This is a genomic window from Streptomyces sp. NBC_01233 (assembly GCF_035989305.1).
Taxonomy (GTDB): domain Bacteria; phylum Actinomycetota; class Actinomycetes; order Streptomycetales; family Streptomycetaceae; genus Streptomyces.
In genome coordinates this window covers 226,054-675,928 of record NZ_CP108514.1, presented here as the reverse complement: position 1 = coordinate 675,928, position 449,875 = coordinate 226,054, and the positions used below count along the sequence as shown (strand labels likewise).

The window sequence follows — 449,875 nt, the reverse complement described above, 5'->3', positions numbered from 1 at the left end:
GCGGTGCGCGACCAGCCCCGGCACCGCCAGCGCGAGGGCCATCAGACCCAGGCAGTAGGCGCCGGCGACCGTGGGCCGGCCCGGCACGCGGGTGCCGGTGAAGGCGCCGATGAGCGCGCCGGTGCCCAGGGAGGCCTCCAGCAGTGCCACGGTGGCGCCACCGCCCTGGAGGACCGAGCGGGTGTAGAGGGGGATGACGACGAAGACGGCGGTGGTGAAGAGGTTCGCCGCGGTGAAGCAGACCAGGATCCGCCGTACGTAGGGCAGTTCGCCCAGGATCCGGCGGAGCGCGCGCCGCTGGGGCACGTCTGCTGCGGCCGTGCCGGCCGTGCCGGCCGCGCCGGTCTCGGCGGTTTCGATGGTTCCGATGGGGCGGAAGCGGGCGCTCGCGACGAGCAGGGCCGCCCCGGCGTAGGCGGCCGCACAGCCGACGGCCAGCCCGGCCACGCCGGCTTGGTCGACGGTCAGGGCGCCGAGGAGCGCTCCGCCGAGGCCGGCCAGGGACTGGGTGGACAGTTCGAAGCCGGTGGCCGTCTCGATGTCGGCGTCGTCGACGAGTTCGGGCACCGAGGTGGTCAGGCAGGGATCGAAGAAGGCCTGGCAAGTGGCCAGGGCGAGAGCGGCGGCGTACACGGCGGGGAGCGGCAGCCCGCCGCCGTACGCCCACAGCGCGAGGGCGCCGGAGGCGGCCCCGGCCAGGGCGGCGGCGGTCCGCAGAACCGAACGGTGGGCGAAGCGGCCGACCGCCGCCGCCACGACGGGCGCCAGCGCCACGGCGGGCAGGGTGCAGGCCGCCATGAACAGCCCGGAGGCCAGACCGCGGGCGTCGTGCACGGCGTAGGCGACGATCCACCAGGACACGCCGACCTGGAACATGCGGACGGCGGCCTGGCTGAGGACCTGGCCGAGCCACACGGCGCCGAAGGCGCGGTTGCGCAGGATCAGCGGCGCGCGTCGGCCGCCGGTCGCAACCCCGCTCGTGACCTCCTCGGTCACGGGTGCGGCGGTCATGCGGTCGGCCTCTCGTCGAGGACCCGGACGAGCTTGCCCGAGCGCGGGTTGACGGCGAGGTCGCGGTGGCGTGCCCACTCCACCGAGAGCGGGTGCACGAACCCGGCGCGCACGCTCTCCGGATACAGCGGGCGTACGGTCTCCAGCTCCGCGACGACGGCCCCGGCCAGCTGCTCCCGGCCGTGGTCGGGGTCGCCGGGGGCCGTCGCCAGCCGCAGGACGAGCCCGTCGCGGCCGTCCCAGCGGCGGACGACGAGCTGCATGCCGACCACCTGCCCTGCGGTGTCCGCCGCGGTCACGGCGTCCTGGGCGTCCTGGGTGTAGAGGGAGACGGGTCCCACCCGTACGCCTTCTTCGGCGCGGCCGAGGATCCGGAAGTGCCCGGGCCCGGTGCCGGTCCACTCGGCCCGGTCACCGGCGGGGTAGCGGATGATCGGCATGAGCCGGCGGAAGAGGCTGGTGACGACGACGCGGCCGGGCCGCCCCGGTTCGGTGACGGGCTCATCGGTGGAGTCGTCGAGGATCTCGACGACCGAGTACGGGGTGAAGGCGCGGTGCACCCGGGCGTCGGTGCCGGGGACGGGGCGGCCGAGGAGGCCGGCGTCGACGCTGGCGTATCCGACGGAACGGGCCTCGGCACGGGGGAACGCGGTGGCCAGCAGGCGCCGCTGGTCGTCGAAGAGCGCCTCGCCGCCGAAGAGCAGCAGCTCGACGGAGTCGAGCCGGGCACCCGTGGAGACGACCTGTTCGGCGAGCCGGCACAGGGTGGTGGGCGTGCCGGCCAGCACCTGCGCGGCGAGATCGCGCAGCGTGGGGATCGTCGTCTCCAGCGCCGCGCCGCCGCCGATCGGCAGTCGGACGTTGTCCACGGGCGCGTGGGCGAGCGAGTCGAGGACGAACAGGAAGCTGGCGTACAGCTCCCCGGCGTAGAAGAGGTCCGCGACGCGGTGCCCCGGGCGCAGACCCGCGTCCACCAGGCCCTGGCCGAAGGAGGTGACGAAGGTGCGCCACTCGTCGCGGGTGTAGACGGAGAACTTGGGGGACCCGGTGGTGCCGCCGGTCTTGTAGACCGTGGCCTCGCTGAGCGGGCCGGTCAGCACACGGCTGTCGTGAAGGGTGTTGGCCGCCCAGAACTCCTGCTGGTCGACCACCGGCAGGTCGGTGAGGCGGTCGGCGTGCGGCGGCAGGGACGCGTAAAGGTCCCGGTAGAAGGGTGAGTTGTGACGGGCGAAACGTATGAGGTCCGAGAGTTGCTGGGCGGACATGGGCCTTTGCCTTGGTGACGGAAACGGGACGGGAGCCCCGGCGGCGCACGGCGAGAGCAAGAACTCGCCCGCGGCTTCGACCGGTGTGAACGGGGGACCCCCCCGGCGCCCCCGGCTCCTCGACGCACGCCAAGAGCTGACGTGCTGTCACAATGATGAAACATCAGTGTGCTTGTCACCAAATTGGCCGAGGTTTTCCGGCCAGCGTGGCTGCATCCGTCAATATCTTCTCCTCCCGGCCCGTCAGGAGGGCCTGCGGCGAATCGCCGCGGATCAGGTCAGCAGCGCGGCGGCCTCCCCGCGTGCCTCGTCGAGCCACGCCGCGCGTTGCTCTTCGTCCGAGTCGGTGACGGTGCGGAAGACGATCCGGCGCACCTCGGCAACCCCCACGTACGGCAGGACGCATGCCGACCAGATGCTGTGCAGCGGATCGCCGAACTCGGTCTTCTCGCGATCGGCGGGAGTGTCGGAGGTGTTCAGTACGAGCGCCTTGCCGGCCTTCAGGAGTCCCGCGGGCTCGCCCTCCGCGGTGCCCAGTTTGTAGGCGACGCCGGGCGCGAGTACGCGCTGCACCCAGCCGGCGAGGACGGCGGGCGGCATGCCCCACCAGTTCGGGTGGACGAACACCATGGCGTCGAGCGTCGCCACCTCGGCCCGGTGGAGCTCCACCTGCGCATCGTGGGCCCGTGACGCCGACTGGACCGTCCCCGTCTCCTCGGCGGAGAGCACCGGCGCGAACCCTTCGGCGCACAGGTCGTGCGCCACCACCTGACAGCCCCGCCCGCGCAGCTCCTCCACCACCGCGTCGAACAGTGCGTGATTGAAGCTTCCTGACCGCGGATGTGCGAGATAGACACCTATGCGCATGGCTCTTCCCCCAGTCGACACGAGCCGCCAGTTCGGCTGGTCGTCATTATCCGTGAGTCACTGCTCACCGGAGCGGGCGCACCTGACGGGTCAGCGGCGCAAGGCGGAGTCCAACTGGTGGCGCAGCAAGGCCAGTCGGCTGCGACCGGGCTCGCAGGCCGGCATCGGCCGCATGAGCGCGCGCACTTGCGGCGGCGCGTGCTCGATCGCCTCACGCGGTCGGGTGTCGTCGGGAGCCCTCGCCTCGGACAGCGGCAGCACCTGTCGATATCGGTAGGTCCGCTATGGGGACTTGCGGAGTTCCTGATCTCCTCGATGCGCTGTCGGGCGCCTCCGATGGTCCCGACCACGAGTGAGAGCTTTCAGGTTGAGCAGTGGATCCCCAGTGGCAAGGAGAGAGTCGGCGGAGCCCGCCGACGGTGGCGGCCGCGATCACGGAACCTCCGAACCCGGCCCGTCACCCGCCCTTGACCACTGAGCCGAGCGAGTGACCACCACCGGCGGCCTCGTCAACGAATCCGTACACCACGTCCGTGGACGCAGCCGCGCCCGGGACCGCTCAGGGCCAGAGACGGTCGTGCGTTCCCGGCCGGCTCGGAGGTGTGGGGACGGGAAACGTGCGGGGTTGCTCCTTCTGCCCGGCCGTAGCCTGGCAGGTCAGGTCCTTGGCGGGGAGCCTGCCCGTGGTCAGGTAGACCGTGACGGCCTTGTCCGCGCAGGGACTGCTGTCCGGCGCGTAGAGGACGCCGTGTCCCTCGCCGCCGGCGACGGTGAGCATCCCCTTCTTCAGTCCGGTGATCCGTTCGGCGGCCTTCTGGACGTGGAAGAACGTGCGGTTGTCTGCACGGATGCCGTCGCCGGTGAGGGTCTGTCCCTCGAAAAGGACGGGCTTGCGGTTCGCCCGCGCGATCAGGTCCCAGTAGGTCTTGCGGACCTTGGCCGGAGTGTCGCCCAGTCCGTAGGTCGTGTGCCGACGGGCCGTCCATGCGGTCCAGCGCGTGAAAGCCTGCTCGGCCGCCTTCGCCATGTCCTGGAACATTCCCCTGTAGATCCGGGTTGGGTTGGTTGCGCTGTCCAGCACGATTCGGTCGGCCCGCTGGGGGAACAGCTGCATGTAGACAGCGCCGAGGTAGGTGCCGTAGGAGATCCCCAGGTAGGAGATCGTCTCCTCGCCCAGCGCGGCGCGGATGACGTCCATGTCACGGGCGCTGTTGCGGGTGGTGAGGTGCGGCAGCTTGTCACCGGCCCTGGCCCGGCACTTCTCGGCGACGGTACGGGCCCGGTCCACGTCCTTCGTGAAGGTCTCCGCCTTGTACGGCTGGTCGGCCTGCTCCTCGGCGGTCAGCCCGCAGCTGACGGGAGAGCTCTGCCCGGCGCCCCTTGGGTCGAAGCCGACGAGGTCGTACCGCCGCTTCACTTCCGCGGGGAACTTCATGAGCGGGTCGGCAGGCAGCTGCAGTCCCGGTGCGCCGGGGCCGCCCGGGTTGAGCAGCAGAACGCCGTGACGTGCCTTCGCGCTGCCCGCCTTCAGCCGGGATATCGCGAGGCCGATCGTCTTGCCGCCGGGGTCGCTGTAGTCCAGTGGCACCTTGAGCGTCGCGCACTGGAAGGTGTCGGGGCCCTTCGCGTCGCAGCGTTTCCACTGGAGCTTCTGCTGCGTGTACTGCCGCAGGGGGTCCTTGGCGGTGGAGGCATCGGATGCCGTGGACGCGGCCAACGCCGTTGCGGGCGTCAGCGCCGAAAGGGTGGCCGCCGCGAGGCTGGCGGCGAGTAGGGGAGCCTTGCGGGTGTTTCTGCTTCGCACGATGGTGCTCGTCCTTGTCGAGGAGAGTGGGCGGCCGGTTCACCGGTGAGGGAGAGGCAAGGCCGTTCAGTTTCCGTTCAGGTGCTCGCGGACGCACCGCGTGTACTGGTGGAAGCTGTCGGGCTGGTAGCACTCCTGCGTCTTGTTCGCGTACCAGACCATGAAGACGGCGACCAGCCCGGACACGGCGATTGCGACGAACGACGTCACCACGGCGGTGACGGCCTTGCCCCGGCCCGCACCGGTCCGCTTGGCCGCCATCAGCGCGGCGATGCCCAGGATCAGGCCGATCACGGCGAGCGGGCCGCCGATGAAGACGACCGAGGTGCACAGGCCGATGATGCCCAGTGTCATGGCGGCCGTGGCCAGGCTGTTCTTCGGTGCTGTCAGGCCCGGTGCCACTCCGTTCGTTGCCGTCCGAGTCCGTACGGCCTGGTCCTGGGCGGACACCGTGTGGTTCGGCGGCGTCTCGATTCCCTGAGCGTTCATCAGCCCGTCCTTCCGTCCCGTCAACTGGTGAGACCCCGATTCTGGTTTCGGGAGCCCACGGACACATCGCGGGAAGGCGGGAGAGTTCTCTCCCCCGATCGGGGGAGGCCGCCGGTGGGCCGTCCGGTCATACTTGCCTGGCCATGTTCAGAGGAATCCGGCCGCTGCTGCGCGGCTCCACGTATTCGGGTGCGCTATTCGCCTATTGCGGCGCCTTGGCGAGCCTTCCATTGCTGCCTTTCGCAGCACTACCGGCGGTGGCGTGGCCATCCGCTTCCGTGGGGGTGCAGTTCGCTCTGACCGTGCTGGTCTGGTCCGTACTGATCGGTGTGATCGGGCTGGCTCGTACCATGCGGCGGGTGCTGATCGCTTGCGCCCGGCGGATGCTGGGGGTGCCGTTGCCGGATCCCGTGGGCGAGCGTCGGCGTGCGGGCCCGCCCGGTGAGGGGGCGGCTGCTTCCACGGCATCGGGCGCCGACCGTTGGCGGACCCCGCTCTGGCTGCTGTCGCATGTGGTGCTGGGGTGGGCGGGGGCGCAGCTGAGCGTCCTGCTGTTCGTCGCGGGCTTGCTCCTTCCCGGCGGTTGGGCCGGCGCCGAGGCCGGGGTGAGTGTGAACGGCTGGTCGCTGCGCGCGGAGAGCGGCTGGCAGAGCTGGGCAGCGGCGCTCGGCTGCCTGCTGCTGGCGGCGGCTCTTTGTCTGGCGGTGACGTACGCCCTGCGGTGGCTGGCGCCCAGGCTGCTGGGTCCGTCGCCGGCCGAGCGGCTCGCGCTGGCGGTCGAGCGGGAGCGGGTACTGGCCGAACGCAACCGGCTGGCCCACGAGTTGCACGACTCGATCGGGCACACGCTGACGGCCGCCACGATCCAGGCTGCGGTGGCGGGCGAGATGCTCTGTGCCGACCCGGTGGCGGCGCGGGCCGCCCTGCGCAGCATCGAGGAGTCGACCCGGGCCGCCCTTGAGGACCTGGACTATGTGCTGGGCATGCTGCGCGAGGAGAAAGCGGGGACGGCGCCGGCCCGCAATCTGGCCGACCTGCCCGGGCTGCTCGACCGGCTGCGGCACGCGGGCGCGGTGGTGGAGCCGGAGCTGTCGGGCGACTATGCGCAGGTGCAGGGGACGCTCTCCCGGGCGGCGTACCGGATCCTGCAGGAAGGGCTGACGAACGCGCTGCAGCACGGAGCGGGCGGTCCGATCCGGGTCAAGGTGGCGGCCACGCCGGACTCATTGGAGCTCGAGGTGGTCAACCGGACCGGAGCCGGGAGCGCAATGAGCCCGGGGGCCTTCCCGACGTCCGGGCACGGCCTGCCCGGCCTCTTTGAGCGCGTGCGGCTCCTGCACGGCGAAATCGAGGCCGGTCCGGACGGACCGGAGCACTGGCGGCTCGCGGTCCGGCTGCCGGTACGCTTGCCCGCATGATCGGCTCACAAGCGAGCGCAGCGGTCGCGACCGGCCCCCACGCGAGCGCAGCCGTCATAACTGACACCGCCGGCGCCTCCGGCCGCACCACCCTCCTGATCGCGGACGACGACGAGGTGACCCGCAGCGGTCTGCGCACGCTGCTCGGAATGCAGCCCGGGATCGCCGTCGTCGGGGAGGCCGTCGACGGCATCGAAGCAGTGGAGCAGGCACGGCAGTTGCGGCCGGACGTGGTCCTGATGGACGTACGGATGCCGCGCCGCAACGGTATAGAGGCCACCCGGCAGCTCCTCGCCGGGTCGGCCGACCCGCCGAGAGTCGTGGTGATCACCACCTTCGAGAACGACGACTACGTCACCGCCGCACTCAGCGCCGGGGCCAGCGGCTTCGTGCTCAAGCGGCTCCCCGTCCCCAGGATCGCGGAGGCGGTGCGGGTGGTCGCGGCGGGCGAGGCGATCCTCTTCCCGGCGGCCCTGCGCCAGATGGTCACCGCCCGCCCACTGGGATCCGCCGAAGCGCTGCCGCAGGCGTCGCTGACGGGCCGGGAGGAGGAGGTGCTGCGCCTGATGGCCACCGGCCGGTCCAACCCGGACATCGCGGAGTCGTGCAGGGTGAGCCTGGAGACGGTGAAGACGCACGTCGGGAACGTGCTGACCAAACTCGGCGCGCAGAACCGGACCCACGCGGTGGTGATCGCGTACGAAACCGGCCTGGTCGTGCCCGGGGTCACGGGCTGACGCGACATCAGGTGGTCTGACCCGGCCTGCCTGTTCCGCTGGACCAGCCTCCCGGGCGGTCCACGCCCGGGACACCTCACCGTCGGGGCAGGCCCGGCTATGGGAACTTGGGGAGTCACCAGCCCTCGCGGCGGGAGAGGTCGGCCGCGTAGGAGTTGCGGGACGCGTCCTGAGCCGCCTCCTCGACGGAGACGCGTTCTACGTGAAGATCACTCCCTGAGCAACGACGGAGACCGGCCATGCCGCTCATCGCAGGCAGCCCCCGGCAGCAGCCGACGGCACGATCGCGGTATCCCTGGAATCCGAGATCGGACTGCTCGTCGTCAACCAGCTCACCTACGGACCGGCAGGCGAAATGAACCTGCCCCGCCCCGGAGCCTACGAAGGCCACGCCTCTTGGACCGGACGCGACGCGGCCGCCGCCTACTACAACGCGTCCCTCCAGCGGGCCGCCGGGGAACAGTGGACCCCGGACCGGATCGGCGCATCATGGCAGCAGTGCCCCGCTGCCGAGCAGTACACCCTCGATCTCTGGTTCGCCAGGGAATCCGGCCCCGAGGACGAGGACGACGACCAGCCTTCGGGACCGCTCCGCGGAATGACCAATGGGTGGGCCCGTGCTCCCCTTCCACCATAGGGAGCACGGGCCCGCTCCGCTCATTCCGGCCGTCGGCCCGGCGCCGTGGGACCTCTGGCGGACGAGCCTCGCGGGGCTACCCCCATCGCCTCTCGGGACCGGCGGTCCTACAGCCCGCAGGGCCGCCCGCCCCGGCGGGCGCGCGTACCTGCGCCGGGGGAAACGGCTTTCACCGTGCAGAATCCGCGGAATCTCCCCGGTGGCTGCGATCGGGCGGACCGCCGGGCGTTCCCGCTTCGGCTTCCCGCTTCCCGCAGTCCGCCGGAAGCCGCGGAAGTCGCGGAAGCCCCGGAAGCGGCGGAAGCCCCGGCGGGCCCGCAGGCCCGCCGGGGCGAGGTACCGCTCAGGAGCCGGCTCAGCCGTTGACGTTGACGGCCTTCCAGGCGGCCGCCACCTGCTGGTATTCCACGCTGGTCGATCCGTACAGGTCGGCCGTCGCCTGCAGGGTCGCGGTGCGTGCTCCCGCGTAGTTGGTGGTCGACGTCATGTAGGTCGAGAGCGCCTTGTACCAGATCTTGTAGGCCTTGGTCCGGCCGATCCCGGTCACCGTCGAACCGTCGTAGGTGGGCGAGTTGTACGAGACCCCGTTGACCGTCTTCGCGCCGCTGCCCTCGGAGAGCAGGTAGAAGAAGTGGTTGGCCACGCCCGAGGAGTTGTGCACGTCGAGCCGGCCCACGGTCTTGGACCAGTAGTCGGCCGAGGCGCCGTCCTTGCTGGGCTTGTCCATGTAGCGCAGCGGCGTACCGTTGCCGCGGATGTCGATCTTCTCGCCGATGAGGTAGTCGCCGACGTCGGCCGGGTTGTTCGCGAAGAACTCCACCGACGTGCCGAAGATGTCGCTGGTGGCCTCGTTGAGGCCGCCCGACTCGCGGCTGTAGTTCAGCTTGGCCGTGGCGGCGGTCAGGCCGTGGCTCATCTCGTGGCCGGCGACGTCCAGGGAGGTGAGCGGCTTCTGGTTGGCGGCGCCGTCGCCGTAGGTCATGCAGAAGCAGGCGTCGGACCAGAAGGCGTTGACGTAGGCGTTGCCGTAGTGGACGCGGGAGTAGGCGGCCTTGCCGTCCCCGGCGATGCCGTTGCGGCCGAATTCGGACTTGTAGAAGTCCCAGGTCACCGCAGCGCCGTAGTGGGCATCGGCCGCGGCCGTCTGGCGGTTCGACGGCAGTCCGTCGCCCCACTTGTCGTCGGCGTCGGTGAACAGGCTTCCGGTGCCGGTGGTGCCGCCGTTCAGGTCGTAGGTCTTGTGGCCGCCGCGGACGCCGTCGGTCAGGCTGTAGGACGCCCCGCTCTGCGTGGTGTCCAGCGTGACGGAGCCGGAGTACTGGCTCGTGCCGGTGCCGGTGTCGATGGCCTCGTAGGAGTACAGCTCGGCGCCGGTGGCGGCGTCCGTGATCACGTGGCGCTCGCTGGGGGTTCCGTCGTGCTGGGTGCCGGTGACGACGGCCTCGTAGGCGAAGACCGGCTTGCCGCTCGCGGCCCACACGACCTGGCGGGCACCGGCGGGCGCGGCCTTGAGGGAGGAGCGGGCGGTGGCCGGGGCTATTCGGGCCTCGACGCCCTTGGTGGTCTTGCGGCTGCCGTCCTTCTTCTGGTGGACCACCAGATCTCCGCCGAGGACCGGCAGTCCGGCGTAGGTGCGCTCGTAGCGGGTGTGCACCGTGCCGTCGGCGTCCTTGATCACATCGCGGGCCACGAGGCGCTCGTCGTCGGCGAGGCCGATGGCCCGCGCGGTGTCGGCCGCCGTGTTCTGGGCCGCGGTGATCGCCTGGACGCGCGCGTCGGCGGTGAGGGCGAGCGCGGTGGCTCCCGCCTCGCGCTCCGCCGAGGCGTTGGCGGAGCCGCTCTGGACGGAGATCGCGACCATCGCCGCCGAGGCGACGACGGCGGCGGCGCGCAGCGCTCGGGTACGGCTGCGGGGGGTGCGGGATGAGGACGTGGGGAGGGTCACTCGTGCTCCTTCAATTGCCGTGGGGGGCCAGGCGGTTGAGATTGCCAGGAAGGAGCGGCGGATTGACAGGTATGCAACAAGGATTTGACCAGCTGTTGTCCGGAGGGAGGGGAGCGATGTTCGCTGAGCGACCAAAAGTGGAACATTCCGCTTCCCCGGACGCGGTGTGCCCCGAGTCCGGGGAAGGGTCCGGCCGTTACTGGATGCCGGGGATCTGCCGGGCCTTGAACGCGGCGCGCACGGCGTCCGCGGCGCTCGCGCCGTACATCCGCTGGGCGGTCGAAACCGTCGTCAGGGCCGCGTCCTTGAAGGACGTGTCCGGCGCGAAGCCGAACTGGGCGTTGACGATGATGCGGTCGGCGGTCCGGGCGCCCAGGGCGTTGAGGATGTCGAAGAGGGCGCGGGACCAGATCTCCCCGTCCGCGTGGACCTCGCCCTCCAGGTCGGCGTACACCTTGTTCCCGTCGATGCGGCGCAGGCAGTGCGGGGCGTCGCTGTAGGAGGCCGCGTCCCAGTCGGCGACGCAGGCCAGGTCGGCCCGCCGCGGCCAGCCGTACGCGGCGTCCGCGTGGGCGCCGACCTCGACGGCGAGGTAGTCACCGAAGGCCTCGCCTATCGCGCCGGCCTCGGGAGAGGTGCCGAAGCCTGCCCGTTCCCTGGGCGCGGGCGGAGGGACGGCCGGGACGCCGGTGACGGTCGCGGCCGCCGCGGTGGAGCCGACTCAGGGCAAGTCGGAGACGTTCGTGCCGGGCGGCAGCAACAGCCCTGCGGGCGCCGATGACAGGTCGAAGCGCGGTGGGTGGGTGAACGCCGCGGCGTGGGAGAGGTCGACGGTGCCACCGTCGAATCGTGCGGGCGGGACCGTGCTGTGCAGGGTCGCGAGATGGCGCGCGCCGACGTTCACGGCGGTGCCGGTGAAGTCCGAGCCGGTGAAATCGACGAGGCTGCCGGAGAACTCGGCGTCTTCGAGCCGACGACCAGGGCCATCACACCGCCGATGCCGGCGACGACGGCCAGAGCGATCTTGATGCCGTCGTAGACGTCGGCGGGCTTGAGCGGTCCGGCCACGTGCAGGCGGGGCGTGCCCAGAACGAACCAGAGCGCTCCCGCGACGACGCAGGCCGTGGAGGCGGCCAGCAGCAGCGCGACGCCGACGTGCAGGCTCAGCGGCCAGCGCATCACGTTGTGCGCAGCCGGACTTGAACGCTCGCCCCTTGCCGCCACACCGCCCAGCCTAGAACCGGCACCGAGGCCGAGGAGCCGCTTCGAGGCAGTCGCCCGGTACCTCGGGCCGATCGTGGCTTCGCCTGGGTGGCTGCCCGCGGAAAAATAGTAGCCATGTACATAGTAGCCATGTACTGTATGTTGCTGTGAGTTCAGCAACTGAGAGCGCCACGGCGGGATTTCTGGTCTGGCGTCTGTCGATGAAGTGGCGGGTGGCCGTCGACCGGGCGGTCGCGCCGCTGGGACTGACCCATGCCCAGTACGCGTTGATGGCGTCGCTGTACGGCATGGGGCGCTCCGGGCTGCGGCCCAGCCAGCGCCGGCTCGCCGACCACACGGGGCTCGAACCGCTGTACGTGTCCAAGCTCGCCCGTGCCCTGGAGGCCGCCGGACTCGTCGCCCGCACCCGGGACCCCGACGACCCGCGTGCCGTGCAGTTGTCGCTCACCGAGCAGGGGCGCGACGTCGCACGCCGCGCGGTCAAGGTGGTCCAGGGCCTGCTGGACCAGTTGCTGGAGCCGCTCGGGGGCCAGGACAGCCTGCGCACGCGGCAGTTCACCCGCGAGCTGGCGACCCTGCTCGACGCACCTCTTGATCCGTACACCGAGAACGACGAGGAGCAACCATGACCATCACGGCACCCACGGCACCCACGGCACCCACCGCGGTCAACGCCCGTGTCATAGCCCTGGCGCACCACGCCGGGCGTGCCCTCCTGGAGGACGTGCTGGTCCGCCACGGCGCCACGTTCCACCAGAGCGTGACGCTCCGGGCCGTCGTGGCCGCGGGCGGGTCCATCGGCCGCGACGCGCTCGTCGGCGACGTCAGCGGTTCGCTGAAGACCGACGGGTCGGTCGTGCGCGCAGTGATCGAGGAGCTGACGGCCGGGAAGCTGCTCGAAGAGGATCCGGCGCAGTCGTCCCGGGTGCGGCTGACCGACACCGGACGGGGGCTGTACGAGAGCACCGCCGCCGAGAGCGCCGAGATCGCCGCCCGGCTGTACGTCGGCATCCCGGCCGAGGACCTCGCGGTCTCGGGCCGCGTGTTGGCCCTGGTCACGGAACGCGCGAACGCCGAGTTGGCCGGAGCCTGAGCCCGAAGCCCGCGTCAGGAGCCACGGACGCGAAGAGAGGTGGCGCGGGGTCGGACGGTCTCGTCAGGAACGCATCAGGCCCGCGCTGCCCCGCACCCCGCCTCGCGGCGTACCTGGTTCACCTCGGCGGGTCCTCGCCCGTAAGGCCGTCGACGGATTCACGGATGAGGTCGGCGTGACCTGCGTGGCGGGCGTACTCCTCGACAAGGTCCAGGAGGATGCGGCGGAGGTTCGGGCGTTCGCCGCCAGGGGTGGTGTAGGCACCGAGCTGTTCCAGCCCGCCCGCGCTGAGTGCCTTGTCGACGATGGCACGGGAGCGGGCAACTGATTCCCGCCAGAGAGCGAGCAGTTGCCCGGGGGAGTCCTCGGCAGCGGAGCGGTAGTCCCAGTCGGGAGTGCTGTCCCAGTCGACGGTGTCCCAGGGAGCGCCGACGTCAGAGCCGAGCCACAGACGGGCGAAGTGGCTGTCCTCTACGTGCGCCAGGTGTTTGAGCAGGCCGCCCAGAGTGATGCTGGATGCGCCGACCGTGGCGCGTAGGCCAAGATCGTCCAGGCCGGAGCACTTCCAGGCCAGCGTAGCCCGCTGGCGTTCCAGGGCGCCGAGGACGGCTGCCGCCTCGGTGCCGGCGAGTGGAGGTTCCGGCCATGCTTCGGTCGTCGTCTCTGTCATGGCCGCAGACCCTAGCGAACGGGACCGGCATTCGGCCCAGACGGTGAACTGCAAGATGCCGATTACAGGACCGACCTGCAGGTCGGCGCCCACACCGTGTGCCTCGACCCGAAGGCCGCTGTGGAAGGGCCGCCCGGTCGACGTGCGAAGGGCTCCCGGGCGGACCTCCCTCCCCAGGCTGCCCTGTCGTCGGCCGAGGAGCCGTGAACACGGCCGTAGCCTGCGCCGAACGGGACGCCTCACCCATCACAACGACCGAGTCCGAGGATCCACCGGTGTGCGCGTCCGCATCACCCGGCCCAGGTGACACGACTGGTGATCACCACTGATCACGGTTTGAGTGGAGAACGCGGGCGAGCCACAGTCCGCACCAGCACCAGCACCAGCACCAGCACCAGCACCAGCACCAGCACACCAGCACACCAGCACACCAGCACACCAGCACCAGCATCCGCACCCGCAGACCACCCGACCCGACCCCGGTGACCGCATGGAGAACCCCGCAGGGCCCGATTCACCCGTGCGTCCGCCGCACGGGAGCCCGGCACCGTCCGGTGACCCGATGCTATCGGCGCGGTTCGCCGTTCCGGCCGTGCCGCAGCTCCTCGTGCACCGGCCCGAGCTGCTGAAGCGCATGGCGGCCGGGGCGCGGGGGCCGCTCACCCTCGTCAACGGTCCGGCCGGTTCGGGCAAGACGGTGCTCGCCGCCCACTGGGCGGCCGGCGGGCTCGCGCCGCGTCCACCCGTGTGGCTGACCGTCGAGCCGGGCGACGCTCCTGGCGCACTCTGGGCGTACGTCCTGGAGGCCTTCCACCGGGGCGGGGTGGCACTGCCGGCGGGCGTGGGCAGTCCCACGCGCGCCGAAGGAGTGACCCGGTCGTTCCTCGCACGTCTGGCGGAGGGGCTGGCCGACTCGGCGCAGCCCGCCGTCCTCGTGCTCGACCAGTTCGACACGGCCCAGCCGTCCGCGGCGGTGGCGGAGGGCCTGGACTTCGTGCTCCGGCACGCGGCCGGGGGCCTGCGCATCGTGCTCACCGGCCGCACGGACTCGCTCCTTCCGCTGCACCGCTACCGGGCGGCCGGCGAGATCACCGAGATCCGCCAGGCAGACCTCCGGTTCACCCGCGAGGATGCCGAGGCGCTGCTGGGCGAGCACGGGCTGTCGGTCTCCCCGGAGGGGATCCGGCTGCTGGTGGAGCGGACCGAGGGGTGGGCGGCAGGGGTACGCCTGTGCGCCCTGGCCATGCAGCACAGCGCCGACCCGGAGAAGTTCCTGCGCCAGTTCGCCGCCGACCGCACGATCATCGCCGACTACCTCCTCAAGGAGGTGCTCGACGCGCAGCCGCCGCTCACGCAGGACCTGCTGCTGCGGGTCTGTGTCACGGACCGCGTCCATCCGGACCTCGCGGACGCGCTGACCGGCCGGGACGACGCCGCCCAGACACTCGCCGGGCTGGCCCGCGACAACGCGTTCCTGGAACGGATCGACGCATCAGCCTGGTACCGGCTGCATCCGCTGTTCGCCGAAGTCCTGCGCGCGCACCTTCGGCAGCGCCGTCCCGGCCTCGAACCCCGGCTGCACGGACGGGCGGCGCGCTGGCTGGCCCGCACCGCCCGGCTCACGGAGGCAGTCGTCCAAGGCGCGGCCGCCGGTGACTGGCAGTTCGCGGCGGCGCAAGTGGTCGACAACCTGGCCATCGGTCGGCTCTTCACCGGTCTGGAGGCGGATCAGCTGGGCCGGGCGTTCGCCGGCATGCCGGTCGATCGGACGGGTGTGGCTCCCGCACTGGTCGGCGCGGCCTGTCGGCTGGCCGAACAGGACCTCCCGGGATGCGAGGCCGGGCTGTGGCGGGCGGACGCGTACCCGGGCCCGGACTCCGGTCCGGCGGCGAGGCTGGCCCGCGCCTTCGTCGGCGTACTCGCAGGGCGGCTGGCGGACGACCTGACGGCCACCGAACGGGCGGCAGCCGACGTCGAGCGTGTGCTCCCGGAGCTGCCGCCGCACCTGCTCGCCGAGCGCCCCGAGATCCGCGCCCTGGTGCTGGCGGGTCTCGGCGCGGCCGAGCTCGGCGCCGGACACCCCGACCGCGCGGTGTCCGTCCTCACCTCCGCCGTCGAGGTGTGCGGGAAGCCCGGTACGGAGTACCCGCTCTGCGACGCGCTCGGCTCACTGGCCCTGGCCGAGCTGATGCGCGGCCGCCTGCGGCAGGCGGCCGCGCACGCCCGCGCCTCGCTCGCCGTGGCCGAGCAGTACGCACTGCCGACCGGGCGCCGGACCGGTGCCGGCCACCTCGCCCTCGCGGGCGTGGCCGTGGAGCAGGACGACCTGGCGGCCGCCCGCCGCCACCTCGACCTGGCGAGCTCGGAGGCGGGGCCCCGCCCGGAGCCCGTGGCCGCGGTCCTGGCCGCCGTGACCGGCGCCGGGATCGCGGCGGCCGAGGGCGACGCGGAGGCCGCGCTCACCACCCTCCGTATGCTGCGGACGGCAGGGGCGCCGGTACGGCTGCACTCCTGGGCGGTGGCCGGGCTGGCCGTGGCCGAGTCGACCGCACAGCTGGCACGTGGTGACGCCGTCGCGGCCCTCCAGGTCCTGGACGCCGTGGAGGGCGCAGAGGGCGAGGACGGCGACCGGCCGGAGCAGGTGCTGGCCGGGGCCCGCGCCCTGCTGGCCTCCGGCCGCGGGGACCGCGCGGCGGAGGTGCTCGCGGGCATGCCGGCGGACGAGGGCGTGCCGGCGCCGGTACGGGCACGGGCGCGCCTGCTCCAGGCGGAGATCGCTGCGGCGGACGGCGACCCCGACGAGGCCCGACGGCGGCTGGGGGAGGCGCTGGGGCTCGCCCGGCCGGAGGGCCTGCGCCGGATGTTCACGGAGAGCGGTCCCTGGGTGCGCCGGATCCTGCGCGGGGACCCGCAGCTGGCCCGGCTGCACGGCTGGCTGCACTCCCGCACCCCGGTACGTGCGTCGGCGTCGGCGTCGACGGCCGGCAAGCAGCAGCCGCCCGTGGTGGAGCCGCTGAGCGGGCGGGAGACCGAGGTGCTGCGCAAGGCCGCCGAGCTGCTGTCGACCGAGGAGATCGCGGCCGAGCTGTTCCTGTCGGCCAACACGGTGAAGACCCACCTGAAGAGCATCTACCGCAAGCTCTCGGTCACCCGGCGCAGCGAGGCCGTCCACCGGGCGCAGGACCTCGGGATGCTGTGACGCAGGGCTCGGCGGCCGCAGGTGTACCCGGCCTTCTCGCCCGTACCGGGCGATGCCGAGCCACCGGGCGAGGACCGACGATGGGGAGTGAAGGCCAGGAGCGGGCCGGGCACCCGTCCCAGTCCCACCCCGACGCCTTCGTTCCGAGAGGAGTGAGTGCTCTCATGCGCTACGAATTCCGCGTCTCGGGCGTCGTGCCGGACACGCTCGCCGCGAACTTTCCCGAGCTCGCCCGGATCCCCGTCAGGGAGCAGACCCTCCTGCACGGCAGCGTGGCCGACGAGGCCCACCTGTACGGGCTGCTCACGCGTTTCCAGTCCCTGGGCCTGCGGGTCCTCGAAATGCGCCAGCTGCCGGCCTGACTCTGCACGCGCTCCCGGGGGAGCGAAGACCACCCGCTTCGGGTGATCACAAGAACCCGTCCGCCGGACGACACTGCGATATGGGCGCCGATGCCTGTGACCCGGCCGAGCCGGAGCAGGACGGTCCGGCGCCCTACCGCCATCTGTGAGGTGAATTCCATGGGTCAGCCGACACCGACCGGGGGGAACACCGGCCCTGCGCCGGGCAACGCTCCGCTGCTCCCCGGCAGCCAGCGCGATGGTGCGGGGAGCACGGGCACGCTGTTCGCCGCGGTCCTCCTCCTCGTGACCGGTTGCCTTGCGGTCTTCCAGGGCATCGCGGCCATCGCCAATGACGACGTCTACGCGCGCATCGGCAACTACGTCTTCGAATTCGACCTGACGGCATGGGGCTGGATCCATCTCGTCCTCGGCATCATCGTCGTGCTCACCGGAGTGGGCCTGATCGCCGGCTCGAACGTGGCCCGGGGCGCGGGCATCGCCCTCGCCAGCCTCAGCGTGATCGTCAACTTCCTGTGGCTGCCGTACCAGCCCTGGTGGTCCATCATCATCATCGCGATCGACGTGTTCATCATCTGGGCCCTGTGCACGAGTTGGACGCACTCGACCGCGCCGGAGTGACAGGCGGGCACGCGCCACCTCGGAGGACGGCCCCGCCGCTTCGGCGGCGGGGCCGTCGCGCGCCTCAGCGACCTTGCTCCGGAGGGGTCGCGGGGCGCGCCGGTTCGTCGTGGAGCAGCCGGCCGAGCAGCGCGCCGCCGAACACGACGACGACGACGCCGACGAGCCAGAACTGGATGACGAGGACGGTGCCGAAGGGCCCGTACGCGACGGCGCTGGACGCGATCAGCGGTGAGAAGACCAGGCGGGAGAAGACCCGGAGCCCGAACAGCCCGAGCATGGTGGCCACCGCTCCGGGCAGCAGGGCGGTCCAGGGGATCCGGCCGGCGAGCAGCAGCCGCTGGGACCACCAGAAGAACAGGGTGCCGATCGCCACCGTGACGAAGCCGTGGGCAGGGGAGTCGCGCCACGGCGGGGAGATCGCCGACAGGTGGAGGACGCCGATCAGTACGGCGAGCCACAGGACGTGCCGCCACCTGGCCCACCAGTGGGCCGGAGGCAGGCCCCAGAGCTTCTCGTAGCCACCGGGGCGCGGCTGCGGCGGTCCACGAGGATGAACTCCTCCTCCACCCCCATGGTCAGCCGACCGGTGGTGGTGCACGGTGCTCCGGACGAGCGCATGGCCTGCGTACCCGCGGTCACGGCGATTTCGGCTGGAACGGAAAGTAGTCCGTGTGCCGGGCGGAGGGGATCACCGAATAGCTGGCCTCCGGCAGCTCGTTCCAGACGCCGGGCAGGTCACCCAGGGGTTCCGAGACCACGATCCGCGTCTCGTCGGAGACCTCGCGGAGGTAGTCCAGTTCCGGATAGAGATGTCGTACGGTGTCGGCCCTGCTGCTGTAGTACAGCGACCGGGACTGGCCCTGGCTGGAGTACCTGAACGCCCAGACGCGCTCCCCGTCGCTCACCGCGACCGTCATCTGCAGCGGATTGGGCACCCCGTGCTGCCTTCCGAGGTCCTCGACCAGCCCCGCCATGCGGGCCACGGCGCCCGGGACGTCCTGGTCGAGGCCGAACGTGACCGCCAGGTAGAACATCACCTCGGAGTCCGTGGAGCCCTCGATGGACGGGAACAGCGCCGGGTCGACCGCCATGCAGAGGTCCCGTTGCAGCCGGTGGAAGTCCGTGACCGCGCCGTTGTGCATCCACAGCCAGCGACCGTGACGGAACGGGTGGCAGTTGGTCTGCTGGATCGCCGAGCCCGTCGAGGCGCGGACGTGCGCGAAGAACAGGCTGGAGCGCACATGAGCGGCGAGCTCACGCAGATTGCGGTTGTTCCAGGCGGGGCCGATGTCACGGAAGACCGCCGGCGTGCCGTCGCCGTTTCCGCTGTACCAGCCGATGCCGAAACCGTCGCCATTGGTCGATTCGACGCCCAGCCGCGAGCGGAGGCTCTGGTTGATCAGCGAGTGCTCCGGCCGGTAGAGCACCGCATCGAGCAGCATCGGCGAACCCAGGTACGCGAGCCAGCGACACATGCCACATCTCCTTCTCGGCCTCCTCCGAGCCTAATGCCGCAGGTGTCGCTGTTCGCGCTGGCGAACCGAGCGTTCCGCACGCATCCGGCTACGGATGGTGGCGTAAGGGTGATGCCCGGGCGTCGGCGGCGGCGTCGGCATGCGGGCGGCAGCTCCAGTGCCCAGGATGGGTGGGATCCGCCCCCGTGCCCTTAGGAGCCCCTGATGCTGGAGCGCAAGCTGCGCAAGGACCGTACCCAGGTGACCTTCGTCCTCCCCGCGGACAGCCCGGCCGGGACGGTGAGTGTGGTGGGCGACTTCAACGATTGGCAGCCCGGGGTCCACACCCTGCGGCCGCGCAAGGACGGCAAGCGTGCGGTCACCGTCGAGCTGCCCAACGAGAGCACGCACTGCTTCCGCTACCTGGCTGCCGGTGACTACTGGTTCAACGACGAGAGCGCGGGAGACCAGGAAGGCCCCAACAGCCGTCTGCACACCTGACCGGATCGGTCAGGAATCGAGAAGCGGCGGCGGGGGAGCGGCGCCTAGCGTGACGGGTATGACTTCCATTGAATCCGTCACCCTCGAGGTGGCCGACCTCACGGCCGCCGACCACTTCTACACCGCCTTCGGTCTGGGCACGCAGGTGCGCCTGCGTGCCTCGGACGCGCCGACGACCGGTTTCCGCGGGTTCGCACTGTCGCTCACCGTGGCCCAGCCGGCCGACGTCAACGCCTTCGTCGGCGCCGCCCTCGACGCCGGCGCGACGACGCTCAAGCCCGCCTCGAAGTCGTTCTGGGGCTACGGCGGCGTCGTACGGGCCCCGGACGGGACGATCCTGAAGGTCGCGACCTCGGAGAAGAAGGACAGCGGGCCGGCCACCCGGGACATCGAGAAGATCGTCCTCCTGCTGGGAGCCGCCGACGTGGCCGAGAGCAGGCAGTTCTACGTCGGCCAGGGCCTTGTGGTGGCGAAGAGCTTCGGCCGCAAGTACGTCGAGTTCGCCGCCGGTCAGGGCCCCGTCCAGCTGGCGCTGTACGGGCGCCGCGCCCTCGCCAAGGACGTCGGCGTCCCCGCCGACGGCACCGGATCGCACCGTCTCGTCCTCGGTGGCGGTGCCGGGGCCTTCACGGACCCGGACGGGTATGCCTGGGAGGCCGTCGCAACCCCGGCGGCCACCGCCTGAGCCGTCACCGACGCGGGTGGCGGGTGCGCCCACCGGCCACGGGACCCGTTCCGCGGCCGGGCTCGCGCCACATCGTCCAGAGGGTCGGCCCGTCGTCCGGCAGCCGGATCTCGTGCGTGACGCGGAAGCCGAACCGTTCGTGGAAGGGGACGTCCGAGGCCTTGCCGGACTCCAGGTAGGCGGGCTCCCCGAGCCGGTCGCAGTGGGCCGGTTGCTCCCGAACCAGGGCCGAACCGATGCCCGCTCCCTGGAGCGCGGGGTCCGTTCCCAAGGTCGACAGATACCAGTGCGGCGCGTCCGGGTGGACCTCGTGCAGGGCGTTCTGGACGTCCGCCGCCCTCGGCATCCGGCGTGTGCCGAACACGCGTGCGTAGTACGGCATGGCGGCCAGTTCCTTTACCGCGGAGGTCTTCCAGCGGCCGGGCCCCGACCACAGCGCGGAGGCCAGGAGCCGACCCCCACCGGTCGCGGCCACCCGGACACCGCCGGCCCGTGGCCGCTGCTGCCGCTGGGCCGGCTTGAAGTAGACGGCGATCCTGCGCTCCCGCCCGGCGGGGCCGGGGACCATCCACGTCATGACCGGGTCGTCGGCGAAGGCGCCGGCCAGGAGCGTGGCGACGGCGCGCGCTTCGGCCGGCCGCGCGCACCGGATCCCGTATCCGGAGGAAGGCGGCGCTGTACGTGCGTTCATGAGGTCACGGTAGGCAGCGGTACCGGGCGGCCCCTGCCGTGCGTCGACGGACACGCCGGACGGATCACCCGCCGTCGTGCGGGTATTCGTTGGCCCGCGTACGGCCGGACTGCTTGGATGCGGGCATGAACAGTGCCCTTCCGCCCGGTTATGAGATCTCCACCGCTCCCGAGCGCCTCGATCACGCGCTGATACACCAGTGGCTGTCGCAGGACGCGTACTGGGCCCTCGGCCGGCCCCGGGAGAAGCAGGACCTGGCCATTGCCGCGTCCCTGAACTTCGGCCTCTACGACAGCGCGTCCGGTGTGCAGGCCGGCTACGCCCGGGTGGTCACCGACCAGAGCACCTTCGCCTGGCTCTGCGACGTCTACATCGATCCCACCGTACGCGGCAAGGGCCTGGGCACCGCCCTGGTGAGTGCCGTCAAGGAGCACCTCGCCCCGTACGGGCTGCGCCGTGTCCTGCTGGCCACCGCAGACGCCCACGCGGTCTACGCCGAGGTGGGATTCGAACCGATGGGAGAGCCGGAGAAGTGGATGGTGCTCGGCGAGCAGTGACGACCTCCGGGGCGGCCGTCGTCGGACCGTCCAGGCGGGGCGCCGGCATCGCGCGCAGGTGCAGGTCGAAGAAGTCGCCGACGTACGCCCGAGTGATCTGCCGGGACCGGGCGGCCGAGAGACGCACCGCTACCCGCAGGGGTCCTTGCGCTCCCGGTCCACCAGGTGGAGGGTGTCGCGCCCCACGCTGAAGGCGCCGGTGGGCCGGGGGAGTTCGAGTCGGGAGGCGCCCGCCGGAGCGGTCGCGGCGAGGGCCGGACCGGCCGCCACCGCCGTCAGTACGCGGATGATCTTCTTCATGCCTGCACCCTAGGTTGTCTTTAGGTAAGGCCTACCTAAGTTCATGGCGCGTGTCGTGCAGTTGAGCCGTTCCCGGAGCGGCCCGGCCCGGCCCGGGCCGTGGGGTCGGCGCTTCGGCGCCGTGGGCCGCCCGGGCGTCCTCGCGGGAGGGCCGGCCGTGGGCGTCAGCTGTCCAGCGAGGCGAAGAAGGTGCGGACGTCGAGGACGAACGCCTCCGGCTGCTCCAGCGACAGGAAGTTGCCGCCCCGCTCCAACTCGGTCCAGTGGGTGACGTTGTGGTCGCGCTCGGCGAAGCGGCGGATGGCGATGTCGGTCGGCAGGGCGACGGCCACACCGGTCGGGACGGTGCCGCGCGGCTTCGGGGCCCAGGCGCTCGGGTCGTGGCCCGACTCGTAGTACAGGTTCGCCGAGGGGCCCGCCGTGCCGCTGAACCAGTAGACGCTGACATTAGTCAGAAGGCGGTCCCGCCCGACGGCGTCCTCGGGGAGCTCGGCGGCCGGGTCGGTCCACTCCTTGAACTTCTCGGTGATCCAGGCGAGTTGACCGACCGGCGAGTCGTGCAGCCCGTAGGCGAGGGTCTGGGGGCGGGTGGACTGGATGGCGTTGAAGCCCATCTTGTCCTGCTGGAAGTTCTCCAGCCGGGCCAGCCGCTCCTGCTCGGAGGCGGTCAGCCCGTCGAATTCGGCCGGGTCGCCGGAGGGGAAGGTGACCAGGCCGTTGACGTGCACGCCGAGGACCCGGTCGGGTACCTGCCGGCCCATCTCGGCGGCGATCCAGGCACCACCGCCCGTCCCCTGGACGCCGTAGGAGTCGTACCCGAGCCGGCTCATGAGCTCGACGAACGCGCCGGCGACGCGCCCGGTGTTCCACCCCGCCTCGCCCAGCGGACCGGAGAAGCCCGTGCCGGGGGTCGAGGTCACGATGACGTGGAAGTCCTCCGTCAGCGGCCGGATGACATCGGCGAACTGCACGAAGGAACAGGGCCAGTCGTGCAGCAGGAGCAGCGGGACGGCATCCGGACGCTGCGAACGGACCTGCAGGAAGTGGATGTTCTGGCCGTCGATCTCGGTGGTGAACTGGGGGAACTCGTTGAGCTCCGCCTCCGCCTTGCGCCAGTCGAAACCGTCGGCCCAGTACGCGGCCAGGGCCTTGAGGTAGTCCGTGGGCACGCCCCGGCTCCAGCCGGCGCCGGGGATCTCGCTGCCCCAGCGGGTACGTGCCAGCCGGTCGCGCAGGTCGTCGAGCTCGACCTGCGGGACCTCGATGCGGAAGGGGTGGATCCGGGCGTCGGTGTTGCTGCTGTTCTCCATGGGTAAGACAATATTCTCGATATAGGCACGACGCCTTCCTAATGACGCAACAGGCTGGTCCTCATGCTCGATACCTCCGCACGCTTGCTGCGTCTGCTCTCCCTGCTGCAGGCCCCGAGGGCCTGGCCTGGATCCGAACTGGCCGAGCGCCTCGGGGTGAGCGGCCGCACCGTCCGCAACGACATCGAACGGCTGCGCGACCTCGGCTATCCCGTGGACGCCACGCGCGGAACCACCGGCGGATACCGGCTGGGCGCCGGCGCCGCCATGCCCCCGCTGCTGCTCGACGACGAGGAGGCCGTCGCCGTGACGATCGCGCTGCGCACCGCCATGCAGGGAGCCGTCCCCGGAACGGAGGAGACCTCGCTGCGGGCGCTGACCAAGCTGGAGCAGGTACTGCCTTCCCGGCTGCGCCGCCGAGTACGGACCCTCATGGCGTACACCGTGGCCGTGCCGGCGGACCGTCCGGTTCCGGCCGTGTCCGCAGACGTACTGACCACCCTCGTATCCGCCTGCCGCGACCAGGAGCGGCTCCGCTTCGACTACCTGGACCACGCGGGCTCGCCCACCCGCCGCATCGTGGAGCCGTACCGGGCGGTGAACTGGGGGCGTCGCTGGTACCTGGTGGCATGGGACGTGGAGCGGGAGGACTGGCGGACCTTCCGGATCGACCGGATCCAGCCCCGCACTCCGACCGGACCGCGCTTCACCCCGCGCGAACCGCCCGGCGGCGACGTGGCCGCGTACGTCGCGCTACGGGTGTCGGGCGCAGCCTGGCGCCACCACGCACGCGTGACCGTGCACGCCCCGGCGGCAGCGGTGGCCGAGCGGATCAATCCCGCGGTCGGCACGGTCGAGGCGCTCGACGCCGATACCTGCGTTCTGGTCACCGGCGCCGACACGGTGCAGACCCTCGCCGCCTACCTGGGCATGCTCGACTTCGACTTCGACGTCACGGAACCCCCGGAACTGGTCACCCACCTCCGCGGCCTCGCGGACCGCTACGCGCGCTCGACAGGGGAGCGACCGCTCCGCTGACGGTGGCGATGACGGTCGGGGCTCAGCGCTCGGGGCTCGGCGTGACAAATGTAATGGGTTGTCAAGGTGCATCTCCTTCTGGAGGTTGATGCCTTGTTCGTCCTGGTGGAGGAGGCCGCACGGCGGGGAGGGGGCCAAGAATCGAGGTGTCCCAGATCGCCGGGCCCCACCGGGCCACCGACGAGGAGTCGCCGTGCCCCACACCTCTCCTGCAGACCGACCCGTACCGCGCCTGCGCCGCGTTGCCTCCGTCACCGTCACCGTCACCGTCACCGTCACCGCCGTCGCCGCAGCCCTGCTCGCGGGCCTCGCTCCGGCGGCCACCGCCGCCGGCGAGGAGTCGCCGGCCGCTCGTGCCACGGCGTCGGGCCGGCACCCCGACCGCGCTCAGCTGCAGGCGAGGCTGAACGCCATCCAGGAGGCGGGCGTGTACGGCGTCTACTCCGCGGTCCGCGACGGACGCGATCGCTTCGACGGAGCCGCCGGCCTCGCCGACCTTTCCGTCGGCATACCGACCCGCCCCGACCTCCGGCACCGCGTCGGCAGCGTCACCAAGACCTTCACCGCCGTCGCCGTGCTCCAGCAGTCCGCGAAGGGCCGGGTGGGCCTGGACCGGCCGGTCGCGGACTACGTGCCCGAACTCCTGCCCGGCGAGCGCGGCCGCAAGGTGACCGTACGCATGCTCCTCAACCACACCAGCGGCATCGACGACTACATCGCGGACGCCTTCCCCTCCCTCAAGAAGGGCACCACGGAGAGCCTGGACGACCACCGGTTCCGCACGGTACGGCCCGCCGAGCTGATCGGGTACGGGGTGGCCCGGCCGCAGCTGTTCGAACCCGGTACCGACTGGACCTACTCCAACACCAACTACCTGCTGTTGGGCGAGGTGCTCCGCAAGGTGACCGGCCAGGACCCGGAACGACTGATCACCCAGGACGTGATCCGGCGGGCCGGCTTGCGGGACACCTACTTCCCCGGCACCGACCCGCACATCCGCGGCGCCCATGCGCGCATGTACGAGAGCTTCTTCGGGCTAATCGACCCGCCGCGCGACTACAGCGTCTACAACATGACCTGGGCCGGCACCGCGGGCGCCCTCGTCTCCACACCGCAGGACCTCAACGCCTTCTACCGCACCCTGCTGACCGGCAACCTGCTGCCGCGCCACCAGCTGGACGAGATGCGCACCGCTGTCGACGTCAGGGACGAAAAGGGTTCCTTGATCATGCGCTACGGCCTCGGCATCTACACCATGGACACGCCCTGCGGCCCGGCCTGGGGGCACGACGGGGGCGTCTGGGGCGCCGGTACGTGGGCACTGTCCAGCCCGGACGGCACCCGGCAGTTCGCCATCGGCTACAACCTGATGAAGTACCAGCGCCTCAACGAGGACGGCACCGCCTTCGTCCCGCACCCGGCCGACGCCGCCCTGAGGGACTATCGGGACCGGTCCCTTTGCGGTGCCACCGCACCGCGCGCAACGGACCCGGCCGCGAAGAACCGTCCCGCCGAGGCCTTGCCCATGGGCGTCCCGGCGGCTGACGGCCCGGCCTCCGCCCTCCGTGCACTGCCCCCGGCCGTCGCGACGCTTCCCGGACTGCTGGCGGGCCCCCTTCGCTGAGCCGGCATCGGCGTCGGCATCGGCGCCCGCTCGTACGACCGCGGGCGCCGGGGCTCTGCAGCCGGACGGCGTTCCCTATTGCTGCGTGGCGCAGTGATCCCGTATAGTTCTCTGCGTAGCGCAGAAAGTGCGCCACGCAGAGAATCTGTTCGTGGGGGAACCATGCTCAACGTTGTCGTCACCGGAGCCACCGGGGCCCAGGGCGGGGCAACCGCTCGCGCCCTGCTCGCCGCCGGCCACCAGGTGCTTGCCGTCACCCGTGATCCCGATGCGCCCGCGGCTGACGCCCTGCGCAGCCTCGGAGCCGATGTCCGCCGCGCCGACTTCGACGACCGTACGTCCCTTGACGCGGCCCTCGAAGGAGCGGATTCGCTCTTCGCGGTCACGACTCCCTTCGGCGCCGACATCGCCACCGAGACCCGGCAGGGCAAGACCCTCGTCGACGCCGCGGCAGCCGCCGGCCTCGGCCACGTCGTGCTCACCTCTGCCGCGCACGCCGACCGCGGCACCGGTGTCCCGCACTACGAGAGCAAGCATCTGGTCGAGCGGCACCTTCGTGAGGCCGGATTGCCTTGGACGGTGATCGCCCCGGCCGCGTTCATGGACAACTATGCGAGCGGCTGGATCCTGGAAGGGCTGCTCCGGGACACGTTCGCGTGGCCCATGCCGGCCGACCGGCCGCTCACGCTCATACCCGCCACCGACATCGGCGCGTTCGCCGCACTGGTCCTTCAGCGACGCGACGAGTTCGCCGGCCGCCGCATCGACATAGCTTCCGACGAGCGCACCCCTGCCGAGATGGCGAAGATCCTCGCCGATGCCATCGGCCGCCCGATCGGCCACCAGGAGGTACCCCTGGCCTACGTACGGACCCGGTCCGAAGACCTGGCCGCCATGTTCGAGTACTTCACCACCTCTGGCCTCGACGTAGACGTGGCCGGGCTGCGCCGTGACCATCCCGAAGTCGGCTGGCACAGCTTCACCGACTGGGCCGTGGACCAGGACTGGTCCACCCTCCTGGCCGGCGCCGACGCTACGTGAGGACGGCAGGGCGCCGGGGCGCGAACGTGCCTACGCTGGAAGAGGGGCCGTCCCGGAGGCCGTGCAGATGAGGTGAGGCCATCTCCTCGGTCCGTGCGTCCGTGCACGACTACCTAGGATGATCGATGACCATGAAGCGCGTAGCGGAATTGCGCTCGATCAACGGCATCCCGGCCATCGTCGCCGTCGCCGCCATGACTGCCGCGTGCCTGATGCCCGGGTACACTGCGACCGCGACCGCCCCGGACGACCGTTCCTGTGAGACCTCACTGCCGGACAGTTTCTGGCGTGCACCCGTGGACCAGTTGCCCGTGCACCCGAGCTCCGCCCGGTACGTCGCCTCGATCGGTTCCACGGAGCCCCTGCACCCGGACTTCGGATCGGGGCTCGTCGAGGGCGAGCCGTTCGGCATACCCATCACCGTCTCGGACGCGATCGTGCCGGAATCGACGGTGACCTTGGACTACGCAGAGGAGAGCGATACGTCCGGGTACCGGATCCCGCGGAACGCCAAGATCGAGAACGGTCCGGCGAGCAGCGGGGACCGCCACGTAGTCGTCTGGGACCGTGCCCTGTGCAAGTCCTACGAGCTCTGGAACGCGCAGCAGCAAGGCGACAATGCCTGGCATGCCGGTGGGGGCGCGATCTTCGATCTGCGCACCAACAAGCTGCGGCCCGACGGGTGGACGTCGGCCGATGCCGCCGGACTCGCCATCCTTCCCGGCCTGGTGCGCTACGACGAGGCGGCCAATGGGCGGATCGACCACGCGATCCGCGTCACCGTGCCGCGCTCCGACCAGAGCTACGTGTGGCCCGCACGACACCAGGCGGGCTCCGCCGCGGACGAGTCGCTGCCTCCCATGGGGCTGCGGCTGCGGCTCAAGAACTCGGTGGACACCTCGCAGTTGGCCCCGCAGGCCAAGGCCGTGGCCGAGGCGCTCAAGAAGTACGGCGCCATCGTCGCGGACAACGGTTCGGCCTGGTACATCACCGGTGAAGAGAACTCCGGCTGGGACAACTCCCAACTCGACGGACTCAAGGGATTCAAGGGATCGGACTTCGAGGCGGTCGACGCATCCGGACTCCAGCAGTCGCCGGACTCGGGAGCGGTCGCGCCACAGTGATCCATCCATCGGGGCACTGCTCCCCGCACCTGCGGGGACAGGCCCTGCAGGTGCGGGTGAAGCGCGACGAGCAGCAGGTGACGAGGGCGGCCGGTGGTCAGCGTTCGGCGAGTTCGGAGGGGGCTTCCTGGACCACCCAGCCGTTCCCGTCGGGGTCGTTGAAGGTGAGGAAGGAGTTCCAGGTCCCACCCTTGCCGTTTTCCCAGCCGGTCGCGCCGACGTGGCGGACGGGGGATACCTCGACTCCTCGGTCCGTCAGGTCCTTGTGTGCTGCTTCGATGTCGACGACGCACAGTTGAAGGCCGTGCAGTGTGCCGGGTGCCATGACTTTGGTGCCGGGAGCTGCCGGCATTCCCTGAAGCATGGCGATGGAGCAGCGCGAGCCGGGCGGTGTCATCTGGATGATGCGCACTCCTGGGGCGACTTCGTCGTCGAGGTCGATCTTGAAGCCGATCTTTTCGGCGTAGAAGGCCTTCGCGCGATCCATATCGCTGACGGGGACGGGGACGACTTCAAGTGTCCAGTTCATGGGGGCGCCTCCTGGGGTGTCCGGTCGTGAGTTCCGAGCTGGGTCCACGGTCGCCCACACGGGTGTGGTCGGGCGCGTCGAAACGCCCGTAGCCCCCGAGTTGATCGGGCCTGCGGGGCCTGCGGGGCCTGCTGGCATGATCATCTTGTGATAGGTGATTCTGATGGGCTCGGTGCGAAGAAGTTCGTCCTGTTCGACGTCGATGGCACGCTGATCGACGCCGTGGACAATCAGCGCAGGGTGTGGGGGGTGTGGGGGGTGTGGGCGCAGCGGTACGGGTTGGATCCCGATGAGGTCTACCGGGTGGCGTTGCGGACGAGGCCGATGGAGACCTTTGCGCAGGTGGCTGCCGGACGTGATCCACAGGAGTGCCTCGCCCTGCTGCACGAGCTGGAGGACGAGGACGTCCGCTCGGGGGTGTACGGGGCGTTCGAGGGTGCGGCGGAGCTGCTGGAGGCGCTGCCGACCGGCGGATGGGCGCTGGTGACGTCCAACTACGAACACCGGGTGCTCGGGCGCTTCGCCCGGACCGGGCTGCCGGCCCCGGAGGTCATCGTCGATGCCGCCTCCGTGGCGGAGGGCAAGCCCTCACCGGTCCCGTATCTGCTGGCTGCCCAGCGGTTGGGTGCCGCGCCGCAGGACTGCCTCGTCGTCGAAGACGCCCCCACCGGCGTGCTGTCCGGGCTGCGCGCCGGCATGACGGTGTGGGGGGTCAACGCTCCCGCCGCGGTGGACGGCGTGCACCGGCACTTCGCCAGTCTGAGCGAAGCTGCCGCAGACATCCTCGCCTTCACCTGCGGTACGCATCCTCATGCTGCGGCGGAATGATCGTCGATCTGGGTCCCCGCCGGGCGTGCCTCGACACGGCTGACCGCTCTCCACGTGCTTCCATGGCGACGTGCAGAGCATCACCCAGCGACTTTTGACCAAGGGGTTCGGTCAGCCCACCGGGCTGCTCGGCCGTCTCGGCGGCCGACTCATGGCGCACGGCAACGCCGCCACCGAGCGGCATGTCGTCGCCCTCGCCGCGCCCACCGAACAGGAGGTCGTCCTGGTCGTCGGGCCCGGCCCCGGAATCGGGCTCGACGCCGCGGCCCGCCGCTGCGCCCACGTGATCGGCGTCGACCCGTCCGACGTCATGCTCGCCATGGCCCGCCGCCGCTGCGCGCCCGCAATCGCCCGGGGCCGCCTCCGCCTCAGCGCCGGCACCGCCGCCCGCACCGGCGAGCCCGACAACTCCGTCGACGTCGTGCTCTCCGTCAACAACCTCCAACTCTGGCCCGACGTACCCGCCGGCCTCACCGAACTCCATCGCATCCTGCGCCCCGGCGGCCGCATGCTCCTCGCTGCCCACGAGAAGTGGCTCCCCACCGCGCTCCCGGCCCTCGCGCACACGGTCCTGGCGGCCGGCTTCACCTCCGTACGCACCTGGACCTGGCAACCCCCCACCCGCATGACGTCCACGACAGCCCTGCTGAGCGCGGCCCGCGCCCACGATCCGGCTGCACATCCGTCCGGCGAAGAGCCCCCGGAAGCCCCCGAGATCGACAGGGGCCCGTCCGGCCGAGGTTGATGCGGCATATCTCTTGCTCTTGCGAGTGATGTGCAATAAGCTTGGCGGGTCCTTACCGTCTGCCTGTGACGTGGAGCCTTGTCATGCCCCGCCTGATGCCGGACACCAGGCCGCAGCGCAGCCTTGCGGCCTCGAACTTCGTCTAAACCGTGGGCAGCGGCCTGTTTCTGACCGCTGGGGTGCTGTACTTCACGGAAGCGATTCACCTTCCGGCAGGCCAGGTTGGGCTCCGACTCGGCATCGCCGGTCTCGTCGCTCTGGCCCTGGGCGTCGCGGTCGGCCATCTCGCGGACAGATACGGAGCACGCGGCGTCTACACCGCCACCCTTGTCGTCCAGGCACTGGCCACGGCCGGCTTCGTGCTGGCGGACGGCTTCTGGCCGTTCGTTCTCGCGGTCACCGCGGCTGCCGGAGCCAAGGCGGCCGGAACAGCCGCACGCAGTCCGCTCATCAGGCACTACGGAGGCGACCGGCCGCAGGAGTTCCGCGCCTATCTCCGTGCGGTGACCAATGTCGGCATCTCCCTCGGTGCCGTGGGAGCGGGCTTGGTCGTTCAGGTGGGTACGCTCACCGCCTATCAGCTCATGGTCATCGGCAACGCGATCGCCTTCGCGGTCTCCGCGGCGCTCCTCATCTCCCTGCCGCCGGTCACGCCCCTCGCCACCACCGGCGGCCCTCGCTGGATCGCTCTCACGGACCGGCCCTACCTGCTGCTCACCGCACTCGACGGGATCATGGCCATCCAGTTCAAGGTTCTCACCGTGGCCATCCCGCTCTGGCTGATCGGAGCCACTACCGCCCCGCACTGGCTCATCTCGGGCACCATGCTCACCTGCATCCTCATCGTCGTCGCGTTCCAGGTACGAGCCAGCCGCAACGTCGTTTCCCCCGAGACCGGCGGGAACGCCTACCGCCGAGCAGGCGTGGCATTCGCTGTGCATCACCTGGGGCCGCCCCGGGTGGTACGTCGTGGGAGCCCTGTTCGCGCTGACGGGTCTGGCAGCACCGCCCGCTGTCCGCTGGGTACAACGCACCCAGCGTGCCGAGCAGGCACACACTGCCTCGATGAAAAGGGCACAAGCCGCCTGAACGGGCCGAGCCCGCTGTGCGGGATTGGCGTTGCCGAAAACCGGCGTTGCCCGGACGACTCCCGGTGGCCGGCTCTCGGCCGACGACAGCTCACCCGGCGCGGAAGTAGAAGAGGAGGAACACCAGCGGCACCGCGATGGCCACCGCACCGAGCAAGACCCCGATGAGCGCCCGGACCGGACCCGGTACCCCCTCGCGCCGCGAACGCCACACGTCGGGAAGGCCCCAGACGACCGCGCAGATCCCAAGAGGGAGGATGAGGTAGAGGGGGAAGAAGCGGATCAAGGGCGGGAGCGCCTCCGGCAGGAACGGGCAGCCGATCGCCGCGACCCCGGCGATGCCCAGGAGCAGCGATCCCGTGCCTGTGGACTGCGATTCTGCCTGGCCTGCCTGGTCTGCCGGTTCAACGGCCTGCTTCGTGGAACTCATGGAAGCAGGCTAAGCGGGAGGCGGCCAGCACCGCCCGGGGACGGCTACTCAGACTCCCGTGAGTATCCGGGCCCGGATGTCAGAGCCATCAGAATGGCGGCATGAGGACTGAAGAAGACACCCCACTCGCTGACCGCGTTCTGCTCATCGAGAGCCGTGCCGACGAGTCCGCTCTCGCCGTCCTCGGGCAAGGGCTTCCCCGGCTCTCCACGAACGAGGAGGCGCTCTTCCTTTCCTACAACTACGCCGACGTGCCGGTTGGCAGAAGCTTCGGCTGCTGCTTCCGAGCCTCCGACGCCAGCGATGTCGTTTCGGTGACCGCGACGGTCGTCGCGGTCACCCAGCAGTTCGGAATCGGGTGGGACGTGATTCCTCACGGCTGGAAGACGCTGGCCGTGTTGAGGTTCGAGCCCGCGCCGCCCGCACTGATCCGCGATCTTCCGGAGGCCGCTGGGTGGTTCGACCAGCGGGTCTCCGTCCACGTCTCGGACCGGGACGCCTGGGCAGCACGAGCCGTGACGGAGCTGGGCCACGGGAACTGACGGCAGCGTGGCCTACGCGGCAGAGGTCTTGCCTCCGGCGCGCGTCACGGCCGGCCTCGCTCGACGCGGTGGACGAGTGTGGCGATGTGCGTGGCGAGCTCGGACCACAACTGCTGCGGAAGGTTGTGGCCCATGCCCTCCAGGATCACCAGCTCGGCACCCGGGACGGCGGCAGCCGTGGCCCGCGCGCCACTGACATCGCACACGACGTCGGAGTCGCCGTGCATCACCAGCGTGGGGACCCGCAACGCCCGCAGCCGCTCGGTGCGGTCGCCCGTCGCGACGACGGCGAGGCCTTGGCGCTGCATGCCCAGGGCGTCGTACCCACGGTCGAAGACGCGTCCGGCCCGCTCGGCCGCAGCGGCCGCATCGAACGCGAACCTCGGTGACGCGGCGAGGCGCAGGGCGCGCACCTGCCAGTCGACGAAGGCCTCCCGGTCCCCGGGCGGCCCTCCCAGCTCGGCGAAGACCGAGAAATCGGCTTCGCCCACACCGGGTTCACCCGTCGTGGACATCATCGACGTGAGCGAGCGCACCCGCTCCGGATGCTCGATCGCGGCCATCTGGGCGATCAGCCCGCCCATCGAGGAGCCGACGAGGTGGGCGTCGGCGAGGCCGAGCGCGTCGAGCAGGCCGACGGTGTCGGCGGCCATGTCGAAGAGCGTGTAGGACGCCGTGGACAGGTCACCGGCCAGGGCCGCCGCGAAATCCGGCACGGGTGCGTCCGAGAAGTGCGTCGACCGTCCGGTGTCACGCGTGTCGAACCGGATCACCTGCAGGCCGCGGTCCACCAGGGCCTGGCAGAACCCCTCGGGCCAACTGATCATCTGTGCGCCGGCTCCCGTGATCAGCAGGGCCGGTGGTGCACCGGGCGCACCGAAACGTTCGTAGGCGATCTCGATTCCGGACGGCCGACGTTCCGCGCTTTCAGTTCTGGCATGGCAGAAACGCTGGTCGCCGCAGGATCCCTGAAGTGAAAGGGGGAAGGACCGCTGTCCGGCGGCCAACCGAACACCGCCGTCCCTCCCCCCGGTCAGCTGCCCGAGCGGGAGCCGATCGCGTTGCGCCAGACCGTCACGTCCAGGGTCAAGTACTTGCTGGGCGATCCCTCCGGCGAGAAGCCCTGCACCGTCACGAGCCCCATGTGTCCGGTGCCCGTGGTGACGCAGATCTGGCGTCCCTTCGAGATCTTGTTCAGGTAGATGTTCTTGGCGAACCGCGTTTCGGCGCGGCAGGTGGCGAGGGACCCCTCCTGGCCGGGGTCCAGCAGGACCATGTTCCCGTCCGAGGTCTCCGCGTCGAGGTATGCGCCGGTGTCGTAGGAGAGTTCGTACCCGCCGTCCTCGCCCTGCTGGGGCCGGACGTCGTCGTCACCGAGGGTCAGGTGGTAGCCGGCCGTGAGGTTGATGCCCTTGTGCTCCGTGGGCGTCGGATCGGCCTTGGCGCCCGGCTTGGCGTCGCCCGACGCGCCTCCGCCGCTCTTGTCCTTGCCCTGAGACGATCCGCTGCCCTGCGTCTGCTGCTGGTTCTCCTTGAGCGCGGAGTACGCCACGACGCCACCGACCGCGACCACCACTGCGGCCACGACGGCGATCGCGCCCCGCCGGCTCTGGCTCCTCGGGGGCTGGGCCGCCGGGTGCCCGGGCCATCCCGGGTACGGCTGCTGCGGACCCTGTGGCTGCGGGACCCGCGGCGGCTGCGCCGGGAACTGGGTCGGGGCGTAGTGGTGGGCCTGCGCGTGCGCAGGCGAGGGTGTGGCCGCAGGTGGGGGCGTCGGATACGGCTGCTGGGGCTGCGGCGGCCCGTACCCCGGGGGCGGGGTGGCCGGGGCCACCGGGGCGGTGGGCGAGTACGCCGCCACGGTCGGGGCCGACGACGGCGGCGGCGGCGGGGTCTGAACCGGGGCGGGCGCGGCCGCGCGTACGGTGATGTCGGCGGCGACCGGGGCGGGCAGCCAGTCCTCGGGGCGGCGCAGTACGGTCTCCGCGTTCGCCGCCTGGCAGAGCGCGATGACCTCGGCGACGGACGGACGGGCCTCGGGGTCCTTGGCCAGGCAGCGCGTGACCAGTTCGGTCAGCCGCTCCGGGATCCCGCTGAGGTCAGGCTCCTCGTGGACGATCCTGTAGAGCACGCCGTGCGAGGTGCCCTCGCCGAACGCCGGGGCTCCGGTGCACGCGTACGCGGCGACCTGGCCGAGGGCGAAGATGTCGGTGGCCGGGGTCACCCTGCGTCCTGCGGCCTGTTCCGGAGCCATGAACGAAGGCGTGCCGATGGTCACCCCGCTGCCGGTGAGCGAGGTCGCGTCGGCGGCGTAGGCGATGCCGAAGTCGATGACGCGGGGCCCGTCGGCGGCGAGCAGCACGTTGGACGGCTTGAGGTCGCGGTGCACGATGCCCGCGCCGTGGATGACGTGCAGGGCCTCGGCCATGCCGGCGATCAGCAGCAGCACGGCGTCGACGGGCAGTGCCCCGTGTTCGACCACCGCGTCGGCGAGCGAGGGGCCCGGCACGTACGCGGTGGCCAGCCAGGGCTGCGCGGCGTTGGTGTCCGCGTCGATGACGGGAGCGGTGAACAGGCCCTGCACCCGCTGCGCGGACTGCACTTCCTGGGTGAACCGACGGCGGAACTCGGCGTCCTCGCCGAACTCGGGGCGGATCACCTTGATGGCGACCGGCCGCCCGCCGGGGGTGTACGACAGGTACACCTTGCCCATGCCGCCCGCTCCGAGCTTGGCGGCCAGCCGGTATCCGGCGATGGTGGTCGGGTCGTCTCCCGCCAGTGGCTGGAAGACCTGGGGGGATCCGTCCCGGCCCGGCTGCTGACCACTCATCAACTCATGTCTCCCACGCAGATCTCTCCTGACGACCGGCACCCTACCCAACGAAGCGGCCGGGTCTCGCAGCGGCGGTCGGGCCCCCCGCGGAACCGCTTCGGGGTTCGAGTGGCGGGACCACCTGGGTGACAGCTGCGGGCAGGGCGGCCTCGGCCACGCCGTGGCGAGCACCCCCGTGGTTCGCCACGGCGTGTGCGAGGCCGTCCTACTGGGTCAGTCGGTGGGGGGCGGTGAGGCGGGCAGGGAAGTGCCGGGCCGGGGAGTGCCGGTGGGGTGGAAGCGGGCGATGCGTTGTGGGGGGACGATGGTGGGGAGGAGGAAATTCCACAGATCGGTGACGCGCGCGTGCAGGTCTTCGCGGCGGGTGCGGACGTACGAGGTGACCTGGATGCCGGTGAAGGATGCGACGAGGAGGGCGGAGAGGGCCCGGACGTCGAGCGCGGCGTGTATGTCGCCGCTTTGCTGAGCCGGTGTCAGGCACCCGCGGCAGGTGGCGATCCAGGTGTCGTAGGGGGTGGGGTCGGGGTGGGTGAAGGAGCCGAACTCGACGACCAGGCGGATGGCGGCGCGGATGCGGACGTTGGTGCGCAACCCGTGCGCCATCTGGTGGGTGAGGTCGATGACGGTCTGCAGGCCCGGGTTCTCGATGGTGGGGACGTGCTCGGCGACCTGGAACTGCTCGTTCATCAGGGTGCGGGCGAGGGCTTCCTTGGACGGGAAGTGGAAGTACAGGGCGCCTTTGGTGACTCCGGCGTGCTTGACGACGTCACTGAGGCTGGTGCCTTCGAAGCCGCCGAGGTCGAAGGCCGTGGCCGCGCCGTCGAGAATGGCTTGGCGGGTGATCTCGGCCCGTTCCTGTCTGGCCCTCGCCACGTGCTCGTCCCCCAGGTCGCTGTTTTTGAACGGTTTTCGCTGCGGTGTGTCGTCAATGTAAGCGGGCCGCCCGAAAGAAAACCAGTCGACAGGTACTTGTTTCGCGAGGCGGGGGAGCGGTTCGGGGAGTTGTGAGGTTTTTGCGTTGTCGCTTCTTGCCGGACGAGAGGGATGTGGGTGCAACGGTCGTCCACTGCAGGTGTGTTGACGCCACAGGCATCGCCCTCCGTGCCACCGCCCTCACCGCCAGAGGGCCGGCTGTCTAGCATGCGGACCATGAGTGATCTTGGCGAAGGGCTGCGCGGGTTCCGACTCGATGTGGGACAGGGAGAGCTGGACGACCTCGGCGAGCGGCTGGGGCGGGTGCGGTGGCCGGACGAGCTGCCCGGGGCGGGGTGGGCGTACGGGATTCCGCTCGAGCGGGTGCGGGAGCTCGTCGCGTACTGGCGCGACGGGTACGACTGGCGGGCGGCGCAGGCGCGGCTGAACGAGTGGCCGCAGTTCACCACGGTCATCGACGGGGCACGGGTGCATTGCGCGCACCTGCGCTCGCCCGAGCCGGACGCGACGCCGTTGCTGATGACCCACGGCTGGCCGGGGTCGTTCGTCGAGTTCCAGCGGGTGGCCGGTCCGTTGACCGATCCGCGGGCGCACGGCGGGGACCCGGCCGACGCCTTCCACCTCGTGCTGCCGAGCATCCCCGGGTTCGGCCTCTCGGGGCCGACGACCGAGGCGGGCTGGGAGTTCAAGCGGGTGGCGCGGGCCTTCGGCGTGCTGATGGAACGGCTGGGGTACGGGTCCTACGGGGTGCAGGGCGGCGACTGGGGAGCCGCGATCTCGCGGGAGCTCGGGCGCATCCATCCGGACCGTGTGATCGGGGTGCACCTGAACCTGCTGCCCGGGGGCGGCGCCACCGCCGAGCCTCGGCCCGAAGAGCTGGCCGCGCTTCCTGCCGCCGAGCGGGAGCGGACCATGGCTTCCTGGGAGCGGTACCAGACCTGGGCGCGTGAGCGGCAGGGGTACGCCGACATCCAGGCGACCCGGCCGCAGACCCTCGCGTACGCGCTGAACGATTCACCGGTCGGGCTGCTCGCCTGGATCGCCGAGAAGTTCGACGAGTGGAGCGATCCCGGCTGCCCGGTCGACCGGGACCAGCTGCTCACCAACGTGATGCTGTACTGGCTGACCGGTACGGCCGGCAGCGCTGCCCGGATCTACTACGAGCGGGCCCACGCCGACTATGCCGGGCAGCCGCCCGAGGTGTCGCACACCCCGACCGCACTCGCCGACTTCCCCCGGGACAACTTCATCCCGCTGCGGCACGTCGCCGCGCGCACCGACACCATCGTGCGCTGGACCTCGTACGACCGGGGCGGCCACTTCCCCGCGATGGAGGTACCCGAGCTGCTGGTGGGAGATGTACGCGCCTTCTTCCAGCAACTCCGACAACTCCGACAACTCCGGCAGGACGGCTGACCGGAGAGCCGGACCGGCGTCCGGCATGTGGAATAGCGGTGGGCCGCGCCCGGGCCGACTGTGATGATCACCCGGTGATCGACGAGCAGAGGACACGGCCCGTACTGGCGGGCGACGAACGCGCCACCCTGACCAGCGTCCTGCAGTGGCAGCGGGACACCCTGATGATGAAGTGCGCCGGCCTGAGCGAGGAGCAACTGAGGGCGAAGGCGGTGGCCCCGTCGGGGCTGAGCCTGCTGGGGCTGGTGCGTCACCTCGCGGAGGTCGAGCGCGGCTGGTTCCGCAACGTCCTCGGTGGTGAGGACGTACGCGGCTACTTCCCGAAGAACGAGGCCGGGGAACGGACGGAGTTCCACGTCGAGGACGCGGACGTGGCCCGGTCGTTCAGGATCTGGGAAGAGACCTGCGAGCGGTCGCGGGCGATCGTGGACGCCGCCGAGTCCCTGGATGTGACGGGGCACTTCGGCGACCAGGCCTACTCGCTGCACTACATCCTGACCCACATGATCGAGGAGTACGCCCGCCACAACGGGCATGCGGACCTGCTGCGCGAGGCGATCGACGGGACGACGGGGGAGTAGCCGCCCCGATCCCTGCCCGGCCGCCGTCCCGGCGTCCCGACGCGCCGAAATGCCGGCATGCCCCCACAACCCCACGCCGCTGCGGCCGGGTGGCCGCGTCCGCCCGGCTAGGGCCGGACGGTGGCGATGCGGTCCACCGCGTCCAGGGCCGCCGGCCAGGGGAAGTGGGGCGGGGCGTCGGGGCCGGCCGGACCGGGGACGAAGCCGTTCTCCCCGTAGAGGAGTTCGACTCCGGCGCTGCGCAGGGTGGCCAGGGAGGTGTCGAACTGGGGGTGGGCGGCGAGTGCGGTGTTGGTGCAGGGCATGGCGACCGTGGGGGTGTTCTTGCCCATGGCTTCGGCGGCGACGCCGACGACGAAGCGGTCGGTGAGGCCCAGGGCCCAGGCGTTGATGGTGTTGAACGTGGCCGGGGCGAAGAGGAGGGCGTCGGCGGAGGGCCATACGTCGGCCTCGCCCGGGAACTTGTACTGCCAGCGCACCGGGTGGCCGGTGAGCGCGGCGAGTCCGTCCAGGCTTTCCGAGACCCAGTGTGCGGCGGTGGGGGTCAGTCCCAGGCATACGTCCCAGCCGCGGGTCTGGGCGTCTTCGATGACGTGGGCGACGTCGAAGACGGGCGGGGCGGCTGAACAGAGCAGGTAGAGGGTCTTCGTGGTCATGGGGCAATATGATCATATGCTTGACCTCAAGTATGGTTGAGGGAGCGCGATCAGGCCCATGGGCATCGAACAGGCGGCCGGAGCCGCTTCCATCCTGGCGATCGAAGAGGTCGTCGCCATGGTCGAGCGCACGCAGCGGGCCAAGGATGCCGAGGGCTTCCCGGCCCTGTTCCGTCCGGATGCGCTGTGGACGACGGCGCACGGGAAGGTCCTCATCGGTTTCGAGGAGATCGGACGCTGGCTGCTGACCGCCTGCCAGAACACCCAGGTGGTGGCGGACCCGGCCTGAGTCCTTCCGCCGGTGCCGCGCCTCAGGAGCGCGTGCGCTCGTCGCGCCGGCGGACGAGCTCCTCGACCGCGCTCGGGAGGGTCGTCTCGAAGTCGATCGGCTTCGCCCACGTCGGGGTCACGGCGATCCGGACCATGCCGTCGTAGAGCGAGCGGACCTCGGCCTCCCACACGACCCGCTGCTCGGGCGTCATCGTGTACGTGCCGTTCGCCTGGAAGAACTCGTCCGGGATGCCCTCGACGACGTCCAGCTCGGCCCGTCCGCGGATGAGCAGGATCTTCGGCGGGTGCACCTACGTGTCGATCGTCAGGGCGACCGCAGGGTTGTGGCGCAGGGCCGGCAGCTTCGGGGCGTTCTTCGGTGTGCACATCACGATTTCCGGGCCGTTCCACGCGAAGGCGATCGGAACGGCCCGGGGTGTGCCGTCCTTGGCGACGTAGGCCAGGCGGGTCAGATCGCGGGCCAGGAGTTCCCGGCTGATCGGATGGTTCAGAATCTCGCTGATCTCGTTCGGCTGCACGGTCGAATCCAGCTTCCAGTGATCGTCGGCCAGAACCGCCCAGACCGGGATGTTCCATGAGTTTTCACTGGGTATGGGGCGGGAGCGGCAAAGACATCCCCCGGATGTGCCGCTCTGCCACGTGACCGGCCGGTGCGTGCCGAAACGCCGCTGGTGGGGGACAGTGGTGCTGTGGTCGACGTAGACGCGGTGGCAGCCGAGCTGTACGGGCTCAGGCCGGAGGAGTTCACGGCCGCCCGGGACGCACACGTGGCCGAGGCGCGCACGGCGGGGGAGCGGGCCGAGGCGAAGCGCATCGCTGCCCTGCGCAAGCCCACGCTCGCCGTCTGGGCCGCGAATCTGCTCGCCCGCTCCGACGCCGACCAGGCCCGGCGCCTGCTGGAGCTGGGCCAGGAGCTGCGCGAGGCACACCGGACCCTGGCGGGGGAGGACCTGCGCAAGCTGTCGCACCAGCAGCACGTGGTGATCGCGGCGATGGCCCACGAAGCACGGCGCCTGGCCGGCGACGCGGGGCAGGCGGTCTCCGAGGCGGTCCAGCGCGAGGTCGAGCAGATCCTCCGCACCGTCCTCGCCGACCCCGACGCCGCCGAAACCTGGGCACGGGGCGTGCTGGCGAAGGCCCCGCCCCAGGTCGTGGGCTTCGACGAGCTGGCACCCGTACGCGTACCCGGAGCGGTAGCGCCACAGCCACAGCCGTCGTCACCGGGGCGACGGAAAGCCGAGAAGGCCGATGCGCGGGTCGCGGAGGCGCAAGAGCGGGCGCGCGTCGAGGCCGAGCGGACGGACCGGGAGGCGGAGCGGGCCGAGGAGGCGCTCGCCCGGGCGGAGGCTGATCGGGAGCAGGCCCGCGCCGGGCTCGGCGGGCTCGACGAGCAGATCGCGAACCTCCAGGAGCAGCTGGAGCGGGCCCAGCAGGAGCGCGACCGCCTTGGCGATGCCGCGGAGGCCGCCGACCACCGCCACCAGCAGGCCGCCCAGGAAGCGAAGGCTGCGCGAGCAGCAGCCCGGAAGGCCCAACGCGCCCTCGAAGCGCATGAGGGCACGACGTCGAGGGCGCGGCGCCGCTGAGATCATCCTTGGGTTGTTCACCGGCTCCGATGGGAATTCAGAGCATGATGAGCAGGCGCGTCTTCGGCTTGAGCTTCCGGTTCACCGAACGACTCTGCACGTACACCTCCAACTGGGGATTGTGCCCCGACTTCACGGAGACGGTCCCCTGAATGCCCGTGCCGAATAGCAGGCTGCGTGCCGCATTCCCGGTATATGCGCGGTCGGTGTCCTTCTCGACCACGATGACTTCCTTGTCGGGCTGAACCTGAACCCGGGTGCCCAGCTGGTAGTAGCACGACCCGCGTTCGTACGCCACGCCGGGATGAGAATCGACAAAGGCCCGAATTCCGACCTCCGTATCGACCTTCAGGAGCCGGTACTTGTCGGCCGGGACCGGTTCGAGGTTCGCCCGCACATCGTCGACCGATATGTCCTGGCCGACCGCGAAGAGGTTCTTGGTACCGCGCACGCCCTTCTCGCGGCCCCGCAGGAAGCTGGTGGCGGCAGCGCGCACGGTGCCTATCGCCTCCTCGACACCCTCCTGGGAGTCCGCGTCCCAGATGGCGATGTTTCCGGCCGGGAAGCCGTAGTTCTGGGCGGTCCGCTTGGCCAGCGAGTTCGGAACGAGGATCGCGGAAGTCCAGTGGCCCGGGAGCGCACCCATCTTCGCCGCGATCTTGTCGAGCCAGGGGCCGAGGATGGCCATGTCCCCGTCGTGCCGCCTGTCGCCGCCGGAGGCGTTCTCCTCGCCGTCCGTCACCACGATCTGGAGGAAACTGTGCTCCCCGTATTCCTCCCAGATGTGACCCAGGTCGTCCAGGGACTTCAGAGAGGCTTCGATGAGGGCCGTAGCGCCATTGTTCACCTTGTACAGGCCCTGCATGGACGGCAGGTGCTTCACGTCCATGTCCCAGACCAGGTTCTCCACCCTGTGGTCGAAGGAGTAGAGGCTGATCCGGGTCTCATGGCCGAGGCTGTCCGACTCGGCTTTCAGGCCTGCTACGAACTCGTCCACGACACGGATGAGTTGACTCTGGTGCTGATGCATGGAACCTGAACAGTCCACTACCAGCGCGACGTGATTCACCTTGTGCTGGATCTTATTGGCAGACATGCTTCCGCTCCCCCTCCGAGGCTCCCCGAGTGATGTCTCCACACTATGGGGAGGCACTGACAATGGAGCGTGACGGACAATCACCCACCTGCCCCCGAGGCCGCGCCGGAAAGGACTTGGAGGGTGTCTCACGTGGCAAGTTTCGCGAGCTTCTTGTAGCAGGTCAGGGCGGCGGCCAGGCCGAGGAAGGCGAGGAAGTGCGAGCCCTTTCGTTCGTATCGGACGGTGAGGTGGCGGTAGCCGAAGAGTCAGGCGATCGACCGTTCGATCTTCCAGCGGTGCCGACCGAGGCGTTCGCCGGACTCGATGCCGGGCCGCGCGATGCGCGCGACGAGCCCGCGCTCGCGCAGCCAGGCCAGGTGTTCGGCGGAGAAGTACGCCTTGTCCGCGCGGAGTTTGACGGGTCGGCGCCGCCGTGGTCCCCGGCGGGACCGGACGGCGGGTATGCCGCGGATGAGCGGCTTGAGGGCGAGGCTGTCGTGCATGTTCGCGCCGGATACGGCGACGGCGAGCGGGATGCCCTGGGCATCGGACAGCACGTGCAGCTTGCTGCCCTTCTTGCCGCGATCGACCTGGTTCGGCCCGGTCGGCGATCCCCCCTTTCGGCGCGAACGGAGGCCGCGTCGACGATCGCCGAGGTCCAGTCCACCTCGCCCCGGGCCCCGAGTTCGTCCAGCACCGCCCGGTGCAGCCGACGCCACAGGCCGGCCTCGGTCCATACCGTGAAGCGGCGATGCGCGGTGGCGGGCGACGTGCCGAACGTCGGCGGCAGATGCAGCCAGGAACAGCCGCTGGTCAGCGCGTACACCACTGCCGTGACACGGCCCGCCCGTCACACGGAGCGGTCCCACCACCTTGCGGACGAGCAGCGCACGACGGCAGCAACGGGGCGGCCGGCTCCCAGAGTTCATCAGGAACCAGACGCTTCGATAGATCAGCACCCACGACCGGCATCATGCCGCACGAACATCAAGTCACGTGAGACGACCTCTAAGCCTTGATCGGTGCGGCCGACCTGGCGGCCTGCTCGATCTTCGCGCAGTAGGCCGCACGGGCTTCCTCGTCGATCTGCTTCTCGTGTTCGGCGCGCAACCCGGTCCGGCCGTCGAGGCCCTCGCGCAGGATATCGGCGTGCCCGGCATGGCGGATGGACTCGCCGAGGACATGGACCATGACGGCGAACAGGTTCGTGTCGGTATAAGGCTCCGGCCACCACGGCACGTGGCCGGGGGCGTCGAGGGGAAGCTCGTTGATCGTCGCGTCCGAGTGTTCCCACGTGCGCCGGTAGAACCCGATGATCTGATCGCGGGTCTCGTCCTCGGCCGCCCACAGATCGCTGCCGTCGGAGTCCTGCCACCGGGGCAGCGGTTCCGGGGAAGGGCGGTCGAAGACCTCGCCGAAGTACCTGGCCTCGACGGTGGCCACGTGTTTGACCAGGCCGAGGAGGTTGGTTCCGGTCGCTGTCAAAGGCCGGCGGGCGTCGTATTCGGACAAGCCGTCGAGTTTCCAGAGCAGCGCCTCGCGGTCCCGCCGCAGTCTCCCGTACAGGTTGTCTTTCGCGAATTCATCGATCATGCGGCATGAGTCTGCCATGGGCTGCTTGTGGCCTCAAGATCCCGTACGTGGTCCGCAACGGCTGTCCGAGCCGAGGCCTGGCCATGGCCGCCGCCCTGACCTGCTACAAGAAGCTCGCGAAACTTGCCACGTGAGACAACCGCTTAGGGTCGTGGGCATGATCATGATGAATCGGTTCAGTGACGCGTTCCTCCTGGAGGCAGAACGTCATGCGGCCTGGGGCGCCGCCCAACTCCAGGCGCTCACCGCGTACATGCCGCAGGGGCCCTGGACGGCGGACCTCGAGGCCTGTCGCTACCGGCAGGGCGGTCTTGAGCTGCGGGTCGCCGTGCTGGGCACGTACGACGTGCAGGACCGGTCCTGGATGTGGGGCTGGGCCAACCCAGGACTGCGCGGCGGCGACGTGGTGGCTTTGACCGGCGCGATCGAGCGCTACGGAAGGAAGCACGGGATCGCCGAGTTCACCGAGGAGACCCTCGACCTGTCCGGTTTCGAGGATCCCCGGCGGGCGGCGGAGACGCTGGCCTTCGCGGGCATGGGTGTGGCCGAGGCGCCCGGGTACCTGGGCCTCCCGGCGGGACCGGACAGCCTGGTCTACTTCCTGCCGGACGACCCGCAGGTTCCGAGGGCCGGCCTCGACGCGGTCGCGCTGCCGCGGGAACTCCTGACCGGGGCGGGCCTGATCGGCCGTTCGGCCCGACGGGTGGTCACCGGCTACCTGGAATACCACGGCCTGCCCCTGAGAGAGGACGGCGACCGGATTCTCGCCGATCTTCCCGGTGGCCGTGTGGCGGAGATCGAGTTCGATCACGCGGACCGCATCGCCGCCGTACGCCTGACCGCCGTCTGAGAACGGCCTGAAGGCGGGATCGGGGACCTTCGCGGGGCGAGGCTGATCGGGTGAGGGGCAAACGGCCCCTCCACACCAACCGTTGACCTGACCAGGTCTGCCCGCGACGCTCAGGAATCGTTCTCTCCGTCGTCAGAAAGGCACCCGCCATGATCTACAAGGCACTGGGCGGTGACGGCGCCGCGGCCACCGTCGTGACCGCTGCCGGTGACGCGCGGCCGGGCCCGGCAGTCGAGCTCCACGACCCCCTGGAACTCCTCGTCCCCGACACCGAGGACGACTACCGGCTGACGGTCGACCCCGACACCGGACACCTCGGGTTCACCTCCACCACCGAGGCACCGTACGCGATCCTCAAAGCGGACCCCTACCTCGGCGCCCGGCGCAAGCAGACGATTCCCGACCCCGCGTTCGTCGTGGCCCACCACGGAGGCCCCGCGATCCTCGAACGCACCGCGAGCGTCCTCGGCTGCGACCACCGGCAGTTGCGCCACTCCTGGGACTCCCTGCGCAGCCAGGGCAACATGACCTCCGTCTCCGTCCTCGACGTCCTGGCGCGGACCCTCGACGACCCCGACGGACCGCGCCCCGGCGAGGAGGGGCTCATGCTCGCCATCGGCCCCGGTGTCACCGTCGAGGCGGCACGCCTGCGGCGAACCTAGCCGGTGGCCCCGTGGGACGTCCGGGGGCGGAGGCGGGCGGCGAGAACGGCGACGTCGTCTTCGGCCTGCTGGGCGTCGAGTCCGCTGCAGACCGCGTCCACCACGTCCGAGACTCCCGCTCCGGCGGTCATGCGGAGCGCGGCGAGCCGGGCCAGGGAGGTGTCGATGTCCTCGCCGCGGCGCTCGACCAGGCCGTCCGTGTAGAGAACGATCGTCTGATCGGCCGTGATGGGCAGGGCAACGGCCTCGTATCCGCCGATGCCCGTGCCCAGCGGAGGGCCGACGGGGACCTTCAGCAGCCCGCCCGGGCCGTCACCCGTGAAGACGGCCGGCGGCAGATGCCCGGCGCTCGCGTACACGGCCGTACCGCGGGCAGGATCGACGCGGACGAGGAGGCAGGTCGCGGGGCGGCGGCTGTCGTCCGCGGCGGACAGCGCGTCCAGCTGGCGCAGGACGCGGTGCGGGGCGAGATCGGTGGAGGCCACGTCGCGCAGCAGCGAGCGGTAGGCGTTCATGTCGACGGCGGCTTCCAGGCCGTGGCCCATGACGTCTCCTACCACCAGCAGGGTCCGGCCGAAGTGCAGCCGCACGGTCTCGAACCAGTCGCCGCCGACGAGGGCGCTCGCTCCGACCGGCAGGTAGCGGCTGGCGACCTCCAGGTTCGGGTGCGGCCGGCCCGGTTCGGCCACCAGGGCGCGCTGGAGATCGAGTGCGATCTTCTCGGTCGCCGCCTGGCGCCGGGCGTGGCCGACGTGCATGCACGCGAGCCGTGCCGCGAAGTGCAGCGTCGCCGTCTCGTGGTCGCTGAAGCCGCCGTGTGCCCGGGCCGCGAGGAGCCGTCCGTAGAGCTCGCCCCGGCCGATCAGCGGCACGGAGATGAGCTGCACGGGCCCTTCCGTGCCCCGGCCGGTGTACGCGTGTACGGGATGCCCCTCGTCCAGTGCCCGGACCGCGGGGCTGATCTCGGTGGCGGGGCCGTCCAGGAGATCCGTGGCGCCGGCCGCGGCCACGCGTTCGTTCCTGGCGCCGTGGCCGATCAGCTCCACAGCCGCGGCGTCGCACGGGGTCCGGAACACGAACCCCGCGAGCTCCCGCCAGGTCTCCCGCTCGACGAAGGACGTGCCGACCTGTTCGAGTGCCTCTTCCATCGCGCGCAGGCGTGCCTCCAAGCCATCCGATTCCGGCACGATGCCTCCATAACCCCTGATCCGCCCCAGGGAGCCCGACGAGGAGGGCATTCCATCAGCCCCGTCCGTTCCGGTGACGAACGCGGGGCGTGGCCTTGACCCGATCGAGGCCACACCGACCTGTCTGGGGGTGCCGGCTCGCACCTCGGGCGGAAGGACTCTGGTCGGCGTGGCCGGAGCGGCGGCGGAAAGGACCGTGAGGACGGCGTGCATCCGCGGCCCGATCACACCGCGTCAGGCGCCGTCCTCCTCGCGACGACAGGAGCGGCCTGCGCCTGCGCACAGCTGCTCCGGACGCCGGGCCCGGCCGTCGGGGCGCACCGGTCGACGGCGCAGTCGGTCTTGGCCGCCCGTGCACGCTGCCGCCGCACGTGGCGTGCCCGCAAGACGGCGTACAGCGCGGCGGTGGCGACGGCGGCGGCGCACCAGGCGCCGAGGATCACGGCGATCGTGGTGAGGACGGCCACGAGTACTCCTCGGGTGGGAGAGGGGAGGGGGCAGCGACAGCCGCTGGCGGAGGCACGGGAGAACTCGCCCCGTCGCACCGTGTGTTCCTGTCGTCGCTGTGTGTATGCGCGCCGAGGGATGACGATACATCTGCGAGAGCCACCATGAACCGCCTTCGGGCAACGATCGTGCGCGGCGCCGCCGTTCTTGCCGACGAGGCCGAGCCCCGGGGAGCATCAGCCGGCGGCGGAGTGTCGAGTCGAGCCGGGCCGTGTGGTGCTCACCGTGAAGGACAAGTACCCCACGGGCGTGGACTTCACGCTGGCGAGCCCCACGGCCGGAGTGAGGGCGGGGCGGCGCGGGCCGTCACAGCGCCTCGTCGGCAGCTCTGTCCATGAAGGTTTGCAGCGCCGCCAGTTGCTGGTGCACCGCCTGCGCGAAGGCGGCGCCGGTCTTCTTCAGGTCGACGCCTTCGGGGCCGCCGACGTACTCGGCGGTCGCCAACTCTCCTACGCGAGTGGAGCGGGCGCTGATCTCTTCCAGGTCGCGCCTGCCCTCCGGTGTCGTCACGAGGCGCACCGTCGTGAGGGCACGCGCGAGGTCCGTGTTGGCCGGTGCGTATTTGTCCTCGAACTGACGCCGCCTCTCCTCCGGTGTCTTGGCGGGGTCGAGGCTCACGCTCAGCAGCTGGGTGGCCTGCTGCACGAACTTGTTCGTGCTCCCCGCGAGCTCCACGTAGGCGGCCCGCCGGATGTCAGCCCGTCGTGCCCCGGTCTCCTCGCGGTGCGTGTCCTTGGCCTCGAAGTAGGCGAGCGTGCTGCCCGTGAGGCCGGCCAGGGCGCCGATGAGTGCTCCCGCGAGCGCGGCGAAGGTGGTTCCCCGCTGCCTCGGCCGCTCGGCGCTCACGTTGCCGGCCTTGTCCTTCTTCTGCGTCATGCAGTACCCGTACCGCGGCCGGGCGAGCCCGGCACCTGCAACCACCTGGAGGCATGCATCGCGTCCCGCACCCCCGAGGCCTGTCAGCAGCACTGCCGGGTGAAGAGGGCCTCCTCGAAGCGGCCCGCCGCCAGTCGGCGGGGCGGATCAGCCGGTACAGGGTGCCTGCGTCGCCCCACATCAGGTCCGCCGCGCAGTCGGTGTCGAACTGCGCGAGCAGCACCCACTTGGCGGCCTCGTCGTCCAGCCGGGGGTCCTGCCGGGGGGCACCGGAGCCGAGCAGGGCGCGGGCGGGTGGCGGTGCCGGTGGGGAGGTACATGACCCGGGCGCCCGGTCGGCTCTCGGGGTCCTCGGGATGGACGAGAGGGTCGTCGCCGTCGAGGCGGCCGTCGAAGAGGAAGAAGAGGAGGGTTCCGGAGGCGGGCAGGCCGAGGCCGGCCTCGCCGGCCGCCGCGAGGACCGGGCAGTCGAGGGACGCGATGTGCGAGAGCGGACCGTTGCCCTCCCATACCGGCCACGGCGTGTCGACGGGCAGCTCCGGCAGCCCGCCGAGGCGCCCCGCCGCCGCTCCGTCACCGGCGTGCGCCAGGCGCAGGCCCGGGGCGAGCATGCCGACACCGACACCGACACCGACACCGACACCGACACCGACACCGACACCGACACCGACACCGACAGTGGCCGTGGCGGCCCGGCGCTGCGCCTGTACCGGGCGCGGTCCCACCGGACCCGTGTGCCCCCGCGTACGTCGGCGCAGCGCCCGCCCGGTTCAGCAGGTGCGTCCGGCGTACCGGGCGTTGCTCACCTTGCTGCGCGATCCGAGCCACGTCTTGCCGGGGGCCACGCACTTCTCGTAATTGGGTCCGAACACCTCGACCTCGATGATGACCCGGGAGCCGTCGTTCGTGCAGTGGTTGTAGTACGAATCGGAGCCCGTGGCGAAGTACCCGCACGGATCGGCGGTGGCCGGCGTGGCGGCGACCAGCCCGCCTGCGAGCATCAGGCCGGCGGACAACAGGGCGGTGGCGAGGCGGCGAATATGCACAGGAACTCCTCGGAATCCGGATACTGGAAACATTGCGATCACCCTAAGCACCACCCGCCTGGCCGAATCGATTCTCTGGTGTGCCGACACACCGGCCGAGTCACATCGGGAAGCGGTGGGATTCCGCCTGCGTCCACTCGGCGGTAGGCGCGCCGGCGAATCGGCGCCAAGGGGGCGTCGGCATGGAACGATCTCCGCATGACAGAAAGCTCGAGCCCGTACATCGCCACACCGCGGGTCACGGTGGGGGCGGTGCAGCCCGGCGATCCGCCTTTCAGGATCGTTGAGATCGACGGGGAGATGGTCCGTATGGCGGAGTCCATGACCGATGTGGTCCTGGCGGCCGCGGCCGAGGGGATCACCATCCACGACCTCGACGATCCGGACGCGGTCCGTTGGGTGGGCGGCGGGAAATTCCACTGGCGCCTGCACTAGGTGTTCCGCCCCCGCCGGGTGCCGGTTCAGGTGGCGCGTCCATAACGGACCTCTGTGCTCCAGATCCGCTCCAGACGCACGAAGGTGCCGGGGCGTGGAGCGTGCCAGATCCTGTCCTGGCCTGCGTAGATGCCGACGTGGGCCATGGTCGCGCCGCGGGGGAAGAAGACCAGGTCGCCGGTCGCGCGGTCGGACTTGGGGATGTGGCGGGTGTGCTCGTACTGCTGGTCGGCTGTGCGTGGAAGACGTTTGCCGGCCTTCTTGAAGGCGTAGAGGGTCAACCCTGAGCAGTCGAAGCGTTTGGGCCCGGTGGCGCCGTAGGCGTACGGCGAGCCCTGTTTGGAGGCCGCCACCTCGACGGCTCTGACGCCGTACGGTGCGGCCGCGTTGGCCGGGTCCGCGTGACCGGTCAAGGCGCCGGCCGTGAGGAGCAGTATGAAGAAGACGGCACTTGCTCTGGGGCAACAGCCCGTGAGGAGAAGGCCCTTGGGGGCCTTTCGGGAGTCGGTCCTGGAGCAGGACATCGTGACACCTCCGCAATCGGTTGGCAGTCGACAGTTCAGATCAGTGGTCTGGTCCCGTTCTCGGTGGCATGTGTCGTGGCTCGGCTCTGACGGCGGACCAGTTTTCTCCGACGTCCTGCGCCCAACGGCATCGGACACGGAGCTATTTGTCTCGAATTTTCATTCGATTCGAGATAATAGTTATGCATGACTTGCTCGAATTCACGTCTGACAGCCGGGAGCATTCATGCGGAGGCCGGCGGTGATCCCGATCAAATCCGTTTGATATCCGGGGCTTTCGGAACTCCGTTGCTGCCGCCGATGTGCTGAACCGTGCCGCCGCGAGGTATCGGGTCCGCGCGGAGCGGGCACCCAGCACGGGTGACCTCGACCGACCTGATCCCGGCGCCGCCCCGCCCCGCCGCCCGCCGGGCCCTGCTCGCCGGTTCGGCCGGCAACCTCGTCGAGTGGTACGAGTTCGGCGTCTACGGCTGCTTCGCCACCGTCATCGCGGCCAACTTCTTCACCCCGCACGCGGGCGCAGGAGCGGGGGCCGCGGGCGGTGCCGAGGCGCTGATCGCCACGTACGCCTCGTTCGCACTCGCCTTCTTCTTCCGCCCCGTCGGCGCCCTGCTCTTCGGGCGTCTCGGCGACCGTCTCGGCCGCCGCCCCACCCTCGTCCTCGTCATCGGCCTCATGACGCTCGCCACCACCCTGATCGGGCTCCTCCCCACGCGGGACACCGTCGGCGCGGCGGCCCCCTGGCTCCTCACGCTCCTGCGCGTACTCCAAGGCCTCTCCGCGGGCGGGGAGTTCGGTGGCGCCGTGTCCCTGATGACGGAGTACGCGCCGCCGGGCCGGCGAGGTCTCTACGGCGCGTGGCAGTCCTTCACCGTCGCCCTCGGCCTGCTGGCCGGCGCCGCTACGGCTGCCGGCCTGGCGGTGGTCCTGCCCGCCCAAGCCCTGTACGCGTGGGGGTGGCGGATCCCGTTCCTGCTGGCCCTGCCCCTCGGAATGGTCGCGCTGTGGCTGCGCACGGCGCTGGAGGAGCCGCCGGGGGCGCCCCCGGCCAAGGCCGGTTCCGGGGCCCGCGGCGGCGAAGTGCCGCCCGGCGGCCGGTTGCAGGCCCGTGCCGTCGTACTCGGCATCGGGCGGATCACGGGCTGGTCGGCGGCCGGCTACACGTTCCTCGTGGTCTTGCCGTCCCACCTCCAGTCCACGCTGGGAGCCTCCTTCCGGGACGCCCTGCTGGCCACCACGCTCGTCAACCTCGGGTTCGCCGCCTCGATCCTGCCCGCAGGGCTGCTCAGCGACCGGTTCGGGCGGCGCCCGGTCATGCTCGGCGGCGCGCTCGGGATCGTCGTACTCGCCCACCCCCTCCTGCGCCTCCTCCAGTCCCCCGGAACATCCGTGCAGGCGCGGGCAGTTGCCGTGCTGGCCGCGGGCGCGCTCGTCGGCCTGCTGGCCGGACCGGGGCCGGCCATGCTGGCCGAGATGTTCCCGCGGCGCGTGCGCTGCACCGGGCTCGGACTGGCCTACTCCCTGGCCAACGCGGTGTTCTCCGGCTGCGCCGGCCTCGTCATCACCGCATGGACCGCCAGGACGGGAGACACCGCCATCCCCGCCCACTACGCCGCGGGCGCCTGCGCCATCAGCCCACTCGCGCTGCTGACCCTGCGCGGGAACGACCACCGGGAGCCCCTGCGATGAGGGTGGTCGGCCTGATGTCGGGGACCTCGTACGACGCCATCGACGCCGCGGCCTGCGACCTTGAAGTCCGGGGCGGGGACGGCGCGCTGCACCTCACCCCGCTGGAACTCGGGCTGCCGGCCGCGGCGAAGGAGGCGTACGCGTTCGCGGTGCTGGGATACCTCACCCTGCACGGCCTCCCCGGCAACGTGCCCGGGTGCACCGGAGCCGCCGGCTCCCGCGTCCTCGGGTCGATCACCCCGGGCAGCCGCCCGCTCCGGCTGCCCACGGCGCCGACTCCTGCCCCCCGCTCCCTGTCCGTACGGGCCCCGGCGCGGCGCTGACACCGCGAGGCCCGTACGCCCGCTCTTCCGGCTCGCCCGTCCGGCCCGCCAGGTCGAACCAGTCGGCGGGGGCGCCGAACCACTCGGGCAGGCGGCCGCGCAGATCCTGCCGGTCGTCGCCGACCCGCACCACATGGCCGTCCGGCCGCAGCGGCACCGCGGACACGTCCCGTTCCTCGCCGGCGCCGACGACATCGGCCACGTGGTCGACCCGGTCCGCCCAGCCCTCCACCGAGAGCCGGCCGGTCTGGTCGAGCACCAGTCCGCGGCCGTCGCGCATCAACTCGTGGAGCCGGCCCCGCTTCAGGCTCACGTCCGCATCCGTCGGCCGAGCGGTGCGTGGCCCTCGCCGCAGTCGTAGCGGACATCGACCGCGAAGTCCATCAGCTTCGACAACAGCGTGAGCAGCACGCTCGCACCCGCATCGGTCCCCGGCAGCGTGATCTGCGCGCGGGTGTTGTCCAGCACGGCGGCGCCCACCGGGTGCCGTTCGGCGTGATGGCTGTCCAACAGCCCTTCCGGGGCCCAGCCGTTGACCTCGGTCGCCAGCTTCCGGCAGACCACGTCCACCTGGGCCAGCCGCACCTTTCTCTTTCCCCCTCAGCTGTCCAGGCATGGTGTTAACGTGCGGGCATGCGCGCTCCCATCGGGCCCTTCGACAACGCGGTGCCCGCTCCCGACTGCCTCGCGGATCTCGTCCAGCCCGTCGCCGATGCGGTCGGAGGCTGGACCGGGGACGTCCCGGCCGAGCAGATCCTTTACGTGGACACCGACCCGGCCATCGCCGACACTGGCGCCTTCGTCGCGCACTACGGGCAGGAGCTGCTCGGTCAGTCGGCGAACTGCGTGGTGGTCGCCGCCAAGCGCGGCGGCGCGACCACCCTCGCGGCCTGCCTCGTGCCCTCCGCCGGCCGGGTCGACGTGAACGGCGCCGTCCGGCGTCACCTGGGCGCGCGGAAGGTGTCCTTCGCGGCGATGGAGACGGCCGTGGAGCTGACGGGCATGGAGTACGGCGGCATCACCCCGCTGGGTCTGCCGGACGGCTGGCCGCTCCTGGTGGACCCGGTGGTCGCCGACATGCCGTACGTGCTCGTCGGCAGCGGACGCCGACGCGGCAAGCTCATCGCGCCCGGGAAACTGTTCGCGGAACTCCCCGGCGCCGAGCTCATCGAGGGCCTCGCACCCTGACGTTCCTCGCTCTGAGGGATCGCACGGAGCGGCACGTGAACGCGCGCACGGCCCGGCACCCTTGGGGGCCGGGCCGTGCGCGGTTCAGCCGTGGCTCCGGTCCGGGCGCAGCTCGATGTGGTCCGCGGCCAGGTCGACCGCCAAGCGGTGCTCCATGCCCAGGGCCTCCAGGAACTTCGGGGGGAGCTGGACGCGCCCGGAGCGGTCCAGGACGACGTACTCGCGTTCGCTGATCGATTCCTCGCCGTGCTCGTCGGTGACCAGGCGGCGCAGGACCTCGCTGCTGGTGCGGCCGTCGCGGATCGCCACGGTGCGGCGGACCTCGCCCGCCACCATGGGGTCGTGCGTCACGATGACCACCGTGACGCCGAGCTCCTTGTTCACCGTACGGAACGTCTCGAAGACCGCAGCGGCCGTCTCGGAGTCCAGTTCGCCCGTGGGTTCGTCGGCCAGCAGGACCCTGGGGTCGTTGGCCATCGCCACGGCTATCGCGACGCGCTGCTGCTGGCCGCCGGACAGTTCCGCCGGGCGCCGGTGCGCCAGTTCGCCGATCCCGAGGGCGTCCAGGATCTCCGCGACCCGGGCGGACCGGCGCGCCCCCGCGGCCCCTTGACGCGCGCCGCCGCGGCCGCCGCCACCCCTCAACTGCATCGGCAGGGCCACGTTCTGCGCGGCCGTCAGGAACGGCAGCAGGTTGCGGGCCGTCTGCTGGAAGACGAAGCCGACCGCTTCGCGCCGGTAGCGCAGCCGGTCCCGCGCCGACAGGTCCAGCAGGTCGTAACCGGCGACCGCCGCGCTGCCCGCCGTCGGGACGTCCAGGCCCGCCAGGATGTTCAGGAGGGTGGACTTGCCGCTGCCCGAGGCGCCCACGAGGGCCACCAGGTCGCCCTGGGCGACCGTCAGCTCCAGTCCCTGGAGGGCCTGTACCTCGATGCCGTCCGTGCTGAAGATCCGGACCAGACGGTCGCAGGCGATCGCGGTGTCCGCCGCCGGGGTGCGCGGCTCCGCGGCGGCCGTCGCCCGGCGGCGCAGCTCCTCGTACGTCGGCTGGTCGGTGTTCAACGCTGGTCTCCCGCTCTCAACTCGGTGGTGATCTGCCGTCGCCCGGATGTCGCCGCCTCGACGAGCACGGCCGCGGCGACCAGGGCGGCCAGGCCCAGGGCCTGGGTCAGTACGGGGCCCGCCGTGAGCCGTACACCGGTCGGCACACCCGCTCCGACCAGCGTGGACAGGTCCATTGCCGGGCCCAGCAACCCCACCGCGGCGGCCGCCACCAGGGCCCCGCCCAGGGTCGCGGCCAGGGTCTGCGGCAGGCTCTCGGCGAGGATCAGCGCCACGCCCTGGCGGCGGCGCAGCCCCATGGTGCGCAGCCAGGCGAGCAGGGCCGCCCGTTCGGGGACGGTCCGCATCAGCGTCAGCAGTACGGCCAGCAGTGCGAAGCCGGCCGCTCCGGCCACGGAGGCCCAGAAGAGGCGCTGGGCCGACCGCTGCAGCGGATCGGCGCCCAGCTCGGCGACGGCCTCCGCGCTGGTGCGCACGGGATACACCTCGTCGGCGGGTTGCGTCCCGGCGGCCGGACCCTGGCCCGCGGCGGGTGCCGGAGCCGGAGCCTGGGCCTGGTTCGTCGAGGGCGCCGGCGGGAGCGCGGCCCGGACCAGCGCGCGCAGCCGGTCACCGTCGACGGAACCCAGGCCCAGCCACTGGTTCGGGCGGTCGGCGCCGATGAGCGCCGTCGCCGGGCCCGCCGGGAGGATGACGGTCGCGGCGTCCCGGGCGGGCCGGGCCGGCGTGCAGTCGATCACGCCCGCGACCCGTACCTTCAGCTCACGGCCGTTGCCGGGCTGCAAGGTGTACGTGCCCGGGCCCGCCAGCCGTGCCAGCCCGGCGCTGAACAGCGCGGGCACGGGCGCGTCGGCGGACTGCGAGCCGCCCGCGGCCAGCAGGGCGGGGTCGAAGGAGCCGCAGCCGAGGACGCGGGACAGCTCCGCGTACGCGGCCGGCTCCGCGATGATCACGGAGATCTGGGTGGAGCGCTGGGTCGTGCCGAGGACCGAGGAGTCGTGGTCGATCCACAGCGGCACGGAGGTGCGTACGCCCGGCAGCTCGCCGGCGGCCTTCGCGAGTCCGTCCGGCAGCGAGGCCTTCCCGAACGCGGAGATCGCCGCGTCTGCGCCGACCGCCAGCCGGGCCACCCCCAGCCGGTTCGCGTCCACCGAGTCCAGGACGGCGGCCCCGAACCCCCCGGTGGTGATGGCGAGGAGCAGTGCCACCATCGGCAGGACTGAGGGACCGGTCCGGCCACGCGCGTTGGTCCCGCCCGCCCCCGAGCCACGCGCGGCCCGGGCCAGTCCGAGGAAGCCGACCAGCCCGGAGCGCCGGCCGGCCGCCCGTGCGAGCCAGCCGGTCACGACCGGCTGGAGCCGGGCCAGCAGCAGCCCACCGCACAGCGCCAGCAGCAGCGGAGCCGCGATCAGCAGCGGGTCGGGGTCGCTGCCGGCCGGGGCGACCCCGCGGCGGCGGACCTCCACTACGGCGGCGGCCGTGGCGATGACGACGAGCAGTTCGGCCACGGGCCGGCGCCACCGCCCGGCCGGGCGCGGCGGGGTCAGCAGTACGGCCGCCCGTACGGGGAAGGCCAGCAGCGCGAGCAGTGCGACCACCGCGGCCGAGAGCAGCGCGGGGGCGAGCCGGGGCGTGGGCAGCAGCAGTACGGCGAGCGCGGTGGCGGCCGCGGCCGCCGGCAGCACCGTGACGGCGCCCTCCCCGAGGAGCCGGCCGACGATGCCGGCGCGTGAGCCGCCCCGGGCCAGCAGCAGCCGTAGCTCGGCGTCGCGGCGGTCCGCGGCGAGCGCGCCGGCCAGGCACAGGACGACGAAGGCGACCCCGCCGACCCCGGCGGGTCCGATCAGGGCGAGCGGCGCCGCGGCCTGCCGGCGGTCGTGGGCCTGCTTGAACAGTTCGGGCAGCCACGAGGTGGTCCGTATCCGCTCGCGGCGGGTCTCGATGGCGATGGCGGCGGCGGTGGGACCGGCCACGTACGAGGCGATTTCCTCCTTCGTGGCGTCCAGCCGGTCGGCCCGCAGCCGGCCGACCTCCACCGGGAGGCGCCAGAAGTCCTCGGCGTTGTGGCCCCAGAGGTCCATCCGGTTGAGGTCGCCGGCCCCGATCAGGGCGTCGGCCTCCCACAGGTAGCTCTCCCCGACGAACTTCTTGCAGGCGCGCGGGAGGCAGTCCTGGTTCACCCAGAAGTCCTCGGTCTCGTCCGTGACCGAGTAGAGGCCCACGACCTCCACGGACGGCGTGCCGTCGATCAGGGGCGTGCTCTTGAGGACGGACCCGACGCGGGCGTTGATGGTGTCGGCGGCCTGCTGCGACAGGGCGACCTGGAGCGGCGGATCGTACGCGGCGGCTCCGGCGGGCCGGGGGGTGTCGCTCGGCCAGCGCCCCTCCACCAGCTTCACGTGCTCCTGCGCCTGCTTGAAGTACAGCAGGGACATCTCGGGCGGGAGGCGGTGCGGGCGGGACAGTTCCGGATTCAGCAGCGGTTGCCGCTTGGTGGTCCGCGTGCCGTGGACCACCGCGTCCGGGTCGACGCGGAAGGTGTTTCCGGTATGGGACAGCAGGCTCTTCAGGGTGCCGTCCAGGGCTTCGGCGCTCTGCCCGGACATGGGGGCCGGCGCGGTCACCTGCAGACTGGTGTCGCTCTGCCCGCTGCCTTCCAGGAAGGACCTCAGGGCCTGGTCGGCGCCCCGGTCCTGGGCCCGCGGCAGCGCGGCGGCCAGCAGGACGGCGACGAACGCCAGCGCGGCGGCGAGCAGGGTACCCAGCGGAGCCGCCCGCAACCGGGTCCTGACCCAGGGCGCGGGCCGTGGCCCGGACCGCGGGGCAGCGGCGGACGGCGGGGTGGCTTCCGACGGCGGCGCGGCGGACGGCGGCGGGGTGGTCACATCTCCTCCACGGGACGCAGCCGGGCGGCGATGTCGCGGCCCCGGGGGCCGCTGAGCACGGCCGACAGCAGGGGAACGGCGGCGATGGCGGCGGCCGTCAGCAGGGTCTGCCAGAACGGCAGGTCCACCCGTACGGGCGGGAACGGCCGCCCGGCGGCGGGTGTCAGCACGACCAGGGGCGCCATCAGGTGGACCAGGGCGCCACCCAGCCCGGTCCCGACCGCGGTTCCGATGACGATCAGTACTCCGCCCTCGGCGGCGGACGCCAGGGCCAGCGACCGGCGCGGGGTGCCGAGCGCGAGCAGGACCGAGAACTCCCGGCCGCGCACGCGCCGTTCGGCGGCGGTGGACGTTGCGAATCCGATGGCCGCCAGGACCGCGCACGCGGCGGCGAGGGCGGCCAGCGCGCTCTGCGGGCCGGCGCTCAGCGGATCCTCCAACAGGTGCGCGGTGATTTCCTCGCGCAGCTGGACGCGCTCGGTCCGGGATCCTTCGCGCAGTTTGTCCGCCGCGCGGGCCGGGACCGGATCGGCGGCCGAGGCGGCGGGCAGCCACCACTCGGTGGGCGGGGCCGGCTGCTGTCCGGCGGACTCCACCAGGAACCGGCCGAGCGTGCGCAGGTCGACGGCGAGCCCCGACCGTCCGACCACCGGAAGGGAGTCCAGGGCAGCGGTGACCCGCATCGGGATCGTCGCGCCGTCGAGCGTGACGGGGACGGTCGCACCCACGGAGGCGCCTACGGACCGCAGGTAGTCGGTGGTGGCGACCGCCGGGACCGCGGCGGGGGCAGGGGCGGTGGGCGCGGGGAACAGCACGGCGCTGACACCCTTTTCGGTGCCGGACCCGCCCCAGTACCGCACTTGCAGGTGGTCCGTGGAACCGGCCGGAACCGGGGAGAGCGCGGGGGCCCGCATGCTGCGGGGTCCCTGCGGGGGCGAGGACTGCCAGCCGCCCGTGGCCGCGGGGCCGGGTGCGGCGACCGCCGTCGCACCGCCGTCCGCGGTGTCGGAGACGCCGATCCGGCGCAGGGTCAGTTCGCTGCCGTTGCCCGCGGGGCCTTCGTCCCCGGCATACGAGAGGCGTATCCCCGCCAGGGTCAGCGGGGCTGCTGCCGAACCGATCGGGGCACCGGTCAGGGTGTCCAGGGGGAAGGTGAGAGTGGCGTCGCCGCTGGTGGGCAGCGTGACCGAGGGCGTCCCGTGGGTCGCTCCGAACCGGTCGCGCAGCAGTAGGCTCACGGCCGCCCAACTCGTACCTTCGGACCGTGCCGTCACGCCGAGCTCGATCCGCCGGGGGGAGCCGGGCAGGTCGACACCGGGAGCCTGCCCGGGGGCGGCTCCTGCGGCGCCGGCGGCCGCGGACCCGGTCGGGGCATCCGGGCCCTCCGCGGCGAGCGGGGCGAACAGTTCCCGCATCCCGTGGCCGCCGCGCAGGTCCGCGCGCAGCGGTACGCCTTCGCCCACCTTGGTGGCGTCCAACGCGATGAGGTCGGCGGTGCCCCCGCCGGGGAGCGGCTGTGCCCGGCGGACCACCGGAATCAGGCGGTCCGCACCCGGCAGTGCCCCGTAGCGTCCGCCCTGCCCCATCGGGGCCATGCTGCTCCCGGAGATCCGCAGGCCGCCCGCGGTCGCGAAGTCGGCCTGGTCGCGCTGGGACTCGGACCAGGCGATGTGCTGGCCGAGGGCGAGGATCCCGCTGGAGACGGCGAGGACGAGCAGGAGCACTGGTCCGGTGGCCCGGCCGGGTCGACGGGCGAGCTGCCAGCCGAACAGGGCGGGGCCCAGACTCCGGCCGCGTGCCGCCAGTCGTCCGCCGGCCCGCGCCGCGAACGGCAGCAGGCGCAGGACCAGCAGCGTTCCCCCGCAGAGGGCCAGGGTCGGGGCGGCGACCAGGACCGGGTCGACGCCGAGCCCGCCGCCGGTGGAGGAGGCGGGCACGCGGGCGTCCGTACCCCCGTACTGCGACAGCTGCTGGTAGCCGAGGACGGCGAGGACCAGCACGGCCAGGTCCAGCCCGGAGCGCGCTGCGCCCGTCACCAGGGCCTGCCTGCTGCCGGCGCGGCGCAGCACGGCGGCCGAGGCGCCGCGCAGGACGGACGGCAGGGTGGTCAGCAGGACACAGGCCAGGGCGCAGCCGGCCGCGACCGGCCAGACCAGCCAGGTGTCCGGGATGTCCAGGTGAACCCGCCCGAGCGGTCCGAACCGGCTGAACAGGCGCAGCAGGGGCGGTGTGAGCAGCGGTGCCAGGACGGCCGCGGGCAGGGCGAGCAGCAGCGACTCGGCCGCGCCGAGCGCGCCGAGGCGCCGGCGGGAGGCGCCGCGCGCGGTGAGCAGGACGCGCTCCGGTTCCTGGCGGACCGTCAGGATGTGGGAGACGAGGAGCAGCGCGGCCGTCGAGAGGACGGCGAGCTGGAGCGCGCCCACCAGGAGGGTGGACCGGGCGACGAGCAGGCCGGAGTCCAACTCGGAGAGGAGTTTCGGCAGTTCGGTGGCGGCCCGGAGCGAGGTGGCGCGCTCCAGGGCGGCCCCCGCGGGGTTCGTGGCGGTCCGGACGGCCCCGGCCTCGGAGGTGCGGATCGTGCTCAGGTCCGGGGTCAGCAGCGTGAGGCGGTAGTTCTGCAGGAGGCCGCCGGTCGTGAACGCGCTGTCGTCCACCAGGAGAGGGCCGTAGGTGGCGAGGGTGCTGGACTGGATCTCCCGGCCGCCGAGCGGGTCGAGCCGCCAGTACCCGGCGTCCGGATCGGTGGCCCGGTACACGCCGGTGACCAGCACGGTGAGCGCAGCCCCGTCGAACCGGTCGTCCAGCCGGACCGGCGCGGGCAGCGCGGCCTCGGCCAGGCCGAGCCGGGCCAGCGCCGCGCGCGGCACGGCCACCTGCATCGGCGCCGCCGGGGTGCCGGCAGCCCCTGCGGCGACGGGCCCGGGCCACTCGCCGGCGAGCAGTTGTACGTGCTCCCGGGCAAGGGCGGCGAGCAGGGTCAGGTCGGCGTCGCGACCCGAGGCGGCAGTGCCGGGAAGCCCGTACGAACGGCTGCGGGCCACGCTCTCGGTGGTGACCGGAAGCCGCCCGAAGACCTCGCTCGCGTAGGCCCGGACGGACTCGTCGTCCTTGGCGCGGGCGGAGGCCGGATGGCCGCTGGTGACCACGACGGTGGTCCGGGCCTGTTCCGAGCCGGTCAGGGCTTGCCGCAGTCCCTCCTCCTCCACGCCACGGGTGAATGCCGTCAGCGCGGTCAGAGCGGTCGCGGTGATCAGTACGGTGAGCAGTACGGCGACGGCGAGCGGCCATCGCCCGCGCAGTCGGCGCACGACGAAGCCGAGCACGTGTTGAATTCCCTCCCCCGTCCGGACCTTCGGTACCGGATAGCGGACGATGCTGTCAGATTCGAACCAGAGAGGGAAGGGGCTTGCGTGAAAGGTGCGACGGATGCGCAAATGCGATCAGGAAGCTGCAACGGCGGCGGGTGCGGACCGCGGGGCGGGGCGCTCCACGCGGACGACGCGAGCGATGCGGACAACTCGACGGGGGAGTACATGCGATGAGCAACAACCATCAGGCACCGGTGGCGGCGGCGGTGGCGACGGCGCGGGAGGGCGCGGGCACGCCGATCGTGGTGGTGGACGACCTGCACCACAGCTTCGGCAGCGGACCGCAGGCCGTCCACGCCCTGCGCGGCGTGTCCTTCGAGGTCCGCCGCGGTGAACTCACCGCCCTCAGGGGCCGGTCGGGCTCGGGCAAGACCACCCTGCTGAACCTCGTCGGCGGCCTCGACACGCCGACCAGCGGCCGGATCACCCTCGACGGCACCGACCTGGCCGCCCTCGACGAGGCGGACCTGCTCGCACTGCGCCGGGACCGCATCGGGTTCGTCTTCCAGTCCTTCGGCCTGATCCCCGTCCTCACCGCCGCCGAGAACGTCGGCGTGCCGATGCGACTGCGCCGCGTACCCGCCAAGGAGCGCGAGGAACGTGCCAGGACCCTGCTCGCCCTGGTCGGCCTCGCGGACCACGCCGAGCAGCGCCCCGGCGAGCTCTCCGGCGGTCAGCAGCAGCGCGTCGCGGTGGCCCGCGCCCTGGCCAACGACCCCGACCTGATCATCGCGGACGAACCCACGGGTCAGCTCGACTCCGAGACGGGCCGGTCGATCATGGAGCTGTTGCGTGCGGTCGTGCGCAGCGAGTCGGTCACCATCCTCGTCGCCACCCACGACCCCAACCTGATCGAACTCGCCGACCGGGTCGTGGAGCTGCGCGACGGCCGCATCGTCGGGCCCGGTGCGGACGAGGAGCTCAGCCGGTGAGGGTGACGCAGGGCAGGCCCACGCTGGCGCCCCCGCGGAAACCCTCCGCGCAGAGCCGGGTGCCCGCGGGGAAGCGCCGTTGCGGGTAGGCGTGGTCCCGGTAGGTCCTGAACTTGGCGACGTCCTCGACCTTGGTGTCGGCGCTCCAGCCGTTGGTGGTCCACACGCGGGCACTGATGCGGTTCGGCTGGTTGGTGTTGGTGACCGACACCTCCACCCGGCCCAGGTAGGTGCCCGTGTCGTAGGTCTCGATGCAGACCGAGTGGTTGCACCACTTGCCGTCCGCCACCGCGGACGGTCCCGTGGCGATGACGCAGCCGAGAGCGGCAGCCGCTGTTCCGATTCCCGCGGCGATCTTCCTGGTGACGGAGTGCATGGCAGACGACCTCACGCATTCTTCCCGGCCCGCGACGCGGCACGGACCCTGCCGGCAGATGTCCCTCAGGGCCGGACGGGCCCCGAGGGACCAACGCCGAACAAGATCACGAGTCACGTCGCCCGGTCGAGTGGATGTCGACGGTCCGGCCGTCGGGGTCCGTGAGGAGATGGCGGCCGGGCCCGAGCGGTGGGGTCGCGGCGGCGCCGGTGAGGGTGAGGCCCAGGCGAAGGGCACCGGTCTCGCGGCCGGGGCGGGCGGGGTAGAGCTCGAAAACCGCACCGTCCGCCAGCGTGGCCGCGTAGTGGCGGGGGCCCCGCCCGTGCTGCTCGCTCGCGAAGTGCAGACCCAGGTCTTCGTAGAAGCGCCGGCACTCTTCGAGCCGGGGCGAGTACAGGACCAGCAGGGTCGCGCGGATGCCGATCGGGTCGCTCATGGGGCTCCTGGGGGCCGAGGGGAGGCGGGCTCGGGCAGCATCCGCAAGAGCCGCGCGGATGGGGCACGTTGCGGTTCGGACGGCTGCGGTGGGCCGACGTCCGAGCCTCGCCAGCATAGTTACCGGTCCGAGCTGCGGCGCGGGAAATTCCGCCCCAGCGGCTCCCGCCCGGCCGGCGCGGAGACCGCGGCCGGTTCAACTGCCGTTCACGCCGTGCTCGCCGGGCCTCTCTACCCTCCCCCTGTCCTTCACCCGACCGAGGGGAACCCGGTGTCCTTCGCCCTTTCCGTCCGTGCGGCCGCGCTGCCTGCCGCCGTCCTGGCCACCCTGGCCCTGCCGGCCGCCCCGGCTCACGCGGCGGCGATATCCGTCACCGCCACCGTGGAGACCGCCCCGGTCTCGCACAGCGGCGACGCCGCCGACGACCCCGCCCTCTGGGTCCACCCGACCGACCCCCGCCAAGTCGGTGGTCGTCGGAACGGACAAGAAGGGCGCGCTGGAGGTCTACGACATGACCGGCGCCCGCATCCAGCGGATCACCGGCGACTACGGCAACAACGTCGACCTGCGCGGCGACATCGTGGTCTCGGCCGACGACGAGGCCGCCGGCGGCAACGGTGCCATGCACGTCTACCGCATCGACCCCGCGACCCGGCAGCTCAAGCGGCTGGCGGACGTGCCCACCGAGGTCACCGCGCACGGCATCTGCCTCTACACCTCGCCGGCCTCGGGCAAGCTGTACGCCTTCCCCAACTCCACCTCCGGCAGCGTCGAGCAGTGGGAGCTCGCCGTCAACGGTGATGCGGTGACCGCGACTTCCGTCCGCCTGTGGGACGCGGGCTCCGCGGTCGAGGGATGCTACGCCGACGAGACCACCGGCAAGCTCTACCTCGGCGAAGAGGACGTCGGCGTCTGGGTGTACGGGGCCGAGCCCACCGCCGGCACCAGCCGCACCAAGCTCGACTCCGCCGGCTCGGGCGGCCACATCACCGCCGACACCGAGGGCATCACCGCCGCCGGAAACCGGATCTACGTCTCCTCCCAGGGCAGCAACGACTTCACCGTGTACGACCGCACCACCCGCGCCTACCTCGGCCGCTTCTCCGTCTCCAACGGCACGGCGGCCGACGACTGCGAGGACACCGACGGCATCGACGCCACCTCGGCCAACCTCGGCCCCGCCTTCCCCCAGGGCGTGTTCATCTGCCAGGACGGCTCCAACGGTGCCCCCGGCACCAGCGGCAACCAGAACTTCAAGTTCGTCCCGCTCCAGCACATCACCGCCCAGTTCGGCTGATCGTCCTGGGCGCCGGCGGTCCCGCCGGCGCCCGGGACGGCAGCGCCCGCGCACGGCGTCAGCGGCGGAGCACCTTGCGGGACACCACGTTGCCGAGCAGCTGCGCCGACTGTACGAGTGCCGCAGGTAGCCGTAGGCCATCGCCAGGTTGCCGACGCCTCCTGCGCCGACCGTGCCCGCCACCGCCGAGAAGTCGATCAGCGCGACGAGCATGAAGGTCAGGCCGAGCACGAGGGGTCCGAGCGCCTCGGGAACGAGGACCGTGAGCAGGATCCGCAGCGGGCTCGCGCCCATCGAGCGCGCCGCCTCGATCACGCCGGGTTCGACGGAGAGCAGGTTGGACTCCACGATGCGGGCGACCCCGAACGTCGCGACGACCGTCATCGGGAAGATCGCGGCGTTCGTGCCGATCATCGTGCCGACCACCCCGCGCGTGACCGGGGCGAGCGCGACGATCGCGATGATGAGCGCCGCAGCCGGACACGAGGAGCGCGAGGAGATGGATGGATCGTAGATCGAACTCGCCATATGACCTTCGAATGTGAGGTTCTATTCATGAATCTGAAATGAATGAAAGGTGATTGGTTGAGGTGGGTGGGAGTCTCCGGAGCGTGCGCGCCTGCCAGGGCCGGATGGAGCACCGCCGGCCGGCGCGCGGCCGTGTCGCCGCCGGCACCGGCGCGGCTCCTGCCATCGTGGGGCCGCCGCGCTCCGTCGTCCCCTGGAGGTACCTCCGTGTCCTCACGCCCGTACGGCCACGCCCGCCGGATCCGCCCCTCGCTGCGCCTGGCCGCCGCCACGGCCGTGTGCGGCGCCCTGCTCGGCGCCTCCGTGCAGCCCGCGCAGGCCGGAGCGGACCGCGCCCCGGCGCCCGCGGCCTCCCTCCAGCAGCAGCTGCGGGAGCTCGTGGAGCGCGCCGACGGGCCCCCCGGGGTCATTGCCGTCCTGCGCGACGGCGACCGTACGCAGGTCTACCGGGCGGGCGTGGCCGACGTGGAGAGCGGGCGGCCGCCGAGGGCGACCGACCACATGCGGATCGCCAGTGTCGCCAAGGCCTTCAGCGGAGCGGTGGCCCTCGGGCTCGTCGACCGCGGCCGGCTGCACCTGAACGACACGATCGGCGAGGTGCTGCCCGCTCAGCCGGTCGCATGGCACCAGGTGACGCTGCGTCAACTGCTCAACCACACCAGCGGGTTGCCCGACTACTCGGCGTCCCCCGGGTTCGTCGACATCATCTCCGAGGACCCCCGCCACCGCTTCGACTCCCGGCGCCTGCTGGATTTCGTCGCCGACGAGGACCTCGAATTCCGGCCGGGCAGCCGCTACCAGTACTCCAACTCCGACAACATCGCCATCGCCCTGATGGCCGAGGCCGCCACCGGACGCCGGTACGAGACACTGCTGCGCGAGCTCGTCTACGAGCCGCTGGGCCTGGACGCCACGAGCCTGCCCCAGGGCTACCGACTGCCCGTGCCCTTCCTCCACGGCTACCAGATCGACCCGCAGACCGGGCCCGTCGACGTCAGCGAGGCCGTGAGCGCCTCGGGGGCCTGGGCGGCCGGGGGCATCGTCTCGACGCCGAAGGACCTGACGGCGTTCATCCGGGGCTACGCGGGCGGCACGCTCGTCTCGGACCGCACCCGCAGGCAGCAGTTCACGTTCATCCCAGGCGCCCTGTCCCAGCCCCCCGGCCCCGGCCGCACCGAGGCGGGCCTGGCCATCTACCGCTACACGACGCGCTGCGGAGCGGTCTACGGCCACACCGGAAACACGGCCGGCTACACGCAGCTGGTGGCGGCCACGGCGGACGGCCGCCGCTCCCTGACCTTCTCGATCAGCACGCAGACGTCCCTCGACAACAACCCCGACCTCCTCGCACAGGTCCGGGACGTCCAGGAGGACTTCGTCTGCGCCCTGCTGCGCAGGTGACCCGGGCGGCCGTGGAGGCGCGGCGGGGCGCCTGCCGGGTTCAGGGCTCGGTGGGAAGCCAGCAGCCGTGCAGGCCGAGCGGGACCCGGACGGGGATGCGGGCGCGGGCGACCGGCCCGAGGCCGCCCCAGAGGGCGTGCCCGACGCGTTCCTCGGCCTCCACCGCGGGAGTGCGTACGAAGCGGTTGCGGTAGCGGGCGCGGCCCCCGGAAAGCCAGACCCCGTGCAGCATGCCGTCGCCGTCGATGGGGTACAGGTACGAGCCGATCGGCGTGAAACGGGGATTGGGGCCGTTGCGCAAGTACAGGCCGTCCAAGGAGGCCGGCAGCTCGCCCGGCACCTCCAGATCGGCGACGTCCACCTCTTCCGTGACCGGCGCGAACGATCCCAGCAGGTGGGGGACGCGGGTGGGGTCGAAGCGGGGTGGCGTGTGGGTGTTCACGGGACCTCCCGGCGTGCGCCCGGCGGGGTCCGCGATGGACGGAGCGATTCCGCTGCGGGCGCGCGGTTGCGGCACTCTCCAGTGAAACGCGGTACGCACGAGCCTGCCAGAAGACGCAGCGGCCCGGGTACCGACCACGACCCGGGAGATCAGTCGGACGTGAAGACCTCTACGTGTGCGTCGTCGAGGACGAAACCGTTGTCGAGGCGTACGCGGACGGTCACGTGGAGCTGCTGCTCCTGGTAGGCGATCCACTCGGGTTCCAGCGAGCCGACCTGCTCTTCGAGCTGCTTCCTGGTCCCCGAGGGCATCTGGTGGCCGAAGCCGTCGAGGAGCGACTTGAGCCGTTCGTACTCGCGGACGCCGGGACCCTGTTCCTGCGGCTGGGGCTCGTTCACCCGCTCGACGGTGCCCCCGGTGCCCGATGCCAGGGACAGCGAGCCGGCGACGGCACCCGTGGCAGCCGCCGGGGAGTCCTCGGCCGAAACGACCGACCCGGCCAGCCTCAGGTCTGCTGCCAATTTCACCCGCTGGCCTGCTTCGAGCATCATCGATCCTTCGTCTCCCCGGTCAGTGCGTCGGGCTGCGACCGAGCGCGCGCACGGTGGCCGCCCGGGTCGGTGCCATTATCCGGGTGCGGTTGCCGCCGGAGTCACGGGAGGGCAGGCGAGCAGCCCCTTCCTGTGCCGTGCAGGGGATTGAGAGGTCCCGCGAGGGGCAGGCGCCCCGCGTACGAGGAGGTGCGCCATGGCTGCCGAGGACACGCCCGTACCGGAGCCCCCTGCCGAAACCGGGCTCCGGAGCCCTTGCGTGGTGCGGGTGAGCGGCGAAATGGATGCCGACCACGTGGAGGATCTGCGTGCGGCACTCGCTGCGGCCCTTTCACGGGCTCCGAAGGGCGCCGAGATCGTCGTCGCGCGCGGGGGTGAATTCCTTCACGAGGGTGGTGCAGAAGGCGTCGAGGTCGTCGGGCCTGCGGCTGGTGATGAGCGTTGACGGGGCCGCGCGGCACACCTGTACCTCCTCGTCGACCCAGGTGCCTCCCGCGTTGCGGATGTCGGTCGCCAGGCTTGGCCACGACGTCAGCGTCCTGCCGCGTACGACGTCGGCCTCGATCAGGGTCCAGGGCGCGTGACAGATCGCCGCGACCGGTTTGCCCGTCTCGAAGAAGCTGCGGACGAAGCCGACGGCCCGGTCGTTCATGCGGAGGGCGTCCGGATTGGCGACACCGCCCGGTAGCACGAGTGCGTCGAAGGCGTCCGAGGTGTCTCCGGCCAGTAGGTGGTCGACGGGGTAGGTGTTCGCCTTGTCGAGGTGGTTGAACGCCTGCACCCGTCCGGGCCCGGTCGATACCAGCTGGGGGATCCAGCCGGCCGTCTCGACGGCCTTCCAGGGCGTGGTGAGCTCGACCTCCTCCACCCCCTCCGGAGCGGTCAGAAACGCGATGCGCATGGCGCTCACTCCCTTCGATCCGCTGGGCTCTTGCGCGCCTTCCCCGCCTGGTGGCCCTGAACCGTCGGGGAAGGGCCGAGAATCCGGCCTCCCGCGACGCCCCGGACGGATCGTCCGGCGGCGGGGCGCTCCGGCAGGTCGTGCCGACGGTGCCATGTGGCGGATCCGAGGTGCGGGAATCCGCGTGGCCTCGCAGCATGGCGGTGAACCTCCCCGCAAGAAGGAGACGTGTGATGCCCCGAGGTCCCGGGATGAACCAGCAGCATCCGAAACATGCCCACGGCCACTGATCGACGTCGCCCGCAGGGCGCTCACGCCCGGACGGACGAGGAAGGCGGTAAGCGATGACCAGCGACGCCGGCGCATCACGGCAGTCATCGGCGGAAGTGGTGGTCACGGCCACTCATTGCTCGGAAGAAGCCGTCAGAGTCCTCCTGGACGTTCTCGATCGGGCCTTTCCGGATGCGTCGGCGGAAGGCGTGGCGCTCGAACCGGGGCCGCACGGCAAGACCACCGTCTGGTGCACGACCGTGGTCGCGGCGGACCAGCCCGGGACGACGGGGCCCATGGGCCTGGACGGAACCGTCGACGTCGGCCTGCAGGGCGGCCCCCGCGCGGTCGACCGGGTCGTCGCCGCCCTCTCGCACGCCTTCGTCGTCGAGGACCGCGGGACCGTGGCGGGAGATCAGGAGAAGGAGGTCGACCTGCTGATCCGCGCCGGGTGACCCCCGTGCCGCCTGCCGGAGGGAAAGGTTCCCTGTTGGGGTCTTTGTCGTTTTCGGACAGTCCGACGGGAATTCAGGTCATCGTCTCCGAAGGGCCTCCGTGACCGGGGCGGCGTTGCGCAGGCTGGAGCGTATCCGCGTCCCGGCCGGGGCGGGGACACCGGTGCGCACAGGGGGAACGTGATGGGAGTACGTGGGGGGATGCACGGATCGGCCGCCGTGGCGGCGGCCGCTGCGCTGGCGTTCGTGACGTCGGGGCCCGCCGTGGGCGCCGAGCAGTGGCGGCCGAGGCCGGGGACCCTGTACATCTCCGACATCCGCCTCGGGGACGGGGTCGGGTGGTCCGCTCCGCCGGTCCAGCGGGGCTGGGGCTCGCGGTACAACTGCCTGGCGGACTGGACGTGGCGGCCGCCCGAGGTGAACGTCTGGCACCGGCAGTTCTCCACCGCGGAGACCGCATCGGCCGAGCAGAAGGTGGTGGTCTTCGCGACCGAGGCCGAGGCCGCCGCGTTCGCGGATGCGGCCCGGCAGAATTACGCCGACTGCCCACGCCGCCGCAACGAGCGGCCCGACATGACCGCGACGGGTTACGACCACGGTGTGGTGAACGTGGAGGAGGGCGCCACCCTCCAGGGCATGCACACCGTCGACACCGATGCCCAGGAACGCCCCGACTTCAATTACCTGTGGGGCGTGGGCCGCGACGGGGACACCGTCACACTCGCCGAATGGTCCAGCTACTGGGGTGCCCCGCCGGTGGAGGCATGGAAGAACATCCTGCGCACCGCGGTGAACAAGCTGTACTGACCGGGGGATCACCGCCGCTGCGTGCCCGGTGCGCGGGTGCCAGACTGGATGCATGCCCTCACGGCCCCGGCCCCCGGCACTGCGCATCGCAGCACGTCGACCCCGCCGGCTCGCCGTTTCCCTCGTGGCCGTGGCCGTGGCCGTGGCTGCGGCTGCGGTCGCGGTAGGCCTTTCGCCGGCAGCCTCAGCCTCAGCCTCTGCCGGCCCGGGCGTGGCCCCCGGTGGAACGGGGGCGCCCACCGGTGACACCGTCCCCGGGGACTTCGCGGGCACGGTGCCCCTGGAGGGCGGCCGCCGCGTCTACGTGGAGTGCCGGGGAAGCGGCTCGCCGACGGTGGTGCTGGTGTCCGGTACGGGAGGCGCCGCGGACGAGTGGACCCACGCGGTCGACCCAGCCGAACCGGCAGCCGCCCCGGCGCCGAGCGCGTCGGCGGTGCTCCCGACGGTCGCCTCCTTCACGAGGGTGTGCGCCTACGACCGTCCCGGTACCATGAGGTTCGACGACAGGCCGAGTCGTTCGACGCCGGTGCCGCAGCCCACGACGGCGGCGGAAGGCGCAGCCGATCTGCGGGCCGTGCTCTCCGCGGCCGACGAACACGGCCCCTATGTGCTGGTCGGGGCCTCATGGGGCGCGATGATCACCACCCTGTCCGCGTGCACGGGCGTCCCCCGGGTCGCCGGCCTGGTCACCGTCGACGGCGCCTCGACCCACCTGCGGGACACGCTGACACCGGCTCAGTGGTCGGACTGGATGCGCAGGATCGACGAGATGAAGGGGCCGAAGGGGCTGGAGGTACCCGACTACACGGCCAGCGTCGCCGAGATCCGGACCGCGCCCCCGCTGTCCTTCCCCCTACCGGCCGTCGTGCTCACCTCCGACAAGCCGTGGGACCTGCAGGTGGGAGACAGCGGTTCGACCTGGCCGGCCTGGCTGGCCGCCCAGAACCGCCTCGCCGTCGAACTGCGCGCCCGGCACGTCACCGACACCGACAGCGGACACGCGATCGCCGTGGAGCGGCCTCAAGTGGTGTCGCAGGCTGTCCGTGAAGTGGTCGGCCAAGTCCGGAACGGGAGCCGGAACCAGTCGCGTTGACCCGGCCGCAGAACCGCACGCTGCCGGACCGTACGCCGCCGAAGGAGCACGGGATGCGTACCTTCGGCCGACGTGGACCACGGCCGAACGGCCGATGCGGCGCCGGCGCCGGGTGCGGCAGGCCGGGCGGGTCGCCCCGACGACCCGACCGCCCCGTGAAGGAGGCGCCATGCTGCACGCCCTCTACCTCCTCGGCACAGCCGCCTTCGCCGCCTCCGGCGTGCTCGCCGCGCACCGCGCCCGCATGGACCCCTTCGGCGGGCTGGTCCTCGCCTACGCGGCAGCCCTCTCCGGCGGCACCCTGCGCGACCTCATCCTCGACCGGCACCCGCTGTACTGGACGCACGACCGGGTGCTGCTCGTCCTCATCGCCTCCGTGGCCCGTCCTGACCATGATCTAACTGCGCCGCCGGGAGCTCCCGCACCGTGCCCTCGTGGTCGTCTAAGCCATCGGGCTCGCCGTCGTCACCGTCATCGGAGCCCGCGCCGCCTTGGACGCCCAGGTCAGCCCCGTCGCCGTCCTCATCCTCGCCGTCCTCACCGGAGTCACCGGCGAGGTCGTCCGCGACGTGCTCTGCGGGGAGTTCCCGCCGCTGCTGCTGCGCGAGGAGGTGTACGCGACAGCCGCCCTCGCCGGCGCCGCCGCCTACCTCGGCCTGCCCGGGGCCGGAGCCCCGGGCACGGCCACCACCGACGTCTCCGCCGCCCTCGTGTTCACCCTGCGCCTGGCCGCGGTCTTCCGCGACCTTCACTTGCCCCGCCTGCAGCGCATCCCCGGGTGATCCCTACGCTCACCGCATGACGACGACCATCACCGCGCTCGACGCGGCCGGACTCCGCGCGCACCGCGACGAACTCGCCTCCCTCCTCCTCGCGGTGGTCGGGGGCGGCTCCTCGCTCGGCTTCCTCGCCGGCCTCGACCACGACGGCGCCGCCGCCTGGTGGGACTCCCTGCTGCCCGTCGTCGAGGAGGGATCCCTCGCCCTGTGGGTCTCCCGCACGGGCGACGACGGCCGCATCGACGGCACGGTCAGCTGGTACCGGGAGTCCAAGCCCAACGGCCGTCACCGCGCCGAGCTGCGCAAGCTCATGGTCCATCCGGCTGCCCGCGGCCGGGGCACCGCCCGCTCCCTGCTCGACGAGGCCGAGACCGCCGCCGCCCGCGCCGGGGTGGTGCTGCTCTTCCTGGACACCGAGACCGGCAGTGGAGCCGAGCGCGTCTACCGCGCCGCGGGCTGGACGGAGGTCGGCACCATCCCCGACTACGCCACCGACCCGGCCGGTCGCCTGCACCCCACCACCCTCTACTACAAGCGGCCGTGTAGCACTCACGGGTGACCTCGTCCGCCGCGCGGCGTTAGACCCGTAGCCGCCGGCCACCGAGCGAGGGAGACCGTATGTCCGCTGCATCCGCCGCCGCACCACTGACCCGCCGCGCGGTCCTGCGTACGGCCTTCACCGCGGCCGTGCTCGCCGGTACGGCCGCGGCCCTGGCGCCCGTCCTGCGCGCCCGGCGTCCCCGGCAGACCCTCACCCCGGCGCCGTTCGCCGAGGAGGAGACGTACCGCGGCCGGCACATCGCCGTCGACGTCGCCGGGGTCCGCATCGACGGCCGCCCGCTGCACGTCATGCGCCGGGCCGACGGCAGCTACCTCAGCGGGATCAACCACTTCGAGTCCTACGCGACGCCGATGGAACTGGCCCGTGCCGCCGTCGACGAACTCGGCACGGCCCAGCTGGCGTTCGCGGCCGCCCCGCACCACGGCTGACACACCCACGGGAACGGGAGGAGCCCCGCATTGCACACCCGGCAGAACCAGAAGAACCTGACCAGTGCCCAGAAGAAGCGGTTCACGACTGCGGTGCTGGAGCTCAAGCGCAACGGAGCCTACGACGCGCTGGTGCGCACGCACGACAAGTACTTCGTGCCCGACCGCGACCGCAAGCTGCGCGTGGGGCACATGTCACCCTCCTTCTTCCCGTGGCACCGGCTGTACCTGCTCGAATTCGAGCGGAAGCTGCAGGAACTCGACCCGGCCGTGTCCATCCCGTACTGGGACTGGACCACCGACACCAGCCCGGTCTCCTCCCTCTGGGCCGACGACTTCCTCGGCGGCACCGGCCGGGCGAGCGACCGCAAGGTGATGACCGGGCCGTTCGCCTACGACAAGGGCAACTGGACGGTGACCGTGGGCATCACGGAGTCCGCGTTCCTCACCCGCAACCTCGGCCGGCCGCAGAACCCGATCAAGCTGCCCACCGCGGCCGAACTGCAGTGGGCGATCGACGACCCGGTCTACGACACCTCGCCGTGGGACTCCACCGCCGGCGCGGGCGGCTTCCGCAACAAGCTGGAGGGCTGGGCCGCCCCCAAGAGCGAGCGCTGGCGCAACCACAACAAGGTCCACCAGTGGATCGGCGGGCACATGACGGGCGGCACGGCGCCCAACGACCCCGCCTTCTGGCTGCACCACGCCTTCGTGGACCTGATCTGGGACCGCTGGCAGCAGAAGCACCCCGCTGCCGGATACCTGCCCGCCACCCCCCTCGCCCGCGGCGACCTCCAGCAGGGCCGGGTGATCTCCCTCGACGAGCCCATGCCGCCGTGGAACATCACTCCGCGCGAGATCCTCGGCCATCAGAACCTCTACCGCTACGAGTGATACGGCGGGGCGGCCTGCGAGGATGCCTTCGGTACCCATCCCGTGGTCCGCCACGGGTGGAACACCACCAAGGAGTCCCGATCCATGACGGTCCGCCCCTACGACGCCGTGCTCTGCGACATCGACGGCGTCCTCCGGCACTGGCCCGCTGCCGGCCCCACCGACCTCGACCACGTCCACGGGCTTCCCGCGGGCACCATCGCGGCGGCCGCCTTCGCGCCGTCCCGCCTGCACCCCGCGATCACCGGGGAGGTCACCGACGAGCAGTGGCGCGCGGCGGTGGCCACGGACCTCGCCGACGCATGCGGATCGATGGACCGCGCCCGAAGCATCGTCACGGCCTGGTCCGAACTCGTGCCACGCGTCGATCACGAGGTCGTATCCCTGCTCACCAGGGTCCGCGAAGTCGTGGCCGTCGCCCTGGTTTCCAACGCGACCACCCGATTGGAGTCGGATCTCGCCCGACAAGGCCTGAAAGACCTCGCCGACGCCGTGGTGAACACCTCCCGCATCGGTGTCGCGAAGCCCGATCCGCGCGTCTACCGCATGGCCGCCGAACGGGTCGGAGTCCCCGTCCACCGCTGCCTGTTCATCGACGACACCGCCGACAACGTCGTCGCGGCCCGCGCAGTGGGGATGGCCGCCGTCCACGACCGCCGGATCGGAGACCTCGAGGACGCCCTGTCCGCTCTCCTCCCCACGTGAAGGGGCCCCCGCCGGTCCGGCGGGGGCCCCTTCGTCGATCAGGCGATCAGGCGATCAGTGGCCGTAGCCCTCGCCCTCGGTGTGGTGCTCGTCGCCGTGGCCCGACGCGTTGACGCAGGTGTTGCCGAACGCGGGGTTCAGCAGACCGATCACGTTCACCGTGTTGCCGCAGACGTTGACCGGGACGTGCACCGGAACCTGGAGCAGGTTGCCCGACAGGACACCGGGGGAGCCGACCGCCGCACCGTGCGCTCCGGCATCGGCGACGGCCAGACCGGCACCGGCGACCACGGCGCTACCGGTGACAGCGGTGATGGCGAATGCCTTCGCGATACGCGACATCAAGATCTCCTCGTGAGATATGGGGCGCCGCAGAATCTGCGGCATTTGACATGGCATACAACGCAGGGACGGCCGAGGGGTCACGGCCGCTGGGCCTACCCGGTGACGGGAAAGCGCACCGAGGCGAAGTACGGCCGCACCTGGCTGACGTCGCCGGGCCGCAGCACCCCGACCACCCGGCCCGAGCAGCCCGGGTCCCGGTAGAGGGTCGCCGGGCCCCGGGTCCCGTTCGTGACCGCCCGGGCGCCGCCGCCCTCCGCCTCGACGCAGCCCTTCGGCGCGGTGAGCCCGTGGACCTGGTCGTCCTGGCCGACGTACTGGAAGTCCGGCCCGGTGGCGGCCAGGGCCGGGCCGCCGAGGAGCGTGGCGCCCGCGAGCAGCAGGACGGGCACCGTGGTGTGGTGGATACGCACGAATCGCATGCCCGTCCAACCTGGGCGGGCCCGGGCACGGTCACGCCTTGTCACCCGTTGGACGGCTGTGCGACCGTGCGCCCAGCACCAGGGTTCAGGAGGACTGGATGAGCGCAGTGGGCGACGCCGGAGCCGCAGTCGGCGGCCGGCCGAGGGTCAGGACCGCGGCCGGCGTGGTCGAGGGCCGCACCGCGGCCGACGGCACCGCCGTCTTCCGGGGCATCCCGTACGCCGCCCCGCCCGTCGGCGCCCTCCGCTTCGCGGCGCCCCGGCCCCCGGCCGCCTGGGACGGCGTGCGGGACGCCACCGCCTTCGGCCCCACCGCGCCCAAGGTTCCCTACCCGGACACGTACGCGGCCCTGCTGCCCGACCCCGAGATCCCCGGGGACGACTGCCTGAGCGTGAACGTGTGGACGCCCGATCCGGCGCCCGGAGCCCGGCTGCCCGTCATGGTGTGGATCCACGGCGGGGCGCACACCCGCGGCTCCTCGGCCGTCCCCGTGTACGACGGCTCGGCCTTCGCCCGCGACGGGATCGTGCTCGTCTCCTGCAACTTCCGCCTCGGCGTCCTCGGCTACGGCCTCTTCCCCGACGCCCCCGCCAACCGCGGCCTGCTCGACCAGATCGCCGCCCTGGAGTGGGTCCGCGACAACATCGGGGCCTTCGGCGGGGACCCCGCCCGCGTCACCGTCTTCGGCGAATCCGCCGGAGCCATCAGCATCGGCGCCCTCCTGGCCGCCCCGCGCGCGGCCGGACTCTTCGCCCGTGCCGTCCTGCAGAGCGGAGCCCCCGAGGTCCTGCCGCGCGACAAGGTGCGCACCGTGGTCCGGCGGATGGCCTCGCTGCTCAAGGTGGACGCCACCGCCGGGGCCTTCGCGGCCACCGCCCTGCCCACCCTGCTCGCCGCCCAGGCGGCCGTGCTGCGCCGCTCGGGCCCGCTCCTCGGCGGACCCGCCTTCGGCCTGGTCGCCGATCCCGCCACGGTCCCGGGGGACCCGCTCGACGCCCTGGCCGACTCCGGCGTCTCCGGCGACGTGCCCCTGCTCCTCGGATGGACCAGTGACGAGTACCGGCTCTGGCTCGCCCCCACCGGCGGGATGCGGCTCCTCGACCGGCTGGGCCCGCTGGCCGTGGCGCTGGCCCGCGCCCGCGCCGGCAAGGACCGGTCCGACGTACGGGCGCTGCGCGCCGCCCTGCCCGGGGCGGGCCCGGCCGAGCTCGCCGGCCAGCTGCTCACCGACCGGCTGCTGCGCGACCCGCTGCGCAGGCTCGCAGGGGCGCGGCGGGCGGCGCCGAGCTACCTGTACGAGTTCGGCTGGCCCTCCGGCGTCCCGGGCCTGGGCGCCTGCCACGCCCTGGAGATCGGCTTCGTGTTCGACATGCTCGCGGCGCCGGAGGCCTCCTGGCTGGCCGGGCCGGGCGCCCCGCAGGCGCTGGCCGACGAGATGCACGCGGCCTGGGTGCGGTTCGCGGTGACGGGCGACCCGGGCTGGGCGGCCTGGGACGGCAACGGCCCGCCGAAGGCGTTCGGCGGGCCGGAGCGGGAACCGGAGGGGACGCGGGCGTCGACGCTTACTCGACGGGTCCTTCCATGACCTTGCTGATGAACTGGACCGGTCCCTCACCCATGTTGGGGACGTAGGTCTTGGCGTTGTGCTGGCCGCCCTTGATGACCCTCAACTCGGCGTGGACGGGCCCCTTGTTGCCGTAGGCGGCGATGAACTTCTGCACGTCCGGAAGGGTCTTCTTGTTGTTCTCGCTGTCGCCGACCTGGAAGGCGAGGTAGACGTCCGGACCCTTGCTGTCGATGAGCTGCTTCGCCAGCACCTCCGGGTTGTTCTCGGCCTTCTCCTTGTCGTGGCCCTTCCAGAGGGAGGAGTCCGGGACGATGTCCGGGCCGGAGGCGATCACGGCCTTGAACTTGTCCGGGTGCTTCAGCACGGCCTTCAGACCCGCGAACCCGCCGGTGGAGGAGCCCATGAAGGCCCAGCCGTCACGGGACTTGACGGTGCGGAAGTTCGCCTTCACCAGGTCCGGGACGTCCTCGGTCAGCCAGGTGCCCATCTTGGGCTGGCCGGGTATGTCGGAGCCGTCCCAGTAGACGCCCTTGTCGTCCGGCGCCGGGTTGAGCACCGGCATGGCCAGGATGAAGGGCTTGCTCTTCCCCTCGGCGTACCACTTGCTGATGCTGGTCTGCAGACCGAGGTCGGTGCCCATCCAGTAGTTGCTCGGGAAACCGGCACCGCCCGGGAGGGCGATCATGACCGGGAAGCCGCTCTTGGCGAACTTCGGGTCGTTGTACTCCTTGGGTGCCCAGACCCAGACCTTGCCCTTGAAGCCGGACTTCTTGCCGTCCAGCGTGGTGACGGCCACGTGGGTGCCGTCGGGCAGGGTCATCGAGTTCTTGAACTCGGCGGCGGGGCCGGTCGGCATCAGCATCTTGGAGTTCGCCGGCTGCTGCGGTGCGTCGTTCTTCTTGCCGCCACCGCCCGCGGGCTGCTGCCCGAAGGACACGGCGGAGCCCTTGTCGGTGAAGGGGGGTATCTCGAAGTGGTTCATCACGAGCGCCGATATGCCCGCGAGCGCGAGGACGGTGGCCCCCGCGATCGCCCAGCGCCGGCCCCGGGACTTCCGGCACGGGGGCTCGGGCTGCTCGTGGTGGTCCTGCGACTCGTACCCGTACTGCGGCTGCTGCCCGTACGGAGGCTGCGGCCGGCCGTGGGGCGGCTGCGGCGCGCCCCCGGCCTCGTACGGCTGCTGTCCGTACGGCTGGCCGTACTGGTCGCCGTGGGGCGGCTGCGGGGTCTGCCCTTGCGGCCGGTACGGCTGGTACTGCTGCCCGTCGGGTGCGTACGACATGTGCGGTGGCTCTCCGGCTGGTGCTGCCCCAGAGGGGCGGGGTGGTCTGGAAGCTGGATCCTTCCGTTCGAAGGATGAACGAAAGCATGTCAGGGTTCCGCATTTTTCCTACTCTTGGGGTCCCCTGGGGGAGGCCATTGCCTGGCGCCCGCACGGCACATGGACTTCTCCTCCCCACCGCCGTACATCCCTGGCTCATGCAGGGGCCGCTGGGTATGGTGCCCCCGCCCAGCCCCCGGACCCCCACCTCGCCCGGAGTCTCTCCATGACCTTCCAGCGCCGGATCCTGCTGCTCGCCACGGCGGTGCTCCTGCTCACCGCCGTGGGCGTGCTCGCCGTCCTGCGGGCGTCGTCCCGGGTCGAGGAGAAGGACCACGCGCAGGCGGGCGGCCCGCGCGTCTCCGAAGGCGCGGTCTCGCTGGACCCGGGCCGGGGCGGGCGCCGGATCGTGTTCCGGAACATGGCCTGGGGCCCGCACCGCGACGAGCTCGCCACCGTCCCGGCCGGCGTGCCGGAGGGGGCCCGCACCGCGTCCGGGGTGAGCTGCCTGCGCTTCCACGCGGCCGGCGGCACGGGGATCTGCCTCCAGGCCGACCGGAGCGGGGTCCAGGACGGCTACAAGGCCGTGGTGCTCGACGCCCGCCTGAAGGAGGTGTCCGCGCATCCGCTGAACGGCGTCCCCACCCGCGCCAGGGTCTCGCCCGGCGGACACCTCGCCGCCTGGACCGTCTTCGTCGGCGGGGACTCGTACGCGGGTACGAATTTCTCGACGCGCACCTCGGTGCTCGACCTGCGCACCGGCAGGCTCGACGCCTCGCTGGAGGACTTCGAGATCCTCAAGGACGGCAAGCCGTACCGCGCCGCCGACGTGAATCTCTGGGGTGTCACCTTCGCCGCCGACGAGCGGACCTTCTACGGGACGCTGGCGACCGGCGGCCGGACCCACCTGGTCCGCGGGGACCTGGCCGGGCGCACGGTGACCACCCTGCGCGAGAACGTCGAGTGCCCGTCGCTGTCGCCCGACGGGACCCGGCTGGTGTTCAAGAAGCGGGTGCCGGACCTGCCGGCCGAGGCGCCGTGGCGGCTGTACGCACTGGACCTGGCCTCTGGTGCGCAGACTCCGCTCGGTGAGGTGCGGAGCGTGGACGACCAGGTGGTGTGGACGGACGACCGGACCGTCGTCTACGCCCTGCCGGGGGACTTCGGAGCTGACCTGTACTCCGTACCGGCCGACGGGAGCGGCGCCCCCACCCGGCTCATGGACTCGGCCCTCGCCCCGGCCTTCCTCGGATGAGGAGGGCCGCGGCGAGGCCCGGGAACGCCCGCCCCGACGTCCGGCCGATGGCAGGCCGGAGCCGGGGAGGACCGTTTTTCCGTTTGTCTGTTCCGACTAGGCCGGGATCAGCGTCTTGCGGCGCCGCTTGCGCTGCGCGCCGGCCGACAGCCTCAGCTCGATGATCGACCGCACGGCCGGCCACTCCTCGTCGAGGATCGAGTAGAAGGCAGTGCTGCGGACGGCGCCGTCCAGCCCCCGCGAATGGGCCCGGCGGACCCCCTCGCAAGTGAAGCCGAGACGTTCCATCGCGGCTCGCGACCGGCCGTTGCGCGCATCGGCGCGCAGCGAGATGCGCCTGACACCCCAGGTCTCGAAGGCATGGCGGAGCATGAGCAGCTTCGCCTCGGTGTTGATGCCGGTTCCCTGGGCGGCGGGGGACAGCCAGGTATTGCCGATCTCGGCGGCATCGGGGATCGCCGTTGCCGGATCGCCGAACGGGACGCCCGGCACGGCGGGCCACACGAGCGGCCCCTGCCAGTAGTCGAGTTCCAGGAACCGGGTCGAACCGACGACGCGACCGTCAGTGGCTCTGACGATGGCGAACGGGAGCGATCGACCCGATGCCTGATCGGCGAGGGCGCGGTCGATGTACTCGTGGGACGCCTGCACCCCATGGGGTACGGGGGTGAAGGCGTAAGTCGTACGATCCTCGGCCCCGGCCACGGCCAGAGCCTCGGTGTGGTGGGGGGCGAGGGGCTCGAGCCGCACGGTGCGGCCCGCGAGGTGTACGGGTACGGGCACGGAGCCTTCGGTCCTTCTGGGCGGTGGGGTGGTTGCACAGTCTGCGTCCATGACGTCGCCCCCCGTGCAAAACACGAGTGAAAGGCAACCGGCTGTCAGGTGAACGCGAGTGGCTCAATGTAGCCCCTTAATGTCCTCTCATGAACCCCCAATTTGGCAATGGTGTGACGCTGATTTTCGATGACTTGGGTCCCCGCGGCGGAGCGCCCGTAATCCTGATCCACGGACATCCCTTCAACCGCACGATGTGGGCCCCCCAGACGGCCGCCCTGACGGCCGCCGGATACCGTGTGATCGCCCCTGACCTGCGGGGATACGGAGAGAGCCCGGTGCTGCCGGGCAAGGCCCTGCTCGCCGATCTCGCGGACGATCTCGCCTCCCTCCTCGCCTCGCTGGGCGTCGAACAGGTGGTCGTCGGTGGTGTGTCCATGGGCGGTCAGATCGCGATGGAGCTCCGACTGCGCCACCCGGGTCTGGTACGGGCCCTCGTGCTCTGCGACACCTCCCCGGTTCCGGAGACGGACGACGGCAAGAAGCTCCGCCGGGAGACGGCCGAACGGCTGATCGCCGAGGGCCTGCGGCCGTACGCCGAGGAGGTCATTGACAAGATGCTGGCGCCCTACAACGTGACCGGCATGCCGGAGGCCGCCGCACGGGTGAGCGCCATGATGTGCGCGACCGACCCGCAGGGCGCGGCGGCCGCCCTGCGCGGCCGGGCCGAGCGCCCCGACTACCGGCCCGTGCTCGCCGAGACCACACAGCCCTGCCTGGTGCTGGTCGGCGCGGACGACGTCTACACCCCGGTCGCCGAGGCCGAGGCTCTGCACGCGCTGCTGCCGAACGCGGTGCTCACCGTCATCGAGGGAGCCGGGCACCTGCCCGGGGTGGAGCAGCCGGAGGCCTTCAACCGGGCGCTGCTGGAGTTCCTCGCCGGGCTCTGAGCCGTCCGCCGCAGTACGGCCGCACGCGGCCGGGCCCGGCCGGGGGATCCCCCGGCCGGGCCTGAGATCATTGCGGGCATGGACGACGTACTGCGGCGACTGGCCGCCGTGGGGCCCTTCTTCACCGTCCCGTACGGGACGGAGCCGCCGGGGCCCGGCTTCCGGCCGCTGACGGCGCTGTACGGGGAGCGGCTCGGGCCGTATGTGACCGAGGTGGGCCGGCGGATCGGCAGCGGCCCGGGCCGGGTGGCCGCCTCGACCGCGCAGCTCGGCATCGCCTCCCGGCTGTGGTCGCTCGGGCTGGGGTGCGCGGCGCTGGCCGGGCGGGTCCCGGACCTGGCCGCCGACCGGGTGTGGTGGCGGCTGCCGGCCGCGGGGTCGCTGGAACTGTGGCTGCCCGAGCCCGCGGACCTGCCGGCCGAGACGCTCGGGGAGACGGTCCTGGGGAACCTGGCCGTGCTCGACGAGGGCCTGCGAGAGCGCTTCGGGGTCTCGCAGAAGGTCCTGCGGGGGAACGCGGCGTCCGGGCTCGTCGGGGCGCTGCGGGTGCTGATCGACCGGGTTCCGGGCGGCGCGGCCGTGGCACTGGCGCGGGCCCTGCTGGCCGAGGGCGGGGCCCTGGCGGGGACCGGCACCTTCATCCACGAGGAGGGGCTCGGGGTGGCCTTCGTACGGCGCAGCTGCTGCCTCTACTACCAGGTGCCGGGCGGCGGGCTGTGCGGGGACTGCGTGCTGCGGACCCGGTAGACGCGGCCGTTCGGATGAGCGCAGGGTGTGGCACGCTGCGGCGCCCCCGGGGCTCCTCCTACGGTCCGCTGCATGACCGCTCCCTCTCCCTCATCGCACCAGCCGTCCGAGCTGTCCCGCCGCGCCGCGCTCACCGGACTCGCCGCCGGTGCCGGCTCCCTCGCCCTGGGCGGTGGTGCCCCGGCGGCCGCCGCCGGGCCCCGGCCGTCCGGCTCGGCCGAACCGTCCGCCGCGGACCCGGACCCCGCGCCGGGGGCGATGAAGCTCTTCGCCGACCCGGGCTTCAACTTCGCCGGCCTGCTCGCCCTCGGCGGGGCCGGCATGCACGCCTCCGAGGTCGGCGAGGTGCTCACCGCGGTCAACGCGATCAACGCCGCCGGGCTGTCGGAGCAGACCTTCAGTGACACCTTCCGCTCCTGGGGCGACAAGCTCGCCGCACCGCCGGCCACCGGCCGGGGCGGCCACGAGACCCCCTCGCAGACCCGGCGCATGCGCTCCCTGCGCGCCGCCCAGTACTACGCCCAGGCGCTGTTCTACGTCCTCGGCACCGACCACCCCGGGGACGAGAAGGCGGTGTACCAGGCCGGACGCGCGGCATGGGACACCTTCGCCCGGCTCTGCAGCCCGGCCGCCGTCCGGGCGAAGGTCGCGTACGGCAGCACGCACCTGCCGGTCTGGTTCTTCCGCCCGGACGGCCCGGAGACCCCCCGCCCGACCGTCATCCTCACCAACGGCAGCGACGGGCAGAACCTCGACATGTGGACCTACGGCGTGTCCGCGGCCCTCGACCGCGGCTGGAACGCCCTCGTCTACGACGGCCCCGGCCAGGGGCAGCTGCTCTTCGTGGAGGAGATGCCCTTCACCACCCGGTGGGAGAAGGTCGTCGGCCCGATCGTCGACTGGCTGGACGCGCGCAAGGACGTGGACAGCGCACGGATCGCGCTCACCGGCCTCAGCATGGGCGGCAACCTCGTCGCCCGCGCCGCCGCCTTCGAGCACCGGCTCGCGGCGGTGGCCTGCCAGCCGGGCTGTGTGAGCCCCTGGCTCGGCTTCGACGAGGAGCTGCGCGACATCGTCACGGCCGACAAGGAGGAGACCAACCGGATCTGGAACGAGGAGGTGGTTCCGGAACTGACCCCGCAGCTGGCCTTCACGGTCAAGAAGCGCTTCGAGATCTTCGACCGCCAGGCCCTGCTCCAGGCGCGCGCCGGCAAGGTCCTCACCGACCTCTGGACCCCGGCACAGGTGGCCATCGGACTCGACGTCACCAAGGTCGTGCCGCGGATCAAGGCGCCGGTGCTCGTCCTGGACTACGACTTCGAGACGTTCTACCCGGGCCAGCCGCAGCAGATGTACGACCTGGTCCGCTCGCGCAAGGAGTACGTGAAGATGGCGGAGGCCACCGGGGCGCAGTTGCACTGCTCCCCGATGGCCCCCCAGCAGCACTGCGAGGTCGTGTTCGACTGGCTCGCGGATGTGCTCAGGTCCTAGGACCGCCTTCTCAGAAGGTCAGGTTCCAGGAGTCGATCTTGCCGGTGTCGCCGCCGGCGTTGTCGTTCACACGGAGCTTCCAGGTGCCGTTGGCGACCTCGGAGGAGGCGTTGACGGTGAAGACCTGGTTGATGTTGTCCGTGCTGCCGCCGGCCCGGTTGTGGACCGTGTAGACGGTGCCGTCGGGAGCGATCAGGTCGACCTTCAGGTCGCCGATGTAGGTGTGCACGATGTTCACACCGACCTTGAGGGTGGCCGGGGCGTTGCCGGTCACCCCGCTGACGGTGATCGGGCTCTCCACGGTGGTGTTGTCGCCGATGGCGAAGTCACCGGCGTTCTCGAAGTACTTGCCGGGCGGCGGGGTGGAGCCGACCGCCTTGAGGGCGTCGACCTGGCCCTCGCCGAAGAAGCCGTTCTTCGCGGTGGTGCCCTTGCACCGGCTGTCCGACGGGCAGGCGACGTCGTTGGCCTGGGTGGCCAGCTTGTCGCGCAGCTGCGCCGGGGTGATGCCCGGGTTGGTGCTGGCCAGCAGCGCGGCCACGCCCGCGACGTGCGGCGAGGCCATCGACGTGCCGCTCATGGTGCCGTACTTGCCGCCCGGCTGGGTGCTGTAGATGCCGGTGGCGTCGCCGCCGGGGGCCGTCACGTCGACGACGTTCAGGCCGTAGTTGGAGTACGAGGCCTTGGCGGTGGTGCCCATCGCCGAGACCGTGACCACGCCCGGGAGTTCGGTCGGGATGTCCAGGCAGGCGTTGGTGATGGTGCGGGTGACCGGGGTCGAGTCGTTCGGGGACTCGGTGTCGGTCGTCTTGTTGGCCAGGTCGATGTTGGAGTTGCCGGCCGCCGCGACCTGCAGCGAGCCCTTGCCCTCGGCGTACTCCTGGGCGCGCTTGACGCCCTCGATGATCGCGGCCTGGTCGGCGTTGTCCGGGCAGTTGAACTGCCACGGGTCCGTGTAGTAGCTGTTGTTGGTGACCTTGAAGCCGTGGTCACCGGCCCACATGAAGCCGCAGACGGTGTTCTCGGCGAAGAAGAGCGAGGAGCCGGGCTCGGCGATGCGCACCGAGGAGATCTTCACGCCCGGCGCCACACCGATGACGCCCTTGCCGTTCTTGGCGGCGGCGACCGTACCGGCCACGTGCGTGCCGTGGGTGCCGACGTCCCGCCAGGCGCCGGTACGGGCGTCCGGCTTTCCGTAGGCGCAGGACGCGGAGTCCGCCGCGTTGAAGTTCGGGGCCAGGTCCTGGTGCTGGTCGTCCACACCGGTGTCCAGGATGCCGACCTTGACGGAGGCGGAGCCGGTGGTGACGGCCCAGGCCTGGTCGGCCTTGATCTGCGTCATGTCGGCGCGGACCGGCTCGCCCGAAGGCGTCGTGGACTGCGCCGGGTTGGCGGGCAGCGCCGGGTTGTAGGCGTCCGCCGGCACGTCCGAGGTGCGGGTGGCGCCGACCTGCTGGACCCCGCTCACACCGCGCATGGTGGTGGCGAAGGTACCGGACGCGGAGTGGGCGACGATCACGCCGATCGCGTCGTAGTGCTGGAAGACCGTACCGCCGTTGGAGGTGACGGCGCTCCGTACCGCCGTGGTGTCACCGGGAGCGGTGATCACGAGGTAGGCACGGGTGCCGGCAACCCAGGTCGCACTCTGGGAAGTCGGGGCCGCGGCCCGGGGCGCCGCCGCAGCGGAGGCGGAGGCGGGGGAGCCGGAAGGAGAGACCGGGGCGGTGCCGGCGAGCGCGGCGGGAGCCCCGAAGGCGAGTGCCGCGCCGAGCGTGGCGGCCAGCACGAGGGTACGTCGAGGTCGGCTGGATATGTGGGGTATCAATGCGTCCTCCGAAGACCCGGTGGTCATGCCGGGTCGTACGAAACAAGTGGTGGACGCAAGATGTCATGCACACGGCCTGCTGCGGAAGTACCTTTTGCAGCATGGGGGTTCGTTTATCGGTGGCCGAATTCCGACTATAGGTGCAACTGTGCGGAATGCGGCGGGCCGGCCGGGCTGGGTACCGTGGGGGCGAGCCCTGCCCGGCCGGCCGGCCCGTGCGGGCGGACCGGCTAGACCGGTACGCCGTCCTTGGGGGCGTGCGAGGGGACCGGCACGGCGGCCGGCGCCGGTGCCGGCTCGGCCGGCTCCGTCCCGTGCGCGTCGTCGACCAGGGTGGTCTCGTCGAACGGCAACCGCCCTGCGAGGACTTCGGCGGCCCGTGCGTGGTCGAACTCCTTCGTCCACGTGCCGATGAGCACCGTCGCGACGGCGTTGCCCGCGAAGTTGGTCAGGGCCCGCGCCTCGCTCATGAACCGGTCGATGCCCACGATCAGGCCGACCCCGTCCACCAGTTCCGGCCGGTGCGACTGCAGTCCGCCGGCGAGGGTGGCCAGGCCGGCGCCGGTCACCCCGGCCGCGCCCTTCGAGGCGATGATCATGAACAGCAGCAGTGAGATCTGCTCGCCCAGAGCGAGCGGCTTGCCCATCGCCTCGGCGACGAACAGCGAGGACATCGTCAGGTAGATCGCGGTCCCGTCCAGGTTGAAGGAGTACCCGGTGGGCACCGTGATCCCGGTGACCGGCCGGGACACCCCCAGGTGCTCCATCTTCGCGATCAGCCGCGGCAGGGCCGACTCCGACGAGGAGGTCGAAAGGATCAGCAGGAACTCCCGGCCCAGATAGCGCAGCAGGGCGAAGACGCTGACCCCCGTGCACACCCGCAGCAGCGTGCCCAGGACCACGAACACGAACAGCAGGCAGGTCGTGTAGAAGCCGATCATGATGACGGCGAGGGACTTCAGTGCGTCGATGCCGGTGGCCCCGACCACCGCCGCGATGGCCCCGAAGGCGCCCACCGGAGCCGCCCACATGATCATCGCGAGGACCCGGAACACCAGCTTCTGCACGTGCCCGATACCCCGCAGCAGCGGTTCCCCCGCCGTGCCCATGGCCTGCAGTGCGAACCCGCACAGCAGTGCCACCAGCAGCGTCTGGAGCACCTCGCCCCCGGTGAAGGCGGACACCAGCGTGGTCGGGATGATCCCGAGCAGGAACTCCGGCGTGCTCTCGGCGCCGCCCGCCTTGGCCTGCGCCTCGCCGGCGCTGCGCGCCGCCTCGGTGAGGTGGAGACCGCTGCCGGGCTCGAGGAGGTTGCCGACCAGCAGGCCGATGGCCAGTGCGACCGTGGACATGACCATGAAGTAGCCGAGGGCGAGCCCGCCCACGGCGCCCACCTTGGCGGCCTTCCGGACGGATCCGATGCCCAGCACGATCGTGCAGAAGATGATGGGCGAGATCATCATCTTGATGAGGTTGACGAAGCCGGTGCCCAGTGGTTTGAGCTCCACGGCCACGCCGGGCGCGGCGAAGCCGACGGCGATGCCGAGCAGCACCGCGCCGATCACCGCGATGTAGAGATAGTGCGTTCTGTCGCGTCTGGCGGCCACGATGCCTCCTGGTGGTGAATACGTTCGGGGAGACCATCGCCCAAGGCTGTGACCCCGGTCACCCTTGCGTTCATTGAGTTCACGGCCCGGTGCACACTGAGCGGCATGTTCCGCTTTCCCCGACTGCCGCGCAGCCTCGCCGGACAGCTCTTCGCCATGCAGGTGCTGCTGGTCGCGCTGGTCGTCGCGGGCTGCGCCGTCTACGCGTACGTCACCGCCCGAGGCCAGGCCGAGGACGCCGCCCGGAGGCAGGCCGGTGCCGTGGCCCATGCGGTCGCCGACTCACCCTCCGTACGCGAGGCCGTTCGGGGAGCGGCCCGCGGCAGCGACCCGTCGGTCGAGCTCCAGCCCTACGCGCAGAAGGTCCGCGCGGGCTCGGGGGTGGACTTCGTGACGATCATGGACCTTGACGGGCGGCGCTGGACCCACCCCGACCCGCGCCGGATCGGCGAGCCCTTCATGGGCAACACCGCCCCCGCGCTGCGCGGCGAGACCTTCAGCGAGACCTACACCGGCACCCTCGGCCCCTCCATCCGCGTGGTCACCCCGCTGGAGGACGACGGCCGGATCGTCGGCCTCGTCAGCGCCGGGATCACCGTCCGAGCGATCAGCGACCGGCTCGGGGCGCAGCTCTCCGCCCTCGCCTGGGTCGCCGCCGCCGCCCTCGCCCTCGGCGGGGTCGGCACGTACGTCGTCAACGCCCGGCTGCGCCGCCACACTCATGGCATGAACGCGGCCGAGCTCAGCCGGATGTACGACTACCACCAGGCGGCCCTGCACGGGGTCCGCGAGGGGCTGCTCATGCTCGACGGGCAGCGCAGGATCACCCTGATCAACGACGCCGGGCGGGTGCTGCTGGGGCTGCCGGGCGGGGAGATCACCGGCACCGGCGTCGCCGATCTCGGTCTGCCGGCCCCCCTCACCGGAGCCCTGCTCGCCGACCGGCCCCGGATGGACGAGGTGCACCTGACCGCCGACCGGGTGCTGGTCGTGAACAGTTCGCCGGTCGCGGGCGGCGGCCGCCGGGGCACCGTGGTCACCTTGCGTGACCACACCGAGCTGCAGGCGCTGACGGGCGAGCTGGATCACGAGCGGGGTTTCACGCAGGCCCTGCGCTCCCAGGCCCACGAGGCGGCCAACCGGCTGCACACCGTGGTCTCCCTGATCGAACTCGGCCGTGCGGACGAGGCGGTGGACTTCGCCACCGCCGAGCTGGAACTGGCCCAGGCCCTCACCGACGAGGTGGTCACCGCGGTCGGGGAGCCGGTGCTGGTGGCGCTGCTGCTGGGCAAGGCCGCCCAGGCGCACGAGCGGGGCGTGGAGCTGGTCGTCACCGCGGACAGCCGAAGCCTCGACGACGGCGGCGGGCTGCCGCCGGCCCGTGACCTGGTCACGGTGCTGGGCAACCTCATCGACAACGCGGTCGACGCCGTGACCGCCGTACCGGGCGCCCGGATCGCGGTGACGCTGCGGCCGGAACGGGACGAGCTGCTGCTGCGGGTCGCCGACAACGGGCCCGGGCTGCCCGAGGGGGTGGACGTGTTCCGCCGGGGCTGGTCCGGCAAGGGGGAGGGGCGCGGCCTCGGTCTCGCCCTGGTCCAGCAGGTGGCCCAGCGCTGCGGCGGCACGGTGACCGCCGCGCAGGGGCCGGGCGGCGGAGCGGAGTTCACGGTCCGCCTGCCGGTCGCGTCCCCGCAGGGCGAGGCGGCCCCGGACCCGGTCGCATCGCCGCCGCCGGCCTCCGCGCGGGGCGGGGTGGCCCCGGATCCGGCCGTCGGGGATCCGCGGTGAGCGGGGGCGACGTACGCGTCCTGGTGGTCGAGGACGATCCGGTCGCCGCCGACGCCCACGCGCTCTACGTGGGCCGGGTGCCCGGCTTCAGCGCCGTCGGCGCCGTCCACTCCCTCGCCGAGGCCACCCGGGTCCTGGAGCGGACCCGCGTCGACCTGCTGCTGCTCGACCTCGGCCTGCCCGACGGGCACGGCCTGCGCTACGCACGCGGGCTGCGCGCCGCCGGACATCCCGTCGACGTGATCGTGGTGACCTCCGCGCGGGACCTGGCCGTGGTGCGCGAGAGCGTCTCGCTCGGCGTGGTCCAGTACGTACTGAAGCCCTTCGCCTTCCCGACGCTGCGCGAACGTCTCCTGCGCTACGCCGAGTTCCGCGCGACCGCCGGCGAGGCGGCCGGCCAGGACGACGTGGACCGGGCGATGGCCGCCCTGCGCGCACCCCGCCCGGCCGAGCTGCCCAAGGGCCTGAGCGCGCCGACGCTGGACCGGGTCGCCGCCCTGCTGCGGGCGGCGCCCGAGGGGCTGACCGCAGCAGGGGCGGCGGAGGCGGCCGGGATCTCCCGGATCACCGCACGCCGCTACCTGGAGCACCTGGTGGACACCGGCCGCGCGGACCGCACTCCCCGGTACGGCCAGGTCGGCCGCCCCGAACTGCACTACCGCTGGCTGGCGGCGGCCGGTTCGGTGTCGAACGTGTAGAACTTCCGGTGGTCCAGCATGTCGGCCGGGGTCACGTCGTTCCACGGCCGCATCGTGTCGTTCAGGTCCACGACGTTCGCCGTGCCGGCGGCCGGCAGGTAGGTGGACTGCGGATGCCGCGCCTGCCAATCGGCCCACAGCTTGTCGATGAAGGCGTGGTGCATCCAGAACACCGGGTCGTTCGGGGAGACGCCGGTGGACATCTGCCCGCCGACCCACACGTGCACCCGGTTGTGCAGGTTGGCGCCGCGCCAACCCTCCAGGTGGTTGCGGAAGCCGTTGGAGGAGCTGTTCCAGGGGGCCATGTCGTAGACCGGCATGGCGAGCACGGAGTCCACCTCGGCCTTGGTCGGCAGCTGGGCGACGCCCGTGCCGAGTGCGCGCCGCAGGTAGGCGCGCCCGTCCACCCGTGCGTCTATGTTCCACTTGCCCGTCGCGTAGGCGAAGGGACCGTCGAGGACCTGTCCGTCGCGGGCCCGCCCGGTGCCGCCGAGGAAGTCGGGGGCCCAGAGCGAGGAGCGGGAGGTGCGGTCCACGGTCCAGTCCCAGTAGGGAAGCGAGACGTTCGCGTCCACTTTCTGCAGCGCCGCCTCGAATTCCAGCAGGAACCGGCGGTGCCAGGGCAGGAAGGACGGCGAGCGGTGGCCGACCCGGTCGCCCGAGTCGGTGTCGCTCATGATGAAGCCGTTGTGGGTGGTGACGAAGCGGTCGTAGCTGCCGGTGCGCTTGAGCTCCAGCAGGGCCGAGGTGAAGGCGCGCTTCTCGTCGGCGGTCAGCGTGGCCTGGTTCTTGCGGACGGTCATGCCGCACCGCCGAAGGGGGCGAGGGCGGCACCCTGGAGGTCGCGCACCGCGGCGCGGGCGAGCAGGGTGGGGTCGGAGAACGTCTCGTAGTGGTTGATCACGCTGATCCAGGTTCCGTCGGCGTTGCGCATCACGTGCAGTTCGCGGCCGTCTATTCGCACGGTCGGCTGACCGGGGGAGTGGTGGCCGCCGTGGTGGCCGCCCTCGCCCGGGGTGATCTGAATGCGGCGGCCCTTGTAGACCTCGTCGACCGTGCCCGGGGGTGTGGACGCGGTGGGGGACGCGGTGGGGGTCGCGGCGGCGCTCGTGGCGACGCTCGCGGCGGCAGCGGTGAGGCCAAGGACGGTGAGTGCACCGGCAGTTGTACCCAAGGCCTGACGGCGGGTGATCTTGTTCATGGCCCGAGAGGTATCAGGGCAAAGGAAACGGCAGGCCTGGATCCGGACATCAGCGGATAAGTTGCCTATAGAACAAGTTGGATGATCTTCCCGTCCGGACTGATTCCTGGAGTTAAAACGGAGAAATTTGCGGAATCGAGCCTGCTGGGCAGTAATTTCTTCGGACTCTAGGGGTCCGCATGTGGAGGATCACGCCACAGAGTCGGCTGGAAGCAGAGCGTCATCTGGCGCTCGCGTCGCTTCGCCCTCATCCCGGATCGACCGGCTTTGTCGCCTACAGTCCCGATATGGCTCTTCATGAGACGAAGGACACGCGCTCCCGTGACGCCGATGCGGACGTGTTCGCGTCCGCGCTGAGCGGCGAGGTCCTCCCCAAGTACCGGATGCCCGAGGACCACTCGCCCACCGAGGTCGTCTACGAACTCCTCCGCAACGAACTCCTCCTGGACGGCAACGCCGCCCAGAACCTGGCCACCTTCTGCACCACCTGGTCGGACGAGGGCGTCCACCGGCTGATGAACGACTGCCTCGACAAGAACATGATCGACAAGGACGAGTACCCGCAGACCGCCGAGATCGAGTCCCGCTGCGTCAACATCCTGGCCGACCTGTGGAACGCCCCCGCCGGCACCGCCGCGACCGGATGCTCCACCACCGGTTCCAGCGAGGCCGCCATGCTCGGCGGCCTCGCCCTCAAGTGGCGCTGGCGCGAGCGCCGCCGCGCCGCCGGCCTCCCCACGGACCGCCCCAACCTGGTGTGCGGCCCCGTCCAGGTCTGCTGGGAGAAGTTCGCCCGCTACTTCGACGTCGAGCTGCGCCAGGTCCCGCTGGAGCCCGGCGCCAACGGACTGCTGCCCCATCAGCTCGCCGCCTACGTCGACGAGAACACCATCGGCGTCGTCGCCATCCTCGGCGTCACCTACACCTGCGTCTACGAGCCCGTCGCCGAGATCGCCGCCGAACTCGACCGGATCCAGGCCGAGTACGGCTGGGACGTCCCCATCCACGTGGACGGCGCCAGCGGCGGCTTCGTCGCACCGTTCCTCCACCCCGACGTGGTGTGGGACTTCCGGCTGCCGCGCGTCGCCTCCGTGAACACCTCCGGCCACAAGTACGGGCTCACGCCCCTCGGAGTCGGCTGGATCGTCTGGCGCACCGCCGACCTGCTGCCCGTGGACCTCGTCTTCGACGTCGACTACCTGGGCGGCGACATGCCGACCTTCGCCCTCAACTTCTCCCGCCCCGGCGGCGAGATCATCGCCCAGTACTACCTCTTCCTGCGCCTGGGCCGCGGCGGCTACCGGCGCGTCCAGCTGGCCTGCGCCGAGACCGCGCAGTACCTGGCCCGGGAGATCGCTCAGATGGGCCCCTTCACCCTCCTCTACGACGGCGAGGGCGGCCTTCCCGCCGTCTCCTACAGGCTCGCCGATCCGGAAGCGGCCGGCTTCACCCTCTACGACCTCTCCGACCGGCTGCGGATGAGGGGCTGGCAGGTGCCCTCGTACCCGCTGCCCGCCGACCGCGAGGACACGGTCATCCAGCGGGTCCTCGTGCGGCACGGCGTGACCCGCGACCAGATCGCCCTGCTCGTCGCCGACCTGCGCCGGGCCGTGGAGCACCTGAAGGCCTCGCCCCCGCCCGTAGCGGCGACGGAGCCCCGGTCCGGCTTCCACCACTAGCCGCCGCATGGAGGAACGGCCGTCCGACGTGTGGGCGGAGGGGGACGCCTACGAGCGGTACATGGGCCGGTGGAGCCGCAAGGTCGCCGAGGTGTTCGTGGCACGGCTCGGCGGCCGGAGCGGTCTGCGGTGGCTGGACGTCGGCTGCGGCACCGGAGCGCTGACCGCGGCGGTGGCGGCCCGGTGCCGGCCACGCGCCGTGGTCGGGCTGGACCGGTCCCCCGGGTTCCTGCGCGCGGCCCGGGCCGCCGTGCCCGCGCCGGCCTGCTTCGCGGTGGCCGACGCGTCGGCGCTGCCGTTCCGCGACGCGGCGCCCGCCGCGTCATCGCCGAGTCGATGGTCTTCGGCTACGGCTACCGCGACTTCGGCGACCACGTGATCACCGAGGAAACCGACCTGTTCGGTTCGACCGGCGACCCCGCCGTGGAGCGCCACCTCGAAGGCATGCGGGTCAAGGAGGCGCTGATGCTCGGCGCCGAGGACATCGAGGGGATCGCGCTGCGGTTCGGGCTCTTCTACGGCGCAGGGGCCGCCGAGAGCCTCGTCGAGATGCTGCGGGGGCGCAGGCTCCCGGCGGTCGCCGACCACGGACGGGTCCTGCCGTGGGTCGACCTCGCGGACGCCGGGCGCGCCGTGGCGCTCGCCGTCGAGGGCGGCCGCCCGGGACAGGCGTACAACATCGTGGACGACACCCCGACGGGCTTCGGCGCCCACGTCCGGACGGCCGCCGAGGCCTTCGGAACCCCGAAGCCGACGAGCGTCCCCGCCTGGCTGATGCGCCCCGCCTCGTACGCGTACCGGATGGTCAGGACGAACATGCGGGTGTCCAACGCCAAGGCGAAGGCCGAGCTGGGGTGGACTCCGAGCCGTCAGGGCTGCACCGAAGGACTGCGCGTGCTCGCCGCGAGGTGACCGCTCTTGATCGATCAGCACGCCGATGTCACGGTGGCGATCATGACCGATGATTTCGAGGAGCACCGGCGCGTGCTGTTCGCCGCCGCGTACCGCATGCTGGGCAGCGTCGCCGACGCCGAGGACATCGTCCAGGACGCCTGGCTCGCCTGGAACCGCACCGACCGGACGGCCGTCGAGCACCCCAGGGCCTACCTGGTGCGCACCGTCACCAACCTGAGCCTGAACCGGCTGAAGTCGGCGCAGGCCGTCCGGGAGGCGTACGTCGGGCCCTGGCTCCCCGAACCCCTCCTCACCTCGCCCGACATCGCCGAGGAGGCCGAACTGACCGACACCGTCTCCATGGCGGTCCTGGTCGTACTGGAGACCCTGACCCCGACCGAGCGCGCGGTGTTCATGCTCCGCGAGGTGTTCGGGTACCCCTACGCGGAGATCGCGGAGGTCGTCGGGAAGTCCGAGGCGAACGTCCGCCAGTGCGCGCACCGGGCCCGTGAACACGTCCAGGCCCGGCGACCCCGCTTCACCGCCGGCGCGGCCCAACAGCGGGAGATCGCCGAGAAGTTCCGCGCGGCCTGCTCGGGCGGAAACCTGGGCGAGGTGCTCGAACTGCTCGCCCCCGACGTCGTCACCTGGTCGGACGGAGGCGGTGTCGTCACCGCCGCCCGCCGCCCGCTGTACGGCGCCGACCACGTCGCCCGCTGGTGGCTCGGCGTCCTGGCCAAGCCGCGGACCGGCGAGGGGGGGATGCGCGTCGCCGAGATCAACGGCGAGCCCGGCCTCCTGCTCGTGCTCGACGGCGTGAACGTCGGCGCGATGACCTTCGAGGCCGTCGACGGCCGGATCACCGCGCTGCGCATCACCGTCAACCCACAGAAGCTGCGCGGCATCCAGGCCCACCCCTGAACGGGTGCGGCGCCCCGCGGGGCGCCGCACCCGGCGGCCCCCGGGGTTACCGGGCGCCGAAGTTCTGCGTCCACCAAGGGCCGCTGGCTCCCTGGTGGATGCCCACGCCGAGGTCCTTGAAGGAGCAGTTGAGGATGTTCGCACGGTGGCCCGGGCTCTTCATCCAGGAGTCCATGACCGATTGCGCGGTCTGCTGGCCCTTGGCGATGTTCTCGCCGTAGGTCGACCAGCGGTATCCGGCCGAGGTGGTCCGCTGCCCCGGGTCCGCGCCGTCGGGATTGGTGTGCGAGAAGAAGTCCCGCGCCGCCATGTCGTCGGAGTGTCCCTGAGCGGCAGCACGCAGCTGCGCGTCCTCCTTGAGGGGACCGCAGCCGACGGCCGCCCGCTCGGTGTTGACCAGGGCCAGCACCTGGCCGGCGATCCCCGGCGGGGCGGGCGCCGGCTTGGGCGCCGAGGGGCGCGGGCTGGGCGAGGTGCTGCGGCTCTGCGTCGGACTCGGGCTCGCGGACGGGCTCGGCGAGGCGGAGGCCGACGCAGAGGGCGAGGGGGACGCCGAGGGAGACGGGGAGGCCGACTCCGAGGGGAGCGCGGACTCGGTGGCCGACAGCGCGGCCAGCGGGGCGGCGGGCGTGGCGCCGCCGTCCGTCGGCTCACCGGAACCGGGGAGTCCGCCGAGGTACACCAGGCCGCCGCCCGCGACACAGGCGGCCAGCACCGCGCCGCCGACCACCCGGCGGCGGCTGCTGCGCCGCCGCTTGCGCAGCTCGCCCCGGCCACCGCCCGCACTGTCGACCGCAGTGAGCTGGGTCGCCGTGTCGGCGAAGCCCTCCTCGGCTCCGTCGGCGAAGGCCGCGGCAACGGGGGCGAAGCCTGCCGCCCCGGCCGTCCGCACCCCTGCCAGCAGGGCCGCCGAGACCGGTACGAGGGCCAGACCGGCCAGCAGTCCCTCCGCCGGAACGAGTCCGCTCCACAGACCGGAACACCGTACGCATTCACGTGCGTGCCGGGCTATTCGCTTGCGCCACAGAGCCGAGGGCCGTCCGTCCCAGCCCGCCATCACGGCCCGCAGTACCTCGCACGGCGGATTGGCCTCCAGCGCACGCTCCACCACCCGGGCCGACTCCAGCTGCGCCTTCATCCGCTGGACCCGGACCGCCGTGTGCTGCGGGGACAGCTCCAGCGCGGAAGCCACCTCCGCCCGCGTCAGCTCCCCGGCGCACTCCAGCCACCACAGCGACAGCAGCGCCCGGTCCTCGGGCTCCAGCCAGCGCGTGGCCCGGGCCGTCTCGCGTCGCTGGCCCGCCAGGTTGAGGCGTGCGACGGTCAGGTCGACGAAGTCGGCCCCCGGGTCGGCGACGTCGTAGGCCGCCTCCAGCGTGCTCTCGCCGAAGCCGCTCTGCCGGGCCTGCCAGTGCGCCCGCACCCGGTTCATCGCGATCGCCACGAGCCAGGACCGGAAGCTCTCGTCCGCGCGCAGGCCGCCCAGCCCGTCGAGCGCCCGCAGCATCGTGTCCTGCACCACGTCGTCCACGTCGCAGGAGCCGCCCAGAGCCCGACCGACGATGTTGTAGACGAGCGGGAGATGGGCGCTGACGAGCTCGTCCTGCGCGCGGGGGTCGCCCGCGCGAGCCGCTGCCACCAGCGCTGCCGTGTGCTGAGTACTCATGTGATGTTCCCTGTCCGTACCGGCGGTCGATGATGCCCGATACCTGGGAGACCGTCGACGGGGGCCTCGATAACACTTATCCCGAAAGTTTTTCGGGAAGTCGTTCTGCCGGCCTCCGGAGCGGGCCGTGCGGGCGAAGGGACGCGGAACCACATGGAAGCACGGCCGGGGGCGGAGGCCGGAGCCGGGGTCCGGGGCCGGAACCGGGCGCGACGGAGCGCCGCCCTCGGCCCGTTCGGTCAAGGGCGGCGCTCGGTTCACGTACGGATCTGCTAGTCGGGGGCCACCTTGCAGGCGCTCACCGCGGTCCCGTTGGTCACACTGCTCGCGGTCAGGCCGGTCACACACTTCTCTTGGTTGCCGGACTGGGCGTCGTAGCACGCCGTCCGGATGGCGGCCGAGGCTTCACCGCCCTGCAACTCGCGTTCGACCTGGTTGATGCAGGCCGAGACGTCCGCGTGGGCGGCGGGGGCCACAAGGGCCGCGCCACCGAGGGCGAGGGTCAGACCGGTGAGGACACCTGCGATACGGGTCGACGTGCGCATGGAATGCACCTGCTCTCCGGGATCGTCGCGCGGCCCGGGACCTGGTGTGTCGGATCCGCGCGGGAAACGGCGCCGAGCGCACGCGGCCGGTGTACGGCCGCGGTGCCCGGGCCCCGCACCGGACCGGCTCGGCAAAGCCTCCCCTTCCACCTTCGACGCTAGAGCAGCCCCCCGCCGCACGCACCCGCTGACGACCTCTTCCGGAGCGGCCGCAACGGGGTTCCGTGAACGATCGCCCCGGGCGTCACAGCAGCGGAGCCAGGGCCTCCGTGGCCGCGCGCAGGGCGGGTGCGTACGCCTCGATCTCCTCGCGGGAGACCAGGAACGTGACGGTGCTGATGCTGACCCCGCCGACCGGCCGGCCCGACGGGCCCAGGATCGCGGCGCCGATGCAGCGGATGGTGGGCTCGTTCTCCTCGTCGTCCAGCGCGTAGCCCCGGGCGCGGACCTGCGCCAGCTGGGCGTGCAGCGCCCGCGCGGTGGTGAGCGTCTGCGGTGTCCGGCGCGGCAGGCCGGTGGCGGCGATCAGGTCCCGCACCTCATCGGCGGGCAGGTGGGCCAGGATGCTCTTGCCGATCGCGGTCGTGTGCAGCGGCATGCGCATGCCGATGCGCGAGGCCGTCCGGAAGGGCTGGTCGCTCTCCAGCTTGCGGATGTAGGTGATCGTCTCCCCGCTGTGCAGGGCGAGATGGACCGTCTGGCCGGTGTTCTCCTGCAGTTCGCCCAGGATGCGCCCGATGCTCGGCGGCTCCCCGCCGCCGACGAGGGCGGACAGTCCGCGCAGCCGCGGCCCCACCCCGTACCGGCTCTCGGCCTCCTGGCGTACGAAGCCCTGCTCGACCAGGGAGGCAAGGATGCGGAAGGTGCTCGACTTGGGGACCGCGGCCGCCGCCGCCAGATCGGTCAGCCGGTGCGGTCCGCCGGGCGCCGCGACCGCCTCCAGGACGCGCAGGGACTTCTCCAGTGCGGAACCGGCCGCGGAGGTCCGCCCGGCGCGCACTCCGTCCGGGACTTCGTCCACATCCGTTGACACGGGAACTCCCGACGTGGGTAGGGTCTAGACCAAATGGTTCCGTCATACGGTACGTCGTTCCGCTATGTGGAACAAACGGGAGGTCTTCCTTGCCCAGCCACCCGTACGAGGTGCTGGCGGCTCAGCGGTTGCTGCCGGTGCTGCGCGACGCCGACGCCGACGAGGCCGTCCGCCGCACCACCGCCCTGCTCGCCGCCGGCTGCCGCGCCGTCGAACTGACCACCTCCACCCCCGGATGGGCCGAAGCCCTCACCCGTGCAGCCCCCCTCGACGACGCGCACGGCCGCCCCGCCCTCATCGGCGTCGGCACCGTCACCACCGCCGCGCAGGCCGGGACCGCCCTGGACGCGGGCGCCGCCTTCCTGATCTCCCCCTATCCGGCTCCCGAGGTCCGCGAGGTCGCCCGGCGCCGCCGAGCCGTCTTCATCGAGGGCGGGTTCACCCCGGGCGAGATCGCCGCCGCCGTCCGCGCCGCGGGCGCGGCCAAGGTCTTCCCGGCCCACGTGGGCGGCCCCGGATTCATCCGCTCCCTCAGGGCGGTCCTGCCCGGGGCGGTGATCATCCCGACCGGCGGCATCCGGCCCGCCGAAGTCCCCGACTGGCTGGCCGCGGGCGCGACGGCCGTCGGCATCGGCAACGGCCTGCCGGCCGACCCGGTCGAACTGGCCGCCGTATTCGCCGGGCTGGCCCGTCCGCGCCCCGCGCACGGCGACGGCGACACGGATGCGGAGGTGCCCGCGGGTGCCGGCGCCGGCTCGGACGCGGTCGGGGAGCACTGACCGTGTCCCGGCGATCCGCCCCGGCCTACGACGTCCTCGTACTCGGCGAGGTCCTCGTCGAGATCCACGCGGGCACCGCCCTGCGCGAGGCCGCCGAGGGCACCCCGGCCCGCATCTCCTACTCCGGGGACGCACTCAACGCGGCGGCCGCCGCGGCCGCGGCAGGGGCCCGGACCGCCCTGCTCGCCGTGGTCGGCGACGACGAGCTCGGCATCCCGCTGCTGCGCCGGGCCGCCGGGCTCGGCGTGGACGTCTCCCACGTGCGCCGCGCCCCGCGCCCCAACGGCGCCTACCTGCTCGGCGCCGACACCGACGGCGACCGCGAGTTCGTCTACTGGCGTACCCGCAGCGCCGGTTCCACCCTCGCGCCCGCGCACGTCGACTCCTGGCGCGAGCTGCTGACCCGCTGCGGGGCGCTCGTCACCAGCGGCATCACCGGCGCCCTGTCGCCGAGCTGCCGGAGCGCCGTACTGGCCGCCGCGCACCTCGTGCACGGGGCGGGCGGGCACCTCTCGTACGACCCCAACTTCCGCTCCCGGCTGACCTCCCGGGCCGAGGCCCGGGAGCTGCTCGCCCGGATCGCCCCGCTGACCGGGCTGCTCAAGACCTCCTGCCCGGCCGACGCCCGGGCCCTCGTCGACACCGACGACGCGCGCACCGCCGCGGCCCGCTTCCGCGCGCTCGGCGCCCGTACGGTCGCGGTCACCGCCGGCGCGGACCGGCTGCTGCTGCACGACGGCACGCGGGCGGCGTACCACCCCGTGCCCGTGCACCCCGCGCCGGTGGACGCGACCGGCGCCGGCGACTGCTTCACCGGCACCACCACCGCCCGGCTCGCCCTCGGCGACACCCTCGCGGACGCCGTGGCGTACGGCACGGCAGCGGCCTCCCTCTCGGTCTCCGGCCGCGGCGGCACCGGGCACGTCCCCTCCTTCGAGGAGACGGCGGCCCTGGCCGCCGCCCACCGGGCCGAGACTCAGGGGGAGTCGGGCTCGGCGACCCACCCGGCCGCCAGGACCAGCCGGGAGGTGCGGTGAACGGTCAGGAACCCGAACGGCCGGTCGAAGTACACCTCGGCCCGGCGCGCCCGGTACCGGGGCCGGGTCGGTGCGCAGCCGGCCGCGGCCCCGAAGGCGGTGACGGCCGCGGCCTCGAAGCCCTCGGCGTGGAACCGGGCCAGTGCGGACTGCCGGGCCGAAGCGATGGCCAGCGGTTGGGAGCTGATGCCGGGGAAGTGACCGCGGTCGCTGTCGGTGGCGGCTTCCAGTCCGAACAGCCGGGCGTGGTCCAGGAGGTCGTGCTCGGACCGCACCTCGAAGGCCACCGTCTCGATGTCCAGCCGGGGTTCGGGGGAGTAGGCGGCCACGGCGGCGACGGCCAGGCCCGGACCGGGGCTCCCGTCCGGGAGGAGGCTCGCTCCCGTGGCGGGGAGGGCCTTGGTGACGGCGGCGATCGCGGTGGTGAGCGTGTCGCCGACCGGCGCTTCGGGCTCGCCCAGCACGAGGTGGACGTCGACTCCCGCCGTGCCGACGACCTCCAACAGGGTGACCGCACCGGACGGGCCGTGCGCCACCCGGACCCGGTCGAGCAGGGAGGTGCTCCGGACCAGCGTGCGCACGGGCCGGCCGGCCCACGGGCCGGCGAACGGCTCTCCGTACGCCTCGTCGAACGGCTGGATCCACCTCAGCCGCAGCGCGAGCGCGGAGGCGAGGACCAGCAGGCTGTGCTCGTCGAGGAGCACCGGCATGCGCTCGATCAGCCCGCCCGTCCGGTCCGACGCCCAAGCGTCCAGGGTCTTGGCGTCGGCGTCCGGGTTCCCCGTCAGCATGCCCCGGGCGCCGGCCGGGAGCTTCGCCGACCAGTCCTCCTCCAACGGGAGTCCGGCCTTGGCCCACAGCCCGGTCGCCGTCCGCAGCCCCCGTACGCCGGCAAGGGCGGCCAGCAGCTCCCGTGCGGCTCCGGCCGCGGCTTCGGCGGGTATGCCCAGGGCGTGAGCCAGTTCGGCGCGGGCCGCACCGCCCGAGCCGTCCGCGAGCAGGGCGAGCAGCGGCCAGACCCCGGCCGCGGTGAACACGCTGCTCGTGTCCCCGGCCGGGGCCTGCGCGGCGGCCCAGCGCGTCGTCAGGTGGTTGACCGCCCGTACCGTCGAGTTCCTCATGCGGGGGAGCGTACGTGGAGGGACACCGCCGGGCCGGATGGATTTCCGCGGCCCGGCGGCGCCGGTCAGCGGCGTCGGCGGTGAGGCCGGCGGGGCGCCAGGGCCGAACGCCCCGCCGGTGACGCCGGTCCGGGTGCCGGTCAGCGCCCGCGCAGCCCGCGGTCGATGGCCGTCATCAGCTCGCCGTCGGAGGTGTCCGCGTCGAGCGACCAGAACATCGCGCCGCCCAGGCCGTGTTCGCGGACGTAGGCGGTCTTGGCGCGGAGCACCTGCGGGTCGTCGTAGGTCCACAGGGTGGTGCCGTCGAACAGCCAGGCATGGCCCCCGCGCCGGTCCCGGTGGACCTGGTAGGTGCCGGAGTCGGCCAGCTTCTTCAGCGCCTTGTAGTCCTCGTACCCGGCGGACCAGGTGGCCGGCGCCGGGCCCGTGGCGGGCTGCCCCATGCCGTCCCCGCCGCCGCTGACGCCGGTCCAGCCCTGTCCGTAGAAGGGCATGCCCATCACCAGCTTGTGCGCGGGCGCTCCGCGCAGGCGCCAGGCGTCCACCGTGCCGTCGACGCTGAAGTCGCCCCGGGCGTAGAGCGCGGACTGCTGCGCGGTCGTCGACTCGCCGGAGACGTGGAAGTCGTAGCCCTGGAGGGTCACGAAGTCGAGGTCCCGCATGATCCGGCGGACGTCGAAGCCCGCGTCGATCTTGGCGGGGGCGGTCGGGACGAAGGCGGTCAGCTCGTACTTCGTCTTCTTCCGTGTGCTCTTCGCGTACGCGTCGAGCCGGGTGCGGAACTCCTTGACGAGCTCGGTGAAGTTGCGCTTGTCCTCCGGCCGGAACTTCGTGTCGGTGTCGCCCGCGGAACCGGGCCACTCCCAGTCGAGGTCGATCCCGTCGAACACGCCTGCGGCCGCTCCCGCGCCGCCGCGGCTGCCGTCCTGCGGGAGGTTGCCCTTGATGTAGAGGTCGATGCAGGACTCGACGAAGGCCTTGCGGGAGGCCGGGGTGAGGGCGGCGTCCGAGAAATGGGTGGACCAGCTCCAACCGCCCAGCGAGATCAGCACCTTGAGGCCGGGGTGCTTGGCCTTGAGCTCGCGCAGCTGGTTGAAGTTGCCGGCGAGCGGCTGCTCCGGTGTGTCGGCGACCCCGTCGACGGAGTTCTCGGCGTCCAGCGGACGGACGTAGTCGGCCCATGCGTCGGCCTCGCCGGGTACGTTCCCGGTGAAGCACGTGCCCTGCGGGCTGACATTGCCGAATGCGTAGTTGATGTGGGTGAGCTTGTCGGCGGAGCCGTTCGCATCGAGGTCCCGGACCTGGAAGTCCCGCCCGTAGACGCCCCATTGGGTGAAGTAGCCGACCTTCTTGTACGAGCGGCCGGGTCCGCTCGCCCCGCCGCCGTCCGCACCGGCGGCGGGCGCGAAGGCGGTGAGCAGGGAGAGGGAACAGGCGGCGACGGCCAGCCTGCCGAGCATGCTGCGGCGCATGGGCTTCCTTTGCGGAGGCGGGGGGTGGGCGTGAGCGCGTGCGCGGTGCATGCCGGAAACTATTGGTCTGGACCAGGACGGTCAAGGGGGTGGCTGGAACTCGCTCGCCGGGGGCCCGGGGAGGCACGCTCTACGGGCGGGAGTCCTGGAGCGAGTCCTGCGGGAGGCTCCACTGGCCCACGTCGTCGGCGAGGCCGCCGTTGAGGGCGAACTGGACCGCGGCCAGGCCGGCGTCCTCGGGGAGCCGGAAGGTGATGAAGCCCACCGCCGTGCCGCCGGGGTCGAGCGTGACGGTGTCGGGGAAGCTCGCGCCCGCTGTCGTGGGGGCGTTGAGCCCGGTGAACCGCTGCCCGTTGCCGTCGAGGAGGTGGGCGGCCGGTGCGGGGGAGTCCCGGTAGACGGCGGTGCCGGTGTTCTCCAGCCGGAACCGGACGGCGACGAGCCGGTCGGATCCGTCGGGCGGGGGTGTGGGCCCGAGCTCCGGATCGGGGTCCGGACTGGGCACCGGCACCGGCTCCGGCTCGGGGTCGGGGTCGGGGTCGGGCCCGGGGTCGGCCGGGCTCGCCGGGTCCACCACTTGTGTGAGGGTGACGTCGAGCCGCTGGCCAGGCTCGTTCCCCGCGAGCGAGATCGTCTCGCCGGAGCCGCCGGGCGCCGTGCCGAGCAGGGCGGGGGCGAGGAGGGCGAGCGCCACCAGGGAGCCGCGGAGGCGGCCGCAACGCCGCGTCGCACGGCCCGGACGGCCCGGCCCCCGGCTTCGGGGCACGGACGAACCCCCCGTCGCACGGGTCACCCTGCTCACGATCCTCCGCACCCTCGGCTCCCGCCACCCGCGGCCCGCGTGGGAACGCCGAACTGATCGACTGGCTGAAGAGCTCCGGCGCCCACACCCGCGAGCGACTCGCACCCGGTTGAGCAAGAAATAGAGTGGATCTCCGGCTCGGGCCGTGCCAAGGTGGGTCCCACCGAAGGGGTGTAGCTCAGCTGGTCAGAGCGTCGGTCTCCAAAACCGAAGGCCGCAGGTTCAAATCCTGCCGCCCCTGCCACGCCGAACCGCAGGTTCGTGGAGAACGCCCGGACGAGAGCTCGACTCTCATCCGGGCGTTGCCGTTCGACGGCGTCTGCGACCGTCCTTCTTCCCGAAGCCCACCACGCTCGGCGTGCCGGACTCCCCGCGGCCAGGCAGGCTGGATGCATGGCCGAGCAGACGAAGGTCACCGGACCGATGGCGCCGACGGTGCGGGGAGGCGAGCCGGATGGCCGAGCGTGACGAATCGCGGCACTGGGGCCTACCGCCACAACCGCCGGACGACCTGATCCCTCCCGGGGACGGCCGCCCCGTGGACGCCGCTCAGCGCACGGCGATCCTCGACTGGACGGTGGGCCAGTACGTCGTGACCGGCTGGCGGGTGGAGTCGCGAACCCCGACGCAGGCGGTCCTCGTGCGCGGACACCCCGTGAACCATGTGCTCCACGCCGTCCTGACCGTCTTCACCTGCCTGCTCTGGGGCATCGTGTGGATCGCGCTGGCCGTCGGAAACCGGGTCGAACGGGTGGTGCTCACCGTGGACCGCGACGGGCAGGTGCAGGCCGTGCAGGGGCCCGGGTGATCCGTGGGCGCCGAACCCGTCTACCTTCTCCTGGATGGAGAGCGCGCGGGGGACCGAGGACGAGTGGGCCGGGCTGAAGTACGGGACGGCCGTCGCGGAGCGGGTCCGTGAGGCCCTGGCCTGGAACCGCGCCGCACCCGATTGGATCCTGGTGCGGCTGCTGGACACGACCCCGGGCCACCTGCTCTGGCGGCGCGACCTGCCCGAAGCGGTGCTGGACGCCGCCGTGGACCACCCGGAGTGGTCGGTTCGCGCCCGGCTCGCGGAAACCCGGGTCCAGCGGGGAATGTCGGCCGAGCGCTGGTCCCGGCTGCTGCTGGCCGAAGCGGCGGGGCGGCGGCGGTACGCCCTCCTCACGGTCGCCGTCGCGGCCGGGGCCCGGCTCACGGACGAGGCGTACGAAGTGCTCGCCGGGGACCCGTCCGGCGCGGTCCGGGAAGCCCTCCTCGAACTGCCTGCCGTGCCCGCCGCGGCAGCGGTGGCCCTGACCGCCGACCCGGTGCCCGCCGTCCGGGCGGCAGCCTGCCACGCCGCCTGGCCGGACCTCGATGCCGCGGCCCGGGCACGGCTGGCCGCGGACCCGGTCGAACGGGTGCGGGTGGCGGCCGTGGCGGCCCGGCACGACGAGGAGCCGATCACCGAGACGGACTTCGAGGCCGTGAGCACCGCCCATGACGTCGCCGCCCTCCGGCTGGACCGGGACCTCGCCGCACGGCTTTGCGCCGACGCGGTCCCGGAGGTGCGCAGGCGCCTGGCCGGGAACCCCTACCTGGACCCGGACCTGGTCGCGCTCCTCGCCGCCGACCCGCAGGCCGACGTACGCCGTGCCGTGTCCCTGCGACCCGAGCTGACGGAGGAGCAGCGGGCAGCCGTGGAGGTGGACATCGACCCGAGGCGGCTGCGGAACGCGATCCCTTGGGTGGTGGCGCTGCACGAGGACGAGGAGGCCATGCGCCGCCTCGCGGCCTCCGGCCACGTGCTGCTGCGCAGCAGTGTCGCGATGGCCCGGCGGCTGCCGCCGGACGTGGTGGAACGGCTGGCCCGGGACGAGGACCGGGTCGTACGGCTCTTCCTCGCCGAGCGGTGCGACGACGCGCCGGCGGACATGCTGCTTGAGGTGTGGCAGTGGTGGAACGGCAGTCTCTCCACCCCCGACCGGCCCTACGGGCACCCGAACTTCCCGCGGCGCGACCTGCTGCGCTACGCCGAGGACCCGCATCCGCGGCTGCGGCAACTGGCGCTCGACGACCCGGACTCGACACCCGCGCTGGTGGAACGCTTCAGCCGGGACGAGGACGCGGAGGTCAGGCTGCGCGCCGCGACCGACCCCCGGCTGTCGGCGGACTCCGCGGTACGGCTGCTCGACGACCCGGACAGCGGCGTACGCGCGACGGCCGCCCGGCATCCGCGGCTGCCCGTGCCGGTCCTGATCCGGCTGCTCGGCGAGGAGGCGACGGCGGGGGCGGCGGCGCTGAACCCGGCGCTGCCGGTGGCGGTCATGGATCGGATGACCGCCACCGGTTCATGAGGCGGGTGTGGTGGTGACCGGGTGCGGTGGTGGCCGGGTCAGCCGTTCGTGCCCGGCTCCTGGTAGCCGTACGGGCGCGTGATGATCTCCATCCCGTGCCCCGCGGGGTCCGTGAAGTAGACCCCGCGGCCCCCGTCGTTGTGGTTGATCTCGCCGGGGTGCTTGCCGTGCGGGTCCGCGAAGTACGGGACGCCCGCCGACCGGATCTTCTCGAAGGCCACGTCGAACTCCTCCTCGGAGAGGAGGAACGCGTAGTGCTGTGGGGTGATGGACTCGGCCGGGACGGTCGCGAAGTCCAGGGTGACGCCGTTGCTGGTCTCGACGGGGATGAAGGGTCCCCACTCGCTCCCGACCTGGAGATCGAGGACGTGCGCCAGGAATTCGGCGGACTCCCGGTTGTCACGGGAGTGGATGATCGTGTGGTTCAGTTGTACGGACATGAGTGAATGCCTCCGAAAGGCACATCACGGGCGCCTCCATGCCTCACCCAGCTGGTGACCGACACGCGATGCCGTGATCACGATCCTAGGCACCCCGTCCGGACGAAGTCCACCCCTGACCTCCACCCCTGACCTCCACCCCTGAACTCGGCCTCGCTCCCGGCCCGCCACCCTCCGCGCCCACCTGATCCACGTGCCCGCCAGGATCGCCCGCTCAGCCCGCCGTATCACCCTGCACCTACCGCACAACTGGCCCTGGCAGCACGCCTGGACGCACCTGTTCGACACGGTCCACGGCCCACCCGGCCCGGCCTGACGCCCCCTGCCCACCCCGCCCGCCAGGGCCCAACCGGAACCAAGTCGTGGAAAAGCTGGGCAGACCAGCGGCTACAACCTGCCCATGCCCAACCACCGCCCCAAAACCGGCACAGACGCCCGCCAGAAGATCACCCTCAGACCACATCGGTGGATCGAGGCTAAGACGTGTCCTGTGTGGTGAGGCGGACGAGCCGTTTGTAGCAGCAGAGGGCTGCAGCGAGGCCGAGGAAGGCCAGGTAGTTGCGGGGATGGCGTTCGTAGCGGTGGTTGAGTCGGCGGTAGCCGGTCAGCCAGGACATCGTCCTCGCGATCTCCCACCGGCGCGGTCCGAGCCGTTGCGATGACTCGATGCCCTTGCGGGCGATGCGGACATCGATCCGGTTGCCGCGTCACCATTTCCGCAGGTGGGTGATGTTGTAGGCCTTAGCCGGCGTGCGCGCAGGAGCCGGCGTTGGGGCGTTGGGGCTTGAAGTGGCGGCCGCGGTGGGGGTCGTTTCTCGTTTGGTGACCCGTGATCACGGGCTTCAGGGCGAGGCTGTCGTGGGTGTCGGCCGCGGTGACGCCGACGAGGAGGGCAGCCCGTTCTCGTCCGACAGGACGTGCATTTTCCAACCGGGTGTGCCCCGGTCCACGGGGCTCGGACCTGTGAGTTCACCCCTCCTTTTGGCAGGTCTGTCGCGACGCAGGTGCAGACCAGCGCCCGGGGGACCGATCAGGCTTCCCCGGCCCGGTCGGCAATGCCACAGGGGTCTCTGCCAGGCCTCCGCCGCGGCGACCGCCTGCACCTCGACCCCCGCCCCCTGGCTCCCCGTACGCCTTCGGCCGCTCACTGTTCCCGCGCCCGTGACCCCGGGGGCCCGTCCTCTCCTCGGAGGATGGGCCCGCCGAGGCCGCCTTCCGAACCCGCCCCTATTGCGGCTTCGGGCCCTTCATCAGCTTGCTGAGCTCTTCCAGGGGGCCTTCCGTCATGCCTCGGACGTAGTCCCAGCCGTTGTGGTCGCCACCCTGGATCTCGTGGATCGTGACCTTGACCGGACCCTTGCCGAACTGCTGCTGGAACTTCTCCATCCGGTCGCGGCCGCCCTCCTTGGTGCCGTACTGGAAGAGGACGTTCACCTCGGGGCCCTTGGCGTTGATCAGCTTCGGGGCGAGCTTTTCGGGGTTGTTCGCGTCCATTTCCGCCTGGTGGCCCTTCCAGAGCGGGGAGTCCGGGACGATCTCGCCGCCGTTGGCGATGACGGCCCGGAAGCGGTCCGGCCTCTGCAGGAGTTGCTTGAGGCCGACGAAGGCGCCGGACGAGTTGCCCATGAAGGCCCAGCCGTCACGGGACTTGTAGGTACGGAAGTTGGCCCGGGCGAGGTCGGGTACGTCCTCGCCGATCCAGGTGCCCATCTTGGCCTGGCCGGGGATGTCGGAACCGTCGTAGTAGTACTTGCTGTCCGGGTTGAGGATCGGCATGACCAGGATGAACGGGAGGCTCTTGCCGGCTGCGGCGCCCTCGGCGACGGCCTTCTGGAGGCCCAGCTTCGGCATGGTCGCCCAGTAGTTGTCGGCGTTCCCGTTGCCTCCGGGCAGCGCGATCATGACAGGGAAGGCGCTCTTCGCGTACTCGGGGCGGTCGTACTCCTTCGGCGTCCACACCCAGACGCTGCCCTCGAAGCCGGACTTGGCGCCCTTCACCCGGGCCTTGGATATGCGGGTGCCGTCGTCGAGCTTGACCGTCTGCTTGAAGTCGACGAACGGACCGGTGGGGAGCGACACGTCCGGGTCCGCGCTCGGCGCGGAGACCTGCTTCCCGCCGCCGGTCTCCTTGTCTTGGTCCGTTCCGGCAGAGGGTTTACCGTAGCTGACGGACTCCCCGTTCCCGTCGAACCAGTCCGTCGTCCAGTGGATCAACCCCGCGCCGGTGCCGGCGAGCAGGGCCACGGCCACGGCGGAGCCGATCCGCACCTTCTTGCGGGATCGCCCGGGCTGCTGGGGCTGCGGGTACTCGTGCACGAACTTGCTCCGAACAGGGCGGCTGCCCTCGGACGGGCAGAACGGGCGGGTCTTCTCTTTGGATGCGTTTCTCGACCCCCAAGGTTGCAAAAATATGCAATAAATGTCGTTTAGGTTTCAAATGAGCGCGTCCGCACCGCTGCCCACGGCTGCCGCGGCTGTGACGCATGCAAGGTGCAGCCCCCCGAGTTACCCCTTGGCGTGTGTCCTGAACATGAAAGGAAGTTGCATGTAGGAGCGATTTCCAGAAGTGATGCTGTGCGAGAGATGAAGGTTTCGTGGCCCTTCGGAGCCGCCCTGCGGGGGGAGGCTCCAAACCGCCTCATGCTGCGTTAGCTGAAGACTGTCGTGGTGAGCGATGAGGAAAAGGCGTCGTAGGAGGCGTCAGGTGGGGACCGGAAAGACGAACGCAAGTGAATCGCTGCTGACGTGTCGTAAGGAAACCAGACGACATCGAAACCGGGGTGTGTCAAGAACTCCGGGATGAGCCTGGCGGGTGCCCGTCTATTGGCCAGGTGGTGTCCGGCATGTAGGCGACGTGAGTCCGGTCTGCGGCTCTCGCATGGAACAGGAGAAGGCAGGTCCGATACGCCCTGACGCAAGGTCGGGGGAGAGGGAGTGCCCCAAGCGGAGGACACCGTAAGGGGTCGAGTACCGACGCGGAGCCTGCTGGCAGACCGGTCCGTAGTAGTGATGAAGCCCCTGTAGCGGGGGTGGAGCGAAGGGGCCGGGTCGTTTGTGACTGAGTTGATCACATCAACCGGGCGACAGCCCGGGAGGAGTGCGATGGGCCAGTTGAAGTCTCAGATCAAGCCGTTTGATATTTCGAAGTGGGAAGTCAAGGAGGCGTGGGAGGAAGTCAAGTCACATAGGGGCGCACCTGGCGTGGACGGACAGAGCATCGACGACTTCGAGAAGGACTTGAAGAGCAACCTCTATAAGGTCTGGAACCGGATGTCATCGGGCTCGTACTTTCCGCCGCCGGTGCGTGCGGTGGAAATCCCCAAGCCGAATGGAGGCGGCACGAGAATGCTTGGCATTCCCGCTGTCGCCGACCGAGTGGCTCAGACCGTTGTGGCCCGGCATCTGGTGCGAAGGGTGGACCCTGTTTTCCACCCGGACAGCTACGGATACCGGCCAGGACGGTCCGCCTTGGACGCGGTGGAAAGGTGCCGGGAACGAAGTTGGAAGCGGGACTGGGTGGTGGAGTTCGACATCGCCAAGTTCTTCGACAGCGTGCCCTGGGACCTGCTGGTCAAGGCGGTGGAAGCGCACACCGACGCCGTCTGGGTGAACTTGTACGTGCGGCGGTGGCTCGCCGCCCCGCTCGCCATGCCCGATGGCTCCCTGCTGGAACGGGAACGCGGAACCCCACAAGGGGCCCCCGTCACGCTCCCAACGCAATGGGCAACTTCTGCTTCGAGGTGACGCTCGGCTACCGGCGCTTGGAACTCACTCCTCGAGCGGAGGGTAAGGGGTGTCACAATGGGTAGTAGGTTTGTGACATGGTGCGTGGTGATCGTGTCGATAGCGTCGAGTACGCCCGGCGGGTCAACGCCGCCGCGGATCTGGTCGGGGCGGGTGTGCCCGTGGCCGCAGCCGCCCGCACGTTGGCAAGTAGGTACGGGGTGTCGGTGCGTCAGGCACGCCGGTATCTGGAGCAGGCCATGGCCGCTGGACATCTCGAAGTCCCCGAGTCAAGCGTGGTGTTCACTGTCAAGCTGCCGGAATCGCTGGCAGGACAGATCCGCGCCCGTGCCCACGAGAGTGACCGGGCGATCTCCGCGGTGGTGGCCCAGGCCCTGGCCGAGTTCCTTGAGCGGGGTGCCCCGGAGGGGCGGCCAGGCAGGTGAGCGGCCGGCCGGTGGAGGTGGAGGCGGTCTTCGACCGTCATGCGGCGGCGGACTTGTCCGCGGCCTACGCGGCGTTGGTTCCGCAGCGGCGAGCCCGGATACGGGATCGCCTGGAGCAGGCAGGAGTGAGCGATGACCAGCGTGGCGATCTACGCCCGGGTGTCCTCGGCCCGGCAGAAGAAGGACCAGACGATCGGCTCGCAGACCGCGGCCCTGCGCGCGCACGCCGCCACCGCGCATCTTGAGCTGCCCGAGGAGTGGGTGTTCGAGGACGAGGGGCACTCCGGGGCGACCTTGGTGCGGCCCGCGCTGGAGCGGCTGCGCGACCTGGTCGCCCAGGTCGGCGTGGATGTGGTGCTGTGCTACGCGCCCGACCGCCTCGCCCGCAAGTTCGCTTACCAGGCCCTGCTGATCGAGGAGTTCGCCCGGGCCGGCACCCGGGTGGAGTTCGTGCGCGGCCCACGCGGCGACACTCCCGAGGACCAGCTGATGGTCCAGTTCCAGGGCATGTTCGCCGAGTACGAGAAGGCCCAGCTGATGGAACGCTACCGGCGCGGGAAGACCTACCGGGCGCGCTCGGGGGCAGTGAACGTGCTGGGCGGAGCCCCGTTCGGTTACCGCTACCTGCGCAAGACCCCCGAGTGCGGGGCCACCTACGAGATCGTCGAGTCCGAGGCGGCGCTGGTGGTCGAGCTGTTCCGCCGCTACACCGACGACGGGGCCTCCATCGCGGACCTGACCCGCTGGCTCACCGGCAGCGGCACTCCCACCCGCACCGGCAAGACCCGCTGGGACCGAAGCGTCATCTGGGGCATGCTCCGCAACCCCGCCTACGCAGGGCAGGCAGCCTTCGGCAAGACCCAGATCCTCCACGAGTCCCCGGGCCTCAACCGCCGGGCCCGCCTGGAGGGCCGCAGCACTCCGCGCGCCGTCAAGACCACCGACCGCCCCCGCGAGGAGTGGATCACCATCCCCGTTCCCGCGCTCGTCACCCCGGCCACCTTCGAACGCGCCGCCCAGCGGCTCGCCGACAACAAGCGCTTCGCTTCGCGCAACAGCAAGGTCCCCTCCCTGCTTCAGGGGTTGTCGGCCTGCGTGAGCTGCGGATACGGCTACTACCGCACCTCGACCACTACTTCCTCCGGCAAGAAGATCTACTACTACCGGTGCCTGGGCTCCGACGACTACCGCTACGCGGGCGGCCGGGTCTGCACCAACAAGCCCGTCCGCGCCGACTACCTCGACACCGTCGTCTGGGACCACATCATCGGCATGACCGCCGACCCGCACCTGATCCGTTCCGAGATCGACAAGCGGCTGGACCGCGCCCGCACCTCCGACCCCGCCACCCGTCAGCGCAGCCGTCTCGAACTGGCCCTGGCCAAGGCCACCGCAGCGATCACACGCATGATCGAAGCGTTCCAGGAACAGCTGGTCACCATCGACGAACTGCGGGCCCGGATGCCCGGCCTGCGGGCCCGGGAGAGCAACCTGCGCGGCCAACTCGACGCGCTGGACGCCCAGCTCGCCGACCGCGACGCCTACCTCAAGCTCGCTGACGACCTCGAAGGCTTCCTCGCCCAGCTCCGAGAGAACGCTGGGACAGCCGAGGTCCCCGAGCGCCAGCGCGTCCTGCGGCTCCTCGTCAAAGACGTCCTCGTCGGACCCGAGAAAATCACCATCCGGCACCGCATACCCGTGCGTGAGCGCACCGCCGACGACCAGCATCAAGATCAAGACGCTACGGAGGGTGACTCATGCCCGAGTTACCCATTGCGTTGGGGGCGTGGTGTCTCCCGTCCTGGCGAACCTGTTCCTGCACTACGCGTTCGACACCTGGATGGCCCGGGAGTTCCCGTCCGTCTGGTTCGAACGCTACGCGGATGACGCGGTGTTGCACTGCGTCACCGAGCGCCAGGCCCGCCACGTGTTGGCCGCGCTCAGGGACAGGTTGGTCGAAGTCGGGTTGCGGCTGCACCCGGACAAGACCCGGATCGTCTACTGCAAGGACTCGCACCGGCGCGGCTCCTACGAGCACACGTCGTTCACGTTCCTCGGGTACACGTTCCGTCCCAGAAAGAGCCGGAATCGGCACGGCAAGCAGTTCCTGTCGTTCGAGCCGGCCATCAGCAGGGAAGCCCTGACTCGGATCGGCCACGAGGTGCGTTCATGGCAACTGCACCTCCGCACCGGCACCTCCTTCGGAGACCTCGCCCGCACGATCAACCGTGTGGTCGGGGGGTGGATCAACTACTACGGACGTTTCCGGCCGTGGGAGCTGTTCCCCTTCGTGATGCGCATCAACGCCTACCTGGTGCGCTGGATCCGCAAGAAGTACAAACGGCTCGCAAGCCGTCGGAAGGCCCACGCGAAGCTCGTGGAGATCGCGCAGCGGTACCCACGGATGTTCGTGCACTGGCGCCTCACCACTGCTGCCTGCGAGATCTGATGATCAGAACGACAAGAGCCGTGTAACGGGAGACTGTTAAGCACGGTTCTGTGAGGGCCGAGGGGTGAGATCCCCCTCGGCTACTCGATCAGGCCCACCGCCTGCGACGTATCCGCCACATTGGCGGTGAAGAGTTCTTCGGCGCCGCACGAGAGGGCGTGGAACGTCACTGCCGTCTCAAGCCTGGGGCTGGGAGACTGCCTTGACGACCGCCGAGCCGCCGCGCCCGTACTGGAGCGGAAGCTGGACGGCCTGCCCGTTGAAGCCCCGAGCTCTGCCAACGGCCGCTCTTTTGCAGAAGGATGCAACACTCGCGCGACGGGATGGCCACAGCAGCATCGACCAGACCGCGTGCACCACCCGCGAGTCGTGGCTGTGCGGCCTCACCCCGCACATGCATACCGACCACCTACCCCGAGAGGAATCACCGCCCATGTGGCCCTCGATAGTCGCCGTTCTTGGCACTCTCGCCGGCGCCCTGACCGCCGGACTGCTCCAGCACCGCGCCGCACGCACCGCCCGTGCCGAGCAGCGCGCCGACGCTCACCGCAAAGACCAGCTCGGCGCCGTCACCGACTTCGCGGCCGCCCTGGACGCCCACCGCTCGGCGATGTTCCACCGGGAACGCCTGACTCTGGCCGACGCCGGTACGGAGCACCAGCTGGAGGCCCAGACGAAGTCACACGACACCCGTGCCGCGATCACTGCGCCCCACGTCCGTCTCCAGGTCTTGGTACCCGAGCTGGTCGGCCCGGCGCAGAGGGCCGCCGATGCCACGTACGCCCTGCGCAACGCCACCGGTCGCACCGAACTTGACGCACTGCGGCGTGCGGCCAAGGAAGCGTCGACGGCGTTCGTCGCAGCGGCCGCCGCCCTGCTGAACCCCAACCACCGCTGACCACCACCACGAAGGATCCGTACTGAGCCAGTTCTTCGGGACCGGTTCTCCAATGGTTCGCGGATTGAGCCGGGCAGGTCGCCGAGTTCGTAGAGGACATGGGCGGTGTGGAAGTGGTGGGCGGCCCGGTCGTGGCCGCCGACCGCGTCATTGCGGCCATCGGCCTCGGTCAGGGCCTGCTCGCTTTCCCGGGCCGGCCGAAGGCCTGACGCCGGTGCTCACCTGTGGAAGCGCATGCTGAGGCCGGCCCGCGATCCGTATGGCTCGGGCACATCTCGCCAGGCGACCCCGGTGCGGAACCTCCACGCGATCCGGTTGGGGGCCATCCGGTCGTCCAACCGCAGCCGCCCCGGCGCAGGCCGGGGGAAGCAACGGCTGCACAAGTTCCCACTGGGGATTGGACAGTTGATGGCGGCGCATCAAGGTTCCGTGATCCACAACTCGAGATCATTTTGACGGCCGGACTTGCTGATCGTTTCAGCATCAGATCCTGCGGGAGGGCCTCGCAGGAGGGGCTGCGGGCGTTGTGGGCCCGTCACGTGGTAGACGTGGGGAATGATTGGTCGCCTCCCGCTCGACGAGCAGCTTGCCGCCCTGAAGTCTGCGTTGGCCCGTAACGAGGTGCTGGTGGAGGTGCTGAACCGCACGGCAGGGCTCGGGCTGCCCCACTGGTACGTGACGGCGGGTTGCCTGTTCCAGACCGTCTGGAACGTCGTCACGGATAGGCATCCCACCCATGGGATCAAGGACTACGACGTCTTCTACTTTGACGACGGTGACCTGTCGTGGGAGGCGGAGGACGAGGTGATCAAGGCCGCCGGCGAAGTGTTCACAGGGCTGCCGGCGGAGGTCGAGGTCCGCAACGAGGCTCGCGTCCACCTCTGGTACGAGCAGAAGTTCGGCGTCGCGTGCGCTCCCCATGCCTCCACGGAGGCGGCCATCGACAACTTCGCGGCGACCACCTGCTGCCTCGGCGTGCGCCTGGAGCCGGGCGGCCGGTGGCGAGTCTATGCGCCGCACGGGCTCTCCGACGTGTTCAACCTCGTCGTACGCCCCAACCCGGTGCTTGCCCCGCGCGAGGTGTATGAGGCCAAGGCGGCCCGCTGGCAACAGCTATGGCCTGAGCTGACCGTTCTCGACTGGCCGTCGGAGTCTGTCGTCCTGGCGCCTTCTTCATCCTGAGGCGCGGAGCCGACGCAGACAGATGCTGCTCCACGCGAGTCGGAGCAGGCCTACATGGAGGGCGGCCCGGCGTTCGTAGCGGATTCGCAGGCGCTTGAAGTGGTGAAGCCAGGCGAAAGTGCGCTCGACGCCCCAGCGCACCTTGCCGAGTCCGGAACCGTGGGCGACACCGTGTCGAGCGACCATCGGCTAGGTCCTCGTCATCCACGCACGCGGACGTACGGGCTGCGGCCTGCCCTGCCGGGCGCGCACCGTCTGACCTCCGGCACGAAGCGTGGGTACGGCTTTAACCGCTGTGCAGCCTGCCTCGATGACCAGCGCTTTCACGCTGCCGGCCGGTTGGGGCATGTGGGTGCCGGCCGCCTGCCGATGCCGTGTAAGGCGGGGTGGCCGGCCGTACTAGGAGGTGGCGGGGTGGGCATCGAGCTCCGACTTCAGGTTGCGCAGGGTGGCCCGGATGTTCTTGCGCTGGAACTCGGCGAAGGTGTGCTCGCTCGTCGCGATCCTGTCGAACGTGTTGGCCACCGGGTCGGGCCAGCTGCGCCGATCGTCGGTCCATGTCTCCGTCACCTTGGTGCCCTCGGGCACGGCGGCGAAACGGTACTCCCAGGTGGCGATCGGGCCGCGCAGCCACGGGCGGCGCAGGCCGATGGCGTGGACCTTGAACCGGAAGACCTCGTCCGGGTCGGCGGCCGTCACCGTGCAGCGGGTCGTCCAGCGGAACGGACCGCGCTTGTTGTGACCGTCGAAGACCATCCCGACCCGAGTCGCCGTGCCAGGTCTTTCGGTCGGGGTCGCGCCCAGGTTCTCCGGGCTCCAGCGGCCCATGAGAGCGGGATCGGAAACGTGCTGGTAGACCGTCGACGGGTCGGCCGCGACGATGACGGTGTCGCAAACGCTGAACGTGCGGGGCATGTGGCTCCCTCCTCGGAGCACGACGGTAGCGGTCGCCGCCACGCCCGGAACCCGGGCCCCTGCCGCGGAGTCCCTCGCAGGTGCCGCATTGGCTGCCGTCAGGCCGTTGCAGGATCCGGCGCCGCAGGTGTCGTAGATGGGGTCGCTCCCCAGCGGTCCGCGGTCGCGGCCGTGGTGAAGCAGGCGATCAGCAAGGGCAGTAGGAGATCGGCCCAGGCCCGGTCGGCCGTGACGGGGACGCGACCGGCGCGGATGTGCTGGCCGAGCTCGTGAGGGTGCAGGCCTTCGCGTTGATTTCCGCGGCCTGGTGGTCCAGCGGCCAGGTTCCGGTGGTGCGGGTCCAGCGCCCCGGCGAGCGCGTACACGTCGGCGGCCGGGGTGACGGAGGCGGGCTTGTCCCCGGTGTTGACGGCGGCCGCGAGCCCGGGGGAGAGCAGCTGGGTCATGCCGCTGGACGCTGCTGTCGCACTTGTCCACTCTCGTCGTCGTGGGAGCTCAGACCGATGGAGGCGTCTCTGTTCCCGCTGCCGGTGACGTCGATTCCGGAACGGAGCCTCGGCGCAGCCCGCAGTTGCTCGCAGCGGAGGGCAGCCCGGAAGTGCGGACCCGTTGCCGCCTGAAGGCAGGGAAACCCAACAGCCCGAAGCCGAGAACCGCCGCTATGAGATGGCCGATTGTGGTGAAGTCCGGCAGCGGCCCGGTCCAGTCGGCACCGCCGAGAGGCCATGCGAGAACGAAGACAGCCCAAGGGAGGCGGCCTCGGCGCGGCAGGGCGAGTGTGCCGATCGCCAGCACGGTCTGGGCGCCGTAACTGACCCCGTAGTCCAAGGCCTGTCGCACGGCCGCTGGATACCAGCTGTGCTGTATCGCGATGGTGATGACGACAGCGGTGAGCAGGGTGGCCGCGACATGGCCGCCCAAGAACACGGCTACGGCGCGCGGCTTTCCCCACCGGCGTTCCGCCCAGGCCAGGAAGCAGCAGACACCGAGGCCCAAGGTGATCAAGGTACCCACGAAGCCGGCTGAGGTGACATCCGTGAGCGTGCCGTCGAAGAACAGCACGCTGCCGAGCAGCGCGGACAACGGATGATCTCGCAGGTTGTCCAGGTTGGTGCTGAGGTAGCCCAACACGGTGGCCGCCCGATCTGCGGACAGCCCGTGGCCGACCCAGGCGTGGCTGCCCAGGAGCAGGCAGACATAGGCGAGGGTCAGGGGCGCACGGCGCGGGTACCCCCGCACGGCGCGGAGCGATCTGCCCAGAGGACCCCACAGTGACTGCACGTTCATACCGTGGCATTCTCCAGGTCGAGCCGAAGGTGGGGACCGGCGGGTGACGGCAGCCATCCCTACCGGGGCCGCGTCACCAGCCCCTGCGCAGTCGGCGGGTCGGAGCTGATCGCCTCTTCGAGCGGGACTTCAGCCAGATCGGGCCCCGACCGGACATCTCCCGGCAAGTCGGCGAGCACCTCGCCGCGGCCGGCCCCGGCAACCCCTTCGAGGGGGTGCGGTTCGCCTCGAGGTGTGCGAGCCGCGGCGTCCTGGGCGTGGCGCTCGTCCGCCCGGGCCTGGTGGTGCTGCGGGGCTCCGGCTGCGCCAAGGCCGGAGAGCAGGTGCTCAGTCAAACGCTCGGCCTTCAGCGCCGTCCGGGACGCCGCCCCTTTTTCCGACTCGCTCAGGCCTGACGGGCATCCTGGCCGCCGCCGAGGGGCTGCCCCGCGGCGTGGCACTCGACAGCTACGCCGACTTGGAGTTCACCGTTCGGATGGACACGGCCCGGTGTCCTCCTCACCGACTACCACATCGTCGCGGGCGGCTTCCCGGTCGGCCGCAAAGCGGCGACCAGCGGCGACAAGAACAAGGGCCGGCGGCCACTTCTACCGCAACTCCATGTGGAGGCGGTGGTTTCGATCCATCCGCAGGCAGCTGCTGCCGGGCGACCGTGAGGTTCTCCCACGGATGTCGCCTTAGTACTGCAACCGCATGTGGCGTGACGGTTGGCGTCGATGCTCGTTGTTGTGACTGTGTGATCAAACGCTGACGGTCGAGCAGATCGAGTCGTGGTCCGAGGGTGTAGCGGACTTGCATGCCCGGTTCGGGCATCGTTTTGGCAGGTCGGAGCCACGTGATCGGGCTCTGGACTACCTCAGGGGCCTGCTTGCTCCGCTGGAGAAGAAGAACGGGTGGACGCTGGCCGAGCAGGTCGGCCAGCTCCGCCCGGACGGTGTGCAACGCCTGCTCAATCACTCCGAATGGGACGAGAACGCGGTCCGGGACGATGTCCGGGACTTCGTCGTGGAGACCATCGGCGCCAGAAACGGCGTGCTCATCGGGGACGACACCGGGTTCCTGAAGAAGGGCACCAGGTCAGCAGGGGTCCAGCGGCAGTATTCCGGCACCGCCGGCCGCACCGAGAACTGCCAGATCGGCACCTTCCTCGCCTACGCATCCGCCAAAGGGCGGGCGCTGATCGACCGGGAACTCTACGTCCCGAAGTCCTGGACGGACGACCGCGACCGCTGCCGGGCAGCCGGGATCGACGACACCGTGCCGTTCGCCACGAAGATCGAGCACCTCAAGTGGATGCTGCAACGCGCCATCGACGCGGCTGTTCCCTTCGCCTGGGTCACCGCGGACGAGGCATACGGGCAGGTGTCGGCGTACGGGCTGTAGTGCAGAGGTGTGTACGGGCTGATGTGCAGAGCTTGATCCTGTGTCAGCTGGCCGCAGTGATGCCGCCTTCGATGGCTGTGAGGCGGTTCTTCAGGCGGTAGCTGGCGCCGTTGATGGCGAGGATCTCGCAGTGGTGGAGTAGGCGGTCGATGATGGCAGTGGCCAGGACGTCGTCGCCGAAGACCTGACCCCACTCACTGAAACTCTTGTTCGAGGTCAGCAGGGTGGAGCCCTTCTCGTAGCGCTTGGAGAGCATCTGGAAGACGAGGTTTGCCTCGTCACGCTCCAGCGGGAGGTAGCCGACCTCGTCCACCACGAGAACGTGAGGCCGCAGGTAGGTGCGGAGTTTGCTGGCCAGGCGGCCGATGGAGTCGGCGGCCTTGAGCTGGCGGACCATGTCGTCGAGGGTGGTGAAGTAGATCGAGTAGCCGGCCCGGCAGGCGGCGACAGCCAGCGCGACGGCGATATGTGTCTTGCCGACCCCGGGCGGGCCCAGCAGCGCGACGTTGGACTTGGCCTCGACGAACGCGAGGGTGGCCAGGTCCTTGACCTTCCTGGGGTCGAGTTCGGGCTGGTAGGAGAAGTCGTACTCCTCAATCGTCTTGTGGTGTGGCAGGCGGGAGACCCGTAGCGCGTGGCGGAAGCGGCGTTCTTCACGGACGGCAAGTTCTTCTTCCAAGACCAGGTCGAGGAAGTCGAGGTAGGCCATCGACGCGGCGTCGGCCCGGCCGACGTGCTCGGCCAGGGCCTCGGTGAGGTGGGGCAGGCCGAGTTTGGTGGCGGTGGTGCGGATCCGGGCGGTGACCAGCTCGCTCAACGCATGTCCTTGGGGTCGATGGGGGCGGGGTTGAACGGGCGGGTGCCGGCGATCTGGTCGTAGAGGGCCAGCGGACGGGTGCCGACGTGGACTTGCGCGGCTCTGGCCCGGGTCAGCAGCGAGATCAGACCGCCCGGTTCCTCGGCGCCGGAGCGGGCCGGCCTGCTCACGGGTGGCGGAAGGTCGGTGGTGGTGGCGCGGGTGTGTCCGTCGGGCAGGGCCTTCCAGTGGGCCTCATCCACGATCCTCGCGCTGCGTCCGACCGCGCGGGAGTGCACGGCCAGCAGCGTGATGCCCTGCGCGTCGGGCACGGTGGAATGCAGGGCCACGGTGCCTGCGGAGGCTCTGACCTCGACGAGCTGGCGGTGGCGGACCTTGGTGGCGGGCACCGAGTAGAGGTTGGCGTCGAAGGCGACCAGGCAGTCCTTGGCCACGTGTCGCAGGTGCCGATCGGCCACGATGTAGGGCTTGGCGGGCAGCGCCCGCAGCGCGGCGTGATCCCGCTTGGCCCGCACGCCGATCACCTCGCCGTGGGTGCGGTGCGTACGCGCCCGGCGCTGGGGCACCCAGGCCATGAACGCCCCGTCCATGTCATCCAGGCTGGAGAAGGACCGCCCCGCGAGCACATGATCGCGGACGATGAGGACCTGGCGCTCGACGCGGCCCTTCCCCGTCGGCCGGTAGGCGGCCAAGACGTCGATGTCGAAGTCGTAGTGCCCGGCGAACGCCACGGCCTCCGGATGCAACGGGACCGCCTCGCCCGGGGCGACGTGACGGCGCACGACAGTCTTGGTCCGGTCGTAGACGATCACCCCGGGCGCCCCGCCGAAGTGCGCGAACGCCCGCCGGTGGCACTCGAAGAACGATGCCAGATTCTGGCTGGTGGTGAAGCAGCAGAACGGATCTCGGGAGTAGGACAAGGTCATGTGGAAGGAGTAGACCTTCGGGATGCCGACATGGGCCAGGATGTTGCCCTCGTCGCCCCAGTCGACCTGGGCCTGGGCGCCGGGCACCACCTCGAAGCGGCGGTGCAACTTCGCCAGCTCGCGCGGGGTATATCCCAACTCCTCGGCGATGCGGGGTCGGGCCTGCTGCACGTACATCTTGACGCGCTGGTAGTGGTGCGGGAAGGCATACTGCTCGACCAGACGCTCATGGATGACCGCGGCCTTCAGCAGCACCTCAGCCCGTAGCCACGCATCAATCACATGCGCCCACGGCTTGATCACCTGGTTGCCGAGATCCGAGCGCGGCGCCGGAGCCGGCGGAACCGGAGGACCGTCGCTCTCCAGATACTTCTTGACCGTACGCCAGTTCAGACCGGTCTCCCGAGCGATCTCCGAGATGCTCGCGCCCGCCTCATGCAGAGCCCGGAAACGCCGCAGCTCCAGCCACCGCCCCGGTTCCAGCAACATCCGACAGGCCCTCCTCGACGCTTCACAAGATCAGCGTCAGGCTCCTCTCATCGAGCCGGGCCCCACCCCGACACGCCGAGTCACCTCTGTAGATCAACCCGTACGCACCTCTGCATCAGAGCCCGTACGCCGACAGCAGGTCAAACACTTCCGTGCCTGGCTGGAAGAACGCCGGGCCGCGTATGTGCTGGCGACGAAGGTCAACGACACCGTGATCACCGCCGACGGCCGCGACGCGCGCGTCGACGAGCTGATCGCGGCCCTGCCGAAGCAGGCATGGAAGCGGATCTCCGCCGGAGCCGGCGCCCACGGCCAGCGGATCTACCACTGGGCCCGCGTCGCGATCCGGCCCGCCTGGGAGGGCGGATTCGGGCACTGGGTGCTCGCCCGCCGCAATCTGTCCGACCCCACCGACATCGCCTACTACGTCTGCTACGGCCCCGTCACTTCCCGGCTGAAAGACCTGGTCAGGACCGCCGGAGCCAGGTGGGCGGTGGAGGAGTGCTTCCAGACCGCGAAGGGTGAATGCGGGCTCGACCACTACCAGGTGCGGCTCTACCGGGCCTGGTACCGGCACATCACCCTCGCCATGGCCGTCCTGGCCTACCTCACGGCCATCCGTGCCGCAGAAGCCGCAAAAGGGGCAGCGGAGACGACGAGCAAGACCTCATACCCCTCAGCGTCCCGGAGATCCGCCGGATGATCGGGCACGTCGTCCTCACGCCCCGCTGCCACACCAACGAGCACCGTCTCCACTGGTCACACTTCCGACGCCGCAGCCAAGCCCGAGCCCGCCGCTGCCACTACCAACGACGGGGCCACGACCCCCACATGCGGTTGCAGTATTAGAGGTCGGCAACCGGTCCAGCGCCGGTGTCACTCCAGGTAGGTGAACTCGTCTGCCGGGCTTGCGGGCGACGAGTAGCCGTTCGAGAGGACGGTGACGTCGATGGTCGCGGGCTTGCCGAAGGCGATGGTTGGCTTGGGCGCCGTGACGAGCAGCTGCTCGGGGGCGTAGTCGACGAGCTCGGCGAGCGTGTCGCCGAAGTAGACCTGGGAGTCCGAGGCGAAGTGGACGCCGTTGACCTGGACTTGGTCGTTGGCCCGGCCGGTGTCCGGGCTGATGCCGGTGACCACCACGGCGGCGGGGCCGCCGTAGGCGAACTGGCCGCGCGGGACGGCCGGGGAGGTGCCCAGATTGTTGGTGACGCGGACATCGACCACGCCGACGCCCTCGGGTGCCCAGGTGATGATCACGTCGTCGCGGATGACGTACTCCTTGGAGATCGGCACCGTTCCGAAGTCGACCAAGACACCCTGGCCCAACCCGCTGCCGACGATCTCGACCGGGGCTCCGGCCGTGCCGACGGGGGTCACGAGGGTCACCACCGGACCCGACTGCACGTCAGGCGCGCCGAGGAGGCCCAGATAGGTGGAGTTGGCGTGCTGGAAGGCCACCTGGCCCATGAAGTCCTGGAGCGACTTCTTCACCACGTTCGGGTCGACGGGGTCGTAGCTGTCGTTCAGTGCGTCGTCCTTGCCCGGCTGGACGTAGACGTGGGGACTGGGGAGGGCGACGAGCGCCGAGATGACGGCTTTGACGTAGTCGGTCGCCGCCGGGCCCGGATTGAGGTACCACTGCTTGGTCGCCTCGAGGTTGTTCCAGGCCTGCGGCACCATGTCGTTGATGTTGAAGTGGCGCTCGTTCGCCTGCCAGTCCAGGGAGTCGACGTAGGCGGCGAAGTCCGCTCCGCCGGCGGTGGGGGCGGCGAAGGTGTGCAGCTCGAAGTTCGGTTTCCTGTTGGGCCAGGTGAGCGTCTGGAGGTAAGGGGCGACCATGGTCGCGATGCAGCCGCCCAGGCTGTGGCCGGTCACGTAGACCGTCGGGTTCGGCTGCGCCCGGCCCAGGGCGGTGGCGAGCGCTTGCGCCAGGGTGACGCCCGCCGTGCTCATGGTGACGACCTCGGTGAATGCCTTCATCGCCCCCTTGGAGACCGAGACCGGGGACGGCATCCCGACGAGGTTGAACGGGACCACCGTGCCGACGTCGAGGTCCTCCATCAGATCGGTCACGCTGCCGGCGGTGCCGCGGATCACCACGGCGAACGAGTTGGAGCCGTCGGTGTTCCTGGCGAGGTAGGCCATGTTGGCGTTGCCCGGACTCACCCCGAGCCAGGAGAGGACCCAGGTGCCCTGCGTCGCGAGCGAGGGGTCGGTCAGGTGCTGGTTGATGCCGAGGGCGATCCGGGCGCTCTGTTCCGCAAGGGTCTCGCCCGAGGGGCGCGGGGTGGCCGCGGTCGCCGCGATCGCGGAGAGCGTCATGGTCACCTGCGGAACGGTCCACTGGTTCGTGTCGGTCGCCATGCTCGCTCCTCGGGGATCGCCCGATCCGGCCGGAGCAGGTTCGCGTCCAACCTACTATTCGCCAGGGGATCCCGACGGGAGGCGGGTCCCAGGTTCACGCGATTGGGCCAGCAGCCCCTGGGTTTGTTGTGCACCCGAGGGGCCGCAAGAGCCTTCTGCGTCGCAGGTGGTGTTGGGTAAGGCGGCTGCTCAGGGGTGTGGTGTCGCTCGGATCGACTGAGGTTCGATGCCGCTGGGGAGAACGCTCTGTGGGACGGGCTCCCGGTCGGCACCCAGGTGGAGGTGGACCGCCTCCTTGCCGTGGAGCGGAGCGTGCAGGCCATTGCGTTGATGCGTGAGCGCGCCGGCCTGCCTCGGCCCGGTCTGCGTGAGTGCGTTCACCCGCTGGATCGGCGCTTCACGGTGCTGCGGGAGCGGTCAGGTCCACGGCGTGGTCCTCGCCGTTGCGGGCCGGACCGAAACGCGCGACCTGGCCTCCCCCGACACGGCCCTTGCCTGCAACCACGGCCACCTGTGCATCGTCGATGGCCGCGGCTACAACTACGACTACTACCGCTGCGGCTACTACGACTTCAACGGCGTCGGCGACGGCACCTTCAACAACAACCAGACTTCCGGCACCCGGGCCCGCTTCTACAACCAGAACGGCAGTGAGCGCTTGTCCAACGTGGCCAAGGACACCGGCACCGCCTCCTGGACCCCTGTCTTCCACATCCGCCCCTGCTGACACCCACCCCACCGGCGCCCCCGCCCCGCCCCGGGCCGGGGGCGCCGTCATCGCGTCCGAAAGTCCTGGAACACCTCGGGCCGCGCTGCCGGGATCGACGGAACGCCCCGGCGCTTACCGGGGACACTCGCCACGAGCGCACCAACCGTGCCCCGCCCCCACCGACTCCTCGGCGAACGCACCCCGGCGGCGGCATCCGCTCGATCCGGAGGGCGAAGCGCACGGCGGCGCAGCGGTCGCGAGTGGGGACGATCCGGCCTCTCAGACGTCGGCCGTGCAGGCAGAGCGATGACGGTGACGGCGGCCGCGGAAGCCCGGTCTAGAGTGAGGGTGAGGTGGACGACGGAGACCTGGCCGACCGGTCATGGAGGTGATCTCGGTGGCGTCCAGGGCATCGGCGGCGGTACCGGCGAGAAGATCCAGGTGGGGTCGGAGTGCCCGCGTCATCCTGCTCGACGGCGACGACCTCGTCCTCATCCAGCGGCCGAAGCCGGGCCAGGTCCGTACGGGGCACCGGCCCTGCCGAATCGGCCGGCAGGTCCGCCCCTCGGGCTAGGGCCTGTTCTGAGTTGAGATCACGGGAGGGCTGGCAGGCTGCGTAACCAGAGGATGGATCCGCGCAGGTGGAGCCCGGCGGCATAGCTCTCAGGTGTCTTGTCGTAGCGGGTGGCCAGCCCCCGCCATTCCTTGAACTTGTTGATGGCGCGCTCGACGGTGTTGCGATCTTTGTAGAGCGTGCCGTCGTGGCTGACCGGGCGGCCGCCGGAGCGTCCCTTCTTCTTGCGATTGGCAGCCTGGTCGGCCTTTTCCGGGATCACCGCCTTGATGTTGCGTCTGCGCAGGTGGGCGCGGTTGGCTCGGGAGGAGTACGCCTTGTCGCCGGCCACTGCGTCCGGCCGGGTCCTGGGGCGGCCGATCCGGCCGCGCACCTTGATCTTCTTGAGGACAGGGATGAAGTGCGGGCTGTCCGCGGCCTGCCCGGGGGTAAGGATGATGGACAGCGGGCGGCAGCGCCGCTCGACGGCAAGGTGGATCTTGCTGGTGAGCCCGCCCCGGGAGCGGCCCAGTTCGGCGGCCCGCAGTCGGGCCCTGCGGCGCCGGCGCACGGCTCGGCGCTGTTCCCGCTCGGGGTCCTCCCTGTCCGCGGATCCCTCGCCTACGGGGTCGTTTTGTCCCTTTGTTGCAGCCCCTTTTCCTCCGCCACGGCCTTCTCCAGATCCTCAAGGAGCTCCGGGGCGACCGCCATGCCCGCCGCGTGGTGATGCGCCCGAGCAACGGTCGAGTCCACGCTCACCAGGCTGAGATCGACATCGTCGCGAGCCTCCGCCTCGGCGATCATCGCGTCCATGAGGGTCTGGAAGACCTCGTCACGCGCCCACATCCGGAACCGGTCGTAGATCGTCGACCAGGAGCCGTAGCTCTCCGGCACATCCCGCCAGGGACTGCCGGTCCGGAACCTCCACATCACCGCGCTGAAGTAGCGGCGCAGGTCAGGGATCGGTCCGAACGCCCCCAGCGGCAGGTGCGGCTCGATCAACTCCCACTCGGCATCGGTCAGATCATCACGAGTCATGCGACCGGTCTACCCCGGCCAGCACCCTCCTGAAGCGAGAATGACCGATCCCGTGATCTCAACTCAGAACAGGCCCTAGGGCCGGCCGTCGAGCCAGCTCAGCTTGTGTCCGTATAGCACCCGCTGGCAATAGTCCGTTCCCGCGGGGTCGGCAGGGTCCCGGTTCGCCGTGCAGTCGGGATCCGTCCCCGGCCGGTGCTCGGAGAGGGACCACAACCGCCCCGTGCCGCGCTCGACATAGAGGTCCTCGGCGCCCCGGGCGGTCTTGACGGCCTGGCCGTCCTGGACCAGTTGGCCGTTGCTCCAGTTGTAGCGCCACAGGTTGCCCGGCTCGTCCGTGCCCTTGGACTCGTTCACGTACAGCGTGCCGTCGTACGCCGCCGCGCCCTGGGCGCCGCCGTTGGACATCGGCAGGTAGTTCGCCCAGCCTTCCGCAGCCACGTCGGCGGAGCGCCCCTCCAGGGCCGCGACCGGGTACGAGGCGATGCGGCCGGTGGAGGAGTAGCCGCTCTCCGGACGGCAGTACTCACCCATGATCATCCGGTCCGGGGTGGTGCTGCGGTCCAGTGAGATGTAGGAGGCCTTCGGGGCGCCCGTGGAGACACAGGCGTAGGAACCCTTGGGGTTGCTCTGCGTCGCCTTGAACTTCCAGGCGGCCACCTGCGGCATCACGTAGCGGTAGCCGAAGCTGTACCAGACGTTGTCGTGCCGGCCGACCTTCGTCTTGTCCTCGACGTTGGAGGTGGTCTTCACCCCGTCGGTGTCGGTGCCCATCTGGTCGTGCGTGCCGGGGTCGCCGTCCGGGTCCAGGTCCATGATGTAGCGCATGTCGAAGACGCGCAGGCCGTTGCGGGTGTCGGCGACGTAGAGGTAGTTGCCGTACCAGACGATCCCCCCGGCATGGACGCCCTTCTGGATCGGGTACTCGGCAGCGTGCAGCCCGTCGAAGGAGACGTGGTCGGCGGAGTTCACATAGGTCCAGCCCAGCAGGACGTGCCGATACTTGACCTCTGGACTGCCGGTGGCCGGGTTGGTGCGGCTCTGCACGAAGGTGATCCGGACGCCCTTCTGATTGCAGGCGTCGTTGGCTTCCAGTTCGGCAGCGGTGCAGTCGCCGGCCGTCGGTAGCGGGTCGGTCTCCCGGCCCGGGTCCCAGCCGTCGTAGGAGGCGAACAGCTGGATGTTCCCCGCGTCGCCCCACAACTCGTTGTCCTTGGCGTCGGAGACGCCGGTGAATCCCTGGGGGACCCACTCCTGCGAGACGGAGTCGTCGTTCTGCAGGCAGTACTTGATGTCGGGGTCCGGGGCGGTGCCGAACGAGTCGCGGGAACACCACGGCTGGACGGTGCGGTTCGCCCCGGCCAGCAGGTTCTGCACGCCCGACTTGGGCAGTACCGAGTCCAGGCGGGTGACCCGCTTGGTGGTCTCGGCGTTCATCTCGCCGGGCGACAGCGTGAAGTCACCGGGCGAGGCCGCGCCACCGGGAGCGGTCCAAGCGCGGACGCTGTACGGCGAGGGGGTGCCCTCGGTCGCGCGGGGCTCCTGGATCCAGGACTCCGGCACATCCGGCGGAAGGTCTTCCGCTTGGGCCGGTGCCGCAAGGCCGGTGAACGCGAGCGCGGCCGCGGCAGCTGCCGTGAGCCAAGCGCGACGTATTCGGCTTGTGGGCATGTGGGGTTTCCTCCGTTACTCATGTGACAGGTGAGCCAAACGGAGGCTTCCAGAACGCTTATGCGAAAGGCAAGCTTGATCGTTCCATCAACACCCCTGATGCAGAGTGCGGTTGCGGTCATTTGCGCACATCCCATCCGCTTGGACGGGCGGGCCGTGATCTGACGCCCTCTGACCCTCCTGCGCGAGCTTCGTGCACGATTCCGGATGGCGGTGCTGCCGCACCGCAGCGACCGGTTGGACGCGTTGGACGCTCTGTTCGAGAGGGTGCGGCGGAGCGTCCACCCGCTCGAACCCTCCGGCACCGGCGGGGAGGCCGAACCCGCCGTCGAGCTCGGTGCGACGGGCCCGACCGAGCTCGACCGGAGGACCCTCGCGCTCCTCCTGGCCGGCCTGACCGGCCGGGCGGCCGCGGCGAACGGGGTCTGTCACCGCGGACGCTGCACCGACGACTGCGCCACCTCCTGGGCATGGCCGGAGTCCGAGCCCGGATGCAGCTCGGCGGTTGCGCTGTCCGACACGGCTGGGTGGAGCCGCACCGACGGACCTGCGCTGGTCACGAGATCGCCCGGATCACGATCGCGAGGGCGGACCAGCACGGTGACGGTGGCCGCGAGGAAGAGGAACTGCACGGCCGTCCGGGGGCCGAGCCGGTCCCACCACGGCACGTCGCCACCGGCGGCGGCGTACACGTTGGCGGGGAACATCACGACCAGCATGGTGCTGAGTACGGCGGCCGAGCCCCGGGCGGTCCGCGACCACAGCAGCGCGAGTGCGCAAGCGAGTTCGGCGATGCCGGTCAGGGTGACCAGCAGTTCCGGGGCCGGCAGGGCCGGCGGGACCATGGCGACGATCTCCTCGCGCATTCCGACGAAATGCGCGCCTCCGGTGAGCGCGAACATGGCTGCGAGACCGCCCCTCAGGGCGGCGGTCGGCCGACGGAACCGTACGGCCCCGAAGGCCCCGGCGAGCAGCAACAGGCTTGTGACGGTGACGAGTGTGACGAGCGGTTCCATGTCAGCTCCTCCTTTCTGTGACGATCCCGATGGCGGGCCGGATGGGAATGCGGGGCGGCGTGCGGGCGGGTACTCCCGCCGGGGGCACGCCCTGACGGCCACGGCAGCCGAGCCCCCGTACCTCGGCGGCTGCCGGGCCCCGGTCATGCGCGGTCGCCGGTCACGGCCTCGGCCGACCGGCGGACGGTGTCCGGGTCGATCCACTGGATCTGCACGACGACCCCGTCCGGGTCGGTGACCCGGATGCTGCGGCCGAAGTTCTCCTCGACGAGCTCGTACGGGCAGTTGTTCTGTTCGAGCCGCTGCGCGACCTCATCGAGCGGCTCGTCCGTTGCGAAGCCCAGTTCTGTGGTGCCGGGCGGCCGCCCCTGCGAGACGGCGGAGGCGTGGACGCCGACGGCCCCCGCGGCTGCGGTCAGCCGGACCCAAACGGCCGCGCCGGCCTCCGGCCGGACCGTGAGCCCCAGCCCGGCGTAGAAGTCCCGGGACGCCTCGACGTCGGCCACGTACCTGATGGGAAGAACGGTCAACATGGTGTGCCTTTCTGGTTCGGTCACCCTCAGCGTCCTGTCCGGTGCGGCCGTGCCGGCTGTACAGTCGCCCGAATGGGCGCAATCAGACGTGCGGAGGCGATGTCGTGACGCGATCCGTCACCCTCGACACACTGGACCGCCGTCTGATCCATGCCCTCCAGATCGACGGGCGCGCCTCGTTCAACCGGATCGCCACCGTGCTCGGAATCCCGGAGCGAACCGTCGCACGCCGCTACCACCGGCTACGGTCGGCTCTCGTGGTCCGGGTGGTCGGGCTCATCGACAGCCGGCGGATCGGGATGCTCGACTGGTTCGTCCGCATCGACTGCGCGCCTGGCGCCGCCGACGCGCTCACCGCCGCCCTCGCGCAGCGGGACGACACCTCGTGGATCGCCCCGCTCGCCGGCGGAACGGGGCTGACCTGCATCGTCCGTACCCCCGTCTCGAGTACGGACGGTGGGCGCCCGCTCTTCGACCATCTGCTCCGAACCCCCGGGATACGGGACGTGGAGGCAGGCTGCGTGCTGCGCCCGGTCGCCGGCCTCGGCGGCTGGGCAGGCCGGACGAGCGCGCTGGACGCGTCCGAGCAGGCGGCCCTGCTCAGCCCCGCGACGGAGCCCCCGGGCGGCCCGCAAGCGCCCGCCGAAGCGTCCGACTGGGGCGCGGCGGAGGCGCGGCTGGCGGGCGAACTGGCCCGGGACGGCCGGGTGGACGTGAGACGGCTGGCCTCTGTCACCGGTTGGTCGGCCTCGACCGTGCGTCGCCGCGTCGCCGGACTGCGCGCCGCCGGCGTGCTGCACTTCGAGGTGGACGTGGACCCGTCCTGCTTCGGCTTTCCCGTGGAGGCGCTGCTGTGGCTGGAGGTGGCGCCGGCCGCGCTGGCCGAGGTGACGCAGGCACTGTCTCGGCACGACGCGGTCGCCTTCGCCGCTGTCACCACGGGCCGTGCGGCGGTCTTCGCCATGGTCCAGTGCCGTGACACCGGAGCCCTCTACGACTACCTGGCAGGCGAGTTGGCCGCGCTCCCGGGCATCGGCCGGATGGAGACCGCCCTGGTCCAGCGCCGCGCCAAACGGGCGGGACCGCTCCTCGTCCCGGCGAGGGCGGAACGGCCGAAACGACGCAAGTCCGGGACGGAAACAACGGGCTGAACCGGCAGACCGGCAGACCGGCCGCCCGGCGGAGACCCGCGGACTCGGCGCGTGACGCGTTCAGACCACGGGTCAGCGCCGAGCGGATGCCTTCTGAGGCACCGCGGCCACCAGGCGCCGCACGTCGTTGATCCTCCTGCCGTCCCCCGCAGCAGGAAGTGCGGGGGTGCTGCAGTGCGGTGGTGGCCCTGCGAGCCTCGGCCGCAACAGCCGTCCCGACACCGGCTCGGGGCAGGGTCGCGGGAGCGCTGGACGGACCGCTGCTTCGGGCGCAGCCTGGTGGGTCTGCGGGCAGGCGGTCGGGGAGTTCTTCCGGGGCGGGCCGGACGCCTCCCGGTCACTTGGTGAAGGAGTCCGCCTCGCCCGGCTCCGTCTCCAGCACCTGGCGGTCGAGCGTCAGCATGGCGGCGAAGAACAGGCCGCCCAGGAGCAGGAGGCCCACCACGATCACGACGGAGACGAACGCCTCCTTCGGGGAGATCAGCACGAACAACGCGACCAGCGTCCACACCAGGGCGCAGATCGCGATCGGCAGCTCGAAGCGTCCGAGGTCGAAGGCGCCCTTCTTGTGGCTCGGGCGTCCGCGTACCGCCAGGTAGAGCACGATCGTCGAGCCGTAGGTGACCGCGGGGAGGATGGTCGAGGCCGTGATCAGCTTCAGCAGTGCGGCGCCCGGCAGCGCGACCATCAGGACGATGCCCAGGGCGAAGACCAGTACGGTCGCCGGGATCGGCGTCCTCGTGCGGGCATTCACGCGCCGCATCAGACGGTGCGCGGGGAAGCGCGCGTCGCGCGACATCGCAAAGACGAGGCGCGAGCACGCGACCATCGCCACGATCCCGGCGCCGAAGAACGCGATGGTGATCGCGACCAGCAGTGTCCTTTCCATCGCCGGACCGAGCTGATCACGCATGATCGCCGCGACGGGCGGGCCGGTGTCGCTGATGCGGGGGATGTCGTCGATCGCGATCGTGAGCGTGATCAGGAACAGCATGCCCAGGACGCCGGCCGCCACGACCGATCCCACGATCGCGCGTGGCGAGGAGACTGAACCCCGTCTGGGCCATGCCGTACGGGGCCGATGTCGCGTACCGCCGGCGTCAAGAGCCCCACCGGGCGTTCTGCTGACGGATGCTCAAAGAGCCTGGTCGGAGGGGGTTTCCCAGGCGTTTCCCGTTTCCCGTTGCGATGGGCGACCCGCGCTTCCTCGACACGGAGGGGTGGCGGGGCACAGTCTCGGAGTGCCCGGCGGACGGCCGGTCCGTGCTCCGTACGACGAGCACGCCGCGAATACCACGACGAGCAGGACGACCCGCGGGACACCGCGTGGCGGGGACGGGGGACCGGACATGGCGATGCGGAGAACGGCGGTGGCGGCGGTGGCGGTGCTCACCCTCCTGGCCACGTGGGGAGGTGCCCGCGGCGTCACGGCGGCCGCGGCACCGAAGGCGGCGGGGGCGTGTGGCGTGCTCGCCCCCGGAGCCTCCGCGGTGGCGGAGAAGGCCGTAGGAGCCGCGTGCGAACAGATCGGGGTCTGGTACACCTGGGGCGGCGGCCACGGGCAACAACCGGGGCCGACGTACGGTCAGGTCGACCCGAGCGATCCGGACAGTGCACACGACCCGGAGCGGCTGGGCTTCGACTGCTCGGGGCTGGTCCGGTACGCCTACGCCCGCGCGGTCGGCGGCGACCCGCTGTCCGGCAACGCGTACCACCAGTTCCACTCGCCGCATGTGAACCAGCGGTTCACGGCTGCCCAGGGGACCGGGTCGCTGCTCCCGGGGGACCTGCTGGCGTGGGGGTCGGGGGGCTCAGTCCACCACATCGCGATCTACCTGGGCGCGGGGAAGATGGTCGAGGCCCGGGAATCGGGCACCCGGATCACCGTCAGCGACGTACGGCTGGGCGGGGACTACGCGGGAGCGGTCCGCATTGCGCCGGCGGCGGCCCCCGGCACGTTCAGCACGTGGGGCACGGATGTGTGGACCCACAAGGAGCCGTCCACCACCAGCCCGCGGGTACACCGGTTCCCCGGCCCGACCACGGTGCGCGTCGAGTGCCAGAAGCACGCCGAACCGGTGACGGCGGAGGGCTACACCAACGACGCCTGGTCCTACCTGCCCGAATACGGGGCGTGGATCACCAACATCTACATCAAGGGCGCCGCCTGGCTGGACGGCGTACGCACCTGCCCCTGAGCACCATCCGCACCACTGATCACGCACACCCATCACCCATCACCCGGCTCCCGAGGGAGTCCTTCCTAGGAGGAAGCATGTACGCAGGCAGGAAGATCGTCCTGGGGCTCGCAGCCGTCGCACTGGCGGGCGGCATGGCCACCGTGACCGGGCCCGCCCAGGCGACGCCCGCCACCGGGAAGAGCGCGGCCGCCGAATGTGGTGTCCGCGCCGACGGCAAACTGTGGTGCGGCAATCGGGTCGGCGCCAAGGGCTACGAGCACCGCCGGTACAACTCCGCGGTGCGGGGGCCGCTGAACACGAGCCCCAGCTGGTTCCAGTGCTGGGGCCGCGGTGACCAGCACGCCGGCGGCAACAACGTCTGGTACTGGACCCAGTTGGACAACGGCCAGTGGGGCAACGTCGCGGCCGTGGACGTCCACACCTCGGTCGACCCGGCACCGGGCCTGCGCGAGTGCTGACGCTCTGAGGCCGCCACCTCCCCGCCAGGAGGTGGCGGCCTTGAGAGGTCAGCCCTCGCGCAGAGCCAACTCGCCCCCATCGGCCGCGCCACCGGCTTCGGGAACGACGGTGGGGGCGACTTGGCGCGGCGAGGCCGATGAGGGCCGGGGTTCGTCGTTCGTCGCTGGCGCCCAGCCCGACCACACCGGCGAATGACCCTCCGCCGCACCCGCGCTGGACCGCGTGATGCGATCCTCGCGTCCCGGCGTGGCCGGAGGGCGTCGCGGCGATGGGTCACCTCGACCAGGCCGGCGTGGACGTCGGGCGGATCTGACCGACGCGCACGCGGCAGGGCTGGGTGTCGACCAGACCGGTGCCGCCGTCACTGCGGCCGCACCGCAGCCCGCGCCCGCAGCGGGCGCCGCAGGGCCCGGGCCCGCCGCTCCGCTCGCCCCCGCACGCATCGCGGAGTTCCCCGAGCCGATCCGGGGCCACCGCCCCCACCCCGCCCGCGCCCGCCCCCCGTGCACGTCATCCCGGTTCCCGGACCGCAGCCGGACCACCGCGGCACCCGCTGCCGCCTCGGTGCCGGAGGTGGTGGTGGGCCTGAGTGAGGACGCGGAGCGGTCCTACGGGCCGTTGACCGAGGGCGTGAACATCCCGAAGGGCCTCGATCTCGATCCCGGTGGCCGGAACAAGGCGCCGCATCCGCTGCAGCCGGCACACCAACTCCGGTGGCCGGGAAGACAGCGGCTCCTCCAACCCCCTGAGCAGCCGGCCGCCCCGAGCTCTTCCGGCACCTCCTCCAGGCGCGGCAACAAGGCCGAGCGGACCATGCAGCCCGTCGGGGGCATGGGGCAGACGGCGCGACAGGCCGGGGACGTCAGTACAGCGGGCCGGAGGGAAACCCGTGATCCGGCGGGAACGGATCGGGCAGTACCGGAGCCGGCTGAGCGGCGGCTGCCTGCGCGCGCCCGACGGCCAGGCGTGCGGGCCACTCAGCCGCCCACATGATCGCGGCGGCCCCCGCCAGCGGCCAGAAGCCGTCGGCGTGAAGAGGGGGGTCCACGAACGCGAAGGCCGCGCAGATCAGCCACAACACCAGGCAGTGGTAGGCGACGAGGACGATCGAGGCGATTCCCGGTACGGGCAGGGACAGCGTGATGCGCGGCAGCATGAAGAGGGACGCCACGGCACACAGGGCGACCGCCTGCCGCCACCCCGGCGCAGAGTCGAGGCGGACGCCGTCCAGCACGAGCGAGGCGAGCGCGAGTCCGGCGGCATTGAGCAGTACGGCGGCCAGCGAGCGCGCCGCCGCGCCGCTGGTGCGGCGGCGGAACAGGGCGAAGAAGGTCCCGACCGTGGTGGCAACGACCGCCACCAGCAGCCCCGAGACGAAGACCGGCCACAGTCCGGTCAGGCGCGCCGACAGACCAGCGGCGCCGCAGATCCGTACGCCGGCCCAGAGGGCGAGCGGATAGACGGTGAGCAGGACCAGCAGGTTGACCAGGGTCTGCAGCACGCCGAGGAACATCAGACGACGCACCGGGGCGAAGAACTCCCGGTCCGAGCCCCAGAAGTCGGGCTCCTCCGCGAGGAGCTCCCGGGCCCGCCGCAGGGACGGCCGCATCAGGAGAGCCGTCAGGTTCGACGCCGCCCCTACGCATGCGCTCACGAAGGCGGCCATCAGCGCCACCACGAGTACCTGCCGGCCCGCCGAACCGGTCAGCCGGAAGTCGACGACCAAGAGCGCGGCCACCGCCATGCCGGCAGTCACCGAAGCCAGTCGCAGCGCGACCCTGGCGCCCCTTCCCGTACGTCCGTGCCCGCGCCCGGTATTGACCGTCATCAGCCCGCCCCCTCCTGAGTCGCGGCTCCGATAGAAGGCATGCCCTGCTTGAACCCTCAGCAGCCATGTGGGGCCACGCCGGTCCGGCGAAGCCGAACGGATCCAGCCGGGGGGTGAAGCCACCTGCCGGGCGGCCGCGGACCGTGCCGGTACGGCCCCAGCCCCGGGTGATGCGGCCGGAGATCGTGACGTAGGGAGGGGAGATGCCGGTGGGGGCGTCGATGACGCCCTGGACCGGGCGGATCGTGAGGGGTGCACGCGGGAGCCGCTCAAGACCCTCAAGGGTGGGCTCACCGTTCAGCTCCCGCCCCGCGTGCGCGGAGCGTCGGTTCGACGCCTGCGCCCAGGGGTGCAGGCGACCAGCGGATGCGCCAGATCGTCGCCGGGGGATTGCAGTGTTTCCGATCTCCCCCGGGTGATGCTTCCGGGCTTGGACTACCAGCCGTGTTCGCCGGGCCCGACGACGTCGTGTCCGATCTGCCGGGCGAGGTGCTGGGCTCGTTCTCCCGCAAAGGGGTGGACGTGTGCGTACACGGTGTAGCCGGCTGCCGGTTCGTGGTTGGCGTCGCTGTTGAAGCACGCCTGCACACCTGTTCGTGCGTGCTCGGGTCCGAGGTCGAGTTCGGGTACCGCGGGCCAGCTGAGTGCCATCCAGGCGATCTGCCCCCACGAGGCGGCAGGCAGGACGCCGGCCGCCCTCTCCGGCAGGTCGCTCCCCACAGGTTCCGCGACCGAGAGCGTGAGGGGCAGCATGCCGGTCAGCGCAGTGGCATCGCCGGGAAGGTCGATACCGCGGAAGTGCCAGCCGCCTCCCGAGTACCAGCCCTGCGGGAACATCTCACGGGCCTTCAGGACGTCTTCTACCCGGCACAGTTCGGCATCCAGGTCGACGGTTGCCCCCGGGTAAGCCCTTGCATCGCCCATAGTGCACCTGATCATTCGAGGGGGCGGGTGTTCTCAGCCGGCCGCAGGCACGTCACCTCACGCCGCGCGTCTCGTCAGAAGCGGAACACGCCGAGGTCTCGCACCGTGTCGGCCAGAGCGCGGATGAGGTCGTTTTCGGCTTCGGTCCGCCAGACCAGGGCGAAGTTCATGGTGGCCATGTCGGGGACGGGAAGCCATCGGATGTTCGACATGCCCCAGTACCTGGTGACATGGGCCGGGAAGGTGTGGATGATCTCGCCCATGCCGACGTGAGTGATCAGCTCATCGGCGGTGTCCGAAGCCGCGGACGTGATGCGCTCGATCGTACGGCCTCGTGGGGTGTGGAAGGGCAGGTAGCTGTCCTCCCAGTAGTCCGGCAGGTCGAGGGCGGTGCCGTGCGGGAAGTCGGCGAGCAGCTCCAGCGGCACGGAGTCCCGTCCCGCGAGCCGGTGGTCGGCGGCCACGGCAAGGATCCGGGAGTCGGAGCACAGGGTCGGCCCGACGGTGAAGTCCGGCTCTTCCACCGGCAGCCAGGCGACCAGGACATCCATCGCACCGCTGCGGAGCTGGCCGAACACATCGGTGAAGGTTGCCAGACGGATCTGGAGTCCCCAGTGCGGGTACCGCGCGCGGAACGCCTTCCAGTAGGGGTGCAGATCGGCGACGTTGAAGGGCAGCAGGCTGACGCGGAGCTGTGCGGTGATGCCACGGGCGGCCAGCTGGGCCCGCTCCAGGGATTCGTGCAGGCCCGCGTAGACCGGTTGCAGATCGTCGCGGAACTGGCGGCCGACCTCCGTCAGGCGCACCGTGCGGCTGGTGCGGGCGAACAGCTCGGCGCCGATGCGCCGCTCCTGCTTCTTGATGGCCTGGCTGACGCGCGCTTGGGAGACGTGGAGCCGCTGAGCGGTCCGGCCGAAATGCAGCTCCTCGGCCAGCACCAGGAAGATCTCGATGTCCCGCAGCTCCACCGGCCCCCCGGCCCTTCGTCGATAACCCAGCGGTTATCGAACCACGCACAAGTGTTCCTTGATCATACGTGCGAAACGCAAGATCGTTTGAGGCATGCAGTCACGTGTGCAAGACCCCCCACCCCTACGGTCGGACGGGACGAGGTGCCCCGCCGATCCCGGAACGTCCTTGAACCGCTCATGAGCGACGCCATCGACCTGACCGTGATGCACGCGATGCATGATGCCCTGCGCCGGGAACTGGCCCATCTGGACCGGGTCACCACCGCAGCGGACCGTGACCCGCGGCAGGTGCTGGCCAACGCCGCCGGCTGGACGCTGTTCAAGAAGGCCCTCCATGCCCATCACGCGGCCGAGGACGACGCTCTGTGGCCGTCGCTGCGGCAGAATCTGGCCGGCCGGCCGAAGGACCTGGCGCTGCTGGAGGTGATGGAGGCCGAACATGCCGCCATCACCAAGGTGATCCTGGCCATCGACGGCACGCTGAGCGACCCCGGTGCAGGCTCGCCGCGGTTGGGCCAGCTTGCCGATGCGCTGACCCGCGGCCTGGCCGGCCACCTCAAGCACGAGGAGGAAGCGGCGCTCCCGCTGGTCCAGGGGGTGCTGACAGCCGAGCAGTGGGGCCATTTCAGCCGGGTCCAGGCCCAGCACATCGACCAGGACGCACCGCTGCTGCTGCCGTGGCTGCTGGACGGCGCCGACGAACCGACGGCGGAGAGGCTCCTCGCCCGACTGCCCGCACCCGCGTACGCAGCCTGCACCGCCCGGTGGATCCCGGCGTACGCCGTTCTCGACCGCTGGAGTCCGGGCACTTCGGCCTGACGCAGCCTCATCGGCCGCCCCGGCGGGCCATCGACCGAGGCGAAGACGCCCCGGCGGGCTATCGGTCGAGGCGAACACGCCCTCGCGGCATCCCGAAGTACGACCGACTCGACCACGAAAGCCATCACTTTGTCCGAATCTGCTCATGTCATTCCGCTCCAGCGCGTCTCGGTCGCCGAGGCCGCCGCGTGGCATCAGGTCGTCGCGGCCTCGATGGCCCACGACCTGCCCGGAGTACCGACCCCCGACCCCGGACAGATCCACGCCCAGCTCACCCAGCCCGCTCTGGGCAGCCGTCGGCTGACCTGGCTGGCCATCGGGGCGGACGGCAGCCCCGTCGGAGTCGCCGGCCTGCGGGTGTTCACCTCCCCGGGCCAGGAGCACCTGTCCGAACTGGAACTGCACGTCGACCCCGCACACCGCCGCCTGGGAACCGGCTCCCTCCTGCTGTCGGCGGTCGTGGCGGCCTGTCTCACCGAGAAACGGCGCAGCCTCATCGCGGCAGCCGCGGCCGACAGCCCGGGTGAAGCCTTCAGCGAACGGTGGGGCTTTCGCCGGGCACTCACCCTGGATCACCTCATACTGCGCCTCGAGGAGCTGCCCGAGGCCGCCCTGCTGCAGATCGCCGACACCGCGCCCCCCGGCTACCGGCTGGCCCGCTGGACCGGCACGGTTCCCGACGAGCTCGCCGACGCCTTCGCCTCGGCCAAGAACGCCATGAACGACATGCCCGTCGGCGACCTGGACTACGGCAGCGTGGCGTGGGACGCGGACCGTGTCCGCGCCATGGCCAAGGTGATCGCCGACCGCGGCGACACACTGCTGACCATCGCGGCCGTCCACCACGACGGCACCATGGCCGGCTACACCGAGATCCTGCTTCCCCAGGGCTCCGGGCCGCGCGCCCAGCAGTACGACACGGCGGTCGTGCGCGCGCACCGCGGCCACGAGCTCGGGTTGTGGGTCAAGGCCGCCATGGTGCGGCGTCTGCGCGCCGAACATGCCGGTGTCGTCGAGATCGAGACGGACAACGCCGACGACAACGCCCACATGCTGGCCGTCAACCACCGACTGGGATTCCGCTCCTACCGGCGCACCCGCGAGTTCCAGCTCGACGTGCCCGCGAGCTGACCCCACCCACGGACCTCTCTCGCCTCCCCTCCCCGTCCTTTCCCGCCCCGTCCCCGAACGCCACCGAGGAGCACTCCGTATGCGCATCATCACTCCGTCGGACGGCAACGTCACCGTCTCCCCGAACGCCACCATGACCGGCCTGGCGGCCCCCAGCCGCGGCAGCACCGAACTCAGCACCTGGACGGTCAGCATGGACGCCGGAGCAACCGGTCCCGAGCACTCCGTCACTCGTGAACAGGTCTGGACGGTCACCGCGGGCGCCCTGGAAGTGACCTGCGACGGCGACACCCACAAGGTCCTGGCCGGCCAGACCTTCATCCTGCCCTCCGGGCTCCTGCGCCGGGTCCACGCCCCGGAGCGGGCCGAGGCCCACGTCGCGATGCACTGCGACGCCCTCGCCTCCGTACCCGGCACCGAGGGCACCCGCGAACTGCCCTGGGCCCGCTGATCCCGCTGACCGCCACCGCCCGACACGAACCCGCTCCAAGGGGCCTGAGGCAAGACCCGGAAGACCCGGATCCTGCCGCACCATCACCGGCCGAGGCCGGCATCCACAGAAATGAGAAACACGACATGCGCGTGCTGTTGATGGCGTACGGATCGCGCGGCGACATCGCGCCGCTGGCGGGACTGGCGGCGCAGTTGCGGAAACTCGGCGCGGAGGTACGCGTGTGCGCACCGCCGGACGAGGAGTTCGCGGAACTGCTGGCCGGTGTCGGCGCGGAACTCGTGCCCTTCGGGCGGGACGTGCGCGCGCTGCGGACGGGAGCGCCGCCGTCGGACGCGGCCGCGTTCGCGGCCGAGCTGGTCGCCGCGCACTTCGACACGGTCGGCAGGGCGGCCGAGGGCTGTGACGTGCTGGTGGCGAGCGGCCTGATGCCGGCCGGCGCCCGCTCGGTGGCAGAGAAGCTCGGCATCCGCTACGTGTACGCGGGCTTCCACCCGTTCGAGATGCCCTCCGCGCACTACCGGCCGTCGCCGCGGCCCGGCCCGCCGGCTCCGCCCGACATGACCGACAACCAGGCCCTGTGGGACCTGGACGCCCAGAAGGTCAACGCCCTCTACCTCAAGCCCCTCAACGCCCACCGCGCGGCGATCGGCCTGGCACCGGTGGACAACGTCCGTGACCACGTCTTCACCGAACGGCCGTGGCTGGCGGTGGACCCCGTCCTGGGCCCGTGGCAGCAACTCACGAACCTCGACCTCGTGCAGACCGGCGCGTGGATCCTGCCCGACGAACGCCCCCTGCCCGCCGACCTGGAGGCGTTCCTGGACGCCGGCACCCCACCGGTGTACGTCGGGTTCGGCAGCATGCCCATGAGCGGAGCCACCGACATCGCCCGGACCACCGTCGAGGCGGCCCGCGCGCAGGGCCGCCGTGTGCTCGTCTCCCGCGGCTGGGCGGACCTGGGCCTGGCGGAGGACTCGGACGACTGCTTCGCCGTCGGCGACGTCAACCACCAGTCCCTGTTCCGCCGGGTCGCGGCCGTCGTACACCACGGCGGCGCAGGCACCACGACCACCGCCGCCCGAGCCGGTGCACCCCAGGTGGTGGTACCCCAGTTCGTGGACCAGCCGCACTGGGCGGCCCGCGTGGCCGACCTGGGCATCGGCGCGGCACACGACGGCCCGACCCCGACCTTCGAGTCGCTGTCAGCCGCACTCAGGACGGCCCTGACCCCTGAGACGGAAGCACGGGCGAAGGCCGTGGCCGACACGATCCGCACTGACGGGACGGCGGTGGCCGCGAAGCTGCTCCTCGACACGGGGCACGCCGCGACGGTGAGCCGCGAACAGATCTCCATGATCGCCCATGCCGCCCACCCGATAAAGTCTCCGCTCGACGACGACTCGGTCAGCCGGCTGCTCGAACGCGGCCTCCCGCGGGGCGACGAGCGGGTACTCGACCTCGGATGCGGCACAGCGGAATGGCTTCTGCGCGCTCTGGAGGCGCGCCCGCACCTGCACGCCGAGGGCGTCGACGTCTCCGAAGTCGCCCTGACGCAGGCCCGCCGGGCAGCGGGCGAACTCGGAGTCGACGAGCGCCTGGTCCTCCACCAACAGGAGGCCGCGGATTTCGTTTCTGCACAGCCGTTCGACCTGGTGATCAGCGTCGGCGCCACGCATGCCTTCGGCGGTCTTCTCCCCACCCTCGCGGCGGCCCGCAAGCACCTGGCTCCCGGAGGCCGCGTTCTGATCGGTGAGTGCTTCTGGGACCGCGCCCCTTCACCAGCGGCCGTCGAGATGTTCGGTGACCTCGCCGACCTGGCGACCACGGTGGACCACGTCGTCGCCGACGGATGGACCCCTGTCCACGGCCATGTCAGCACCCGCAGTGAGCTGGACGCCTACGAGTGGGCCTGCTGGGGCTCGCTGGCCTCGTGGGCCCTGGACCACCCGGACGATCCGGCCGCCGCACAGGTACTGGAGACGGCCACCGCCCAGCGTTCGGAGTGGCTGCACGGGTACCGGGACAGCTTCGGCTTCCTCTGCCTGGTCCTGCGTCGAACCCAGTCGTGCGGATGATCCTCCACTGGACCGTGTGAATCCTCGGACATCAAGCGAATGTCCACCCCATGCCCGTCAGGCGCAGCGGTTTCCCGCACTTGACCGAGTGACGCGCTCCACGCACGACGTCGTCCCCCGCAGCGGGGGACGGTGTGCCACGGACGTGAGCCCGTTCCTCGGCCTTGAGTCGGCTCGCCGCGCGGCGGCCCGCCATGGCCGACGCCGAACCGCGGCGGCCGGAAAGTGAGTACACAGATGCAACCGACGTTCGTCCTGGTTCACGGAGCCTTCGCGAACTCCTTCTCCTTCGCGCCCCTTCAGGCCGAGCTCGGCCTCCTCGGGCACCGTTCGGTCGCCGTCGACCTGCCCGGCCACGGATTCCAGGCGACCTTCACCCGCGCCTACCAGACGCCCCAGGACCCCGAAGGGCTCGCCACCGCGCCCGGCGCGATCAAGGGCGTCACGCTCGCCGACAACGCCGCGCACCTGATCGGGATCCTGGAACGGGCCAAGCGGAACGGCCCCGTGATCCTCGTCTCCCACAGCCGCGGCGGCATCACCGCCACGGCCGCGGCCAACGCGCGCCCGGACCTGATCGACCGCATCGTCTACGTCTCGGCCTGGTGCCCCGTCCGTCTCGACGTCGGTGACTACTACGCCGAGCCGGAGATGGCCGGGGTCGACCCCGCTGCCTTCGCTTCGGCGCTGGCCGGGAACCCCGCCGAACTCGGCCTGCTCCGCGTCAACTTCCGCACCGGGAACCCGGACTCGCTCGCGGCGTTCAAGGCGGCCTTCTTCGCCGACGGCACCGACGAGCAGTTCCTCACCTTCCTGAACACCTTCCAGCCCGACGAGAACCTGGACGCCGGCGGCTCTGCCGACCGGGCGCAGGCCGCGACCTGGGGCCGCATCCCGAAGACCTACATCCGCCTGGCCGACGACGCGAGCCTGCCCCTCGCCATACAGGACCGACTGATCCGGGAGGGCAACGAGCTGACGCCGGACAACCCGTACGACGTCCGCACGCTGGAGGGCAGCCACCTGAAGTGGCTGGTCGACCCGGAGCCGGCGGCCCGCGCCCTGGGCGAACTCGCCACGCTCCCGGCCCCGCCCGTCCAGGCGTGACCGGAATCGGGTGAGGGGGCGGTGGCGGTGAGGGCAGCCACTCGTGTGCCGCCCCGGCCGCCGTTCGCTCACGCCGGCGATCCCACCGGCCTCGTACGCCGGGAACAGGGCCGGTCCGGGGCGGCGGGGTCCGCCGCCCCGGGGGGCGCCGGCAAGGTTCTGTCTCTTGGATCAGCGCCGGATCCAGATGACGATGCCGACGAGGGGGAGTGAGAGGAGGTCTTCCCCGGGTGCTGGTCGATCAGGCCGCGTGTGATCCGTACTGCGGATGTACGCGTCGGGCAGCCCGGCGCGGCGGATACTCTCCGGCCCGTCTTCTGCGCCGACGCGCGCCCGCCTTCCGCTCCGCCCACAACGGCAGCGCCAACCACGCGCTGTTCACCGGCCCCGAAGGATGCGTTGACGCCGGCGGTGAAACGTCCCGCGCGGTACCGGCTGCGCGCAACGGCCACGAGGTCGTCTCAGTTGGCGACGCGGCGTAGCAGATGAGGGTGCTGGCGATGCCGACGCAGGCTGGCAAGTGCTCTGCATTTCGCTCGTAGCGACGGTGGAGCCGTCGGCAGCCGTTCAGCCAGTCCACCGTGCGCTCGTGCGGTGCAGCTCGGCCCATACCCGGGCCTTGGACCAGTGCGAGAATCGCCTGGGTACCGTCTGCCGTGAGACCCCGAAGCCCGGCGGCCTCCGCCCCGCGGTCACACGTCCTCAGGCGGAACGGGTGTGGCCTGGTGGTAGTACATCTGCCACTCCGCCGTCGCGCCCTGCTTACGCCAGAGCGAACTCCGCCGTGCCCGATCTGCGCCGATCCTGGTCTCGTAGGTGATGTGCGCCAGCCCGGGCGCCACCATGACGCCGATCATTTCCGAGGGTTCATAGCGCGGGCCGTCTTCCGCGGCACCATCCATCTCGGGCAGCTCGGCAAGCATTTCCTCGTACGTCCACCGCCGGCCCGAGGCGCCGACTTCCACGAAGTGCGGGTCAAGGAGTTGCCGGGCCAGCGACTGTGACATGCGCACGCTGGGGTCCATCAGGCGCAACTCACCCGCGATCGCTTCGCTTACCTCGTCAGTCTCTCTGCTCATGCATGAATCTTCGTCCAGGTGACCAAGACAACCGCAACGGCCTCTACCACGCCGTCCAGGCCGATCGCCCTGACCCGGTGGAACAAGCAGGTCCGACACCTCTGCGACCTGCCCGCACCGAGCCTTCTGGCGCACCCTTCAGGGCGTGAATCGGAAGTCGTTTGGTCCGTTCGTCGGACGCGTCTACCCTCTGGCCATGATCCAGACGAGCCCTGACGAGTTGCGTGGCTATCAGGTGGGACCGGTGCGCGCTGAGCTTCGCGAGCTCACGGTAAGTGACGACCTTGAAGGCATGCTCGAAGGGACGCCGCACCTGCACCGTCGTTTTCGTCTGATGGGCATCGAGAAGGCGAGGGCAGCGACGCCGCACTTGTATGTGCACGATCTCGACAAGCTCCGAGCCGATGCGGAGAGGCGGGTCGAGGAGTGGCTGCCGCGAGAAGTGGTTCATGCTCGACTGACGTCATGGTGGAATCCCGAGGACATGGCAGAGCCTGGGCACACGGTGCTCTCGGTGATGTGGTTCCAAACGGCCGCACAGGACCCCTTTGCCTGCCTGGCCACGATCGTGCGGCCCCTGGACTGGACTTCGCTTGCCAGGTTTGTTCCATTCGAGGACTAGGTGGGAGGCTTCCTCACCTCATTGGTGGGGGCTCACGCGGCCCGGGTCAGGGAAGGCCGGTGCTCAGAGGGAGGACCGCTCCGAGGCGTATGGAGTGGATGACCGCGTCGTGGAGGGCGCGGCTCGCGTCCTCGCTGGCGCACGGGACGGGGCTTCCGGCGAGGGGGAGCCAGTCGGACGCCCCGCTGTACTGCACCGTGACGTGCGCCAGACCGTCGACCTCGGTCCACGTGGTGTGAATATCGAGCTCGCCGGTGAGGACGTGGCCCTTCTCGCCGGTCTCTACTCCGTCCCGACCTGCGAAGATGCCGCGAGTGGTCCATGATGCCCAGGTCATCCGGCCTCCTTACTGTACTCGTCGCCCTGCCAGTGTGAACGCGCCGGCCCTTCCGCGCCCCTCAGGGCTGGAGAACCGTCCGGCTGCAGGGGTCTGGCTCGGCCGAGCTCACCCGTCCGCGGACTCCCGAATCATCTTCACTGTGTTCCTGGGCGTCGGCGAGTTCAGCGACCAATACCGGATCAAGCTCGCGTTCATCAAGGGCCTGTACAGGAGGTTCCGCGCGGAGGGCGTCTCGATCCCCGCCCCGACCCGACCTGGGCGCTTCAGCCGGCGATCGCTGCCGACTGAAGCGCCCAGTCGCACTCGGGAGGCCATCCTGGGCGACGAAGGACGTGGTCACTCCGAACCGGCCGGGGCCGGCTCCGCCACCGACAGAGGCTCGGCGATGTCCTCCAGTGAGCGGCGCTCGGCCTTGACCGCCAGGAGAACCGCCACGAGTCCGGCGGCGCACATCGGCGCGGCGCCGATCCGGAAGGCGAGTGCCGTGTCGCCGACCACACCCGGCACCACGCACCAGCAGGCCGTCATGCTCGTCGCCGTGAGGGAACCCCGGTCGAACAGCCACGCCGTGCCGAACAGGAGCACGCCCGAGAGCAGGTAGGTGGAGGAGATCATGGTCCGGCGTCCGAGCGTGTCGAACAGCTTGCCGAGCAGCAGGGGGCCGAGGAAGTTGCCCGCGGCGATGACGGCGAAGTAGTAGCCGGTGTTGCCCGTCGGCACGTCGAAGAACGTCGTGAGGATGGTGTCGAAGCCGAAGGTGACGGCGTTGTAGAGGAACGCCTGGCCGATGAAGAGCGACAGGCCGAGGAACGCGCGGCGCGGGTAGCGGCCGAAGACCGTCCTGGCGATCAGGCCGAAGCCGATGCTCTCGCGCTGGTGGATGGTGATCTCACCGGCCGGCGGAGGGAGGCGTTCGCCCTTCTCCTGCTCGATCCGGTGCTCCACCGACGACACCAGTTCCTCCGCGTCCTGCGCCTTGCCGTGATGAACTGCCAGCGCGGGCTCTCCGGAACGTGCCGGCGTACCAGCAGGATGACCAGGCCGAGGACGACACCGAGGGCGAAACTGAGCCGCCAGCCGAGGTTCTTGGGGAAGATGTCGGTGTCCAGCATCACGACGGACAGCAGGGCGCCACCGATCGCGCCCAGCCAGTAGCTGCCGTTGATGATGAGGTCGACCCGGCCCCGGTAGAGGGACGGGATCAGCTCGTCGATCGCCGAGTTGATGGCCGCGTACTCGCCGCCGATGCCGAAGCCGGTGAGGAAGCGGAAGAGGAAGAGGAAGAACCACCAGGACTCGAACGAAAGTGCGGTCATCGCGGTCGCGCCGAGGTAGACGGCCAAGGTGACCATGAAGAGCCTTTTGCGGCCGTAGCGGTCCGTCAGCCATCCGAAGAACAGCGCCCCGCAGCAGGCACCTGCCACGTAGAGGGCGGCGGCGACGCCGGTGACCTGGGCGGCGGTGATGTCGAGGCCGCTGCCTTCCTCTGCGAGCCGGCCGGCGACGTTGCCGACGATGGTGACCTCGAGTCCGTCGAGGATCCAGACGGTGCCGAGGCCGATCACGATCATCCGGTGCCACCGGGACCACGGCAGGCGGTCGAGGCGGGCCGGCACGGCCGTGGTGACGGTGCCCGTGGCGGCCGGCACGGGCACCGGCGACGCGTCGGATGCCATGGTTCCCTCTTCCTCCTTCTCGACGCCCCCGCCCTGCCGGGTTCCCGCGGACCGGTCGGACATGCGGCCGCGGTCACGGACGGCTGCCCGCGTGATCCGGCGCGTCGCGGCTCGTTGCCGGCGCCGCTCCCGCGATCTGCCCGACGGCGGAGAGGTCCCGGCTTGCGCACAGCTTCGGACACACCCGCCGCGGCTCACCTGGCACCGCCCGTACCTCCGGCGGTGGCCGCAGGCCGGTCGGCGGGGGCGTTTCCCCAGCTGTGACGGCTGGTCATCAGCCCCTCGCCGGGACCCCGTTGTCAGTGGCGGCGGTTATGTTCGGGATGTTGCAAGGGCCGTTTCCCGACAGGAGGACGATGACCGAGAGCAGTGTTCAGCCCACGCTGAGGGTGGTGCTGACGGACGTGAACGAGCGCGTGGTGGAGGCGTGGCGGGCGGCGTTCGCGGACACCCCCGCCATCGAGATCCGCAGGGGCTCGATCCTTGAAGAGGACGTCGACGCCTGGGTCACCCCGACGAACTCCCGGGGCCGGATGGACGGCGGGGTCGACGCCGCCATCAAGCGTCACCTCGGATCCGGCATCCAGCTACGTGTACAGCGCGCGATCCGCGACCGGTTCGCCGGAGCCCTCCCGGTGGGCAGCGCGGTCTGTGTCCCGTCGGGGGCAACCACCCCCCGGTACCTGATATCGACGCCGACGATGGTGCAGTCCTCGCAGAACGTGAGTGCCACACTGAACGTGGCACTGGCATGCGCCGCCGCGTTCCAGGCCGTTCACCGGCAGAACCGGCAGGTGCCGGGCAGCATCCGCTCCGTGGCGCTGGTCGGGATGGGTGCGCAGACCGGCCGGGTCCCGGCAAGGGTGTGCGCCAACCTCATGTGGACCGGCTACACGCTCTTCCACGACCACTGGTTCGAGGACGACGACGAGTTGCGCGCCACGATCATCACGCAGCTGAACGGAATCGAGAACGCCCCCGCCGAGGAGCGCGTACGCATAGTGCCGCCGAAGGCCGCCGATCCCGTCTCCGCCGGCCACCCGGCCGACCACGTCCACTCCCCGACCACGACGATCGAGAGCACTTCCCCCATGACCGACGCGATCAACGGCGCGGCGCCGGCCCAGCCCGACGCGAACGACCCCCTGGCTCTCACCGAACTCTTCAACGGCGGCGGTGAGCCCTGGCTTCCACTCCTGAAGCCGGTCATCGAGGGGCTGCCGGACGCCTCCCGGTTCATCGGGAAGGGCCGCAGCCCTGAGGTCGTCCCGGTTCGTGAACTGACCTTCCAGGCGCTCAAGCCCAACCCGCCACACAAGTGGAAGGTCGTCGCCTTCGGCCAGAACCCCTACCCGAGGCCGGAGAGCGCGACCGGCATAGCCATGTTCGACAACACCTTCAGCGACTGGAAGGACAGCCAGTTCGGCAGGGTCGTCAGCATCCGCTGCATCATCAAGGCAGCGGCGATGTGGAAGTACGGCATCGCCAAGAAGACGCCCATCGCCGACGTTCGCGCGTTGTTGAAGGAGCGGGACACCGTCCAGCCGCCGGAGTGGTTCCAGGCGATGCTCACGCAGGGTGTGCTGCTGCTCAACGCCTCTCTCACCGCCAGCGGCGACGGAGCGATGGGTGCCGACCAGCACACGGCGTTCTGGCGACCCGTCGCCGAACGGATCGTCGAGGAGATCCTCAAGGCCAAGCAGGACGCCGACGAAGAGGACCGCGGGATCGTGTTCGCCTGGTGGGGGGCGCACGCCCGCAGCCTGAAGCGGGTCGTCCTGCGACTCCAGGAGAAGTACCCGGACGTCGAGGTCCGGCACATCGACCACGCGAACCCGGCGGCGCAGGGCGACATCTTCTGCGAGGGCGACCACTTCGCCATGGTGAACGAGGCTCTCGCGTCACTGGGTGCCGACGCGATCGACTGGCTGCCGAGCAAGGGGTGGAACGAGGGCGCGGCCGGTGCGGACGGGGGCGTCGCGGCACGCATGGGCGCCTTCATCGAGTCGACCATGAACCTGCACCAGCTGTACCTGGAGCGGCTCACCAGCGTCAAGGACGAGGGCCTGGTCCTCCCCGCGATCACCGGCGTGTTCGACACCCCGCTGATGGATTTCCAGGACGCCGTCGCACCGGTCGCCGCGACGCTGTCCGGGATCACCGGACACATCGACCGGTCACGCGACTTCGGCAAGCGGCGGGCGGACGACATGTCCACCAGCCTGTCCGCCGACGCGATCGCCGCGCTCTACCTCTACACCTGCGAGTCCGCCTTCTACCGCGAGATCAACGCCGTCCTCCGCTCCCCGGACCGCACCAGGGTCACGCCCTACCTGCCGTACCTGAGGCTGCTGTTCTCGGCGGTCTCAGGGCTGCCCGCACACACGAAGCCGCTGTGGCGCGGTGTGTCGCTGGACCTGCGGGCGCAATACCCGGTGGGCCGGACGGTCACCTGGTGGGGCGTCTCCTCGTGCACCTCCGAGCTGCACGTGGCCCGCTCCTTCCTGGGCAGCCGCGGCAAGCGGACGCTCTTCGAGGTGACGCCCGCCCAAGCGGTCGGGATCAGGAGCTTCTCCGCCTTCACGGGGGAGGAGGAGTACATCCTCACGCCGGGCACGCAGCTCAAGGTGACGGACGTGAAGAGCGAGCGCAGCGGGCTGTACACGGTCAAGCTGACCGAAGTCGACGCCGCCCCCGTGGTGTCCTGACCCACCGCCTCGGGGCCGGTCGCGACACGGCCGACTGCTCAGGGACAAGTGAGTAGCTGCGCCCATACCGCGGCCACGGCGCCAGCCCTACCGTGGAGGCCATGAGCACCGACCAGCTGACCGTCAGCGACCAACTCGACCATGCGCCAGGCGGACACCGGACCGGCATGGCATCCCTCGTCCTGGGTGCCGGCGCGTTCCTGGTGCTCGGCACCCTGCCGGCCCTGCCGTACCTCGTCCTCCTCGCCCTGCCCCTCGGCATCGCCGCCGTCACGTCAGGCGTCCACGCGCTGCGCCGCGGTGTGGCCGCACCGTCCGGGCGGATCGCGTCCGTCACGGGGATCACCCTCGGCTCGCTGGGAGTCCTGGGCTGGGCGGCCCTGATGGTCCTGTGGTATCTGGTGGACCAGGCTGTGAGCCGCTGACCGAAGGGGGTGCGCCGCACCGGCCGCCAAGCGGCCCGGTGCGGCGCAGATCAGCCTTATGGGCCGCCGCAAAAAGGTGACCGGTGACCGGTGCCCGGTCGCCGGGGGCAGGCGACCGCAGGCCCGCCCGTGACGCGGTCTGCGGTCTGCGGCCTCAGGTCAGCTCGCGCTCCGCTGGGCGGCGCTCGCTTCCCACTCGCGGCCGATGGAGCGGATCAGCGCCGGGTACACCCCGAGGTACCGGAAGGGCTTGATGGCCGCCATGTAGAGCGAGCCGAGCAGTCCGTTCGGCTTCACCAGGACGGCCATCTGGCCGTGATAGCCGCCGGCCCCGTCCGGTACCCAGCCGATGTGCATCACCGCCTGCACGGTCTTGTTGGCCATCTCCGCGGCCCATTCGTCCTCCCGCTGGTAGAGCGAGGTGAACGGGGACGAGCCGAGGTCGGGGCCCCGGGGACCGTCGCGAAGGTCCGCCGGCAACCGGTCACGCAGGCAGGGCCGCCGGACACCGGTGTCGGAATCCGGCTTGTCCCAGCCGAGCAGCGCTCCGAGCTTCCAGCGGACGGCGAAGAGCACTCGGGAGACGAAACCGCCTCCGTTCACCCCGCCCTTGATGTCCTCGGCGAACTGGCGCACCAACAGCGCGAGGTCGTCGGGTCCGCCGGGGGTGGGCAGCGCCCATACGTCCTCGACCGTGAAGTCGTCGGCGATCTCGTGGATCCGCCACGGGCGGTCGGTGTGGTCGGTTCGGGGAAGTCGCATGGCCGGACCCCTGTCTATACGGTGGCGTATAGATCGAGTGTAGGCATATCTGTACGCCCCCGTATACTCGGCAGGGCGTGAGGAGGCACACAAGATGGGCGCGACCCGCACACCCCGCGGAAAGTGGATCGAGGAAGGCCTGCGGGCACTCGTCGCCGGCGGCCCCGAAGCCGTGCGGATCGAGGCGCTGGCCCAGGCGCTCGGCGTCAGCAAGGGCGGTTTCTACGGTTACTTCCGCAACCGGGACGCGCTGCTCACCGAGATGCTCGACACCTGGGAGTACGAGGTCGCCGAAAGCGTCATCGAGCAGGTGGAAAGCGGCGGGGGAGAGGCCAGGGCCAGACTGCAGCGGCTGTTCGACATCGTCGCCGCCAGCACCGACGGGCCGGTGCGGGGCACCACCGCCGACATCGCGATCCGCGACTGGGCCCGCCGCGACGCGGCCGTCGCCGAGCGCCTGCGCCGCGTCGACAACCGCCGTATGGACTACCTGCGTTCCCTGTTCTCCTCCTTCTGCCCCGATGAGGACGAGGTCGAGGTCCGCTGCCTGCTCGCCGTCTCGGTGCGCATCGGCAACCACTTCAACGCCGCCGACAACGGCAAGCGCAGCCGCGCGGAAGTGATGGAGCTGATCGGTCGACGGCTGCTTGAGTAGCCGCCGGGCTCAGGCCTGCGCCGCGTCGTTGCCGAGGCCGCGGTCCCCGGTCGCCGGCAAGTCGCCGCGCCCGCCAAGGTCGCGGGACACCGGCGGTGATGGGCGTGCGGGGCGGGGAAGAAGCAGTAACTGGCTGGATGAGCAGAGACGCGGAGGTCACAGTCCCGGCTCGTGGGGCGGAGGACCCGGCGAGCTCCTCGATCACCCGGCCCATTCTGGACGGCGGCTGTGTCCGCCGCACCCGAAAATGCCGGCCAGGCCGCGCGCCGCAATCCACGCAGGCGGGCCGACTGCACGCAGTCCACACCTGTCCTGGAGAAGTCCGGCTCCAGGGTCGCCCGCCTGACGAGCGATCAACAGGCGGAAGCAGTCCTAGGGCCTGTTCTGAGTTGAGATCACGGGAGGGCTGGCAGGCTGCGTAACCAGAGGATGGATCCGCGCAGGTGGAGCCCGGCGGCATAGCTCTCAGGTGTCTTGTCGTAGCGGGTGGCCAGCCCCCGCCATTCCTTGAACTTGTTGATGGCGCGCTCGACGGTGTTGCGATCTTTGTAGAGCGTGCCGTCGTGGCTGACCGGGCGGCCGCCGGAGCGTCCCTTCTTCTTGCGATTGGCAGCCTGGTCGGCCTTTTCCGGGATCACCGCCTTGATGTTGCGTCTGCGCAGGTGGGCGCGGTTGGCTCGGGAGGAGTACGCCTTGTCGCCGGCCACTGCGTCCGGCCGGGTCCTGGGGCGGCCGATCCGGCCGCGCACCTTGATCTTCTTGAGGACAGGGATGAAGTGCGGGCTGTCCGCGGCCTGCCCGGGGGTAAGGATGATGGACAGCGGGCGGCAGCGCCGCTCGACGGCAAGGTGGATCTTGCTGGTGAGCCCGCCCCGGGAGCGGCCCAGTTCGGCGGCCCGCAGTCGGGCCCTGCGGCGCCGGCGCACGGCTCGGCGCTGTTCCCGCTCGGGGTCCTCCCTGTCCGCGGATCCCTCGCCTACGGGGTCGTTTTGTCCCTTTGTTGCAGCCCCTTTTCCTCCGCCACGGCCTTCTCCAGATCCTCAAGGAGCTCCGGGGCGACCGCCATGCCCGCCGCGTGGTGATGCGCCCGAGCAACGGTCGAGTCCACGCTCACCAGGCTGAGATCGACATCGTCGCGAGCCTCCGCCTCGGCGATCATCGCGTCCATGAGGGTCTGGAAGACCTCGTCACGCGCCCACATCCGGAACCGGTCGTAGATCGTCGACCAGGAGCCGTAGCTCTCCGGCACATCCCGCCAGGGACTGCCGGTCCGGAACCTCCACATCACCGCGCTGAAGTAGCGGCGCAGGTCAGGGATCGGTCCGAACGCCCCCAGCGGCAGGTGCGGCTCGATCAACTCCCACTCGGCATCGGTCAGATCATCACGAGTCATGCGACCGGTCTACCCCGGCCAGCACCCTCCTGAAGCGAGAATGACCGATCCCGTGATCTCAACTCAGAACAGGCCCTAGTGCTGCTCCGCGGAAGTTCGTGGAGGGGTGTTGATCAGGCCGCCTTGAGTGGGGTGCCCTCGTAGGTCCAGCGGTAAGGCTTGGCCGTGTCGTTGTGCTTGATCACGTAGGTCTCCAGCTTGTTGATCAGGTCGTCGCGGCTGGCGAAGTCGCCGTTCCGCAGGACCCGGCGGGTCAGGGCGGAGAAGAACAGCTCGGCCTGGTTGAGCCAGGAGGCGTGCGGTGGGGTCCAGTGAACGTGCCAGCGCGGATGCGCGGCCAGCCATGCCTTGGTGTGCTTGGCGGTGTGGGAGGAGCCGTTGTCGAGCACTACGTGGATCTCCTTGTCGGGGGCAATGGCCCGGTCCAGCTGGTCCAGGAACGCGGTGAAGGTCGCCGCGTCATTGCGGGCGATCACCTCGGTGAGCACTTCGCCACTGGTCACCTCCAAGGCGGCGACCAGGGAAGCGGTGCCGTGGCGCCGGTACTCGAACTCCTGGCGGGCGAACTCGCCAGGAGCGGCGGGGCGCCCGGGATACCGGCGCGAGCGGGCGGCGATCGCGGTCTTCTCGTCGATCGAGAGCACCACCACGCCCTCGGGCGGGTCGAGGTAGAGGGCGCACACGTCCGCCGCGCGTTCCCAGAAGTCGGGGGTGTCGCGGCGGGTGAGCCAGCCGCGGACCTTGTGCGGCTTCAGGTCCAGGTCCGCCAGGATCCGCCCGACCTGCGACGCGGAGACCGGCGCGAAGCAGGTGCCCGCAATCTGTGCGGCGATGGTCCGGTGCGACCAGGTCGCCTCCGGGTGCGGCGGAGCACTGGTCGCCGTGGCCACGATCGCCACCCGCACGTGGGGCCCGTAGATCTTCGGCCGTCCGGACCGCCCGGCGTCCCGCAGCCCGTCCAGCCCGCTGGCGGCGAACCGGCCCCGCCACTTGCGTACCGTGTTCACGCTGACCTCCAGCTCCCGCGCTATCGCGCCGTTGGCTCGCCCGTCCGCCGCCGCGAGCACGATCTTGGCCCGCAGCGCTGCCCGCACCTGCGACTTCGGCGAGCAGACCGTTCGTGCCAGCCGCTCACGAACCTCCGGCCCGAGCACCACCGCAACCGCCGTCCCCACCCGTCCTTCACACTGCACGGCAGACGATCATGGCGGACCGGTGCCACACCCGGCAGGATGGGCCCGTGCCGAAGAACCCCCCGGAATCGATGCAGCACCACCTGCGCCAGCGCCTGAACACCCACGCCCAGGCCCGCTGGCCGCAGCTGGCCCGGGTCCACGTCCGCTTCCGCGCCGGATTCGCCTGCGTAGCAGCCGAGCTGAAGGACGGGGAGGAACTACCCCTGTGCCGCCTGCGCTTCACCGGCGTCCTGCACACCTGGGGCTTCGCCCTCTACCTCGCCAGCCGCGGCGGATACCAGGACAACTACCTGCCCACAGGGTTGCCCATCGGCAGTCCCGAAGACTGCCTCGACTGCGCCGGCGGCCTTTACCTCGACACCCCCGCCTGACCGACCCCAACACCCCTCCACGAACTTCCGCGGAGCAGCACTAGTAGTGTTTGTCCACCTTGATGAAGGTCCCTGACCGCTCCGCCCCATCGTGTAGGGGCCGGAGTCGTAGCTCCTGGTGCCGGGGTCGTCGGGACCGATCGTTCCCTCGCCGCCGGTGGCGCCGGTGGCCGTGGCGTTGACGGAGTGCGGTGCTGCCGGAGCGACGGATGCGCTGGAGGACACGTGGCTCGCCCGGGTGTCGAGGAGGACGCCGAGTCGTTGCCGTGGACGTCCGGGGATGCGGCCCGTGTTCCCGGGCCCGGTTGAGTCTCCCGTGGGGGGGAGACATCAAGCTGGGGGCATGGACAGCGACGTGCTCTATTCCATCGGAGAACTATCCCGCCGGACCGGCCTGACGGTGAAGACCGTCCGGTTCTATTCCGACAAGGGCATCGCCCCGCCGACCGACCGGAGCCCGGCCGGCTACCGGCTCTACGGCCCCGACGCACTCGCACGCCTGGACCTGGCCCGCACGCTGCGCGATCTCGGGCTCGATCTGGCGACCGTGCGCAAGGTGCTGGACCGGGAGGCATCCATGGCGGAAGTCACGCAAGCGCACGCCGACGCCCTGGACGTGCAGATCGAGACGCTCCGCCTGCGCCGGGCAGTACTCCGCGCGGTCGCCGGACGCGGCCCCACCACCATGGAGATGGACCTCATGCACCGACTCGCCACGCTCTCCCAGGCCGAACGACGCCGACTGGTGTCCGGCTTCATCGACGACGCCTTCAAAGGCCTTCACACCAACCCCGAGTTCGTGACCCTGATGCGATCCGCGGGACCCGAGCTCCCCGACGATCCCGCGCCCGAACAGGTCGAGGCCTGGGTGGAACTCGCCGGACTCTGCCAGGACGCCGACTTCCATGTCACGCTGCGCCGGACCGCGGAGGAGCAGGCGGAAGAGCCGTCCCGGCAGGACATCGGCACGCTGCACGACGCCCTCGACCAAGCGATCCGGGAACGCATCGACGAAGCCGTGTCCGCCGGCCTCCTGCCGGTCTCCGCCCAAGGAGCGTCCCTCGCCGACTCACTGGGCAGCCTCTACGCCCGCGCATTCGAGGATGCCGACGCGAGCGATCTGCGCCGCTGGCTCCTCGCCCGCCTGCAGACGACCGCCGACCCGGACGCCGCACGCTACTGGCAGCTCCTGGCAACGATCAACGGATGGCCCGCCTCACCCACGCTCGCTCCCGTCCACTCCTGGTTCACCACCGCCTTCGCCACGAGCGATGACGTCCGTCACAAGGGTCTGACGCGATGAGGGCGCGCGTCCTGAAGTTCGGTCTGTACGCGGACGGGCAGGGGCTGGCATGGGTCGGGAAGCTGGTTGAGGACGCCGTCGGCTCCCGGAGCGCGCGGATCATCAGTGAGACCGCCGCACACACTTTTCCCGGGAGCGGGCTGTCGACCGCTGACGTCTACGACTTCCTGGCGGAACAGTGGGCCGTGGAACATCCAGGTCAGAGCAGCGGCGCACGGCAACCGATCGAGCTGCGCGTCCACTTGGTGTGTTCCCTGCGGACGTGGCGGGCGATCCGCAAGACGGTGATCAAGGCTATGTGTCCAGAGGGAACGGGCCCCCACACCTGCCGTGTCCCATGGATGGCTCGCTGAAACGGGTCACGAGCGGATCGTGAGGCGGGGGAGGAGGTCCAGGTGCTGGCGGGGGGCGGTCTCCGGGGTGGCGGCCGACAGACGGTCCAGGAGGAGGGCGGCCGCTCGCACGCCCACCTCGTGCTTGGCGGGTGCCACGGCCGAGAGGGGGACGTCGGCCATGCCGGCCACCTCGTCGTCGTACGTGATCACCGCCAGGTCCTCCGGTACCCGCACTCCGCGCGCCTGGAGCCGCGGGATCAGCATGATCGCGTCGGTGTCGCTGTGGACGAGGGCGGCGGTCACCCCGCCCGCCGTCACCGCCTCGCAGAGGTAGTCCAGCGTCCGGGCGAACATGTCCGCGTCCGAGAGCGGGCCCGGGCCGGCCGGCGGCCACGGCGGGGCCGGTTCCAGTCCGAGTGCGGACACGGCGGCCTCGTATCCGGCCCGCATCCGTGCCGTGGTCGGGGTCGTCCGGCTGGCGAGGGCGATCCGCCGGTGCCCCAGCTCCACCAGGTGCTGCACCGCGCGGGCCGCACCGTGCGCGTGGTCGGAGGCCACCCGGTCCAGTGAGGCCGCCGGATGCCCCGGCGGTGCCCAGCGTTCCACCAGTACCGTCGGAACCGGGAGTTCGGCAGTCCAGGCGCCCTCGCCGGGTCCCGGCGAACCGGCCTCCCAGTTCGGTGTCAGCAGCAGCCCGTGCGCCCCCGTGGACAGCAGCCGGTCCGCCTGCGTCCGGTCCTCGCCCGGCAGGTACCGGGTCAGTCCGACGGTCAGCCGCGCACCCCTTGCCTCGACCGCTTCGCGGGCCCCGCGGACGACATCGGCGTAGTAGTACTCGGTGGTCGGGACCACCATCCCGACCACCAGGCCCTCGGCAGCACCTCCGCCCGCGACGGCAGCGGCCGAAGGAGCCGGAGCCCGGCCCGGGTCCACTCGGCTGATCCCCCCGTGCATCCGCCGGATCTCGCCCCGCGCCGCCATCACCTCGACGTCCCGGCGCAGGGTGACGGGCGAGATGCCGAGCTCCCGGGCCAGGTCCGCCACGCGCACGGTGCCGCGTGCCCGGACGAGCTCGAGCACCTGTGCCTGACGCTGGTTCACGTGTCTTCTCAAGGTGTCCCCCTGCGGTCCGCCGGAGTGGCTGATGTCAGCGACATCATAGGGAATCGAATCGATCGATTCGATCGCATCCGATCAATTGGTCATTGACGGCTCGGACGGTGCGTTCATATATTCGGCGGCGTTCCGTACTTCTCGGCATCTCGGCCTCTCTCGGGAGTCAGCGCATGCTCACGTACGACCAGGACGGATTCCGGCGCGCGGGCCGCCCCCACCGCATCGTCTCGGGCGCCCTGCACTACTTCCGGGTCCATCCGGAGCTCTGGGAGGACCGGCTCACGCGCCTGCGCGCCCTGGGGGCGAACACCGTGGACACTTACGTCCCCTGGAACTTCCACGAGACCGCCCCCGGCAAGGCCGACTTCACCGGCTGGCGCGACCTCGGCCGGTTCCTGCGCCTCGCCCAGGACCTCGGCCTCGACGCCGTCGTCCGCCCCGGCCACCAGCAGCTGTTCGAGTGGGAGATCCGGCCGCTGCCGCTCACCGGCCCGACCGGCCTCGACCGGCTCGACTGGTCCGGGAACCGTGCCGCGGCCCGGCCGGCCGGACGTCCCGGCTTCCACCGCTTCACCCACGCGCTCGCCGACGGGCACGGGCCGGCCGACGCCTTCCTCGACCTGTCCGGCTGGGGGACCGGCCTGGTCTGGCTGAACGGCTTCCTCCTCGGTCACTACGACACCCCGCGCGGCCCGCAGCGCACCCTCTACGCTCCCGGACCCCTGTGGTGCGACGGCGAGAACGAGATCGTCGTTCTGGAACTGGAGCGCCCCGGCACCGAGCTGCCGCTGCGCGACCGGCCCGACCTCGGCCGCACGACGGTCGTCACGCTCCGGTAGCCCTGTCCCCCACCGGTCCCGAGGCAACCTGCGCCGCCCGATGCCCCTCCTCCCTGACGTAACGGTCGGGCGAGACACGGGGAGTCGGGGACATGAACAGCCGGATCTGCTGGATCAGCCGGATCAATCGGACCCGCGGGATCGGTCGCACCGCGCCCGCGGTCGCCTTCGTCGTATGCGCCGCGGCCCTGGCGGTCGGGTCAGCCGCCGCGCCGTCCTGGGCGAGCGGATGGGCCTCCGCGGAGCAGGACGGCCGTGCGGGGGAACTCGTACCGGTACTGGCCAAGGACGATCCGCAGCATCAGGCCCGCGTTCCCGAGGGGCGGCAGCTGCGCGTCGTCAAGGTGAGCAGCCCGGTCCTGACGGAGGAGGCGGAGGACAACCAGATCGGCTACAACGGCCGGTCCTACCTGGGCTGGGCGCGGATCAAGGCCGACGCGCGGCCCGGAGAGTATCCGCTCTCCGTCACCTTCGACTACGTGAACCCGCGCGACTCCGGGGACACCGCGGGGAGCCGCCCGTACGTCGCCGGAGGCGGCACGATCACCGTCGTGGCCGGGGAGGGGGACGGGGACGAGGAAGGCGGCAGCGCCGGCCGGCCCGAGGCCTGGGCCCTGGCCGGGGCCGCGGTGGCCGGGCTCGCGACACACGGTGCTCACGTCGCACGGCGCCGACGCCGTACCGCCGCCGAACCGGGCGGCCTAGACTGACCACTTGGTTGATCATGTACCCGACGAGTCTGAGGAACGAAACGCATGCGCTATCTCCCCCTGGGCAGTTCAGGTCTGCAGGTCTCCGCCGTCGGCCTCGGCTGTAACAACTTCGGTGGCCGGCTCGACGCCCAGGCCACCCGCGCCGTCGTCGACGCCGCCCTGGACGCGGGCATCACCCTCCTCGACACCGCCGACATCTACGGCAACGCGGGCGGCTCCGAGGTCCACCTCGGGCAGGCCCTCAAGGGCCGCCGCGACCAGGTCGTCCTCGCCACCAAGTTCGGCTACGACGGCGTGGACATGAAGTACGGGCCCGCCGCCGGATCCCGCGGCGGCCGTGCGTACATCCGGCGGGCCGTCGAGGAATCACTGCGCCGCCTCGACACCGACCACATCGACCTCTTCCAGTTGCACAGCCCCGACCCGGCCACCCCGATCGCCGAGACCCTGGCCGCGCTCACCGAGCTCGTCGCCGAGGGCAAGGTCCGCTACATCGGCCACTCCAACCTCTCCGGCTGGCAGCTCGCCGAGGCCGCCCACGTCGCCCGGGAGACCGGCTCGGTCCCCTTCGTGTCGGCGCAGAACGAGTGGTCGTTGCTGGAGCGGTCCGTCGAGCGCGAGCTGGTTCCGGCGGCCCTGCACTACGGCGTCGGCGTGCTCCCGTACTTCCCGCTCGCCAACGGCCTGCTGACCGGCAAGATCCGCCGCGGCGCACCCGTCCCGGCCGGCTCCCGCCTCGAAGGCCGCGACGCGTACCTCACCGACGAGCGCCTCGACGTGGTCGAAGCCCTGGCCGCGCTCGCCGAGAAGCACGACCGCACCGTCCTCGAACTCGCCATCGGCTGGCTCTCCGCCCAGCCCGGCTGCGCCTCCGTCATCGCGGGCGCCACCTCCGCCGAGCAGGTGCGCGCCAACGCGGCCGTCGCCGACCGACCGCTCGACGCCGAGCTGCTCGCCGAGATCGACGCGATCCCGGGGGCGCAGAAGCCGGAGTGACGGCCCGCGCAGGTCAGGCGGGCGCCCCCGTCAGGACGTCCACCTTGCCCGTGTCCAGCGAGTAGTAGGCGCCGACGACGGCCAGGGCGCCCTCCTTCACGAGGGGCGCCGGGTCGCCGTTGGCGCGCAGATCGTCGGCGGTGACCCTGATCTGGTTGTGGATCACGGTGTCGACGGGGTCGGCACCGGGGCTCTCGACGGTCAGCCTGTACGCCGGCTCCACCGCCTTCACGATCGCCTGGAGGTTCCCGGGCAGGGGTGCGCCGTCCTTGAGCGACTTGTAGGCGGCCTCGATGGCGCCGCAGCGCTGGTGCCCGAGCACCATGACCAGCGGAGTGCCGCCCGTCATGGGCCCGTATTCGACCGAACCGGTGACCACCGGGCCGATCGCCTGCCCGCCCGTGCGCAGCACGTACAGATCGCCGAGCCCGTTGTCGAAGACCAGTTCGGGCGCCACCCGGAGTCGATGCAGGACAGGACCACCCCGAACGGGTCCTGCGCCACGGCGACGAGCCGGCGCCGCTCGGGATCCCGGTCGGGGTGGTCGAGGTCCCCGCTCACCCAGCGCGCGTTGCCCGCCATCAGGCGCGCGTACGCGGCCCCGGGCGTGGCCGGGCGCGGCTCCGCGGCCGCGGCCGTCGCCCTCGGGGTGCTCGCCGACGAGCATCCCGCGAGCAGTGCGGCGGCGCCGGCCGCGAGGCCGCCGGTCAGCACGGTCCGCGGGCCGGACGTCCTGCTGTGTGCACGGGTGGCACCCCTCGGTCGTGATGACCGCGATTGTCCAGCGCGCCGGGGGCGAACGGACCGCAGCCACACGCGCGCGCCGCCGCATTGCCACAGACGGCTCACGGCGGCTCACGGCGGCTCACGGCGGCGGTCCGCCGCGCGGACTCAGGACACGATGTCCTTGCGCGAGAACCCGCGGAAGGCGAGGGCGAACAGCACCAGCGCGTACGACACCGACACCACCGCTCCCTTGACCATCCCGCCCCACTCCAGCTGCGGCTGCAAGGCGTCCGCCCATGCGAACTGCCAGTGCGCCGGCAGGAACTCGCGCCACGATCCGAGCGCCGTCACCGCGTCCAGCACATTGCCGACGATCGCCAGACCGACCGCACCGCCCACCGCACCCAGCGGCGCGTCCGTGCGCGTCGACAGCCAGAACGCCAGGCCCGCCGTCACCAGCTGCGACACGAAGACGAAGGCCACCGCCAGCGCGAGCCGCGGCACGGTGTCCCCGGCCGCCAGCGCCCCGCCCGCCGGGAGCTTCAGCGGCCCCCATCCGTACGCGGCCGTGCCCGCCGCCAGCGCGACCACCGGCAGCAGCACCATCGCGGCCAGGCTGAACCCCAGCGCCACCACCAGCTTGCTCCACAGCAGCCGCATCCGCGGCACCGGCGAGGCCAACAGATAGCGCAGCGAGGACCAGCTCGCCTCCGAGGCCACCGTGTCCCCGCAGAACAGCGCCACCGGCACCACCAGCAGGAACCCGGCCGAGACGAACAGACAGGTCGCGGCGAAGTTCGCGCCCGAGGCCGTGGCCGTGTCGATCAGGGTGACCCGACCGTTCCCGCCGTCCCGGCTGCCGGGACCGCCGCCCACCGCGAACGCGATCATCAGGATGAACGGCAGCGCCGCCAGCACCCCGCCCATGACCAGCGTCCGCCGCCGGCGCCACTGCCGCAGCGCCTCCACGCGCAGTGGCAGCGTACGGCTCGCCCGGTAGCCCGCGGCCACCTCCTGTACGGCGCTCACGCCGAACCTCCGATCAGGGTGAGGAACGCGTCCTCCAGTCGCCGGTGCGGCCCCACTCCGGTCACCGGCACCTCCAGCCGCACGAGTTCGGCGATCAGCCCCGCGGCCGTCGCGCCTTCGAGCTGTACGAGCAGCCCGTCGTCGGCGGTTACCACGGAACCCACTCCCTCCAGCGCCGCCACCTTCTCGACGCCCACCGAGTCCACCGGCTCGGCCAGGGTCACCAGCAGCGTGTCCCCGCCACCGGTGATCTCGGCCACCTCGCCCGCCGCGACCCGCTGTCCGCGGTCCATGACCACCAGGTGCGTACAGGACTGCTCCACCTCCGACAGCAGGTGGCTGGAGACGATGACCGTCCGCCCGCCGGCGGCGTAGCGGATCATCACGTCCCGCATCTCCCGGATCTGCGGCGGGTCCAGACCGTTCGTCGGCTCGTCGAGAATCAGCAGGTCCGGCATCCCGAGCATCGCCTGCGCGATCGCGAGGCGCTGGCGCATGCCCTGCGAGTACGTGCGCACCGCGCGCTCCAGCGCGTCGCCCAGCCCCGCGATCTCCAGTGCCTCCGCCATGTGCGAGTCCTCGGCCGGACGGCCGGTGGCCTGCCAGTACAGCTCCAGATTGGCGCGGCCCGTCAGGTGCGGCAGGAACCCCGCACCCTCCACGAACGCCCCGACCCGCGACAGCACCGGAGCGCCGGGCCGCACCGCGTGCCCGAACACCCGGATCTCCCCGGCGTCCGGCGAGATCAGCCCCATCAGCATCCGCAGGGTGGTGGTCTTGCCCGCCCCGTTGGGCCCGAGGAGCCCGAGCACCTGCCCCTTCTCCACCCGGAACGACAGGTCCCGCACCGCGTACCGGTCCTGCGCCTTCGCGTACCGCTTCGTCAGTCCGGTGATCTCCAGGGGTACGTCGGCCAGTGCGGGCTCCGGCTGCGCCGAGCCCGGCCGCGTCCCCGCGGCCCCCCGGCCGGTGCGCCGGATCCCGAGCAGCCCCGCGGCCAGCGCCGCCGCGCCCAGCGGCAGCCACCAGGTCCAGGCGGGCAGCCCGGCCGAGGCGGTCCGTACTCCGGTCGCGACGGGCACGGTCAGCGGGCCCTCCACGGAGACCGTGTAGGCGGCCGGCGCGGCCGGGGTTGCGTAGCCGAGGTCGGTGGCGGCGACCACCAGCCGCAGCCGGTGTCCGGCCGCGGCGGAGTGATCGATCGCGGGAAGCCTCAGCTGCACGCTCACACCCTGCTGCGCGTTGTCCACGCGCACCGGGGCGACGAGCTGACCGGGCAGCACCTGCTGCTGCCCGTCGGGCCCCACGTCGTACATCTTGCCGAACAGCACGGCCGCCCCGTCGGCAGCTGTCGACCTCACGTTCAGGGTTACGGTCGGGGTCCCGGTGACCTGTACGTCCTCGGTCAGCGGCGCCGACTCGAACCGGGCGTTCTGCCCGGGGAAATCCAGGGAGAGGCCGGCCCCGAAGGCGGCGAGCTGCCCGCCGATGCCGGGCAGCGAGGACAGGGCCGGAGGCGCGCCGCCCGCCGGATTGGCGAAGGTCTGCTCCCGTCCCGTCAGGGCGAACTGCCGCGGGCCGGAGACCAGCCCGGGGTAGCGGTCGCCGCTCGCGCCGCGCAGCGTCACCTCGCCGTCGGTGGAATCGATGCCGCCGGAGCGGGAGACCCGGAACGCCGGGCCGGTGTCCGCGCGCTCGTCCCCCTTCAGGTGGCGGTCGAACCAGGCCGCCACCCGGTCCTCGACGCGGTCCGCCTCGCGCATGCCGCCGTCGTGCCCGCCGGCCGCCCAGTCCACGGAGACGGGGGCCCCGTTCGCCGCGATGGCCCGGGCCATCGCGTCCGCCTGGTCCAGCGGGAAGAGGGAGTCGTCCTGGCCCTGCACGATCAGGGTCGCCACCTTGATCCGGTCGCCGACGGCCGAGGGGCTGCGCTGTTCCAGCAGGGCGCGCGCCTCGGGGTCGGGCTTCCCGGCCACGGCCACGCGTTCGTACATCGCGCAGAGCTCGGGCTGGAACCGGCCGCAGCCGGGAGCGGCCGACGGGTCCGGCCGACCGGGCCGGCCCTGCTGCATCCCGCCGGACGAGCCGGTGGTGAAGAAGATGCCGGACCACAGCTTCTTGAAGACGTCGTTCGGGAAGAGGGAGTCCGCGAGGTTCCAGTAGGTGATCTGCGGAGCGATCGCGTCCACCCGCCGGTCGTAGCCGGCGGCCAGCAGCGAGACCGCCCCGCCGTACGAGGCCCCGGACACGCCGACGCGCGGATCACCGTCCGCGTCGAGCCGCACCTCCGGCCGGGCCGCGAGCCAGTCGATCAGCCGGGAGACGTCCTTGACCTCGTTCTCGGGGTCGTTCAGCCCGATCCGGCCGCCGGAGTGGCCGAAGCCGCGCGCCGACCAGGTCATGACGGCGTAGCCGTCGCGCGCCAGCCGCTCGGCCTGTTCGCGGACATCGTCCTTGCTGCCGCCGAAACCGTGCCCGAGGAGCACAGCGGGACGTTTCTGCGCGCCGTTCCCGGCACCGCCCGCCGTGAAGTAGGAGGTGTCGACGGCGGCACCGGGCATGTCCAGGACCTGGTCCTGACGGTGCACGGCCGGGGCGTCGCCGGCCGCCGACGCGGCCGTCCACGTACCGGCCCCCGCCACGACGGCGAGCACAGCGGCGCCCGCGAGGAGGCGGTCCCGGCGGCGCCGGGGCATTCGGAGCTTCATACGGGCACCCTAAGCGCCGGGCAGCCGGCCTCCGAGCACCCACAGGGGGAACCCCCGACCTCCTCAGGGATTAGGCGGCCTCCCGCGTGTACCGCACCTGCGGTACACGCGCCCGACCCGCACCGTATGCCGACCTGCGCGGCGCGCCGTCCGGCGGGAGGATGGCCGCCCTCGTGCCCGAGAACGCCCGGGTCCGGCGCCTCGCTGTGGCGGATCCGAGCGCGCAGGCGACCGAGGCGGAGGAGTTCTGGTCCGATACCCTGCGCCGCGGCCACGAGGGGGTCGTGGTCAAGGCCCTGGACTCCGCCTACGCGGCCGGCCGCCGCGGCAGACACTGGCTCAAGGTGAAACCGGTGCACACCCTGGACCTCGTGGTCCTCGCCGCCGAATGGGGCCACGGGCGGCGCACCGGACTGCTCTCGAACCTGCACCTGGGGGCGAGGTCCGCCGACGGCACGTACGCCATGCTCGGCAAGACCTTCAAGGGGCTCACCGACGAGATGCTGCGCTGGCAGACCGGGGCCCTGCGCGCACTCGCGACCTCGGACGACGGCTTCACCGTGCGGGTGCGGCCCGAACTGGTGGTGGAGATCGCCTACGACGGCCTGCAGCGCTCCCCGCGCTACCCGGCCGGGGTGGCCCTGCGCTTCGCACGGGTACTGAGGCACCGCCCGGACAAGGACGCGGAGCAGGCCGACACGGTGGAAAGGGTGCTCGGGGAGGGGCGCGAGCCCTGACCGCCGGCCGGGGGCGCAGCAGCCGGGGAGATTTGCCTCAGAGGCAAACGAGATTGCCAGGAAGGCAAGACTCTGGCTCAATCGGGGCATGAAACCCGGTCCTGCCCCCGGCCCCGAAGACGCGGCCGACGAGCTGCCCGCCGTGGCGCCGCAACTGCGCGAACTGCGCCGCCGCGCCGGACTCACCCTGGAGGCCGCCGCCGCCCGGGCCCGGCTCTCGCCCGCCCACCTGTCCCGTCTGGAGACCGGTCGGCGCCAGCCCTCGCTGCCGCTCCTGCTCGGACTCGCCCGCACCTACGGTACGACGGTCTCCGAGCTGCTCGGCGAGACCCCCGCCGTCGCCGATCCCATCGTACGGGCCGGCGGGCCCGGCGCCCGCGAGGCCGACGGGTGGACGTACTGGCAGGCGGGCGGATCCGGCCGCGGCATGCAGGCGCTGCGCGTGCACGTTCCTCACGGTCGCAGCCAGGGCGAGCTGGTCCGCGTACACCCCGGCGAGGAATGGCTGTACGTCCTGGACGGGCGGTTGCGGCTGCACCTGGGCGAGGCCGAGTACCTGCTGGAGCCGGGGGACAGCGCGCACTTCGACTCGCTCACCCCGCACCGGATCGGCGCGGCCTCCTCCGGGGGCGCCGACCTGCTGTTCGTCCACACCCTGCTGCAGAGCAGCCTCGCCGGGCTGTGCCTCGGCGGGACCTCCACCACGCACCACCGATAGCCGAGGAGCCCCACCCATGTCCGAAGGAGAGAACCCCGTCACCGTACGGGCGCGCATCGAGGCCAAGTTCCCGCGCGGCCTGGTGATCCGGCTGATCGCCTACTTGTTCGTCGGCCACCTCTTCGCCTTCTTCGTCTACCTCCTCTTCGTCCTGGGGGCCCAGAACCAGTAACCCGCCGGGAAGAGGGACCACGAGGGCGCGGCGCGAGAGAGCGCCGCGAGACTCTAGGAAGTTGCAGGTCCTGTGGCTACCCTCCGCGCATGATTTCCACGGTTGTCTGGGGTACCGGCAACGTCGGCCGTCTGGCCATCCGCGCCGTCGAGGCCCATCCCGCGCTGAAACTCTCCGCCGTCATCGTCCACAATCCAGCCAAGGCCGGCCGCGACGCGGGCGAACTCGGCGGCCTCGACCACCTGTTGGGGGTCGAGGCCACCGACGACATCGAGGCCGTCCTGGCCACCCGCCCCCGGGCCGTGGTGTACGCCGCGTCCGGGGACATCCGCCCCGACGAGGCCCTCGCCGACATCACCCGGGCGATCCGGTCCGGCGCGGTCGTCGTCAGCCCCGCCCTCTATCCGCTCTACGATCACCGCAGTGCCCCGCCGGAGTTCCGCGATCCGGTGCTCGCCGCCATCGCGGAGGGCGGCGGCTCGCTCTTCGCCTCCGGGGTCGACCCCGGCTGGGGCAACGACGTGTTCCCGTTCCTGCTCAGCGGACTCGGCACCACCATCGACGTCATCCGCTGCCAGGAGATCTTCGACTACTCCACCTACGACCAGCCGGACTCCGTCCGCCACCTCGTGGGCATGGGCCACCCCATGGACTACGAGCCGATGATGCTCATGCCCTCGATCCCGACCATGGTGTGGGGCGGGCAGATACGGATGATGGCCCGGGCCCTCGGCGTCGAACTCGACGAGATCCGCGAGACGTCGGAGCGCCGCGCCCTCGACACCACCGTGACCACCCGGACCATGGGCGACTTCGAGGCCGGCACCCAGGGCGCGATCCGCTTCGAGGTACAGGGCATCGTCGAGGGCGAGCCCCGCATCGTCATCGAGCACGTCACCCGCATCCACGCCTCGTGCGCACCGGACTGGCCCGCGCCGCCCGACGGCGGCGACGGCGCCCACCGGGTCGTCATCGAGGGCCGGCCGCGCATCGAGGTCACCATCGAGGCCACCGACGAGGGCGAGAACCGCTCGGCCGGCGGCAACGCCACCGCCGTCGGCCGCCTCGTCGGCGCCATCGACTGGCTCACCGAGGCGGAACCCGGACTCTACGACGCCCTCGACATCCCGCTGCGCCCCGCCACCGGCAGACTCGGAAGGAAGACGTCATGAGGATCGACATCCCCGAAGGCCAGCACCCGATCGAGTACGTGTGGGGCGACATGGTCCCCGGCATAGGCATGGCCGCCGCGAACTTCTCCCTGTCGGTGTACGCCCACACCACCCTGGGCCTGCGCGAGTTCGAGGCGGCCCGGCTGCGCGTCGCGCAGATCAACGGATGCGTCTTCTGCCTGGACTGGCGCACCGAGCGGGAGGGGGAGAAGGTCGAGGAGGAGTTCTCCGAGGCCGTCATCGAGTGGCGCAGCACGGACCGCTTCGACGAGCGCACCCGGCTGGCCGCGGAGTACGCCGAGCGGTACACCCTGGACCACCACGGCCTGGACGACGAGTTCTGGGACCGGATGACCGCGCACTACAGCCAGTTGGAGATCGTGGAGCTGACGATGAGCATCGGGTCCTGGCTGGCCTTCGGCCGGCTCAACCACGTGCTCGGCCTCGACAGCGTGTGCGTGCTGCCCGGCCACTGAGCGGGGCGGGACGAGGAATGACGAGGGGCCGTTCGGTGAATCCGAACGGCCCCGGCCGCTGGGGGGAGGACGCGGCCCTACGGGAGGTCGGTTGCGATGATCTTCTCGATGTTGCGCTCGGCGAGCGCCGTGATGGTGACGAACGGGTTGACGCTGGCGTTGCCGGGGATCAGCGCTCCGTCGATCACGTACAGGCCGGTGTAGCCGTGCAGGCGCCCGTAGTTGTCGGTGGCCTTGTTCAGGACGGCGCCACCGAGCGGGTGGTAGGTGAGGGTGTCGTTCCAGATCTTGTTGCCGCCGAACAGGTCGGTCCGGTAGATCGTCCCCTCCTTCGAGTTGATCTTGTCGAAGATCGTCTTGGCCATGCTGATCGACGGCTGCTTCCAGGCGGTCTGCCAGCTGAGGCCGGCGGCGCCCGTCGCGGCGTTCCAGGTGAATTCGGCGCGGTTCGGGTTCTTCGTGATCGACAGGTAGAAGGAGGCGTACGTCTCGATCCCGGTGGGGAGCGGTGCGACCTCGGCGAAGGCGCCGCCGGCGTCCCAGTTGTCGATGCCGGAGCAGGGGATGGTCGACTGGAGCTTGCCGGTCGGGTCCCACAGGTGGTTGGCGCGGCCGCACATGACGTTGCCGTTCTCGCCCCAGCCCTTGCCGACCTCGTTGTTGAGGTTCGGCAGCGCCCCGGTGGCCTTCAGCTTGACCAGGAGCTTGCTGGTGCCGACGCTGCCGGCCGCGAAGAACACCCGGTCCGCGGTCACGGTCTTGGTGGCCACGGTGTCGCCGGTGGTGTTGATCTGGTCGATGGTGACCGTGTAGCCGCCGGCCGCGGCGGGGGACACCGAAGTGACCTTGTGCAGTGCCGAGATGGTGACCTTGCCCGTAGCCCTGGCCTGGGCGAGGTACGTCTGCACAAGCGACTTCTTGCCGTGGTTGTTGCCGTAGAGGATCTCGCCGGCCAGGGCGGACTTGGTGGCGGTGCCGGCGGCCTCCTGCTCCATGTAGTCCCAGTCGTACACGTCGGGTACGAAGGTCCAGGCGAAGCCGGAGCGCTGGGCGTGCTTGCGGCCGACACGGGAGAACTGGTAGCAGTCGGCGGTGTCGAACCACGCCGGGTCGACCATGCCCACCCCGAGACCCGCGTTGGCCCGCGGGTAGTAGGTCGCGTACATCTCGTCGGCGTCCACCGACGGGAGGACGGCGGCGAAGTTGGCGCGCTTGGGCGTGACCGCCATGCCGCCGTTGACCAGCGAACCGCCTCCCACGCCGCGGCCCTGGTAGACCGTGATGCCGGCGAAGTCCTCGGCGTCCAGGATTCCCGTGTACTTGGGGACGTCCTTGTCGATGGGGAAGCCGAGGAAGTTGCTGAGCGGCGCCTTGGTCCGGGTGCGGAGCCAGAACGACCGGTAGTCCGGGCTGGTCACCTTCGGGAAGATCTTGCCGTCCGAGCCGGGGGTGTCCCAGGACATGCCCATCTCGATCATCTGCACGTCCACGCCGGCCTGCGCGAGCCGCAGCGCCGCGACCGAGCCGCCGTAACCGGTGCCGATGACCAGCGCCGGTACGCGGGCGCCGTCGGCAAGGGGGCCGACGGCGGAAGCCGCCCGGGCCGGGGTGCTGTGGCCCGCCAGGGCCACAGCACCGAGAATAGAACTCGTTCTCCCTATAAATCCACGACGGGAAATTCCTCTGGGGTCATTTCCAGGCAGGGTTTTGCCACCCATGTGACGTTCCTCGCTCTCGGTGGAATGGGAACGAGTTCTACTGCCGGGTGCATGTGAAGTCACTACATACGTCTAGGTAACTTTCGGTCATCGTGCGGCCGGGGAGCGGTTTCCGGGCGCCGTATGCAGCCCAGGACGAGCACGGACGCGACCGCGGCGAGGGCGCACCAGGTGGAGGCGAATTCCAGCCGCCACAGCGCTGAGCAGGCCAGCGCCCCGGCTGCCAGCACCGCACCGAGGGCCCGCAGTCGTCGGTCCCCGGCGAGCAGCAGGGAGCCGAGCGCGGCGAACAGATAGCCCGTCAGCACGAGCGGCATCCACGGAACATTCACGCCGTAGCCGATGGTGCGGCCCCGGACCTCGGCGGTCACCGGCCGGGTCGCGAGGCAGTACGCGAGCACCGCGGCGGTGGCGAGACCCACGGCCACCCGCACCCACAGGCGGCGCCGGACCCCGGGCCCGGCCGCGAGCAGCACCCCCACCGGCACCCAGACCGGCAGCAGCGGCAGGGCGATCACGGCCCACGCCGTCGTGGCCGCGGAGCAGCCGCCGCCCGAACTCCAGACGGCGGCCTCCACCAGCTCGTGCGCGCCCAGCAGCAGGGGCAGTGCGGCGACCGGCAGATCGCGGGCCCGCCGGACGCGCGCCACGCACACGACTCCGACGGCGGCGATGGCCGTGCCCGCCGCCAGATCGGCCGTAGCGCTCCAGCACTCGGGGATCAGCCGGACCCGACCCGGAACTCAGCCAAGTTCTCGCTTCTCCTCCCGCGGGGGTTCGAGCGGCGGGGCCGTCACCGCGCAGTACGTATGGCACTGCGGGTGGCACGCCTCGGGTGCGGGGGAGCGTACGGTCGCCCAGGCCACGGCGGCGCCGGCCGCGAACGCCCCGGTGCACCAGAGCATGGCCCGCCCGAAAGCGGCGTCGAACTGGGTCGCCGAGCGGTACGACTCCGGCCCCATTCCGGACAGCAGCGGCAGCGCCGCCACCGCGAGCAGCCCGGCAACGCGCGCCGCCGCGTTGTTGATGCCGCTGGCCAGGCCCGCCCGGCCGGGGTCCACCGAGGCCAGCACGGTCGACGTCAGCGGGGCCACCAGGGCCACCAGGCCCATGCCCATGACGACCATCGCGGGCAGCACGTCCTGTACGTACGAAGCGGCGGGCCCCACCCGCAGCATCAGCAGCGTCCCGGCCGCGCACAGCAGCGGCCCCACCGTGAGCGGGATGCGCGGCCCGATCCGCTCCCCGAGCTCACCCGAGCGGGCCGACAGGAGGAGCATCAGGAGGGTCGTCGGCAGCATCGCGGCCCCGGCGGCCAGCGCCGAGTAGCCGGACACCACCTGGAGCTGGAGCACGACGAGGAAGAAGAACCCGCCGATGGCCCCGTACACGCACAGGGTGACGAGGTTGACGGCGGTGAACAGCCGGGACGCGAAGATGTCCGGCGGCACCATCGGGTCGGGCCGCCGCCGCTCCACGTAGACGAAGGCGACGCCCAGCAGGACCCCGAGCACCGCCGCGACGATCACCGCCGCCGTTCCCGACCGGGCTTCGATCAGCGCGTAGGTGACCAGACCCAGGGAGGCCGCACCGAGCACCGCCCCGGCCACGTCGAACCGCCCGTGCGCCTGCGGGTCCCGTGATTCCGGTACGTGCCGCAGCGCGACCGGCACGCACACCGCCGCCAGCGGCACGTTCAGCAGGAACACCCACCGCCAGCCCGGCCCGTCCACCAGCCAGCCGCCGAGGAACGGTCCCACGGCCGCGCCCACCCCGCCGAAGCCCGACCACAGGCCGATCGCCCGCCCCCGGTCGTCGGCGCGGATCGACGCCTGGATCAGGGCCAGGGAACCGGGCGCCAGCAGCGCCCCGCCGATGCCCTGCAGGGCCCGGGCGGCGATCAGCACCCCGGCGTTCGGCGCGATCCCGCACAGCAGCGAGCCCACCGCGAACCACACCACGCCGAGTACGAAGATCCGGCGCCGCCCGAAGCGGTCACTCAGTGAGCCGCCGACCAGGATCAGCCCGGCCAGGGTCAGCAGATAGGCGTTCACCGTCCACTGGAGCACCGCCAGATCGGCGTCGAGATCCTCCCCGATGCGGGGCAGCGCCACGTTCACCACGGTCCCGTCCAGCATGGCCATGGTCGACCCGAGCACCGTGGTCAGCAGGATCCACCGGCCGCGCGCGGATGCGATCGGGACTCCGGCTCCGGACGGCTCGGCGGGCGCAGTCATGTCTTCAGGCTGGCCCGCGCCGCCGGGAAGGGCCAGCGGGAGGGCGTTGGCCGAGGCCCGGGACGGCTCGATCGCGGCTCGATAGGCCCTCTTGTAATGAGCATGACCTCTCCTTCACCATGACCCGCGCACGTCACGCGCACCCTTCCCGCACATCCCGCACACGGCGTACGAGGAGACAACACGTGGCCCAACGCAACAACCGGTCCGCACGAGACTTAAGGCCCACAAGGTCGACAAGGCCCGCACGGTCCTTACGCGCGGCGCTCGCCGCCCTCACCTCGGTCCTGCTGCTCCCGCTCGGCGCGGGCGTCGCCGCGGCCGCGCCGGACCCCGGTCCCGCCGCACCGAGCGCGGCCGAGCGCAAGATCGAACCCAGGCTCCGCGCCCAGCTCGACGGCTCGGCCAAGGCCGCCTTCTGGGTGTATCTCGACAGCGCCGCCGACCTCACCGCCGCGGGGAAGCAGCAGACCCGCGCCGCCAAGGCAGAAACGGTTCTGCGGACCAAGAGGGACCACGCCGCGCGCAGCCAGGCCGGGATCGTCAAGGCTCTGGAAGGCGCCCAGGCCGAGTACACCTCGTACTGGATCGTGAACGCCGTCCGCGTCGTCGGCGGCGAGAAGCTCGCCGGGGCCCTCGCGGCGCGTCCCGAGGTCGCCCGGATCGATGCCGACGACAAGGTCGAGCTCCCCAAGCCCGCCGAGGGCAAACGGGAGGAGGCCGCCGCCGACGCCGTCGAGTGGAACATCGACCGGATCAAGGCCCCGCAGGTCTGGGACCAGCTCGGTGTCCGCGGCGAGGGCATCGTCGTCGCCAACATCGACAGCGGCGTGGACTACACGCACCCGGCCGTGAACAACCAGTACCGCGGGAAGAAGGCGGACGGCTCGTACGACCACGCCTACAACTGGTTCGACCCGGCGGGCGTCTGCTCCACCGCGGCCCCCTGCGACAACAACGACCACGGCACCCACACGATGGGCACGATGATCGGCGACGACGGCGGCGCCAACAAGATCGGCGTGGCCCCCGGCGCCAAGTGGATCGCCGCCAAGGGATGCGAGTCCAACTCCTGCTCCGAGGCCTCCTTGCTCGCCTCGGGCCAGTGGATCGTCGCCCCGACCGACCCGGGCGGTCAGAACCCCCGCCCCGATCTCGCCCCGCACATCGTCAACAACTCCTGGGGCGGCACGGGCGGCGACACCTGGTACCAGGAGATCGTCAACACCTGGCGGGCCGCCGGCATCTTCCCGGCCTTCTCCAACGGCAACGCCGGCCCGGGCTGCTCCACCAGCGGCTCCCCGGGTGACTACGCGAGCTCCTACAGCTCCGGCGCCTTCGACATCAACAACGCGATCGCGTCCTTCTCCTCGCGCGGCGCGGGCCCCGGCGGCATCATCAAGCCGAACATCGCCGCCCCGGGCGTGAACGTGCGCTCCTCCGTACCCGGCGGCGCGTACGAGGCCTTCTCCGGCACCTCCATGGCCTCGCCGCACACCGCCGCCGCCGTGGCCCTCCTGTGGTCCGCCGCGCCCACCCTCGAAGGCGACGTCGGGCAGACCGAGTCGCTCCTGGACGGCACCGCCCAGGACACCGACAGCAGCCAGTGCGGCGGCACGCCCGCCGACAACAACGTCTTCGGAGAGGGCAAGCTCGACGTCCTCGCCGCCGTGAACGCCGCCCCGCGCGGGGCGATCGGCGCGCTCGGCGGCGTCGTCCGCTCCGGCGGCCAGCCGCTCGCGGGCGTGAAGATCACGGCCGACGGCCCGATCGACCGCACGGCGACCACGGGCGCCGACGGCAGCTACGCCTTCCCCTCCCTCTCGGTGGGCGACTACACGCTGACCGCCGCCAAGTTCGGCTACGGGCAGCAGACCGCGACCGCCACGGTGACCGAGAACGCCACCGCCACCGGCGACTTCACCCTCACCCAGGCACCCTCCGGCAAGCTCACCGGCACCGTCTCCTCGGCCGTCGGACCCGCCGCCGGCGCCTCCGTCGCCATCGCGGACACCCCGGTGACCGCGACCGCCGACGCGCAGGGCCGCTTCGAGGTCACCCTGCCGCACGGCACGTACGACGTGAACGCCACGCACGCCTCCCGGTGTGTCACCGGCGGCACCGCGAAGGTCACCGTCGCCGGCGACGCCACCGTCGCGGTCAACCTCCCCGAGCGCACCGACGGGTACGGCTACGCCTGCGCCACCGCCGGCGACCGCCCGTACACCGAGGGGAGCCGGCAGCTCGCGCTGACCGGCGACAACACCACCGAGCGCGTCGACCTGCCCTTCCCGCTGCCGCTGTACGGGAAGACCTACGGCCAGGCCTGGATCGGGACGAACGGCACGGTCAGCTTCGGCGGCAACAACACCGGTGACATCAACGGGGACATCCCGAGCACGGCCACGCCCAACGCGGCCCTGTACCCGTTCTGGGACGACCTGGTCGTCGGCGCCGCGGGCAGCGGCTCGGGCGTCTTCACCGGCGTCACCGGCACCGCCCCGCACCGCAGTTACGTGATCGAGTGGCGCCAGGTGTCCCACTGGTCCGCGCAGGCCGACAAGTTCTCCTTCTCGGCGACGATCGGCGAGGACGGCACCGTCGCGTACTCCTACAAGGGGACCGGCGGCACCGGCATCAAGGGCGGCTCCACGGCCACGGTCGGCGTGGAGAACGCGGCCGGCACCGACGCCTTCAAGTACTCCTTCAACACCGCGGTCATCACGGACGGCCTGTCCATCGCCTTCCGGACCACCAAGAGCGGTGTGGTGGCGGGCCGGGTGCTCGACGCCAACGACGGCAACGGCGTCGCGGGCGCCACGGTCACCGTAGGCACCGGCGACACGGCGGTGTCCGCGACCACCGCGGCGGACGGCGGATACGTCGTCCAGAGTCCGTCGGGCTCGCGGGCCGTCTCCCTGACGGCCGCGCAGTACGAGTCCGCCACGGCGACGGTCGACGTGAAGGCCGCCGACGTCACGACGGTGACGCAGTCCCTGCGCACCGGCAAGGTGACGGCGTCCAAGCCGTCCGTGGAGATCGTCCTCCCGGCGAACCAGAAGCGGACGCGCACCCTGGACCTGACCAACCCGGGCCTCGGCACGGCGTTCACGGTCTCCGAGGACGCGGCCTGGCTGACGGCCACACCGGCCGGCGGTGACCTCCCGACGGGTGGGAAGATCCCGGTCAGCCTTTCGGCGGACACGACCGGACTGACCCCCGGGGCCGTGCTGACCGCCGACCTGAAGATCACTTCGGCGAGCGGCCGCACCCCGGTGCTCACCGTCCCGGTCAAGGTCGTCGTCCCGCGTTACCAGGTCGGCGTGGACGCGGGCTCCGGCTACGGCAGCACGGACGGCCTGGGTGACGCCTGGTCCCCGGACCGCAGGTACACGGCCGGCTCGTACGGCTACCAGGGCAACGGCTCGGTCCAGTCCACCGGCCGCACGATCGCGGGCACGGACGAGCAGCGGCTGTTACGCAACGCGCGCGAGGGCATGTACGAGTACCGCTTCGACAACGTGCCGAACGGGACCTACACGGTGGAGCTGGGCTTCGCCGAGCTCTCCTCCGCCAAGCCCGACAAGCGCGTCTTCGACGTCCTGGCCGAGGGCACCCAGGTCCTGCCCTCCCTGGACATCGCCCTGGAAGCCGGCACCTACAAGGCTCTGACCCGTGAGTACACGGTCACGGTCACGGACGGAGTCCTCAACATCCGCTTCGTCACGCACAACGGATTCGGCAAGCCCCTGCTGAACTCCCTGCGCGTGACCGACCGCCCCGACAAGAGCTGACGCTCCGAGGGGGCGGGGCGCTCACGGGCGTCCCGCCCCCTCCTCGTCCGCCAGGGCGTGCACCACGAGCGGACGTTCAGGCGGCGGCCGGAGCCGAACCGTTGGTGTCGAGCAGGGTGAGGCCGAGACGGGTCAGCGTGTGAAGGGCGGCCAGAGCGGCGGATAGCCCGGAACCTCCAGCACGGGGGGCTTCCAGACGGTCATCGGGCACAGGCTTTCCAGCAGCGCCGTCACTCCGCCCCGCACCATGAGGCGCCCTCGGCGTGACACCTCCCCGTCCAGGTGATGGTGGATCCGCTCCCAGTACGGGGCGACCGCCACCTGCTGGCAGTCGCGCAGCGCGGCGGCGAGCCGTTGCACGGACCGCCGGTCAGCCGGCATCATGCCGGACAGCCACTGCGCCCGCTGCCTGCGTGTGCCCTGAACACACGCCGGACTCCTCGCGCAGACGGTCTTCCGGGGCAGTGACCAGCCGCTCCAGCCCCTCGCTTATACAGTCGGCAGCGCCCACCAGGGGGAAGAGGTCCACCAGCCCTCCGGCCGGCGAGCCGAGGAACCTCGCGGTGTGCGGTCCGTCGCCCGTCACGAGGGGGCCCGTGCGTGCACGCCAGCCGCCGAACAACGCCTTGCCGTCACGCCGCTGGAGGTTCCACAAGCCCAGGGAAGTCTCCGCGAGCGGCCCCGGCACTGTGACGTTCACCCGCCCCAGGTCCTGCGCCGTGAAGTGCAATCGCAGCACACCGACCTCCCCACCTGCGCGGGCTGAATCCTTCCCGCTGCCCTCGTTTCGGGGCAGACCGAATCGAGTCGATTTCCCTGTCGGACCGAGTGGATCCTGTTCGTCAGAGCGCCACTGCACGCTGAGCGTCCGCGGCCGCACATCGCGGCGTCGCCCGCCCCGGATGCCCCGCCCCATTCGGGTGGCGGGGGACACGAATGCGCCACGACGTGCCGGGAGGCAGGGCCGGGCTCGTTACCGTGGGGGACCATGACGCTCCTGAGCGACCAGGCAGACGACATCCGGGCTCTCGTCGAGTCCGCCGATCCCGGGGCGGCCTGGGCCGTCGGCGGCGCCGAAGGCGCCCACGCGGGCTCGCACTCCGCGGGCGCGGACACCGGGGACGCCCGGGGCGCGGTCTTCGACGTGGGCGGCCTCGCCGCCGTCCTCGCGCTCTGGCCGGTCGTCGGGAGCCTCGTGGACGAGGGCGCGCTCCACTTGCACACCCCGCTCGCCGTCTACGGGGACGAGGCCGCCGTCGGCGCCCCCGCCGGGACCACCGCCCACCACCTGCTCACCCGCCCCGGGGGGACCGCAGCCCTCACCCGCCTCGCCGAACACGTCTGCGGCAGCCCCCTCGCCGACCTCGTGGTCACCCGGGTCTGGCACCCCCTCGGCATGGCCGGGACCCGGTTCGCCGACGGCACCCTCCGAGCCCCCCTCGCCGATCTCGTCCGCTTCCTGCGCCACCTCCTCGCCCCGGTGGACACCGGCGGGCCCCCGGGCACCGCCCACGGCATCACCCGCGCCTGGACCGCCGAGTCCCTGCGCATCCGCACCGGCGAACTCACCCCGGCGCGCGGCCTCCTCTGGCACCCCGCCCCGTACGGCGTCTGGGCCCACCACGCCCCGCAGGACGACGGCCCGGCGCTGTGGGTCTCCCCCCGCCACGACCGCTGGGCGGTCCTCCTCCCGGCCGGCGCCCGCGGCCCGCTGCGCACGGCCTTCCGCGAGGCAGTCTTCGCCCCAACTGCCCCGAGGTGAGGGCCCGTTGTGTGCGATGCTGGGTGCCGCCCCGCCTGGAGGTCCCGGCCACATGAAGAAGACCCGCCAGCGCGACCGCGACGTGCCCGGGCCGCCGCCCACCCCGTGGGACGAGATCGCGCCGGGCCTCTGGATGGGCGGGCACTACCGGACCGACCCGGCCGGGGAGCTGCGTCCCGTCGTGGTGGCGGACGAGTTCGACCTCGTGATCAGCCTCTTCGTGCGGAGCGGGCACGGCCCCGGTCCGCGTGCCGAGCACGTCGTGGCGCAGATGCCGGACGCCGGACTCACCGCTGCCCAGCTGCGCACGGTGCAGCGCCTCGCACGCACCGCCGGGCTCGCCCTCGACAGCGGCCTCACCGCACTGGTCCGCTGCCACTCGGGCTACAACCGGTCCGGTCTCGTCGTCGCCCAGTGCCTCGTCGACCGGGGTCTGGCACCCGCCGAGGCCATTGCGCTCGTGCGCCGCCGGCGCTCCCCGTGGGCCCTGCACAACGAGACCTTCACCTCCTACCTCACCGCAGGACTCGACGCCGCGGCGCTGCTCGTCGGGCTGGACCACCCCCTGGCGTAGTCGGGGCGCGGAGTGCGCAGGCGGGACGTACGGTGATGCCGATGTCACCGACCGTTGTCGGTCCGGCTGCGGAGGTACACGGATGCGTACGGTCCAAGGGGTCGCCCTGGACGGGTTGAGGGCCCGGGTTCGAGCCCTCGCGGAGCGGACCGGGCTGCCGGTGCGGTCCGATCCGTTCGCCGCGCGGGCGGCCGGAGCGGGCGCCGCCCGCCGCCGCACCGAGCGCGTCGGCCGTCCGCCCCGGGGCGGAACGCCGCTCGCGGACCGGGGCCCGGCAGGGAAGGGGCTCGGCGCGGAAACCGCCGACCGTCGGGCATACGTAAAAGAATCGTTTCGGCATCCGGCCGGGGCCCCCTCAGGGCTCGCCACCCCCGCCACCCCCGCCATCCCCGGTGTCCTCCGCGGCCTTCTGGGCGCCCTCGCCCCCGCGCGCCCGCTCCGCAGCCCGGGCGCGGTGCGCGCGTCCGCCGCCGCGCTGCGCGCCCTGCGCGCCCGGCACGGGGACGCGCCCGCCCTCGTACGCACCCGCTCCGGCCGGACGGTCCTCGTCCTCCTCGACCCGCAGGACCTGCGGCGGTTCTACGAGGAACCCGTCAGCGTCCTCGCGGCCGACCCGCCCGAGAAGTGCCGGGGCCTGGGCGCGGCGGAGCCCGCCGGCACCGGCTGCTCCCGCGCCGAACTGCGTACGGAACGGCGGCAGATCAGCGCCGATGTGCTGGCCGCCGACCTGCCCGTGCACCCCTCCTGCGGACCCTTCCTGGCGGCCGTCGCAGAAGAGGCCAGGCACCTGACCGCCACCGGCACCCTCGACCTCGCCCGCGTCCGGCACGCCGTGAACCGGGCCGCCCGGCGGATCGTGCTCGGCGACGCGGCCGCCGCGGACGAGGAGCTCGCCGGCTGGCTCACCCAGCTGCGCGCCGAGGGCAAGGGCCTGCGCGGCGGCCGGGTGCGCTCCGCCCGCACCACCCGCTCGGTGCGGGACAAGGCCCGCGCCCGCATCCAGGAGTACGCCCGGCACGCCGACGGCGGCACCCTCGTCGGGCGGGCCGCCCGCCACGCCGACCCCACCGGCACCCTGGACACCGCGGGCGAGGCCGAGCACTGGCTGCTGGCCATGGGCGCCGTCCCCGACACACTGCTGCGCACCCTCCTGCTGCTCGGCGCGCACCCCGCGGAGCAGGACGCGGCCGCGGCGGAGGCGGTCGCCGAAGCCGCGGACGGCCCGGGCCGGGGCGAACTGCCCAGGCTGCGGGCCTGCGTACGGGAGTCCCTGCGCCTGTACCCGGTGGTGCCCGACCTGATCCGCATCACCCGCGCCGAGACCGAATGGAGGGGCGTGCGCTACCCGGCCGGCACCTCGGTGCTGCTGCCGGCCGCGTTCCACCAGCGCGATCCCGAACGGGTACCGGCCGCGCACGTGTTCGTGCCGGGCCGGTGGAAGAACCCGCGTGCGGACCAGGACATCCGGATGGCGCCCTTCAGTCATGGCGGCGGCCGCTGCCCGGGGGACCAGCTCGGCCTGATGATCACGGCCGCGCTCTGCGCCGAAGTGCTGCGGGGCCATCGGATCGGGGCCGCCCGGCCGGTCCTGGACCCGGTGGGACCGCTGCCCGCGACGCTCGACCCGCACGGCATCCGGCTCACCCTCGCCCGCCGCTGACGGCGCACGCATCCGTCGCGGCCCCGCCGCCCCGCTGCCCGGCCCTGCTCGGCGCGCGCCCTGCTCGCCGCCCGCTCCCCGAACCTGCCGAACTTGCCGACCCCGACGAGGATCCCATGCCCGACGCCGCGACCTCCGCGTCCACCGACCCGGACGTCGACCTGCTCGACGCCCCGTGCCGCGCACTTGCCGAGGCCGCCGACGCGGTCGGCGAGGCCGCCCGCTATGCCTCCGGCCTGGCCCTCGGCGCCCGGCTGCCGGCAGCCGCCCTCGCCCGCGGCGGCAGCGTCAGGCGCGGCTGGCGGACCCTGCTCCGTACGCTGACCGACCCGGCGGGCCTCGGCTGGGCCCCGCGCGGCCGCGGCGTGGCCCGGGCCGGCCGGCTCGCCGGAATCCTGACGAGCCGGGAGAGCCTCGCGATCAGCATCGCCGTCTGCGGACTCAGGGCCCGGATCCGTGCCGCCGGCGCGGGCCGTCCCGAGCTCCTGGACGACCCCGGCGCGGCGGCGGTCCTGCGGGCCGTCGAGGCGGGCCTGCTGGCCGAGGCCGTCCGCCTGTTCCGCACGATCATGCGCGACCGGGGGGCCGAGCACGCCTTCTCCCTGCTGGCCCCGTCCTTCGCGGACATCCTCGCCTGGAAGGCCCTGACCGACGCCAACCCCTTCAACGACCATGCCGGCTGGCAGGTCGCCACCGGCCGGGCGGAGACCGCCGAACCGCTGCTCGGGCTGGGCGCCGCCTTCTGGGCCCTCTGCGACCGCGGCCAGGGCCTGCCCGAACGGCCCCCGACGGGGATCGCGCCCGCCCGCGGCCCCGCCCGGCGCCGGGTCACGGGCCGGCCGCTCCGGCCGGCGCCGCGACCGCCGGACGGCGGCCTGCGCGGCCACGCCACGGCGCTGCGCACGCACGCGGCCCGGCTGAGCCGGGCGGCCGCCGCCGCGCCGGACTGGCACGGCCCGGAGGCCGAAGCCCTGCGCGCCGAGGTCGCGAACCTCGCGGCCCGTTGCGAGACGGCGGCGGACGGCCTCGCCCTCGCCGCCGCCCAGCTGCAGGGACGGCTAAAGGACCAGTGACAGCAGCAGGACGCAGCCCAGGCCGACCACCGAGATGATCGTCTCCATCACCGACCAGGTCTTCAGGGTCTGGCCGACGGTCATCCCGAAGTACTCCTTGACCATCCAGAAGCCGGCGTCGTTGACGTGGCTGAAGAACAGTGAGCCCGACCCGATGGCGAGGACGAGCAGCGCGGTCTCGGTCGTGGACGTGCCGGCCGCGAGCGGGGCCACGAGACCGGCCGCCGAGATGGTGGCCACGGTCGCCGAGCCCGTCGCCAGGCGGATGGCCACGGCGATCAGCCAGGCGAGCAGCAGCGTCGGTATGGCCCAGCCCTTCGACAGGTCCAGGATCATCTGGCCCACGCCCACGTCGATCAAGGTCTGCTTGAAGCCGCCGCCGGCGCCCACGATCAGCAGGATGCCCGCGATCGGGCCCAGGGACTTCTCGACCGTGACCGACAGCTGCCCCTTGGTGAAGCCGGCCGCCCGGCCGAGGGTGAACATGCCCACCAGCACCGCCGAGAGAAGTGCGATCAGCGGCGAGCCCGCGACGTCGGTCACGCGCTGCACAGGGTTGGCGGGGTCGTTGACCACGATGTCGACCAGGGCCTTGACCAGCATCAGGGCCACCGGCAGCAGCACGGTGAAGACCGTTGCCCCGAACCGTGGGCGGTGCTCCACGTCGGCCGAAGGGCGCTGCGCGACCACGTGCTCCGGCGCCGGGATGTCCACCCACTGCGCCGCGTACCGGGAGAAGGGCGGTCCGGCGATGATCACGGTCGGGATCGCGACGACCACACCGAGCGCGAGCGTGACCCCCAGGTTCGCGTGCAACACGTCGATGGCGACGAGGGGTCCGGGGTGCGGCGGTATCAGCCCGTGCATCACGGACAGGCCGGCCAGCGCCGGGATGCCGATCCGCATCAGGGAGTAGTTCCCCCGTTTGGCGACCAGCAGCACCACCGGGATCAGCAGCACGATGCCGACTTCGAAGAAGAGCGGCAGCCCGATCACCGAGGCGATCAGCACCATCGCCCAGGGCATGGCCCGGCCCTTGGCCCGGGCGAGGATCGTGTCCACGATCTCGTCCGCGCCGCCCGAGTCGGCCAGCAGCCTGCCGAGGATCGCGCCGAGGGCGATCAGCACGCCGACGCCTGCGACGGTGGCACCGAGTCCGGCGGTGAAGCTGGCGATCGTCTTGGCCAACGGCGCGCCCGCGAAGACGCCGAGGGCCAGCGAACCGACCGTGAGTGCGAGGAAGGCGTGCAGCTTGAGGCGGGTGATGAGCAGGACGATGACGGCGATGCCCGCGAGGACGGCGATCCCCAGCTGGGTGTTCCCGGCCGAGGTGATCGGACCGGTGGCGGCCGCTGCCAGTGTCTCCACACTGAGACTGGTCACGGTGACGTTCTTCCTTCTTCTTTTTCAGTTCTCGGGGCTGCGGTGTTCGGCGGCGCCGTCTTCGGCCGCGCCGAGCCGGCGCAGGGCGGCCAGGGCGCGTTCGGTGATCTCCTCGGGGGATCCGGACACGTCGACGGCGACGCCGAGTTCGTCGTCCTGGAGCGGTTCCAGGGTGGCGAACTGAGAGTCCAGCAGGGTGGTGGGCATGAAGTGGCCCTTGCGGTCGGCCATCCGCTTCTCGATCAGCGGGCGCTCACCGGTGAGGTGGACGAAGACGGCCCCCGGGGCCGCGGCACGCAGCCGGTCGCGGTAGACGCGCTTGAGCGAGGAGGCGGCGACCACGCCGCCGCGCAGCCCGGCGCAGTTGCGGATCCACTGGCCGATGGCGTCCAGCCACGGCCACCGGTCCGCGTCGTCGAGGGGGGTGCCGGCCGACATCTTGGCGACGTTGGCCGCCGGGTGGAACGCGTCGCCCTCCGCGTACGGAATGCCGAGCGACGTCGCGAGCAGCCGGCCCACGGTCGTCTTGCCCGTGCCGGCCACGCCCATCACCACAATGACGCGCTGGGTGCTCACGCCTACCTCGCTGTCCTCGTCGACATCGGTTCGTGCGGCACCACTGAAGCGTATTAAGTACTACTTATTCAAGGGCGAGGTGGCAAAACATCGCATCTTTTGCCGACGGGGGCGTCGCCGTACGCTTGCGCCATGACCACCGAAGGCAGTCCTGGGCAGGGGCTCCACTCCCACGTGCTGGACACCCTCGGACTTGCGATCACGGCGGGGGAGCACCCGCCCGGCAGCGTCCTGCGCACGGACGAGATCGCCGAACGCTTCGACGCCTCCCGCACGGTGGTGCGGGAGGTCGTCCGCGTCCTGGAGTCGATGAACCTGGTCGAGTCCCGCCGCCGGGTCGGCGTCACGGTCCGCCCCGCCGACGAATGGAACGTCTACGACCCGCGGGTGATCCGCTGGCGGCTGGCGGGCACCGACCGGCCCCGGCAACTGCGGTCCCTCACCGTGCTGCGCTCCGCGATCGAGCCGGTCGCGGCCGGGCTCGCCGCGACCCTGGCCACGCCGGAACAGTGCGCCGAACTCACCGAGGCGGCCCTCGGGATGGTCCGCACCTCGCGCGGCCACCAGCTCGAGGGCTACCTGCGCCACGACATCGCGTTCCACCGCGTCGTGCTGAACGCCTCCGGCAACGAGATGTTCGCCCGGCTCGGGGACGTCGTCGCGGAGGTCCTGACCGGCCGCACCGAACACGCGGTGATGTTCCACGATCCCGACCCGGCGGCCGTCACCCTGCACGTCCAAGTGGCCGAGGCGGTACGGGAGGGAGATGCGGCCCGGGCGGAGGTGCTGACGCGGCAGATCGCGGTGGGCGCGCTGGAGGAGTTGGACGTACTGGCCCCGTAGGGGGCCCGGCGGTGCGGCCGTGTGGCCGCCCCGCCGGAGACGCCCGCCGGAGACGTCCGCCGGGTATCCTCACTCGGCGCTGAGCCGGCCGCCGATCCATTCGAGGGCCGGCGGGATCTCGCGGTTCCAGGTGTTGAAGCTGTGTCCTCCGCGGTCGAGCGTGATCGACGAGACGCGGGCCGGATCCTTCACCGCCTTGATGAACTGCTGGGTCGGCTTGTAGTTCGCCTCGCCCTGCAGCGAGGTGGTCACGAGGAACGAGGACGCGCCCTGCGGCCGGTTGGCGAGATGCCACAGCAGGTCGGATCGTTTCTCCTCGTCCTTGTCGCCGTGGAAGAGGTCGCCGGAGTACTGGTCGATCTCCGGCTTGTAGTCCGCCGAGAGGCCCACGCCGGCCGCGTAGGTCTCCGGATGCTGCACCGTCATCTTCAGGGCGCAGTAGCCGCCGGTCGAATCGCCGATGATGCCCCAGCTCCGCGCCGAGGTGCCGGCGCGGTACGTGCTCGATATGGCCCGGGGGACGTCCGTACCGAAGAAGGTCTCGCTCTGCGGGCCGCCGCCGCGGACATCGACGCACTGGGTGTTCTCGGCCGAGACGGTGGGCCGCATCATCACCAGGATCATCGGCTGCGCCTTCTCCTCCTTGGCCAGGGTCCAGGCCGTCTTCGGGTAGCGCAGCCCCTTCAGCAGGTTCTCCGCCGTGCCCGGGTAGCCCGTCAGGACCACCGCCGCGGGGAACCTCCGCTGTTCGTTGCCCTTCTGGAAGTACTCCGGCGGCAGGTACACGTAGGCCTGGGCGGCGCTCCTGGAACGCTCGCCGTGCAGGGTCACCTTCTCGATCACGCCGCTCACCAGGGGATTGCCACCGCCGGGCACGTTGGGAGCCTGCCGCCCCAGCACCTCCACGGCCACCCCGCCGCGCACGGCCTCCTGGCGCGCGCGTCCGGCCAGGTCCGCCCAGGAACCGTAGATCAGCAGGCTGCGGTTCGCCGCGAGCGCGACCGATGCGAACAGGAACACCTGCACGAGGACGATCAGCCCCATGCGCCCCAGCACCCGTGTCCGGCTCCCCCGTGCCAGCCGCGGCCAGAGCCACACGGTGACCGCGAAGGCCAGTGCCGTGCACAGCACGGCGCACAGGAGGAGTGCACTACTTGTCAGACCCATGGATCAGCGGAACCCTCTGAGACGTCTCGGTCTGGACGCACCGGTCCAGAGCACCGCCAACCGGTGCGCATCAGGCTAGAGAGGTACCGGGGCGAAAGCGTTCCACCGAGCGGCGGGGGCCTGCAAGATCCCGTCGCCGAAGGCGCGTCGGCCCACCACGCGCCCGCGGTCACCCGCAGCCGGAGCCGCCGCAACCCCCTCCGCATCCTCCATCGCCACCGCATCCACCGCCGCAGCCGCCCGCGGTGGAGTCCGGCCCCCGCGATTCCTTGCGTTCCCGCTCCCGTTCGCGCCTCCTCTCCTCGGCCAGGCGTGCCGCCTCCCGGACGGCCTCGCGGAACGAGCGGCGGGCCGGCTTCCAGCCGCGCAGCCCGTGCCGACGGCGCGGGAGCAGAGAGGCGGCGGTGACGTACGGGACGAGGCGGGCGCCGCCCTCGTAGACGGCGTCGGCCAGGACGACCTCGGCCCCCTCGTGCACGGCTCCGTACACGACGGCCTCGAAGGGTTCCGCATGGGCGTCGATGTCGTGGTGGTCCGTGCGCAGGGTCCGTTCGGAGCCGGAGAGGAGGATCCGCCGTCCGGTGAGGAAGGATGTCCCGGGCCTGTGGCCGTTGGGCGATCAGCGGCGGCCCGGCCGGGGTGTCGGCGTCCGGGTGGATCCAGTGGTGTCCGGACGCGGAGATCCGTACGCCGACCAGGAGCGCGGGCTGCGGCCGGGTGGTCAGGCGGCGCGTGCGGCCCGGCGGCGGGCCAGGCCCCGGCCGAGCACGGTGGTACCGGGGACCAGGAGCACCAAGGCGAGCATCTGCAGGCCCCACGGGTCGTACGGGTGCGCGCCGTCCGAGGCCCGCACGTCCAGGAGGACGCCGCCGGTGAGGGCCGCGGCGGCCGCGAGGCAGCACGCGGAGCCGAGGCCGATCGCCGTCCGTCCGCGGCGCCGGTGTGCGGCCGGAAGCGGGTCGGGCAGCGGGAAACGGGCGGATCCGGCGGAGGCCAGGGAGAGTTCGCGCTGGCGGCGGCGGGCGAGGAGGCGGACCAGCGCCCCGGTGAACGCCCACGCGGCGAGGGCGAGGACCAGGCCGCGGCCGATCCCGCCCGCCGCGTCGGTACTGGCGGGAAGCGCGACGGCGGCGTCCGCCGCGATGACGGGTGTGGCCAGCAGGGTGGCCACGGGTAAGTGCCGGAACCAGACCGGCAGCGCGATCAGGAGGACGCCCAGGGTGTAGCCGCGCCAGCCTTCGCCGCGTTCGGGTTCCGCGTCGCCGAGGGCTGCCAGGACGATCGAGAGGAGGACCAGGCCGCCGGGGAGCCAGCCTCCGGCGACGGGTGCGAACGCGGCCGGGACGCGGGCGCGGAGCCAGCGCTGGGCGTCCCCGACGCCCCACGCCGTGCCCCCGCCCTCCGGTATCCCGGCGGTCGGCAGATGCTTGACGTAGCCGGTCACGGCGCCAGTACGGGAGCGCCGTGCCGCGGCCCAGAAGAGGCGGCCGCGGCACGGAATCGCTACGGCCGCTTCCGGGCCGAGGGCGGGGTCGGGATCGATGTCGGGGTGGGGACCGGGTCAGACACCCCATGTCGTTTGGTGTCAAGCGGCATGGGGGTGGGTGTGGTGGGACCAAGCGGTCGCTTCGTCGTAGCGGGTGCGGGTTTTGAGGCAGCCGTGGAGGATGCCGACGAGCCGGTTCCCGAGCTGGCGGAGGGCGGGGTTGTAGCCGGCCTCACGGGCGCGTTGCTTGTCGTAGTAGCCGCGGGCGCCGGGTGAGGACCGCAGGGCGGAGAACGCCTGGGTCTGAAGCGCGTCGGCGAGCCGGTTGTTGCGGACGTAGCGGGCCTGGACGGTGTGGCTCTTGCCGGAGGCCCTGGTGATGGGGCTCGTGCCGGCGTAGTTCTTGCGGGCCTTCGCGGACGTGTATCGGGTGGGGTCGTCTCCGAACTCGGCGAGCACCCGGGCGCCGACGATCTCACCGATGCCGGGCATCGAGAGGTAGATCTCAGCGTCCGGGTGCGCCAGAAAATGTGCCCTCACCTGCTCTTCCATCACGGCGATCTGCTCGTTCAACGCGATGATCAGACGGGCGTGAGCGGTGGCGGCGGCCGCGTAGGCGGCGGTGACCGGCTCGGGCAGGCCGAGCTGCCGCTCACGCAGCGCGCTCTGGACGGTGGCCGCTTTCGCGTCCCGGTTGTGGCGGCGGTGGCGGGTCAGGACGGCGGTGATCTGGGTGCGGGTCAGCTTCGCCGCCATGGCCGGGGTGGGTGCCTTGATCAGCAGTTCCAGCGCGTCGGTGCTGGTCAGGGTCAGGTCCGAGTAGGCGTTCAGGGCGGCGGGGAAGTACTCGCGCAGTGTGGTGCGCAGCCGCTGGAAGGTGCGGGTGCGTTCCCAGATGAGGGTCTGGTGGGCGCGGGCGACGACCTTGACGGCCTGGGCCGCCTCGCTGTCGCCGGCCACCGGCCGCAGCTGGGCCCGGTCGATGCGGACCATGTCGGCGAGCGCGTGCGCGTCGCCCTTGTCGCTCTTGGCTCCGGAGGAGCCATACCGTTCCTTGAAGCGGTTGACCTGCCGGGGGTTGACCGCGAACACCTGGTAGCCGGAGGCGATCAGGGCCTGCACCCAAGAGCCGCGGTCGGTCTCGATTGCGACCACGACGCCGGCCGGGTCCAGGTCCTCACCGCCGTGGCGGGCGACGAGTTCGTGCAGTTTCGCGATGCCCGCCACTCCTTCGGGCAGGTTCGCGGCGGCCAGTTTCCGGCCGGTCTCGTCCTGGACCTCGACATCATGGTGGTCCTCGGCCCAGTCATCACCGATCAGCAGCAACAGACCCTCCCCGGTCACGTACTTCACCCAGCGGTGCAGCCTGCGGAAGGCACGGCACGCGGCCTAATGGATCCAGTGCTCACGCCCCGTGGGGCGGGCACGCCACCCCATCAGCGGTCTGGCCTCCCGGCCGACCAGCAAGGGCACGGTCTGACCTCAGAGCTCGAAGGCTCCGGCGTCGAAAGTGCTCACCAGCTGGCGGCTACGGAACCGAGCATTCCCCGGTTCCGTAGCTCCCATTAGGCGTCGAGCACGGCGAGTTCCAACTCGGCGAGGCGCTCCGGCTCCGCGACGACGTCGATCTCGGTGATCAGGCCCTCCTCGATGGTGAAGTTGAGCACCAGGAACAGTCGTCCCAACGGTGCCATCGCCAGGCCGACCACGCCGTTGACCAGGGCGGGCTGCGTGGACTGCGCCCGCTGCACGGCGGCCATCGCGCCCTTGGCGACGGTGACGGCGCCGCTGAAGAGCAGGGGCGCGGGGGTGGGCCCGACGGCCTGGTCGGCGCGGAGCACCACATCGGGGTGGAGCAGCGAGACCAGTGCGTCGAAGCTCCCGCCGCGGGTGGCGGCCAGGAAGGCGTCCACGACGCTGCGCTGGCGGCTCAGATCGGCTTCGGGCACCAGCGGGGCGCCCTTGACCCGGCGGCGGGCGCGGCTCGCGAGCTGGCGGGTCGCGGCCGGGGTCTTCTCGAGCAGCGGGGCGATCTCGTCGAAGGGCACGGCGAACAGGTCGTGCAGTACGAACGCCAGCCGCTCGGCCGGCGCGAGCGTGTCGAGCACCACCAGCAGGGCCAGCCCGACGGAGTCGGCCAGTACGGCCTCCTCCTCGGGGTCGACCGTGTCCTCACGGCTGACGGCGGGGTCGGCGGGATAGGCCTCGATGGAGTCCTCGCGCCGGGAGTCGCGCGAGCGCAGCATGTTCAGGCACACGCGCGACACGACCGTGGTCAGCCAGCCGCCCAGGTTCTCGACGTCGCTGATGTCGGAGCGGTTGAGGCGTATCCACGCCTCCTGCACGGCGTCTTCGGCCTCGGCGAGCGAGCCGAGCATCCGGTAGGACACCGCTCTCAGATGAGATCGGTGCTCTTCGAACCGCTCGGTCAAGCCGGAACTGTCGTCCACGGGTCACCTTCCTTCCTCGCAGCGGATCCTCAAAATAGATCACGAAGAAATCGCCGGTGCGAGGGGGGAGTTGGGCCCGGGGCCGGGCACCGCCCCGACGGGACCGGCCGGGGCGGGCGGCGGCGACGGCCGCCACTGCTGGATAATGGCGCCGAACAGCAGAAGCACCAAAGACGCCGGGGACACGTGGTGGCACGTGGTGGCCCGGCAGGAGAGGGAGCCCCCGATGGAAGCGCAGCACTTCGAGCGGATCACCGCGTTCATCGAGGCACGGCTCACCCCGCTGTTCGACGCCGAGACGGGCAGCGAGTACGGCTTCGGCATGGACGACACCTCCCGTGCACTGCGCGCGCTGCGCAACTCCGTCCTGGAGGCGTCCGCCATCAAGGGACTCATCGAGCAGCGGGCAACGGCCGAGCCGGCCATGCGCCGCGTCATCGACCAGTCGGTCGAGCACAACTGGGACGTGCTGCGCGGCATCGCCCGCCAGTGGGAGGACCACGCCGACTTCCGCCACGAGTTCAAGCACCACGCGTGGGAGCTCGACCACCACCACGCCGCCGCGGAGGCCTGAGCCCCCGCGCCCTCACCCCGGCGGCGTGCGGACTCCGCGTGCGGCGATGGCCGAGCGCAGGCGCGCCGCCGAGGCCGCCGCCTCCTGCGGCGACGGCGAGAGCACACCGTGCTCGGTCATCAGGGCGTGGAACTGCTGCTGCTCGTACGGCACTCCGGGCGGCAGCGCCGCGACATGCCAGTGGAGGTGGGTGTTCCCCTGCTGGCTGCCCAAGGAGTAGAGGTAGGTCCGCTCGGACTCGTAGACCTCCTCGACCGCGAGGGCGACCTCCCGCACGACGAGCATGATCCGTGTGTACGCCGCCGCGTCCAGATCACGGACGGCGTGCTCGACGTGTGCCTTCGGTGCCACCAGGACCTTCCCGGGGAGCGTGGGCCACCGGTCGAGGAAGGCCACGTGGTGCTCGTCCTCGAAGACCGTCTCGTGCGCGTACTCCGGGTCCCCGGCAAGGAACGCGCAGACGAAACACGGCCCGCTGCGCGTCCGCTCGACGTACCACCCGAGATCCATGGCCCCGCGTTCCACCGGCCCCGGCGCGGCTCCTGCGGACACGGCCTAGCCCGCCGTCTTGCGCGGGGTGGTCTGCTGGACCGCCCAGCCGTTGCCGTCGGGGTCCGAGAAGTAGACGAAGGAGCCCCACGGCAGGTCCTGGATCTCCGTCACCTCGACGCCCCGGCCGCGCAGGTCCTCGTACGCCTCCTCGATGTCGGTGACGACGACCTGCATGTTGTCCAGCGATCCCGGGGTCATCCGGGTCAACCCCTTGCCGATCGCGATCGAGCAGGCCGAGCCCGGCGGGGTCAGCTGCACGAAGCGGATGTCCTCGCTGACCGTGACGTCGTGGTCGGCGTTGAAGCCGAGCTTCTCGTAGAAGGCCTTGGACCGGTCGACATCGGTGACGGGGACGGCGACCAGTTCGAGTTTGATGTCCATCACAGCATCATGCTCCCGGCACCGGTGCCGCGCCGCCCGAGGCCAGGTCGGCAGGCGTGTCCGCCGCCGCGAACTGGGTGCGGTACAGCTCCTCGTAACGGCCGCCCGCCGCCAGCAGCTCGGTGTGCGTGCCCCGTTCCACGATCCGGCCGTCCTCGACCACCAGGATCAGGTCCGCCGCCTGTACGGTCGACAGCCGGTGTGCGATCACCACCGCGGTCCGGCCCGCCAGGGCCTCGCCCAGCGCCTCCTGCACCGCCGCCTCCGAGGTGGAGTCCAGGTGCGCGGTGGCCTCGTCGAGGATCACCACCCGCTGCCGGGCCAGCAGCAGCCGCGCGATGGTCAGCCGCTGCCGTTCCCCGCCCGACAGCCGGTAGCCGCGCTCCCCGACCACCGTGTCCAGTCCGTCCGGCAGCGAGGCGACGAGCCCGTCGAGGCGCGAGCGCCGCAGGGCCTCCCAGATCTCCTCCTCGGCGGCGTCCGGCCGGGCCAGCAGCAGGTTGGCCCGTACCGACTCGTGGAAGAGGTGCCCGTCCTGGGTGACCATGCCGAGCGTCTCGCGGATCGAGTCGGCCGTGAGGTCCCGTACGTCGATCCCGCCGAGGCGCACGGCGCCCGCGTCGGCGTCGTACAGCCGCGGCAGCAGCTGCGCGATGGTCGACTTGCCGGCGCCGGACGAGCCGACCAGGGCGATCATCTGGCCGGGTTCGGCGCGGAAGGACACCTCGTGCAGCACCTGAGTACCGCCCCGGGCGTCGAGGGCGGCGACCTCCTCCAGGGAGGCGAGCGAGACCTTGTCGGCGGAGGGATAGCCGAAGGAGACCCGGTCGAACTCCACGGCCACCGGCCCCTCCGGCACCCTTCGAGCGTCCGGCTTCTGCGCGATGAGCGGCTTCAGGTCGAGGATCTCGAAGACCCGCTCGAAGCTCACCATCGCGCTCATCACCTCGACACGGGCCCCGGCGAGCGCGGTCAGCGGGGCGTACAGCCGGGTCAGGAGCAGGGCGAGGGCGACGACGGAACCGGCGTCCAGGGAACCGCGCAGGGCGTAGAACCCGCCGAGCCCGTAGACGAGCGCGAGGGCCAGGGCCGAGACGAGGGTGAGGGCCGTGATGAAGGCCGACTGGGCCATCGCCGTGCGGATCCCGATGTCCCGCACCCGCGCCGCCCGGGCCGCGAACTCCGCGGACTCGTCGGCGGGCCGGCCGAACAGTTTGACCAGCGTCGCGCCGGGGGCCGAGAACCGCTCGGTCATCTGGGTGCCCATCGCGGCGTTCAGTGCGGAGGCCTCCCGCTGCATCGCCGCCATCCGCGCCCCCATCCGGCGGGCCGGCAGCACGAACACCGGGAGCAGCACCAGCGCCAGCAGGGTGATCTGCCAGGAGATGCTGAGCATCACGGTGAGGGTCAGCAGCAGGGTCACGGTGTTGGCGACCACCCCCGACAGGGTGTTGCTGAAGGCGCGTTGGGCGCCGATCACGTCGTTGTTCAGCCGGCTGACCAGGGCCCCGGTCCGGGTGCGGGTGAAGAAGGCGACCGGCATTCGCTGCACGTGGTCGAAGACCGCCGTCCGCAGGTCCAGGATCAGCCCCTCGCCGAGGGTGGCGGAGAGCCGGCGGGTCAGCAACCCCAGCCCGGCCTCCGCGACCGCGATCAGCGCGATGAGCAGGGCGAGCCGGGTGACGGCAGCACCGTCGCGGCCGTCGACGATGGCGGTGACCACCCGGCTGGCGAGCACCGGGGTGGCCACCGCCAGCAGCGCGGTCACCACGCTCAGCAGGAGGAAGAGGGTGAGCCCGCGGCGGTGCGGGCGGGCGAAGGCGGCGACGCGGCGCAGGCCGGCCCGGGAGAGCGGGCGGCGGTCCTGCTGGGCGTTGATCGCGCTGTGCAGCGAGGTCCAGGCGGTGACTTCCATGTCCATGACTCGAACGCTAGGACCTCAACTTGACCTGAGGTCAAGGTTTCGGTGCCGGACCGCCCGCAGGTGTCGCCGACTCCCGTTCGTACGAAGGATTTTCGCCTTCCCCGCCCGCTGTCGGTGCCCGGTGGCATCATCGGTTCATGACGCAGGGATCCGAGTCATCCGAGTCCGTACGCTTCGGCAAGCGAACCGCCGACACCGTCCTGCAGCGCTTCGAGCAGTGGGTCCGAGACACTCCCGGAGCCCACGCCCTCATCGCAGGCTCAGAGAGCTTCACCTACGGGCAACTGGACGAGCGGGCCGACCGGCTGGCGCACCGTCTGCTTGCCTCCGGCCTGCCGCCCGGCGGCCTCGTCGCCATCGGCACCGCCCGGCAGGCCGAACTGGTCGTCGCCCTCCTCGCCACCCTCAAGGCCGGCGGGACGTACGTCGTCGTCGACGCCGAGAACCCGCGCACCGGGCAGGCCCAGCTCACCGCGGCCGAGCCCTTCGTGCTGCTCACCACACTCGCCCACCGGGCCGCCCTCGACAACGGCAGCGGGGTGAAGGTGATCCGGCTGGGCGCGGAGGCCGCCGCGATCGCCGGACAGCGGGGGGAACAGCCCGCGGAAAGCTCCGCCGACCAGCCCGCCGACCAGCCTTCCGGACAGCCCGCGGTGCAGGCGGCCGCTTCGCCGCCGTTCCCGGCGCCCGGCCGTACCGCGGCCCTCCTGTTCACCGGGGCGGCCGAACCGCGCGCCGTCCCCGTCAGCCACGGTCTGCTGCTCGCCGCCCACGAGAGCTGGGCCGAGGTGGGCCGGTTCACCCCGGCGGACCGGCACCTGATCGCGGCCGGGACGGACGTCACCGCCTTCGCCGCGGGCTGGACCCGGGCCCTGTGCTCGGGCGGCGCCCTCGTCCTTCCCCGGCGGTCCCCCTGGAAGCCCGAGGACATCCGCGCGTCGGTCGGGACCGAGCACGTCACCGTCCTGCACACCGACCCGGCCACCGCCCTCGAACTCCTCAGGGGGGAAGAGGAGCCGGGCACCGCCTTCCGGTCGCTGCGGCTGCTCGCCGTCTCGGGCGACCGGCTCTACCTCGACGACCAGGCGGCCCTGCAGGTCCTGCTGCGGCCCGGCGCACGGGTGCTCAACGTCTACGGGCTCGCGGAGAGCGCGGGCACCGGCACCTGGTTCGAACTGCCGCAGCTGCCCCGCCCGCTCGACGACCCGGAAGAACTCTCCCTGCTCGGCATCCCCTTCCCCGGCTGCCGCGTCGAGGTGCGCGACGGCCAGATCCGCCTCGCCCCGCCCGGCGGCGGTGACGCGATACCCACCGGTGACCTGGGCCTGCTCCGCGAGGACGGGCTGCTGGAGTTCGGCGGCCGGCTGGGGGACCGCATCACCCTGCCCGGCGGGCGCTCCGTCGACCCCCACCCGATCGAGTCCGCGATCCGCAGCCACGAGGGCATCGGCTCGGTGATCGTGAACGGGGTCGACGGCGCGCGCGGCCCGCGCCGCCTCGTCGCCTACGTCGCCCCGCCCGCCGGAGGTTCCTCGTCACCCGTGGCCGCCCTGCTGCCGGACATCGAGGAACTGCGCGACCACCTGGCGGGGAAGGTGCTCAGGGAGGAGATCCCGCGCACGGTGATCCGGCTGCGCGCACTGCCCCGCAACCGGGCCGGCCAGGAGGACCGGGCCGCCCTGCCGCTGCCCATCCTGCCCGCCGCCGCGGCGAAGGGGGGCGGCGGGAGCACGTCCGGGAAGTACGGGGCCGCCACGGCCGGAGAGGGGCTCCCGGCCTCTTGTGCGGGCGGCTGCGGGGGAGTCGGCCTGGGCTTCGTCGCCCTGATCCTCACGAACCTCCTCTGGCCCGGATCGACCGACCTCACCGGGGTGCCGCAGCCCTGGGCGTTCCTCTTCTCCGTCCTCTACCTGTTCGAGTGCGCCGCCTTCGGTGTCGGGGTGGTCTTCCTCTTCGGGGGCCGCGCCCGGATGCGGAGCCGGGGCCGCGGCCGTCGCATCACCGCGGCCGCCCATCTGGCGGTGTCCTACCTCCTGCTGGCCTGGTGGCCGCAGGACAACCTCTACCGGCTGGCCGCCAAACAGGACTGGCCGCGGCAGGCCGCGCTCGTCTACGCCTTCAACATTCCCCTGATGATCGCGGGAGCCGTCGTCGCCGCCTACCTCGTCGCGAAACCGGCCGACCCGTTCGACTTCGACGAAGACTACGACGACTGACCGATCAGGGCCCGGCGGGCGGGCCGGGCCCACCGGGCCGGAGGGCGGGCGGGGCTACCCGGCGGACCGGGTGAACGCGGTGAACTCCGCCCCGACCGCCCGGGCCCCGGCCCGCACCAGGGACTCGGCCGCGTCCAGCGTCTCCCTGCGGTGCGCGGCCACCAGCACGCCCAGCCACGGCGCGGGTTCGAACGCCCCCGTCGGGATCGCCGGGACGAAGACCGCCCCCAGCTCCGCACAGCCCCGCGCCAGGGCCGCGCACAACTCGTCCAGCTGCGCCTCGGGCAGCCGCGCGCCGAGTTCCACCCGGTCGGCGATCCGTACGAGGTGCCCCGCGCCCCGCAGCGCGTCGAGCCGGGCCGCCACCATGAAGGCGACGGACGGTCCCGTCAGCCGCAGGTTCGTCTCCGTCGGAGCGAGCCGGCCGGCGCCGTCGGCGACGAAGTCCACGTCGAACCAGCCCCGGTAGCCGGACTCCGCCAGCTCCCGGCCCACCGTCGCCCCGAAGGCGGCGAGCGGCTTCTCCGCCCACGCGGGCACCACTCCGGGACCCACCGTGGCGCCCTGGTAACAGCCGTCCTTCACGTCCATCACCGCCCCGCCGACCTCGTGCACCCGGCCCGCCTCGTCCACGAACCCGTCGTAGGTGAGATCCCGCGGGCCGTCCGTCTCCGCCGGACCGGCCACGTACTCCTCCACCAGGAGCGGCCCGCGCGGCAGCCGCCGCAGCACGGCGCGGGCCCCGCCCGCGGCCCGGACCCGATCGGGGGTGACCATCGTGGTGCCCGAACCTCCGACGCCGTGCTCCGATTTCAGAACACTGCTCTCGCCGGCCCTGGTCCGGGCCGCCAGCAGCCGGACCGCCGCCCACCGGCCGGCGGCCCGCCACTGCGCGGGAAGCACGATCGCGGGATGCCCGCCGTCCGCCAGGATCCGTCCGAACAGCGCGTGCGCCGCGGACTTCGACTCGTAGCGCAGCTCCCCGGCCCGCCACGGCCGGCCCGCGAGCCGCTTGAACGGCCGGGTGCGCCCCCACGGTACGAGGGGCAGCCCGGCCCCGGTCAGCAGCGCGGCCAGCGCCGGCCGGGCCCGTACGGCATCGCACAGCCCGGGATCCCCTTCCGCCAGGCCGTCGTACACCTCGACCCCCGACCAGCCCAGCTGGCGGCAGACCAGCTCGGTCCAGCCCTTCGGGACGGGCCGGGGCAGGACCAGGGCCGCCGGGTCCGGGCTGTAGAAGGCGGCCAGGCAGGCGTAGTGGTGTGCGGCCGACTGCTCGCGGTCGAGGGAGGCGTCGGCGAACTGTGCGTTGAACTCCGCCACGTTGCCCACGTGCACGGCCCGCCCGCCCCCGGTCCACGCCCGCGCCCAGTCGGCGAGCGGGACGGGAGCCGCCTCGAACCGCACCAGGGCCGGGCCCGTCCGGTCCGGCGGCGCGGCCGAGGCCGCCGCCCCCGTCGCCCGCGTCGTCGCCACCGCCCCCGTCGCCACCGCCCCCATCGCCCGGTAGAACCCGGCGGCGTGCGGATCGGCGTCGATCACCAGCCTGCGCACCCCCAGCTCCACGGCCCGGCGCAGCACGTCCCGGTACAGCAGCCGCCCCACCCCCTGCCCGATGGCCGACGGCTCGACGAAGAGCAGCCCCATCGCCGCCAGCGGGGGAGCCCCCTCCAGGGAGGCCAGCCCGAGCACCGTTCCCCGACCGTTCTCGGCCACGACGATCCGGCGGGCCGTCACCTCATCCGGCCGGATCCGCAGTTCCGGCGCGCACGCGGCGAGGAAGCCGGCGTCATACCCCCAGTGGGCCTTGGACCGCATGACCAGCCGGGTCAGGGCCCCCGCCTCGGCCGCCCGCGCGGCCCTGACCTTTACCATCTGCTGACCTCCCCATGGTCCGTCGAAGAGCCGTGCGATAGATTCGGCCTCCCCACGGCACATACTTTCCCACCCACGCGGAGACAGGCTTCTCAATGAGCGACATCATCAACGGACTTGGCCGCACCAGCGCCTACGGCGCCCTCGGCCTGGTCCTGCTGATCCTCGGCATCGTCCTCGTGGACGTGCTGACGCCCGGGAAGCTTCCGAAGCAGATCTGGGAGGAGCGCAACCGCAACGCGGCGCTCTTCCTCAGCTCCGCGCTCCTCGGCATCGGCGGCATCGTCTTCACCTCGATCTGGACGACGTACCAGGACTTCGGCAAGGGCCTGGCGTCGACCGCGGCCTTCGGCCTGCTCGGCCTGGTCCTGATGGCGGTCGCCTTCCTGGTGCTCGACCTGGTGACCCCGGGCAAACTCGGCGCCATCGTCGTCGACCCGGAACCCCACCCGGCCGTCTGGGTCTCGGCCGCCTGCAACCTCGCCGTGGCCGCGATAGTCGCCGCCTCGATCGCCTGACGCGGAGCACCCGTACGTGACGAGAGCGCCGCTCCCTCCGGGGAGCGGCGCTCTCGTCTTCGGATGCGGGGGCTACGCGAGACCCAGTGCGAACATCGCGAACCCCGCCGCCAGCAGCCCCACCACGGTCCGGCGCAGCGCCCGGCTGCCGCGCACACCCTTCGGCGGATGCTCGAACCGGCGCGCGTACCGGGCGATGCCCACCAGCAGCGCCGCGAACACCGGAATCCACGCCATCCGCGCCGCGATCCAGCCCAGGCTGTCCGGGGCCGTCGTCAGCCCGGCCAGCCCACCCACGAACGAGCCGGGTACGGCCGCCGCCAGCATGGCCGTCTGGTGCCAGCACAGGATCGTCATCGCGCACAGGTTGACCACGACCACCGGAGCCCACAGGGCCGGCCGGGCCAGCAGCCTCGCCAGCCGGTCGCGCAGCAGGATCGCCGCGCCCGACTGGGCCGAGGCCAGGGCCAGTACCAGCAGCGACGGCGGATGCGAGTTGGTCCGCGCCGCACCCGGTACGCCGACCATCGACGCGGGATAGTGGAACACCGCCAGCAGGGCCGCGAACAGCAGCGTCCCGCCGGCCAGCAGCAGCCAGGCCCCGCGCCGCCCGATCCGCCGCTCGCCCCAGGAGACGCCCAGCTGGTACGCGAACAGCCAGCCCGGCAGGATGTTCACCAGGGACAGCCAGGACGGTACCGAGCCGGCGAGCGGCCCGTACCGCAGGAAGTCCACCAAGGCCACCGAAGCGAGCAGGGGGACCGCGGCCCAGCCGCCGAGGCGGCCCGCCGCCCGCACGCAGTACGGGGTCAGGGCGGTGACCACCACGTACACCCCGACGAACCAGAGCGGCTGGACCACCAGCTTCGCCCCGGTGCGCAGCGAGGCCTCGGGCACCCCGGCCGCGTACAGCACCGGCGCGGCCAGCGCCCACACCGCGGTGACCCCGAGCACCGGCCGCCCCAGCCGGACGATCCTGCCCTTCAGCCAGGCACCCGCCGAACCGGGGCGGCGCCGGTAGGAGAGCGCCGAGGCGTACCCGCCGACCAGGAAGAAGATGCCGAGCATCTGCAGCACCCAACTGGCCGGAGCCAGCCCGCCGAAGGCCGACAGCGGGCTGGCGTTGTGCAGGCCGCCGTCGGAGTCGAGGGTGAAGCCGCCGAGCAGCCAGTGGCCGGTCGGCACGGCCAGCAGGGCCAGGGCGCGCAGCCCGTCGACCGCCCGGTCGCGGTGGGCGGGGGTCTGCCGGTCGATCCGCCCGGCGGCCTTCCTCAGCGGGGCCAGGGCAGCGGATGCGCTCATCGGGCCTCTCCGTTCGCGATCGCGGCGAAGGCCGCCAGGGACTGGGTGCCGGGCGTGAAGTAGCCGGCGTGGCCCTGGACATCGGCGGCGGGCACCCGGCGGGCGCCGAAGGCCGCGGAGGTGGGGTCGGCGCCGTGGCCGATCCCGGCGAACTCGACGTTCGGGACGTCCGCGATCCAGTCGGAGGGACCCCGGGCCGCCCAGACGCGGGCACCGGTGCGCAGACCGGCCGCGGTGTCGGCGCGCATCCCGGGGGAGCCGAAGGCCACGATGTCGGAGGCGTCCGTGTGCCGGGCCGCCAGCCCGCACACCACCGAGCCGTAGCTGTGGCAGAACAGCACCGGATCGGGCGCGCCGACCGCGTCGAGCCCTGCGGTGAACCGGGCCAGGCGGGCCGCGCCGGCCGTGGCCAGCCGGCCGTCGGCCGCGTCCAGACCGACGCCGACGGGAGTGGTGTAACCGATCCACGCGACGACGGCGGTGAACCCGCCGGTCGCCTGGCGCAGCGCCCGCGCCATCCCGGCCGGGCCGGTGTTCGGCTTGCGCCGGGCGTCGTAGGCGGTGGCGTCGTTGTCCGACCCCGGCACGACCACCGAGACGTGCTCCGTGTGCTCCAGGTCCCCGAACACCTCGGCGACCTGGCCACGGCCGCGCGGGTCGAAGGCCAGGATCCGCCGGTCCGGCGCGGCGAGGGAGGCGTACCGCGCCTCACCCGTGGCGGCGATCGCGATCCGGTTGGCCTCGTACCGCAGGGGGAGCGGCGCCCCCTCCAGGTTGCCGACCACCAGCGGGTGGTCGCGCAGGAGTTCCCGGCGCTCCGCCTCGTCGAGCCCGGCGAAGAACCGGGCCACCTCGCGCGGCGTCGCGGTCGCCGGATCCGGCAGCGCCCGGCCGGACGCCGTATCGGCTAGCCAGCCGGCGGTGCCGGGCGGCGGCCCGGTGACCGCGGCCTGGCTCTCACCCGAGGCCCATCCGGCGGTCCCCCCGACGACGGCCACCGCCAGCGCGGCCGTGACCAGCGTCCTTCCGAAGCGGCGCATGCCCCTTCTCCTCTCCTCGTGACGAGGAGGAAGGTAGGAAGGAGGTACCGGCGCGTACGTCGGACCGTGGTGCCAAGTCGGATGTCATACCCCGGTAGGGGGTGGAGGAGCCGGGGCGCGCTTCCCCGCCGGAAACCGCCCTGCCGTCCGGTCAGGCGGAGGTGCCCTGCCGCCCGGGCAGGCCGCGCCGCCCGGCCGTCCCGTCAGGCGGAGTCGCCCGGCCGGACCAGCCCCGCCTCGTAGGCGAAGATCACGGCCTGCGCCCGGTCCCGCAGGTCGAGTTTGGCCAGCACCCGTCCGATGTGGGTCTTCACCGTCTGCTCGGCCAGCACCAGATGCCCGGCGATCTCCTGGTTAGACAGGCCGCGTGCGATGAGTTCCAGTACCTCGGTCTCCCGCGGGGTGAGGCCGTTCAGCCGCAGTGCCGGGTCCTTGCGCGGAGCCGGCCGCTGCTGGACGAAGTCCGCGATGAGCCGCCGGGTCACCGAGGGCGCCAGCAGCGCCTCGCCCGAGGCGACGACGCGTACCGCCGCGATCAGATCGGCCGGCGGGGCGTCCTTCAGCAGGAAACCGGAGGCGCCGGCGCGCAGCGCCTCGTACACGTAGTCGTCGATGTCGAAGGTGGTCAGCATCAGCACCTTCGGCCGGTGCACCACCCCGGGCGGGGGATCGAGGATCTCCCGGGCCGCCGTGAGCCCGTCCATCTCCGGCATCCGCACGTCCATCAGCACCACGTCGGGGTGCGTGGAGCGGGAGACCTGCACCCCCTGCCGACCGTCGGGAGCCTCGCCCACCACGTCGATGTCGGCCTGCGCCGACAGCAGCGCGGCGAACCCCGCCCGCACCATGGCCTGGTCGTCGACGATGATCACGCGGATGGTCAATTCCCCTCCTCGTTCAGATGGGTCGGGTCGCCCGGGGCGTTCAGGGGCAGGCGGGCGGCGACCCGGAAGCCGCCGTCGGGCAGCGGACCGGTGTCCAGCGTCCCGCCGGTCAACCGTACGCGCTCCCGCATCCCCACCAGGCCGTGCCCCGTGCCCGAACTCTCCAGCGCCACCACGGTGTCCCGGGCCGGACCGTTGACCACGAGCACCAGCACGTCGTCCTCGTCGACCGTCACCGAGACCCGGGTGCGCGCGCCCGGCGCGTGCCGCACCACATTGGCCAGGGCCTCCTGCACGATCCGGTACGCCGACAGGTCCACCGCCGGCGGAGCGGCCCCGGCCGCCCCCGCCGCCAGAGACAACTCCACCGGCTGCCCGGCCCGTACGGTCGCCTCCACCAGCTGCTGGAGCCGGTCGATCCCCGGCTGCGGGGCCCGCTCGCCCTCCGCGCCGCCGTTCGCCCCGTCACCGCGCAGTACGGTCAGCAGCCGCCGCATCTCGCCCAGCGACTCCCGGGCACTGGCCGCGATCGCCGCGAACTCCTCCTGTACGGGCTCGGGCATGCCCGGCAGCCGGTACGGCGCCGAATCCGCCTGGACGGTGATCACCGACATGTGGTGGGCCACCACGTCGTGCAACTCGCGTGCGATCCGGGCCCGTTCCTCCAGCAGGGTCCGCCGGGCGCGCTCCGCCTCGCTGATGCTCTCCTGCTCGGCGATCCGCTGCTGTGCGTCGCCCAGACCGCGCAGCGCGCCCGTCAGCACCAGCACGACCCCGCTCAGCACGAAGAGCAGGGCGGCGGAGTTCATCACGCCCGCAGGCTGGAAGAAGCCCAGCACCGCACCGAGCCCGCCGGTCACCAGCCACACCCCGACCAGGTTCCGGATGGATTCGCGCAGCCCCAGACAGGCCATCAGCAGCAGGTAGCCGACGATGGTCATCGGCGGCCACGGCCAGGCGTGCCCGGCCACCTCGTCGGCGCCGATCAGCAGGACCGCTCCGACGAGGTCCGCCCCCAGGACGAGGCCCCAGGCGGGCAGCGGCCGGACCACCGCGAGCAGGAGCGGCACGGTCTGCGCCACCCCGAGCGCGCCCGCCCAGCCGCCGTCCACCCCGTAGTCGTTGGTCAGCACGGCGATGGTCACCGGCAGCAGCGTCACCACGAAGATGCCGACGACGACGTACGGAAGTATCCGCTGCCAGCGCTTGGGCGCCTGCCCCAGCAGGGGCTGCGTCGCCCGGGCGGGCGTGCGCAGCACCACGGCGAGCTGTCCCAGCGCGCCGGGCACGCGGGCACCGGGTGATCCGGCTGCAGGGGTGCGGGTGCGGTCGCGGTTCCGTCCGAACAGCCGGGTGCGGGGTTCGTCGCTCATGATCGGACCAGCCTATGCGCCGACGGGCCCCGAACCGGGGTACGGGTAGGCTGCTCGCCGGGCGATCACGAGGGAAGACAGGCATGGGTGGGGCAGCCGCGCTGGAGAAGCTGGTGCCGGTACTGCTGGCCTTCGGCGGCGGGGTGGTGCTCGCGCGCCGCAAGATCGTCCCGGCGGAGGCCTCCAAGGTCTTCTCCGACTACGCCTTCCTCTTCGCCGTCCCCTGCTACCTCTTCGGCAACATCTACGCCAGCGACCTCGCGGCCCTCTTCAACTGGCGGGCGATCGGCGGCTACGCCGGGTCGGCGGCCCTCGCGGTCGTGGCGGTCGCCGTGGCGGCGGTCGTCCACGGCATCCGGGAGCCCCGCGTCGTTGCGCTGCGCGTGATGGCCGGGGTCCAGGTCAACACGGCCTACTTCGCCGTCCCCGTCTTCATCACCGTGTTCGGGACGGCGGCGCCGATCTTCCCGATCCTGCTGTTCCAGGTCTGCGTGCTGTCCCTGGTCGTCATCGCCCTGATGGAACTGGGCCGAGCGGGGCCCGCCTCGGGCGGTCCGGCCCGGCGCCTCGCCCGCGCCGTCGGTGCCTCGCTCACCACCCCGGTGGTCCTCGCCTGCAACGCGGGGATCCTGCTCAACCTGCTCTCGGTGAAGGTGCCGGGCGTGGTCCTGGACGGCGCCGCCTTCGTCGGCGACAGCGCCTCGCCCGTCGCCCTGTTCGCCCTCGGTCTCCACCTCGGCGGCCTCGGCCTGGACCTGCGGGGCACCACGCGCGAGGAGTTGGCCCTCATAGGCTTCAAGTGCCTGGCGTTCCCGCTGCTGACCTGGGCGGTGTGCGGGATGCTCTTCGGCGTCCGGGGCGAGTGGCTGGCGTACCTCGTCCTGATCGCGGCGATGCCCACCCCGCAGAACCTGTTCATCTTCGCCCAGCGCTACGACGTGGGCGTCGACCTCTCCGCTTCGCTGGTGATCAAGAGTTCGCTCGTGTCGCTCCTCCTGCTGCCCCTGTGGCTGCAGACTATTGCGGTATGAACGCATCCTCGATACCGCGCAGCGCCGTCACCCTCGGACTGCTCGCCGCCTGGACCGTGCACGACCTCGAAGAAGTGGCCACCGTGGCACGCTGGACCCGTACCCGGGTCCCGGTGCTGCGCGAGCGCCACCCCCGCGTCCCCGACCGGGTCTGGCGCAGCATGGAAGCCGTGGACGGCCGCGAGTTCGCCACCGCGGTCGGCGTGATGGCCGTCGTCGTCGCGGCCGCCTCCGCCGACGGCCACCGCACCGGCGGGCGCTCGGCCTTCTACCAGGCCTCCCTGAACGGCTTCGGCCTGCACGGCCTCGTCCACCTCGCGCAGGCCGCCGCGACCCGCGGCTACACGCCCGGCGTGGTCACCTCGCCGCTGCTCGTGGTCCCCTTCACCCTGTGGGCGCGCGGCCGGCTGCGCCGCGACGGGGTCCTGCGGCCCACCCGGGCGCGCGACGTGGTCCAGGGCCTGGCGCTCGCCGGGGCGGCCACCGTGGCCTCGCACGCCGTGGCCCGGAGGATCCTCCGGGCCACGACCGCGCGCTAGGGCGTCTCACGGGGCGGGCCGATGCGCCGGGCGGGACGACCCGCCCGGCACCCGCTCGCCCCGCGGGGCATCCGGTCGTACCCCCGGGCGGGACCGGCTCGTTGACCCGGCATGGAACTGCCGACCATCGCGGCGCCGGGCGTCGGGGAACGGGCCGACGCCGTGGCCGATGCCGCCTGCCACCTCTACGACACCATCGCGCCCTGGGGCATAGGGGCGCCCGGAGGGTGGAGCCGGACCGCGGCCGAGGACGCCGCCGAGGCGATCGAGACCACCGCCCATGCCCTCGCGTCCATCGACCCGGGCGCCGAGGTCGTCCTCGCGCCCGTCCATGCCGCCCTCGCCGACCTGCGCCGCCGGCTCGGCCTCGCCTCCGCCGACGTGGCCGCCGACGACGGGCTCCCGGCAACGCCGCGTACGGTCGGGAACCCGCGCAGGACCCGCTGGGTACGGGTACTCACCGCACCTTCGCCCCGGCAACCGCCTTCTCGTACAACTTCCTGATGTCCGTGCCGAAGTAGGAGCTGTACGAGGTGTCGGCGGTGTCCCCGCCCGTCTTCCAGCCGCCGATGACCCCCACCACGTCACCGGTCCCCGTCTGCCCGTTGTAGCGGAGCAGGAACGGGCCCCCGCTGGTCCCGCCGGGGTAGCCGGTGCAGGCGATGCGCAGGAACGATCCCGGGATCCGCGCGTCCTTGCTGGTGAACCTCGTCGTTCGGTTCACGCACAGGCGCGGACGGGCGGCGGAGGCCGGGTACCCGATCAGCGACACCTTCGCGTGCGCGTAACCGGCGCCGGTGACCAGCCGGTTCCCGCCGACCACGTCCTGCACCGGGAAGCCGCGCGCGTCGGGCCCCACCTGGGCGAAGGCCACGTCGAGGGCGGCGGCGCGGTCGGGACCCTGGGAGCGGTAGCGCGGGTCGATCCAGATCCTGGAGCGCCCGGCCGCGTCCCGCAGGACCGGGAACATGCCGTACGGCTGCGGCTTCGCGCGCGTGTACCGCGGTACGAAGGCCACCTGCTGGGTGTCCGAGCCGAGCAGGCAGTGCCCTGCGCTGAGCACGAGGTTGCGGCCGGGGGAGGCGACCACGCTGGCGGTGCAGAAGTAGGATCCGCCGCCCTTGACGAGGAACATCCGGCCGACGACCGGGATGCCGTCGAAGTTCTGCCCGATGCCGGGGTCGGTGACCGGCACCCGGGGCACGACCGGCCGTGCGGGGGCGGGGAGCAGAGACGGCTTCGGCGTCGGCTTGGGGGTCGGCTTAGGAGTCGGAGTCGGAGTCGGTGTCGGTGTCGGTGTCGGTGTCGGAACGGGCAGCGGCAGCAGAGTCGGAGTCGCTGCGGGAGTCGGTGTCGGAGTCGGCGTCGGAGTGGGAGCCTCCGGGACGGGGACGGGGACGGGGGCGAGCGGGGACGGGGTCGCGGACGGCTCCGCCGGTTCCGGGACCGGGATCGGCATCGGGATCGCGGTCGGCGGCGGGGCCGGCGCTCCGCCAGGCGTCGGTTCCAGCGGCTCCAGTGGTGCGAGGGGCTCCAACGGCGGCTCGGGCGCCGCTGGTTCGGGAGGCGCCGGTGTCACGGGGGGCAGGGGGGCGGCGGCAGCCATCCGTTCAGGTGTCCAGAAGGTCTCGGCCTCGTGGGCGGACCAGCGGCCCGCGCTCACGGAGGCAGTGCTCCCGGCCTCGGCCACCGGCAGGGGGCCTCCGGGCACCAGCAGGGCGGCCGCCAGCGCGGCCATCGTCACCATACGTCGCATTCCGGACACTCCCTAAACGGCCTGGGGGAAACGGAAGAGCCGGTCCGGGTCGTAGGCACGCCGGACCTCCTGCAGGCGGGCGAGGTTCGGGCCGTAGTAGGCCTCGCGCCAGCCGGTGAGTTTCGGGTCGGTGTAGTTCTGGTAGGCGCGGCCGCTCGCCCAGGGCCGCAGGTCCTGCCAGAGCCCGTCGAGCCAGGCCTCGTGCCGGGCCACTTCGGCGGCCGGCGTGGAATCGGGCCAGTGGACGAGGTACTGGGCGAGGAAGGAACTGTCGCGGTGCGCGAAGGCGGTGTCGGCGACCGGGACCCGGTTCAGCGCGCCGCTGCAGACTCCGTCGAACTGCACCACCGCGAGCCCGCCCCGGGGGACGCCGGCCTCGGACCCGTACCGCCGCACCGCGTCCAGGACCGTGCCGATCGCCGCGTCGGGCAGCCCGGCGGCCGCCCAGAAGTCGGAGCGGGCGGCGTAGGAGTGCCGGTCGAGCCGCCCCTGCGGGCCCCGGCCGGGCAGGGTGCCCGGCAGCCGGCACTGGGCCGCGGTCAGCTCCAGGCAGCCCGACATGGCCCGCAGGGTGTCCGCGTGACTGCGTACGACGGTCCAGTCGTCCCGCGGCGGTCCGCCGACCAGGTCCGACAGCCGGGTCAGCTGCCGCTCCAGCTCCCCGCGCCCGTCGAGGCTCACCACGCGGACCGCCGGCGGCGCCGCGGCCCCGTCACCCGTACCGGAACCGGAACCGGAACCGGATTCGACGGTGAACTCCACCTGGCTCCAGAACGGGTCCGGCAGCGCTGCCAACCAGCGCTGCCAGCCGCGCAGCACGTCCGCGGAGTCGCCGCCGGGCCAGTGGAGTTCGGCGAAGGCGCAGTCCCGGGGGGCGGCGTGCGGGCGGAAGCGGAACTCGGTGACCACGCCGAAGTTGCCGCCCCCGCCGCCGCGCAGGGCCCAGAAGAGATGCGGATCCCGGTCGGCGGCGATCTCGCGCACGCGCCCGTCGGGCGTCACCACCCGGGCTCCCGTGAGCCGGTCCGCGGTGGTCCCGTACGCCCGCGAGGCAAGCCCCAGACCGCCGCCGAGGGTGAGCCCGGCGATGCCGACGGACGGGCACAGCCCGGTCGGGACGGCCAGCCCCCGCCCGGCGAGGGCGGCGTGCACGTCCCCGAGCCGGGCCCCCGCCCCGATCCGTACACCGTCCCCCTCCACCGTCACTCCCGCCATGGCTCCGGTGTCGACGACCAGGGCGCCGGCGCGGGTGGACCAGCCGGCGTAGCCGTGCCCGCCGCCGCGCGGGACGACGGCCGCGCCGGAGCGGCGGGCGAAGTCCAGGCAGACGGCCACGTCCGCGGCGTGCGCGGGGTAGGCCACCGCGGCGGGCGCGACGGCGTCGTAGCGGGGCTGGAACAGCCGGCGGGCTTCGGCGTAGTCCCGCTCGCCGGGGAGCACCACCCGCCCGTCGATCCCGCGGGCCAGCGCATCGTAGTCCGGGCCCCGGGCGGCCGCGCCGACGGTGGCGAGGACCGCCGCGGCGGCGCTGCCCAGGACTTGGCGGCGATGGAGGCTCATACCTCCTTCCTGCCACCGCCCGCCCCGATCGCCGCGAAGGCGGGCCCACACACCCCGGCCGGCCCCCCGAACGGCTCAGGGCCGAAACGGTTCGGCTTGTCGTATGGACGGACCGGTCCGGACGGTACCGGCCCCCTAGGCTGCACCCATGCCCCTCGTCGACCTCAGCGCGCACACCGAAGACTTCAACGCCGATCCGTACCCCTTCTACGCCGCGCTGCGCACCGCCGGCCCCGTCCGCGAAGTGGTGCTGGGCGGCGAGCGGACGTGGCTGGTCGTCGGCCACGAGGAGGCCCGGCAGGCGCTGAGCCACCCGGCCCTGTCGAAGAACTGGTTCGGCACCGGGCTGTTGGGGGACGCGCCCGTCCCGGCGGTCGCCACCAGCATGCTGGACGCGGACCCGCCCCACCACACCCGGCTGCGCGGCCTGGTGGCCCGGGAGTTCACCGCCCGCCGGATCGGATCCCTGCGCCCCCGCGTCCAGCAGATCACCGACGAACTGCTCGACGCGATGGCGGCCCGGCCCGACCGGCGGGCCGACCTGATCGGGTCCTTCGCCGTACCGCTGCCGATGACCGTGATCTGCGAACTCCTCGGCGTGCCCGGCCTGGACCGCGCGCGGTTCCGCTACTGGTCGAGCGAGATCGTCGCCCCGCTGGACGGCGCCGGCGCGGACGGCCGCGTACTGGAGGAGATGACCGCGTACCTCTCCGAACTGGTCGGGGCCAAGGCGGAGGATCCCGGCGAGGACCTGCTCGGCGCCCTGATCCGCACCCGCGACGAGGACGGCGACCGGCTCTCACCGGACGAGCTGATCGGGATGGCCTTCCTGCTGCTGGTGGCGGGCCACGAGACCACCGTGAACCTGGTGGGCAACGGTGTGCGGGCCCTGCTCGCGCACCCCGACCAGCTCGCCGCCCTGCGCGCCGACCCGGACGCTCTGATCGACGGCGCCGTGGAGGAGATGCTGCGCTACGACGGCCCGGTCCAGCACGCCACGTACCGCTTCGCCCGCACCGGCCTGGAACCGGCGGCACCTTCGTCCCCGCCGGTTCCTCCGTCCTGGTCGCCCTCGCCGCGGCGGACCGGGATCCGGCGCGCTTCGCGCGGCCCGGGCCCGACGTGTTCGACATCCGGCGCCCCGGCCCCGGGCACCTCGCCTTCGGGCACGGCATCCACTTCTGCCTCGGTGCCCCGCTCGCCCGGCTGGAGGGCCGCATCGCGATCCGGGCCCTGCTGGAGCGCTTCCCGGACCTGGCCGAGGACCCGGACGCGGGGTCGCGGGACTGGCTTCCGGGCGGGCTGATGCGGGGCGTGACCCGGCTGCCGCTGCGCTGGTGAGCGAGGGCCGTCCGCAAGCCGGGCGGGCTGCGCCCGGGTCACCCCTTGCGCGCCATCAGGAAGCCCTGGGGCGACTTCTCGCAGGCGTCCGGTTCGCGGACCAGACGGGCCACCTCGGCCAGTCCGGCCCCGGCCAGCAGGCCCGCGATCAGGTCGGGCGGCGTCCAGTACACGTCGAGCTCGAACGGATGCCCGTAGGCGTGCTCCAGCCGGATCCTCTCGTCGCCCGCCTTGAAGGCGATCAGGGCGTAGCCGCCCGGCGCCAGCACCCGGGCGAACTCCGCGAACACCGAGGGCAGTTCCGCGGGCGGGGTGTGCACGGTGGAGTACCAGGCCAGGACGCCGCCGAGCACCCCGTCGGCGATGTCCAGCGCGGCCATCGACCCCACCTCGAACCGCAGCCCCGGGTACGTCCGACGGGCCACCGCCACCATCGCCGGGGACAGGTCGATGCCGAAGGCCCGTACGCCGAGCCCGTCCAGATGCGCCGTCACCCGGCCCGGTCCGCAGCCCAGGTCGGCGACCGCCCGCCCGCCGCGGCCCCCGTCGCCGCGCACGCGGTCGCCGCGCACGTACTCGGCAAAGGCGGCCAGCACGGCCCGGTCCAGTGGCTTCCTGGCCAGTTCCGTGCCGACGAGCCGGGCGTAGTCGACGGCGACGGCGTCGTACGACGCCCTCACCGAGGTCAGGTCCGAGGTCTCCGTCATACCCGTGGACAGTAGCCGCCCGGATCGGTCCGGGGGACCCCCGGCTCGGGTGCTCCGGCTCACCCTCCGGCCAGCGGATTGGGCAGTTCCGCCCACTGATCGCCGGGGATGCCGGGGCTCAGCCGCATCAGGGTGAGCGCCTTGGTGGGCAGCGGCCCGGTCAGCAGGGCCTCGGTGTCGGCGGTCGCCGGCAGCGAGGAGACCTCGGCGAGGGCCTCGGCGAAGGCCCCGGCCGAGCCCGCTGTGGCGCCGAGCGCCCCCGTCAGCATGGACCCGAACAGCTTGCGCCGCAGTACGGTCACGTCGTCGGTGATCAGCCTGCCGGACAGCGGTGGCACCGGCAGGCCGTGCCGGACGAGCCGGGCCGGGCTGATCCGCATGTCGGCGAGGTCGCGGTAGACCAGCCGGATCGGGGCGCCAGTGGCCGAGAGGACGACGAGGAGGTTCTGGCCGTGGGCCTCCAGGGCCACCCCCAGCTCCAGCACCCGCAGGCAGACCGAGAGCGCGAGACGGGCGAAGTCCGCCCGCCAGGCCGCCGAGCGCGCCGGCGGGAAGGAGGCCAGGGCCGCCACCGGGAGCACCCGCTCACCGGCGCCGGCGTCCGCGTGGACCTCCGGCGGCTCGCGCAGCACGGCCGCCAGGTCCGGAGTGTGAGCGGTCGCCGCGCCCAGGGTGCGGGTGATGTGCAGCCTGCCGTCGAGCCGCTCGCACAGGCCCTGGGCGAAGGCGGACACGGCCGCCGCAGTCTCGATGGAGTAGACGGAGATGTCCCGTACGGAGGAGGTCAGCCGGGCGCTCAGCGCCGTCTTCACGTGAGGGCCGCCGTCGGCGGGCGCCAGCGTGCGCAGGGCCATCAGCGGGTGCGCCGCGAAGCCCGGCCGCACGCGCTCGTGCCGCAGTACGCGCGCCGCCTGCCACGGATGCACCGGGACCAGGATCCGCCCCGCGTCCTGCAGCGACTCCGGCCAGTCCCCGGTGACCAGGCACTTTTCAGCCGGTACGGCGACGAGGCCGAGCTCCACCACCGGGCGGTGCTCGGGCGCGTACGCCAGCTGCTCGGCCACCGAGAAGCCCGGCCGGGAACGGCAGTTCGGATGGTACGGATGGCCGTCCACCACCCGCTGCTCCCACTCCCAGGTGGCCCCCGGGGCGGAATCCTTCCCGGCGGGCGGCTGGCCGGCCCGGGAGAGTGCGAGGGAGGCCGTACTGCCGTCGACTTCGGCGGCGAACTCCTTCCCGTGCGCCGGCCCCAGTGCCGTGACCAGCGGCGCGGCCTGCCCGTAGGCCCGGCCGTCGAGCAGCAGTTCGCTCACGTACGGCTCGGTCGCGTACGGATCGGGCAGCGGACCCTCCAGCCGGGCGCCGCCGGCCAGCAGGAGCGTCAGGCCGTCCGGCCCCCGCTCCCGGCCCACGACCCAGGGCAGCGGTTCGAAGGCCAGCGCCCGCCACAGCCGGGTCAGCACGGCCGCCCGGGCGCCGCTCAGGGCGGCGGCGTACCCGGGCCCGAGCGAGGGCCGTACACCGGCCAGTTCGGCGGCGACGGCCTCTTCGGCCGGGGAGGAGGGAAAGTACATGCTGGGCTCCGACATCGGAATATCGCTGCACGGGATGATCAAGTAATCATTGCGGATGCCGACGATCACGACCGGTGGTTACGCCTTGCGGACCCCGGCGCACCGGATGGACCGAATGGAATCAGTGGACCTCAACGCCGCCGCCGACGCGTACGCCGCCACCCCGCTCCTGAACTGCCTGCTGCGGGAGACGGCCGATCCCGTCGAACCCACCGGGCCCGGCCGCCCCGCCGAAGAGTACGGCGCGGGCGGGGCGGTGGGCGTGGGAATCCACCGGCTGCGCGGCAGCGGGCGGCTCCTCCGGGTGTGCGGCGGACGCCGGCCGGTGCGCCCGGAACTGCGTACGGCCGCCGGCTGGCATCCGCTCGGCCACGCCGAACTGGTCAAGCTCGTCTCCGACGAACTGGGCCGGTACACCGGCGTCCCCAACGACGAGCTCCCGGTGGAGATCACCGACAGCCGGGACGCGATCGCCGCGCTGCTGGCCGCCCGGGCCGGGGCCGAGGTCCCGCAGGACCCGTACGTCCTTTCCGAGCAGTCCCTGGTGATGGGCCACCCCCACCACCCCGCCCCCAAGGCCAGAGGCGGGGCCCCGGCCGGAAGCTGGCTGCCGTACGCGCCGGAGGCCCACGCCCGCTTCCCGCTGGTCTTCCTCGGGCTGCGCGAGGACCAGACCGCCGAGGAGGGCGGCCCGGCCGTCTCCGGCGCGATCGACTCCCTGGCAGACGCCCTCGACGGGCCGCGGGCCCCGGCCGGCTACCGGCTCCTGCCCGCCCACCCCTGGCAGCTCGACCTGGTGGGCGACCGGCCCGCGGTGCGGGAGGCCCTCGCCGACGGGCGGCTGCTGCGGCTCGGAGAGGGCCGCCGGCCCGTCTGGCCCACCGCCTCGATCCGGACCCTGTACGTACCGGAACCGGCGGCCGACCTCTTCGTGAAGTTCAGCCTCGACGTCCGCATCACCAACGACGTGCGCCGGCTGTGGCGGCACGACCTGCTGAAACTGCGCCGCACCGACGCGGCCGTCGAGGCCGGTTTCGCCGCGCTGCGCCGCACCGGCTCGGACGCGGCCTGGCTGGCCGACCGCGGCTACCGCACCGCCTCCTTCGCCTTCGAGGAGCTCGCCGTCCTCGTCCGTGACGGCCTGCACGGCCACACCCTGCCCGGGGCCACCCCGCTGCTGGCCGCCGCGCTCGCCGAGGGGTACGCCGGGAGCCCGCCGAACGGCGCCACCGACCCCGTCCGCTGGTGGCGGGCGTACCTGCGCCAGGTCGTGCCGCCCGTGCTGGAGCTGTTCGCCCGGCACGGCGTCGTGCTGGAGGCCCACCTGCAGAACACCCTGGTCGCTGTCGACCCGGAGGGCGTGCCCGTGCAGGCCCTCTTCCGGGACGCGGAAGGCGTGAAGCTGCTGCCGGACCTGCCGCGCGCGGACGCCTGGCAGCGCCTGGTCTACTGCCTGGTCGTCAACCACCTGGCGGAGATCGCGGGGACACTGGCCGGACGGTATCCGGACATCTCGCCGCTGTTGTGGCCCGCCGTACGGGAGGAGCTCCTGCGCTACGACGCCACGCGCGGGCTGCCCGAGATCGCGGAGCTGCTCGCCGCCCCGACCTTGCCGGCCAAGACCAACCTGCTGCTGCGCTGGACGCGGGCGGACGGCGCGGACGCCCGCTACCTGCCCCTGCCCAACCCGCTGCGGAACTAAGGGGTGATGTACGGATCCGGCCAAGGTGGGCCGCGTTCCCGGATCCCCTCTCACGAAAGGTATAGACCAATGCTACGTTGGTTGGGCAGACCGCGCAGTCCTTGACCACCCGTCAGAGGAGAAGTCATGCCCTCCCCTTCGCGGGGCGGCGGCCCGGCCGTCATGCCCAAGTACCAGCGGATCGCCGCAGCACTGCGCCGCGATCTCGAGCGCGCCGCACGCACCCCCGGAGGCAGACTGCCCTCCGAGCGCAGCCTGGCCGCCCGTTACGAGGTCAACCGGCAGACCATCCGGGCCGCCCTCCAGCACCTGCGCGAGGACGGCCTGGTCGTCACCGGCCGCCGCGGCACCCGACCCGCCGTCACCGTCCTGGCGGTCCCCGCCGCGGCCGGGCCCGGGAGTGAGCCCGCGGTCGAGCCGGCGGCCGTGCGACCCGCTTCCGCCGTGCCCGCCTCCACCCGGAGCCGGCTCACCCTCGTCACCGTCCCGCCCTCGCTCGCCGGGTTGCTCGGCATGGCCGGCGGGGAACACACCCTGGTCCATCACCACCGCGAACGCGGCCCGGCCGGGGAGACCCTCCGTGACGCCGTCACGTACTTCAGCCCGGGCACCGTCGCGCGGGACCCCGAGCTGGCGGGCTACCGCAACCGGGTGGCGACGCTCCGTGACGACGACCTCATCCGGCTGCGGCGCTGGCTCGACCGCGCCGCGGCGGGCGGCCGGGTCGCCGAGACCATCACCATGACCCGCACCACCCACCCGCCGGCCGCTTCCCCGGCCTGCGGCCTCACGGTGCGCCGCACCCTGCACGACGCCTCGGGCCGGCTGCTGGCCGTCACCGACCTGGCCTTCCCCACGTGGGACCGCCTGACCTTCCACCGCGACCGCCGGGACCCCGCGACCACCGGCTTCCGAGTCACGTAGGTCACACCCCGGGCCGCCGGGCCCCGGTCCGCCCGCCGGACGCGCGGTGTGGGCTCCGACACGCCGCGGACGGCGGCCCGCCGGGCCCGGCGGGCGTTGCGGTCGCCGGGAGTCCGCCCCAACTCCGTCCCGGCGGCCGCGCGTCGCCGCCCGGCTCGTGCTGCGGCCCCGCGCACCGCGGCTCCCCGCCGGGCAAGTGACCTGAATCACGCTGGTGTTTGCGCTGGTGAATGCGGGGCATCGTGGACTGCTGGAGCGGAACCATGCCCTCCGGCCTTGGTGCCGGAGGCGAGGCGCACACGGGCAGATCCCGTCCCGCTCTACGGCTCCGCCGGTCCGCCGGCGCGCGCCGTACCCCGTACGACCCGTGAGGTTTATGTGTCCACGCTCCAAGCCGAGCACGTCTACAAGGTGTTCGGAAGACGACCCGACGACGCGGTCCGCGCACTCGAAAGCGGCACCGACCGCAACGAGTTGCGTGCCGACGGCACCACGGCCGCAGTGATCGACGCCTCGTTCAGCGTCGAACCCGGCCAGATCTTCGTCGTCATGGGTCTGTCGGGGTCCGGCAAGTCCACGCTGCTGCGCATGCTGAACGGACTGCTGGAGCCCACCGCGGGACGCATCCTCTTCGGGGGCCAGGACCTCACCGCCCTCAGCGCGGGCGAGCTGCGCCGCGTACGGTCCACGAAGATCTCCATGGTCTTCCAGCACTTCGCACTCTTCCCGCACCGAAACGTCCTGGAGAACGCCGGCTACGGCCTGGAGGTGCAGGGCGTCCCCCGCGCCGAGCGCGACCGGCGCGCCGCCGAGGCCCTGGCCCTGTGCGGGCTGGAGGGCTGGGAGAAGTCCTGGCCCGACGAGCTCTCCGGCGGCATGCAGCAGCGGGTCGGCCTCGCCCGGGCCCTGGCCACCGACGCGGACCTCCTGCTGATGGACGAGTCCTTCAGCGCCCTGGACCCGCTGATCCGCCGTGACATGCAGGACCAGCTGCTGGAGCTCCAGCAGCGCTTCAAGAAGACCATCGTCTTCATCACCCACGACCTCAACGAGGCCATGCGCATCGGCGACGGCATCGCCGTCATGCGCGACGGCCGCATCGTCCAGCAGGGCACCGCAGAGGACATCCTCATCCGCCCCGCCGACGACTACGTCGCCTCCTTCATCCAGGACGTCGACCGTTCGAGGGTGCTCACGGCCGACGCCGTCATGGACGAGCCCGACGCGGACGCGGACGCCTGCGGCTGCCCGACCGTCCATGGCGACACCCCGCTCGCCGACCTCTGCGCGGTCAGTGCCCGGGTCCCGCACGCGGTCGCCGTCACCGACGCGGAAGGCGCCGTCGTCGGCTCCGTGCCGCAGGACCGGCTCATCGCCTTCCTCGGCGACGAACAACGGCCCCCGATGGCCTGCGCGGAGGTGGCCGCCTGATGCCCCGCCTGCACCTCGGCGCCTGGGTCGACAGCGGTGTCGACTTCCTCCAGAGCCACCTGTCCTGGCTGTTCGACGCCATCAGCGCGCTCGTGACCGGACTCTACGACGGCATCGACGCCGTTCTCTCCGCCCCCGCCCCGCTGCTCTTCGCGGGCATCCTCGCGGTCGGATCCTGGTGGCTGCGCGGGCTCCTCGCGGGCCTGCTGGCCTTCGCCGGCCTCGCGCTCATCGACTCCGTCGACCTGTGGTCCGACGCGATGTCCACGCTCTCCCTCGTCCTGGTCGCGACCCTCGTCACGCTGGTCTTCGCGATCCCGCTCGGCATCTGGGCCTCCAGATCCGACCGGGTCAGCGCCCTTCTGCGGCCCGTCCTGGACTTCATGCAGACCATGCCGGCCATGGTCTACCTCATCCCCGGGATCATCTTCTTCGGGGTGGGCGTGGTGCCCGGCATCATCGCCACCATCATCTTCTCGCTGCCGCCGGGCGTACGGATGACCGAGCTCGGCATCCGCCAGGTCGACGCGGAACTCGTCGAGGCCGCGGAGGCCTTCGGCACCACCCCGCGCGACACCCTCGTCCGCGTGCAGCTGCCCCTGGCCCTGCCGACGATCATGGCGGGCATCAACCAGGTCATCATGCTCGGCCTGTCCATGGTCGTCATCGCCGGCATGGTCGGCGGCGGCGGACTCGGCGGCGCCGTGTACCGCGCCATCGGCAACGTCGACATCGGCCTCGGCTTCGAGGCGGGCATCTCCATCGTCATCCTGGCCATGTACCTCGACCGGATGACCGGGGCGCTCGGCCGCCAGGTCTCGCCGCTCGGCCGGCGCGCCCTGGCCAAGGCGAGGGCCGCGGCCACCGGCGCGGCCAAGGTGTGGAACCACCGCCCCCGGCCCGCCCACGCCCTCAGCGGCGCCGTCGTGCTCGCCCTCGTCGCGGGCGGCCTCAGCACCTTCGGCGGCTCCACCGCCGAGGACGGACCGGCAGGCGCCGCGAACATCGGCAAGGGCCGCACGGTCTCCGTCGGATACATCCCGTGGGACGAGGGCATCGCCTCCACCTTCCTGTGGAAGGAGCTGCTGGAGCGGCGGGGCTTCAAGGTCGACGCCCGCCAGCTGGAGGCCGGAGCCCTCTACACAGGCCTGGCCGGCGGCCAGCTCGACTTCCAGACCGACTCCTGGCTGCCCGTCACGCACGCGCAGTACTGGGAGAAGTACGGGAACAAGCTGGAGGACCTCGGCTCCTGGTACGGCCCCACCTCCCTGGAGCTGTCCGTGCCCTCGTACATGAAGGACGTCCGCTCGCTCGCCGACCTCAAGGGCAAGGCCGGTCAGTTCAAGGGCCGCATCATCGGCATCGAGCCGAGCGCCGGAGCCATGTCCATCCTGAAGGACAAGGTCCTGAAGGAGTACGGCCTCGAAGGCGAGTACCAGGTCGTCGACGGCTCCACCCCCGGCATGCTCGCCGAGCTCAAGCGGGCCTACGAGAAGAAGGAGCCCGTGGCGGTCGTGCTGTGGTCCCCGCACTGGGCGTACTCCACGTACGAGCTGACCAAGCTGGAGGACCCGAAGGGCGCCTGGGGCAAGGGCGACGGGATCCACACCCTGGCCCGCAAGGGCTTCGCCGCAGACGAGCCCGAAGTGGCCCGCTGGCTGAGCTCGTTCAAGCTCACCGAGGAGCAGCTGACCAGCCTGGAGGCGAAGATCCAGGACACTGGGAAGGGCAAGGAGCAGGAAGCGGTCCGCGCCTGGCTGGCGGACCACCCCGAGGTCGACGAGCTCGCCTGACACCGACGAGCTCGCCTGACACCGAAGGCGCCGGCGCGCGCAGGACCGTACGAGGCCCTGCACGCGCCGGCGCCTTCGTGCGTCCGCGCGGTGGCTCAGCCGACCAGGACGCGGTCCGGGGCCTCCTTCGGACCGGCGGCGGCGCGGGAGCGGCGCGGGCGCACCGGCCACCAGATGGACCGGCCGAGCAGGGCGGCCAGTGCGGGCACCAGCACGATCGACAGGACGAAGGCGGAGAGCAGGATCCCGAGGGCCGTCGCGAAGCCGATCTGCTGGGTGGACGGAGCGGGGGTGACGGCCAGGCTGCCGAAGGACGCGGCCAGCACCAGGCCCGCCGTGGCGATGGCGGGCGCTGTGTGCCGCACGGCGCGGCCCACCGCCGCCCGTGCCGGACCCGGCCGCTCCATCTCCTCCCGGATCCGGTCGCTCATCAGGATGTTGTAGTCGGTGCCCAGCGCGACCACGAACAGGAACAGCACCAGCGGGAGGGTGAAGTCCACGCCGGGCCGGTCCAGCGCGCGCTGGAACACCAGGGTCGAGGCGCCGAGGGTCGCGGCGAAGCCGAGTCCGACCGCGGCCAGCAGGATCACCGGCGCCAGCAGGCTGCGCAGCAGGGCGAGCAGGATCAGCGCGATGAGCACGGCCGCCACCGGGAAGACCACCTTCAGGTCCTTGTCCACCGCGGTCGAGATGTCGGCGAAGAGCGCCGGCGTACCACCCACGTGCGCCTCGGTACCGGCCGGCGCGTGGGCCCGCACCGCGGCCCTGACCGGGCCGGTGACCAGGTCGCGCGCCTCCTTGCGCTGCGGGTCGGCCGTCAGGAACAGGTCGATGCGGGCCGCCCGCCGGTCCTGGCTCAGCACGGTCTCCGCGACCTGGCCCACGCCGTCGACCCCGGCGAGCGCCTTGGACAGCCCGCCCAGGCGCTCGACGGTGAGTGCGCCGCCGTCGGAAGCCGTGACGAACACGCTGGTCGGGTCCGACACCCCGGCCGGCAGGGCACGTGAGATCTCGGCGGCGGTGACGACCGCGGCCGTGCGCTCCGCGCCCGCGCCGCCCTGCCCGTAGTCCATGCGCATCCCCATGACACCGGCGGCCAGCGTGCCGAGCAGCGCCACCGAGGCCAGGACCAGCGCCAGCGGCCGACGTGCCACCCGGTCGCCCAGCCGGGCGGCGGAGCCCGCGCGGGGAGCGTGCTCCAGGGCCCGGGAGGGCCAGAACATCCTGCGCCCGGTGACCGCCAGCAGGGCCGGCATCAGGGTCAGGCTGCCCAGCAGCATCACCAGTACCGACAGGGCGATGGCCGGCCCGAGCACCCGGAACTGGCCGAAGGAGGCGACCCCGAGCGTGGCGAACGCGGCGACGATGGTCAGCGCCGCGGAGGTGATGGCCGTACCCACCCGCCCGGCGACCTCGGAGGCCGCTTCACGCCCGGACTGTTCGGGGTGTTCGCGCAGCTGCTCGCGGAAGCGGAAGAGGAGGAAGAGGAAGTAGTCGATGCCGATGCCCACCAGCACCACGCTGATCAGCCCCGGCGTGGAATCGGCCAGTCCGGTGCCGGTCAGCAGCGCCGCGCCGACCACGACGCCGGCCGCGGCGCCGCCGATGACCGAGACCGCGAGCAGCGGCAGCAGCGCCGCCAGGACACTGCGGAAGACCAGTACGTGCAGCAGGACGATGACCCCGAGCATGACCGCCCCGACCACCGTCGTCCTGGTCTTCTCGGCGTCCGCCGTGTCCACCCGGTCGGCGATCCCGCCGGTGAATCCGGTCCGCAGTCCCTCCTGCGCGAACCGGTCCCGTGCGGAATCCCGGAAGGCGCGGTAGGTGTCCTGCACCCCGGGATCGGCGGGGTTTCCGGTCAGTTCGACGGAGAGCAGGCGGAAGGAGCGGTCGGGCGATGTCATGGCCGGGCTGACCCGGGGGATCTGCGAGTGGTCCTGGGCGAGGGGCATCGTGTCCTCGGTCCTGGGCATGGCGACCCGCTTCCGGGCCAACTGCGCGGCCTGCGCGTCGATGCGCTCCTCGTCGGCGGCGCCGAGCGGCGCGCCGTCCGAGCGGGCCACCAGCAGGGTCAGGAGGTTGGCGTCCGGCTTCACACCGAACCGGTCCTCGGCGATCTTCAGGGCGGCCGCCGAGTCGTAGTGCGCGGGCAGGAACCCGCCGTTGCCGGGCTGGGTGGCGCGGAAGACGAACGCCTGGCCCGCGATGGTGGCTGCGATCCCCAGCACCGCCCACAGGGCGATGACCTTCCATGGACTTCGCGTCGAGAATCGGGTCAGGGCGCGGATCACTGGTCTCCTCCGGTCTGTACGGTGCCGGCCGGGGTTCCCGGCCTGACTCCAGACCATCAGCGGGGAGCGGGGAAAACGTCGGGGCAGGGGAGGATCCGGACCGCGGGACCAGGGTCCGGACGGGGACGCCGACCAGGACCGGAGTCCTGGTACGGGCCCACACCGGGGACTGGTGGCAGTGGACGAGACCGGTGCCAGAATGGATCACCGGAGAGCGCGGCCGCGCGAGCCCGGCACCTGCCGGGAGGCGTGGTCGACGGGGAGGACCGGCAGCATGGGTGTGGGTGTGGGTGTGGGTGTGACGGTGGGAGCGGAAGGGAACGGCGGCGCGCGTGCCGGTGCGGACCGCGCCACGGACCGCGACGCCGGCCGGTCAGGCGACCCGGTTGCGGAGCCGGGTGCGGACCGCGGCGCCGACCGCTCACCGTGGACGCGCAACGACGCACTCGTGGCGGTCGCGGCCGGCACCATCGACCTCGTCGGCTACTCCCTAGGCATGCAGACCGAGGGCCGGGTCCTGAGCGTGACCGCGGCCGTCTCCCTGGTCTTCTCGGCGATGCCCCTGATCGCCCGGCGCGCGCGGCCGGTGACGGTGCTCGCAGCCGTACTGGCCCTGGGCGTGCTCGTGAACCTGACCACCCCGCCGACCCCGCACTTCACCCTCACCCTGATGGTGGCCCTCTACACGGTGGCCCGGTTCAGCCGTCCCGCCGTGGCCGCGGCAGCGGCGGTCACGGCGGTGCCGCTGATCCCCGCCGGCCAGGGCGGCTGGCCCCTGCCCTTCGGCTGGTCGGGCCTGGTCGCGAACCTGATCGGCACCCTCGGCGCCGTCGGCGCGGCCGCCGTGGTCAACCACCGGCAGCGGGAGGCCGAGGTCCACCGGACCCTGCTCGCCGACCGGGCGGTGGCCGAGGAGCGCCGCCGGATCGCCCGCGAACTGCACGACATCGTGGCCCACCACATCACCACCATGCAGCTGATGGCCGGCGGAGCCCGCGCCAACCTGGCGCACGATCCGGAGGTCGTCCGGGAGGCCCTCGTGACCCTGGAGGACTCCGGGCGGATGGCGCTGCGCGAGATGCGCCAACTCCTCGACGTACTACGGGCCGGGGAGGAGCCGGAGCGCACCCCGCCGGCCCCGCAGCCGGGAGCCGGTGACCTCGACCGGATCATCACCGAGTCCCGGCTGGCCGGTACGGAGACCGAGTTCAGCGTCGACGGCCCGGTCCGCCCGCTGCCGCCGACCGTGGGCCTCACCGTCTTCCGGATCGTCCAGGAGGCCCTGACCAACACCCGCAAGCACGCGGGGCAGGCGAGGGCCCACGTACGGCTCACCTACCGCCGGGACGAGGTGGTCGTGGAGGTGCGCGACGACGGGGCGGGAGCGCAGGCGCCGGCCTCCCGGCCCGGGGCGCGCTCCGGGTACGGTCTGATCGGTATGCACGAGCGTGTCGCCCTGCAGGGCGGAACCCTGGAGGCCGCCGCACTCGACGGCGGGGGCTTCCGGGTGGCGGCCCGCCTCCCGGTCCCGGTCCCGGGCCCCGGGGAGGGCGAGAGAGAGGAACGGCACCGATGATCCGCGTGCTCGTAGCCGACGACCAGCCGCTGGTGCGGCGCGGCCTGGCCCTGATCCTCGGCCCCGACCCGGAGTTCGAGGTCGTGGGCGAGGCCGAGGACGGGGCCCGGGCCGTCGCCCTCGCCCACGAGCTGCGGCCCGACGTGGTCGTCATGGACATCCGGATGCCGGTCCTCGACGGGGTCCAGGCCACCGAGGAGCTCGCGCGGACGCTCCCCTCGACGCGCGTCCTCGCCCTCAGCACCTTCGACATGGACGAGTACGTGGTCGCCGCCCTGCGCGCCGGCGCGTACGGCTTCCTGCCCAAGGACATCTCTCCGGAGGAGCTGATCGCCGCGGTCCGCATCGTCCACACCGGCGAGGCCGCCGTCGCGCCGCGGCTGCTGACCCGGCTCATCTCCGCCTACGTGCGGACCCCCGTGCGGCCGAGGTCGTGGGCCGGCGAGACCCCGGCCGAACTCACCCCGCGCGAGCTGGAGATCTGGCGGCTGCTGGCCGGCGGCCGGGGCAATGCCGAGATCGCCCTGGACCTGGACATCAGTGTCTCCACGGTCAAGAACCACATCACCGGCATCTTCGCCAAGCTGGGCGTCCGTGACCGTGCGCAGGCGGTGATCGCGGCCTACGAATCGGGCCTGGTGGAGGCCGGTTGTGCGAGCGGTTGATCACCAAGTGCCCGCAAGAGCACCGGAATTTTCCTGGTGACCACACCTCTGACCAGCCAAAACACTGGATGATTCGCCCGTGCGGAGAGGGGCACGTCCATGGCACAGTGCGATCAGCCAGACCGCACGCACGACCAGGGAGCCTCCATGCGCGATCCGTACGCCACGCCGCTCGCGGCCGCCCCCGACCGCGTGCCGGAGGCGGAGCCCGGACCGCTGCCCTGCTGTCCGGTGTGCGACGGCCCACCGGAACGCATCTCCTGGCGCCAGCGACCCGGCCGGCCGGTGATGCTGGTCTTCGACCCGTGTGGCCACCGCTGGTCGACGCCGGCCCCACCGGTCCTGGCGGTCACCCCGCCGCCGGCCCCGGACCGCCTCACCTAGCGGTGGCGGCCCACGCGCCGCCGACACCCCGTTTCGCCCCGCTCCCGGCCGGGAGCGGCGGCGCTCACCGCCGGTCAGTCCCGGTACACGAGGACGAACTCCCCGTAGGGGTGCGTGCCGTGGCGGTCCGCCGTCTCGTCGAGGGCCCTGCGCAGCGTGCGCAGATGGCCTGCGGTGAGCTGGAGCGGCGGCTCGTCCGGCTGGTACACGGTGCCGCGGGGGTAGTCCTCGCCCGCCGTGGTCATCTCGATGTGGCAGCCGAGGACATGGCGGACCGGCCGGGTGGCGCAGAAGTCCAGCAGCCGGTCGACGGTGGCCGAGTAGGCCGTCCGGTCCTCGATGTAGAGCCGCCCCCGATAGAGGGAGTCGCCGGTCAGCAAGAGGCCGGTGTGGCGGTCGTGGAAGACCAGGGCGGCCTGCTGGTGGCCGGGGCCGGGGATTAGGTCGAGGATCCGGCCGCCCAGGTCCAGTGCGCCGGTGCGGTGCGGCCAGTCGGCGAGGCCGAAGGCGGCCGTGACCTCGTCGAGTCCGGGTCCCACGACCGTGGTGAGGGGCCGGTCCGCGAACTGCGGGTCCGCCGCGACGTGGTCGCCGTGTCCGTGGGTGTGGGCGACCAGAAGCGAGTACGCGGGCCTCGGGTGGCGTTCCAGCCAGTCCGTGACGAGCCGGTCGACCGTTTCCCGCAGGGGGAAGTGCGTCGGGTCGGCGGACGCGCCCGTGTCGAGGAGCAGCGCCCGGTCATTGCCGAAGAGGAGGAAGAGGAACGGGGCTTCGTAGTGCACGGACTTGTTCTGGCGCAGGATCACCGTGTGTTCGGAGTAGGCATGGACCTGGATCTCCGGGGCCGGGTCGTGCTTCGGGGAGGGCCAGCCCGCGTGCCAGACGACGTCGAGACTGCCTGAGACCGGGGCGCCCCCGAGAAAGTCGATCACGCGTCCAACCTACCCCCGTCGTCGGGCGCCGGGGAGCGAGCCGTCGGCCAGGCCCGCACAGGTCCCGCGCCCGGCTCGCGCGCGCTGCCCCATCGCGGTTTCGTGGTGGCAGAGGCGTGTGTACCGATGCGGCGGCATGGACCGCCGGACCGAGCCCTCGCCGTGACGGAGGAGGGCGGAACATGTACGCACCAGGTCCCACAGCCCGCCGCCGACGCCGTGCGGCAGTCCTCACCGCGGCGCTGGCCTGCTCGGCGCTGCTCACCGGGCCCGGACCGGCCGCCGCACACAGCGCGCCCCCGGCGCTCACAGCTACCACACCGTCACCCTCGGCGACCGTTCCGAAGCTGGACTGGAGTCCGTGCAAGCCCGGCAGCCCGTGGGACTGCGCCACGGTGAAGGTGCCGCTCGACCACGCCGCCCCCGCGGGCCGCACCGTCGACCTGGCGGTCGTCCGCCGGCAGGCCACCGATCCCGGCCGGCGGATCGGCACCCTGTTCGTGAACCCCGGCGGTCCCGGCGGCCCCGGGACCGTGCAGGTGCCGCAGAACTACGACGCCTTCCCCAGGGAACTGCGGGAACGGTTCGACATCGTCAGCTGGGACCCGCGTGGGATCGGCAACAGCACCGCCGTGAACTGCTTCGACACCACGGAGGAAGCCAGTACCTGGGCGGCCCGCCCACCCGGCGGCTTCCCGGTGGGCGCGCAGGAGCGGAAGGCGTGGATCGACGCGTACGAGGACCTCGGCCGGCGCTGCGAGAAGCGCGACCCGGACCTGCTGCGCCACGTGTCGACCGCCGACACCGCCCGGGACCTCGACCTGCTCCGCCGGTCGGTGGGCGAAGGACAGCTGAACTACCTGGGCGTCTCCTACGGCACGATCCTCGGCGCCACCTACGCCAACCTCTTCCCAGGCAGCGTCCGCGCCATGGTCCTCGACAGCAACATAGCCCCCCGGGCCTGGACTGACGGCGCCCGGCAGGGCGATCCCCGCACCACGACCCTCCTGCGCATGGGCTCGGACCGCACCGCCGCGGCCACCCTGGACCGGTTCCTCACCCTGTGCGGATCGGCGCCCGCGGCCCGCTGCGCTTTCTCGGCGGGCAGCCCCGAGGCCACCCGTGACAAGTTCGACAGGCTGATGCAGCGGCTGCGGGAGCGTCCGATCGGCCCGTGGACGTACGCCAAGACGGTCGCCGACACGGTCAACGGCCTCTACATCGTCGACCCAGGCTGGACGGCTCTCGCGGGCAGGCTCCAGGAGCTGTCGCAGGGCCGCGCGCCCAAGCCCCCGGTGTACCCGCCGCCGCCCCCGGTGGACCGGCCGAACCCGTACCTGGGGGACGAGCAGGCGGCGGCCGTCTGGTGCGCCGACAGCCCGAACCCGCGCGACCCCTCCGCGTACCAGGCCCTGGAGGAGGACAGCGCCCGGCGGGCCGGCGACGCGGGACGCTTCTGGACGTGGGCGGCGGAGCCCTGTGCCACCTGGCCGGCCAGGGCCGCCGCCGGGTACGACGGCCCGTGGAACACGCCCACCGCCCGTCCCGTCCTGGTGATCGGGACCCGGTACGACCCCTCCACGCCCTACGCGGGTGCCCAGGCCATGGCCGGTGAGCTGGCCGACGCCCGCCTGCTCACCAACGACGGCTATGGGCACACCGCGCTGTTCAACAACGGCAGCAGCTGCATCAGCGCGTACGAGAGCCGCTACTTCGTCGACGGGACGCTTCCGCCACCCGGCACGGTCTGCCGCCCGGACCGGGTTCCCTTCTCCTGACGGGCCGGCGGGGGCCGTGCCTTGCTTGACGTTGCCCTGATGTTCACACCTCTGATGTTCGAAGGTGCGTGATCTTGGCCGACTTCGAGCATCATCTTTCATCAAGGGGCGGTGGAGCGCTATCTTGTCGGGAGCATGCCAGAGCTGTGTCCGTGACGCGGACCGCACGAGGAGCTGCCCCATGAGACTGCCGAGCATCCGCAGGAGCCAGCGCCGACACGACCGGAACGACGGGCAACGCCGGTTAGGGGCCCGGGCGCGCCCGGCCCGCCCACGGAGCCGCCGCACCCTCGGCGCCGCCCTGCTCGCCGCCGCCCTCGCCGTCGCGGGCCTGTCCGCCGCAGGCCCCTCGCCCCACCCGCCACCGCGGCCCCTGCCGGCGCCACGGCCGCCGCGGGCAACGTCACCGGCTTCACCCAGTCCGGGAACACCTTCACCGTCACGGCCTCCGGCGGAGCCAAGGCCCGCGTGGTCGTCGCCCGCGCCGACATCTTCCGCCTCTGGCTCTCGCCCGACGGCGCCTTCACCAACGACCCGGCCGGCTCCGACCTCGCCACCACCACCGACTTCGGCTCCGTGGCCACGTCCCACTCCGACGCCGGCGCGTACTACCGGATCACCACCGGAGCCCTCTCCATCCGGGTCAACAAGGCACCCCTGAGGTTCTCCGTCTACCGCGCCGACGACACCACCCCCGTCTGGCAGGAGACCCAGCCCACCAGCTGGACGGGCAGCCAGACCACCCAATACCTGGCCCGTGGCGCGGACGAGCAGTTCTACGGCACCGGCCTGCGACTGGGCGAATGGGCACTGCGCGGCAAGACCGTCCCGATCGCCGTCGACAACAAGTGGCGCGAGAACGACAACGCCAGCCCGGCCCCGTTCTACATGTCCACCAACGGCTACGGCGTCATGCGCAACACCTGGGCCCCGGGCTCCTACGGGTTCAACGCCCCCACCACCCTCACCCACGACGAGAAGCGCTTCGACGCCTGGTACTTCACCGGCGACTCGCTCAAATCGGTGCTCGACGCGTACACCGACGTCAGCGGAAAGCCGTTCATGGCGCCGATGTGGGGCTTCGAACTCGGCAACGCCGACTGCTTCAACGCCTCCAACCCCGACTACCAGGGCGACCACGACCGGCCGCGCCACCAGACCACTCCCGACGTCGTCGGCTACGCGACGGACGCCCGCGCCGCCGACATGCCCTCGGGCTGGTTCCTGCCCAACGACGGCTACGGCTGCGGCTACACCGCGCCCCTCAAGTCGACGGTGGACGCCCTGAAGTCCAGGGGCTTCCAGACCGGCCTGTGGACCTCCACCGGCCTCGGCTCCATCGCCGACGAGGTGGGCACGGCCGGCAGCCGCGGGGTGAAGACCGACGTGGCGTGGATCGGCAGCGGCTACAAGTACGCCTTCGACGGTGTGCAGCAGGCCGTGGACGGGATCGAGAAGAACTCCGACGCCCGCCGCTACGTCTGGACCGTCGACGGCTGGGCGGGCACCCAGCGCAACGCCGTCGTCTGGACCGGCGACACCCACGGCACCTGGGACGACATGCGCTGGCACGTCCCCGCGATCACCGGAGCGGGCCTGTCCGGCCTCAACTACGCCGCCGGCGACGTCGACGGCATCTTCGGGGGCAGCCCCAAGACGTACACCCGCGACCTGCAGTGGAAGGCCTTCACCCCGGCCTTCATGACCATGTCCGGCTGGGGCGCGACCAACCCGTCCGCCGGCTACCAGGACAAGCAGCCCTGGCGCTTCGCCGAGCCCTACCTCTCCATCAACCGCAAGTACCTGCAGCTCAAGATGCGGCTGATGCCGTACCTCTACACGATGAGCCGCGTCGCCCACGAGAGCGGCGTGCCCAGCACCCGCGCCATGGTCCTGGAGTACCCCGACGACCCGGTGGCCCGCGGCAACGCCACCAGTGGCCAGTTCATGGCCGGCGACTCCCTCCTCGTCGCGCCCGTCGTCTCCGACACCTCGGTCCGGGACGGCATCCACCTCCCCGCCGGGACCTGGACGGACTACTGGACGGGGAAGACGTACGCGGGCCCGGGCCGCCTCAACGGCTACCAGGCGCCGCTCGACACCCTCCCGCTCTTCGTCAAGGGCGGCGCCGTCGTGCCGATGTGGCCGCAGATGAACCACACCGGGGAGAAGCCCGTCTCCACCCTCACCTACGACATCCACCCGCGCGGCAACTCCTCCTTCAGCCTCTACGAGGACGACGGCCGCACCCGCGCCTACCAGTCCGGCGCCTACGCCCGACAGCAGGTCGACGTCGGCGCCCCGACGGCCGGCTCCGGCACGGTCACCGTCAATGTCGGCGCCCCCACCGGCAGTTACGCCGGCAAGCCGACCTCCCGGGGCTACGAGTTCACCCTCCACGTGGCCTCCGCGCCCACGGCCCTCACGGTGGACGGGGCCGCCGTGGCGCGCCTGACCTCCAAGGCCGCCTACGACTCCGCCGCGACCGGCTGGTTCTTCGACCCGGCGGACCGCTCCGGCGTGCTCTGGATCAAGACGGGTTCCAAGGCGGGCGCCTTCAGCGTCTCGGCCACCGGCACCAGCCTCCCCGCCGCCGAGACCCTGCCCTCCTCCGCCCCCATCGACAAGTCGGCATGGTCCCTGGCCTACGCCGACAGCCAGGAGACCAGCGCCGAGAACGGCGCCGCCGCGGGCGCCTTCGACGGGAACCCGGCCACGCTGTGGCACACCGCCTGGTCCGGCCCGAAGCCCGCCGCGCTGCCGCACGAGCTCCAGATCGACCTCGGCGCCCGCTACGCGGTGGACGGCCTCGGGTACCTGCCCCGCCAGGACGGCGGCGTCAACGGCCGGATCGGCGGCTACGCGGTCTACGTCTCCGACACCACCGCCGACTGGGGGCCACCGGTCGCGAGCGGCGCCTTCCCCGACACGGCGGACGCCAAGACCGCCGTCCTCTCCCCGAAGACCGGCCGCTACCTCCGCCTCAAGGCCCTCACCGAGGCCGGCGGGCGCGGCCCCTGGACCAGCGCCGCCGAGGTCAGCCTCACCGGCCGACCGGCCCCGCTCCCCGCGGACGCCACCCTCGTCAACGCGGCCTCCGCAAGCTGCCTGGACCTGCCGCACAGCGCCACCACGCCGGGCACCGAACCCACCCTCTACACCTGCCACGGCGGCCCCAACCAGCGCTGGACCCTGCAGAGCGACGGCCGCCTCACCGGCCTCACGGGGGTCTGCCTCGACGGCGCGAACGCCGCCCGCGTCACCGTCCGGACCTGCGACGGCAGCGCCGGCCAGATCTGGCAGGCGGGGCCCCGGAGCACCCTGCGCACCGCCGGCCTATGCCTCGCCCCGACCGGCTCGGGCACCGCCAACGGCACCACTCTCACCGGCACCGCCTGCGACGACACGCCGGCCCAGCGCTGGACCTTCACCCCCTGATTCCCTCAGCTGCCGAGCACGGACCGGCACTCCCGTCGGGCCGGCTCGCTCAGCAGCCCCCGGAACCGGCCGAACAGCGAAAGGAGTTCGGCTCCCCACGCCTCGCGGAAGGCGGGATCGATACGCGCCAGGTCGAGCTCGTTGGCCGCCGACAGCTCGGCGAGGTCCCGCCGCAACTCCACGGCGGGGGAGTGGACACGGCCGGTGAACCGGTCCCGGAAGGCGGCCTCCTCGCGGGCGAGCGTCGGATACGACGCCGTCCGGTCGCAGGCGGCGTAGAGGTACACGATCCCCTCCGCCTCCTCGCCGATCACCTCGGCCAGCTCGGCCCGCCGGGCGAGCGGCAGCAGGGCGGTGGGGAATCCGTCCGTACCGTAGAAGGCGTGGCACAGGCCCGCCCGTTGCAGTGCGGGCCGAGCGCCCCAGGACGCGAGCAGCGCCCGTACGCGCTCCAGGTGCGCGAGCAGGGTCCCGCCGGGGTGCGCGAATCCTGCGCACCGAGCTCCCGCAACCACACGACGGCGGGGTCCGACATCGGTACTCCCCTCGGGGTCGTGGCGGTGGGTCGGCACCCGTCCACGCCTTTCGCCGGGGGTCCGGACCCCGTGGCGAAGGCGGGGACGGGTTGCCGCCCGGGCCCTGCATTGATCTTGATCCAGCCCAAACCCCAAGTCAATCCTCCGATTTGCTCCCCACATCCAAGCGATACCTTGGGTCTCATGACCCTCGACGATCTTCGTGTGCTCGTGGCCGTCTGCCGTGCCGGCAGCCTCAGCGCCGTCGCCCGCGACCTCGGCTGCACCCAGTCGGCCGTCAGTCAGCACGTCCGCCGCCTGGAGAAGCAGACCGGCGCGAGCCTCCTGGAGCGCCACGCCCGCGGTGTCGTCCCCACCGAGGCGGGCCGCATCCTCCAGGCGGCCGCGGCGGACGGCATCGCCGGTCTCGACGGGGCCCTGCGCCGGGTGGACGACCTCGTACGGGGCGGCGGCGGCTCAGTGCGCGTCACCACCGGCGCGACGACCGTGCGGCACTTCATGTCCGACGCCGTCGTCGCCTTCCGCCGCCTCCACCCCGGGGTGAGCCTGGAGTTCCAGACCGAGAACTCCAGCCGCAGCTGCTTCGACGCACTCGCCGCCGACGACCTCGACCTCGCCTGGATCACCATCGGCAGACCGGTCCGCGGCATCGAACAGCGCCCGGTCATGGAACTGCCCTGGGTGCTCGCGGTCGGCGCCGACGACCCCCTCGCCGCCCGCCCGTGCATCGATCCCGCCGACCTCGCCGGCATCCGCCACATCCGGCTTCCGGAGAACTCCGCCTCCCGCGCCCACCTCGACGGCGCCTTCGCCGAGTCGGGCATCCACGTACGCTCCGACACCAGCGTGGCCGACTGGGACACCGCCCTGCTGCTCGCCGAACTAGGCCTGGGGCACGCCGTCGTGCCCGCGCTGCCCGGCTGGCAGGTCCCCGGCTCCGACGGCCCGCTGCGCCTCGTGCCCATCCCCGCCCTGCCGCCCCTCGCCGTCGGCTGGGCGGTCCGACGCTGGGCCGCCCTCGCCCCGCCGGCCCTCGTCTTCGCCGACGAGGTCGCCCGCAGCTGCCGGGCGCGCGCCGCCGGGCAGCAGTGACGCCGCGACCAGCCCCACGGCGGCCAGCGCCGCCAGGGCCGGCAGCGAGGGGCCGCGTACCCCGGCGCTCGCGGCCACCGCGATCCCGAGGGCCGGGCCGACGTTCATGGCCGTCTGCTTGAGCCCGCCGACGACCCCGGCGTACCCGGCCGGGGCCTCGCCGACCACGGCCCCGGTGGCGGTGACCATGACGGTGGTGAACCCGGCGCCGAGCACCGCGAAGGCCACCTCCGACGCGGAGCCCAGCCCAGCGATCCCGGCGACGACCAGCCCCGTACCGGTGAGCGCGGTACGCCGCGGCCCGAACCGGCGCAGCGCCGCCCCCGCCACGGGCGCCCCCGCGACCATCAGCGCGGTCAGCGGCAGGACCCGCAGTCCGGTGTCGAGCGGGTCCAGTCCCTGGACGTCCTGGAGCCGGAAGGTGGCTGTGAACAGGGCCCCGAACATCCCCGCGGACACCAGCAGCAGCAGCGCCATCGAGGCCGTGACCGCCCTGGTCCGGGCCACGGCGGGCGGTACGAGCGGCCGTACGGAGCGCCGCTCGCGCCGTGCGAACAGGGCCGCGAGCACGGCGGCCGCCCCGAACCCGAGCGCGGTCGGCGCACCGGTCCACCCGTACGCCGGTACGCCGACCAGCGCGTGCACGAACACCGCGAGGGCCGTCGCCAGCAGGGCCGCGCCGCCCATCTCCAGCCGTCCGGCCTCCGTACGCGGCGGCGCGGGCGCCCGTACGGCGAGCGTCAGCGCGGCGATCACCACGGCCACGGGCACATTGATCACGAACACGGCCCGCCAGTCCCACTGGGCGACCAGCAGGCCCCCCAGCAGCGGGCCGGCCGCCGCGGCCACCCCGATCGCGCTGGTCCGCACGGCGACCGGAGTGGCGAGCCGGTCGGGCGGATAAGCGAGCCTCAGGAGCGCGAGCGTCGCGGGCTGGAGCAGCGCACCGAACACGCCCTGCACGGCGCGCAGTCCGATCACCCAGCCCACGCCGGGCGCGAGGACGATGCCGGCCGAGGCCGCGGCGAATCCGAGCACGCCGACGAAGAGCAGCCGGGCGTGCCCGTACCGGTCGCCGAGCCGCCCGGCGACCACCAGGAACGCGGCCACCGAGAGCAGGTAGGCGGTACTGGTCCACTGGACCTGCGTCACGCTCGCCCCGAGGTCGCGCCCCAGGCTCGGCTGCGCCACCGTCAGCACGGTGCCGTCGAGGGCGACGATCATGGCCCCGGCCACGCTGACGAGGAGTGAGATCCGCTGCCTCACGCGGGTGCACCCCCGAGGTGTGCGTCGACGGCTGCGCCGACCATGCGCTCGACACCGGCGGACCGGTCCTCACCGAGGACCAGCGGCAGACTGCCCCAGCGCCACAACTGCGCCACGCCGTGCAGGTTGGCCCACAGCGCGGCGGCGGTGACGGAGGGTTCGGCCGCCCCGCAACGCGAGACGAGCGCGAGGAGGAGGCGGAACAGCGGCAGGGTCGACTCCCGCAGCCGGGGTTCGTCGGAAGGGCCCCGGTCCGTGCTGTCCAGCAGGTCGTGCCGGAACATCAGCTCGAACATTCCGGGCTGCTCCAGCGCGTAGCCGACGTAGGCGCACCCGATCGCCCGGACCTGCTCCCGGGCCGAGGGCTTCTCGGCGTCGGCGTCGGCGTCGGATCCGGAGCCGGCTTCCGCGGTCACGGCCGCGATCCGCTCGCCGAGATCCGCGAACCCGCGCCGGGCGATCGCCGACAGCAGGGAGTGGTGGGTGGGGAAGTACCGGCGGGGCGCGCCGTGCGAGACGCCTGCCCTGCGTGCGATCTCCCGCAGCCCCAGTGCGCCGGTTCCCTCGCTCGTGACGAGCTCCGCACCGACGTCGATCAGCCGTTCCCGAAGGGGTCTCTCCTGGTCCATGGACCCTTGTCTACCAGCGCGAGTAGACAGTGTCTACTAAGTTTGGCCCGTGATTGGGGGCGGCTGACGAGGACGCACGGCGCGCCGCGGAGGATGATGGAGTGGCCGGGGGTGAAGCCCGAGCGTGAACCCGCCGACCGGCGGAGGAGGTGCACGTGCCATGACGGAGCACGACGGCGGTCCGGCGGCGCGGAAGCTGGAGGAGGGCAGGCTGCTCAAGGAGCTGGAGGCCATCCACCGCACGCGCCACGAGACCCTGCTGCACGGGTCGGACGACGCGCTCGTCACCCACACGAAGCGGATGAACGAGCTGGAACACGAGTACGTACGCCGCCACCCGCAGCGGGCCCAGACCGCGGGCCGCACCCGCTCGGGCGCCCGTGCCCGAGCGGGCGAGTAGTCGCCGAGCGCCCGGCTCGTACCCGGCGGCCGGCCCCGTACGGGCCGGACCGCCGGAGTCCGGTCACCGCGCGGCGTAGGGGAGCAGGGCCATCTCGCGGGCGTTCTCGACCGCGGTGGCGAGCCGGCGCTGCTGCTGCGCGCTCTACGAGATGCCAGCCCAGGGCGGCGGCCGCCCTGCGCACGGGTGGCACCGTCTCCCAGGCGGCGTCCGGCAGCGAGGCCAGCCACGGACCCGTGTTCTCCACGCAGAGCGCGCCCCCCCGCGGCCTCCCAGGCCGGCAGGGTGTCACCATGCGGTCGGGGTCGTTGCGACGGTTCTTGCGGGTGACGTACGTGTAGCCGCTTCTTGCGGTGGAGCGGAGTTTGACGATCGGGCGTACTTCGGTGCGTGCCATGAGGCTAACATATGGCAATGGTTTCCATTTTCAATAAAATGATTCCTGCCGGGGGTCACCAAGTCGTCCTGGTGACGGCCGGGCAACGGGACCGGCCCGCACCCCGGCCGTCTTCGGTGGCGGCATGGCCTTCGGACCGGTGGTCGGCGGACTCCTCGTCCAGGACTACGGCTGGCACTCCGCCTTCCTCCTGAACCTCCCCGTCGCCGCCGTCATGGTCGCGGCCGGCCTGCGCTACCTGCCCGAATCGCGTTCCCCGCGCAGCAGCGGCGCCTGGGACTGGTGGGGCGTCGGCCAGTCGGTCGTCGGCATGCTCGCGCTGGCCGGGGGCATCAAGCAGCTCGGCAAGAGCGGCGTCGCCGACCCGCTGCCCTGGGCCCTGCTCCTCGTCGCCGCCGTCGCACTGACCGTCTTCGTACGCCGCCAGCTGCACCTGGACAACCCGCTGCTGCAGGTCCGGCTGTTCGCCAAGCCCGCCTTCAGCGTCGCGGCCACCGCGATCTTCCTGCCCATGGTGGGCATGGGCGCGATCCTGTTCCTGGTCACCCAGTGGTTCCAGTGCGGCGAGGGCTACACCCCGCTGCAGGCCGGAGTGCGCCTCCTGCCCGCCCCGCTCGCGCTGATCGCCGCCTCGATGGTGGCCCCCTCGCTGATGCAGCGCTTCGCGATCCGCCACGTGCTGGGCGCCGGACTGGTCGTCCTGGCCCTCGGCATGGCCCTGCCCTGGACCCTCCAGCAGTTCACCGGCCTGGGCTACCCGGCCTTCGCGGCCGCCCTGACCGTGATGGGCGCCGGCGCCGGCATCGCGACCACCGTGGCCTCGGTGACCCTGGTCTCCGCCGCACCCGCGGCCGAGGTCTCCAGCGCCGCCGCCATCGAGGAGACCTGCTACGAGCTCGGCTCGGCCATGGGCGTCGCCGTCCTCGGCTCCACCGCGGCGGTGCTCTACCGGGACAACCTGCCCGCCCTCGACCTGGACGGCCCCACCGCCGCCGCCGTACGGGACTCGGTCGGCGAGGCCGCGCACACCGCCGAACGGCTGGGCGGCGCCGTCGGCCAGGCCCTGCTCGACACCGCCTCGCAGGCCTACACTCTGGCGATCACCCCGGCGTTCCTGCTGGCCGGCGGCCTCGCGGTCGTCGCGGCGGCCACGACCTGGGCGCTCATTCCGCGCGACCTGCGGCCCACCGAGAACCACTGAGCCGGGCGGGCCGGAACGCGGGCGCGGCGGGCGCCGGGCCCAGGGTGGTGGTGCCCGGCGCCGCCCGGTGGCCCAGGCCCGTGCGGTAGGCGTCCATCGCCGCCTCCACCCGGCCCGTACGCCGCATCAGGTCGCCCAGCAGCCGGCACAGATCGGCGAGGTCCCCCGTCGCCCCGCTGCGCTCGAGCAGCGCCAGTGCCTGCACGTAGTGCTCCTCGGCCGACTCGGTGTCGCCGCGCTCCTCGGCCATCAGGCCGAGGAGCCGGTGCGCGCCGCCCGCGTGCACGGCGCCGTGGCGGTCCCCCAGGTCCAGCAGCGCGGAGAGCAGCCCGGCCGCTTCCTCGTACCGGCCGAGCTGCCGCAGTACGTCGGCCAGTTCGACCTCCACCTGGGCCGTGTAGAGGTCCGCGCGCCGGGCCGACAACATGTCCCGGGCCGTGCGCAACTCCCGTTCCGCCGAGGCGAGCTCGCCGTTCTGGGCCTGTACGTAGCCGCGCATCCAGTGGCAGTGCGCCAGATCCGTCCGCAGCCGCAACTGCCCGTAGATCGCCTGGGCCTTGGCGAGGGAGGCGTCGGCGTCGGCCACCCGCCCCTCGGCGAGGAAGGTCCGGGCCACCTGCCGGTGCATCCCGGCCACCAGCGCCGGATCGTTGACCTGCGGAGCCAGTGCGAGCGCGAGCTCGGCGGCGTGGGCCGCGCGGGCATGGGCGCCCATGTCGATGTACGGCCCGATCACCGCCGCGTGGAGCAGCACCAGGGCGTCCGGATCGGACAGCCCGCTCGCGCCCAGCTCGTCGATGGTGGACTCGAGGAGGTAGCAGGCGTAGCGCAGCTCGCCGGCGAGCAGGTGCGCCACGGCGCGGCCGCGGATGGGCCGGGCGCGGCGGGGCAGCGGCTGGTCGGCCAGCAGGCGTTCGGCGGCCTCGAAGTGGGTGATCGCGTCGGGCAGTTCACCGGCCTCCAGGGAACATTCGCCGAGCCCGAGCCGGGCCTCCGCCTGCTCGGGGACGAGCCCGAGGTCCTCGGCTTCGGCGAGCAGGTGCCGGTAGCGTACGGCGGCCTCGGCGGCCGCGCCCGTGGCGAGCGTCTGCTGGGCGTCGGTGAGGGCGAACCGCAGCTCGGTGGCCAGGTGGGCGGGACGGCCGGTGGTCAGCTCCTCGTACGAGGTGCCCAGGCGCGCGGCGAGGAACCGCAGCGCGGTCTCGGAGGGGCGGACCTTGCCCGACTCCAGGGTGGAGATATAGGCCGAGGTGTACGCGGGATCCGCCAACTGCCGCTGGGTCAGACCGAGTTCACCACGCATGCGCTGAACCCTGCGGCCGATCAGGGCCGGTTCGTCCATGAAGTCCCCCTTGTTGCTCGAACTCCCCAGTATTCAGGGGGAGCAGGCATTGCGCACCTCTCGCGCGCCACCTAGTTTAAGCATCCGCTTCACCAGATTTATCAAACTGCTTAACTTCCGTTTCCGGGGGAGGACTTCATGGTTCGAGTCAGACGTCCGGCCGTCCGCACGGCGCTGCGCGCGGCCGTCGCGACGGTCTGCGCGGCCGCCGCGCTGGTGGCCGCCGGGCCCGCGGACGCGGCCGACCCGCCGGCCGCCGAGAGCCGGGTGGAGGTGGAGATACCGGGACCCGAGCAAGGCGGTGACGCCGGATCCGGCCACGCCCGGGTGCCGGCCGCGGGCAGCCCCGCGAAGAGCGCGGGCCGGCTCTCCCCGGCGCAGCGGGAGGCGGACGGGGCGGTCACCAAGCTGATCGACAACGGCTCCACCGCCGACCGGCTCGACGTCGTGGTCATCGGCGACGGCTACACCGCCGCCGAGCTGGCGCGCTTCCACGCCGACGCCGAGCAGAAGTGGGCCGAGGTGACGGCCGTCGAGCCGTACACCACCTACCGGAACCTCTTCAACGTCTGGACGGTCGACGCGGTCTCCCACGACTCCGGCGTCTCCGGCGACCCCGACCCCGCCACCGTCCGCGACACCGCCCTCGGCTCGTACTTCTGGTGCGAGGGCATCGAGCGGCTGCTCTGCATCGACCAGCCCAAGGTCGACGCGTACGTGGCGAAGGCGCCCGCGGCCGACCTGGTCGTCGTCCTGGCCAACAGCGCCAAGTACGGCGGGGCCGGCTACAACGAGCCCAGCGCCACCCTCGGTTACGAGGGGATCTCCACGGCCTCGGCGGGCCATCCGAAGTCCGGCCAGGTCGCCATCCACGAGACCGGCCACTCGCTGGGCAAGCTCGCCGACGAGTACTTCTACCCGGGCGTCCCCGACTACGAGAAGTACACCGGCCCCGAGCCCGCCGAATCCAACAGCAGCGCCCTGACCGCCGAGCGGATGGCCGCGCAGCGGGCCAAGTGGTACCGCTGGCTCGGCGAGGAGTCACCCGACGGCGGCACGGTCGGCGCCTACGAGGGCGGCAACTACTTCGTGACCGGGCTCAACCGGCCCACCGACAACTCGCTCATGCGGGTCCTGGGCAAGCCCTTCAACCTGCCCGGCGTCGAGTCCATGATCGCCGGGTTCTACCAGCACGCGCGGGTCGTCACCCCGCTCACTCCGACCGACCGCACCCTGCGGATGCGGCACACGGCGAAGGCGGCCGTACCGAGGCTGAACGGCGCGGACGGCCGGCAGCTGGTGGTCCGCTGGTACCTCGACGGCCGGGAGCTGAAGCGCTTCGAGGGCCGCACCGAGGTGCCGGTGGCGGAGCTGTGGCTGTTCGACCTCCGGACGCACCGGCTGTCGGTCACGGCCGAGGACCGTACGGCCTCGGTACGCGACCCGAAGATCGTCCGTACGCTGCGGTCCACGGCCACCTGGACGGTCAGGCTCTGAGAGGAGCCCCACCCGTCACTCTCCTCACACCCGGCGCCAGCAGGCCAGCGCCCAGGAGAACAGCCCGAACAGCACGAGCCCGGCGGAGACCAACACGAGGAGCCACGGTCCCGCCGGGGTCTGGGCGAAGGCCCTGAGGGTGTCGTCGACGCCCTTCGCCTGCGAGGGGTCGTAGCGCACGGCCGCGTAGACGAGGAAGGCCCCGGCCGCCGCGAAGAGCGCGCCGCGGGCCACGCCGCCGCAGACGCCGAGGAACTCGACCGCCTTGCGGACGCCCTCGGGCACCCGGTCCATCTCCAGCTGCTTGCAGAACGAGCGCCGGGCCGCCTGCACGGCGATCACGATGCCACCGACGGCGATGGCCGCCCCGGCGACCCCCACCCACCACGGGCCGCCCGGCAGGTCCATCGCCGTCGCCGTCACGTCGCGCGACTGCTCGTCGCTGGAGCGCCCGCCGCCGGATCCGGCCGCGAAGGACAGCACCGAGAACGCGACGACCCCGTAGAACACCGTCCGGGCCGCCGACGCCAGCCGCTTGGAGGCCTTGTCGCCGTCGGGACCGGCGGCGCCGAACACCGCCTCCGACAGCCGCCACAGCATCATGCACACGAAGCCGACACCGACCGCCCACACGAGGAAACCGCCGAGGGGCTTGTGTACGAGCTCCTGGAGCGCGCCCGAACGGTCCGCCTCCTGGCCCCCCTCGCCGAAGGCCACACGGACCGCGAGCACGCCGACGAGCACGTACAGCACACCGCGTGCGACCAGCCCGCACCGGGCGACCACCTCCCGGCCGGTGCCGCCCCGGGACCCGGTCCGGGCGCCCTCTCCCGCCGCTCGGCCGACCATGAGGATCAGCCCCCTTCCGCTCGGTCCGGCGCGGCTCGCGGACGCGTACGCGCCGCACGGCGTGCCGGACATCTCTCCGCGCGGCTACCCCCGCGCCACGCCTCCATGCGGGGCGGCCGAGCCGCCGCGCGACGGGAACGCGCCGGCCGGGGGCCGCGCGACGGAACGCGGCGGCCACCGGCCGGGGTACGGGGGAGAGACGCGGGGCGCGGGCTCCAGGGCTACATGGGGTCCATACCGCGGTCGTCCATCCGGCCCTCCTGCTCGCTCTGCTCCTGGAGGCGGCGGGCCTTCTCCTTCAGCCGCCGGCGCTCTTCCGGGTCGGTCGAACGCTCGGCCGCGTCGTTCAGCTCCTTGGCCTTGGTGCGCATCTGCTGGGACCGGCCGCGGGATTCGCCTGAAACGCTCATGATCGCTCCTTGGATCAGTGGGGGAGAGCGGGCGGATTCAGCGAACCAGCACTGCCGTGCGCCCGCATCTCGAAGCGTCACCGAGCGTGATCCACAACCCACGACCCACAACCCACGACCCACAACCCACGACCCACAACCCACGACCCACAACCCACGACCCACAACCCACGACCCATGGCCGCACGCGACCGGCTGCGCGCGAACGGCCCTCTACGGATGCCGGAGCGCGGACATTCGGAGAGCCTGTGGTCGTGAGCCGAACCGACCCCGCACAGCACGCCGCCCCCGCCACCCGCACCCCGATCACGCTGCGCGTCAACGGCACGGACCACGCCCTGCGGCCCGACCACCGCGTCAGCCTCCTCGACGTCCTGCGCGAGGAACTGGACCTCACCGGGGCGAAGAAGGGCTGCGATCACGGACAGTGCGGCGCCTGCACCGTGCTCCTCGACGGGCGGCGGGCCTACAGCTGCCTGCTGCTCGCCGTCGCGCAGGACGGTGCGGAGGTCACCACGGTGGAGGGCCTCGCCGCCACCGTGCCGGGCGGCGGCCCGCACCCGCTCCAGCGGGCCTTCCTCGAACGGGACGCCTTCCAGTGCGGCTTCTGCACACCCGGCCAGCTCTGCTCCGCCGCCGGAGCCCTCGCGGAGGCCGCGGCCGGCCACCCCTCCGCCGCGACCCCGGCCGGCGCCCTGGCCGCGCCCGGCCCCGTGACCCTGACCGCGGAGGAGATCCGGGAACGGCTCAGCGGCAACCTCTGCCGGTGCGGCGCCTACCCGGCCATCGTCCAGGCCGTGACGGACGCGGCAGGCGCGGCGGACACGGCAGGCGGGGCCGACGCTGCGGGAGTGGTCGCATGAGGCCCTTCGGCTACGTCCGGGCCACCAGCCTCCAAGAGGCCACCGAGGCCCACACGGCCCACCTCGGCTCCCGCTACCTCGGCGGCGGCACCAACCTCGTCGACCTGATGAAACTCGGTGTCGAGACCCCCGGCACCCTCATCGACATCTCCCGCCTCCCGTTGCACGCCATCGAGGAACTGCCCGGGGGCGCCCTGCGCATCGGAGCCACGGCCCGCAACAGCGACGTGGCCGCCCACCCCCTCGTACGCGCCCGGTACCCGGCCCTCGCCCAGGCGCTGCTCGCCGGGGCGTCGGCGCAGCTGCGCAACATCGCCACCACCGGAGGCAACCTGCTCCAGCGCACCCGGTGCACCTACTTCCAGGACGTCTCCAAGGCGTGCAACAAGCGCGAGCCGGGCACCGGCTGCGCCGCCCGGGACGGCATCCACCGCGACCACGCCGTACTCGGACACTCCGCCCACTGCATCGCCACCCACCCCTCGGACCTGGCCGTGGCCCTCGCCGCGCTCGACGCCGGCATCGAGCTGTACGGGGCCGGGGGCGCCACCCGGACCGTCGCGGCCGCCGATTTCCACCGCCTGCCCGGAGACCGCCCCGAGCAGGACACCGTCCTGTGCGACGGGGAGATCGTCACCGCGGTGCTCGTGCCCCCCGCCGCCCCCGGCGCCGTCTCGCTGTACCGCAAGGCGCGCGACCGGGCCTCGTACGCCTTCGCGCTGGCCTCCGTCGCCGCGGTCCTCGACCTCGACGACGAGACGGGCCGCATCCGGCGGGTCGCCCTCGCCTTCGGCGGGCTCGCCCACCGGCCCTGGCGGGCCACCACGGCCGAACGGGCGCTGACCGGGGCCGAGCCGACCGCCGACGCCTTCCGGCAGGCGGCCGAGGCGGAGCTGGCCGAGGCCAGGCCCCTGCGCGACAACGCCCACAAGGTCGTGCTCGCCCGCAACCTCGCCTGCGACGCCCTCGGCACACTCCACTCACTCGCCCGCCCCAGCCCGTAGCCGCACCCCCCAGCCGCACCCCGCAGAGGAGCCGGCCATGCCCGCGCACACCGCACTCGGTACGCCCACCGTCCGCGCCGAGGGCCCGGACAAGCTCACGGGCGCCGCGCGCTACGCCGCCGACCACACCCCGCCCGGCTGCGCCCACGCCTGGCCCGTGCCCGCCACCGTCGCGCGCGGCCGGGTCACCGCCGTGGACATCGCCGCCGCGCTCGAACTGCCCGGCGTCCTCGCCGTCCTCACCCCGTACGACGCACCCCGCCTGGGCCCGGCGGACGACCCCACCCTGCGGCTGCTCCAGGACACCGCCGTCCCGCACCGCGGCTGGTACGTGGCCCTGGCCGTCGCCGACACCCCGGAGGGCGCGCGCGCCGCCGCCGAGGCGGTACGGATCAGCTACGCGCCCGAACCGCACGACGTCGGCTTCCGCGAGGACCACCCCGGCGTGTACGTACCCGAGGAGGCCAACGGCGGCTATCCCGCCGAGCGCGAACAGGGCGACCCCGACGCGGCGCTCGCCGCCGCGCCCGTACGGATCGAGTGCGCCTACGGCGTGCCGGCCCTGCACAACCACCCCATGGAGCCGCACGCCGCCACCGCCGCCTGGGACGCCGGGCGCGGGCGGCTGACCGTGTACGACTCCAGCCAGGGGGCCGACCTGGTCCGCAGGACGCTGTCCACGCTGTTCGGCCTGCCCGAGGAGCACGTCCACGTGGTCTGCGAGCACATCGGGGGCGGCTTCGGATGCAAGGGCACCCCGCGCCCCCACGTGGTCCTGGCGGTCATGGCCGCCCTGCACACCGGACGTCCCGTCAAACTCGCCCTGCCGCGCCGCCAGTTGGCCGCCACCGTCGGCTACCGGTCGCCGACCCTGCACCGGATCGCGCTCGGTGCCCGCCGCGACGGCACCCTCACCGCCCTCACGCACACCGTCACCACCCAGACCTCCCGCGTACGGGAGTTCGTCGAGCAGGCCGCCGTACCCGCCCGGGTCATGTACGCCGTTCCGGACATCCGCACCACCCACCGCGTCGTCGCCCTCGACGTGCCCACCCCCTCCTGGATGCGCGCCCCCGGGGAGACCCCCGGCATGTACGCCCTGGAATCGGCCATGGACGAACTGGCCGACGAGCTCGGCATGGACCCCGTCGAGCTGCGGATCCGCAACGAGCCCACGCGCGAACCCGACAGCGGCCGGCCCTTCAGCAGCAGGAACCTCGTCGCATGCCTGCGGGAGGGCACGGACCGGTTCGGGTGGGCCGCCGCGCGCACCCCGCGCCGCGAGGGGCCGCTGCTCGTCGGCGCCGGCATGGCCGCCGCCACCTACCCCGTCTGGATCGCTCCCTCCACCGCCCGGGCCAGTGCCCGGCCCGACGGCACCTACCTCGTCGAGATCGACGCCACCGACCTCGGGACCGGCGCCCGCACCGTCCTCGCGCAGGTGGCCGCCGACGCCCTCGACGTGCCGCTCGCATCCGTGACGGCGGCCATCGGCCACACCGGCCTGCCCGCGGCCTCGCTCGCCGGGGGCTCCTCCGGAACCGCCTCCTGGGGCTGGGCGGTCCACGACGCCTGCACCGCCCTGGCCGCGGAGCTGGCCCGGCACCGGGGGCCGCTGCCTCCCGAGGGGCTCTCCGCGTTCGCCGACACCACGGCGTCGGTCCGGCAGGAATCCCCGTACGCCCGCCACGCCTTCGGCGCGCACTTCGCCGAGGTCCAGGTCGACACCGTCACGGGCGAGGTGCGGGTACGCCGCCTGCTCGGCGTGTACGCGGCCGGGCGCATCCTCAACCCGACGACGGCCCGGTCGCAGTTCATCGGCGGCATGGTCATGGGCCTCGGCATGGCCCTGACCGAGCACAGCGGCGTCGACCCGGCCCACGGCGACTTCGCCGAGAGCGACCTGGCCGCCTACCACGTGCCCGCGAACGCCGACGTGCGCGCCGTCGAGGCGCACTGGATCGACGAGGACGACGCCCACCTCACCCCGGTGGGAGGCAAGGGCATCGGCGAGATCGGCATCGTCGGAGTCGCCGCCGCGATCGGCAACGCCGTCCGCCACGCCACGGGGCGCCGGCTGCGCGAGCTCCCCCTCACCCCGGACCGGGTACTGGCCGCACTCGGCTGACCTGCCGCACCGGACCAGGCGGGCCCGGGCGGGGCCAGTGGGGGCCGGGGGCGTCAGCTCAGGTCCGTGTCCGCGCCGAGCAGGGTGGTGAGGGTGAACAGGGCCCCGTCCGGGTCGCGGAGCGTCACCCACCGCTCCACCGCGTTCGAGGTGATGTCCGAGACCGTGCGTCCACCCAGCGCGACGGCGGCCTCGATAGCCGGCCGGAGCCTGGGCACGCGGAAGTGGACGTGCCAGCGGGGCCTGGTGTGCGGGGAGTAGGAGGCGAGCTCGACGGGGCCGCTGTTCAGGCGGGCCACGGGCTCACCGTTCTGCCGCAGCACGACCTGGTCCTCCTCGTAGGAGACCTCGCAGCACCCGGGGCGTTCGGTGGCCCATTCGAGGACCGCGCCGTAGAAGATCGCCGCGTCGAGGGCGTTGCGGGTACGCAGTTCCAGCCAGGCCGGCAGCGGGCCCTTGCCCGCCCGCCAGTCCGCCGCCACAGCGCCCTCCCAGATCCCGAAGACCGCGCCGTCGGGGTCGGCGACGAGCGCGGCGCGGCCGCCGGAATCGAAGGAGACCGGGCCGACCGCGATGGTGCCCGTCCGCTCCCGGATGCGGTCCACCGCCACGTCGGCGTCGTCGACGGCGAAGTACGGGGTCCAGGCCACCGCGACCCCCAGATCCGCGGCCAGCGCTCCGATGCCCGCCACCGGGACCCGGCCCAGGTACGCCACCGAAAAGGCCTCGCCGAGGCGGGCCGGCCGGAATCTCCAGCCCGCGACCGCACCGTAGAAACGCTGGGCCGTCTCGAGGTCGCGGGTCATCAGGCTCACCCAGCACGGTGCCCCGAAGACCTCCCTCGTCGAAATCTCCACCGCTCGCTCCGTCCCTGAGGGGCCCCTCGGTACATTCTGGCCCTTTTTGTGGCGTTCCTCGCGGCCGACGGCAATGCAGGCACACGGAAGGTGTCCGAGAATCACGCTCCGTGTCGGTCCCCGCCGGCGGCGTCCGGCGATAACCTCGGTGCCGGACGCCACCCCGCAGCCCCGGAAGGCAGGTCTCCCATGGTCGGTTCCCCGGTCCCCGTGATCGATCTCGGGCCGTGGCGGTCCGGCGGAGCGCAGGACCGCGCCCGTACGGCAGCGCGCGTCGACGATGCCCTGCGCGCGGCCGGCTTCCTGCTCGTGACCGGCCACGGCGTGGACCCCGCGCTGCCCGCGCGGATCAGGGAGGCGGCGCGCGCGCTCTTCCGGCTGCCGGCAGCCGCGAAGGAGCCGTACGCCGTCACGGTCGGCGGCCGGGGCTGGCTCGGCCCCGGCGCGGAGGCCAACAGCTACGCCGAGGGCACAGCCTCGCCCCCCGACCTCAAGGAGTCCTGGTCTCTGGCGGCGGACGATCCCACCGGCGACCCCGCCGTGGACGCCGAGTGGTTCCGGCCCAACGCCTGGCCCGCCGAGGTGCCGGAGCTGCGGCCGCTGGTGACGGAGTACCTGGGCCTGATGCGGGCCCTCTCCGACGAACTGCTGGGACTCCTGGCCGCCGCCCTCGGCCTCGCCGAGGACCACTTCACGCGCCACACCTCCCACCCCACCTGGGGGTTCAACGTGAACTGGTACCCCGGCACGGAGACCGTCGGCCCGCCGCTGCCCGGCCAGTTCCGCATCGGTGCGCACACCGACTTCGGTACGGTCACGGTCCTCGACCGGCAGCTCGGCGCGGGCGGTCTGCAGATCCACACCGATGCCGACGGCTGGCAGGACGCGCCCTACGACCCGGCCGCCCTCACCGTCAACATCGGCGACCTGATGGCCCGCTGGACGGGCGACCGCTGGCGCGCGGGACGCCACCGGGTACTGCCCCCGCCCGCCGACACCCCGGCCGAGGAACTGATCTCGCTCGTGTACTTCTACGAATGCGACGCCCACACCCGGGTGGAGTCCCTCCCGGCCCCCGTCGGCCGGGTGGTGCACGACCCCGTCGACTCCCACGCGTACCTGCGCGGCAAGCTCGACGCGATCAGCGTGACGGAGGGGGGATGAGACCTGAGGCGGAGGCAGGACCCTCCTCGGGCGGGACTCCCCGTACGCGGTTGACCAGGTGGTCGAAGGTGTCGCGGTTCCAGATCGTGCGGAGCGCCTCGGCCACGGAGTCGCGGAAGCCGTCGAAGCCGTCGCTGCCACCGAGGTCCAGGTGCAGCGCGACGGCCGTGCCGCCCGCCTTCTCGATGGCGGCCGCGGTGTCCGCGGCGCCCTGCTGGTTGCGGCCGTAGGTGAGGATCACTCCGATAAAGATGCTGTTCGTATCGCAGTCGGAGCTGAACCCGCACTCGGGCTGGTGCCTCTCCCCGCAGGCGTGAGCGCGGACGCTGGTGGACCCGGTGGAGCTGTCCGCCTGGGTGACGTGGCCGAACACGGTGCAGCACTTGCCGAAGTGGTCAGCGGGATTCTTCGCCAGCAGCTTGATGGCGACGCCGCGGCCGGGGCGGTGGGAACGGCTGCTGGAGGCGATCGAGCCGGATGCCTTTCGCCGCCGGCGCAGCCGGACGCCTTCATCGGGCCGGGCGGCGACCAGCCGCTCCGCCGCACCGTGGGGGCGGGCCGGCGGGCGCGCCCGACCCGCACAGGCCGACCGTTCGTACGACCGGGCGAGGGCTCTTCCGGTGATTGGCGGGCGCCTCGCGAGCCGAACACGTGGCGGGCGGGTACGCCATCTACGCTGCGACGACGCCGAGCACGTTGAGGAGACCAGCCATGTACGCAGCAGTCCGGAGGTACGAAGGCGTGACCGACCCGGCCGAAGCCGGACGCCTCGTCGACGAGGGGTTCGTGCCGATCATGCGCCAGGTCGCCGGATTCGTGGCCTACTACTGGGTCGATGCCGGCAACGGGGTGATGGTTTCGACCAGCGTGTTCCAGGACCGTGCGGGCGCCGACGAATCGATCGAGAGGGCGGCGGACTTCGTGCGCGAGAACCTCGCTTCGCTCCTCCCCAACCCGCCGCAGGTCACAGCAGGCGAGGTCGTCGCCTCCGCGTAGCGGCGTCGGGCGCGAGCACCCGCTTCGGAGCGCGATCGGCCGGTCCGCCGGAGCTTCGTCGGCAAGCTGCTCCGACGCGCCGCACTCGGGCGGCGGCGCCGCCAGATCCGGCCTCGGGCGTCGTTCCTTGTGGTGGTTCGTGTGGCCCGGGCTGTGCAGGGATAGTGCTGTGGTGCTGTTGACATGGATCGCTGAGGTGGCGGACGAGCCCCTGGTGCTTGAGCCGGCTTTATCGACGGGCGATGATGCGGCTGGCCTCGGCCGGCGGCAACCGAGTTCCAGGATCGCCCAGTTGGCGCAGGCCGACGAGGACACGGTGCGGGACGTGATCCACCGGTTCAACCAGATCGGCCCGGCCTGCCTGGACCTTCGGTGGGCGGGGAGGCCGTCCCCGCCTGCTCAGCCCTGACGACGAGGACTTCGTCGTCCAGACGGCCACCACCCGCCCGACCAAGCTCGGCCAGCCCTTCACCCGCTGGTCCATCCGCAAACTGCTCGCCTACCTGGTCTACGTGTCGCCGTACTCCTCCGAGTGCTCCACGAAGTACAGAGTTACGTGCACCGGTCTTGTGGGACTGCGGAGGGTTCGGTTGAGGTGGGGCCGGGCTGGCAGGCTGCACTCGCGGCCCTCAACGATGCCTGGCCGCAGGATGGCCGATCGCCACGGGCATCGTGGAAGGTGCCTGCCGCCACCTGATCGGCGACCGCCTGGACATCACCGGAGCCCGATGGTCACTGGCCGGCGCCGAAGCCGTCCTGAGACTCCGCGCCCTGCTCGCCAACGGCGACTTCGACCGTTACTGGACCTTCCACCTCGACCAGGAACACCAGCGCAACCACCGGGCCCGCTACCGACTCGCTGCTTGATCTACGAGGTCAGTCTCAGCAATCTGCACCCGCCGCGCACTGTCCCCAGTCGAGCGCGAGCCGCCCGCAGGTGCGCCTTTCGCCCTTGAACAGCAGGCCCGCAGCCTGCCCGCAGCCGCGCGATGTCCGCAACCCCGGGCCCAGTGGCGCCCGCAGGAGCGCGCGCACAACCGACAGATGCGTCACAAGTGCGCGTTTTACGCGTTCGGGTCCCAGTCTGCGAGCTGCTCCATCGGCTCGGTGTCGCCGGTGGTCTCCAGGCCGTCGAGCGGGACGCGCTCGTAGAAGTAGAGGACCAGTTCGCTCGCTGCGCCTCGCATCGCCATGTCGCCCGGCTCCGCGTCGGCGGCGAGGTCGTCGCAGCGGACGCCGTCGGCGTTGAGGGTCAGGCGCCAGGAGCGGCCCTCGGTCGTGTGCAGGTCGATGGTCGCCGGCTTGAACGGCCAGGGGACGGTCGTCGCCGAGACGGTCGTCAGGAACTCGTCGACGCCCTCGACCGCGACGTCCGTCGGCAGCGGCTGTGCGGCCCCCTGGGTGAGCTGGGCGTCGTAGGTGTGGACGGCGATCTCCTGGATCTGGTGCCGGGCCACGGCTCCGCTGGTCTCCGGGGCCTGCGAGCGGCCCCACCAGGTCCAGCAGCCGCGGTCCGGGCCGGCCTCGCGCATCGCGTCGAGCATGAGCTCGGTCGACTCGGCGAGCCAGGCGTCCAGGGCTTCGCGGTCGCGGGGCGCGGTCGGGGCGCCCTTCGGGTCCGTCCTCGCCGGGGGCTCAGCGCCCGGGCCCGCCGCGACGATGGCGGCCTGGCGGCGGCGGCCGTCGCCGAGGTGCTGCGCCAGTTCGCGCAGCGTCCAGTCCGGGCAGGCCGGGACCTGGACGTCAAGGTCGAGGGCGGACGCGATCGCGGCGCGGAACGCGGCCGAGCGGTCTTCGATCAGCCGCAGGACCTCGGGGAACTCCAAAATGTTTTGCACCTCGGTTGTGTATCACGGCGCTCCGGCCGCCGGGTAGCGAATTTGTCGGACGAACGCGTCGACGGCCGGGCGGAGCGCCGGCGCCGAAGCCGTCCTGAAACTCCGCGCACTGCTCGCCAACGGCGACTTCGACCGCTACTGGACCTACCATCTGGGCCAAGAGCACCAACACAACCACCAGGCCCGCTACCAACTCGCTGCTTGACCTACGAAGTCACTCCCAGCAATCCGCACCCCTGGCCGATGTCAGCGGCCTGAGTGGTGTGCGGCCCGGCGGCGCCAGCGCCAGAGGAGTGAAACGAGAGCTAGGTGCTCTGACCGGGAACGTTCACCGGATGGGCCCGGGGAGCCTGCGCCCGTGAAGGTCTATCCCCTCTGGCACATCAGCCACCAGAACGAAGCCGGCCCCAACGACGAGACGATTCACCTCGACGACGAGGGCGTGTTCGTCAACGAGCAGGACGGCGACGACGTCAAGCTGCTCGGCATCTACTCCTCCGAGGCCGTGGCCGAAGAGCGGATCCGGCCCGCGCGTCTTCTACCGGGCTTCGCCGACGAGCCAGACTGCTTCCAGATCGGAGCGTACGACCTCGATGAGGACCACTGGACCGAGGGCTTCGTCCGCGTGCCGGTCCAGGCCTTCGGGTGAGCGACCCTGCAGAGGCAGGCCGTTCACGCCGCTTCGGTGAATGTCCTTCCTCCCCAGCGAAGGCCCTTTTCGCTGCGGATGCGCGCGCGTTCCTTGCGTTGGGCGGCCAGGACGTCGGGATGGCGGGCGTTCGCGTTGCGCTGGCGCAGGTCCGTCGGGGCGGGCGGCGCGGATCGAACGGAGTGCGGCGAGGGTGTTCGCGGTGCCCTTCCGGCGGCGGTTGATGCCCCGCAGGGTGTCGTCGCCGATCGAGTAGCAGCCGCTGCCGCTGCCGCTTCCTGTCGGTGGCGGCCACGGACAAGGGTGCCCATCCGGGGTCCGTGCGCCTCGACGTACGATGCCGAGATGCACACGGACAGCCCCCGGGGCGCTCGGGCCCTCTTGATCAACGGCACCGTCGGTGTGGGCAAAACCACCGTTGCCGAGGCGGTGGGGGACCTTCTCGCCGAGGCCGGGACCGCTCATGCCGTGCTCGACCTTGACTGGCTGAGGCAGTCGTGGCCCGCTCCTCCCGGTGACCGTTTCAACTTCAACATGCTGCTGCGGAACCTGCGGAGCATCGCCGGCAACTACCTCGATGCAGGAGCGACGCGTCTCGTACTCGCCGGCGTGATCGAGCAGCAGGATGAGCGGAAGCAACTGGCCGATGCCGTAGGCGTTGACCTCACGGTGTGCTGGCTGCGGGCTGAACTGCCCGTCATTCACCAGCGTCTGGCCCACCGCCACGACGGCGAGCCCGAAGCACTGCGATGGCACCTGGACCGGTCCGCTGAACTGGACGGAATCCTCAGCCGGGTCGCGGTCGACGACTTCACCGTCGATTCCACCACAGGCTCCGTCCCCGACGTCGCCGCATCCGTGATCAGGGCAGCCGACTGGTAGTGACCACCGGGCTGCTGGACCGTTCCGCCAGGGGATCCCCCTGTCCGGCTCGGAGGCCCTCCGCCGCCGCTGCCCGGACCCGTCGCCAGCCTCGTGCGCGCCTACCTGGCGCAGCAGCCCCGGCTCGCCCGCGCCAGCGGCCGCGGCATGTTCCGCCGCGCATCGCCTCCACCCCACGTCATGCGTCACACCACGTCAGGTCGTGGACTGGCCGTTTACGCGGTACTCCTCGGAGGGCATGGAATCCCATTCGGTATGCGCGCCGTCGCGCGTCACCATGAACAACGGACGCGATCGGAGGGCCTGCCCGACCGCTTGCCCGCGGATCACGACCCCGGAATCATCCGGTCCCGCGTAGCCCTCGGGCGTGTGGCGAAAGTGCACGTCCATTGCCTCGGCATACGCGATTGCGTCGCTCTCCAACTCCGACAGGTCTCTCCCGACCAGCGGGAGTCCGTCGTACGCGACCTGAGGACCGTGCACGGCGTCGGCAGCGATGCAGAACAGCCCCACCACTTGGCTCACATAGGCTGTGACGGCAGGCGGTGAAGGAGCCACCCCGCGACGGTGGACTTCGACCTTCCAAGTCGGCGAGAAGACCGCGTGGTCCCGTGCGCCATCGCTGACCTTCGAGTGGCCGAGCATCTCAGCCGCCTCGACCACTTCGTCGACGGTCCTACCGAACCGGAGCGGTCCGACGCCGACAGCCGGCGAATAGGACCACTCGTCCCGTTCGGCGACTCCGGTCGTGAACGCCATACTCGCTCCTCCAGAGACACCCGAGACTTGCCGCTGCCCATCATGCCAATCGCCGACCAGCAGACTGCCGGGTGCCGCCGAGTTTGCGCCGACGACCCAGCGCGAGCCCCATCTGGGCTCGGCCGCGCATACGCGCGGGAAAGGGAACCCTTGTGGTGTCAGCCCGCCTGCGAGCACGCGGCGTGCGAGCGCTCGGGGGCTCGCTTCTTGCCCGGCATCGCTGGACACCGGCGTGTTCCAGTAGCGCTCGTGCGGAGTCCGCGTGGCGCCTCGTGGTCTGCTCACCGAGCCCGAAGACCTCGGCGAGGTGAAGCGGGCCCACGCCTCGCCGCGCTGACCCAGTGGTTGCCGGCGTCGCCGGAGCTCCAGTTCTTCTACGAGGAGAAAAACAATGCGCACCAGCGGGGACGGCCTCGTCGAACTCATCCGGAGCAGCGGCTTCGATGTGGACAGGGTCCAGGGCAACGAACCCGGACCGTCGGTCGAAACGGCCTGGCGGGCCATGGCGGGTTTCGGCGTGGAGCCCAGTGCCTCCTTCCCCCTCAAGGGAGACCTGGGAGGAGTCCACCGGCTGTGGCTCGAACATGCCCGCCGAGCCGATGTCATCGACGAGGACGGGACGTTCCTCCTCACGGCGGTCGTGACGGGGAGTTCCGGGGTCGGCTGGGTCCGCGTGCGTCTCACGGACGGTGCCGACGTCGCCCGCCTCGTGGACGACCAAGGACGGATCGAATTCATCGCGCGGTCCGGCTCCGGCGGCCACATCTGCGGCGTCACCGCGGAGGAGTACGACTACTGGATCGTCAGCCTGACCCTCTGAGCGGGGACGTGCCCGGTGGTCGTCGTGCGTGGTCTCTGCAATGGACCGGCTCCGTTGATCGGTTGTGGACCTTGGACGGAACGCTCCTCCTGGTCCCCGGGGCGACTCCACGGCCCGGTGCCCCGCCGGGACCGTCGAGAAGCCGTACGAGCTTTCGCCGGAGTCCGTCATGTGCTGGTGGTGGAAGCGATCAACGGCGCACCGTTCACCCCGTCGGACCATGCGGTGGTCCACCGGGCCGACGGCTCGGAGTTGTCCGGTCTGCACCCGCCGCGCGACCTGCTGAGACAGCCGGCGCTGAGCCCGGGGGCGAGAGATCGTGCGGGTCGGTACGCCTACGTGGCGAGGTCGACGCGTACGGTCTCCACCCAGGCCGGGGGCGCGGGCGGGTCATCCCCGACCAGCGCGGCGATCAGGCGGCAGGACGGTGTCTCGTCCGGCCACGGCGTGTACCCGTCGGTCAGCACGACCACGATGTTCGGCCGGTCGGGCAGGGCCAGCGCTGCGCTGATGCCGACCCGCATGTCCGTGCCTCCGCCGCCGGCCAACGACACCTCGCCGGCGCTGCGCACCCGGGTCACGGCGTGCACGTCGGCGTCGCAGGCGAGGACGGCGACCCGGTTGCCGCCGACGCCCACCTCCCGCAGGACGCCGGTGACTTCGGCGAGGGCGGCCGCGAGGTCCTCCGGGCCCATCGATCCCGAGGTGTCGATGACGACGGCCACCCGCGGGAGCGGCCTGCGCAGACTGGGCAGCACCACCCGGCCGCCGAGCGCGGGCGTGCGGCGCGAGGGGCGGCGGTACGTGTAGTCCACCGCGCCGGCCGCCCAGGAGGCGGCCTCGCGGACTGCTCCGGCCAGGGCTTGGCGCCAGTCGACGGAGGGCTCCAGAAGCTCCTCGGCCCAACGGGCCCAGCCCTCGGGGATCCGGCCCCGGGTGCGCTGGTGGGCCCGTACGGCCTGGGCGGTCTGCCGGCGCAGCGCCTCCGCCTCCACCGGGCCGACCCGGGCCGGCCCGCCGTCCTCGCCCAGCTCCCAGGGAGTGGGGGTGCCGTGCGCGCCGGAACCGCAGTCCGGCCCGTGGGGCGTCGGGGGAATCGCCGGGAGGTAGGTCTCGAACAGGCCGCCCGTGGGCAGGCCGTAGAGCCTGGGCTCCATCCGGCCCTCGGGCAGCGCCAGCCCGTCGGCGAGCAGGTCGTCGTTGATCTCGCAGTCCTGGGCGATGTTGACCCGGACCGGATCGCGCTGGTCGGCGGCGGGAAGGCGCTCGGCCCGGCCGTGGTGGTCGCGCAGCAGGTGGGCAACCTCGTGGACCCACACCCCGGCCAGCAGCGCCACCGGGGTCGCCTCGACGAAGGCGGGCGAGACGTAGCAGCGCCAGTGCCGGTCGACGCCCATGGTGCGTACCCCGGCCGAGGGGACCACGGTCAGGGCGTACAGCGCGGAGGCGAGGTACGGACGGGCCTCGGCAGCCTTGTACCGGGCTGCCAGCAGCTTCGCGCGGTCGAGGTCCAGGCGCACGGCGGACCGGCTCAGTCGCCGCCCGGCAACGCGCCGGACAGCTGGCGGAGTTCCACGAAGGCGTCGATGCCCGCGGGCACCGGCCAGTCGAGGTCGCGCATCGCGGCGAGGTCGGCGGCGGCGCGGGCGGCCACGTCCGGTACGCCCGCGTCCACGGCCTTGGCGAGGACCGCCCAGCCCGCCTCCCAACGGGGGCGGGTGAGCTCGCTCTGCACGGCCGCGACCACGGCGATGAGAAAGGCCAGCTGCCGGTCGCCGCGCTCGGGCAGGGCGAAGGCGGCCGGGTCGGCCAGCACCCGGTCCGGGTCGGGCAGGTCGAGGTGTTCGAGGTACGAGAGCAGTTCGATGCCGGCGGCCTCGCCCACGGCGCCGGTGAGCGCGGCGGCCAGTGCCTCCCGGCCCGTCGAGGCCGCGTACCCGGTGGCGAGCAGCCTCAGGGCCATCTCCCAGGTGCGCGGGGAGGGCCAGCCGCGGCCCCGTCCGGCCGCCTCGGCCGGCATGTGGTGGACCAGGCCCGGGCGGGCGGTGAGGAAGCCCTCATCGACCGGAGCCGCATCGCGATGGCGGGGCACTCCATCGGCGGCGCCTCCGCGGTCGCCGCGATGGCGATCGACCCCAGGATCCGGGCCGGGGTGAACATGGACGGCGGACTCCACACCCCGGTCCCCGAGGACGGGCTCGGCGGGCGCCCCTTCATGCTGCTCGGAGCGCAGGACAGCGGCCCCGGGGGCATGAAGTCCTGGGACCGCGACTGGTCCAAGCTCGACGGATGGAAGCGCTGGATCACCTTCGCGGACTCGGGCCACTTCACCTTCACCGACTTCCCCGCCATCGGCCAACAGCTCGGCCTGCCCGACCAGGGAGCCCCGCTGCCCGGAGCCCGCTCCGTCGAGCTGACCCGGCGCTACGTCGCGGCCTTCTTCGACCAGCACCTGCGGGGCTCCCCCCGGCCCCTCCTCGACGGCCCGTCGGCCGACGCTCCGGAGGTCCGCTTCCACACCCCCTGAACCGCTCCTCAGACCACGGTCACCGGGTGCCGCACGACCGCGTCGAAGAGGTAGCCCTGCGTGTTGTGGACCGAGGTCTCGGGCTGCGTCCGCCCGCTCGCGTCGGTCGCCCGGGCCAGCAGCGCCGTCTCGCCCGTCGTCCGCGGGGTCCACGGCAGCGACCAGCGCACCCAGCCGCCCCGGCGCGGGGCGTCGTGCATCCGGGCCCGCCGCCAGTGGACGCCCCCGTCCGTGCTGACCTCGACGCCGGTGACGGGGGCCGCCGCCGACCAGGACCGGCCGGTCAGCAGCCGGGTCCGGTGCACGGGCAGGGTGGCCCCCAACTCCAGCTCGAAGGCGCTCTTGAGGGTCTGCCGGGTCAGCGGGGCGCCGCCCTGCGCCGGGTGCTCGGGCCCGAACAGCCGGTACATGTCGGTGTTCCACGGCGAGTACAGCGGCTCGTCGCTCACCTCGATGTCCCCGACCCACTTGATCGAGGAGATCCCGACCCAGTCCGGTACGACGAGGCGCACCGGACCGCCGTGGTCGGGCGGCAGCGGCTGCCCGTTCATCTCGTAGGCGAGCAGGACGTCGTCCAGCGCCTTCGCCACCGGCAGCGGGCGGCGCACCCGCCCCAGGTTCACCCCGTTCGCGATCACCTCGTCGTCCAGCCCGCTCGGCAGGACGTCGACGGCGCCGCGGGCCACCCCGGCGAGCCGCAGTACGTCGGACAGCCGCGCCCCGCGCCAGCGCGCGACCCCGATCGCGCCCAGGGTCCAGGCGGTGCCCGTCACCGGCTGGCCCTGCTGCGTGGTGTAGAAGCTCCGTCCGTTGCCCGCGCACTCGATGAACAGCGTCCGCTCGACCGCCGGCAGGGCCCGCAGCCGCTCGTACGAGAACTCCACCGGGCCGCCCGCGAGCCCGTCGCCCCACACCTTCAGCCGCCACCCGCCCGCATCGACGCGCGGGGTGGAGGTGTGATTGCGCACGAAGAACCGGTCGATCGGGGTGAGCGGGCCGGTGCCGCGCAGCGCCGCGAAGTTCGTCTCCGCGTTGGTGTCGCGGAGCGTGAACAGCTCGGGCGGCAGCGGTTTGACGGTGACGGGGCCCGCAGCCGCGACGGGCGGGACCGCAGCCGCGGCCGGTGCGCCCGTGGCCACACTCAGCGATCCGGCCGCGGCACCCACCGCGAACAGCTTCAGCAGGTCGCGGCGGTCCACCCCGGCGGAGCGGGCGCGGCCGCGTGCCCACTGCCGCAGGCGCGTGCGGTCGTAGTGGCTCTCGTCCGACAGATCGAGCGGCATGGCGGTGCACTCCTTGGTCGCGGTTCCCGACGGACCGTAGAGGCCCGGGGCGAGCCGCGGGAACCTTCCCACGGGGATGGCCACGCACTCGAAACACTGCCGCAACGGCCGATTACCGCTGGTCGGCGGAATTTCGGCAGGATGTGGGGCATGACCGAGATCCGTACCCCCCGCCTCCTCCTCCGCCTCTGGACCGACGACGACCTCGTCCCCCTGTCGGAGATCAACGCCGATCCGGAGGTGATGCGCTGGATCGGTGACGGCTCCACCCTCGGCCTGGACGAGACGGCCGAGGAGATCGAGCGCTGGGAGGAGGAGTGGGACGACGAGGGCTTCGGGCTCTTCGCCGTCGAGCTCCTCGGCTCCGGCGAACTCATCGGTGCCGTCGGTCTCTCGGTGCTCGAGAACCTGCCGGACGCCCGGGCGGACGTGCAGATCAGCTGGCGGCTCGGCCGCCAGTACTGGGGCCAGGGCTATGCCTCCGAGGCCGCCCACGCCACCTTGGAGTTCGCTCTCCAGGACCGCGGCCTGGACCGGGTCGTCGCGATCAACCGGATGAGCAACACCGAGTCCGAGAACGTGATCCGCAAACTGGGCATGGTGACGGAACGCGACACCACCGACCCCCGGTACGGGACCTCCGTGCGGGTCCACGGCATCGACCTCACGGAATACGAGGCCTGATCCGGCCGTCCCGCATCAGCCGATCGGCCGACCCCGGGGTCGGCTGGACCGCTCCCGCGCTCCGTCACGGGCAGGGGCCCGTCACTGACGGTCCGTTCCCCGGACGGGAGCGAGCGGGTGTACCCGCTGCAGGGCCCGCACGAGGACGTGGGCGTGTCCCGGGACGGGCGGAGCGCGTACGTCACGGGCGGTTACACCCGTGACGGCCACTGGAACGGCATCACCGTCGTCGACCTGGAGACGGGCGCCGCCCGCCGCCTCCCGGCGGGCGCCAGGCCGCTCGGCATCGCCGTCCTCTGAACGGGCTCAGGCGGGCGCGGTACCGGGGGCCCGGGCCGCGCCGCCCCGGCGGACCGCGGCGAGCGCCGCGGCGTGCAGGGCGGCCGGATCGCCGTGGTGGGGGAGCGGGCTGCCGGTGAGCGTGTACCACTCGTCGGCGCCCTCGTACTGGACGTCGAAGCGGGCCAGGTCCCCGGCCACGGCGGTGGTGCACAGGGTGAGCGGGCCGGTGATGACGCCCACCTCGTCGGTCATGGCGCCGCCCGGCCCGGCGGTCACCCGGTCCTGCCACTGCCGGTGGTGCGCTCCGGTCATGAGGTGCAGGTGTCGAGCATCGTGGTGAGCATCTTCTTCTCCGGTTCGGTGACGGTCAGCCCGTACGTGGACTTCACGGTGGTCCAGGCCCGCCCGTACTGGCACCAGCTCGACTTGTCCGGCGGCTGCCACAGGTCCGGGCTCTGGTCACCCTTGGAACGGTTCGAGGCCGCCGTCACGGCCAGCAGCTGAGGGTTGGTCAGGTCGTTGGCGAAGGACTTGCGCTTGGCGGCGTCCCAGCCTGCCGCGCCGGAGCGCCACCCCTCGGCGAGCGGAACCATGTGGTCGATGTCCATCCTCGAGGCGTCGGTGACGACCACCCCGTCGTACAGGCTCTTCCAGGTGCCGGACACCGCCCGGCACTCCGTGTCCCGCGTGACGCCGGAGCCGTCGCGCTCCAGGATCACCTCGCGGGTGTCGCACTTGTCGCCCTGCTGGGCCCAGTGCGTGAACTTGTCCCGGCTGTAGCCGGCCATCGTGCCCACCGGCGCCACCTTCAGCGCCGCCAACTGGGTCCGCGCCACGGCGGTGCCGACCATTCCCGGCAGCACGTCCCCGCCGCCCGGCTTGGAATCCGGCGTGGAATCCGGCTTCCGGTCCGGGGGCCGTGCGGTCCGCGTCGCGGACGGTTTCGCGTCCCCGCCGCCCGGCGCGGCCGGACCGGAGCAGCCGGCCGCGGCCGCCAGCAGTACGGCCGCCAGGACCGCACCGGACACACCTATCTGACGTCCCATAACCCCACCCCGAGTCGGCTCCGCTGCGCAACTGTCCCCCGGAAGACTACCCAGAACCGGACATAAAACCGGCCACGGACCCTCCGGCGGGCGTTGTCAGTGGGGCTCGCTAGTCTCCCGGCATACCGCAGCTCAGGGGGTTCATTCCCCCCTGTCAGGGCTGCGCGGAACCGTAGGTGACAGGCGGAGGGGCACGGGCTGATGGCATGGCTGGCGGCGGGCGAGGGGTACGAGATCGCCCTGGTGGAGGGACGGGTGGCGGCGAGGTCCACCACCGGCCGGGCTGCGGGACGGCAGTTGAAGACGCTGCCGAAGGCGCTGAAGGACCATCCCGAGGTGGACCGGCTGCGCCGGCTCGCCGAATGGCTCGACCGGCACGAGGCCGCCTGCGTCGCGCAGGTCGACGGCTGGATGGTGTCCTCGCTGCCCGTCCCGACCGGACTGATCGCCCGGGTCTGGCCGGACGAGGCCTGGCAGCACGCCCTGCGCGACATGGCCGTCGTCGGCGACGACCCGGACGAGGTGGGCTTCCTGCGGGACGCCACCGCCTCCGGTGAACTGAAGGTGGTCAACCTCGACGGCGAGACCGTACGGCTCTCCCCGCGCACGGTGACCCTGCCCCACCCGGTGCTGCTGCCGGACCTGGACGACGTACGGGACTTCGCGGCCGAGCTGGGCATCGTGCAGCGGGTCGAGCAGATCCACCGCGCGACGTGGCAGAAGCCGGACGGGCTCACCGCCACCGCCACCGAGGTCCGGGACTACGCGGGCGGGGTCTTCCCCACCCGCTTCAGCCTCGCCGCCCGGGCCACCGGCCTCGGCTACCGCGTCTCCGGCGGCTACGCGACCTGCAAGGTCCGCGACTCGGGGGCCGGAGCGGAGGCGGCGGTGTGGATCGGCGAGCCCTACTACGAGGACGAGACCACCACCGGCGCCCTGAGCTGGCACGACGAGAACGGCCGGACGGTACCCCTGGCCGCCGTCGGACCGGTGGCCTGGTCCGAGGGCATGCGGATGGCCGCGGCGCTGTACGCCGGGCGCAAGATCGAGGAGGGCGGGAACGCGTGAGCACCAACCAGAAGGACACCGCGATGAACACGGCCGAACTGCTGCTCAAGGCCGGCGCCGTACTGCCGCACGACACCAAGGGCGCCGGCCCCACCGCCGTCGCACTGACCGCCCGCTCCTACCGCCACCCCGGACTCGGCGACGACCGCGTCGTCGTCCGGCTCGCGCCCGCCGAACTGGGCCCGGCCGAGGACCTCGCCGCCGGCTTCCTCGGACTCGTACGCGACGAGGGCGAGCCCCCCGTCGTCGGCCTGAGCCGGCGCCAGGCGCTCGGCTTCCCCGAATGGGTCCTCGTGCACCACCCCGAGGACGGCCACCAGGCCCTCGCCGTCGTCCCCGAACTGGACCGGGTCGCCCGGCAGGCCAAGACCAAGCCCAAGGCCGCCCTCGACGCCTGCCAGGAACTGGCCGACCGCCTCGCCGCCTCCGTCCCGCACTTCCTGCCCGTCTTCCACGAGCAGGCGGCCCGCATCTTCCTCGCCGTCGAGAACACCACCTACGCCGCCCAGCTGTTCGGCCGCGCCCGCACCGCCGAGGCCCAGCACGGCCTCGCCATCGACGAGGACCGCCTCGACTCCGTCTTCCTCGAATTCGCCCTGGCCGGCGCCCTGCCGGTGAAGGTCCTCACCGGCTACGCCAAGGCCCTGGCCGGCCGTGTCACCCCCGCCGAGGCCCACGAGCGCTTCCGCCGCCTGTGCGTGCGCCGCACCGCCGGCGGGCTGCCGCCCTCCGCCCAGGCCGCCGTCGAACTGCGCCGCCTCGCCCGCGCCGCGGGCCTGACCGGAACCGAGGCCGAGCAGGACTACCTCGCCGAACTGCTGCCCCTGCCCGCCACCCTGCGCGCCGCGCTCGGCTGGTGGAAGGCCCACCGCGCAGCCCTCGTCGCGCTGGCCCGACGGGTTCCCGCCGTACGCGGCACCCTCCTCGGACTGACCCCGCCCGGAGGCGGTGACGAGCTCACCACCCTGTGGCTGGAGATCCTGGAGGAGTCCGGCGCGACCGCCGGGCTGGCCGGCGAGGAACCGCCCGCCGAGCAGCGGTGCGCCGACGGCGCCGCCGGCTGGCTGGAGCGCTTCCACGCCGCCCGCCACGCCGGCTGGGGCGTGCGCCCCGCCCTCGGCGTCCTCCTCGACGTGGTCGAGCGCTGCGCGGAGCAGCTGCGCACCGAACTCGCCCGGCCGGGCCGTGAAGCGGGCCTGCGCGTCGGAGTCGAGGACGCCGACCTCCTCGACCTGCTGCTCGCCCTGGAGATCCCGGTCGCCGACCCCGACCCGGACCCCGAGAACAAGCGGCACCGGCACGACCAGCTGAACCTGACCGGCTGGGCCCGCGCCGAGCAGCGCCGCGACCTGCTCGCCCTCGCCGCGGACCAGCGGTTCCACCCCGCCTTCCGCCGGGCGCTGAACGCCCTCGGGGGCAACGGCGAAGGCGTCCAGGTCATCCGGCGCGTCGCCGAGTCGCCCGGCGGCCGCCCGCTGCTGACCGAGTGGATGCGCGAAGTCGCCCGCGCCTCCACCGCCGCCGGCCTGCCCGGAGTACCGGACGCCATCCAGCGCCTGACCTGGCTGCCCACGGAAGCCCTCGAACTCGCCCCCGGGGAAGTGGCCGCCGCGGCTGCCGCCGACCTCGCCGAAACCCTCGCCCGCACCCTGCGCGGCGGCCTCTTCGAAGAACTCGCCTGGCCTTCCTGGGAGAGCGCCCTCGCCGAACTGAGCCCCGGCCAGAGCCGCCGCCACGGTCTGACGGTGATGGAAGCCTGGCCGTACCTGATCGTCGCCAACCAGACCGAGGTCCGCGTCATCGACGCCGACTCCACCGTCCTCACCCACGACCTGCGCGTCCCCACCGGATCCGAGTACCAGCACGGATTCCACTACGTCGACGGCGACCTGCTGGTCTTCTGGTCCTCTTGGAGCACCAACCGGACGGAGGGCTACTGGCACTCCGCACCCCAGACCGTCTTCACCCTGGAAACCGACCGCAACCACTGGTCGCTGCGCAGCGACCACATCTCCTTGCCGCTCCCCGGCGGCGGACGCGCCACCGGTGGCGGCGTCCTGCACCGCGGCGACACGAAGCTGCCCGACGAGCGGTCCCTGCTGTCCGACGGCACCTCGTACTGGGTGTGGCAGCGTCGCGACGAGAAGAACGAGGCCGGCTGGCGCGAGTACGACCCCGCCGGCGCGGCGTACGGCCGGATCTCCCTGCCCGGGTTCTTCGCCGACGCCCTGCGCGCGCACCCGGAGAACGCGCGCCGCAGCGGGCACTCCAACTGGCTGCGGCCGGCGCCCACCGTGGCCGGCTCCGTGCTCGGCGCCCCCGCCGGCGGCCTGCTCGGCTGGCGCACCGTCCGCATCGCGGGCCACGGCTGGGAGGGGACCGACACCGGCGGCCGCACCGTCACCGTGCCCGAGGGCCGCGACATGCCCGTCGCGGCGCTCGCCTTCCCCGGCGACGACCGGCCGCGCGCCCTGTCGCAGCACTGGCAGGAGCTCAGCATCAGCGACCCCGAAGGCGTGGTCACCGCCCGCTCGCGCGGCGACCACCAGCGCCGCTCCGCCTTCGGCACGGGCAGTGTGGACCTCCCGCCGCTGTCGCACTGGTACGCCCTGCGCCCCCGCGACGTCGAAGGCTCGGCAGCGCTGCGCGCCGCCGACCGCGAGACCGTCGCCGCGCTGCTCAAGGCCGCCGCCGCGGCCGAGAAGGTCACCGACCTGCCCGGCCTCGTGAGCGCGGCCCTGCCCGACGTCACCGCCCCCAAGCTGATCGGCGGCATCGTCGAGGTACTGCGCTTCACCCTCACCCAGCAGAAGGCCCTGGACGCGGTCGCCGCCCGGCTCCACCCGGACGACGCGCACGCCGAGGAGCGCGAGCACGGACCCAGCGACCGGCTGCTCGGCGACGCGCTGAGCGGGCTCATCGGCTCCGGGTACCACCGCTGGGGCGGCGACGAGGACGGCGCCCACCACTTCCTGAGCGAACTCCGTGCCGCCTGCGCGCGGACCGACGACACCGAGGTGCCCGGCAGGCTCCACTTCGACACGCCCGCGCTCTCGCACCACACCTTCTCCTGGACGCCGTTGCTCGACGAGCCCGCCGCCGTCGCCTACCGCGCCACCACCGTGTCGGCCACCGACGAACGGCGGGCCGCCCTGGTCGCCCTGCTCGGCGCGGTCGACGCCCTCGGCCTGGCCTCCGCGGAGGGCTCCGCCGCCCGCTGGCGCCGGGTCGTGCTCCACCTCGACCGCGCCCACCTGACCGGCCCCGACGGCCTGTCGCGCAACCTCCACCACCGCGGTGTGCTGCCGCTGGGCGGCGGAGCCGTCCTCGCCCTGACCGAGCACAGCGAATCCGTGCCCTACGGCCACGAGTTCGGCGCCCTGCTGCACGACCCCACCGGCCGCTTCACCGTCCCCGGCCCCTACACCCTGCGCGGCGAGACCCAGCTCGGCGACCGCGAACGGGGCGCCGGCTGGCTGGCCGACTTCCTCGCCGCGGCCGCCGAACACGGCCCGGCCCCCTTCAGCCCGGAAGCCGCGGAGGAGTTCTCCCGACTCACGGGAGTCCCCGGCGCCCTCGCCAGCCTGGTGATCGCCGGTCTCCCGCACACCGACACCTACGAGCGCAACTTCCTGCCCGCGGAGCTGCGCACCGCCCTCGGGGTCAAGGCCGCCGACGCGGCCCACGCCCGCGACGAGCTCAAGAACCTCGACGCCGAGGTACGCCGCGCCGTGGTCGCCGCCCTCCTGCCCGCCGATCCGGCGAAGCTGTGGAGCGAGGGACCCGACGTGGCCGCCGCCGCGGAGGTGTGGAACCGGCGCGTGGGCCGCCGTACCCGCGTACCCGACTGGCTGGCCACCGAGGCCGCACGCGCCGTCGGGCGCGGCTGGGCCGCACAGCGGGCCCTGGGCGCACTGCTCGACCCGGAGGCCTCGCGCGAGCTCTCCGTCGACGTGGCCTGGACGGTGAAGGGCGACCACGTGGAGCCCCGCGATCCGGCCACCCACCCCTTCACCGCGGGCGTCCTGACCGGGACCGTGGCCACAGCGGCCTGGCTGGCGCACCGGCTGCCCGCCGGAGACCCCGTACGAGCCGCCCTGCCACCCGCGCTGACCGCCGTACGCCAGCGGCTCGCGGCGCCCGAACTGCTCCTCGAAATCGGGCACTACACCAGCCTTCCCGAATTCCGGAAGGCGGCGGGCACGCCGACCGAGACCGGCGAGGGCTACGAGCGCTACGGCGCGGTCGTCATGGCCACCCACGACGAGCAGCCCAAGCCCGCACTGCGCCCGGCCCTGCTGGACTCCACCGGCTCCGACCCGTACCTCCCGGCGCTGCGGGGCGCCGACCAGCGGCCCTCCGCGCTCGAGAGGGCCCTGCGGACCGTCCACGACCCGCGCTTCGCGGCCCTCCTCGCCGACCCGGGCGCCCCGGCGGCCGGTGCGGTGGACGCCGACGGCACCTGGTGGCCGCAGGACCCGAGCCGCTCCGTCCCCGAGCTGGTCGAGGAGGTGCGCGCCGCTTGCGGTCTCGGCGCCGACGCGGCCACCGTGTACCTCGCCCTGCTCGCCATGCCCGACCCCACCGACCGCAACACCGCGCGGTGGACGGGCTGGAAGCCCGCGCGCCTCAAGGCCGCCCGCGCCGAACTGGCCGCCACCGACCTGGTGGTGTCGGCCGGCCGCACCCGGGCCGGACGCTCGCTGTTCCTGCCGGGCGGATGGGCCGAAATGGCCTCGCCGACCCTGCCGGTGGAGCAGTGGAAGCTGCCGATGTACGGTCTGGGCGCCGGTGACCGGCCGCTGCTCGGCGTGCTGACCCCGGCCGAACCGGCCGCCGACCTCTACCGCCGGGCCTGGCAGCGGGTCCAGGAGGGCGACGTCCCGCGCTTCGAGGAGCTCAAGGTGAAGCGCACCCGCGCCCGTCGCCGCTGAACCACCGGCCGCCCGGGCCTTTCGGCGCGGCGCACCTCCCGAGGGGTGCGCCGCGCCCTCGGCCGGCACGCGGCCCGCCTCCCGGTTCTCCGTTCCCCTTCCCGTTTCCCAGTTTCCCGTTCCCCGATACCCGCTCCCGTTCCAGAGGACCCCGATGACCGTCACCGCACCATCCGTCCCCGCCCCCCGGCAGGTGCTGCCCGCCGAGGAGCGTCACGCCGCCGAGCTCGACTTCCTCGCCGCCCAGGACCCCGGCCCCCGGCCGCCCGGCTGGGCCCTGACCCCGCGCGCCGTCGTCACCTTCGTCTGCGGCAGTGACGGAGCCGAACTGGTTCTGCCGAAGCGGCGCGCCGGGCTCCCCTCCAAGCTGGCCATCGCCCCCAAATTCGTCGGCGAACGCGCCCTGGTGGAGCGCTGCGTCGTCACCCTCGCCGGAGAGCGCGGCCTGCTCCTCACCGGTGAGCCCGGCACCGCCAAGTCGATGCTGTCCGAGCTGCTGGCCGCCGCCGTCAGCGGAACCAGTGCCCTCACGGTCCAGGGCACGGCCGGTACCACGGAAGACGCCTTCCGCTACGGCTGGAACTATGCGCTGTTGCTCGCGCAGGGTCCGAGTTCAGGCGCCCTGGTCGACTCCCCGGTGCTCTCCGCCATGCGCACCGGGCGCGTGGTCCGCGTCGAGGAGATCACCCGCTGCCTGCCCGAGGTGCAGGACGCACTGGTGTCGATCCTGTCCGACCGGCGGGTCAGCGTGCCCGAACTGACCGCCACCGAGGACGCGGTGGTCTCCGCGGCCCCGGGCTTCACCGTCATCGCCACCGCCAACCTGCGGGACCGCGGCGTCTCCGAGATGTCCGCCGCCCTCAAGCGGCGCTTCAACTTCGAGACGGTCGCCCCGATCGCCGACGCGGACGCCGAGGCCACGCTGATCCGCCGGCAGGCGGTCGCCGCCGTCGAGCGGGCCGGCGCGGCCTTCGGGGTCGACGACGCCGTACTCGACGCGCTCGTCACCGTCTTCCGAGACCTGCGCTCCGGGCGTTCCGCCGAGGGCTGGGACGTGGAACGCCCCGGTACGGTCATGTCCACCGCCGAAGCCGTGCAGGTGGCGGCCTCGCTGGGGGTCGCGGCCGCCTACCTGCCGGGCGGGGACGTGCTGGACCTGCTGCCGGGTCACCTGCTGGGCGTGGTCCGCAAGGACGACCCGGCCGACCACGGCCGCCTCCTCGGCTACTGGGACGGCCCGGTGCGCCGCCGGGCCGAGGACGGCTCCGCGATGTGGCGCCGCCTCTGGGACCTGCGCGGGAGCCTGCGTTGACCTCCGACCCGCGCGCCGCCGTCGACGCGCTCGCCGCGTCCCGTACGCCGTACCTGCTGGGCGTACGCCACCACAGCCCCGCCCTGGCCGCGGTGGTGCCCGAGCTGCTGGACGCCTCGGGCGCGGACGTGGTCTGCGTCGAACTCCCTGCGGACTTCCAGCCGTGGCTGGAGCACCTGGCCGACCCGGAGACCGTGGCCCCGGTCGCCCTCGCGGGCACCGACGGCGACGGCCGCCTGGCGTTCTACCCGTTCGCGGACTTCTCCCCGGAACTGGCCGCGATCCGCTGGGCCCGCCGCACCGGCGCGACCGTCCTCTGCTGCGACCTCCCCCTCCCGTCCCCCGGCTGGACGGCCGAGGCCGCCGTGCCGGACCCGGCTCCGGGCGGGACCGCGGGCTCAGCCCCTGGCCCGGACCCGGCTTCGCCCGCAGGGCAGCTCCCGGGCCAGCCCGTTCCCGCGGGTGCGGCTCCGGCTCCGGACGGGGACGGAGGATCCGGCTCGGCCCTGGAGGCGGAGCCGGAGTCGCAGTCGGACTTCGGGCCGGACGTGCGGGCGCGGCGGGGGAGTTCCTTCGCTGATGCGCTCACCGCCGCCGGTACCGGCCGTGACGGTGACGATCTGTGGGACCGTGCCGTCGAGGTGCTCGCACCGGGCTGTTCCGCGGAAGCCGTGCGCCGGGCGGCGCTCGGCGTCGGCTGGGCGCTGCGCGCGGACTCCACCCCACCCGCGAGGGATCTGGCGCGCGAGTCCCACATGCGCTCCGTGATCGCCGGTGCCACCGCCGGTGGCCACCGGGTGGCCGCCGTGATCGGTGCCTTCCACGCTCCGGCCCTGCTGGACATGGACGCGCCCGCCGCAGACGCGGTGCGCGCGGGCGTGGGCACCGGGTCCGCCGGTGCCCTTCCCGGGGCGCCGGACGGGGGGTCCGGCGGCTTGGTGACGGCACCACGCGTGGGTGTCGTGCCGGGGCCCCGGACCGTAGGGCGCGCGCCCACCGGCCCGGTTCCCGGCGAGGGGACGGAGCGGGCCGTCACCTCCTTCGTACCGTACTCCTTCGATCTGCTCGACTCCCGCTCCGGTTACCCCGCCGGGATCCGGGATCCGCTCTGGCAGCAGGCCGTCCTGGAGGCCGGCGGGGACCCCGGGCGGGTCCGGGAGGCGGCCTCCGTCGCCGTCACCCGGCTCTGCCGGGAGCTGCGCCGCGCCGGGCACACCGCCGGCACCGGCGAGGCCGCCGAGACCCTGCGGCTCGCCTGCGACCTCGCCGTCCTGCGCGGGCTCCCCGCGCCCGGCCGCGGCGAGCTCCTCGAGGCCGTCACCACCGTGCTCGGCCAGGGCGAACCGCTCGGCCGGGGCCGGGCGCTGGCGCGCGCCCTCGAGGCCGTTTTCGTCGGCACCGCCCGCGGGCGGATCACCCCGCACGCCCCCCGCTCGGGTCTCGGGCCCTCCGTCGAGGCCGAGCTGACGGAACTGCGCCTGCCCGGCCCCGACGAGCCCGCCTCCCGCGAGGTCCGCCTCGACCCGCTGCGTTCCGTCCTCGACGGCCGCCGCGAGGTCCTGCTGCAACGGCTCCTCGTGTGTGGTGCCTCCTACGGGGAGTCGCTCACCGTCGCCGCCACCGGCGACGGGAGCGCCCTCGGCACCAAGTGGCGGCTGTCCTGGACGCCTTCCGTCCCGGCCCGCCTCGATCTCGCCGGAGTCCGCGGCGTCACCGCCGCCCAGGCGGCTGCCGGAACCCTGCGCGACACCGCCCGCCGGGCGGCCGCCGACGGCGGGCCGACCCCGGCGCAGGTCCTCGCCGGGCTGGCCGCCGCCGCGCGGTGCGATCTGCCCGAGCTGGTCGACGTACGCCTCCACGAGGCTGCCACCGCCCTGCCGCAGACGGCGACCCTGCCCGAACTCCTCGACGCCCTCGACCTCCTGGAGGCACTCCACCGCGGCCACCTCCCCGGCACCTCGGACGGGTCGCGTGCCACGGCCGCCGCCCTCACCGCCGACCTGCTCGAAGCGGCCGTACGGTCCCTGCCCGGCCTCGCCGGGAGCGACGACCCCGCCGACGCGGCCGCACTCGTGGCCCTCGCCGACCGCGCCGCCGCCCGCCACCTCGGCCTGCGCACGGACGACGCCCTCGCCGAGCTGGCCGCTTCCGCGTCCCCGCTGATGCAGGGAGCAGCCCTGGCCGTACGGGTCCTCCTGGACCTCGACCCGGCCGCCGGGCTCGGGGACCGCGCCGCCGGGTGGATCGACGCCGCGGGCAGCCCCGACGGCCGACGCGCCCTGGCCCGCCGGCTCGCCGGACTCCTCACCGCCGCCGGGCCGTTGCTGCAGTCCTCCCCGGCCGCCCTGACCCCGCTGCTCGACCGCGTCGAGCGCCTCGCCGACCAGGACTTCCTGGACCGCCTCCCGGCCCTGCGCGGCGGCTTCGACGCCCTCGCCCCCGCCGCCCGCGACCGGCTGCTGGACACCGTCACCGAGCGGCTCGGCGACCGGCTCGACCTCACACTCGACGCCTCGCCCGCCCTGCTCGCCCTCTGGGCCGCCGCCGACGCCGCCGGACTCGCCGCGCTGAAGGCGCTCCCGCTGCCGCAGGCGCAGGCACCCGCCGCGGCCCCGGACGCTCCCGACGCCCCGCCCGCCCGGACCCCCGGGGCCGAGGAACACCGGATCGCCCCTGCCGACCGCTGGCGACTGCTGCTCGGCCGCGAGCGCGACCGGCTGCCCGCAGGCGCCCGCCGCTACGCCCACGCACTGGACGAGCTGTACGGCGCCGGGGCCGGCGAAGGCGCATCCGACCTCGACTCGGGCCAGGGCGGCGGCCAGGAGGCCTCCTTCCCCACCGCCCGGGAGTGGTCGCAGGAGCTGGAGGCCCTGTTCGGCGCGGACGTACGGGAGGAGGTCCTCGCCGGCGCCGCCGACGCGGGCCGCACCGACGTGCTCGCCCAGCTCGATCCGTCGGCCGTACGGCCCTCCGTGGAACTGCTGAGCTCCGTACTGTCCCTGGCCGGCGGGCTCCCGGAGGCCCAACTCGCCCGTCTGCGCCCCCTCGTCAGGCGGCTGGTCGACGAGCTCGCCAAGGAGCTGGCCACCCGCCTGCGCCCGGCCCTCTCGGGCCTCGCCACCCCGCGCCCCACCCGCCGCCCCGGCGGCAGGCTCGACCTGGCCCGGACCCTGCGCGCCAACCTCGCGCACACCTGGCGACGGGACGACGGCACGGTGGTCGTCGTACCCGAGCGGCCCGTCTTCAGCACCCGGGCGAGCCGCGAGGCCGACTGGCGGCTGATCCTGGTCGTCGACGTCTCCGGCTCGATGGAGGCCTCCGTCATCTGGTCGGCCCTGACCGCTGCCGTGCTCGGCGGCGTACCGACCCTGTCCACCCACTTCCTCGCCTTCTCCACGCAGGTCGTGGACTTCACCGACCGCGTCGACGACCCGCTCTCGCTGTTGTTGGAGGTCCGCGTCGGCGGCGGTACGCACATCGCCGCCGGTCTCGCGCACGCCCGCACCCTGATCACCGTCCCGAGCCGCACCCTCGTCGTCGTGGTCAGCGACTTCGAGGAGGGCGCCCCCATCGGCGGACTCCTCGGCGAGGTCCGCGCGCTGGCCGCCTCCGGCGCCCACCTGATGGGCTGCGCGGCGCTCGACGACGCGGGGACGCCCCGGTACTCGGTTCCGGTCGCACGGCAACTCGTCGCGGCCGGCATGCCCGTGGCCGCCCTCAGCCCCCTCGCCCTCGCCCGCTGGGTGGGCGACCGCCTCCGTGGAGAGTCCCGTTGAGCACCGAACTGCCGCCCGTCGCACCCGAGGTGCTCGCCGAAGCGGTCGAGAACCTCACCGCCCGCCTGCGCAAGAAGCTGGACGCCGCCACCGAGAGCTGCGCGGCGGGCGCCACCCGCGCGGCGGACGGCAGCGTCACCGTCAGCTTCGGCGAGGACGCACTCGTCACCCTGCGCCCCGGGCCGGCGGGCGCGGTCACCGAGGCCGGACAGGCGACGTGCAGCTGCCTGCTGGCGCCCCGCTGCCTCCACCGGGCCGCCGCACTGGGCGCGGCCCCGCTCGCGGACGCGGCCCCTGCGCAACCGCCCGCGGAGCAGTCCGGGCCGCAACCCCCGGCGGAGCCCGGGCCCGCGGCTCTCACCGATCCGGCGCCGGCTCTCACCGATCCGGCGCCGGCTCTCACCGATCCGGCGCCGGCTCTCACCGATCCGGCGCCGGCCCTCACCGAGGCCCAGCTTGCGGCCGCGGCCGCGCTCTGGCACGCCGCCGCCGAAGCCCTCGCGGCCGGAGTGACGGCCGGCGGAGCCGTGGTGCAGGCCGAGCTGCTGCGCGCCGCGCACACCGCCCGCCTCGCCGGGCTGCCGCGCGCCGAGGCCGCCGCCCTCCGGGTCGTACGCGGCCTGCGCGCCGCCCGGGAGCGCCGGGCCACGCAGCGGCTCGGCGCCCTCACCGGAGCCTTCCGCGAACTCCTGCACACCGCCGGACTGCTGGCCTCCGGGGCGTCCGACCCCGTCCTGACCGGCACCGCCCGCCGCGCCTACGCGCCCGGCGGCAGCCTCCAGGTCCACGGCCTGTGCCGGGAGCCGGTGCTCTCCGCCACCGGATACGGCGGAGTCGTCACCCACCTGCTGGCCCCCGACGGCTCCCGCTACTCGGTGTCCGACGTCCGACCCGGCGGCCTGGCCCGGGCCCGCGGAGCCGGCTCCGCCTCCGTCGCCCTCGGCGGCGCCACCCTCGACCACGCCGGTCTCGCCCGCGGCGGCCTGCGCATCGTCGGCGCGACGGTCTCCGCCGAAGGCCGGCTCGGCGCGGGACGCGGGGTCAGGGCGACCCCGCTGCGCGGCACGCCCTGGACCGAGCAGCCCGCCGCGCCGCTCTTCGCCCGCCCCGCCGCCGAGGCCGTCGCCGAGCTGCTGGCCGATCCGGAGGCGGCCGAGTCCGCACTGCTCGGCTGCGACGTCACGGTCGTCGGCGCGGCCGGCGAACACCTCCTCGTCCGCGAGGCCCGCCCGGACGCACCGCTGCTGCGGCTGCTGCCCGCGCACCCCCACCCGGAGCTGCCGCACACGGCGAACCTGCGCCGCATCGCCGTGTACCCCGGACTCCGGGTCCGGGTCCTGGGCCGCCCCGACCTGGACCGCGCCGCCACGCTGCGCCCCCTCGCCGTCGGCCCGGTGCCCGGGGCGCCGTACACGCTGCGGCTGCCCGAGGAATGGCTGGGCCGCGCGGACCTCGGCTACGACCGCCTCCAGGGCATCCACTTCCCGCCGCAGGCCGAGGCCCCCGGGGCGGCTTTGGCGGCCGAAGGCCCGGACCCGCTGGCCGACTCCCCGTTGTGGCGGGTACGCCGTCTTCTGGAGACCGGGGTCGCGGGTGGCCGCCGCGCCGTCGCCGAAGCGGCCCGCGGTACGGAGCCCGTGGCCTCGTACGGCCCGCTGCGCCGGGCCGGGCTCACCGCGGCGGCGGAGTTGTCGGCCGCCCTCGCCGCCGAGGCCGACCGCCGCCCCCGCAACGCCTTCGGCCGCCTGACCGATCCCTCGCCCGACGGCTACGCCTGGGCCTGGCTGGCCGCGGCCACCCACCTCGCGGCGGCGGAACGCTCCCTGGTCGCCGCGTCTTGGGCGGCTATCCCGAACGGAGCCATGCCCACAGCGCGTTGAAGTCCGCGTCGGTCAGTCCCCGCCCGGGATCCACGCGGTGCAGGAGCGCCCGGCCGGCATGCCGGGCGGCCACCCGGTCCCGGTCGGCGCCGGTGATCTCGTCGTCGACCCAGACGAAGGGCCGTCCGGCCGCGTGCACGAGGAGGGCGGGGGTCTTCCAGTGGATCCCGCCCCGCCCGTCCTCCTCGGACGGCTCCGGCCAGGCCACCAGCGGCAGCTCAGGGAGGCCGAGCCGGGGCGCGACGCATTCGTTGGCCTCGGCCATCCAGGTCGTGGCCCACACCAGCTCGCACGGCAGCGCCGCCAGCCTCGGCCCGAGGGCGGGGTCGATCCGGGCGAGCAGCGGATTGGCATCGTCCCCGGGCGGGTACGGGCCCGCCCCGAACGGGATCAGCGGTCCGTCGACATCGAGGTAGAGGAGGGGACGGACCAGGGAACGGGTCATGATCCCACCGTAGTACCGTCATGGCGGTGGCGGAGAACGCGGGCGTGACAGAGCCGTGTGGGCCGCGGCGCACGCGGAAGGGGACCTGCCCACCGCGGTCGCTCTCGCCTACAAGCTGGAGACTGCCCCGGCCGGCCGGCCGGCTGGTTCGGGGAGGACGCCGCCCCCGTCACCGTGCTGACCGCCCGGGCCATGGTGACTCCGACGAGGCGGGACGGCGTCTCAGGGCGCGATCTCGAACTCGGGCGGCTCGAGGTTCTTCAGGCATGCGGTCTTCGGTGCGGCCGGGTTGTCGAAGAACGAGAGGGTGATCTCCTGGGCGCACTTCGAGGTGGCGAACACCACGTGCGGCTCGTAGGGGATCGTGACGACCGTGGCGTTGTTCAACGTACGGGCGACGTAAGGGCCGTTGTCCGCCCCGGTCTGGGCGTCGAATGCACCCGACAGGGCGAGGGTGGGGATGTCGCTGCGCGTGGCATCCCGGATCGAGGGCGCGGCCGCCGGGACGTTCCAGATGTCGCAGTCCGGACGCAGAGAGGTGAGCAGCGGAGCCTGTGCCTGTACCGAGCGGGGGAACGAGGGGAACTCTTTCTGTCCGCCCTGGAGCGCCGCGTCCTTGCTCTCGTACGGAGTCCACTCGCTGCAGAAGACGCCGTAGACGAGACCGTGCGAAACCCTTCCCATGGCCTGGGGGCTGAGCTTGCCGCCCGCCCACTGCTGGGCGATCCGCTGCGGCTTGCCGTTGGCCAGCTCGTCGAGGGCGGCAGGCACCTGGGGCGCCACGTGGGTGGCGGAGACCAACCAGTTCACCAGGGCTCCGCCGTCCAGTACGACCTTCACCGGCTTGTCGCTGCCGGGGAGCGTGACGGTGGTGGTGACCGGCTTGGCTTCGAGGTCGCGGACGAGCTTTTCGAAGGTGGCCGACAGGTTCGGATAGCGCTTGTTGCACGCCGGCTGGTCCGCACAGGCCTTGAACAGGCCGTCGAAGCCCTGCCGGGCGCTGCTCCAGGTCGATGCCTCCCCGGACCTGGACGGCGGCAGGATGCCGTCGATGCCCACCGAGCGGATCCCCTCGGGGTGCAGGCGCATGGAGACCAGTGCCAGGTGGGTGCCGTAGGAGATCCCGTACAGGTTCCACTGCTTGATGCCCAGGGCGGTGCGCAGGTCGTCGTAGTCGGCGGCGCTCTCGGTGTCGTTGTAGGCACTGAGGTCGATCCCGCGGCCCGCCAGCTTGTCACGGCAGGCCTTCGTGGCCTCGACGTGCAGGCGTTCGGTGGACGGAGCGTCGTAGACGAGGCCGACCGCGCGTGCGTTGAACGCGTCGATGTTGGGGCAGAGGAGCTCCGGGTCGGCCGAGTACGTCCCGCGCTGGGACATGAAGATCACGTCACGGTCGCGGTTCAGGCCGCCGTCGATCGCCATCTTCGCCTCCCCCACGGCGTCGTCGCCGGGTCCGCCCGCGAGCCACACGATGGGGTCGGGTTTCGGTGTGTCGGTCGCGGCGGGCACGATCGCGACACCGAGTTTGATCGTTCGACTGCTCGGCTTGGCGCGGTTCTCGGGCACGGTGAGCGTTCCGCAGCGGGCCCCTTGCAGGGCCTCGATCGGTTCCGGCGTCTTCGGGCAGGGGCCCGGTTCGTAGCTGGCGTCGCCCACCGTCCGGGCGACCGTGCCGATCGGAGCTCCGGGGCTGGGGCTGGTGTCGGTGCGGGACTGCGCCTGGGCGGGCGCCGCAAGCAGGCCGGTGACGAGGAGACCCGTCGCCATGCCGGCCGACGGGGCCAGGAGTCGTCGCACGGTGCGCTGACGACGGGGCGCGTGATGACGTGTCATCTGCCCTCCCGGGCTACTTCGGGATGATCGTGAACGGTCCGGGCTCGAGATCGTCCACGCAAGCGGTATCGGGCGCGGTCGGGCGAGCGAGGAACGAGGCCAGCACGCGCTGCGCGCAAGGCGACTGCGGGACCACCCAGTGGCCGATCCCGGGAACCTGAATGGCAGTCGAGCGGGACAGGTCACGGGCCACGCCCTCCGCCCAGCTCGCCCCGGTCTTCACGTCGAACGTGCCGGAGATGACGAGCGCCGGCACTGCGCTGACGGTGGCCACCCGCTGGACGGACGCGCGGTCCGGAACGTTCCAGATCCCGCACGCCGCGTACTGGAAGGGCAGCTGCGGCACCTGGGCCAGGACCGTGTCCGGCCACCCGGGGTAGGTCTTCTGGCCTGCCTTCAGCACGTCGGCTTCCGAATACCCCGGAGCCCACTCGCTGCACACCACCGACTCCGTCAGACCGTGCGCGAACTCGCCGACCTTCTGGACCGAGCCGGCCGCGCGCGCCTTCGCGAAGCGCTCCGGGTTTCCGTTGCCGAGTTCCTCGAGCGCCGCCGGGACGTCCTTGGGCCGGGGGGTGGAGGCGACGATCAGATTCAGCAGGGCGCCACCGTCGAGGACGGTCTTGACCGGCTTCCCTCCGTCCGACGGCGGGACGGTCAGCGTGAGGGGGTGAGCCTCCAGCTTGCGCACCTGTTCCGTCAACAGCTGGGGGAGGTCCGGGTACCGGTCCTTGCAGGCGGGCTGCGCCGCGCACGCCTCGAAGATGTTGTCGATCCCCTCGGCGGTGCTGCCCCATGTCCACGGCAGCGTCACGACCTGGGGAGGTGTGATCGAGTCGATCGCCATCGCGCGGATTCCCTCGGGGTGCAGGCGCAGGTACGTGAGGGCCAGGTTGCTGCCGTAGGAGTACCCGTAGACGTTCCACCGGGGAACGTCCAGCGCCTTGCGCAGGTCGGCGAAGTCGGCGGCGTTCTCGGTGGTGTTGTATGCGCTCAGGTCGATTCCGTCGGCCGTCAGGCGGTCCCGGCAGTCCTTCACCGCTTTGAGGAAGAGCTGTTCTGCCTGCTGCGCGTCGTAGCCCAGACCGACGGCCTGCGCGTTGAACCGGTCGATCTCGGGGCAGGCGAGGTTCGGCTGGTCGTAGAGGTTGCCGCGCTGGGCCATGACGATCAGTTCGCGGTCCTTGTTGAGGCCGGAGTCGACGAGGAAGGGGATGTCGTCGAACGTGTCGCCGCCGGGGCCGCCCGCCATGAACACCACCGGGTCCGCGGCTGGCTTGGCGGAGGCTGCCGCAATGCGCGCCACGGCCAGCTTGATGGTCCGGCCGCCGGGGCGGGAGCGGTTCTCGGGGATCTCGAGGAAGCCGCACCGTGCATCGCTCAGAGCCTCGATCGGCTCGGGCGGCGTCGGACAGGGACCGGGCACGAACCGGGACGGTGCTACCGGGCTGGGCTGCCCGGGCAACCCGCCGGGTGATGAGGCGGCACTGCCGGGTGTGGTGCCGCATGCCGTCAGGCAGACCATAGCGGCCGCGGCAGCCACCGCATGGATGCTGTGCTTGGGCATGTGATCTCGTTCCTCTGCCGACATCGGCGGCGGCCCTGCCGGGCCGCGGCGTTTTGGGGGAACGTACCTTCTCGACGCTACCGGGTGGCTGCTTCGCGTGCACCCGGAGTGGGCGCCCGCCGGCTGTGGGAATCCGAGGCGTTCAACCCCACGCTCCTGGACACCTGCGATATCAGCGTCGCCGTCTTCGAGCGCCGCACCTGCCCCCACCGCCCCGTCGAACACTGGTCGGACCCGATGACCGGCAGGCACAAGCCGTCGGGCACCCACATCTCACGCCGTCGACCACACCTCGAAGCAGAGAACACCCTGCTCTCGAAAATCGGTTCCGGGTAGTGAGCGCGGAGCGTCACCCCACCTGTCGATCCCGTCGACACCAGCGAGCCAACCACCCGAGGGAGCCTCACCGATCCTCTTCGTCTTCCTGTCCCGCCTCTGGAACACATCCGGCGACACCCGGCCGAGCGGCTGCAAGTACCGGTGGCCGCCCCCCGGCCCTTGTGCGCGCCTTCGGACCACCCGGTAGCGTTGATTACGTGCGTTCCGCGCAAACCGCCACGGCGTAGCCCGGCGGGGCAGCCGTCGATCGGCAGAGGAACGGGATCGTACGGCAGAGCACAGCTTCCTTAGTGGTGCGCCGGCTGCTTGCCTGCCTCTACAGGGCTGCGCGGCGAAGCCCCGCGGCAAGAGCGGCCACCGCTGCCCGGACCTCGAGCGCACTCTGAACGAGCAGGTGCGCAAGCTGGAGGCCCAGCCGCTGAGCTGAACGTTCGGCCGCCGCAGGGCGGAGGCCCGATGAAGGTCCGCAGAGCTTCGCCCGGGTCCGCGCCGCCGGCTCGGTCCAGCTCGCCGGCCACACCGCAACGCGAGGCGGGGGCGAGCCAGTGCTCTGACCGCAAAGGGTCACCGGGTCCATCTGGCTCTATGGCATCAGGGAGCACTGGTGGTCGCCCACGTACGAAAAACCGCAAGGGCCTCACTAAGGTTCCCGGGGCCGCACGCGGCGTGGAAAGTCTTCTCAGCGGTCCAGGCCCAGACCCAGTCCTGGGTGTTGCGATGGACGTCCTGGCGGGGGTACTCGCATCCCTCCAGGTCCGTCTCCTCTAGATCGATTTCGACGGTCCAGTCAGGGTTGTCGAGCGTGGCGATCTTCACACCCCACTCGTGCTCCCAGTCGCCATCGCACTGCTTCGCGTACCAGTCCTGTAGCCAGGCAAGAAGATGCTGCTCCGAATCGCTCATGACAGGAGAGGCTAGTGCTGTGACCGCATGGCGCGCCGGGTTGGGTGGTCAGGCTGCTGTTCGTAAGTGGGCTTCGATGGGGTTGGTATGTAGGGGTGAAGCACAGCTCGACTTTGTTCCGCGCCGCCCACTTCTTCATCCGCCAGTTCGTGTGGGCGGAGAGGTTGTCGAGGATCACGTAGATCGGGGCGCCGTCCGGGCGGGCGGCTCGAATCGTCCTCAAGGCCGCCCAGGTGTGGTCGATGCCCTTGCGCCTGCGGTTGATGCCCCACATCTGGTCGTCCCCGACTGAGTAGCAGCCGTGGAAGCAGGTGATTCCGTGGGGCAATGAGTGTGGGTGACGTCCTGCGCCAGCGTGGCATCGAAGAAGGGCGGTACGGGGCCGGGAGCCTGGTACATCGCGGCGACTGCGAGGGGTTTCACAGCACCTCCAAGGTGAGCCCGGACCGCAACACTGCCGTCACCGTCGTGTGCAATGTGGATTCACCCGATCATTTCCGTGCGGCAAACCAACTGCTGGATATCTGGACCAAATGAGGCGTCGGATGGGCAGATCGGGCAGGCAGCGCTGTCGGCGGTGGCGGAGGCGATGGCTTCCGGTTCGTGAGTGAGGTGGGCCAGCATCAGGTCCAGAGCGGCCGTTTCACCGGCGATCTGCTGCGTACTGATCATGCCCGGTACAACGACGCGGGCCGGCATTGAAGGAGACTTCCGAACAGCCAGGAGGGCTACTTCTTGGGGGGCCTTCTTTTTGGCGGCATCCATCTGCGCGCCGACTTCGGTGAGGCGGTTGTGGCCCATGGCCTCGCGGACGTCGGGGAACCACTTCTTCTCTTCTTCCTCGTCAACGGGTCAGCCGCCAGGGGGCGCAGAGCTTCCTGCGGCGTTGTCAGAGGCGCGGCAAACGATGCACGGACGGAAGGGGGAACCGTTCACGCATGGATGTGTGTCTCCGAGCGCACAGCAAGACGTGTCCGGGCGAACCCGGATCGATCTTCAGGGGGGATCTTGACTTCATCGCACCGTGGACGCCTGCGTGCCCTGGCCGCCGGAGGCGTACTCGCCCTGGCCGCCGGCGCCCTCTCGGCCGCCCCGAGTACCGCCGCCCCGCAGCACCTTAGACCCGCCTCCGCCCCCGCGCGGCCCTCGACCGCCCCGGAACCGGAGTCGGCCTCCGTCGCCGCGCCGCGCCGCGACAGCGGGCACCCAACCATCGTCATGCCCGGCCGTGCCACGGAGCCGGCGCGGATGGCCGCAGCCAAGCCGCGGCACGACGTCGACGGCGACGGCATCAGCGACATGATCGTCATGGAGTACGACCAGAGCACGGGCGTCTACCTGTCCTCGATCTCGTCCTGGAGCGACTACGCGATCTACAAGACCGACCCCGAGGCCTCGTTCAAGGACCTGCTGCCGGTCGGCGACGTCGGTGGCACGACCAAGGCCGAGCTGCTCTCCCTCTCCTTCGACGGCGTACTCACGCTCTACGAGACCGGCCTGAAGAGCACGTCGGCACCCCTGTGGTCCGGCCGCGGCTGGCAGAAGTACAACCGCCTCGTGGCCACCGGCGACGTGACCGGGGACCACCACCCCGACCTGCTGGCCCGCGACTACGCCGGCGACCTGTGGCTGTACACCGGCACCGGAAGCGTCAGCAAGCCCTTCAACACGCAGGTCAAGGTCGGCTCCGGCTGGGGGATGTACGACCAGATCGTCGGCGCCAGCGACGTCGACGGCGACGGCCTCGGCGACGTCCTCACCCGCACCCTGACCGGCGAGCTGTGGTTCCACAAGGGGGCCGGCAGCGCCACCGCCCCACTCAAGCCCCGCGTCAAGGTCGGCACCGGCTGGAACACGTACAACGTGATCAGCGGCCCGGACGACATCGACGGCGACGGCATGAGCGACCTGCTCGCCCGCAACCGCGACGGCTTGCAGTACTTCTACAAGTCGATCGGTGGAGGCAAGTTCGCCGCACCCGTGTACTACGGCAGCGGGTGGGAATTCAACAAGTTCATGGTCGGAGCCGGCACCACGCAGCTCTACGGCAAGGCGCAGAACCTCATGACCCAGGCCAACAACACCCTGGCCAAGTACTACGCCCTGGCCAACGGCGACTACCTGTCGCCGCCGACCAACGCCGGCACCGAGACGCCCGGCTCCCGCAACACCTACGCCACCGGGTTCAACAGCCACAACCACGCCAGTTACGTGCAGAACATCGGCAGCGACCTGTACATCCGCGGCCAGAAGGTCAGCACGACGTGGAACTACACGCTCATGGTCGGCCCCGGTGACCTCACCGGCGACGGCAAGGGCGACCTGCTCAGCCGCGACTCCGCCGGCGTCCTGTGGCTGCACCCCGGCGACGGCTCGGTGTACACCAAGCTCGGCGCGCGCATCAAGGTCGGCACCGGCTGGAACGCCTACGACGCGCTCGTCGGCGCCGGAGACTACTCCGGCGACGGGCGGCCCGACGTGCTCGCCCGGGACACCGGCGGCCGGCTGTTCCTCTACAAGGGCACGGGGACGTCCACCGCGCCGTTCGCCGCCCGGGAGCAGATCGCCACCGGCTGGAACGTGTACGACATGCTGGTCGTGCCGGGTGACATCGACGGCGACAGCAAGGGCGATGTGCTCGGCCGCCTCCCGAACGGCGACATGTACCTGTACACCTCAACGGGCAACGCCGGCACCGCGACCTTCACCGCCCGGGTGAAGTTCGGCACCGGCTGGAACATCTACAAGAACATGATCTGAGTCCCGCGGCCGCCCAGCACGAAGCAGCGACGGAGCGGGCCCGTCCACCGGCATCAGCCCGGCCGGCCGGGCCCGTGTCCGCCGCCGACACCCCCAGGTGTGAACGGGCAGCCGAGGAGTTGCCGCAGACGCCGGGCGAGCATGGATGGCAGGTCCCGGGTTCATGCGGCCCCCCGAGACTGCGGATCTACAGGCCTCGCCCCGTACGTCCCCCAGTTGTGACGCCGGCGCCACCCGCGCCCGCCGAACGCGCCAGTGCGCCGCCCGCAGACCGCGATCCGCCGGTGCCGGAAGGCGAGGACCGTGGCCAGCGCGGACGCACGGACCATGAGACCGCTCGGGGGCAGCCCGTCCCACCAGGCCGAGGACCCGTTCGAGCGGCTTCCGTTGCTGCCGAGGCAGCACCCTGGAAGCTCTTTTCGTCCCCTTGACGATATGGGCGAGTCTCGTTATCGTCGCATTGACGAAATGAAGGGGGTTCGCCATGGCCGACATCACCCGGCGCTTCGGCTGGCGTCATCTGCGCTCCGCGCCCACCGCCCACATCCGCCACCACAAGCGCGGCCGACTCGTCCACGACGGGCGGGGGCTGAGTTTCTGGTACCGGTCGCTGTCGGCGGCGCTTTCGGAAGTGCCGGTCGACGACCGGGAGTTGGCCATGGCGTTCCACGCCCGTACGTCCGACTTCCAGGACGTCGCCGTGCAGGCCACCGTCACCTACCGGATCAGCGACCCGGCCGAGGCCGCGGACCGACTCGACTTCTCCGTCGACCCGGACACCGGGAGCTGGCGCGGCGCCCCCTTGGAGCAGATCGCCACTCTCCTCACCGAGACGGCGCAGCAGCACACGCTGGACGTACTCGCCCGGACTCCGCTGGCCGTCGCCTTGGTCGACGGCGTCGCCTCGGTGCGCAGGAGCGTCGCCGCCGGTCTCGCCGCCGAGCCCAGGCTCCCCGCCACCGGCATCGATGTGGTGACCGTGCGGGTCGTGGCGATCCGCCCCGAGGCCGAGGTGGAGCGCGCCCTGCGCACCCCGGCCCGCGAGCAGATCCAGCAGGAGGCGGACCGGGCCACCTACGAACGGCGGGCCGTCGCCGTCGAGCGTGAGCGCGCCATCGCCGAGAACGAGCTGGCCAGTCAGATCGAACTGGCCAGGCGCGAAGAGCAGCTGATCGACCAGCGCGGCACCAACGCCCGCCGCGAGGCCGAGGAGAAGGCGGCGGCGGACGGCATACGGACCGAGACCGAGGCGGCCCGCAAGGTCCGCCTGGCCCGCGCGGACGCCGAGGCGGCGCGCGAGACGGGCGCCGCGCGCGCCGAGGTTCAGGCCGCCTGGCTGCGCGTGCACGACGAAACCGGCCCGGGCACGCTGCACGCCCTGGCGGCGACCCGGCTGGCGGAGAACCTGCCGCGGATCGAGAGCATCACACTCTCTCCTGACGTCCTCACCGGGCTCCTCAGCAGGCTCGGACGTCCGGAAGGCGGCACGGGCGCGTGAGCCTGGCCCCGCGGGCGGTGCTCGTGCACCGCAGGACCGAGTACGAGGAGCTGCTCGCCCGGCACGGGACGCACGGGCAGGCCGCGTTCTTCCTTTCCAGCCGGGGCCGGTCGATCGACGAGGTGGTCCGCCGCCACGACCGCACGCGGCAGGCGCTGCGGGAGGTGGCGGCGGCGGTGCCGCTCACCTGGCGCAGCTCCCGGGTGGAGCGGGCGGACCTGGACCGCTTCCTGTTCGCCCCGGAGGACGTGGTGGTCGTGGTCGGCCAGGACGGCCTGGTCGCCAACACCGCGAAGTACCTGCGCGGACAGCCGGTGGTGGGCATCGACACCGACCCGGGGCGCAACCCGGGGGTCCTGGTCCGTCACCGCTGCGCCGACGCGGCCGCCCTACTGCGTGCGGCGACCGCCGCCGGGGGCCGGCCAGAGGAGCTGACCATGGTCGAGGCCGTCGCCGACGACACCCAGCGCCTTCTCGCGCTGAACGAGATCTACCTGGGCTCGCCCGGTCACCAGACGGCCCGCTACCGCCTGGGCTCCGACGGCGACAAGGGCCCGGGCGAGGCCCAGGCATCCTCCGGGGTGCTGGTGGGCACCGGCACGGGCGCCACCGGCTGGCTGCGTTCCCTGTGGCTGGAGCGCGGCAGCCCCGCGGGGCTGCCCGCACCCTGCGACCGGCGGCTCCTGTGGTTCGTGCGCGAGGCCTGGCCCTCTCCCACGACCGGAACGACGAAGGTCGCCGGTGAGCTGGGGCGGGGGCAGGTGCTGCAGCTGACCGTGGAGTCGGACCGGATCGTGGTCTTCGGCGACGGAATGGAGAGCGACGCCCTGGAGCTGACCTGGGGCCAGAGCGTACGGCTGGGCATCGCGGGAACGTCGCTGCACCTGGTGACGTGAGCGCCCTGCCGACCGGCTGCCGCCACTGCAGACCCACAGGGACGACCCGCTACGGTTCCTGCGGCAACTGTGCCTGGTAGACGCGAGGGTGCCGCTGCGCGTCGAGCGGACCGCGACCGCGTTCCGCCGGCAGCACGCCGGCGCTTCGATGGCTTCGGCGATCAGGACGTGGCTGCGGGCGGTGCAGCCGTTCTCTTCGTCGTCCTTCCAGTGCGGGTACAGCTCCCGCTGAGCCGGCCGTGGGTGACTGCTCGGTGGTCGGGTCCGCGTCAGGCCCAATGAAACACGTCCATGGAGCCGGCGATGTCCTTCGGCGAGGTCTACCGGCACGGCGACGAGGGGAAGTTGCCTACCGTGGGCCCGGGGGATGTGGCAGGGCTGCGAGGCATCGATCTAGAATTCAGGGTCAACGTTTCGTAAAGCCATGTACGGCCCGAGGGAGCCCCGTACACGACGATGGGGTAGCCGGTGCTTCTGAAAACGTTCGGCTGGTCGTTCGCGGTCACCGCGCTCGGCCTGATCGCGGCGGTGTTATACGGGGGGTGGGCCGGCTTCGGGATCGTGGCGATCCTGTCCATCCTCGAAATCTCGGTGTCCTTCGACAACGCCGTGGTCAACGCCGGGATCCTGAAGAAGATGAACGCCTTCTGGCAGAAGATCTTCCTCACCGTTGGTGTCCTGATCGCGGTCTTCGGCATGCGCCTGGTCTTCCCCGTCGTGATCGTCGCCGTGAGTGCCGGGATCGGTCCGATCGAAGCGGTGCAGCTCGCGCTGGACGAGCAGGACAAGTACCAGCAGCTGGTGACCGACGCCCACCCGTCGATCGCCGCCTTCGGCGGCATGTTCCTCCTGATGATCTTCCTTGACTTCATCTTCGAGGACCGCGACTTCAAGTGGCTCGCGTGGCTGGAGCGCCCGCTCGCCAAGCTCGGCAAGATCGACATGCTCTCCGTCTGCATCGCGCTCATCGTGCTGCTCGTCTCCGCGACGACCTTCGCCACCCGCGCTCACCAGTACGGCGGCATCCACGTGGACAAGGCGGAGACCGTCCTGATCGCCGGCATCGCGGGCCTGATCACCTACCTGGTCGTCGGAGGTCTCTCCGGCTACTTCGAGAACAAGCTCGAGGAAGAGGAGGAGCGCGAGCACGAGGCCGAGGAAGCGGCCAGGACGAGCGGCACCAAGGTCCCGGCGGTCGTGATGGCCGGCAAGGCCGCGTTCTTCCTGTTCCTCTACCTGGAGGTCCTGGACGCCTCCTTCTCCTTCGACGGCGTCATCGCCGCCTTCGCGATCACCAACGACATCGTCCTGATGTCGCTCGGCCTCGGCATCGGCGCGATGTACGTCCGCTCGCTCACGGTCTACCTGGTCCGCCAGGGCACCCTCGACGACTACGTCTACCTGGAGCACGGCGCGCACTACGCGATCGGCGCCCTCGCCCTGATCCTGCTCGTCACCATCCAGTACGAGATCCACGAAGTCATCACGGGCCTCGTCGGCGTCATCCTGATCGCCTGGTCCTTCTTCTCCTCGGTCCGGCGCAACCGCAGGCTGGCGGCGGCCGAGGCGAAGGAAACGGAGTCCGACGAGAAGGCCGAGGTCTCCTCCGGCGTCTGAGCCGGGCCGCGGGCGCGGATGGACTGATGTCCTGGTGCAGGGCCCGGCCGGGGTCGACATCGACCACATGGTCCCGCCGGCCGAGGTCCACTCCCCGCCAGTTAAGCAGCCCCCCTTCCGGCTGACTGTTTCCAGCCGACCCAGGAGGCCGTCCCCCGCACCGGGGCCCTCAGGGCCGGCGTCCGGCCCAGGCCACCAGCCGCTCGATGGCCGGGGCCTCGGGGTCCACGGCCACCACCTCTGCGAAGGGGATCCGCCCGCCGCGGGTTTCGGCCGGCAGCGCGCGGCGTACGACGCCGATCACACGCTCGATGAGGGCCGGGTCCCAGTCCGGGTCCTGTCCGGTCGCCCTGGCCAGGTCCCAGGTGTGCACCGTGAGTTCGTGGGTGTAGACGGCCGCGGCGGCCGCACCCGGCAGGACGCCCATCGGCAGGCGCAGCTGCCGGCCGAGGATGCCCGGATCCGCCCACACCTCGGCGACCTCACGGGCACCCGGCACCCAGGCCGCCGCCCATGCGCCGTCGGCGATCTCGTCGGCGAAGGACGGGACGCTGAACGGGTCCTCGCCGCGCCCGATCACCGAGATCCGGCGCACGACGGCGACTAGGTGGCTCGACAGCCGCCGTACATCGAACTCCTCGCAGGGGGTCGGGGCGTCGTACTGCTCGGGCCGGACGGCGGCCAGCGTACGGCCCGCCAGCTCGACGGCCGCGGCGAGGTCGGTCCGCGGATCGAAGGAGAAGGGGGCGGCGACGGTACCGGTGGAGTCGGACGGGTTCTCGATGAGCTGCTCGGTCTTGTTCATGGGTTCATCCTGTAAACAAAAGTGGCCACCTTCTGGCCTGTTTTCCGAAGAGAATGAAAGGCGACGACGCGGCACCCACGAAGGAGGAAAAGGGCACATGAGAGCCGACCGGCTGGTGGCGACCCTGCTCTTCCTCCAAGAACGCGGCCGCGTCACCGTTCCCGAAGTGGCCGCTGAACTGGAGGTGTCCGAGCGCACCGCGCGCCGAGATCTGGAGGCCTTGGCCGCGGCCGGCATCCCCGTCTACTCGCAACGCGGCCGCGGCGGCGGCTGGTCCCTCGTCGGCGGGGCCCGTACCAACCTCACCGGGCTGACCGCCGACGAGACCCGGGCGCTCTTCCTCGTCACCGGCCCCCTGTCGGCCACCCCCGAACTGCGCACCACCCTGCGCAAGCTGGTCCGGGCCCTGCCGCCGACCATGCGGGCGCAGGCCCAAGCCGCGACCCGCGCGGGGGTCGTCGACGCCACGGACTGGTCCCGCAATGCCGTCACCGCCGATGCCGCCCACCGCTCCGCGCTCCAGGGCGCCGTCGTGGACGGGATCCGCGTCCGCCTCGGGTACGCGGGCGTCGGCAAACCAGCGGGCGAACGCACCGTCGACCCCCTCGGGCTCGTGGCCAAGGCGGGCGTGGACTACCTAGTCGCCGGTACGGACAAGGGCCTGCGCACCTTCCGGCTCAGCCGGGTCACCTCCGTCGAGCCGACCGGCGAACCGGTGGCCCGGCCGCCCGACTTCGACCTCGCCACGGCTTGGCGGACGCTGTCCGGAGCCTTCCAGGACGGCATGTACGCGGTGACCGCCCGGGCCCGCGTCCACCCCGACACGCTGGCCCTGCTGCAACGGTTCCTCGGCGGCCGCGTGCGCGTCGGCGGTCCGCTGCCCGACGGCTGGACCGAGGTGTGGGTCGACGGCCCGGCCGCCAAGGCCCTGGCAGGACATCTGGCCGGGCTGGGAGCGCGGGTCGAGGTACTGGAGCCGCCGGAGGTACGACAGTGGCTGGCCCGGATCGCCGGCGAACTCACGGGGATGTACGCGGGGGAGGAACCGCACGCACCCCACGGCCAGTAGCCGATGGCGAACCGCTTTCGGGATGCCCATCGTGCTCGATCTCGTCGACCAGGGCCACGGCGTAGTCCTCGTCTGCGATGCGGCTGAAGCCGTCCGCGTTCACGAGCAGGTCGTCGTGGGCCGACCAATACGTGTACGTCCGCGCGCCCGGCGCGATCCGCGCAGCGGGTCCCGCCGCCCTCGCTCGCTTCTCGGTCCACATGTCGTAACCGCCACACAATGGCGCCGCCGCAGACCGGACGCCTACCTCGCAGCCTGTACGTCTCAAGCCCCTGGCATGTGGTCGCGGTGATGCGAACACGACTGACATCGCGATTCGCCGGCCTGGTAGACCGGGATGGCGACGTACCTGGCTCTCTTCGACGATTCCAGCACCACCTGGCGTATCGAACCCTCAGCCCTCACTCCCGCTCTGCAAGACATCTGAGCCGACGCGATCATCGATCCGACCAACCGGAACGAAGCTCGGGGCTTCGCCCGGAGCTTCCAGACGTCGAGTGGTCCAGCTGCGACGTACCTGCACACGGACGGCACATGCCTCTCCATCGATGCGGCCCTCGCCGACGCGGCCGAGATCCACTGTGTATTCCGTCGGTACGTGCCAGGGTCCATGGAAGTGATCTTCTGCGATCAGGGCTACGACTTCGACCTGGTGATCACACCCGACACCACCCCAGCAGAACTCATCGGCAAGGTGGACGCTTTGCCGTAGTCATCTCCGGACGCACACCAGTCGGATGCGGGCTCGGAGCGGAATACGGCACTCTTCGAATGACGCTCCCCGCCCCGGAGACCGCATGCTGTGGGAGACCACCCGCGACGCCCACCTCGCCCGCCTCGCCGACGAGCAGCCCCGTGTCACCTGCCCCCTCCGCCCGCCGCTCGCGCGTCGTCATGGCCGAGCCCCCGCTCGCCCAGCTCACAAACTGACCGCGAAAGACGAGACGCACCGCCTGGACCGCGCGATCGTCGCCATCAGTATCAACCCCGAACTCGGCACCGAAGTCCCCGGCACCCTGCTGCGGGACTACGCCGACGACGCCGCGGTACGGGTGATCTGCTGCGTGACCGGCCTGCGGACCGTCACGATCGTGGCGTACGTCGAAGCCCGAACACCGAACAGCGGCCTCCCTGTCCTAGACGAACCGGGCGGTGGAGGAGAAGTGGGAGTATCACGAAAGCGGTGTTCACCACTCGGTTGGCGTAGAGGTTTCTCGTTGGTCTGGTTGGCTCACACACGTTCGGCCGAGAGGCGGCCGTCGAAGGCGATGTCGAAGGCGTTCATGGCCTCTTTCCAGCGGCTGGTCCACCGCTTGCGGCCCTTCCCGGTCGGGTCGAGGGCGAGGGTGGTGAGGTAGAGACGCTTGAGGGCGGCGGTCTCGTTCGGGAAATGCCCGCAGGCGTTGACCGAGCGCCGGTAGCGCGCGTTCAGGCTCTCGATCGCGTTCGTGGTCGAGATGATCTTCCGGATCGGCGGTGGGAAGCCCAGGAAGGGCACCACCTCGCTCCAGGACCTTTCCCAGGCACGGACCGCGGCCGGGTACTTGGCCTGCCATTTCTCGCTGAACTCGGCGAGCCGGGCGAGGGCCTCGTCCTCGTTGGCGGCGGTGTAGACGGGCCGCAGGTCGCGGGCGGCCTTGTCCCAGTCGGCGCGCGAGATGTACTTCAGCGTGGTGCGGATGAGGTGAACGATGCAGAGCTGGACCACCGTCTGCGGGAAGACGGTGTTGACCGCCTCGGGCAGGCCCTTCAGGCCGTCGCAGACGAGCATGAGCACGTCCCTCACGCCGCGGTTCTGCAGCTCGGCAAGGACGTTCTGCCAGTATTTGGCGCCCTCGCCGCCGTCCCCGGCCCACAGTCCGAGGATCTCGCGGTGGCCGTCGCAGGTGACCGCGAGGACCACGTAGATGGGGCGGTTCGCCACCGCACCGTCTCTGATCTTCACGTTCACGCAGTCCACGAACAGGACCGGATAGACCGGATCGAGCGGGCGCGTGCGCCAGTCGGCCATGGCGTCCAGGGCCTTGATGCTGAACGGAAAATCGAACCTCAGCCGGGCAGGCGGCAGCGTCCGTTCCGCGGAGCGGGACGGACGTCGGGAACGAGGAGTGCGGTCAGGCCGCAGTAGTGGGGGCGGCGAGGGTGACCTGGTGGCCGAGGGCCTGGAGCTGGCGGACGAGGTCGCGGGTCTTGCGGGCGGGGTTGAGATGTCGCTGGTGCCAGTCGGCGCCGAGTTCCTGGTAGCGGGCGTCGGGGTCGTTGATCAGGTGCCAGGTGATGACGAGTATCGAGCGGGCGACGGCGACGAGGGCTTTGGCGTGGCCGCGGCGTTTGACGATCCTGCGGTAGCGGGCGCCGAGGAAGGTGTCGGTGCGGGCGGCGGCGTTGGCGGCCTCGCCGAGGGCGCCCTTGAGCCAGGGGTTGCCTTTGCCGGCTGGGCCGGTGGTGTTCTTCGCTCCGGACTGGATCGTGCGGGGGCACAGCTTCGCCCAGGAGACCAGGTGCTCGGGGGTGGGGAAGCGGCTCATGTCCAAGCCGATCTCGGCGAGGATGATCTGGGCGGTGGCCGGTCCGATGCCGGGGACCGCGTCCAGACGCTCGGCCAGTTCCCGCGCGGTCACAGCGTCACGGGCTGACGACGTGCTGGTGTCGTCTGTGCGGGGCGGTCCGGTTCCGGTGCCGTCGTGCGGGGCCCTGGTCTGTTCCATGAGGTCGGCGATCAGCCGGTCGAGTTCCCGGACCTGCGCGGTGAGGTGGTCGATGGTGCCCAGCAACACTCCCAGCAGGCGGCCGTGATGTTCTTCGAACTGCCCGGTGAGTGCCTCGGCCAGGGCCGGCTTCTTCTTCACCAGGCTCCCCTTGGCGAGATCCGCCAGAGCTCGGGGGTTGCGTTCACCGGCGGCCAGGGCGTCGAGCATGGCCCGGCCGGAGAGGCCGAAGAGGTCCGAGACAACGTCGGACAGCTTGATCTGCGCGTCCTGCAGGGCCTTGTCCACCCGGTGCTTGTGCCGGGTGCGTTCCTGGATGAAGACCGTGCGGGTGCGGGTGAGGTCCCGTAGCTGCCGGACCGGCTTGGGCGGTACGAACGAAGCGCGGACCATGCCGCGTTCGGCGAGCTTGGCCAGCCAGACCGCGTCCAGCTTGTCGGTCTTCGGCCGGCCCGGGACGTTCTTCACATCGCGGGCGTTGACCAGCCAACATTCCAGGCCACGGGCCTCCAAGAGGTAGAAGAAGGGCCGCCAGTACGAGCCCGTCGCCTCCATCACCACCCGCTGGACACCCTGGCAGACCAGCCGGTCGCCGAGCTCGAGGATCGCGTTCGTGGTGGACGCGACCGTCCAGACCTGCTGGACGCGCCGGCCTTCAATGGTGTCGTGCGGGACGCGCAGACACACCATCCCGGACGCCTTGGCGATGTCGATCGCCGCGACCCGGGCAACACTTCCGTCGTCGTGGTCCTCCCTGGACTCCTCCATCGTCTTCCTCCCCTTGCGCAAGGTGCGGGCGGGGGCTGCCCGGGAAGCCTGAGGGGAGACAGAGAAGCTGAACGGCGTGCTCGAGACGACAGTGTGCGGCCCCTCGGACGGCTCCCTCACCAGACTCCTATGCGGGCTCACAGCCCAAACATCAAGCGGCGTCGGCGGACAGCCCCCGTACCGATTTTCACGCTCGCGAGGCGTCAACCGCAGGTGAACGGCTGACTCCTATCAGGTCATGCTCCGCCCGGCCGGAGCCCTGGGGAACCGGGCCCCGGCGGTCGGACAGATCAAGGCAAGGACAGTCCAGCAGGACGTCAGTCAGTGATTGGGTCACGACCACCGGGGACCCGTGTACCACTATGACTGTCGGTGATGGTGGAGACCGTCTCCTTGGAGGTCTCCATGCCGTACGTCTCGGCGAGATGCGCGACGATCTCCCCGGAGGTGAGCCCCTTCGCGGTCAGCGAGAGGACCATCTCCTCCAGGCCGCCGGTGCGGCGCGCGTACTTCGGCAGCAGGCCGGAGGTGAAGGTGCCCAGCCGGTCCCGGGGGACCTGCACCGTCACACTGCCGACCTCCGTCATCACCTTCCGGGACCGGTGGCCGTTGCGGGCGTTGCCGCCCGAGCGCGAGCCCCGGCCGCCGGTGCGGCCGGCCTCCTCGGCCAGGTGCAGGTCCATCTCCGCCTCGACGGCGGCCTGCATCAGGTGCCGGGTGAGCTCGACCAGCAGGCCGCCCTCGCCCATCAGCCTGAGCCCGCCGTCGCGGACCTTGCCGGCGGCGAGCTCGGCCAGCTCGTCCATCAGCCCGGGGCTCAGCCCGTGCGCGGCCGCCGCTTCCCGGCTCGCCGCCGTCATCTTCGATGTCACACCGGCACCGTCAACGTCCCTGTCGAACACCGCAACCGACACGCCGTCAGCGTCCTCGATCAGGTGACCGTTCTCCGCGTCCATCAGGGGTCCCTTCTGAGCAAGTGCCCACCTGATTCATGACACTCCCGGAGAAGTGGGTGGCGAACTTCTCCTTCTCAGTGGCTGTGACCGTCGTTGTGAGCCGGGGGCGTGGACGCCGGCTTCGGTGTGGATGTGGTGGCCGGCGCGGGGGTGGTGGCCGTGGGGGCGTGGTCGTCGGTTGCCGGTTCTTCTGCGGTGCCGTGGCTGTGGCCGCCGCCGGGCGCGGTCTCCATGGGCGCGGCGATTTCGCGCAGGCCGAAGAGGGCGAGGGCCGCTGCGGCGAGGATGCTCAGGCCCAGCAGGCTGAAGATGCGCTGCCAGGGGGTGTCGGCGTCTTTGATGACGTAGGCGATGAAGGAGACGACGATGTCGGCGGGGACGAGGACGGCTCCGCGGGCGGGGAAGTCGTCGAAGTGCTGGAGGCCGCCGCTGAGCATGCCGATGCCGAATGAGAGCAGCAGCGAGGAGCCGATCACGATCAGCATGCGCGCGGGCCCGGGCCGCTCGCGGGTGAGGAGGAACTCGTTGAGGACGGTCGCGGCGAGGAAGACGAGTGCGCCGTAGCCGGCGATGCGGGTGTAGCGGTCGGGGTCGAGCGGGTGGTGGACGACAGCGCCGCTGATGAGGCCGGCGCCGACGAAGTAGCCGACGTATCCGAGATAGCGGGCGGCCAGTGAACGCTTGTGGGAGGAGTGGGCCTTGCGCCGGGCGGCCCGCCCGGTAGCCGGAGCGTGCGACGTCTGCTCCGTGGTCCGGGCGTCGATGAGTTGGGAGGAGGTCATGTCGTTGCGTTCCTTGGGTGCTGCGTGCGTGGCTCATCACCCGGCGGGCTGCGGTGGGGCGGGCCGGGACAGGCGATGAGAGTCAGGACAGATCGGGGCGAATGGCCCGGATCTATACCTGCTGCACCACAGAGCTGAGGGAACTTCGCAGGGGAGGCAGGCCGCAGGGGAGGGTCTGGGTCCAGGGCTGCGGCGTCATCGCGGCGAAGGCGGGAGTCCGCTCGCCGAGGGGGACCAAGTGCGGGCCGGGCAGGTCGATGCCCTGCTGCGGGTGGCCGGAGGCGCATGCCTCGGCGGGGTGTGAGTGCCCGCTGTCGTCGTCGCGTCCGTCGGGCTTCTGGCCGTCGTGGGTGTGGGCGCCACCGATCTCGGCGGGCACCCGATGGGGCACCGTTACAGCGCCGCCGGTGACGTGGGCGGAGGCGCTGTCGGCTCCGGCGGCATGGGTGTAGAGGAAGGCGAACAGCAGGGCGGCCAGCCACAGCAGCCTGAGAGGACCCGCCGCCCGGCGGGTCCGCGTCGTGCCGAATGCAGCCCGGGCCGTGACCATGGCGCGACCTTACCCGGCGACCGGACGGCGCTGCTCGCCAGCCCGGTTGCCGATCACACGAAGCGGAGAGTCGGGGGGTTCAGGGAGCCGGACGCAGGCCGTCGGGTGCCGGCGACCAGGTGCCCGACGGCGGCCCGAGAGGTGAGGGCGGCCGCCGAGGCCAGGGCCTCGGGCAGTACTGGGCGAGCTCGGCGGGCGGGACATCGCCGCGCAGGTCCCCGGTCTCGGCGGCCTCGGCGACCAACTGCCGGCGCATGCCCTGCAGGTGCTGCTGCGCGTGGGTGACGTGTTCGCCCTGGTGCAGGAGGGCGGCGAGTTCGCCACGGTGCCTCCGCCGCGCGATGCCCGATGGCGTCCCGCCACGTGGTGTAGCCGATCAAGGGTGAGGTGTGCGCGGGCTTGCTCGCCGGGCGCACACCCGCGGAGGGCTCGCGCTCTCTGCGCATGAGGTGGGCCACCATGCAACTCTCCGTATTGAACGGCCAGTTCAACAACGGAGGTGCGAGGTGGCCCTGTCCCAGTCTGACCTATTACGCCTGCTGGAGTCACTACGCTCGGCAGACGGACTCGAACTCGTCCGCGGCATCGCCGAGCGGATGCTGCAGGAGCTGATCGAGGCCGAGGCCGCTGCCCACATCGGTGCCGGCTGGAACGAGCACACCGAGGCCCGTACCGCCTTGCGCAACGGGCACCGCGAGAAGACGCTCACCACCCAGGCCGGCGACCTGGAGCTGGCCATCCCCAAACTGCGCGCCGGAAGCTTCTTCCCCAGCCTGCTGGAGCGCCGGCGCCGGATCGACCAGGCCCTGTACGCGGTCATCGTGGAGGCCTACGTCCATGGCGTGTCCACCCGGTCGGTGGACGACTTGGTCAAGGCCCTGGGCGCGGACACCGGGATCTCCAAGAGCGAGGTCTCCCGGATCTGCGCGGACCTGGACGAGCCGCTGACCGCCTTCCGCACCCGGCCGCTGGACCACACCCGCTTCCCCTACATGTACCTGGACGCCACCTACTGCAAGGCACGCGTGAACCACCAGATCGTCTCTCGCGCCGTGGTCGTCGCCACCGGGATCACCGAGGACGGCGGCCGCGAGGTCCTGGGCGTCATGGTCGGCGACAGCGAGACCGAGGCGTTCTGGGCCGAGTTCCTGCGCTCCCTGCGCGAACGCGGCCTGACCGGGGTCCGCCTGGTCCTGTCCGACAGCCATTCCGGCCTGGTCAAGGCGATCCGCAAGGTCATGCTCGGCGCCGCGTGGCAGAGATGCCGTGTTCATTTCCTGCGAAATGTCTTCGCGGTGATTCCGAAGGAGGCGACCGAGATGGTCGCCGCAACCATCCGCACAGTCTTCGCCCAGCCCACCCAGGACGCGGTCCGCACCCAGCTCGACACCGTCGCCGAGATGCTCGGCAAGCAGTTCCCCAAGGTCAAACAGATGCTCCTGGACGCCAAGGACGACCTGACCGCCTTCGCGGCCTTCCCGGAACGGCACTGGAAGAAGATCCAGTCCACCAACCCGCTCGAACGGATCAACCGCGAGATCAAGCGCCGCACCGACGTCGTCCAGGTCTTCCCCAACGACGACGCCCTCCTGCGACTGGTCACAGCCGTGCTCTTCGAACTGCACGACGAATGGATCGCCTTCCCCCGCCGCTACCTGCCCGAGGGAAGCATGGACGAGATCTACCCCACCGAGCTCCCTAAAAGCGCCCCCGCACCACCCAACGCCACCAACGCGCCCACCGAGTGATCGGCTACACCACGAAGGGGGACATGACCCGATGCCCGCGTAGGCCTCCAGCACTGCCGTGAGCCGTTCGAGAGCTGGGCCCTCCTGGTCGCGGATGCCCGCGAGCGGGTGGAGATGGCCCGGCGGCCTGCCGTTCGTGCCAGGCCAGCAGAACGGCCTCAACGTGGAGAAGTACTTGTAGAGCGTCACGCGGCCGGTACCTGTCTCCTCGGCGATCGGTGACATGGTCAAGGACCGCAGGCCGCCCTCGGCCACCAGCTTGGCGGTGGGGAAGGCGGCGTTCCGGCGCGCTTTCTGCCTGCTCCTGGTCGTCTCGTGTGCGGTACGTGCTGTTGGCTGGCGAGATCCGGATGGCGATTTGTCAGCGGGCCGCAGGCGGGCGCATTCCGCGCTGCCGGTTGCCGAGTCCCACGTATCGCCGCTCCAGCGCAGCCAAGCCATCCGGCCTCGTCAGCACCAGGTTCTGGCGGTCGGTCGACTGCTGGTCGGTCGGCACCCGCTTGTAGGCCAGGTTGGCCATGCCGTTCCCGTTGTAGTGGTCGCATTCGACCCCAGCTGTCAGTAAACCCTGTCATCAGCCGTCATCGGATCTGATGGGATCGGCGCGCTGCCCGGCCTCGGAAAGCCCGGGTTCATTGGACGCCCGCCGCGCCTGTCGTCATTCGTTCCTTTGACGACATCAAAGACGCGGAGGCCGAAGATCGGCGGATCCAGTCTGGGTCCGCCGCGACCGACGGCGGCGTGGTGCTGCGGTCGAGGTCTTAACCCATTCTGTGCTCGTCTCTTCGGTCGGGTCGCCAGACGAAGCGATCAGATGCCCCCTGGCAGTGAGCTCGATGGCGCCGGTCGCTTCGCCGGATCTTCCCCCTTTTCCCGAGCGCGGCAAAACATCGCCGGCATCCAAGTGCGGGCTCGCCACAAGGCAGGCGGGCATCGGGAGCGCAATGAGCGATATACGGAACGGCGGAATGCATGATATGCCATACGGTCAGCCGTCATGGATTCAGTCGTAGGGCCATGGCTTGCCAAGTAAGTCAAGACTTACTTTTAGGGAACTTTGACCGTATGGTGTGGCTCGAATCGAAGGAGCCCCCTTGTCGAAAATGAATGATCCTGCTGTGCGTGCGGTTGAATCGGAGCGGGATTATGTGTCCTCCTTATATGAGTTGCTTACCGAGCGGCTTTCCGAGGCGCGAGTACACCGAGCGAGTGTGCTGAAGGCCCCGGCGGAAAGCGCCGGTGAGGCATACGAGAGAGAAATTGCCGCCGAGCGTCTGGCCAAGGAAATCGGCCGGCTGGAGGGCGCCGAAAGGGGGCTGGTCTTCGGGCGCATCGACTGGACGGATGGCACGGCCCTGCGCATCGGGCGGATCGGACTGCATACGGAGGAGGATGACCTGCCTCTGCTCGTGGACTGGCGCGCGAACGCGGCGCGGTCCTTCTACGAGGCGACACCGGTCCACCCGATGGACCTGCGGCGGCGCCGCCACCTGCGCCTCGAGGAGCGCACGGTCATCTCGGTGAGCGACGAACTGCTGGACGGGACCGCCCCGACCGACGAGGACGTCGTGGGGGACGGCCCGTTGACCGAGGCTCTGTCGGCACGGCGTACGGGCAGGATGCACGCGGCCGTCGCGACGCTGCAGGCCGAGCAGGACGAGATCGTCCGCTCCGCCCACCGCGGGGTGACCGTGGTGCAGGGCGGGCCCGGCACCGGCAAGACGGTGGTCGCCCTGCACCGGGCGGCCTATGTCCTGTACGCGTTCCCGCGCGCCGCGGAGGAGGGCGTCCTGGTGGTGGGCCCGAACGCCCGGTTCCTCGACTACATCTCCCAGGTCCTTCCCTCGCTCGGAGAGAACGACGTCGTTCTGGCGACCTGCCGGGAACTGGCCGGAGTGTCCACGGACACGGTGGACCCGTTCGATACGGCGCGCCTCAAGGGCAGCTCCGACCTCGCCGACGCCTTGGCCGGCCTGCTGCGCGTCCATCAAGCCCCCGCCGGCGACTTCACCGTGCGGGTCGGACAGGAACTGGTTCACCTCTCCGTCGAGGAAGTCGCCACGGCACGCGACGCCGCCGTGGCAGCCGTACCGGGGCACAACCCCGCGCGCCAGGTGTTCAAAGAGCTCTTGGTCGACGCCGTCACCGACGCGATGCAACGAGACATGGGCGACCTCCTGGAGCAGATCGACGCCGATGCCGAAAGGATGACGGGCATCAACCTCGACCGGTTCACGGGAGCCGCCCGGCGCCGCGGCGAAGGTGCGGCCGACTCGGGTCCGGTCCACGAGCTGGACCTGGACGCCATCCGAGCCGATCTCCTCGACGACGCCGGCGTCGACCGAGCGGTCGAGGTGTTGTGGCCGCGGCTGGTACCCGGTGACCTCGTGAAGGCGCTCCTGACGAACGCCGGCGCTCTCGCCGAGCGCCTGCCCCGCCTGACCGCGCAGGAGCGGTCCCTTCTGCTGCGCGCTCCGGACGACCCGTGGACCGATGCCGATGTGCCGTTGCTGGACGAGGCGGCGAGCCTGGTCGACGGCCCCCCCGAGCAGACGTACGGGCACGTCGTCGTCGACGAGGCGCAGGAACTGACCGCCATGCAGTGGCGGATGATCGTCCGCCGCTGCCCGGCGAGGGCGATGACGCTGGTGGGTGACTTCGCCCAGGCAGGCCCGGTCGCGACAGCACGCGACTGGAAGGAAGCACTGAGCCCCCACGTCGGACCGCGGTTCAAACTGCACAACCTGACCGTCAGCTACCGCACCACGCAGGAGATCCTGGAGAGCGTCCGGGACCTGCTCGCGCGGATCGCTCCGGACCAGAAGCCCACGCGGTCACTGCGAAGCGGTGAGAGCCCTCGCACCGTGACCACATCTGCGGACGGGTTGGTCGCCGCCGTCGTTCAAGCACTCCGCGCCCAGAGCACCGCGCACCCGGGCGAGCTTCTGGGAGTGATCTGCGCGGACACCAGGGTGAGCGAGCTGACGGCCCAGGGCATCGCTCACCACGCACGCATCGTGCCGGCGTCCGAAGCACGCGGCCTGGAATTCGACGGGGTCGTCGTCATGAACCCCGAGGAAATCATCACGGCCCGCCCCGGTGGGGAAAGGGACTTGTACGTAGCCCTGACCCGGGCCACCAAGCGCCTCTGCACCATCAGGGTCCAGCCCGCCTGACGACTCGGCGCCCGCGTCGTCGCCGCGGGCGCACCCGGCGCGGTACAGACACCGGCCCGCGCGCACGGGGCTGCTCGCCGCCTCACCGCTCGTGGCCGCACCCGGCATCACGCGGCCCGGTCCAAGCCGACGACGTTCAGATCCCCTTCGCGCAGCAGGGTGAAGTCGACGTCGAGCTTCGGGTCGTACGCGTCGGGTTCGATTCCGAGTTCGTGCGTGCTGTACTCGCCGAACCGCTTGATGTGCTCGGTCAGGCACGGCGCGTACGCCCTGGTGGCCGAAGCCGACCCACTGGGAGAACCGGTTGAACGGCTCGACCTTGTTCGTCGCGGGCCGCGCACGGAGACGGCCACCCGCATCAGGTGCCGGAACTGGGACTGTAGACGGCCTCCCATACCCCGCACGGGATGAAGTGTGTGAACAGCGCGATGTAGGTGTCCATGTGGGTGCCGTCCGCCGCCACGGCGGTGCCGTCGCCCCATGCCTGGGAGTCGACGCGGGCGTGCGCGTTGAACCAGGTCGGCGAAGGCCTCGTTCAGCAGCGCGATGGAGAAGTGCCGGTTCGCCACGTACGACAGCTCATGCCCGGACACCGCCGGGGATGTGCCTGGCCGCCTCGTACGGGCCAATGTCGGTGCCCTTGACGAAGGTGGTGAGCACGTAGCGGCCGAACGGATCGTCAAATTGCGGGTCGTTGCCCGCGGGTGGGCCGAAGCGTCGCCACCCTTCCACCCAGTACGCGGTGCGGGCCCTGATCCCCATCAGGGTGCGGCCTTCTTGATCTTCATGGCGACCCGCTTGCAGAGCATCGTCGCCAGGTCGTCGCGCACCCGCGTCCGCGCCTTGTGGGCCAGGCAGGCCGGCAGTGCGACCCGCTTGATGACCGCGTAGTCCCGCAGTTCGGAGGCGTCCGCCGCATCTGCTTCCCGGCGAAGTCAGTGACCTTCGGCGCGGCGACGCCGTCCACCCACACCGACGTATCGCCGAGCTCGTCCAGCCACTCCAGGTGCGTGAACAGCCGCTTGAAACGGCCGCCCAGCCGTAGCACACCGCAATGCCCGGGCCACGCAAGGGCATCGAGCGCCGCCGTGGTGTCCAGCGGGCGCGCGTGGCCGCCCGCGAGCGGGCACCCCCGGCAAGCATCCGTATGCTCCGGACATGAAACTCTTCAGGTCGTGGGGCCGCAACGACGGCGGAAAGATACCCCCGTTGGCCCAAGCCATGGCCCTGTACCGGGACGGGCGCTATGCCGAGGCGGAGGCCGAGGCCCGCGCGGTGGCGGCGGCCCGGTCCCGGCTGCGCGACGACGCGCACGCACCGCTGGCGCTGAGCATCGCCGCGCTTGCGGCGGGTGCCCAGGGCCGCCACCCCGAGGCGCTCGCCGCATATGACGCACTGCTGCCGGTCTTCGGAAGGGTGTTCGGAGCCGAACACCCGCAGACCCTGAAACTGCGCTCGGACCGAGCCCAGGCGCTGACCGCACTCGCCCGGCACGCTGAATGCGAGGCGGAGTGCACGGCCGTCGCCCAGGCCGCGAACCGCGGCACAGGGCCGGAGATGCCGCTCATAGCGGCGGCCGCCCGCAATGGACTGGTCTTCGCCCTCAACGCGCAGGGACGCCACCCGCAGGCCGAGGCACTCGCCTGCGAGGCGCTCGCCGCCTATCAGGTACCGGACCGGCTCACCCTGGTCCTGCGGCTCGGCCTGGCCCGCAGCCTCAACGGCCAGGCCCGCCACGAGGCGGCTCTCACCGAGGCGGAGCGCGCCGAGGAGCTGCGCCGCAGCCTGCCGGAGGAGGAGTGCCGCTCGGAGACCGGCGCTGTCGAGCTGGCCATGGCCACCGCCCTCCTGGGGCTGGGCCGCGGCGGCGCGGCCCGGACCCGGGCCGCAGCCGCCCACGACGCCTGCCTGGCCGCCTTCGGCCCGGACCATCGCCGCACCGCCGAGGCCCGGGCGTTGCTCGACCGCATCGACGGCGCTTGACCGAGCGCGCGACACCACCGTCGACCCGGCCGCACGCCACATCGTGGGCAGCTCATCCGGCCACCGCGCTGAGCCGGGCGAAGGTTGCGCGCGTCCTGCTGAACTCTGGTTCGGCGCACTGAGCGCTCTGGTTGGCCGGTCGGGCCAACCAGAGGGTTCTGAGCGCGCTTCCGTGATGACTACGGCTGAAGGATGATGCGTGTCCTCGAACTCCTACGGGCATCCCAAAGCCGATGCCGCCCAGCTTTCGGAGGGCGGTCCGCCCTGTGGCGTGCCGTTCACCAGCCAGGACCCGTTCCACTCGACGTTCCACACCTCGCCCCGGGAGTTCTCGAACTCCACGAAACTTCCCGGGGCGCCTTCGAGGAGCCTGAGCTCCCTCTCCAGCACGTCGTGCGTGGTGAACCCGCGGGACGGACCCACACTGCCGCCGCCGGTCCTCGTGTTCTCGTAGCGCATCTTCAGGTACGGGACCGGTAGCCGGGAGATGCGTGTCGGCCGCAGCATGTGCTTGAACCGCAGGACCGCCTCCTCCAGGTTCTCGTCCCCGCGGAACTCGCACTGGTACGCCGGGAAGACTGCTGAGACGACTTCGTTCAGGGCCTCGTTCCGCCCCTGGTGGTAGCCGTGGACAGATGGTGCAACTGCTGCCACGGCGTCAAACCGGTAGGCCGAGAACCCGGGGACGACCGCAAGAGGTCGCGCGTCCGGCCCACGCCCGAGCGAGTGCTCTCTCGCGAACGCAAGAACAGCCCTGGCCAGACCTTCGTCGTGGACGTCGAGCGAGTTCGTTTGGTAGGCCCAGCGCCCATCGACGTCTACGGCGAGGGAGAACACGAAGCGCGACATCGGTGACCAGCACCAGGCCATGGGCAGGCCGGGTACCTCTTCGACGTTTCCGTACTGCGCGACGGCCTGTTCGATGTTCACGCCCGTTATTCTCACCTCCCCACATCAGCCGCGTCGTCGCCGAGGAACGAGCCGGTTGCGATCAGTTCTCGGGCTCTGCGCCGTGCGCGCTCGTGTCCGCGTCGGGCCAACGCACTGACCCGCTGGTTCGCGTCGTTCCGCGTCCCCGCGCGCTGAGCGTCGAGCCGTCACCACAGAGGTTGAGCCAGAACCCACTACCTCGTGAACAGAGCCACAGGCACCTTCAAGCGCAGGCACCCATGCCATCGTCCGCTACGACAGAGCTCCGCCATGTCCGTCCCGCCCGGCACCCGGGCCGACTGAGCTCGCCGAGGAGCCGAAGACACCGGTGGCTTTGCCTTCCTCGTCTTTGGCTTGGCCTTCGTTGGCGCGCTGACCGGACGAAGTCGACCTCGCGCGGGGGCAGGCAGTTGCCGTCGACCCGCGCGGTCGCGGAGGAGCTCGGGGTCAGTCAGCGGTCGGTGGAGCGGTGCCGCAAGGGCGACCGGAAGACGCCGCCGAAGGTGATCACGGACCGCATCGACACGGCCGTACGCGCTCCCTGGCAGCCCGTGGTGCGCGAGCGCCGCCGCAAGGAGGCCGCCACCAGCACCGGCATCACGGTCGAGACGCGGGCCCGGTTCCGCTTCACCGCACGTGTCGACACCACCGACGACGGCCGCATGTGACGCCTCACCGTCCACCTCCCACCCGCGTGCCCGCAGCGCCTCTTCGACGCCCGCGAAACGGGTGCGAGCGACCGGCGGATGCGCCAGATCGTGGCCGACGGCTTGCAGGAGGTCTACTTCAAGGACGGCGGATGCCGCGCGAACGACCTCGGAGTCGAGTTCACGGCACGCCGGTACAGCCGATCACGCAAGGCAGCGGAGCGGCGGAGTCCGCGAGGCCGCCAGATGGCCAGCAGGGTGTGCCTGGCTCGTGGGTAACCAGATGCTCAACCACCCATCGGGGCCCGGCAGGTCACACCACCCCTGCGACGGTTAGCATCGTGGCCGTGCCCTCCCCCCATGCCCTCGGAGGCCCCCATGAATCGCACCCCTGGCTTCTCCCTCTCCCGCCGCGGCCTCATACGCACCGGTGTTGGCGCCTCACTTGCCGCGCTCGGGCTTGGCGCCGGTGCTCAGACCGCTTCGGCCGATGTGACCGTGACCAAGCGGTTCGATCTTTCGGAGCCGTCGTACGACCTGTTCCGGTCCAAGGACACGCACGGTGCGCGGGTCCAGCAGAGTTTCGCCTTCGACTGGGTGAACAAGTTCCTGTTCGTGGCGACCAAGCGGAGTGGAAGCGACGAGTCCGCCGGTGACCTGTGCATCAACAAGATGGACTTCGACGGGAACTACATCTCGTACATGCACCTCAACGGCTTTGGCCACGGCGTCGCCTTCGCCGCGCTGCCGAGCGGTTCCGGCACCGAGCTGTGGATCGAGTGCGACGCGAACACCAGCGGGTACGGCACCGCGCTCGCCCCCATTCGTTACACCGCCAACACCACCCTGGACTCGCCGGCTGCCGCGGCCGCCTACCGGCCGATCTCCGGGGCCACCGAGTACACCTGCTCCGTTGACCCGGTCTACCAGCGCATGATCGTTCGCTATCACACCAGCGCCGGCAAGCGCATCGCGGTGTATCCTCTCTCCGCCTTCGAGACGCGCAGCTTCGGCTCGCCGCTGGTCGACTTCAAGCAGCCGACGATCTCCGGCACCCCACAGGGCTACACCCTCTACGGCTCGTACATGTACTACCTGACGGGCGACGCGTACCCCGGCGACGGCACTCCCACCGGCGACGGCAACTCCTACGTCACCAGCATCGACATCAACACGGGCACCGTGAAGCAGGGCCCCGTCCTTACCAAGGCCGGCTCCACCCTCCACCACCGCGAGCCCGAGGGCCTGGCGATCTACCGCACCGACGCCGGCGAGGCCCGCCTCTTCATCGGCTTCGCCACCGGGGTGGAGGGCGACCGGCGCTCCAGCATCTTCTACAAGAACGCGCTGGTCTGAACCAGTCCGCCCGGCGGCCCGTCGTCCCCCGCCGGGCACCGCCCCCCGGTCAGACGTCCCCGGCGACCGGCAGGCATCCGAATCGACCGGTGGGCCGAGATCCTGCGCCGGGCGATGCCCGAGGGCCTGGCGTGCGACGCGATCCTCGCCTCCCCGGCCTGGCCGGACATCGCCGCCTCCCATGGCAGGTCTCGACGCCGCCGGTATCGACGTCGCCCGGATCCTCACCGCCGCACACGCCACCGGCGCCGGCGTCGACCAGGCCGTCGCCGCCGTCATCATGGCCGCTGCTGCTGCGCCACCTGCTCCCGCTCCGAACAGCCCGGCCGCGGTTTCCGCTCGGCGCCCGCTCCCGCCGCGGCGGCGGACAAGGGCGCGCTGTGGGCAGACCTCGCGTACTGCTTTGGTGGGCTGTCTCGTGGACGCGACCCTCCACTTCCTGACGACGCCGGCGCCCGTGCCGCCCGCGCCCGCGTGCCGGGCTGTGGTCTCCCCGGCCGCAGCCCGCTCCCGCTCCACCACCACCCCCGCCGCGGCCCCGGGCAGCCGGCCCCGGCCGAGGCCGCGGTCCCCGCCGACCGCCAGCGCGCGCCCAACATCCCGGGCGACTCCCTTATCGCCAAGGACATCAGCCCCGACGGCTGGGCGGTCGAGGCTGGCGGTTCCGGCCCCGGCGGTCAGCGCCACGCCGACGAACAGGGGTCGGTTGCGAGGCCCGGCGCTGATCACCGCGGGGCTGCGGTACTTCGCCGGCTCGAGCCGGCTGTGACCGTCCGGGGTCCGGACCATCGCGATGTCACAGCGGACGCCGTTGGCGCTCGTGTTCACCGCGGCCGGCCCGGGCGGCACCGTGCAGGTGCAGACCCGCCGCGGGGCGCCGGTCCAGGACCGGTGGCCGGACCTGGTGGCGGCCGCCGAGGCACAGTTGCCGAACGGCCCGGCCCTCGATGGCGAACTGGTCGTCTGGGACGCCGAAGCGGGACGCTTGTCGTTCGAGGCGTTGCAGCGCCGAGCCGCCACCCGAGCCCGCGGCGCCGCCGGCCCGGCTGCGCGCGCCAAGACGCCCAGGTCGTCCTGGACATCATCGCCATTCAGGCCCGCCACGCCGCAGTCCTTCGGCGCCGTCTGATCTGCCTGGTCCACAGCGGATGGCGTCCCGCCACGTGGTGTAGCCGATCAAGGGTGAGGTGTGCGCGGGCTTGCTCGCCGGGCGCACACCCGCGGAGGGCTCGCGCTCTCTGCGCATGAGGTGGGCCACCATGCAACTCTCCGTATTGAACGGCCAGTTCAACAACGGAGGTGCGAGGTGGCCCTGTCCCAGTCTGACCTATTACGCCTGCTGGAGTCACTACGCTCGGCAGACGGACTCGAACTCGTCCGCGGCATCGCCGAGCGGATGCTGCAGGAGCTGATCGAGGCCGAGGCCGCTGCCCACATCGGTGCCGGCTGGAACGAGCACACCGAGGCCCGTACCGCCTTGCGCAACGGGCACCGCGAGAAGACGCTCACCACCCAGGCCGGCGACCTGGAGCTGGCCATCCCCAAACTGCGCGCCGGAAGCTTCTTCCCCAGCCTGCTGGAGCGCCGGCGCCGGATCGACCAGGCCCTGTACGCGGTCATCGTGGAGGCCTACGTCCATGGCGTGTCCACCCGGTCGGTGGACGACTTGGTCAAGGCCCTGGGCGCGGACACCGGGATCTCCAAGAGCGAGGTCTCCCGGATCTGCGCGGACCTGGACGAGCCGCTGACCGCCTTCCGCACCCGGCCGCTGGACCACACCCGCTTCCCCTACATGTACCTGGACGCCACCTACTGCAAGGCACGCGTGAACCACCAGATCGTCTCTCGCGCCGTGGTCGTCGCCACCGGGATCACCGAGGACGGCGGCCGCGAGGTCCTGGGCGTCATGGTCGGCGACAGCGAGACCGAGGCGTTCTGGGCCGAGTTCCTGCGCTCCCTGCGCGAACGCGGCCTGACCGGGGTCCGCCTGGTCCTGTCCGACAGCCATTCCGGCCTGGTCAAGGCGATCCGCAAGGTCATGCTCGGCGCCGCGTGGCAGAGATGCCGTGTTCATTTCCTGCGAAATGTCTTCGCGGTGATTCCGAAGGAGGCGACCGAGATGGTCGCCGCAACCATCCGCACAGTCTTCGCCCAGCCCACCCAGGACGCGGTCCGCACCCAGCTCGACACCGTCGCCGAGATGCTCGGCAAGCAGTTCCCCAAGGTCAAACAGATGCTCCTGGACGCCAAGGACGACCTGACCGCCTTCGCGGCCTTCCCGGAACGGCACTGGAAGAAGATCCAGTCCACCAACCCGCTCGAACGGATCAACCGCGAGATCAAGCGCCGCACCGACGTCGTCCAGGTCTTCCCCAACGACGACGCCCTCCTGCGACTGGTCACAGCCGTGCTCTTCGAACTGCACGACGAATGGATCGCCTTCCCCCGCCGCTACCTGCCCGAGGGAAGCATGGACGAGATCTACCCCACCGAGCTCCCTAAAAGCGCCCCCGCACCACCCAACGCCACCAACGCGCCCACCGAGTGATCGGCTACACCACGAAGGGGGACATGACCCCACAGCGACGATCCGAACGCAGGGTTCGAACCCGTCGGCGCCATGCCGGGCATGTGGAACCGCAGCGAATGGGCTGACTCCGGAGACCGTCGGCGCGCTGCGCGACGACGGCATGTCCGCCGAAGCGGTGGTCACCGCGCTGGGCGCAACCCACTCCAGGGCTCTGGTTCTGCTCCTGGCCGCCCAGGCGGACGACGGCTCGCGTCGGAGGCCCCGTGCGGACGGAGGCGGCGGATTCCCGAAAGGGTATTCGTGAAGGTATTCATGCGTGCATACTCGGGGCATAGCTGATACCACTGTGAAGATCGACTTCGAGACCAGGGACCGCCTTGCCGCCCTGGCTGCCGCCCACGGCAAGAGCATGCCTGCCTATCTGGCGGAACTGGCCATCGAGGGTGAGAACCAGCTCGCCCTGGGCCGGGCCACGGCGGCGTTCCGCGAGGCGGTCGGCCGACCGGGCGTCGCGGCCGCGTTCGACGCGGAGTTCGACACGGAGTTCGACACGGAGTTCGGCGCACCGCCCGCGTCCGGCGGAACCCGGGCGGCCTGACCCTTGGAACTGCACATCGACATCCGCTGGCTCCTGGACCGTCAGGAGGAACTCCTCGGCAAGGACCTCGGCGTCATGGACTATTCGGGTCTGGTCGCCGCGGTCGCCCGCCACCGGGTCAACACCCCGTCCTGGGGGACGGACGAGCCGGACGCGTACTGGCGGGCGGCGGCGCTGCTGGAGCAGATCGTCCTTACCCGCCCGCTGCCGGCCCGGAACGAGTACTTCGGCTACGGCGTCGCCGTCGCCTACATCAAGGCCTCCGGCAAGGACATCGACGCCGCCTTCGAACCGTGGCGCGACCTGATCACCGACATCCGCGCCCTGCGCCTGACCGTGTACGACGTAGCGGACCGACTCCGCTCACTGCGCCCGGCTTCCTGATCGGCTGGTGATCAGCAGCGGCCCTGTGCTGCATGCGGCGGACGCCCGGCCGCGAGAGTGCGGTCGCACGAGCCGTGCGCTGCGCGGCCTGTCGCGAATGGCCGCCGGGCGGCCGGGCCACGGACGGCCGCTGCCGCCCGCCTTTTGACGGGCCCCGGCGGCGTGCTGGTGGGGGTGGACGATCGTGGAGTCGACCGCGATGACCCAGTCGAGGTCTCCCTCGGCATCGGCCTGAGCGAGCAGCGCGGTGAAGACCTTCTCCCAGGTGCCGTCGGCGGCCCACTTCCGGAGGAACCGAAATGCTCGGGCAGGTTCATCCACGGCGTCCCGGCGCGGTACTTGAACGCGATCGCGTCGATCACCTGCCGGTGATCACGCCACCGCCCACCCCGCTTCGGAGTCCTGTCCGGCACAACGGCTCGGCCCCGGCGGCTCCGGCGGGCAGCAGAGCGACCGCGACGCCTTCAAGCAGCGCCTGGTGGCGGTGACGGCGGTGAGAGCTGGGGCGGCGTGGGGCCGGAGGGGCAGGGACGGGTCAACGACACCGCCGTCGGCAGTGCCACCGCACCGACTACGAGCGCCAGGACCTGAGCAGCGCCTCCGAACGCAGGGCGGTCCTTACCGAGGCCGAGAAGTCGGTGGCACACGGGCGGCCGGTTCCTGTCGACGTCTCGGGCGAGGAGGGCGCTCACGCGATGACCATCATCGCCCAGGAGGGTGACATGCTTCAGGTGTACAACCCTGGGGCTGGACCCCCTGGGTCAGCGAGGACGACTTCATCAACGGCTACGCGGGCAAGGTTTGCAACAGTGATCTCCCCAACGAGTACGGCGTATGTCTTTTGCGGTGGCAGGAGCGGTGCAGCGATCGCGGCGGCCGCGCTCCTCGCTCTCGCCACGGGCTGCGGGTCCGGCACCGACGAACCGGCCGGCGGCTCCGCGAGCCGCCCGGTGAAGGACACCAGCATCACTGCCGAGCCGGGCGAGCGCTTCACGCTCACGGTCGACCAGAACGCCTCAACCCGCGAGTACTGGTACCTGGTCGACCCCAAGCCCGACAGCTCCGTGCTGGTCAGCCGCGGCCAGGTCTACGCGTCGGATTCCGGCGGCGAAGCGGTGGCCGGTGCCGGTGGCCGGCTCACCTTCACCTTCGAGGCCAAGGGCAAGGGGACCACCCGGTTCACGCTGCTGCACTGCACTTTCACCACCTGCCAGGGCAACACCTCCACCCTGCCCCCCGAGACGACCGGGCCCTCCGCCACCCCGACCACGGGGGCGACCACCCCCTCCCAGGCGCCCGAGCGCATCACGTACACCGTCACCGTCAACTGAGCCGCAGCGGACAAGTCCCGGCCTACGACGGCCGCGCCCACCGCTCGCGCGCCGAGGCCTTCCGGGCGGTGTGCGGGTGGGGATGGCGCGGAGCTCGACGATGGACAGTACTTCCACCGGTACCGGGTGACCGGCGGCCCGATGCCGGTCACCGGCTTTGTCGCTGAGATCCGGGTGGGGGAACGAACTGCCGTCGCCGACGTCGATGAGGATCCTGGCTCCGGTCCTGACGCCGATCCCCGGCATGGACGTCAGGACCTTGGAAAGAGGGTGGTTCTCCAACACTTCCTCAATCCGAGCGGCCAAGAGTTTGCGCTGGTCAAGGACGGCGGTGAGCGAGCCGGCCAGGCTCGGGACGATCAGCGCGGCCGCGTCCGTGCCCGGGACCACGACGGTCTGTTCGTCCAGCGCGGTGAAGATCTCTTCGACCAGCCGCTCGGCCATCCTCGGCGCCTTCGGACGTATCAACGTGATCAGCCGTCGACGTCCGGCCTTGCGGATCTGGGCCGGGGACCCGAACCGTTCCAGCAGCATCAGGACGGCCGGGTGCTGGATCCGCGGGCCGAGGACTCGTTCCAGATGCGGGTGGATCCGTGTCATCAGGCCGCGAAGCCGGTTGCTGATCCGGGTGGCCTCGCCGGCCAAGTCGTCGTCGAACCCCACGATCATCTCCAGCTCGGCGATGGTCTCGTCCTCGAGATCGACCGAGCGAAGGGTGTGTGGCATGACGCGGGCCGCGTCCGCGATGACGAACGCGTCGCGGGCGTCGGTCTTGGCCTCGCCGGGATGGAGATCGGCGATCCGTCGCATCGTCAGCCCGGGAAGGTAGGCGACCGGGCAGCCCATGTCCCCTGCCACCGCCAGCGGCAGAGCGCTGATGGAGGCCGGCTGATCGAGGCGGAACCGGGACGACCGGGATCGCCTCTTGCTGACCAAAGGGGGATGGTCGTGGCAATCGCAGCGAGGTCCGTGACGGGACGCGTGATGGTGGCGGGGCTCCTGTGCGCCGTTCTGGCGGGGTGCGGGACCACCCGGGCGGGGCAGGCCGCGCCGCCCGCCGCCGTCCCCACGCTCGCGCCGGCCGAGTGCGACCTCGACGTGCCGACGGACGAGGGCACCGGCGGGGACGCCGGTCCGCCGACGGACCAGGAGACCGGTGCCCCGGCGGGTCCGCCCACGGACGAGGACACGGGAGCCCCCGCCGGTCCGCCGACCGACGAGGAGACGGGCGGCTACGCCGGTCCGCCGACGGACGAGGACACCGGTGCCCCGGCGGGTCCGCCCACGGACGAGGACACGGGAGCCCCCGCCGGTCCGCCGACGGACCAGGAGACCGGCGGATACGAGGGTCCGCCCACCGACGGCGAGATGGGGAACGGCGGTGGCCCCTGTGGCCCGGCGGACTGGTTCGACATGACCCGGGACTTCAACGCCCACTACGACAGGCGCCGCACCGAGCAGGACGCCGACATCCGTGTCAGGGAGACCCGCGTCCGCAAGGTCCGCACGGTCGGCGAGGCACGCATCACCTTCACCACCAGGGAGGTGGGCAAGGGCGCTGCCGAGGACGCCCGCCGGATCGCCGACGTCTTCACCGCATGGCGACGCCAGGTCTACGGCGACACGGGCACCCTCACGCTCCGCACCGACGAATACACCGTCATCACCCAGAAGTGGTGACCCCGGGCCACTGCGCGTCCCAGAGCGCGCAGTGGTGTTCGGCCCCCGCGTCCACCGTACGGATCCCGCCCGCGCCCGGAGCCAGGGACAGCACCGCCGCCGCCGATCCGTGGCGCGCCCATTGCGGGGCTCCCGGCACGGCAGGGACGCCCGTGCGGGCGAATCCGGTCCAGTAGCCGGTCATCCGGTCCGCGAGCTGCTGCTGGGGGTCGGTCAGCGGAGCCATCGTGAACAGGTAGGGAAGTTCGAAGCCGTGCGCCGCGCCGTACGGCAGCCCCGGCACCTCCGGCAGACCGGTGAAGTTGGGCGCGTCGCGGTCACTGAACCGGTACTCGAACGTCGGCACGTGCCGGGCCAGCGCCCCGCCGTCCCGCAACGCCGGGCAGATGAACGACGCGTCCGTCAGCAGGGTGGCCCAGGCCACCGCCGGCGTCGGGTAGGCCGACACCGGATAGCCGGCCTCCACGGCACGGGCGGCCGAGGCGCCGAAGGACAGCTCAAGCCGGGCCTGGTACGCGGCTTCGTCGCCGATCGGATACGCGGCCAGGGTCTGCGCGAGGAAGAGGCGCATCTCGTCCTGCGTGGCGCCCTGCATCACCGGCACCCGGTGGAACCGTCCGGCCGCCAGCGCCCGCCGGGGCTCCATCGGCAGCGTGCCGTTGCCGTAGGAGACCAGGGAGAAGCGCTGCATCAGTTCGGCGGTCGCGAGGGCGCCGGAGTCCAGGCGGCGCAGGCAGTCCAGCACTCCGATGGGCCGCCCGCAGCCGAGCCGGGCCGCCGCCAGGACACCCTCCTCGACCGTCCGCCGCTCGGGCACGAAGGGCTCGTACGCGCCGAGGCCGGGCAGCAGCGACCGGGGAGGCACCGTGGTCGAGCACGACCCGCTCTGCACGATCGCCTTCTGGAAGAGGCCCGCGGAGGCCGGGGAGGTGAGGTGGGCGCAGACGCTGAGGGCCCCCGCCGATTCACCGAAAACGGTGACGTTGCGCGGGTCCGCGCCGAAGCCCTCCACGTTCGCCCGCACCCAGCGCAGCGCCGCCCGCTGGTCCGCCAGGGCGAAGTCGGGGGCCCCGCCGAGCTCCGGATGGGCGAACAGGCCGAAGACGCCCAGCCGGTAGTTGACGGTTACCACCACGGCCCCGCCCCGCACGGCCAGCCGGTCCGGCCGGTAGGGATCACCCGCGCCGCTGAAGAAGCCGCCGCCGTGGAACCAGACCATGACGGGCCGGAGCCGGCCCCCGGCGTCGCGGCCGCCCGCCGGAGCGGTGACGTTGAGGTACAGGCAGTCCTCGGAGCCGCTCGGCCCGCCCGGCCCGATCGCCGGGAGCTGCACGCAGCGCGGACCGGGCGCTCCGGCGTCGCGCACGCCCTCCCACCGGGGCGCCGGCTCCGGAAGCCGCCAGCGCAGTGCACCGGTCGGGGGAGTGGCGAAGGGGATCCCCTCGAAGGTGCTGTACGCGCCGTGCGCCCGGCCGCGTACGGGCCCCCGGTCGGTGCCCGCGACGGGACCCGTGTCAGCAGCGGGCCGCTCCGGCGGTGCGGCCGCGCCCAGCAGGAGCAGCACCACCGGCAGCAGCAGTGCGAACCGGCGACGGACCTGGCGCATGGCGGTCACCCCGACGACCTTTCCCCGGAGGACCCCGGAGGACCCGGGCGGGCCGGGGCGGTCCGGCATGGAGACCCCCGTTTGCCCGCCCCGAATGGCGCAGTGAGCAGAACTGGCACTCAATGTAACAAAGCGTGCGCTTCCCATGACGCACGATGACCGGCGCGCGATGTGTAGACCCGCGCGTCGGCGAACGGAGCTTTCCATGAATGACCCCATAACCCTCGCGACGACGCCACACGAAGACCGCCGCGGGACCCCCGACTCCACCGCACCGGACGCGCCGGACGCGCCGAACACACAGCGCATGCGGACCCTGCTGGACACGGCGGCCACCGGCCGTCCCCTCGAGGAGGTCACCGCCCTGGTGAGCCTCCTCAAGGAGGGCGGCCGACTGCCCGACGCCGGACACGAGGCGCTGCGCACGGCCGCCGTGACCCGGCCCGTACAGGACGTACGACGGATGGTCGCCCTCCTGGGCGAGCCCCCGCACGAGGTGGTCGAAGCGGACATCACGCTGCGCGCCGCCGCCGTCGGACGGTCCATCGAGGACGTGGCCCTGCTGGTCACCATCCTCGGGAAGGACGAGCCCGGCACGGCGGACCGGCAGCGCCGCGCCGGGCCCCCCGGGCCCCCCGAGCCGGACGACGAGGAGCGCCACCACGAGCCCGAGGACGAGCCGTACGACGAGCGGTTCGAGGAGCCGTACGAGCTGCCGTACAGGGAGCTGTACGACGCGCCGTACCAGGAGCGGCACCAGGAGCCGCGCCGACGCACCGCACCCGTCGACGAACCGGCCGGCTCCCCGGCGCTGCGGCACGTACTGCGCTGGCCGGTGGCGCTCGCCCTGCTGGTCAGTGGCGCCCTGCACCTGCCGGCCGACCTGACGGCCCTGCCGTCCGCGGCCCCCGCCGACTTCCTGCCCCTCCTCGTCACGGTGCTCTGCCTGGGAATCGGCGCCCTCGTGGCGCTCCGGGACACCCCCGGGGTGTGGCGGGCCGGCGCGGTCACGGGCACCGGAGTCGTGGCCCTGCACGTGCTCGGCGGATCGGCGGGCTTCGACCCGCTGGCCGGCGCCGTGGGCGGCACCCTGGCCTGGGCGGGCGTCACCGTCGTGCTGTGCGCGGCGGCCGGCGCGGTCCTCGCCGGGCTGGCCCTGAGGAACCGTCAGGAGAACTCGGCCTGACCCGCGCACCCTCCGCCCGACCGGCACCCCGCGCCCCGCGCGCGGGGTGCCGTGTCATGCGAGCAGGTTCACCGCCCGCGTGAACACCCGTGGCAGCCGGGCGGCCAGCGGAACGATCCGCGGTGCGAGCCGCGGCTGGTGACGGGCCCAGAGCAGGGACGCGGTGAGGGTGCGGTAACTGCGCGACAGGTCCCGCCAGGCCTGCTCGTACGCCTGCGGCCGACCCGCCCGTACGCAGCGCACCAGCTCGCCCGCCGCCGTCACGGCCAGGGTCAGGCCCTCGCCGGTCAGCGCGTCCACGTACCCCGCCGCGTCTCCCACGAACAGCACGCGCCCCGCCACCCGTACGCGGGCCCCCTGGCGCAGCGGCCCGGCCCCGCGCACCGGCGTACCGGCGGCCCCGGCGCCCAGCCGCTCCGCCAGCAGGGGGAAGCGGGCGAGCTGTACGTCGAACGGGGCCTGTTCGGCGGTCAGTACGGCCACGCCGACCCGGTCGCGTCCCAGCGGTGTGACGTAGGCCTCGCACCGCGCGGACCAGTGCACCTCGACGAGGTCGCTCCACGGAGCGACCTCGTAGTGGCGGCGCAGCCCGTAGCGGGCCGGCCTGCGGGGCGCGGCCGGCGCAGAGAGGCCGAGCCCGCGCCGGACGGGGGAGTGCAGGCCGTCGGCCGCCACGAGGTAGCGGGCGGTGAGTCCGGCCGCGCTGACGTGGTGGACGTCCTGGCGCACCTGGTCGACGCGCTGCCGGAGCACCCGTACGCCGAGTTGTGCGGCGCGTTCGGCCAGCGCGGCCTGCAGCACCGTCCGCCGGGCGCCGAGCCCCGGGCCGGACCGGAAGAGCCCCTCCGCGTGCCGGCCGCTCACGCCGTCGACGTAGCGGATGCCGTGGAACGGCTGCCCGGCCACGGGAACGCCCAGCTCCAGCAGTCGGCGTACGGCGCCCGGCATCAGGCCCTCCCCGCAGGCCTTGTCGATGGGCGTGGGCCTCGGCTCCACGACCACCACCTCCAGGCCGGCGAGAGCGCCGTGGATGGCGGTGGCCAGCCCGGCCGGACCGCCGCCCGCGATCAGCAGGTCGATCACGGGGCGGCCCCCGCGGACGGGACGGAGGCGGGCGCGCGCAGCCGGCCGCCGTCCGTCAGGGCGGCGTCCTCACAGCCGATCCGGACGCGCAGCAGGAGCAGGTTGAGCACGGTGAAGCCCAGTGCGGTCAGCCAGGCCGTGTGCACCAGCGGCAGCGCGACCCCTTCCGCGACCACGGCCACGTAGTTGGGGTGGCGCAGCAGGCGGTACGGTCCCGCCTCCACGAGCGGCAGGCCGGGGACGACGAGCACGCGGGTGTTCCAGCGCCGTCCGAGGGTGGCGATGCACCACCAGCGCAGGCCCTGGGCGGCCACGACGACGCCGAGGGCCGACCAGCCGAGCAGGGGGACGAACGGCCGGCCGGCCGCCCAGGGTTCCACCACGCAGCCCACCAGCAGCGCGGCGTGCAGGGCGACCATGGCCGGGTAGTGGCCGCGGCCGTACTCGCGGCCGCCCCGGGCCAGGCTCCAGGCGGTGTGGCGGCGGGCCGTGATCAGCTCGGCCAGGCGCTCGACGACGACGAGGCCGATGAGCAGGAGGTACGGGACCAGGGAGGCCGGCACGGTCACGGAGCCCGGGAGGGTCACCTCGGCCGGGAGGGTCGCGTCGGCCGGGAAGGCCGCGGAGGTCATGGATGGCAAGGAGGTCATGGATGGGATGAGGGGCATGAGGGGCATGGAGTCCATCGCGTTCATCGGGGTCACCAGCGGAGGAGGACGAGTTCGGAGGCGAAGCCCGGGCCGAAGCCGAGCATCAGCCCGACCGAACCGGGCGGCGGCGGCCCCGCGCTCTGGACGCCGTCCAGGATGTGCAGGACCGAGGCGGAGGAGAGGTTGCCCGCGGCCGCCAGGGAGCGCCGGCTCGCGGCGAAGGCCTGCTCCGGCAGGGCGAGCGCGTCCGAGAGCGTGTCGAGGATCTTCGGGCCGCCGGGATGGCAGATCCACGCGTCGACGTCCGCGGGCTTCAGCTCGTGGGCGGCGAGGAAGGTCTCGACCTCCTCGGCCACGTGCAGTCTGACCAGGTCGGGGAGCTCGCGGCCGAGCACCATGCGCATGCCCCAGTGGCCGATGTCCCAGCCGAGGAGGTGCTCGGTGCCCGGATAGAGCCGGCTGCGGGCGGCCACCACCTCGGGCCCGGCGCCGGTGGCGTGCAGGGGATGGTCGCGGCCCACCGCGAGCAGGGCGCCCGCGCCGTCGCCGAAGAGGGCCCCGGCCACCAGATTCGCCATCGAGGTGTCCGTGGACTGGAGGGTGAGCGAACACAGCTCGGTGGACAGCAGCAGGGCCGCGTGCCCGGAGCGGCCCGTCAGATGGTCGTGGAGATGGCCGACCCCGGCGGCGCCGGCGGCGCAGCCGAGGCCGAAGAGCGGCACCCGCCGCACATCGGGCCGGAGCCCGGCGCGGGTGGCGAGGCGGGCCTCCAGCGAGGGTGTCGCGAGCCCGGTCACCGTGGTCGACATGACCAGATCGAGCTCGTGCGCCGCCAGGCCGGCGTCGGCGAGGGCCAGTTCGAGGGCGCGGGCGCCGAGTTCCAGGGCCGTCTCGACGAACAGGGCGTTCGTCGTGCCGAAGTCGTTCGCCGGCCCGTAACGCTCCAGCGGGAGCGCGAGATGGCGGCGCTCCACGCGCACCGAGGCGTGGACCCGGCGCAGCAGGGCGGTATCGGAGCCGGACGGCAGGAAGCGGGCGAGCGCCTCCGTGATCTCGGCCTGGGGGTGGAGATGGGGCGGGAACACGCTGCGCACTGCCAGAACACGTGTCATTGATTCACCATAGGAAATAACTGACACATCGTTATGAATCAGGCGAACCGGGCGCGGCGCCGCATAGCGTGTCGCCGTGCCCGCACGAACCCCGCAGACCCCAGAGACGACCGCCCCCACCGAGAGCCGCAGGCCGGCGAGGTCCGGACGTACGGTGACCGGCCTGTTCGCGGCGTGCCACCCGCTTCCCGCGACCGCCGTGACCCTCTTCAGCGCCGCCCTGGCGGCCGCCGCGGGCCGCAGCCTGCCGGGGGCGGCCGTCACCGTGGGCGCGGTGGCCGCCGGACAGCTGTCGGTGGGATGGTGCAACGACCGGGCCGACCTGCGCCGTGACCTGGCCACCGGCCGCCGGGACAAACCCCTGGTCGCAGGTACGGTGTCGGCCGCCACCGTGACCAGGGCGGCAGCCGTCGCGCTGCTGCTCTGCGTCCCGCTGTCGCTGGCCGCCGGGCTGCTCGCCGGCGCGGTGCACCTCGTCGGCGTCGCGGCCGCCTGGGGCTACAACCTCCGGCTGAAGGGCACGGCCGCCTCGTGGGTCCCGTACGCCCTCGCCTTCGGTCTGCTGCCCGCCTTCGTCACCCTCGGGCTGCCCGGCGCGCCCTGGCCCCCGCCCTGGCTCACGGCCGCCGCGGCCCTGCTCGGGGCGGGCGCACACTTCGCCAACGTGCTGCCCGACATCGAGGACGACCTGGCCACCGGGGTCGTGGGACTGCCCCAGCGGCTCGGTGTACGGCGCTCCGCGGCGGCAGCCGGCCTGCTCGTCCTCGGCTCGACCGCGGCCCTGGTCGCGGGACCGCCGGGGCGGGTGACGGCGTACGGCTGGGGGCTGCTGGCCGCGACGGCGGCAGCCCTGCTCCTCGCGGCCCGCCGGCCCGCCGGAAGGCTCCCGTTCCTGACCACGATGGCGGTGGCCGCGGCCGACGTGGTCCTGCTGCTGGTCGAGCTCCACTCCTGAGCCCGCGGCCCGTTCCGGCGGACCTCGGGGAGAATGGGGCCATGGAGCCAGCCGCAGCGCAGCGGTCCGCCGGAGCAGCACTGGCACGGCACGCGTGGGGCGACGTCTTCGCGATCCTCTCGGAGGCCGACCGCCGGCACCCGCTCGGTCCCGAGGATCTCGAACGGCTCGCCCTCGCCGCCCACCTGACCGGCCGGGACACCGAGAGCGACGACCTGTGGACGCGCGCCCACCATGCGTGGCTGACCCGCGGTGACGTGCCGCGCGCCGTCCGCTGCGTGTTCTGGCTCGGGCTCGACCTGGTGCTGAGCGGGGAGTGGTCCCGCTGCGCCGGCTGGACGGCGCGGGCGCGGCGGCTGCTCGACGCCGGCGAGCCGGACACCGTCGAGGAGGGCTACCTGCTGGCACTGGAAGGGCTGCGCACCTACTGCGCCGGGGAGACGGCGAACTCCCTGGCCGTCTCCGAACGGGCCCTGGCCGTCGCGACGCGCTTCACGGACCCGGACCTCACGATCTTCGCCATGGTCTCCATCGGCGAGAACCTGATCGGGACCGGCCGGGCCGCGGAGGGGATCCGCCTCCTCGACGAGGCCATGGTCGGGGTGACGGCGGGCGAGGTCTCCCCGATCGTGTCCGGACTCGCCTACTGTGCGGTGATCGCGGTCTGCCACGAGGTCTTCGATCTGCGCCGGGCCCGGGAATGGACGGCCGAACTGTCCCGGTGGTGCGCCGCGCAACAGGAACTGGTGCCCTACCGGGGCATCTGCCTGGCCCACCGCGTCGAGGTCATGCGGCTGCACGGGGACTGGGACGACGCCCTGGACGAGGCGGAGCGTGCCTGCAGGTGGATGCGGTCGACCCCGACGGCGAGCTCCGCCGACGCCGCGTACTACCAGCTCGGCGAACTCCACCGGCTGCGCGGCGAGACCGAGCGCGCGCAGGCGGCGTACCGCGAGGCCAGCAGGCTCGGGCACGGCGCACAGCCGGGACTCGCACTGTCCCTGCTCGCGGCCGGGGACACGGGGGCCGCCGCCCGCGCGATCCGCACCGCGCTCGACGCGTCCGGCGACGGGATCGCTCGCTGCCGGATCCTGCCGGCGTACGTGGAGATCATGCTGGCGGCGGGAGGGCTGCAGGAGGCGCGCGCCGCGGCGGAGGAACTGGCCGCGACCGCCGAGGCCGTGGACTCCCCGCTGCTGAGCGCCATCGGCGGACAGGCGCGGGGCGCGGTGCTCCTGGCATCCGGCGAGGCGCACGGCGCCCAGGCGGTACTCGGCCACGCGGTGGCGACGTTCCGGGACCTGGACGCACCGTACGAGGCCGCGCGGACCCGCCTGCTCATCGGCCTGTCCTGCCGGGAGAGCGGCGACGACATCACAGCCCGGCTGGAGATCGAGGCCGCCACGGCCGTCTTCCGGGAGCTGGGCGCCGTACCGGACCTGCTGCGTGCCGAGGAGCTCGTGCTCAAGGCCGCCAACGGGGCGGAGGGCCGGCTCACGGCCCGGGAACGGGAAGTCCTGCGGCACGTGGCGGTGGGGAAGTCGAACCGGGCCGTCGCGGACGACCTCTTCCTGAGCGAGAAGACGGTCGCCCGTCACATCAGCAACATCTTCGCCAAGCTCGGGGTGTCGTCGCGCTCCGCGGCGACGGCCTACGCACACCGGCACGGCCTCGTCTGAACGTCACCTGCACCCGCACGGGCACCTGCACCCGCACGCGCCGCGCACGTGGGCACAAATGCCCATGCCGGGGAGTGGACGTTCTGCCGACGCGGACGGCCCGGTCCGCCGCCTAGCGTTTCCAGCGTACGAACCCGTACGAACCCGGGCGGCGCCCGCGCGCCCACGGGCAGCGACCGACGGTAGGTGACGTCATGCCGAATCAGATCTACGACGCCGTGGTAGTCGGCGCGCGGTGCGCCGGCGCGCCGACGGCGATGCTGCTCGCCCGCAAGGGCTACCGGGTGCTCCTGGCCGACCGGACCACGTTCCCGAGCGACACGGTCTCCACCCACCTCGTCCACCCGCCGGGCCTCGCGGCCCTGGACCGTTGGGGGCTGCTGCCCCAGGTGATCGCGAGCGGCTGCCCGCCGATCGCCACCTACTCCTTCGACTTCGGGCCCTTCACCATCGAAGGCTCGCCCGCCGGCTGTGGGTTCCCGGCCGCGTACGCGCCGCGCCGTACGGTCCTGGACAAGATCCTCGTCGATGCCGCGGACCGTTCGGGCGCGGAGGTGCGGGAGCGCTTCACCGTCGAGGACCTCGTGGTCGAGGGTGACGCGGTCACGGGCATCAGGGGGCACGGGGCGGGCGGGAAGAGCGTCACGGAGTACGCCCGCGTCGTCGTCGGCGCGGACGGGGCCCACTCCCTGGTGGCGCGGTCCGTCGGCGCGGCCGCCTACGCCGAGAAGCCGAAGCTCCAGTGCAGCTACTACGCGTACTGGACCGGCCTGCCGATGGACGGCCGGTTCGAGACCTACGTGCGGCCGGACCGGGCCTTCGCCGCCTGGCCCACCAACGACGGCCTGACCGTGGTGATCTGCGGGGTGCCGATGCGCGACTTCGAGGCCAACCGGGCGGACATCGAGGCCGGGTACCGGGCCACCCTGGGCCTGGTTCCGTCCTTCGCCGACCGGATCGCATCGGCCCGCCGCGTGGAGCGTCTCGTCGGCGCGGCGGTCCCGAACCTCCTGCGCCGGCCGTACGGGCCGGGCTGGGCGCTCGTCGGCGACGCCGGGTACCTGAAGGACTTCATCACGGCCCAGGGCATCCAGGACGCCTTCCGCGACGCGGAACTGTGCGTGCGGGCGCTCGACCGGACGTTCACCGGTGCACGGACCTTCGACGCGGCCATGAAGGACTACCAGGAGAGCCGGGACGGTCAGGTCCTGCCGATGTACGAGTTCACCACCGAGCTCGCCACGCTGGACCCGCCCCCGGCGCAGATGCTCGAGGTGCTCGGCGCCGTGTCGCGCAGCGGCCCGGCGATGGACGGCTTCGCCAGGGTGGCGGCGGGAGTCACCTCGCCCGCGGACTTCTTCGCGCCCGAAAGCCTCGGAGCGCTGCTCGTGTGAAGGGGCTCCCGCCCCCGGCAGGTGTGACCCACCCGACGAAGGATGCCCTCACGGGGCGCGTCAGGTGTCGGTCCAGGTCAGGAGCTCGTCCGCGGCCCAGGTGTTGATGATCCGCCCCGCCGGTACGCCGCATTCCACAGCTCGTTCGCAGCCGAGCACCTGCCAGTCCAGCTGGCCCGGCGCGTGTGCGTCGGTGTCGATCGCGAAGAAGGCGCCGGCAGCCACGGCCAGGCGCAGCAGCCGCCGCGGCGGGTCCAGACGCTCGGGCCGGCTGTTGATCTCCACGGCGGTACCGGACTCCGCGCAGGCCGTGAAGACGGCCTCGGCGTCGAACTGCGACTCAGGCCGGGTGCGTCCGGTGACCAGCCTCCCCGTGCAGTGGCCCAGTACGTCCATCAGCGGATTGCGCACGGCCGCCAGCAGCCGCCGGGTCATCGCCGGAGCGTCCATCCGCAGCTTCGAGTGCACCGAGCCGACGACGAGGTCGAGCCGTTCCAGCAGCTCCGGCTGCTGGTCCAGCGCCCCGTCGTCGAGGATGTCGCACTCGATTCCGGTGAGCAGCCGGAAGGGCGCCCACGTGTCGTTGAGCTCGGCCACCACCGCCAGCTGCTCGCGCAGCCGCTCCGGGGAGAGCCCCCGCGCGACGGTCAGCCGCGGCGAGTGGTCGGTCAGCACGGCCCAGTCGTGGCCGAGTGCGGCCGCCGCCCGGCCCATCGCCTCGATCGGGCTGCCGCCGTCGGACCAGTCCGAGTGCACGTGGCAGTCCCCGCGCAGGGCTGCCCGCAGCGCGGTGGCGGCAGGGGTGGCGGGCGGCCCCTCGGGGAGTGCGGCGGCCTCGTCCTCCAGGGTCTGCAGGTAGGCCGGCACCGTCCCGCCGAGGGCTTCCCGTACGACCTGGGCCGTCTTGGGGCCGATGCCCTTGACGCTCTCCAGGGTGCCCGCGGCGGCCCGCTCGGCCACCTCCCGCCCGCCCATCCGCGTGAGTGCCGCGGACGCCGTGCGAAAGGCCCGTACCCGGTAGGTGGGGGCCTGTGCGCGCTCCAGCAGGAAGGCGATCCGGTCCAGCGCCGCCACCGGTTCCACCGGGTGCCTCCCGCCTTCGGCCCCCCGCTTCGCGCTTTCCGCTTCCCGGACCAGTGTCCGGCGCGGGAGGGGCCTACGCCTCTCCGGCCTCCCGCGGCACGGCCGCGTCGAGCGCGGCGGTGAGGCGGTTCAGGCGGGTCTGGAGGTCGAGGATCTCGGCGAGCTCGAAGCCGGTCGCGGCCGCGATCCTCCGGGGCACCTCCGCGGCGCGGACGCGCAGCGCGGCGCCCTCCTCGGTCAGGTGGGCGTGGACGGAGCGCTCGTCCTCGGTGCTGCGCTCGCGGCGGACCAGCCCGGCCGTCTCCAGCCGCTTGAGCAGCGGGGACAGCGTGCCCGAATCCAGCCGGAGGTGCTGCCCGATCTCCTTGACCGGCAGCTCGCCGTGCTCCCAGAGCACCAGCATCACCAGGTACTGCGGGTAGGTGAGCCCCAGGTCCTTGAGGACGACGCGGTAGAGGCCGCCGAACGCGCGGCTCGCGGCGTTCAGCGCGAAGCAGATCTGGCCGTCCAGGCGCAGGAAGTCCTGGTCGGGGCGGGTCGCGGTCGGCTGCTCGGTCATGACGGCAAGTGTACCCGGGGCAGACTTGCGAGGCATTGAATTGTGCACAACTGAATTGCGTGCTCTACTGGTGGAGCGCGGTCGACCACCGGCCGCCGCCACGGTTCATTTCTGCGAGAGGAACTCTCATGGACGCGCTCTACACCGCTGTCGCCACCGCCAACGGCCGCGAGGGCCGCACCGTCAGCTCCGACGGCCAGATCGACCTCGCCCTCGCCATGCCCCCGGCGCTCGGCGGCAACGGGCAGGGCACCAACCCCGAGCAGCTCTTCGCGGCCGGCTACGCCGCCTGCTTCGCCAGTGCGCTCGGCCTCGTCGGCCGCCAGGCCAAGGCCGACACCAGCGAGGTCTCGGTCACCGCGGAGGTCTCCATCGGCAAGGACGGCGCCGGCTTCGGCCTGGGCGTCACCCTGCGCGTCGAGCTCCCCGAGTCCCTGGCCGGCGAGACGGGCGCCCTGCTCGTGAAGCAGGCCCACGAGGTCTGCCCCTACTCCCGGGCCACCCGCGGCAACATCGACGTCGACCTCGTGATCGAGTAAAGATGCCGGGAGGCGCCAGTGGCGCGCACCTATGCAACGGACGTCCTGGTCGTCGGCGCCGGCCCGGTCGGTCTGACCGCCGCCGCCGAGCTCCGCAGGCGCGGAGTCTCCTGCCGGATCGTCGACCGGCTGCCGGCCCGGCTGCCGTTCGCGAAGGCCGTGGGCATCCAGCCGCGCACCCTGGAGCTCTGGGACCGCATGGGGCTGGTCCGCACGGTCCTCGAGGCGGCCGTCCCGATGCGCGGACAGTACCTGTACGTCAACGGCATCGAGCAGCCGCGCCTCGACCTCGTCCTGCCGCCCGAAGTGCCGTACGGATTCGCCGCGCTGCCGCAGTACGAGACCGAGCGCATCATCGACGAGTTCCTGGGCCGCTTCGGGACCACGGTCGAACGCGGCACCGAGCTGGTGTCGTTCAGGCAGGACGCCGACGGGGTGACCGCCCGGCTGCACACTCCCTCCGGCGCCGAGGAAGAGGTGCGGACCCGGTTCCTGGTGGGATGCGACGGCGCGCACAGCATCGTCCGCAAGGGGCTGGGGCTCAGCTACGAGGGCGGCGCCTTCCCCGAGGAGTACATGCTCGCCGACGTGCGGGTCGACTGGGACGTGCCGCACGGGTACGGCGTGCGCTCCTTGCACCGGGGCGTCGACGGCGCCGTCGACGACGTGCTGGTGTGCATCCCGCTGCCCGGCCCGGGCCGCTACCGGATGTCCATGATGGTGCCGCCCGAACTCTCCACCGCCCGGCAGGTCGAGGCCTCCTCCGACGGCATCGCCCACGGCCTGCAGAGCAGCCGGGCCCCCGGACTGGCGGACATCCAGGCCGTCCTGGACCGGCTGTCACCGCAGCCGACCACCGCCTCCGACATCCGCTGGTCCTCGGTGTTCCGCATCAGCCACCGGATCGTGGACCGGTACGGGGACCGCCGGGTCTTCGTCGCCGGGGACGCCGCGCACATCCACCCGCCGACCGGCGCCCAGGGCATGAACACCGGTATCCAGGACGCCTGGAACCTGGCCTGGAAGCTCGCCCTCGCGGTCCGGGACGCGGCCCGCCCCGGCCTCCTCGCCAGCTACGACGCCGAGCGCCGGCCCGTCGGCGAGGAAGTCGTCGGCCGCACCGTGCGGCACGCCGTCCAGGGAATCGAGTCAGACCCGGACGCTCCGGAGACCGTGATGCTGCGCGAGGCCCAACTCCTCGTCGGCTACCGGGGAAGCCCGGTCGTGGACCCGCCCGGTGAGGGCCGCGGGCCCCGGCCGGGCGACCGGGCGCCGGACTGCCGCGGGCTCACCGGGCACATCGCCGCCTACCCGCTGCGGCTGTACGACCTCCTGCGGGAGCGCGAGCACCTCCTGCTGCTGTACGGGACCGGGCCCGGCCTCGACGAACTCGCGCGGACGGCAGGGGAGTCCTCCGGCGGGCGGGTGGAGGTCTGCGTGGTGCTCCCCGCTGATGCCCCGCCCGACGGCCAGGCCGGCGCGAGCCCGCTGCCGGTCTACCGCGACAGCCGCGGCGAGTTCGCCCGCCTCTACGCGGCCGACCAGCCGACGGCCTTCGTGATCCGCCCGGACGGCTACCTGGGCGCCCGCCTCACCCCGCCCGCCCCGCAGTCGCTGGCCGCCCACCTCGGCGCCGTCTTCGCCGCGACCGGCGAGGCCTGACCGGGGACGCCTGACCGCGAGCCGCGGTCAGGCCCGGCCGTCGGCGCGGGCCGCCTCACGGCGCCCGCGCTTGCCCAGCGGAGCCTGCGACAGGTCCTGGGCCTGAGACTTCAGCTGCTTGAAGCCGTATCCGCGCTCGGTCAGCCAGCCCTCCGCCGCCAGCTCCGCACGGGCCGTCGCGTCGAGGATGTCCTCCTCGCTCTGGCCCGATTCGAGGAAGCGGAAGGTGAAGAAGGGACGGGCCGCGAGGTCGTACGTGAGGTGACCCTCGGCGGTGAACTCGGCGCGCAGCATGTCGTGCTCGGGCGCGGCCGCGAGCAGCTCGGCCCGCTGGTCGTCGGTCAGACCGTCGAACGAGCCGCGGACGGTGATGCGGAAGGTACGGGTGCTCATCCCGGCAGAGTAGATCGGGCACTGCGCCCCATGCACCCGGATATCCGCCGGTCCGCCCCCGTCCGCCGGTCCGCCCCCGTCCGCCGGCCCGGTCCGCTGCCGGGACGCCCGGCGGAAGTCCGCGTACACCCTGAAAGCCGCGGCGGGGACCCGGTTTTGGATTGCCGGACGATCCTCAATACGATCCGGCGATGATCACAAGAAAACGGCTGGCGGCCGGGGCGTGCGGCCTGCTCGCCGCCCTGGCCGTCGGGCTCTTCCCGGCGAGCGCCACCGCCGCCGACGGACCGACGGCGAAGGAACCCCCCAAGGTCGATCTCGTCCTGGACGTCAGCGGCTCCATGCGGGCGACCGACATCGACGGCCAGTCCCGTATGGCCGCGGCGAAGCAGGCCTTCAACGAGGTCATCGACGCCGTACCCGCCGAGGTGCAACTCGGCATACGGACCCTGGGCGCGACCTACCCCGGTGAGGACAGAGCGCTCGGCTGCAAGGACACCAAACAGCTCTACCCGGTCGGGCCGCTCGACCGGACCGAGGCGAAGACCGCGGTGGCGACCCTCGCCCCCACCGGCTGGACGCCGATCGGACCGGCCCTCCAGGGCGCGGCCCAGGACCTCGAGGGCGGCAACGCCACCAAGCGGATCGTGCTCATCACCGACGGCGAGGACACCTGCGCCCCGCTCGACCCCTGCGAAGTGGCGCGCGACATCGCCGCCAAGGGCATCCACCTGGTCATCGACACCCTCGGCCTGGTGCCCGACGCCAAGACGCGGGCCCAGCTGACCTGCATCGCCGAGGCCACCGGCGGTACCTACACCTCGGTGCAGCACAAGGCGGAGCTCTCCAGCAGGGTGCGCCAACTCGTCGACCGGGCCGCGGACCCGGTCGTCAACCCGGTCGCGACGGAGGGCGCCAAGCAGTGCGAGGGCGCCCCGCAGCTGAAGGCCGGCCTCTACAGCGACCGCGAGACCTTCGGCGAGCACCGCTGGTACCGGGTGGACGTCCTCCCGGGCCAGGAGCTGCGCGCCTCGGTGAGCATCGGCGCCGACCGGGCCGTCAACAAGGACTACGGAGTCCTGCTGCGCGCCACGACCGTCCACGGGCGCGAGATCGTGCGCGGCTCGGAGGCGGGCGACGGGCGCACCGACGTCCTCTCGACCGGTCTGCGGTACCCGAAGGCCGAGATCGACGACGCCGACGGGGACGCGAAGCCCGCGGCGGAGACCGTCTGCATCCAGGTCAGCAACTCCTTCTCGGCTCCCGCATCCGTCAAGACCACCCCGGGCATGCCCGTCGAGCTGACCATCGACCTGGTGGACGGACCCGACGGGGCCTCCGACGCGGCCGCGTTCGGCCTCGGCCGGGGCTGGTGGCTGCTGGCCGTGCTGGCGCTCGCCGGACTGCTGGCCGGTCTGGTGTGGGGCTGGATCTCGCGCTGGCGCATCTCCGTCTGGAGGACCAACTGATGCGTACCGTACGCACCCTGACCGCCGCCCTGCTCGCCGGAGCCGCCGCCCTCGCGGTGGCGGGTACGGCCGTGGGCACGGCGGTCGCGGACACGCCCTCGGCGAGCCCCACCGCCACCCCGGCCAAGGGCACGGCCGACTCCGCCCCGACCGAGGCGGGCACCAGCTTCCGTACCGCCGCGGCGTTCCGGCCGGGCCAGAAGGCCACGGCCGGCGCGTCCACCGGCGACTACCTCTACTGGGTGCTGCCGCTCGACGCACAACAGCGCGCCACAGTGAAGGCCGCGGTCACGCTGCCCGAAGCGGCCACCCGGCACGGTGCCTCGACCTGGCAGCTCGACGTGTACGACGGACTGCGCCGCCGGCAGGCGTGCACGTACGGCACGCAGAGCGCGACCGCGGCGAAGGAAGCCGCCTCCGTCGAACTGTCCTGCACCCTGCGCACGGTCCGGGCCGGCGCCGAGCCGTGGGCCAACGACCCGCTGCCGGGCAGTTATTACGTCCGCCTGACGGTCGTGGGCCTGCCGGAGGAGGACCTGGGCCTGCCGGTGCGCACGGCCGTCGAGGCCGACGTGCAGGAGACCGGCGGCGGCCACGCGGTGGACGGAGCCCTCTCCACACCCCTGGTCGCCGGCACCGTGACCGCCTCCCTGCGCGAGCCGGAGGACGGCTGGTCCGGCGGCTGGTGGTCGGACCGCTGGATCTGGACCGCGATGGGCGGGGTGCTCGGAGCCGCCGCGGGCATCTTCGGGTACTCCCTGACGCGCGGCTCGGGCCGTCCGTCCCGGGTACCGCACGGTGCCTGATCTGCCCGAGCAGGCCTGAAGGGCCCTGAACGACAGAGGCGGGCGCGGCCATCGGGCCGCGACCGCCTCCGTCCTGACCGGCCGTTCTAGCCGAGGCGGGTCATGCGCGTACCGAACGAGGGCTCGGCCATGTCCTTCTGGACCGCCACCGGCACGCTCTTGGCCCCGTCGCCCTCACCCACGGTCAGTACGGCGACCTCGGTGCCGGCCTTCGCGGTGTGCGGCAGCGGCGAGGCACCGGCGACGAGCGACAGCTTCAGCTGCTGGCCGGGTACGCCGATCACGTTCAGGTCCTTGGTGGCCACGAGCGGCATCCGGCCGCCGAGCCCGTCGTCCAGGTACCCCACCGCCTGGCCCTTGCGGATCACCGGAGCCGACGCCAGGGCCCCCCGTACCGCCTCGATGATCTTCTTGCTGTTCGTCTGCACCAGAGCCAGGCTGTTCCTGGCGTCCGGGTCCGGGCCGTCCACACGCTGGTCCATCAGCGTGCCGAGGATCAGATGGTCCTTGTCGCCGACCGACTTGTACGCCGCCCACATCAGGGCCCCGCCGGCGGGCGTGCTGGAGCCGGTCTTGATGCCCCGGACGCTCAAGCCCTGCGTCGTGAGCAGGACGTTGTTGTTGGTGAGCGGCTGGGGCAGACCCTTGATGGTTTCGCTGGGCAGGGAGACGATCGTGCGGAACGTCTCGTCCTTCATGACGGCCTCGGCGAGCTTGAGCTGGTCCGTGGCGGTGCTGACGGTGCCCGCGTCCAGACCGCTGGGGTCCGTGTACGTGGTGCTGTTCATCCCGAGCTCCTTGGCGGCGGCGTTCATCTTCTCGACGAACGCGGCCTCCGAGTCGCTGCCGGTGTCCCAACGGGCCAGCAGCCGGGCCACGTTGTTGCCCGAGGGGATCATGAGCATCTTGAGCATGTCCTGCTGGCTGAACTTCTGGCCGGCGGTGAGGCCCGAGATCCGGGACTCGTGCTCGGAGGTACCGTCCGCCACGGTCTTCTGGTCGACCGTGATGTCGGGCCCGGGGTCGGTCTTGCGCAGCGGGTGGCCCTTGAGGATCACGTAGGCCGTCATCACCTTGGCGACGCTGGCCGTCGGGACGGGCTTCTGCTCTCCGAAGGTGCCGAGGTCGCCGGAGCCGGCGACGCGAACGGCCCCCTGGCCCTTGGCGGGCCAGGGCATGGAGAACTGCCCGTCGACGGTGCGGTCGGTTTCGGCGGCGACCATCTGCGGGGTGGGCAGGGGGCGCAGCATCTGGGCGCCGACGTAGGCGCCGGCGAGGACCAGCAGGATGGGCGTCCACACCTTGACGCGGCGCAGGGCGGTCCGGCGGGGGGTCTCCGGCGGGGGAGGGGTGTTGGTGAGCTCGGCGAGCAGATCGAGCGCGGGCAGCGGCGGCGCGCTTGCCTCCGGCGGCCGGGGCTGGAACCGCGGCGTCGGCTTCGCCTCCGGCGCGACGGGCGGGGGGACGTCGAGGTCCTTGAGCGCCACGAACTCGCTCGTCTGCTCGGCGTCCGCGTCCGCCCGCGCCCAAGCGGGCACCCGCGGAGAGCGGACGCCGTCCCCGCCCGGCTGGACCCGCCGGGGCCTGGGAGCCACGATGACCTGCGTCGCCTCCGCCCCGCCTGCGCCGTCGGCCTCGGGTGCCACCCGGGCTTCTGCGTCGGCCTCGGCCGCGGGCTCGACCCGCACATCGCCCTCGACTGCCGCCGGGGTCCCGGTCCCAGCCGCGACTTCGCCGGCCGCCTCGTCCTGATGCCCAGCCCCGGCTTCGGTGTTGGCCTTGGACTTGGCTTCGGCCACGGGCTCGACCGCAACGTCGGCCTCGGGTGTCGCCGGGGCTCCTGTCCCAGCCGCGGCTTCGCCGGCTGCCTCGGCCTCCGGTTCGGTCTCGGGATGCCCAGCCCCGGCTTCGGCCTTGGCCACAGCGTCGACCTGGGGTGCGGGCCGGGTTGTGGAGTCGCCGGCAGCCTCGGCCCCGGCCTGAGACTCCGCCCCGGCGTCAGCGTTGGCCTTGGCTCCGGCCGAGGGTTCGGCCATAGCGTCGGCATCGGGCTCCGCCTGGGCACCGGGCCCAGATGCGGCCTCGACGTCCGGTGCGGCCTCGGCATCAGACTCTGCCCCGGCTTCGGCGTGGACCTCGGCCTCGGCCACAGCGTCGACGGGTGCGGCCCCGGTTGTGGAGTCGACGGTAGCCTCGACTTCCGATTCGGCCTCGGTGTCGGCCTGAGGCTCTGCCCTGGCGTCAGTGTCGGCCTTGGCTCCGGCCGCGGGTTCAGCCATAGCGTCGACGGGTGCGGGCCCGGTTGTGGAGTCGCCGGCAGCCTCGGCCTCTGATTCGGCCTCGGCCTCGGCCTGAGGCTCTGCCCCGGCGTCCGTGTCGACCTCCGGCCCGGCCTTTGCCTCGCCTTCGGCGTCCGCTCCGGGCTCGGCTTCACCCTCGACCTCGGCGGCGGGGTCGACGTTGGCGTCGGCCCCAGGTTCAGCTGCGCCTTCCGGGGCGGGTTCGCCCGCAGCCTCGACCTCAGCCTCAGCCTCAGCGTCGACATCGGCGTGGGCCTGGGCCATGCCCTCAACTTCGGCCCCAGCCCCAGCCCTGGCCTCCGTCTTCTTCCCGGCTTCGGCCTCGGCCCCGGCTTCGGCCTCGGCCCCGGCTTCGGCCTCGGCCCCGGCTCCGGCCCCGCCCTGGACCGTACGGTCGGCTTCGGCTTCGGGTTGTGCCTTGGGGCCGTCTGTCCTGGGCCGGAGGGTGCTGGCCTGTGCCTGATCGCTGCCCCTGCTGTCGGGGGCGACATCGGGCTCCGTCTCCGGGACGGTGGTCCCCTGCTCGATCTCCGGGTCGTCCGAGGAACCGCCCGCCACCGATACCGCCTTCATCCCAGCCCCGCCTTGCTGCTCACACCGTTCCGATACTGTGCGGCGGGCCCCGAGGAGCCGCGCCGCACTGCTAGATGTCCGCGGCGGCGCCGCTCGTTCCGTGTACTTGATCCTGTGACAGTTCGGTCACATTCGATTGAGTACGCCTACTCATGACCGTGCCTCCCCACCCACCGACCATGGACCGCACCACCACCGCCGCACTCGAACGGGGCCGTCCATGCTCAGCCGAATCGCCGCAGCCCTCGTCCCCGCCTTCGGGAGGCTGACCGTCACCGCCGACCCGGGCGCGCGGCCCGCCGCCCCCAGCATCCTCGTCGCCAACCACACCTCCCTCGCCGACCCGGCCGTCGTGGTCGCCGCGCTGCGCCGGTACGGGATCGAGCCGGTCATCCTGGCCACCGGCGGCCTGTGGCGCGTACCCCTGCTCGGCTCCGCGCTCCGGCGCGAGGGCCACATCGCCGTCCACCGCGGCACCGCCCGCGCCGCCGACTCCCTGGACGCCGCCGCCGTCGCCCTCGCCTCGGGCCGCAGCGTGCTGCTCTACGGCGAAGGCGGCCTGCCGTCGCGCCGCGACGCGGGGGAGGCGGCCCCGGGTCCCTTCCGCAGCGGTCTGGCCCGGCTCGCCGCCGCGACGGGAGCACCCGTCGTGCCCGTCGGCCAGGCGGGCGCCCGCCGCTTGTGTTCCGGCAGCAGCGCCAAGCAGCTCGCGGGAGTGGTCACCGCTCCGCTGCGCAGGCCCTGCCTGCACGTTCACATCGGCTCGCCGCTGCACCTCCCCGACCGGGTGCCGGAGGCGACGGACCGGGCCCGACGGGCCGTCACGGCCGCCTGGCGGACCGCCGCGCTCGCAGCCGGGGAAGCGTGCTCGGGAGCTTCGTCCTAGCGGGTGGCGTGCCCGAGGACGACATGGGCGGAGGCCTGCCGGTCGGCGTCCGTGTCGATGAAGGACACCACCACCGGGCTGCTGCCCGTCGGCCCGCCGGCGGTCGCGCGCAGCCGGTAGCGCTCGACGCGCACGGCCTCGCGGGCGAGCGGGCCGCCGCCGGTGAACGCGGACAGCGGTTTGACGTCGTTGGCGATGCGGAACTCGGCCGGGCGCCACGCGCCCGAGGCCTGGTCGAAACGTTCCAGCAGGAAACCCGGCCAGTTGCCCGGCTGGTCGCCGGGTTCGCCGACCAGGGACTCCATTTGGAAGGCGACCAGCAGATGCCGGTACTCGGCGGAGTTCCCGTTCCGCAGGGTCACCGTGAACTCCTGTGCCGCGCCCCCGCGTACGAGGGCGAGACGGCCGCCCCGGGTCTCGACCGCGACGGTCAGCCGGGTCGGCGCCGGGGGCGGCGTCGCCGCCCGGGTCGTGGGCGCGGCCGCTGACGCGGAGGCGCCGGCCGGAGAAGCCGGAACGGGCGCGGAGGCAGGGGCAGTGGAGGCTGCGGCGGCCGCCGACTCCGAGGCGGAAGCGGACGCGGACACCTGGGCGGAGGCCGGGGCCGAGGCCGCCGGGTTCTCGGCGCCCTTGTCCCCGCACCCCGTGGAACCCGCCAGCAGGACGGCTGCCACGGCCGCAGCGGACAGGCCCCTGCGGGGGCCTCTGGATGCGGACATGAGATCGGTTCCCCCAGGGTCGGTCGGCTTCCGCAGGAACCTAGCAACCACGTGACCGGCCGACGAGCCCGAACGGGCCTCGGGGCGGCGACGGTTCGGTCACGGGAACCGCGCCCCGGCGCCCTCAGCCGAGCGGCTTCTCGAAGCTGAAGGCGGTCACGGCCATCCGCTCGCGGAAGTAGAAGCGGTGCGCGTCGGTGCGCTGGGTGCCGGAGTCGAGGGTGAGGGCGGTGCAGCCGGAGGCCAGCGCGTGCCGTTCCAGATGCGCGAGCAGAGCGTGCCCCACCCCTGTGGAACGGGCGGTGGCCGCGGTGACCAGGTCGTCGACGTAGAGCTTGCGGACCAGCGAGGTGGTGGCGACGAGCCGCCAGCCGGCCGCGCCCACGCACACGCCGTGCGTGTCGTACGCGGCGGTGAAGCGCAGCCCTTGCCCGTGCCCTTCCGCGAGGATCCCGAGGAAGAGCTCGTCGGTGAGGTGGGGGCGCAGTTCCCGCAGCACGGGCAGCAGGTCCGCGGTGAGCCGCGGGTCTCCGGGCTCCAGGTCGATGATCTTCATGGGGTCAGGGTAAGGGCCCCCTCGCCCGGCACCGGGTCCCGGCCGTGTCCGGCGGCCGGACACAGTCGTATCGCGCGGCACCGGCCGACGTGTCGAAATGGGAAGGACAGCTCCGACGTCCCGTGCGAGAGGCTCCCGATCCCGGAGCCCGTGAGAAGAAGAGAAGGAGTGGCACCCCATGAAGTACATGCTGATGGTCCTCGGGAAGCAGGCCGACTACGACGCCATGTTCGGCAAGGCGAACAGTGGCGGTCCGGCATGGTCCGAGTCGGAGCTGAAGGCGATGTACGACCACATGGGCGCCCTGAACGCCGAGCTCGTCGAGTCGGGCGAGTGGGTCGACGGACAGGGCCTCACCGAACCCCGCCAGGCCCGCTTGGTGACCGTCGGCGCCGACGGAGCCCCCGTGATCTCCGACGGACCGTACGGAGAGGCCAAGGAGGTGCTCGCCGGCTACTGGATCGTCGACGTCCCCGATTTCGCCCGGGCCGCCGAGATCGCCGCCCGCGCCTACGCCTGCCCGGTCCCCGAGGGCGCGCCGAACTACCCGGTCGTCGTCCAACCCGTCGACACCGCCTCGGGAACCGAGATGTGAAGACGGAATCCACCCGCGCGAACGAGGACCTGCTGCGCCGGCTGGCACCGCAGGTCCTCGGCGCGCTCGTGCGCCGCTACGGGCACTTCGACGCGGCCGAGGACGCCGTACAGGAGGCCCTGCTCGCCGCCGCCCGGCAGTGGCCCGAGGATGGCCGCCCGGGCAACCCGCGCGGCTGGCTGATCCGCGTCGCTTCCCGCCGCCTCACGGACCAGCTGCGCAGCGAGGACGCGCGAAGGCGCCGCGAGGAGACCGTCGCCGCGCTGACCCCGCGTGACGCGTTCGTCGAGCCGCCACCGGGGGAGGGCCGCGCCCCGGCCGAGGACGACACCCTCGCACTGCTCTTCCTCTGCTGCCACGCGGAGCTGTCCCCCGAAGCACGCATCGCCCTCACCCTGCGCGCCGTAGGCGGCCTCACCACCGCCGAGATCGCCCGCGCCTTCCTGGTGCCCGAGGCCACGATGGCGCAGCGGATCAGCCGGGCGAAACGGCGCATCAAGGCCTCGGAAGCGCCGTTCGGCATCCCGCACGACGGACGGGAGTGGGGGCGGGACCGCGGCCCGGACCACGCCGAGCGGCTCGCCGACGTGCTCCACGTGCTCTACCTGGTCTTCAACGAGGGCTACACCGCCACCTCGGGCCGCGATCTGCAGCGCGCCGACCTCGCTGCCGAGGCCGTCCGCCTCACGCGCGCCGTCCACGCGCTGCTGCCGGCCGACGGCGAGGTGGCCGGCCTGCTCGCCCTCATGCTGCTCACGGACGCCCGCCGCGCCGCCCGTACCGAGCCCGACGGCAGTCTGGTCCCCCTCGCCGAGCAGGACCGCTCCCGCTGGGACCGCGCGGCCATCACCGAGGGGGTGGCCCTGGTCAGCGACGCCCTCACCCGCACTCCGCTCGGGCCGTACCAGCTGCGCGCCGCGATCGCGGCCGTCCACGACGAGGCGGCGAGCGACGCGGACACCGACTGGGCGGAGATCCTCGCCCTGTACGAGGTGCTGATGCGACGCGTCCCCGGCCCCGTGGAACGCCTGGGCCACGCCGTCGCGGTGGCGATGGTGCACGGGCCGCGGGAGGCCCTCGCACTGCTCGCCGCGCTGGACGAGGACGACCGCCTCGCGGGCCACCACCGCCTCGAAGCCGTACGGGCCCACCTGCTGGAGATGGCGGGCGACCGGGCGGCGGCGCGCGCCGCCTACGCGAAGGCCGCCGGACTCACCCTCAGCCTTCCGGAGCGCCGCTACCTCCAGTCCCGGGCCGCCCGGATCGGGGAATGAGCGGGGACGTCCGCATTGCGGACATGGTCCACGGTTGTCACACCCCCCGACTACTCTTGATCACGTGAGCCCGACCCCTGACGACCACTCCGCGGCCGAACGTTCCCTCGCCGAGATCAACGCCGACATCCGCTGCCTCTTCGCCCGCGCCGAGGGCCGCCTCTCCGACGCGGAGCGGATCCGGCACGCCGTCCTGCTGCAGGAGTGGGCCGGGGCCATAAGGGCCTCGGTGGTTCCGGCCGCGTAGCGGCCGCGACGCGTGTCCGACCGACGCGTGTCCGACCGACGCGTGGCGGACCGATGAATGCGCGGCCCGGCGGCAGCGTGAGCGACCTGCGCACTCTCCTGGAGGCCCGTGCCGGTGACGGACCGCTGCCCGGCGCCGTGGGTGCCTCGACCCGTGGAACGTCCCGGGTCGGTACGGCCGGATCGGCGGCACCGGCAGCGCCGCCCACGTGGTACCGGCCACCGGGACGGTCACCGTCCTGCTGACCCAGGGGGAACTGGCCGGCCCCACCCCGCTGCAGGTGATGAGGGACTTCTGGAGCTACGCCGCCACCCGGAACCGACAGGCCCCCGCCCGTCGGCTACGCCGGGCCGCGGGAGTCGGCGGTGGCGGCCGCGGCTGCGCGCTCCCGCAGCCGGCGCTTGTCCGGCTTGCCCCGCGCGGTCAGCGGGATCGTCCGCTCCCAGAACACCGCGGTGGGCCGGTGCGCCGGAGACAGCTCCTTCTCCACCAGGTCACAGGCCTCGGCGGCCGCCTCCGCCCCGGTGGAACACCCGCTCGCCGGTACGAGGAAGGCGCACACCTCCTCGCCGGTGAGCTCGCTGTGCCGGCCCACCACCACGGCCTGCGCCACGGCGGGATGCCGGGCGAGCGCCGCCTCGACCGGCACGCAGTACACGTTGTCCCCGTCGACCATCACCACGTCCTTGACCCGGTCGTCGAGGTACAGGTAGCCGTCCTCGCCGAAGTGTCCGAGATCCCCGGTCCGAAGCCATCCGTCCCGCAGCACCCCGGCCGTCAGCCCGGGCCGGCCCCAGTACCCGGCCATCATCGCCGCCGACCGCATCCACACCTCGCCGGTGTCTCCGGCCGCCGACGCCGCGCCCCGCTCGTCCCGTACCTCGACCTCCACCCCCGCGACCGGCCGTCCGACCGACGTGAGCAGCTCGGGCCTTCCGGCCACCGCCGCCTCGTGGTCGGCGGGGGAGAGGCGGCAGATCACCGCCGCCTCGTTCATGCCGTACCCCTGCTGCCACCGGCCGCCCCAGCGGGTCACCGCCTCCCGCAGCCGTTCGGGGTGGACGGGCGAATCACCGTACGAGACCGTCTCCAGCCCGGGCACCCCGGGGGCCGTCACCGGGTCGGCCAGCAGCCGGTACACCATCGAGGTCGTCAGGTACGTGGACACCGGCCCCAGCCGCAGGCAGGCGGCCGCGAACTCCCGGGTCTCGAAGGGGTCGAGGATCTCCACCCGTCCCCCGGCCCGCAACTGTTCCAGGCACCGCCCGCCCGACCGCTGCGCAAGCGACGTGACCGACAGGTACACCGACTCCGCCCAGCCGTGCGCGTGTACGGCGTTCCGCGCGGCCATCGCGCCGAAGGTGGAGGCCACGCCCTTGGGCAGCCCCGTGGTCCCGCCGGTGTACGTCACCCGTGCCACGTCCTCCTCCCGCGCCCGTACGGACACCGCCGCCGCCTCGCGGTGGGCTGCCCGTCGGAGCACCTCGTCCAGGGCGAGCCGCGGAGCCCCGGTGTCGGGCACCGCGAGGTCGTGCACCACCAGGTCCGGCCGGCAGTCCCGCAGGATGAAGTCCAGCCCGTACAGGGCAGGTCCGGCGAGCACCTGGGTCAGCCGCGCACCCAGCAGGTGCGCGGCGATCCGTACCAGCAGCACCTCCGGCCGGTTCGTGCCCGCCACACAGGCCAGCCCCGAGCCTCGCCCGATCCCCTCCTCGGAGAGCACCGAGGCCATCCGGCAGGCGCCGTCCAGTACTTCTCGGAACTCCAGCACGACCGGGCCGGTCCCCAGTGCGGGCCGCCCCGCGTACCGCTCCAACGCCCCGACCAGTTCCGTGACATACCGTGCGGCCACCACGCGCCGACCCGCCTCTCGTGCCCCGCTCCGCAGTGCCCGGGGCCACCGGCATCATGGACGGCATGACGACCGAATCCCGTGCTCGTTCATTCAGCGCCGCGGCCGCGCGCTACGCAGACCATCGCCCCTCGTATCCGCCCGCGCTCTTCGACACGCTGGCGGAACTGGCCGGCTTTCCGCTGGCCGGCGCCCGGGTCGCCGACGTCGGGGCGGGCACGGGGATCGCCACCGCCCTGCTGGAGGCGCGCGGGGCCCGCGTGATCGGGGTGGAGCCCGGCGAGGGCATGGCCGCGGAGTTCCGGCGCCGCAACCCCCGGACGCCGCTCGTCCGCGCGGACGGCAACCGGCTGCCGCTGGCCTCCGGTTGCCTGGACCTGCTGACGTACGCACAGTCCTGGCACTGGACCGACCCGGCCCGTTCCGTCCCCGAGGCGCTGCGCGTGCTGCGCCCCGGCGGGGCGCTGGCGGTCTGGCAGAACGACCCGGACGTCACCGTCGGATGGATCGCGGATCAACAGGCGCGCATCGAGGAGCGGTTCGGCCCGGGCTGGTACATCAACGAGCGCGCCCGCTCGCAGGAGGGGCTGCGCTTCACCGTCCGCCGCCTGACGTGGTCGCGCAGCGTCCCCGTCGACACCCATCTGGGCAAGCTGTCCACGCACTCCCTCTTCCTCGTCGGCGAGCCCGGCACGGACGACTTCCTCGCCGACGAACGCGCCCTCCTCATGCGCCGGTTCCCGGACGGCCGGGTGGAGGAGCACTACGTCGTCGAGCTGAGTCTGGCCGTGCGCGGCCCCGACGTGCCGGAGGGGCTGATCGGGTGAAGCGGCGGAACCTGTCGCCGACCCGGGCGTTGATCAAGGCGCTCACCCACCATGCACTCGTGCGACATAAGGACCCACTGATGCTGAAGAAGATTATGGCCACCGCCGCCGCCACCGCGTCCATCGTCGGCGTGGGCGCCGCCATGGCAGCTCCGGCCATGGCCATCGGCAACGACCAGGGGATCAACACCGTCAACGGCAACCACGCCCAGCAGATCTACGGCAACCAGAAGACCCACGGCGACCTGAGCCCGCAGCTCGGCCTGGTCCAGGGCACTCTGAACAAGCCCTGCATCGGCCTGCCGGCGAAGCTGAACCTCCAGGGGATCCTTGCCGCCGGCAACCTCGGCATCCAGGACATCAACGTCCTGTCGAACCCGCAGAACCAGCAGTGCACCGAGAACTCCACCCAGGCCAAGGGCGACGAGCCGCTCTCGCACATCCTGGACAACATCCCGGTCCTGTCGGGCAACATCTCGCAGGGCAGCTGACGCAGTCCCCATGTGCGAGCCGGGGCCTCCGACGCCTGCGCGAGTGCCCACGGGGCCCCGGCTTGTTCCGCCCGGATCCGCGGATCCACCGTTCAACCGGCGCGCGCCGGCCCGATGGCCGTCACCGTGGGCACCGAACCGCACCTCGAAGAGCCTCCCGCCCGACCGGGCGAGAGGCTCTTCGACGTGCGTCACAAGCGCTTCGTCAGAAGGGCTTCGTCGGGGGCGACGTACGTCCACCACGCGCGCGGCGCCCTGCGGGACCTCGCGGCCGCCGAGCGGGCCGTCATGGACCTCGCCGACCTCTCCCGCGGCCACCTGCGCCTCGCGCTGACCCCCACCTTCACCGCGTACCTCGTGGGCCCGCTCGTCGCCGCACTCCACGCCGCCCACCCCGGCATCACCCTGGAGCTCCGGGAGATGCCGCAGGACCGCATCGAAGCCGGCCTGCTCGCCGACGACCACGACATCGGCCTCGCCTTCGAGGGGCCGCACCTGCCGGGCATCGCGGCGACCCCGCTGTTCACGGAGACCCTCGCCCTGGTCGCCGCCGCCGACGCGGATCCCGGGCCCCTTCCCGTACGCGACCTGGCTGCGCGCCGACTGGTGCTGCTCAGCGGGGACTTCGCCACCCGCGGGCACGTCGACGCCTACCTCGCCGCCCACGGCATCCGGCCGCCCATCGCGGTCGAGGCGAACTCCGTCCAGGCCCTCACCGAAATCGTCCGGCGCACCCCACTGGCGACCGTCCTGCCCGCCGCGGTCACCGACGACCACCCGTACCTGCGCCCCGTCCCGCTGGACCCTGCCCTCCCGCTGCGCACGGTCACCCTGCTGCGCCGTGAGAACGCCTACGAGAGCGCCGCGTCCCGCGCCTTCACGGAACTCACCACCCGCCTGGTCCGCACCCGCGGCTACCACCCCGTCCCGGCGGACACGGCCCGGCACGCCGGGCGGGCGTCCGCCTCCCCGCTGCGCGTGGGAGCGCGGAGCGGGGAGGCGGACGGGAGGGGGAGCGGGCGGGGTCAGTTGCGGGTGCACTCCCTCCAGGCCAGGTGGTAGACGGTGTTGATGCTGCCGTCCGTGGAGTCCATGGTCATGTAGCTGGTGGAAGCGGGAGCCGAGGTGCCCTTGCTGACGCGCAGTTCGGTGTTGATGTTGAAGTTGCGCTGCACGCCGCACGGCGCCCACACCATCTGGGCCCAGTCGGTCACGTCGGTGGCCTGCCAGTTGTCCTCGCGCGGCCCGCTGAAGTTGTGCGTGCGGGCGGCGGTGTCCGGGGAGCCCTGGAAGTAGTACGACGCCTTCTCGGTGCTCTTCGCGCCCGGCGCCAGGGAGGCGTAGCCGCGGTAGTCGGCGCTGGCGATGGCGTAGGTGAAGCCGTGGGGCACGTGCACGATCAGGCTGAGCTGGCAGTTCTTGCGCGCCGCGGTGGGCGGTGCGCCACCGCCGACCTGAGCGAGGTACTGGCTGTAGGTCACGGTGAACGCGGTGTTGTCCTGGGACACCGCGACCTCCGCGGTGTCCTTCGGACACCCGGATCCGTTGACGGTCGCGACCTCGATCACGATCCGGTCGGGCGGCGGGTCCACGATGGTCGAGGGGGCGGGCTGTGCGGGCAGGGTGGCGGTGAGCAGGGCGCCGATCGCGCCGCTCACGAGGAATCCACCGGACATATAGCTCCAATCCACTGCTTCGGTACCGGGTGGCGCGGGCGCGCCTGAAGTGCCGCAGGGTGGGGGGATGCGTCCGGCCAGAGCGGGGCCGGGTCGTCACAGACCGGTGCAGGAGGGAACAGAACGCGCACATGCATGGGGACGGGGATGGGCATGCGCGACGGGCACCCGGTCGGTGAAGACCGGGTGCCCGAATCGTAGGAACCCTTGGCGGGGTGGAACAGAGCGATGTCCGGCCAATCGCCCCGCCCCGCCCGGACCGACCGGATCAGGTCACGCGCCCGCGGTGTCCGGACGGGCGAGGCGTTCGACGCGGGCCAGGAACTCGGTGGGGTGGAACGGCTTCGCGAGGCAGTCGCTCACCCCGGCCTCCAGCGCGCGGACCGTGCACTCCGGGTCCGCGGGCGGCAGCGCCAGGATCGGCACGCGCCCGTGGTCGGGGTGCCGGCGGATCTCCTCGAACATCGCCACCTCGTCCAGACCGGGACCGGTGCGCTCGCAGATCACCAGGGCGATCGGTCCGGCGCTGCCCAGCAGGTCAACGGCGTCCACCCCGCTCCCGCCGTCGACCACGGCGAACCCCCGGGCGACGAGGAGGCGCTCCAGCAGCGTCCGGAGGGTGCGCTCCTTCGCCACAAGGAGGATCTTGCTCGGGGAATCGCCGCTCATGGTGGTGCCTCTTCGTTCGCGTCCGGGGGTCCTGGAGAGCGTACGAGGTGGGGCGTGTGAGCGCCCGCTCCGGGGCACCTGATCAGGTAGCTTCGAGCCATGACCACTGAGCCGCAGAGCTTCCAGATCCTGCTGGTGCCCGAGCACATCGAGAACCTGCGCGGGGCCTCCGCCGCCGACAGGGCCCTACGCGCGGCCACCGTCGAGGCGACCGGTGAGACCGGCTCCTCCGGGTACCCCCACTACCGCGGTGAGGGCATGGAGGCCGACATCGACCCGCGTACCCGCTCGATCGAGGCACTGCTCGTCGACGGCGCGGAGCTGGACCTCGGCCTGACCGCCATGATCGCCCCCGAGCGGGGCGGTGGCGGCACCTCCAAGTGACGGCGGGCCGCCGACCCCGATCGCGCACGGAACGGCCGCCGGGCAACCTCCCAGGGTATCAGCTGATGCTGTAGAAGGGAAGAGGGGCAATCCGGTTGTCCCGGTCTTCTCGATGTTGGCCGGGAGCGGGCCAGCGCCGAAGGGCGCCGCGGCGTAGCGTTTTTCCTCAGGGAAGAACGCCGGAGCCGCATCGAGGAGACCGAGATGGCCAAGTCCGTGCCCCAGGAGACGAGTTCACGTTCGGCCGTGCAGGAGGTCCTGGACCGGGCCGTGAGCGAGAGCGGCCTTCCCGGCATGGTCGCCGAGGTACAGGACGGCGCGGGCCGCTGGTTCGGGGCGGCGGGGGTGGCGGACACGGTGACGGGGCGCGCGCGGCTGCCGCAGGAGCAGTTCCGCATCGGCAGCGCCACCAAGACGTTCACGGCCGCCCTCCTCCTGCAGCTGGCGGCCGAGCGCAGGCTCGGCCTGGACGACACCGTCGAGCAGTGGCTGCCGGGCCTGGTGCGGGGGAACGGCAACGACGGCGGCGGGGTCACCCTCCGCCAGTTACTCGGCATGACCAGCGGACTCTTCAACTACGCCCAGGACGAATCGCTGACGTCCAGGCACTACGGCCCCGCCTTCCTGGAGCACCGCTACGACCGGTTCCGCCCGGAGGAGCTGGTGGAGGTCGCGATGTCCCACGCCCCCGACTTCGCGCCGGGCGAGGGCTGGACCTACAGCAACACCGGCTACATCCTGGGCGGCCTCGTCATCGAGAAGGTGACCGGCCGGAGCTACGCCGACGAGCTCGAGCAGCGCATCGTCCGCCCGCTCGGACTGACCGGAACCTACCTGCCGGGTGATGGCCAGCACGAGCTGCGCGGACCGCACACCCGCCTCTACAGCAGGAACCACCTGCCCGCGCCCGATGCCGAGATCCACGACGTGACCGAGCTCGACGCGAGTTTCGCCTGGACGGCCGGCGGCATGGTCTCCACCGTCGGGGACCTGAACCGGTTCTTCGGCGCGCTGCTCTGCGGCCGGCTGCTGCCGCCCGACCAGCAGGAGGAGATGTTCACCGTGTCCCCCACCCCCGAGGGCAAGTGGATCCCGCACACCTCCTACGGTCTCGCCGTGGCATCGGTGGAGCTGTCCTCCGGCGAGCGGGTCTGGGGCATGGGCGGCGCCTTCACCGGATCGTTCTGCTACACCTACGGCACCCGCGACGGCGGGCACCTCGTCTCCCAGAGCCTCAACGGCGACTGGAGCGACCCGATCGGCCTCTTCACGGAGGTGCTCGAAGCCGAGTTCGCGGGGGGCGGCTCCGTGTGACGAGGCCCCGCGTACGGTGCTGCTCCCCCGAGCGGGGGAGCAGCACCGTACGCGGGGAGGAGGCGGCGCTGCGGGCCCGCGCAGCAGGATGGGGCCATGACCTGATCACCGAGGGCCCAACAGATCGGCGCGCTCACCGCTTGCGCCGGCGCGCTCGCCTACACCGTGAGCAAGATCGACCTCGCCCGGGACGGCGAGCTGGGCATGCCGGGCTTCCCCGCACCGCAGGAGGCCTACGTCCAGGTCGCCGACGTCACGGCCGCCCAGCTGGGCAACGCCGGCCTCGGTCTGCTGATGGCCCTCGTCGCCCTGCTGCTGGTACGCCCGCCCGCCGCCCGGTACGTCCGGTGGGCCGCGGTCGCCGTCTCCTGGGCGGGCATCGCGATGGTCGGAGCCGGGGTCGTCGGCTTCGGCGCGCGGGCGGCGGGTGTGGCCCCGAGCCTCGGCGACACGCCCCCCGACATGGGCACGGCCCTCGCGGCGCTGACGGTCGGCGCCGTTTGGGTGGCGGGATGGTGTGTGGCCGCGGTCGGCGCGGGACGGCGCCGCGACCGGATCCGTACCGGGGCCCGAGGTGCCGACGTCCGGTTGAGGCAGGGCTCATGCCGTGCCGGGCTCCGCGGCGCGGCCGGTGCCCCGGGTGGCGCTGACCGCGGCCGAAGCCGTCGCCAGGGACGCGCCCGCCAGCGCGTACGCCGCGTCCGTGAGCGGGGCTGCCGGGCCCGGGTGCGGACCGCGGGCCGGCCCGCCCCGCCGGAGTGACGGCGGCGGCCGCGTCCCGCAGCAGGTGTGCGCACGCGAGCAGTTCGGCCGGATCCAGCACCTCCCGCGCCCGGTCGTAGGGGCGCCGGTACGCCGACCATGACGGCGGTGCCGAGGGCGAGGTGCAGGTCGAAGCGGGCGGAGGCCTCGCGCGCGAGGTAGACCTCCCACAGGCCGTGCAGCGAGCGCGCGACACGTTGCCCGTATTGCCTCATGTCCGTGCCTGATCAACCGATACGTCCACGCGGGAACAGTACGGCAGGCGTCCGGCCCGGCCCCCGCCGTACGGGGACCGGGCCGGACATCACAGGGCCGGGTGGGCGTCAGCTCACCTGGAGGGCGACATCGTCCACGACGAAGGAGGTCTGGAGGGACTGGTCCTCCACGCCGTTGAACTTCAGGGTGACGCTCTGGCCGGCGAACGCGGACAGGTCGTAGGACTTCTCGGCGTAGCCGGAGTTCGCGTCCAGGTTGGAGAAGGACGCCAGCGTCTGGCTGCCGACGGAGACGGTGAACCGGTCGTAGACGACGTTCTCGTCCTCGTCCGTGTCGATGTGGAGGAAGAACGAGAGCCGGTACGAGGCGCAGCCCGACGGAACGGCCAGCGACTGCGAGGCGCTGTCGGTGTGGGTGGACCCGTACCCGTTCAGCCACGCCTTGTAGCTGCCGCCGTGCGGGGCCTGCCCGGACTGGTTGGTGATGACGCCCGCGGTCGCGCTCCACGGACTGGCGCCGTTCTCGAAGCCGCCGTTGACCACGAGCTGGCGCGGCGTGCAGCTGCCGCTGCCGGTGACGGTCAGGGTGTAGGTGGTGGTGTGGCCGACGGTGCCGGAGCCGGTGACCGTCAGGGTGTAGGTGCCGGGCACGGTGCTCGCGCCGACCTGGACGGACAGCGTCGAGGAGCTGCCGGACTGTACGGACGTGGGGCTCAGCGTGGCGCTCGCTCCGGCCGGCGCGCCGGTGACGGAGAGGGCGACGGTCTGGGCGGCGCCGCTCACGGTGGCGGTGTTCACCGTGGCGGTGGTGGAACCGCCGGGGGCCGCGCTGCCCGCGGACGGGCTGACACCGATGGAGAAGTCCTGTGCGGGGGTCTCACCGCCGACGGCCTGCTTCCACACGGCGTAGGCGACGCCGTCGGCGCTGCGGTCCAGCACGGTGGCGCTGATGTTGTTCGTGGTGTCGCAGGAGCTGTGGTAGCAGGGGTCGTAGGCGGCGTTCGCCGTGCCGCCCCACTTCGCGGCCTGCGCCGAGGTCTTGCGGGCGCTGGCCCCGGCCGCGTAGCCGGAGGTGGGGATGCCGCCCTGCTGGAAGGAGTAGTCGTCGCTGCGGCCCTGGCCCTCGGTGTTCTCCTCGGGCGCCAGGTTCAGCGAGGTCCAGTACGCCTTGAGCGGGGCCGCGGTGGCGGAGTTGACGTTGTTGATGAAGTAGCCGCCGTTGGTGGAGCCGACCATGTCGAAGTTGTAGTAGCCCTTGATGGCCGCGCGCTGGGCGCTGCTGAGCTGGTTGACGTAGAACTCGGACCCGTTCAGGCCCTGCTCCTCGTCCGTCCACCAGGCGAAGCGCACGTGCTTGGTCATCGTGGGGTTCTTCTGGGCGAGGACGAGCGCGTTCTCCAGCAGGGTCGCGGAGCCCGAGCCGTTGTCGTTGATGCCGGGGCCGGCCGAGACGCCGTCCAGGTGGGCGCCGAACATGACGGTCTGGTCGGCCGGGCCGCCCGGCCAGTCGGCGATCAGGTTGTTCGACGGGTAGGTGCAGGAGGAGCAGTTCTGCTCGGTGACGGTGTAGCCGGCGGCCTGCAGCTTGCCCTTCACGTAGGCCAGCGACTGGGTGTAGCCGGCGCTGCCCGCACGGCGGTGGCCGCCGTTCTGGGAGGCGATGGTGCCGAACTGGGCAAGGTGCGCCTGCACGTTGGCGACGCTGATGTCCGGCGGGTCGTTGCCGGGCTGGGTGCCGCCGACGTTCAGCGTGTAGTCGACGGTGTGGGAGAGGGCGGCACCCTGTCCCTTGACGACGACGGTGGACGCGCCGGGCGCCGCGTTGGCGGTGGCGGTCAGCGTCAGTACGGAGGACTGGCCGGACTGCACGGTGGCGGGGTTGAAGGAGGCGCTCACCCCGGCCGGCAGGCCGCCGGCGGTCAGCGTCACCGACTGGGCGGTGCCGGTGGCGACGGTGGTGCCGACGGTGGTGGTGACCGTACCGCCCTGCTGGACGGTGCCCGACGAGGGGTTCAGCGCCATCGAGAAGTCGTTGTTCTGGCCGCTCGGCGTGCACGTCGGGTCCGCGGGCTGGGCGGGCACGCTGATCGCGTCCCAGGCGCCCTTGGTCTTGTTGAAGAGGCCGCAGCTGGCGTCGAGCGACTTGGCGGAGCTCAGGGTCGCCGTGCGGTACTTCTTGTAGGACATGCTGCTGGTCTTGAGCAGCATGCCGCCGTAGAAGATCTTGCCGGCGTTCTGGACGCCCACCCCGGTGACCGTGGACTGGTTGCAGGTGGGGCTGCTCGGCTTGCCGCCGCCCGGGTTGCTGCCCTCGGCCAGCAGGTAGAACCAGTGGTTCAGCGGGCCGGCGGCCTTGTGCACCTCGGTGCCGGGTATCGCGGAGCTGTAGCAGGCCGGGTCGTTGTTGACGGCCGGCGGGTTGTACATGTTGCGGATGGGGCCCCGGCCCTGGAGGTTGATGACCTCGCCGACCGTGTAGTCGGGGGTGTCGTACGGGGCCGGCTGGTTGATGTACGCCTCGGTCAGCGCGCCGAAGATGTCGCCGGTGGCCTCGCCGAGGCCGGACTCCTGGCCGCTGGTGCCGCCGGGGGTGTTGGAGTCGATGGCGTGCCCGTACTCGTGGGCCACCACGTCCACGCCGGCGATCCACTCGTTGGCGCTGTTGTGGCCGATGGTGACCGAACTGCCGTCCCAGTAGGCGTTGAGGTCGCCCAGGCCGACCTTGCCGGGGAAGCTGCGGCCGTTTCCGCTGATGCCGTTGCGGCCGAGCCACTGGGCGAGCATGTCCCACTGCTTCTGCGCCGCGAACATCAGGTCGACGCAGCCGGTCTCCTTGCTCGTGGGGTTGCCGGTGCCCCAGGAGTCGGAGGACTTGGTGAAGACACTGCCGTTGCCGTAGTCGGCGCAGCTGAGGCCGGTCCGGTTCGGGTCGCGCAGCGTGTACGTGGAACCCGAGTTGGTGGTGTCGATGGAGATCGGGCCGGGCCCGTTCCACTTGCTGTTGCCGGAGCCGGCCACCACGTCGTCGTAGCTGTCGACGAAGGCGCCGGTCCGCGCGTCCGTGAAGACGTGCAGTCTGCTGGGAGCGGTCCTGGTACGGCCGCTCAGCACGGTCTCCCAGGCCAGCACCGGCTTGTCGTCCTTCAGCCGGACGACGAGCCGGCTGCTCTCGACCTTGTCGACCGAGGCCAGCCTCACCCGTGCGGTGGACTCGGCGTCCTTCGCGGAGACCGACGCGCGGGTCGCCACGTCGATCCGTACGGAGGAGGCCGACTGGAGGGCGCGCACCTTGCCGGTGCCGTCGGCGAGCACGACCGCGTCGCCGCCGACGACCGGCAGGCCGCGGTAGCTGCGCTCGTACGAGACGGAGTAGAGGTCCTTCACCCAGGGGGTGACGAGACGTCTTTCGTACTGTTCCTGCGAGGAGTTGACCAGGGAGTCGAGACCACTGTCGACGGCCTGGTCGGCCGCCGCGACCGCACGTGCGGCCGGTGTGTCCTTCTGGGACGGTGCGGGCTGAGCCTGCTGCGCCGCCGATGCCGTCCCGGCCAGGGTGCCGGCGAGGCCTGCGGTCAGCGCCATCGCCGCCACGGCCGCCGTCCATCTTCTGGGCTGCAACGTCCACTCCGATCGTGGGGGGTCGGGGATGAGTGTTCGTTCGCGGCCGAGTATGAGCGTGGACATGACGAGAATGGGACATCCCGGCGGGCATAAGGCCCGCGTTATGGTCCCGGGACGGGCTGCTGCGTACGCTGCCCGGATGCAGCTGGAGTTGAGGCATCTGCAAGCCGTCTGCCGGATAGCGGAGGCGGGCAGCCTGGGGGGCGCGGCGCGGCGGCTCGGTGTTTCCCAGCCCGCACTCTCGGCGCAGCTGCGGCGCATCGAGCAGGTCACCGGCGGCGAGCTGTTCGTGCGCGGCCGGGGCGGGGTGGAACCCACCGCGCTGGGGCAGTTCGTCCTGGCCAGGGCGCGCCGCGTGCTCAGCGAGATGGACGCCCTGGGAGCGGACGCGCGCGCCCTGTCCGCCGGCGGTCCGCTGCGCCTGGGCTGCATCCTGCTCGTGCTGCTCGACGGCCTCCTCGCCCAGACCGACCTGTCCATGTCCGGCCGGGAGATCGCCGTGGACCTGGAGGACTCGGTGACCGCGCTGGCCCGGATGCTCGGCGCGGGGAGGTACGACGCCATCGTGTACGGGGAGGTCAACGACCACGAGGTCCCGCTGCCGGAAGGGACCCTGGCCAGGACGCTGATCCCGAAGGAGCCCTTCTGCATCCGGCTGTCGGCGAAGCACCCCCTCGCGGGCCTCGACCGCATCGACCTGGCCGACCTCGCCGACGAGCCGTGGCTGACCCTGGTCGAGGACGACGACGGCGGTCCCGAGGCCCTCGTCGCCGCCTGCGCGAAGGCCGGATTCAGCCCGTCACTGCGTTACCGGATCACCGATCGCAAGATGCAGCACGACCTGATCGCCGCGGGCCGCGCGGTCTCGCTCTGCCAGCCGACGGCCCCGCCGGGGGAGGGTACGGTGATGCGCCCGCTGGTCGGCACCCCCATCACGGGCCGCATCCGCCTGGCCTGGAACCGCTCGGCGCTGTCGGCCGGGCAGGCGGAACTGCTCTACCGGGCCGCGGCCCGCGCCTACCTGGCCAATGTGGACAACAACGCCTTCCACAAGGAGTGGTGGGACGCCCACCCGGAGGTGCATCCGGCCGTCGACTGAGCGGGGGTCGACCGAACGGAGGTCGAGTGACCGCAGGGGGCACGGCTACGGGGCGGGGCGGATCAGCCCCGGCGGTGGGCGGTCAGCAGGAGGTACTCCCACTCCATGACCCCGTCCACGGTGTGCTCGGCGGCGAGGGCGTCGAGCGCGGCGTCCAGGGCGGCGACCCGGTCCGGATCGCCGGCGACGGCGCGGTAGACGGCGATCGTCGGACCGTAGGTTGCCTTGAAGAACTCCCGGAAGTCCGCAGGCTTGCGGAAGCGGTCCACGCGGACCGTCTCGCGGCGCGCGTCGACGTCGGTCACCGCGTCGCCCAGCAGCTCGTGGACGTGCTCCTCGTCCCCCCACAGGGGCGGCGGCTGGGCGCCGGGCGGCGGCGGGGGAGCGAAGGGCTTCATCGCGGCGAACAGCCGGCCCACGAAGCCCTGCGGAGTCCAGTTGGCCATCCCGATCGTGCCGCCCGAGCGGCAGACGCGCAGCATCTCCTCGGCGGCGGCCCGGTGGTGCGGGGCGAACATGGCGCCGACGCAGGACATCACGATGTCGAACTCCCCGTCCGCGAACGGCAGGGCCTCGGCGTCCGCCTCCCGCCACTCCAGCCGGGCGCCGCGTACGGCGGCCAGGTGCCGCCCGATCTCCAGCAGCTCGGGGGTGAGGTCGGAGGCCACCACGTCGGCCCCGGCCAGGGCGGCCGGGATGGCCGCGTTGCCGGAGCCCGCCGCGACGTCGAGCACCCGGTCGCCCTGCCGGACGCCGCACTCCTGCACGAGCCGGGCCCCGAGCTCCGGGATGACGTGGGAGACCACGGACGGGTAGTCGCCCAGCGCCCACATCGCGCGGTGCCGGGCCTTCAGGGTGCGGTCGGCCTGGACCGCTTCGCTCGCCTCGGTCATGACAGCCGTCCTCCAGGGCTCGGATCAGCACCTTCTTCGAGGATAGGCACCTTCCGCGGGCCCGGCCCGTCGGCCGCTGCGGGGCGGGTCAGGGGTGCGACATGCCGTCGGTGAGGCGGCTCCACAGCGAGGAGCGCGTGGCGCCGAAGCCGCTCTCGTGCACCCAGACGTGGGTGCAGCCCGGGCACTGCAGGTGGAGCAGGCTGCCCGTGTTGGAGAGCAGGTAGCGCCAGTGCGCGGAGCACGCGCCGCGCTCCCCGCACGGCTCGCACCCCCGGGTGTCCTCGCAGTTGGGGCAGGCCACCCAGGCCCGGCGGCCGATGTCGGCCTGCGGGTCAAGCGGCAGCACGGCCGTGTCCTCGCCCGGGGAGCACGCCGGCCGCGACCAGCTCGTCGTACATGCGCTGCTGTGCCTCGTCGAGCCCCGAGTACAGCAGGTCGTACGCCGCCTCCTCGCCGCGCAGCACCTCGATCGGGTCCCAGTCGGGGCCGAGCGCCTCCATCACCTGGGCCCGCCGGAGGACCTCCTGGGCGGTGAGGTCGACGGTGAAGCCGACCAGCGCGGGCTCGGCGGCCGCGTCGTCCGGGCCGGCGGGGGAAGTGGGGGGCTGCGGGCTCATGATTCGAACTTAGGTAACCCTTCCTTGATCGGTCAAGGGAGGGTGGGCGGAGTCACAGCGCGGCCCCGAGGCACGACACGGCCCGCAGTCGCGGCGGAGCCGGGAGTCACGAAAAGCCCAGGGCGCCGGGATCTCGAAGTGGACCGTCCCGAATCCGCCGTGCTCGCCCGTCGTGCGGGCGTCCCAGACCTCGGTGGCCAGGCTGCGCCAGAATCGCTCCGCGCCCGGAATGTCGACGTTCGTGTGCAGGTAGACGCGCTCGTAGCCCGGCACGCCGACCGCGAACGCGCACGCCTCCCGGACCATGGCCCGGGCCGGCCCGTGCCTGCGGTGGGCGGGGCGTACGCAGACCCGCAGGAGCTGGGCGGTGCTGCCCGAGGGGTAGCGCTCGGCGGCCAGCGCGGATGCGGCGGGTGGGCGGGCCCGCGGGAGTGCACGGCGGCTCGTACGGGCTGCCGGTGGGCGGGATGCGGACGCTGCTGCCGTCGGGGGCGGTGTTCCCGCAGGTGATCAGACCGAAGCCGGTGGGCCCGTGGGAGAGGTGGATGGACAGGGCGGTCGCGGCGGCGGCTTCGGGCGGGGCGACGGTGCGGATCTTGCCGCAGACGCGTTCGGTGAGCTGGCTGAGCAGGCGGGTGGTGGGATCGCCGCCGAGGGTCTCGTACTGCCAGCGCAGGAGGTAGCCGCGCAGGAACAGGGCGACCTGGACGGCGCGGAGCCGTACGAGGGCGCGGGCCTGGTCGGGTGCGGGGCCGATGCGGTGGTCGCGCAGGTAGAAGGTGAGGCGGGCGCCGAGGGCCCGGGTGTGCCGGAGGCTGCCGGGCATCGCGTGGTGGCCGGCCAGGCCGCGGCGGATCAGCCACTGATCGGCCAGGTGGACCTCGCGGCCGTAGACCTCGTTCAGGGCGGTGAAGGTGTTCCGGGGAGCTTCACGCGGCAGTGGGCGAGGAAGACCGGGAAGTCCTGCATGGGCAGGACGGGGCCGACGCCTTCGGCCCACGGGGTCTTGGCGTTGGCGCGCAGCCCGCTGGTGAGGGAGCGGGGCGAGGGCGGGAGCTCGCGGGCGAAGGCGGTGAGGTCGATCGCCTGGAAGCGGTATCCGGCGTCGTGGAAGGCGGCGGCCTTCGACGAACACCGGCCGCGGCCGCACTGGCCGACCGTACCGCCGTCCTGGAGGGGGGACGCCTCGCCGGATCGGGAGGGCCGTGACGTGCCGTCAGGCCCGGCCCAGCGGCGGCCGGTTCCGGGTTTCCAAGAGCCGGTGGGTCGAGCGGCCGCCGAAGTCGCGGGCGAACCCCTCGCGGAATCCGGGCCGTTCGAGCGCCTTCTCGAAGGCGCGCGCCGCGCGTGCGAGGGCGGCCTCGTTCTCCTGGGCGGTGGTGAGTTCGGCGAGGTACGCCCGCAGGCTCAGCCCGCGGTCCGCGGCGAGCACGGCGAGCCGGTCGTGCACATCGGTGTCGACCTCGACTGTGGTGGTGTCGGCCATGCACCGAGTATGCGCGCCCGCGGACCGGGCGGGGGCCCGTTCGGCGCAGGGCGTTGACGGCAGCGTCCGCCCTAGCCGGCCCAGCGGCCCGTGAGGAAGGTGAGGGCGACCGTGATGCCGAGCGGGCCGACCACGTACAGGTAGGCGGACTGCACCCGCGGTCGGCGCTGGCTCCAGGTGGCCAGGGCGGTCCAGAGCGGCCACCACAGCAGCGTGGAACGGGGGACCGAGGTGTACCAGTAGGAGGTGCCCAGGGCCCACAGGGTGAGGGCGATGTAGAGCGCCTCGGGCCAGCGGCGGCCCCGTACCAGCACGGCGATCAGGACGACACCGACCAGCATGGCCAGGAGTTCGGCCTGCCACATCAGCGCGTACCCGGTGGGCTGGGTGTGGTGGAAGGCGGCCTCCCAGGTGTTCGCCCAGGCCTCCCACGGTGCGTGGAAGTCCCGGTACCAGCCGCGTTCCTGGGCGTGCTTCCAGGCCATCCAGTCCCCGGTCCGCGTCTGCAGGTACCAGGAGTACAGGGCGGGAGCGAGGGCGGGCAGACACAGCCAGGGCGCTGCGCGCCAGGCGCGGCGGCCCCGGGCGGTGAGGACGAAGTGGAGCACGAGCGCGGCCACGAGGTACAGCCCGGTGACGCGCACCGAACAGGCCAGGCAGGCCAGGACCGAGGCCGCCGGCCAGTTCCGGCGCTGGGCCGCCAGCCAGGCGGGCAGGGCCAGGGCGAGGAAGAGCGCCTCGGTGTATCCGGCGGCGAGGAACACGGCGCACGGCGACAGCAGGAAGAAGAGGACCGTCCGCCGGCCCGCGTCCTGGTCGGGCAGCCGGAGGCGGGCGATGCGGGCGAGGGCCAGGACGGCGATGCCGCCCGCGAGGAACGAGATCAGCGCTCCGGCCGCGGCCCAGTCGGGGACGACGGCGTGGACGGCGCGCAGGGTGAGGGGGAAACCGGGGAAGAAGGCCTCCCGGTTGTCCCAGCCTGCCGTCCAGGGTCCGGCCTGGCCGGGGAAGTAGCCGTCCCTGGCTATGTGCAGGTAGTGCGTCCAGTCCCACTGCTGCCAGGGCGCGAGCGGAGAGGCCGGCCGGCGGGCGTTGCCGTCGGAGGGGAACAGCCAGCCGACGGCTCCCGTGGTGGTCCAGATGCCGACGCGGGTCAGCAGGTAGAGCCACAGCACCTCGCGGTCGACCGGGCCGAGGCGCGGCAGCGTTCGCCGGGGACGGCGGGCGCGGTGGGTGCGGCCCTCGTCGGGGACGCGCGGCCCGGCGGCGAGCGAGTCGGCGACCTCGGACGGCCGATGCGGGGCGGAAACGGACATACGGGATCTCCTGACCCTGTGAGGGCATGCGGAACCACCGGCCGGGGTGCAAGGCCGGTGTCCGCGAGCGGTGATGGGGGGAGTGGCGCGGGCGGGGGTTACCCGGGCAGCCGCGAGGAGGTGGCGGATGCGCCCGGGTACGCCGTCCCGGGGGGAGCGCCGGGCGGCGCCGTCGTATGGCGGGGCGGTGTCGGGCTGGAGGTCGCAGTGGAGGACGGCGGGTAGTGCGGTGTGGAGGACGGCAGGGTGGTCGGCTCGGAGGTCGGCGTGGGGGTCGGCCCGGAGGACGGGGCCAGGGGAGAGGGGGTGCTCGCCGGGAGGACCGGGCCCGGACTGCCGGGCAGGAACGAGGCCAGGGCCGCGCCGGATCCGGCGAGGACGAGGGAGCAGGCGACGGCGAGGCCGGCGATACGGCGCCGCCGTACCCGTTCCCCGCGGTGCTCGATGACGGTGACGGGCGGCAGCGAGGTGCGGGTCTCCGCGGCGGAGGCGGCTTCCCGGAACAGGGACCGCAGCGGGTCGTGGGAGTCAGGCATCGGGGGCCTCCTCGGTGCGGGGGTCCTGCAGACGGAGGGAGAGCGCGGCCCGTCCCCGGGAGAGGTGGGTCTTGACCGTGCTCGCGGACAGCGAGGTCTCGGCGGCGATCTGCTCGACGGTCAGATCGCACACGTAGTGCAGCGCCATGGTCCGGCGCTGCTTCGGGGGTAGCTGCCGCAGCGCCTCCACGAGCGCGACCGCCTCCGGCCCCGGCCCCTCCACGTGCGTCGCGGGGGTCGTGCGCCGCCATGCGTCGGCGGTCCGCCGCCGCCCACGCCAGCGGCTGACCGCGAGCCGCCAGGCGACCGTGCGGATCCACGCCTCGGGCCTGCCCTCCCGGTCCAGCTGACGCCGGCGACCCCAGCCCCTGACGAAGGCCTCCTGCACTACGTCCTGGGCCTCGTGATGGTCACCGAGCATCACGTACAGCTGTCCTGCGAGCCGTCCCGCCGCTTGCGCGTAGAACTCCTCGAATTCCTCGACGGTCAAAAAATCGCTCCTGAATCCATGTGCACCTCTCACGGGGCATACGCCCGTCCCACCGCATCCGGTTGACACCGGACGACAGTTCGTCGTGTGAGTGCCGTCACACCTCGGACGGCTCGGTTCCGGACGGCGGCCGCCCCGGGCCCGCGTCGTGGACGGTCAGGGCGACCTGGACCCGGCCGTCGACGGCGAGCTCGGCCACGATGGTGTCGTCGTCGACGCTGCCGCACATCAGCCGCAGCCCCATCCGCACCAGCGGAGCGTCGTCGGCGAGGAGTGCGCGCCGCCGCCTCACCTGAGGAGCGGTCCGCCGCCCGAAATGACACAAGGGCCCGGATCCGTGAGGATCCGGGCCCTTGTGGGCAGTAGCGGGGACAGGATTTGAACCTGCGACCTCTGGGTTATGAGCCCAGCGAGCTACCGAGCTGCTCCACCCCGCGTCGGTAGACCTCACCCTACGGCATTCCCGGGGCCCCACTCGCCACATTTCGGGACGGCCGGGTCCTTACGGTCCGCGCACCGGCGGGATCCCGCCGTTAAGGCGAGATCATTCCCCCTGGTGACAGTGCGTGCAGGCGTGTACCTTCACGGGTAGCTGTCGTGGTTCCAAGTGCCTTGCCCGTGCCTTTCGGTGTGGGCAGTTTTGCTGTGTTGTGCCGTAGGACCAGGGCGATCACCTCCGTCTTCCACGCCGTGTGGAAGACGTACGTCAACGGGAAGGCATGAACATGGCTACGGGAACTGTGAAGTGGTTCAACTCTGAGAAGGGCTTCGGCTTCATCGCCCAGGACGGTGGCGGCCCGGACGTCTTCGCCCACTACTCGGCGATCAACGCCTCTGGCTACCGCGAGCTCCAGGAGGGCCAGGCCGTGACGTTCGACATCACGCAGGGCCAGAAGGGCCCGCAGGCGGAGAACATCACCCCCGCCTAGTCCCACGACTGCCGGAGAACCGTTTCGTCGCTGACGTCGTCACCATGTGATCACTGACGTGCCGAAACATCCGACATGCGACACCAGGGCCGTGCGGCGACCGCTGCACGGCCCTGGTGCATGATGCACGGGTGAATCGCAGGGTGGGCGCGGACGTTCAGGCGCGGGTCGGCGGGATTCTCGAAGAGCTGGTGGAGTCCGGTCGGGAGAGCGGCCTCCAAGTGGCGTCCTACCTCGACGGCGAGCCGGTCGTCGACGCGCACGCGGGCTGGGCCGACCGGCCCGGTGGCCGCCGGCTCGGATCCGGCACGCTGATCCACAGCTCCTCGACCGGCAAGGGCTTCACCGCGACCCTGGTGCACGTGCTCGCCGAGCGCGGGCTGATCGCGTAAGACACTCCCATCGCCCACTACTGGCCCGAGTTCGGGGCGCACGGCAAGGAGCCGGCCACCGTACGCCATGCCCTGACGCACTCCATCGGGGTACCGCAGCTCCCCTGCGCCATCACCCCGGAGGAGCTGTGCGACTGGGACACCATGTGCGCGATCGTCGCGGCACAGGACCGCTGTGGGAGCCGGGCACCGCGAGCGGGTACCACGGCTGGACCTTCGGCTGGATCCTGGGCAGGTACGCCAAGGGGCTGGGCTACTTCCTCGGCCTGCCCGCGATGGCCGGCGAACGCACGGCCTTCGGGCACCACGGCAGCGGCGGCAGCATCGCCTTCGCCGACCGCGGCCGAGGCCTCGCCTTCTGCCTCACCCGCACCCGCCCGGTGGCCGGCGCGGCGGACACCGCGGCCCGGACCCTGGCCGACGAGATCAGAGCCGCCGTCACCCCCGCCGAGCAAGCCCTGACCGGACGTGACGAGCGCTGACGGGTCCTTGTGGCTCCTGACGCGTCGGCCCGGGTGCGCCGGCTCACGGCTCATGGCTCACCCGAGCCGCGACGCCGCCCGCTGCTTGCTCCGGACCCGCATCACGGCCCCGAGCAGGGCGAGTACGACGGTCGCGACCCCCGAAGCCGCCAGCACCCGACGCGGCCCCATGAGCGCGATGAGGGGCCCGCCGAGCGCGGTGCCCACCGGCCCGGCGGTGAGGAGGGCGGCGCTGCGGGCCGCGAGGACCGTGGTCAGCCATGCGGCCGGCGTGCGGTCCTGGAACAGGGTGTAGGACAGCGCCGTGAACGGTCCGTAGATCACTCCGCCGAGCGTGAAGCATGCGAGCGTGACGGCCGCGGGCGCGCCGAGGCCGAAGGGCACCAGAGTCAGCCCCCAGCCGGCGACGATGGTCAGGGTGACCGGCCAGAGCGGGAACCTGCGCAGGGCGCCCGCCGCCAGCCCGCCCAGCACGGCGCCCGCTCCGAACAGCGCCCAGTACAGGCCGAGAAGACCCGCCCCCGCGTGCAGGTCATCGGTGACGTGCAGGGGCAGCGCGACCTCCGCCGGTCCGTACAGGAAGTTGAAGAACCAGGTCAGGGCGAGGACACCGAGGAGTTCGGGCTGCTTGCGCAACAAGTGCAGCCCTGCGGCCGACCGGTCGGCGTCGACGGGCGCGCTCCCCTGCTCGCCGGCCTGCCCCGCCTCGCCGGACGCGCCCCGCACCCGGCTCACCTGGGCGGCGAGCACGGCGAACGACAACGCGTCCAGACCGATGAGCCAGGCAGGGCTGATCGCCGCCGCCAGGAATCCGGCGAGCGCGGGACCGATGACGATCGAGGCCGAGGTGCTGGAACTCACCAGCGCGTTGGCGGCCAGCCGCTGCTCCGGCGGCAGCAGCCCCGCGAGCAGCGAGTACTTTCACGGCCGCCGGGCCCGGCTCCTGAGCCGGTGGCCGTGAGCCTGCCGGTGCGGCCTCGGCCTCCCGACGCAATGCAAGGCTCGTCACCCATGACGACCGCTTCGCGCAGCACGGCAGTGGGGCGCGCTTCGACTGGGGCCCCGGCGGGAGGGGGGAGGCCGGGGCCGCCTGGGACCCTCTCGCCCCTGGTGGACCGCACGGCGTACCGCATGGTGCAGGAGTCGCCGACCAACGCCATCAGTCACGCCCCCGGCGCCGCGGTCCGGATCCGCATCGTCCACCAGGGCGCCCGCACCGAGGTACGGGTGGCCAACTCGGCTCCGCCGGCGGGCCCGTCGCCCGTCCCCGTACCCGCCCCCCCGCCGGCGCGCGGGCCTGCGGCCACCGCGGGCTGACCGGCCTGAGCGAACGGGTCCGGCTGATCGGCGGAACGCTGCACGCCGCGCCCCGCCGGGGCGGCTGCGTGGTCCTCGCCACCCTGCCGGACCAGGTGGGCCCCGGCGGCCGGGAAGCGCCGAAGGGCTCCTGGACGACACCGGTACCGGTTCGGAGTCGGCGCGCCGCCTCGCCGCCGCCCGGCGCAGCACCCGGCGCCGGTTCGCCGTTGCCGTCGCGGCCCCGGCCGGACTCGGTCTGCTCCTCCTCGGCTCCGCCGCGTACCTGGCCCACCGGCTGACCGCCTTCGTGCTGCGCCCCGCGGACTTCGCGGCCCTCCGGCCCGGCCAGGAGCGGACCGAGCGCGCGCGCCTCCTCCCGACCGCGAGTTCCGGGACGTACCGGACGCCGCGAAGGCGCTGCCCGCACCCCCCGGCACGGTGTGCGCCTACTACTGCTCGAACGGCATCCTCCTGGACCAGGCCGACGTCTACCGGCTCTGCTCCTCGGGCTCCCGCCTGACGGCCAGGGACGTGCTCCCGAGCCGACCGCTCACCACCTCGGCGGATGAGGCATGATCGGGGGATGTCTGATCGCATCATTGCCGCCTGTGACGGAGCGGCGAAAGGTAATCCCGGGCCGGCCGGATGGGGCTGGGTCATCGCCGACTCCCAGGGACGCCCCGAGCGTTGGGAGGCCGGGCCGCTGGGCCGCGCCACCAACAACATCGGCGAGCTGACCGCCCTCCAGCGGCTGCTCGAGGCGCTCGCCCCCGGGACGTCCGTCGAGGTGCGGATGGACTCCCAGTACGCGATGAAGGCGGTGACGCAGTGGCTGCCCGGCTGGAAGCGCAACGGGTGGAAGACCGCCTCCGGCCAGCCGGTCGCCAACCGCGGACTCGTCGAGCAGATCGACCTGCTGCTGGCCGATCGTGACGTGACGTTCGTCTACGTCCCGGCGCACCGCGAGGACGGCGACCTCCTGAACGCGATCGCCGACCAGGCCGCCAGCGACGCGGCCCGGACGCAGGAAGCCGCCGGCACCGCGCTGGGAAACCCGGACCTGCCGGTACCGGCCCCGGCCGCGCCCGCGCGTCAGAAGACGGCCCCGGCGAGGAAGCGGACGGCCGAAGGAGCCGCGCCGGGCCGCGCACCCCGGGCCATCAAGGCGAAGTTCCCCGGCAGCTGCCCCTGCGGGAAGCCCTACGCCGTCGGTGACACGATCGCCAAGAACGGCAGCCGCTGGGGCCACGAGAGCTGCGCCGCCTCCGCATCCGCCCCCGCTTCCTAAGGCCGGTGGACGCGCAGGTACGCGACCTCGTACGACATCTCTGACACGTCCGCGTCGGGCGCCGGGTGGTAGCGCCCGGCGCAGACGGAGAGGTTGACGATGAGGTACGCCCTCCAGTTGCGCCCCACTCCGCGCCGGTCGGCGAACACCCGCGTGCCGTTGACCCACCACACGACCGAGCGCGCCCCGAACTCGACCTTCAGGTCCACCCAGCCGCCGGGGCCGACCGCGGGGTCCCGGTGGTAGCGCGAGCCGCCCTTGACGTGGTTGGAGAGCTCCAGCAGGTCGGGGTTGTCCGGGTGGTACTCGAAGGCGTCGACCTCGTTGCCCCCGTCCCGCCAGGTCCAGATCGCCGGCCAGGCGCCGGCCTCGACGGGCAGCCGCACGCGGGACTCCAGCACGTCCCCGGCCCGCACCATGAACCCCTCGTCGCTGCCCTCGGTGGTCAGCAGGCCCGCGTTCCAGTTGCCGTCCGGGCGGCGGACGGCCCGGAAGGTGCCGGTGCGGCTGTAGGACGGGTCCTCCACCAGGTGGTCGAGCTTGTTGTCCCCGGGGTTGGTGGGGCCGCCGCGCGGATAGGCCCAGGAGCGGCCGGCGACCCACTGGGAGGCCGACCCGAAATCCGCGGTGAAGAGCGGGGCCCCGCCGCTCGCCGGGCCGGTGCCACGGGCCGTGGTGCCGGTGAATCGTTCCGGGAGCCGTCGGAGCCAAGCGAGAACGTGAGTGAGCACGGCGCTCCTTCCGTTGACGGACGCTCCCTCATCCTGCCCAGCTCGCGCGCCCCACATACCGGTCCACCGGTTTGTGTTGCACCTCTCCCCGCATGTAATAATCAATGCTGGCCAGTGACTATTACATGCGGGGAGTTGTGGCGGTATGTGGACCTGTGAACGTGTCGTCGGTGCAGACCTGGACGTCGAGGAGGTCATCGGCCTCTACCGAGCCTCCACCCTCGCCGAGCGTCGTCCGGTCGCCGATGTGGTGCGGTTCGCCCGGATGCTGGCCGGCGCCAACCTCGTCGTCCTCGCCCGCGCCGACGACGGGAGCCTCATCGGCATCGCCCGCTCGATCACCGACGGCGCGTACTCGACCTACCTCAGCGACCTGGCCGTCGACGTCGCCTACCAGGGCAAGGGCGTTGGCCGCGACCTCATCCGCGTCACCCAGGAGGCGGCGCCCGAGGCGAAGGTGGTCCTGCTCTCCGCCCCGGCCGCGGTCGGCTACTACCCGCACATCGGCTTCACCCGCCACGAGTCCGCGTGGACCCTCGGCACGCGGCGCTGAGCCGGCTGCCCGGATCACCCCCCAACACCGCTTTCCCATAGCTCAGTTGCGCGCGGCTGTAGCGGGGTACGATCCGTGCCGTGGGGGGACCGGAGACACGCAGACGGCGCTCTGCGCTGCACGCCTACGGGTGCGCGGCAGCGGGCTTGTTCCTACTCGTCGGGTGTACGGCCGACGGCACGGCGAAGGGCGGTGCGGCGACGAGTGACGCGGCGAGCCGCACCCCGGCCGCGTCGTCGCCCGCCCCGGGCGGCCCGGCTCCGGGCGGCTCCGGCGCGAGCACGCCGGCCGCCTCGCCCAGCAGTTCCGGCTTCCCCCTCGTGCCTCCGCTGGACGAGTCGAAACAGCCGAAGACGGTCGCCGAGGCCCGCGACCTGCTCGGCCGGATCGTCATCACCGAGGCGGCCTTCGGCCCCGAAGTCGTGCGCAGCACCCCGTTCGAGAGCGATCCGGGCCGCTGGCCCGTCCTCGACGAGGACTGCGTCTGGCAGACCGCGGGCCTGCCGGACGACGTACTCGCCACGAGCACCCGCTCCTTCCAGATTCCGGCCAAGGGCGGCCGTGGCCGCCTGCAGCTCAACGCCACGGTCACCATCCACCACAACCGCCAGGAATCCGGCTGGGAGACCGCCCGCGCCATGGAAGAGGTCCTGCGCTGCCCGGCCCAGAAGCTGCGGGAGGGGGAGGAGCTCAAGAACCTGTGGGGCGGCTCCCTCTACCTCGGTGAACAGATGAACGGCTGGACCGAGGACGCCTTCAGCGAGTCCGGCGAGTACGTCAGCACGAAGTACGGCGGGCCCCACCACTACCGATGGCACCAGGCCCAGTTCGGACCGGTCACCGTGGCCGTCTCCGGCAAGAGCGCGGCGGGCTACACCGACGAGGACATGGTCGCGTTCGTCGTCCAGGGCACCAGCCGGCTGATGATTCAGGCCAAGCAGGAGCTCGGAAAGGCGGCGGGCTGATGGAGCGGCTCCATCCCTCGGACCCCTCCCGGATCGCCGGGTACCGCCTCCTCGGCCGGCTCGGCGCCGGCGGCATGGGCGTGGTCTACCTCGGCCGCACCGACGACGGGGCGCTCGCCGCGGTCAAGGTGATCCGCGCAGAGTACGCCGACGAGGCGGACTTCCGGGCCCGCTTCCGCCGCGAGGCCGAGATCGCCGCGGAGGTCGACAGCCCGTGGGCCGTCCGGATCACCGGCGCCGACCCGGACGCGCCCGAACCGTGGCTGGCCACCGCCTTCGTCGCCGGCCCCTCCCTGGCCGAGGCCGTCGCGGCCCACGGCCCGCTCCCGCTGCGCGCCGTACGGATCCTCGGCAAGGCCTTGGCCAAGGCACTCGGGGGGATGCACGCACAGGGCCTCGTACACCGGGACGTCAAACCCGGCAACGTACTGCTCGGCATGGACCGGCCCCGGCTCATCGACTTCGGCATCGCGCGCGGCGGCGAGCACACCGCCCTGACCTCCGCCGACGCGGTCCTCGGCACTCCCGGCTTCCTCCCGCCCGAGCAGGCCGAGGGCCGCCCCGCCGAACCGGCCGGCGACGTCTTCTCGCTCGGCTGCCTCCTCGCCTACGCCGCCACCGGCCGCCTGCCCTTCGGCACCGGAACCGTGGACGCGGTGCTCTACCGGACCGTCCACGACGAGCCCGAGTTCGGCCCGGAGGTCCTCGCCGACCCCGAACTCACCGCGCTCCTGCGGACCTGCGTCGCCAAGCACCCCGACATCCGCCCCACCGCGGACGAGGTGGAGGCGGGGCTGACCGAGGACACCCCGGGTGAGGGCACCGACTGGCTGCCCGACCCGGTCGTCGCGACCATCGCCGAGCGCGCCGCCGCGCTGCTCGCGCTGCCCGGCATCGACGAGACCGTGGCCGACCCGGACGCCGCTCCCGCGCCCGGCACGGCCGCACCCTCCCGCAGGCGTTTCCTCGCCCTCGCCTCCGGCGGCGCCGTGCTCGCGGCCGGCGGCGGCCTGGCCGCCTGGCTGGCGCTGCGCGAGCGGGACGAGCCCGGGACCGCGGACGCGGATGCCCCCCGGCCATGGGTGATCGGTCTGCACGCCGACCTCTCCGGCCCGCAGAAGGCCGCCGGACAGGCCCAGGAACGCGGAGTGCGGCTGGCCGTCGACGCGTTCAACTCCCGCAAGGACAAGCCGTTCACGCTCACCGTCGCCACTGCCGACGACGCCGGAAGGGCCGACCGCTCGGCGGCCGCCGCCACCGGACTCATCGCCAACCGCGACCTGTTCGCGGTGATCGGCCCCACCGGCAACGACTCCGTGATCCCGTGCCTCGAACTCTACGGCGAGAGCTCCGTACCCCTGGTGACCGTGTCCGCCCTGGCGACCACCTTCAGCGTCACCGACCGGCGCAGCTTCTTCCAGAGCTGCCCGATCTCCTCGGCCCAGGCCGCCGCGGTCAACCTTCAACTGGCCGGAAAGCAGGGCGTCCGGAAGATGGGCATCCTCAGCGACCGCGACGGCGACACGGACACCTGGCAGGCGGCCCTGCTGGTGGGCCGCACCATCGCCTCCTTCGCTCCCGAGGCCACCTTCTACGTGCGCGTCGTCCCGCGCGGCACCCAGGACCTGGCCCCGGTGGTCACCGACATGCTCGCCCACGGCGTCGACGGCTTCTTCTACACGGGCACCCCGGCCGGTGGGGCCAAGGCGGCCGCACTGCTGGCGGCCGCCGGCTTCAAGGGGCCCCGCGCCGCCGACTACACCATCGCCGGCCCGGAGTTCCTCGCGGCCGCAGGGCCGGCAGCCGAAGGCTGGCAGTTCTGCACGCCGTACACCGGCCCCGAAGCCCCCGAGGTCGCGGAGGTGGCCCGCGCGCACCAGGCGGCGTACCGGTCGGCGCCCGCGATCTGGACCGCGGAGGCCTTCGACGCGACCCGCCTGGTCATCGATGGGCTCGTCGCCGCCGCGGCGGGCGGCAGCCGCCCGAACCGCGCCGACCTGCTGACCGCGCTCACCCAGGGCACCTTCCGCGGCCTGACCAAGGAGTTCGCCTTCGACGAGCGCCGTCAGGTCAAGGGCAACATCTACTTCCTGCACAAGGTGGAGGGCGGCAGCATCCGCTACGTGGGCCCGGCCATGGAGCCCGCGCCCACCGCGTCCCCGGCGGGATAGCGGCGGATGCGCCCCCTCACCCCGGCCGATCCGGCCGCGATCGGCGGCAACCGGCTGCTGGGGCGCCTCGGTTCGGGCGGCATGGGCACGGTGTACCTCGCCCGCTCCGCCGCGGGCACCTTGGTGGCGGTCAAGGTCATCCGCGCCGACCACGCCTCCAACCCGGACTTCCGCCTCCGCTTCCGTCGCGAGGTGGAGGCCGCCGGGCAGCTGACCGGGCGCTGGGTGGTCCCGGTGGTCGCCGCCGACGCGGAGGCCCGCGAGCCGTGGCTCGCCACCCCGTTCGTCCCCGGACCCGCCCTGTCCGAGGCGGTGGGAGGGTACGGTCCGCTGCCCGTCCGGGCCGTAAGGACCCTGGGCGCGCGGCTCGCCGAGGCGCTCGCGCAGGTGCACGCCGCCGGGCTGGTCCACCGGGACGTCAAACCGGGCAACATCCTCCTCGCCCCGGACGGGCCCCGGCTGATCGACTTCGGTATCGCACGCGCCGAGGGGGCCGCCACGCTGACGGCCGTGGACGCCGTCATCGGCACGCCCGGCTACCTGGCGCCGGAACAGGCCCGGACGGACGGCGCCGCGGCGGGCGCCCCGAGCGATGTGTTCTCCCTCGGCTGCGTCCTGGCGTACGCGGCGACCGGGCACGGGCCGTTCGGCGGCGGGCACGCGGCCGCCGTGGTCTACCGTACGGTCCACGACGAGCCCGAACTCACCGGTCTTCCCGCGGAGTTGCTCGAACCGGTACTGGCCTGCCTGGCGAAGGACCCGGCCGCCCGGCCGACCCCGGCCCAGCTGAGCGCCGTACTCGGCGACGACCGCTCCGGCGACGACCCTTCCGGGGCGCACGCCGAGGACTGGCTGCCGCCCGCGCTGTCCCGCCTCATAGCCGAACGGTCCACCAGGGCCCTGGACCTGCCCGCCCCGGAGCCGACCCGCATCGACGCGCCGCAGACGCCGGCAAGGGGCCTCACGCGCAGGCGGCTGCTCGCGGCCGGCGCGGGCCTGGCCGCCGTCGGCGCGCCCACCGCCTGGTTCGCCACCCGCCGGCGGGCCCGTGGCACGACCACGACGCCCGCCCGCGAACTCGCCACCCTCACCTTTGCCCTCCAGGCCGACCTGACCGGACCCGGGAAGGAGACCGGCCAGGCCCACGAGCGCGGCATGAAACTGGCCGTGGAGCGGCACAACAGCCGCAAGGACGCCGCGTTCCGGCTGGTCCTGCGCGTCGCCGACGACGGCGGGGACGCAACGCGCGCCGCGCAAGTGGTCAAGGAGCTGGCCGCCGACCCCGCGGTGGTCGCACTCACCGGCCCCACCTGGGACGCGGCCGTGCCCGAGTTGGCCACCGCGTGCGGCACGGCCGATCTGGCCCTGCTGCTGGTGTCGGTCGACAGCCCCGAGACCGCCCTGTCCCAGCCGGCATGGCGCACCGTGTGCGCCACCCGCCCGGCCGGCGACCAGTTCGCCCTCCCGGTGATCGACTACCTCAGCCGCGTACGGCCCGTCCGCCGCACGGGCCTGGTGGAGGACGCCGAAGGCGGGGAACCCACGTGGCCGCTCGTGCGTACCCTGCAGCAGTCCCCGCCCTCGGGTGGCACCGTCAGCGTCCACCGGATTCCGGTGGGCAGCTCCGACTTCGCGGGCGCCGCACGCGCGCTGACCGAGGCGAGGGCCGAGGCCGTCGTCTTCGCCGGGACCTCACCGCAGCGCGCGGCCGGGATGGCCCGTGCCTTGGCCGACGCCGGATTCCAAGGCCCGCGGATGGGCCTCCAGCACATCATGGAGCCCGCCTTCCTCGCGGACGCCGGTCCGGCGGCCGAGGGCTGGCTGTTCGGCACCTTCTTCACCGACCCCCAGGCCGTGCCCGCAGCCGCCGAGTTCGTCGCCGCCCACCGCGCCGCGTACGGGCAGCCGCCCGCCCGATGGGCCACCGAGGCGTACGACGCCGTGGGCCTGCTGGCCGCGGCCCTGACCGGCCTGGGCGAGGAGGGGCGGGACCGTGCGGGCGTGACCCGCCGGGTCTTCCGGACGGCCCACGAGGGCCTGGCCAAGCAGCTGGCCTTCGACGCCAACACACACGTGCTGACCCGGGGCCGTACCGCCCACCTCTACCAGGCCGAATCCGGCAGGTACCGGTACCTCGGCCTCCACGCGGACGTGCGCCCCTCCTCGTGAGCGCCCGGCCCCGGCGCGGCTACTCGAACCGTGCCGTGTCGCCGGCGCCCCGCCGCACGATCTCGGCCTCGCCGCCGGAGAAGTCGATGACCGTGGTCGGCTCGGTGCCGCAGTCGCCCGAGTCCAGCACGGCGTCCACCTCGTGGTCGAGCCGCTCCTTGATCTCCCAGCCCTGCGTCATCGGCTCGTCCTCGTCGGGCAGCAGCAGGGTGCTGGAGAGCAGCGGCTCACCGAGCTCGTCGAGCAGGGCCTGCGTGACGACGTGGTCGGGAATCCGGACTCCGACCGTCTTCTTCTTCGGGTGCAGCAGCTGGCGCGGCACCTCCGACGTCGCGGGGAGGATGAAGGTGTAACTGCCGGGTGTCGCCGCCTTGATCGCGCGGAACACGTCGTTGTCGATCTGGACGAACCGGCCCATCTGCGCGAAGTTCTGGCACACCAGGGTGAAGTGGTGACGGTCGTCGAGGTTCCGGATCGACCGGATCCGGCTGATGCCGTCACGGTTGCCGAGCTGGCATCCCAGCGCGAAGCAGGAGTCTGTCGGGTACGCGATGAGCGCGCCGGAGCGGATGATGTCGGCCACGTTGCCGATCGTGCGACGCTGAGGATTCTCGGGGTGCACGTCGAAGTATTTCGCCATCCGCCGAGCCTACGCGGTCCGGGCGCCGGCGCCCGGACCGCGGTGAATCGCAGATGCGCCCGCTGAGTGAACCGATCCGGTCAGCTGACCGCCACCCGGAAGGGCGGCGCTCCGGACGCTGCCGGGAGGGTTCCGGGGCACGATGAGAGGTAGCCGTGCGCCCCGGGCCGCCGCTGGGCGGGTGGGCGGCGGGCCGAGGGCCGGAAGGGAGCGTCCCCGATGGGTTCGATCGACGGGTTGGGGGCCGGTGGGACCGGGCGGGCCGAGGTCGGGGTCGCCCCGCCCAGCGGGCTGCTCGACGTCCTGAACGTCGCGGCGGTCGTCCTCGACGCCGAAGGACGGGTCGCCCTGTGGAGCCCCCAGGCCGAGCAGCTGTTCGGCTGGTCGGCCGAGGAGGCGCTCGGCCGCCCTGCCGCCCAGCTGCTGGCCTCCAAGGAGCACGTCGGTCTGGTCACCGAGCTCTTCGCACGCGTCATGGGCGGCGCGGGGGACTGGGCAGGTGCCTTCCCGGTGCACCACAAGGACGGCGGCACGCGTCTGGTGGAATTCCGCAACATGCGGCTGCTCGACGAGCACGGCGAGCCGTACGCCCTCGGCATCGCGACGGACCGTACACGGCTGCGGCAGCTGGAGCGGGACCTCGCCCTCTCCGCGCGCCTGGTGGCCCAGTCCCCGATCGGGCTCGCGGTCCTGGACACGGAGCTGCGCTATGTCCTGGTCAACCCGACCCTGGAGCGGATCAACGGGCTGCCCGCCGCCCAGCACATCGGCCGGGGCGTCCGCGAAGCCCTGTCCTTCCTCGACGACGCGGAGGCCGCCGAGTCGGCCATGCGCCAGGTCCTGGCGACCGGTACCCCGCTGCTCGAACAGTTCACGGCCGGCCGGACCCACGGCGGGGAGCGCACCGAACACGCCTGGTCGGTGTCGTACTACAGGCTGGAGGACGCCACCGGACGGGTCCTCGGCCTGGCCACTTCCGTGGTGGACGTCACCCAGAGTCACCAGGCGGCCCTGGAGATCGCCCGCAGCCGCCGGCGCCTCGCCCTGATCGCGGACGCCACCGTCCGCATCGGCACCACCCTCGACCTGGACCAGACCGCCCGCGAGCTCGCCGACGTCGTCGTGCCCGAGCTCGCCGACATCGCCGCCGTCGACATCCTCGACTCCGTCCTCGAAGGCCGGCCGACCCTGCGGTCGTCCGCCCACGAGTCCGCCGTGTTCCGTGCCCTGGCCGTCGCGTCCGCCTTCCCCAGCGAGGCCGTCCGCGCCGCGGACCCGCCGGGCGACATCGCCGCGTACGCCGCGGACCGGCTGGTCACCCAGTCCGTGACGACCGGCCACCCGGTGCTGGTGGCCCACGTGCACGCCCAGGACATCTCGCGCATCGCCCGCGACAGCACCGCCGCCACCCTCCTGACCCGCGCCGGCCTGCGCTCGTACCTGGCCGTGCCGCTCATCGCCCGCGGTGAGGTCCTCGGCGCCCTCGACCTCAAGCGCACCCGCAACCCGCTGCCCTTCAACGACGACGACATCGTGCTGGCCGGCGAACTGGCGGCCCGCGCCGCCGTGTGCATCGACAACGCCCGCTGGTACCGCAACGCACACCACACCGCGCTCGCCCTCCAGCACCACCTCCTCCCGCACCACCCACCGCCCACACCCGGCCTGGAAGTCGCCTCCCGGTACCGGCCCGCCGCCGCCAGCAGCGAGATCGGCGGCGACTGGTTCGACGCCATCGCCGGCGCGGACGACACCACCGTCCTCGTGATCGGCGACGTCATGGGCAGCGGCATCAACGCCGCCGCCAGCATGGGACAACTGCGCACCGCGACCCGCACCCTCGCCGAACTCGCCCTCGACCCGCCCCAGGTGCTCCAACAGCTCGACCGCACCACCGCCGCCCTCGAAGAGACCATCGCCACCTGCGTCTACGTCGTCTACGACCCGCACCGGGCCCAGTGCCGCGTGGCCGTCGCCGGACACCTGCCGCCCGTCCTCATCCGCGCCGGCCGCACCCCGGAACTCCTCGACCTGCCCACCGGCGCACCCCTGGGCGTGGGCGGCATCCCCTTCGAGGCCACCACCGTGGCCATGGAGCCCGGCGACCAACTCGTCCTCTACACCGACGGCCTGGTCGAGACCCGCGACCAGCCCATCGACGAACGCCTCGACCTCCTCCTGGCCCTGCTCGCCGACACCGGCCGCCCGCTGGAGGAGACCTGTGACCGGCTCCTGGACTCCCTGCGCCGGCCGGACGACCACGACGACGTCGCCCTGGTCATCGCCCGCGCGAGGCCCCTGCAGTAGCGGACCGCTCGCCTCGCGGCACGGCCGCCACGAGCCTAGGCTGATCGTGATTGCTGTGCCCTGACCCCCGTACGGCAGGAGGCCTGTGGTGACTCCGACGCACATACGGTTCCGCCGGGCCTGCGTGGCCGCCGCCGCAGCGGGCCTGCTCGTCGCCCCGGCCGTCGCGGGCTCCGCGTACGGCACGCCCGCTCCGATCCGGTCCGTCCCCGCCGCCCCCACCCCGGACGCCGAGGGCGGCTTCCCGGAGCTCACCCCCGCCGTCGCGGCCCAACTCGACGCCGCCGTGCGCAAGGTCATGGACGAGGCCCGGGTGCCGGGCGTGATCGTGGGGCTGTGGGCACCCGGCAAGGGCAGTTACGTGAAGGCCTTCGGCGTGGCGGACAAGGCGACCGGCGCACCCATGCGGACCGACTTCAACACCCGCATCGGCAGCCAGACCAAGACGTTCACGGTCACCGCCCTCCTCCAGCTGGTCGACCAGGGCAAGGTCGGCCTGGACGACCCGATCGGCGACTACATCGACGGCGTACCGAACGGGGACCGCATCACCCTGCGCGAGCTGGCCGGCATGCGCAGCGGGCTCTTCAACTACAGCGAGGACGCGGACTTCGACAAGGCGTTCACCACCGACCCCGATCGCCGCTTCTCGCCACAGCAGTTGCTGGACTACTCCTTCAAGCACCCGGTCCAGTTCGAGCCGAACGCACAGTTCCAGTACTCCAACACCAACCTGATCCTGCTCGGTCTGCTGATCGAGAAGGTCACCGGCAGGCCGCTCGAGGACGTCATCGACCGGGACGTCGTGGAGCCGGCCGGACTGCGCCGCACGTTCTTCCCGACCGGCGCGGAGTTCCCCGCACCGCACGCGCAGGGCTACACGAACCAGACGGCCTCCGGCAAGGTCGAGGTCTCGACCGACTGGGACCCGTCCTGGGCCTGGGCCGCGGGCGCGATGATCTCCGACCTCCAGAACCTGCGCAGCTGGGCACGGACCCTCGCCACGGGCACGCTGCTGACGCCCGCGACACAGGCCCAGCGCCTGAAGACCACCTCGGTCGGCATTCCCGGCGCCGGCTACGGGCTGGGCCTCTTCAACGTCCAGGGCTGGATCGGTCACAACGGCTCGCTCCCCGGCTACGAGAGCCTGGGCGTCTACCTGCCGCAGGAGCAGGCGACCCTGGTCGTCATCCTCAACACCGACATCCTGCACGACGGCCAGGAGCCCAGCACCCTCTTCGGCGAGGCGATCACCAGCATCGTGACGCCGGACCACGTGTACCCCGGCCATAAGCCGCCGGCATCCAAGCCGCCCGCATCCCCGTCCAGCTGAGGTTCGCCCCCGGCAGCACCGGACCGGGTCGGATGATCCGACTGTTATGGTCCGAGGTATGCCAGAGCTCATCACCCCCACCCCGCGCCTGCACAGCTCCTGGCTCGCCGCTCAGCTGGAAGCGGGCCCCGACGCCCACACGGACGGCGCCGGGCTCGGCTCCGACGACGAGGTGGACAGCCCGGAGGGCTTCGCGGCCTGGGTGGACCGGCTGCACCGGTACGCGGACCGCACGCTGCCGGTCGAGCACGGCCGTGTGCACGCCACGTACTGGTGGATCGCCGAGGGCGACACCTATCTCGGCGCCATAGACCTGCGCCACTACCTGAACGGCTTCCTGCTCGACGCGGGCGGCCACATCGGCTACAGCGTCCGCCCCTCGGCCCGCCGCCGAGGACTGGCCACCTGGGCCCTCGCGGCCGTCCGGCACGAGGCCCGCCTGCTGGGGATGGACCGGGTACTGCTGACGTGCGACCCCGGCAACGAGGCGTCGATCCGCACGATCGAGGCCAACGGCGGTGTGCTGGAAGACGTCCGCGACACCCTCATCGGCCCCAAGCGGCGCTACTGGATCAGCCTCTAGCGGCCCGCCGCCGCCTCCGTGAGCAGGCCGCGGAGGATCTCCAGGTCGGTCTCCGGGGTCCGGCGCAGGCGGCCCCGGCCGTCGGCGGCGAGGTCGGCCGGGCGGACGACCACGAGCCGCAGGCCGTGGGCCGGGATCTGCGCGTCGCGGTAGCCGTCGTAGCGGGCGCGCTGCTCGCCGCGGTGGACTCCGCTGACCGTCATCCTGTGGGGCTTGTCGAAGAACGGGGTCGGCTCGTCGTGCTGGCGCTCCCGGTACTCCAGCACCAGCCGGTGGCCGGGCCAGTACGCGTCGACCGGCAGCCTGGCCCGCCGACCGCCCGCCCCGGGATCGCCGAGCAGCCAGTCGAACCTGTGCTGGGTGAGGGCCGTCGCGCCCAGGACCCGGTTGCACAGGTCGACCACGTACGCCTCGTCGCTGTCGTCTCGGCTCATGGGGAGGATGCTGCCACGGCGCGTCCCGGCCCGAACGCGCTTCGGCGGGAAGCCGGGGAAACCGGGGAAGCCGGAGGCGGGAAGGCGGTGAGCCGGGACGTCGTGTCGTAACACTGCCGCGCGGTGGCGATGGGTCGATAGTGGGGCTGTGAGCGACTGGTCGGAGGGACCCGGGCAGAGCGGCGCCGCAGAGGGCGCCGCCTGGTCCGGACGTGACGGCGCGCGGGCATTCGCGGCGGTGGAGCCGGCCACGGACTGGCTGCTCGGGTACCCGTTCGTCTTCCGGGCCCTGTCCCGCCGGATCGGCCCCGGCGCGGTCCTGGTGGACTACGGATGCGGGCCGGGCAAGGTGGCCGACCGCGCGGCCCGGCAGCTGGGGGCGCGGGTCATCGGGGTGGACACCTCCCCGGAGATGCTGGCGCTCGCCCGCGCCTCGGCGACCGCGGTTTCGGAGTACCACCTCGTGGAGGACGGCCGGGTGGCCGGCCTCGCGGACGGCTGTGCGGACGCGGTCATGTGCAACCACGTGCTCGCGTCGCTGCCGACCGAGGACGAGGTGCTCGACGTGTTCACCGAGATCCGCCGCCTGCTGCGGCCGGACGCCCCCTTCGTGCTGCTGACCACCGACCCCGCCTGCAACGGCACGGAGTACGCCTCGCTGCGGATCGGCGAACCGGGCGAGGTCTACGGGCCGGGTGACGAGCTGACGGTACGGCTGCGGCGCACGGACGGATCCTGGCAGGAGATGCGCAACCACGCGTGGCCCGTCGGCTACTACCAGGGCCTGCTGGAGCGCGCCGGCTTCCGGGACGTCGTCCAGCACCGGCCCACCGTGGACGAGGCGCTCACCGTCGCCGACCCGGACCTCGCGGCCGGCCGGGCGTGGCCGGCGGAACGGGAGAGGCCGCCCCTGGTGATCACCAGTGCGCTGGCAGCCTGAGCGGACGGACGGCCCGTGGACGAGAGGCGAGTCATGAGGGTCACCGACCGCGGGCCCGCGGGCCCGCGCACTGGACGCAGCGACCCGCCAGGTCCGCGGTGAACGCGCAGGCCGCACCGCCCCCACCGCCGGCGACCCCCGCACCGCCGGCCCGGGAGGACCGGCACGCCGGCTGGCTGGAGCTGTCATGGCCGCCGGGCTGGCCACCGCCGTCGAGGAGGCCGGCCACGCGCACCTGCCGCTCGGCGCGGTCGGGGCCCTGGCCGGCGGGCTCGCCGTCTACCACCTGGCCCACGCCGCCATCGCGCTCCGCTTCGGCCGCGCTCCGCGGGACGTCGTGACCTGGGCCCTGCCCGGAGTCGCCGTTCCGCTGCTCGTCGTCCTGGGCACCGACCACCTCGCGCCCTGGCTGGTCGTCCTGCTGCTCGCCGCCGGGGCCATCGGCCACCTGCTGTACGCCAAGGCGATCGTCCGGCGCCGCACCCGCGAGGCGCAGAGCCGGCTGCCCTGAAAGCGGAGGGATGTCCGCCGCCCGCACGGGTGTTACTGTCGCGCCATGTCCATGTCCATGTCCATGTCCAAGGCCGAGATAGACGTGGTGACCGCCGAGTTCTTCGGCGCCTTCGACAACCGCGGTGGCAAGGCCGCCGACGTGGGACGGATCCGGCGGCTGATGCTGCCGGGCGGAGTGATCGTGAGTACCGGCCCGGACCTCACGTCCTACACCGTGGACGAGTTCATCGAGCCGCGCCGGCTGTTGCTGTCCGGCGGCCGGCTCGTCGAGTTCTCCGAGTGGGAGACCTCGGAACGGACCGAGATCGCGGGCGACATCGCGTCGCGGTTCGGCGAGTACCGCAAGTCCGGGATCCTGGACGGCGAACCGTTCGAGGGCGGCGGGACCAAGACCATCCAGTTCGTGCGGACCCCGGAGGGCTGGCGGATCACCGCCTTCGCCTGGTTCGACCAGCCCTGACCGCGAAGCCGACGGCGCATTGCGCCCGCCGGCCTCAGCGGGCGTCCTCGGGGGCGATGCAGCAGCCGTCCCGGAGCATCTGGTGCAGCACGGCGCGCCAGTCCCCGGGGGCCGGGTCCGGCGTCGCGCCGGAACGGGTGAAGGCGTGCTCCAGGGCGGGCCGTTCACGCAGGACACCGCCCTGGATGGTGGCCCGTACGCGGATCAGGTCCGCGAAGTCGGTGAGGGGATCGCCGTCGACGAGGGTGAGGTCGGCGATCCTGCCCGGTTCGACCGTGCCGAGCCGGTCCGCGACGCCGAAGACCCGGGCCGGGGTCCTGGTCACGGTGGTCAGGGCCTCCGCCGGCGACATCCCGTACCGGTGCAGGGCGCGCAGGGCGAGGTGCAGGTGGAGCCCGACGGGGGTGAGCGGCGCGTCGGTGCCCAGCGCGAGGCGGCCGCACCCCCTCGACGACACGCCGGTAGACGCCCACCTCCCGCTCCAGGACGGCTCTCTGCTCCGTGCTCGGCGGGGTCGCGGCCGCGGCCCGGACGGCCTCCACGTCCCAGGGCGGCATCAGGTCCGTCACCCGGGGATCGGCGGCGAGCGCCGGATCGGCGCCGAGCAGCGGCAGCGCGGTGAAGGGGGTGGCGATGAGGTCGAAACCGCCGCGCGCGTAGGCAGGCTGACCTCGGTGATCGACTTCGGGTGCACGGGGGTGGGAGACCCGGCGTGCGATCTGTTCCCGGCGTGGAACCTGCTGCCGGCCGATGCGCGGGAGGTCTTCCGCGAGGCGCTCGGCGTGGACGACGCGACCTGGAGACGGGGCCGGGGCCGGACGCTCTCGCAGGCGCTGATCGCGCTGCCGTACTACCGCAGGACCAACCGGGCGATGGCGCACAACGCCCGTCACGTGATCCGGGAGGTGCTGGCGGAAGGGCGCGGCGCGGGCTGAGGCCTTCGGGCGCCGCCCTTGGCGTGACCGGCGCCGCCACGGGGTCGTCTCGCCGCCGGTCGTGCGGCGCAGCGGGACCGGCGGGCGCTTCGGTTCCGCCCTGACCGGTCCCTCGTGCGTCGCTCAGGAGCTGGCCGCCGAGGTGCAGGCCGAACTGCCCCCGCAGAAGGTGACGTCCCAGTGGTTGCTCTCCCGCGCGTAGACGTTGCCCGCGGCGGACCGGTAGCGGGCCGCGCCGTCGCCGCGGTCGGCGATCCGCGTGAAGCTGCCGGTGACGTAGTTGCCGACACAGCTGGAAGGGCTGAAGTCGATCTTGTAGCCGTTCCAGTGGCTGTAGGTGCCGGGGGCGTGCCCCACCTCGGTGCCGCCGGTGATGGTGAGGGTGCATCCGCTCGCCTTGCGCAGGGTGATGACGTCGCTGATGCTGGCGGCGTTGACCTGCTCCAGGGACGTGCAGGTGCTGTTGTTCCGGTTGCTGCAGCCGCCGCTCGAGGACAGGCCTATTCCGCCGGTCGCGTTCAGCTTGCTCACGGCCGACGCGTGGCTGAGTTTGGCCGGGGCGGCGTGGGCGGTGCCGGGCACGAGCAGGGCGACGAGGGCGGCGGTGGTGCCGACGAGGCTGGTGGCGACGGTGCTGCGGACTCGGCTGCGCATGAGGCTCTTCCCCTTGTTCGCATCGGTGTCATGGTGTCCGGGGCCGCTCGCGGCGATCCGCGACGCGGCCGGCCGGTGACACCCACTTCAGCACCGCGGGCCGACCTTGCCCAGGCCGAACAGGACGGTTGGCCGGTACCGGACAGTGCAAGGGTGTGGTCCGGAACCGGCGGCGGGCCGGCTCCGTACCGTGGAGACGCTCCTCTCTACGGGAGCCGGAGGGTGCGCTGATCTTGAACCGGCCCCAGGCGGCCCGGCAGGACGGGCTGAAGCGCAGCTCCATGGACCGAGTTCGCACAGGTGGCCGACGCCCCGGAACCGCCCGTGCGATGCTGGGTCCATGACCCTGGAGGACCTGGTACGCCTGCGTCGCGCGCGGGACACGATGGACCGCGACTACGCGCAGCCGCTGGACGTTCCGGCGCTGGCCAACGTCGCCCTCATGTCGCCCGGGCACTTCTCCCGCAGCTTCCGCGCCGCCTTCGGGGAGACCCCGTACAGCTACCTCATGACCCGCCGCGTCGAGCGGGCGAAGGCGCTGCTCCGGCGTGGCGACCTCAGCGTCACGGAGGTCTGCTTCGAGGTCGGATGCACCTCGCTCGGGTCGTTCAGCTCGCGCTTCACCGAGCTCGTCGGCGAGAGCCCGAGCGCGTACCGGGCACGCCGGCACGAGGCCGGTGCGGCGATCCCGGCGTGCATCGCGAAGATTCATACGCGACCGATCAGAAACGGAGAAGCGGAATCGGGCGCCGCCTCGTAGCGTCGGAGGCATGACCATCAAGCTCTCACAGTGCTTCATCGCAGTCGACGACCACGACAAGGCGCTCGCGTTCTACCGCGACGTCCTCGGCATGGAGGTGCGCAACGACGTCGGGTTCGAGGGGATGCGCTGGGTGACCGTCGGCGCACCCGAGCAGCCCGACGTGGAGATCGTCCTCGAACCTCCGCTCGCCAACCCCAACGCCTCCCCGACGGACAAGCAGCAGATGGCGGAACTGCTGGCCAAGGGCATGCTGCGCGGGGTGATCTTCTCCACCGACGACGTCGACGCGACCTTCGAGCGCATCCAGGCAGCCGGCGGGGAGGTGTTGCAGGAGCCGATCGACCAGCCGTACGGCGTCCGCGACTGCGCCTTCCGCGACCCGGCCGGCAACATGCTCCGCTTCAACCAGCCGAAGCGGTAAAGACCACGAGCAGCAGAGTCCGGACCAGCGAAACCGACGGGGAACGCGCACGCGGTCCCCGCCCGAACGACGGAGACACGATGAGCAAGGCCACGGGGACGGGGACGGGGGCGCGGTCCTCCGTGCCGCACGGTGCCGACAGCCACGACGTGATCCGCGTGCACGGCGCGCGCGAGAACAACCTCAAGGACGTCAGCATCGAGATCCCGAAGCGCCGGCTGACGGTGTTCACCGGGGTCTCCGGCTCGGGCAAGAGCTCGCTCGTGTTCAACACGATCGCCGCGGAGTCCCAGCGGCTGATCAACGAGACGTACAGCAGCTTCGTCCAGGGCTTCATGCCGGCGCTCGCCCGCCCCGAGGTCGACGTCCTCGACGGTCTGACGACCGTGATCACCGTCGACCAGCAGCGGATGGGCGCCGATCCCCGCTCCACCGTCGGCACCGCCACCGATGCCAACGCGATGCTGCGCATCCTCTTCAGCAGGCTCGGGAAGCCCCACATCGGCCCGCCCAGCGCGTACTCCTTCAACACGGCCACGGTCCGGGCGAGCGGCGGGATCACCGTCGAACGCGGCGCCGCCAGGACCAAGACGGTGAAGGCGACCTACAACCGCACCGGCGGCATGTGCACGCACTGCGAGGGCCGAGGCAAGGTCTCGGACATCGACCTCACCCAGCTCTACGACGACTCCAAGTCCATCGCCGAGGGTGCGTTCACCATCCCCGGCTGGAAGTCGGACAACGTGTGGACCGTGGGGATCTACGCCGAGTCGGGATTCCTCGACCCGGACAAGCCGATCCGCCGGTACACGAAGAAGGAGATGCAGGACTTCCTCTACCGCGAGCCGACCAAGGTGAAGGTCAACGGAGTCAACCTCACCTACGAGGGGCTGATCCCCAAGATCCAGAAGTCCTTCCTGTCCAAGGACAAGGAGGCGATGCAGCCGCACATCCGGGCGTTCGTGGAGCGGGCGGTCACCTTCACCACCTGTCCCGAGTGCGACGGCACCCGGCTCAGCGAGGGGGCCCGGTCGTCGAAGATCAAGCGGATCAGCATCGCCGACGCGTGCGCGATGGAGATCAGGGACCTCGCCGAATGGGTCCGGGGTCTCAAGGAGCCGTCGGTCGCACCGCTGCTCGCCGCGCTGCAGCGGACGCTCGACTCCTTCGTCGAGATCGGCCTGGGCTACCTCGCCCTCGACCGGCCCGCGGGCACGCTGTCGGGCGGCGAGGCGCAGCGCGTCAAGATGATCCGCCACCTCGGTTCCGCGCTCACCGACGTCACCTACGTCTTCGACGAGCCCACCATCGGCCTGCACCCCCATGACATCCAGCGGATGAACGACCTGTTGCTGCGGCTGCGCGACAAGGGCAACACGGTCCTCGTGGTGGAGCACAAGCCCGAGGCGATCGCGATCGCCGACCACGTGGTCGACCTCGGCCCCGGCGCCGGGACGGCGGGCGGCACCGTCTGCTTCGAGGGCACCGTCGAGGGCCTGCGGGCCGGCGACACGATCACCGGCCGCCATCTCGACGACCGGGCCACCCTCAAGGAGACGGTGCGCGAGCCCGCCGGCACCCTGGAGATCCGCGGCGCGACGGCGAACAACCTGCGGGACGTCGACGTCGACATCCCGCTCGGGGCACTGGTCGTCATCACGGGGGTCGCCGGCTCCGGCAAGAGCTCCCTCGTCCACGGATCGATTCCGGCGCGCGAGCAGGTGGTGTCGGTCGACCAGACGCCGATCCGCGGCTCCAGGCGCAGCAACCCGGCGACCTACACCGGACTGCTCGAACCGATCCGCAAGGCGTTCGCCAAGGCCAACGGCGTGAAGCCGGCGCTGTTCAGCGCCAACTCCGAGGGCGCCTGCCCCACGTGCAACGGCGCCGGGGTCATCTACACCGACCTGGCGATGATGGCGGGCGTGGCCACCCCCTGTGAGGACTGCGAGGGGAAGCGGTTCCAGGCGGAGGTGCTGGAGTTCCGGCTCGGCGGCCGCGACATCAGCGAGGTCCTCGCGATGTCCGTGAACGAGGCCGAGGAGTTCTTCGGCTCCGGCGAGGCGCACACGCCTGCCGCGCACAAGATCCTGGACCGGCTCGCCGACGTGGGCCTCGGGTACCTCACCCTCGGCCAGCCGCTCACCACGCTGTCCGGCGGCGAACGGCAGCGGCTCAAGCTGGCCACCCACATGTCGGAGAAGGGCGGCGTCTACGTGCTCGACGAGCCGACGACCGGCCTCCACCTCGCCGACGTGGAAAACCTGCTCGGCCTGCTCGACCGGCTCGTCGACTCGGGCAAGTCGGTGATCGTGATCGAGCACCACCAGGCGGTCATGGCACACGCCGACTGGATCATCGACCTCGGCCCCGGCGCCGGCCACGACGGCGGCAAGGTCGTCTTCGAGGGCACTCCCGCCGACCTCGTGGCCAAGCGCTCCACGCTCACCGGCGAGCACCTCGCGGCCTACGTCAGCGCCTGATACCTCCTGGGGGCGTCGCGCGCGAGCCGCTACGGGGACTGCCCCGGCCGGATGTTCCGGCCGGGGCAGTCGTCGTACGCGTGCATGCGCCTGGTGGGTTACCAGAGCACGGGCAGGCGCTCCGGAAGGCGCTTCATGAAGCGGGTCCGCCAGACCAACTGGTCGACGGGGACGGCGAGCTGGAGGTTGGGCATCTTCTCCAGCAGGACCTCGACGGCGATCTCGGTGTGCCGCTTGCCGAGGGCGGTGGCGGGGCAGTAGTGCTGCCCGCCGCCGAAGGAGAGGTGCGTGCCGGCGTTCGCCCGGTCGATGTCGACGACGTGCGGGTCCGGGTACACGGCCGGGTCGGTGTTGGCGGCCTCGACCAGGACCAGCATGAGCTCGCCCTTCCTCACCTCGACGTCGCCGAGGGTGACGTCCTCCAGGGCGAGGCGGGGCAGGCCGTCGGCGATGGAGAGGTTGATGCGCAGGAGTTCGTCCACGGCGGCGGGGATCTTCTCCGGCGCCTCGCGCAACTGCTCCCACACCTCGGGGTGCTGGATGAGGGAGACGAGTGCCATCGTCAGGAAGCCCATGGTGGAGATGACGCCGGCACCGAACAGTGTGACGCCGACCGTGGCCAGCATCTCGTCCGTCAGGTGGGCGTAGTCCGGGTCGTCGCGCAGGGCGGCGAGTTCGGAGATGAGCCCGGTGGTGGCGGGGTCGTCCAGGCGCTCGACCATGTAGGCCATGTCCCGGTCCCAGTTGAGCTTGGCACCGGTGACGGGGCAGGCCGAGTTCATGAAGGCGATGTCGAGGCTGGCGGCCAGGCGCGGGGCGTCGGCCTCCGGGATTCCGAGGATCCGGCAGTGGAGGCGCTCGGCGTACGGGTTGGCGAACTGGCCGCGCAGGTCGACCGGCGCACCGTAGGTCAGCAGGCTGTCGACGAGGGCAGTGGCCTCGGCGCGCATCCAGTCGACGAGGCCGTCGGTCTTGGGGTTGATCGCCTTGAGGACGGCCTTGCGAAGACCGGCTCCGGTGATGTTGCCCATGTTGTTGACGACCTCGGGCGGGATCGTCAGGGCGTACTGGCGGGGCACGCCGGGAGCGGACGTGTCCTTCAGGCTGAACCGGGGGTCCTCCAGGACCAGCTTGCACAGTTCATAGGAGGAGACGAGCCAGGCTTCGTCGCCGGCTATCGTGCGAACCCGCTTCACGGGCTCGCTGCGGAGTTCCTCGATCTCACGGGGGAGCTGGTCGCCGCGCGCGGAGAACGGGAAGTCGAGCAGGGTGTCAGTGGGCATCGGGGTGTCCTTCAACGGGCGTGATGACGGCGTGGCCCTGGTTGCGCGAAGCGCGCAGACCCGAACCGCGGGAGTACAGCAGTTCCGCCATCGGCAGGAGCTGGTGGTAGCAGTTGAGCGAAGACGGCACGCCGAGGATGGCCGGCGTGTCGAGGAAGAGCGGCGCCTCGGCGCAGACGTACTCGAGGCACACCTCGCGCTGCCGGGTGGTGGCGGACTTCCCGTCCAGGACCTTGGAGGAGAGGAATGAGTCGACCAGGGAGTTGCAGGTCCTGCGGAACTCCGGGTCGTTGTCGAGCAGGCTGTTCAGGTGGCTGTGCAGAGCGCGGTAGGCCGGGATGTCGGTGAGGGAGGACATCGGCCGGGCGCGCAGGCGGGTGCCGGTGGGGTCGGCTTCTGCGGCGGCGTTGTTCACCTTGGCGCGAACGCCGCGCAGATTCTTGACCGCCTTGCGTCGGGCCTCGTCCTCGCCGTAGCCGAGGGCCTCGTACATCTCCGCTACGTGCAGGTCGGTGTAAATGAGGTCGACCTGCTCGAAGTTGCGCATCCCCCATTGGGCGAGGTCGAGAACGCGCTGGGCGGAGAAGTAGCTGTTCCCCGGCGAGATGCCTATGACGGCATGGTCGCCTTCGGTGCTAATCACCTGGCAGTGCGGGGTGTACGGCCGGACTGTGAAGACTTCGGTCGCTGTCGTCAACAGGTGTCGGGTCCTTTGCGCCGCAAGTCCCATGGGGCCCTGTGCCCCGGGTGTGGCGGCGACGTGAAGGAAGGTACCGCAACTCTGTGCGACGTTCCATCACTTCCTGTTGGTAACTCACCTGTCGGACAACACGGTTGTCTGGGGCACCTTTTGAGTGGGCCGTGCGGCGCGAAGAGTTGGTGCCGAGTTCGCGCTGAGTTGACGAAATCCAGGGTGCCGTTGTGGCCGCGGACGGGGCCGCCCGGACAGCGGCCGGCCCCTGGCCTCGGGCTTCGTGGACCCGTCGTCCCGTCGGTCAGAACGTTTCCGCCCAGTCGGCCATCGGCATGGCCTCGAAGGCCGAGACGGACGTGGCCGCGGTCTCCCCGTTGTGGGAGCCGACCGTGTTGTCGCGTCCGGCGTTGAAGACGTCGTCCTGGGCCACCTGGACGATGGTGCTGCCGACGACGAACACGTAGGTCGGGCCCGAGTCGGCGGCCGCGGGCGCGGCGGCGGCGAACAGGCCGAGCATGGTGCCGGCGGCGAGGACGGCCAGGGCGCGGGAGGTGGTACGGACGGTTCGCTTCACGGCGATGCCTTTCGCAGATTCGGAACGTACACCTCCGGAAGGTAGGAGCCCCCGCCCCGCCGTGGAGGGCCGACACACGGCGGTCGCCCTGAATGGCCCACGGCGACGTACTCTTCACCGAGACGGATGATCATGGGGGGCAGCGTGGGGAACGGACCGGCACGCAGACGCGGAATATGGGCGATCGCCCTCCTGGTCATGGGGGTGAAGACGGTCCTGGCGGCGCTGGTCACGATCGGCGTGTTCTTCGCGCCAGGGGGGTACGACGCCCAGCGCATGGGGGACGATTTCATGGCGCCGAGGTCTCCTCGCGGCACGGACGTCTGGTACGAACTGTCCGGCGAGGAACGCATCCACCGCGGGGACGTCGCCGTGGTCTCCGATCCGGAGGGCGTCGACGGCATCGGCATCGGCGGGCGGGTGCTGGCGGTCGCGGGCGACCGGCTCTCGTACGCGAGCGGGGATCCCGCCCTGACGCTCAACGGGAAACCCCTCGCCGAGCCGTACCTGGCACCCGGCTCCCCGCCCTCGGCCGTGCCCTTCGACGTGCGCGTCCCCGAAGGACGGGTACTGGTCATGGGCGACAACCGCGGGCTCTCGCACGACGCCGACTACCTGGCCGGCCAGGGCCACGGCACCCTCCCCACCGGGGACATCCGGGGCAAGCTCGTCCCGAAGCCCACCTGGCTGCTCTTGGCGGCCATCGCGCTGGCCCTGGGTGCGCTCTTCGCCCTCGCCGGCACCGTCGTCGGCATTTCCTTCCTGACCGCCCGCCGCCGCGCCCGGGCATCCGCCCCCGCGACCCTCGGGCAGCACTGAACCCCGACCCGGGACCGCCCACTTCCTGCGCGGCCCGATCCTGGTCGGCGGGGCGGGCCCGACGCCGTACGGGACCTCACCCCGGCGGCAGTTCGCGCAGCCGGCCCTCCGCGACGAACGCGACGCCGCCCCCGACGTGCACGGAGTGGACGTCCTCGCCGTGGCCGTCGGCGATGACGGTCATCTCGCTGGGGCGGCCGGTGAACCGGCCCTGGCGCAGAACGGCCGGCTCCCCGGCGCCGATGCGGCCGTGGCGGCGCAGGTAGGCGGCGGCGCAGCCCGCGCCGCTGCCGGTGGCGACGTCTTCGAGGACCCCGTCGTTGTTCCAGTGCCGTTCCTCCGGGGCCGCGGCGTCCAGGAGGTAGGCGAACTGGGCGCCGATGCGGGCCAGTGGACCGTCGAGGGGCGCGGTGACGCGGGCGCGGGCCAGCGCGTCGCCGCGCACGGGGAGCACCAGGTAGCGCAGGCCCGTGGAGACCACCTCCGGCGGCAGGCCGGGGTCCAGGTCCCCCGGTTCGAGCGCGAACAGGGCGGCGAGGCCGTGCGGGTCGGGACGGCCCAGGAAGGCGGCGGCGCCCTGGTCGAGGAGGCTCGCGTACCGGCCCGGACCGCGGCGCTCGGTGGTGACCTCCACCGTCCGGGCCGGCAGCCGCAGGGTCCAGGCCTCGTGGTCGGCGGCGCCGTGGAGGGCGTGCAGTACGGCGGCGGCGCCGATGAGGGGGTGACCGGCGAAGTGCAGTTCCCCGGTGAGGTCGAAGACACGGGCCCGCGCCCGCCGGGGGTTCGCGGGCGCGCCGTCGCGGAGCAGGAAGACGGACTCGAAGTGGCGCAGTTCGCGGGTGACGGCCTGCATCTGTCCGCCGGTCAGCTCATCCGCCTCGGGGAACACCGCGAGGCTGTTGCCGCTGTAGGGGTGGCCGGTGAAGACGTCGACGTGGTGGTAGCGCATGGGGCTCCGGGCCGTCAGTGGGCGAAGGGCGGTTCGAAGCAGCCGCTCTCCAGGTACGGGCCGTTCGTCTTCACCTGGTAGTTGGTCTTCTGCACGAACGCCGTGACGCAGGCGTCGTCGTGAACCCGCAGCCCGACGCGGGTGCCCTCGGGCGTGACGTAGTGGTCGGCCTGGAAGCGCGGCTCCATCTCCCGCACGCTGAGCGTCCCGCCGAGCCGCTCACCCTTCGGCCCGGTCTTCTCCTCCTCGTATCCGAGCGGCCGCAGGGCCGACCGCACGCTCTGGGGGTCCCACTTCCCCTCCTCCCAGAGCCGCTTGAGCACGGGCTCGATCCGGTCGGCCTCCCCCCGCGCGTCCTTCGCGCTGGCGGGGGACATCTCGCCGGAGCGGCGGTGGGCGTTGTTGTCCCCGTAGTGCGGGGCGCCGTCGCCCGCTCCGGGCTCGACGTAGGGGGAGGCGCCGGGGGCACTCGCACTCGCACTCGCACCGAGGGTCGTACTCGGGCTCGCGGTCGGGAGCGCGTCCGGGGCGGCGGGTGCCGCGTCCGTTCCCCGGCGCTCGCCGCAGGCGGTCAGGGACAGGACAGCGCTCAGGAGAAGGGCGGCCGCGGCGGAGCAACGGCGCGGCCCGCGTATCGAAATGACCATGGGAGGACTCTGCCATGCCGGGCCGCGGAGCCGACCTCCGCCACCACGGCGACACCCCCTAGGCTTGGGTGGTGACCAGCGCAGAGCCCAGCCGCCGACGGGTGATGGCCGCCGGGCTCGGCGCCCTCGCCGGGGCACTGGCCGGATGCTCGGGCGAGGCCGGACCGGTACGCCGGCTACGACTCGCGACGGGGCCGGAGGGCGGGCCGTACAACGCCTTCGGGAAGGCCCTCGCCCGGGCCGTCGCAGCGAGTGGCGGGCCGCTCGAGATCGTGCCCGTCAGCACCGCGGCGAGCGTGGACAACCTGCGACGGCTGGACGACGGCTCCGTGGAACTGGCGCTGGCCATGGCGGACGTGGCCGAGGACGCGGTACTCGGGCGTGAGTCGTTCTCCCGGCCGGCCTCGATGACGGCACTCGCCCGCGTGTACGTGAACTACACGCACCTGCTCGTCCCGGCGGACGGGCCGGTGCGCGCGGTCCAGGACCTCGCCGGGCGTCCGGTCGCGGCCGGCGCTGAGGGCTCGGGCGTACAGGTGGTGGCGGAACGGGTCCTGCGGGCGGCCGGGCTGAGCGGGGGCCCCGCGCCGGCCCGCGCACGGCGACTGGGCCTCGCCGCCTCGGTCGGGGCGCTGCGCGAGGGCGCGGTCGACGCGCTGTTCTGGTCCGGAGGCGTGCCCACACCTGCGCTGTCGGGGCTGGCGCGCGAGCTGCCGCTGCGCTTCCTGCCCCTCGACGGCTACGTGGGCGCGCTGCGGGAGCGGTACGCCCCCGCCTACTCGGCGGTCACACTGCCGGCCGGGGTGTACGGGCTCGCGGAGCCGGTCGCGACCATCGGGGTCGGCAACTACCTCCTGGCCCGTGCGGACGTGGGGGAGGGCGCCGCGCGCGGGCTGCTCCACGTCGTGTTCGAGCAATGGCGTGACCTGCTGCGCGAGGTCACGGCGGGCGCGCGGCTGGAGCCCCGGTTCGCCATCTCGACCGGCGAGGTGCCGCTCCACCCGGGGGCGGTCGCCTACTACCGGTCGGTGTACGGCTGAGCGGTCACGGGGCCGGGAGGCGGAGCTCGACGACCAGGCCGTGCGGCACGTTGCCGCGGACGTCCAGCCCGCCGCCGCTGCCGCGGGCTAGCTCGTCGGCGATGGCCAGTCCCAGGCCGCTGCCGCGCACGTTCTGGTGCTCGGGGGAACGCGCGAAACGCCTGAGCAGCAGGCCCAGTTGGTCCTCCGGGACGCCCGGGCCGTCGTCGGCGACCCGGACGACCGCGCTCCCGTCGGCCGCACGTGTGGCGAACACGTCGACCCGGCCGTCACGCGGCACGAACTTGACGGCGTTGTCGAGGAGCGCGTCCAGGATCCGGCCCGCCGCGTCGGGCAGGGTCCGCGCCCGCAGTTCTCCCGGCGGGCCTGCGACGGTCAGGCGCAGGCCCGCGGCGCGGAAGACCGGGGTCCAGGCCGTCACCCGGTCCCGTACCGCCTGCGCCACGTCCTGGTCGCCCGGCTCCGCCGTGCCGGACTCCACCCGGGCCAGGGACAGCAGGCCGTCGAGGAGTTCCTCCAGGCGCTCCGCCTCGTCCAGGGCGCGGGTGTGCTCGGTGAGGCCGGGACCGGGAGCGATGTGCGGTTCCACGTTCTCCAGCTGCAGCACCAGGGTGGCCAGCGGGTTGCGCAGCTGGTGGGAGGCGTCGGCGACGAAGTCGCGCTGGCGGCCGATGGAGTCGGCCACGGCCTCCGCCATCGTGTTGAAGTGCTGCCGCAGATGGCGCAGTTCCGGGGGCCCGGTGTCGGAGACGGCCCGCGCCTGGAGGCTGCCGGCGGTCAACCGTTCCACCGCCCGGTCCAGATCGAGGAGCGGGCGCATCAGCCAGCGCGCGATCCCCGCCGCGACCAGGGCCGCCGCCGCGAAGGCGGCGACCGCCCCGGCGGCGATGAGCGACCAGCGGACCGCCACGTCCCGGCGGGCGGCGTCGGTGGGGACGGCCAGCACGACCGCCCCGCTGACCCGCTCGTCCCGGCCCACCGGTTCGGCGAGTACGACGGTCCTCGGACCCCAGGGGCGCAGTGTCGGCAGCCGGTCGGTGGAGCGGCCGGTGAGGGCGCGGCTACGGGCCTCCGTCGCCGCGGAAGGGGATTCCGGGGCGGTGCCGGTGCCGGTGCCGGTACCTGTGCCGGCGTCGCTGTCCTGCCCGGCGTCGCCCGTGTCCGTGTCCGTGCCCGTTCCGGTACCGGTGGCCGCGTCCGTGGCGGCCTGCGACGCGGGCCCCGCTCCGGCCCGCGCGACGGTCTCTCCCGCCGTGTCGACCACCACCACCCCGGCTTCGTACAGCTCGGCGTAGCGGCCGATCTCGGCCGAGAGCTCTGCCCGGTCGGCGGCGGTGCGCATCCGGTCGGCGAGATCGGCGAACCGCACGGCCTCCGAACGCCGTTGCAGCAGCAGGTGCTCGGTACGGCCGCGCGCGTAGGCGTCGGCCAGGGGGACGCAGAGCAGCAGTGCCGCGGCCCCCATGAGCGCCATCAGCACGGCGAGGAGCCTGCGCCTCATCGCGTGCCGTCCCCGTCCGCGGGCGCGGTGGGGGAGCCGAGCTGGTAGCCGAAACCGCGGACCGTGCGCACGAGGTGGGAGCGGCCGGTCTTGGCACGGATCCCGGCCACGTGCACGTCCAGGGAGCGGGAGGCGGCGAGGAAGGCGTCCCCCCAGATCCGGTCCAGGATCACCTCACGGGAGTGCACCTCGTCCGGGCGGGCGGCGAGGAAGGCGAGGACGTCGAACTCGCGCCGGGTCAGCCTCACTTGGGCGCCCGCCACGGTGACGGTGCGGCCCGCCGGGTCGACCTCGACGTCCCCGGTGCGGACCGGCCGGCCGCCGGCGCCGGCGGCACCGGCGGGGTGGGCTCCCGTCCGGCCGGAGTGGGTGTCCGTCCGGCGGCGTACCGTGTCGATTCGGGCCATCAGCTCGGCCATCCGGAACGGCTTGACGACGTAGTCGTCGGCGCCCGCCCGCAGCCCCTGCACGATGTCGCGCTCCTCGCAGCGCGCGGTCACCACGATCAGGGGCGCGTCGCAGACGGTCCGCAGCCGCCGCAGCAGTTCGAGCCCGTCGAGGTCGGGAAGCCCCAGGTCCAGCAGGACGAACTCGGCCTCGTGCACGTGCCGCAGGGCGTCCAGGGCCCGGCCCACCCGGCGCACCGTGTGCCCCCGCTGGGCGAGTGCGGTGCCGAGGGCCCGGGCCATCCGGTCGTCGTCCTCGACGAGAAGCGCATGCATGGACAGTTCCCTCGCGACCTGTGAGCCCGGTCGGCTCAGCTTACGGGAGCCGCCGCCGGACGTCCCGGGGCTTCACCGGCACCGGCGCCGGTCTCGATCCCGGCAGCGCAGTCGGCCTCGGCCTCGGCGCGGCTGAGCGCGGCGTTGCGGGTGTCCGGCATCAGCACGTACGTCACGAGGGAGACCAGGGCGCACCCGGAGACGTACCAGAAGAACATCTTCTCGTGGCCGCTGTTCTTGAACCACAGCGCCACGTACTCCGCCGTGCCGCCGAAGAGCGCGTTGGCGATCGCGTACGGAAGCGCCACGCCCAGGGCGCGCACCCGGGTCGGGAACAGCTCCGCCTTCACCGCCGCGTTGATGGACGTGTAACCGGTGATGACGACCAGGGCCAGCAGGGACAGGCCGAGCGCGGACCAGTACGAGGACGCCGACCCGAGGGCGGTCATGATCGGGTACGTGCCGACGGTGCAGCCCACCGCGAAGGTGATCAGCAGCGGACGGCGGCCGATCCGGTCGGACAGCATCCCGGCGAAGGGCTGCAGCACGGCGAAGAGGGTCAGAGCGGTGAAGCTGACCAGGGTGGCGGTCGTCTTCGGCATGCCCGCGCTGCCGACCAGGTACTTGGTGAGGTAGGTGGTGTAGGTGTAGTAGGCCACGGTGCCGCCGAGGGTGAGCGCCATGACCAGGCCCGCCTGCCGCCGGTAGAGCCACAGGGCCTTCAGCGTGCCGCGCGTGCTGTCGTCGTGGGCGTCCTCGCCCGAGGACTCCTCCTTGAACGCGTCGGTCTCCTGGAGCCGGCGCCGCAGCCAGAAGACGACCACCGCGAACAACGCCCCGAGGACGAACGGGATCCGCCACCCCCAGCTCTCCAACTGGGCGGTGGTGAGGGTGTGCTGCATCGTGATCAGGATGCCCAGGCCGAGCAGCTGGCCACAGGTCATCGACACGTACTGGAAGGAAGAGCCGAGGCCGCGCCGGTTGCGGGCCGACGCCTCGGTCAGGTAGGTGGCGCTGGCCGCGTACTCGCCGCCGATGCTCATCCCCTGGAGCAGGCGTGCGAGCAGCAGCACCAGGGCGCCGAAGTAGCCGGCCTGACCGTAGGTCGGGGCCACGGCGATCAGCAGGGCGGCCACCGACATCATGGTGACGGTGAGGGTGAGGGCGCTCTTGCGGCCGTGCCGGTCGGCTGCCCGGCCGAGGATCCACCCGCCGACGGGGCGCATCAGGAAGCCGACGGCGAAGATGCCCGCCGTGTTCATCAGCTGCGTGGTCGGATTGTCGCCGGGGAAGAAGGAGTCGGCGAAGTAGATCGCGAAGCTGGCGTAGACGAACCAGTCGTACCACTCGACCAGATTGCCGAGCGACCCGCCGATCAGGGCGAGACGGCGCTTCTTGCGCTCGTCCCCGGGCGGTGAGGCGGGCATGACGGCGGACGCGGACATGGCGGCTCCTGACGGAAGTCCCCGAGGGGAGAGGGAGAAATGCCCCGGTGGCGGGGAAGTGTCCCGAGCATGCGTCGGCCGTTGTACCCGGACAAGCTCCGGCACGCAGATCTAACGTTCCGCTAAGAAAGCCGCGAGGCTGCGGGGATTTCACGGCTCAGTCATGTGCACGTCATGTCCGCTCCATGGCGGCCACCCGCGGGTGGCGCACGGTGGTGGCGGCCGCCCGGGAGCGCCCCCAGGGGCGGGACGCGGGCCCGGCCCCCACCCGGTACCGTGAGCAGGAGGCAGGATGAGCGTGATCAGGAGAAGGCGGACGCCGGTCGTGACAGTGGCGACCCTCGTGGCCCTGGGAGTGGTCGCCGGGCCGGCGCACGCCCGCGGTGACCACGGCGCGGCGGAGTCGCTGCCGCAGGTCCAGGCCTCCCTGGAGACGCCCTCCCTGTTCGACGACGAGGCCGGCGGCAACGCGAACGCCGACGACCCCGCTATCTGGCGCAACGAGAAGGACCCGGACCGCAGTCTGGTGATCGCCACCGCCAAGGAGGGCGGCCTGCGCGTGTACGACCTGGACGGGCGCCAGGTGCAGTCCCTGCCGGCCCCGCCGCCGAGGGACGGCGACGCGCCCGGGCGCTTCAACAACGTCGACCTGATCACCGGGCTCCGCTTCCCCGGCGGCGGCCGCCACGACGTGGCCGTCGTCTCCGACCGGGGCCGCGACCAGCTGCGCGTCTACCGGATCGACCCCCGCCGGCCCTCCGCCCCCCTGGTCGACGTCACCGACGAGTCGGCGGCCCCACAGGTCTTCTCCGCAGACCAGGACGAGGCCAACGACCAGCGGACCGTCTACGGCCTGGCCGCGTACACCGACCGCCGCAGCGGCCGTTCCTTCGCGGTCACCAGCCGGCGCCACGCCACCGCCCTCGCACTCGCCGAACTCCTGCCCGACGCCCGGGGGAAGGTCGGCTACCGCACGGTCCGCACCACCTCGCTGCCCTCCACCTTCACCCTGCCCGACGGGAAGGCGTGGAGCCCGTGCGGTGAACCGGGCGAACTCCCGCAGGTCGAGGGCATGGTCATCGATCCCGACACCGGCGACCTCTACGCGGGCCAGGAGGACGTCGGCATCTGGAAGCTGGACGCCGACCTGCGTTCCCCCGCCCGGCTGATCGAGAAGGTCCGCTCCTTCGGAGTGCCCGGCACCTGGAACGCCGGGACCGAGGAATGCGACGCGGGCGCGGACCCCGGCTTCGGCGGCCGGCACGTTTCCGCCGACGTGGAGGGCCTGACCATCTGGCGCGACCCGGAGCACCCCGGGCGCGGCGGCTACCTGCTCGCCTCCAGCCAGGGCGACGACACCTTCGCCGTCTTCGAGCGAGAGCGCGGCAACGCGTACGTCCGGAGCTTCCGCATCGCGGCGGGCACCGGGCCAGGTGCCCCCGACGGGTCGCAGGAGTGCGACGGCGCCGCCGTCACCAGCGCACCGCTGGGCAAGAAGTTCCCGAACGGCCTGCTGGTCGTCCAGGACGGCGCCAACACCCCCGGGTCCACCGGTCCCGACGGGGAGGCCCGCACCGACACCGACTTCAAGTTCGTGGACCTGGGCCGCCTCGAACGCGCCGCGCGCCTCTGACCCGGGCCTGCCCGGGCCCGGCCTGCCCGGGCCGGGCGGGACTGGACGGCGCCGCGTTCGCGCGGCTCGGTAGGATCGCGACCGCATACGACGGAAGGCGATCATGGCGGACAGTCCCCTCAGGCCCAGCTCGTTGATCAACACGGTCTACGGGGCGTTCCTGCGACGCCTCGGAGGCTGGATCTCCGTAGCCGACCTGGTCACCCTGATGTCCGAACTGGACGTCGACGGCCCGGCGGCGCGCTCGGCGATCTCCCGGCTCAAGAAGAAGGGCGTCCTCGAACCGGAGCGCCGGGGCGCCACCGGGTACCGGCTCAGCCCAGCCGCCCAGCCCGTCTTCGACGAGGGCGACCGGCGCATCTTCGGCAGCCTGGAACCGGCGAAGCTGAGCGACGGCTGGGCGATGGCCGTCTTCTCCGTGCCGGAGTCCGAGCGGTCGTACCGCTATCAGCTGCGCACCCGGCTGACCTGGCTCGGCTTCGGCAACATCGCCCCGGGCGTGTGGCTGGCGCCCGGCCGCCTCCTCGGCGACGCCCGCGACATGCTCGTCCGCCTCGGGCTCAGCGACTACGTACACCTGTTCGCCGCCGACTACGCCGCTTTCAGCGAGCTCCCCGAAACCGTCAGCTCGTGGTGGGACTTCCCGGCGATCGAGGAGCAGTACGCGGGCTTCACCCAGGCCTACGGACCCCTCGCCGCGCAGCTGACCGAGCAGCGCGACGTCGACGGAGCCGAGGCCTTCCGCGCCTACGTCCCGATGCTCACCCAGTGGCGCCGCCTGCCCTACCTCGACCCGGGCCTGCCCGCCGAACTGCTCCCCGCCGACTGGAACGCGGTCGCCGCACGGCAGATCTTCCAGCAGCTGAACGACGTGCTCGCCGCGCCCGGCCTGCGCCACGTGCAGGAGGTCACGGGCCTGGCGCAGGAGCCGCCCGGGTCCGGGACGGCCTGATCGGCACGACACCCCCGGCTCGGCCGGCCGTTCAGCGGACGTCCACCCGGGGGGCGCAGCGCATGCCGATGTAGCAGCAGGGCGTGCCGTCGGCGAGGGTGGCGAAGACGACGGGCATCCAGTCCTCGCCGAAGGAGGGGCCGGCGCCGGAGGCGGCGAAGACCGTCCCGCTGACCGGGGTGAGGTCCATGGCCAGGGGCGGGGAGAAGTCCTGCATCCCGTCGACGAACTCGTAGAGCAGACGGGGGGCGCCGTCGGGCCCGAGGCCGACGGTGACGACGATTCCTTCGCGCCGGTAGGTGCCGAGCAGCGGGGCCATGTCGACGGCCGGGGGCTGCGCGGGCGGCGCGAAGGCGGGAGGCATCCGGACGTCGGCGAGATCCAGGAGGAGTTCGCGGAGCAGATCGGCGTAGAGGAGGTGGGCGGCGCCGCCGTTGGTGAGGAGGACGACGATGACATCGGCGCCGGGAACGACGCGCAGGTAGCCGTACTGGCCGATCGACGCGCCGTCGTGGCCGTAGCCCCGGATGCCGTTCCAGTCGTAGAGCGACCAGCCCAGCCCCCAGCTGTCCGCGCTGACCGTCCACCGGTCGGGGACGTCGACCTCCCGCCGCTGCATCGCCCCGACGGCGTCGGGGCCCAGGATCTGCGTGCCGTCCGGGGCCGCGCCGCCGTCGAGGTGCATCTTGGCCAGGCGGAGCACGTCCGCGGCGGTGGCCAGCACGCGTCCGGACGGTCCTGCCGAACGGGGCATCCTGTCCCAGGCCGGCGCCGGTTCCGGGTCCACCCCCTCGCCCGGGAGGTGTCCCATCGCGGTACGGAAGGCCAGCGCCTCCTCGGGCAGGGTCATGGTGTGGGTGAGGCCCAGAGGGGCGACGATCCGCTCCTTGAGGGCCTGGTCCCAGGTGCGTCCGGTGACGACCTCGACGATGCGGCCGAGGATGTTGTATCCGACGCTGCTGTAGGAGAGCGCGGTGCCGGGCGGGCAGTCCAGCGCCACGTTCCGGGCGGCCCGGACGTAGCGGGCCACGCAGTCGTCACCGCGACCGCCGTCGTAGGTGAAATCACACGTCAGACCGCTGGTGTGGCTGAGCAACTGGCGGGTGGTGATCGACATCGTGGCCTCGGGATCGGCCACGGAGAACTCCGGGAGCACCTCGATCACGGGGGCGTCGAGGTCCAGTTCGCCCGCGTCGGCGAGCTGCATCACCAGCGTGGCGGTGTAGATCTTGGCTATCGAGCCGAGCTGGAACACCGAGTCGGTGGTCGCCTCCACGCCGGTCCCGCCGTGCAGCAGTCCGCTCGCCAGTTCGTGGATCCGCCCGCCGGTGAACACCGCGAGCGTGGCACCGGGGACGTGGTGGGTGGCGCGCAGCGCGTCGAGGCGGGCCTGCCAGTGGGCGTGGGGGAAAGTTACAACGGGTCCTTCGGCTGGGTGATTTCTTGATCCACATACCGTGATCAACGCCAAAGTAGGCAGGCAGCACAGGCGTTGATAAGGACCGGAGGACACCAGGCAGGGGACTTCGGGCGCCACCGGGGAGCGCGGCCTCCCAGCCGGGTCCTGCTCCGGGAGGGCCGCTTGCCCGGGCGCGTGCCTCTCAGCGCCCCGTCGGCTGGTGCAGGCGCCGCCAGTACCCGGCGAGGTCGTCGACGGCGGAGGTGACCGAGTCCAGTCTCATCGTGGTGCGGGAACTGCGCTCGTAGCGCGCCCAGTTCGGCATGGGGCCGTGGTTGGGGTCGCCGGTGCGGATGAAGGAGATCCAGGACGCGTGCATGGTCGAGGCCAGGCCGTCACGGACCCGGGGGTTCAGCCCCGCCAGGAACGGCGCCTGCGACCACTTGTCGAAGTTGTTGAACGCGAACGGCAGCTCCAGGCAGTGCGCAGCCCCCAGTTGGCCGTTCTCGGCGGGGGTCGGAAGGTCGAACTGGTACGCCCAGACCGGCCGTCCGCGGGCCGCCCGCCGCTCCGCCAGCGACACCGCCGGCATGCGGAACAGGTCGTCGCCGACCAGGTCCATGAGCACGTCGAGCGGGCGGGCGCCCGGCCGGGCCTCCTCGTACGCGGTGTAGGCCTCGCCCGCCCGCGCTCCGAAGGTGTTCCGCGCCCGCGCGAGCACCTGGTCCTTGGTCACACCGGTGTATTCCGGGTTGAGCGCGAAGGCGAAGTTGGCCTCCTCCCGGGTCCAGCCGATGAGGACGTCGATGTCCGCCCCGGGGCCGCTGAGCAGCAGGTCGGCCGGGTTGCGGTCCAGCGTCACCTCGTCGATCACCGGCAGGTAGGGGGTCGACCAGTAGCCCCACTGCTTGGTGCGGCCGAACATCCCGAAGGTGGCGGCGACCAGCTGGGGCCAGGGCACGTCCCGTAGCGCGGCCACGTCCGGCACCTTGAGGATCTCGAGAAAGGCTGCGCTGCGCTGCAGCGACTCCGCCCGGGTGGGGATCTTCAGCCCGAGCGGCGGGCTCTGCAGGATGGCCCGCCGGAACAGCGGGCGGCCGGCGGGCCGTGCGCCGGCGAGCGCCGCCACAGAGAAGGCGCCGCCGGACTGTCCCGCGAGCGTCATGTTGTCCGGGTCGCCGCCGAACCTGGCGATGTTGTCCCGTACCCAGCGCAGCGCGGCGAGCTGGTCGGTGAACCAGAAGTTCCCGCCGTCGCCGTCCTCGCCGAAGTAGAGGTATCCCAGCGGGCCCAGGCGGTAGTTGAGGGTCACGACGACGAGATCGCCGTCCCGCGCGAAGGTCTCGCCGGAGTAGTTGGGCAGCGAACCGGAACCCGAGATGAAGCCGCCGCCGTGGATCCAGACCATCACGGGGCGCTTGCCGGCACCGGCCGCGGGGGTCCAGACGTTGAGCGTGAGGCAGTCCTCGCTGAACGGGGGCGAGCCGTGGTTGCCGAGCGGCCCGCCGCCGCCTTCGGGCTGCGGTGCGCTCGGGCCGAAGGCGGTCGCCTCGCGCGTCCCCTGCCATCCGGGGTGCGGCTGGGCGGGCCGCCACCTGAGGGCGCCCACCGGGGGAGCCGCGTAGGGCACGCCCTTGAACACGGCGAGCCCTCCCTCGACGACTCCGCGCAGTCGGCCCGCGGGCAGCTCCACGACGGGCGAGGGCTCGTTCGCCCGGGGTGCGGCCCGCGCCGTGTGAGCGCCAGGGAGGCCGCCCGGAAGGCCGGTGAGGAATGCGGCACCGGCCAGCACCCCGCTGTTCTTGAGGATTCTGCGCCGCGATGGATCGTCGGTCATGGTGCTTCACTCCCTGACGGATCGGGGGCCCGCCGCCGTAACGGCATAGCGCGAAATTGACGAGGGTCAGTGCTACGGCATACGGGCGACCCGGGTCAAGGGATGGAGCGCACCCGCCGCGTATATCTTGCGAACTATTGACGAGCGTCGCCATTGCGCGATAGACACGTGTCACCTCGATCCCGCACTCCTCTCCCGGGACCCCGTCGAGCACCCCCACTCCGCACCCCCGTTCCGCACCACCATTCCGCACCCCATCGGCACCATCCGGTCCGCCAGGACCGGGTCACAACGTACGGAGTCCCCATGGCAGGTCGGTTTCGCCCCGCAGGTCTGATCACCGCAGTCACCGGCCTCTTGCTGGCCACGGCATGCGGTGGCGCCAGCCTCGGGAACGGCGACGGCAGCAAGCAGAGCGGGCCCGTGAAGATCGGGCTCCTGGTCCCGCAGTCCGGGACCTACAAGGCGCTCGGCGACGACATGAAGCAGGGCTTCGAGCTCTACCTCGCACAGCACGGCGGCAGGCTCGGCGGCCGCGAGGTCCAGATCGTGGTCGCGGACGAGGGGGAGACCGCCGACTCGGGCAAGGCGGCGGCCGAGAAGCTGGTCAAGCAGGACCGGGTCCTGGCGGTCAGCGGGGTGGTCAGCTCGGCCACCATCAACGGGGTCAAGGACCTCTTCGAGACCAGCAAGGTCCCGCTGGTCGGCTCCAACGCCTCACCCACGACCCTGACCGGGACCACGTACGTCTGGCGCACCTCCTACGTCAACGACGAGCCGGGCGAGGCGCTCGGCAAGCACGTCGCCGAGAAGGCCGGCGGCCCGGTCTTCCTCATCGCCGCCGGCTACCAGGCGGGCAAGGACGAGATCGAGGGCTTCAAGTCCACCTTCCTCCCCGCGGGCGGCAAGATCGCGGGGGAGGAGGTCTACACCCCGTTCCCGGCCACCAAGAACTTCCAGCCCTACCTCGCCCAGATCGAGAACTCCGGCGCCAAGGCCGTCTTCTGCTTCTACGCCGGCGGCGCGGCCGTCGACTTCGTGAAGCAGTACCGGGACTTCGGACTGGCCGGCAGGATCCCGCTCTACGCCCCCGGCTTCCTCACCGAGGGCGGCGTACTGAAGGGGCAGGGAGAGGCGGCCACCGGCATCCTCACCGCGCTCAACTACAGCGCCGACCTGGACAACGCCGCCAACAAGCAGTTCGCACCGGCCTACCGCACCGCCTACGGCGCCGACCCGACCACCTATGCGATGGCCTCCTGGGACGCGGCGCAGGTGCTCGACAAGGCGATCAAGGCGGCCGGCGGCACCGTGACCCCGGAAACGGTCAACGCCGCCATCGCCACGGTGGGGGACATCGAAAGCCCGCGCGGCACCTGGCGGTTCAACAGCGGCGGCACGCCCGTGCAGCCCTGGTACCTGCGGGAGGTCCGGCAGGGAGCCAACACCGTCGCCGGCGACCTCGGCCGGCTGGGCGGCTGACATGGGCGGATGGCTGGACGGCAACGTCGTCAGCGTCGTCGACGGAGTCGCCTTCGGACTGCTGCTGTTCACGATCGCGGTGGGCTTCTCCCTGGTCTTCGGCATGATGGACGTCCTCAACCTGGCACACGGCACGCTCTACCTCGCCGGCGCCTACACCGCCTACGCGCTCTCCGACGGGACCCTGCCGGGCCTCCTCCTCGCCCTGGCGGCCGGGGCCCTGGTGGGCGCCCTCGGGGGAGCGGCGCTGACGGCGCTCACCCAGCCGCTGGCCCGGCGCGGGCACCTGGACCAGGCCGTGCTCACGCTCGGCATCACCTTCATCGTCGCCGACCTCCTCGCCGCCGCCTTCGGCGGCGAGGTGCTCCCCACCGACCCGCCCACCTCGCTGCGCGGGACGGTGGACCTCCTCGGCCACACGTATCCGGTGTACCGGCTGGTGTTCATCGCCGTCGCCGCCGGCCTCGCCACCGTCGTGTACCTCGTCTTCGAACGCAGCTCGCTCGGAGCCCTGGTACGGGCCACCGTCGCGGACCGTGACATGGTCCGCGCCCAGGGGGTCGACATCCGCAAGGTGCTCTACGGAGTCTTCGCGTCCGGCGCGGCCCTGGCAGCGGTCGGCGGGGTCCTCGGCGCGCCGATCCTGGGTCCGGGGCCGGGCGTCGACGAGAGCGTGCTCGTCCTCTCGCTCGTCGTCGTGGTCGTCGGCGGTCTCGGCTCCGTGCGCGGCGCACTCGCAGGCGCCCTGCTCATCGGCCAGGTCCAGACGCTCGGTGTGGCCCTGCTCCCGCAGTACGCGCCCTTCCTCCTCTTCGGCACCATGCTGCTCGTGCTCGTGGTCCGCCCGCACGGCCTCGTCGCGTCGGCGGTGCGCACATGAGCCACTCCGCACCGTCCCGTTCGACGAGGCCGGGCTCCGCGACCCGGCGGCTGCTGGTCACCGCCGTGGTCACCGGACTCGCCCTGGCCCCCTTCCTCCTCGGCTCGTACGCCATCGGCACCCTCTCCAGGGTCCTCGTCTTCGCCCTGCTCGCCCTGAGCGTGAACCTGCTCACCGGCCTGACCGGACTGCCGACCCTCGGCCAGTCCGCGTACTTCGGCGTCGGCGCCTACACGGCGGCGATCGTCGCGACCCGGCTCACCGACATCGGCACACTCCAACTCCTCATCGCGGCCGGCGTGTCGGCGCTGGTGGCCGTGCCGACCGGGTGGCTCGCCGTCCGGGCCCGCGGCGTGGTGTTCCTGATGCTGACGCTGGCCATCGGCGAGATCGCGTACAGCGCCGCGGTCAACTGGAAGACAGTGACCAACGGCAGCGACGGCATGTCCGGCATCCCACCCGTCGTACCGCTGCCCGGCATGCCCGCGCTGGAGCTCGACGGGCTGGTCTACTTCTACGTACTGGCCGTGTTCCTCCTGCTCTTCGCGGCCGTCAGCCGCCTCGGCACCACCCCCTTCGCCCTCGCCCTGCGCGGAATCCGCGACAACGAGGCCCGCATGAAGGCCATCGGCTACCCCACTCGCCGGTACGCCCTGACCGTCTACTGCGGCGCCGCGGCGCTGGCCGGCGCCGCCGGGTCGCTGTGGGTCTCCGTACAGCGGTTCGTCTCGCCCGGCGACGCCGGATTCGAGATCGCCGCCCTGGCGCTGCTGGCCGTCGTCATCGGCGGCCCGGGCTCGATGTGGGGGGCCTGCGCCGCGGCCGCGCTGATCTGGACCACCCGCGACCACCTCGGGAACCTCGAGGCCGTCGCCGGACGAGGGCCGCTGCTGCTCGGGCTGCTCTTCGTCATCGCCGTCTACACACTGCCCCGCGGACTGGCCGGCGTACGGCTCCCGTCGAGGCCGACCCGGAAGAGGACGGCGTGACCGATCCCGCACCCGATCTACTGGAACTGCGCGGAATCTCGAAGCACTTCGGGTCCTTCCGAGCCGTCGACGACGTCAGCTTCACCGTGCGCCCCGGCGCGCGCCACGCGGTCATCGGCCCGAACGGCGCCGGCAAGTCCACGCTGTTCGGCCTCGTCTCCGGAACCCTGCCCGCCTCCGCCGGATCCCTGCTCCTCGACGGGCGGGACGTGACCCGGTTGCCCGTGCACCGACGGGTCGGGCTCGGCATCGCCGCGACCTTCCAGCACTCCAGCCTCTTCCTGCGGGAGACCGTGCTGGAGAACGTCCTGCTCGCGGCGCTGCACCGGGCCGGAGCCGGTACCGGAACGGGGTTCGGCGGCCGGCGCAGGGCCGGTGCCCGGGCCGCCGCGACCGCGCAGGCGCGCACGCTGCTGGAGCGCGTCGGCCTGCCCACCCGGCACGACCTGCAGGCGGCGGAGCTCTCGCACGGTGAACGGCGACAGCTGGAGGTCGCCGTGGCGCTCGCCACCGAACCGAGGCTGCTGCTCCTGGACGAACCCGCCGCCGGCATGTCCCCGGCCGAGACGGAGCGGCTGACGAAGCTGATCGCCGCTCTGCCCGGCGAGGTGACCGTACTCCTCATCGAACACGACCTCGACATGGTCTTCGAACTCGCCGACACCGTGACCGTCATGCACCTCGGCAACCACCTCACCACCGGCTCCCCGGACGAAGTACGGGCTTCCGCCGAGGTCCAGAGCGCCTACCTGGGCACCACGGAGGTCTCCTCGTGAAACCGTTCTTCAGCGTGCGCGGCCTGCGCTCCGGCTACGCCGGAGGCGTCGTGCTGGGCGGCGTCGACCTCGATCTCGAAGCGGGTGGGACCCTCGTCGTCCTCGGGCGCAACGGGGTGGGGAAGACCACCCTCATCTCGACGGTCATCGGATTCGTCCGGCCTTACGAGGGCAGCGTCGAGCTCGAGGGCCGGGAGATCGGCGGAGCCCGCGTCGACGTGATCGCCAGGGCCGGGGTGGGCGTCGTCCCGCAGGGGCGCCGGGTGTTCGCACCGCTGACCGTGGCGGAGCACCTCGCGATCGCCGCGCCGCGGCGCCGAGCGCGCGGGCCGTGGACCCAGGCGCGCATCCTCGACCTGCTGCCGCGCCTGGGGGAGCGGCTGGGGCATCGCGGCGACCAGCTCTCGGGAGGAGAACAGCAGATGCTCGCGATCGCCCGGGCCCTGCTGGGCAATCCGCGGCTGCTGCTGCTCGACGAACCGTCCGACGGCCTCGCCCCGGCGATCGTCGCGCAGGTGGGCGAGGTGATCCGCGAGGTGAGCGCGCAGGGCATGACGGTCGTGCTCGTCGAGCAGAACCTGGGGCTGGCCCTGTCCGCCGCCCAGCAGGTGGCCGTCATGCAGAAGGGCCGCATCGTGCACCGGGCGGACGCGGCCGAATTCGCCTCCCGCCCCGGCGACCGGCGGCGTCTGCTGGGCGTCGACTGACACCGGAAGGACTCACGATGGCTCCCTCTCCCGACCGCGAACCACCGTTCACCGCCCTCGGCCGCACGGTGGTGCTCGTCGCGGACGCCGAAGCCGCCCCGGCCTTCTACCGGGACGTCCTGGGCTTCGCAGTGCTGCACGACCGGGCGGCCGACGGCTACCGCCACCTGCACATCGGCCTGCCCGGCCCCACGGGGCAGCCGACGGTCGGCCTCTGGCTGATGCCCGCGGCCACTGCCCGGGAGCGCGACCTGATCGGCCGTCAGTGCGGTGGTCAGCCGATGCTCGTCCTGGGGGTGCCCTGGCCGCTCTCGCGCAGGGCCCGGGCGAGGTGCCGGGCGGTGTCGCGGGTACGGCGCGGTACGCGGCGGCCGCCCTCGACGAGCCGGGCGGCCCGGCCCGTCGTCCGCAGTGCCCGCACGGACCCGACGGCGGGCACGGCGTCCATCAGCATCGCCATGGCCGTGTCGGTCTCGCGCCAGTCGCCCGCCCGGGCCAGGACCCGGGCGAGCTCCGCGGCGAACAGCACACGGTAGGCCGGGCCGTCACCGCCGGCGTGCGCGGCGCCGTGGAGGAGGGCGGCCGCCGTGTCCAGGTCCCCCAGCGGCCCGCGCCAGCCCCTCCGGCCTGGCCCAGCGCGATCGTCAGGCCCAGACCGTGCCCCCGCCGGAGCGTGTGCGGGGACGGGTCGCGTCCCTTGTGATCATCGTAGGCGGCCCGGCCGGTCGGCCGACATCGGCCGTGGCTGCACGGCTGCGGAGAGGCACGGCATGAGGATGGGTCCATGCCCGACACCTTCGCCTCGCGCACCATCGACGTGATGACCGGGGACCGGGAGACGGTCCACGACCTGACCGGTGCCTGTGCCGCCTTCCTCGGGGAGGTGGCACGCGGCCGGTCCGGACTGCTGAACCTCTTCACGCCCCACGCGACCGCCGGCCTCGCCGTCATCGAGACGGGAGCGGGCAGCGACGACGACCTCCTGACCGCTCTGCGGTCCCTCCTGCCCGCCGACGACCGCTGGCGGCACCGGCACGGATCCCCCGGCCACGGGCGGGACCACGTACTGCCCGCGATCGTCCCGCCCCACGCGACGCTGCCCGTGATCGACGGAACGCTCGCGCTGGGCACCTGGCAGTCCGTCACCCTGGTGGACACCAACCGGGACAACCCCCGGCGCCAGGTCCGCCTGTCCTTCCTCGGCTGCTGAAGGGGCGTCAGAGGGGGCGCAGGGGTGATGACGTCACCATCATGACAGGTCAGGCGGCGTTTTCGTAGGACCAAGGGCACAGGCGGATTGTCTTGTTCGGACCCGTGTGCGGCTTTGAGAATCACCGTCATGACTTCCTCAGCGCACCCCAGTCACGACGCAGTTCTCCGAGCCCGAGTGGCCCTCCTCGGATCGCAGGCGCTGCCGGTCCGGCAGGAGGTCGCCGCCTACCGCGTGCTCGCCCAGGTGAGTCCGCTGGCGTACCTGCCCCTGCTGACCGTCGCGCTGTACGAATACAGCCGCCAGGAGTTCGCCGGTCTGCCCGGGACGGCCCTGGCCCTGCGTGCGGAGGCCGTTGCCGCCGCGCGCCGCATGTACTCCATGGAGCCCGATCGGGCGGACCTGCTCGCCGCGGCCTTGATCCGCTACAAGGAACAGCTGACGGTGATGGGCCGTCAGGCGGAACTCGACGCCGTGGAGCGGGAGATGGCCCGGCTCTTGTGACCGCGGCCGGCCGCGTCCGCGCGGCCTCGTGGACCGCCGTGCGGCGCGGGGTGAGGGCGTCCGGGCCGGCCGGAGTGGGCCGGCCGGCCCGGACGTAGGGTCACACGAGGTCGAACCGGTCCAGGTTCATCACCTTGTCCCACGCGGCGACGAAGTCCTTCACGAACTTCCCCTTCGCGTCGTCGCTCGCGTAGACCTCCGCGAGCGCCCGCAGCTCCGAGTTCGACCCGAAGACGAGGTCGGCACGGGTGCCGGTCCACTTGACGGCGCCCGTGGCGGCGTCACGGCCCTCGAAGGTGCTCTCGTCCCCGGCCGTCGCCTTCCACGTCGTACCCAGGTCGAGCAGGTTGACGAAGAAGTCGTTCGTCAGGGACCCGGGGGAGGTGGTGAAGACGCCGTGCGGGGACTGCTGGTGGTTGGCGCCCAGCACGCGCAGGCCGCCGACCAGGACGGTCAGCTCGGGGGCGCTCAGGTTCAGCAGGTTCGCCCGGTCGAGCAGCAGGTACTCGGCCGGCAGTCGGTTGCCCTTCCCGAGGTAGTTGCGGAACCCGTCGGCGGTCGGCTCCAGCGCGGCGAACGACTCCACGTCCGTCTGCTCCTGCGCCGCATCCGCACGGCCCGGCGTGAAGGGCACCGCGACGTCGAAGCCGGCGTCCTTGGCGGCCTGTTCGACGGCGGCCGCACCGGCGAGCACGATCAGGTCGGCGAGCGAGATCCGCTTGCCGCCGGACCGGGCGGCGTTGAAGGACTCCTGGATCCCCGTCAGCGTGCGCAGGACCGTCGCGAGCTGGTCGGGCTCGTTGACCTCCCACCCGCTCTGGGGCTGGAGCCGGATGCGCGCGCCGTTGGCGCCGCCGCGCTTGTCGCTGCCGCGGAACGACGAGGCCGAGGCCCACGCCGTGGACACGAGCTGGGACACCGTCAGGTCCGAGGCGAGGACCTGCTCCTTGAGGGAGGCTATGTCGTCGGCGTCGACGAGCTCGTGCGTCACCGGCGGGAGCGGGTCCTGCCACAGCAGCGTCTCGGCGGGGACCTCCGGGCCGAGGTAGCGCACGACCGGGCCCATGTCGCGGTGGGTCAGCTTGAACCACGCGCGGGCGAAGGCGTCCGCGAACTCGGCGGGGTTCTCCAGGAAGCGCCGGGAGATCTGCTCGTAGGCCGGGTCGATCCGCAGCGAGAGGTCGGTCGTCAGCATCGTCGGAGCGTGGCTCTTGGACGCGTCGTGGGCATCGGGCACGGTCCCTGTGCCGGCCCCCTCCTCGGGGCGCCACTGGTGGGCGCCGGCGGGGCTCTTGAACAGCTCCCACTCATAGCCGAAGAGGATCTCGAAGAAGCTGTTGTCCCACGTGATCGGGGTGTTCGTCCAGATGCCCTCGAGACCGCTGGTGATCGCGTCGGCGCCCTTGCCGGTACCGAAGGAGTTCGCCCAGCCGAGGCCCTGCTGCTCGATCGAGGCGGCCTCGGGGTCGGCGCCGACGCTGTCCGCCGGGCCCGCGCCGTGGGTCTTGCCGAAGGTGTGGCCACCCGCGATCAGGGCGACCGTCTCCTCGTCGTTCATCGCCATCCGGCGGAACGTCTCCCGGATGTCGCGCGCGGCGGCCAGCGGGTCCGGAGTGCCGTTCGGCCCCTCCGGGTTGACGTAGATGAGGCCCATCTGGACCGCGCCGAGCGGGTTCTCCAGCTCGCGGTCGCCGGTGTAGCGCTCGTCGTCGAGCCAGGTGGTCTCGGGACCCCAGTAGACGTCCTCGTCGGGCTCCCAGACGTCCGCGCGGCCGCCGCCGAAGCCGAAGGTCTCGAAGCCCATCTGCTCCAGGGCGACGTTGCCGGTCAGGATCATCAGGTCGGCCCACGACAGGCTCTGGCCGTACTTCTTCTTGACCGGCCACAGGAGCCGGCGGGCCTTGTCGAGGTTCCCGTTGTCCGGCCAGCTGTTGAGCGGCGCGAAGCGCTGCTGGCCGGCGCCGGCGCCACCGCGGCCGTCGCTGATCCGGTAGGTGCCGGCGCTGTGCCAGGCCATCCGGATCATGAAGGGGCCGTAGTGGCCGAAGTCGGCGGGCCACCAGTCCTGGGAGGTGGTCAGCACCTCCGCGATGTCCCGTTTCACGGCCGGGAGATCGAGGGTCTTGAAGGCCTCGGCGTAGTCGAACTCCTCGCCCAGCGGATTGGCCACGGCGGGGTTCTTGGCGAGGATCTTGAGGTTGAGCCGTTCCGGCCACCACTGACGGTTTCCGCCGCCCTGGGTCGGATGCGGGGCACGCTCGTGTGCGACCGGGCAGCCGCCACCACCCGCCGACTTGGCGTCTACGACGATTGCATCGTGGTTCTCGGCATGGTTCTCAGACATGGGAATCCTTCCGTACCAGGCGGATCACGGTGTTCAGGAACTGAATGCGAGGGAACTGTCGGGGCAAGGGCCCCCGTGCACGGCCTCGGCCGCGTCGGTCGGTTCGACGCCGAGCCGGTCACCGTCCCGGACGGTGTCACCTGCCGCTCTGGAGTCTTCCTGTCTCTTGGCTATCTACGAAACCGATCCTACGATGGACGGAATCCAAGTCAAGAAGCACACCAAGCCCATATCCGATCGGACCCCGGACGTCCGCCGATGAACTCCGGGTACCCGTCGAACCTGAAACAGGTGAGCCGATATGAGTGACCTGCTGCAGCGGCTGCGAGGGCGTGGCTGGCGGATGACGTCCCAGCGGCGAGTGGTCGCGGAGGTCCTCGACGGCGACCACGTGCACTTCACGGCCGACGAGGTGCACGCCCGCGCGGCCGAGCGGCTGCCCGAGATCTCCCGGGCCACCGTCTACAACGCCCTCGGCGAGCTGGTGGCCCTCGGTGAGGTCATGGAGGTCACCACCGACGGCCGGGCCAAGCGCTACGACCCCAACGCCCACCACCCGCACCAGCATCTGGTGTGCTCCGGCTGCGGCCTGATCCGCGACGTCCACCCGACCGGAAGCCCGCTGGCCGGCCTCCCGGCCGAGGAACGCTTCGGCTTCACGGTGTCCGGGGTCGAGGTCACCTACCGAGGACTGTGCCCGGCCTGCGCCGCGCGTGCGGGAGGGACCGGGGAGTGAGCGGGCGCGGAGGGGGTAGGCGCCGCACACCGGGTTCCGGCCGAGGGGCCATCGACCCGTAGGCCGCATCGACCCGTGAGCCATGGAGGCGCCATGCCGGAAGCCCCCGACGGAAGAAGCGAGAGCGAGGAAGAACGCGCGGACCGGCAGTGGCAGGAGCTGATCCAGGAGATCCGCGTCGCCCAGACGGGCGTGCAGATCCTCTTCGGCTTCCTGTTGACGGTCGTCTTCACCCCCCTCTTCCACGCACTTCCGCAGACCGACAAGACCATCTACATCGTCACCGTCGTGCTCGGCTCCCTGGCGACCGGCGCGCTCATCGGGCCCGTCGCCTTCCACCGCATCGTCTCGGGCCGGCGCATCAAGCGCGAGGCGGTGGCCTGGGCCTCGCGCCTCACCTTCACCGGGCTCGTCCTGCTGCTGGCCACCTGCACCTCCGCCCTGTTCCTGGTCCTGCGGGTGGCCACCCACGACGCCCTCGTGCCCTGGCTCGTGGCCGGAGTGCTGGCCTGGTACCTCCTGTGCTGGTTCGTCCTCCCGCTGTGGGCGCGGATCCGGTACACCGCCGAGCACTGAACGGCCCGTTCACGACCCGTTCACCCCGGTGCGGCGCCATCGTTCCTTCCCGGCCACACGTCAGGCTTCAACAAGAAAATCCTTGATGCCGCACTAGACTGGTGGGTTGTTTGGCGCTGGAACGGAACAACCCGGGCAGACCTGGGCTCCGCCGGCGACCCGGACGGCTTCCGGGAACGAGACGCGAGGGCCGATGGCTGCAACACCTGAGCACGGTGAACTCACTCTGCTCGACGGCGGGGACGCGTACGGGGCCGAGTGCGAGGAGTCCGGCAAATCCGCCCGCTTCTCCGCCGGGCCCGCCTCCCCGACGCGCACCCTCGTCGACGTCTTCGAAGCCTCCGTACGGGCGTACCCCGACGAGCTCGCCCTGGACGACGGCACCACCCGGTTGACCTACCGGGCGCTGGCCGCCGAGGTCGAGCGCCGCCGGCGGGCCCTCGCGGCCGCCGGGGTGGGCCTCGGCGACCGGGTCGGGGTACGCGTGCCCTCCGGCACCAACGAGCTGTACGCGGGCATCCTGGCCGTGCTCGCCGCGGGCGCCGCCTACGTGCCGGTCGACGCCGAGGACCCGGACGAGCGCGCCGAGCTGGTCTTCGGCGAGGCCGGGGTACGGGCGGTGCTGGGCGCCGGAGCGCGCATCGACGTCACCGACCCCGCCGGCGCCGGAGCGGCCGCCGCCCGGCCCGGCCCCGAGCACGACGCGTGGATCATCTTCACCTCCGGCTCCACCGGCAAGCCCAAGGGCGTCGCCGTCAGCCACCGCAGCGCCGCCGCCTTCGTGGACGCCGAGGCCTCGCTGTTCCTCACCGAGGAGCCGATCGGCCCCGGCGACCGCGTCATGGCCGGACTGTCCGTCGCCTTCGACGCCTCCTGCGAGGAGATGTGGCTCGCCTGGCGCTACGGCGCCTGCCTCGTGCCCGTCCCGCGCTCCCAGGTCCGCAGCGGCGCCGACCTGGGCCCCTGGCTGGCGGAACAGGAGATCACCGTGGTCTCCACCGTGCCGACCCTGGCCGCGCTCTGGGAGCCCGAGACCCTCAACGAGGTCCGGCTGCTGATCTTCGGCGGCGAGGCCTGCCCGCCCGAGCTCACCCAGCGCCTGGTCACCGAGGGCCGCGAGGTCTGGAACACCTACGGCCCCACCGAGGCCACCGTCGTCGCCTGCGCCGCGCTCCTCACCGGCGGGGAACCGATCCGGATCGGCCTGCCGCTGGCCGGCTGGGAACTGGCCGTCGTCGACGAATCCGGCGAGCCCGTGCCGATGGGCGGCAGCGGCCAGCTCGTCATCGGCGGCGTCGGCCTCGCCCGCTACCTCGACCCTACGATGGACGCCGAGAAGTACGCCCCCCTGGAATCCCTCGGCTGGCAGCGCGCCTACCGCAGCGGCGACCTCGTCCGCGCCGAACCCGAAGGCCTGGTCTTCCTCGGCCGCGCCGACGAGCAGATCAAGCTCGGCGGCCGCCGGATCGAGCTGGGCGAGGTGGACGCCGCGCTGCAGGCCCTGCCCGGCGTCGCCGGCGCGGCCGCGGCCGTACGCACCGCCCGCAGCGGAAACCAGCTGCTCGTCGGCTACCTCGTCACCCAGGAGGGCTGGGACCACGCGGCCGCGGTCGAGCGACTGCGCGCCGAGCTGCCCGCAGCCCTCGTCCCCTTGCTCGCGCCGGTCGAGGAGCTGCCGACCCGTACCTCCGGCAAGGTGGACCGCAACGCGCTGCCCTGGCCCCTGCCCGAACCGGAGACCACCGGTCCCGCCGAGCAGCTCTACGGCACCGAGGCCTGGCTCGCCGAGCAGTGGAGCGAGACCCTGGGCGTGGCCGTCACCGGCGCCGCCGACGACTTCTTCGCGATCGGCGGCAGCAGCCTCGCCGCCGCCCAGCTCACCACCCGGCTGCGCACCCGCTACCCGAGCGCGGCCGTACTCGACATCTACCAGCAGCCCACCCTGCGCAAGCTGGCCCGACGGCTGGAGAAGTCCGTCCAGGACGACGGCGCGGCCCGGACCGTCGCCCCCGTTCCGCTCCGCTCCAAGGTGGCGCAGTCGCTCCTGTTGCTCCCGCTCTTCACCCTGGTCGGCCTGCGCTGGACGGTGGCGCTGCTCGCCCTGGGCAACGTCCTGCACCGGTTCGGGCCCTACCCGTGGGCGCCGACCGCGTCCTGGTGGCTCGTTGCCGCCGGAGCCGCGCTGCTCTTCAGCCCGCCCGGGCGCCTCGCGATCGCGGCCGGCGGCGCCCGGCTGCTGCTGCGCGGGGTGAAGGCGGGCCGCTACCCGCGCGGCGGAAGGGTGCACCTGAGACTGTGGACGGCCGAGCGGCTGGCCGAGTACGTCGGCGCGACCTCACTCACCGGCTCTTGGCTGGAACGCTACGGGCGGGCCCTCGGCGCCAAGATCGGCCCCGAGGTGGATCTGCACTCCCTGCCCCCGGTCACGGGCATGCTCAAACTCGGCCGCGGCTGCGCCGTGGAGTCCGAGGTGGACCTCTCCGGGCACTGGCTGGACGGGGACCGCCTGGAGATCGGCACGGTCAAGGTGGGCGCCGGCGCGGTGGTCGGCACCCGCAGCATCCTCTTCCCTGGCGCCCGCGTCGGCAAGCGGGCCGAGGTGGCCCCCGGCTCGGCCGTGGTCGGCCAGATCCCCACCGGCCAGCGCTGGGCCGGAGCGCCCGCCGGCAAGCTCGGCAAGGCCAAGCGCAACTGGCCCAAGGAACGTCCGCCGCGCTCGGTCCGCTGGCGGGCCATGTACGGCGCGACCGGCTTCTGCCTCACCGCCCTGCCCGTGCTGGCCACCGTGCCCGCCCTGCTCGTCGTGAGCCGGTTCGTGCCCGCCGACGCCGGCCTCTCCCAGGCCCTGCGCGGAGCGCTCATCGCCGTCGTCCCGGGGGCGCTCGCCTTCGGGTTCGCCTACGCGCTGCTGCTGCTGGTCTCCGTACGGCTGCTCAGCCTCGGACTGCGCACGGGCAACCATCCGACGCACAGCAGGGTCGGCTGGCAGGCCTGGACGGTCACCCAGCTGATGGACCTGTCCCGGGAGACGCTCTTCCCGCTCTACGCGGGGCTGATCACGCCCGTGTGGCTGCGGCTGCTCGGCATGAAGATCGGCCGGGGCGCGGAGGTGTCCACCGTCCTCGCGCTGCCGAGCCTCACGACCGTGGGCGAAGGCGCGTTCCTCGCCGACGACACCCTGACCGCCCCCTACGAACTGGGCGGCGGCTGGGTGCGGATCGGACACTCCGAGATCGGCCGCCGGGCCTTCCTCGGCAACTCCGGAATGACCGCCCCGGGCCGTACCGTGCCGGACGACGGGCTGGTCGGCGTCCTGTCCGCGACCCCGAAGAAGGCCAAGAAGGGCAGCTCGTACCTGGGCCTGCCGCCCGTCCGGCTGCCGCGGTCCACCGCCGACGCCGACCAGAGCCGGACGTACGATCCGCCCGCGCACCTGCTGTGGGCGCGCGGCCTGGTGGAGCTGTGCCGGCTCGTCCCCGTCTTCTGCTCGGCCGCGCTGGCCGTCCTGACCGTGGCGGCGCTCTGCGCGCTGACCACGGCGACCGGGCTGGGGACCGGGGGAGCCGCCCTGCTGTCCGGTGCGGTCCTGCTGGCCGCCGGTCTGGCCGCCTGCGCGGTGGCGGTGGCCGCGAAGTGGCTGCTGGTGGGCCGGCACCGGACGGGCGAGCACCCGCTGTGGAGCGCCTTCGTATGGCGCAACGAGCTGGCCGACACCTTCGTCGAGGTCCTGGCCGTGCCGTGGCTGGCCGGATCCGTGCCCGGCACCCCGCTGCTGGCCCTGTGGCTGCGCGCGCTGGGGGCCCGGATCGGCCGCGGCGTGTGGTGCGAGAGCTACTGGCTGCCCGAAACGGACCTGGTGGAGCTGGGCGACGCGGTCAGCGTGAACCGCGGCTGTGTGTTGCAGACACACCTCTTCCACGACCGGATCTTGAGGACGGATACTGTGGTCCTCCGCGAGGGCGCCACCCTGGGCCCGGGCGGAATCGTCCTGCCCGGCAGCACGGTCGGGGCCCGCAGCACACTGGGTCCCGCCTCTCTCGTGATGGCCGGGGAATCCGTTCCCGCCGACACCCGCTGGCTGGGCAATCCGATCGAGGCGTGGCGGTCCTGAAAGGACTGCCCCTGCGGTGGTCGGGAGCGGCAGTGGCGGCAGCAGGGCACCAGCACGTCGTACGAGCACAGCGCAGGGAGCGGAAGCGGCAGTGAGCGGCCAGAAGACAGAGGTATCGGACCCGTACTTTCCGGCCAACGGCGACTCCCGTTACCGAGTGCACCGGTACGAACTCGCTCTGGAATACCGTCCCGGCCCCAACCGGCTGGCCGGGACGGCCCGGCTCAGCGCCATTGCCGGGCGGGCACCGCTCGCGGAGTTCCACCTCAACCTGGCCGAGTTCAAAATAGGGCGCGTCCTGGTCAACGGCCGGGCGCCGCACTACACCCACCGCGGCGGCAAGCTCCGCATCCGGCCGGCCAAGCCGCTGCCCGCCGGCGCCGCCTTCACCGTGGAGGTGCACTGGGCGGGCAACCCCAAGCCGGTGCGCAGCCCCTGGGGCGGCCTGGGCTGGGAGGAACTGACCGACGGCGCGCTGGTGGCCAGCCAGCCGGTCGGCGCCCCCTCCTGGTACCCGTGCAACGACCGGCCCGCCGACAAGGCCTCGTACCACATCTCCGTCAACACGCCCTCCGCCTACACGGTCGTGGCCGGCGGCCGGCTGCTCACCCGGACGACCAGAGCCAGCACCACCACCTGGGTGTACGAGCAGTCCGCGCCCACCTCCAGCTACCTCGTCGGCTTGTCCATCGGCATGCACCAGACGGTGCTGCTCGGCGACCCCGGGCTCGGCGGCGTTCCGCAGAGCGCCCACGTGCCCGCGCACCTGTTGCCGCAGTTCTCCCGCGACTTCGCCCGGCAGCCCGCGATGATGCAGCTGTTCGAGGAACTGTTCGGCCCCTTTCCCTTCGGCGAGTACACGGTGGTCGTCGCCGACGAGGAACTGGACGTACCGGTCGAGGCCCAGGGCCTCTCCCTGTTCGGCACCAACCACGTGGACGGCGGGCGCGGTTCGGAACGCCTCATCGCCCACGAGCTCGCGCACCAGTGGTTCGGCAACAGCGTGACCATCGCCGACTGGCGGCACATCTGGCTGAACGAGGGTTTCGCCAAGTACGCCGAATGGCTCTGGTCGGAGCGCTCCGGCGGGCGCACCGCGCACGAGCTGGCGGCCACCGCACACCGGCTGCTGGCCACGCAGCCGCAGGACCTGCGGCTGGCGGACCCGGGCCGCAAGCTGATGTTCGACGACCGCCTGTACCAGCGTGGGGGCCTCGCCGTGCACGCGATCCGCTGCGCCCTCGGTGACGGCGCGTTCTTCCGCATGCTGCGCGACTGGGCCACCGTGCACCGCAACGGGGTGGTGACCACCGCCGGCTTCACGACCCATGCGGCCCGCTACGCCGCCGAACCGCTGGACGACCTGTTCTCGGCCTGGCTGTACGCGCCCGCGCTCCCGCCCCTGCCCTCACCGCCGGCCCTGCCGTCGATACCGGCGAAGCCCGGATACCCCCCGACGAACGGCAGGCCCGACAAGGGCCGCGGCCGGGGCCGCGCCTCTGCCTAGCGCCTGATCGCCCAGTGAAGAAAAGTCCCCTGCCGTACGGGGCGGAGGTGACACCATGCGGTGCCATGGCAGATGACAGCACCAGCGTGTTCGAGGCGGGCCAGACGGGACTCGTCGTCCGGATCCCGGAGGCGGAGCCGGTCGTCCGGGCGTGGCGGGAACGGATCGATCCCTCGGCCCACGACGGGGTTCCCGCACATGTCACCGTGCTCTTCCCGTTCCTTGACGAGAGCCGGGTGGACGCGGTCGTCCACTCGGCCCTCGCGGACCTGATGGGCCGCCACCAGGCGTTCGACCTGCGTTTCGAGAAGTGTGGGCGGTTCCCGGACGTGCTGTACCTCGTCCCCGAGCCGGACACGCGATTGCGGCAGCTCACGCAGGCGATCGCGGACCGCTGGCCCGAGGCTCCGCCGTACGGCGGCCGGTTCGCCGAGGTCGTGCCGCACCTGACCCTTGCCCAAGGTCAGGAAGGCGCCGCCACGCTGGAGGGCATCGCGGCCGATCTCGCCGACGGGCTCCCGTTCACCTCCCACGTCTCGTCGGTGGAACTCATGGTCCACGACGGCACGGAGTGGCGAGAACGGGCTTCGTTCGCACTCGGAGAACGAAGCGGTTCGTGAGGCACGTACCGAGGCTCTAGCTCTGCCTCGTCCAGCGCTGCGAGGCCTCCCCGCCGCACGACTTCGTCACCAGGCCGCTGGCCATGCCCAGGTCGAGGCAGCCTCCGCCGAGGTCGCTCCGGAGGCTGCCGTTCGAGCCCGTACGCCAGATCCGGCCGATGTCCTGGGCGCAGTCGCCCACGAAGACGGCCTGGCCGAGCCCGTTGGAGTACAGGCACTGGCCGCTCTGCTGGTTGACGAGCTTGAAGCTCCCGTCCGACCTGCCCTGCACGGTCCAGCGGGCGGACCCGTCCGAGCACTCGCCGAAGTCCGACGCCCCGAAGACCTGGGTGATGCACTTGCTGTTGTTGCCGTTGCGGTAACGGTAGGTGCCGGATGCGGGGGGCGCCGGAGGTGCCGGGGCGGTGGGGGCGGTGGACGTCCCGCCGCCGGACGGGCGCGTACTGCCGGCGCCGCCCGCGTTCGCGGGGTTTCCGGATCCGGCCGAGCCTCCCGAGCCGCCCGGGCCGGTCTGGGCGCCGCCGCCCGGGCCCGGACCGGGGCCCGGACCGGTGCCCGCGGCGGCCCCGTCCGGGGGGACGCCGCCCGCCCCGCCCTGCGCCTGGTCCGGGGCCGGCGACTGCACGGGTGACGTCGTTGCCGCCGGGCTGCCGCCCGTGGTCGTCGGCGGCGTCGGGTCGGCCGGCGCCGTGACCGAGTTGTGCGGGGTGCTCCCCGCCTCGGCCTGCGGAGAGCCCGTGTGCGGCAGGTACTGGATGGCGAGCGTCGTGCCGCCCGCGACCACCACGACGGGGAAGACGGCCAGCAGGACGCGGGTACGGCGGCGCCGCTCCGGCCGCTCCGACCGCTCGGGCCGCTCCGGACGGGACGCGGCGGGTGCGGGCGCCGGCCCGGGATCCCCCGGTTCCTTCCCGGATCCCCTCTCCGGTGCCGGTGCCGGTGCCGGTGCCGGTTCCGTTCCCGCGTCCGGTTCCGGCTTCTCACCCGTGAGCGGGAGCGTCGGTACGTCGACCTCCTGCACGTTCGCGGCGAAGGCGGCCCGCTCGGCCAGCCGCTCGGAGATGGCCGCCGGCCACAGCGGTTCCGTGAACGGGCCGTGCTGCGAGGCGCGTTCGAGGAGTTCGGCCGCGGTGGGGCGGGAGTCGGGATCCTTGTCGAGGCAGGAAGCGACGAGGTCGGCGAGCTCCGGCTCCACCTCCCGCAACGGCTCCAGGTCGGGCTCCTCGTGGACGATCCGGTACAGCACGCCGTGCCCCGACTCGTCGCCGAAGGGCGGCTGGCCGCAGGCCGCGTACGCGAGGACCGAGCCCAGCGCGAAGACGTCGGTGGCGCCGCTCAACCGCCGTCTGCCCGAGGCCTGTTCGGGAGCCATGTAGGCTGGCGTGCCCACCACCATGCCGGTCCTCGTCAGCTGGCTCTGTTCCGCGGCCCGGGCGACGCCGAAGTCGATGAGGGTGAGACCGTCGAGCGTCAGCATGACGTTGGACGGCTTGAGGTCCCTGTGGACCATGTCCAGCGCGTGCACCGACGCCAGGCCCGCCGCCGCCTCCCGCAGCAGCAGCCACAGCGCGTCCGCGGGCAGCGGGCCGCCGTGCAGCCCGATGGCCTCCCGCAGGGTGAGCCCGGGGATGTACGCGGTGGCGAACCACGGCGGGCTCGCGGTGCGGTCGCTGTCGAGCAGCGGCGCGGTGGCTTCCGCGGGCAGGCGGGCGAGGTTGTCCAGCTCGTGCCCGAAACGCCGCAGGAAGTCCTGGTCCTCGCCGACGACGGAGGACAGCAGCTGCTTGACGGCGACGTACCGGCCGTCCTGGACCCCGAGGAACACCCGCCCCATGCCTCCGGCCCCGAGCCGGCCCGCCAGCGGAATCGCCCCGATCTGGCGCGGATCCCCCGCCTCCAGCGGCTCGGCCCCGCTCCCCGTCAGCTCTAACACGTCTGCCCCGCCCGAAATTAGAATCAGTTTCTAGGAATCTAACCCGATGATCCGGTAACGGCAACGCGCCTGGCCGGGCGCCGACTTGGCGCCCCTTCCCTCAGTCGACGCGGAAGGCCTGCCGGTAGGCCGTGGGGGAGACCCCGATCGTCTGGGCCAGGTGCTGGCGCAGGGACGCCGCCGTTCCGAAGCCGGCGTGGGAGGCGACGTGATCGACCGACAGGTCGGTGGTCTCCAGCAGCCGGCGCGCGTGCTCGACCCGTTGCCGGGCGAGCCACTGGCCGGGTGGCATGCCCACCTCCTCGCCGAATCGCCGGCAGAACGTCCGTACGCTCATCCCGGCGTGGCCCGCGAGCTCGGCCAGGGTGAGCGGACGGTGCAGCTGCCGCAGGGCCCACTCCCGGGTGGCGGCCGTCGTGGCGGCCGCCGGCTCCGGCAGCGGGCGGTCGATGTACTGGGCCTGGCCGCCCTCCCGCCAGGGCGGTACGACGCAGAGCCGGGCCACCCTGTTGGCGATCTCGCTGCCGTGATCGCGGCGCACCAGGTGCAGGCACAGGTCGACCCCGGCGGCGACTCCCGCCGCGGTGAGGATCCGGCCGTTGTCCACGAAGAGGACGTTCGCGTCCACCTGCACCTGCGGGAAGGCCTGTTGGAAGTTTCCGGCCTCGTTCCAGTGCGTGGTGGCCGCGTGCCCGTCGAGGAGGCCGGCCGAGGCCAGCACGTAGGAGGCGGTGCAGATGGAGACGATGCGGGCGTCGGCCGGCAAGTGGCCGAGGGCCTCGGCCAGTTCGTCGGGCAGCCAGTCCCGGTCGTCCTCCGTGCCGCACGTGAACGGGGGGATGACCAGGGTGTCCGCGGTCCGCAGCACCTCGCTCCCGTGGGCCACGGTGATGGCGAAGTCGGCGCTGGTGGTGACCGGGCCGCCGTCCAGGCCGCAGGTGACGACCTCGTAGAGCGGTTCGCCGTCGAATCCGGCCGCAGTACCGAAGATGCGTACGGGGATGCTGAGTTCGAAGGGATAGACGCCTTCGAGGGCCAGGACGACGACACGATGCATGGCAAGATCCATACACATCATGGCAATCTTGCCACTCGTTGGGGTCCGGGGCATCGCAGAACCTTGAACCAAGAGGGCCGCAGGGGCCCGGCGAAGACGGGGGGAGCACGATGCGTGCGATCGGTCAGGACGAGTTCGGCGGGCCCGAGGTGCTCCGGGTGGTCGAGGCGGAGCGCCCGGTGCCCGGGCCGGCCGAGGTGCTGGTACGGGTGCATGCGGCGGGCGTCAACCCGACCGACTCCTGGCACCGCGCCTCCGGAGGTCTGGCCGGCGCCGTGATCCGGCTCGGCTGGGACGTCTCGGGCGTGGTGGAGGCGGTCGGCTTGGGGGTGACCACCCTCGCGCCGGGCGACGAGGTGTTCGGCATGCCACGTCACCCGCTGCCCGCCGGTACCTACGCCGAGTACGTCACCTCCCCGGCCCGGCACCTGGTCCGCAAGCCCGCCGCACTGACCCACGAGCAGGCCGCCGCGCTGCCGTTGGCCGGACTGACCGCCTGGCAGGCCCTGGTGGACACCGCCGGCGTCCGCCCGGGACAGCGCGTACTGATCCATGCGGCGGCGGGCGGGGTCGGCCATCTCGCCGTGCAGATCGCCAAGGCGCGCGGCGCCCACGTCATCGGCACCGCCCGCTCCGCCAAGCACGACTTCCTGCGCTCGCTCGGCGCCGACGAGCTCGTCGACTACACCGAAGCCGAGTTCGAGACGGCCGTGGAGCCGGTGGACGTGGTCGTCGACGCGATCGGCGGCGCCTACGGGCCACGTTCCCTGCGCGCCCTGCGCCCCGGTGGCATCCTGGTCGCGCTCGCCTCACCGGCCGAGGCTCGACTGGCGGACATCGCAAGGCCGCTCGGACTGCGCGCCGCCTTCATGGCCGTCGAAGCCGACCAAGCGGGCATGCGCGAGATCGCCGCACTGGCCGAAGCCGGGATGCTGCGCCCCGAACTCGATACCGTCCTCCCGCTCGCGGACGCGGCCAAGGCCCACGAACTCGCCGACAGCCGGCGCACGACCGGCAAGATCGTCCTCTCCGTCATCGCCTGACCGGCCCGGGAGTGGTCGAGCACCAGCTCGTGCCGCTTGCGTATCCCGTCGCTCACGGACGGCGACACCGGCGCACGTGGGGGCGACCTTGATCCACGCGCCGCGCGACGGGCAAGGGGGCGCGATCAAGCGGGTCGCCGAGCACCTCAATCCCCGTGCGACGCGCATTGCGGCCCTTCCGGAGCCGACGGATCGGGAACGCGGCCAGTGGTACTTCCGGCGCAGCGTGGAGCACCTGCCGACCGGCCGGCGAGATCGTGCTTCCGCCGCCGTACGCAGGACCCGCTGCGGCGCTGGAAGCTCTCCCCGATGGGCCTGGAGTCCCTCACGCGCTGGGAGGCGTACTCCCGGGCCAAGGACGAGTTGCTCGTCCACACCGACACGGCGGACGCCCCGTGGTGCGTGGTCGAGAGCGACGACAGGCGCAGCGCGAGGCTCAACATGATCGCCCACCTGCTGTCCTGGGTCCCCTGCGAGTCCGTGGCCCTGCCCTCGCTCGTCCTGCCGCCCCGGCCCGCGTCGACGGGGTACGAGCGTCCGCCCAAGGACCTGCAGGCCGCCGTACCCGATCGCGCGGCCACGCTGAGCAGGGCCTGACCCGCATCGTGAGAACTATTACATTCACCCCAGAATCACCCATTCGGCATGGATCATTGCTTCTCGGAACTGTCGTCTATGGGTCGTTTGTGGGGCCCGCGCCACCTGCTTGACCGGTCGGCGCCGTGGGAGAGACATGGGACGCGTGGGCAACTGGACCGGCAACCGACGGATCGCCCTGCCGCTGGCGGGCGGCGCCGTCGTACTGGGACTCGGGGGCGGCCTCTACGTCACCGGGCTCGTGGCCGGCAGCGACATCGACCAGGGCACGCGCGTCCTGGGAGTGGACATCGGCGGAATGAGCCGGGGGCAGGCGCGGCAGACGCTGACCCGGGAGCTCGGGCCCGCCGCCGCGGCCCCGGTCGCGATGAAGATCGGCGACCACGTGGAGAAGGCCGCCCCCGCCACGCTCGGGCTCTCGCTCGACACCACCGCGACCGTGGACCACACCGTCCGGACGGGCTACGGACCGGCCACCGTCATCGGCCGGCTCTTCGCCTCCGCTGACCGTGAGGTCGAGCCGGTGATCCGGATGAACGAGCAGACCGCCCGGGCCGCGGTCGACCGCATCGGCGCGGCCACCGGTCAGCAGGCCCGCGACGGGTCGATCACCTTCGAGAAGGGCGCGGCGAAGGCCGTCGCCCCTCAGCAGGGCGTCACCCTCATCCAGGACCGGGCCCTCGCCACCCTCCGCGAGGCCTACCTGCGGCCCGCCGCAGCCCCCGTCGTGATGCCCGTCGAGCGCACCCAGCCCCACATCGGGGCCGAGGAGACCGGACGGGCCATGCGGCAGTTCGCGCAGCCCGCGATGTCCGGGCCCGTCAACCTCACCGTCGCCGGGCAGCGCCTGTCCATAGGCCCCGGCGTCCTCGGCGAGCACCTCAAGATGCGCCCCGACGCCCAGGGCCGGCTCGTACCGGCCCTCGACTCCAAGGGCCTGCTCGCCGACCCTGCCGTGGCCCGCCCGATCGGGGCGGTCACCGAGGACCCGCGCGACGCCGTGCCCCGTCTCGACGCGGACGGGAGCGTGGTCATCGGGGAGCCGGGCCGCGAGGGCCGGCAGGTCACCGAGGCGGCGCTCGGCAAGGCCGTGCTGCCCCTGCTGACCCGCTCGGGCGCGGCCCGGAGCGGCGAGGTCGCCACCGTGGCCGTCCAGCCGGACCTCACCAGCGAAGAGGCACGGCGGCTCGGCATCGAGGAGAAGGTCTCCTCCTTCACCGTCGAGTTCCCGGCCGCCCCGTACCGCACCACCAACATCGGCCGTGCCGTCGAGCTCATCAACGGCTCCGTCGTCATGCCGGGGGAGGAGTGGAGCTTCAACCGCACGGTCGGCGAGCGCACCCCGGAGAACGGCTTCGTCGACGGCATCATGATCAATGACGGCCAGTACGTGAAATCGCCCGGCGGAGGCGTCTCGGCGGTCGCCACCACCATGTACAACGCGGCGTTCTTCGCCGGCGTCAAGCCCGTGGAGCACGGCGCCCACTCCTTCTACATCGAGCGCTACCCCGAGGGGCGGGAGGCCACCGTCGCCTGGGGCACCCTCGACCTGCGCTGGATCAACGACTCGGGCCACCCCCTCTACATCCAGGCCAGGTCCACCGACACCTCGCTGACCATCAGCCTCCTCGGCACGAAGAAGTACGACGAGATACGTGCGACCAAGGGTCCGCGCACGAACATCACCCCGCCCGCCAAGCGCACGGGCAGCGGGCCGACGTGCGAGGTCCAGACCCCGCTCGAGGGCTTCGACGTGGCCGTCGGCCGCGTCTTCGTTCAGGGCGGGAAGGAGGTCAAGCACGAGGAGTTCAAGACCCACTACACGCCGCGCGACGAGGTGACCTGCACGCCGGAGGCCTCGCCCACCCCGCAAGCCCCGCAGGCCCCGGGCACCCAGCCGGCCGAGCAGGCCCCGGAGACCCGGCAGGCCCCGCAGGCCCCGGAGACCCGGCAGGCCCCGCAGACCGCACGCGCAGCACAGGCCCCGCAGGCCACGCCGGCCCCGTCCGCCACGGCCACGGGCGGCCCCCTGGCCCTCGGCGACACGGCGTCGCACTGACCGTCCGTTCAGGACGGGGCGTGACAGATCCGGAGCGCGCCGTGCGCGATGGGAGCCATGCAGGCCCGGAAGTGCTACAACTGGGTGCGTGACCATTCCTTGCCACCCGTGCCGGGCACGTCGGTGCGGTCACCGCTAGGCAACAGAGCCAGGAGCGTCGCCGGACAGGTATTCGTCCTCCAGGTGGCGATCGTGGTGTTGCTCGCCGCCGGGGCGCTGCTGGCCCTCGTACTCCAGTCGCGCCACGACATCGACCGTGAGGCACGCAACCGCTCGGTGTCCGTGGCCGAGACCTTCGCCCACTCCCTGGGCCTGGAGGACACGCTGAAGACGCGGGACCCGTCCGCCGTCCTGCAGCCCCTCGCCGAGGAGACCCGCAAGGCCGCCGGCGTGGACTTCATCGTCGTGATGGACACCAACGGCATCCGGTACACCCACCCCCAGCCCGACCGCATCGGGAAACGGTTCGTCGGCACGATCAAGCCCTCCCTCGCCGGGAACGTCCTCACCGAGAGCGTGCAGGGCCCCCTGGGCAAGGAGATCCAGGCCGTCGTACCGGTCAAGGACCCCGACGGCAAGGTCGTCGCCCTGGTCTCGGCCGGACTGACCGTGAAGAACGTGAGCGGCGTCGTCGACCGTCAGCTCCCCGTCATCCTCCTGGCCATCGCCACCGGCCTGGCCCTGGCGACCGGCGGCACGGCCCTGATCAGCAGACGGCTGCGCCGCCAGACCCACGGGCTCGGCACGCAGGAGATGACCCGCATGTACGAGCACCACGACGCGGTGCTCCACGCGGTCCGCGAGGGGGTGCTGATCACCGACGGTGAAGGACGGTTGCTGCTGGCGAACGACGAGGCCAAACGACTGCTCGGGCTGCCGGAGGACGCCGACGGACGCCACATCGCGGACGTACCGGGCCTGGACCGCCGGATGGCGGACCTGCTGCTCTCGGGCCGGACGGCCACCGACGAGGTGCTGGAGAGCGGGGACCGGCTGCTCGTGGTCAACCAGCGGCCCACCCACCCCCGCGGCCGGCCGGAGGGCAGCGCGGTCACCATCCGCGACTCCACGGAGATGAGGGTCCTGACCGCCCGGGCCGAGACGGCCCGCAGGCGCCTCAAGCTGCTCTACGATGCGGGCGGCGAGGTCGGTACCAGCCTCGACGTGGTGCGGACGGCCGAGGAGCTCGCCGCCGTCGCCGTCCCCCGGTTCGCGGACTTCGTCACGGTCGACCTGGCGGACCAGGTGCTCGAGGGTGACGAACCCGCCCCGGGCGCCGACATGAGGCGCACCGCGGTCAGCGGCATCCGGTCCGACCATCCCCTCTACCCCGTCGGCCGGCTGATCGACTTCCTGCCGTCCACGCCCCAGGCGCGGGGCTACGGCACCGGCCGGGCGGAGCTGGTCACCGACCTGTCCGACGCCCCGGGCTGGCAGGCCCAGGACCCGCCCCGCGCCCAGGCCATCGTCGAGTACGGGATCCACTCGCTGATCGCGGCCCCGCTCATGGCCCGCGGTGTCGTACTCGGGGTGGTCAACTTCTGGCGGTCGCAGAAGAAGGAGCCCTTCGACGAGGACGAGCTGTCGCTGGCCGAGGAACTCGTCGCCCGCGCCGCCGTCAGCATGGACAACGCCCGCCGCTACACCCGCGAGCACGCCCTCGCCGTCACGCTCCAGCGCAGCCTGCTGCCGCGGGCCCTGCCCGAGCAGAGCGCCATGGACGTGGCGCACTTCTACCTGCCCGCACAGTCGGGAGTGGGCGGCGACTGGTTCGACGTGATCCCGCTCCCGGGCAGCCGGGTCGCGCTGGTCGTCGGAGACGTCGTCGGGCACGGCCTCCACGCTGCCGCCACCATGGGGCGGCTGCGCACGGCGGTGCACAACTTCTCCTCCCTCGACCTGCCGCCCGACGAGATCCTCGCCCGCCTCGACGACCTCGTACAGCGCATCGACCACGACCGTGACGGGGACGGCGCCGACACGAACGGTGGCGGCGGCATCATGGGCGCGACCTGCCTGTACGCGATCTACGACCCGGTGTCCCAGCTCTGCACGATGGCGCGGGCGGGGCACCTGCCGCCCCTGGTGGTCGCTCCCGACGGCACGACGGAGATCGTCGAACTGCCGGCCGGACCTCCTCTGGGGCTCGGCGGCATGCCGTTCGAGACCGCGGAACTGTTCCTGGCGGAAGGCAGCCAGCTCGTCCTCTACACGGACGGGCTGGTCGAGGAGCGGACCCGGGACATCGGCGAGGGTCTGGAACTGCTGCGCGCGGCCCTGAGCCATCCCGACCGGGACCCGCAGGACAGCTGCCGGGCCGTACTGGAAATGCTGCTGCCGGCCCGTCCCACCGACGACGTGGCCCTGCTGATCGCGCGGACGCGGACCCTCGGCCCGGACCGGGTCGCGCAGTGGGACGTGCCGTTCGAGCCGAGCGCGGTCGGCGCCATGCGCAGCGTCGCCGCGAAGAAGCTCGACGAGTGGGGCCTGTCGGAACTCGGCTTCGCCACGGAACTGATCCTCAGCGAACTGATCACCAACGCCTTGCGGCACGGCAGCGGCCCGGTCCGCGTCCGGCTGCTCCACGACCACACCCTGACGTGCGAGGTGTGGGACGGCAGCAGCACCGCCCCCCACCTGCGGTACGCCGCCACCACGGACGAAGGAGGGCGCGGACTGTTCCTGGTCGCGCAGCTCAGCGAACACTGGGGCACGCGGTACACACCCGAGGGCAAGGTCATCTGGGCGGAACTGCTCCTCCCCGGCACACCCGGCGGCGCCGAACCGGCCCTCGCCGCCTTCCTGGACGTGGACCCCCTGTGACGGGCCGGGCCGGGCCCGGCCTGCGGCTGCGCCGGCCGCCGAGGCCGGGAGGCAGAGCCGTGCGGACTCAGAGCACGCGCTGGTAGCGGAGCTCGGAGAGTGCGATCTCGTCGTAGACGTCGTCCTGAGTTGCGCCGTCGGCCCGGTAGCCGGCCCGTTCGTAGAAGCGCCGGGCCTGCTGGTTGTCCCGGAGGACCCACAGGACCGACTCCGCGAAGCCCTGGTCCTGCATACGGGCGTGCGCCTCGCTGAGGAGCCTCCGGCCGATGCCCCGGCCGATCAGATCCGGTGACACGTACAGGGCGTACACCTCACCCACCCGCCTCACGCCCGGCAGCCGGCCGCGACACGGTCCGAAGCAGACCCACCCCACCGGGCCGCGGTCGCCGACCGCCACGAGGTCTCTCGACTCCCTGCGCGGCTGAGAGAACCACTGCCGCCGCCGGCCCGCGTCGTCCTCGACCGTCATCGCGTCCAGGTACGTCCGGGGAACGATGCCGGCGTACGCCGCCTGCCAACCCCGGACGCGGATCGTCGAGACGGCCTCGATGTCGGCCCTGTCCATCTCCCGCACGTGCACCATCGCGCCACCGTAAGGCCACGGCCACCTCGGAACGAACCGCATTGCCCCGCTAGGGACCGGTCGCGCCGAGAGCCGCCGTCACGAGGTTCAGCGCGTAGGCGGTGTCGAGGCCTTGGGGGCGGAAGAGGAGGCGGTACATCAGGGGGGCGACGACGTGGTCGATGACCGTTTCGACGTCGGGTGTCCGCTCCCCGCGTTCGGCCGCGCGGGTGAGGATGACGCCGATCTGTTCGGCGGCATAGGCGGAACACCGGCCGGCGTTGCTGCCGTCCGGGTCGCCGAGCAGGGCGTCGCGGATGTAGGCGCGGCCGGCGGGGGAGGACATCTCGTCGAGGAACTGCTCGGCCCAGGTCGTCAGGTCGGCCGACAGGGCGCCGTGGTCCTGGGGTGCGGTCTCGGGCCTCAGGCGCTCGACCGCGACGTCCGACAACAGCTCCTGCAGGTCCCCCCAGCGACGGTAGACCGTCGACGGGGTCACGCCCGCACGCTGGGCGATCAGCGGGACCGTCAGGGCGTCCCGGCCCATCTCCGCGGTGAGTTCGCGCACCGCGGTGTGCACCGCTGTCTGGACCCGGGCGCTGCGCCCGCCCGGGCGCACCATCTGCCTGCTCACGCCGTCACCTTAACGCAAAATCATTGCTTCTAGTGAGCCGGACGACCGCCTCCCGGGCGCCCGTGGCCGTGGGCGGGGCAGGTCTGCTCGTACGCATGGCCGACGCGGAAGGGGCCGACGTGGTCGAGCGACCGCGACAGGGACGTGATGCCGTGGCGGGGAACGAGGTCGTAGGCCGGCTTGAGGCCGACGACGCCGTTGAGCGCGGTGGGCACCCGGATCGACCCGCCGGTGTCGGTGCCCAGGGCGAAGGTCGCGGAGCCCGAGGCCGTGGCGACGGCGGACCCGCCGCTCGACCCGCCGGCGACCCGGTCGAGGTCCCAGACGTTGTGCGTCTGTGGTGTGGCCGGGCCGTACGCGAACTCGTGGGTGTGCGTCTTGCCGAGCAGGACCGCGCCGGCTGTCGCCAGGCGTGCTGCGACCGTGCTGTCGGTCTGCGCACGGTGGCCGGCGCGGACCCGGGAGCTGGCGGACGTCGGTGTGCGGGCCCCGTCGATCAGGCCTTTCAGGCCCATCGGGACGCCGTGCAGCGGACCGCGGTAGCGGCCGGTCGCGATGTCGTGTGCGGCCTCGCGCGCAGCTTTGCGGGCGTGCTCGGCGGCGACGCAGACGTACGCCTGCAGGTGTGGCTCGACCCGTTCGATGCGCTCGAGTTCGGATTCCACCAGCTCGACGGGGGACAGCTGCCGGGTGCGGACCGCGTCGGCGGCTGCAGTCGGGGAGCTCATGCGGCTGCATCGTGGTTCTCCGGTTCCGGTTCCGCACGGTAGGCGGGCGCGACGACGGAGTGGATGTGCTGGGCGACGACGGCGACCGCGGCGTGGCGGTCGGCGCATCTAAAGCTAATGGTTTGCTTTAGGTGACTGCGTGGCTCTACGGTGACTTAAAGCGAACTGATTGCGTTTAGCGCCGAGGGGCCTGCCCCATGCCCGCCGTCACACCACGATCACCTGCGCCGTCGCCCTACCGAGCCGTCCGCGGGAACGCGGGCCATCGCACGGCGGCCTTCGCCCTGAGCGCCTCGATCCTGGCCGCCCTCCTCGCCGCATCCAGCGCACCCACCCCGCTCTGCTCCTCCTACCAGACCGCCTGGGGGCCTGTCCGCGCTGACCATCACCGTGGTCTTCAGCACCTACTCCCTGGCGCTGCGCTGGCCCTGCTACGCCGTCGCCGCCCTGCTCACCGTCGCAGCCCTGGGGGCACTCGCCGCGGCACGCCGCAGCCGCGGGGGAGCCCACGGCGTCCCCGACGACCCTCCGTAACAGACCGAACGACCGAACGTCCGTCACGAGACCGAGGAAAACGAACCGACATGAGCACTCCGCCGGCCACCCGGCCGACCACCCAGCCGGCCACTCGGCCGCCCACCATCCCCGCGTGGACCGTGGGCGACGTCACCGTCCACCGCATCGACGAGACGCTCCTGCCGCCCGCCACCGGACCGTGGCTGCTGCCGGACGCCACCCCCGCTGTCGTCGCCGGGCAGGACTGGCTGCGCCCCCACTTCGCCGACGAGGAGGGCATCCTCCACCTCGACAGCCACAGCTTCGCGTTCACCGTCGACGGGCTGCGCGTCCTGGTGGACACCGGCATCGGCAACGGCAAGGAGCGGGCCAACCCCGCCACCTGTAGATCACAGCGAACACGTCTGGATTCCCCTTCCAAGCAGGTCAGTTGTCGTGGCCACCCTAGAAGGCACCCACCGGGCACGTTCCGGCCGGGGATCCTTTCGGGCCCGAGGTGCGGGCGTGGCGCCGGACCACCGGACCGGGTCGCCCCGCCGCGGAAATCCCGTGCTCCGCACCCGTCGTGCTCGCTACCATCGCGCGGTGCACCTCGAACCCCGCCCCTGGTCCCCGTATCCGAAGATCCCCGCCAACCGCCGGTTGGGAGAGGTCCGCGGACGGAACTGGGTCGCCCACGAGAAGATCCACGGCGCCAACTTCGCCGTCGTGTGCGATGAGGAGGGCGTGCATCCGGCCAAGCGGCGCGAGCTGCTCGCGGACGCCGGACTGGACGAGTTCTTCGGCGTCGGCCGGATCTGGCCCGCCCTCGCGGTCGCGGCGACCCGCTGCGCCCGGGCCCTGCGGGCGGAGTGCGGGGCCGCGGCCTCGGCGGTCGTGACCCTCTACGGCGAACTCGCGGGCGGCCGCTACCCCCACCCCGACGTCCCGCCGGCCCGGGGCGCGGAGCCCGTACAGACCGGCGTCTGGTACGCGCCCGACCTGCTACTGGCTGCCCTTCGACGCGACCGTCGCCGACGGGGACGGCCTGCGCTGGGTCGCCGACCGGACGCTGCGCGCGGCGGCGGACGCGGCCGGCCTGGTCTGCGTCCCGCTGCTGGCCGAAGGCCCGGTCGCCCGGCTCCAGGAACTGCCGGTGGTCTTCCCCACCCGGCTGCCCGGCCTGCTGGGCCTGCCCGCCCTGCCGGACAACCTGGCGGAAGGCCTGGTCGTCAAGCCCGCCGGGGAAACCCGGGAACCCGGCCGGCCCATGGCCAAGTTCAAGCAGCCCGCCTTCGCCGAGGACGAGCGCTTCGACGGCTCGCGCCCCTACCAGGCACCCGCCGAAGGCGCGGCCGGTGTCCCCGGCTGGCTGCTCGTGCACGGCACCGGCCTGCTCACCCCGGCCCGGGCCGCGTCGGCCGTGAGCAAGCTGGGGCCCCGTACCCCGCCGGGAGACCTGGCCGCCGAGATAGCCCGTGACGCCACCGAGGAGGTCGCGGAGGCCCTGGGCGGTCTGGACGAGGCGACGCAGCGCGCGTTGGAGGACTCCCTGCACGCCGGAGCCCTGTCCCTGGTCCGCTTCGACGCGGCCGACCGCCGCGTCTGAGGCGCATGTCCGACGACCGCGTCCGACCGCCACGTCCGACGACCGCGTCCGACGCGCGACACCGCAAGGGGTGACGGTGCTGACCGGGGTGCCCTGCCCGGACGGGGCAGGGGCGGCGGGCGCCACGGCGCTGTGCATACTGCTGGCATGAAGTCCCCGCCCGCCCAGCGCATCCACCTGATGATCACCTTCGTCCTGGTGACGTGCGGTGCGGTCGCGGGAGCCTGCGCCGGCCTGCTCCTGTCCGGCCGGCTGATGGCCCTGGTCTGCGCGAGCGCGGCCGGCCTGGGCGCGGGTGCGGGCTCGTTCCTCTCCCGCCGCCAGGTCTTCGCCTTCCTCAGGCCCGAGCGTGAGGACGCCGTGCCGGCCGACGGCTACGCGGAGGGCCTCGCCGACGCGACCCTCGTGTGCATCGCGACGTACCAGGCCGCCGTCTTCCCCCTCACCGCCGACGGGGTGACCGAAGCCGAGCGCACGGCCCGCCGCACGATGGCCTACCGGATCGCCGCTTACGAGGGCCTGCCGCACCCCGTGCAGACCTCGGCGGCCGCCGCCCGCGAAGCCATCGACGAGGGCCTGGACGCCAAGCGCGCGGAGACCGCGATGAAGGCGCTGTCCCTCACCGTCTACGACAACCGCCGCGGCCGCTGACCGCTTCGGCGCCGCGGAAGACGGGGGCGGTGACCGGACGGGCCCAACCAGGCGTCCGGTCCCGCCGACTGGGGGAGGAGCCGAGGGCCCGGGGAGTGATGGACTTCCCCGGACCCTCGTGCCGCTGATGCCGCGGGGGACGCGGGTGTGTATCTGCGACAGATAGAGAAACGATTCACCGTGGCCGCGGTTACGCGCCGGACCGGGAGGAATCCGCCGGACCGGTCCGAGGCGGCCCCGGGTGGCCCCCGGGCGCCCCGCGGCCGTGGTCACCGGCGCACCCTGCCCGCCCCGGCCGGGTCCCCCTTGCGGGTGTGTCCCACCCGCCATCCGCCGCCGCGTTCATCCGGTCGGCCGAGCAGCGCAAGCCCCCCGGGCCCCGCAGGGCCACGCTGTGTGCAAGGACCGCCACCACCGCACAGACGAGGACCGCACCATGTCCCACAGGCGACGTATCAGCATCCTCGCGGGGGCCGCAGCACTCCTGCTGACCGCCACCGCCTGCTCGGGCCTGGGTCGGAGCACCGTCGGCATGCTCACCTTCCGCGGTCACGACTCGCCGGTCGAGCTGAGCTACTCCAACACCCTGGTCACGGGCTGCCACAGGATCGCCATCCCCAGGGGTGCCACCCACGTCGAGAACAACACCCTCGTCGACATCGTGCTGTACCGCACGGAGAACTGCAGGAAGACCGACCGGGCCGACGGCATCTACGTGGCCACCACCCTCTCGAACGTGACGGCCCCCGAAAGCCTGCCCTGGCGCAGCTTCAGCGTCATCCACTGAGGGCGAGAGCCGCGGCGAAGGCCGAGAAGGAGGGCGCCACGGTCCGCCATGCGCACCGTGGGGGATCCGACCAGAAGTCGCTGCCCACGACGCGGGGATCGGACGCGTCGGTGCGGTAGTCGAGAGCGAGGGCCACATCGTCGCCGGGTATCCGGTTCACGGCGATCAAGAGCGCCTGCTCGACGTCCAGCCAGGGCAGTTCGACCGGTGTCTCCCTGCGGCTTCCCCGTGCCTCGCGGAAGAAGGCGTACGTCGGATCGCCGGCGAAGAAGTCCAGCGAGCCGGACTCCGACTCGATCTGCCCCGTGGTCGTCAGGAAGTCGAGCGGGGACTCGAACCAGGGGATGAGTCTGCGCAGTTCGGCATCACCCGGATGGTGGAACCTTCCCGTGGCCGGCAGGGAGGAGAGCTGTGCGGGCAGGGCCAGTCCGCGGATCGTCGAGAGCTCCATGGCGGACAGCGTGCCAGAACGGGGAGGCGGGGCGGCCGGGAGGCGCATGCGGCTCCCGGCCGCCCCCGTGCAGGCCGGTCAGTCCCGGATGGACACGATCTTCCTGGTCGCCAGGTCGGCCTGGACGAAGACCTGGGTCGTGTCGCCGCCGCCCCACGTCAGAGTGACGGTGGCGTTGGTCTTGCCCATCCCGCTGCCGGTGGAGGCGACCTCCCACTGCAGGGGCACGTTCTGAGCGCGGAGCACGCCGTCCGCGTGGTTCGTCTCCTCCCACTTCCTCAGCTCCGCCCGGAGGGGCTCCGAGAGGAAGAAGGTGCGCAACCGGTCCGCGGTCTGCCCGTCCCCGTCGTAGACCGCGTCGATGTAGGAGCCGTAGAAGTCGGCGATGCGGGTGAAAGCCGCCTCGGGGCTGCCCGAGACGGACGGCAACGCCGCGGCCGCCGGGACCTGCTTCGGCGTGGATCCGTCGGCGGAGGCGGAGGCGGAGGCGGTGGTGACGAAGGCGAGGGTGAGTACGGCGGTGGCCGCGAGGGTGAGGGAGGCGGTTCGCTTGGCTGAGGGCTTGGACATCGGCTGAGCCTTTCCCCGTGCTGAGTGGCTGAACGGACCGACGCGCCCCCGAACCCGTCCGGTTCTCGGAATGTGAGGAATGGCCGAAAAGTCATGCTGACGGGCACATCGGGCATGCGGCATGGGCCCCGCGCGTACGCGTTACGCGCTGTCCGCGGTGTTCCAGGGATCCCCACGGTCGTCCGTGCACTCCGTGCCGGTCCTGTCGGCCACGGGGGCCGTGCCGGCCGCAGCCGCAGGGGCTGTGGCCGAGACCTGCGCCACGCACTCCTGCGCGGCGGCCTCCTTGCACGCGCCTTCCGAGCCGTAGAAGAGCATGGAGAACGACCCGGCCAGCAGGCCGAGGCCGGACACGCAGCCGAGGGCGATGGTCAGGCCCACGATCAGGCCGCGACGCGGGGAACGTACCGGAATCACGGTGTGGCGCCTCTCTCTGTTCGACCGCAGAGGGGGGTCGGGCCGGGCCGGAGTTCCGGCACGGCGGCGTCCGGATCAGCCGCCGGGCGGCCGGGGGACGGCGGCGGACGCGCACCGGATCGCGTCGAGGGCCCGCCTCACGTCGTCGTCGGTCGTCGACCAGTTGCTCACCGAGATCCGCATGACGCGCCGGCCGTGCCAAGTCGAGCCGCTGATCCACGCCGTGCCGTCTTCGAGCAGCCGGGCGAGTACCCGGTCCGTGCGCGCGTCGCCGCCGAACTCGGCGCAGACCTGCGTGAACACCACGTCGTTGAGGACCGTCGCGCCGTCGATCGCGGCGATGCCGGCGGCGAACTCGGACGCGTGGCGGCACAGCCGGTCGACGAGGTCGGCCACCCCCGAGCGGCCGAGGGACCTGAGCGCGGCCCACACGGTGAACGCCCTGCCCCGCCGGGAGAGTTCGGGGACCTTGTCGATGGGGTCGCCGTGTTCGTGCTGGATGAGGTAGTCCCCTTGCAGTCCCATCGCGGCCCGCAGCGCGAGCGGGTCGCGCGCGATGGCGAGTCCGCAGTCGTAGGGGACGTTCAGGGTCTTGTGGGCGTCCGTCGCCCAGGAGTCGGCGTCCGCGCAACCGGCCGTCAGGTGTGCATGGCGCGGGGAGGCGGCCGCCCACAGCCCGAAGGCGCCGTCGACGTGCACCCACGCCCCCGCCTCGCGCGCGGCGCGGATCGTTTCGGCGAAGGCGTCGAAGGCGCCGGAATGGATCTCTCCGGCCTGGAGGACCACGATCGTCGGGCTCCGGCCGCCCTCCGCCAGGGTGTGCCGCAGGGCCTCCGGCCCGATGCGCCCCTGGCCGTCCGCCTTCACCAGCTCGGGCCGGCCCAGCCCCAGGTAGCGAAGTGCCAGGTCCACGGCCATGTGACGGTCCTCGCCGGCGATGACGCGTACGGGCGGCCCGCCCGCGAGCCCGTCGCGGGCGACGTTCCAGCCGGCGCCCCGCAGCACCGCGTCCCGCCCTGCGGCGAGGCAGGTGAAGTTCGCCATCGTGGCACCCGTGGTGAAGCCGACCGCGCTGTCACCCGGCAGGCCGAGCAGGCCGAGCAGCCACGCACCGGCGATCTCCTCCGCCGCGGTGTACGCGGGTGAGACGGCGCGCATCACGCAGTTCTGGTCCCAGGCGCTGACCAGCCAGTCCGCGGCCAGTGCGGCCGGTTCGGTGCCGCCGACCACGAACCCGTAGAAACGGCCGCTGGGGAACGCGGTCAGCCCCGGCTCACAGGCCGTGGCCAGCAGATCGACGACGTCGGCGGGGGCGCTGGGACCCTCGGGCAGCTCGGCTCCGAGCGCGCGCACGATCTCGTCGACCGAAGCGCGTGCGGGAACCCGGCGGTCGGACAGGCTCGCCAGCCAGCGGACGGCATGGTCATGTGCTCGTCGGAGCGCCGCCTCGCGCGCGTCCATACCTCGGACTATGGGACAGGCGCCGGCGTCCCGCAAGCCGCGCGAGGTTCCGGATGATCACCACCACACTGCCGGCCGCGGCCTGGCCGGGTGAGGGCCGAGGACGCGATCATGGCCGGATGACCGATCACGCCTCTTTGCCTCATCCGACCGCGGTGCGCCTCGCGCGCTACACGAACACCGAGCAGCGCGAGATCCTGGGCGGCGGCCCGGACCCGTTCGGCGTGGCGGACGCCGGCCTCACGTGGCTTGCGAAGGAGCACCATTTCGGTGTCCGGCAGGGAGACCGTCTCGTGGCCCATGCCGGTCTGCTGAGACTGCCCCTGTCGATCGGCGGCGTGGACACCGAGGTGATGGGCGTCGGCGGGGTGGCCGTCGCACCCGACGTACGGGGGCGCGGACTGGCCCGGGTGGTCCTGTCGGCCGCTCTGGACCACGCCCGGACCACGGGACTCCAGCACGCCCTGCTCTTCTGCCGGCCGCCCCTCGTCCCCCTCTACCGACGGCTCGGCTGGTGCACGCTCGAGCAGGACGTCCACGTCGAACAGCCGGGTGGGACCGTGACGATGCCGCTGCGGACCATGACGACCCCCCTGCGGGCCGATGCGCACTGGCCCGACGGCCCTGTGCACCTGCGCTCGCTTCCCATGTGAGCTCCGTGCGCCGTGTCATGGTGGTGTCATGACCATCGAGGTACGCCCGGCTTCGGACTTCGGGGACGTCCGCGCCCTGCTCGGCCCGAAGTCGCCCGGGGCCAACGTCTGCTGGTGCCTGAGCTACCGGATCCCGTCCAAGCTCGACAACGAGCTGCGCGGACCGGCCCGCGGTGAGTACGTCGCCCGGATGTGCGGTGAGCAACCCCCTCCGGGAGTCATCGCCTACGACGGCGACGAGCCCGTCGGCTGGGCCGCGGTGGCGCCGCGCTCGGACACCTCCTTCGCGCGCAGCCGTAAGATCCCACAGGTCGACGACCTGCCCGTCTGGGCACTGTGGTGCATCCGGGTCCGCCCGGGCCACCGGAAGCAGGGCATCTCGCACGCCCTCATCGCCGGCGCGGTCGAGTTCGCCCGCGCCCACGGCGCACCGGCCGTCGAGGCGTACCCCCTCGACAACGGTGACGCCAAGGTCGACATGACGATGGCGTACGCCGGGATCCGGAAGAACTTCGAACGCGCCGGGTTCACCCACGCCGCCGACACGACCTCGGTGCTGGCCGGCCATCCCCGCGTCCTGATGCGGCTCGACCTGCGCTGACCGCCTGCCGCCGAGCGGCGGGCGAAGGGTCAGCTCGGCCGGTACAGCAGCGCACCCAGGCCGTGGCGGTGAGCCGCGCCGCTGAAGTCGTTCCAGCTGATGGCACCGTCGCCGTTCGAGTCGATCAGTTCGAACGAGGCCTCCGCCGTCCCGGCCGGCACGCCCTTGAGCCCCCGCCAGACCACGAACTCATGGCGGCCCATCAGCCCGTCCCCGTCCCGGTCGGCCACGTTGAACTGCGCGTGCAGCGCGGCCATCACCTCCGGTGACCCCGAGGGCCGGCCGGCGTCCGAGGCAGGAAGGGAGCCGACCCACTCCCGGTACTCCTCCCGAGTGATCCGCCCGTCGCGATCGCGGTCGACGAGCGCGGCCTGCTGCTCCCACAGCGCGAGGTTCGCCTCGATCAGGGCGCGCCCCTTGGGCGAGCTCGGCCCCATGCCGTACGACTGGAGCACCTGATCGGCACTCGCCCGGTAGTCGTCCGCGGCGAGCACTCCGTCACCGTTCGTGTCCAGCCGATCGAAGATCAGATCGGCCACTGTCACCCTGTCGGTACCCATGCCGTGAGCCTAGGCCGAGCCCCTCCGCGCACCGGCGGATTGCCGCGCCCGGGGGCGTGTCATGCTAGAGTCAGCCCACCACCGCCAGGGCGGTGCGGGACGAGGAGGTCGGCGTACGGCGCGATCGACGATCCGCCCCGGGCGACGACGCCGTGCTCCTCGTGCGAGGCGAGGAGGTCGTCGTCGGACAGGCCGGCGAGGACCGTCTCCCCCGTCCCGGCCGCCGGGTTCCGCCGCGTGCGCAGCTGGGCACCGGCCCTCTTCTGCTCGCCGCCGCGCAGCGGGTCGCCGCCCTCCCGTGCCAGGCCACAGCCTGTTGGCGCCGTCGCGGCCGTGCAGGTACGGCTGGCTGCGCCGCGCCCACTGGATGCCGCGATCCACCTGCACGGGCGAGGGCCGCGAGCCGTGGCGTCGAATCAGGCGGTCAGCCCACCCGAGCCACTCGGGCCGCTCGGTGTGGGGCGGACGGCCAGGCGGGTGTACCACTCCGTCGCGAGGATGCGCCCGCGGGCATCGGCGGGAAGGCGGGAGAGGATACCGGGCAGGGAGCGACGGCGTTCCGTCTGGCTCCGGTGCGCGGCGATGGCGGCCCACTTCCGCTCCAGCCACGGACGTACGTCGATCGTCGCGCTGACCCGCTCCTCCGGGACGCTGCGCACGCTCTTCCCGACGTCGCCCAGCCGCGCACCCAGCTCGCCGACGCCCGAGTGCGGATGGGTGGCCAGGCAGAGGGCGGCGGGCTGCCAGGGTTCCCCCGCCTCGGGATAGAGGTGTTCCAGCCCGGCGGCGTGCACGGCCAGCAGGGTGACACGGTGGGTGTGGACGTGATCGGGGTGTCCGGTCAGCTGACCGTAGTCGTCGTGGGTGACGACGACGTCGGGCTGGAACTCGCGTACGTGGCGTACGAGCCGTGCCACTGCCTCGTCGAGCGGTGCGTCCACGAACCGCGGCCGTCCCGGCGCCGATTCGGGGACGCGGGCATCGGCGTACTCCAGCAGCCTCGGCTCGCCGGCTCCCAGGATGCGTAGGGCGTCGGCGAGTTCGGCGGCGCGGTGGCTGCCCGGCGTCCAGGTCGCGGTGACGACGGCCGTACGCGCGCCCGAGGCGGCGTGTCGGGCGAGAACGCCGCCCGCGAGCAGGGACTCGTCATCAGGGTGGGCGAAGACGCCGAGCAGGCTCGGTAGGGACATGGTTCCTCCAGGCGGAAGCGTGGCCACGTGGGGTCAGCTGGACGGCGGATTCCGGTACGCCCAGTACGCCGCGCCCAGGATCACAGCAGGTGAAGGTACCGGGCCACCTGGAGCGCCCCTTCCGAGCGCACCGGCGCGTATCCTCCCGCGTCGAGCGCGCACTGGACGGCCGAGCCGATCTCGACTGAATCCACAGTGGGAAATCTTCTGCCCGCCGGATTCCGCGTTTTCCACGCCGCGAGTCCGACAGGCTGCACCCGGCCCATCCGGTCGGCGACGATGGAGTGCACGGCCTGGTCGACGTCGTTCGGAATGCACACAGCCGGTGTTCCGCAGGACATGACACTGGCGATGGTGCCGATCCCGCCGTGACAGACGACGATGCTCGCCCGTCGGGAAAGGGAGACCGTGTTGAACTTGTCGATCTGAATGACTTTCGGGCCGGGTTTCGCCACCGCCAGCAACCGCACGGCCTCCTGCGCGTCCGGCGACCAGGTCCGCGCGTCCCCCACCAGATCACTCACACACCGTCAACGAGCCTGAACTCAAAGCGTTTCGGATCAATACCCCGCAACGAGGCTGAACGAACCATTCAACTGCCTCTACTCCAGGCGGTGTTGGGTGGCCCGGACCGTGGCCGTCGGCGTGTTCCAGCCGGAGATCCGCAGCTGTGGCGCGGAGCCGCGCAGGTCCGCGGTCCGGTAGGTGGCCGTCAGCGTCGCCGACTCACCCGGCCACAGGCTGACCTGGTTGTCGCTCCACCGGACCGGCAGCACCGGAGCTCCCTGCGCTCCCACGAGGTGGACGTCGGTGAGCAGGGCCGGCGTGGTGGTGCCCGTGCCGGTGTGGCGTACGGTCACCGTCGTCGTGGACGTCCCCGTGCCGTCCTCCGTCGTCGAGGCGGCCGCCGTGACCGACGCCTGTTTCATCGAGTTCAGCCCCCGCAGGTCGGCGTAGGAAGTGGTCGGCGTGTAATACCAGTCGCTGCTCTCGTAGTCGAGGACGTCCGCCCGGGTGGAGAGCCAGTAGACGTTCCGGCTCACCTCGCGCCCGGCGCCGTCGGTCAGCAGCAGCCGGGCCAGGTAGGTGTTGGACAGGCCGGGCACCGACTCCGGGACCGTGAGCGCGGTGCTGCTCGCGCCGCCGCCCGCGACGCTCAAGCCGGTCACCGTCCGGTCGTACCGCTGCGTGCCGTCCGGGTCGAAGAGCGTCACCCGCGCCGTCAGGCCGGAGGCCGCGGCGTTCCGGGTGTTGACGACCGATACCGAGCGGTCGTCGTACCCGTACTGGACGTGCAGCGGTTCGTTCGCCTTCTTCGCACCGAAGTAGGCGCCCCCCTGGTCGAGGAAGCGGTCCACCAGCTGCCACTGCAGGGAGGTCCAGCCGCTGTTGAACATCCAGTAGATGACCCCGGTCGACGGCTCGGAGGCGTCCTTGGCGTTGCGCGCGTAGGCCTCGAACTGTGCGCGCACGCTCTCGTACTGGGCGAGCTGCGCCTTGCGGACGTAGTCGTCGAGGCCGGTCGGGGAGCCGTAGCGGCCGGCCAGCGCGGCGTCGTACAGCCTCAGGGTGGAGAAGGTGCGCGAGGGGGAGCGGTGGTACTGGGCGGCGGACGGGTCCTTCCAGAGGGTCTCCAGCTCGGCCGGCGACATCATGCGGCGCAGCGTGTCGAGGGTCGGGACGTCCGGGCCGGCGCTGGTCTCGGAGTTGAAGCCGGTGGCACCGCCCTCCCGCTTCTCGTACCAGTAACCGGGCGGCACCCAGTCGTACGGGCCCGTCATCTTCATTCCGGAGCGCCCGGTGATCGGGGCGGAGGTGTCGGAGGCCGCCGGGACCACCGGGGCCGTCCAGTCGGCGGCCCGCAGCGCGTCGACGTAGCCCCGCTCGATCTCCTCGTTCGGGGCGAAGTCACTGCCGATCAGGAAGGAGATCACGCTGGGGTGGTGGCGGAGCCGGGCCGCTTCGGCGGCCATGGAGGCCCGGGCGACGGGGTAGTCGGGATCGTCCCATTCCTCCCCGGCCTCGGTTCCGTTGACCTCGCCCTCCCACTTGCTGCAGCATTCCCAGCCGGGCAGCGTCAGGATCCCGTAGCGGTCGGCGAGGTCGAAGAACTCGTCGGGCTCGATGTGCCCTTCCAGGCGGAGGGTGTTCAGGCCCAGGTCGAGGGCGTACTTCAGCCGGTCCTCGACGTAGGTGCGGTCCCAGCGGAGGAACTCGTCGGGGGACCAGCCGGCCCCCTTGATCAGCAACGGGCGGCCGTTGATCCGGTACTGCCGGTCGCCGTCGGCGTTCAGCGGCGCCTGCACGTCGCGGATGCCGAAGGACTGGTGCGCGGTGTCGGAGGGTGCGCCGTTCACCGTCGCGGTCAGGTCGAGGCCGTACAGGGGCTGTTCGCCCATCGTGGCGGGCCACCACACGCGGGGCGCGGTCAGGCGGAGCGCGGGGTGGTCGGCCGGGGCGAAGACCACCGTCTTCGTTTCGTTCGGGGCCAGGGTGACGTTGCGGCTGACGGCGACCGGAGCCTCGGTGCCGGAGACCGTGCCGGACAGCGTGGCGGTGACGGTGGCGGCCGAGTCGTTGCGCACCTGGGCCTTGACGGTCAGGTCGGCGGAGCCCATCGAGGGCATGGCCAGGGCCGTCACCACGTGTGCGTCCCGCAGGGCGACCGGCCCGCCGCGGCGCACCGTGACGTCACGGACGATGCCCATGTTCTCGTCGGGTGGCGGCTGGAGCCAGTCGAGCCAGCTGATGGTGAGCTGCTTTCGCGGATCGTTGGGCTGGATCCGGAAGGCGACCGTATTGGTGCCCTCCTTGATCAGGCCGGTCACGTCGAACTCGTGCCGGGTGTACGCGCCGGCCACGTCGGCCGCGGTGGCGACCCGGTGACCGTTGACGAAGACGTCGGCGGCGGAGATTACCCCGCTGAAGTCCAGGTAGGTGCGGGCTGCCGTGTCGGTGACGGTGAAGTCGGAGCGGTACCACCAGGGCACGTCGAAGTCGGCGGCCGCAATGCGCTGCTGCTGGGTGGAGTAGAAGGGGTCGGGGTACGCGCCGGCGGCGAGCAGCGCCGCGAGGACGGTGGAGCGTGCGCCGGCCGGATACCAGCCGGTCGCCGGGTAGCCGGGGCTGGAGACGGCGGCCGCGGAGTCGGTGACCTCCTTCGTCGACCGGATGGCGTACCCGGCCAGGGCTGTCGTGCTGCCCGGGGCCGAGTCGACCGCGGTGACCGCGGTGACCCGCGGACGCGTTCCTGCCCCGGGTGCCGGCGCGGCAGCGGCAGCGGTCTGCGGAACGCGAAGGGGAAGGTGAACGGGCGTCGGAGCCGCCAGGGACGGGCCTGCGGCGAGGGTGAGGACCAGACCGAGGCCGGCGAGGCCGAGGCGGTGGAACACGGGGCCTCCCGCGGGCCGGGGGAGAGGGGACCTGGTGGGACTCCCCTGGGGTATACCGGGATTCGGCTCGGCGTGCGCGGACGCCACGCCAGCTGTGGTCCGACTGCGCCGCCGAGCCCTCACCTACGACGCGACGACCCTGGCCCGGCTGCGTCTGCTGGGAGCGGGCCCCGGCTGGAACTGCCTGGACGTGGGTGCGGGAACCGGCACGGTGGCGCGCGGCCTGCTGGACGAAGCGGGCGTCGCCGCGGTCCTCGCGGTGGACCGCGACGTACGGTTCCTCGCGGCGCACCCCGTGCCGGGACTGACGGTGCTGCAGGCGGACGTCACCGCCGACGACTTCGCCCCGGGCCTCTTCCACCTGGTCCACGCCCGGTTCGTCCTCATGCACCTGCCGTCCCCGCAGCACATGGTCGCCAAGCTGAGCGGGCTGCTCGCACCCGGCGGCGTACTGGTCGTCAGCGATGCGGTCGACCTGACCACCGGGTCGGCGCCCGTCACGCCGTACACCCGGGCCATGCGGGCCATGTGGCAGGGGCTGCACGACAGCATCGGTACCGACGTGTCACGGGTACCCGGCCATCTCGATCTGCTGCGCGAGGCCGGGCTGGAATCCGTGGCGGCCGAGGTCCACGTACCACCGCTCCTGCCGGGCAGCGCGATCAGCAGGTTCTGGGCCGAGACCTGGGAGCGGGCACGGGAAGCCATGGTGGGAACGGGCCTCGTCGACGACGGAGGGATCGACGAAGCCGTGCGCTACCTGGATTCCCCCCGGTGCACCGGCCTGTCACCGGGCATGCTCACGGCCTGGGGGTGGAAGGGCGGGGCCCCCACGGCTGCGTGATCCTCGGGCAGGATGTGCAGATGCAGGTGCAGACGACCACGGAGCTGGTACGGAGAGCGGCCGGACTGGCCGGGCCGGCCGGGCCGACGGGAGGGGCCGGGCCGGCCGCCCCGGGCGGCCGGCGGATCCTGGGCATCGCCGGGCCACCGGGAGCCGGTAAGTCGACGCTGGCCGCCCGGCTCGCCGAGGCGCTCGGCCCGGAGACGGCCGTGGTGGTCCCGATGGACGGGTTCCACCTCGCCCAGGCCGAGTTGAACCGGGTGGGACTCGCCGACCGCAAGGGTGCCCCGGACACCTTCGACGTGGCCGGGTACGTCTCCCTGCTGCACCGCCTGCGCGCGTCCGACCGGGCCACGGTGTACGCACCCGCCTTCGACCGCTCCCTGGAGGAGCCGATCGCGGGCAGCATCCCCGTGGCCCCGGCCGTACCGCTGGTGATCACCGAGGGGAACTACCTGCTCCTCGACGAAGGGGAGTGGGCGGCGGTACGGCCGCTGCTGGACGAGGCCTGGTACCTCGCCCCGGACGAGGACCTGCGCGTCCGGCGCCTGGTCGACCGGCACGTACGCCACGGCAAGGAGCCGGCGTACGCGCGCGAGTGGGTGGACCGCTCGGACGAGGCGAACGCCCGCCTCATCGCCCCGGGCCGACACCGCGCCGACCTCGTCCTCGACGCGGGCTGACGACGACGAACACGAACACGCACGGCTCGGCTCGGCACGGTGCCCCCCTGCGGGATCATGGTTCCGTGCGCGAAATCGCGATCATCGAGGCACCGTCCGTGCTCGGACTGCGCCCGTCCGGCGTCCAGCACCTGCCCGCGGCGCTGCTCCATGCCGGTCTGGCGGACCACCCCGGCCTCGTGCACGCCGGCCGGGTCGACGCACCGGCGTACGACCCCCGGCGGGACCCCGGCACCCAGGTCCTCAACCCCGCAGGCATCGCCCGGTACTCCGTCCGGCTGGCCGACGCCGTCGGGGCCGTACTCGACGACGACCGATTCCCCGTCGTCCTCGGCGGCGACTGCACCGTCCTGCTCGGCAACCTCCTCGCCCTGCGCCGCTACGGCCTGTTGTTCCTCGACGGCCACACCGACTTCTACCAGCCCTCGGCGGAGCCGACCGGCGAGGCGGCCTCGATGGAACTCGCCCTGGCCACGGGCCGCGGCCCCCGGCTGCTCACCGACCTTGAGGGCCGCGGGCCCCTGCTGCGCGACGAGGACGTCGTAGCCTTCGGGTTCCGTGACGCCGCCGAGTCCCGCGAGGCCGGAATGCAACCGCTGCCGCCACGGCTCCGTGCGATCGACCTCGACGGTGTGCGCGCGGCCGGCGCCGCGGTCGCCGTGCGCGAGGCGATCTCCCACCTCACGCACGACGAAAGCGCCGGCTACTGGGTCCACCTCGACGTCGACGTCCTGGACGACGCGGTCATGCCCGCCGTCGACTACCGCATCCCCGGCGGGCTGACCTGGTCGGAGCTGGAGAGCGTGCTGGGCACGGCACTGGCCGACGAACGGGCCGTCGGCCTCGACGTCACGATCTTCAACCCCGGCCTCGACCCCGACGGGTCCATCGCGGCCCACCTCACCGCATGCCTGCGCCGGGGACTGTCGGCACGAACCGGGACCGACCACACGCGCTGATCGACGAGATCGCCGAACTGAACCGCCGTCCGCACGAGTGGAGTTCCGACACCACTCGGACCAACGCCCCCTGCTGACCCGAGCGGTCCTACCGTTCCTGCACGCCCGACCTGAGCCGCCGGGGCGGGGGCGAGGGGGCGCGCAGCGGCGCCGCTGGCGGAATAGCCGTGCAGGTCCGGAGTGTTGGAGGCGGAGATCGAATCCAAATCCACCCCCGCTCCCGGGGGTCCAAGAACTGGAGCAGACGTGCCGACCGAGACGCCCCGCGCAACCGACCGCTCGTTCCTTTTTGTCCTCGGCAGCTCCCGCGCGGACGGCAACACCGAGACACTCGCGCGGGCAGCCGCGGAACAGCTGCCCGCCGAAGTGCCCCGGCGTTGGGTGGACCTGGCCACGCTACCGCTGCCCGATTTCGAGGACGGCCGTCACGAGAGCGCTTCCCGGACCGTCGACGAGAACGAGGAACTGCTGCGCCGGGCCACCCTGGAGGCCACCGACATCGTCATCGCCTCGCCCCTGTACTGGTACTCGCTCTCCGCGCAGACCAAGCGCTACCTCGACTACTGGTCGGGCTGGCTGACGGTGCCCGGCTCGGACTTCAAGCAGCGGATGGCGGGTCGGACCCTGTGGGGGGTCACGGTCATGGCCGATCGCGACGAGGTGGTCGCCGACGGACTGGTGACCAGCCTCAACAACTCGGCGGCCTACATGCGCATGCGATTCGGCGGGGTGCTGTTCGGCAACGGCTCGCGGCCCGGCCAGGTGAAGAACGACGAACGCGCCATGGTCCGCGCCAAGACGTTCTTCCACGGCGAGGCCCCACTCGCCCGTTTCCCGTTCGAGGAGGAGCCCGCGGGCCGGTAGCACCACGAGGAGCACGACTGCCTGCGGACTCGGCATCCGCCGCGCGCGTGCCGCCCGGACCAGCGGGGTCCGGGCGGCCCGTGGCCGTGGGACACGTCGCGGCGTCTTCACCCGGTCGGCACGGTGATCCGTGAGAGGCGGCCCGGGCCGGAGGAGTACTTTCGGATGCACCTCCGCGGGGCCTTCGCCAGACTGATCGTGAAGCAAGGCACCGTACGGGCTGCCACGGCCGTGCGGCGGATCGTGGATCTCCCTCCGAGCGGGGCCGAGACCGCCGACGAGACGATCGCGGGGCTGGAGATGGTGGAACCGACCCGGCCGGCGGCCCGCGATGGGCGCCACTCCCTGCTACCGCCGGTCGTCGCATGGCTGATCACGAACCTCATCACCTGGATGGTCGCGAAGGCATCCGTTGCCGGCGACGGATCCGAAGTGGCGTACTGGTCCACCGGTGGTCGCAGCCGCTGGGATTCCGCGCACTACCTGTCCATTGCCAAGACCGGCTACGAGATGTTCTGGTGCCGGGAGCGCTACCCGAACTTCCGCGATGTCATGTGTGGAAACGTGGCCTGGTTCCCCGGGTACCCCATGTCCGTCCGGGCGGTTTCCGCCACCGGGCTCTCCTATGAGATGTCCGCCTTGGTCGTCACCGAAGTGTCTCTGCTCGGCATGTTCGCGGTGCTGTGGTGGCTGCTCGGCGCCCGGCTCACCTGGGCCACCGGCCTCACCCTCGCCATCGGTACCGTCTTCCCGGGCGGTGTCTACCTCCACGCCCTGTTCCCGATCGCCACCGGAACGCTGGCACTGCTCGTCTGCGTCGCCGGAGTCAAGCGCGGCTCCTGGGGGCTCGCGGCTGCCGGCGGTTTCGCGGCGGCCTCCTGTTATCCCGTCGGCGCCGTAGCCGTCGGCATGCTGCTCTTGAGCGCGTTCTTCGCGTGGCGAACCGACACGTGGACCGTTCGGTTCGCGAAGGCAGGGTTGTCGGCAGCCCTCGCCGGCTGTGGCGTGCTCTGGGCCAAATGGCTGATGTGGCAGGCGGCGGGCCACTGGGACGCGTACGAGATCCTCCAGGAATCCAGTTACGGGCAAGGAGGCCTGCACCAGCCTTTCGACGCGATGGGGCAGGCATACGATTTTCCGTTCAGGGACTGGTACACGCCCGAGGGGCACCTGCCGTGGCTGGTGGCGCACGGTCTTGACGCGCACAAGTCGCAGCTCTGGCTGAACCTCGCCTTCGTGCTGCTCGTCCTGGCCACGGCTGCGGCTCTGCTCGTCCGCAACCGTCGGCTCGACGTCGAGGAATGGGCTGCCCTGATCTTGACGGTTGCGATCTTCCTGGTGCCGTTCTTCGCCGGCGCGGACATGTCGTGGTACCGCAATCACGCGCAGATGTTCGTCGGGCTCATTCTGGTCAGGCGCATGTTCCGGTGGGTTCAGGTGCCGCTGTTGGCCTGCTGTGCCGTCCAGTACGCCCTCTTGGGGGCGATGTTCTTCTCCGGGGTGCTGGTCTGACCGGCCTACCGCTGTTCTTCGTCCGTGTCACGGGCGACGAAGTAGGTGGGCCGGGCCTGGACGGCCGTGTAGATGCGGGCCACGTACTCGCCGAGCATTCCCACGCAGAAGAGCTGGACGGCGCCGAAGAACAGGATCGTGATGATCAGGGAGGTCCAGCCGGGGAGGGTGTTTCCCGTCGAGTAGACGACGAGGGTCCAGGTGAGGAACGCGAGGCAGACGACGAGACTGAAGGCGCCGAGCGCCGTGGCCAGGCGCAGAGGGACCGCCGAGAAGCTGGTGATGCTGTCCAGGGCCAAGAGGACCATCTTGTGCAGGGGGTATTTGGTGGCGCCCGCCACCCGCTCTCCGCGCTGGTAGGTGATCTGGCCGCCGGGGAAACCGAGCCAGGGAATGAGCAGTCGGTAGATCTGCTGCTCGGGCAGGGTTTTGAGGGTTTCCACCACCGGGCGGGACAGCAGGCGGAAATCGCCGGCCTGAGCGGGTACGTAGGAGCCGGCCAGGCGGCGCATGAGCCAGTAGTAGGCGCCGGCTGTCCGGCGTTTGAAGCCGGTGTCTGCGGAGCGGTCCGTGCGGACGCCGTAGACGACGTCCAGGCCGTCCGCCCGAGCCAGGGCGAGCATGTCCGGGATGACTTCCGGCGGGTCCTGGAGGTCTGCGTCCATGCTGATCACATAGGCGCCGCGGGCGCGGTGCAATCCGGCGGTGAGGGCGGCCTGGTGGCCGCTGTTCCGCCGGAGGGTCACGACGCGGAGCTGGGGCCAGACGGTGCGCAGATCCTCCAGCAGGTGGGGCGTCTTGTCGGTCGAGCCGTCATCGACGGCGAGGACCTCGTACGGTTCCTCGCACCCGTCCAGGACGGGCCGGAGCCGCGCCGCCAGAACAGGCAGGGCCTCCTCCTCGTTGAAGACGGGAACCACGATCGACAGACAGACCGAGCCCCTGTGTGGGTCATGCACAGCACTCATGATGCGCGAAGCGCCTGGACCCGGCATTTTGAGAGACCGGAGCGCTGCCGTGCCGCCGGTGTGGGCTCGGACGAGGCATCTGGCATCCGCTGTTAGGGTGACGTGTGCCCGTCAAGGCGGGCTGTTTTCGGTCACTGATATTTCAACGGGGTTGAACGTGAAGCTTCGCCATGTCCGCGCGGTCGCCGTCTTCGGCATCGCCATCGTCGCACTCACCGGAGCCCGGGGCTCTCACGGCGCCAGCTGCGGCGGCAGCAGCCACGGCTCGAGCTCCAGCAGCTCCAGCGGGGGCACCAGCAGCGGTGGCAGCGACAGCAGCAGCACCAGCGGCGGCAGCAGCACCTCCGGCGGTACCTCCGTCACCGGCGGTTCCAGCAGCAAGAACAAGGCCGAGCGCGACATCCGGATCGACAGCTGCAAGCTGGACGACTCGGGCAAGAACCTGGTCGCCCGGCTCACCGTCACCAACAGCGGTTCGGTGGACTACACCTACAACATCACCATGAAGTTCAGCGGGGACGCCACCTCGACCGCGACCTCCGCCCAGGCCAGGGTGAGCGCACTCACCGTCAAGGCGGGTGCGTCCGCACAGGCCGAGGCCAAGACGGCGTACACCGGGAAGGGCGACGGCAGCGAGTACAAGAAGTGCTCCGTCGACAGCGCGACGAAGAGCGCCCTCTGACACACCGCCCGGCCCCGTCGGTGTGACACCGACGGGGCCGAGCCGTACCCGGCCGTCGTGCCGAACACCCACCCGGGTGCGGTGCGGGACGCCCTCGGACCTGCCGGGTCGGCCGAGCCAGCCGTGGGTCCCCCCGTACTCGATCTCCAGGAGCCGGGGGATGACATGTCTGGAAACCGGCCTGCGCGCAGGAGATCGAGGTGCCTGGCGGCCGCCGCTCTTGCGGCGGCGACAGCGGCGATCACCATCGGCGGCCTCGGATGCACGGCTGCCGGCAGCGCCCCTGCCGGCAGCGCCCCTGCCGGCAGCGCTCCTGCCGGTGAGCCACCGCGGGAGCCGACCGCAGCGCAGTGGGAAACGCTGGAGCACGCGGAGTCACTGCTCATCGGTCCGTGCATGAAGGCCAAGGGATACCGGTACACCGTCGTCCCGCCGGCCGAACAGCCGCCCCGCCGGCCGGACTTTCCGTACGGCATCGACGACGCGGAGTTCGCCCGCACGCACGGATTCGGTACGGACCTGGACCGGGAGCTGCTGAGCCGCGCCGAAAAGGACCCGAACCGGGTCTACTTCCAAGGGCTGGACGAGTCACAGAGGGCCGCCTGCTCCCTGGCGATGACGGGCACCGAGCGGCAGCGGATCAAGGTGACGCTGCCCAGTGGGTTCCGGATCGCGACGAACGACAGCGGGTGCCTGGCCGAAGCGCGCCGGAGGCTGTACGGGGACTACCCGGCCTGGTTCAAAGCCGCGCGGACCGTCGAGAACCTGACGACCGTCTACCAGCCGAAGGTCCTCGAAGACCCGGCCTACGCGGCGGCGGTGAAGGACTGGTCCGCCTGCACGGCCGGCCACGACTGGACGGTCGAGGACCCGCAGGAACTGCGGCTCAAAGCCTCGGCCGCGGCGCGCGACGTCCCGACCGAGACCGAGCTGGCGCGCGAACGCGCCGCCGCGGAAGCCGAGGCGGCATGCGCCCGTACCACCGGTCTGGTGACCACGGCCGCGCGTGTGGAACAGCGGTACCGCACGCAGCTCGAGCAGGCGCACAGGGACGCGATCCGCACCCGTGACCGGCTCGCCGCGGCGGCCCTGCCACGCGCCCGGCAGCTGGTCGACGACGCCCGCTGAACCGCCCCCCAGCTCCGCGCCCGGCACCGGGTGCGGTGAATCAGAAGAAGAAGCACAAGACACGAACGAGAAGGGCAGCACTCATGCGATCCAAGATCGTCGGCTTACTCTTCGCCCTGGTCGCCACACTGGGCCTCGGACTGATGACCGCGGCCCCGGCCACGGCCGGCACGGGCGCCTGCGCGAGCGGGAACTTCTGCGCGTGGTACTACACCAACTACGACGGCCCGAGCGCCTCGTGGTCCGGCAACGACGCCAACTGGTCGGACAACTACCTGTCCAACGGGGCGAACATCGACAACGACGACCAGTCGTGGCGCAACAACGGTACGGCGTGCGCCGGTTGCGACCACGTACGCATCTACGACGGCTACAACTACTCCGGCCAGATCGCCTGCCTGCACTTCGGGGACGAGGGCTGGTACCCCAGCGCCAACCCTGCAGACCGGGGATCGTCCCACCGCTGGGGCGGTGAGTGCTGACGGGCCCTGCCCGAGCGGACCGCTGATCGGAGCTGAAGTAGGTGGCTGTGCCCGCCCTTGCGTGAGCCTTCACGGAAGAGCGGTCACAGCCCTCGTCGCACGGGCTGTCAGAGGGGCGCCGAGCCGGTGACGGTCGCGAGGGCGTGGACGAGGACGCTGCCGCCCGGTGGCCGGTCGCGCCAGCGGGCGCTGACGTGGCCGTCGGGTCGGATCAGCAGTGCTCCCTCGGGGGAGACGCCGCAGCGGCCGGTGTGCTCGTCGGCAAGGGGCTCGACGCGCAGCGGCCATGGTGTGGCGCTTCGCCGCTCCCAGCGGGTGGGGTCGGGGGTGAGCAGGGTGAACCATTCGCCGAAGGCGTCGAGCGTCGAGCGGTCGCGTCCGAGCCAGAGGTGGGGCATGCGGTGGCCTGGTTCCGCGGTGGGGACGTAGTCCGTGCCCACGTCGGACGGCTCGGGCGGGGGACTGCCGTCGGTGAGGACGGCAGCGGAGCGGTAGGTGACGCCGAGGACGAGCCCGAGCTGGGCGAAGTACCGGTCCGACCAGGGAAGTTCGACGCGTGCCGGTGCTGCTTCGCCGGTCCGGAGCTGCTGTTGCCGCAGGCTCTGTGCCTGGAACATGAGGTGGGTGTTGGCCACTGCTTGGCGGAGGGTCAGGTGGGCGACGGGTTGTCGTTCCGTCGCGTAGGTGTCCAACAGGCTCGGTCCGGCCCACCCGCGGAGAACTCCCGCCAGTTTCCAGCACAGGTTGTGCACATCGGAGATACCCGTGTTCATGCCCAGGCCGCCGATGATGGGCAGCGCGTGCGCGGCATCGCCGGCCAGCAGGATCCGGTCGTGTCGGAAGCGCTCGGCGACGAACGCGTTCATGACCCAGTGCTGTACCCGCAACACGTCGGCTCGTACGGCGGCGCCGGGGCCGAGGGCGCGCGAGACGAGATCGGCCCAGTCTGCGCCGTGCGGATCCTCGGGTGTGGGAGCGAGCCAGGCCCAGCCCCCTTCGGGGTAGAGCGGGAGGAACGATCCGTGGGCGGTGAAGTAGACCCCGGCGGGCTGGTCGGCGCACCAGGTGTGGAGGTCGGCGTCGAACACGACGGTGGTGACGGCCGCCATCGCGCCGGGGCCGGTCGTGTCGATTCCCAGCCGCTGCCGGACGGTGGAGTTCGCCCCGTCCGCGGCGAGTACGTAACGGGCACGGACGTGCATCCCTCCACCGTGTGGGTGGTCGACGAGATGGGCCACGACGCTCTCGGGTTCTTCGGTCAGGCCGAGGAGCTCGACCCCGAACCGCACGGGTGCGTCTGCCGCGGCGAGCAGGATGGGTTCCAACCGGTCCTGCGAGGTCGCCACGCTCGAGGGCACCGGCCCCGACGGCGCGGCCGTCCGACTGGCCGGAACCGCCACGGACGTCGCCCGGCGCGGCCCGGACGGCCTGTGGCGCTACGTCATCGACAACCCGTTCGGCACCTCGCCCGCCTGACCGGCAAGGGTGCGCCCCCGGCCCGCAGACCGGTTTCCCCCTGCAACGGGCAGCCGGGCGCCCGGCTCAGGCGATCCCCACGGTGTACGCGGCACGGTAGCCGTCGCCGTCGGGCGAAGCGGCCAGCGTCATGGTGGCGCCGGCTGCCCGATAGCGGCTGTCCCGCTGGTTGGGGTGCTCCGGTGCGCGGCGGCGGGCGTAGGGCTGGCTCGCGTACACCTTCAGCAGGAGGTCCTCGGGGAAGAAGAACTGGGAGGTCGTCTCGGTCCGTGCGTCGGGGTGCACCTTGAAGTGGATGTGCGGTGCCAGCCCCGCGTACCAGCCGGGCACGATCGTCCGGAACACGCATCGGCCGGTGCCGTCGGTGACCTGAGTGCCGCGCAGGAACGTGGCCTTGCCGGTGGAGTAGGCGCCCGAGGCATCGGCATGCCACACGTCCACGGTGGCGGCCGCGAGTGGCCGGCAGCCCGCCGACACCCGGACCACCGTCAGGTCCAGCCGGAACGGCACTCCGCCCAGGCCTTCGGTGATGTCCGACCGCACCCGGTCCAGGTCCACGTAGTACGGGCCCGCGCCCGCCTCGGTACTGAGCACGCAGGCCGGGGCGGCGGTACTGCTGGCCTTGACCGGTAGGGGGGCCGAGGCCGACGGCTGGCCCGCAGCGCCGCGGGTACCGGCCGGGCCGGAGCAGGCGGCGGCCAGGGCGGCGGCCCCGGCCGTTCCGGCGGCCCGTAGAACAGCACGACGGCTGGTCCGGTTGGTGTCGTTCTCGGCCATGCGTCCACCGTGCCGGACGGCACGGTGGACGGTCGGTACCGACACACCAGGGACCTGCAGCTGACGCACCTCCCCGTCCCGGCCCGGGCCTGCTGCCATGTCTCTTCACAAGTTGACATGACGTCAGGAGTTCAGAGCGCCAGCGGGGGATAAAAGGCCAACATGGGCGATATGCGGCGGTGTCACGACAACGTTGCCAGGTCGTTAACACTTCACTTCTTGACGGCACTAGGAGGGCCAAGTTGACTGCCCCCACCTCGGCCGTACGGACACGGCCCCGTCAGGGAGGTTCACTTCGTGAACGCGAATCTGGGTCGTGCCGCCGTTGGACTGGCTGTTTCGGCGCTCACTGTCACGCTCGCCGCTTGCGGCGGCGCGGACGAGAGCGACAACGGGAGTGATGGTGCGGTCAAGATCGGCCTCCTGCTCCCCGAGAACGAGACCGCACGCTACGAGAAGTTCGACAAGCCCCTGATGGAGAGGAAGGTCGCCCTCCTGACGCTCGGCAAGGGGAAAGTGGTCTATGCCAACGCCATGGGGGACGCGGCGAAGCAGAACGCCCAGGTCGACACGATGATCGAAAACAAGGTCGACGTCCTGGTCATCGACGCGGTGGACTCCAAGGCGATCGCCGGGGCCGTGACGAAGGCCAGGGGCGCGGGCATCGCGGTCGTCGCCTACGACCGCCTGGCGGAGGGCCCGATCGACGCGTACACCTCCTTCGACAACGAAGACGTCGGTCGTGTCCAGGGCAAGGCGCTGCTGGAGTCCCTCGGCGACAAGGCCAGGGGCGGGAAGATCGTGATGATGAACGGCGCGGTCACCGACCCGAACGCCGCACAGTTCAGAACCGGTGCCAGATCCGTCCTCGAAGGCAAGGTGAACGTCGGCAAGGAGTACGACACCGTCGAGTGGAAGCCGGAGAACGCCAACAGCAACATGGCGGCCGCGCTCTCGGCGCTCGGCAAGGACAAGATCGTCGGCGTCTACTCGGCCAATGACGGCATGGCCGGCGGCATCATCGCCGCCCTCAAGGCCGCAGGTGTGAACCCACTGCCCCCGGTCACCGGTCAGGACGCGGAACTCGCCGGCGTGCAGCGCATCGTGGCGGGCGAGCAGTACATGACCGTCTACAAGCCGTACGCCCGCGAGGCGGAGGCCGCCGCGGAGCTCGCCGTCAAGCTCGCCCAAGGCGAGAAGATCGACGGAATCATCAACCAGGTGGTCAGCAGCCCGACCACCAAGCGCGTGCCGTCGGTGCTCATTCCCGGCACCTCCGTGACCAGGGACAACATCGGGAGCACCGTGGTCATCGACGGTGTCTTCACCGTCGAGGAGATCTGCGTCGACAAGGTCAAGGCCGCGTGCGAGGAGATAGGCCTGAAGTAGCAGACGGCGGGCCCGGCACGTCCAAGCGGTCACTGCCGGGGCGTGCCACCGGTGCGGTCCACAGAGGCCGCGGCGGACACCAACCAGCATGGCTGGAAACCGGCATTCAGGGAGACTTAGGCGTATATCATCGCGCTCCACGGAGAAGGCGACGTACTTCTGGAGGCATGATGAGCGAGCGGCCGGTCCTACTGCCCTACGCCGATCCGGCCTTCGTCTCGGACCCCTTCCCGCTGTACCGGCAACTGCGCGAGGACGGCCCCGTACGCCGCGTCGTCATCGCGGGAGGTCTGGAGGCCTGGCTGGTCACCCGCTACGACGACGGACTCGCCGCCCTCTCCGAGCCCCGCCTCAGCAGCGACGTACGCGATGCCTCGGACACCCGGCTCCTGCAGCAGCTGCCCGAAACGGAGCGCGAGTCGATGCTGAGCAACATGCTCCGCAGCGACCCGCCCGACCACACCCGCCTGCGCCGCCTGGTCTCCAAGGCGTTCACCGCCCGCAGAGTGGCGGGGATGCGGCCCCGGATCCAGTCCATCGCCGACCGGCTGCTGGAAGAGGTCGTCCCGTACGGCCGCGCCGACCTCGTGGCGGACTTCGCGCTACCGCTCCCGGTCACGGTGATCAGCGAACTGCTCGGAGTGCCGGTGGACGACCGGCACGACTTCCAGCACTGGACCGACCGCATGATCATGCGGGGTGCGGAGCCGCCGGACCCCGCCGTGGTGAACGAGGCGTGGCAGCACATGCGCGCCTACGTCACCGAGCTCATCCGGGCCAAACGGGCAGCCCCGGGCGACGACCTGCTCAGCGGCCTCATCACCGCCCGGGACCAGGAACAGCAGCTGACCGAGGACGAGCTGATCGCCATGGTGTTCCTGCTGCTGGTCGCCGGCTACATCACCACGGTCAACCTGATCGGCGGCGGCATCGCCATGCTGCTCGCCCACCCCGACCAGCTCGACCGGCTGCGCTCCGACCCCGAGCTGCTGCCGGGCGCGATCGAGGAGTTCCTCCGCTACGACGGACCGGTCAGCCCCGGCATCGCCCGGTTCGCGCGCGAAGACGTCGAGATCGCGGGCGTGACCATCCCGCGCGGCGCGACGGTACTGATCGCCTCGGCCATCGCCGACCGCGACCCCGCCCGGTTCGCAGACCCCGACCGCCTGGACGTCACCCGGCAGGACAACGCCCACCTCGCCTTCGGGCACGGCATCCACTACTGCCTGGGTGCGCCGCTGGCCCGCCTGGAGGGACAGATCGCCCTCGGCACCGCCCTGCGCCGGCTGCCCGGGCTCGCCCTCGCGGTAGCGCCCGACGAGATCCGCTGGCGCCCCGGGGGTCTGCGCGGCCCCCTCACCCTGCCGGTGACCTTCACTCCCGGCGGCTAGGACCTGTCCAACCCTGACTTCTACGCGATCCAGCAGTACAAGCCGCGGCCGTGTTCTTCCGTGCCGCGCGCCAGAGCGCCCAGACTCCCCACCATCTCGCGGGCCACATCAGGATCGATCGGCTCGCCGTCCTCTGCCCGCTGCCGGGCCCACTGCGCGCCCACTTCATCCAGCCGCGATGGCTCGGCCTCGGCCAGAGCGTCCACGAGGCGGGCCGACAGCGCGAAGACAACGCATCCGTCATCGTCCTCGCCGCCGACGATTCGCGGTTCGCCGGCCTCCAGGAGGTCTTCGAACCGGCCTCCGGAGAAGAGGCATTCCCACTCGACCACGGCCTCTTCGGCATCGAAGTTGCCGAACGAAAGGGACGTGAAAGCAGGTCCCGGTCCGGCCCCGACGGTGGTGGCGGCCGACGCATCGTCCGGTGCCATGAAGAACTTCACGATGATGCTCACGGGCGCATGATGCCTGACCGGTCTGACGCTCCGCCCGCGCGGTCGGGGGCGCCGGGATCACTGTCGCCGTGAGGGGAGCGGCTGACCTGCTCGGCGCGTCACATGGCGGCGACCAGGACGTACCGCTCGTCGTCCACCGGGCCACCCCACAGGGCGGGGGTGTCGCTGAGCGGTTCCACACGCACACGGGCGGCAAGGGGGCGCACGGCGGCAGCAAGGGCTTCGGCGCTGAGTCCGCCGTTCCACGGCAGTGATTCGGCGCCGGCCATATAGGGGGCTTCCTGCTGACCCGCCTCACTCCAACGCCCCTCGACCAGCACCAGCCGGCCTCCCGGCTGCAAACGCGTCACCCAATCGCGCAAGGCGGCCTCCGGATCGGGCAGTGTCCACACCAGGTGCCGTGACAGCACGACGTCGAAGCGCTCGTCCCCGGTCGGGGGAGCCATGGCGTCGCCGACCAGGAAACGGCCCGCGAGGCCGGCGGCCTCGAATTTCGTGCGCGCCCGCTCGATCATGCGCGGCGCCAGGTCGACGCCGGTGGGCCGGTGGCCGGCCTCGGCCAGCAGCAGGGACACCGATCCGGTGCCGCAGTCGATGTCGAGGACGCCGACCGGACGGTCCGGCATCACCGACTGCAGGAGCCGGGCCCACGCGGCGCGCGTGTCGTCAGCCCTCAGCCCGTGGTCGGGCTCCTCGTCGAAGGCCGCTGCGGCGGCATCCCAGTAGGCGGTGATCGAAGCGGTACGGTCAGTCATGGTTCCAGGTTCTCAGGGACCACTGACATCAGAGCGACGGTGTCGGTGTCAGAGTCCGAGGGCGATGGCCATGCGGGTCATTTCGGCGGTGCTGTTGATGTTGAGCTTGGCGCGGATGCGGCGGAGGTAGGCGTCGACGGTGTGCTTGGAGAGGCCCATGTGGCGGGCGGTCTGGAGGTAGGTGTGTCCGGCGGCGATGTGGCGCAGGGCTTCCTGCTCGCGGGGGGCGAGGACGGTGGCTTCGGCGTTCGGCGCGGTGAGGGTGAGGCTCATGGGATTTCCTCCGACGTTTCGTCTCGGTCATCTCTGCTCGCGTCCTCGGAAGCAGGGGACGTATTCCGGAATGTCGGTGTTTGTCCCTGATAAAGAGATTGGCCGCGCGACTTCATGGGGGTGTCCGCCGACTGTCACAGGCGTGTGACAGGCCATGTCGGCGCATGCCGGGCCGACATCAGTCGCTTGACGTGCACGTGGCGGGGCGCCAGCCTTGCTCGGAGTTACCGGCAGGTAAAGCGGAAGGGGTGGGCATGGACAGGGACGGCGCACGGGGCGGGGAGCAGGGCGGGGAACAGGACCGGGACGATGCGGAGTTGATGTTCCAGTCGGTCGAGCGGCAGGCCGAGCTGGTGCGCACCGGCGTGATCACCTCCCGCGCTCTCGTCGAGGCCGCACTGCGCCGCATCGCCCGGAACGATCCCGCCCTCGGAGCCTTCCGTATCGTCCTCGCCGAGCAGGCCCTCGCCGAGGCCGACGCCCGGGACGCGGAAGGGGCGGACGGCCCCCTCCACGGCGTGCCGATCGCGGTCAAGGACGAGCTGGACGTCGCCGGGCAGGTCACCACCTTCGGCGGCGTGGCCAACCGCACCCCCGTGGCCGGCGACTCCGAGGCCGTACGCCGCCTGCGCGCCGCCGGAGCCGTCGTGATCGGCAAGACGACGATGCCCGAGTTCGGCCAGTGGCCCTTCACCGAATCCGCAGCCCACGGCCACACCCGCAACCCCTGGGACACCTCCCGCACCCCCGGCGGCTCCAGCGGCGGTAGCGCCGCCGCCGTCGCGGCCGGGTTGGTCGGGGCGGCGCTCGGCGGCGACGGCGGCGGCTCCATCCGCATCCCCGCAGCCTGCTGCGGGCTCTTCGGGCTCAAGCCCCAGCGCGGCCGGGTCTCCACCGCTCCGAACCCCCACCTCTGGTACGCCCTCGGCACCGTAGGGCCGCTGACCCGCACCGTGCGCGATTCCGCCCTGCTCTACGACGTGCTCGCCGGCACCACCCCCACCGACCGCTGGAGCGCCCGCCCGACGACCACCAGCTGGGTGCGGGCCCTGGAGACCCCGCCCGAACGGCTCCGCATCGGCTACGCCGCCAAGCCCGCCGTGCCCGGCGTACGCCCGCATCCGGCGCACGTCGAGGCCCTGCTGGAGACCGTACGGGCGCTGCGCGAACTGGGTCACGACGTACGGGAGGTCAACCCCCGCTACCCGGACGCGACGGCCCCGTTCGCCGCGCAGTTCTGCGGCGGGGTGCGGGCGGAGGCCGCCGCGGTCGAGCGGCCCGACCTGCTGGAGCGGCGCACCCGCAGCACCCTCGCGCTGGCCCGGATGGTGCCCGAATCCGCCGTGGAGCGCGGGATCCGGGCGGGGGAGCGGCTGGCACTGCGCGCCGACCGGATGTTCACCACCATGGACCTGCTGCTGACCCCGGTCATCGCCGAGCGCCCGCGTCCGGTGGGCGCACTGGACGGCGCCGGACTGCTGACGGCGCTGGCCCGCTCGCGCCCGATGGTCGCCTACACCGCGCTGTGGAACGTCACCGGGCACCCGGCCGCCTCCGTCCCGGCGGGCCACGGCTCGGACGGGCTGCCGCTCGCCGTGCAACTGGTGGGCCGCCGCGACGACGAGGTGACCGTGCTCCGGGTGGCGGCGCAGCTGGAGACGGTACGGCCGTGGGGGGAGCGGCGCCCGGAACCGCCGACCCGGTGAACCGATGCCGGCGATCGATGCCGGTGAGGCGCGGCTATCTGGGCCACTGATATCCGTCAAGTCGCGAAATCAGGGGGCATGACGCGGTTCGGGCGCCGGGGCCTACTTGAGTCATGGGTTCACGCAGAACCGGTGGCCCTCTCCCCATCCCCCCACGTAGGAGGTTCTCTGATGCCCCGCACTTCCCGCACCCTGCGCCTCGTGATGCTCACGGCCTCGACCTCGCTGGCGGCAGGAGCCGTACTGCTGCCCACCGGCGCTTTCGCCGCCCCGGCGGCCCCGCGCACGATCACCCTCCAGGCCGACCGTGGCGGCAACGACCACGAGGACCGCCAGGACGAGGACTGGAACCAGGGCGAGGACCGGAACGAGGACGAGGGCGGCTCCCGCGAGGAGGGCTCCGGCGCGAGCGAGGAGTCGAGCACGGAGCAGGGCGGCTCCCAGGAAGGGGACTCCGGCGCCCAGGAGGAGGGCTCCACCGAGGGCCAGGACGCTTCTGAGCCGGAGGACTCCGAGTCCGGTGTGGTTCAGGAGAGTTACTGCAGCGACCCGAAGGCGCTCCCGGGGCTGTGCGTCGACGGCAAGCCGCTGCCGAAGGGCGACGGCACCGTCAAGATCCCGCAGGGTACGAAGCTCTGCCTCGGAATCGACACTCCCGGGCAGTGCGCGGACCGGCAGAGGCCCACCGTGCCGATCCCCACGGGCAGCTCCACCGTTGAGCTCGCTGTGTGACGCCGGCCGCCGGCCGCGAACGGACGGGGCGCACACGAAGGGCGCGGCTCCTGAAGGGGCCGCGCCCTTCGGCGTCCGCAGCAGGACCTCAGCCGAGCGGCTGCTCGACCGTGCTGGTGCCGTGACCCTCCTGGGACTCCCACGTCCACGTCTCCTCCAGGCGGAGGCGGCCGTCGGAGAGTTCCGTGACGAGCGAGGTGCAGTGCCCGGAGGCGGTCGTGCCGTCGAGGCGGAGCTGGACGTAGCGGAAGTCGATCGAGTCGTCCGCCCGGGTGCCGACGAGGTAACCCCTGACCACGTCCCCTCCGCCGTACTCGGCCCAGACCCGGTCGTCCTGCTCGTGGTACTCGAACCGGGTCTGCCGGCCCACCTGGCCGGGGGCCTGGTCGGCCACGGGGACGAAGACGAGGCCGTCGAGCGAGCGCGCCACGGGTGACTCCTGGAGTAGGGCTCCGGGGCCTGCCCGGCTGCGTGGACTGTCCGGGCCGGCCCGGGAGGCGGTGTGTCGGTTCGACCAGGTGGCCTCGGCGTGATCTCGTCCGCCCGTACGGGTCATCACGAGGCACGCCCAACGTACCGTACCGATGGCGCCCGTTGACCGCCCGGGCCGCTGCGCCGCCCGGTGCCCGGTCGTCGCCCGGGCGCGGCAGCCGGACGGTCGGCGGGGCCCGAACGGCTTGGAGAGCAGGGGGATACGACATGTTCAAGGTGGTCTCGTCCGACGGCACGGTGATCGCCTGTGAGCGGCACGGCGACGCGGGCCCGGCACTCGTTCTCGTCGGCGGCACCTTGATGCCCCGGGCGCGGCACGCACCGCTCGCCGCGCTGCTGGCGCGTGACTTCAGCGTCGTCAACTACGGCCGCAGGGGCCGCGGCGACAGCGGCGACCACCCCGTCTACGACGTGCAGCGCGAGATCGACGACCTGGACGCGGTGATCGAGCGGGTGGGCGGGCCGGTGTTCCTCTTCGGGATGTCCTCCGGAGCCGTCCTAACCCTGGAGGCCGTGGCCAGGGGCAGAGCCGTCTCGGCCCTGGCCCTGTACGAGCCGCCGTTCGTCTCGACGGGACCCGCCCCCCGCTGCCCGCCGACTACGTCGACCGCGTGAAGGCGGCCGTCGCCACGGGGACGCGGCCGAGGCCCTCACCCACTTCCTGACCGCGGGGCCGGCCATGCCGGACGACTCCATCGCCGGGATGCGGCACACCCCTGTCTGGGCCGCCTGGGAGGCCACCGCCCCCACCCTGCCCTACGACGGTCAGGTGATGGCCGGCACCATGTCCGGCCGGCCGCTGCCCACCGACCGGTGGCGGTCCGTGAACGTACCGGTCCTCGTGGGCTACGGCAGCGCGGGAGAGACGTACATGGCCAACGGGGCGAAGGAACTCGCCTCCCTCGGCGACCACTACACCCTGCACGCCGTGCCCGGCCAGAACCACAACGTCGACCCCCACGCCCTCGCGCCGGTGCTGACCGCCTTCTTCACCGGCTCGTAGCGGCCGCAGCCCGCCTCCGGACGTCGGGGCGGCGCGTCGCGATGTCAGGTGAGGTTGCGGGCCGGCTCGCGCTCGTGCCGGGGCGGGTGGTCGTGCCGGGGGAGCAGGAGCGGGGTCGCCATGAGGACGAGACCGGCGATCACGAGCGCGGTGCGGGGGCTGGTGACCCCGGCGAGCAGGCCCCACAGAGCGGTCAGCGCGGCAATGGTGGCCTTGCTGGTGACCGACCACGCGGACAGGGTGCGGGCGACCCGGTCCGCCGGGGTCCGAGCGAGGCGGTAGGTGGCGAACACGGGGTTGCACACGCCCATGCAGGTGATCAGCCCGAGTTCCACCGTCATGACGAGCACGAGCCCGGCAGGGCCGGGGCCGATGAAGGCCAGCCCGAGCAGCCAGAACGCCCGCAGCGCCCCGGCGGTCACCATCACCCTGTGCTGCCCGAACCGCGCGACGACCCGCGGGGACAGCCGTGAGCCGATCAGGCCGCCGACACAGGGCACGGCGAAGGCGAGGCCGTACTGCCAGGGCGTGAATCCGAGGTCGCGGACCATGAGGACGGCGAGCAGCGGCGAGGCCGCCATGATCAGGCCGTTGACCAGGACCGTGTTGGCGAACAGCGGGCGCAGCGCCGAGTCGGTCAGGATGTACCGCCACCCTGCGGCCAGGTCGCCGACGCGCAGCCGTGGCCGCGCTCCGGCGGGCCCGGGACGCACCTCCCGCCCGCCCATCGCGCGGATCCCCACCGCCGAGAGCAGGTAGCTCACCGCGTTGGCCACCATGGTCATCACCGGGCCGACCAGGACGATCGCGGCCCCGCCGAGTGGCGGGCCGAGCATGGTGGCGGTCCAGGTCGTGGACTCGAACCGCCCGTTCGCGACGAGCAGGTCCTCCCGCCGGACGAGCGCCTTCAGGGCAGCGCCACTGGCCGCCGTGAAGGCGATGTCGGCTGCGCCGACGACGACCGACACGACCAGGAGCTGGGCGAAGCAGAGCCGGCCGAGCGCGAACGCCACCGGCACGCTCATCAACGCTGCGAACCTGACCAGGTCCATCGCGATCATCACGGGCCGCTTGCGGCGGAACTCCACCCACGGGCCGAGCGGCAGCGCCACCACCGCGCCGATGGCCAGCCCCGAAGCCGCCAGCAGCGACACCTCGGTCGTCCCGGCGTGCAGCACGAGGATCGCGATCAAGGCGAACGCATCGAACGCGAGCCATGTGCCGAGGGTACTGACCGCGTACGCCGCCCAGAGCCACCCGAACTGCCGACCCAGCGACCGCCCAGCCACCATGATCGGCGCACCCTCGCTCTCCCGTACGAACACCAACACGTTGACCGGCGAAATCAAAGCGAGCGACACACCGAGAGGTCAAACGACCGACCGGCGGGCAGACCGAAACGAGCCAGACGACCGCCACCCGGGGCGGCGTACTCACGGCATGCCCCGCTCCGGCAGGTCACCACCAGTAGGCGGGGTACCTCGGCGCGTTGCGGCGAACACGGGAAGCGGCGTATCCGGTCAGGACCAGCAGGACCGCCGAACCGAACAGCAGCGGGACGAAGCGGCCGGGGGCGGGCGTCTGCAGCAAGATGATCACGGCAGTGGCCACGGCCGGCGAGTGCGGGGTGCGGGCGGCCATGTTCAGGGCGAGGGTGAGGCCGGCCGCCACGGCCGCCGCCCAGGCGCTGCTGCCCGCCACCGCGAGAACGCCGTAGCCCACGGCGCAGCCCACCAGGTGGCCGATGACCACACCGCGCGGCTGGGCGAGCGGCAGGGCCGGGGCACTGTGGACCAGCGCGGCGCTGGCGGCCAGCGGGGGTATCAGCACCGGCTCGTGGATCATCGCGCCGATCGCGACGAGACCCAGCAGGACGGCGGTCACCGCGCAGATGCTGTGCAGCGCCGCCGCCGGGGCCCGCACGGCTCCCTTCGCCCCCGGGCGAAGGGCGGGGGCAGGCGCGGGGGGCTCGGGGCGCAGGGCCGTGTTGGTGCTCATGCAGGGAACGTCCGGGATAGGCGGCCGACGGGCCGGGGCAGGGCGGGAGAGCGCCCGGGCGGGTTGTGGCCGGGGCAGGGGCGGCCCGGGGCGAGGGTGGGCCGGGACGTCCGGTACGACCATATCCGGCTGGTATCGGAAGGCTTCGCCGGGGGCGGGGCCCATCAGCCGACGGCCCCGCTGCAGTCTCCGGCGGACGCTTCGCGACGCCGGGTGCCACCGTGTGCCCGAACACCTCCACCGAGCACTCGTCGCCGCGCAGGTACTCCTCGACGAGGGCGTCCCGCGGCATCGGGGCGCCCCGCTCGTCCACCGCCGCGGCGTGGGCACGGCGGCATGGGTCGGCGACCTCGTCGCCCTCCGCACACAGCCGTACTCCGGGGCTCCCGGAACCCCGGACCGGTTTCAGCACGACGGGACGCCCGATTAACTCGGCGGCGGCCCGCGGGGTGGCTGGCGGCCGGGTCGGGCGATCGCCCTGCACGAGCCGGGCGCGACCTGCACAATGGCCCTCGGCGAGGTCAACGACGCGCTGGTGTAGGTCAGTCGTCCGTGGCGGGGGGAGAGCCGATGGAACGTCGGATCCAGCAGATCGAACTGCCGGGCGGGGAGACCGTACTGACCCGCGTGAGCGTGTTGAGCCCCGAGGACGTGCCCCACGGATCGGAGGAGTCCGCCTACGAGGACGTGGGCGCGCTGGACCATCTCACCGCTCGCGTGGACCAGTTGAACGAACTGGTCAGCGGCATCGGGTCCGCCGTGGTCGAATCCGCGCGCGCCGCCCGCCCCGACGAGGTCAGCGCCACCTTCGGGATCGAGCTGGTGGTGAAGCCGGGCAAGGCCGTAGCCCTGCTGGCGGACGGCGAGGCGAAGGCCGCGATCTCGGTCACCCTCACATGGCGCCCCCGAGAAGGGGAAGGCGCGGTGCCTCCGGACCACGCAAGCGGATGAACACCGCGAGACTCGACGTGCGCTCCCGCGTGGTGAAACGCCCTGAGGTTCCGTCTCGTTGCGGGGGATAACCCCCGGCCGGGGCACCGGTTCGCCGGATGTCCTCCGAGCAGGCCCCCCGCCATGATCGTTTTCTGAGTCGGGCCGTGCCGGCCCGGCACGCCGAGGGCGAGACGAGGAAGTCGAATGGGACACAAGTGGCTCAAAGGAGCCAGGGCCGTGACGGTCGTGATGGCGTCGGCCCTGGCCGCCGGGGCGGCCGTGCCCGCCGCCGTGGCGGGACGCCCGGCCCATCCGACGGGTTCGGTCGACGGCGTCTGGCGCGTGGACGGCTACGGCACGGTTCTGTCGATCGCGGACGGGCGCCTGCGGGAGCACCAGACCACGGCGATGGGTTGTGCACCTGGCTACGAGGCCGTGCGGACGGCCCCGGGCACCTACCGCGTCGAGGACGGCACCTTGCTCACCGTCCGCCCGCAGGGAGTGCTGCACGTGTCCGGATCCACGGGTGACCGCCGACTGCGGCGGCTCGCGGCACTGCCGAAGGCCTGCGAACGGCAGTCGCCCACCGACCCGCTGACCACCTTCGACGTCTTCTGGAGCACCTTCGAGGAGAACTACCCCTTCTTCGCGGACAAGGGCATCGACTGGCACGCCGTCCGGGACACCCACCGCCCCGAGGTCCACGCGGACACCACGAGGGAGGAGCTCTTCAACCTCTTCGCCGACATGGTGGGACCGCTGTACGACGCGCACGTCGCCGTCGTCGAGCAGGGCCGCCGTCCTTTCGTCCGGACCCGGCCGGGCACGAGCGATAGGCCCGACCTGCTGGACGCCAAGGCCAAGGAGCACATCATCCGGCGGGACCTCGGCGGCACGAAGCCGCAGGAGTTCGGGAACGGCCGCATCTCCTACGCCGACCTGCCCGACGGGCAGGGCTACCTGCGGATCTCCGGATTCGCCGACTACGACGAGCAGGACCCCGGGTACGCCGCCCAGCTCGCCGGACTGGACCGGGCGCTCGACGCGGTCCTCACCCCGGAGCGCACGGCGGCCCTTCGGGGGCTGATCATCGACCTGCGGGTCAACGGCGGTGGCGAGGACGCCCTGGGGGTGCACCTCGCCCGGCGCCTGACCGACACCCCGTACGTCGCTTACCGCAAGCGCACCCGCGCCACCCCTGCGCAGGCCGTCAGGGTGGAGCCGGCCCGGGACGCACCCCGCTACACCGGCCCCATCGCCGTACTCACGGGCGGCACGACGTTCAGCGCGGGGGAAACCTTCACCCAGGCCCTCATCGACCGACCCGGCCGGACCATCCGCGTCGGAGAGCCCACTCAGGGGGTCTTCTCGGACACCATGGTCCGCGCGCTCCCGAACGGCATGAGCATCCGGCTCCCGAACGAGGAGTACCTGACGCGCACGGGGACGACCTTCGACATCACCGGGATCCCCCCGCACCTCCGGACGCCGGTCTTCACCGAGGAGGAGTTCGAGCAGAACCGCGACTCGGCCTTCGACACGGCCGCCGCGGCACTGAAGAGCTAGCTAGGGGCTGTCAGCCTGTAGCCGGGGAGGGGAGCAACTCCCCGGCTACAGCGGGGAGCGTCCGAAGCCAGTACGAGCGGGCCGCGATGGTCAGGGCGATGCCGTAGCCGGCGAAGGCGATCATCCCGATCCAGCCGACCAGCAGTGCGCCGCCCGGGGAGTGGAAGTCGCCGCGCCGCATCGTCACTACGCCGGCCGTGGCCAGGGCCGAGTATCCGACCCCCGCAACGCCGTACGGGGCGAGCGTGGCGGCGCCGAGCAGAGCCGGGGCGAGCGGGAGCCAGCGCGGCACGCGCCGGCCGCGAAGGAACAGCGTCCAGCGCGGGAAGACCTGCCCCCACGGTCGGACCAGGCCCCAGAGCAGGAAGACGCCGAGTACCGCCAGCAGCGCGGTGGGGTCCAGGCCCCAGGATTCCAGGGTGAGGAAGATCCCCGAGGCGCCGTTGCGTTCCGAGACGGCGAGCATCTCCTCACCGGTTATCCCCGCGAACGTGCCGCCGGACGCCCAGACGAGCTTCATCGCCGCGTACGGGACGAAGGCCGGCGTCCCCACCCAGGCGGCGAGTTGGACGAGCTGCGGTGCAGCGGACGGCGCTCGGACGGCAGTACCGGCAGGCTGGCGGCCGGACCGGGCCGTGGCCGCGAGCAGGACTGCCCCGACCGCCGCCAGGGCCTTGTTCGCCACGGAGGCCCGGCTGTCCACTCCCTGACCGAGCATCAGCGTGACCACGTCCATCAGCAGACTGAACGCGGTGATCCCGGCCAGCCCGCAGGCCACCCAGAGCAGCACCCGTGACGCCGGCCTCAGCCCGTACCGCACCACCGCTCCGGCCGGCCGACGTCGCCACCGTCCCCACCGCCACGACCGCCCAACCCAGCCCGGAGGCCCCCGAGCCACCGCCGTGGTAGAGCAAGGGCGTCCCACCCAGCGCGCACGCCAGGCCGAAGCCGGCACACAGCACCGCCCACAGCATCGTTGCCCAGGCCACCGGGCGCGGCCATCGCTGCCACCAGGCGCTCCAGAGCGCCTTCACCGTCCGTTCCGCACTGGTCATGTTCCCCACGGTGCGGTGACCACGGCGGGGTGGCGTCAGCCGCCGGGACGATCTCCCTCCCCCTGCCGGGTGAGTCGCCGTTCCGGGCAGGGGCGGGTCAGCCGAGAGCAGGGCTCACAAGGTCAAGCGTCAGCCGGTTCCCCCAGTCGTTGGGTCAAGACGGCACTCGTGCCTTCGTAGCGCACCCTGACGAACGGGTTGGAGTGGAACATCACGGCGACCCACCGCAAGGAGCTGTCGGCGTCAAGACGGGCGAGGTAGCCGATGTTGCCCATCCCCCCCGCCCCCGCCGGACATCCACCCGGATCCGTCCGGCAGCGGACTCTCGAAACAGGTGTCCACCTCGTCGATGCCGTGCTCCTCAATGGCCCGGGCCACGTCGAACGGCTCTCCGATACGGAAGGGAATCGGCTGCCCGGCATCCGGGTGGTAAGCCCCCGGACCGTCGACGTGCAATTCCAAGCCGGTGTCGTCCGGACGGTACAGCCCGTCGCGGAGCGGCATCTCGCCCGCCTGCCAGAGCTTCTCGACCATCCCCATAGTCCATCCCACCGTCGACTCCTGAAAACGAAAAGGCACTCCGGGGCCCGCTGGCCAGGCTACGCCCGCGAGCCCCCGGTGCCCTGCGCAATGTCACGCCCAACCGGTTCTAGCGGTTGCCCGACCTGAACAGGAAGTCGTCGACCGCGCGGAGATCGGTGTTCCAGTAGGTGACCCGGGGATCCGGTCCTGCTGGCCCGAGTCCTGTCGCCACCCCGACGTGTCGATCGAGAGGTCGTTGTCGTTGCAGGCCGCGATGGTGGTGTCAGCGCCACCGCCGGACGCGGCCGAGCCGCCACCCGGGCCCTGCGAAGGGGCCGTCGAACTCGCGCCTCCGGACTGGGGGTACCGGAGGGGCTGGGGGCGCCGGTCGCACTCGGGGTGCCGGTGACGCCGGGGTTCTTGCCGTTGTCCGTGCCGCCGGAGTCGCAGGCCGCGGACGAGAGGAGCGCGGCCACGGCCGCAGCCCCAAGGGTGTGGGTTTTCCAGCTCCTGCGGGCAGTGCGCATGGTGGCCCCCGTGTGCCTTCACATGGCTCGAATGGTGTGGTCGACCATTCGGTTCTGCCCTGCGGAATCGCTGGAATCCCCTTCCCCCGCGACCGTTACGGACTCAGGACGTGAAGGTCACCATTCCGTCCGCAGGGCCATGGCCCGTCCGGAAACTCCGGGGCATAGACGCATGGGAACGTGACGCTGTGCAGCCCCTGTTGGAGCCGCACAGCGTTTCCTTGTTCGTCAGCAGTCGTGGTCGTACCCTCCGCCTCGGTAGTCGTCATCGTCGTCGTCGTACCAGCCGTGGTGGCCCCGGTCGTGGTCCCAGCCGCCGCCGGTCACGTAAGTGGCGGAGTGGGTCGGGGTTGCCGCCGAGGCCGTACCGGCGGCTCCGAGTGCAGCGCCGCCGGCCATCAGAACGCCGATGGCGGATACCGCGAAGAGCCGCTTCGCTCTCAGTGCTTGCATGGTTCAGAACCCTTCTTGTTGCTGCGGCACGAAGATTTCTCTTCCTCCTCACACAAGAGATGCACGCGCTGTACTTGTGGTCATACACACGTGATGTGATGAGTGCATATTCCCCGTCAACGCGGCCTCGTCGGGCCACGGACTTTCTGGGCTGGTGCGCACATTCGCACGGCGCGTGCTGGCGCACACTGCAGGCAAAGGGTGTGTTTCCCGCAGTTGCCACAGTTACCTACGGACGATACTAGTCACCGACCCGCCTCTCGGCATCTCGGGTTGAGCGGAGGCTGCGGGCGGCGGGCTGCGGGCTGCGGGCTGCGGAAGCATCACACGGGCAGCGCCCCGGCAGGGTGACCGTGTTCCCGGCCGCATGCGGTGAGCGCGAGGAGCCCGTGCCCCGGATTCCGGTGTCCGGCCCCGGCGCACCGGGATCGACCGACAGCCGCGCCGCGATGTCGTCGGCGTAGCAGGTGTCGGGGATCCCGAACTCCTCCTTCAGGGTCATGTCCCCCTTCGTGGTGTAGCCGATCACTCGGTGGGCGCGTTGGTGGCGTTGGGTGGTGCGGGGGCGCTTTTAGGGAGCTCGGTGGGGTAGATCTCGTCCATGCTTCCCTCGGGCAGGTAGCGGCGGGGGAAGGCGATCCATTCGTCGTGCAGTTCGAAGAGCACGGCTGTGACCAGTCGCAGGAGGGCGTCGTCGTTGGGGAAGACCTGGACGACGTCGGTGCGGCGCTTGATCTCGCGGTTGATCCGTTCGAGCGGGTTGGTGGACTGGATCTTCTTCCAGTGCCGTTCCGGGAAGGCCGCGAAGGCGGTCAGGTCGTCCTTGGCGTCCAGGAGCATCTGTTTGACCTTGGGGAACTGCTTGCCGAGCATCTCGGCGACGGTGTCGAGCTGGGTGCGGACCGCGTCCTGGGTGGGCTGGGCGAAGACTGTGCGGATGGTTGCGGCGACCATCTCGGTCGCCTCCTTCGGAATCACCGCGAAGACATTTCGCAGGAAATGAACACGGCATCTCTGCCACGCGGCGCCGAGCATGACCTTGCGGATCGCCTTGACCAGGCCGGAATGGCTGTCGGACAGGACCAGGCGGACCCCGGTCAGGCCGCGTTCGCGCAGGGAGCGCAGGAACTCGGCCCAGAACGCCTCGGTCTCGCTGTCGCCGACCATGACGCCCAGGACCTCGCGGCCGCCGTCCTCGGTGATCCCGGTGGCGACGACCACGGCGCGAGAGACGATCTGGTGGTTCACGCGTGCCTTGCAGTAGGTGGCGTCCAGGTACATGTAGGGGAAGCGGGTGTGGTCCAGCGGCCGGGTGCGGAAGGCGGTCAGCGGCTCGTCCAGGTCCGCGCAGATCCGGGAGACCTCGCTCTTGGAGATCCCGGTGTCCGCGCCCAGGGCCTTGACCAAGTCGTCCACCGACCGGGTGGACACGCCATGGACGTAGGCCTCCACGATGACCGCGTACAGGGCCTGGTCGATCCGGCGCCGGCGCTCCAGCAGGCTGGGGAAGAAGCTTCCGGCGCGCAGTTTGGGGATGGCCAGCTCCAGGTCGCCGGCCTGGGTGGTGAGCGTCTTCTCGCGGTGCCCGTTGCGCAAGGCGGTACGGGCCTCGGTGTGCTCGTTCCAGCCGGCACCGATGTGGGCAGCGGCCTCGGCCTCGATCAGCTCCTGCAGCATCCGCTCGGCGATGCCGCGGACGAGTTCGAGTCCGTCTGCCGAGCGTAGTGACTCCAGCAGGCGTAATAGGTCAGACTGGGACAGGGCCACCTCGCACCTCCGTTGTTGAACTGGCCGTTCAATACGGAGAGTTGCATGGTGGCCCACCTCATGCGCAGAGAGCGCGAGCCCTCCGCGGGTGTGCGCCCGGCGAGCAAGCCCGCGCACACCTCACCCTTGATCGGCTACACCACGTGGCGGGACGCCATCTCCTTCAGTCCGTGATAGTGCGCGGCGAAAGCCGCGGAATCCGACGCGTCCACGCCGTCGAAGGCGTCTTCGGGGAAACCGTGTTCGTGCGGCAGGAGGTAGCCGGACTCGCCCGGGTGCGACGGCCCCTCGTCACCGTTCTCCTCGGCGTCGAACGCGTCGTAGTGGCGCACCACCGCGCCGGCTTCCGCGCTGCACCAGGCGGTCCAGCCGTCACCGCAGCTCATCCTGTACCAGTGCGCGGCTCCGAACCTGCGGCTGAGGTCGATGCACCGGGTGCGTACGACGTCCGCCAGGCCTCTTCGCCGTCCTCCGCGGCGCCGATGCGGTGGGCGTCCTGGGAGGTGTCTCCGAAGACCAGTGTCCAGCCGTCCAGTACCGGGCCGACGAAGACGCGTGCACAGGCACTGTGCGGAAGGTTCCGGTGCACTGCCTGACGCCGTTCCCGAAGGTGACGAAGCGGGTGGCCGCGCTGGAACCGCTGCGGGAGTTGATGGCCGACATCCTCGACGAACGTGCTCGTCGCGTGCGGGAAGGCGGCGCTGACACCTTGTTCGCCCTGCAGGACCTGCTGCTCCACGTCGAGCCCTTCGTCGTCGCCGGGGCGACGAAGCACTTCGACGCGTACGTACGGGAGGCACTGGCCGTCGAACCGTCCGTACTGCTGGCGGACACCCTGCGCGCCCACTGCCTCGCCCATGAGCATGACGGGGACGGGGACGGGGACGGGGACGGGGACGCGACGGACGCATGCGCACTGCGGGAGGTGACCGTCGACCACGCGCGGAAACTGCTGGAGGCGACGGACGCGGCCACACGGCACCGCCACGCGCAGATGTTCACCGTGGAACCGGCCACCCGCAGGAGCCGTACCTCGCCTTCGCCCCGGAGTCCGCATTCGCGCGGGATCTGCTGCCCGGGATCGAGGAGGCGCTGCCGCGGATCGCGGACGACTCCTGCAGGTCGCAGGCGCTCGGGGTCGTGCAGGGCGTGCAGTGGTGCGAGATGTGGCAGGCAACACTGCGTCGGTTCGTGCGCGTGGGAGGATGAGTTCATGGGGACACGACTGCCGTTCGGAGCCGAGCTACGTGCTGAGCTGGGAGTGCCCGAGGGCTCTCTCAGACTGGGCAGCAGCCCTCGCTCACGCGTCTGGCGCGTCGAGCTGCCGACGTCGACGGCGGTGGTGAAGCAGCTCGTCGAGGGTCCTGACGCCGACGAGCGGTACGCACGTGAGGTGGCCGCCCTGCGGCTCGCCGCCCGAGCCGGAATCCCCGTGGTGCCGGCGTTGCTGGCCACTGATCCCGGCGAGCGGGTCCTGGTGCTGGAGCACCTGGAACACCAACGCCCGGCCGGCGACTGGATCGTCGACTACGCAGCCGCGTTGGCACGGCTGCATGCCACGGCCCGCCCGGATGACGCGGGGGTACTTCCCCGGTGGCAGGGCCCGAACCAGGCCGACATCGACTCCTTCCTGCGGCTGGCCGGTGCTCTGGAGGTTCCCGTCACGTCAGCCGTGTCCGGCGAACTCGACGACCTCGTCGCCCGGCTCGACCAGGCACCCGGGCACGCCCTCCTCCACGGAGACCCCTGCCCCGGTAACGACCTCCACACGGCCACCGGGATCAGATTCATCGACTTCGAGCAAGCCTCGTTGGGCAGCGGCTTGATGGAGCTCGCCTACCTGCGCATCGGCTTTCCGACCTGCTGGTGTGTCACTTCGGCGTCGGAGCCGCTGCTGGAACGGGCGGAGAACGCGTACCGCGAGGAGTGGCGCACCGCGACCGGCTCGGAAGTCCGAGGTGGGCTCGCCGACGCGTGCGCGGGCTGGCTGATCCGCGGCGACGCGCTGGTACAGCGGGCACACCGCGAAGGCACGGACCACCTGGCCCGGATTCCCCACCAGGACTGGACGTGGGGCACTGCGACCGCCCGGCAACGGCTCGTCCACCGGCTCGGTGTCGTTGGCCGGATGACGGCCGAGGACGCCGTTCTCGGCGGTCTGAGCAGCCTCAGCACCGCCATGCGCCGGCAGATGCTCGCCCGCTGGCCCGCACTTCAGCCCGTCCCGGCGCAGCGGCCTTGAAAGACGCCCCCGACTGCTGCGCAGACGGGCGAGGCACCGGCGGCGGGTGAGATCCTGAGCGGATGCACGAAACACCCGCCGCCGTGGCGGCCGCCCGGTGGCCGCTGGCCGCCTCCGAGGAAACCGACTGGCTGCGGGAGCTGGCAGACGATGACGGGCTCACCGGGTTCATGCCGCCGGCGCTGCCCGACGCGGCCTGGGTCCTCCACTCCATGCACCAGCACGAAGTCGGGCCGACCGACATGTCGTACGTCGCGTACAAACGGGCCGTGCTGATGGGCGGCGGGCCCGAGATCATCCCGGGCCTCGACCCCACGGAGGTGCTCACCGGCACGGGGGGCGAGCACCCCGGACCGGGTTGGCGCCGGCTGCGCTGGGCGGAACTCTCACGACGGACCGGTGATCCCGTGACGCCCGAGGAGCAGTGGCCCGGCCCCTACACCTGCTTCCCTTCACTCAGAGAGTCGGGCGGCTGGCCGGTCGGCATCTCGGTACCGTCCGAGGGCAGCCTGAACCGAGCCGACTGGAACCGGCTCGTCGAGATCCTCACCGGACACAGCCCGCAGGGGCCGGACACCCGCTGCCTGGCCTACTACACCCCGTTGGGGCAATGGGCCGAGGACTTCGACGACCTGCACGTCCGGGCCGGCCGGCTGGCGGACGCCAAGGTGCTGTACGACCACCCCGAGGAAGACGGGTGGAGCCCGTCCAACTTCTGGGCCCACGACCGGTCCTGGGTCCTCTGCACGGACTACGACCTGTGGGCCACCAAGGTGGCGGGCCCGGCGCCGCTCGTCGAGGCCCTGCTCAACGACGCGGAGATCGAGGCCGTACGGCTGCCCGAAGCCCTCTGATCCGTCGGTGGCTATTCTTCCGGTATGAAGATCATCATCACAAGTGTCGTGGTCGGGGCGGGATTCGGGGCAACCACCTCGCTGGTCAACGCCCTCTCCTCGCCCTACACGGCGCTCGGAGCCCCGATGGTGGGCACCGTCTGGGCGGGCGCCGCCAAGGTACTAAGCCTGCTGATGGACGCCGGCTGGTCATGGGCCGCGCTCGCGGTGGCGATGGGCTGGCTGGCCAGGACATGGGCCCGAGGCGCGCTGCTCGGCGCTCTGGCGCTGATCGCGGCCACGGCGGCGTACTACGTGACGGACGCCTTCGCCCTCCAGGAAACGCTGGCCGGGTTCGAGTCGGACCTGGTCGTGTGGTGGACGGCAAGTGTGCTGTT

General features: G+C 72.2%; 413 protein-coding genes, 2 tRNA genes and 50 pseudogenes (2 of these 465 running past the window's edge). 243 read left to right on the top strand and 222 right to left on the bottom strand.

From position 1 onward, the window contains the following. The 5 genes from OG332_RS03440 to OG332_RS03420 form a co-directional block, all read right to left on the bottom strand. Positions 1–1,011: the 5' portion of an MFS transporter gene (locus tag OG332_RS03440; protein ID WP_327412021.1), read on the bottom strand. Its footprint begins 330 nt before the window's first position; the window shows 1,011 of its 1,341 coding nt (coding positions 1–1,011); it begins with the start codon at positions 1,009–1,011; the stop codon falls past the left edge of the window. After that, positions 1,008–2,276, bottom strand: coding sequence for a phenylacetate--CoA ligase family protein (locus OG332_RS03435; protein ID WP_327412020.1), 1,269 nt, complete (start codon positions 2,274–2,276; stop codon positions 1,008–1,010). Before OG332_RS03435 ends, OG332_RS03440 begins: the two co-directional genes overlap by 4 nt. A 273-nt stretch (positions 2,277–2,549) precedes the next feature. Continuing rightward, entirely contained in the window at positions 2,550–3,143 is a 594-nt protein-coding gene (locus OG332_RS03430) for an NAD(P)H-dependent oxidoreductase (protein ID WP_327412019.1), read from the bottom strand. 559 nt (positions 3,144–3,702) lie between these two features. After that, positions 3,703–4,947 carry an alpha/beta fold hydrolase gene (locus OG332_RS03425; RefSeq protein WP_327412018.1) on the bottom strand — a complete coding sequence of 415 codons (1,245 nt, stop codon included), beginning with the start codon at positions 4,945–4,947 and terminating at the stop codon, positions 3,703–3,705. A gap of 66 nt (positions 4,948–5,013) precedes the next feature. Beyond that, entirely contained in the window at positions 5,014–5,436 is a 423-nt protein-coding gene (locus OG332_RS03420; protein ID WP_327412017.1) for a DUF4190 domain-containing protein, read from the bottom strand. A 278-nt stretch (positions 5,437–5,714) separates the two neighbouring features. Between OG332_RS03420 and OG332_RS03415 the strand changes: the two genes are divergently transcribed. The 3 genes from OG332_RS03415 to OG332_RS03405 all read left to right on the top strand — a co-directional run bounded on the left by OG332_RS03415 (position 5,715) and on the right by OG332_RS03405 (position 8,228). Further along, positions 5,715–6,854, top strand: coding sequence for a sensor histidine kinase (locus OG332_RS03415; RefSeq protein ID WP_327412016.1), 1,140 nt, complete (start codon positions 5,715–5,717; stop codon positions 6,852–6,854). Beyond that, positions 6,851–7,591 carry a response regulator transcription factor gene (locus OG332_RS03410; protein WP_327412015.1) on the top strand — a complete coding sequence of 247 codons (741 nt, stop codon included), beginning with the start codon at positions 6,851–6,853 and terminating at the stop codon, positions 7,589–7,591. The genes OG332_RS03415 and OG332_RS03410 overlap by 4 nt, the downstream gene beginning before the upstream one ends. Before the next feature lie 355 nt (positions 7,592–7,946). Next, positions 7,947–8,228, top strand: a complete 282-nt coding sequence (locus OG332_RS03405) for a hypothetical protein (RefSeq protein WP_327412014.1) — start codon at positions 7,947–7,949, stop codon at positions 8,226–8,228. Between the two features lie 355 nt (positions 8,229–8,583). Here the strand turns inward: OG332_RS03405 and OG332_RS03400 are convergent, their stop codons facing one another. From OG332_RS03400 to OG332_RS03385, 4 genes and pseudogenes are all read right to left on the bottom strand, one after another. Beyond that, a complete protein-coding gene (locus tag OG332_RS03400) occupies positions 8,584–10,089 on the bottom strand; it encodes a M4 family metallopeptidase (RefSeq protein WP_327419093.1) in 1,506 nt (501 codons plus the stop codon). Positions 10,090–10,369: 280 nt separating this feature from the next. Beyond that, positions 10,370–10,795: pseudogene (locus tag OG332_RS03395) on the bottom strand (M4 family metallopeptidase); the annotation flags it as partial. 99 nt (positions 10,796–10,894) lie between these two features. Further along, positions 10,895–11,077 carry a hypothetical protein gene (locus OG332_RS03390; RefSeq protein ID WP_327412013.1) on the bottom strand — a complete coding sequence of 61 codons (183 nt, stop codon included), beginning with the start codon at positions 11,075–11,077 and terminating at the stop codon, positions 10,895–10,897. After that, positions 11,074–11,397, bottom strand: coding sequence for a hypothetical protein (locus tag OG332_RS03385; protein ID WP_327412012.1), 324 nt, complete (start codon positions 11,395–11,397; stop codon positions 11,074–11,076). Before OG332_RS03385 ends, OG332_RS03390 begins: the two co-directional genes overlap by 4 nt. Before the next feature lie 146 nt (positions 11,398–11,543). On the opposite strand from OG332_RS03385, the gene OG332_RS03380 reads away from it, so the two are divergent. Then, a complete protein-coding gene (locus OG332_RS03380; protein ID WP_327412011.1) occupies positions 11,544–12,026 on the top strand; it encodes a MarR family winged helix-turn-helix transcriptional regulator in 483 nt (160 codons plus the stop codon). Beyond that, complete coding sequence (locus OG332_RS03375) at positions 12,023–12,490, top strand: MarR family transcriptional regulator (protein ID WP_327412010.1); 468 nt, start codon at positions 12,023–12,025, stop codon at positions 12,488–12,490. Before OG332_RS03380 ends, OG332_RS03375 begins: the two co-directional genes overlap by 4 nt. Before the next feature lie 118 nt (positions 12,491–12,608). Here the strand turns inward: OG332_RS03375 and OG332_RS03370 are convergent, their stop codons facing one another. Continuing rightward, entirely contained in the window at positions 12,609–13,160 is a 552-nt protein-coding gene (locus OG332_RS03370; RefSeq protein ID WP_327412009.1) for a DinB family protein, read from the bottom strand. 562 nt (positions 13,161–13,722) lie between these two features. On the opposite strand from OG332_RS03370, the gene OG332_RS03365 reads away from it, so the two are divergent. The 3 genes from OG332_RS03365 (at position 13,723) to OG332_RS03355 (ending at position 17,342) form a co-directional block, all read left to right on the top strand. Then, entirely contained in the window at positions 13,723–16,359 is a 2,637-nt protein-coding gene (locus tag OG332_RS03365) for a LuxR C-terminal-related transcriptional regulator (protein ID WP_327412008.1), read from the top strand. Positions 16,360–16,523: 164 nt separating this feature from the next. Continuing rightward, on the top strand, positions 16,524–16,721 hold the full coding sequence (locus OG332_RS03360; RefSeq protein WP_327412007.1) for a hypothetical protein: 198 nt from the start codon (positions 16,524–16,526) through the stop codon (positions 16,719–16,721). Between the two features lie 159 nt (positions 16,722–16,880). Next, positions 16,881–17,342, top strand: coding sequence for a DUF7144 family membrane protein (locus tag OG332_RS03355; RefSeq protein WP_327412006.1), 462 nt, complete (start codon positions 16,881–16,883; stop codon positions 17,340–17,342). A gap of 64 nt (positions 17,343–17,406) precedes the next feature. Here the strand turns inward: OG332_RS03355 and OG332_RS03350 are convergent. Then, a pseudogene (locus tag OG332_RS03350) lies at positions 17,407–17,865 on the bottom strand (ribonuclease BN); the annotation flags it as partial. Positions 17,866–17,980: 115 nt separating this feature from the next. Then, the gene (locus tag OG332_RS03345) at positions 17,981–18,820 is read right to left on the bottom strand and encodes a class II glutamine amidotransferase (RefSeq protein ID WP_327412005.1); all 840 of its coding nucleotides are present in this window, start codon (positions 18,818–18,820) and stop codon (positions 17,981–17,983) included. A gap of 204 nt (positions 18,821–19,024) precedes the next feature. On the opposite strand from OG332_RS03345, the gene OG332_RS03340 reads away from it, so the two are divergent. Then, positions 19,025–19,300 (top strand): isoamylase early set domain-containing protein, encoded by a 276-nt coding sequence (locus OG332_RS03340; protein WP_327412004.1) that lies wholly within the window; start codon positions 19,025–19,027, stop codon positions 19,298–19,300. A 58-nt stretch (positions 19,301–19,358) separates the two neighbouring features. Continuing rightward, positions 19,359–19,985 (top strand): glyoxalase, encoded by a 627-nt coding sequence (locus OG332_RS03335; protein WP_327412003.1) that lies wholly within the window; start codon positions 19,359–19,361, stop codon positions 19,983–19,985. A gap of 4 nt (positions 19,986–19,989) precedes the next feature. Here OG332_RS03335 and OG332_RS03330 read toward each other — a convergent pair whose 3' ends face one another. Continuing rightward, entirely contained in the window at positions 19,990–20,676 is a 687-nt protein-coding gene (locus OG332_RS03330) for a GNAT family N-acetyltransferase (protein WP_327412002.1), read from the bottom strand. Between the two features lie 125 nt (positions 20,677–20,801). Here OG332_RS03330 and OG332_RS03325 point away from each other — a divergent pair, with 125 nt between their 5' ends. Next, entirely contained in the window at positions 20,802–21,233 is a 432-nt protein-coding gene (locus OG332_RS03325; RefSeq protein WP_327412001.1) for a GNAT family N-acetyltransferase, read from the top strand. A 129-nt stretch (positions 21,234–21,362) separates the two neighbouring features. Here OG332_RS03325 and OG332_RS03320 read toward each other — a convergent pair whose 3' ends face one another. Both OG332_RS03320 and OG332_RS03315 read right to left on the bottom strand, forming a co-directional pair. Then, positions 21,363–21,533, bottom strand: coding sequence for a hypothetical protein (locus OG332_RS03320; protein ID WP_327412000.1), 171 nt, complete (start codon positions 21,531–21,533; stop codon positions 21,363–21,365). Positions 21,534–21,697: 164 nt separating this feature from the next. Further along, complete coding sequence (locus tag OG332_RS03315; protein ID WP_327411999.1) at positions 21,698–22,843, bottom strand: epoxide hydrolase family protein; 1,146 nt, start codon at positions 22,841–22,843, stop codon at positions 21,698–21,700. Between the two features lie 63 nt (positions 22,844–22,906). On the opposite strand from OG332_RS03315, the gene OG332_RS03310 reads away from it, so the two are divergent. The 4 genes from OG332_RS03310 to OG332_RS03295 all read left to right on the top strand — a co-directional run bounded on the left by OG332_RS03310 (position 22,907) and on the right by OG332_RS03295 (position 27,670). Further along, a complete protein-coding gene (locus OG332_RS03310) occupies positions 22,907–23,881 on the top strand; it encodes a helix-turn-helix transcriptional regulator (RefSeq protein WP_327411998.1) in 975 nt (324 codons plus the stop codon). Between the two features lie 193 nt (positions 23,882–24,074). Beyond that, on the top strand, positions 24,075–25,505 hold the full coding sequence (locus OG332_RS03305) for a serine hydrolase domain-containing protein (RefSeq protein ID WP_327411997.1): 1,431 nt from the start codon (positions 24,075–24,077) through the stop codon (positions 25,503–25,505). Between the two features lie 162 nt (positions 25,506–25,667). After that, a complete protein-coding gene (locus OG332_RS03300; protein ID WP_327411996.1) occupies positions 25,668–26,546 on the top strand; it encodes an NmrA/HSCARG family protein in 879 nt (292 codons plus the stop codon). Positions 26,547–26,671: 125 nt separating this feature from the next. Then, positions 26,672–27,670, top strand: a complete 999-nt coding sequence (locus tag OG332_RS03295) for a hypothetical protein (RefSeq protein ID WP_327411995.1) — start codon at positions 26,672–26,674, stop codon at positions 27,668–27,670. Between the two features lie 97 nt (positions 27,671–27,767). Here OG332_RS03295 and OG332_RS03290 read toward each other — a convergent pair whose 3' ends face one another. After that, a complete protein-coding gene (locus OG332_RS03290; RefSeq protein WP_327411994.1) occupies positions 27,768–28,199 on the bottom strand; it encodes a VOC family protein in 432 nt (143 codons plus the stop codon). 147 nt (positions 28,200–28,346) lie between these two features. Between OG332_RS03290 and OG332_RS03285 the strand changes: the two genes are divergently transcribed. From OG332_RS03285 to OG332_RS03275, 3 genes are all read left to right on the top strand, one after another. Continuing rightward, positions 28,347–29,027 (top strand): HAD family hydrolase, encoded by a 681-nt coding sequence (locus OG332_RS03285; protein WP_327411993.1) that lies wholly within the window; start codon positions 28,347–28,349, stop codon positions 29,025–29,027. A gap of 70 nt (positions 29,028–29,097) precedes the next feature. Next, on the top strand, positions 29,098–29,772 hold the full coding sequence (locus OG332_RS03280) for a class I SAM-dependent methyltransferase (protein ID WP_327411992.1): 675 nt from the start codon (positions 29,098–29,100) through the stop codon (positions 29,770–29,772). Positions 29,773–29,921: 149 nt separating this feature from the next. After that, the gene (locus OG332_RS03275) at positions 29,922–31,028 is read left to right on the top strand and encodes an MFS transporter (protein ID WP_327411991.1); all 1,107 of its coding nucleotides are present in this window, start codon (positions 29,922–29,924) and stop codon (positions 31,026–31,028) included. On the opposite strand, the gene OG332_RS03270 is transcribed toward OG332_RS03275, so the two are convergent. Next, positions 30,952–31,290 (bottom strand): hypothetical protein, encoded by a 339-nt coding sequence (locus OG332_RS03270; RefSeq protein ID WP_327411990.1) that lies wholly within the window; start codon positions 31,288–31,290, stop codon positions 30,952–30,954. The genes OG332_RS03275 and OG332_RS03270 overlap by 77 nt on opposite strands. 101 nt (positions 31,291–31,391) lie before the next feature. Between OG332_RS03270 and OG332_RS03265 the strand changes: the two genes are divergently transcribed. Next, positions 31,392–31,832 (top strand): hypothetical protein, encoded by a 441-nt coding sequence (locus tag OG332_RS03265; RefSeq protein ID WP_327411989.1) that lies wholly within the window; start codon positions 31,392–31,394, stop codon positions 31,830–31,832. A gap of 44 nt (positions 31,833–31,876) precedes the next feature. On the opposite strand, the gene OG332_RS03260 is transcribed toward OG332_RS03265, so the two are convergent. The 3 genes from OG332_RS03260 to OG332_RS03250 form a co-directional block, all read right to left on the bottom strand. Next, a complete protein-coding gene (locus tag OG332_RS03260) occupies positions 31,877–32,659 on the bottom strand; it encodes an alpha/beta fold hydrolase (RefSeq protein ID WP_327411988.1) in 783 nt (260 codons plus the stop codon). A 206-nt stretch (positions 32,660–32,865) separates the two neighbouring features. Continuing rightward, entirely contained in the window at positions 32,866–34,662 is a 1,797-nt protein-coding gene (locus OG332_RS03255) for a serine/threonine-protein kinase (RefSeq protein WP_327411987.1), read from the bottom strand. 216 nt (positions 34,663–34,878) lie between these two features. Next, positions 34,879–35,538, bottom strand: a complete 660-nt coding sequence (locus OG332_RS03250) for a ScbR family autoregulator-binding transcription factor (protein ID WP_327411986.1) — start codon at positions 35,536–35,538, stop codon at positions 34,879–34,881. A gap of 276 nt (positions 35,539–35,814) precedes the next feature. Between OG332_RS03250 and OG332_RS03245 the strand changes: the two genes are divergently transcribed. Next, positions 35,815–37,014 (top strand): epoxide hydrolase family protein, encoded by a 1,200-nt coding sequence (locus tag OG332_RS03245; protein WP_327411985.1) that lies wholly within the window; start codon positions 35,815–35,817, stop codon positions 37,012–37,014. 74 nt (positions 37,015–37,088) lie between these two features. Next, entirely contained in the window at positions 37,089–37,595 is a 507-nt protein-coding gene (locus tag OG332_RS03240; RefSeq protein ID WP_327411984.1) for a DinB family protein, read from the top strand. A gap of 107 nt (positions 37,596–37,702) precedes the next feature. Here the strand turns inward: OG332_RS03240 and OG332_RS03235 are convergent, their stop codons facing one another. Then, on the bottom strand, positions 37,703–38,251 hold the full coding sequence (locus OG332_RS03235; RefSeq protein ID WP_327411983.1) for a flavoprotein: 549 nt from the start codon (positions 38,249–38,251) through the stop codon (positions 37,703–37,705). A 58-nt stretch (positions 38,252–38,309) separates the two neighbouring features. Here OG332_RS03235 and OG332_RS03230 point away from each other — a divergent pair. Then, positions 38,310–38,492 (top strand): annotated as a pseudogene (locus tag OG332_RS03230) (SgcJ/EcaC family oxidoreductase); the annotation flags it as partial. Positions 38,493–38,562: 70 nt separating this feature from the next. Here the strand turns inward: OG332_RS03230 and OG332_RS03225 are convergent. Both OG332_RS03225 and OG332_RS03220 read right to left on the bottom strand, forming a co-directional pair. Beyond that, positions 38,563–38,832, bottom strand: a complete 270-nt coding sequence (locus OG332_RS03225; RefSeq protein ID WP_327411981.1) for a hypothetical protein — start codon at positions 38,830–38,832, stop codon at positions 38,563–38,565. After that, positions 38,833–39,060 carry a pyridoxamine 5'-phosphate oxidase family protein gene (locus tag OG332_RS03220; RefSeq protein ID WP_327411980.1) on the bottom strand — a complete coding sequence of 76 codons (228 nt, stop codon included), beginning with the start codon at positions 39,058–39,060 and terminating at the stop codon, positions 38,833–38,835. A gap of 171 nt (positions 39,061–39,231) precedes the next feature. Between OG332_RS03220 and OG332_RS03215 the strand changes: the two genes are divergently transcribed. Next, entirely contained in the window at positions 39,232–40,128 is an 897-nt protein-coding gene (locus OG332_RS03215) for a hypothetical protein (protein ID WP_327411979.1), read from the top strand. Between the two features lie 37 nt (positions 40,129–40,165). On the opposite strand, the gene OG332_RS03210 is transcribed toward OG332_RS03215, so the two are convergent. The 3 genes and pseudogenes from OG332_RS03210 to OG332_RS03200 form a co-directional block, all read right to left on the bottom strand. After that, complete coding sequence (locus OG332_RS03210; protein ID WP_327419092.1) at positions 40,166–41,224, bottom strand: vWA domain-containing protein; 1,059 nt, start codon at positions 41,222–41,224, stop codon at positions 40,166–40,168. Positions 41,225–41,352: 128 nt separating this feature from the next. After that, positions 41,353–42,169 (bottom strand): annotated as a pseudogene (locus tag OG332_RS03205) (IS5 family transposase). A gap of 45 nt (positions 42,170–42,214) precedes the next feature. Continuing rightward, positions 42,215–42,799, bottom strand: coding sequence for a DinB family protein (locus OG332_RS03200; RefSeq protein WP_327411978.1), 585 nt, complete (start codon positions 42,797–42,799; stop codon positions 42,215–42,217). Positions 42,800–42,804: 5 nt separating this feature from the next. Here OG332_RS03200 and OG332_RS03195 point away from each other — a divergent pair, with 5 nt between their 5' ends. From OG332_RS03195 to OG332_RS03185, 3 genes are all read left to right on the top strand, one after another. Then, positions 42,805–42,933, top strand: coding sequence for a hypothetical protein (locus OG332_RS03195; protein ID WP_327411977.1), 129 nt, complete (start codon positions 42,805–42,807; stop codon positions 42,931–42,933). A gap of 23 nt (positions 42,934–42,956) precedes the next feature. Beyond that, positions 42,957–43,649 carry a DUF6882 domain-containing protein gene (locus OG332_RS03190; protein ID WP_327411976.1) on the top strand — a complete coding sequence of 231 codons (693 nt, stop codon included), beginning with the start codon at positions 42,957–42,959 and terminating at the stop codon, positions 43,647–43,649. Between the two features lie 149 nt (positions 43,650–43,798). Beyond that, positions 43,799–44,311, top strand: coding sequence for a hypothetical protein (locus OG332_RS03185; protein WP_327411975.1), 513 nt, complete (start codon positions 43,799–43,801; stop codon positions 44,309–44,311). On the opposite strand, the gene OG332_RS03180 is transcribed toward OG332_RS03185, so the two are convergent. The 5 genes and pseudogenes from OG332_RS03180 to OG332_RS03160 all read right to left on the bottom strand — a co-directional run bounded on the left by OG332_RS03180 (position 44,308) and on the right by OG332_RS03160 (position 47,927). After that, on the bottom strand, positions 44,308–45,498 hold the full coding sequence (locus tag OG332_RS03180; protein ID WP_327411974.1) for a PP2C family protein-serine/threonine phosphatase: 1,191 nt from the start codon (positions 45,496–45,498) through the stop codon (positions 44,308–44,310). The two genes, OG332_RS03185 and OG332_RS03180, sit on opposite strands and share 4 nt — an antisense overlap. A gap of 224 nt (positions 45,499–45,722) precedes the next feature. Beyond that, the gene (locus OG332_RS03175) at positions 45,723–45,965 is read right to left on the bottom strand and encodes a hypothetical protein (protein ID WP_327411973.1); all 243 of its coding nucleotides are present in this window, start codon (positions 45,963–45,965) and stop codon (positions 45,723–45,725) included. 346 nt (positions 45,966–46,311) lie between these two features. Next, entirely contained in the window at positions 46,312–46,881 is a 570-nt protein-coding gene (locus OG332_RS03170; RefSeq protein ID WP_327411972.1) for a hypothetical protein, read from the bottom strand. 305 nt (positions 46,882–47,186) lie between these two features. Further along, positions 47,187–47,492, bottom strand: a pseudogene (locus OG332_RS47760) (DUF1963 domain-containing protein); the annotation flags it as partial. A 159-nt stretch (positions 47,493–47,651) separates the two neighbouring features. Next, positions 47,652–47,927, bottom strand: coding sequence for a DUF6355 family natural product biosynthesis protein (locus tag OG332_RS03160; protein WP_327411970.1), 276 nt, complete (start codon positions 47,925–47,927; stop codon positions 47,652–47,654). A 198-nt stretch (positions 47,928–48,125) separates the two neighbouring features. On the opposite strand from OG332_RS03160, the gene OG332_RS03155 reads away from it, so the two are divergent. Beyond that, complete coding sequence (locus tag OG332_RS03155; protein WP_327411969.1) at positions 48,126–48,362, top strand: hypothetical protein; 237 nt, start codon at positions 48,126–48,128, stop codon at positions 48,360–48,362. Between the two features lie 26 nt (positions 48,363–48,388). Here OG332_RS03155 and OG332_RS03150 read toward each other — a convergent pair whose 3' ends face one another. Beyond that, positions 48,389–48,775 carry a C40 family peptidase gene (locus OG332_RS03150; RefSeq protein ID WP_327411968.1) on the bottom strand — a complete coding sequence of 129 codons (387 nt, stop codon included), beginning with the start codon at positions 48,773–48,775 and terminating at the stop codon, positions 48,389–48,391. Positions 48,776–49,246: 471 nt separating this feature from the next. On the opposite strand from OG332_RS03150, the gene OG332_RS03145 reads away from it, so the two are divergent. Both OG332_RS03145 and OG332_RS03140 read left to right on the top strand, forming a co-directional pair. Further along, positions 49,247–50,575 (top strand): MFS transporter, encoded by a 1,329-nt coding sequence (locus tag OG332_RS03145; RefSeq protein WP_327411967.1) that lies wholly within the window; start codon positions 49,247–49,249, stop codon positions 50,573–50,575. Further along, positions 50,572–50,898: an anhydro-N-acetylmuramic acid kinase gene (locus OG332_RS03140; RefSeq protein WP_442816099.1), complete on the top strand. Its 327-nt coding sequence runs from the start codon at positions 50,572–50,574 to the stop codon at positions 50,896–50,898. Before OG332_RS03145 ends, OG332_RS03140 begins: the two co-directional genes overlap by 4 nt. A 70-nt stretch (positions 50,899–50,968) precedes the next feature. Here OG332_RS03140 and OG332_RS03135 read toward each other — a convergent pair. After that, positions 50,969–51,450 (bottom strand): annotated as a pseudogene (locus OG332_RS03135) (aromatic-ring hydroxylase C-terminal domain-containing protein); the annotation flags it as partial. A gap of 81 nt (positions 51,451–51,531) precedes the next feature. Here OG332_RS03135 and OG332_RS03130 point away from each other — a divergent pair. Beyond that, positions 51,532–52,086 (top strand): YbaK/EbsC family protein, encoded by a 555-nt coding sequence (locus OG332_RS03130; protein WP_327411966.1) that lies wholly within the window; start codon positions 51,532–51,534, stop codon positions 52,084–52,086. An 84-nt stretch (positions 52,087–52,170) separates the two neighbouring features. Here OG332_RS03130 and OG332_RS03125 read toward each other — a convergent pair whose 3' ends face one another. Genes OG332_RS03125 through OG332_RS03115 form a run of 3 tightly spaced genes read right to left on the bottom strand, consistent with a single transcriptional unit; the run spans position 52,171 to position 59,356 of the window. After that, positions 52,171–53,148 (bottom strand): ABC transporter ATP-binding protein, encoded by a 978-nt coding sequence (locus OG332_RS03125; protein ID WP_442816098.1) that lies wholly within the window; start codon positions 53,146–53,148, stop codon positions 52,171–52,173. Beyond that, positions 53,145–56,033 (bottom strand): hypothetical protein, encoded by a 2,889-nt coding sequence (locus OG332_RS03120; protein WP_327411965.1) that lies wholly within the window; start codon positions 56,031–56,033, stop codon positions 53,145–53,147. The genes OG332_RS03125 and OG332_RS03120 overlap by 4 nt, the downstream gene beginning before the upstream one ends. Then, positions 56,030–59,356 (bottom strand): ABC transporter permease, encoded by a 3,327-nt coding sequence (locus OG332_RS03115; RefSeq protein WP_327411964.1) that lies wholly within the window; start codon positions 59,354–59,356, stop codon positions 56,030–56,032. The genes OG332_RS03120 and OG332_RS03115 overlap by 4 nt, the downstream gene beginning before the upstream one ends. Positions 59,357–59,571: 215 nt before the next feature. Here OG332_RS03115 and OG332_RS03110 point away from each other — a divergent pair, with 215 nt between their 5' ends. Continuing rightward, the gene (locus tag OG332_RS03110) at positions 59,572–60,333 is read left to right on the top strand and encodes an ABC transporter ATP-binding protein (protein WP_327411963.1); all 762 of its coding nucleotides are present in this window, start codon (positions 59,572–59,574) and stop codon (positions 60,331–60,333) included. Here the strand turns inward: OG332_RS03110 and OG332_RS03105 are convergent. Further along, positions 60,323–60,709 (bottom strand): hypothetical protein, encoded by a 387-nt coding sequence (locus OG332_RS03105; protein ID WP_327411962.1) that lies wholly within the window; start codon positions 60,707–60,709, stop codon positions 60,323–60,325. The genes OG332_RS03110 and OG332_RS03105 overlap by 11 nt on opposite strands. 106 nt (positions 60,710–60,815) lie before the next feature. Next, positions 60,816–61,145 carry a glyoxalase/bleomycin resistance/dioxygenase family protein gene (locus OG332_RS03100; protein WP_327411961.1) on the bottom strand — a complete coding sequence of 110 codons (330 nt, stop codon included), beginning with the start codon at positions 61,143–61,145 and terminating at the stop codon, positions 60,816–60,818. Here OG332_RS03100 and OG332_RS03095 point away from each other — a divergent pair. Both OG332_RS03095 and OG332_RS03090 read left to right on the top strand, forming a co-directional pair. Then, positions 61,032–61,547 (top strand): annotated as a pseudogene (locus tag OG332_RS03095) (hypothetical protein); the annotation flags it as partial. The gene OG332_RS03100 and the pseudogene OG332_RS03095 sit on opposite strands and share 114 nt — an antisense overlap. Positions 61,548–61,611: 64 nt before the next feature. Continuing rightward, positions 61,612–62,442 (top strand): phytase, encoded by an 831-nt coding sequence (locus OG332_RS03090; protein WP_327411960.1) that lies wholly within the window; start codon positions 61,612–61,614, stop codon positions 62,440–62,442. Between the two features lie 198 nt (positions 62,443–62,640). On the opposite strand, the pseudogene OG332_RS03085 reads toward OG332_RS03090, so the two are convergent. Further along, a pseudogene (locus OG332_RS03085) lies at positions 62,641–62,970 on the bottom strand (ABC transporter permease subunit); the annotation flags it as partial. Positions 62,971–63,177: 207 nt separating this feature from the next. Between OG332_RS03085 and OG332_RS03080 the strand changes: the two are divergent. Next, on the top strand, positions 63,178–64,371 hold the full coding sequence (locus OG332_RS03080; protein ID WP_442816097.1) for a serine hydrolase domain-containing protein: 1,194 nt from the start codon (positions 63,178–63,180) through the stop codon (positions 64,369–64,371). Between the two features lie 118 nt (positions 64,372–64,489). Here the strand turns inward: OG332_RS03080 and OG332_RS03075 are convergent. The 3 genes and pseudogenes from OG332_RS03075 to OG332_RS03065 form a co-directional block, all read right to left on the bottom strand. Next, positions 64,490–64,813: pseudogene (locus OG332_RS03075) on the bottom strand (carotenoid oxygenase family protein); the annotation flags it as partial. 149 nt (positions 64,814–64,962) lie between these two features. After that, on the bottom strand, positions 64,963–65,364 hold the full coding sequence (locus tag OG332_RS03070; RefSeq protein WP_327411959.1) for a hypothetical protein: 402 nt from the start codon (positions 65,362–65,364) through the stop codon (positions 64,963–64,965). A gap of 331 nt (positions 65,365–65,695) precedes the next feature. After that, positions 65,696–66,265 (bottom strand): type 1 glutamine amidotransferase domain-containing protein, encoded by a 570-nt coding sequence (locus OG332_RS03065; RefSeq protein WP_327411958.1) that lies wholly within the window; start codon positions 66,263–66,265, stop codon positions 65,696–65,698. A gap of 479 nt (positions 66,266–66,744) precedes the next feature. On the opposite strand from OG332_RS03065, the gene OG332_RS03060 reads away from it, so the two are divergent. From OG332_RS03060 to OG332_RS03020, 9 genes and pseudogenes are all read left to right on the top strand, one after another. After that, a complete protein-coding gene (locus OG332_RS03060; protein WP_327411957.1) occupies positions 66,745–66,990 on the top strand; it encodes a hypothetical protein in 246 nt (81 codons plus the stop codon). 183 nt (positions 66,991–67,173) lie between these two features. Continuing rightward, on the top strand, positions 67,174–67,797 hold the full coding sequence (locus OG332_RS03055; RefSeq protein ID WP_327411956.1) for a hypothetical protein: 624 nt from the start codon (positions 67,174–67,176) through the stop codon (positions 67,795–67,797). A 211-nt stretch (positions 67,798–68,008) separates the two neighbouring features. Next, a complete protein-coding gene (locus OG332_RS03050; protein ID WP_327411955.1) occupies positions 68,009–68,890 on the top strand; it encodes an alpha/beta fold hydrolase in 882 nt (293 codons plus the stop codon). A gap of 94 nt (positions 68,891–68,984) precedes the next feature. Then, a pseudogene (locus tag OG332_RS03045) lies at positions 68,985–69,203 on the top strand (TRIC cation channel family protein); the annotation flags it as partial. Between the two features lie 178 nt (positions 69,204–69,381). Continuing rightward, complete coding sequence (locus OG332_RS03040; RefSeq protein WP_327411954.1) at positions 69,382–69,672, top strand: TRIC cation channel family protein; 291 nt, start codon at positions 69,382–69,384, stop codon at positions 69,670–69,672. A 16-nt stretch (positions 69,673–69,688) separates the two neighbouring features. After that, positions 69,689–70,228, top strand: a complete 540-nt coding sequence (locus tag OG332_RS03035) for a GNAT family N-acetyltransferase (RefSeq protein WP_327411953.1) — start codon at positions 69,689–69,691, stop codon at positions 70,226–70,228. 59 nt (positions 70,229–70,287) lie between these two features. After that, positions 70,288–70,659 (top strand): tyrosinase family oxidase copper chaperone, encoded by a 372-nt coding sequence (locus OG332_RS03030; protein WP_327411952.1) that lies wholly within the window; start codon positions 70,288–70,290, stop codon positions 70,657–70,659. Positions 70,660–70,689: 30 nt separating this feature from the next. Next, entirely contained in the window at positions 70,690–71,553 is an 864-nt protein-coding gene (locus OG332_RS03025) for a tyrosinase family protein (protein ID WP_327411951.1), read from the top strand. An 84-nt stretch (positions 71,554–71,637) separates the two neighbouring features. Further along, positions 71,638–72,258 carry an HAD-IA family hydrolase gene (locus tag OG332_RS03020; RefSeq protein WP_327411950.1) on the top strand — a complete coding sequence of 207 codons (621 nt, stop codon included), beginning with the start codon at positions 71,638–71,640 and terminating at the stop codon, positions 72,256–72,258. 54 nt (positions 72,259–72,312) lie between these two features. Here OG332_RS03020 and OG332_RS03015 read toward each other — a convergent pair whose 3' ends face one another. Both OG332_RS03015 and OG332_RS03010 read right to left on the bottom strand, forming a co-directional pair. Continuing rightward, positions 72,313–72,600 (bottom strand): chaplin, encoded by a 288-nt coding sequence (locus OG332_RS03015; protein WP_327411949.1) that lies wholly within the window; start codon positions 72,598–72,600, stop codon positions 72,313–72,315. Between the two features lie 95 nt (positions 72,601–72,695). Beyond that, a complete protein-coding gene (locus tag OG332_RS03010) occupies positions 72,696–73,022 on the bottom strand; it encodes a hypothetical protein (RefSeq protein WP_327411948.1) in 327 nt (108 codons plus the stop codon). 98 nt (positions 73,023–73,120) lie between these two features. Here OG332_RS03010 and OG332_RS03005 point away from each other — a divergent pair, with 98 nt between their 5' ends. Next, entirely contained in the window at positions 73,121–74,608 is a 1,488-nt protein-coding gene (locus OG332_RS03005) for a carboxylesterase/lipase family protein (RefSeq protein ID WP_327411947.1), read from the top strand. On the opposite strand, the gene OG332_RS03000 is transcribed toward OG332_RS03005, so the two are convergent. Further along, on the bottom strand, positions 74,586–75,872 hold the full coding sequence (locus OG332_RS03000) for an alpha/beta hydrolase (protein WP_327411946.1): 1,287 nt from the start codon (positions 75,870–75,872) through the stop codon (positions 74,586–74,588). The two genes, OG332_RS03005 and OG332_RS03000, sit on opposite strands and share 23 nt — an antisense overlap. Positions 75,873–76,137: 265 nt before the next feature. On the opposite strand from OG332_RS03000, the gene OG332_RS02995 reads away from it, so the two are divergent. Then, positions 76,138–77,166 (top strand): TolB family protein, encoded by a 1,029-nt coding sequence (locus OG332_RS02995; RefSeq protein ID WP_327411945.1) that lies wholly within the window; start codon positions 76,138–76,140, stop codon positions 77,164–77,166. A gap of 96 nt (positions 77,167–77,262) precedes the next feature. Here the strand turns inward: OG332_RS02995 and OG332_RS02990 are convergent, their stop codons facing one another. Further along, a complete protein-coding gene (locus OG332_RS02990) occupies positions 77,263–77,949 on the bottom strand; it encodes a GNAT family N-acetyltransferase (RefSeq protein ID WP_327411944.1) in 687 nt (228 codons plus the stop codon). A 140-nt stretch (positions 77,950–78,089) separates the two neighbouring features. Here OG332_RS02990 and OG332_RS02985 point away from each other — a divergent pair, with 140 nt between their 5' ends. The 3 genes from OG332_RS02985 to OG332_RS02975 all read left to right on the top strand — a co-directional run bounded on the left by OG332_RS02985 (position 78,090) and on the right by OG332_RS02975 (position 81,128). Continuing rightward, positions 78,090–78,890 (top strand): alpha/beta fold hydrolase, encoded by an 801-nt coding sequence (locus OG332_RS02985; protein ID WP_327411943.1) that lies wholly within the window; start codon positions 78,090–78,092, stop codon positions 78,888–78,890. A gap of 78 nt (positions 78,891–78,968) precedes the next feature. Next, the gene (locus OG332_RS02980) at positions 78,969–79,637 is read left to right on the top strand and encodes a (2Fe-2S)-binding protein (RefSeq protein WP_327411942.1); all 669 of its coding nucleotides are present in this window, start codon (positions 78,969–78,971) and stop codon (positions 79,635–79,637) included. A 72-nt stretch (positions 79,638–79,709) separates the two neighbouring features. Beyond that, positions 79,710–81,128, top strand: coding sequence for an alpha/beta hydrolase family protein (locus OG332_RS02975; protein ID WP_327411941.1), 1,419 nt, complete (start codon positions 79,710–79,712; stop codon positions 81,126–81,128). A 10-nt stretch (positions 81,129–81,138) separates the two neighbouring features. Here OG332_RS02975 and OG332_RS02970 read toward each other — a convergent pair whose 3' ends face one another. Then, on the bottom strand, positions 81,139–82,914 hold the full coding sequence (locus OG332_RS02970) for a S8 family peptidase (RefSeq protein ID WP_327419089.1): 1,776 nt from the start codon (positions 82,912–82,914) through the stop codon (positions 81,139–81,141). 269 nt (positions 82,915–83,183) lie between these two features. After that, positions 83,184–84,560: a cation:dicarboxylate symporter family transporter gene (locus OG332_RS02965; RefSeq protein ID WP_327411940.1), complete on the bottom strand. Its 1,377-nt coding sequence runs from the start codon at positions 84,558–84,560 to the stop codon at positions 83,184–83,186. Between the two features lie 156 nt (positions 84,561–84,716). Here OG332_RS02965 and OG332_RS02960 point away from each other — a divergent pair, with 156 nt between their 5' ends. Both OG332_RS02960 and OG332_RS02955 read left to right on the top strand, forming a co-directional pair. After that, positions 84,717–86,351, top strand: a complete 1,635-nt coding sequence (locus OG332_RS02960) for a sensor histidine kinase (protein ID WP_327419088.1) — start codon at positions 84,717–84,719, stop codon at positions 86,349–86,351. Further along, positions 86,348–87,049 carry a response regulator gene (locus OG332_RS02955; RefSeq protein WP_327411939.1) on the top strand — a complete coding sequence of 234 codons (702 nt, stop codon included), beginning with the start codon at positions 86,348–86,350 and terminating at the stop codon, positions 87,047–87,049. Before OG332_RS02960 ends, OG332_RS02955 begins: the two co-directional genes overlap by 4 nt. On the opposite strand, the gene melC2 is transcribed toward OG332_RS02955, so the two are convergent. Both melC2 and melC1 read right to left on the bottom strand, forming a co-directional pair. Further along, the gene (melC2, locus tag OG332_RS02950) at positions 87,007–87,852 is read right to left on the bottom strand and encodes a tyrosinase MelC2 (protein ID WP_327411938.1); all 846 of its coding nucleotides are present in this window, start codon (positions 87,850–87,852) and stop codon (positions 87,007–87,009) included. The genes OG332_RS02955 and melC2 overlap by 43 nt on opposite strands. After that, positions 87,849–88,250 carry an apotyrosinase chaperone MelC1 gene (gene melC1 / locus OG332_RS02945; RefSeq protein ID WP_327411937.1) on the bottom strand — a complete coding sequence of 134 codons (402 nt, stop codon included), beginning with the start codon at positions 88,248–88,250 and terminating at the stop codon, positions 87,849–87,851. The genes melC2 and melC1 overlap by 4 nt, the downstream gene beginning before the upstream one ends. Positions 88,251–88,537: 287 nt before the next feature. On the opposite strand from melC1, the gene OG332_RS02940 reads away from it, so the two are divergent. The 4 genes from OG332_RS02940 to OG332_RS02925 are packed head-to-tail and all read left to right on the top strand — an operon-like array spanning position 88,538 to position 91,744. Beyond that, positions 88,538–89,929, top strand: a complete 1,392-nt coding sequence (locus OG332_RS02940) for a glutamate decarboxylase (protein WP_327411936.1) — start codon at positions 88,538–88,540, stop codon at positions 89,927–89,929. 7 nt (positions 89,930–89,936) lie between these two features. Continuing rightward, positions 89,937–90,308: a class I SAM-dependent methyltransferase gene (locus OG332_RS02935; protein ID WP_327411935.1), complete on the top strand. Its 372-nt coding sequence runs from the start codon at positions 89,937–89,939 to the stop codon at positions 90,306–90,308. Then, positions 90,266–90,841, top strand: coding sequence for an NAD-dependent epimerase/dehydratase family protein (locus tag OG332_RS02930; protein ID WP_327411934.1), 576 nt, complete (start codon positions 90,266–90,268; stop codon positions 90,839–90,841). Before OG332_RS02935 ends, OG332_RS02930 begins: the two co-directional genes overlap by 43 nt. Positions 90,842–90,883: 42 nt before the next feature. Then, the gene (locus OG332_RS02925; protein WP_327419087.1) at positions 90,884–91,744 is read left to right on the top strand and encodes an RNA polymerase sigma-70 factor; all 861 of its coding nucleotides are present in this window, start codon (positions 90,884–90,886) and stop codon (positions 91,742–91,744) included. A gap of 46 nt (positions 91,745–91,790) precedes the next feature. On the opposite strand, the gene OG332_RS02920 is transcribed toward OG332_RS02925, so the two are convergent. The 3 genes from OG332_RS02920 to OG332_RS02910 form a co-directional block, all read right to left on the bottom strand. Beyond that, entirely contained in the window at positions 91,791–93,410 is a 1,620-nt protein-coding gene (locus OG332_RS02920) for a sigma-70 family RNA polymerase sigma factor (RefSeq protein ID WP_327411933.1), read from the bottom strand. Positions 93,411–93,682: 272 nt separating this feature from the next. Continuing rightward, on the bottom strand, positions 93,683–93,955 hold the full coding sequence (locus tag OG332_RS02915; protein WP_327411932.1) for a hypothetical protein: 273 nt from the start codon (positions 93,953–93,955) through the stop codon (positions 93,683–93,685). Between the two features lie 244 nt (positions 93,956–94,199). After that, positions 94,200–94,988 (bottom strand): IclR family transcriptional regulator, encoded by a 789-nt coding sequence (locus OG332_RS02910; RefSeq protein WP_327411931.1) that lies wholly within the window; start codon positions 94,986–94,988, stop codon positions 94,200–94,202. Positions 94,989–95,077: 89 nt separating this feature from the next. On the opposite strand from OG332_RS02910, the gene OG332_RS02905 reads away from it, so the two are divergent. Next, positions 95,078–95,767 carry a bifunctional 4-hydroxy-2-oxoglutarate aldolase/2-dehydro-3-deoxy-phosphogluconate aldolase gene (locus tag OG332_RS02905; protein WP_327411930.1) on the top strand — a complete coding sequence of 230 codons (690 nt, stop codon included), beginning with the start codon at positions 95,078–95,080 and terminating at the stop codon, positions 95,765–95,767. 2 nt (positions 95,768–95,769) lie between these two features. Next, positions 95,770–96,804: a PfkB family carbohydrate kinase gene (locus tag OG332_RS02900; RefSeq protein ID WP_327411929.1), complete on the top strand. Its 1,035-nt coding sequence runs from the start codon at positions 95,770–95,772 to the stop codon at positions 96,802–96,804. Here the strand turns inward: OG332_RS02900 and OG332_RS02895 are convergent. The 3 genes from OG332_RS02895 to OG332_RS02885 all read right to left on the bottom strand — a co-directional run bounded on the left by OG332_RS02895 (position 96,744) and on the right by OG332_RS02885 (position 100,091). After that, positions 96,744–97,925 (bottom strand): serpin family protein, encoded by a 1,182-nt coding sequence (locus tag OG332_RS02895; RefSeq protein WP_327411928.1) that lies wholly within the window; start codon positions 97,923–97,925, stop codon positions 96,744–96,746. The genes OG332_RS02900 and OG332_RS02895 overlap by 61 nt on opposite strands. A 140-nt stretch (positions 97,926–98,065) precedes the next feature. After that, positions 98,066–99,397, bottom strand: coding sequence for a glycoside hydrolase family 18 protein (locus OG332_RS02890; RefSeq protein ID WP_327411927.1), 1,332 nt, complete (start codon positions 99,395–99,397; stop codon positions 98,066–98,068). A gap of 130 nt (positions 99,398–99,527) precedes the next feature. Next, positions 99,528–100,091: a hypothetical protein gene (locus OG332_RS02885; protein ID WP_327411926.1), complete on the bottom strand. Its 564-nt coding sequence runs from the start codon at positions 100,089–100,091 to the stop codon at positions 99,528–99,530. 275 nt (positions 100,092–100,366) lie between these two features. On the opposite strand from OG332_RS02885, the gene OG332_RS02880 reads away from it, so the two are divergent. From OG332_RS02880 to OG332_RS02870, 3 genes are all read left to right on the top strand, one after another. Continuing rightward, positions 100,367–100,443 (top strand) — tRNA-Trp (locus OG332_RS02880). A gap of 210 nt (positions 100,444–100,653) precedes the next feature. Further along, positions 100,654–101,007 (top strand): hypothetical protein, encoded by a 354-nt coding sequence (locus OG332_RS02875; protein WP_327411925.1) that lies wholly within the window; start codon positions 100,654–100,656, stop codon positions 101,005–101,007. 34 nt (positions 101,008–101,041) lie between these two features. Beyond that, the gene (locus OG332_RS02870) at positions 101,042–102,535 is read left to right on the top strand and encodes a PE-PGRS family protein (RefSeq protein ID WP_327411924.1); all 1,494 of its coding nucleotides are present in this window, start codon (positions 101,042–101,044) and stop codon (positions 102,533–102,535) included. A gap of 38 nt (positions 102,536–102,573) precedes the next feature. Here the strand turns inward: OG332_RS02870 and OG332_RS02865 are convergent, their stop codons facing one another. Further along, positions 102,574–102,975 carry a VOC family protein gene (locus OG332_RS02865; protein WP_327411923.1) on the bottom strand — a complete coding sequence of 134 codons (402 nt, stop codon included), beginning with the start codon at positions 102,973–102,975 and terminating at the stop codon, positions 102,574–102,576. Positions 102,976–103,129: 154 nt separating this feature from the next. Here OG332_RS02865 and OG332_RS02860 point away from each other — a divergent pair. Then, positions 103,130–103,291 (top strand): annotated as a pseudogene (locus OG332_RS02860) (IS1380 family transposase); the annotation flags it as partial. A 160-nt stretch (positions 103,292–103,451) separates the two neighbouring features. Here OG332_RS02860 and OG332_RS02855 read toward each other — a convergent pair. Together OG332_RS02855 and OG332_RS02850 are read right to left on the bottom strand one after the other, a co-directional pair. Further along, positions 103,452–103,961: pseudogene (locus OG332_RS02855) on the bottom strand (transposase); the annotation flags it as partial. 241 nt (positions 103,962–104,202) lie between these two features. Beyond that, positions 104,203–105,291, bottom strand: a complete 1,089-nt coding sequence (locus OG332_RS02850) for an alpha/beta hydrolase (RefSeq protein WP_327411922.1) — start codon at positions 105,289–105,291, stop codon at positions 104,203–104,205. A gap of 786 nt (positions 105,292–106,077) precedes the next feature. Here OG332_RS02850 and OG332_RS02845 point away from each other — a divergent pair. The 5 genes from OG332_RS02845 to OG332_RS02825 all read left to right on the top strand — a co-directional run bounded on the left by OG332_RS02845 (position 106,078) and on the right by OG332_RS02825 (position 110,491). Further along, complete coding sequence (locus tag OG332_RS02845) at positions 106,078–106,719, top strand: reverse transcriptase domain-containing protein (protein WP_327411921.1); 642 nt, start codon at positions 106,078–106,080, stop codon at positions 106,717–106,719. A gap of 77 nt (positions 106,720–106,796) precedes the next feature. Then, positions 106,797–107,144 carry a hypothetical protein gene (locus OG332_RS02840; protein ID WP_327411920.1) on the top strand — a complete coding sequence of 116 codons (348 nt, stop codon included), beginning with the start codon at positions 106,797–106,799 and terminating at the stop codon, positions 107,142–107,144. 132 nt (positions 107,145–107,276) lie between these two features. Beyond that, positions 107,277–109,031, top strand: a complete 1,755-nt coding sequence (locus tag OG332_RS02835; RefSeq protein WP_327411919.1) for a recombinase family protein — start codon at positions 107,277–107,279, stop codon at positions 109,029–109,031. Next, positions 108,931–109,593: a group II intron maturase-specific domain-containing protein gene (locus OG332_RS02830; RefSeq protein WP_327411918.1), complete on the top strand. Its 663-nt coding sequence runs from the start codon at positions 108,931–108,933 to the stop codon at positions 109,591–109,593. Before OG332_RS02835 ends, OG332_RS02830 begins: the two co-directional genes overlap by 101 nt. A 433-nt stretch (positions 109,594–110,026) precedes the next feature. Next, positions 110,027–110,491: a hypothetical protein gene (locus tag OG332_RS02825; RefSeq protein WP_327411917.1), complete on the top strand. Its 465-nt coding sequence runs from the start codon at positions 110,027–110,029 to the stop codon at positions 110,489–110,491. A 218-nt stretch (positions 110,492–110,709) separates the two neighbouring features. Here OG332_RS02825 and OG332_RS47755 read toward each other — a convergent pair whose 3' ends face one another. Then, positions 110,710–110,874 (bottom strand): transposase, encoded by a 165-nt coding sequence (locus OG332_RS47755; protein WP_442816096.1) that lies wholly within the window; start codon positions 110,872–110,874, stop codon positions 110,710–110,712. 172 nt (positions 110,875–111,046) lie between these two features. On the opposite strand from OG332_RS47755, the gene OG332_RS02820 reads away from it, so the two are divergent. Further along, complete coding sequence (locus OG332_RS02820; protein WP_327411916.1) at positions 111,047–111,673, top strand: nucleotidyltransferase family protein; 627 nt, start codon at positions 111,047–111,049, stop codon at positions 111,671–111,673. On the opposite strand, the pseudogene OG332_RS02815 reads toward OG332_RS02820, so the two are convergent. The 5 genes and pseudogenes from OG332_RS02815 to OG332_RS02795 form a co-directional block, all read right to left on the bottom strand. Next, positions 111,665–111,862, bottom strand: a pseudogene (locus OG332_RS02815) (transposase); the annotation flags it as partial. The gene OG332_RS02820 and the pseudogene OG332_RS02815 sit on opposite strands and share 9 nt — an antisense overlap. Before the next feature lie 210 nt (positions 111,863–112,072). Then, complete coding sequence (locus OG332_RS02810) at positions 112,073–112,588, bottom strand: SRPBCC family protein (protein ID WP_327411915.1); 516 nt, start codon at positions 112,586–112,588, stop codon at positions 112,073–112,075. Between the two features lie 98 nt (positions 112,589–112,686). Further along, positions 112,687–113,034 (bottom strand): hypothetical protein, encoded by a 348-nt coding sequence (locus OG332_RS02805; protein WP_327411914.1) that lies wholly within the window; start codon positions 113,032–113,034, stop codon positions 112,687–112,689. 49 nt (positions 113,035–113,083) lie between these two features. Next, positions 113,084–113,875 (bottom strand): rhomboid-like protein, encoded by a 792-nt coding sequence (locus tag OG332_RS02800; protein ID WP_327411913.1) that lies wholly within the window; start codon positions 113,873–113,875, stop codon positions 113,084–113,086. Positions 113,876–113,934: 59 nt separating this feature from the next. After that, on the bottom strand, positions 113,935–114,210 hold the full coding sequence (locus OG332_RS02795) for a hypothetical protein (protein WP_327411912.1): 276 nt from the start codon (positions 114,208–114,210) through the stop codon (positions 113,935–113,937). Positions 114,211–114,637: 427 nt separating this feature from the next. Between OG332_RS02795 and OG332_RS02790 the strand changes: the two are divergent. Beyond that, positions 114,638–115,240, top strand: a pseudogene (locus OG332_RS02790) (IS701 family transposase); the annotation flags it as partial. 61 nt (positions 115,241–115,301) lie between these two features. On the opposite strand, the gene istB reads toward OG332_RS02790, so the two are convergent. After that, positions 115,302–116,075, bottom strand: coding sequence for an IS21-like element helper ATPase IstB (gene istB, locus OG332_RS02785; RefSeq protein WP_327411911.1), 774 nt, complete (start codon positions 116,073–116,075; stop codon positions 115,302–115,304). Beyond that, entirely contained in the window at positions 116,072–117,490 is a 1,419-nt protein-coding gene (gene istA / locus OG332_RS02780) for an IS21 family transposase (protein ID WP_327411910.1), read from the bottom strand. Before istA ends, istB begins: the two co-directional genes overlap by 4 nt. 136 nt (positions 117,491–117,626) lie before the next feature. On the opposite strand from istA, the pseudogene OG332_RS02775 reads away from it, so the two are divergent. After that, positions 117,627–118,193, top strand: a pseudogene (locus OG332_RS02775) (IS701 family transposase); the annotation flags it as partial. A 173-nt stretch (positions 118,194–118,366) separates the two neighbouring features. Here OG332_RS02775 and OG332_RS02770 read toward each other — a convergent pair. Continuing rightward, positions 118,367–119,854 carry a lipase family protein gene (locus OG332_RS02770; RefSeq protein ID WP_327411909.1) on the bottom strand — a complete coding sequence of 496 codons (1,488 nt, stop codon included), beginning with the start codon at positions 119,852–119,854 and terminating at the stop codon, positions 118,367–118,369. Between the two features lie 334 nt (positions 119,855–120,188). On the opposite strand from OG332_RS02770, the gene OG332_RS02765 reads away from it, so the two are divergent. Further along, on the top strand, positions 120,189–120,581 hold the full coding sequence (locus OG332_RS02765) for a hypothetical protein (RefSeq protein WP_327411908.1): 393 nt from the start codon (positions 120,189–120,191) through the stop codon (positions 120,579–120,581). 575 nt (positions 120,582–121,156) lie between these two features. On the opposite strand, the pseudogene OG332_RS02760 reads toward OG332_RS02765, so the two are convergent. From OG332_RS02760 to OG332_RS02745, 4 genes and pseudogenes are all read right to left on the bottom strand, one after another. Beyond that, positions 121,157–122,154 (bottom strand): annotated as a pseudogene (locus OG332_RS02760) (IS5 family transposase). Positions 122,155–122,229: 75 nt separating this feature from the next. Next, the gene (locus tag OG332_RS02755) at positions 122,230–123,825 is read right to left on the bottom strand and encodes a hypothetical protein (RefSeq protein WP_327411907.1); all 1,596 of its coding nucleotides are present in this window, start codon (positions 123,823–123,825) and stop codon (positions 122,230–122,232) included. Positions 123,826–124,253: 428 nt separating this feature from the next. Further along, a complete protein-coding gene (locus OG332_RS02750; protein ID WP_327411906.1) occupies positions 124,254–124,841 on the bottom strand; it encodes a DoxX family protein in 588 nt (195 codons plus the stop codon). 143 nt (positions 124,842–124,984) lie between these two features. Then, positions 124,985–125,374, bottom strand: a complete 390-nt coding sequence (locus OG332_RS02745) for a VOC family protein (protein ID WP_327411905.1) — start codon at positions 125,372–125,374, stop codon at positions 124,985–124,987. A 104-nt stretch (positions 125,375–125,478) separates the two neighbouring features. Between OG332_RS02745 and OG332_RS02740 the strand changes: the two genes are divergently transcribed. Next, on the top strand, positions 125,479–126,525 hold the full coding sequence (locus OG332_RS02740) for an Lrp/AsnC family transcriptional regulator (RefSeq protein WP_327411904.1): 1,047 nt from the start codon (positions 125,479–125,481) through the stop codon (positions 126,523–126,525). 337 nt (positions 126,526–126,862) lie between these two features. Here the strand turns inward: OG332_RS02740 and OG332_RS02735 are convergent, their stop codons facing one another. Then, positions 126,863–127,555: an amino acid permease gene (locus OG332_RS02735; protein ID WP_327419086.1), complete on the bottom strand. Its 693-nt coding sequence runs from the start codon at positions 127,553–127,555 to the stop codon at positions 126,863–126,865. A 319-nt stretch (positions 127,556–127,874) separates the two neighbouring features. Between OG332_RS02735 and OG332_RS02730 the strand changes: the two genes are divergently transcribed. Together OG332_RS02730 and OG332_RS02725 are read left to right on the top strand one after the other, a co-directional pair. Beyond that, positions 127,875–128,723, top strand: a complete 849-nt coding sequence (locus OG332_RS02730) for a C40 family peptidase (RefSeq protein ID WP_327411903.1) — start codon at positions 127,875–127,877, stop codon at positions 128,721–128,723. A 77-nt stretch (positions 128,724–128,800) separates the two neighbouring features. Then, positions 128,801–129,184, top strand: coding sequence for a hypothetical protein (locus OG332_RS02725; protein ID WP_327411902.1), 384 nt, complete (start codon positions 128,801–128,803; stop codon positions 129,182–129,184). A gap of 863 nt (positions 129,185–130,047) precedes the next feature. Here the strand turns inward: OG332_RS02725 and OG332_RS02720 are convergent. The 3 genes from OG332_RS02720 to OG332_RS02710 all read right to left on the bottom strand — a co-directional run bounded on the left by OG332_RS02720 (position 130,048) and on the right by OG332_RS02710 (position 132,905). After that, positions 130,048–131,013, bottom strand: coding sequence for a hypothetical protein (locus OG332_RS02720; protein ID WP_327411901.1), 966 nt, complete (start codon positions 131,011–131,013; stop codon positions 130,048–130,050). A 435-nt stretch (positions 131,014–131,448) separates the two neighbouring features. Beyond that, complete coding sequence (locus OG332_RS02715) at positions 131,449–131,937, bottom strand: hypothetical protein (RefSeq protein WP_327411900.1); 489 nt, start codon at positions 131,935–131,937, stop codon at positions 131,449–131,451. A 74-nt stretch (positions 131,938–132,011) separates the two neighbouring features. Further along, positions 132,012–132,905, bottom strand: a complete 894-nt coding sequence (locus tag OG332_RS02710) for a LysR family transcriptional regulator (protein WP_327411899.1) — start codon at positions 132,903–132,905, stop codon at positions 132,012–132,014. Positions 132,906–133,085: 180 nt separating this feature from the next. Between OG332_RS02710 and OG332_RS02705 the strand changes: the two genes are divergently transcribed. The 6 genes and pseudogenes from OG332_RS02705 to OG332_RS02680 all read left to right on the top strand — a co-directional run bounded on the left by OG332_RS02705 (position 133,086) and on the right by OG332_RS02680 (position 138,494). Beyond that, positions 133,086–133,727: a hemerythrin domain-containing protein gene (locus OG332_RS02705; RefSeq protein WP_327411898.1), complete on the top strand. Its 642-nt coding sequence runs from the start codon at positions 133,086–133,088 to the stop codon at positions 133,725–133,727. Positions 133,728–133,856: 129 nt separating this feature from the next. After that, positions 133,857–134,858, top strand: coding sequence for a GNAT family N-acetyltransferase (locus OG332_RS02700; protein ID WP_327411897.1), 1,002 nt, complete (start codon positions 133,857–133,859; stop codon positions 134,856–134,858). Positions 134,859–134,937: 79 nt separating this feature from the next. Then, the gene (locus tag OG332_RS02695; protein ID WP_327411896.1) at positions 134,938–135,309 is read left to right on the top strand and encodes a cupin domain-containing protein; all 372 of its coding nucleotides are present in this window, start codon (positions 134,938–134,940) and stop codon (positions 135,307–135,309) included. 125 nt (positions 135,310–135,434) lie between these two features. Next, positions 135,435–136,625, top strand: a pseudogene (locus tag OG332_RS02690) (glycosyltransferase); the annotation flags it as partial. 18 nt (positions 136,626–136,643) lie between these two features. Further along, positions 136,644–137,387, top strand: a complete 744-nt coding sequence (locus OG332_RS02685) for an SAM-dependent methyltransferase (RefSeq protein WP_327419085.1) — start codon at positions 136,644–136,646, stop codon at positions 137,385–137,387. 237 nt (positions 137,388–137,624) lie between these two features. After that, positions 137,625–138,494, top strand: a complete 870-nt coding sequence (locus tag OG332_RS02680) for an alpha/beta fold hydrolase (RefSeq protein ID WP_327411895.1) — start codon at positions 137,625–137,627, stop codon at positions 138,492–138,494. A 478-nt stretch (positions 138,495–138,972) separates the two neighbouring features. On the opposite strand, the pseudogene OG332_RS02675 reads toward OG332_RS02680, so the two are convergent. Together OG332_RS02675 and OG332_RS02670 are read right to left on the bottom strand one after the other, a co-directional pair. Further along, positions 138,973–139,083, bottom strand: a pseudogene (locus tag OG332_RS02675) (IS5/IS1182 family transposase); the annotation flags it as partial. Positions 139,084–139,186: 103 nt separating this feature from the next. Continuing rightward, the gene (locus tag OG332_RS02670; RefSeq protein ID WP_327411894.1) at positions 139,187–139,573 is read right to left on the bottom strand and encodes a nuclear transport factor 2 family protein; all 387 of its coding nucleotides are present in this window, start codon (positions 139,571–139,573) and stop codon (positions 139,187–139,189) included. Positions 139,574–139,769: 196 nt separating this feature from the next. On the opposite strand from OG332_RS02670, the gene OG332_RS02665 reads away from it, so the two are divergent. Beyond that, positions 139,770–140,195 (top strand): hypothetical protein, encoded by a 426-nt coding sequence (locus tag OG332_RS02665; RefSeq protein ID WP_327411893.1) that lies wholly within the window; start codon positions 139,770–139,772, stop codon positions 140,193–140,195. A 46-nt stretch (positions 140,196–140,241) separates the two neighbouring features. Here OG332_RS02665 and OG332_RS02660 read toward each other — a convergent pair whose 3' ends face one another. Further along, a complete protein-coding gene (locus OG332_RS02660; RefSeq protein ID WP_327411892.1) occupies positions 140,242–140,532 on the bottom strand; it encodes a hypothetical protein in 291 nt (96 codons plus the stop codon). Between the two features lie 103 nt (positions 140,533–140,635). Between OG332_RS02660 and OG332_RS02655 the strand changes: the two are divergent. Beyond that, positions 140,636–140,788: pseudogene (locus OG332_RS02655) on the top strand (mechanosensitive ion channel family protein); the annotation flags it as partial. Positions 140,789–140,871: 83 nt separating this feature from the next. Here the strand turns inward: OG332_RS02655 and OG332_RS02650 are convergent. Then, positions 140,872–142,211 (bottom strand): annotated as a pseudogene (locus tag OG332_RS02650) (MFS transporter). Positions 142,212–142,567: 356 nt separating this feature from the next. On the opposite strand from OG332_RS02650, the gene OG332_RS02645 reads away from it, so the two are divergent. Then, positions 142,568–144,919 (top strand): macro domain-containing protein, encoded by a 2,352-nt coding sequence (locus tag OG332_RS02645; protein ID WP_327411891.1) that lies wholly within the window; start codon positions 142,568–142,570, stop codon positions 144,917–144,919. A gap of 101 nt (positions 144,920–145,020) precedes the next feature. Then, entirely contained in the window at positions 145,021–145,344 is a 324-nt protein-coding gene (locus OG332_RS02640) for a hypothetical protein (protein ID WP_327411890.1), read from the top strand. Positions 145,345–145,503: 159 nt separating this feature from the next. Here the strand turns inward: OG332_RS02640 and OG332_RS02635 are convergent, their stop codons facing one another. Then, the gene (locus OG332_RS02635) at positions 145,504–146,106 is read right to left on the bottom strand and encodes a DUF2867 domain-containing protein (protein ID WP_327411889.1); all 603 of its coding nucleotides are present in this window, start codon (positions 146,104–146,106) and stop codon (positions 145,504–145,506) included. Between the two features lie 94 nt (positions 146,107–146,200). Here OG332_RS02635 and OG332_RS02630 point away from each other — a divergent pair, with 94 nt between their 5' ends. Then, positions 146,201–146,761 (top strand): TetR/AcrR family transcriptional regulator, encoded by a 561-nt coding sequence (locus tag OG332_RS02630; protein ID WP_327411888.1) that lies wholly within the window; start codon positions 146,201–146,203, stop codon positions 146,759–146,761. 395 nt (positions 146,762–147,156) lie between these two features. Here the strand turns inward: OG332_RS02630 and OG332_RS02625 are convergent. Both OG332_RS02625 and OG332_RS02620 read right to left on the bottom strand, forming a co-directional pair. Continuing rightward, positions 147,157–148,154: pseudogene (locus OG332_RS02625) on the bottom strand (IS5 family transposase). 113 nt (positions 148,155–148,267) lie between these two features. Then, positions 148,268–149,329 (bottom strand): IS630 family transposase, encoded by a 1,062-nt coding sequence (locus OG332_RS02620; protein ID WP_327411887.1) that lies wholly within the window; start codon positions 149,327–149,329, stop codon positions 148,268–148,270. Positions 149,330–149,394: 65 nt separating this feature from the next. Here OG332_RS02620 and OG332_RS02615 point away from each other — a divergent pair, with 65 nt between their 5' ends. Together OG332_RS02615 and OG332_RS02610 are read left to right on the top strand one after the other, a co-directional pair. Beyond that, on the top strand, positions 149,395–149,721 hold the full coding sequence (locus tag OG332_RS02615; RefSeq protein ID WP_327411886.1) for a hypothetical protein: 327 nt from the start codon (positions 149,395–149,397) through the stop codon (positions 149,719–149,721). Between the two features lie 343 nt (positions 149,722–150,064). Next, positions 150,065–151,024: a MerR family transcriptional regulator gene (locus OG332_RS02610; protein WP_327411885.1), complete on the top strand. Its 960-nt coding sequence runs from the start codon at positions 150,065–150,067 to the stop codon at positions 151,022–151,024. A gap of 359 nt (positions 151,025–151,383) precedes the next feature. Here the strand turns inward: OG332_RS02610 and OG332_RS02605 are convergent, their stop codons facing one another. Further along, positions 151,384–152,472 (bottom strand): substrate-binding domain-containing protein, encoded by a 1,089-nt coding sequence (locus OG332_RS02605; protein ID WP_327411884.1) that lies wholly within the window; start codon positions 152,470–152,472, stop codon positions 151,384–151,386. Positions 152,473–152,645: 173 nt separating this feature from the next. On the opposite strand from OG332_RS02605, the gene OG332_RS47750 reads away from it, so the two are divergent. From OG332_RS47750 to OG332_RS02585, 3 genes are all read left to right on the top strand, one after another. Then, the gene (locus OG332_RS47750) at positions 152,646–153,314 is read left to right on the top strand and encodes a beta-galactosidase (protein WP_442816095.1); all 669 of its coding nucleotides are present in this window, start codon (positions 152,646–152,648) and stop codon (positions 153,312–153,314) included. Between the two features lie 92 nt (positions 153,315–153,406). Further along, positions 153,407–154,024: a hypothetical protein gene (locus OG332_RS02590; RefSeq protein ID WP_327411883.1), complete on the top strand. Its 618-nt coding sequence runs from the start codon at positions 153,407–153,409 to the stop codon at positions 154,022–154,024. A 45-nt stretch (positions 154,025–154,069) separates the two neighbouring features. After that, positions 154,070–155,023 (top strand): aldo/keto reductase, encoded by a 954-nt coding sequence (locus tag OG332_RS02585; RefSeq protein WP_327411882.1) that lies wholly within the window; start codon positions 154,070–154,072, stop codon positions 155,021–155,023. 13 nt (positions 155,024–155,036) lie between these two features. Here OG332_RS02585 and OG332_RS02580 read toward each other — a convergent pair whose 3' ends face one another. The 3 genes from OG332_RS02580 to OG332_RS02570 form a co-directional block, all read right to left on the bottom strand. Beyond that, on the bottom strand, positions 155,037–155,480 hold the full coding sequence (locus OG332_RS02580; RefSeq protein ID WP_327411881.1) for a carbonic anhydrase: 444 nt from the start codon (positions 155,478–155,480) through the stop codon (positions 155,037–155,039). A 434-nt stretch (positions 155,481–155,914) separates the two neighbouring features. Next, positions 155,915–156,778: an ABC transporter permease gene (locus OG332_RS02575; protein WP_327411880.1), complete on the bottom strand. Its 864-nt coding sequence runs from the start codon at positions 156,776–156,778 to the stop codon at positions 155,915–155,917. Further along, positions 156,775–159,486, bottom strand: a complete 2,712-nt coding sequence (locus tag OG332_RS02570) for an alpha/beta fold hydrolase (RefSeq protein WP_327411879.1) — start codon at positions 159,484–159,486, stop codon at positions 156,775–156,777. Before OG332_RS02570 ends, OG332_RS02575 begins: the two co-directional genes overlap by 4 nt. Before the next feature lie 161 nt (positions 159,487–159,647). Here OG332_RS02570 and OG332_RS02565 point away from each other — a divergent pair. The 5 genes and pseudogenes from OG332_RS02565 to OG332_RS02545 form a co-directional block, all read left to right on the top strand. Next, positions 159,648–160,223 (top strand): annotated as a pseudogene (locus tag OG332_RS02565) (ATP dependent DNA ligase); the annotation flags it as partial. An 88-nt stretch (positions 160,224–160,311) separates the two neighbouring features. Continuing rightward, the gene (locus tag OG332_RS02560; protein ID WP_327411878.1) at positions 160,312–160,941 is read left to right on the top strand and encodes a helix-turn-helix domain-containing protein; all 630 of its coding nucleotides are present in this window, start codon (positions 160,312–160,314) and stop codon (positions 160,939–160,941) included. A gap of 16 nt (positions 160,942–160,957) precedes the next feature. Next, on the top strand, positions 160,958–161,113 hold the full coding sequence (locus tag OG332_RS02555; protein ID WP_327411877.1) for a DUF6126 family protein: 156 nt from the start codon (positions 160,958–160,960) through the stop codon (positions 161,111–161,113). Positions 161,114–161,202: 89 nt separating this feature from the next. Then, positions 161,203–162,285 (top strand): NAD(P)H-dependent amine dehydrogenase family protein, encoded by a 1,083-nt coding sequence (locus OG332_RS02550; protein WP_327411876.1) that lies wholly within the window; start codon positions 161,203–161,205, stop codon positions 162,283–162,285. Beyond that, positions 162,282–162,761 (top strand): carboxymuconolactone decarboxylase family protein, encoded by a 480-nt coding sequence (locus OG332_RS02545; protein WP_327411875.1) that lies wholly within the window; start codon positions 162,282–162,284, stop codon positions 162,759–162,761. Before OG332_RS02550 ends, OG332_RS02545 begins: the two co-directional genes overlap by 4 nt. A gap of 77 nt (positions 162,762–162,838) precedes the next feature. Here OG332_RS02545 and OG332_RS02540 read toward each other — a convergent pair whose 3' ends face one another. The 3 genes from OG332_RS02540 to OG332_RS02530 form a co-directional block, all read right to left on the bottom strand. Further along, a complete protein-coding gene (locus OG332_RS02540) occupies positions 162,839–164,479 on the bottom strand; it encodes a GMC oxidoreductase (RefSeq protein ID WP_327411874.1) in 1,641 nt (546 codons plus the stop codon). A gap of 62 nt (positions 164,480–164,541) precedes the next feature. Next, positions 164,542–165,201: a DUF6629 family protein gene (locus tag OG332_RS02535; protein ID WP_327419083.1), complete on the bottom strand. Its 660-nt coding sequence runs from the start codon at positions 165,199–165,201 to the stop codon at positions 164,542–164,544. 21 nt (positions 165,202–165,222) lie between these two features. After that, positions 165,223–166,716, bottom strand: a complete 1,494-nt coding sequence (locus OG332_RS02530; RefSeq protein ID WP_327411873.1) for an MFS transporter — start codon at positions 166,714–166,716, stop codon at positions 165,223–165,225. Between the two features lie 185 nt (positions 166,717–166,901). Between OG332_RS02530 and OG332_RS02525 the strand changes: the two genes are divergently transcribed. Then, positions 166,902–170,510 carry a S8 family serine peptidase gene (locus tag OG332_RS02525; RefSeq protein ID WP_327411872.1) on the top strand — a complete coding sequence of 1,203 codons (3,609 nt, stop codon included), beginning with the start codon at positions 166,902–166,904 and terminating at the stop codon, positions 170,508–170,510. A 132-nt stretch (positions 170,511–170,642) separates the two neighbouring features. Here the strand turns inward: OG332_RS02525 and OG332_RS02520 are convergent, their stop codons facing one another. Both OG332_RS02520 and OG332_RS02515 read right to left on the bottom strand, forming a co-directional pair. Then, entirely contained in the window at positions 170,643–170,870 is a 228-nt protein-coding gene (locus tag OG332_RS02520; protein WP_327411871.1) for a hypothetical protein, read from the bottom strand. A 10-nt stretch (positions 170,871–170,880) separates the two neighbouring features. Then, positions 170,881–171,249, bottom strand: a complete 369-nt coding sequence (locus OG332_RS02515; protein WP_327411870.1) for a hypothetical protein — start codon at positions 171,247–171,249, stop codon at positions 170,881–170,883. Positions 171,250–171,498: 249 nt separating this feature from the next. Here OG332_RS02515 and OG332_RS02510 point away from each other — a divergent pair, with 249 nt between their 5' ends. From OG332_RS02510 to OG332_RS02495, 4 genes are all read left to right on the top strand, one after another. Then, positions 171,499–172,272 carry a hypothetical protein gene (locus tag OG332_RS02510; RefSeq protein ID WP_327411869.1) on the top strand — a complete coding sequence of 258 codons (774 nt, stop codon included), beginning with the start codon at positions 171,499–171,501 and terminating at the stop codon, positions 172,270–172,272. A gap of 52 nt (positions 172,273–172,324) precedes the next feature. Then, positions 172,325–172,846 carry a protein-tyrosine phosphatase family protein gene (locus OG332_RS02505; RefSeq protein WP_327411868.1) on the top strand — a complete coding sequence of 174 codons (522 nt, stop codon included), beginning with the start codon at positions 172,325–172,327 and terminating at the stop codon, positions 172,844–172,846. An 82-nt stretch (positions 172,847–172,928) separates the two neighbouring features. Then, the gene (locus OG332_RS02500; RefSeq protein WP_327411867.1) at positions 172,929–174,506 is read left to right on the top strand and encodes a cytochrome P450; all 1,578 of its coding nucleotides are present in this window, start codon (positions 172,929–172,931) and stop codon (positions 174,504–174,506) included. A gap of 116 nt (positions 174,507–174,622) precedes the next feature. After that, on the top strand, positions 174,623–175,579 hold the full coding sequence (locus tag OG332_RS02495; RefSeq protein ID WP_327411866.1) for a hypothetical protein: 957 nt from the start codon (positions 174,623–174,625) through the stop codon (positions 175,577–175,579). On the opposite strand, the gene OG332_RS02490 is transcribed toward OG332_RS02495, so the two are convergent. Continuing rightward, complete coding sequence (locus OG332_RS02490; protein ID WP_327411865.1) at positions 175,565–176,962, bottom strand: GntT/GntP/DsdX family permease; 1,398 nt, start codon at positions 176,960–176,962, stop codon at positions 175,565–175,567. The genes OG332_RS02495 and OG332_RS02490 overlap by 15 nt on opposite strands. A gap of 24 nt (positions 176,963–176,986) precedes the next feature. Further along, positions 176,987–177,538, bottom strand: coding sequence for a gluconokinase (locus OG332_RS02485; RefSeq protein ID WP_327411864.1), 552 nt, complete (start codon positions 177,536–177,538; stop codon positions 176,987–176,989). A 132-nt stretch (positions 177,539–177,670) separates the two neighbouring features. On the opposite strand from OG332_RS02485, the gene OG332_RS02480 reads away from it, so the two are divergent. After that, entirely contained in the window at positions 177,671–178,381 is a 711-nt protein-coding gene (locus tag OG332_RS02480; protein WP_327411863.1) for a FadR/GntR family transcriptional regulator, read from the top strand. A 69-nt stretch (positions 178,382–178,450) separates the two neighbouring features. On the opposite strand, the gene OG332_RS02475 is transcribed toward OG332_RS02480, so the two are convergent. The 5 genes from OG332_RS02475 to OG332_RS02455 form a co-directional block, all read right to left on the bottom strand. Continuing rightward, entirely contained in the window at positions 178,451–179,548 is a 1,098-nt protein-coding gene (locus OG332_RS02475) for an alpha/beta hydrolase (RefSeq protein WP_327411862.1), read from the bottom strand. Between the two features lie 169 nt (positions 179,549–179,717). Next, on the bottom strand, positions 179,718–180,038 hold the full coding sequence (locus tag OG332_RS02470) for a hypothetical protein (RefSeq protein WP_327411861.1): 321 nt from the start codon (positions 180,036–180,038) through the stop codon (positions 179,718–179,720). A 231-nt stretch (positions 180,039–180,269) separates the two neighbouring features. After that, positions 180,270–180,992 carry a hypothetical protein gene (locus tag OG332_RS02465; RefSeq protein ID WP_327411860.1) on the bottom strand — a complete coding sequence of 241 codons (723 nt, stop codon included), beginning with the start codon at positions 180,990–180,992 and terminating at the stop codon, positions 180,270–180,272. A 141-nt stretch (positions 180,993–181,133) separates the two neighbouring features. Beyond that, complete coding sequence (locus tag OG332_RS02460) at positions 181,134–182,360, bottom strand: IS110 family transposase (RefSeq protein WP_327419082.1); 1,227 nt, start codon at positions 182,358–182,360, stop codon at positions 181,134–181,136. Positions 182,361–182,599: 239 nt separating this feature from the next. Continuing rightward, positions 182,600–183,484, bottom strand: coding sequence for a sigma-70 family RNA polymerase sigma factor (locus OG332_RS02455; protein ID WP_327411859.1), 885 nt, complete (start codon positions 183,482–183,484; stop codon positions 182,600–182,602). Positions 183,485–183,710: 226 nt separating this feature from the next. Here OG332_RS02455 and OG332_RS02450 point away from each other — a divergent pair, with 226 nt between their 5' ends. Further along, on the top strand, positions 183,711–184,058 hold the full coding sequence (locus OG332_RS02450) for a hypothetical protein (RefSeq protein WP_327411858.1): 348 nt from the start codon (positions 183,711–183,713) through the stop codon (positions 184,056–184,058). 12 nt (positions 184,059–184,070) lie between these two features. Here the strand turns inward: OG332_RS02450 and OG332_RS02445 are convergent, their stop codons facing one another. From OG332_RS02445 to OG332_RS02435, 3 genes are read right to left on the bottom strand one after another with little or no spacing between them, the layout of a single operon-like run. Then, complete coding sequence (locus OG332_RS02445) at positions 184,071–184,568, bottom strand: HIT family protein (protein ID WP_327411857.1); 498 nt, start codon at positions 184,566–184,568, stop codon at positions 184,071–184,073. A gap of 45 nt (positions 184,569–184,613) precedes the next feature. After that, positions 184,614–184,991: a VOC family protein gene (locus tag OG332_RS02440; RefSeq protein WP_327411856.1), complete on the bottom strand. Its 378-nt coding sequence runs from the start codon at positions 184,989–184,991 to the stop codon at positions 184,614–184,616. A 7-nt stretch (positions 184,992–184,998) separates the two neighbouring features. Continuing rightward, the gene (locus tag OG332_RS02435) at positions 184,999–186,912 is read right to left on the bottom strand and encodes an ABC transporter ATP-binding protein (protein WP_327411855.1); all 1,914 of its coding nucleotides are present in this window, start codon (positions 186,910–186,912) and stop codon (positions 184,999–185,001) included. Between the two features lie 140 nt (positions 186,913–187,052). On the opposite strand from OG332_RS02435, the gene OG332_RS02430 reads away from it, so the two are divergent. Next, entirely contained in the window at positions 187,053–189,131 is a 2,079-nt protein-coding gene (locus OG332_RS02430) for an AMP-binding protein (RefSeq protein WP_327411854.1), read from the top strand. Positions 189,132–189,185: 54 nt separating this feature from the next. Here OG332_RS02430 and OG332_RS02425 read toward each other — a convergent pair whose 3' ends face one another. Next, the gene (locus OG332_RS02425) at positions 189,186–191,006 is read right to left on the bottom strand and encodes a GNAT family N-acetyltransferase (protein WP_327411853.1); all 1,821 of its coding nucleotides are present in this window, start codon (positions 191,004–191,006) and stop codon (positions 189,186–189,188) included. Between the two features lie 95 nt (positions 191,007–191,101). Between OG332_RS02425 and OG332_RS02420 the strand changes: the two genes are divergently transcribed. Beyond that, on the top strand, positions 191,102–191,524 hold the full coding sequence (locus OG332_RS02420) for a DUF350 domain-containing protein (protein ID WP_327411852.1): 423 nt from the start codon (positions 191,102–191,104) through the stop codon (positions 191,522–191,524). Between the two features lie 72 nt (positions 191,525–191,596). Here the strand turns inward: OG332_RS02420 and OG332_RS02415 are convergent, their stop codons facing one another. The 4 genes from OG332_RS02415 to OG332_RS02400 all read right to left on the bottom strand — a co-directional run bounded on the left by OG332_RS02415 (position 191,597) and on the right by OG332_RS02400 (position 196,123). Beyond that, on the bottom strand, positions 191,597–192,826 hold the full coding sequence (locus OG332_RS02415) for an acyltransferase family protein (RefSeq protein ID WP_327411851.1): 1,230 nt from the start codon (positions 192,824–192,826) through the stop codon (positions 191,597–191,599). Next, positions 192,823–193,866 carry an alpha/beta hydrolase gene (locus tag OG332_RS02410; RefSeq protein ID WP_327411850.1) on the bottom strand — a complete coding sequence of 348 codons (1,044 nt, stop codon included), beginning with the start codon at positions 193,864–193,866 and terminating at the stop codon, positions 192,823–192,825. The genes OG332_RS02415 and OG332_RS02410 overlap by 4 nt, the downstream gene beginning before the upstream one ends. Before the next feature lie 203 nt (positions 193,867–194,069). Then, positions 194,070–194,750, bottom strand: coding sequence for a response regulator transcription factor (locus OG332_RS02405; protein ID WP_327411849.1), 681 nt, complete (start codon positions 194,748–194,750; stop codon positions 194,070–194,072). After that, entirely contained in the window at positions 194,747–196,123 is a 1,377-nt protein-coding gene (locus OG332_RS02400; protein WP_327411848.1) for a sensor histidine kinase, read from the bottom strand. The genes OG332_RS02405 and OG332_RS02400 overlap by 4 nt, the downstream gene beginning before the upstream one ends. An 83-nt stretch (positions 196,124–196,206) precedes the next feature. Between OG332_RS02400 and OG332_RS02395 the strand changes: the two genes are divergently transcribed. From OG332_RS02395 to OG332_RS02385, 3 genes are all read left to right on the top strand, one after another. Continuing rightward, positions 196,207–197,154, top strand: a complete 948-nt coding sequence (locus tag OG332_RS02395) for an AEC family transporter (protein ID WP_327411847.1) — start codon at positions 196,207–196,209, stop codon at positions 197,152–197,154. After that, a complete protein-coding gene (locus OG332_RS02390) occupies positions 197,151–197,693 on the top strand; it encodes an HXXEE domain-containing protein (protein ID WP_327411846.1) in 543 nt (180 codons plus the stop codon). The genes OG332_RS02395 and OG332_RS02390 overlap by 4 nt, the downstream gene beginning before the upstream one ends. A 111-nt stretch (positions 197,694–197,804) precedes the next feature. Beyond that, positions 197,805–198,197, top strand: a complete 393-nt coding sequence (locus OG332_RS02385; protein ID WP_327411845.1) for a hypothetical protein — start codon at positions 197,805–197,807, stop codon at positions 198,195–198,197. Here OG332_RS02385 and OG332_RS02380 read toward each other — a convergent pair. Together OG332_RS02380 and OG332_RS02375 are read right to left on the bottom strand one after the other, a co-directional pair. Further along, on the bottom strand, positions 198,151–199,449 hold the full coding sequence (locus tag OG332_RS02380) for a hypothetical protein (RefSeq protein WP_327411844.1): 1,299 nt from the start codon (positions 199,447–199,449) through the stop codon (positions 198,151–198,153). The two genes, OG332_RS02385 and OG332_RS02380, sit on opposite strands and share 47 nt — an antisense overlap. Positions 199,450–199,461: 12 nt before the next feature. After that, the gene (locus tag OG332_RS02375) at positions 199,462–201,009 is read right to left on the bottom strand and encodes an FAD-binding oxidoreductase (RefSeq protein WP_327411843.1); all 1,548 of its coding nucleotides are present in this window, start codon (positions 201,007–201,009) and stop codon (positions 199,462–199,464) included. Between the two features lie 148 nt (positions 201,010–201,157). Between OG332_RS02375 and OG332_RS02370 the strand changes: the two are divergent. Continuing rightward, positions 201,158–202,350, top strand: a pseudogene (locus OG332_RS02370) (cytochrome P450 family protein). Between the two features lie 38 nt (positions 202,351–202,388). On the opposite strand, the gene OG332_RS02365 reads toward OG332_RS02370, so the two are convergent. Together OG332_RS02365 and OG332_RS02360 are read right to left on the bottom strand one after the other, a co-directional pair. Continuing rightward, positions 202,389–203,057, bottom strand: coding sequence for a class I SAM-dependent methyltransferase (locus tag OG332_RS02365; protein WP_327411842.1), 669 nt, complete (start codon positions 203,055–203,057; stop codon positions 202,389–202,391). Positions 203,058–203,116: 59 nt separating this feature from the next. Beyond that, positions 203,117–204,631, bottom strand: a complete 1,515-nt coding sequence (locus OG332_RS02360; protein WP_327419081.1) for an IucA/IucC family siderophore biosynthesis protein — start codon at positions 204,629–204,631, stop codon at positions 203,117–203,119. A gap of 106 nt (positions 204,632–204,737) precedes the next feature. Here OG332_RS02360 and OG332_RS02355 point away from each other — a divergent pair, with 106 nt between their 5' ends. The 4 genes from OG332_RS02355 (at position 204,738) to OG332_RS02340 (ending at position 210,481) form a co-directional block, all read left to right on the top strand. After that, on the top strand, positions 204,738–206,333 hold the full coding sequence (locus OG332_RS02355) for an IucA/IucC family protein (protein WP_327419080.1): 1,596 nt from the start codon (positions 204,738–204,740) through the stop codon (positions 206,331–206,333). Between the two features lie 126 nt (positions 206,334–206,459). Beyond that, positions 206,460–207,257: a GntR family transcriptional regulator gene (locus tag OG332_RS02350; RefSeq protein WP_327411841.1), complete on the top strand. Its 798-nt coding sequence runs from the start codon at positions 206,460–206,462 to the stop codon at positions 207,255–207,257. Between the two features lie 378 nt (positions 207,258–207,635). Continuing rightward, entirely contained in the window at positions 207,636–208,688 is a 1,053-nt protein-coding gene (locus OG332_RS02345; RefSeq protein WP_327411840.1) for a quaternary amine ABC transporter ATP-binding protein, read from the top strand. After that, entirely contained in the window at positions 208,688–210,481 is a 1,794-nt protein-coding gene (locus OG332_RS02340; protein WP_327411839.1) for an ABC transporter permease/substrate binding protein, read from the top strand. The genes OG332_RS02345 and OG332_RS02340 overlap by 1 nt, the downstream gene beginning before the upstream one ends. Before the next feature lie 95 nt (positions 210,482–210,576). On the opposite strand, the gene OG332_RS02335 is transcribed toward OG332_RS02340, so the two are convergent. Beyond that, a complete protein-coding gene (locus tag OG332_RS02335) occupies positions 210,577–212,775 on the bottom strand; it encodes an MMPL family transporter (RefSeq protein ID WP_327411838.1) in 2,199 nt (732 codons plus the stop codon). Between the two features lie 274 nt (positions 212,776–213,049). On the opposite strand from OG332_RS02335, the gene OG332_RS02330 reads away from it, so the two are divergent. The 3 genes from OG332_RS02330 (at position 213,050) to OG332_RS02320 (ending at position 215,400) form a co-directional block, all read left to right on the top strand. Next, positions 213,050–214,351, top strand: a complete 1,302-nt coding sequence (locus tag OG332_RS02330; RefSeq protein WP_327411837.1) for a sensor histidine kinase — start codon at positions 213,050–213,052, stop codon at positions 214,349–214,351. Then, entirely contained in the window at positions 214,348–215,016 is a 669-nt protein-coding gene (locus OG332_RS02325) for a response regulator transcription factor (protein ID WP_327411836.1), read from the top strand. The genes OG332_RS02330 and OG332_RS02325 overlap by 4 nt, the downstream gene beginning before the upstream one ends. Before the next feature lie 147 nt (positions 215,017–215,163). After that, on the top strand, positions 215,164–215,400 hold the full coding sequence (locus OG332_RS02320) for a hypothetical protein (protein ID WP_327411835.1): 237 nt from the start codon (positions 215,164–215,166) through the stop codon (positions 215,398–215,400). A 74-nt stretch (positions 215,401–215,474) separates the two neighbouring features. Here the strand turns inward: OG332_RS02320 and OG332_RS02315 are convergent, their stop codons facing one another. Then, entirely contained in the window at positions 215,475–216,332 is an 858-nt protein-coding gene (locus OG332_RS02315; protein WP_327411834.1) for an MBL fold metallo-hydrolase, read from the bottom strand. A gap of 182 nt (positions 216,333–216,514) precedes the next feature. Here OG332_RS02315 and OG332_RS02310 point away from each other — a divergent pair, with 182 nt between their 5' ends. Together OG332_RS02310 and OG332_RS02305 are read left to right on the top strand one after the other, a co-directional pair. Then, a complete protein-coding gene (locus OG332_RS02310; protein WP_327411833.1) occupies positions 216,515–218,110 on the top strand; it encodes an alpha/beta hydrolase in 1,596 nt (531 codons plus the stop codon). Between the two features lie 468 nt (positions 218,111–218,578). Then, positions 218,579–221,548 carry a TIM-barrel domain-containing protein gene (locus OG332_RS02305; protein WP_327411832.1) on the top strand — a complete coding sequence of 990 codons (2,970 nt, stop codon included), beginning with the start codon at positions 218,579–218,581 and terminating at the stop codon, positions 221,546–221,548. 5 nt (positions 221,549–221,553) lie between these two features. Here OG332_RS02305 and OG332_RS02300 read toward each other — a convergent pair whose 3' ends face one another. Beyond that, the gene (locus OG332_RS02300; protein WP_442816094.1) at positions 221,554–222,120 is read right to left on the bottom strand and encodes a DUF6817 domain-containing protein; all 567 of its coding nucleotides are present in this window, start codon (positions 222,118–222,120) and stop codon (positions 221,554–221,556) included. A 147-nt stretch (positions 222,121–222,267) separates the two neighbouring features. On the opposite strand from OG332_RS02300, the gene OG332_RS02295 reads away from it, so the two are divergent. Then, a complete protein-coding gene (locus OG332_RS02295; protein WP_327411831.1) occupies positions 222,268–223,176 on the top strand; it encodes a LysR family transcriptional regulator in 909 nt (302 codons plus the stop codon). Here OG332_RS02295 and OG332_RS02290 read toward each other — a convergent pair. Then, positions 223,159–224,400 (bottom strand): annotated as a pseudogene (locus OG332_RS02290) (MFS transporter); the annotation flags it as partial. The gene OG332_RS02295 and the pseudogene OG332_RS02290 sit on opposite strands and share 18 nt — an antisense overlap. A 38-nt stretch (positions 224,401–224,438) precedes the next feature. Beyond that, positions 224,439–225,071: a TetR/AcrR family transcriptional regulator gene (locus tag OG332_RS02285; protein ID WP_327411830.1), complete on the bottom strand. Its 633-nt coding sequence runs from the start codon at positions 225,069–225,071 to the stop codon at positions 224,439–224,441. Between the two features lie 160 nt (positions 225,072–225,231). Here OG332_RS02285 and OG332_RS02280 point away from each other — a divergent pair, with 160 nt between their 5' ends. Next, positions 225,232–225,471 carry a DUF6158 family protein gene (locus OG332_RS02280; protein ID WP_327411829.1) on the top strand — a complete coding sequence of 80 codons (240 nt, stop codon included), beginning with the start codon at positions 225,232–225,234 and terminating at the stop codon, positions 225,469–225,471. A 63-nt stretch (positions 225,472–225,534) separates the two neighbouring features. On the opposite strand, the pseudogene OG332_RS02275 reads toward OG332_RS02280, so the two are convergent. The 3 pseudogenes from OG332_RS02275 to rpmG form a co-directional block, all read right to left on the bottom strand. Next, positions 225,535–225,615 (bottom strand): annotated as a pseudogene (locus tag OG332_RS02275) (30S ribosomal protein S18); the annotation flags it as partial. Positions 225,616–225,622: 7 nt separating this feature from the next. Beyond that, positions 225,623–225,761, bottom strand: a pseudogene (locus tag OG332_RS02270) (cobalamin biosynthesis protein CobW); the annotation flags it as partial. Then, positions 225,761–225,868 (bottom strand): annotated as a pseudogene (rpmG, locus tag OG332_RS02265) (50S ribosomal protein L33); the annotation flags it as partial. The pseudogenes OG332_RS02270 and rpmG, both read right to left, overlap by 1 nt. A 118-nt stretch (positions 225,869–225,986) precedes the next feature. On the opposite strand from rpmG, the pseudogene OG332_RS02260 reads away from it, so the two are divergent. Beyond that, positions 225,987–227,069 (top strand): annotated as a pseudogene (locus OG332_RS02260) (MFS transporter); the annotation flags it as partial. On the opposite strand, the gene OG332_RS02255 reads toward OG332_RS02260, so the two are convergent. Then, positions 227,032–228,411 (bottom strand): helix-turn-helix domain-containing protein, encoded by a 1,380-nt coding sequence (locus OG332_RS02255; RefSeq protein WP_327411828.1) that lies wholly within the window; start codon positions 228,409–228,411, stop codon positions 227,032–227,034. The pseudogene OG332_RS02260 and the gene OG332_RS02255 sit on opposite strands and share 38 nt — an antisense overlap. A gap of 138 nt (positions 228,412–228,549) precedes the next feature. On the opposite strand from OG332_RS02255, the gene OG332_RS02250 reads away from it, so the two are divergent. Beyond that, positions 228,550–229,908 (top strand): M64 family metallopeptidase, encoded by a 1,359-nt coding sequence (locus tag OG332_RS02250; RefSeq protein WP_327411827.1) that lies wholly within the window; start codon positions 228,550–228,552, stop codon positions 229,906–229,908. 24 nt (positions 229,909–229,932) lie between these two features. Here OG332_RS02250 and OG332_RS02245 read toward each other — a convergent pair whose 3' ends face one another. Together OG332_RS02245 and OG332_RS02240 are read right to left on the bottom strand one after the other, a co-directional pair. After that, positions 229,933–230,757, bottom strand: a complete 825-nt coding sequence (locus tag OG332_RS02245; protein WP_442816325.1) for a DUF1206 domain-containing protein — start codon at positions 230,755–230,757, stop codon at positions 229,933–229,935. 221 nt (positions 230,758–230,978) lie between these two features. Continuing rightward, positions 230,979–231,167, bottom strand: coding sequence for a DUF6381 family protein (locus tag OG332_RS02240; RefSeq protein WP_189744743.1), 189 nt, complete (start codon positions 231,165–231,167; stop codon positions 230,979–230,981). Positions 231,168–231,421: 254 nt separating this feature from the next. On the opposite strand from OG332_RS02240, the gene OG332_RS02235 reads away from it, so the two are divergent. From OG332_RS02235 to OG332_RS02225, 3 genes are read left to right on the top strand one after another with little or no spacing between them, the layout of a single operon-like run. After that, a complete protein-coding gene (locus OG332_RS02235) occupies positions 231,422–232,030 on the top strand; it encodes a (2Fe-2S)-binding protein (protein WP_327411825.1) in 609 nt (202 codons plus the stop codon). Further along, positions 232,027–233,034, top strand: a complete 1,008-nt coding sequence (locus OG332_RS02230; protein ID WP_327411824.1) for an FAD binding domain-containing protein — start codon at positions 232,027–232,029, stop codon at positions 233,032–233,034. Before OG332_RS02235 ends, OG332_RS02230 begins: the two co-directional genes overlap by 4 nt. 37 nt (positions 233,035–233,071) lie before the next feature. Further along, positions 233,072–235,162: a xanthine dehydrogenase family protein molybdopterin-binding subunit gene (locus OG332_RS02225; RefSeq protein ID WP_327411823.1), complete on the top strand. Its 2,091-nt coding sequence runs from the start codon at positions 233,072–233,074 to the stop codon at positions 235,160–235,162. A 53-nt stretch (positions 235,163–235,215) separates the two neighbouring features. On the opposite strand, the gene OG332_RS02220 is transcribed toward OG332_RS02225, so the two are convergent. Continuing rightward, positions 235,216–235,968: a VOC family protein gene (locus OG332_RS02220; RefSeq protein ID WP_327411822.1), complete on the bottom strand. Its 753-nt coding sequence runs from the start codon at positions 235,966–235,968 to the stop codon at positions 235,216–235,218. A gap of 240 nt (positions 235,969–236,208) precedes the next feature. On the opposite strand from OG332_RS02220, the gene OG332_RS02215 reads away from it, so the two are divergent. Next, complete coding sequence (locus OG332_RS02215) at positions 236,209–237,183, top strand: isopenicillin N synthase family dioxygenase (RefSeq protein WP_327411821.1); 975 nt, start codon at positions 236,209–236,211, stop codon at positions 237,181–237,183. On the opposite strand, the gene OG332_RS02210 is transcribed toward OG332_RS02215, so the two are convergent. After that, the gene (locus OG332_RS02210; RefSeq protein WP_327411820.1) at positions 237,161–237,424 is read right to left on the bottom strand and encodes a hypothetical protein; all 264 of its coding nucleotides are present in this window, start codon (positions 237,422–237,424) and stop codon (positions 237,161–237,163) included. The genes OG332_RS02215 and OG332_RS02210 overlap by 23 nt on opposite strands. 470 nt (positions 237,425–237,894) lie before the next feature. Here OG332_RS02210 and OG332_RS02205 point away from each other — a divergent pair, with 470 nt between their 5' ends. The 3 genes and pseudogenes from OG332_RS02205 to OG332_RS02195 form a co-directional block, all read left to right on the top strand. After that, a complete protein-coding gene (locus tag OG332_RS02205) occupies positions 237,895–238,179 on the top strand; it encodes a hypothetical protein (RefSeq protein ID WP_327411819.1) in 285 nt (94 codons plus the stop codon). A gap of 230 nt (positions 238,180–238,409) precedes the next feature. Next, positions 238,410–238,685, top strand: a pseudogene (locus OG332_RS02200) (helix-turn-helix domain-containing protein); the annotation flags it as partial. A 133-nt stretch (positions 238,686–238,818) separates the two neighbouring features. Beyond that, positions 238,819–239,046, top strand: a pseudogene (locus OG332_RS02195) (ISKra4 family transposase); the annotation flags it as partial. Positions 239,047–239,243: 197 nt separating this feature from the next. Here the strand turns inward: OG332_RS02195 and OG332_RS02190 are convergent. Then, entirely contained in the window at positions 239,244–240,017 is a 774-nt protein-coding gene (locus OG332_RS02190; RefSeq protein ID WP_327411818.1) for a maleylpyruvate isomerase N-terminal domain-containing protein, read from the bottom strand. Between the two features lie 358 nt (positions 240,018–240,375). On the opposite strand from OG332_RS02190, the gene OG332_RS02185 reads away from it, so the two are divergent. Together OG332_RS02185 and OG332_RS02175 are read left to right on the top strand one after the other, a co-directional pair. Continuing rightward, positions 240,376–240,666, top strand: a complete 291-nt coding sequence (locus OG332_RS02185; RefSeq protein WP_327411817.1) for a DUF7336 domain-containing protein — start codon at positions 240,376–240,378, stop codon at positions 240,664–240,666. A 345-nt stretch (positions 240,667–241,011) separates the two neighbouring features. Further along, positions 241,012–241,548, top strand: coding sequence for an AAA family ATPase (locus OG332_RS02175; RefSeq protein WP_327411816.1), 537 nt, complete (start codon positions 241,012–241,014; stop codon positions 241,546–241,548). A 195-nt stretch (positions 241,549–241,743) separates the two neighbouring features. Here OG332_RS02175 and OG332_RS02170 read toward each other — a convergent pair whose 3' ends face one another. Then, a complete protein-coding gene (locus tag OG332_RS02170) occupies positions 241,744–242,307 on the bottom strand; it encodes a hypothetical protein (protein WP_327411815.1) in 564 nt (187 codons plus the stop codon). 391 nt (positions 242,308–242,698) lie between these two features. Here OG332_RS02170 and OG332_RS02165 point away from each other — a divergent pair, with 391 nt between their 5' ends. After that, complete coding sequence (locus OG332_RS02165; RefSeq protein ID WP_327411814.1) at positions 242,699–243,127, top strand: hypothetical protein; 429 nt, start codon at positions 242,699–242,701, stop codon at positions 243,125–243,127. Between the two features lie 335 nt (positions 243,128–243,462). On the opposite strand, the gene OG332_RS02160 is transcribed toward OG332_RS02165, so the two are convergent. Further along, the gene (locus tag OG332_RS02160; protein WP_327411813.1) at positions 243,463–244,647 is read right to left on the bottom strand and encodes a vWA domain-containing protein; all 1,185 of its coding nucleotides are present in this window, start codon (positions 244,645–244,647) and stop codon (positions 243,463–243,465) included. 11 nt (positions 244,648–244,658) lie between these two features. Continuing rightward, positions 244,659–245,186: pseudogene (locus OG332_RS02155) on the bottom strand (AAA family ATPase); the annotation flags it as partial. 21 nt (positions 245,187–245,207) lie between these two features. Here OG332_RS02155 and OG332_RS02150 point away from each other — a divergent pair. Beyond that, positions 245,208–245,654: a hypothetical protein gene (locus OG332_RS02150; RefSeq protein ID WP_327411812.1), complete on the top strand. Its 447-nt coding sequence runs from the start codon at positions 245,208–245,210 to the stop codon at positions 245,652–245,654. Positions 245,655–245,662: 8 nt separating this feature from the next. Here OG332_RS02150 and OG332_RS02145 read toward each other — a convergent pair whose 3' ends face one another. Next, the gene (locus OG332_RS02145) at positions 245,663–246,937 is read right to left on the bottom strand and encodes a sulfite oxidase (protein ID WP_327411811.1); all 1,275 of its coding nucleotides are present in this window, start codon (positions 246,935–246,937) and stop codon (positions 245,663–245,665) included. Between the two features lie 150 nt (positions 246,938–247,087). On the opposite strand from OG332_RS02145, the gene OG332_RS02140 reads away from it, so the two are divergent. Continuing rightward, positions 247,088–247,621, top strand: a complete 534-nt coding sequence (locus tag OG332_RS02140) for a GNAT family N-acetyltransferase (protein WP_327411810.1) — start codon at positions 247,088–247,090, stop codon at positions 247,619–247,621. Between the two features lie 75 nt (positions 247,622–247,696). Further along, positions 247,697–247,921: pseudogene (locus OG332_RS02135) on the top strand (hypothetical protein); the annotation flags it as partial. 6 nt (positions 247,922–247,927) lie between these two features. Here the strand turns inward: OG332_RS02135 and OG332_RS02130 are convergent. Beyond that, positions 247,928–248,215, bottom strand: a complete 288-nt coding sequence (locus OG332_RS02130) for a hypothetical protein (protein ID WP_327411809.1) — start codon at positions 248,213–248,215, stop codon at positions 247,928–247,930. Beyond that, the gene (locus OG332_RS02125) at positions 248,212–248,949 is read right to left on the bottom strand and encodes an HNH endonuclease family protein (RefSeq protein ID WP_327411808.1); all 738 of its coding nucleotides are present in this window, start codon (positions 248,947–248,949) and stop codon (positions 248,212–248,214) included. The genes OG332_RS02130 and OG332_RS02125 overlap by 4 nt, the downstream gene beginning before the upstream one ends. 201 nt (positions 248,950–249,150) lie before the next feature. Here OG332_RS02125 and OG332_RS02120 point away from each other — a divergent pair, with 201 nt between their 5' ends. The 5 genes from OG332_RS02120 (at position 249,151) to OG332_RS02100 (ending at position 261,919) form a co-directional block, all read left to right on the top strand. Then, positions 249,151–250,017, top strand: coding sequence for a DUF4132 domain-containing protein (locus OG332_RS02120; RefSeq protein WP_327411807.1), 867 nt, complete (start codon positions 249,151–249,153; stop codon positions 250,015–250,017). Between the two features lie 23 nt (positions 250,018–250,040). Further along, positions 250,041–254,951, top strand: a complete 4,911-nt coding sequence (locus OG332_RS02115) for a DNA-binding protein (RefSeq protein ID WP_327419078.1) — start codon at positions 250,041–250,043, stop codon at positions 254,949–254,951. A gap of 154 nt (positions 254,952–255,105) precedes the next feature. After that, positions 255,106–256,263: an ATP-binding protein gene (locus OG332_RS02110; protein ID WP_327411806.1), complete on the top strand. Its 1,158-nt coding sequence runs from the start codon at positions 255,106–255,108 to the stop codon at positions 256,261–256,263. Continuing rightward, the gene (locus tag OG332_RS02105; RefSeq protein WP_327411805.1) at positions 256,260–260,039 is read left to right on the top strand and encodes a DUF5682 family protein; all 3,780 of its coding nucleotides are present in this window, start codon (positions 256,260–256,262) and stop codon (positions 260,037–260,039) included. The genes OG332_RS02110 and OG332_RS02105 overlap by 4 nt, the downstream gene beginning before the upstream one ends. Then, positions 260,036–261,919 (top strand): hypothetical protein, encoded by a 1,884-nt coding sequence (locus tag OG332_RS02100; RefSeq protein WP_327411804.1) that lies wholly within the window; start codon positions 260,036–260,038, stop codon positions 261,917–261,919. Before OG332_RS02105 ends, OG332_RS02100 begins: the two co-directional genes overlap by 4 nt. Here the strand turns inward: OG332_RS02100 and OG332_RS02095 are convergent. From OG332_RS02095 to OG332_RS02085, 3 genes are all read right to left on the bottom strand, one after another. After that, positions 261,885–262,364 carry an HAD domain-containing protein gene (locus OG332_RS02095; protein ID WP_327411803.1) on the bottom strand — a complete coding sequence of 160 codons (480 nt, stop codon included), beginning with the start codon at positions 262,362–262,364 and terminating at the stop codon, positions 261,885–261,887. The genes OG332_RS02100 and OG332_RS02095 overlap by 35 nt on opposite strands. 222 nt (positions 262,365–262,586) lie before the next feature. Then, positions 262,587–264,197: an alpha/beta fold hydrolase gene (locus OG332_RS02090; protein ID WP_442816093.1), complete on the bottom strand. Its 1,611-nt coding sequence runs from the start codon at positions 264,195–264,197 to the stop codon at positions 262,587–262,589. A gap of 13 nt (positions 264,198–264,210) precedes the next feature. Beyond that, positions 264,211–265,623, bottom strand: a complete 1,413-nt coding sequence (locus OG332_RS02085) for an alpha/beta fold hydrolase (protein ID WP_327411802.1) — start codon at positions 265,621–265,623, stop codon at positions 264,211–264,213. A gap of 225 nt (positions 265,624–265,848) precedes the next feature. Between OG332_RS02085 and OG332_RS02080 the strand changes: the two genes are divergently transcribed. Further along, the gene (locus OG332_RS02080) at positions 265,849–266,100 is read left to right on the top strand and encodes a hypothetical protein (protein WP_327411801.1); all 252 of its coding nucleotides are present in this window, start codon (positions 265,849–265,851) and stop codon (positions 266,098–266,100) included. A gap of 594 nt (positions 266,101–266,694) precedes the next feature. Here the strand turns inward: OG332_RS02080 and OG332_RS02075 are convergent. The 3 genes and pseudogenes from OG332_RS02075 to OG332_RS02065 all read right to left on the bottom strand — a co-directional run bounded on the left by OG332_RS02075 (position 266,695) and on the right by OG332_RS02065 (position 267,807). Beyond that, the gene (locus OG332_RS02075) at positions 266,695–267,006 is read right to left on the bottom strand and encodes an immunity 53 family protein (RefSeq protein WP_327411800.1); all 312 of its coding nucleotides are present in this window, start codon (positions 267,004–267,006) and stop codon (positions 266,695–266,697) included. A gap of 64 nt (positions 267,007–267,070) precedes the next feature. Beyond that, positions 267,071–267,328: pseudogene (locus tag OG332_RS02070) on the bottom strand (transposase); the annotation flags it as partial. A 161-nt stretch (positions 267,329–267,489) separates the two neighbouring features. Further along, complete coding sequence (locus OG332_RS02065; protein WP_327411799.1) at positions 267,490–267,807, bottom strand: hypothetical protein; 318 nt, start codon at positions 267,805–267,807, stop codon at positions 267,490–267,492. A 207-nt stretch (positions 267,808–268,014) separates the two neighbouring features. Here OG332_RS02065 and OG332_RS02060 point away from each other — a divergent pair, with 207 nt between their 5' ends. The 4 genes from OG332_RS02060 (at position 268,015) to OG332_RS02045 (ending at position 273,777) form a co-directional block, all read left to right on the top strand. Continuing rightward, a complete protein-coding gene (locus OG332_RS02060) occupies positions 268,015–269,766 on the top strand; it encodes an FG-GAP repeat domain-containing protein (protein ID WP_327411798.1) in 1,752 nt (583 codons plus the stop codon). 484 nt (positions 269,767–270,250) lie between these two features. Next, positions 270,251–271,264 (top strand): SPFH domain-containing protein, encoded by a 1,014-nt coding sequence (locus OG332_RS02055; protein WP_327411797.1) that lies wholly within the window; start codon positions 270,251–270,253, stop codon positions 271,262–271,264. Then, the gene (locus tag OG332_RS02050) at positions 271,261–272,160 is read left to right on the top strand and encodes a hypothetical protein (protein WP_327411796.1); all 900 of its coding nucleotides are present in this window, start codon (positions 271,261–271,263) and stop codon (positions 272,158–272,160) included. Before OG332_RS02055 ends, OG332_RS02050 begins: the two co-directional genes overlap by 4 nt. A 468-nt stretch (positions 272,161–272,628) precedes the next feature. Further along, positions 272,629–273,777 (top strand): DUF475 domain-containing protein, encoded by a 1,149-nt coding sequence (locus OG332_RS02045; protein WP_327411795.1) that lies wholly within the window; start codon positions 272,629–272,631, stop codon positions 273,775–273,777. Between the two features lie 169 nt (positions 273,778–273,946). Here OG332_RS02045 and OG332_RS02040 read toward each other — a convergent pair whose 3' ends face one another. Then, on the bottom strand, positions 273,947–274,582 hold the full coding sequence (locus OG332_RS02040) for a TIGR03086 family metal-binding protein (protein ID WP_327411794.1): 636 nt from the start codon (positions 274,580–274,582) through the stop codon (positions 273,947–273,949). Positions 274,583–274,679: 97 nt separating this feature from the next. Between OG332_RS02040 and OG332_RS02035 the strand changes: the two genes are divergently transcribed. Continuing rightward, positions 274,680–275,651, top strand: a complete 972-nt coding sequence (locus tag OG332_RS02035) for a helix-turn-helix transcriptional regulator (protein WP_327411793.1) — start codon at positions 274,680–274,682, stop codon at positions 275,649–275,651. Between the two features lie 1,231 nt (positions 275,652–276,882). Here OG332_RS02035 and OG332_RS02030 read toward each other — a convergent pair. The 5 genes and pseudogenes from OG332_RS02030 to OG332_RS02010 form a co-directional block, all read right to left on the bottom strand. Continuing rightward, positions 276,883–277,677 (bottom strand): annotated as a pseudogene (locus OG332_RS02030) (IS256 family transposase); the annotation flags it as partial. A gap of 88 nt (positions 277,678–277,765) precedes the next feature. Continuing rightward, positions 277,766–279,127, bottom strand: coding sequence for an IS110 family transposase (locus OG332_RS02025; protein ID WP_327411792.1), 1,362 nt, complete (start codon positions 279,125–279,127; stop codon positions 277,766–277,768). Positions 279,128–279,495: 368 nt separating this feature from the next. Further along, positions 279,496–279,933, bottom strand: a pseudogene (locus tag OG332_RS02020) (transposase); the annotation flags it as partial. 224 nt (positions 279,934–280,157) lie between these two features. Beyond that, positions 280,158–280,865 carry a hypothetical protein gene (locus OG332_RS02015; protein ID WP_327411790.1) on the bottom strand — a complete coding sequence of 236 codons (708 nt, stop codon included), beginning with the start codon at positions 280,863–280,865 and terminating at the stop codon, positions 280,158–280,160. Positions 280,866–280,977: 112 nt separating this feature from the next. After that, the gene (locus OG332_RS02010) at positions 280,978–281,415 is read right to left on the bottom strand and encodes a hypothetical protein (RefSeq protein WP_327411789.1); all 438 of its coding nucleotides are present in this window, start codon (positions 281,413–281,415) and stop codon (positions 280,978–280,980) included. A gap of 506 nt (positions 281,416–281,921) precedes the next feature. Here OG332_RS02010 and OG332_RS02005 point away from each other — a divergent pair. Beyond that, on the top strand, positions 281,922–283,163 hold the full coding sequence (locus OG332_RS02005) for an IS256 family transposase (protein WP_327411484.1): 1,242 nt from the start codon (positions 281,922–281,924) through the stop codon (positions 283,161–283,163). A gap of 177 nt (positions 283,164–283,340) precedes the next feature. On the opposite strand, the pseudogene OG332_RS02000 reads toward OG332_RS02005, so the two are convergent. Together OG332_RS02000 and OG332_RS01995 are read right to left on the bottom strand one after the other, a co-directional pair. Beyond that, positions 283,341–283,418: pseudogene (locus tag OG332_RS02000) on the bottom strand (hypothetical protein); the annotation flags it as partial. A gap of 106 nt (positions 283,419–283,524) precedes the next feature. Further along, entirely contained in the window at positions 283,525–283,683 is a 159-nt protein-coding gene (locus tag OG332_RS01995; protein ID WP_327411788.1) for a hypothetical protein, read from the bottom strand. Between the two features lie 691 nt (positions 283,684–284,374). Here OG332_RS01995 and OG332_RS01990 point away from each other — a divergent pair. Continuing rightward, positions 284,375–286,339 (top strand): HelD family protein, encoded by a 1,965-nt coding sequence (locus OG332_RS01990; RefSeq protein WP_442816092.1) that lies wholly within the window; start codon positions 284,375–284,377, stop codon positions 286,337–286,339. Between the two features lie 107 nt (positions 286,340–286,446). Here OG332_RS01990 and OG332_RS01985 read toward each other — a convergent pair whose 3' ends face one another. Together OG332_RS01985 and OG332_RS01980 are read right to left on the bottom strand one after the other, a co-directional pair. Further along, positions 286,447–286,734, bottom strand: a complete 288-nt coding sequence (locus OG332_RS01985) for a hypothetical protein (RefSeq protein WP_327411786.1) — start codon at positions 286,732–286,734, stop codon at positions 286,447–286,449. Between the two features lie 184 nt (positions 286,735–286,918). Next, positions 286,919–287,101: a hypothetical protein gene (locus OG332_RS01980; protein WP_327411785.1), complete on the bottom strand. Its 183-nt coding sequence runs from the start codon at positions 287,099–287,101 to the stop codon at positions 286,919–286,921. A gap of 396 nt (positions 287,102–287,497) precedes the next feature. Here OG332_RS01980 and OG332_RS01975 point away from each other — a divergent pair, with 396 nt between their 5' ends. Continuing rightward, positions 287,498–288,322 carry a tetratricopeptide repeat protein gene (locus tag OG332_RS01975; protein WP_327411784.1) on the top strand — a complete coding sequence of 275 codons (825 nt, stop codon included), beginning with the start codon at positions 287,498–287,500 and terminating at the stop codon, positions 288,320–288,322. Positions 288,323–288,535: 213 nt separating this feature from the next. On the opposite strand, the gene OG332_RS01970 is transcribed toward OG332_RS01975, so the two are convergent. Beyond that, complete coding sequence (locus tag OG332_RS01970) at positions 288,536–289,252, bottom strand: hypothetical protein (protein WP_327411783.1); 717 nt, start codon at positions 289,250–289,252, stop codon at positions 288,536–288,538. A 407-nt stretch (positions 289,253–289,659) separates the two neighbouring features. Here OG332_RS01970 and tpg point away from each other — a divergent pair. Together tpg and OG332_RS01960 are read left to right on the top strand one after the other, a co-directional pair. Beyond that, a pseudogene (gene tpg / locus OG332_RS01965) lies at positions 289,660–290,070 on the top strand (telomere-protecting terminal protein Tpg); the annotation flags it as partial. 207 nt (positions 290,071–290,277) lie between these two features. Next, positions 290,278–291,255 carry a phage baseplate protein gene (locus tag OG332_RS01960; protein ID WP_327411782.1) on the top strand — a complete coding sequence of 326 codons (978 nt, stop codon included), beginning with the start codon at positions 290,278–290,280 and terminating at the stop codon, positions 291,253–291,255. Between the two features lie 699 nt (positions 291,256–291,954). On the opposite strand, the pseudogene OG332_RS47745 reads toward OG332_RS01960, so the two are convergent. Continuing rightward, positions 291,955–292,077, bottom strand: a pseudogene (locus tag OG332_RS47745) (VOC family protein); the annotation flags it as partial. On the opposite strand from OG332_RS47745, the gene OG332_RS01955 reads away from it, so the two are divergent. From OG332_RS01955 to OG332_RS01940, 4 genes are all read left to right on the top strand, one after another. Further along, positions 292,049–292,384, top strand: a complete 336-nt coding sequence (locus tag OG332_RS01955; RefSeq protein WP_327411781.1) for a hypothetical protein — start codon at positions 292,049–292,051, stop codon at positions 292,382–292,384. The pseudogene OG332_RS47745 and the gene OG332_RS01955 sit on opposite strands and share 29 nt — an antisense overlap. A gap of 177 nt (positions 292,385–292,561) precedes the next feature. Further along, the gene (locus OG332_RS01950; protein WP_327411484.1) at positions 292,562–293,803 is read left to right on the top strand and encodes an IS256 family transposase; all 1,242 of its coding nucleotides are present in this window, start codon (positions 292,562–292,564) and stop codon (positions 293,801–293,803) included. A gap of 328 nt (positions 293,804–294,131) precedes the next feature. Continuing rightward, a complete protein-coding gene (locus tag OG332_RS01945; protein WP_327411780.1) occupies positions 294,132–294,383 on the top strand; it encodes an antitoxin MazE7 in 252 nt (83 codons plus the stop codon). A 3-nt stretch (positions 294,384–294,386) separates the two neighbouring features. Beyond that, the gene (locus tag OG332_RS01940; RefSeq protein WP_327411779.1) at positions 294,387–294,767 is read left to right on the top strand and encodes a toxin Doc; all 381 of its coding nucleotides are present in this window, start codon (positions 294,387–294,389) and stop codon (positions 294,765–294,767) included. Here OG332_RS01940 and OG332_RS01935 read toward each other — a convergent pair. Then, positions 294,747–295,088 carry a hypothetical protein gene (locus OG332_RS01935; protein ID WP_327411778.1) on the bottom strand — a complete coding sequence of 114 codons (342 nt, stop codon included), beginning with the start codon at positions 295,086–295,088 and terminating at the stop codon, positions 294,747–294,749. The genes OG332_RS01940 and OG332_RS01935 overlap by 21 nt on opposite strands. A gap of 629 nt (positions 295,089–295,717) precedes the next feature. On the opposite strand from OG332_RS01935, the gene OG332_RS01930 reads away from it, so the two are divergent. Next, positions 295,718–296,098, top strand: coding sequence for a protease inhibitor I42 family protein (locus OG332_RS01930; protein ID WP_327419076.1), 381 nt, complete (start codon positions 295,718–295,720; stop codon positions 296,096–296,098). A 177-nt stretch (positions 296,099–296,275) separates the two neighbouring features. Here the strand turns inward: OG332_RS01930 and OG332_RS01925 are convergent. Next, positions 296,276–297,034 (bottom strand): annotated as a pseudogene (locus tag OG332_RS01925) (IS110 family transposase); the annotation flags it as partial. A 12-nt stretch (positions 297,035–297,046) separates the two neighbouring features. On the opposite strand from OG332_RS01925, the gene OG332_RS01920 reads away from it, so the two are divergent. Beyond that, positions 297,047–297,778 (top strand): hypothetical protein, encoded by a 732-nt coding sequence (locus OG332_RS01920; protein ID WP_327411777.1) that lies wholly within the window; start codon positions 297,047–297,049, stop codon positions 297,776–297,778. On the opposite strand, the gene OG332_RS01915 is transcribed toward OG332_RS01920, so the two are convergent. Further along, on the bottom strand, positions 297,762–299,384 hold the full coding sequence (locus OG332_RS01915; RefSeq protein WP_327419075.1) for a carboxylesterase/lipase family protein: 1,623 nt from the start codon (positions 299,382–299,384) through the stop codon (positions 297,762–297,764). The two genes, OG332_RS01920 and OG332_RS01915, sit on opposite strands and share 17 nt — an antisense overlap. A gap of 205 nt (positions 299,385–299,589) precedes the next feature. Here OG332_RS01915 and OG332_RS01910 point away from each other — a divergent pair, with 205 nt between their 5' ends. Next, positions 299,590–300,570: a hypothetical protein gene (locus OG332_RS01910; protein ID WP_327411776.1), complete on the top strand. Its 981-nt coding sequence runs from the start codon at positions 299,590–299,592 to the stop codon at positions 300,568–300,570. A 54-nt stretch (positions 300,571–300,624) separates the two neighbouring features. Here the strand turns inward: OG332_RS01910 and OG332_RS01905 are convergent, their stop codons facing one another. The 3 genes from OG332_RS01905 to OG332_RS01895 form a co-directional block, all read right to left on the bottom strand. Then, positions 300,625–301,653 (bottom strand): NAD(P)/FAD-dependent oxidoreductase, encoded by a 1,029-nt coding sequence (locus tag OG332_RS01905; RefSeq protein WP_327411775.1) that lies wholly within the window; start codon positions 301,651–301,653, stop codon positions 300,625–300,627. After that, entirely contained in the window at positions 301,650–302,204 is a 555-nt protein-coding gene (locus tag OG332_RS01900; protein ID WP_327419074.1) for an isoprenylcysteine carboxyl methyltransferase family protein, read from the bottom strand. Before OG332_RS01900 ends, OG332_RS01905 begins: the two co-directional genes overlap by 4 nt. Positions 302,205–302,353: 149 nt before the next feature. Beyond that, positions 302,354–303,415, bottom strand: a complete 1,062-nt coding sequence (locus OG332_RS01895; protein ID WP_327411774.1) for a type III polyketide synthase — start codon at positions 303,413–303,415, stop codon at positions 302,354–302,356. A gap of 76 nt (positions 303,416–303,491) precedes the next feature. Here OG332_RS01895 and OG332_RS01890 point away from each other — a divergent pair, with 76 nt between their 5' ends. The 3 genes from OG332_RS01890 (at position 303,492) to OG332_RS01880 (ending at position 307,443) form a co-directional block, all read left to right on the top strand. After that, positions 303,492–304,370 (top strand): UbiA family prenyltransferase, encoded by an 879-nt coding sequence (locus OG332_RS01890; protein WP_327411773.1) that lies wholly within the window; start codon positions 303,492–303,494, stop codon positions 304,368–304,370. 41 nt (positions 304,371–304,411) lie between these two features. After that, positions 304,412–306,049, top strand: coding sequence for a helix-turn-helix transcriptional regulator (locus OG332_RS01885; protein ID WP_327411772.1), 1,638 nt, complete (start codon positions 304,412–304,414; stop codon positions 306,047–306,049). A 194-nt stretch (positions 306,050–306,243) separates the two neighbouring features. Next, positions 306,244–307,443: an NAD(P)/FAD-dependent oxidoreductase gene (locus tag OG332_RS01880; protein WP_327411771.1), complete on the top strand. Its 1,200-nt coding sequence runs from the start codon at positions 306,244–306,246 to the stop codon at positions 307,441–307,443. Positions 307,444–307,503: 60 nt separating this feature from the next. On the opposite strand, the gene OG332_RS01875 is transcribed toward OG332_RS01880, so the two are convergent. Then, positions 307,504–308,526: a PHP domain-containing protein gene (locus tag OG332_RS01875; protein ID WP_327411770.1), complete on the bottom strand. Its 1,023-nt coding sequence runs from the start codon at positions 308,524–308,526 to the stop codon at positions 307,504–307,506. 73 nt (positions 308,527–308,599) lie between these two features. Then, positions 308,600–309,085: a MarR family winged helix-turn-helix transcriptional regulator gene (locus OG332_RS01870; protein WP_327411769.1), complete on the bottom strand. Its 486-nt coding sequence runs from the start codon at positions 309,083–309,085 to the stop codon at positions 308,600–308,602. 128 nt (positions 309,086–309,213) lie between these two features. Here OG332_RS01870 and OG332_RS01865 point away from each other — a divergent pair, with 128 nt between their 5' ends. Further along, positions 309,214–309,624, top strand: coding sequence for an organic hydroperoxide resistance protein (locus tag OG332_RS01865; RefSeq protein ID WP_030770995.1), 411 nt, complete (start codon positions 309,214–309,216; stop codon positions 309,622–309,624). An 18-nt stretch (positions 309,625–309,642) separates the two neighbouring features. Beyond that, the gene (locus tag OG332_RS01860) at positions 309,643–311,286 is read left to right on the top strand and encodes an FAD-dependent monooxygenase (protein ID WP_327411768.1); all 1,644 of its coding nucleotides are present in this window, start codon (positions 309,643–309,645) and stop codon (positions 311,284–311,286) included. A 27-nt stretch (positions 311,287–311,313) separates the two neighbouring features. Here OG332_RS01860 and OG332_RS01855 read toward each other — a convergent pair whose 3' ends face one another. Further along, positions 311,314–311,679, bottom strand: a complete 366-nt coding sequence (locus OG332_RS01855; protein ID WP_327411767.1) for a DUF6204 family protein — start codon at positions 311,677–311,679, stop codon at positions 311,314–311,316. A 191-nt stretch (positions 311,680–311,870) separates the two neighbouring features. Here OG332_RS01855 and OG332_RS01850 point away from each other — a divergent pair, with 191 nt between their 5' ends. Beyond that, entirely contained in the window at positions 311,871–313,148 is a 1,278-nt protein-coding gene (locus OG332_RS01850; protein WP_327411766.1) for a VWA domain-containing protein, read from the top strand. Beyond that, the gene (locus OG332_RS01845) at positions 313,148–313,954 is read left to right on the top strand and encodes a hypothetical protein (RefSeq protein WP_327411765.1); all 807 of its coding nucleotides are present in this window, start codon (positions 313,148–313,150) and stop codon (positions 313,952–313,954) included. The genes OG332_RS01850 and OG332_RS01845 overlap by 1 nt, the downstream gene beginning before the upstream one ends. Before the next feature lie 86 nt (positions 313,955–314,040). Here OG332_RS01845 and OG332_RS01840 read toward each other — a convergent pair whose 3' ends face one another. Further along, the gene (locus OG332_RS01840) at positions 314,041–316,827 is read right to left on the bottom strand and encodes a serine hydrolase (RefSeq protein WP_327411764.1); all 2,787 of its coding nucleotides are present in this window, start codon (positions 316,825–316,827) and stop codon (positions 314,041–314,043) included. A gap of 220 nt (positions 316,828–317,047) precedes the next feature. On the opposite strand from OG332_RS01840, the gene OG332_RS01835 reads away from it, so the two are divergent. Next, on the top strand, positions 317,048–317,713 hold the full coding sequence (locus tag OG332_RS01835; protein WP_327411763.1) for a lysophospholipid acyltransferase family protein: 666 nt from the start codon (positions 317,048–317,050) through the stop codon (positions 317,711–317,713). On the opposite strand, the gene OG332_RS01830 is transcribed toward OG332_RS01835, so the two are convergent. Continuing rightward, the gene (locus tag OG332_RS01830) at positions 317,710–318,432 is read right to left on the bottom strand and encodes a hypothetical protein (RefSeq protein WP_327411762.1); all 723 of its coding nucleotides are present in this window, start codon (positions 318,430–318,432) and stop codon (positions 317,710–317,712) included. The two genes, OG332_RS01835 and OG332_RS01830, sit on opposite strands and share 4 nt — an antisense overlap. Before the next feature lie 124 nt (positions 318,433–318,556). Beyond that, positions 318,557–318,988 (bottom strand): GNAT family N-acetyltransferase, encoded by a 432-nt coding sequence (locus OG332_RS01825; protein WP_327411761.1) that lies wholly within the window; start codon positions 318,986–318,988, stop codon positions 318,557–318,559. 178 nt (positions 318,989–319,166) lie between these two features. Between OG332_RS01825 and OG332_RS01820 the strand changes: the two genes are divergently transcribed. The 4 genes and pseudogenes from OG332_RS01820 to OG332_RS01805 all read left to right on the top strand — a co-directional run. Then, positions 319,167–319,583 (top strand): YciI family protein, encoded by a 417-nt coding sequence (locus OG332_RS01820; protein ID WP_327411760.1) that lies wholly within the window; start codon positions 319,167–319,169, stop codon positions 319,581–319,583. After that, entirely contained in the window at positions 319,580–320,857 is a 1,278-nt protein-coding gene (locus tag OG332_RS01815) for an RNA polymerase sigma factor (protein ID WP_327411759.1), read from the top strand. The genes OG332_RS01820 and OG332_RS01815 overlap by 4 nt, the downstream gene beginning before the upstream one ends. Before the next feature lie 64 nt (positions 320,858–320,921). After that, a complete protein-coding gene (locus OG332_RS01810) occupies positions 320,922–321,104 on the top strand; it encodes a hypothetical protein (RefSeq protein ID WP_327411758.1) in 183 nt (60 codons plus the stop codon). A gap of 151 nt (positions 321,105–321,255) precedes the next feature. Further along, positions 321,256–321,414, top strand: a pseudogene (locus tag OG332_RS01805) (serine hydrolase domain-containing protein); the annotation flags it as partial. A 30-nt stretch (positions 321,415–321,444) separates the two neighbouring features. On the opposite strand, the gene OG332_RS01800 reads toward OG332_RS01805, so the two are convergent. Next, positions 321,445–322,956, bottom strand: coding sequence for a class I adenylate-forming enzyme family protein (locus tag OG332_RS01800; protein WP_327411757.1), 1,512 nt, complete (start codon positions 322,954–322,956; stop codon positions 321,445–321,447). Positions 322,957–323,021: 65 nt separating this feature from the next. On the opposite strand from OG332_RS01800, the gene OG332_RS01795 reads away from it, so the two are divergent. From OG332_RS01795 to cynR, 3 genes are all read left to right on the top strand, one after another. Beyond that, the gene (locus OG332_RS01795; protein ID WP_327411756.1) at positions 323,022–323,783 is read left to right on the top strand and encodes a class I SAM-dependent methyltransferase; all 762 of its coding nucleotides are present in this window, start codon (positions 323,022–323,024) and stop codon (positions 323,781–323,783) included. An 80-nt stretch (positions 323,784–323,863) separates the two neighbouring features. Then, complete coding sequence (locus OG332_RS01790) at positions 323,864–324,274, top strand: rodlin (protein WP_327411755.1); 411 nt, start codon at positions 323,864–323,866, stop codon at positions 324,272–324,274. 114 nt (positions 324,275–324,388) lie between these two features. Beyond that, positions 324,389–325,336, top strand: coding sequence for a transcriptional regulator CynR (cynR, locus tag OG332_RS01785; protein ID WP_327411754.1), 948 nt, complete (start codon positions 324,389–324,391; stop codon positions 325,334–325,336). On the opposite strand, the gene OG332_RS01780 is transcribed toward cynR, so the two are convergent. Continuing rightward, positions 325,300–325,950, bottom strand: a complete 651-nt coding sequence (locus OG332_RS01780) for a DUF4360 domain-containing protein (RefSeq protein WP_327411753.1) — start codon at positions 325,948–325,950, stop codon at positions 325,300–325,302. The genes cynR and OG332_RS01780 overlap by 37 nt on opposite strands. Before the next feature lie 273 nt (positions 325,951–326,223). Then, the gene (locus OG332_RS01775) at positions 326,224–326,619 is read right to left on the bottom strand and encodes a response regulator (RefSeq protein ID WP_327411752.1); all 396 of its coding nucleotides are present in this window, start codon (positions 326,617–326,619) and stop codon (positions 326,224–326,226) included. Between the two features lie 99 nt (positions 326,620–326,718). Between OG332_RS01775 and OG332_RS01770 the strand changes: the two genes are divergently transcribed. The 3 genes from OG332_RS01770 (at position 326,719) to OG332_RS01760 (ending at position 329,079) form a co-directional block, all read left to right on the top strand. After that, positions 326,719–327,003, top strand: coding sequence for a hypothetical protein (locus OG332_RS01770; RefSeq protein ID WP_327411751.1), 285 nt, complete (start codon positions 326,719–326,721; stop codon positions 327,001–327,003). A gap of 204 nt (positions 327,004–327,207) precedes the next feature. Then, complete coding sequence (locus OG332_RS01765) at positions 327,208–328,317, top strand: serine hydrolase domain-containing protein (RefSeq protein ID WP_327411750.1); 1,110 nt, start codon at positions 327,208–327,210, stop codon at positions 328,315–328,317. 165 nt (positions 328,318–328,482) lie between these two features. Next, positions 328,483–329,079, top strand: a complete 597-nt coding sequence (locus tag OG332_RS01760; protein ID WP_327411749.1) for a hypothetical protein — start codon at positions 328,483–328,485, stop codon at positions 329,077–329,079. A 323-nt stretch (positions 329,080–329,402) separates the two neighbouring features. Here the strand turns inward: OG332_RS01760 and OG332_RS01755 are convergent, their stop codons facing one another. Continuing rightward, a complete protein-coding gene (locus OG332_RS01755) occupies positions 329,403–332,876 on the bottom strand; it encodes a M28 family peptidase (RefSeq protein WP_327419073.1) in 3,474 nt (1,157 codons plus the stop codon). A 178-nt stretch (positions 332,877–333,054) separates the two neighbouring features. Here OG332_RS01755 and OG332_RS01750 point away from each other — a divergent pair, with 178 nt between their 5' ends. Further along, complete coding sequence (locus OG332_RS01750) at positions 333,055–334,014, top strand: LysR family transcriptional regulator (RefSeq protein WP_327411748.1); 960 nt, start codon at positions 333,055–333,057, stop codon at positions 334,012–334,014. Positions 334,015–334,076: 62 nt separating this feature from the next. Here OG332_RS01750 and OG332_RS01745 read toward each other — a convergent pair whose 3' ends face one another. From OG332_RS01745 to OG332_RS01700, 10 genes and pseudogenes are all read right to left on the bottom strand, one after another. Next, the gene (locus tag OG332_RS01745) at positions 334,077–334,907 is read right to left on the bottom strand and encodes a class I SAM-dependent methyltransferase (RefSeq protein ID WP_327411747.1); all 831 of its coding nucleotides are present in this window, start codon (positions 334,905–334,907) and stop codon (positions 334,077–334,079) included. 88 nt (positions 334,908–334,995) lie between these two features. Continuing rightward, entirely contained in the window at positions 334,996–335,256 is a 261-nt protein-coding gene (locus tag OG332_RS01740) for a hypothetical protein (protein WP_327411746.1), read from the bottom strand. Beyond that, positions 335,243–335,527, bottom strand: a complete 285-nt coding sequence (locus OG332_RS01735; protein WP_327411745.1) for a DUF6400 family protein — start codon at positions 335,525–335,527, stop codon at positions 335,243–335,245. Before OG332_RS01735 ends, OG332_RS01740 begins: the two co-directional genes overlap by 14 nt. Before the next feature lie 126 nt (positions 335,528–335,653). Then, positions 335,654–335,967 (bottom strand): annotated as a pseudogene (locus OG332_RS01730) (GNAT family N-acetyltransferase); the annotation flags it as partial. A 776-nt stretch (positions 335,968–336,743) separates the two neighbouring features. After that, a complete protein-coding gene (locus OG332_RS01725) occupies positions 336,744–337,013 on the bottom strand; it encodes an antitoxin MazE7 (RefSeq protein WP_327411744.1) in 270 nt (89 codons plus the stop codon). 71 nt (positions 337,014–337,084) lie between these two features. Further along, a complete protein-coding gene (locus OG332_RS01720; RefSeq protein WP_327411743.1) occupies positions 337,085–338,329 on the bottom strand; it encodes a mannosyltransferase family protein in 1,245 nt (414 codons plus the stop codon). A 98-nt stretch (positions 338,330–338,427) separates the two neighbouring features. Further along, the gene (locus tag OG332_RS01715) at positions 338,428–338,865 is read right to left on the bottom strand and encodes a hypothetical protein (protein ID WP_327411742.1); all 438 of its coding nucleotides are present in this window, start codon (positions 338,863–338,865) and stop codon (positions 338,428–338,430) included. Beyond that, positions 338,858–339,355: a SigE family RNA polymerase sigma factor gene (locus OG332_RS01710; RefSeq protein WP_327411741.1), complete on the bottom strand. Its 498-nt coding sequence runs from the start codon at positions 339,353–339,355 to the stop codon at positions 338,858–338,860. Before OG332_RS01710 ends, OG332_RS01715 begins: the two co-directional genes overlap by 8 nt. Positions 339,356–339,452: 97 nt before the next feature. Then, positions 339,453–339,647 (bottom strand): hypothetical protein, encoded by a 195-nt coding sequence (locus OG332_RS01705; RefSeq protein WP_327411740.1) that lies wholly within the window; start codon positions 339,645–339,647, stop codon positions 339,453–339,455. Between the two features lie 71 nt (positions 339,648–339,718). Then, positions 339,719–339,792: transfer RNA gene (locus tag OG332_RS01700), tRNA-Met, on the bottom strand. A gap of 288 nt (positions 339,793–340,080) precedes the next feature. Between OG332_RS01700 and OG332_RS01695 the strand changes: the two genes are divergently transcribed. The 3 genes and pseudogenes from OG332_RS01695 (at position 340,081) to OG332_RS01685 (ending at position 341,158) form a co-directional block, all read left to right on the top strand. Then, positions 340,081–340,284, top strand: a complete 204-nt coding sequence (locus OG332_RS01695) for a cold-shock protein (protein ID WP_030384970.1) — start codon at positions 340,081–340,083, stop codon at positions 340,282–340,284. A gap of 116 nt (positions 340,285–340,400) precedes the next feature. Beyond that, positions 340,401–340,784 (top strand): annotated as a pseudogene (locus tag OG332_RS01690) (serine hydrolase domain-containing protein); the annotation flags it as partial. Positions 340,785–340,822: 38 nt separating this feature from the next. Further along, entirely contained in the window at positions 340,823–341,158 is a 336-nt protein-coding gene (locus tag OG332_RS01685) for a hypothetical protein (protein ID WP_327419574.1), read from the top strand. Between the two features lie 57 nt (positions 341,159–341,215). On the opposite strand, the gene OG332_RS01680 is transcribed toward OG332_RS01685, so the two are convergent. Next, positions 341,216–342,070, bottom strand: coding sequence for an MFS transporter (locus tag OG332_RS01680; protein WP_442816324.1), 855 nt, complete (start codon positions 342,068–342,070; stop codon positions 341,216–341,218). Between the two features lie 198 nt (positions 342,071–342,268). Between OG332_RS01680 and OG332_RS01675 the strand changes: the two genes are divergently transcribed. From OG332_RS01675 to OG332_RS01665, 3 genes are all read left to right on the top strand, one after another. After that, complete coding sequence (locus OG332_RS01675) at positions 342,269–342,475, top strand: hypothetical protein (protein ID WP_327411738.1); 207 nt, start codon at positions 342,269–342,271, stop codon at positions 342,473–342,475. Between the two features lie 420 nt (positions 342,476–342,895). Continuing rightward, the gene (locus OG332_RS01670; RefSeq protein WP_327411737.1) at positions 342,896–343,033 is read left to right on the top strand and encodes a hypothetical protein; all 138 of its coding nucleotides are present in this window, start codon (positions 342,896–342,898) and stop codon (positions 343,031–343,033) included. Positions 343,034–343,040: 7 nt separating this feature from the next. Then, a complete protein-coding gene (locus tag OG332_RS01665; RefSeq protein WP_327411736.1) occupies positions 343,041–343,745 on the top strand; it encodes a ribonuclease H family protein in 705 nt (234 codons plus the stop codon). Here OG332_RS01665 and OG332_RS01660 read toward each other — a convergent pair. Beyond that, the gene (locus OG332_RS01660; protein ID WP_327411735.1) at positions 343,742–344,476 is read right to left on the bottom strand and encodes a beta-glucanase; all 735 of its coding nucleotides are present in this window, start codon (positions 344,474–344,476) and stop codon (positions 343,742–343,744) included. The two genes, OG332_RS01665 and OG332_RS01660, sit on opposite strands and share 4 nt — an antisense overlap. A 145-nt stretch (positions 344,477–344,621) precedes the next feature. Here OG332_RS01660 and OG332_RS01655 point away from each other — a divergent pair, with 145 nt between their 5' ends. From OG332_RS01655 to OG332_RS01640, 4 genes are all read left to right on the top strand, one after another. Continuing rightward, on the top strand, positions 344,622–345,029 hold the full coding sequence (locus tag OG332_RS01655) for a GNAT family N-acetyltransferase (protein ID WP_327411734.1): 408 nt from the start codon (positions 344,622–344,624) through the stop codon (positions 345,027–345,029). Positions 345,030–345,109: 80 nt separating this feature from the next. Beyond that, complete coding sequence (locus tag OG332_RS01650; RefSeq protein WP_327411733.1) at positions 345,110–345,994, top strand: hypothetical protein; 885 nt, start codon at positions 345,110–345,112, stop codon at positions 345,992–345,994. Then, positions 345,994–348,165: a bifunctional serine/threonine-protein kinase/ABC transporter substrate-binding protein gene (locus OG332_RS01645; protein WP_327411732.1), complete on the top strand. Its 2,172-nt coding sequence runs from the start codon at positions 345,994–345,996 to the stop codon at positions 348,163–348,165. The genes OG332_RS01650 and OG332_RS01645 overlap by 1 nt, the downstream gene beginning before the upstream one ends. A 6-nt stretch (positions 348,166–348,171) precedes the next feature. After that, positions 348,172–350,334 carry a bifunctional serine/threonine-protein kinase/ABC transporter substrate-binding protein gene (locus tag OG332_RS01640; protein ID WP_327411731.1) on the top strand — a complete coding sequence of 721 codons (2,163 nt, stop codon included), beginning with the start codon at positions 348,172–348,174 and terminating at the stop codon, positions 350,332–350,334. 19 nt (positions 350,335–350,353) lie between these two features. Here the strand turns inward: OG332_RS01640 and OG332_RS01635 are convergent, their stop codons facing one another. Next, positions 350,354–350,974: an L-threonylcarbamoyladenylate synthase gene (locus tag OG332_RS01635; RefSeq protein ID WP_327411730.1), complete on the bottom strand. Its 621-nt coding sequence runs from the start codon at positions 350,972–350,974 to the stop codon at positions 350,354–350,356. A gap of 219 nt (positions 350,975–351,193) precedes the next feature. Here OG332_RS01635 and OG332_RS01630 point away from each other — a divergent pair, with 219 nt between their 5' ends. The 3 genes from OG332_RS01630 (at position 351,194) to OG332_RS01620 (ending at position 355,197) form a co-directional block, all read left to right on the top strand. Next, a complete protein-coding gene (locus OG332_RS01630) occupies positions 351,194–353,281 on the top strand; it encodes a SpoIIE family protein phosphatase (protein WP_327411729.1) in 2,088 nt (695 codons plus the stop codon). Positions 353,282–353,369: 88 nt separating this feature from the next. Continuing rightward, entirely contained in the window at positions 353,370–354,614 is a 1,245-nt protein-coding gene (locus OG332_RS01625; RefSeq protein ID WP_327411728.1) for a serine hydrolase domain-containing protein, read from the top strand. A gap of 58 nt (positions 354,615–354,672) precedes the next feature. Beyond that, positions 354,673–355,197, top strand: coding sequence for a GNAT family N-acetyltransferase (locus OG332_RS01620; protein ID WP_327411727.1), 525 nt, complete (start codon positions 354,673–354,675; stop codon positions 355,195–355,197). On the opposite strand, the gene OG332_RS01615 is transcribed toward OG332_RS01620, so the two are convergent. Further along, entirely contained in the window at positions 355,194–355,631 is a 438-nt protein-coding gene (locus OG332_RS01615) for a hypothetical protein (RefSeq protein ID WP_327411726.1), read from the bottom strand. The two genes, OG332_RS01620 and OG332_RS01615, sit on opposite strands and share 4 nt — an antisense overlap. Positions 355,632–355,779: 148 nt before the next feature. Between OG332_RS01615 and OG332_RS01610 the strand changes: the two genes are divergently transcribed. The 3 genes from OG332_RS01610 (at position 355,780) to OG332_RS01600 (ending at position 357,544) form a co-directional block, all read left to right on the top strand. Next, positions 355,780–356,571, top strand: a complete 792-nt coding sequence (locus OG332_RS01610) for a class I SAM-dependent methyltransferase (RefSeq protein ID WP_327411725.1) — start codon at positions 355,780–355,782, stop codon at positions 356,569–356,571. 187 nt (positions 356,572–356,758) lie between these two features. Then, positions 356,759–357,082 (top strand): hypothetical protein, encoded by a 324-nt coding sequence (locus tag OG332_RS01605; protein WP_327411724.1) that lies wholly within the window; start codon positions 356,759–356,761, stop codon positions 357,080–357,082. Between the two features lie 63 nt (positions 357,083–357,145). After that, a complete protein-coding gene (locus OG332_RS01600; protein ID WP_327419072.1) occupies positions 357,146–357,544 on the top strand; it encodes a DUF4440 domain-containing protein in 399 nt (132 codons plus the stop codon). Positions 357,545–357,578: 34 nt separating this feature from the next. On the opposite strand, the gene OG332_RS01595 is transcribed toward OG332_RS01600, so the two are convergent. Next, a complete protein-coding gene (locus OG332_RS01595) occupies positions 357,579–358,001 on the bottom strand; it encodes an amidohydrolase family protein (RefSeq protein ID WP_442816091.1) in 423 nt (140 codons plus the stop codon). Between the two features lie 202 nt (positions 358,002–358,203). On the opposite strand from OG332_RS01595, the pseudogene OG332_RS01590 reads away from it, so the two are divergent. Further along, positions 358,204–358,479: pseudogene (locus tag OG332_RS01590) on the top strand (phosphotransferase); the annotation flags it as partial. A 123-nt stretch (positions 358,480–358,602) separates the two neighbouring features. Here the strand turns inward: OG332_RS01590 and OG332_RS01585 are convergent. Beyond that, a complete protein-coding gene (locus OG332_RS01585; protein WP_327411723.1) occupies positions 358,603–359,133 on the bottom strand; it encodes a hypothetical protein in 531 nt (176 codons plus the stop codon). Between the two features lie 340 nt (positions 359,134–359,473). Here OG332_RS01585 and OG332_RS01580 point away from each other — a divergent pair, with 340 nt between their 5' ends. From OG332_RS01580 to OG332_RS01570, 3 genes are all read left to right on the top strand, one after another. Further along, complete coding sequence (locus tag OG332_RS01580; protein WP_327411722.1) at positions 359,474–359,893, top strand: helix-turn-helix transcriptional regulator; 420 nt, start codon at positions 359,474–359,476, stop codon at positions 359,891–359,893. A 10-nt stretch (positions 359,894–359,903) separates the two neighbouring features. Next, positions 359,904–360,317, top strand: coding sequence for a VOC family protein (locus OG332_RS01575; protein ID WP_327411721.1), 414 nt, complete (start codon positions 359,904–359,906; stop codon positions 360,315–360,317). Positions 360,318–360,397: 80 nt separating this feature from the next. Further along, the gene (locus OG332_RS01570) at positions 360,398–362,800 is read left to right on the top strand and encodes an excinuclease ABC subunit UvrA (protein ID WP_327411720.1); all 2,403 of its coding nucleotides are present in this window, start codon (positions 360,398–360,400) and stop codon (positions 362,798–362,800) included. A 98-nt stretch (positions 362,801–362,898) separates the two neighbouring features. On the opposite strand, the gene OG332_RS01565 is transcribed toward OG332_RS01570, so the two are convergent. From OG332_RS01565 to OG332_RS01555, 3 genes are all read right to left on the bottom strand, one after another. Further along, positions 362,899–364,083, bottom strand: coding sequence for a cytochrome P450 (locus OG332_RS01565; RefSeq protein ID WP_327411719.1), 1,185 nt, complete (start codon positions 364,081–364,083; stop codon positions 362,899–362,901). Next, a complete protein-coding gene (locus OG332_RS01560) occupies positions 364,073–364,813 on the bottom strand; it encodes a tRNA-dependent cyclodipeptide synthase (RefSeq protein ID WP_327411718.1) in 741 nt (246 codons plus the stop codon). Before OG332_RS01560 ends, OG332_RS01565 begins: the two co-directional genes overlap by 11 nt. 265 nt (positions 364,814–365,078) lie before the next feature. Then, a complete protein-coding gene (locus OG332_RS01555; RefSeq protein WP_327411717.1) occupies positions 365,079–365,351 on the bottom strand; it encodes a hypothetical protein in 273 nt (90 codons plus the stop codon). Positions 365,352–365,549: 198 nt separating this feature from the next. On the opposite strand from OG332_RS01555, the gene lepB reads away from it, so the two are divergent. Continuing rightward, positions 365,550–366,170 (top strand): signal peptidase I, encoded by a 621-nt coding sequence (gene lepB, locus OG332_RS01550; RefSeq protein WP_327411716.1) that lies wholly within the window; start codon positions 365,550–365,552, stop codon positions 366,168–366,170. A 76-nt stretch (positions 366,171–366,246) separates the two neighbouring features. On the opposite strand, the gene OG332_RS01545 is transcribed toward lepB, so the two are convergent. Both OG332_RS01545 and OG332_RS01540 read right to left on the bottom strand, forming a co-directional pair. Continuing rightward, entirely contained in the window at positions 366,247–367,119 is an 873-nt protein-coding gene (locus tag OG332_RS01545) for a PhzF family phenazine biosynthesis protein (protein WP_327411715.1), read from the bottom strand. A 14-nt stretch (positions 367,120–367,133) separates the two neighbouring features. Further along, positions 367,134–367,766 (bottom strand): hypothetical protein, encoded by a 633-nt coding sequence (locus OG332_RS01540; RefSeq protein WP_327411714.1) that lies wholly within the window; start codon positions 367,764–367,766, stop codon positions 367,134–367,136. Between the two features lie 71 nt (positions 367,767–367,837). Here OG332_RS01540 and OG332_RS01535 point away from each other — a divergent pair, with 71 nt between their 5' ends. Continuing rightward, the gene (locus OG332_RS01535) at positions 367,838–368,806 is read left to right on the top strand and encodes a TAXI family TRAP transporter solute-binding subunit (RefSeq protein WP_327411713.1); all 969 of its coding nucleotides are present in this window, start codon (positions 367,838–367,840) and stop codon (positions 368,804–368,806) included. 4 nt (positions 368,807–368,810) lie between these two features. Here OG332_RS01535 and OG332_RS01530 read toward each other — a convergent pair whose 3' ends face one another. The 3 genes from OG332_RS01530 to OG332_RS01520 are packed head-to-tail and all read right to left on the bottom strand — an operon-like array spanning position 368,811 to position 372,456. Continuing rightward, a complete protein-coding gene (locus OG332_RS01530) occupies positions 368,811–370,307 on the bottom strand; it encodes a sensor histidine kinase (RefSeq protein WP_327411712.1) in 1,497 nt (498 codons plus the stop codon). Beyond that, positions 370,304–371,029, bottom strand: a complete 726-nt coding sequence (locus OG332_RS01525; protein ID WP_327411711.1) for a response regulator transcription factor — start codon at positions 371,027–371,029, stop codon at positions 370,304–370,306. Before OG332_RS01525 ends, OG332_RS01530 begins: the two co-directional genes overlap by 4 nt. Positions 371,030–371,064: 35 nt before the next feature. Beyond that, positions 371,065–372,456 (bottom strand): MFS transporter, encoded by a 1,392-nt coding sequence (locus tag OG332_RS01520; RefSeq protein WP_327419071.1) that lies wholly within the window; start codon positions 372,454–372,456, stop codon positions 371,065–371,067. A gap of 310 nt (positions 372,457–372,766) precedes the next feature. Here OG332_RS01520 and OG332_RS01515 point away from each other — a divergent pair, with 310 nt between their 5' ends. Next, entirely contained in the window at positions 372,767–374,107 is a 1,341-nt protein-coding gene (locus OG332_RS01515; protein WP_442816090.1) for a phytase, read from the top strand. Positions 374,108–374,210: 103 nt separating this feature from the next. Then, positions 374,211–375,059 (top strand): PaaX family transcriptional regulator, encoded by an 849-nt coding sequence (locus OG332_RS01510; protein WP_327411709.1) that lies wholly within the window; start codon positions 374,211–374,213, stop codon positions 375,057–375,059. 31 nt (positions 375,060–375,090) lie between these two features. Here the strand turns inward: OG332_RS01510 and OG332_RS01505 are convergent, their stop codons facing one another. Together OG332_RS01505 and OG332_RS01500 are read right to left on the bottom strand one after the other, a co-directional pair. Beyond that, positions 375,091–376,521, bottom strand: coding sequence for a serine hydrolase domain-containing protein (locus OG332_RS01505; protein ID WP_327419070.1), 1,431 nt, complete (start codon positions 376,519–376,521; stop codon positions 375,091–375,093). A 139-nt stretch (positions 376,522–376,660) separates the two neighbouring features. After that, positions 376,661–378,295, bottom strand: coding sequence for a carboxylesterase/lipase family protein (locus OG332_RS01500; protein WP_327411708.1), 1,635 nt, complete (start codon positions 378,293–378,295; stop codon positions 376,661–376,663). 306 nt (positions 378,296–378,601) lie between these two features. On the opposite strand from OG332_RS01500, the gene OG332_RS01495 reads away from it, so the two are divergent. The 8 genes and pseudogenes from OG332_RS01495 to OG332_RS01460 all read left to right on the top strand — a co-directional run bounded on the left by OG332_RS01495 (position 378,602) and on the right by OG332_RS01460 (position 384,843). Beyond that, complete coding sequence (locus OG332_RS01495; RefSeq protein ID WP_327411707.1) at positions 378,602–379,777, top strand: ABC transporter substrate-binding protein; 1,176 nt, start codon at positions 378,602–378,604, stop codon at positions 379,775–379,777. 1 nt (position 379,778) lies between these two features. Then, positions 379,779–380,657 (top strand): branched-chain amino acid ABC transporter permease, encoded by an 879-nt coding sequence (locus tag OG332_RS01490; protein ID WP_327411706.1) that lies wholly within the window; start codon positions 379,779–379,781, stop codon positions 380,655–380,657. After that, positions 380,654–381,646: a branched-chain amino acid ABC transporter permease gene (locus OG332_RS01485; RefSeq protein ID WP_327411705.1), complete on the top strand. Its 993-nt coding sequence runs from the start codon at positions 380,654–380,656 to the stop codon at positions 381,644–381,646. Before OG332_RS01490 ends, OG332_RS01485 begins: the two co-directional genes overlap by 4 nt. A gap of 62 nt (positions 381,647–381,708) precedes the next feature. Beyond that, positions 381,709–382,422: pseudogene (locus tag OG332_RS01480) on the top strand (ABC transporter ATP-binding protein); the annotation flags it as partial. Further along, complete coding sequence (locus OG332_RS01475) at positions 382,419–383,129, top strand: ABC transporter ATP-binding protein (protein WP_327411703.1); 711 nt, start codon at positions 382,419–382,421, stop codon at positions 383,127–383,129. The pseudogene OG332_RS01480 and the gene OG332_RS01475, both read left to right, overlap by 4 nt. Positions 383,130–383,146: 17 nt before the next feature. Beyond that, a complete protein-coding gene (locus tag OG332_RS01470) occupies positions 383,147–383,665 on the top strand; it encodes a VOC family protein (protein WP_327411702.1) in 519 nt (172 codons plus the stop codon). Between the two features lie 248 nt (positions 383,666–383,913). Further along, entirely contained in the window at positions 383,914–384,339 is a 426-nt protein-coding gene (locus tag OG332_RS01465) for a YjbQ family protein (protein ID WP_327411701.1), read from the top strand. A gap of 129 nt (positions 384,340–384,468) precedes the next feature. Further along, positions 384,469–384,843, top strand: coding sequence for a hypothetical protein (locus OG332_RS01460; RefSeq protein ID WP_327411700.1), 375 nt, complete (start codon positions 384,469–384,471; stop codon positions 384,841–384,843). Positions 384,844–384,943: 100 nt separating this feature from the next. Here OG332_RS01460 and katG read toward each other — a convergent pair whose 3' ends face one another. Further along, positions 384,944–387,187, bottom strand: a complete 2,244-nt coding sequence (katG, locus tag OG332_RS01455; RefSeq protein ID WP_327411699.1) for a catalase/peroxidase HPI — start codon at positions 387,185–387,187, stop codon at positions 384,944–384,946. 301 nt (positions 387,188–387,488) lie between these two features. Here katG and OG332_RS01450 point away from each other — a divergent pair, with 301 nt between their 5' ends. From OG332_RS01450 to OG332_RS01430, 5 genes are all read left to right on the top strand, one after another. Next, positions 387,489–387,923, top strand: coding sequence for a Fur family transcriptional regulator (locus OG332_RS01450; protein WP_327411698.1), 435 nt, complete (start codon positions 387,489–387,491; stop codon positions 387,921–387,923). A gap of 93 nt (positions 387,924–388,016) precedes the next feature. Further along, positions 388,017–388,499 carry a DUF6328 family protein gene (locus OG332_RS01445; protein ID WP_327411697.1) on the top strand — a complete coding sequence of 161 codons (483 nt, stop codon included), beginning with the start codon at positions 388,017–388,019 and terminating at the stop codon, positions 388,497–388,499. A 193-nt stretch (positions 388,500–388,692) separates the two neighbouring features. After that, on the top strand, positions 388,693–392,610 hold the full coding sequence (locus OG332_RS01440) for a Pls/PosA family non-ribosomal peptide synthetase (RefSeq protein WP_327411696.1): 3,918 nt from the start codon (positions 388,693–388,695) through the stop codon (positions 392,608–392,610). A gap of 91 nt (positions 392,611–392,701) precedes the next feature. Then, on the top strand, positions 392,702–394,117 hold the full coding sequence (locus OG332_RS01435) for a M1 family metallopeptidase (RefSeq protein ID WP_327411695.1): 1,416 nt from the start codon (positions 392,702–392,704) through the stop codon (positions 394,115–394,117). 65 nt (positions 394,118–394,182) lie between these two features. Beyond that, positions 394,183–394,737 carry a 2'-5' RNA ligase family protein gene (locus OG332_RS01430; protein WP_327411694.1) on the top strand — a complete coding sequence of 185 codons (555 nt, stop codon included), beginning with the start codon at positions 394,183–394,185 and terminating at the stop codon, positions 394,735–394,737. 16 nt (positions 394,738–394,753) lie between these two features. Here the strand turns inward: OG332_RS01430 and OG332_RS01425 are convergent, their stop codons facing one another. Then, positions 394,754–396,670: a serine/threonine-protein kinase gene (locus OG332_RS01425; protein ID WP_327411693.1), complete on the bottom strand. Its 1,917-nt coding sequence runs from the start codon at positions 396,668–396,670 to the stop codon at positions 394,754–394,756. 100 nt (positions 396,671–396,770) lie between these two features. After that, positions 396,771–397,727: a GlxA family transcriptional regulator gene (locus tag OG332_RS01420; RefSeq protein WP_327411692.1), complete on the bottom strand. Its 957-nt coding sequence runs from the start codon at positions 397,725–397,727 to the stop codon at positions 396,771–396,773. A 110-nt stretch (positions 397,728–397,837) separates the two neighbouring features. Between OG332_RS01420 and OG332_RS01415 the strand changes: the two genes are divergently transcribed. From OG332_RS01415 to OG332_RS01400, 4 genes and pseudogenes are all read left to right on the top strand, one after another. Further along, a complete protein-coding gene (locus OG332_RS01415; protein ID WP_327411691.1) occupies positions 397,838–398,770 on the top strand; it encodes an NADP-dependent oxidoreductase in 933 nt (310 codons plus the stop codon). Between the two features lie 109 nt (positions 398,771–398,879). Further along, a pseudogene (locus OG332_RS01410) lies at positions 398,880–399,367 on the top strand (polyphosphate kinase 2); the annotation flags it as partial. A gap of 136 nt (positions 399,368–399,503) precedes the next feature. After that, the gene (locus tag OG332_RS01405) at positions 399,504–401,426 is read left to right on the top strand and encodes a VanW family protein (RefSeq protein ID WP_327411690.1); all 1,923 of its coding nucleotides are present in this window, start codon (positions 399,504–399,506) and stop codon (positions 401,424–401,426) included. Positions 401,427–401,609: 183 nt separating this feature from the next. Next, positions 401,610–404,249, top strand: a complete 2,640-nt coding sequence (locus tag OG332_RS01400) for a SpoIIE family protein phosphatase (RefSeq protein WP_327411689.1) — start codon at positions 401,610–401,612, stop codon at positions 404,247–404,249. Between the two features lie 67 nt (positions 404,250–404,316). Here OG332_RS01400 and OG332_RS01395 read toward each other — a convergent pair whose 3' ends face one another. The 3 genes and pseudogenes from OG332_RS01395 to OG332_RS01385 form a co-directional block, all read right to left on the bottom strand. Then, complete coding sequence (locus tag OG332_RS01395) at positions 404,317–404,832, bottom strand: GNAT family N-acetyltransferase (RefSeq protein WP_327411688.1); 516 nt, start codon at positions 404,830–404,832, stop codon at positions 404,317–404,319. Between the two features lie 49 nt (positions 404,833–404,881). Further along, the gene (locus OG332_RS01390; protein WP_327419069.1) at positions 404,882–405,433 is read right to left on the bottom strand and encodes a TetR/AcrR family transcriptional regulator; all 552 of its coding nucleotides are present in this window, start codon (positions 405,431–405,433) and stop codon (positions 404,882–404,884) included. Between the two features lie 122 nt (positions 405,434–405,555). Further along, positions 405,556–406,183: pseudogene (locus tag OG332_RS01385) on the bottom strand (amidase); the annotation flags it as partial. A gap of 380 nt (positions 406,184–406,563) precedes the next feature. Between OG332_RS01385 and OG332_RS01380 the strand changes: the two are divergent. The 6 genes and pseudogenes from OG332_RS01380 (at position 406,564) to OG332_RS01360 (ending at position 409,715) form a co-directional block, all read left to right on the top strand. Continuing rightward, positions 406,564–406,707 carry a hypothetical protein gene (locus OG332_RS01380; protein WP_327411687.1) on the top strand — a complete coding sequence of 48 codons (144 nt, stop codon included), beginning with the start codon at positions 406,564–406,566 and terminating at the stop codon, positions 406,705–406,707. 50 nt (positions 406,708–406,757) lie between these two features. Further along, positions 406,758–407,069, top strand: a pseudogene (locus OG332_RS01375) (MBL fold metallo-hydrolase); the annotation flags it as partial. A 55-nt stretch (positions 407,070–407,124) separates the two neighbouring features. Continuing rightward, positions 407,125–407,583: pseudogene (locus tag OG332_RS47740) on the top strand (hypothetical protein); the annotation flags it as partial. A 241-nt stretch (positions 407,584–407,824) separates the two neighbouring features. Beyond that, positions 407,825–408,277 (top strand): hypothetical protein, encoded by a 453-nt coding sequence (locus tag OG332_RS01370; RefSeq protein ID WP_327411686.1) that lies wholly within the window; start codon positions 407,825–407,827, stop codon positions 408,275–408,277. A gap of 147 nt (positions 408,278–408,424) precedes the next feature. Beyond that, a complete protein-coding gene (locus tag OG332_RS01365; protein ID WP_327411685.1) occupies positions 408,425–408,928 on the top strand; it encodes a hypothetical protein in 504 nt (167 codons plus the stop codon). Between the two features lie 436 nt (positions 408,929–409,364). Further along, positions 409,365–409,715, top strand: coding sequence for a hypothetical protein (locus tag OG332_RS01360; RefSeq protein WP_327411684.1), 351 nt, complete (start codon positions 409,365–409,367; stop codon positions 409,713–409,715). Here OG332_RS01360 and OG332_RS01355 read toward each other — a convergent pair. The 4 genes from OG332_RS01355 to OG332_RS01340 all read right to left on the bottom strand — a co-directional run bounded on the left by OG332_RS01355 (position 409,705) and on the right by OG332_RS01340 (position 412,614). Beyond that, positions 409,705–410,166, bottom strand: a complete 462-nt coding sequence (locus OG332_RS01355; protein WP_327411683.1) for a hypothetical protein — start codon at positions 410,164–410,166, stop codon at positions 409,705–409,707. The genes OG332_RS01360 and OG332_RS01355 overlap by 11 nt on opposite strands. A gap of 78 nt (positions 410,167–410,244) precedes the next feature. Continuing rightward, positions 410,245–410,736: a hypothetical protein gene (locus tag OG332_RS01350; RefSeq protein WP_327411682.1), complete on the bottom strand. Its 492-nt coding sequence runs from the start codon at positions 410,734–410,736 to the stop codon at positions 410,245–410,247. A 141-nt stretch (positions 410,737–410,877) separates the two neighbouring features. After that, positions 410,878–411,153, bottom strand: a complete 276-nt coding sequence (locus tag OG332_RS01345) for a hypothetical protein (protein ID WP_327411681.1) — start codon at positions 411,151–411,153, stop codon at positions 410,878–410,880. A 75-nt stretch (positions 411,154–411,228) separates the two neighbouring features. Then, positions 411,229–412,614: a pyridoxal phosphate-dependent decarboxylase family protein gene (locus tag OG332_RS01340; RefSeq protein WP_327411680.1), complete on the bottom strand. Its 1,386-nt coding sequence runs from the start codon at positions 412,612–412,614 to the stop codon at positions 411,229–411,231. A gap of 119 nt (positions 412,615–412,733) precedes the next feature. Here OG332_RS01340 and OG332_RS01335 point away from each other — a divergent pair, with 119 nt between their 5' ends. Then, a complete protein-coding gene (locus OG332_RS01335) occupies positions 412,734–413,267 on the top strand; it encodes a GNAT family N-acetyltransferase (protein ID WP_327411679.1) in 534 nt (177 codons plus the stop codon). A 28-nt stretch (positions 413,268–413,295) separates the two neighbouring features. Beyond that, a complete protein-coding gene (locus OG332_RS01330; RefSeq protein ID WP_327411678.1) occupies positions 413,296–413,868 on the top strand; it encodes a GNAT family N-acetyltransferase in 573 nt (190 codons plus the stop codon). A 29-nt stretch (positions 413,869–413,897) separates the two neighbouring features. On the opposite strand, the gene OG332_RS01325 is transcribed toward OG332_RS01330, so the two are convergent. The 4 genes from OG332_RS01325 to OG332_RS01310 form a co-directional block, all read right to left on the bottom strand. Next, positions 413,898–414,428, bottom strand: coding sequence for an EF-hand domain-containing protein (locus tag OG332_RS01325; protein WP_327411677.1), 531 nt, complete (start codon positions 414,426–414,428; stop codon positions 413,898–413,900). 416 nt (positions 414,429–414,844) lie between these two features. Beyond that, the gene (locus OG332_RS01320) at positions 414,845–415,618 is read right to left on the bottom strand and encodes a PIG-L deacetylase family protein (protein WP_327411676.1); all 774 of its coding nucleotides are present in this window, start codon (positions 415,616–415,618) and stop codon (positions 414,845–414,847) included. Between the two features lie 80 nt (positions 415,619–415,698). Then, entirely contained in the window at positions 415,699–416,142 is a 444-nt protein-coding gene (locus OG332_RS01315) for a glycosyltransferase (RefSeq protein WP_327411675.1), read from the bottom strand. A 78-nt stretch (positions 416,143–416,220) separates the two neighbouring features. Beyond that, the gene (locus OG332_RS01310; protein ID WP_442816323.1) at positions 416,221–418,947 is read right to left on the bottom strand and encodes a glycoside hydrolase family 2 protein; all 2,727 of its coding nucleotides are present in this window, start codon (positions 418,945–418,947) and stop codon (positions 416,221–416,223) included. 157 nt (positions 418,948–419,104) lie between these two features. Here OG332_RS01310 and OG332_RS01305 point away from each other — a divergent pair, with 157 nt between their 5' ends. The 5 genes from OG332_RS01305 to OG332_RS01285 all read left to right on the top strand — a co-directional run bounded on the left by OG332_RS01305 (position 419,105) and on the right by OG332_RS01285 (position 423,872). Next, the gene (locus OG332_RS01305) at positions 419,105–419,854 is read left to right on the top strand and encodes a class I SAM-dependent methyltransferase (protein WP_327419068.1); all 750 of its coding nucleotides are present in this window, start codon (positions 419,105–419,107) and stop codon (positions 419,852–419,854) included. Positions 419,855–419,874: 20 nt separating this feature from the next. Then, positions 419,875–420,537 (top strand): nucleoside/nucleotide kinase family protein, encoded by a 663-nt coding sequence (locus tag OG332_RS01300; protein ID WP_327411673.1) that lies wholly within the window; start codon positions 419,875–419,877, stop codon positions 420,535–420,537. Between the two features lie 65 nt (positions 420,538–420,602). Further along, positions 420,603–421,496: an arginase family protein gene (locus OG332_RS01295; RefSeq protein ID WP_327411672.1), complete on the top strand. Its 894-nt coding sequence runs from the start codon at positions 420,603–420,605 to the stop codon at positions 421,494–421,496. Between the two features lie 246 nt (positions 421,497–421,742). Next, the gene (locus OG332_RS01290; RefSeq protein WP_327411671.1) at positions 421,743–422,360 is read left to right on the top strand and encodes a flavodoxin family protein; all 618 of its coding nucleotides are present in this window, start codon (positions 421,743–421,745) and stop codon (positions 422,358–422,360) included. Positions 422,361–422,525: 165 nt separating this feature from the next. Continuing rightward, entirely contained in the window at positions 422,526–423,872 is a 1,347-nt protein-coding gene (locus OG332_RS01285; RefSeq protein WP_327411670.1) for a hypothetical protein, read from the top strand. A gap of 5 nt (positions 423,873–423,877) precedes the next feature. Here OG332_RS01285 and OG332_RS01280 read toward each other — a convergent pair whose 3' ends face one another. Beyond that, positions 423,878–424,840 (bottom strand): glycosyltransferase family 2 protein, encoded by a 963-nt coding sequence (locus tag OG332_RS01280; RefSeq protein ID WP_327411669.1) that lies wholly within the window; start codon positions 424,838–424,840, stop codon positions 423,878–423,880. A 157-nt stretch (positions 424,841–424,997) separates the two neighbouring features. Between OG332_RS01280 and OG332_RS01275 the strand changes: the two genes are divergently transcribed. The 3 genes from OG332_RS01275 to OG332_RS01265 all read left to right on the top strand — a co-directional run bounded on the left by OG332_RS01275 (position 424,998) and on the right by OG332_RS01265 (position 427,132). Then, on the top strand, positions 424,998–425,522 hold the full coding sequence (locus OG332_RS01275; protein ID WP_327411668.1) for a hypothetical protein: 525 nt from the start codon (positions 424,998–425,000) through the stop codon (positions 425,520–425,522). Between the two features lie 396 nt (positions 425,523–425,918). Next, on the top strand, positions 425,919–426,650 hold the full coding sequence (locus OG332_RS01270) for a hypothetical protein (protein WP_327411667.1): 732 nt from the start codon (positions 425,919–425,921) through the stop codon (positions 426,648–426,650). An 83-nt stretch (positions 426,651–426,733) separates the two neighbouring features. Further along, the gene (locus OG332_RS01265) at positions 426,734–427,132 is read left to right on the top strand and encodes a peptidase inhibitor family I36 protein (protein ID WP_327411666.1); all 399 of its coding nucleotides are present in this window, start codon (positions 426,734–426,736) and stop codon (positions 427,130–427,132) included. A 107-nt stretch (positions 427,133–427,239) separates the two neighbouring features. Here OG332_RS01265 and OG332_RS01260 read toward each other — a convergent pair whose 3' ends face one another. Continuing rightward, positions 427,240–428,457, bottom strand: coding sequence for an FAD-dependent monooxygenase (locus tag OG332_RS01260; protein WP_327411665.1), 1,218 nt, complete (start codon positions 428,455–428,457; stop codon positions 427,240–427,242). A 22-nt stretch (positions 428,458–428,479) separates the two neighbouring features. On the opposite strand from OG332_RS01260, the pseudogene OG332_RS01255 reads away from it, so the two are divergent. After that, positions 428,480–428,608: pseudogene (locus OG332_RS01255) on the top strand (DUF4440 domain-containing protein); the annotation flags it as partial. A gap of 66 nt (positions 428,609–428,674) precedes the next feature. On the opposite strand, the gene OG332_RS01250 reads toward OG332_RS01255, so the two are convergent. After that, positions 428,675–429,385, bottom strand: coding sequence for a dioxygenase family protein (locus tag OG332_RS01250; protein WP_327411664.1), 711 nt, complete (start codon positions 429,383–429,385; stop codon positions 428,675–428,677). 297 nt (positions 429,386–429,682) lie between these two features. Here OG332_RS01250 and OG332_RS01245 point away from each other — a divergent pair, with 297 nt between their 5' ends. Then, the gene (locus OG332_RS01245) at positions 429,683–430,774 is read left to right on the top strand and encodes a sugar ABC transporter substrate-binding protein (protein WP_327411663.1); all 1,092 of its coding nucleotides are present in this window, start codon (positions 429,683–429,685) and stop codon (positions 430,772–430,774) included. Between the two features lie 170 nt (positions 430,775–430,944). Beyond that, entirely contained in the window at positions 430,945–432,165 is a 1,221-nt protein-coding gene (locus tag OG332_RS01240) for a cytochrome P450 family protein (RefSeq protein WP_327411662.1), read from the top strand. A gap of 20 nt (positions 432,166–432,185) precedes the next feature. Here the strand turns inward: OG332_RS01240 and OG332_RS01235 are convergent, their stop codons facing one another. The 3 genes from OG332_RS01235 to OG332_RS01225 all read right to left on the bottom strand — a co-directional run bounded on the left by OG332_RS01235 (position 432,186) and on the right by OG332_RS01225 (position 433,648). Further along, positions 432,186–432,620 (bottom strand): hypothetical protein, encoded by a 435-nt coding sequence (locus OG332_RS01235; protein ID WP_327411661.1) that lies wholly within the window; start codon positions 432,618–432,620, stop codon positions 432,186–432,188. 98 nt (positions 432,621–432,718) lie between these two features. Further along, positions 432,719–433,375 (bottom strand): class I SAM-dependent methyltransferase, encoded by a 657-nt coding sequence (locus tag OG332_RS01230; RefSeq protein WP_327411660.1) that lies wholly within the window; start codon positions 433,373–433,375, stop codon positions 432,719–432,721. A 48-nt stretch (positions 433,376–433,423) separates the two neighbouring features. Continuing rightward, the gene (locus OG332_RS01225) at positions 433,424–433,648 is read right to left on the bottom strand and encodes a response regulator transcription factor (protein ID WP_327411659.1); all 225 of its coding nucleotides are present in this window, start codon (positions 433,646–433,648) and stop codon (positions 433,424–433,426) included. Positions 433,649–433,902: 254 nt separating this feature from the next. Between OG332_RS01225 and OG332_RS01220 the strand changes: the two genes are divergently transcribed. Together OG332_RS01220 and OG332_RS01215 are read left to right on the top strand one after the other, a co-directional pair. Next, complete coding sequence (locus tag OG332_RS01220) at positions 433,903–435,354, top strand: amidase (protein ID WP_327411658.1); 1,452 nt, start codon at positions 433,903–433,905, stop codon at positions 435,352–435,354. A gap of 171 nt (positions 435,355–435,525) precedes the next feature. Next, complete coding sequence (locus OG332_RS01215) at positions 435,526–436,086, top strand: hypothetical protein (RefSeq protein WP_327411657.1); 561 nt, start codon at positions 435,526–435,528, stop codon at positions 436,084–436,086. An 88-nt stretch (positions 436,087–436,174) separates the two neighbouring features. Here OG332_RS01215 and OG332_RS01210 read toward each other — a convergent pair whose 3' ends face one another. Next, complete coding sequence (locus OG332_RS01210; protein ID WP_327411656.1) at positions 436,175–436,516, bottom strand: hypothetical protein; 342 nt, start codon at positions 436,514–436,516, stop codon at positions 436,175–436,177. A 269-nt stretch (positions 436,517–436,785) separates the two neighbouring features. Between OG332_RS01210 and OG332_RS01205 the strand changes: the two genes are divergently transcribed. Then, a complete protein-coding gene (locus OG332_RS01205) occupies positions 436,786–437,193 on the top strand; it encodes an alpha/beta fold hydrolase (protein WP_327411655.1) in 408 nt (135 codons plus the stop codon). 64 nt (positions 437,194–437,257) lie between these two features. Further along, positions 437,258–437,581 carry an alpha/beta fold hydrolase gene (locus OG332_RS01200; protein ID WP_327411654.1) on the top strand — a complete coding sequence of 108 codons (324 nt, stop codon included), beginning with the start codon at positions 437,258–437,260 and terminating at the stop codon, positions 437,579–437,581. A gap of 44 nt (positions 437,582–437,625) precedes the next feature. Here the strand turns inward: OG332_RS01200 and OG332_RS01195 are convergent, their stop codons facing one another. The 3 genes and pseudogenes from OG332_RS01195 to OG332_RS01185 all read right to left on the bottom strand — a co-directional run. After that, positions 437,626–438,873 (bottom strand): MFS transporter, encoded by a 1,248-nt coding sequence (locus tag OG332_RS01195; protein WP_327419067.1) that lies wholly within the window; start codon positions 438,871–438,873, stop codon positions 437,626–437,628. 166 nt (positions 438,874–439,039) lie between these two features. Then, positions 439,040–439,579: an HPP family protein gene (locus OG332_RS01190; protein WP_327411653.1), complete on the bottom strand. Its 540-nt coding sequence runs from the start codon at positions 439,577–439,579 to the stop codon at positions 439,040–439,042. 289 nt (positions 439,580–439,868) lie between these two features. Beyond that, a pseudogene (locus OG332_RS01185) lies at positions 439,869–439,991 on the bottom strand (hypothetical protein); the annotation flags it as partial. A gap of 158 nt (positions 439,992–440,149) precedes the next feature. On the opposite strand from OG332_RS01185, the gene OG332_RS01180 reads away from it, so the two are divergent. Together OG332_RS01180 and OG332_RS01175 are read left to right on the top strand one after the other, a co-directional pair. Beyond that, positions 440,150–440,530: a CU044_2847 family protein gene (locus tag OG332_RS01180; protein WP_327411652.1), complete on the top strand. Its 381-nt coding sequence runs from the start codon at positions 440,150–440,152 to the stop codon at positions 440,528–440,530. 186 nt (positions 440,531–440,716) lie between these two features. Further along, complete coding sequence (locus OG332_RS01175; protein ID WP_442816089.1) at positions 440,717–442,078, top strand: S41 family peptidase; 1,362 nt, start codon at positions 440,717–440,719, stop codon at positions 442,076–442,078. 10 nt (positions 442,079–442,088) lie between these two features. Here OG332_RS01175 and OG332_RS01170 read toward each other — a convergent pair whose 3' ends face one another. From OG332_RS01170 to OG332_RS01140, 7 genes are all read right to left on the bottom strand, one after another. Continuing rightward, positions 442,089–442,868 carry a hypothetical protein gene (locus OG332_RS01170; RefSeq protein WP_327411650.1) on the bottom strand — a complete coding sequence of 260 codons (780 nt, stop codon included), beginning with the start codon at positions 442,866–442,868 and terminating at the stop codon, positions 442,089–442,091. Between the two features lie 508 nt (positions 442,869–443,376). Next, positions 443,377–443,667, bottom strand: coding sequence for a hypothetical protein (locus OG332_RS01165; protein WP_327411649.1), 291 nt, complete (start codon positions 443,665–443,667; stop codon positions 443,377–443,379). 743 nt (positions 443,668–444,410) lie between these two features. Then, positions 444,411–444,635 (bottom strand): hypothetical protein, encoded by a 225-nt coding sequence (locus tag OG332_RS01160; protein WP_327411648.1) that lies wholly within the window; start codon positions 444,633–444,635, stop codon positions 444,411–444,413. Positions 444,636–444,876: 241 nt separating this feature from the next. Then, complete coding sequence (locus OG332_RS01155) at positions 444,877–445,137, bottom strand: hypothetical protein (RefSeq protein ID WP_327411647.1); 261 nt, start codon at positions 445,135–445,137, stop codon at positions 444,877–444,879. A 23-nt stretch (positions 445,138–445,160) separates the two neighbouring features. Next, entirely contained in the window at positions 445,161–446,402 is a 1,242-nt protein-coding gene (locus OG332_RS01150) for an IS256 family transposase (RefSeq protein ID WP_327411484.1), read from the bottom strand. Positions 446,403–446,536: 134 nt separating this feature from the next. Further along, entirely contained in the window at positions 446,537–446,788 is a 252-nt protein-coding gene (locus tag OG332_RS01145; protein ID WP_327411646.1) for a hypothetical protein, read from the bottom strand. Further along, entirely contained in the window at positions 446,785–447,261 is a 477-nt protein-coding gene (locus OG332_RS01140; RefSeq protein ID WP_327411645.1) for a hypothetical protein, read from the bottom strand. The genes OG332_RS01145 and OG332_RS01140 overlap by 4 nt, the downstream gene beginning before the upstream one ends. Before the next feature lie 354 nt (positions 447,262–447,615). Between OG332_RS01140 and OG332_RS01135 the strand changes: the two genes are divergently transcribed. The 3 genes from OG332_RS01135 to OG332_RS01125 form a co-directional block, all read left to right on the top strand. Further along, the gene (locus OG332_RS01135) at positions 447,616–448,644 is read left to right on the top strand and encodes an aminoglycoside phosphotransferase family protein (RefSeq protein WP_327411644.1); all 1,029 of its coding nucleotides are present in this window, start codon (positions 447,616–447,618) and stop codon (positions 448,642–448,644) included. 62 nt (positions 448,645–448,706) lie between these two features. Then, complete coding sequence (locus OG332_RS01130; protein WP_327411643.1) at positions 448,707–449,498, top strand: hypothetical protein; 792 nt, start codon at positions 448,707–448,709, stop codon at positions 449,496–449,498. A gap of 24 nt (positions 449,499–449,522) precedes the next feature. Continuing rightward, positions 449,523–449,875 carry the 5' portion of a hypothetical protein gene (locus OG332_RS01125; RefSeq protein WP_327411642.1) on the top strand. Its footprint extends 268 nt past the window's final position, so only the first 353 of its 621 coding nucleotides appear in the window; it begins with the start codon at positions 449,523–449,525; the stop codon falls past the right edge of the window.

What these genes read in the sequence shown, in the direction of transcription:
- OG332_RS03435 (WP_327412020.1), bottom strand. Translation starts at nt 2,276, where the DNA reads ATGTCCGCCCAGCAACTCTCGGACCTCATACGTTTCGCCCGTCACAAC.
- OG332_RS03430 (WP_327412019.1), bottom strand. Translation starts at nt 3,143, where the DNA reads ATGCGCATAGGTGTCTATCTCGCACATCCGCGGTCAGGAAGCTTCAAT.
- OG332_RS03420 (WP_327412017.1), bottom strand. Translation starts at nt 5,436, where the DNA reads ATGAACGCTCAGGGAATCGAGACGCCGCCGAACCACACGGTGTCCGCC.
- OG332_RS03410 (WP_327412015.1), top strand. Translation starts at nt 6,851, where the DNA reads ATGATCGGCTCACAAGCGAGCGCAGCGGTCGCGACCGGCCCCCACGCG.
- OG332_RS03405 (WP_327412014.1), top strand. Translation starts at nt 7,947, where the DNA reads ATGAACCTGCCCCGCCCCGGAGCCTACGAAGGCCACGCCTCTTGGACC.
- OG332_RS03400 (WP_327419093.1), bottom strand. Translation starts at nt 10,089, where the DNA reads ATGGTCGCGATCTCCGTCCAGAGCGGCTCCGCCAACGCCTCGGCGGAG.
- OG332_RS03375 (WP_327412010.1), top strand. Translation starts at nt 12,023, where the DNA reads ATGACCATCACGGCACCCACGGCACCCACGGCACCCACCGCGGTCAAC.
- OG332_RS03370 (WP_327412009.1), bottom strand. Translation starts at nt 13,160, where the DNA reads ATGACAGAGACGACGACCGAAGCATGGCCGGAACCTCCACTCGCCGGC.
- OG332_RS03365 (WP_327412008.1), top strand. Translation starts at nt 13,723, where the DNA reads ATGCTATCGGCGCGGTTCGCCGTTCCGGCCGTGCCGCAGCTCCTCGTG.
- OG332_RS03360 (WP_327412007.1), top strand. Translation starts at nt 16,524, where the DNA reads ATGCGCTACGAATTCCGCGTCTCGGGCGTCGTGCCGGACACGCTCGCC.
- OG332_RS03355 (WP_327412006.1), top strand. Translation starts at nt 16,881, where the DNA reads ATGGGTCAGCCGACACCGACCGGGGGGAACACCGGCCCTGCGCCGGGC.
- OG332_RS03345 (WP_327412005.1), bottom strand. Translation starts at nt 18,820, where the DNA reads ATGTGTCGCTGGCTCGCGTACCTGGGTTCGCCGATGCTGCTCGATGCG.
- OG332_RS03340 (WP_327412004.1), top strand. Translation starts at nt 19,025, where the DNA reads ATGCTGGAGCGCAAGCTGCGCAAGGACCGTACCCAGGTGACCTTCGTC.
- OG332_RS03335 (WP_327412003.1), top strand. Translation starts at nt 19,359, where the DNA reads ATGACTTCCATTGAATCCGTCACCCTCGAGGTGGCCGACCTCACGGCC.
- OG332_RS03330 (WP_327412002.1), bottom strand. Translation starts at nt 20,676, where the DNA reads ATGAACGCACGTACAGCGCCGCCTTCCTCCGGATACGGGATCCGGTGC.
- OG332_RS03325 (WP_327412001.1), top strand. Translation starts at nt 20,802, where the DNA reads ATGAACAGTGCCCTTCCGCCCGGTTATGAGATCTCCACCGCTCCCGAG.
- OG332_RS03320 (WP_327412000.1), bottom strand. Translation starts at nt 21,533, where the DNA reads ATGAAGAAGATCATCCGCGTACTGACGGCGGTGGCGGCCGGTCCGGCC.
- OG332_RS03315 (WP_327411999.1), bottom strand. Translation starts at nt 22,843, where the DNA reads ATGGAGAACAGCAGCAACACCGACGCCCGGATCCACCCCTTCCGCATC.
- OG332_RS03310 (WP_327411998.1), top strand. Translation starts at nt 22,907, where the DNA reads ATGCTCGATACCTCCGCACGCTTGCTGCGTCTGCTCTCCCTGCTGCAG.
- OG332_RS03300 (WP_327411996.1), top strand. Translation starts at nt 25,668, where the DNA reads ATGCTCAACGTTGTCGTCACCGGAGCCACCGGGGCCCAGGGCGGGGCA.
- OG332_RS03295 (WP_327411995.1), top strand. Translation starts at nt 26,672, where the DNA reads ATGACCATGAAGCGCGTAGCGGAATTGCGCTCGATCAACGGCATCCCG.
- OG332_RS03290 (WP_327411994.1), bottom strand. Translation starts at nt 28,199, where the DNA reads ATGAACTGGACACTTGAAGTCGTCCCCGTCCCCGTCAGCGATATGGAT.
- OG332_RS03270 (WP_327411990.1), bottom strand. Translation starts at nt 31,290, where the DNA reads ATGAGTTCCACGAAGCAGGCCGTTGAACCGGCAGACCAGGCAGGCCAG.
- OG332_RS03265 (WP_327411989.1), top strand. Translation starts at nt 31,392, where the DNA reads ATGAGGACTGAAGAAGACACCCCACTCGCTGACCGCGTTCTGCTCATC.
- OG332_RS03260 (WP_327411988.1), bottom strand. Translation starts at nt 32,659, where the DNA reads ATGATCAGTTGGCCCGAGGGGTTCTGCCAGGCCCTGGTGGACCGCGGC.
- OG332_RS03255 (WP_327411987.1), bottom strand. Translation starts at nt 34,662, where the DNA reads ATGAGTGGTCAGCAGCCGGGCCGGGACGGATCCCCCCAGGTCTTCCAG.
- OG332_RS03245 (WP_327411985.1), top strand. Translation starts at nt 35,815, where the DNA reads ATGAGTGATCTTGGCGAAGGGCTGCGCGGGTTCCGACTCGATGTGGGA.
- OG332_RS03235 (WP_327411983.1), bottom strand. Translation starts at nt 38,251, where the DNA reads ATGACCACGAAGACCCTCTACCTGCTCTGTTCAGCCGCCCCGCCCGTC.
- OG332_RS03210 (WP_327419092.1), bottom strand. Translation starts at nt 41,224, where the DNA reads ATGTCTGCCAATAAGATCCAGCACAAGGTGAATCACGTCGCGCTGGTA.
- OG332_RS03200 (WP_327411978.1), bottom strand. Translation starts at nt 42,799, where the DNA reads ATGATCGATGAATTCGCGAAAGACAACCTGTACGGGAGACTGCGGCGG.
- OG332_RS03195 (WP_327411977.1), top strand. Translation starts at nt 42,805, where the DNA reads ATGAGTCTGCCATGGGCTGCTTGTGGCCTCAAGATCCCGTACGTGGTC.
- OG332_RS03190 (WP_327411976.1), top strand. Translation starts at nt 42,957, where the DNA reads ATGATCATGATGAATCGGTTCAGTGACGCGTTCCTCCTGGAGGCAGAA.
- OG332_RS03185 (WP_327411975.1), top strand. Translation starts at nt 43,799, where the DNA reads ATGATCTACAAGGCACTGGGCGGTGACGGCGCCGCGGCCACCGTCGTG.
- OG332_RS03170 (WP_327411972.1), bottom strand. Translation starts at nt 46,881, where the DNA reads ATGACGCAGAAGAAGGACAAGGCCGGCAACGTGAGCGCCGAGCGGCCG.
- OG332_RS03155 (WP_327411969.1), top strand. Translation starts at nt 48,126, where the DNA reads ATGACAGAAAGCTCGAGCCCGTACATCGCCACACCGCGGGTCACGGTG.
- OG332_RS03140 (WP_442816099.1), top strand. Translation starts at nt 50,572, where the DNA reads ATGAGGGTGGTCGGCCTGATGTCGGGGACCTCGTACGACGCCATCGAC.
- OG332_RS03130 (WP_327411966.1), top strand. Translation starts at nt 51,532, where the DNA reads ATGCGCGCTCCCATCGGGCCCTTCGACAACGCGGTGCCCGCTCCCGAC.
- OG332_RS03110 (WP_327411963.1), top strand. Translation starts at nt 59,572, where the DNA reads ATGAGCAACAACCATCAGGCACCGGTGGCGGCGGCGGTGGCGACGGCG.
- OG332_RS03105 (WP_327411962.1), bottom strand. Translation starts at nt 60,709, where the DNA reads ATGCACTCCGTCACCAGGAAGATCGCCGCGGGAATCGGAACAGCGGCT.
- OG332_RS03100 (WP_327411961.1), bottom strand. Translation starts at nt 61,145, where the DNA reads ATGAGCGACCCGATCGGCATCCGCGCGACCCTGCTGGTCCTGTACTCG.
- OG332_RS03070 (WP_327411959.1), bottom strand. Translation starts at nt 65,364, where the DNA reads ATGATGCTCGAAGCAGGCCAGCGGGTGAAATTGGCAGCAGACCTGAGG.
- OG332_RS03065 (WP_327411958.1), bottom strand. Translation starts at nt 66,265, where the DNA reads ATGCGCATCGCGTTTCTGACCGCTCCGGAGGGGGTGGAGGAGGTCGAG.
- OG332_RS03055 (WP_327411956.1), top strand. Translation starts at nt 67,174, where the DNA reads ATGGGAGTACGTGGGGGGATGCACGGATCGGCCGCCGTGGCGGCGGCC.
- OG332_RS03035 (WP_327411953.1), top strand. Translation starts at nt 69,689, where the DNA reads ATGACGACGACCATCACCGCGCTCGACGCGGCCGGACTCCGCGCGCAC.
- OG332_RS03030 (WP_327411952.1), top strand. Translation starts at nt 70,288, where the DNA reads ATGTCCGCTGCATCCGCCGCCGCACCACTGACCCGCCGCGCGGTCCTG.
- OG332_RS03020 (WP_327411950.1), top strand. Translation starts at nt 71,638, where the DNA reads ATGACGGTCCGCCCCTACGACGCCGTGCTCTGCGACATCGACGGCGTC.
- OG332_RS03015 (WP_327411949.1), bottom strand. Translation starts at nt 72,600, where the DNA reads ATGTCGCGTATCGCGAAGGCATTCGCCATCACCGCTGTCACCGGTAGC.
- OG332_RS03010 (WP_327411948.1), bottom strand. Translation starts at nt 73,022, where the DNA reads ATGCGATTCGTGCGTATCCACCACACCACGGTGCCCGTCCTGCTGCTC.
- OG332_RS03005 (WP_327411947.1), top strand. Translation starts at nt 73,121, where the DNA reads ATGAGCGCAGTGGGCGACGCCGGAGCCGCAGTCGGCGGCCGGCCGAGG.
- OG332_RS03000 (WP_327411946.1), bottom strand. Translation starts at nt 75,872, where the DNA reads ATGTCGTACGCACCCGACGGGCAGCAGTACCAGCCGTACCGGCCGCAA.
- OG332_RS02995 (WP_327411945.1), top strand. Translation starts at nt 76,138, where the DNA reads ATGACCTTCCAGCGCCGGATCCTGCTGCTCGCCACGGCGGTGCTCCTG.
- OG332_RS02985 (WP_327411943.1), top strand. Translation starts at nt 78,090, where the DNA reads ATGAACCCCCAATTTGGCAATGGTGTGACGCTGATTTTCGATGACTTG.
- OG332_RS02980 (WP_327411942.1), top strand. Translation starts at nt 78,969, where the DNA reads ATGGACGACGTACTGCGGCGACTGGCCGCCGTGGGGCCCTTCTTCACC.
- OG332_RS02975 (WP_327411941.1), top strand. Translation starts at nt 79,710, where the DNA reads ATGACCGCTCCCTCTCCCTCATCGCACCAGCCGTCCGAGCTGTCCCGC.
- OG332_RS02960 (WP_327419088.1), top strand. Translation starts at nt 84,717, where the DNA reads ATGCAGGTGCTGCTGGTCGCGCTGGTCGTCGCGGGCTGCGCCGTCTAC.
- melC2 (WP_327411938.1), bottom strand. Translation starts at nt 87,852, where the DNA reads ATGACCGTCCGCAAGAACCAGGCCACGCTGACCGCCGACGAGAAGCGC.
- melC1 (WP_327411937.1), bottom strand. Translation starts at nt 88,250, where the DNA reads ATGAACAAGATCACCCGCCGTCAGGCCTTGGGTACAACTGCCGGTGCA.
- OG332_RS02940 (WP_327411936.1), top strand. Translation starts at nt 88,538, where the DNA reads ATGGCTCTTCATGAGACGAAGGACACGCGCTCCCGTGACGCCGATGCG.
- OG332_RS02935 (WP_327411935.1), top strand. Translation starts at nt 89,937, where the DNA reads ATGGAGGAACGGCCGTCCGACGTGTGGGCGGAGGGGGACGCCTACGAG.
- OG332_RS02930 (WP_327411934.1), top strand. Translation starts at nt 90,266, where the DNA reads ATGGTCTTCGGCTACGGCTACCGCGACTTCGGCGACCACGTGATCACC.
- OG332_RS02925 (WP_327419087.1), top strand. Translation starts at nt 90,884, where the DNA reads ATGACCGATGATTTCGAGGAGCACCGGCGCGTGCTGTTCGCCGCCGCG.
- OG332_RS02920 (WP_327411933.1), bottom strand. Translation starts at nt 93,410, where the DNA reads ATGAGTACTCAGCACACGGCAGCGCTGGTGGCAGCGGCTCGCGCGGGC.
- OG332_RS02915 (WP_327411932.1), bottom strand. Translation starts at nt 93,955, where the DNA reads ATGCGCACGTCGACCCGTATCGCAGGTGTCCTCACCGGTCTGACCCTC.
- OG332_RS02895 (WP_327411928.1), bottom strand. Translation starts at nt 97,925, where the DNA reads ATGAGGAACTCGACGGTACGGGCGGTCAACCACCTGACGACGCGCTGG.
- OG332_RS02890 (WP_327411927.1), bottom strand. Translation starts at nt 99,397, where the DNA reads ATGCGCCGCAGCATGCTCGGCAGGCTGGCCGTCGCCGCCTGTTCCCTC.
- OG332_RS02875 (WP_327411925.1), top strand. Translation starts at nt 100,654, where the DNA reads ATGGCCGAGCGTGACGAATCGCGGCACTGGGGCCTACCGCCACAACCG.
- OG332_RS02870 (WP_327411924.1), top strand. Translation starts at nt 101,042, where the DNA reads ATGGAGAGCGCGCGGGGGACCGAGGACGAGTGGGCCGGGCTGAAGTAC.
- OG332_RS02865 (WP_327411923.1), bottom strand. Translation starts at nt 102,975, where the DNA reads ATGTCCGTACAACTGAACCACACGATCATCCACTCCCGTGACAACCGG.
- OG332_RS02845 (WP_327411921.1), top strand. Translation starts at nt 106,078, where the DNA reads ATGGGCCAGTTGAAGTCTCAGATCAAGCCGTTTGATATTTCGAAGTGG.
- OG332_RS02840 (WP_327411920.1), top strand. Translation starts at nt 106,797, where the DNA reads ATGGTGCGTGGTGATCGTGTCGATAGCGTCGAGTACGCCCGGCGGGTC.
- OG332_RS02835 (WP_327411919.1), top strand. Translation starts at nt 107,277, where the DNA reads ATGACCAGCGTGGCGATCTACGCCCGGGTGTCCTCGGCCCGGCAGAAG.
- OG332_RS02825 (WP_327411917.1), top strand. Translation starts at nt 110,027, where the DNA reads ATGTGGCCCTCGATAGTCGCCGTTCTTGGCACTCTCGCCGGCGCCCTG.
- OG332_RS02820 (WP_327411916.1), top strand. Translation starts at nt 111,047, where the DNA reads ATGATTGGTCGCCTCCCGCTCGACGAGCAGCTTGCCGCCCTGAAGTCT.
- OG332_RS02810 (WP_327411915.1), bottom strand. Translation starts at nt 112,588, where the DNA reads ATGCCCCGCACGTTCAGCGTTTGCGACACCGTCATCGTCGCGGCCGAC.
- OG332_RS02805 (WP_327411914.1), bottom strand. Translation starts at nt 113,034, where the DNA reads ATGACCCAGCTGCTCTCCCCCGGGCTCGCGGCCGCCGTCAACACCGGG.
- OG332_RS02800 (WP_327411913.1), bottom strand. Translation starts at nt 113,875, where the DNA reads ATGAACGTGCAGTCACTGTGGGGTCCTCTGGGCAGATCGCTCCGCGCC.
- istA (WP_327411910.1), bottom strand. Translation starts at nt 117,490, where the DNA reads ATGTTGCTGGAACCGGGGCGGTGGCTGGAGCTGCGGCGTTTCCGGGCT.
- OG332_RS02770 (WP_327411909.1), bottom strand. Translation starts at nt 119,854, where the DNA reads ATGGCGACCGACACGAACCAGTGGACCGTTCCGCAGGTGACCATGACG.
- OG332_RS02755 (WP_327411907.1), bottom strand. Translation starts at nt 123,825, where the DNA reads ATGCCCACAAGCCGAATACGTCGCGCTTGGCTCACGGCAGCTGCCGCG.
- OG332_RS02750 (WP_327411906.1), bottom strand. Translation starts at nt 124,841, where the DNA reads ATGGAACCGCTCGTCACACTCGTCACCGTCACAAGCCTGTTGCTGCTC.
- OG332_RS02745 (WP_327411905.1), bottom strand. Translation starts at nt 125,374, where the DNA reads ATGTTGACCGTTCTTCCCATCAGGTACGTGGCCGACGTCGAGGCGTCC.
- OG332_RS02730 (WP_327411903.1), top strand. Translation starts at nt 127,875, where the DNA reads ATGGCGATGCGGAGAACGGCGGTGGCGGCGGTGGCGGTGCTCACCCTC.
- OG332_RS02725 (WP_327411902.1), top strand. Translation starts at nt 128,801, where the DNA reads ATGTACGCAGGCAGGAAGATCGTCCTGGGGCTCGCAGCCGTCGCACTG.
- OG332_RS02720 (WP_327411901.1), bottom strand. Translation starts at nt 131,013, where the DNA reads ATGACGGTCAATACCGGGCGCGGGCACGGACGTACGGGAAGGGGCGCC.
- OG332_RS02715 (WP_327411900.1), bottom strand. Translation starts at nt 131,937, where the DNA reads ATGGGCGATGCAAGGGCTTACCCGGGGGCAACCGTCGACCTGGATGCC.
- OG332_RS02705 (WP_327411898.1), top strand. Translation starts at nt 133,086, where the DNA reads ATGAGCGACGCCATCGACCTGACCGTGATGCACGCGATGCATGATGCC.
- OG332_RS02695 (WP_327411896.1), top strand. Translation starts at nt 134,938, where the DNA reads ATGCGCATCATCACTCCGTCGGACGGCAACGTCACCGTCTCCCCGAAC.
- OG332_RS02680 (WP_327411895.1), top strand. Translation starts at nt 137,625, where the DNA reads ATGCAACCGACGTTCGTCCTGGTTCACGGAGCCTTCGCGAACTCCTTC.
- OG332_RS02670 (WP_327411894.1), bottom strand. Translation starts at nt 139,573, where the DNA reads ATGAGCAGAGAGACTGACGAGGTAAGCGAAGCGATCGCGGGTGAGTTG.
- OG332_RS02665 (WP_327411893.1), top strand. Translation starts at nt 139,770, where the DNA reads ATGATCCAGACGAGCCCTGACGAGTTGCGTGGCTATCAGGTGGGACCG.
- OG332_RS02660 (WP_327411892.1), bottom strand. Translation starts at nt 140,532, where the DNA reads ATGACCTGGGCATCATGGACCACTCGCGGCATCTTCGCAGGTCGGGAC.
- OG332_RS02645 (WP_327411891.1), top strand. Translation starts at nt 142,568, where the DNA reads ATGACCGAGAGCAGTGTTCAGCCCACGCTGAGGGTGGTGCTGACGGAC.
- OG332_RS02640 (WP_327411890.1), top strand. Translation starts at nt 145,021, where the DNA reads ATGAGCACCGACCAGCTGACCGTCAGCGACCAACTCGACCATGCGCCA.
- OG332_RS02635 (WP_327411889.1), bottom strand. Translation starts at nt 146,106, where the DNA reads ATGCGACTTCCCCGAACCGACCACACCGACCGCCCGTGGCGGATCCAC.
- OG332_RS02630 (WP_327411888.1), top strand. Translation starts at nt 146,201, where the DNA reads ATGGGCGCGACCCGCACACCCCGCGGAAAGTGGATCGAGGAAGGCCTG.
- OG332_RS02610 (WP_327411885.1), top strand. Translation starts at nt 150,065, where the DNA reads ATGGACAGCGACGTGCTCTATTCCATCGGAGAACTATCCCGCCGGACC.
- OG332_RS47750 (WP_442816095.1), top strand. Translation starts at nt 152,646, where the DNA reads ATGCTCACGTACGACCAGGACGGATTCCGGCGCGCGGGCCGCCCCCAC.
- OG332_RS02590 (WP_327411883.1), top strand. Translation starts at nt 153,407, where the DNA reads ATGAACAGCCGGATCTGCTGGATCAGCCGGATCAATCGGACCCGCGGG.
- OG332_RS02585 (WP_327411882.1), top strand. Translation starts at nt 154,070, where the DNA reads ATGCGCTATCTCCCCCTGGGCAGTTCAGGTCTGCAGGTCTCCGCCGTC.
- OG332_RS02570 (WP_327411879.1), bottom strand. Translation starts at nt 159,486, where the DNA reads ATGAAGCTCCGAATGCCCCGGCGCCGCCGGGACCGCCTCCTCGCGGGC.
- OG332_RS02560 (WP_327411878.1), top strand. Translation starts at nt 160,312, where the DNA reads ATGAAACCCGGTCCTGCCCCCGGCCCCGAAGACGCGGCCGACGAGCTG.
- OG332_RS02555 (WP_327411877.1), top strand. Translation starts at nt 160,958, where the DNA reads ATGTCCGAAGGAGAGAACCCCGTCACCGTACGGGCGCGCATCGAGGCC.
- OG332_RS02550 (WP_327411876.1), top strand. Translation starts at nt 161,203, where the DNA reads ATGATTTCCACGGTTGTCTGGGGTACCGGCAACGTCGGCCGTCTGGCC.
- OG332_RS02545 (WP_327411875.1), top strand. Translation starts at nt 162,282, where the DNA reads ATGAGGATCGACATCCCCGAAGGCCAGCACCCGATCGAGTACGTGTGG.
- OG332_RS02540 (WP_327411874.1), bottom strand. Translation starts at nt 164,479, where the DNA reads ATGGGTGGCAAAACCCTGCCTGGAAATGACCCCAGAGGAATTTCCCGT.
- OG332_RS02530 (WP_327411873.1), bottom strand. Translation starts at nt 166,716, where the DNA reads ATGACTGCGCCCGCCGAGCCGTCCGGAGCCGGAGTCCCGATCGCATCC.
- OG332_RS02510 (WP_327411869.1), top strand. Translation starts at nt 171,499, where the DNA reads ATGACGCTCCTGAGCGACCAGGCAGACGACATCCGGGCTCTCGTCGAG.
- OG332_RS02505 (WP_327411868.1), top strand. Translation starts at nt 172,325, where the DNA reads ATGAAGAAGACCCGCCAGCGCGACCGCGACGTGCCCGGGCCGCCGCCC.
- OG332_RS02500 (WP_327411867.1), top strand. Translation starts at nt 172,929, where the DNA reads ATGCGTACGGTCCAAGGGGTCGCCCTGGACGGGTTGAGGGCCCGGGTT.
- OG332_RS02495 (WP_327411866.1), top strand. Translation starts at nt 174,623, where the DNA reads ATGCCCGACGCCGCGACCTCCGCGTCCACCGACCCGGACGTCGACCTG.
- OG332_RS02480 (WP_327411863.1), top strand. Translation starts at nt 177,671, where the DNA reads ATGACCACCGAAGGCAGTCCTGGGCAGGGGCTCCACTCCCACGTGCTG.
- OG332_RS02475 (WP_327411862.1), bottom strand. Translation starts at nt 179,548, where the DNA reads ATGGGTCTGACAAGTAGTGCACTCCTCCTGTGCGCCGTGCTGTGCACG.
- OG332_RS02450 (WP_327411858.1), top strand. Translation starts at nt 183,711, where the DNA reads ATGGAAGCGCAGCACTTCGAGCGGATCACCGCGTTCATCGAGGCACGG.
- OG332_RS02445 (WP_327411857.1), bottom strand. Translation starts at nt 184,568, where the DNA reads ATGGATCTCGGGTGGTACGTCGAGCGGACGCGCAGCGGGCCGTGTTTC.
- OG332_RS02440 (WP_327411856.1), bottom strand. Translation starts at nt 184,991, where the DNA reads ATGGACATCAAACTCGAACTGGTCGCCGTCCCCGTCACCGATGTCGAC.
- OG332_RS02435 (WP_327411855.1), bottom strand. Translation starts at nt 186,912, where the DNA reads ATGGACATGGAAGTCACCGCCTGGACCTCGCTGCACAGCGCGATCAAC.
- OG332_RS02430 (WP_327411854.1), top strand. Translation starts at nt 187,053, where the DNA reads ATGACGCAGGGATCCGAGTCATCCGAGTCCGTACGCTTCGGCAAGCGA.
- OG332_RS02425 (WP_327411853.1), bottom strand. Translation starts at nt 191,006, where the DNA reads ATGGTAAAGGTCAGGGCCGCGCGGGCGGCCGAGGCGGGGGCCCTGACC.
- OG332_RS02420 (WP_327411852.1), top strand. Translation starts at nt 191,102, where the DNA reads ATGAGCGACATCATCAACGGACTTGGCCGCACCAGCGCCTACGGCGCC.
- OG332_RS02415 (WP_327411851.1), bottom strand. Translation starts at nt 192,826, where the DNA reads ATGAGCGCATCCGCTGCCCTGGCCCCGCTGAGGAAGGCCGCCGGGCGG.
- OG332_RS02410 (WP_327411850.1), bottom strand. Translation starts at nt 193,866, where the DNA reads ATGCGCCGCTTCGGAAGGACGCTGGTCACGGCCGCGCTGGCGGTGGCC.
- OG332_RS02400 (WP_327411848.1), bottom strand. Translation starts at nt 196,123, where the DNA reads ATGAGCGACGAACCCCGCACCCGGCTGTTCGGACGGAACCGCGACCGC.
- OG332_RS02395 (WP_327411847.1), top strand. Translation starts at nt 196,207, where the DNA reads ATGGGTGGGGCAGCCGCGCTGGAGAAGCTGGTGCCGGTACTGCTGGCC.
- OG332_RS02390 (WP_327411846.1), top strand. Translation starts at nt 197,151, where the DNA reads ATGAACGCATCCTCGATACCGCGCAGCGCCGTCACCCTCGGACTGCTC.
- OG332_RS02385 (WP_327411845.1), top strand. Translation starts at nt 197,805, where the DNA reads ATGGAACTGCCGACCATCGCGGCGCCGGGCGTCGGGGAACGGGCCGAC.
- OG332_RS02380 (WP_327411844.1), bottom strand. Translation starts at nt 199,449, where the DNA reads ATGCGACGTATGGTGACGATGGCCGCGCTGGCGGCCGCCCTGCTGGTG.
- OG332_RS02375 (WP_327411843.1), bottom strand. Translation starts at nt 201,009, where the DNA reads ATGAGCCTCCATCGCCGCCAAGTCCTGGGCAGCGCCGCCGCGGCGGTC.
- OG332_RS02365 (WP_327411842.1), bottom strand. Translation starts at nt 203,057, where the DNA reads ATGACGGAGACCTCGGACCTGACCTCGGTGAGGGCGTCGTACGACGCC.
- OG332_RS02360 (WP_327419081.1), bottom strand. Translation starts at nt 204,631, where the DNA reads ATGTACTTTCCCTCCTCCCCGGCCGAAGAGGCCGTCGCCGCCGAACTG.
- OG332_RS02355 (WP_327419080.1), top strand. Translation starts at nt 204,738, where the DNA reads ATGGACCGAATGGAATCAGTGGACCTCAACGCCGCCGCCGACGCGTAC.
- OG332_RS02350 (WP_327411841.1), top strand. Translation starts at nt 206,460, where the DNA reads ATGCCCTCCCCTTCGCGGGGCGGCGGCCCGGCCGTCATGCCCAAGTAC.
- OG332_RS02340 (WP_327411839.1), top strand. Translation starts at nt 208,688, where the DNA reads ATGCCCCGCCTGCACCTCGGCGCCTGGGTCGACAGCGGTGTCGACTTC.
- OG332_RS02330 (WP_327411837.1), top strand. Translation starts at nt 213,050, where the DNA reads ATGGGTGTGGGTGTGGGTGTGGGTGTGACGGTGGGAGCGGAAGGGAAC.
- OG332_RS02325 (WP_327411836.1), top strand. Translation starts at nt 214,348, where the DNA reads ATGATCCGCGTGCTCGTAGCCGACGACCAGCCGCTGGTGCGGCGCGGC.
- OG332_RS02320 (WP_327411835.1), top strand. Translation starts at nt 215,164, where the DNA reads ATGCGCGATCCGTACGCCACGCCGCTCGCGGCCGCCCCCGACCGCGTG.
- OG332_RS02310 (WP_327411833.1), top strand. Translation starts at nt 216,515, where the DNA reads ATGTACGCACCAGGTCCCACAGCCCGCCGCCGACGCCGTGCGGCAGTC.
- OG332_RS02295 (WP_327411831.1), top strand. Translation starts at nt 222,268, where the DNA reads ATGACCCTCGACGATCTTCGTGTGCTCGTGGCCGTCTGCCGTGCCGGC.
- OG332_RS02285 (WP_327411830.1), bottom strand. Translation starts at nt 225,071, where the DNA reads ATGGACCAGGAGAGACCCCTTCGGGAACGGCTGATCGACGTCGGTGCG.
- OG332_RS02280 (WP_327411829.1), top strand. Translation starts at nt 225,232, where the DNA reads ATGACGGAGCACGACGGCGGTCCGGCGGCGCGGAAGCTGGAGGAGGGC.
- OG332_RS02255 (WP_327411828.1), bottom strand. Translation starts at nt 228,411, where the DNA reads ATGGACGAACCGGCCCTGATCGGCCGCAGGGTTCAGCGCATGCGTGGT.
- OG332_RS02250 (WP_327411827.1), top strand. Translation starts at nt 228,550, where the DNA reads ATGGTTCGAGTCAGACGTCCGGCCGTCCGCACGGCGCTGCGCGCGGCC.
- OG332_RS02245 (WP_442816325.1), bottom strand. Translation starts at nt 230,757, where the DNA reads ATGGTCGGCCGAGCGGCGGGAGAGGGCGCCCGGACCGGGTCCCGGGGC.
- OG332_RS02240 (WP_189744743.1), bottom strand. Translation starts at nt 231,167, where the DNA reads ATGAGCGTTTCAGGCGAATCCCGCGGCCGGTCCCAGCAGATGCGCACC.
- OG332_RS02230 (WP_327411824.1), top strand. Translation starts at nt 232,027, where the DNA reads ATGAGGCCCTTCGGCTACGTCCGGGCCACCAGCCTCCAAGAGGCCACC.
- OG332_RS02225 (WP_327411823.1), top strand. Translation starts at nt 233,072, where the DNA reads ATGCCCGCGCACACCGCACTCGGTACGCCCACCGTCCGCGCCGAGGGC.
- OG332_RS02220 (WP_327411822.1), bottom strand. Translation starts at nt 235,968, where the DNA reads ATGACCCGCGACCTCGAGACGGCCCAGCGTTTCTACGGTGCGGTCGCG.
- OG332_RS02215 (WP_327411821.1), top strand. Translation starts at nt 236,209, where the DNA reads ATGGTCGGTTCCCCGGTCCCCGTGATCGATCTCGGGCCGTGGCGGTCC.
- OG332_RS02205 (WP_327411819.1), top strand. Translation starts at nt 237,895, where the DNA reads ATGTACGCAGCAGTCCGGAGGTACGAAGGCGTGACCGACCCGGCCGAA.
- OG332_RS02175 (WP_327411816.1), top strand. Translation starts at nt 241,012, where the DNA reads ATGCACACGGACAGCCCCCGGGGCGCTCGGGCCCTCTTGATCAACGGC.
- OG332_RS02170 (WP_327411815.1), bottom strand. Translation starts at nt 242,307, where the DNA reads ATGGCGTTCACGACCGGAGTCGCCGAACGGGACGAGTGGTCCTATTCG.
- OG332_RS02165 (WP_327411814.1), top strand. Translation starts at nt 242,699, where the DNA reads ATGCGCACCAGCGGGGACGGCCTCGTCGAACTCATCCGGAGCAGCGGC.
- OG332_RS02150 (WP_327411812.1), top strand. Translation starts at nt 245,208, where the DNA reads ATGGCGGGGCACTCCATCGGCGGCGCCTCCGCGGTCGCCGCGATGGCG.
- OG332_RS02145 (WP_327411811.1), bottom strand. Translation starts at nt 246,937, where the DNA reads ATGCCGCTCGATCTGTCGGACGAGAGCCACTACGACCGCACGCGCCTG.
- OG332_RS02140 (WP_327411810.1), top strand. Translation starts at nt 247,088, where the DNA reads ATGACCGAGATCCGTACCCCCCGCCTCCTCCTCCGCCTCTGGACCGAC.
- OG332_RS02130 (WP_327411809.1), bottom strand. Translation starts at nt 248,215, where the DNA reads ATGACCGGAGCGCACCACCGGCAGTGGCAGGACCGGGTGACCGCCGGG.
- OG332_RS02125 (WP_327411808.1), bottom strand. Translation starts at nt 248,949, where the DNA reads ATGGGACGTCAGATAGGTGTGTCCGGTGCGGTCCTGGCGGCCGTACTG.
- OG332_RS02120 (WP_327411807.1), top strand. Translation starts at nt 249,151, where the DNA reads ATGGCATGGCTGGCGGCGGGCGAGGGGTACGAGATCGCCCTGGTGGAG.
- OG332_RS02115 (WP_327419078.1), top strand. Translation starts at nt 250,041, where the DNA reads ATGAACACGGCCGAACTGCTGCTCAAGGCCGGCGCCGTACTGCCGCAC.
- OG332_RS02110 (WP_327411806.1), top strand. Translation starts at nt 255,106, where the DNA reads ATGACCGTCACCGCACCATCCGTCCCCGCCCCCCGGCAGGTGCTGCCC.
- OG332_RS02095 (WP_327411803.1), bottom strand. Translation starts at nt 262,364, where the DNA reads ATGACCCGTTCCCTGGTCCGTCCCCTCCTCTACCTCGATGTCGACGGA.
- OG332_RS02090 (WP_442816093.1), bottom strand. Translation starts at nt 264,197, where the DNA reads ATGACACGTCATCACGCGCCCCGTCGTCAGCGCACCGTGCGACGACTC.
- OG332_RS02075 (WP_327411800.1), bottom strand. Translation starts at nt 267,006, where the DNA reads ATGAGCGATTCGGAGCAGCATCTTCTTGCCTGGCTACAGGACTGGTAC.
- OG332_RS02065 (WP_327411799.1), bottom strand. Translation starts at nt 267,807, where the DNA reads ATGGGCCACAACCGCCTCACCGAAGTCGGCGCGCAGATGGATGCCGCC.
- OG332_RS02055 (WP_327411797.1), top strand. Translation starts at nt 270,251, where the DNA reads ATGGCCGACATCACCCGGCGCTTCGGCTGGCGTCATCTGCGCTCCGCG.
- OG332_RS02040 (WP_327411794.1), bottom strand. Translation starts at nt 274,582, where the DNA reads ATGAACAAGACCGAGCAGCTCATCGAGAACCCGTCCGACTCCACCGGT.
- OG332_RS02035 (WP_327411793.1), top strand. Translation starts at nt 274,680, where the DNA reads ATGAGAGCCGACCGGCTGGTGGCGACCCTGCTCTTCCTCCAAGAACGC.
- OG332_RS02025 (WP_327411792.1), bottom strand. Translation starts at nt 279,127, where the DNA reads ATGGAGGAGTCCAGGGAGGACCACGACGACGGAAGTGTTGCCCGGGTC.
- OG332_RS02015 (WP_327411790.1), bottom strand. Translation starts at nt 280,865, where the DNA reads ATGACCTCCTCCCAACTCATCGACGCCCGGACCACGGAGCAGACGTCG.
- OG332_RS02010 (WP_327411789.1), bottom strand. Translation starts at nt 281,415, where the DNA reads ATGGTCACGGCCCGGGCTGCATTCGGCACGACGCGGACCCGCCGGGCG.
- OG332_RS01995 (WP_327411788.1), bottom strand. Translation starts at nt 283,683, where the DNA reads ATGGCCAACCTGGCCTACAAGCGGGTGCCGACCGACCAGCAGTCGACC.
- OG332_RS01985 (WP_327411786.1), bottom strand. Translation starts at nt 286,734, where the DNA reads ATGGGAGGCCGTCTACAGTCCCAGTTCCGGCACCTGATGCGGGTGGCC.
- OG332_RS01980 (WP_327411785.1), bottom strand. Translation starts at nt 287,101, where the DNA reads ATGGGGATCAGGGCCCGCACCGCGTACTGGGTGGAAGGGTGGCGACGC.
- OG332_RS01975 (WP_327411784.1), top strand. Translation starts at nt 287,498, where the DNA reads ATGAAACTCTTCAGGTCGTGGGGCCGCAACGACGGCGGAAAGATACCC.
- OG332_RS01960 (WP_327411782.1), top strand. Translation starts at nt 290,278, where the DNA reads ATGAATCGCACCCCTGGCTTCTCCCTCTCCCGCCGCGGCCTCATACGC.
- OG332_RS01955 (WP_327411781.1), top strand. Translation starts at nt 292,049, where the DNA reads ATGTCACAGCGGACGCCGTTGGCGCTCGTGTTCACCGCGGCCGGCCCG.
- OG332_RS01915 (WP_327419075.1), bottom strand. Translation starts at nt 299,384, where the DNA reads ATGCGCCAGGTCCGTCGCCGGTTCGCACTGCTGCTGCCGGTGGTGCTG.
- OG332_RS01910 (WP_327411776.1), top strand. Translation starts at nt 299,590, where the DNA reads ATGAATGACCCCATAACCCTCGCGACGACGCCACACGAAGACCGCCGC.
- OG332_RS01895 (WP_327411774.1), bottom strand. Translation starts at nt 303,415, where the DNA reads ATGACACGTGTTCTGGCAGTGCGCAGCGTGTTCCCGCCCCATCTCCAC.
- OG332_RS01885 (WP_327411772.1), top strand. Translation starts at nt 304,412, where the DNA reads ATGGAGCCAGCCGCAGCGCAGCGGTCCGCCGGAGCAGCACTGGCACGG.
- OG332_RS01880 (WP_327411771.1), top strand. Translation starts at nt 306,244, where the DNA reads ATGCCGAATCAGATCTACGACGCCGTGGTAGTCGGCGCGCGGTGCGCC.
- OG332_RS01870 (WP_327411769.1), bottom strand. Translation starts at nt 309,085, where the DNA reads ATGACCGAGCAGCCGACCGCGACCCGCCCCGACCAGGACTTCCTGCGC.
- OG332_RS01865 (WP_030770995.1), top strand. Translation starts at nt 309,214, where the DNA reads ATGGACGCGCTCTACACCGCTGTCGCCACCGCCAACGGCCGCGAGGGC.
- OG332_RS01855 (WP_327411767.1), bottom strand. Translation starts at nt 311,679, where the DNA reads ATGAGCACCCGTACCTTCCGCATCACCGTCCGCGGCTCGTTCGACGGT.
- OG332_RS01850 (WP_327411766.1), top strand. Translation starts at nt 311,871, where the DNA reads ATGATCACAAGAAAACGGCTGGCGGCCGGGGCGTGCGGCCTGCTCGCC.
- OG332_RS01845 (WP_327411765.1), top strand. Translation starts at nt 313,148, where the DNA reads ATGCGTACCGTACGCACCCTGACCGCCGCCCTGCTCGCCGGAGCCGCC.
- OG332_RS01840 (WP_327411764.1), bottom strand. Translation starts at nt 316,827, where the DNA reads ATGAAGGCGGTATCGGTGGCGGGCGGTTCCTCGGACGACCCGGAGATC.
- OG332_RS01835 (WP_327411763.1), top strand. Translation starts at nt 317,048, where the DNA reads ATGCTCAGCCGAATCGCCGCAGCCCTCGTCCCCGCCTTCGGGAGGCTG.
- OG332_RS01830 (WP_327411762.1), bottom strand. Translation starts at nt 318,432, where the DNA reads ATGTCCGCATCCAGAGGCCCCCGCAGGGGCCTGTCCGCTGCGGCCGTG.
- OG332_RS01825 (WP_327411761.1), bottom strand. Translation starts at nt 318,988, where the DNA reads ATGAAGATCATCGACCTGGAGCCCGGAGACCCGCGGCTCACCGCGGAC.
- OG332_RS01820 (WP_327411760.1), top strand. Translation starts at nt 319,167, where the DNA reads ATGAAGTACATGCTGATGGTCCTCGGGAAGCAGGCCGACTACGACGCC.
- OG332_RS01795 (WP_327411756.1), top strand. Translation starts at nt 323,022, where the DNA reads ATGACGACCGAATCCCGTGCTCGTTCATTCAGCGCCGCGGCCGCGCGC.
- OG332_RS01790 (WP_327411755.1), top strand. Translation starts at nt 323,864, where the DNA reads ATGCTGAAGAAGATTATGGCCACCGCCGCCGCCACCGCGTCCATCGTC.
- cynR (WP_327411754.1), top strand. Translation starts at nt 324,389, where the DNA reads ATGGCCGTCACCGTGGGCACCGAACCGCACCTCGAAGAGCCTCCCGCC.
- OG332_RS01780 (WP_327411753.1), bottom strand. Translation starts at nt 325,950, where the DNA reads ATGTCCGGTGGATTCCTCGTGAGCGGCGCGATCGGCGCCCTGCTCACC.
- OG332_RS01775 (WP_327411752.1), bottom strand. Translation starts at nt 326,619, where the DNA reads ATGAGCGGCGATTCCCCGAGCAAGATCCTCCTTGTGGCGAAGGAGCGC.
- OG332_RS01770 (WP_327411751.1), top strand. Translation starts at nt 326,719, where the DNA reads ATGACCACTGAGCCGCAGAGCTTCCAGATCCTGCTGGTGCCCGAGCAC.
- OG332_RS01765 (WP_327411750.1), top strand. Translation starts at nt 327,208, where the DNA reads ATGGCCAAGTCCGTGCCCCAGGAGACGAGTTCACGTTCGGCCGTGCAG.
- OG332_RS01755 (WP_327419073.1), bottom strand. Translation starts at nt 332,876, where the DNA reads ATGGCGCTGACCGCAGGCCTCGCCGGCACCCTGGCCGGGACGGCATCG.
- OG332_RS01750 (WP_327411748.1), top strand. Translation starts at nt 333,055, where the DNA reads ATGCAGCTGGAGTTGAGGCATCTGCAAGCCGTCTGCCGGATAGCGGAG.
- OG332_RS01745 (WP_327411747.1), bottom strand. Translation starts at nt 334,907, where the DNA reads ATGACCGAGGCGAGCGAAGCGGTCCAGGCCGACCGCACCCTGAAGGCC.
- OG332_RS01735 (WP_327411745.1), bottom strand. Translation starts at nt 335,527, where the DNA reads ATGAGCCCGCAGCCCCCCACTTCCCCCGCCGGCCCGGACGACGCGGCC.
- OG332_RS01725 (WP_327411744.1), bottom strand. Translation starts at nt 337,013, where the DNA reads ATGGCCGACACCACCACAGTCGAGGTCGACACCGATGTGCACGACCGG.
- OG332_RS01720 (WP_327411743.1), bottom strand. Translation starts at nt 338,329, where the DNA reads ATGTCCGTTTCCGCCCCGCATCGGCCGTCCGAGGTCGCCGACTCGCTC.
- OG332_RS01715 (WP_327411742.1), bottom strand. Translation starts at nt 338,865, where the DNA reads ATGCCTGACTCCCACGACCCGCTGCGGTCCCTGTTCCGGGAAGCCGCC.
- OG332_RS01695 (WP_030384970.1), top strand. Translation starts at nt 340,081, where the DNA reads ATGGCTACGGGAACTGTGAAGTGGTTCAACTCTGAGAAGGGCTTCGGC.
- OG332_RS01665 (WP_327411736.1), top strand. Translation starts at nt 343,041, where the DNA reads ATGTCTGATCGCATCATTGCCGCCTGTGACGGAGCGGCGAAAGGTAAT.
- OG332_RS01655 (WP_327411734.1), top strand. Translation starts at nt 344,622, where the DNA reads ATGTGGACCTGTGAACGTGTCGTCGGTGCAGACCTGGACGTCGAGGAG.
- OG332_RS01645 (WP_327411732.1), top strand. Translation starts at nt 345,994, where the DNA reads ATGGAGCGGCTCCATCCCTCGGACCCCTCCCGGATCGCCGGGTACCGC.
- OG332_RS01640 (WP_327411731.1), top strand. Translation starts at nt 348,172, where the DNA reads ATGCGCCCCCTCACCCCGGCCGATCCGGCCGCGATCGGCGGCAACCGG.
- OG332_RS01635 (WP_327411730.1), bottom strand. Translation starts at nt 350,974, where the DNA reads ATGGCGAAATACTTCGACGTGCACCCCGAGAATCCTCAGCGTCGCACG.
- OG332_RS01630 (WP_327411729.1), top strand. Translation starts at nt 351,194, where the DNA reads ATGGGTTCGATCGACGGGTTGGGGGCCGGTGGGACCGGGCGGGCCGAG.
- OG332_RS01620 (WP_327411727.1), top strand. Translation starts at nt 354,673, where the DNA reads ATGCCAGAGCTCATCACCCCCACCCCGCGCCTGCACAGCTCCTGGCTC.
- OG332_RS01615 (WP_327411726.1), bottom strand. Translation starts at nt 355,631, where the DNA reads ATGAGCCGAGACGACAGCGACGAGGCGTACGTGGTCGACCTGTGCAAC.
- OG332_RS01605 (WP_327411724.1), top strand. Translation starts at nt 356,759, where the DNA reads ATGGCCGCCGGGCTGGCCACCGCCGTCGAGGAGGCCGGCCACGCGCAC.
- OG332_RS01600 (WP_327419072.1), top strand. Translation starts at nt 357,146, where the DNA reads ATGTCCAAGGCCGAGATAGACGTGGTGACCGCCGAGTTCTTCGGCGCC.
- OG332_RS01585 (WP_327411723.1), bottom strand. Translation starts at nt 359,133, where the DNA reads ATGCGCAGCCGAGTCCGCAGCACCGTCGCCACCAGCCTCGTCGGCACC.
- OG332_RS01580 (WP_327411722.1), top strand. Translation starts at nt 359,474, where the DNA reads ATGACCCTGGAGGACCTGGTACGCCTGCGTCGCGCGCGGGACACGATG.
- OG332_RS01575 (WP_327411721.1), top strand. Translation starts at nt 359,904, where the DNA reads ATGACCATCAAGCTCTCACAGTGCTTCATCGCAGTCGACGACCACGAC.
- OG332_RS01570 (WP_327411720.1), top strand. Translation starts at nt 360,398, where the DNA reads ATGAGCAAGGCCACGGGGACGGGGACGGGGGCGCGGTCCTCCGTGCCG.
- OG332_RS01565 (WP_327411719.1), bottom strand. Translation starts at nt 364,083, where the DNA reads ATGCCCACTGACACCCTGCTCGACTTCCCGTTCTCCGCGCGCGGCGAC.
- OG332_RS01560 (WP_327411718.1), bottom strand. Translation starts at nt 364,813, where the DNA reads ATGGGACTTGCGGCGCAAAGGACCCGACACCTGTTGACGACAGCGACC.
- lepB (WP_327411716.1), top strand. Translation starts at nt 365,550, where the DNA reads ATGGGGGTGAAGACGGTCCTGGCGGCGCTGGTCACGATCGGCGTGTTC.
- OG332_RS01545 (WP_327411715.1), bottom strand. Translation starts at nt 367,119, where the DNA reads ATGCGCTACCACCACGTCGACGTCTTCACCGGCCACCCCTACAGCGGC.
- OG332_RS01540 (WP_327411714.1), bottom strand. Translation starts at nt 367,766, where the DNA reads ATGGTCATTTCGATACGCGGGCCGCGCCGTTGCTCCGCCGCGGCCGCC.
- OG332_RS01530 (WP_327411712.1), bottom strand. Translation starts at nt 370,307, where the DNA reads ATGAGGCGCAGGCTCCTCGCCGTGCTGATGGCGCTCATGGGGGCCGCG.
- OG332_RS01525 (WP_327411711.1), bottom strand. Translation starts at nt 371,029, where the DNA reads ATGCATGCGCTTCTCGTCGAGGACGACGACCGGATGGCCCGGGCCCTC.
- OG332_RS01520 (WP_327419071.1), bottom strand. Translation starts at nt 372,456, where the DNA reads ATGCCCGCCTCACCGCCCGGGGACGAGCGCAAGAAGCGCCGTCTCGCC.
- OG332_RS01515 (WP_442816090.1), top strand. Translation starts at nt 372,767, where the DNA reads ATGAGCGTGATCAGGAGAAGGCGGACGCCGGTCGTGACAGTGGCGACC.
- OG332_RS01510 (WP_327411709.1), top strand. Translation starts at nt 374,211, where the DNA reads ATGGCGGACAGTCCCCTCAGGCCCAGCTCGTTGATCAACACGGTCTAC.
- OG332_RS01500 (WP_327411708.1), bottom strand. Translation starts at nt 378,295, where the DNA reads ATGACCGACGATCCATCGCGGCGCAGAATCCTCAAGAACAGCGGGGTG.
- OG332_RS01495 (WP_327411707.1), top strand. Translation starts at nt 378,602, where the DNA reads ATGGCAGGTCGGTTTCGCCCCGCAGGTCTGATCACCGCAGTCACCGGC.
- OG332_RS01490 (WP_327411706.1), top strand. Translation starts at nt 379,779, where the DNA reads ATGGGCGGATGGCTGGACGGCAACGTCGTCAGCGTCGTCGACGGAGTC.
- OG332_RS01485 (WP_327411705.1), top strand. Translation starts at nt 380,654, where the DNA reads ATGAGCCACTCCGCACCGTCCCGTTCGACGAGGCCGGGCTCCGCGACC.
- OG332_RS01470 (WP_327411702.1), top strand. Translation starts at nt 383,147, where the DNA reads ATGGCTCCCTCTCCCGACCGCGAACCACCGTTCACCGCCCTCGGCCGC.
- OG332_RS01465 (WP_327411701.1), top strand. Translation starts at nt 383,914, where the DNA reads ATGCCCGACACCTTCGCCTCGCGCACCATCGACGTGATGACCGGGGAC.
- OG332_RS01460 (WP_327411700.1), top strand. Translation starts at nt 384,469, where the DNA reads ATGACTTCCTCAGCGCACCCCAGTCACGACGCAGTTCTCCGAGCCCGA.
- katG (WP_327411699.1), bottom strand. Translation starts at nt 387,187, where the DNA reads ATGTCTGAGAACCATGCCGAGAACCACGATGCAATCGTCGTAGACGCC.
- OG332_RS01450 (WP_327411698.1), top strand. Translation starts at nt 387,489, where the DNA reads ATGAGTGACCTGCTGCAGCGGCTGCGAGGGCGTGGCTGGCGGATGACG.
- OG332_RS01445 (WP_327411697.1), top strand. Translation starts at nt 388,017, where the DNA reads ATGCCGGAAGCCCCCGACGGAAGAAGCGAGAGCGAGGAAGAACGCGCG.
- OG332_RS01440 (WP_327411696.1), top strand. Translation starts at nt 388,693, where the DNA reads ATGGCTGCAACACCTGAGCACGGTGAACTCACTCTGCTCGACGGCGGG.
- OG332_RS01430 (WP_327411694.1), top strand. Translation starts at nt 394,183, where the DNA reads ATGGCAGATGACAGCACCAGCGTGTTCGAGGCGGGCCAGACGGGACTC.
- OG332_RS01420 (WP_327411692.1), bottom strand. Translation starts at nt 397,727, where the DNA reads ATGCATCGTGTCGTCGTCCTGGCCCTCGAAGGCGTCTATCCCTTCGAA.
- OG332_RS01415 (WP_327411691.1), top strand. Translation starts at nt 397,838, where the DNA reads ATGCGTGCGATCGGTCAGGACGAGTTCGGCGGGCCCGAGGTGCTCCGG.
- OG332_RS01405 (WP_327411690.1), top strand. Translation starts at nt 399,504, where the DNA reads ATGGGACGCGTGGGCAACTGGACCGGCAACCGACGGATCGCCCTGCCG.
- OG332_RS01395 (WP_327411688.1), bottom strand. Translation starts at nt 404,832, where the DNA reads ATGGTGCACGTGCGGGAGATGGACAGGGCCGACATCGAGGCCGTCTCG.
- OG332_RS01390 (WP_327419069.1), bottom strand. Translation starts at nt 405,433, where the DNA reads ATGGTGCGCCCGGGCGGGCGCAGCGCCCGGGTCCAGACAGCGGTGCAC.
- OG332_RS01365 (WP_327411685.1), top strand. Translation starts at nt 408,425, where the DNA reads ATGAAGTCCCCGCCCGCCCAGCGCATCCACCTGATGATCACCTTCGTC.
- OG332_RS01360 (WP_327411684.1), top strand. Translation starts at nt 409,365, where the DNA reads ATGTCCCACAGGCGACGTATCAGCATCCTCGCGGGGGCCGCAGCACTC.
- OG332_RS01355 (WP_327411683.1), bottom strand. Translation starts at nt 410,166, where the DNA reads ATGGAGCTCTCGACGATCCGCGGACTGGCCCTGCCCGCACAGCTCTCC.
- OG332_RS01350 (WP_327411682.1), bottom strand. Translation starts at nt 410,736, where the DNA reads ATGTCCAAGCCCTCAGCCAAGCGAACCGCCTCCCTCACCCTCGCGGCC.
- OG332_RS01340 (WP_327411680.1), bottom strand. Translation starts at nt 412,614, where the DNA reads ATGGACGCGCGCGAGGCGGCGCTCCGACGAGCACATGACCATGCCGTC.
- OG332_RS01335 (WP_327411679.1), top strand. Translation starts at nt 412,734, where the DNA reads ATGACCGATCACGCCTCTTTGCCTCATCCGACCGCGGTGCGCCTCGCG.
- OG332_RS01330 (WP_327411678.1), top strand. Translation starts at nt 413,296, where the DNA reads ATGACCATCGAGGTACGCCCGGCTTCGGACTTCGGGGACGTCCGCGCC.
- OG332_RS01325 (WP_327411677.1), bottom strand. Translation starts at nt 414,428, where the DNA reads ATGGGTACCGACAGGGTGACAGTGGCCGATCTGATCTTCGATCGGCTG.
- OG332_RS01320 (WP_327411676.1), bottom strand. Translation starts at nt 415,618, where the DNA reads ATGTCCCTACCGAGCCTGCTCGGCGTCTTCGCCCACCCTGATGACGAG.
- OG332_RS01300 (WP_327411673.1), top strand. Translation starts at nt 419,875, where the DNA reads ATGCAGGTGCAGACGACCACGGAGCTGGTACGGAGAGCGGCCGGACTG.
- OG332_RS01285 (WP_327411670.1), top strand. Translation starts at nt 422,526, where the DNA reads ATGCACCTCCGCGGGGCCTTCGCCAGACTGATCGTGAAGCAAGGCACC.
- OG332_RS01280 (WP_327411669.1), bottom strand. Translation starts at nt 424,840, where the DNA reads ATGAGTGCTGTGCATGACCCACACAGGGGCTCGGTCTGTCTGTCGATC.
- OG332_RS01270 (WP_327411667.1), top strand. Translation starts at nt 425,919, where the DNA reads ATGAAGGCCAAGGGATACCGGTACACCGTCGTCCCGCCGGCCGAACAG.
- OG332_RS01265 (WP_327411666.1), top strand. Translation starts at nt 426,734, where the DNA reads ATGCGATCCAAGATCGTCGGCTTACTCTTCGCCCTGGTCGCCACACTG.
- OG332_RS01250 (WP_327411664.1), bottom strand. Translation starts at nt 429,385, where the DNA reads ATGGCCGAGAACGACACCAACCGGACCAGCCGTCGTGCTGTTCTACGG.
- OG332_RS01240 (WP_327411662.1), top strand. Translation starts at nt 430,945, where the DNA reads ATGAGCGAGCGGCCGGTCCTACTGCCCTACGCCGATCCGGCCTTCGTC.
- OG332_RS01230 (WP_327411660.1), bottom strand. Translation starts at nt 433,375, where the DNA reads ATGACTGACCGTACCGCTTCGATCACCGCCTACTGGGATGCCGCCGCA.
- OG332_RS01225 (WP_327411659.1), bottom strand. Translation starts at nt 433,648, where the DNA reads ATGAGCCTCACCCTCACCGCGCCGAACGCCGAAGCCACCGTCCTCGCC.
- OG332_RS01220 (WP_327411658.1), top strand. Translation starts at nt 433,903, where the DNA reads ATGGACAGGGACGGCGCACGGGGCGGGGAGCAGGGCGGGGAACAGGAC.
- OG332_RS01215 (WP_327411657.1), top strand. Translation starts at nt 435,526, where the DNA reads ATGCCCCGCACTTCCCGCACCCTGCGCCTCGTGATGCTCACGGCCTCG.
- OG332_RS01205 (WP_327411655.1), top strand. Translation starts at nt 436,786, where the DNA reads ATGTTCAAGGTGGTCTCGTCCGACGGCACGGTGATCGCCTGTGAGCGG.
- OG332_RS01200 (WP_327411654.1), top strand. Translation starts at nt 437,258, where the DNA reads ATGCCGGACGACTCCATCGCCGGGATGCGGCACACCCCTGTCTGGGCC.
- OG332_RS01195 (WP_327419067.1), bottom strand. Translation starts at nt 438,873, where the DNA reads ATGGTGGCTGGGCGGTCGCTGGGTCGGCAGTTCGGGTGGCTCTGGGCG.
- OG332_RS01190 (WP_327411653.1), bottom strand. Translation starts at nt 439,579, where the DNA reads ATGAGCACCAACACGGCCCTGCGCCCCGAGCCCCCCGCGCCTGCCCCC.
- OG332_RS01180 (WP_327411652.1), top strand. Translation starts at nt 440,150, where the DNA reads ATGGAACGTCGGATCCAGCAGATCGAACTGCCGGGCGGGGAGACCGTA.
- OG332_RS01175 (WP_442816089.1), top strand. Translation starts at nt 440,717, where the DNA reads ATGGGACACAAGTGGCTCAAAGGAGCCAGGGCCGTGACGGTCGTGATG.
- OG332_RS01165 (WP_327411649.1), bottom strand. Translation starts at nt 443,667, where the DNA reads ATGGTCGAGAAGCTCTGGCAGGCGGGCGAGATGCCGCTCCGCGACGGG.
- OG332_RS01160 (WP_327411648.1), bottom strand. Translation starts at nt 444,635, where the DNA reads ATGCAAGCACTGAGAGCGAAGCGGCTCTTCGCGGTATCCGCCATCGGC.
- OG332_RS01155 (WP_327411647.1), bottom strand. Translation starts at nt 445,137, where the DNA reads ATGACCCTGAAGGAGGAGTTCGGGATCCCCGACACCTGCTACGCCGAC.
- OG332_RS01145 (WP_327411646.1), bottom strand. Translation starts at nt 446,788, where the DNA reads ATGAGCTGCGGTGACGGCTGGACCGCCTGGTGCAGCGCGGAAGCCGGC.
- OG332_RS01140 (WP_327411645.1), bottom strand. Translation starts at nt 447,261, where the DNA reads ATGGGCGAGGCAGTGGGCGCGCAGGGTGTCCGCCAGCAGTACGGACGG.
- OG332_RS01135 (WP_327411644.1), top strand. Translation starts at nt 447,616, where the DNA reads ATGGGGACACGACTGCCGTTCGGAGCCGAGCTACGTGCTGAGCTGGGA.
- OG332_RS01130 (WP_327411643.1), top strand. Translation starts at nt 448,707, where the DNA reads ATGCACGAAACACCCGCCGCCGTGGCGGCCGCCCGGTGGCCGCTGGCC.